Raw genomic sequence first — 461,373 nt, 5'->3', positions numbered from 1 at the left:
ACAGATAATCTGTACTAATTTTCCAATTTATAATCGAAACGGCAGCAAATAAGTAATTATTTTTTGTCATTGGTATCGCTATAAAAATAACCATAGGCTGTATATATGAGTGATGATTTATTAAGTTATTATAATCGTGAATTAAGTTACCTGCGACGAATGGGCGCTGATTATGCTAAAAAATACCCTAAAATAGCAGGTCGATTAAAGCTTGATGATGATTCAGTCGAAGACCCGCACGTCTCTCGGTTACTGGAAGGCGTGTCGTTATTAACTGCACAGATTAGACAAAAACTTGATGACAGTTTTCCTGAATTAACTGATGCGTTATTAGGGCAGCTTGCACCCGATTATCAAGTTACGATCCCGTCGCTTGGTATTTGCCAGCTTAATGTAAACGACATTGTCAGTAATGGTAGCTTATTTGAGCAAGGTAGTCGTGTTGTTACCCATGTCGCTGGCTACAAGGCTTGTGAGTTTACAACGTGTTATAACACGGATGTTAAACCATTAAAAATCGAAGATATTTACTTTAAGAATGCACCTTTCAATGCGCCTGACTCACCTTGGAGCACCAAACCTAAATCCGTCTTGCAATTCACGCTAAAACATTTTGTTGCAGGTGATAATTTATCGCTGGTTAATCCAGACAAATTACGCTTTTATCTTGGTGGTCAACTGCAGCATGCATTTTTACTGTATACACATTTATTTCAGCATCTTATTGGTATTGGTATCAGTGCCAAAGACGGTTTAAGTCACTGTAAAACACTCGAATCAAGGCATCTTTCAGCAGTCGGCTTTGGGCATGACGAATCTGTTTTACCTTATGGTAATAAGTCGTTTGATGGCTATCGATTATTAGTCGAGCAGTTTGCTTTCCCACAAAAGTTTTTGTTTGTTGAATTAGTCGATTTGCTTTCTAAATTAACACCAGAATATGAAGATGAAGTACAGTTTCACTTTTATTTTTCAGCGTCCTCGTCAGAGCTTGAGTCAAATATTAATCAGGACAGTCTTAAATTAAACTGCACGCCAATCATCAATTGTTTTGAACAGCAGTTAGAGCCCGTTGTATTAGATCCCAGTGTATATGAATATCGGATTGTTGCAGATAACCGCGATGAATCATGTTCTGAAGTCGTGTCGATTACGGACGTTGCCTTGTATGATAGCGAGATGGATAAAATCAGGCTCGGTCCTTTTTATAGTCAGACTCATCCACGTTATCAAGACGTGAAACATTTTTGGGTTGCAAGGCGTGAGCATTCAGATTGGTCTGGTGGCGTTGCACAAAAAGGCACAGAGTTATTCTTATCAGTCGTTGATCGTGAGTTTAATAGTTTTACGGGTATCGCGGCAAATGGCAGTCGCCAGCGTTTAAGTTTACACGGGCTTTGTTCTAATCGTAACTTGCCAGTACAACTGCCTTATGGTGGGGGAAACCCAGTATTACATACGCCATCCGGTGGTCACATGGTACAAAGTGCCACTTGCATGACAGCTTTCACCGCAGCAGTCAGACCTGAATTAGGTAAAGCAACCCGTTGGCAGCTATTACGTTTAGTTAGCCTCGAGCATTTCTCTGGGAATGGAGGTCGAGATAAACTACGTGATTTATTACACCTATTTAACTTTGCAGACAATGCGGCCAGTAATACACAGATCCAACATATTGAGGGATTAACGATTACGCCTTCTACAGCCAAGTTACTGATACAAGGTCGCATGGGCGTTTGCTATGGTAGTGATATTAATCTAATACTCAATCCAGCGGGTTTTCCTGACAATGATTTATTCTTCTTCGCGACAATCTTAGATCGTTTCTTTGCATTGTTTGCTGCAATCAATAGCTTTACCCGTCTTAAGGTCACTTGTAACGGCAGTACGCAGTTATATCATCAGTGGCCAGCGCGGATTGGTGAACGTGCTTTATTATAAGCTGAGGGAATCGATATGTTAGACAACGATTTAATACAATACCCGCAGGATTATGATTTTTACCAAGCCGTGTATGCATTGCAAAACCGTGCAAAGCGGGCTGGTTTTGAGCATGGTGCTATTGGGCGTGATAACTTTCCGAGTCTTGAAGCTGTTCGTTTTTCTGTCGCTCAACAAGTGGGTTATGCTGGCGCACCAATTAATAAGGTTTCTGAGGTTACTGACAGTCACCAGTTAGATCTCGCCGTCACATTCTTAGGATTGACGGGAATGAATGGGGTACTGCCATTTCATTATACCGAGGCCATACTCCAGCGAATTCGGCATAAAGATCATGCATTGTGTGATTTTTTTGATATGTTTAATAACCGCATTATTGCCTTGTACTACCGCAGTTGGGAAAAATACCGATTTGCAATAGGGTATGAACAGAATGCGTGCAAGCCAACAGATCCAATTAGTGTGGCACTCAGTAATTTAATCGGTGCTGAAGACGACCTAGCGTTATATTTCGCCAGTTATTTTAAACATGCTATCCGCAATGAAGCCAACCTGCGCAACATGTTGCAAGAGATCGTTGATGGTGAAGTTGTCATTAAGACACTACAAGGTCAGTGGGTTAACATGGGCGATGATGAAGTTACGCAGTTATGCTCAAGGCAGCAACCTGAAGGGGCATTTGCCTGTTTAGGGGTTAATAGTATGCTTGGTGAGAATATGTGGGATCTTAGCAGTAAGATTGATATCGTGATCAAACCCAGAAATGGCAGGGATTTTGACCAGCTAAAACCTAATTCTGCAACACGTAAGGTAATTGAAAAGGCAGTTTCCAGTTACCTTGGACCCGCAGTTAAAAGTTCTTTAAAAGTGGAAGCCAATTATGATGCGATCATAAAGCCGCGTTTAGGCGCTGTCGAAATGCAGTTGGGGGCTGGTGCGATGTTGCTGCATGATGACACTCTCAATCATCAATCGAGAACGGTTTGTTTATAATACGAACTGAAACTTTAATTGACACCTAAAACAAATCATTATAAATCAATATTTTAATGAGATTGTCATATTCGTCACTTACTCTTTCATCACCTGATCTAGATTCGATCTTAATGGAATGAAATGACGTCAAGGAGTTGATGCAATGAATAATGTTTTTTTTAAAACAGTGGTGGCAGCGAGTTTATTAGCCGCATTAACCGCATGTGATAATGAAAGTGACAATGTGAATGTTGATGATCATTTAAATTACAGCACTTGCGCAGATGCGGGTGATGCATGCCAGCGTTTTACCTTATTACACACCAATGATAACCATGGTCGTTTCTGGGAAAATAGCCATGGCGAATATGGTATGGCAGCCCGTAAAACACTGATTGACGCGATCACTACTGAGGTCGAGTCTGCAGGAGGTGAAATATTATTGTTGTCTGGCGGTGATATTAATACCGGCGTGCCGGAATCAGATTTACAAGACGCGAGGCCTGATTTTGTTGGTATGAATCTTATTGGTTATGATGCGATGGCTGTCGGTAATCATGAATTCGATAATCCATTATCTGTGTTAGAAATGCAGCGTGAGTTAGCTGATTTCCCAATGTTAGCGGCGAATATTTATGATAACGAAACGGGTGAGCGTTATTTTGACCCTTATAAAATATTTGAGATTAACGGTTTACGCATTGCGGTCATTGGTTTAACAACCGAAGATACAGTGAAAATTGGTAATCCTGAATATATCAGCGGACTGAGGTTTACCGACCCTAAAGTTGAAGTTCAGCAGGTTATTAATGAAATTAACGCCGCTAATAGTGCCGATGTGATATTTGCGACGACTCATATGGGGCATTATGCCGACGGTCAGCATGGCAGTAATGCACCGGGTGATGTTGCACTTGCTCGCGCTTTAAACGAAGGCGCGCTTGACGCTATTGTTGGCGGTCATTCACAAAATCCTGTTTGTATGGAAGCGAATTCGAACGACTATGCTGATTTCCAACCGACCGGTGAGTGTATTCCTGATAAGCAAAATGGCACCTACATAATGCAAGCCTTCGAATGGGGTAAATATGTAGGTCGAGCTGATTTTGAATTTTATAATCAACAACTACATCTGGTTAATTATCGATTAATCCCGGTAAATATTAAAGTGAAGAATGAAGAGGGCGAACGTGTCTTAGTTGCAGATCCAATTACACCTGATGCGACTGTTAAAGAGATCTTATCCCAGTATCAGCAAAAGGGACAAGAAGAGCTTAATGAAGTCATTGCGACAACCGATGCACTATTTGATGGCGAACGTGCAAATGTGCGAACCCAACAAACTAATCTTGGTCATCTCATTGCGACAGCGCATATGCTTAAGGTCAATGCTGATATTGGTATTATGAACTCTGGTGGTGTACGCGCATCAATCGAAGCTGGCGATATTACATATAAAGATGTACTAACCGTGCAACCTTTTGGTAATACATTAACTAAAAGCACGATGACGGGTGCTGAAATAACCGCTTATCTAAGTGATGTTGCAACGAAGCAAGTGGGTTCCGGTGCCTATGCGCAATTAGTTGGTGTATCGATGAGTGTTGATTGCCAAAACCAAAGCGTGTCTATTTCCGATATCAATAATAAAGGGTTTAGTGAAACCGAGAGTTACAGTTTCACTGTGCCAAGTTTCAACGCGGCTGGTGGTGACGGTTATCCCGTTATTGACCCTGTCATGACTGGCTATGTTGATGCTGAAGTATTGTATTCATTCTTTAAACAAAGAACCAATATTGTTGCGAGTGAATTTACACCTTCCAATCAGGTGGTTTACACGAATTCAGACAGTGTTAACGGTTGCTTGATAAACGAGTCGAAAGTGACTCGCTTTAGGCGGTATCAGACCTGAGGTTACTTGGTTGGGTATGCCGAATTTATTTCATCAGCTAAACGATAACCAGCTTGAGATAAACGCTGTTTAACGTCTTTAGTGCCTTGCTTATAGTATGCAGTACTTGGTGTTGTGTTTTTCTTCACACTGTATCCGAAGTCTGCCATTTTATAGCTTTCTTGTATCCACTGATTGATATTACCAGTAGTACCTAGTTCAAACGACTTTTTAGGGTGCGTTTTCTGTAGTATTACTGCCACACCATGGATATCATAAAGCGTGTCAAGGAAACCCATACCACTGTCCCATAAATGGTGGAGATCGTGTTGTGGAATATTAAGCGTATACTTATTCGCACCTAGGTCACTATTACAGCTGTTAGCGGAAATGTCGCTGCTAATTGAGTGCATTGGTTGGTGTGAATCGCCAGCAAGGTGGCTAATGAACATCATGCTTGCCGCTTGATGATTTACTTTGAAGCTTTCAAATAAGCTTTTAGATACGACTTCCACATTTGGAATGTGAATAAAATTACATTTACTGCTTGCTGGATACGCTTGGTTAATATAATGCCAAGCACCCGTGGTTTTTTCATCCCACTGGTTTAACGATGCCGGTATTTGTTCGCCCATCGATTCCCAAATGTTTTCTGCTGGAACCTTACGAATCAAATCCGGTACCATAGCGAGTTTTGCAAACTGACTTGCACCTTCAAAAGTATCCATTTTGTTTTTGATATCTTGAGGCATTGAGCGATATGCTTTTTCTGCTAACACGTCAACTTGTGCGCGTGCTGTGTCAGATAGATTATGGTAGGCCATTTCTGCAACGATTACATGTCCTTGGTAGTTCCATGCGCTTGCAGCCTGTGGGAGCAGGGCTAATAGTACAACAGATGATGCAATCAGATTTTTATTCTTCACGTTCGTCTCTATTTTATCGTTCAATAAGATAGGTTCCGATTAGGCATTTTTATGTGAGGTACGTCAAATAATATCTTGTAATCTTTTTTATCAAAGGCTGAATTTTGTTCCGTTTGGTCTTGAAGCAGGTCATTGATACTAATTCAGGAAGTATGAATTAGTGTCTATGATTGTTAAGGTGGGATAGGTATTAAAGCTCCGTCAAAGCACAAATTACATACTTTGACGGGCCATAATACACTAATTTCTTAGTGGTATTTATGCAGGTTCACTTGGTGTCACCGCATTTGTAGTGTAGTAGTCAGTGGTTGACGTTAATGCCGTATTCAGTTTAGAGCGGCTAGTTAAAAATAAAGCACCCTTTAATACTTTCTGGTTTTTAGTAAATAATGAAGGTAGCGGCAATACAGTCATCTCTGAATAGATGTTAAGGGCTTCGCAAACTTGCCCAAGCGAGCGATAGTTGTAAGATAAACTTGACCGTAACGCGGTCAATTGTGCTATCGAACCTCCATGCCCAACAAGTCCGCCACCGACAGCGCCAACAACAGCGCCAATACTGGCACCCTGTAGTGCTGCATCCCCAATTGTCCCCGAATTCTTAACCCCAAATGCCTGATTATTTAGGAAGTTTAAGGTATTGCTACTCGCACTAAGCAAACTGGTGCTTGCCGAGCCGAAGGCTGCTCCGGCCACAACACCTGCAGCAGTAGAACCCGTCGCAGAAACAGCCGCAGAACCCGCTGCGAAAGCCCCAACACCTCCTGCTGCCGATGCTGCACCACCTACTGCCCCAATGGCTGTACCTGTGGCAATATAACCCACAAGATCCCACCCGGTTTTGTTCGCTTTTACACCTTGGTATGCTGCCGTTGCACCACCGATAGCGGCCCCAATTAACGCCCCTATAGCAAGAATCGCTAAAAATACCTCTTTACCGTTTGGATCGACAAATATGAGAGGGTTGTTGCCCGCGTATACGTAAGGTGAAAAGAACTCCATTTCAGGATCGATCATAATAAAACGGCCAATCATCGGGTCATATAATCGAGATTTATAATTATATAATCCAGTTTGTGGTTCATACTCCTGCCCAGTATAAAGATAATCAAACATAAACTGCGGTGATTTAATTATCTCTGGCGTACCATAAACATCATAGTTGTATTGGCCGACGACATTATTATGTTCATCTAGCAGCATACGTGTTGATCCTAAATGATCTTTGAGTGCGACGAAATACTGATTGTCATAATATATCACGGTACATCCTGGCAGATGTATGTAACGTTTTATTTTATTTTTACCATCAACTTTATCAATTTCAACAATAGGATTATTTGCTAAACCATGGATATAAGTACGCTGAAGCACTGAATCCTGATCTAATGTGACCTGTTTAATCACTCGCTGATTGTTGGCATTATAATGATAATCGACTTGATCATGAGTGTTGTTGCCTGGTAGTGAGATGGTATTTGTCAAACCATTACCACGACTATAAGCAAATTGCATTTGAGTACCGTTACCGTCTGTAATGGTATCAACCTCGCCATTTTCAGTATAAGTTAGTGTTCTGTTGAACGTGTCGCCTTGGATGCTAGCGAGACGATTACTATCTGTTTTAGTCGTGTAACTGTGAATGGCATCATTGATTGCATGGCTCTCGAAATTACCGTTAGCATCCATACTCCATTGATCCGTTGTACTGCTGTTTTTTGCACTCTCTATTCGGTTAAGGTAATCGACAGTAAAACAGCGATCATCATCCTGTTGTACTCCCTTTTTATATTGCACACTCTGCTTGGCAATTGCGCCGGTGTAATAACCGTCGCCATCACAGCCTGCTTCAGTGTATTGTAATGTCTGATCTATACAATCATCGTTAATATTCGATATCCAACCCGTCGGTAAGTAAGAAAAATCACGAGTCGCCATTGCTGTATTATTTACAGGGAGTAGGCCAACTTGTGCTAAATCACCTTCCTGCGTGTAACTATAATTCGCTAATCGGCGTGATTCTGACTGTGGCGTTTTACTATCAACTCTAATCAGTTGCCCCAGTGGGTTGTAAGTGTGAGCGACGGTTAGATTAGTCACACTATCTGTGGTGGTTAACAAGCAACCCGCTGAGTTATAAGTATAATCTATAACATAAGTGCAGTTCTCTGGTTCGGTCAGTATTTGCTGGCATTGAGTGGCATTACCCATTCGATTATAATTATAACTTTCATAAATATCACCCCTGAATGTGTCTCTGTTGTTGCTAATTGTTTTCCACAACTTATCAAGCATATTAGTCATGCGGCCATCATCACCAAACCAATGTTTCCTACCATCACCATCAAACCAATGCTTGGTGCAGGTGGCAACATCTTCGGATGTATCTCTGTTATTGCTAACGGCCTGCCACAACATACCAATCATATTAACGGTGTCATCATTGCCATCAAACAAATATTTACTACACCAAGTATCCTCAATAAGAGGCAATTGAGGCGAATTGTTTGCTCTTTCCTGTAAAAGCTCTTCATCCCAGCTAGACTCATCACTGCCTTTTTCTATGATCCTTTGTTGCTGGTCATATTTGAAATAGTTAAGATAGTTTTTTTCTGCCGCTGTGGCACTTTGTATAAATCGCAATTGGTCGAGATGATCATAAATATATAAGCTTTTCCCGACATCAGGGCTAAAGCTACTGATTTGCCGTCCTAAGAAGTCATAACAATAGGTCGAAGCTAGAGTCGGCATAACCTCAGTGTTATGACCTGAAGCTCGTTCAGCATAATACTTGGGTGGTAAGCTTGCTATAACTTGGGATTTACGATCATAAGCCCAACTATATTTTATATCAGCAGTCGCGTCAGGATTTTGTTGTATCACACCGAGGTATGAAGGTTCCTGTTCACTGTCTTGATTTTTTTGGTTCTTCTTATGATTCAGCACATCCACATAACGGGTTGTAATATTGCCATCAGGATCTGTCGTTTTGGTTATAAAATACTGACCAATTGGTAGTGGATAGAAAAATCCTGGATCATTCTTATTATTTCCATACTCCATTGTCGTTATATGATTATTACCCGTATTGGTAATAGCAAAACCTTTACCCGGTTTACCGAGTTGAACAGGGCGTTGGATTGGCGAAGGCTCAAATACAGTACGACTAAAAGGATAACCTTCGGCATCGCTATGATATTTGACTACGTCACCAGTGATAGGACTACCTAGCCAAATTGAATCGTTACAACCGCCATTTGTTACATAATCAGTATGATAGGAAAATGGATTGATAACATCTTTACTGGTAACTCGCGAAGGTTTCACCATGATTGCAGCTCTACCAATATTGTCATATAAGGTTGCAGTTAAGATCACTGAATCGCTAGATTCCATCTGAATCGTTTGTCGTTCTTTGCTTAAACCATCTTTATAAGACAAACTTAAGGCGATGTTTTCACACACCTGAATAGCAGAAAAACTGCCCGGTTTTTGCATTCCCAGCAAGACTTGATTTTGCTGTAATCCACTGGATTGATAATTGAATAAACAAATACCATTGGCGTAGAATAATACTCGGTCATCAAACACGGTTAACAGCCATTGTGCTTGAAAATCCACATCCTCAACGGTTTGTAATTCTGTCAATGTACCCGCGTTATCTTCAACTAATAACCATTTGCTGCTATTCCATATAACGTATATTTTACCCGTGCCTAATGAAACGGTATTGCTGCTATCGCTATTCACAATGACATTGACAGCAAGACTATCGGCTGCAAAATCCTTTCGTTGTATCTGTGCACCTAATGTTGCTGAGTTTGTATTCTGCAGTTGTAACTTACGCTTAGTGACCTGCCAGTCATCGACACCACAGTTAACAAAAGTATAATCTTGTAACGCGTCAATATTGAATTGGTCATAAAACCCCATATCCTGAGCATCGATTACGAGGTCAAAATTAGGTGTATGGATGGGAAAGTCTATGTCGTCGTCAATTTCTGTGATTTGACGTGCCATAAAGTCGGCATTAATATTTAAGGTATTTTGATCAACACCAGTATGGGAAATAGCATTGTAGCAAAGATCGTAAAACGTTTTTTCACATCGTCCATTCGCTGTGAGTTTCGCCGTAGGTAAAAGCAGGTTCAAATCATAAACATCTGCTTTAACATCACTGTTTAGCGGCATCCACAATAATGAATCAATCCGTATAAAGGTGTCGGCAGTATTGAAATCGGTGCGAATATCAAGTTGTATTTCACTGCCACTTAAACTAGAGTCATCAGGATTAACCACCCATTGCACATACTGCCATTTTCCGTCAGGTACAATATTGATAGATTTACTTACTTGATTTGAACTCGCATCACTTAGCGCCATCGTCATTTGATAGGTACTCGCTGATGGTGTTGTTTTAAACCAACCGGAGAAAACATAATCTTGCGTTAATGCACTAAGGGTAATCGTTTTTCTCAATATTCCAGAACTGGTTAGATTAAAACTATTAAAACCACTAAAGGAGTCAGTCGTGATAATGCCATTATTTTCGCTAACAGGCGTACCTTGTCCTTGTGTAAAAACCCATTGTGTAGTCTGGTAGTCTTCAAAGCTATCGTAGCTCACACCATTTTCTTCAATACCTGCATTGTTGAATGAAGCAAGGCTAAAGCGTTGATCATCATCATAAATAATAGTACTTTTTACTTGGTTAGCATTGCTTTGTTCAACAATACCACCCATTGCGTTACGGGAAAGTATATTATTTGTTTTTAACCATTTGTCATCAGATTGGGGTTCATCCCAGTATGGAAAATTACCCACATTATCTTGAGTCGCGACATAAGTGGCATTCTCTGCCCAATATTGATTATCATCGCATTGCCATTGTTTCCAAGTGTATGCATTCGCTGACAGTAGTTCAAAATCGTGTGCTACAGCGTCTTTGGCCTGTACCTGAGTTTGTACAACGGGCTTAAGCAAATTCTGTTGCCACATGCCGACGTATTTTTCATAAGCATAATCGGTTAGGGTTTGCTGAGTTAACTCTTCACCTGTACTTGAAAAATAATTGAACGATGTTTTTTTAGGATTACCAGAAGCCAAAGCATATTCAATCCGATTAATAGTCGCAACGCCGTCCTGCATTGATGCTGATTGGTATATTTGTGGTATGCCACCATATAATGCCCGTAATTTAGAATCTAACGCATCTATAGCGATTTTTGTTTGTACCCGCCAACTCGATATATCTGAACTAATCAGGGTACCAGAGGCATTATATTGTTGTTTAGACCACAGTTGGCCGTCTAGCATTGTATAGTGCTGATTGGCTATATCATTATCAACGGGATGAAGGAATTCATCTTTGCCCTGAGGTAATCCATTGAAAAATTTAGACACGATGTAACCATTTTGCTGATCATTACTTTTTAAACAGCCGCTGTATTCAGTGACGGTTTGGAATTTAATAATCGTGCCTGTGGCATCTTGTGCGGCCGATTGATCGCTGTACTGGTAGCATTTATTTTGCGTATCATAGCCGGTTTCGATTTTAATATTATCAACCACATAGGCCGAGATTGGTTTTTGTGTCGATTCATTGGCATAACGGTGTAATGTGATTTGTTTAGACGCGTTAGGATTAGCCTTTATAGCATATGTGACAAATCCCATCGGAATAGCAGGTAATTTACCATTCAGTGACTGTTGATAGTGATATTGTTTATCCAACAGGGTAGTCACTTGTTGTTTTTCAAATTGTTCGAGTACCGGGTGACCGTCACTACCGCGGATGAAATCACCATTACGCAGAAACGCAATATAAGTTGCAGTCGGCAGACCTTCCTCATCCACTGTCATAAACGCAATAAAATAAGGCGCTTGATTAATAATAGTACTGGTATTAATCGTCAATCCTTGTAATGCAGGCAATTGGCTAAAATCAGTTAATAGAAAATCTTCATTGATTATATTTTGGTCTTTTGGATCTTTCCATTCATTATATACGCCACGGTTATAAACTTTACTACCATAAGTACAGTAGGTGGATGTTAACGAAGGGTAAGCTTTATTTTGCCTTAATGACTCTGACTCATGCTCACTATCTTCCAATACTATTGACTGCCAAGCTGCGGTAGTATCATTCTTATTTAGGTAACTTAATTCAACGAAAATCCCGGAATCAGTATTTTCTGATTTTAAAATACTGTCTGCAGTATATTCATACCAGTAATATTGAACACTAGGATTGCTAAATTGACTATCAAATTTAATATCGACATATTTGTGTTGCCATTTTATGCCATCAAAGTAATAAACGTTTGGACCCGATCCAACCAAGGTATTATCTACAACCTGAGGGCCTAGGGCCCCTTGTATAGGTGCTGGTATGCTGGTGAAATTATTGAGACAAACATTATCGATTTTAGCCAAAGCTAGCTGTTTAAAATCTTCATTCCAAGTTAAAATTTGCAGTGCGTAGTTAAATGTCGTCATATTTGAATTACCAATATAATCGGTGATATAAGACATTGCTGCAAAACTTTCGGCAGGGGCAAAGTTAAAATAGGAGGTGTTTCTAGAAGATGGAATAGAAATAGCGCTAGTATCTAATGTTCCACCTCGATGCCAGTCAAGCGTTTCATCATCCTTAAGACTTGAAGACTGGTAGTCAATAACCAATTTACTTGACGGTGGTTCCTGGGTCTGATCATGGCATAAAATGACATAATAGTTACTCGATGCTGTCGTGTAATACTCAACCTGACTTGCCGTACTACCTTCCGGACACAGTTGTGGGTCATCTGTTAAGCTGCTCACCTCCCAACTTTGATTATTTCGGTTCCACCCGTAACGATCAATGACCTTATCTTCATTATTATCGACACCATTGACAATAAAGAAGTCATCGCCATTCGATATATGTAAAGTCTCAGAACCATACTCGTGGCTTTGATATTCATTTTCTTGTTGTTGAATTTCCCAATTACCTTGACGTAAATGAGAGCGGTTAAATAAATACACGCTATTAACATACGATTGACTCATTGCCATTAAGAAGCTGTTATCGCTAGTGGCAATTTGTAGTTTATCAATATCGATGCTTTCATCAAAAATAAACCATTGCTCAGTACTTTGATACCAGGTTCCTAACCAGGTGAAAACATTAACCATCAAGCGGCTTTCGTCTTCACTATACCAAGCACTTACAATATAATTTTCACCAAACCAAACTCTGGGTTTATCTTCTTTATCTGCACCAAAAGGGTTATCAATGGATTTGTTTCGTGCGCCTTGCTGCTCGTTTTCAGCGCCATCACCGACCATAATCTCTTTATAGTTGGCGGTAAATTTTCCTCCTTCAGGGTAAAGTATCTCGGTTAATACACCACGGTTTTGATTCGTATCTTTGGTAAAATTATAAGTGAACTGAATACCAGGCTTAGTGACATCTTGTTGGAAATATTGCTTAATACCTTTTAAATAACGCTTGTAACAGGCTCCATAAGCAAGTTTGGCCAGAGGTTTCGCATTACTTGAAGGCTCAGGCGTCAGATTTTGTAACTCATAATAGTCAAATTCCACCCGACTGATGGTAGTTTGATTCGCATTAAACAAGCCTATTTCACTTAGAAATAAGGTATCGTATTGGCTCTGGAAAGCATCTGCAGTTTCAGCTGGCTGTGAAGGATTTTTATGGGGATCTAGATATTCTTTAGGCGCAGTTAATTCACTATCATCATACACTTTATTGTCATAAATATATTGTAGTGACCAGCCAAGATCATTACTGATCTTTCGTACGTGGCACTCTTTAGTGTAGAAGAGAGAGTCCGCTCCGTTGCCCACTGTTTGTTTTTGGACTTGATAGTCATATAAATAATGGTTGCCATAAATGTTTTCTACTTTGGCTAAATTCCAAGCGGTAATCGTTTGTTCACCTTTTGCTTCACAAGTATCACCGACCCAGTTATTCCACTTAACCCCATATTGCAACGTATTGGCATTTTTCTCGACGAGGTTACTACCATAGGTACAGATAGTTCCATCTTCTTTGATTATTTCCCATCTTTGGTATTCCTGATAATAGCTGATTTGCCAATACTGGAAATTTTCTAGCTCAAAACTTTGGCCTGCGGTGGTTAATTCATATTGCCCATTATCAGTCATGCGTAAGTTATAAACTCGTTCATTTCCATCGTCATAGAGTAAATAACTGCTATCGTCTTGTTGTTCAATACGAGTAGATGTTGATAACTTACGATTAAAATTTTGCCATTGCTCTTGAACAATGTTATCACTTGACCTATTTCGTAACAGGCTTTGCACTACATCAGATGTGAGTAATCCAATAGTCCAAGATCGGGGTATCGCTACCAGTTTTTGTGTCGCTCCTTCAGTGATCATATAATAATTGTCATCTAGCTTTGATCCATTACGTTTAGCCGATATAACGATCCGTTCATAAGGTATACTCCAGCCCATCCCTACAATGCCAGTTGGTTTATCCTGATTCCATTTTTCTACAGAGAATTGCGCATTACTTTCGTACAGCATTGTGATTTTGCAATCGAGACCATTACTGCCTGGTAATGCTGTTACTTCAAGTGGGAAGCTAAGGTTACCTCGAAAAAGATTAACCATTTCGGATTTCCCAATATCATCACCACCAAATTGTTCGAGTGTAAGGCGTGGAATTGCGGATTCATTATTATGGGTTTGTTCTGCAGTCGTCATAATTACATACCTTTTATTAAATTTTTGTAATATATTTTTAACGGGCACTTTGTGTTGTCAAGTCGCCGGAATACAACAAAATTTCCGATAGTAAAGTTGCAGATAACAACAAAATGCTGTTCAATTTTGAGCCGTGATTGCTTAAATCAATTTGTTAATAAACGATTATCTTGGTGATAAACGGAATATAAGTCACGGTTGAATTTGTCTGGAATGTTTTTTCTATTATATCAGCCACTACATTAGCCATTAATGGTAAGCATTGAGCGCGATGACCAATACTTCAACTTCACCGTATATAGCGTTAAAGTCGTCATTACCTTGATTGAGCTTTTGATGGTCCCAATTATTGATGTTTTTAATTTATTCGCGAACCACTGGCTAATTACATTTAGCCAGTGGCGAGTACTTTTTAGTCTATTTCTGCGATGACTAACACGTCAACTTCACCGTATACAGCGTTGTAGTCATCAGTACCTTGGTTGAGCTGAACTGATACAGGTACTCTTACTTGATTACCTGCAGCTAGAATTTCACAATTACCCACTGAAGCACCAATTCGCTCAACGGCGTAATCATTGCCATATCTAGCATTAAAGCCTTTAAGTGCAGCATGCGCTTCGTTAACTTTAGATCCAAATGTCACTGTGACAAAACCTTTTAATTCAAGTTCACCATCGTCTGATTGTTCCATTACGATGCTGCCTGTTGCGCATTTTGTTTTCATTTTGATTATTCCTATTGTTGGTTGATTGTTATGACAATAAGTCATGTATATTCTTAACTTTTAAGGGATTTTTCTTTCTTAAACCCCTCAATAAAGCTAACAGTCTATTTACTTTATGTAAACATAATTTACCATTATTTAACACTTTATTGGTATTTACTTAATGTGCATTGTGATGTTGGTATTTAATGGTGGGGTACTAAAGGGGGGCGGTTATGCCGCAGAGTCTTACAATGGCTAATACTTATTTTAAATAAACATTTTCAACCTTTTTTCATACCTCTAGTCGATTGTTGATTAGACCTAAAGTTCATACCATTGATGTGTTAATTTGATGGATTAAAAGGATTTTACATGTCAACGATGTCGTTAAAACACCTAGTGGATAAATTAAACCAAAGCGGGAAAAAGGCACTAGAAGGGGCTGCGGGACTTTGTCATTCACGCAGTCAATTTACGGTTGAGATAGAACACTGGCTATTACAGCTGGTCGAAAACAAACAAGATGATATAGGGATAATCTGTCAGCTGCAGGGCATCGATGTACAAGTGCTTATCAATGAACTTAATTTATCATTAGAACGACAAAAAACCGGGAATAGCGCAGCGCCAAGCCTCTCTCCGCATATAATTACCTTGTTAAGGCAAGCTTGGTTAAATGCGACGATTGAGTTTGACGAACAGCAGATCCGTTCCGGTATTATTCTTTATACATTGCTTAGTGACGACAGTATTAATGCTATGTTGTCTCGTCATGTTCGCCAATTTGAACGATTATCAGCGGACTTAATTCGTGATAATTGGTCTATCATCACCGAAAAATCGACAGAGCAAAGTAGCCTTGTTGGTGTGTCTAATGCGGGCGTAGCAACAAACAGTAAAACACCATCGTTAGATCAATTTACGGTTGATTTAACGCAAAAAGCCCGTAGTGGCAAGATGGACCCTATTTTAGGGCGTGACCCAGAAATAAGACAAATGGTCGATATTCTTACCCGCCGACGTCAAAACAATCCAATATTAACCGGTGATGCCGGTGTTGGTAAAACCGCGGTTGTTGAAGGGCTTGCACAACGTATCGCAGCGAAAGATGTCCCAGAAAGTCTACAGCACGTGCAATTACGTGAACTTGATCTTGCGCTTTTGCAAGCGGGAGCAGGGATGAAAGGTGAGTTTGAAAACCGTCTTAAAGCGGTATTAAATGAAGTAAAACAATCTGCTAACCCAATTATTTTATTCATTGATGAAGCACATACCATGATTGGTGCTGGTGGCGCGGCAGGTCAAAATGACGCCGCAAATATACTCAAACCTGCGCTTGCTCGTGGTGAGTTACGTACTATCGCTGCAACAACTTGGGCTGAATACAAAAAGTATTTCGAAAAAGATCCGGCATTAACCCGTCGTTTTCAAGTTGTTAAGATCGAAGAGCCTTCTATTCCAACTGCAGTCACTATGTTACGCGGTATTTTACCTGTCATGGAGCAACACCATGATGTTGTTATCACTGCAGATGCCCTCCAAGCTGCAGTGGCTTTATCTAAACGTTATATAAACGGCCGTCAATTACCGGACAAAGCAGTGGCCTTATTGGATACCGCTTGTGCTCGCGTTGCAATTAGCCAGGCTGCAACACCGGGTTTAGTTGAAGATTTACAACGTCAGCAAGCGCAGCTTGAAGCTGAAATTAAACTGCTTGAGCGTGAGAAGTTATCTGGCGATGATCACAGTGACACAATTAGCATGTTACAAGCGAGGCTTACTGGCATACAAGATAACTTAGCTATTGAGAAACAAGCTTGGCAAGCGCAATCAGAATTAGTAAAAGCTATTCAACAACAAATTGCAGATATTCATGAAAATGGCGTACAAGAAGAAAAATATACTCGACTTAAAGCGTTAAAAGCACAATTACACCAAGCTAAAAATACCATGGTCTACTGGCAGGTTGATGAACAAGTTATTTGTGAAGTCATTTCTGACTGGACAGGTATCCCATTAGGTAAAATGGCACAAGATGAACTGGAAACAGTGCTTAACCTCAGTGACGAAATGAAGTCACGTGTTATCGGTCAAGATCATGCGATTGATATGATTGCTAAAACAGTTCAAATCTCGCGTGCGCAACTCAGTGATGAAAGTAAACCCAATGGTATTTTCATGTTAACGGGTCCAAGTGGTGTCGGTAAAACGGAAACCGCGCTCACACTTGCCGAGCAGGTTTATGGCAGTGAAGAAAATATTATCACGATTAATATGTCCGAATATAAAGAAGAGCATAAAGTATCACTGCTTCTTGGTTCACCTCCCGGCTATGTTGGTTTTGGTGAGGGCGGCGTATTAACCGAAGCTGTTCGCCGTAATCCTTACAGTGTGGTGTTACTCGATGAAATGGATAAAGCAGCTCCTGGCGTGCAAGATATTTTTTATCAGATCTTTGACAAGGGCTGTGTTAAGGATGGTGAAGGGCGAGATATCGATTTTAAAAATACCATCATTATCATGACATCCAATGTAGGTACTGACACGATAACAGGCTTGTTTGCCGATCCAGACACTGCCCCTGAGTTAGAAAGCTTGGCAGATTGTATTAAAGCAGATTTAACCGCGGTATTTAAACCCGCGTTCTTAGGACGTGCAAACATAATTCCGTTTGTGCCGTTAACGGATGACATGTTAAGTACGATTGCTCAATTACAAATAAATCGTTTGGCTGCGCGAATTCGTCGTAATCACAATGCTGATTTTACAGTTGATAATGAAGTAATTACTCAAATTGTCAGTCGTTGTCATGACGTGGCATCAGGTGCCCGTACAATCCATAACTATCTACAAAATACCTTGTTACCTGAAATATCAGTACAAGTATTGGAAGCAATGACTAAACAGGTTGAATTTAGTCAAATAAACGTTATTACGAATGAAGAAAAATTCATTATCACGCTCATTTAAAACGAAAAGTATGAGATAGAAAACCATTCTTTTTATTGGGTGAAAGCATACTTGGAAAACTTGTATTACAGAGTGGTAATTTAGATAATGTAATTAGCTGTTGAAGCGCAGATTTGTTTATTTATTATAGTGTTAAGTAAACTGACTGGTAATTTGAAATATATTTTAGAGATGGTTTTATTGATAAAACTATTGTAATGAAAAGCTTATTTAAGCAATTTAAAAGGATGATAAAATGCAAGCAAATACGTATTTAAATTATGAAGGGATTGCTGGTGAATCTACTGCTCAAGAATTCCCAGATTTAATCACAGTATTATCGTTAGACTTCGGTACAACCCGTGTACTAAGTTCTTATACTGGTACTGCGCAAGATCGTGAAGCAAGTTCTGCAAAGCTTAATGATGTAACGATTACAAAATTACAGGATAAAGCGTCACCTGAGCTATTTAAAGAATCGACAATTGGTAAAGGCAAAAGTGCAATCTTCCACATTACTAAGCAGGGTAAAGGTATCGAAGAGATCATGAAAATTGAACTTACAGATGCAATGATTAGCGGCTACCAAGTTTCTGTTCAAGGTGACCGTCCTTTAGAAACGATCACAATCAGTTATACAGAAATGATGATGACTGTAACGCCGACTGATGATCAGAATAATGTACAAGCACCACTTGTATATGGTTACAGCGGTGTAACTGGCCAACAAATGTAAGTTTGCTGGTTTCACAGTTGGGTGACTTAAACAGTTGCCCAACTGTTTCGTTACACTTGTTCAGTTAGGAAATAAAATGGCAGCGGCTACTCAACAACATTCAATGATGAAAATCACCACACCATTGGGTGGTGACGCCTTACATATTACATCTCTGTCTATGCAAGAGAGTATGTCATGTCTATATGAAATGGATGCTTCAGTTTATTCTGTTGGCAACGAAATAGACCTACAAGCTCTATTAGGTCAATCTGTTACGATTGAAGTTAGTGCAAATTCGAACGGTAATGTTCAAACACGTTTTTTAAATGGCATTGTTACATCTGTTTCGGGTGGTGAAACTGCTCAACAAAAATCAGATAGCCAATTTAATGTTTACAATTATGAAATAAAAATCAGTCCACAATTTTGGCTTTCTACCATGCGTAGTAATTGCCGAATTTTTCAAGATGTTAGCATGCTTGATATTGCGACAACGATATTTGGCGATCACAATGTCACTTTTGTTGATAATTCAGGTAAAGCTTTTCTCCCTTACGAATATTGTGTTCAGTATCATGAAACTGATTATGATTTCTTACAGCGTTTATTTTCTCAAGAAGGCATCTTCTTTTATTTTACTCAAACAAATGGCAGCAATACCTTAGTACTTGCTGATGTAGGGACTCCCCATACTGCGTGTGCTGAAAACCCTTTGCATCAAACAGATATAATTATAGCTACACCTCATGTTTCAGGATGGAATAATGTGGTTGCGGTTAAGCACGGTAAAGTGAGCTTAAGAGCGATTAATTTTGAGCAACCGTTATTAAATTTAGACGGTATTTCTGGTACAACGGATTTCCCCGGGCATGATAGTTTAGAATTATTTGAATATGAATCAGGTAATATCAAAGCGGGTCAATCGACATTAACGGCCAAATCTTACCTTGATCAATTGCAGGCTGAAAAACAAAAATATGTCGCTATTAGTGATTACCTCACCATTGCTTGTGGCAATACGATCCAGTTTTCTAAACATAATACAGATGCGCTTATTAACAAAGACCTGTTGGTAATAGAAAGTGATTTAATTCTGAGGCAAGGATCACAACATGATCGGTCTTCAAGTGCGGGTATTGAAATCTATAATGAATTTCATTGTGTTCCTATAACTGCAAGTTATCGACCTAATACCAAAGTACAAAAGCCGCTTATTCGTGGTGTGCAAACGGCCATTGTAACGGGTGCTGCGTCGGACGAGATATATGTTGATTCTTACGGACGCATTAAAGTTAAATTTTATTGGGATAGGCTAGGTACATCAGACGAGAACAGCTCTTGTTGGATCCGAGTTTCTCAAAATTGGGCGGGTAAAAACTGGGGCGCATTCTTTTATCCCCGTGTAGGGCAAGAGGTATTGGTATCATTCTTAGATGGCGATGCTTCACAGCCTATTGTTATTGGCGCTATTTATAATGGCGATCAAATGCCAGCCAATCCTTTACCGGCCAACAAAACTCAAAGCGGTATTCGGACTCACTCAACAACAACTAACGGTAATGCAAACTGTAACGAACTGATTTTCGAAGACAAAATCGGCAGTGAATTGTTAGGCTTTCGTGCCGAGAAGGATCATCAATTAGTTGTCGTTAATAATCAGACCGACACTGTAGGTAATGACCGCACAACAACGGTCACCAATAATGACACATTGACAGTGACCAATGATCAAACGCAAACCGTCAATAACGACCGTAATAGCAAGATCGCTAATAATGATACGCTCGATGTTGGCAATATACTTAAACTTAAGGCTGCAACTGAGATTAAGCTTGAAGTTGGATCGGCTAGCTTATTAATGAAAAGTGACGGAACGATAAAGCTTTCTGGCGTTAATATCGAAATATCAGGCACAAATGTCAAAGTTAAAGGCTCTGCAACTAATATCGAAGGGTCAATGGTTGTTGTGAAAGGTTCTGTCGTTAAAATTAATTAGACTTATTTTATTATCTGGTTTTAGAAAAGGATTTTTATGGGAATGCCAGCGGCCACAATGACGAGTTTTCATGTATGCCCAGCAGTTAGCGGAATAGTGCCTCATATTGGAGGCCCTGTTATCGCCGGTTCGCCTACTGTGCTGATTGGAGGACTACCAGCGGCAAGGTTGGGTGATAAAATGGTATGCTGTGGACCACCAGACACGATTGTGAAAGGATCTTCGACGGTTCTCATTAATGGCAAACCTGCTGCTCGAATGGGAGATGCCGCTGCACATGGTGGCAAAATTGTTGCGGGTGTTCCGACTGTGTTAATAGGTTAGGGATTGATATGGATGTAAAGTCTCTACTTTCGTTGATTGGCCAGGCCGAAACTTATTTTCAACAGCGAGAACGTTGCTTTGACAATTGTTGGTCAACGCATTTACAACTCAAGCAACTTGACCAACAAGCTGCAGGTTGGTTTTATTTATTAACGCAGCAAGGTGATGCATTATCATCGCTAGATATAGATAAACCCACTTGGCTCGATTTATTATTAGCGCAAACTGTCACTGAATTAGTGGAACTCGTCAAACATCGCACTGCGATTAATGGTAGCGATAGGATTTGTCTGCAATGGTGGTCTCAACGTCATAATGGTGCTGCGTTAATTGCTGCGCTTATTACACTGGAAGCAACAGCAAAGCAACCATCAACACCGCAGAGCTTGTTAACACAAGAGTTGTTATGTGTAATCGCCAGCGCAACGCCTGTTATTAGCGATCAATTCAATTTTCTTCATGTCGATAATATTAAGCCCTGTATTCATTTTATTAACCAGCATTTGGGCAAAGCATCGCATATCTGGTCTAGTCACTTTTTAGACGCAGAAACGACAGCGCAAAACAGTAAAAAGTTATTAGCATTGAGCTTATGTCGAGGCACTTTTCCTGTCAACTTACCTGTGTTAAGCAGCGCGTTATTATCAGACAAATCTTTATTGAAACAATATGTTGTTCAAGCAGATAGCCGTTTGGTTGGGGCTTTAATTAATGAATTGTCTGCCCATAACGATAATGCCAAATTTGTATTATCACTCATGGCATTTAGCGGATATAAACAATTTATTCCTTGGTTGATCCAAATGTTAACCGCTGGTTTTTTAAGTCACGCTGCTTTTGCTGCTTTGCATACCTTATTAGGGGCTGACCTTGAGACGCAACTACCCGCTAAATTATATGGTGAGTACGAACCTGAATCTCAAGTAGACTTGCTGGTGGCGTTGAAACAGTCATTGAGTGATTGGTGGATATTGCACCGCGATGAATTCCCAGAGCGTATATTGGCGGGTAAACCAATTAATGAATCAAATATAGACTTTATCTGGCAGCAAGGAAACATTTCTCAATGCGAGGTTGCTGCTTATCACTATTGGTGCATGAAGGCTGAACATCGTTTAACGGATGCGCGTGGGTTTAATATCGGAGGGATGCTATGAAGTTTACGGTGGTCGATTATGCCGGTGAATTTGGTTGTCATCCTAATTCAATCGATTCTGTTTTGACTGGGCTAACACCGGATATAGGCTTAACAGAGCTTACTGAATACGCGCAATTTAAACCAGTCAAACAAGTTATATTTACTCAATCAGAATTGGCCGATAGCCGTATTGACCGATGGCAAATATTAATTAACGTTGCGTTAGCAAACTCGAATTTAATTGAATTAAGTCAAGATGCTCCAGTATTGATGGTATTGCCTTATGTCGATGCTAAATTTAGCCAGATGCAAAATAATTTGATTGATTCTGTGATTGCTATTTTACCTGCGTGGACAAGGCACCCTAACAGCCATTATTACTTGCTGGGGAGTGCGGGTTTTTATCAGGCATTGCGCCAAGCGGACGTATTACTCAGTAGTGGTATGGAACAGGTGGTGATTGGTGCGGTAGACAGTTGGGCGACAGAGCAGGGTTTGCTAAAGTTTATCGGTCAGTTCAGTGATTATGATTCTGTTGTATTACCAGCTTCGGAAGGGGCTGTCTTTATTGTGTTGTCTCGGCAGTCACAGGGTATAGAGGTGTTAGATTGTGGTATGGATGTGGTGATTGATCGACAAGCTCCAAGTGGCCTAATTGCAATTATTGCGGATCTTGTCGCTAAACTAACTCAACCTGTGCAGTATTTGTCGCTGTGTCATTCCGGAGATGAAAGCTTAGATCAAGTCGGACACAACACACTTGGTGCTATTTCAGGGCTTTACGATGCTAATACTCAGTTTTTAACACCACAAATTACGCAAGGCGATATTGGCGCTTGCTATAGCTTATTACATTTTTTACACAGTTATCATCATTATAAACAGCATATCTGGCAGGGAACTAGCCTACAAATGGATACGTCGTCGCTGCCCTATGTGGGCGCAGCGATTTATCGCTGGTGTGACTGAGTATTTATCGCTGGTGTAACAGATTAATTACCGGCAGTAAGACACCTTATTATTGAAAAAGATTAAATGGACTTATCTTCATGAATGGAATCACGATGCAAAGCCCTCTATCGATAGATAGGAGGGTTAACTATGCGGTATGCAATTAAACAACTGAATGAGTTGACCCCCGCGGACTTGGGCGCGCTGATGATGCCTAGAGCTGGCGCGCGTATTATTCGTCGCCAGTCAAAGGCGTTTACACGCGACAATATTGCGATGTTGGCTAAATATCGTAAATCGGTTGGGCACTCACGGCCTAATTTGGACGCGCTAGAGTTGATCGCAACACGCATAGAAAGGGGTAAGTTGGTCTTAATACGTATACCTGCGCCCGTCGTATCAAGTGTGGTGTCACCAAGCGGTAATGTAAACCATCTGCTCCCTGCAATTTTGAGTTGCAAGGTGCACGAGTTAGCAGAACGCATATTGATAGAAGATATTGAACACCATGTAAACAATGAAAATAGCGTCAAACAATCGGGTGGTCACACGGGTCAAACCGCGGTTGTTACTGCGAGTACAGCTAGTCCTGCGCCTACTGCAAGTCGGACTATCGCGAGTGCGGCTGCTACACCAATTAAAGAACAAATTCAACTAACGTATCACTACGATGATGGCCAACCTATTGAGGATATTCCGTACGTAGTTAACCATGCGGGCGTTGTCCACGAAGGAGTGCTGAATGCTGGTAGTGCGCTTATCTCTGATGTTGACCCTGGCTCATATTCGGTTGAATATAAAGCGGTTGATGAAAATGAGATTGTTGCATTAAGAAAAGAACTAAAAACTAATTTAGACGGGATGATTGCAGAAGTAAAAGCAAAAGCAAAAATCCAAGAAGCATTAATAGAGAAAGAAAGTTATGTGATGCAGGGGCTTATTTATTCTGGTGCATTTTTCACTGGTTTATATGAAAGTGGCAGCAGCATTGCCAGTGGACTTGTAGACGCAGTTGAATCAGGGGCTGAATTTGTGTTCGACGTTGGCGCGGCTTGTTGGCGATTGCTTACGCTTTTAGGTACGGGTGATTTAGCTGGTTTGCGCCGCGAGTTTGAAGAAATAGCCAAGCAGGGCGGCGAAACGTTTGATGCTATAAAAGATTGCTTTAAAACGCTTTATATTATTGCAATGGACGGTGAGTCAAGATCAATGCTGGCTGATTTTCCTGAGGCTTACTTTGATGCCCATTCAAGTGTTGAGAAAAAAAGGCTAGTCGGAAAACTCGCTTTTGAGGTTCTTTTTACAATTGCGACGTTTGGCGCGGGAGCGGCTGTATCTGCAATCGCGAAATCAAAATATTTTGTCAAAGCGGGTCAAGCACTGCAAGATATTACGAAGCACATCAAGTTAGAAAAACTGAATCATAAGCGCGATGGTACAACTAATGATGATGTGCTCGATGCAGCAGAGCGGATAGATGATGAGTTGGTGCTCGTCGCACCGTTACCCTATGAAGTTAAGGAAGGGGTCAATGCTTTCGATGGTTCTCCAGTTATTTTTAAACGGCAACATAAAGATGGAGAGCAGGGAGAATCTAGGCCTGATAGTTACACCTTGATGCCAGATGGTAAACCTATGGGGGCTACGGAAGGAGCTATGCCTTCTAGGTTTGAAGGTATTAAAAAACTTCCGCCGGAAGTAAGTACAAAAGTGCAAGAAGGTTGGCCAAATATTACCGATAATAAAGACTTTGAAAATTTCACTGATCTTGAGGCGGTAAAACTGAAAAAAGGCACAACCATCTATCGGATTATTGATGAAGGAACATTAGAGGCTAAGCATCAGGTATCAGGGGGGGACTGGGCATTTGAACTACCAGAATCTAAGACTCAATGGCGTAAAGAATATGCTGTGAAAGACTCTTGGAATGATAATGGGCATTATATAAAACATACTCTTGGAGAGGATTTGAAAGTTTGGACTGGAGGCGTAGCTGGACAATCTTATAAAAAGGTGGACGGTAAAGAATTTTACTTAAAAGGTGATAATACGCAGATTTTTGTAGAGCCGGGTTTAATCAAAGATGAACAGATAAAACCAACATTAACGAATTGGAAGGATGCAATATAATGAATAAAACAGCAAAAAAAGAATTATTAACACGAAAATTAACCAGTGTTGAATATATGACTGAGTATGTTGAATACTTTAATCAAATGGTAGATTCGTTGCTTATGGGTATGGGGGCGTTTCAGCAATTACAGAAACAAAATCCACACGTTGATGCTCATAATTTTTCTGCGTGGGAGAGCCGAGGATTACCCAATTTGAAAGGTGACAGGGCGTATGCTATTGATGCATTAAAAAAGGCAAAAGCAGGTGACCCGAGCTACTTAAGTAGCTCGGCAGGAAATTTACGTGGTATTTCTAAAGATGTAGATAACATAGGTGGTTTTGGTGAATGGTGGCAACATATAGACAAAAAGTATGAAAATGATTTTCGCCGCAAATTAAACAGGACACAAACTATAGGAAGTAATATATATTGGACAATTAGAGACAGCTGGAATAATGATGAGATTTTAGATGAGGACATCACAGGTGTTATTGATGAAGCTGATTTACTTAAATATTTAAAACCGAATGAAAAGTTGGATGATATTTCATAAACGTATATTTAAGTGATAACTAACTATGTCTAAAATTCAAATGTCTTTTGAAGAAGCTCGTAATAAAAATAACATTGGATTAATTTTACCTGAATTTTTGTCATCCATATTTTATGTCGTTGGTATTGATGACGAAAAATTATTCAATTTTGAAATTACCAAATCACCAGATAAGAAAGAGATGTGTGTAACAGTATCTGAAGACCCTGAGTTAGTTAGTTTTGATCAATGGAGTATGAAAAGTATTGGTGGCCGTGAATTATTAAAAGCAGCGCCTAAAAATTCGGGGATACTTTTAACCTATCATGCTGGTGGAGACTATATTTCAAGAAAACAGATTGACTGGTTTCTAGAACTTATAGATTAGACTTCCGAGTTTTGTAATTGCTTGTGAATATAATTAGCTAATTATAAGAGGCTTATATTCGCCAACAGCTTAAGTGATGTATTTAAGGTTAATGATGATCCCACTTCGCACTATTAAGTTAAAAAGAAATTAAAGACTTAGTGAATTTACCGGATGGCGTTGAATATCTAGTTACGACCGATGATACTTTAAATTATCCTGGAAGGTTTTGCTTGTTTTATAAACAAAATGATTTTTTAACAATAGTCGAACATAGGAAGGTGAAGTTTAAAAATAAACCTGAATATCTTTCATTATATCAATTTGATGCGCCACTTGAAATCTTACCTTGGTTTGTTGATAAATTTGATTTTTTCTTGAAACCTGCGTCGCAAGGGGGATTACCCGCCGGGAAAATAGCCACTGAGAAAGAACTTGTTGGTGGCGAATATATATTATTAATCAGCGCGATGGATGCTGGTAATGCGAGAGGGTGGGTATTCAATTGATAACTTAAGTGGATATAAATATAACCGTTGAAGGCATGGAGAGCAGTCAATATTAATTTCTCGCAGTTACATGTTTCAAGGTGGTTTTCTTGATACATGGAAAGTGTTAGCGACTAAATATACAAATGGCACATTATAAACAAATGAATAAAACAGCAAAAAAAGAATTATTAACACGAAAATTAACCAGTGTTGAATATATGACTGAGTATGTTGAATACTTTAATCAAATGGTAGATTCGTTGCTTATGGGTATGGGGGCGTTTCAGCAATTACAGAAACAAAATCCACACGTTGATGCTCATAATTTTTCTGCGTGGGAGAGCCGAGGATTACCCAATTTGAAAGGTGACAGGGCGTATGCTATTGATGCATTAAAAAAGGCAAAAGCAGGTGACCCGAGCTACTTAAGTAGCTCGGCAGGAAATTTACGTGGTATTTCTAAAGATGTAGATAACATAGGTGGTTTTGGTGAATGGTGGCAACATATAGACAAAAAGTATGAAGATGATTTTTTCTTTAAATTAAGAAAAGCAAAAAAAACTGGTCGAAATATAAATTATACAATTTGTGGCTATTGGGATGGTGACAAAATACTAAATGAGGAAATCACGGGTCATATTGATGAAGCTGATTTACTTAAATATTTAAAACCGAATGAAAAGTTGGATGATATTTCATAAAATAATATCTGCGATAGTTACACTGGGAATGATAAATTTGGCAGAGTTGATTAGCCTGCTTAAATGCCATCAATAACTAGTCTAAAGTATAGCAAAGGTACTAATTTAACTCGTTTTATTGGGATTTATTGCAAATCAAAGGTAATATAAGTACTTGAATATACCGTGGTAAGGGATGTAACCATGGACAGAATGCCCAAGCGCCTACGAGATGCCGATTTGAGTGTATATCTGAATGGTCGGGATATTTATATTTTTACTTAAGTTAAATGGATTTAGCTATGCAGTACAGACTTAAAAACATCGATGAACTTAAGGTGGCAGATCTTAAAACTGTCATGCTTCCTACTGCTGCTGTCCGTTTAATACAGGGTCAGTCAGAATTTGGAACAAGTCCAAATATTGTAAATATAAATTATTTTAATATTGGCACAAACAAAAATCCCGAAAGTCATAATCAAACCGATCAACTTTCTCGAAATATCGAAACAGGTAAGGTGGTTATCGTTCAGAGTAACCCTGTTGATAATGACTCTGTTCTATCATCGGTAGGACGATTAACAACGAATATTCCCGAAGCGCTAAGGTTAAAAATAAAAGAACTATTTGTGATTGTTAGGGCAAGTAGTGTGAATCGTACCATTCCATACGAGCTTATCTCTAAAAAAGCGGCGATCAGTAGCTTGGTTGCACAACAGCAAGTTCAGGCGCAAAATTCTGCTTCATCATCAAGTTCATCTAATACAGCAAATTCAAACGGCTCAAGTCAAACTACGTCTAATACGCCAAGCACCAGAAGAACAAATCCATACGCAGCTCAGACTCAACCGGTATTGTATTACGAAATCAATGTTGAACTTGCAGGGCAGTGGCCGAGGAACAGCGCTTCATTGTTTTTAGAAAAAACGAATCAACAAGATAAGGCCATCGCAAGGCCAAGAGCAGATCGTAATCTTGCTCACCGTAGTTTATCCCGTTTTAGAAACATAGATAATGAACCCCGCAATCTTTACTTAAATATTCCGGATAAAAACGGCTCAGCCCCTCTACAGTTATTACTGGCCGAAAATATTGCTCCTGTCGAAAAAGATACGGAGATGGATGAGTGGGACAATGTATTGGTGCCCGTCCGGCCGTTGGCTTATTTAGATGAAAGTAAAAGTAAAGCAAACGCTGCGGAATTAAAAGGCGGCTACTTATATCTGTTCTGGAAAGGCGAATTGTGGCGTGAATTAAAGGTAACTGAGCGTAGCTACTATCAAGACGTCAATCTTGAAAAATACCGAAGTCAGTCAGTAACACAAAGTTCAAGTAATAATGAATTAAGGCCTGCAGAGGGTAGCCCGCTGCCAGACTTGTGGATCCCTTATAAGTTAGATGGTCAGGTACAAACAGGTGCGACAGGCGTTAAATTACTCTTTTGGCCAACGCAGCTTACTGATGACCAAATTAACAATTATGAAGCAACGCCTGCTGATCTGGATATATATGCTACTGAGCTTGATGGGTTAAGTGCTTATTCACAATCGCAGGCCTTTTCTGATGATCAGCATGTTTCAGATATGCTTTCTAATTCTTTAATACCGGTAACTGATAATGATATGCCGTGGTTAGGTAATGCCACTTCGCTGTTTGGACGCTTGCAGAACGCTAATATCGCAACGGCTTATTTGGATGGGCAGAATAGGGGGATCCAAGTCTTACTCGATGTGGGACTTGAGATGGATGATGATACTAAGGTTCCGACATTACTCGCGCTTCTAACCCATGATGATAGTGATTGGGAGCAAGTTATAACACTCAATACTCGTCAGGATTCTGAGTGGTCAAATTGGCGAACTGCGTCTTTTAATGCGTTACCAGAATCTGGCGCATTCTCTCTCTATCTTATTAACCCTGACAGTAATAATGATTTTGAAGAAGTATTCAGAGCTGTCACTTATAAAGACCTAACTGACTTGAAGCCGCAAGAAGTGAAAAATGAAGATATTCAGAGCAGTGATGATGATCTCGATGACATTATCACTGATGACATGAAACAGGAATTTTCCAAATTAATAAGCTCGTGGGATTTATAGGGACGTAACATGAAACTCATAACAAAAATAATAGCGGTATTAGTTACGGTTATAACTCTGGTTATAGCAGGAAACTATTTAAACCAATATACAACGGCGAAAGGTGCTATTGCAGAAAAAAAAGCCTATATGGAAAAAGTATATTATATGGTTAAGCACCCCAAAAATGCTTGGACTATAAAGGTATCGCTTCCTGAGAGTCCTGACCGTATCCAGTGGGATGCTGAATATGAGATGCCACGTGTGATGTTTTTAGGGAAGAGAGTTGAAAGTGATAGAAGTAGTTCTTTATGGTCAATGAATATCGATGGATCTGATATTAAGTTAATGATATCAAATGATGAAGTTGTAAATATGCGAATGAGAGAGTTAATAGTATCTCCTGATGGTCGTTATCTGTTTGCCAACTCTGAATACCGTGGTTTTATGTTCAAATGTTATCTTTACGACCTAAAAGAACAGGTCGCGACTTACATTAGTGAAGATAAATGTACAGGTGTTCATTGGACTGATGATACCAATAACGCCATCGTTTATAATGGTTATGGCCCTGCAACATTTACAATGACAGAGAAAAAATTACAGAATGTAAATGAATTACTAGGTTATAGCGCGAGCAGTCGACATAAAGGTATTAACGCTGGCGCAGGTTCAATAATGAGTTTTGACCAGAAAAAATATATTCAGTATGCAACTGAAGATACAAATTATTTTCACGATGGTGTTGCTCACAGTGAGGGGGATTTTGTTACATATGATGCAAAGACATTTAAACTTATTGATAAACTTGATTATTACCCAAAAGGTTGCGACCATTTTATTTATTTCAGTATAGATAATTCGTTTTTTACCTGTAATAAAATTAAAAGCTGGGAAGGTGATATCGTGAGTTATACCGTCTTTGATGCGAAACCACCATTTAAAATACTGGGCGAGGCGCCAGCGTTGGGAGTGCTGCAGCCAAATACCTTATATACCGATTATGGTCATTTTGTTTATCGTAAAAAGAGACCCGATGAAAATTCTCCCATTAATCAGGTCAAATATTGGTATAAGTATAATAATCATTCAGCCCGAGATATTTTTTTCTATATATCGCCGAACTTAAGAGATGGGTACAACAACAGAGATTTCACATCATTTTACCCACCATTACCGACAGCAGCTCAAGTCTCAGAAGTTAAATTACGTATTCAGGAGGGCAGTTAGATGGCTAGTATACGACTCCCTGTAGGGGGGCTTTATCTGATGGGGCGATTGGCTAATCGTGAGGGTTTAGCCTGCAATAACAGTAAATATTTTCCAATACCTTACCAAACACTCGCAATACAAAAGCCGACTCAGACATCTTACGAAAATGGTGTTCGTACATTAGTACCTGACTCCCCAATAGCATTTACTGATAAAAATGGGCGGTTGAATTATTTCAGCAGCCCCGATAGTCAAAAGTCAGATAATTTATTACTTGGTACCCCTGTTTCAGTCTTGGGCAGTAAAAAAGCATTGTTCTTCCCGAGTTATTTAGTACCGATGGCACAAGCAAGCTATCAGGGAAAGTGGTTAACAAAGCTATATAAAAAGCTTGAATTGAATAGCTTGCAACAAAGTATTGTAGATGTTGAACCAAAAACCAGAACCCTAAAAATGGGCTCATTTCTCGATCCTGAAAACGCAGTACCTAATAATTTTGTTGCTGAGTATAAAAAATGGCACAGTAACACTTTTTCAAATATGCAAGATGGTTCTACGATTCAGATTATTGAAATACCGCAATACTATACAATCGTGCTTACCTTTTCGTCTAAGCAGTATGTCGATGCTGAAGTAACCATTTCTGATTTTCCCGCAGAAATTAAAATTGTTGGGGATTTAAGTGAGACAAGAACATCCGCCACTTCAGCCGTTCGAGACGTAATTTACACAGATGAAAATAATGATGAGCAAATATTCTACGCTGCCACATTCTGGATTGAAACAGAATTATTAGAAGTGCCGTTATCAGTCAAGCAACAATACTGTCGTTTTGATATCGATCTTACTGATATTGAGCCTGTAATCCTTGACGTTCTGGCTAACCACGGTATTCCTAAAAAGTACAGTTTATCAGAACAGGTTTTACATTTACCAATCCAAACTGCGGCAGGTCGAACAACACTCGTTAATGGTGATCCTATCAGTGTTGAAGAAGCACTGGTAAATCATGCCCCTCAATATTTTACAGCCATCCTCAACAAAACGCATGCGCAAACGGAGCAAGGGCCGAGTAATTTATCGATTGAGAAGAAGGATAAAACGTTATTCGATTCTACGTGGCACAACTTGCAAACTTACAAAGGATTTTTTGAAGCAAGCGCAGGGATGCTGGAAGGGGGAAAGAGCTGGTCTGTTATTAGTAAAACCTATAATGCTGCTTTTGGAATGTCGGGCAGTAATTCTGATGCCCCGAAACTTTTGTCAAATATTTTAGGAATATCAGGTTCTGCTTCAGGCTTTCTTGATCTTGCTAAAACATTCAAATCTCAACCGTCAGCATTAAAAGGCGCAGAAGCTCTGGCCAATATATTTAATATTGCCAAGTATCCTAGAGTTCAACAAATGGTTGATAATGTGACTGATGGGATGAGTGTACATTTGATACCTGACAGACTAAGGCCATTTGTTAGTCAACATAGAGCGAATGCAAATGCCATCGGAATATTTGCAGGAAAACTGACAGGTACACCATTAAGTGTTGCTGAGTTAGCTTATAACTTCCATACATCGCTAAAATTGTCGGATGATAATGTTAAGCAGAATGGTAAATTACTGAATATCACTCAGGATTATACTGGCTGTACCCAATCTACAGTTGAACAGATGTCACTCATGAGTAAATCAGAGTTTGAAGAGCATAAAAGTAAAGTAAGTGAAATAAGGGAAAAATTAAAAGATAAATTAGCTGCCTATACCAAAAGTGATAAAAATCGTGTTAGAACTGAAGTGGAGAAGATTGGTGATTTATCTGTACAGCTGATTAATGTTGGTTTTGATTTCAACAATGCAAAGTTAGAGATTAGTGAAGAAGGGCAAAGTGTGCTTGATGCCATTGCTAATAGCCTATTGCAACTCTCTGATCCCATTAATATTAAAATAATAGGCCATACCTGCTTTCTTGGTTCTGACGAATATAACATGGCACTATCACTACTCAGAGCTAAAGCACTTAAAGAAGCACTAATGGACAAATTAAAGGCATCTGAAAATGTCGATATTTGGGAGTCGCGGATTGAACCTATTGGCAGAGGTGAAAAAGACCCTTTAGTCGACAACAATAACCTGCAGGAAAGATACAAAAATCGTCGAGTAGAGGTTCAATTCCTTTTCAGTACAGCATTTCAATATCCTCCATGTCGCTCTGGAATTAGTGCAATAGAAAGTCAGCGTCGAGCAACTGTGGCATCGTCAGTTAAAGAAGACGCTGCATGGCTGAATACTGCATCTGGTGCTTTTGATATTGCACTTGGTATCGGCGCTGGGTTTTTAGGACCTATTGGTGTTTCTGCCTATGCATTATGGTGGTCCAATAACATGCTGCACACCGGGATGGATGTTCTTAACCAAGCTGTTAATAATAATTACGATCACTACGTTAATCTTAAAAAGTATTCAGAATTTGGCGTTGTCACACAAAGTATGCTGGTGAACAATGATCCAGATGAAAACAATGCATCCTTTATCAAAAAGGCCTATTTGAAACGGGCATTAGCGCTTAATGGGCTGTTCAGATTAATTCATCGTTACCATTATGAGCCAAAATTTAGAGCTAGCAACAAGTATAAAAGTCATAGTGATTCGGGATTGGTTTCTGAATTTCTCAAGGCTCCTGATGGCGGAGAACAACAGGTCTTTATTGATTATGATTTTGAAGGATATATCAAATATTTCCTACTAAATGATAGTTGGGAGATCGCTCACGATTACTTGCCAGTTTATCTTGATGAGGTTTGGTTACAAGAATTGAATAAAAAGGTAAAGAAAGATACCAAGGTAAATGACTTTGCTTCTATCCAAAGCTATCTCTCTGGTATGGTATACCTTAAAAATAAGTTGTTACAAAATGAGGCTAATGAAGAGCATTTACAAATGGCTCAACGTTTTCAATCTTTATTTCCAATACATTATTTAAGTAGTAAGAATTTTGACTATTTTAACAAACTCTTTGTTGATAATAAGTTGTCATTTGACGATGACATATTTGAAGAGATAGTTATATCTGTTCGTAAAAGAGGTAGTGAAAGCAAAAATGATTGGAAGCCATTAGATTCTTATCTTAAGACAAGTGATCACCATTCGTTATCACCTTTCGATCAGATCCGTATTTTAGTTGTTTTAGATCATAACGAAACAAATTTTGAGAAATTATTAAAACAAGATACTCCTTTGATGATCCCTGTATCGGCTCAACCAGTCAGAAGAAACATACTTTTTGATGATGTAGGTAATACATCGACAGAGTACGTTACTAAGCTGAAATTGAATGACCTATGTAATTTTGAACAAAAAAGTATTGAAGCTAGCAAGATAGACGTTGACAAGATTTATGGCGTTATTATACAGCCCAAGTTTATGCTTGGTGCCAATATAGTTCCGGGCACTCGCCCAATGGCCGATTATAATGATTCTACTTTAGAGTCATTATTTCTTGATGAAAAGCATGATGATAAAAAAGCAAAGCATAAAGGTGCAAGTGGTCATTTTGCAATGAATTATTATTATCAGTTATCTATTCCTGGTACAAAAATTAACACTAAGATTAGTTACGGTACTAGCACTTATAGAAAACATAAAAGGAAAAAGTTTAATTTCTCATTAACGCTGGATCCAGAGCGTAAATATCAGGTTAAGAAAAAATCGATTAATGGAACGACCGCGATAGAAGTTAAGGATGATCATTTGCTGTATGAAGAGAATTTTCTGAAACCAGAGAATGTCAATTCTATTACATGTCCGCAGGTATTTGATAATCCAAGAGTGGAGTTTTCATTGTATCAGGGAACAAAGCCTTTGAAACCAGTAGCTGGCAAAGAGGAGATTAAATTTGATTGGAATTCTGAAGCTGAAATTCTTGCTGTTATATATACTAAAAGCTTAGGTACAAAGCATTTAGTAGCACAGCATACCGATACTGATATTTTTCCTGTGAGTGTTAACTTATTATCAAAAAGTATGTGGGAAAAGTCAGATGACGAATATAACATTAACCTTGCACAAGCGAGTGGTATTCATCGAATAGGGACAATTAAAACTGAAAGTAATAAAACTTATTTTGAAATAACGTCAGTTGATGAAAATGAAAGGAATGAATATAAATGGTTGAAAGACAGCTTTTCAGTTAAAAATGAAAATATGCTTTCACGATTACAACAAAGAGAATCCGAAGGTGCTTTTGAAAGTCGAGAAGTTGTTGATACTGATGTTTTTGCAGTTAAGATCCCACTTAGCTATATCAACGCTGCGGGTAAAAAAGTTAAAGGGCTAAAACCAATGCCTTCACTCAAGCCATTTTTTGTATCTTACAATACTGGTGTTGCGAGCAACCCGAACGAAAGTAACAAGGTTGAACCTATATATTTGGCTTTAAGTTTATCGAGTAACAAGGGCGCAGGCTTAAAAAATAAAAAAAGTAACCGCATTATTATTGATAAGTCTGGGGACTTTGCTAACGGAAAAAATATCCCATCTAATTGGTTTTATCATACCGATGTAGATAGGGATAATGGATTAGCTACGATAAAAACGAATGCTGACGAAAATAAAAACCCCCATCAGAAAATTGCAGCTATTGGTAAGTTGAAGCATTCAAGTAGTTATGCTTTGAGTCATAGTAGGACTAAGCTAACCGATTGGATTAAGGCTGGTGAACACAACAATACAACATCGTTGTCGGTTGATAGGATAAGGATCTTAAAAGAGTGGATTAAGGGGGAGTAATTAACATTCAAGGAAAATTAGGGGGGGGGACGTTTAAGTATCGTCCTTAAACCCGCTTCTTTATGCGTAATGCCCTTTATCTATACTTAGACAATACGCAACCAACTGGAAAGGAACTGTTGATAAATGATATGTTCTTTATACCGCTGGTACTAAAGTAGTGAATTTATAGTCATTTTACTGGTTTTTAATAAGTATGCTTATAGTTTATTAAAGTTGTAACTAAATTGTCACTATTCCTAATTAGTATTTTAAAGCATTGGTATTTAACGGATTGATACCGACTCATATACTTTACAAAGGAATGTTTAGATGAAGAAAACAATACTATATTTGTCTGCGAGTGCTATTTTTTCGCTGGCGGCACATGCTGATATTTTAATTTCTGAATATATCGAAGGGAGTTCGTTTAATAAAGCCATTGAAATAGCGAATACAGGTAACGAACTTGTTACGTTAATCGGCTATGAATTAGCAAAGTCTGCGAACGGCAATAATGAATGGGCTAACCGTTTGCCGTTAGATGGCATCGCTATTGGCGCGGGCGATGTGTTTGTGTTGGCTCATAGCGATGCTAACGCCGATATTTTGTCTAATACGGACATGACAGATACTAACGTGATTAGTTTTAATGGTGATGATCCTATCGCATTATTATTGAACGGTGATGTACACGATATCATCGGTGTAATGGGCGACCAAAACTTTGGTAAAGACGTTACCTTAGTAAGACAAAGTCGTATTGCTACGACTATATATAATGAATCAGACTGGCTTGTTAAGGCAAAGAATAATAGCGATGGCTTAGGTTCGTTAGACTCATCTGCTGGTGGTTCTGATAATGGCGGGGAACCTGAGACTATTATCGAATCGACAATTATGGCACTTCAGGGAAATGGTTGGTCCTCTCCCTATACAGATCCTACAACTGAAAAATACATCTCAGACGAAACGTTCCTAATTGAAGGTATTGTCACGGCCATTCAAGTTAATGCCTTAGGTAATGATTTACCACAAGGCTTCTTTATTCAAGATGAACTGGGCGATAATGATGTGACAACATCTGATGGTATTTACGTCTCAGGTTTTATAGTGGGTCTATCTATCGGCGACAAGGTTGCGGTTACTGGTAAAGTCAAAGAGGATTACGGCTGGACTAAAGTACAAGCAACAAATGTAGACGTGATCGGTAATGGCACGATACCTGTAACAAATGTGAGAGCGGCCAGTGACGATAATGAATTTGATTTTACATTAGAAAGGCATGAAGGCATGTTCGTTAATATTGACCAACATGCCGATATGTATGTTGCGCGCACTTATGGTTTTGACTATGGTCCATTTCGTAACAACATGGTGATAGCCAAGGCTGGCCTTAACCTGCACCCCAATCAATTAAATATTCCCGCTTCTGCAGGTGCAAACTCGCAACTTGATGATAACGAAGATAGACGCATTATCGTGGAAACCATGATTAAAGCGCCCAACGGTGCCCCTCTATGGTATCCAACATTCGGTCAAGATGATGGAACCGGTACCACAAACGACTATATACGTAATGGTGACTTAGTTAACGGGTTAGAAGGTGTGTTAGGTTATTCATACGGTGATTTTAGACTTTATATTACTAACCAAGCTGACGAATTTACTTTTGTTCATGCGAATCCTCGATTGTCTCGCCCTGATGTCACAGGTGAGGGACTACGCATCGCCACTTTCAATGTTTTAAACTACTTTAATTCTCCTTTTGACGGCGCCGAAAACCCAACTGGGACGAATCGTGGTGCAACGACTTACGCAGAGTTTGAATTACAAGGCGATAAGATCGCGGCGGCTATTGTGGCTTTAGATGCAGATATTATTGGTTTAATGGAAATCGAAAATAATGGTTTCGGTGATAGTTCTGCAGTCGCGCATTTGGTTGATAAAGTGAATATATTATTACCAGACGTTGAGCAATATGCTTTTGTCACAAGCCCTGATAATGCGGGTTTTATTGGTAATGATGCGATTGCCAATCAAGTGATTTACAAACCTTCGATGGTGACGCTTGATACTTACCGAATAATTAAGATGCCTGAGCAACATGCAGGCCAAACGGGTAAAGAAAATGGTGACAACTATCAACGCGACGCGATAACGCCAACGTTTAAGGTTAATGACTCAGAAGAGTTAGTCACTGTCTCTGTGAATCATTTCAAATCTAAGGGGTCTACGTGTTGGGAAGATGTCGCTATTCAGAATGGCGAAGATGTTGGTTTACAAGGATCTTGTGAGCACCTACGTGTTTCAGCTGCTCAACATTTGGGTAATGAAATGGCGTTAATTGCGGGTAATAAATTGATCATTGGTGATCTTAATGCTTATGGGCAAGAAGACCCGCTACTTGTGTTAACAAACATGCCAGAAAACCACAGCGTGATGCCTGCACGTATGACATACATAGGTGACGAACCCATGGCGGGAAGTGATCCAAACGCTATCTCTGATTCATTTGGGTTTGTTAATGTGATCAGTGAACAGCATCCTGCCGCGTACAGTTTTATTTATAACGACACTGTCGGTACACTCGATTATATTTTAGTAGACAGTGAAACTGCATCAAAAGTGGTGGATGCAAATGTTTGGCATATCAATGCATCAGAATCAAAGTTGTTTGAGTATTCGTCAAAATATACTGCAGACTTAGCTAAGTACCCTGATTTATTTAGATCGTCAGATCATGAACCAGCTATTGTTATTTTGGATGTATTAGGCGATGCTGACCAACCTGACCAACCTGACCAACCTGACCAACCTGACCAACCTGACCAACCTGACCAACCAACGCCACCGTCTGGTACTGATGACACAACAAGTAACGATGATGACGAAGACGAATGGTATGGCGGGTCTACTGGCTCATTATCACTTAGTCTCTTAACTGGTTTTGCTTTTTTTAGACGCTTCGGTCAACGATATATTAAGATGAACAGATAATATAAGACGAGGTTATGCCTGTAGAATCATTGCGCATAACCTCATTATTTTGATCTGTATTCACTTATTCACAGGTAAGCTACATGTCGATGGAACCACTGCCGTTTTTGCAGGGAAATATATGATATTAAGTATTAAAAAGTAAGATCGAATAACATTACCGCAAGGTTTGATCGATTTCACTAACTTAATAGGGCATAAATACGCTAAAATAGTCGGCTATTATCTTATTTCTGAGCTTTATATATTAATGACAACTGTCACAGCACCAGCAAACTTTACCGAACTTGGCCTTATTTCACCTTTGTTAGCTCGATTAACTGAGCTGGAATACCAGCAGCCAACGCCTATTCAAGCGCAAGCTATCCCAAGTGTATTAGCGGGACGTGACTTAATTGCAGGGGCAAATACCGGTTCGGGTAAAACAGCCGCTTTTGCATTACCTATGCTGCAGCACTTACATACTGAAAAGCAATCGGGTAGTACAAGCAGTAAAGGTAACTATGTTACCGGACTAATTTTGGTACCGACTCGTGAACTTGCCAAGCAAGTTGCTGACAGCATTAAATCTTATGCTGTGCATTTTAACGGCGCGATTAAAACGGTTGCTGTTTTTGGTGGTGTATCAGTGAATACGCAAATGCTCGCATTACGCGGTGGCACCGATATTTTGGTTGCAACACCTGGTCGATTACTCGATTTGATTTCAAGTAATGCTATTAAGCTAGATATGGTTAAAACCTTAGTGCTAGATGAAGCCGATCGTATGTTAAGTTTAGGCTTTACAGAGGAGTTATCTTCACTGTTAGCCTTGTTGCCAAAGAAAAAACAAATTTTATTATTTTCAGCGACTTTCCCTGAAAAAGTACAAACTTTAACGCAAACCTTATTGAACGATCCAATTGAAATTCAACTGCAAAGTGCGGATGCAAGTACCTTAGTTCAGCGTGTTTTTACTGTTAACCAAGGTGAAAAAACAGCCGTTTTAGCGCATTTGATCAATGAAAATCAATGGCGACAAGTACTTATTTTCGTTAATGCTAAACACAGCTGTAATCACTTAGCAGATAAACTTGCTAAGCGTGGCATTACATCACAAGTGTTCCATGGCGATAAAGCGCAAGGCGCTCGTATTCGTACGCTTGACGGATTTAAATCTGGCGAGATTCAAGTGCTGATTGCAACAGATATCGCAGCCCGTGGTTTAGATATCGAAAAACTGCCAGTGGTGATCAACTTTGACTTACCGAGAAGTCCATCTGACTACATGCACCGTATTGGTCGAAGTGGCCGTGCTGGTGAAGTGGGCTTAGCATTATCGCTTATCGACCATGAAGATCATCATCATTTCAGTGTCATCGAAAAGAAGAACAAGATCCGACTTGAGCGTGAGCAAGTAGCGGGTTTTGAAGTAGATGAAACTATCGAAGCATACATACCAATGGCTCCACCTGAAGGCAGCGGTAAGAAAAAGCGTAAAAATAAAGCACCTGTAAATGCAGATATCTGGTTGAGTAATAATTAACCTACATAGAAGCTAAATCTAGTAATAAAAGTAGGTGTCGCGCAACGGCATCTACTTTACAACACTTCAACGGCCTTTCAGTTTCACTTGGTTTTTCCACTGGTTCTATCGTGTTAAATACTTCAGTCATTCCCATGGGAAAATTTCAAGCAGTAATACTTAACTCACATCAAACTTAGACCATCATGCAGGTTGTGTTAATTACGGTGTACGCTTTAAGATTTACGTATGTTGTGTTTTAGCAGGGGTGTTCAGGTGCTAGGGTCGGTTTAAATAAGATACACCCCAACGAGTTGGGGTGTATTGACTTATGAGAGTTAATTCAGAAGGGTTTAAGGCCTACGAATGTAAATGACAGCGCGACGGTTTGCTGCTCTAGCAGCGTGTATATCCTTAGTTGTACTTAATTCGACTTTGGGTCTTGAGTCAGCATAAGCAACTGCTTTTAGTTTATTTTTTTCAACACCTTGTTGCTCAAGTCGTTTAACAATTACAACGGCTCGAGCGCTCGATAACTCCCAGTTTGATGGGTATAGTAGGGTATTGATTGGAATGTCGTCAGTATGACCTTCGATTTCAATCTGCTGGTTTTTGACATTTGAGTTATGAATGACGTCAGCAATTTGGTCAATCACAGGTAACATCTGTGATTTGATCTCCGCATCACCAGAGCCATAAAGGGCTTTATTAGAAAACTCAATCTTGATACCTTTTTTATCAATACTGACATCGACTAATTCAGCCATTTTATTTTTTTCAAGTACACCCGTAATGTCTTTTTTCAATTCACTAAAAGGCATAGAGGTCTTAGTTGTGTTGGTTATCGATGTGATACCTTGTTCGAGCTCTTGTAAACGACCTTCATTTACTTCTGATACACTGACCAGAATAACAAAGAATGCTAGCAATAACGTGATCGCATCACTGTATGTGACTAACCAACCATTATCGTCTTGATCGCTTAATTGCGAGGAAGACGGTGGTCTTTTTAATCTCATTGACCTAACTCCGTCATTTTATGTTTGGGCGCTAGGTAACAGTTTAATCTGTCTTGAATATACAAATTATCTTTGTTTTCTGTTATCAACTCTAAACCAGCTGTTATAATTTGACGCTCGAAGAAAATGCGGTGCTGTCTTCTTGCTATGCGAATTGCAGATGGTTTAAAGAGTAGCTGTGCTAATAATGTACCGTACAATGTCGTTAATAAGGCAATGGCAAGGCCTTTGCCTAATGCAGACAAATCACCACTCATATTATCAAGCATGATGATTAAGCCAATTAAAGTACCAACCATACCAAAACTAGGGGCGTATACTGAAAGTGTATTAATGACATTTACGTGTTCATTTCTACGCTGAAAATCACTTTCATTCGAGTCGTCAAGCATACTAGAAAGAACTTTAGATTTATAACCTGTACCCAATAATTCCATTGCATTGAGAATGAAATCATCCTTTTTTTCTTTCTCAGTCAAACTGTTTTCTAACGCTGTAATACCTTGTTTTTTGTATATATCATTCCATTCGATAATACGACTAACAAGCTGCTTTAGTTGTTTGTTTTGGTTTTTTTCGTCAAGGAAATTAACCATCATTTCGGTAAATGCGGCCCAAATCAGACGAAACGAGTAACTAATTAAGGTCGCTCCAAAAGTCCCGCCAAGCACGATAAGTAAACTGAATAAGCTTACAAAGATCAGGTAGTTATCAGTGCTTTTAAAAATGGCATAAACGAATAAACCGACTGCACCTAATATGCCTACGAAAGTACTAATTGAAATCATCTATTATCCCTTTAAATCATTCATAGTGAAACGGCCTGAATTGAGCAACTGTCTTACTGCTACAACAATTTCTTGTTGCGCGCTCGCTATGCTTTCTTGATCTGTAACTTCGAGTTGTTTTATCTCAAATAGCAGCGCTGATTTTAATTTAACAGGCAGGTCTGCTAATACGTGTTGAATTTGTTCTTCTTCAAAAGAGTGCAAACCAATTGCCACTATTTTACGCTCAAGGTTACGCAATGCATCGGCAAGTACTAACGTTGGTGTCTTCAATACATCATCAAAGCAATAGAATTGCTCACGGATCTTCATGTAGGTTTCTGGGGAGCTTTCTTTGAGTTGCGTTAATAATGCTTGCTGCTCGTTTAGCGGCAAGCGATCTAACATGCCAAGTAACAACTCAGTGCCATCTGCATTGATGTGCTTGAAGTCAGGTACATGTCGTGATTTCTTGGCTAGACGCTGTGCAATTTCGTTAAACGTTGCGACTGGGAAGTTATGGAACTGTCCAATTTCAACTGCAACTAATGCACGTTCAGTAGGGCTTAATTGTTTTAATACAGCCGTTGATTTTAATTCTTCAAGCTGTGTTAAAACTAAGGCTTTTATCCTAGGCTGCTCTTCTTTAATTAACCAAGAGATTTGATTGTCGGTTAATTTTTGAAGGTAAGAAAATGGTTTATGCGTTATTGCTTCTGCATCATTTTCTATGTGCGTCAATAACTGCAGTAGATCATTTAGACTAGTGATTAAAGCAGGGTAATCTTTTTGTTCTTGCTTAAGGTAGTTTATATACTGTGGAATTTCATGCACAAGATTAGGGAAAATCGAAGTGAATATCGAACGGCCTAATGTTTGATATGATGCTGCTAACAGTGGCATGTTTTGCTCGTTTAAAGCAATGTTAGCCACGGCGGTTTGGATTTTGTCCGGAGATGCTAGGCTCAGACTGATAATTCGCTGACGTAGGGCTTGTACATCTTGCTGCTGTTGCATTAGTAATGGTTCAGCTGTTGGTGGAGTATTATCTATTTCTTCAACTTTTTCTGGCTTACTTCTATTTCGTAATAGTAAGAAAAGTAAAATTAATAATAAGGCAGCAAATAAAACCATTAACCAAGTCAACCATTCTTGATACCAAGGTAGTGGCTCTGAACTTTCTGAATCTTGAACTGCCAACTGTTTTGGAAAATCAGTCGGTATGATAGTTAATGTGTCACCTCTAAATGGATTGTAGTTTAGCTTTTCAGTAAGCAAGTTTCTTAAGAATACAACTTGTTCGTTGTTAACTGTGCTAGCAACTAATAACTTAGTGTGAAGTACTCGTAATGTTTTTTCTGAATCGTCCTTGCTTTTTGGTTGATTGGCTTTTTTGACTTGATTTTCTAGTAACTCAGATTGCTTGGTAATTGTTTTTTCCATTTCTGCAATTTGAGCTTTTGCCTGTTCTACCACTGGGTTGACAGCATTTTCTTTAGGCATATTACTTGGCAGGGCAGGTAAGTCAAATTCATCTTCAGTTTCAGGTGTTATTGTTGAAGGGGCTTGATTAGCCTGCTCTGGACTTTGTACTTGTTCCGGCGTTGTCTCTGAAGCTTGAGGTTGTCCGTTATTATTCGTTAAATCCTGAGATTTAGGCGACGTTAATACTTCAGCTCTAATCGAAAGTATAAAGCTATCATCACCGAGATAGGCTTCTATATCTCTATTCAGCCTTTCCTCTAGGCCTTGGCTTAACTCAAGCGATTCAATTTCATTCGCCATAACCAGTGGTGTGAGCACAAGTAATATAGCGAATAATAAAGATTTAAAAATAGTCATAATCATCCTTATTTATCACCCATTTTAGTTAATGCTTTCTGAACATCTTCGTATGATGGATCAAGTTCTAATGCTTTATTCCATGCGGTTCTTGCATTGGTATAGTTTTTCATTCTGTAATTCACGCTACCTTTAAGTGCATGAGTTTGTGCAAGGCTAGGCGCTGCTTTAATCGCATCTTCTACTTTAGCAAGTGCCTCTGGGTAATCTTTATCTACAGCAAGTTGTTGAGCCGCAGATAATAAGCGTAATGCCTTATCTATATCTTCTGGAGCAGGCTCTTGTTCATCTAATATGTCTTCGAACTGCTCGAGATCTTCTTGATTGTTGATAACGTCTGCGGGATTTATATCCTCATCGTTTTCGATCTCGAATATAATATCGCTACCAAGAACGTTAAATGCGACTTTTGATTCGTAGTTAGTTCCCTTATTTCGAAGGGATAATACGCCTAGTTCTAATGGGTTACCTGCTGCATCTGTTATTGCTTGTACATGATTCTCATTATTATCTTTTTTAGCACTGCATGCAGTAAGGGTGATAAGCATGCATAAAGTAATTATCTGTTTCATTTTCTTTCCTTAGATACGGTAGCTAAGTGTAATATCGAAGCTTACGCCACCAAATGTAATCTCTGATGCATAGTTTGATTTAGAACCTACATCGATATTACTTTCAGAGACGCTAATGATGCCTAGTTCTAACGAACCATTATCGGGGAAGCTAATTTCAGTACCTACTCTAAACGCAACGGCATGGTAATTTTTGAATAATATTTGACCAATACCGATATAAGGTTTTAATTTAATTTTCTGGTTCCAATCTGGCATTAATAATAAAACTCGACCTTCGATGTTTACACCGGTTAAGTTTATAATTCCTCTATTTTCAAGGTGTGTGACCGCATCAAAGATAATTGCGTAATCAAGGTAAGGTGTTAAATCTGATGATTGATTTTTACGTACACCGATTGTTGTGAACTTATCTACATTAGTCGTTTTACCTGTGCTTGTATTTAATCGTTTAGCTTCAAGACCCCAAACACCTAAAGTAAGTGCCCAGTCTGATTTCTTTGGAAAACCAATATCCGAATTTACTTCAATGGTTTCAGATATATTTTTAGCCCATATCGCATCCATCGTTTTTGCATTCACAAGCTTTAGTTGCAGGTCGTAAACGCCATCATGAACCGATGCATCCCACATTAGAAAGGCATTCGCACGAATGTCTTTCGCCATTGTTTGTAACTCTTTATTTGTTTCGGCGCTATGTTTCACACGTACACTGCCATTTTTTACAGTGATATATGTTTTAGAGCATTGAACACATGTTTTAACTCGTATGTCGTTGTCTATAAGGCTCAATGATAATTTATTTTCGATTAAGCTTAATGTTGTTTTGTCTAGTTGGTGCTGTAATCTGTCACCGGTATGGTAGAGAGCAACCGTTCTAATATTTTGCTCTGAAAGTTCCCAGGGAAGTTCTCCCCAGATATCTTTACGGTCAAGAATATTTAAAAATACAAGGTATGATTGGCTAGGTGTCATATTCGATGGCGTTAAAGCTTGATGGGTTATTTCTGATTGTTCGTCATTTTCGGTAAGTTCTGCGGAATGGCTTAATGGGATATATGCGATAGAAATTATACAAAAAGAAAAAAAAGATACAAAAAATGATTTTTTTATATCAAAGAATGAACGTGTCATGGAGTGCCTTTTTTATATTTTAATAAGTATATTAATGCATTAGTGTATCTATTTTCAGATTTTTAAACTGTAAGTAATATGTAAGGAAACGTAAGCTGGTCGTAATTAAGTGTAAGTAATGAGGGGGCTGTAAATTTAATTGGTATAGCAAATATTCCATCACATTGAATTTATTGATTAATTAAGATGTAGTACCGTGTGAGGTAATACATAGCATTAGCAAATTTAAATAGTGCTTTATACCAATTTTTAAATTGAGGTATTTCCTTTAAACGTGTTGGAAGTGGTATTATTATGCAATTCATTTACTAATTATCTAAGGGTGTTTAATGTCTGATGTTGTAATTCATCAAGTACGACCAACTAAGGTTCTTTTTACTCAAGGAATCATGGAATCTTTAACTCAAGTACAGTGGGTTGAACAAACAGACACTAGTACTTATGTGGTTACTGAAAAAACACCGTTCCACCCGGTAAGTCATATCTGGCCAGATCATCCTGCGGATAAAGGGTTTTTAGTATTTAACGGTAAGCAATACACAGTCACAGATTGCGTTACGGGTGCTTTCGATATTGAAAATAGTAAGCTATATAAAGGTACAGATATACCCGTAAAACGTGGTGAGCCTGGCTGGTATTTTGTTGTCGTACACGAATTAGAATTAGACATGGCATTAAACATTAATGATGCTGTTGAATTAGTTGTTGATGCAAGATATCAAACGGCATTAAGTCGAGGGCACAGTGCAGGGCATTTGGCTTCTTATGCGTTAAATAAGGTTTTAGAACAAGGTTACTGGCGTAAAGATGCATCACGCAAAGATGTATTAAATAATCGCGACTTTCATTCATACGCACAAACATTAAGTTTGGTCTCTGAAAACAAATCAACAGACAATTACCGTTTGGGTAAAACGTTGAAAAAGCGTGGCCTTAATGTGGCTGAGATGCTTGCAGACCTATCACTCATTGAAGCGAGTGTGAATGGCGTATTGGCAACCTGGCTTGCGACTAAAGCATCTGTTGTGATGAAGTGTGAAGGTGATTCGCTTACGGACTCTCGCTTTTGGTGTTGCGATTTAGGTATTGGTGAAAGTATTACTATGCCTTGCGGTGGTTCACACGTACAAAGTTTGGCTGAATATAAAGATATAACGATTGAGTTAACATTTAAGTCTGACCAACAATTAGAGATGATCACAAAGGCTAATTAAAAATAACCCTTATTAATTCAAAAACATCTGTAAATGCACACGTTAAATCTTTGAATTCTTAAAATAGAGGTTCGTTCAATTTTTATCCGAACCTCTATTCATACTATTCTTTAGGGGCAATACCAGTCTGATATATTATTTTGCCGGTTAAGCGCTGATACCTGCGTGGTATCCTGGTACGCGAAATAGCTTACGACATAAATCAAGAAATTGGCCGTAGAACACACCGACGAAGCATGACACAACAGCGTTACTTGATACGGCAGTTATAATTTGATCGAAATCAGCACCGACAGATAATAAAATTAAGGCATAAGCAGGTGATTGGAAAGATACATACGCAAATGTATCACCAAATTGTTTTGTTAGTTTATTCTTAACTAACTTAGCACCAGCCCTAATGATAAAGTCACGATATAAACCATATGGGTATGCAATGGCGATGTTGACCGGAATAGAAACCACACGGGAAGCTAAAGATCGTTCAAACGACATCCCAGAGACAAAAATCTCAATCAACATTCCCACAGCAAAGCTAAATACGACCATTGCGAATGTGTCAGCTGCGGCATTACGAACGCAGAAAGGGGCTTTAACTTGCACTTGCTTATCTCCAAATTAGATTAATATCGTGTCTAAATCAATTTACTCATCACTTATAAGCTGGTTGTTTGGCTATAAGTGGAATATGTGCGTATTAAATCACGTATTTGGCAGTTTTAATCACTAAATGTAGGCTGGTTTTTAAGTTTTTTATGTATTTAATACTGATAATGAATGAAAAATAGAGAGTAAATACTGGGGAGTACAAAGTTTGATACGGATTAGTGTGATTTGGTTCAAATTACTGACCAAAGTTGGCGGTCAGTATCTCGTAATATAAAATTATTTGTTGACAGGTTGGTTGGGTTGTTAAACTGTTAACGTTATTTCATAACTGGTGAATTTACGCATGTTGATCACACCAGTATCAAAAAATAGGTATTGACCTTTAATACCTTGCAGTATGCCTGATACCACAGGTTCTTTATCAAAGTTGTGTGAAACTATTTTAGTCGGGTGCTGAGTAACAGGGTAGTTAATGGTAACAATATCCGCTTCGAGTTCCTCAATTGCATCTAAACCATACATCATTTCAATATTACCTAATTGTTCTTCAATTAAAGGCATTAAACGTGCTGCTTCCGCTTTTAAATCAATATCTGCGTTTTCGCCTTTAAGCATGGTACGCCAGTTGGTTTTATCACCAATGAATTCAGTTAATGCGGTTTCGACTAACCCCGATATTTGTCTAGTTTTTACTTTAAAGATCGGCAGACCTTGTGTTGCACCTTGATCAATCCAACGGGTTGGTAATTGAGTATGACGGGTAATACCAACTTTTAATGCAGACGTATTTGAAAGGTATACATAGTGGTCAGTCATACAGAAATCATCGGCCCATTCTGGTTGACGACAAGTTCCGTACTCATAATGACAGGTTTCTGGTTTCATGATGCACATATCACAACTGGCTAGCTTGCGTGTACAAACAAAACAATGGCCTTGCGAATAGCTCTTCTTTGTTTTTTTTCCACAGTTTAAGCAATGTATGTTGCCAGTGTGCGTGAGTGTGATTGATTTACCGATAAGTTCGTTTAACGGAATAAGTGTATCGTCGAGTGGTAATTGGTAACTGACACTATGATCTGCATTAAGTGTTGAAACCATTTTACTGATATGGCCTGTGTATGACATTTTATGATATTCCATTGCTCGTGAAATTATTTTAGGCTTACGTTGTTTGTTAATTTACGTGTTTCTTCTTATTATAGGGGGATTAATCTACGTAAAATTAACAAAAGCCGTGTAATTATAATGTAATTCTATATAATACTTGGTCTGAAATTTCTTTCTACTTATTGTTATCACTTTTAGTTTTTAGATGGCAAAATGTCCAGAATGAATTTTAGTTCTTTATTTACATTAGGTACGTTACCTTGTGTATATATAAGAAAACTTATCACACGATGTTTAATAACATCTTAATTTATGCAAACGCTGCATCGTAGGCAGCATCACTGCAAAAAGGATATAAAATGCCTGTAATTACTCTTCCAGATGGCGCTCAGCGTCAATTTGACAACCCAGTAACGATTATGGAAGTTGCTGCAGATATCAGTTCTGGTCTTGCTAAAGCGTGTATCGCTGGCCGCATTAATGGTGAACGTGTTGACGCATGTGACCTAATCACTGAAGACGCTGCAATTGAAATCATTACTTCTAAAGATGCTGATGGTCTAGAGATCCTACGCCACTCTTGTGCGCATTTACTTGGTCATGCTATTAAGCAATTATGGCCAAACACCAAGATGGCTATTGGCCCTACCATTGATAAAGGCTTCTATTATGATGTCGATATGGAAGAACCAATTAGTGAAGCTGATTTAGCTAAGCTAGAAAAGCACATGAACAAACTGGTTAAGACCAACTATCAAGTTATTAAGAAAGTTGTTTCTTGGCAAGAAGCGCGTGACACGTTTGAAGCGCGTGGTGAAACATATAAAGTAGCTATCTTAGACGAGAACATCGGTAAAGATGAAACGCCTGCTTTATATTACCATGAAGAATACGTTGATATGTGTCGTGGTCCACACGTACCAGTAATGAAGCATTGCCAGCATTTCAAATTAATGTCTGTTGCAGGCGCATACTGGCGCGGTAACTCAGACAATAAGATGTTACAGCGTATATATGGTACAGCTTGGACTGATAAGAAAGAGCTAAAAGCATATATTCAACGTCTTGCTGAAGCTGAGAAGCGCGATCACCGTAAAATCGGTAAACAACTTGATCTTTACCATATGCAAGAAGATGCACCTGGTATGGTGTTCTGGCATAACGATGGTTGGACAATTTTCCGTGAGTTAGAAAATTTCATTCGTGAAAAATTACGCGAGTTTGATTACCAAGAAGTGAAAGGTCCACAAATCATGGATCGTAGCTTGTGGGAAAAATCAGGCCATTGGGATAAATATTCAGAAGGTATGTTCTGTACTCACTCAGAAAACCGTGAATATGCGATTAAACCAATGAACTGTCCTGGTCACGTACAGATTTATAACCAAGGTTTAAAATCTTACCGTGATTTACCATTACGTATGGCAGAGTTTGGCTCATGTCACCGTAATGAACCATCTGGTTCGCTACATGGCCTAATGCGTGTACGTGGCTTTACGCAAGATGATGCACATATCTTCTGTACTGAAAGCCAAATTCAGCAAGAAGTATCTGATTGCATCAAGATGGTTTTTGAAACTTACGCTACATTTGGTTTCGAAAACATTGAAATTAAACTATCAACACGTCCTGAAAAACGTGTAGGTAGTGATGAGACTTGGGATAAATCTGAGCAGGCACTTGCTGATGCATTAACTGCAAGTGGTTTAAGCTACGATGTACAAGAAGGCGAGGGTGCGTTCTACGGACCTAAAATCGAATTCACACTACATGACTGCTTAGATCGTGCATGGCAATGTGGTACAATTCAACTAGACTTCTCAATGCCTGAGAAATTAGGTGCAGAATATGTGTGTGAAAGTAACGGTCGTGAGACGCCTGTTATGATTCACCGAGCAATTTTAGGTTCACTTGAGCGCTTCATTGGAATTCTAATTGAAGAATATGCAGGACTTTTCCCTACTTGGTTATCACCTGTTCAAGCTGTAGTTATGAACATTACAGATAAACAGGCTGTTTTTGCTACAGAATTTGTAGAAAAAATGAAGAAAGTAGGCATTAGATCAAAATTAGACTTGAGAAATGAGAAGATAGGCTTTAAGATCCGCGAACATACTTTGAAACGTGTGCCATATCTTTTGGTTATCGGCGATAAAGAAGTCGAATCAGGAGAAATTGCAGTACGTACTCGTAAGGGCGTTGACTTAGGTACTATGAAGTTAGATGACTTCATCAGTAAATTACAAACCGAAGTCAATAGCCGCGGTAAAACAACTTTGGAGGATTCGTTATAAAAGGCGGAAAAAAAGGTCAACAACAAACGACCAGACAACATCGTATCAACGAAGAGATTCGTATACCTGAATGTCGCTTAAACGGTGCTGATGGTGAAGTAATTGGAATCGTATCTATAAGAGATGCACTTGCTAAAGCAGAAGAAGCAAGTTTAGATCTTGTAGAAATTAGCCCGAATGCCGAGCCTCCTGTTTGCCGTGTCATGGATTACGGTAAATTTATATACGAGAAAAGTAAATCTGTTAAAGAGCAGAAGAAAAAGCAAGTTCGGGTTCAGGTTAAGGAAATAAAATTCCGACCTGGGACTGATGTTGGCGATTATCAGGTAAAACTACGCAACCTGACTCGCTTCCTCGAAGAAGGTAACAAAGCAAAAATTACGCTGCGTTTCCGAGGTCGAGAAATGGCGCACCAGAGCTTAGGCTTTGATCTTTTAAATCGTATTAAAGATGATTTACAAGAAATTGCAGTCGTGGAAGCTTTCCCGAAAATGGAAGGTCGCCAAGCTGTAATGGTGTTAGCCCCTAAAAAGAAATAGTAGGTGCTTCCAAGTAATATGAGTACGTAAGTACTCATATTCGCCTTACTGTTATTCATTAATATTCAACAATGCGGAGTTATAATGCCTAAGTTGAAATCGAATAAAGGCGCTGCAAAGCGCTTTAAGAAAACCGCTAATGGTTTTAAACGCAAACAGTCTCACCTACGTCATATTTTGACCAAGAAGAGCACTAAACGTAAACGTCACCTTCGTGGTACGCAAATGGTTGCAAAGTGTGATGTTGCATCTGTTTCACGTATGCTTCCATACGCTTAATTTTAGATATAAAAGAGGAAAATAGTTATGCCTAGAGTTAAACGCGGTGTTGTTGCACGTGCTCGTCATAAGAAAGTTTTAAAACAAGCTAAAGGTTATTACGGAGCTCGTTCACGAGTTTACCGTGTTGCTTTCCAAGCAGTTACAAAAGCTGGTCAATATGCTTACCGTGACCGTCGTCAACGTAAACGTCAATTCCGTCAATTATGGATTACACGTATTAACGCTGCTGCACGTCAAAATGGTATGTCTTACAGCCGTTTCATTAATGGCCTTAAACACGCCTCTATTGAAATCGATCGTAAGATCTTAGCAGACATTGCTGTATTCGATAAAGCGGCATTTACTGTACTAGTAAATAAAGCAAAAGAAGCAGTTGCTTAATTTTAATTAAGTAACCGTTATTAAAAGGAGGCCTCGGCCTCCTTTTTTAGTATTTGGCATAATAACGAAAATTATACCTATAAATAATTAATACCCTTGCCCTATAAAATAGCTATAAATACCTGTCTACACAGCCTTCTATATACTTGAAGAATCCTTTTCTGTAATATCAATGACTCAATTTAAAATAATTTTGAGACTGATATTAAAATTTATGCATTCTTTATTGTCTTTACTATTTTTTATCACTTTTAGTCTACACGCTACTTTTGCACAAGCCGAAGGCGTTGTTATCGATTCTGACTTTAAAGTTGCCCGTCTTGGTACATCAACAAAGTATTTTGAAGATAAAACCAATTCATATACATTTGATTATTTGTCACAAAGACAATCTGCTATTCCATGGGTTAAAGCTAATCAAACTCATTTTAATTTTGGCTTTTCAGATAGCACATTTTGGTTTAAGGGTGAAATCGTTAATAAAACGAACCTTGATAAATACCTGATTATTGATTTTGGCGATTCGCTGTTAGATCAAATAGATCTTTATTTTATGCATGAAAATGGACAGTCGGTTGTAAAAAGACTCGGTACGCGTCGTCTGGATGAGGATAATATGTCTAAACTGACATTCGCTACGGGTTTTAAGATTGAAGCGGGTGAAAGGGTGAGTTATTTTATCCGAATTAAAGCAAGTGCCTTTTTACAAACTCCCCTCAGAATTTGGAATGCGAACGATTTTATTGATGAACAATCACAGCATAAATTAATGGTTGGTATGTTTACTGGCCTATTTTTAATGATGATTTGTTATCTAATATTTTTATATATTCACCTGCACGATGCACGATTAATCCAATATGTTGTATTTATTATGTGCTATCTCTCTGTGATATGGATTTTGGAAGGTTTTGGCTTTGTTTATAACGTAAGTTTTATAGCTCATTATTATGATTCAATAATCGTGATATTAATGGGCGTGATAGGTTTAAACTTGAGTTTATTTGCACGACAATTATTAAAGTTAAGATACCGTTCTTGGTTTTCGTTATCGACAAAAATACTTATCTTTTTCTCGACGGTTGTTATTTCAAGTTCAGTATTATTTTCATTTAAAACCAGCATCATATTGATGTCTATTTTAGCCCTCGGCATGACACTGTTGTCGATTGTCTGTGGCTTATTTTTTATTCGTAATGAATCTAAAGATGTTCGTTTTTATGTGCTGTCATTAGTATATTTTATACTTGGTATTGATATTCACATATTAACTCGTTTCGGGTTGCTTGGTCAGAATGAGTTTACGGATTATATCTCGGAATTGTCTGCTTTAATCGTATTGGTTTATTTATGTTGGAATTTTGCAAAGCAAATGGCGCATGACCGGGTTGTAAAAAAAGATGTCGAAAAGCAAATGACATCAGCCAATGAGCGTTATTACAGCGTATTTCAAAATGCAGCCGAGGGTATGTTTACGACTTCACTCGAAGGGAGCATATTAGCGATTAATAAATCAATGTGCAGATTACTCGGCTTTATTAATCTGGAGGATATGCAAAAGTCAGGGAATCTAACCGCAGATGAGTTTTATGCAGACCCAGACTTACGTGAAAAAATAATAAAAAGACTACGTGTTGAAGGTGAGATTAATAGCATAGAGATGTCTGGTTATGATCGTTATGGTGAAATATTCCACGGTGAAATCAATATGCGTCTCAATATACAACCTGATATAACTGTCATCGATGGTTCATTTGTTAATACGACAAAACGAAAGCAACATGAAATAAAATTGGCATCTATTGCTAAATATGATCAGTTAACGGGGCTTGTAAACCGTACTCATTTTGAAAAACTGGTTGGTGTATCTTTAGAAAGTAAGTGTTCAGTATTAGAAGATAACATTTTACTTTATTTAGATCTTGATCAGTTTAAATTGGTTAATGACATTTGTGGGCATGATATTGGTGATTCACTATTGAAAAAAATCACCGTGGTTTTAAAGTCATTTCTTGATGAAAATGCGATATTGGCACGCTTTGGTGGTGATGAGTTTGGTATTTTACTTAACAAAACTAACTTTGATAGTGCGTTAGAAACTGCAGATACTATTCGCTGCGGTATTGAAAACTTTAGGTTTACACATAATAGTCGACATTTTGTGTTAGGTGTTAGTATTGGTATTGTCATTTTAGATGAATCAATTGAAAACTTTTCACAAGCATTGAGTCTCGCTGATACGGCATGTTTTACAGCAAAAGAGCAGGGACGTAATCGCGTTCATGTATACAGTAAAAGTAATGATGTAATGCTTGGTCATCAACGCGAAATGCGTTGGATCGGTGTGTTGCGTGAAGCGTTAGATGCAGATAGATTCGAGCTTGCGTTTCAAACTATCAAGCCTTTGTCTTCTGCTGTTGATGAAGGCTATCGCTATGAAATTTTACTTAGGTTGAGAGATGAGCAAGGTGTTTTACAATCACCAAGTGAATTTATTGCCGCTGCTGAAAATTATAATTTTATGTCACAGCTTGATCGTTGGGTTGTTAAAACATACTGTCAGTGGCTGTCTTCTAATCCAAAACACCTTGCCAACCTGAGTTCGGCATCAATCAATTTATGTGGCCAATCTCTGGTTGATCGCAGTATGCATACCTATATAGAAAAAACAATTTCAGCCTATGGTATACCCCCTGAAAGACTGTGTTTTGAAATTACAGAAAGTCAGGCAATTATGGATTTTGAGCGAACAATACTGTTTATGAACAAGTTTAAAGATTTGGGTTGCCGTTTTAGTTTGGACGATTTTGGTAGTGGGTTTTCTTCATACAGCTATATTAAACGATTGCCAATTGATCAACTGAAAATTGATGGTTCATTTGTTAAAAATATTGAAACAGATCATGTTGATTACACTATGGTTAAGTCATTTAATGAAATTGCAAAGGCGGTTAATATTAAAACAGTAGCCGAATATGTGGAAAATGAAAACATTAAAAATATCCTATCAGGAATAGGGATTGATTATGTTCAAGGCTATTTAATAGCCAAACCTGCACTTTTAGTTGATTTAGTTGATATTGAACACCTAGATTCAGCTTAAGTACTAGCACTTAGGCTTACTTTTGAGTAAAATCATCCATTACTGAATGAATCTATTCACTTTTCCTGCCAACAGGGTGATAAGAAAAACATGCAACACCTCAAAGAAATAATAGTACAGGCCGTAGAAGCCGTAGCAAACGCAACTGACCTCGCAACATTGGACACTGTTCGTGTTGAGTACCTTGGTAAAAAAGGTATTTTAACTGAGCAGATGAAAACATTAGGGAAACTGCCTCCAGCAGAAAAACCTAAAGCTGGCCAAGCGATTAATATTGCTAAGCAAGAAGTTCAAAAAGTCATTAACGAGAAACGTGATGCATTACAGAAAGCTGTTTTAGATGCTAAATTAGCAGAAGAAATGATTGATGTGACAGCACCAGGTCGTACCAACCTTAATGGTGGTTTACATCCTGTAACACGTACTATCGAACGTATTGAATCATTTTTCGGTGAATTAGGTTTCGCTGTTAAGTCTGGTCCAGAAGTTGAAGATGATTATCACAACTTTGATGCATTGAATATCCCTGAGCACCATCCTGCTCGTGCGGATCACGATACATTTTACTTTAATCCTAAATTAGTACTAAGAACACAAACGTCTGGTGTTCAAATTCGTACGATGGAAGTGGAAAAACCACCAATTCGTATTATTTCTCCAGGCCGTGTTTACCGTAATGATTACGATCAAACTCACACACCAATGTTCCACCAAGTAGAAGGTCTATTTGTGGACGAAAAGGTAAGCTTTAGCGAACTAAAAGGTGTGTTACACGATTTCTTAAATAACTTCTTTGAAGAAGATTTAGAAATTCGTTTCCGTCCTTCTTATTTCCCATTCACAGAAACTTCTGCCGAAGTTGATGTTATGGGCAAAAATGGTAAATGGTTAGAAGTACTAGGCTGCGGCATGGTACACCCTAACGTATTAACCTCTGTTGGAATCGACCCTGAGAAATACTCTGGCTTTGCCTTTGGTATGGGTGTTGAACGTTTAGCTATGCTTCGCTATGGCGTTAACGATTTACGTTCATTTTTCGAAAATGATTTACGTTTCCTCAAGCAGTTTAAATAAGATAGGACTCAATAATGAAATTCAGTAATGAATGGTTACAAACTTGGGTTAAACCAGGTCTTACAAATGAAGAGTTAGCTCATCAAATAACGATGGCTGGCCTAGAAGTTGACGGTATTGATGCTGTTGCGGGTGATTTTACTGGTATCGTTGTGGGTCACGTTGTTGAATGTGGTCAGCATCCGGATGCAGATAAATTACAAGTAACTAAAATTGATATAGGTGCAGAAGAGCTAATCGACATCGTATGTGGTGCAGCTAACTGCCGTGAAGGACTAAAAGTTGCGGTTGCAACTGTTGGTGCTGTGTTACCAGGCGATTTCAAAATTAAAAAAGCAAAACTACGTGGTCAACCATCACACGGTATGCTTTGTTCTGAGTCTGAAATGGGCATGGCTGAATCAGCTGATGGTATCATTGAATTACCCGCTGACGCAGTACCTGGTACTTGCATTCGCGAATTCCTTGGTCTCGATGATGTTACGATCGAAGTTGATCTAACACCTAACCGTGCTGATTGTTTAAGTATCGCAGGTATTGCTCGTGAAGTTGGTGTTTTAAATAACATTGCTGTAACGGCACCTGAATGGACTAATGCAACGGAAACAAGCTCTGAAACAGTAAGTGTTTCTGTAGACGCGACAGCGCAGTGTCCTCGTTACCTTGGTCGTGTGATCAATAACTTAGATGTGACAGCGAAAACGCCTTTATGGATGGTAGAGCGCCTACGTCGTTGTGGTACTCGTTCAATTGACCCAATCGTTGATGTAACAAACTATGTATTGTTAGAACTAGGTCAACCAATGCATGCATTTGACTTAGCTACTTTAACGGGCGGTATTAATGTTCGTCTTGCAAACCAAGATGAAAAATTAACACTACTTGACGGTAATGAAGTTAAGCTAAATGACAATACACTTGTTATTGCAGATGATAGCGGTGCAATTGCAATGGCTGGTATCTTCGGTGGCGAAAAAACTGGCGTAACGACTGCAACAAACTCAATTTTACTTGAGTCTGCATTCTTTAGCCCGCTCGCGATTACTGGCCGCGCTCGTGCATACGGTCTACATACTGATTCTTCACATCGTTTTGAACGTGGTGTTGATTCAGAGCTTCAATATCAAGCGATGGAACGTGCAACACAGTTAATCGTTGAAATCTGTGGTGGTGAAGTCGCTCCTGTTGTAGATGTGACTACAGAGTCAGCATTACCGACACATGCGCCAATTAACCTACGTCGTCATCAATTAGATAAAGTAATTGGTTTCCATGTTGAAGATGCGAAAGTAACTGACATTTTAAACAGTTTAGGTTTATCTCCTACGTTTGAAAATGATACATGGACAGTTTCTTCTCCATCTTTCCGCTTCGATATCGAAGTTGAAGTAGATTTAATCGAAGAAGTAGCGCGTGTATTCGGTTACAACAATATCCCAAATGTTGCACCTGTTGCTCCATTGAAGATGACAGATCATAATGAAGCAACATTACCTGTTCGCCGCATTCGTGATTTAATGGTTGACCGTGGTTTCCAGGAAGCAATTACATATAGCTTTGTTGATCCAAAACGTCAGTTATTATTACACCCTGAAGCAGACCACCTTGTATTACCACATCCAATTTCGATTGAGATGTCAGTAATGCGTGTAAGTATGTTTACAGGTTTGGTAGAAGCTGTTGTAGCTAACCAAAAACGTCAGCAACAACGTATTCGTTTATTTGAAACTGGTCTTACTTTTATTAAAGATGAATCAGTTGAAAATGGCGTGCTTCAAGTGCCAATGCTTGGTGCAATCATCGCGGGTACAGCAAATGCCGAATCGTGGAATCAAGAGAGTAAGTCTGTTGACTATTTTGATCTTAAAGGCGATTTAGACGCACTATTAGATCAAACATGTAACACTGATGAATTTGTACTTAAACGTGCAAGTCATCCTGGATTACATCCTGGTCAAAGTGCTGAAATCTTCTGTGGTGATCGTTCTGTTGGTCATATTGGTACTATCCATCCTTCACTAGAGAAGAAGTTAGGCCTAAATGGTTCAACGATTATTCTTGAGATTGAACTGGCTACATTAACATCTCGTAAATTGCCGCAAGCTGTTGAAGTTTCTAAGTTTACTTCGAACCGCCGTGACATTGCTATGATTGTTAAAGACGACGTTAACGCTGGTGATGTTCTCAACTTCATCAAAAAAGTTGGCGGGAATCAGTTAGTTGGCATAAACTTGTTTGATGTATACCAAGGTACAGGTGTTGCAGAAGGTCATAAGAGCCTAGCAATCAGCTTAACCTTACAAGATATCTCACGCACCTTGGAAGAAAAAGAAATATCTGAAGCAGTAAATATTGTTGTGGAAGCTATCTCATCTGAATTCAATGCATCCTTGAGGGATTAATTTATGGCACTAACCAAAGCTGATATTGCTGAAACTTTATTTAACGACGTTGGCCTGAGTAAACGTGAATCTAAAGAAATGGTAGAAGCTTTCTTTGAAGAGATTCGTTTATCTTTAGAAGTTAACGAACAAGTTAAAATATCTGGTTTTGGTAATTTTGACCTTCGTGATAAAGGTGAACGACCTGGTCGTAATCCTAAAACAGGTGAAGATATACCAATTACAGCTCGTCGCGTTGTGACTTTTAAACCGGGTCAGAAGTTGAAAGCGAAAGTTGAGACTATCTCAAAAAATTAGAGTTTAATCAGATAATAAAAAACCGGCTAATGCCGGTTTTTTTATGCCTGTTATAAACAAATCTTCATAACAGTTACAGATATATTATTACCCTACAACACAATAAAAGGAAGTAGGGTAAGTGCTAGAAGGAATTAACCGCCTAGTTTATCTGATGCAATATGGTACTCAGGGTCTTCAATTAAATTAACCTCAATCATATCGCCTGCGCGCGTCATTAATTGCTTACATTCTAATGAAAGATGGCGTAAGTGTAATACTTTACCTTCTGCGATATAACGTTCAGCGAGTGTATCGATAGCTTCAATCGCTGAGTGGTCACATACGCGTGAGTTAGCAAAGTCGATGATTACATCTTGTGGGTCTGCAGATGCATCAAATAACTCTAAAAAGTGGCTAACAGAACCAAAGAATAGTGGACCATTCACTTTGTATACTTTAGTACCAGATTCTTCGATAGATTTTTCTGCATTGATATGTGCGGCATGTTCCCAAGCAAAACGTAATGCAGAAACAATAACACCGATAATCACAGCAACAGCTAGATCAGTAAATACAGTAACAACCGTAACAAGCACAATTACAAATGTATCTGCCTTTGGAATTTTACGTATTACACGGAAAGTTGCCCATTCAAATGTACCAATCACAACCATGAACATAACACCAACAAGTGCAGCTAGTGGAATTACCTCGATAAGCGATGAGAAGAATAGGATAAAGAGTAATAGTGATATTGCAGCCGTGATACCAGACAAACGCCCGCGACCACCAGAGTTGATGTTGATCATTGATTGGCCGATCATAGCACAACCACCCATAGCACCAAAGAAACCGTTAACGATGTTTGAGGCACCCTGTGCAACACATTCTCGGTTACCTTTACCACGTGTACCTGTCATCTCATCAATAACGGTTAATGTTAATAATGATTCAATAAGACCAACTGCAGCAAGAATTAATGAATAAGGTAAGATTATATAGAGAGTTTCTAGTGTAAACGGCACACTTGGAATACTAAAGCTTGGTAATGAACCTGAAATAGTCGCATTATCATCGCCTGTCATTGAACGAACAAAATCAACAACTGTACGCGTATCTAGTCCCATGTAATAAACAATTAGCGTCACTGTTACAATCGCAACAAGTGAAGAAGGTACTGCTTTTGTTAGTTTCGGTAGGAAATGAATAATAGCCATTGTTAGGGCAACAAGACCTAGCATGATATAAAGCTGTGATCCTTGTAACCAAGCTAGATCACCATTAGTGTCAATAAATTTGAATTGACCTAATTGCGCTAAGAAAATGACGATAGCTAGACCATTCACAAACCCCATCATTACTGGGTGTGGTACGATCCGAATAAACTTACCGAGCTTGAATACACCTGCAAGCACTTGTAATAAACCGGCAAGCACAACGGCCGCAAATAAATATTGTACGCCATTGTCAGCTACAAGCGATACCATTACAACTGCCATCGCACCCGTAGCACCAGAGATCATACCTGGACGGCCGCCAAAAATGGCGGTGATTAAACCGACCATAAATGCCGCATATAAGCCGACCAGCGGTTCAACACCTGCAACAAAAGCAAATGCAACAGCTTCAGGCACAAGTGCGAGTGCGACGGTTAAGCCAGACAAGACATCATTTTTTACTGATGCTATGGAATATTTTGGAAATTCAAACATAAATTATAAGTTACCGAGTTGTCATTAAGTGAATAAAATAAAATAAAAGTGTACTAAGTAAGTACTAAAAAGCCGCATATAACATGCGGCTTTAAAATTTAGCTAATAGTTATTGTTTAATAATAGTTATTATTTAGCTAATTTGGTTGGCGATGTGCTTTGTGAAGAAGCAAATTGACTGCCACCTGGTCCAGCTGCCACATCAATCAATGGTCGTTGAACGACACCAACTTTTGGAACAAAGTGGTGTTGTGAAGGTGCTACTTGTTGAGGTGTCGCCATCTTAACAGTGAAGTTAGTCTTCTTTGATGTTGTACCTTGTGCTTGCAGTGCAGGCACTGAAGTAACTTCAATAGCCTGATAAGCAACAGGTGTTTCAGCAACAACAGGTGTTTCAGCAACAACAGGTGTTTCAGCAACAACAGGTGTTTCAGCAACAACAGGTGTTTCAGCAACAACAGGTGTTTCAGCAACAACAGGTGTTTCAGCAACAACAGGTGTTTCAGCAACAACAGGTGTTTCAGCAACAACAGGTGTTTCAGCAACAACAGGTGTTTCAGCAACAACAGGTGTTTCAGCAACAACAGGTGTTTCAGCAACAACAGGTGTTTCAGCAACAACAGGTGTTTCAACAACAACAGGTGTTTCAGCAACAACAGGTGTTTCAACAACAACAGGTGTTTCAGCAACAACAGGTGTTTCAGCAACAACAGGTGTTTCAGCAACAACAGGTGTTTCAGCAACAACAGGTGTTTCAGCAACAACAGGTGTTTCAGCAACAACAGGTGTTTCAACAACAACTGGTGCGGCACCTGGACGAGTTGCTGGTGCTGTGTGCATTTTACGCGTTACAGATTTAGTTTCAATCTTTACACGCTCAGCTGACGCTTTCGCTGTTGGTGTAACAGCAAGGGTTGCTTCAACAGTGACTGGCGCTGGTTTAGCTGCGGCTGCTGTATGCATAACAGGTTTAGTTACTGCTGCTGTTACAGGTTTAGTTTCAATCTTTACACGTTCAGCTGACGCTTTCGCTGTTGGAGTCACGGCAAGGGTTGCTTCAACAGTGACTGGCGCTGGTTTAGCTGCGGCCGCTGTATGCATAACAGGTTTAGTTACCGCTGCTGTTACGGGCTTAGTGACTGCTGCTGTTACAGGTTTAGTTACTGCTGCTGTTACAGGCTTAGTTACCGCCGCTGTTACAGGTTTAGTTACTGCTGCTGTTACAGGTTTAGTTACTGTTGCTGTTACAGGTTTAGTTGCTGCCGCTGTTACAGGTTTAGTTACCGCTGCTGTTACAGGTTTAGTTACCGCTGCTGTTACAGGTTTAGTTGCTGCCGCTGTTACAGGTTTAGTTGCTGCCGCTGTTACAGGTTTAGTTACCGCAGCTGTTACAGGTTTAGTTACCGCAGCTGTTACAGGTTTAGTTACCGCTGCTGTTACAGGTTTAGTTACTGCTGCTGTTTCAGGTTTAGTTACTGCTGCTGTTACAGGTTTAGTTACCGCAGCTGATACAGGTTTAGTCACTTCAACCGCTACAGGTTTAGTTGTTTTTGCATTTTCAGTTTTTACTACATCGTTAGTTTTAGCATTTTTAGGGCCACGACGAGTACGTTTAGGTTGCGTATTTACATCAGACTTAGACGTGTTCGAAACATCAGCAGTTGCAGGTGTTTTTTCTAATCCTGCAGATACTTTTTGTTCATTGTTTACTCGTACTTTTTTACGCATATTTCGGCGTTGGCGACGTTCAGCTAAAACAGCTTGATTTTGTGAGCTGTTTTCTTCTTTCGCATTTTTAGTCTGTGTAGGCGACTTATCTTGATTGTGCGTTTTTTGTTTCTCATCGAACTTTTTATGCTGTTTCGGTTCCACCTTGTTATGCGGTTTCGATTCAACACCGGCTGTTTTATTAGCGTCTTGTTGTTTGTTCTCAACATTATCAGGAGTTCGAGGTTTACGATTGCGACGGGTACGTGGTTTACGAGGCTCATCATTATGACGGTTGCTCGATGTTCTTTCTGTTACCGCCTTTTTAGGTGCTTCTTTAACTGTTTCTTTTACGACAACTTTTTCGTCGCTATTAAAGAACCCAGAAATTGCTTTACCAATACGGCTAAATACCGATTCTTTGTCTACTACAGGCTTCACTGATTTAGCTTGAGTAGATGCCTTAGGTTTTGCACCTTGTGTTACTTTTTTAACTGCTTGAGTCGGTTTAGTTTTTTTCTCTTCAGGCGTGTTAATTTGCTTCACAAGAGGTTGAACTGTTTCGTTATTTACTTTGGGTTCATAACGAGTAAATTCACGTGACTGTGTCAGTTCAGTACTCGATAACTCTGAGCTATCGTCATCCGCTTTAACACGAGAAACTTCAAAATGAGGTGTTTGTAAGTTCTCATTTGGAATGATAAAGCTTTTAACTTTGTAACGTTTCTCTAAACGTAGGATTGAGTTACGTTTTTCATTTAGTAGGTAAGCAGCAACTGGAACAGGTACTTGCGCTACGATGTGATTTGTATTCTCTTTTAGAGATTCTTCTTCGATTAAACGTAGAATAGAAAGTGCTAAAGATTCATTATCACGGATCGTACCTTGACCATTACAGCGAGGGCAGACATGCGTACTTGATTCACCAAGAGAAGGGCGGATACGTTGACGAGACATTTCCATTAGACCAAATCGAGAGATACGACCTAATTGAATTCGCGCTCGATCTTGTCGTACCGCGTCACGTAAGCAGTTTTCAACTTCACGTTGGTTTTTAACTGGACCCATATCGATAAAATCGATAACAACAAGGCCACCAAGATCTCGTAGACGTAGTTGACGAGCAACTTCATCTGCGGCTTCTAAGTTAGTGTTTAATGCTGTTTCTTCAATATCACCACCGCGTGTTGCACGTGCAGAGTTAATATCAATTGAAGTTAAGGCTTCAGTTGGATCAATTACAATTGAACCGCCTGATGGTAGACGAACTTCGCGTTGGAAAGCTGATTCGATTTGAGTTTCAATTTGGTAGTGATTGAATAAAGGAACATCACCTTGATACAATTTAATACGATCAATAAAGTCTGGACGAATTAATTTGATGCGGTTTTTAGCTTCTTCAAACGCTTTTGGATGATCAATGAGGATTTCACCAATATCACGACGAAGATAGTCACGAATAGCACGGGCGATCACGTTACTTTCTTGGTGGATTAAGAAGGTACCTTGACGGTCTTTAGCACTATCTTGGATTGCTCCCCAATGATTTAACAGTACTTTAAGATCCCATTCTAATTCTTCAGCAGATTTACCCACACCAGCAGTACGAACAATCAGTCCCATGCCTTCTGGTAATTCTAATGTAGCAAGTGCAGATTTAAGTTCTGTACGTTCATCACCTTCGATGCGACGTGAAATACCGCCTGCACGAGGATTGTTTGGCATTAGAACAAGATAACTACCAGCTAAACTAATGAAGGTTGTTAATGCTGCACCTTTGTTACCACGTTCTTCTTTTTCAATCTGAACAATTACTTCGGTACCTTCTGCAACAACATCCTTAATGCTTGGACGTCCGCGTTGCTTACCAGTACCTTGTTTGAAGTAAGTGCGAGAGATTTCTTTAAGAGGAAGGAAACCGTGGCGGTCTGCACCGTAATCAACAAAAGCAGCTTCTAAGCTTGGTTCTACGCGGGTAATTTTACCTTTATAGATATTCGCTTTCTTTTGTTCATGGCCAGGGCTTTCAATATCTAGATCATAAAGGCGTTGCCCATCAACTAGCGCAACGCGCAACTCTTCTTTTTGAGTTGCATTAATTAACATTCTTTTCATTTTGTTATGTTACTTATAAATTAATTTTCATGCTTGGATAAATTAGTTAGACGTACATCAGGCCTTGTGTCTGTAGATAATCAACCTCTCGGCTGTTTAAATTAAGGCGCTGTTAGATGCTCTAATTGTGATTAAGTGTCTTACGATTATTTCTGCACTTATTAGATTCCATCGATAACTAACGTGTATAATTGCATTCGAAAAGGTGTCTTACATAGAAGTTGAATTGTGGGGGGTGGTATCCAGCTGGATAAATGAAACTCCCTATCAACGTACACCTTATATACAAAATGTATGCTAAAAACCCGCAGCAAGAATAACGGCATCCTGGTTATTCTGAAATTATTGGTATAAATAAATGATTATTTACCCCAATAGCAGATATACTAAAGCCATTATCATTCTTGGCTGTATTTTTTTAGCAGTACAGAGGGTATTATCCCATTGCCTGCATTAATATAGCAAGTTAACTTTCCATTCAATTTAGAAATTCTTTTCAAATTGATACTTATACGCACTTTGAGTTAGACAATAAAATAATTATGACCGATAAAATTTCACCGAAAGTAGAATTTGTAACCATTACTGAAGATTATCAAGGACAGCGAATTGATAACTTTTTACGCACGAAGTTAAAAGGTGTGCCAAAAAGTATGATTTACCGCATCATACGTAAAGGTGAGGTGAGAGTTAACAAGGGTAGAATTAAACCTGAGTATAAATTACAGCCTGAAGATATTGTTCGTGTGCCACCTGTGCGAGTTTCAGAAACTGAAGCTATTTCTCCATCAGCGAATCTTGATTCTGTTCGTGCACTTGAATCGCAAATTATTTATGAAGATGACTACTTAATGGTCATCAACAAACCATCTGGGATGGCTGTTCACGGTGGTAGTGGATTAAGCTTTGGTTTAATTGAAGGTTTACGTGCCATTCGACCTGATAGTAGATACCTTGAATTGGTGCATCGTTTAGATCGCGATACATCTGGTTGCCTATTAGTTGCTAAAAAACGTAGTACACTAAAAGCACTGCATGAGCAATTACGTTTAAAAACCATGCAGAAAGATTACCAAGCACTTGTTGCAGGCGCATGGCCACGCAGTACAAAAGTGGTGAATGCACCGTTGTTAAAAAATACGGTAAGCTCGGGCGAACGTATTGTACGTGTTGATGAGGAAGGTAAACAATCTCAGACTCGTTTTAAAATCATTCAACGTTATGAACACGGCACATTGGTTCAAGCAAGCCCTATTACTGGTAGGACACACCAAATCCGTGTGCATACATTACATGCAGGTCATCCGATTGCTTGTGATGATAAATATGGCGATAAAGATTTTACTAAGCACATGAACGGGCTAGGCTTGAAACGCCTATTCTTGCATGCTGCACGTTTAAAATTCTTTAACCCTGGTACAGAAGAAACACAAGAAGTTGAAGCACCATTAGATATGGCGCTGGTTAAAGCGCTAGAAAAACTGAAAAAGTGTTAATCATATAAGTTATTAAGTGTTACTCACTTAATAATCTTAGGTAAAAAGCCAGTATCGATGATGCTGGCTTTTTTTATCACCTTTGACGAAAAACACTGTCCTTTAGGGCGGTGATGTAAGTCATTATTGCGTAGCAATAAGCACTTTGTTTTGTTATTAATATTGACATATTTTCACATAGAGTCTACGTTTAGAACTTGGTGCTGTATATAAATACAGTTATGTAAGGTGCTGAAAATTGAAACTTATTGCGTATAAATACAGGTTCTACCCAAACAATGAGCAGGTAACAATACTTGCTCATACATTTGGTTGTGTTCGTTTCGCTTACAATTCAGCGCTTGGCTTCTCTAAAGCGCAATACGAATTGGGTAATAAAACCAATTATAACGATTGGAGTAAAAACCTCACTCAACTAAAAAAGAATCCCGATTTTATATGGCTGAAAGATGTTTCTAGCGTGCCATTGCAACAATCACTAAAGCATCTCGATAAAGGCTTTAAGTCATTTTTTAAATCAGGTTTTGGTTACCCTAAGTTTAAACATAAACACGGTAATCAATCTGCTAGCTATATGAGTAACGGCTTCAAATGGAGCGCGGACAAGCAATCGTTAACACTCGCCAAGATGAAGCAAGCATTAAAGATTAAATGGTCACGTACATTTACTGGCACACCCAGTTCATTAACGGTATCGAAGACAAAATCAGGTAAATATTTTGTATCAATGCTTGTAAAAGAAGATGTTAAGCAGCTACCAGTCGTGAACAAGACCGTCGGTGTTGATGTCGGTATTAAAGACTTAGCGATTTGTTCGGATGGAACAAAGTTCAATAACCCACGATTAACCAATAAATACGCGAAGAAACTCGCCAAGGCATCACGCAAATTAGCCAAAAAGAAGAAAGGCTCTAATAACTTCAATAAACAAAAATTGGCCCTTGCTAAGATTCACGAAAAGATAGCCAATTGCCGTAAAGACTTTACCCATAAAATGACGTCGACACTTATAAACGAAAACCAAGTGATAGGCATCGAGTCGTTGAAGGTCAAAAATATGGTTAAGAACCGTAAGCTATCTAAACATATCCACGATGCTAATTTCGGTGAAATAGTAAGACAATTAGAATATAAAGCGGATTGGTACGGGCGTAAAGTATCAGCTATTAGCCAGTGGTTTCCGTCAAGTAAAATGTGCAATGAGTGCGGGTTGCTGTATTCTGGCAAGTGGTCTTTAAAGATTAGAAATTGGACTTGCAAGTGCGGAGCAGTACACGACAGGGACGAAAATGCGGCTATCAATATCCACAGAGAAGGGTTAAGGCTAGCCGCTTAAGTCATTTGTGGCGGTAGGTAGTACCGACACGTTAAACGCTTTGTAAGAGGTTTTGGAAGACTAACGCAATTTAATATTGCAATGCTTAAGCCGTTGACGACAAGAATCCCCTTCCTTCCCCGACTTGTCGGGCGCGAAGCGAGGTAGGGGAGCTTCAAGTTCTAAATTTGGCTTAAATTGCTCTCTGTTTAAGCTTCTAAAACGTTATATCCTTGTTCTTGTAAGATCTCAACTAAACTAATAAGCGGTAATCCGATTAAAGTATTTGGATCCTTACCTTCTAATTTAGAGAATAATGCGATACCAAGTCCTTCACACATAAAACTTCCAGCACAATTATACGGTTTTTCGGTTTCAAGATAGTAACGAATTTGGCTGTCAGTTAACGTCCTAAAATGAACAATGAAGCGTTCAACTATCGTATCTGTACGACCTGTACATTGATTTACAACAGAAAGCCCTGTGTAAAAAGTTATATTTTGTGCAGAAACGGCAGATAATTGTGCAAAAGCTGTTTCAAAATTACCTGGTTTACCTATTATTTTGTTATTAATGACACAAACCTGATCCGATCCGATAGATATTGAGTTACTATACTCTCGACTGGCAGCTTGAGCTTTTTCTAGTGCTAGGCGTGATACAAGAATTTCAGCCGTTTCGTTTGGCTTTTCGGTTTCATCGACTTTCGGGTTGAAGGTGTCGAAAGGGCAGTTTAGTTTTTCTAATATCTGTTTACGGAACGGGGATGTTGAAGCAAGGATCAATTTAGGTCTCATGGTTTATCTATCATCAATTATTTAGTTATTTGATGATTTTAACGGCAAGTGACCTATTTTTGTAGGGAAAATTGATTTTTTTTCATTTTCCTTTTGACTATAACATGATGAATCTATATTATCCGCAGCCTATGAAAAAGGTAAAACTACCAGTAACTGTTGATCCTTATCGTACTGCTCAACAAAGATTGGACTTTAACACTCGTGTTGAAGCTAGTCTGTTGAAACGTATTACGGATGCAACGGCAGGTGAACCAAGTGATGCTGACGTATCAATTTCGTTCAGTAAAGACAGTCAAGGTCTTATAGTGATACAGGGTAGCGTATCATTAACCGTTAACCTTGAATGTCAGCGCTGTGGCGGGATATTTAAGCAAGCTTGTGAAACCGAATTTAGATATAGTCCTGTGAAAAATGATTCTCAGGCCGACGATCTGCCAGATGCTTATGAGCCCATTGAATTGGACGAAAATGGCGAAGTTAATCCGATTTCATTCATTGAAGATGAAGTGATTATCAATTTACCTCTGGTTGCTTTGCATCCAGAAGAAGATTGTTCAGTGAATCCCAATGAAATGAGTTTTGGTGAAATCGAGCCTGCTGATGAGCAGCCCAACCCATTTGCAGCTTTATCTGAATTAAAGCGCAAGTAATTAGGAGTATAGGTCAATGGCCGTACAAAAAAGTAAAGTAACTCGTTCACGCCGTGGTCAACGTCGTTCACATGACGCTCTAACTGCAGCAGCTACAACTGTTGACGTGACTTCTGGTGAAACTCACCTACGTCACAATGTAACAGCTGATGGTTACTACAAAGGCGTTAAAGTAATTAACAAATAAGTTATATTACTTTGCCTAATCTAACAATTGCGTTAGATGCCATGGGGGGCGATTTCGGCCCCCATGTCACTATCCCCGCCGCAATAAATATACTTAAAAAGTATAAACATCTCTCTATTTACCTTGTCGGTAACGAAGCTGAAATAACCCCTTTATTACAGCAAACTTCTGCGTCTGTTACATCTCGTTATACAATCATTCCTAGTTTCGATGATATACCCATGGATCTTGCCCCTGCGCTATCGCTGCGTAATTTTAAGCAATCCTCTATGCGTATGGCATTGAGCCTTGTTCGTGAAGGGAAAGCGCAAGCCTGTGTGAGTGCTGGAAATACCGGTGCATTGATGGTGCTTTCACGGCATTTACTTAAAGTGCTGCCTTTTGTCGATCGACCTGCTTTAGTCTCCGTGCTACCTTCTATGACAAAGCAGCCTGTATACATGCTCGATTTGGGTGTGAATGTGAGTTGTGATGCTGATGCATTATTTCAATTTGCATTAATGGGTTCTGCACTTGCAGAACATGTTGGTAATATACCGAACCCAAAAGTTGCCTTACTTAATGTCGGACAAGAGGATATTAAAGGTAATGATTTGGTTAAACGGGCAGCACAATTACTGTCTGATCACCAAAGCTTAAATTATATCGGTTTTATTGAAGGCAATGATATTTTTTCTGGGAAAGCAGACGTCATTGTCTGCGATGGTTTCACTGGTAATGTCGCGCTTAAAACAAGTGAAGGTGTTGTTGACTTGGTTGTTTCTCAACTCACATCTGTATCAAATAAGAACATATTTACTAAATTATTATCATTATTGGTCAAACCACTAATAATGAGCCGTCTAAGACGTTTGAAACCCGACCAGTATAACGGAGCAACTTTGTTAGGATTGCCGGGTATTGTAATTAAGAGCCATGGTAATGCTGAGCAGGTTGCCTTTGAATTTGCAATTGAACAGGCTGTAAAAGAAGTTGAGAGTGGATTAGTAGATAAAATATCCGCAAGTCTTGATATTATTGATTAAGATTCAATTTAACTTATTTTATTCGTTTTTTCTCTTGAAAAATTCCATCGTTATCCTCATATTACTTTCTGGTTAGATAAGTTCATTCTCAAATTGATACATGAATCTTTATTAATTTTTATAGGTACTTTATGTCAAAATATGCAGTAGTATTCCCTGGTCAGGGTTCACAAACAATTGGTATGCTTTCAGACCTTGCTTCAGATCATCCAATCGTAGAACAAACGTTTGCTCAAGCAAGTGAAGTGCTTGGCTATGACCTATGGGACTTAGTGCAAAACGGAACTACTGAAGATTTAAGCCAAACTCATATTACGCAACCTGCATTATTAACGACTTCTGTTGCATTGTGGCGAATCGCCTCTGTGAAAGAAAGCTTTAAGCCTTCATTAGTTGCTGGTCATAGTTTAGGCGAGTACTCAGCATTAGTATGTGCTGGTGTAATTAAATTCGAAGACGCAATTGCACTTGTGGAATTACGTGGGCAATTGATGCAACAAGCTGTTCCACAAGGTATTGGCGCAATGGCCGCCGTTATTGGTTTAGATAATGATGCGACGATTGCTGCTTGTGCAAAAGCGGCTGAAGATGAAATTGTATCAGCTGTAAATTTCAATTCACCTGGTCAGGTGGTTATTGCGGGTAATAAAGCCGCGGTTGCTCGTGCTTCTGAGTTATGTATTGAAGCGGGTGCCCGACGTGTCATGCCTTTACCTGTAAGCGTACCTTCTCATTGTTCGTTGATGAAACCTGCAGCGGATGAATTAAAAATCGCATTAGAACAAGTTACTTTTAATACACCTGTCATTAAGGTGATTAATAATGTTGATGTAGCGTCACCAACAGATGCGGATAGCATTAAAGATGCGCTTATACGTCAACTTTATATGCCAGTGCGCTGGACTGAAGTGATAGAGGCTATGGCGAAAGAAGACATTACAACGTTATATGAATTCGGTCCTGGTAAAGTACTTACAGGACTTGTTAAGCGTATTGATAAAACGATTAAAGGTAGTGCAGTAAATAATCAAGCAACAATTGCTGATTTTGCATAACAGTAGGAATAAATAAATGAGTTTTTCAAGTAAAACAGTACTCGTGACGGGTGCAAGCCGTGGTATTGGTCGCGCAATCGCGGAACATTTTGCAAAGTTAGGTGCCAGAGTTATTGGTACAGCAACTTCTGCACAAGGTGCTGAGCGTATTGGCGCTTATTTAGGGGATTCGGGTTTTGGTTTGGAACTAAATGTGACAAATCAAGATTCAGTTGATGCATTATATGCTGAAATCAAAACCCGTGTTGGGCACATTGATATTTTAGTGAATAATGCCGGTATTACAGCAGATAATATCTTCTTGCGTATGAAAGAAGATGAATGGTGTAATGTTATTGATACTAACTTGACCTCTTTATACCGCCTATGTAAGCCTTGCTTACGCGGTATGATGAAGCAACGTTTTGGTCGTATCATTAATATTGGCTCTGTTGTTGGTTCAACTGGTAACGGCGGTCAAGCAAATTACGCAGCGGCTAAATCAGGTTTATTAGGATTTACTAAGTCACTTGCAAGTGAAGTCGCTTCTCGCGGTATCACTGTTAATGCGGTAGCACCTGGCTTTATCGAAACAGATATGACAAGTGAGTTATCGGAAGAACAAAAACAAACCATATTAGCTCAAGTACCAACCAATCGTCTTGGGAGTACTGTTGAGATAGCGGAAACTGTTGGATTTTTAGCATCTGATGGTGCAAGCTATATCACGGGTGAAACCATCCATGTAAATGGCGGCATGTATATGGCATAGCCATTTATATTTGATTTTGTTTATAAATTTGCGAGCTTTTTCACCATTCGTGGTTTGACCACCAAGTTAGGGCTTGCAAGTTTATGAGTAATCAATAAACTACTAATCAAAAGCTTTATATTTTTTAAAGGAAAAGTAAAACATGAGTAACTTCGAAGAACGCGTAAAAAAAATCATTATTGAACAACTTGGTGTTAAAGAAGAAGAAGTGAAAAACGAAGCTTCTTTTGTTGATGACCTAGGTGCAGATTCTCTAGATACAGTTGAACTAGTTATGGCTCTAGAAGAAGAATTCGATACTGATATCCCAGACGATGAAGCAGAGAAAATCACTACTGTTCAAGCTGCAATCGACTTCGTTGTTTCTAGCGCTGAATAATTCAGCTGATTAAGTTCTCGATGAGAGATAATCAAAATAGAGTTGTTTTTATAATGACTTTATAAATATATAAAAGCGGTCGCAAGACCGCTTTTTTTTTGCCTATTTGGAGAACGAGTGTGGCTAATAGAAGAGTTGTAATTACAGGGTTAGGTATTGTTTCACCGGTTGGTAACTCTGTTACGACGTCATGGGAAGCAATTAAATCTGGTATCAGCGGCATTGAAAATATTGAGCACTTTGATACCACTAATTTTTCAACAAAGTTTGCTGGCCTGGTTAATGATTTTGATGCTGAAGCGGTTGGGCTCAACCGTAAAGATTGCCGTAAAATGGACTTATTTATCCAATACGGGATCGTAGCAGCAGAGCAAGCAATTAATGACTCAGGGTTAGTTATTACAGAACAAAACGCAACCCGAGTTGGTACTGCTATTGGTTCTGGTATTGGTGGACTTGGTCTGATTGAGCAAAATGTGCATAATTTTGCTAAAGGTGGGGCACGTAAAGTGAGTCCTTTCTTTGTACCTTCAACGATTGTTAATATGGTTGCTGGTCATGTGTCTATCCGCAACAACCTGAAAGGTCCAAACATTGCGATCGCAACGGCTTGTACTTCAGGGACGCACTGTATTGGCCAATCTGCTCGTATGATTGCATATGGCGATGCCGATGTAATGGTTGCCGGTGGTGCAGAAAAGGCATCAACAGAAATGGGCATGGCAGGTTTTGGCTCAGCGAAAGCATTATCAACACGTAATGATGACCCACAAAAAGCAAGTCGTCCTTGGGATAAAGACCGTGATGGTTTTGTGCTTGGCGATGGTGCGGGTATTTTAGTACTGGAAGAGTATGAGCATGCTGTCGCTCGTGGTGCAACTATCTATGCTGAATTAGTTGGCTTCGGAATGAGTGGCGACGCATTCCACATGACGTCACCACCTGAAGATGGCGCCGGTGCTGCTCTAGCGATGAGTAATGCAATTGCTGATGCGGGTATTGAAGCAAGTGAAGTAGGTTATGTAAATGCACATGGCACATCAACACCAGCTGGTGATAAAGCCGAAACAGCTGCGGTTAAATCTGTATTTGGCGAGCACGCTTATAAACTTGCAGTTAGCTCAACAAAATCAATGACAGGTCATCTTTTGGGTGCGGCTGGTGCAATCGAAGCCATTTTTACAATTCTTGCTTTAAGAGATCAAATATTACCCCCAACAATCAACTTGGAGAACCCAAGTGAAGGTTGTGATCTGGATTTTGTAACTGATGGCGCTCGTGCAGTGACTATGGAATACGCCTTATCAAACTCATTTGGTTTTGGCGGTACGAACGGTTCGCTATTATTTAAAAAAGCGGACTAAGATATTAAAGTCATAACGTTAAACAATTAATTATTCATTTTGGCATAGCTAACATAATAAATAAGTGTTTTTAGTTATTTGATATTCACATGCAAGGTGATTAAACACACCTTGCATGTATCAAACAATTTTTCATTGGTGTAAAATGTGTGCTTGAATTTAATTTATGCATCGAGCTATGAAAAAGATAATTACTGCTATTTCCTTACTATTTACTATTCTATTGATTGCAGGTGTACTTTTCTATTCACGCTATCAATCATTTGTGTCTGTTGAACGTGTACAAACAGATCATATCCTTACTGTTTCTTCGGGTGATACCGCGCAATCAATTGCTAATCAAATGATTGCGGAGAGTAACTTCGAATCTAAAGTTTTTTTACGCCTCTTTTTTAAACAACACTTAGGTATTACCAATATTAAACTTGGTTCGTATAAAGTAACTGCAGGTTGGAATTTCCAAACATTATTCGAGCACCTTGTGTCTGGGGATGAGTTCCAGTATAAAATCACCTTCATTGAAGGTTCAACATTTAAAGAATGGCGCAAGCAGTTAACACAAGCAACGGGGATTATTGATGATACGGCTGACTTATCTGAAGTAGAATTAGCGCAATTATTACAAATAGAAAACTCAAAGCTTGAAGGCTTGATGCTGCCTGAGACCTATTTTTATCCGCAAGGGACGTTAGTTTCAACATTATATTTAAAATCACATAAAAAACTTCAAGCTTATTTAAATGCAGCGTGGGAAACAAGAGATAAAAACTTACCGCTTAAAACACCTTATGAGGCGCTGATTCTTGCCTCTATCATCGAGAAAGAGACTGGATTAGAAAGCGAAAGAACGACTGTATCGTCTGTGTTTATTAATCGATTGAACAGACGTATGCGTTTACAGACTGATCCAACCGTGATTTATGGCATGGGTGATGAGTATAAAGGTAATATTCGTCGTAAACACCTACGTCAAAAAACAGATTACAACACCTATGTGATTAGAGGTTTACCGCCTACACCGATTGCGATGGTGGGTAAAATGTCTATTGATGCAGCACTACACCCAGCCAAAACAAGCTATTTATATTTTGTTGCAAGTGGTGACGGCGGTCATTATTTTTCAAAAAATTTAAAAGAGCACAATCGTGCTGTTCGTAAATACATTTTAAAAAGATAAATTGAAGAGAGTTATTGTGCAAGCTAAATTTTTAGTAATCGAAGGCCTCGAAGGCGCAGGTAAAAGTACTGCAGTAAGCACCGTTATTAATTGGCTAGCGGAGCAGGGGATCACAGATGTGATCACCACACGTGAACCAGGCGGAACGAAACTTGCCGAAAAGATGCGTGCTATTGTGAAAGAAGTCGATACCGAAGAGCCGTTGACTGAATCAGCCGAATTAATGCTAATGTATGCCGCACGTGCCCAATTAGTGGAAAATGTAATTAAACCAGCCCTAGCGAAAGGCCAATGGGTTGTGGGAGATCGTCATGATCTTTCTTCTATTGCTTACCAAGGTGGCGGCCGTGGTTTTGATATTGGTGTGTTGAATACACTACGTCAAGTCGCTATTGGTGACTTCAAGCCTGATATGACGTTATTGTTAGATATCGATCCCGCGGTTGGTTTAGAACGCGCAAAAGTACGCGGTGAATTAGACCGTATTGAATTAGAGCAACTGTCTTTCTTCCAGCGTATTGGTGCAAAATACCAAGAACTTGCAGCCGCTGATGACACTATTTATAGTGTTGATGCGGGACAGAATATTGATAATGTTCAGGCGCAAATCCGTGATGTATTAACGGCGAATGCTAATTGTAATAATGAAAGTGTTGAATAATTAAATGCTATATCCTTGGTTATTACCTCACTGGGAAAAACAGCAAATGCAAATGACTGCAGGTCGTTTACATCATGCGTTGTTTATTACCAGTGCTAGCGGTATGGGTAAACTGTCGTATGCGCAGACACTTGCCCAAACTTTATTATGTAAAGAGCCTATTGGTTGGGAGCCTTGCCACCAATGTCACCCTTGCCAGTTATTCGAGACCAGTGTACATCCTGATTATTATTTGGTTTCAACTGAACCCGGTAAAGTGATTGGTGTTGATCAAATAAGGCTCATTAGTCAGAAATTAAATGAGTATTCACAACTTACTGGTAACAAGGTAGTCATTATCGAGCATGCTGAAAGCTTTAATTTAGCCTCTGCTAATGCATTACTTAAAACATTAGAAGAACCAAGTAATGGTAGCTACATCATTTTGTTGGCTGAAAATAAGTCACAAGTATTGCCGACAATTTATAGCCGGTGTCAAAAGCTACACCTTCCAGCGCCGCCGGAGCAGGAAACACTGTCATGGTTACAGCAGCAGTTCCCGATAGAGAACCCGACATTGACTGCTATCCGCATTAATCATGGGGCACCTTTACACACGCTAAATTATTTAAACAACGGCGATGATGATTTGCGTAGAGAGATATTCTCGAATATAGCGTTACTGACACAACAGCCAGCTGCGATTACGCGATTGTGTGAGATCATTACAGACCGCACATTAGAGAAGCTATCGTGGTTACAGTTTATCTTACTTGATTTACAGAAAGTTAATCGGGGTGTAGGCGTTGATTATATTGTTAATACAGACCAACTTGAATGGTTAACACACTTCTCAACGCTGTTATCTCAAGACAAAATTACTCAACTACAATCAGAGTTGACAGAGCTTCGTCAGTTATTAATGCAAAATAATAATTTAACGGCTGAAACATTGATTCTGTCATTTTTAATTAAACTAAAAAGATTCATAAATTAATATGTTAGTAGATTCTCATTGCCATTTAGATGGCCTAAATTACGATACCATTCATACAGATCTTGCCGATGTTGTTAATAAAGCGACAGAACGTGGCGTATCACATTTATTAAGCGTATCTGTGACTTTACCCCGCTTCAAAACTATGATTGAGCTGATAGCTGAATTTGACAATATTCATGCATCATGTGGTGTTCATCCACTTAATCTTGAAGATGAATACGAAAAATCAGAGTTATTGGCATTAGCACAAAATGAAAAAGTCGTCGCTATTGGTGAGACAGGTTTAGATTATTTCTATTCACCTGAAAACAAAGATATCCAGCAAGCATCATTCCGTAATCATATTCAAGTTGCAATTGAACTTAATAAACCACTGATTATTCATACGCGTGGTGCTGTTGATGACACCATCCGTATCTTAAAAGAAGAAGGTGCAGAGAAAATTGGTGGGGTTATCCACTGTTTTACTGAATCAGATGCAATGGCTGCTGCGGTATTGGAAATGGGATTTTATATTTCTATTTCAGGTATCGTGACGTTCAAATCAGCAAAAGATTTACAAGCCGTGGTTAAAACAATCCCGACTAATCGATTGTTAGTTGAGACTGATTCACCTTATTTAGCACCAGTACCATACCGTGGTAAAGAAAATCAACCTGCTTATGTTCGTGCTGTAGCTGAATTTGTTGCCGATTTACGTGGGGTCACCTTCGAAGAATTAGCAGAGTCAACGACAGAGAACTACTTTAAGCTGTTCAACGCTAAAAAATAATATCGACCTGATGTAGTATCTTGACGTAACTTGGTTATATACCGCACTCAACTTTTGACGACTGAGTTGAGTGTGGTATTATCCACATAAATTTACGGCACTGTTTAATATTACACGTCGATAAATTAACAGAACTATGTTAATTAGTTACAGTACAACCTTAATAAATTACAGTACTACCTCGATATTAATGACATGTGATATCGAATTTAATCATTATTTGGAGGCATTTTGGCCCACCTAGTTAGTTATACTTATAAACAAGAAGATAAAAAAATTCCATTCTCATACCGACAGTTTCACCATATCTATGAAGCGGTTGCTGCAGAAGAAGGAATCGATCTAACGCAATATATGATTATGGAAAAACAAGTTGAAGATGTATCGAAAGGTACGAAAGCCGTAAGAGAATTCCGTAAAAACCATTTTACTAAATTAGGCTTTAGTAATGTTTGGTTTATTAAAGACGGTATTGAAGAATAACTATTTGTATGAAATGAATAGTTTAGTAATGAATAAATAGTTTTAGTAATTAATGAATTGTTAAAGCTAAACAATAGGTGGTCAAAACGAAGACCACCTATTAAAATAACAATGACTAAAATATTACGACAGTAAGGTTAACCCTGTAGGGAGGCTATCACCAAAGATACGCTTTATTACTGTTTCATCAGACGTCTGTGCATCACTTACTAATGCTAACCAAGCTTCCGATAATTTATTCTGCGTTAATTTTTCTATCACAGCATCTCTTACCTTATCTTGAACATCCATTTCTCTATCACCGGTTTTTCTGGCAATCATTACGGCTGCAAAAGCAATGTGCGGTTCTTTTTGCCAATTAGCTTCAAGTAATGTATTTAACCATGTTTCAACGATATGGCGGGGAATAACATTATGTTGACTACCATAAAAAGCAACACGAGATGCGATACGACCTAATGCCCACCAATGTAATTGCTGATTTTGTGGTTTCTTTAATTTAGCCAGTAAGTATTCACCAAATTCAACTTTTAGCGCCACTGGAATGTGTTCTAGTGAGGCGACAAGTCGAATAATATCATCATAGCTGCGTTGTTTCGCTTGATTGATGATTTTGGCATGTTTATTACTGTCTTCAACAAAGTAGACTGAAAGAGTATCGTATATTTCGATCTGTTGTTGTTCATTTAGGCCTCCAGCAATACGGCGCCATAAATTCCACCAATCACTCCATGACTGGGTTGATTTATTATATTGAATAGCTGATTTAAATATTGGCCAAATTTGTTCAATACGCCAATCATCAGCTGGGTAGCCAAAGCCAGGACGCAGCAGGAAGCTTGTTAGTTTTAACCAATTACGTTCATGCTGCTCGGTACGGCGGCGGTTTTTAGCAAACTGTAAGCACGGCGCAGCAAGTTCACGTAATAGGTCTGTGTCCCAAGTATCGCGTTTGCCTAAACGTTTATCAAGGTCGTTACGCAATGATTTAACCAATTTAGGATCGCTTTTTTTACTACTTGCACCATACACAGCTTCAATTAATTTAATTGCCTCAGGGAGATTAGGGTGACACTGTTTAATCGCATTGATATCTTTAGCATCATCATTAGTCTTTTTATTTGCTAAACTTGGACGAACAGAGAACTCTAATGCCCAGCGTTGATTGCTGTTGGTTTCACTCACACATTCAAGTTGTAGGGTACCAATACTGCTTAACTTGCAAGACAAATACACTGACTCAAAACGTTTGTGATCTTTGTGCTCAGGGATCGTGACGACAAAAGGTGGTAACGGCGTTTTACCTTTTAGTTCTGTTTCAAACTCTTTATCAATAATGTCACCAGGTTTTAAATTGCTTTCATAGCTTGTGGTAGCAAGATTAAAACGAATGGGTTCACCAATAGTTAATGAAAACAAACGGCTATCTAAATTGATAACGTGCTCTTCTTCTGTGCCTTTCGGCAATAGACAAATAGATTGTGGTGTACCAGAACGATCGGTTATTTCAATGAAGTAATTTCGAGGACTACCACCGCCAATTTGTTTCTGTTTACCCATTTTGGCAAAGCCAAATTCAACAGCGCCATATGCAACTGATAAATCAGGGTTACCATTGTGTAGCATCTGAACTTTTTGTTGCTTCCAACCCGATAATACTTTTTCAATGTGCAGTTTTACTTTTTGGCTATTAAAGATACCACCATTAACAAGCATTGCGGCTGGTACGACAGCGGTATCGTAATCGTCGGCTGCGTCTATATCGTAATAAGTATGGATGAATTCGGCAATATGTTTTGAAATCGCAGGGTCCGAGGTATACGGTAAACCAAATTCCACAACCGCATTTTTTCTGTGCGTTGGTAATTCGTTAAACGCGCTATTGGGCAAGAAGCCATTAAACACCATATCGATGACTTCATTTTTAGTGAGTTCACATTTTTTAGACTGCGCAATTAACTTAGAGCCACGACCCAGCAGCGTAATTGATGTGGTACTTGGTGGTTGCTCGGATAAAAAGAGCTCTTTTGCTTGGCGTGTCTGCTGTATTAGTTGTCCTAATGCTGCAGATTTTAAACGTTGGTCTGGTGATATTCTTGATTCGACAATATGGGCTAACGCTAAGTCGATGTTATCTCCACCCAGCATTAAATGATCACCAACTGCGACACGATTTAAATTTAGCTCGCCATGATCTAATGACATTTCGATTAAGCTTAAATCCGTTGTACCACCACCGATGTCACATACAAGCATGGTTTTATCGTGTTCAATCAAATCTGTTTTAGCTTGTTTATTTCGGTGATACCAGTCATAACAAACAGCTTGTGGTTCTTCTAATAGCGTCACGTTTGTTAAGCCAACGAGATCTGCAGCGGCGAGAGTTAATGCACGGGCGGTGTCGTTAAAAGAGGCTGGAACAGTGATAGTAATATTTTGATCGGCAAGTAAGTGCTCTGGATTATGATAATTCCAAGACGCTTGAAAATGTGCAAGGTAGCTTGCACTGGCAATGACTGGCGATACTTTTTCAATGTTATCTTCAACAGCCCAAGGGAGAATGGCTGCTTGTGCATCGATACTTGGGTGAGATAACCAACTCTTGGCACTCGAAACTAAACGGCCTTTGGTCTTTGTGCCTAAATCGCGTGCCCATTGACCAACAATAACATTCGCTATTTCACCGTTAAAATTAATTTTTTTCCAAGGTAGAATACAATCAGTTGGGGCAATTTCGTTGTCATTAAAATGATAGCGGAATGAAGGGAGTAACGGTTTTCTTGCAACTTCGCCAGGACCAACCAATTGGTCAACGAGAAATACAGAAGCGCTGGCTTGATAATCATCGATATTTTTATAAGAAAGAACACTGTGGGTGGTGCCAAGATCGATGCCAATTACATATTGCGCTGTTTTAGAAACAGGTGAGGGCATTAAAAACTCCATATAATAAAACTCAGGGCAAAGTGCCCTGAGTTAAGTACACATTTATCAATATAACGACTGTGTAATGATTATGTTAGATCATGTTTATTGACGAACAGTTAATTCAATTTCCCAAGCTTCGTCGCTATCATCAGCAATCGCTTCAATTTTTAAAGTACCCACTTCAGTCACAGTCACTGAAAGCGATACAGGAACAACATCGCCACTGTTACGGCTACTTGTCTCGAGCGATACTTCGATATCAGGTAGTTGCTCAAGATCTTCTGGTTGCCAGAAATCAAGGTGCGTACCAACCACATCGTCACGACGTACTGTTGAACCAAAGAACTTGAATTTAACCGGTTGACCGACAACTAAACCAAACTGGTGTGTAGTTACATCAACATTTGAACCTTCTTCGAGACCAAATGGGGCAATACAAACTGCTTCAAGTGGCGGTTCGAAGCCAGGGATGGCGGGCATTGAGCTTTCAACACCGACATAGTATGAACTCGCTAAACCGCCTTTAATACGAACGCCTTTACCATGTTTCGCATAACCGTGGTAACAAGCACCATTCGCAACAGCAAGATCTAAATCAATCCCCGTTAATAGTGTTGCTTCTTCTTCAACGTCAGCTGTAATTAACCAATCATTGATAATACCCATTAGCTTAGTGCTGATAGCATCAGATTTAAACACACCACCATTAAACAATACTGCCGTTGGTTTGATGAAGTCACCGGCATCGGTTTCTAGTGCGCCATGCTGTTTATTCAAGAAGTGAGCAATATGCTTAGTGATTGCCGCATCTTGTGCATACGGTAGACCAATCTGTGTTAATGCTGTGCGCGTATTCTGTTGTGGCATATCTGTCACAGCAGTTGCAGGGAAGAAACCATCTAAGATAGTTTGGTGTACTTCCTCACGTGTTAATTCAGTTTGCATAGTGCCAGCAATTAACTTAGAGCCACGACTAGGGATAACAATTGGCATTGCTTCTATGTCATTATCTAATAGTAGTTGTTCCTTAGCATCACGACACGCATGTGTGATGGCTTGAATTTGCCAAGGTTGTAACTGCTTGCCTTCTTGCATTAACTTCATTTTTAGACGATATGCAAGGGCAAGATCCATATTATCACCGCCAAGTAGGATATGTTCACCTACAGCAACGCGTGATAACGTTAAGTTACCTTCAGACTCTTCAACAGAAATTAATGATAAATCCGTTGTACCACCACCAATATCAACCACTAAGATGGTATCACCAACATTGACTTGGTCTCGCCATTCGTCACCGCATGCTTCTAACCAGCTATAAACTGCCGCTTGAGGTTCTTCAAGTAGATTTAAATGTTTAAGATTTAAATCTTGTGCTGCTTGCGCCGTTAAGTTACGTGCTGCTGGGTCGAAAGAAGCAGGGATGGTGATTGTTACATCCTGTTCTGAAATTGGCGCATCTGGGTGTGCATCATTCCAAGCTGCAGCTAGGTGGTTTAAGTATTGGCTTGTCGCTGTTACAGGGGAGATCTTTTCAACTTCGTCAGGACTTGAGAATGGTAAGATCGCATCGTGTGGGCTAACGGTCGCATGGCTTAACCAGCTCTTGGCACTTGATACCAAGCGGATAGGGGTCTTTAAACCAAGTTGGCGTGCAACATCACCAACAAGGGCTGTATTTTCACCATCCCATGGTAATGGCGTTTGATCTTGGCTGATCTCTTCGGCATGTGCCTGGTACACAAATGAAGGCAATTGGAATTTTTCTGTTACAGAACCTGGTGCTGATAGTTGGGGGATTGCAAACAACTGCTTAGCTGCTTGATCACTTTCGTCGGTAAGGTCGATGTATGATAATACACAGTGTGTTGTACCTAAATCGATACCAATACTGTATTGTGCGGCTATTTCGCTCATAGTGATGTCGCTCATAGTTCAACCTCTGCTGCTGCTACGATGTTAGCATTGTGGCCTTGTGCCAGTTTAGGTAGGTTCACGTTACTGATTTTCCAGCCTTGGTGGACTAAAATACCACGGTAAGGCGCGCTGCCAAGTACGTTACCAATCAGTTTGATTTCTGATGGATTAAAGCCTTCAGCGACAGTTACTTGGCTTTCTTCTTCTTCAGTACGGATCGGCGTGAAGGTGAAGTATTCATTAATTACTTTTTTGCTACCAGTATGGATGATACGTGCTGCTGCACCAATTTGTTCATCCGTTGCACCCGTTAAGTCTTCTTGAATGAAATCAACAAAACGTGCTTCATTTTGTAGTAGTGATAAAAGCTGACATGCGGCAGCTGGGCTTGCTTCTTGTAATGGTGCTTTAATCTCAACAAATTTTTCTATTTCAACAATTTTTTCAACATCTACGTGTTTAATTACTTCCACTATTTTCTCTATTTCAACTGGTACTTCTTTTTCAACAATCTTTTCTATTTCAACAGTCTTTTTACCACCTCGAACTAAGGTAATTAATAATAGGATTAAAGTCAGAGCGAATAGGGCGATATGCGCTGCATCAGGACCGGCAGGTAGTTCAGTGATGTTAGTAAGGTCGAAGTTCATATATTTTACTCAAGTTTGTATAAATCAATATTAACGGCGATTTTATCATAGTTATTTATGTAACGAAGCATAATGTGATTTTTTAGCTTATTTACCTAGTAGTTAGGAACAAAGAATAGCCATTTTAGCTGGAATAATTAGAAACGTATTTTCAAGGAGAGTTATTTATAAAAAAAATAAAAAAAAGCCCAATACAAATCCTTGTACTGAGCTTAGGGAAATAGGTATTCTTGTAATATTAAATATAGTAAATTATTTACGTATATCAAATTGCCATTAAGTTATCGTGTTGTCGATCGTGATATTATTCGTTAAACAAATTGTTATCACGAACTAGGTCACGCGGGTAGTTATTTTTTAAACGCTGATTAACACGTTTACCTAAACCAAGCACACTACCTTCGAGTAATACAACAAGTTCACCCTGTAAGTCATCTAAATTATCGATGTCTACATCTGCAAAGTTTATATCACGTCCCATGATATATTGTTTAGCTTGCTCAATATCAAGTGACACGGCGTTTCTATCACATCGATGACCAAAGGTACGCGCCCATTCATGTTGTGCACGGAAGCCTTTTTTAAATTTCTCAGCAATTTTAATACCGATACGATCGAATTTGAATTTACCGATGAACGCTGGGAATTCTTTCGGGAATAGCCAGATCTCACTATCACGATGATAGAAGACGCCACTCTCAAATTCAAAATTAAAGGTGTCACGGAAGTAATCACGAATTGCGTCATTTTCGAGACGGCTAACTGGGCTAAACGGGAATACTAAGCGTTTTTTCTTTTTAATCGGGCGTAGACCAAGTGATTCTTTTTTAGTGAATTTAGCAACAAAGAAACCTTCACTGTCATAAATTTGTGGCCAGACATGTAAGAAACCTTCTGCAGTTAAACAATCATTCGCCGTTGGGAATAGGTCGGTAAGCGGGATAACGTCTGCGTTATCAGGATACAAATCGAGGAGGTGTTGGCAAACGGCTTGGTTCTCAGTTTGATTTAATGTGCAGGTTGAATAGATTAATGTGCCACCGGGTTTTAAGGCTTTAAATGCACTTTCAATTAATTCTTTCTGAATATCCGCAATGTCATTAATACTGCCTAACGACCAATTAAGCATCGCTTTATCATCTTTACGGATTGCGCCTTCACCTGAACAAGGTGCATCAAGTAACACAGCATCAAACATTTCAGGTAACCAAGTACCAAATACATTCGCATCATAGTGACTAAGAGCAATGTTTTTAATACCACAGCGTTTGATATTCGCGCTTAATACTTTTAATCGGCTAGATGATAATTCGTTAGCCACAATGAAATTATTATTATTACACAGTGCAGCAATCTGACTTGTTTTTGAACCAGGCGCTGATGCGCAGTCAAGAATGGTATTGTATTGCGCAGTCGCACCTGATACTTGTTCTTTAAATAACGCAGTAACAGGTAGCATTGAACTGGCTTCTTGAATATAAAAAAGACCTGCGATATGTTCCCAGCTATTACCTAGCTTGGTATCTGTATTTTCTTGTTGTAACCAAAACCCTTCTTCACACCAAGGGATTGATGTGAGTGCCCATTGCTTGGTTTTTGCTAATTGTTTAAATTCTTCAACAGAAATTTTAAGCGTGTTAACACGAACACTGGTTTTCAATGGTGTTTTACAGCAAGCAATAAAGTCGTCCATAGAAAGATGGTCAGGGATAATGTTACCCATTAGTGTAAGGTAATCTTCAGGCAGTTTTATATTGGAATGCACTTTGCGGGCTCAATTTAGAAAGATGCGGGCATTTTACCATATACCCCAGCTACTTCAAGTTTATGAAACTCGTCGTAGCGGGGTATTATTTCTTATTTAGCGGGCTTTTGGATTTTGGTGTCCCACATCAACCAGTCGGGATTAACTTCTTGTGCCAAATTGAATTGTGTGAAAGGCGCAGCTAATTTGCTATTTTTATCTGGATTTGGTGTCGCAAACGCAATACCGCCAGCCAGAATCGTTTTTAATGATTCAGCTTTTAGGGTTGCACCAGTTAAACCAATATCAACATTAAACCCTGATACCGCCCAAAATTGGCTATCGTTACGAACAAGGTGTTGATACTCTGGCAGAATATTAAGCGTAATTAATATCTTATCACTAAGCGCCGACAATTCAGAGTGCGTAACTGAGCCAACTTCTACCTGACGGTAATAAACGGGGGTTCCAGCTGTTAATGACATTAATCGTTTACTTACTAGTGTCACCGATAAGCCTGCATCTTCAGCTGCGATATCCGGCGCAGCGTTGAGTACGTTAAACCGGTGAGCTTCATTACCTGTGCCTTTTGTTACGTTGATGAATGCGCCTGAAATTAAAGTATTCGCATTCTTAATACCATCTAGGCCTACTTCTATATTTTCTAACCAGTATAGGCTGCCTTGACGTGCAAAATAGTTAGCGTAATCAGTTTCTAATTTAGCCGTTGCTTCAACAAAGCCTTGGTCAACTTTAAGTTTAATACTGCTGATTTCACCAACCTTTATACCTTTATGTTTTATTTCGGTGCCAATGTTAATGTCTGAACCAGAATTAAACGTTAGCGTGACTGTTGGGCGGTTATCAGTTGCCGCAGCAAAGCTTTTGAAAAGTTTATAATGGCTCAATCTTGACTTGGCAAGACTCATTTTATTGTTATTGACAGGTTTGATGTTATCGAAGTTAATACCACCTGCGGCAATGGTTAATAATGACTCTGTTTGAACTTGTAAGTTACTTAAACTACCAGATATTTCAATACCTGATACATCCCAGAACACACTGTTTTTGTTGATAAGGTGTGCATATTGGCTAAGAATATCAAGCGTGATAATGACGTGTTCGTTGTCGGGTGCTAAATGAAAATCTGCAACGGTACCAACAACTAATTTACGGTAATATACAGGTGCGCCGTTAGAGATAACATGGTCTGGTTTACTGACTAAGGTAACCGTCTTATTTGCTTTGAAGGCGTTGTTACCTAATTTAGCAAGTGCTAAATTAGGGTAGAGGCGGTATCCCTGTTCTTTTCTTTTGGCTTTAAACGCAGGGTTGTTAACCAGTTCAATACCGCCACTGACTAAGGCTGCGATGGGGGAGGATTTAACGTTTATGCCAGATATACTCGCATTCACCGATACACCACTAACATTGATAAAACGTGATGATGGGGTAAGTAAATGCGCATAGTCTTGGTAAAGATTAACGTTTAAATCAATTAGGTTAGTTTTAGTATTAAAGCTCACATGACTAATATGGCCAATAGGGTAATTCTTATAATAAACCTTGTTACCTACGGCTAAGCCGTTAGCATCGTTAGCGGTAATCGATATTTGTTTATGTGGAATAAGATCATCTACGTTTGACACTAAATCAAACGTAGTCCGTAATTCACCTTGGCCTGGCGTAAAGAGAATGTAATTACCAGTGACTAAATTCACAATGTTTTTACTTTCAGAAAGGGACAGGTTTGCTTTTTCAACCCAAAATTGTGTGCTGTCACGAAACAGGTCTACAACGTCAGGATCAACATCGGCAATTGCGGTGGCGACAGATGGCGAGCCTTGTGTCGTCGGGATTAATGGTTGTGTCATTACTTGTGTTATTTCACCGACTTTCAAGCCGTTGAAGTAAATATTATTACCTATTTTAATATCATTACTGTTACTTAATTTGAATTCAATTTGAACAGCACGCTGTGCATCACTAATGCTGTTATATAGAGGGTATATTTGATTATCACTTGCTGGTTTACCAATGGGCGGTGAATCAAATGCAAGTGCACCACTGATTATGGCTGTTAAACTTTCTGTTTCTACTTTTACGCCATCAACCCCAAACTCAGCGTTAATACCACTTGCATTCCAAAATCGAGATGTGTCTTTAACAAGATAGCTATATTGTTTATTTATTACGGCTTCGACTAGGATCTCATCGGTTTTTTTATCCAGCGTAAAACTATGTACTTGACCGACAGGGATCTTCTTATAGAAAATCTCTGAACCAGGGCGCACAGATGAAAGCTTGTCAGCTGTTAAATGCACAATCAACCCCTCATCATCTGGCGGATTGTTCGGCGCATTCTGTATCGCTGTAAATTTGACACTGTATTCACCATCACCCGGTAAAAGGTCAATATAGTTTCCTGTTACTAGGGCGTCTAAACCTGAAATTCCTGCAATAGAGGCTTTTGGCGCAACGAGCCAAAATTGTGTGTTACGGCGCAGTACTTGTTCTGCTTTATTATCAATTTCAGCAGTGACGTAAACGCCTTTAAGGTTGTCATCTAGCGCGATGTTTTTTACCTTACCTATTATTAAGCCTTGATATTTAACCAGTGTTTTACCAGCGACAATGCCATTCGCATTCGAGAAGTGTACACGGATCTCGATACCGGCTTGGGTAATGCTTTGGTACATAAGGTAGAGTCCTAGTATGACTGCTACAATGGGTAACAACCATATTGGCGACATCACATTCGGCTTATGTAACACAGGTTTAGGTGCATTACAGTTATCCGGCATTTGTGGTTCGTTATTTTCTTTCATTTGTATGGTTTAAATCCCAAATTAAACGTGTATCAAAACTTTCTGCGGCGAGGATTGTTAATATAACAACCAACCCAAAGCAAGTTGCTCCATATCCGGGATCAACTGAGAGTAAATTTCCTCGGTTGAGCACCGCGACCATAATCGATATAACAAACAAATCCATGATGGACCATTTACCGATCCAATGAATTGCATTAAATAGTAATAATTTTCGTTTTTGTGTAATAAATATTTTATTTTGAATCGATAATAAAATCAGCATTAAACCTATTATTTTAAATAGGGGAACTAAAATAGAGGCGATAAATATAATTATCGCAATACCTAAATCATCACTTTTTGCGAGTGCGATGGTACCAGACATAATGGTGTCTGGCGTAGACTGACCAGCACTTGTTAGCGTACTTATCGGTAAAAAATTGGCCGGAATCATCATCACTGCCGCCGTAATCAAGAGTGCCCATGTTTTTTGGATACTACGTGGTATACGAAAATGAACACGCGTGAAACAACGCGGACAACGTTGTCGTTTAACATCCTGCTTCACATCGATTAATAAGTTACATTCATGACATTGGGCAATTTTATTATCTTTAGCGTTTTGCATTTTTCTCCATTTTCTGCCAGAAGATTTCTAGGTTGAGTCCATACATAATAAGGCTAGAAATAAACATAAGTGAAACAAAGCTAAGTAAACCTAACTGAAATTGGATATCAGCAATGTCAGAAAGTTTAAATATAGCGATCAAAAAACTAACAAGATAAACTTCTAACATACTCCATTCGGTAAAAAACTTAACGAGTTTGAGTAATAATATGAGCTGTGGTGTATTACGTTTAGTTAGTAGTAATAAACAAGCTTGTACGAGACAAGATAAAAATAGAAAGGGCGCAATAAAACTACAAAAAATAACGAGTAAACCGACGAAGTAAGACTTTTTTTGTAATAAGGCCCAAGCGCCTTGAATGAGTGTCGCTGATTCTTCGGCCCCGAGCATGGTGATCGTGAACATTGGAAACACATTTGCAATAACAACAAGTATAAGCCCGGTTAGTGAAAGAGCTAATATGGCGCTAATGGAAAAAGCATTATTTGTATATAATAACGAATTACAACGGGGGCACAGTGCATGCCTATTTTTTGCAATAGGTATATGATCAACAATAAGATCACATTTATTACAGACATTAATATTCGACATTTACACCCGCCAATAGTTAATTCACTATGCTTTTAAAGTTAGCACAATCATATTCCGTTCATTAATAGCATTATTTTATTGCAAATATCAACAGTATCACAAGTTTATCCTTCATGATTCTGATTATTATTTGACTTAATTAGTCTGCCTTAACTTGAATCGGGCATATTTTATGATCAGTGACTTGAATTAACAGGGAATACTAAATACACTGTCATAATATACAGTGTATTTAGGGAATTAGTTTATGGCCGTAATAGTAAAGTATGTAGTTGAGCGGAATGGTGTGGAAAAAATGGTATCTACAAGTAAAAAAGAAGCGGATGCATATGACAAGATGTTAGATGTGGCGGATGGTCTTACAGACTTTATCGGTACGTCATCACTTGAAATTGATGACCGTCTTACAGAAGAGTTAGCATTATACTTGGCACAAAATAGTGCTTCGCTACAGGTAATCTTGAAAGGTGGTAAATTGAACGCGACTGAAGAGAATAAAGAAAAGGCACCAAAAGCTAAAAAATCGCCAAAAGTTACGGAAGGAAAAGAAGCTGATTAATCTTTCATACGCTTAATTATTGTTTGTCAAAGCATAAAAAATCACCGGAAGAGTTATTTTTTAACACCTTTTTGGGCTAAGTTGGCGGATTAAAGATAGCATTTAATTGCAATCGCTCTATAATAGCGATAAATTTTATACATGCGATATAGCAAGATTACAATTTTGTTATATCAGAACAATTAGAAGTAATTTAAGGTAATTCATGGAAAACATTGAAAAGCTAAAAAATAGCAAAGAAGTTATCGCTTATTTGGTAGAAATATTCCCAAAATGTTTCACTGCAAAGGGCGAAGCTAAACCGCTAAAAATTGGCATTTTTCAAGATCTAGCTGAGCGTCTAAAAGAAGATGATAAAGTTAGTAAAACATTATTACGTACGGCACTTCGTCAGTATACTGCAAGCTGGCGTTACCTTCACGGCGCTAAAAAAGATGCTGTACGAGTTGACTTAGATGGCAACGACGCAGGTGTTTTAGATGCAGAGCACATTGAGCATGCACAAAAAACACTTGAAGAAAGCAAAACTAAATTTTTCGCTGAACGTAATAAGAAAAATGCAGAACAAAAGGCAAAAGCTGAAAAGCAAAAACCTGCTGTTAAAAGAGCACCTAAAAAAGTAGCTAAAAAATCTGCACCTAAAGTAGATCAAAAGCCTACAGTTAAAGTTGAACGCCCTGTAAATGAGGCTGAACTTAAATCAGGTCAATCTGTCAAAGTTGTAATTGGTAAAGCACCGGTACAAGCAACTATCGTTGAAGTATCTAAAGATGGTGTTCAAGTTGAACTGCTATCTGGACTTTCTCTAAAAGTAAAAAAAGAGCACCTTTTTGTATAAAGCAATAAGAGTGTTCTGAATTTTTAATGGTCGAGTGTTAGCTAAATATATGAAATTTCGCTAATACTTGACTATTATGAGTTTAGCGTTACTTATTCTCAAAAGGATTTTTAATGAAAAAAGTTTTACAAAGAACTTTTATCAGTGCTTCGGTACTATTGGCCACGCATGCTTTTGCATTTGACCCTGCCATTTCTATTCAAGAACTCCCTACATTAAAGCAAGAAGCTCAGCATTCTGAAGCAAGTAAACGTCTTGTTAATCTCTTTACTCGTTCGCATTATAAATCGGTTGATTTTGATAGCGGTTTTGCTGTCGAAGTTTTTGATCGTTATTTAAAGCAACTTGATGCCTATCGCACCATTTTCTTGCAAAGTGATATCGATAGTTTTAATAAATACGCTCTGTCGTTTAAAAAAGATTTTCGTCAAGGTCGACTTGCACCTGCATATGATATTTATACTGTAGGTCTTCAACGTCGTTATGAACGTTTTGCATACGCATTAACGTTACTTGATACTGAAATCAAGTTTGATAGTGATGATGCGTATTATTTTGACACATCTAAATTAGACTGGGCAAAGTCGACTGATGAATTAAATGAGTTATGGCGCCAGAAAGTTAAATATGAAGCACTTAATTTAAAATTAACCGGTAAAGACTGGCCTGAGATTCAAAAATTACTGCGCAAACGTTACGATACTGCCATTAAGCGTTTAAAACAGACACAAAGTGAAGATGTGTTCCAAACATTAATGAACTCATACGCACGGAGTATCGAACCGCACACGTCTTATTTATCCCCACGTAATGCGGATCGTTTCAAAACTGAAATGAACCTTTCTTTAGAAGGGATCGGGGCAGTATTACAAACCGTTGATGACTACACCGTTATTCGTTCTTTGGTTTCTGGTGGCCCTGCTGCTGCAACTAAGCAACTCAAAGCAGAAGATAAAATTGTTGGTGTTGCGCAAGATGATAAGACGATTGTTGATATTGTTGGCTGGCGTCTTGATGATGTCGTCGACAAGATCAAAGGCCCTAAAGGCACAAAAGTCCGTCTCGAAATCATACGTGGCGAAGGTGCGAGTGCCAAGCATAAAATCGTGGAAATAATTCGCGATAAAGTACGTTTAGAAGACCGTGCTGCAAAATCGAACGTTATCGATGTTGAAGGCGAGAAGGTTGGTGTTATTGAAATACCAAGTTTCTATGACGGTTTAACTGAAAATGTACTGACTGAATTAACAAAGCTTAAAAAAGATAATGTGAGCTCTATTATTGTCGACTTACGCGATAATGGTGGCGGTGCATTAAAAGAAGCAAACTTACTTTCAGGTTTATTCTTCGATTCAGGCCCGACAGTACAGGTTCGTGATGCGAGAGATAAGGTAAATGTGCTCGAAGATCGTGATGGAAAAACGTACTATGATGGTCCGCTTGTTGTATTAGTTAACCGTTATAGTGCATCAGCGTCTGAGATCTTTGCTGCAGCATTACAAGATTATGGCCGTGCACTCATTGTTGGTGAGCAAACATTTGGTAAGGGCACTGTACAACAGCACAGAACCTTAGCACGTTTGTACGATTTATATGACAAACCAATCGGTAGTGTGCAATATACTATATCGAAATTCTACCGTATTAACGGTGGTAGCACTCAATTACGTGGTGTGCTGCCTGACATTACCTTTCCATCGGCAGTGAAACCCGAAGACACTGGTGAGTCAATTGAAGATAATGCGCTGGCTTGGGACCATATCCGTAAAGCAAGCTATCAACAATCGTTAGCATTGCAGTCAAAAGTGAATAAGTTAACTGAAAGTCACAACAAGCGTGTTGCTGTGAATCCTGAGTTTAGTTATATCCAAGAAGATATTCTTAAATATAAACAGGAACTTGATAGTAAAACAATTTCTTTAAAAGAGTCTGTACGTATTAAAGAACGAGAAGAGAGTGAAGCGATTCGTTTAACTCGTTTGAATGAACGCTTAGCACGAAAGGAATTACCTGCGGTTAAATCATATGATGATAAACCAGAGGACTTTGAGTTTGACGATACATTCTTATTAGAAGCAGCCAACATAGCGATTGATTTAAGCAAATCTAGCTAAACCACCTCTATTTTTACTTCAAGTGCAGCGGGATGCTGCACTTTTTTCCTTTATTTTTACGTCTCTATCCGTCGATAGATTAGGACTATAAATGACAGTTATGCCTAATGCTAAGCATTTAAAAGACTATACAGCTCCCAATTATTTCATAGACAATATCGATCTTGATTTTAATCTTGATGATAGCAACACTAAAATTGTTGCGATCAGTAAGCTTCGTCGTAGTGGTAGTCATAATGACCCGCTTATACTAGACGGTGTTGACCTTACATTATTATCAGTGTCTATCGATGGTCATCGTATTGATAACTACTTAGTTAAAGATAATCAGCTGATCATCTCTGATTTACCCTCTGAATGTGTATTAATCATTGAGACGGAAGTCAATCCACAGGAAAACACCAGTTTAGAAGGCTTGTATAAATCCGTCGACGCATTCTGCACGCAATGTGAATCTGAAGGCTTCCGAAAAATCACTTATTATCTTGATCGTCCTGATGTACTGGCTGTGTTTAGTACTAAGATCACGGCTGACAAAGCGGCTTTCCCCTATTTATTATCTAATGGTAACTGTGTTGATCGTGGTGAATTAGATAATGGTCGTCATTGGGTTCAATGGCGTGACCCTTACCCGAAACCGGCGTATTTATTTGCGCTGGTTGCGGGTGATTTTGATGTATTACGTGATAACTACATCACGACATCTGGTCGTGATGTGAAATTAGAGTTGTTTGTAGATAAGGGTAACTTATCGCGAGGTCATCATGCGATTGAATCTTTGAAAAGTTCAATGAAATGGGATGAAGACCGCTTTGGCTTAGAATACGACCTCGATATTTATATGATTGTTGCCGTTGATTTCTTCAACATGGGGGCAATGGAAAATAAAGGGCTTAACGTATTCAACTCTAAATATGTATTAGCAGATGCGGCGAGTGCGACGGACGTTGATTATCTGGGTATCGAAGCTGTTATTGGTCATGAGTATTTTCACAACTGGACGGGCAATCGCATTACTTGTCGAGATTGGTTCCAGTTAAGTTTGAAAGAAGGCCTCACGGTATTCCGTGACCAAGAATTTAGCTCTGATTTGGGTTCGCGTGCAGTTAACCGCATTCAAAACGTTAAAATTTTACGTTCTGCACAATTCCCTGAAGATGCAGGGCCAATGGCACATCCAATTCGTCCAGCGTCTGTGATTGAAATGAATAATTTCTACACTGCAACAGTCTATAATAAGGGCGCAGAAGTTATCCGCATGATCCACACGCTTCTTGGTGAACAAAATTTCCGTGCAGGTATGGATCTTTACTTTAAACGTCATGACGGTCAAGCCGTGACGTGCGATGACTTTGTTGCGTCCATGCAAGATGCATCTAGCGTAGATCTCACCTTATTTAAAAACTGGTATTCACAATCAGGTACCCCGCAAGTAACGGTGACAGATCATTACGATGCTGAAAGCAATATTTATACGTTATCAATGCAACAACATACGCCAAGTACTGCTGATCAAAAAGTAAAACAAGTACTTCATATTCCTGTTGATATTGAATTACTTGACGCGCAGGGCGGCAAGATTGAATTAATATTTGAGGGTGAGGGCGTTCACAATATTCTAAATCTTACTGAAAAGCAGCAAGATTTTGTGTTTGAAAATGTAATGTCTGCACCAGTACCAAGCTTATTTAGAGAGTTTTCAGCGCCAGTTAAGCTTAACTATGCTTATACCAATGAGCAGCTTACAATGCTAATGGTTCATGCGAGTAATGATTTTGCACGTTGGGATGCATCACAGCTATTGATTAATAAGCATGTGATTGAAAATGTAACTCGTATTCGTGATAAACAGAATCTTGTTTTACCCGCAGTGTTTGGGCAAGCGTTCCGTGATTTAGTGAGCAATGAAGAGCTCGACCCAGCCTTAAAAGCTGAGATGTTGCAGTTCCCATCGACGAACAGTTTAATGGGCTTGTTTGACGAAGTCGATGTCGACGCCTTACTGACAGTGACTGCTTTTATTAAAGCTGAAATCGCTGTTAATGTTGCAACAACCTGCGCCTCTATTTATGCTGACATGCCTAAACGTGCTTACGAAGTAGAGCATGCACATATTGCTTTACGCTCATTAAAAAATGTGTGCCTTGAATATATCGCATTAGCGGGCGTTACTCATGTTAATGAATTGGTATTAGCTCAATTTAAACAGTCAGATAATATGACCGATACCATGGGGGCGATAAGTGCTGCAAATAAAGCACAATTACCTTGCTTTAAAACCATGATGGCTGCATTTGAAACCACCTGGTCTCATGATGGGTTAGTGATGGATAAGTGGTTTTCGCAAATCGGGGCTAGCCCAAGTGAAAACTGCCTCTCTGTCGTTAAAAATACACTGAACCATGTTAGCTTCTCTTTAGCTAATCCAAATCGAACGCGTTCATTAGTGGGTAGTTTTTCTGCACATAACACCAGCGCTTTTCATGCGATTGATGGTAGTGGTTATGTTTTCTTAACGGATATTTTATGTCAGTTGAATAGCAGTAACCCGCAAATTGCATCTCGATTAATTACGCCGCTTATTGAATTTAAGAAATTTGATCAAACGCGCCAAGCTTTAATGAAAGCGCAACTGATCCGTTTAAGTAAGCTTGGTGGTTTAGCCACTGACCTATTTGAAAAGATAGACCGTGCTTTAGCTTAACTCTACACCGCAGAAATATTTAACATTAAGTTAAACGTTTGTTTATGAAAAGTGGGTATTTTGATTAATTTTGGCGTCATATACCCACCTTGAGTAATTATTCAAGGTTTTATTCTTAAAAACCTTCATTTATCTTTCTATCTTGTTGCCTCTGTAGCATTTTTATTACAAATATTAATGTTAGAATGCCCGCTTGAATAACCTCATAAGTTACTTTTTTAGCTAGACTTAATAAACCAAGATTTGAAGGATTGCTAGTATGTTGAATAAAACGCCTATTCCCGTGTTACTGGAAAACGTAATCAGCCTTGTAAAGACTAAAGTAGATGCAAAAAACAATACATTAGTCGAGCAGTTTGTCACTGCATTATATGCTGGGATGAGGCAAGAAGATCTCTCTTCGCGTAGTGATAGTGATCTGTATTGTGCTGCAATTAGTTTGTGGAACAGATTGAATAGCAGTAACAATAGTGGCCCCGATATTTGTGTTTACAATCCAGAGATCAGCCTCAATGGTTGGCAATCAACACACACGATTGTTGAAATCATTGTCCCTGATTCATCTTTCCTGACCGAATCTGTAATGATGGCGTTATCTCGACTTGGCGTAATTTCACATTTGATGTTACATCAGCCAATTGCTTTGAAACGAGATGAGAACGGCCGTGTAAATAAAATTTTAACAAATCCTAAAAATGCGAAAAATTTCACCTCAGAAACAGTATTTTTAATTGAAATTGATCGTCAAACAGAAAGCAAAAAATTAGATGCGATTAGTGCAGAATTAAACTCTGTATTAAATGAAGTTGCTTTAGCTGTTGGTGACTGGTCTCCAATGCAAGAGAAACTAACATCTGTAATCACAAGGTTATCTTCGAAACCTAAACAAAAAGGTATCGACTATTCTGATACGCTTAAATTCCTAAAGTGGTTGTGTGATCATAACTTCACTTTACTTGGCTATCGCCGCTACGATATTGAAGCAATAAAAGGTGATTACGTTATTACACCTGACTGTGATTCAAGCCTAGGCATCATGAAAAATTCGGTTAATAACAAAGGCTATGCCTTAGCAAATCTTTCAACTGACGCACGACGCGAAGTATTATCACAGAACACGCTTATCTTAACGAAGAGTGATGCGAAATCTCGAGTTCATAGACCTGCTAATATCGATTATATTGGCATTAAATTGTTTGATGAAAATAATAACGTTATTGGTGAAGAACGCTTTATTGGTTTGTATGCGTCATCAATTTATAATAGCAGCGCAATTGATATTCCGCTTATCAGCGATAAAATTAAACGTGTACTTGTTGCATCTGGTTATAACCCGGTAAACCACTCTTATAAAGCACTATTAAACATTTTAGAAACGTATCCACGAGATGAACTTATTCAATCAAGTGAAGCAGATATCTTACATTGTGCGCTCGGTGTTTTACACATGCAAGATCGCGATCAAGTTAAGCTGTTTGTGCGTAAAGACTTATTCGGCCGTTATTATTCTTGCATGGTGTATGTCACAAAAGAACGCTACAACACGTTATTACGTGAAAAAACACAGCAAGTGTTAGCTGACTACTTAGGTAGTGATAAAGAAGTTGAATTCAATACTTATTTCTCTGAAGGTAACATGGCTAGAACGCAATATATTGTACACGTTGATCCAAATGATAAAGAATTGAAAGTTAACTTAGCTGAAATTGAGCAAAACTTATCTGAAGCTGCTAAATCATGGAATGATAAGCTTAAAACTGCGATTGTAAGTCACTATGGTGAAGAAAAAGGTCGTTATTTATCTGAAAAGTATATTCACGCTTTCCCACAGTCATACAAAGAATATGTGTTACCAAGCTCTGCAGTCGCAGACATTATTAAGTTAGAAGTGCTGTCGGCTGAGCACAAGCTTGAAATGATTTTCTATCGTGCGCAAGAAGAGCAGCATGACTCTAATCACGTACGTTTAAAACTATTCCATAAAGATCACCCAATTCATTTATCTGATGTTTTGCCTATGTTAGAAAATATGGGCTTGAAAGTACTTGGTGAAACACCATTTAAAGTAAAGACTGCTGACGGTGATGTGTACTGGGTGCTAGATTTCACCATGCTTTACACGGGTGATAATGTGCTTGATACAACAGAGCGCAGTGCAGACTTTATGTCTACTTTCCATCAGGTTTGGGAGCGTCGTTTAGAAAATGATGGCTTTAACAAGTTGGTTCTTAAGACTAAGTTGTCGGGTCGTCAAATTTCGGTGCTTAGATCATACGCAAAATACATGCGTCAAATTGGCAATAACTTTAGCCAGGCATACATCGAGAATACGTTAGCCTCACTACCTGAACTAGCGAATAGTTTGTATTGTTATTTCCATCAAAAATTTGCAATGGACCAAGGGCCGATTGACAGCCTCGATATTATTGCAAACTTTGAAAGTAAGCTTGAAAAAGTAAATAATTTGGATGATGACCGTATTATTCGTCGCTTTATCGATTTAATCACAGCAACATCGCGTACGAACTTCTATCAAATAGATCCAAAATCAACCGCGACTGATCAAAGTAAAGCCTATATTTCGTTCAAATTTGAATCGTCATTAATTCCGGATATGCCGTTACCATTACCTAAATTTGAGGTGTTTGTTTATTCTCCACAAGTTGAAGGTGTCCATTTACGTGGTGGTAAAGTGGCCCGTGGTGGTCTCCGTTGGTCTGATCGACGTGAAGATTTCAGAACTGAAGTACTTGGTCTTGTAAAAGCACAGCAAGTTAAAAATACGGTAATTGTACCTGTGGGTGCAAAAGGTGGTTTTGTTTGTAAAGAAATCCAGCCAAGCCACAGCCGCGATGAAGTATTTAGTATTGGTAAGCAATGTTACCGTACATTTATCCGTGGTTTACTTGATATCACAGACAACATTGTAGAAGGCGAACTGGTTCATCCACAAAACGTACGCTTCTATGATGAAGATGATTCATACTTAGTTGTTGCTGCAGATAAAGGTACTGCTACTTTCTCTGATATCGCGAATGAAATCAGCGATGAATATAACTTCTGGCTTGGTGATGCGTTTGCATCGGGCGGTTCAGTAGGCTATGACCATAAGAAAATGGGTATTACAGCGAAAGGTGCTTGGGAATCTGTTAAGCGTCACTTCCGTGAAATGGGTATTAACTGCCAGGAAGAAGAGTTCACTTGTATTGCCGTCGGCGACATGGCTGGTGATGTATTTGGTAATGGTATGCTGTTATCTAAAAGCACCAAGTTAATCGCTGCATTTAACCACATGCATATCTTTATTGATCCAAATCCAGATTGCGCAACAAGTTATGCAGAACGTGATCGTTTATTCAATCTGCCTCGTTCTAGCTGGACTGATTATGATCGTTCGATCATGTCTAAAGGCAGTGGTATCTTCTTACGTTCAGCAAAAGCTATCACGCTAACACCAGAAATTAAAAAGATGCTTGGTACAAAGGTGTCACTTATGACACCAACTGATTTGATTAAAGCTATCCTAACATCACAAGCTGATTTGTTGTGGAATGGTGGTATCGGTACTTACGTTAAAGCAACATCAGAAACAAATAACGATGTAGGTGACCGAGCTAATGACCACGTGCGTATTAACGGTAATGAACTGAACGTTAAGATTGTTGGCGAGGGTGGTAATTTAGGTTGTACTCAACTTGGTCGTATCGAATATGCTAAAAATGGCGGTCGTATTAATAGTGACTTCATTGACAATGTGGGTGGTGTAGATTGCTCAGATAATGAAGTTAACATTAAAATCTTGCTTAACAGCATTGTAAGTAATGGTGATTTAACTCGTAAGCAGCGTAATGAGTTATTGTATTCGATGACAGATGAAGTATCTGAAATTGTATTGAACAACGCATACAAGCAAACCCTATCTGTATCGGTTACTCAAACACGTGCAGCAGAACAGTTAAAAGAACAAATTCGCTTTATGCAAATGCTTGAGCGCTCAGGTAAGTTAAACCGTCAACTTGAATTTTTACCAAGTGAAGAAGAGTTGGCAGAACGTTTAGCTAAGAACGAAGGCCTAACGCGTCCAGAACTTTCAGTGTTACTTGCTTACGCTAAAATGCAATTGAAAGAACAGCTTAATTGCCCAGAAGTATTCGAAGACGAATTTTTATCTGAACTACTTATTATGGCATTTCCACAGCTACTACAAGGCAAGTACAAAGATCAGATGCAACTTCATCCGTTGAAAAATGAAATCATTGCGACGCAACTTGCCAATGATATTATTAATGACATGGGGATGAACTTTGTTGGTCGTATGCAAGATGAAACTGGCTCTAGTATAGTTGAAATTGCAAAATGTTTTGTTATCAGCAAACATGTTATCGGTATGGAAAACATGTGGGATGTTGTGACTGGGCTCGATAATCAGCTTGATTCTGAAACACAACTAGATATGTTATTTGAAAGCCGTCGTTATATCCGTCGTGCCGTTTGTTGGTTAGTTCGTTACCGTGACCGTAACATGAGCATTGCAGAGACGATTAATTTCTACAAACCTATCTATGATGGTATGAAAGAAAATACAGAAGAAGTCCTTGTTGATGCAGACAAAGAAAAACAAAATATACGTATCCAAGGCTTGGTTGAAAAATCTGTGCCGAGTGCAATTGCAAACGAAATTGTACATCAGAACACGTTATTCTCGGCGTTTGATATTGCTGATGTTTGTAAACAACACCAAGTACCGATGTCATTAGTGCAGCATATTTTCTTTGCGTTAGGTAATAAGTTGCAGTTACATGACTTTATGCATCAAATTAACTTGCAACCCGTTGCTAACCATTGGCAAGCGCTTGCAAGAGCAGCATTTCGCGAAGAGCTTGCGCTACAACAACGTAGCTTAACATCTGTGGTGTTATCTACTTGTTCATCAACAGGTAAATGCGATATAATCATAGACGAATGGTTATCTGAACATGATGTGCTTGTTGTTCGTTGGCTGCAAATGTTGGCTGATTTTAATATGAGTTCTTCGCATGAATTTGCTAAATTCTCCGTTGCGTTACGTGAATTGAATTTACTTCACTTAAGCTGCCGTAATGCGAGTTAATGGATAAATTAGTGTTTACGTATACACTCAATTAAAATGATTTAATTATGAAGCACTGTTGATACAGTGCTTTTTTATGAGGAATAGAAAATGTTATATCGTATTGCACGTGAATTTTTGTTTATGCAAGACCCAGAAGTAGTGCATGAAATGACAATTAAAGGGTTAAAATTAACTGGCTCTACTCCTTTAAGTTGCTTATATTCGCAGAAATTACCGAGCAAACCAGTCACTGTAATGGGGCTGAAGTTTGATAACCCTGTTGGTTTAGCGGCTGGCCTAGATAAAAATGGCGAGAGTATCGATGCTTTTGCCGCAATGGGTTTTGGTTTTATCGAAGTTGGCACAGTGACTCCGCGTCCACAAGCTGGTAATGATAAACCGCGTATATTTCGAATTGTAGAATCGGAAGCGATCATTAACCGAATGGGTTTTAACAATGCAGGTGTTGACGCACTTGTTGAAAATGTAAAAAAAGCCAACTATAAAGGTATTTTGGGTATTAACATTGGTAAAAACAAAGATACGCCAATCGAAAAGGGGGATGAAGATTACCTGATTTGTATGGATAAGGTTTACCAATATGCGTCTTATATCACCATTAATATCTCATCACCAAATACGCCTGGATTACGTACACTTCAGTATGGTGAAGCACTTGATAGTTTATTAAGTTGTCTTAAAGAACGTCAGGCTGAATTAACTAAAATACACGAGAAATACGTACCGTTAGCGGTTAAAATTGCACCAGATTTAACCGATGAAGAGCTAGCGCAAGTTGCTGAGTCATTAGTAAAATATAAAATGGATGGTGTAATTGCGACGAATACAACGTTAGACAGAACATTAGTGCATGATATGCCACATGCTTGTGAAGCGGGGGGGTTAAGTGGTCGTCCTGTTCAGCACGCGAGTACTGAAATCGTACGTAAATTAGCAGTGTTGCTTGATGGTCAACTACCTATCATAGGTGTAGGTGGTATTGATTCTGTTGTCGCAGCAAAAGAAAAGTTCATTGCGGGGGCAGAATTAGTTCAGGTATATAGTGGATTTATCTATAAAGGCCCTAAATTAGTTAAAAACATTGTAAAAAGTTTGTAACTTTTAGCTTGGTTTTCGTCTATATTTCTGATATGGGTATTTACTTATGGATAGGGTGTAGTTAAACTACCTGAAGAGTTAATTACATTACTGGTATCAGGATGTTACTAGAACCAAGCAACAAGTGGTATTGGCAATACGACTGCGCAAGTCAATTCATCGTCATTCAATTATCCGATGGGCTTGCGATGTCTTGCCATTTAGATAAACGAAACATGAATAGCTTGTGTAAAGGCCGAATCAATTTTTGCGCCGAGGATTCAAGCTATTATTACTATTTCTTAGAATCACTCAAAGATTTAGCACTAAGTGTGCCTGCAAAAGTACAAATTGCATTGAACGGGGTGACTAATTTACGGTTTCATAAAGTAAAAATGCCGCAAAGCTGGTTCTTTGAATATAATTATTCTGATGACAAGTTTAGTACGGGCGACGTTATTACTTTATCGTTAAGGGGTGATAATGTTCAGTTTGTTATTTTAGAAGCTGATGATCGTGTTTCAACGTGTATGTTATTAGAAAGTAGCGTGCAACTTTCTGACTCTAAAACGTTAAATCAGTTTGATGTTATCCGAGTAATGAATGATCGTGTTAAACTACAGAATACAGTAGAAAAAGCGCTAACAGATGATTCTTTTTCCTACGTTCAGATCATGGCATAGCATAATCTATCAATAATCCCCCGTTTATCTAATAATTTCCTCAACATTACTATGCGACTATAATGCCGCGTGGTACAATTCGCCCCCATTAATAATCACATTCCTTACTTTCTTTCTACTAGAAAGTATCTCGAAATAATATAGGCTTTCAAATTGACTACAATCAACACTTATTTTGCTTCTTCTCCGAAGGGATTGGAACTTCTACTTAAAGAAGAGCTAATTGAACTTGGCGCACAGGATTGCCGTGAAACCATGGCTGGTGTTTCATTTAAATCGACTCAATTAACAGCGTATAAAATTTGTTTGTGGAGCCGCTTAGCATCTCGAGTGACCTTGCAATTAAAAACATTCAAAATCTTCGATGTATTAGATCTATACCTTGCGGTATCAGGCATGCATTGGGAAAAAATATTCGATCTTGATAAAACTTTTGCCGTCTCTTGTTCTGGTACCAATGACAGTATTCGCGATACACAGTTTGGTGCGTTGAAAGTTAAAGATGGTATTGTTGACCGCTTCACTAAAAGCATGAGCGACCGTCCAAATGTCGCTAAAAATGATCCTGATGTACGTATTCACCTACACATTCGTCGTGAAGAAGCGACGCTTTCTCTTGATCTATGTGGTAATGGTTTACATCAACGTGGTTACCGTCAAGGTACTGGTGCGGCACCGCTAAAAGAAAATCTAGCGGCTGCAATTATCAAACGTAGTGGTTACACGGATGGTCTACTTGTAGATCCTATGTGTGGTTCTGCAACATTACTTATTGAAGCTGCATTAATGGCATTAAAAGTACCGGCTGGTATTTTACGTTCACGTTATTGTTTCCAACAGCTGAATGATTTCGATCAATCAGGTTGGGAAGAACTGGTTGCACAAGCTAAATACCAAGCACGTAAAAATATTGCGAACAGCGATCTTAAAGTATACGGTTTTGATAAGAGCTGGCGTGTACTTGATCAAGCAAGAGCCAACGTACGTGCAGCAGGCCTAGAACACATTATTGAATTAGAAACTGGTGACGCTAAAAACCTTGTTAACGATTTCACCAGCGAAGGTACATTAATTTGTAACCCTCCATATGGTGAGCGTATGGGTGAGCAACCTGAACTTATCGTGTTACACCAAGTATTAGGTGAACGTCTGAAAAGTGAATTCTCGGGCTGGAATGTTGCATTCTTCTCATCAAACCCAGATTTACTCTCACGTTTAGGCATGCGTGCAAACAAGCAATACAAATTGTTTAATGGTTCATTAGAATGTTTCCTTAAGCTTTACCAAATTTCATCGATTGCGCGTCAAGCCAAGGCACACGTTGAAACACAAATGACCCCTGGTTTTGCCGAAGACTTCCGTAACCGTTTAAAGAAAAATATAAAACAGTTAACGAAGTGGGCGAAAAAAGAGCAAGTTAACTGCTACCGTCTCTATGATGCGGATTTACCTGAATATAATGCTGCTATCGATTTATACGGTGATTGGATAGTTGTACAAGAATATAAAGCACCGAAAGACGTACCAGAGCAAAAAGCCAAACAACGTATCATGGATATTGTTGCTGTTACGCTTGATGTGACTCAAATTGATCCGAACAAGCTTGTATTGAAAGTTCGCCAAAAACAAAAAGGCAGTAACCAATACGAAAAAATACAACAAGTTAAGTCAGTGTTTACGGTAAGTGAATATGGTGCTCAATTTGAAGTGAACATGAAAGACTATTTAGATACGGGTCTGTTTATAGATCACCGTTTAACACGTCGCATGGTTGGTCAAATGAGTGCGGGTAAACGTTTCTTAAACTTATTCTCATATACAGGCAGTGCAAGTGTTCACGCTATTTTAGGTGGGGCTGAATCATCAGTAACTGTTGATATGTCGAATACTTACCTTGATTGGGCAAAACGTAACTTTGCGTTAAACAACATCAGCATGCGTAAGCACGAAGTTGTACAAGCAGACTGTCTCGCTTGGTTAGCACGTTGTGAAGATAAATTTGACCTTATTTTTATTGATCCTCCAACATTCTCAAACTCAAAGCGTATGGAAGACAGCTTCGATGTAGAACGTGATCACATACAACTGTTTACTTGGTTAGAGAATATTCTATCTGCACGTGGTGAAATTGTTTTCTCTAACAATAAACGTAACTTTAAGCTAGATTTTGAAGGACTCGAAAAACTGGGCCTTAAAGCAACCAATATTACTGAAAAAAATCGTTCTAAAGATTTCGCGCGTAACAAAAACATCAGTAACTGTTGGCTTGTTGAACGAGTAGCATAATGACTAAATACGCGTTCTATACCACAGAAGGTTGTCACTTATGTGAACAAGCTTGGGAACTGGTGACAGCTCAACACTTGGTCAGTGAAATCACACAAGTAGAGATCATCCATGATGAAGATGACATCGCCCGTTATGGTATTCGTATTCCTGTTATTAAGAACAAGGTGACTGATAAAGAAATTGGTTGGCCATTTGATTCTGAAGAATTGGCTGACTTTATCGCACAAGACTAATTTACGTGACTTTATCCGAGTGGATTCTCAATTACAGGTTAATTGTTAACGCTCGGATTTTTTCTATTTTACAACTTTATGTTAGAATCTATCTAACTGCTTGTTTCAACATTACCTATAATGGTTTTATTTTTGAAACAATTGAATTTTATATTGAGGAATTATCGTGGCTGTTATCACGTTACAAAATGCATGTTTAGCCTTTGGCGACTTACCATTATTAAACCATGCCGATGCTGTATTTGAACGAAAAGAACGTGTTTGTCTTGTAGGCCGTAATGGTGCAGGTAAATCGACAATGATGAAAGTTATTGGCGGCGAAATTCAACTTGACGATGGTGTCCTTAGAATTGAACAAGATGCAGTTGTTTCTCGTTTAGAGCAAGATCCACCAAAAGTAAGCGGCGTGACAATCTTTGATTTTGTTGCGGGTGGTCTAGCGGACATCGGTCAAGTACTAAAAGATTACCATCACCAAGCGATCCTTGTTGGTGAAGATTACAGTGAAAAAGCATTAAACAAATTGATGCGTCTACAAGAAGAACTTGATAACCGTAATGGTTGGGAGTTTGAACAAAACATTGAACAAGTACTTACGCGTTTAGATTTAGAAGCTGACATGTTACTTGATGATTTATCAGGTGGTTGGTTACGTCGCGCAGCATTAGCGCGCGCACTAGCAAGCAAACCAGATATCCTATTACTTGATGAACCAACGAACCACTTGGATATTGAATCTATTCTTTGGTTAGAAGAGTTCTTAAAAGATTTCGCCGGTACAATCATTTTCGTAAGTCATGATAGAAGTTTCATTCGTTCTATGGCAACACGTATTATTGATATTGACCGTGGTAACTTAATGTCTTTCCCTGGTAACTATGATGAATATCTAGTAGGTAAAGAAGAAGCATTACGTGTAGAAGATGAACAAAATGCATTATTCGACAAGCGCCTAGCGCAAGAAGAAGTATGGATCCGTCAAGGTGTTAAAGCACGTCGTACACGTAATGAAGGTCGTGTTAAAGCACTTAAAGAAATGCGTAACGAACGTAGCGAACGCTTGAACGTACAAGGTAAAGCGAAAATTACCGTTGATGAAACATCACGCTCAGGTAAACGTATCTTTGAAGGCGAGGACGTATTCTACGCTTACGAAAACAAGAAAATCGTTAACGACTTTACCTTTAACATTATGCGTGGCGATAAAATTGCATTCGTTGGTCCAAACGGTTGTGGTAAGAGTACATTAATCAAGTTATTGCTTGAAGAATTACAACCACAAGCTGGTATCATCAAATGTGGAACTAAGTTAGAAGTGTCTTACTTCGATCAACATCGTACAGAACTCGATCTTGAAAAAACAGTAATAGACAATTTAGCTGACGGCAAACAAGAAGTCGTGGTTAATGGCAAACCGCGTCATGCACTCGGTTATTTACAAGACTTCTTATTCCACCCACAACGTGCGCGTACACCAGTTAAAGTACTGTCTGGTGGCGAACGTAACCGTCTGTTGTTAGCAAAATTATTTCTAAAACCATCTAATCTTTTGATTATGGATGAACCAACCAATGATTTAGATATCGAAACATTGGAACTTTTAGAAGAATTACTTGCCAATTATCAGGGTACGTTATTATTAGTAAGCCATGACCGTAACTTTATTGATAACACAGTAGAAAGTTGCTGGATGTTTGATGGTGAAGGTAACATCACTAACTTTGTTGGTGGTTACCATGATGCTAAGAATCAACAAGCAAATACGCAATCTATATCAGCAAAGCCAAAGGCAAAAGCTGAGGTAGTTGAAAAGCCAGTAAAACAAGAAAAACCAGTTAAGGCTGTTAAAACAAAGAAACTGCCTTATAACATTCAAGTTGAACTTGATAAACTGCCTGCAAAAATGGAACAACTTGAAGCACTAGTTGAAACTTTGCAAGCTGAAATTAATCAACCTGATTTCTTTAATAAGCCTGCTGACGAAACAAAAGCAATGCTTGAAAATCTTGCGAGTAAAGAGCAAGAACTAGAGACTGCATTTTCGCGTTGGGAAGAGCTTGAAGAAATGAAAGGCTAAGGAAATCTAAACATAATGCTTTTAAAAAAGACTAAGCTAGCAGGGATTATTAGTCTCGTATTGTGTACAACTGCGGTGGCTTCAACTACCGCTATTGTTGTAGACAGCAGTGGTGCTCACGACTTTGGTCCATATGTGTCAGCAATGGACACGTCAAGTGCTGCTACTGGTACGATGACCAGCGCGACGTACACTCAGAAATATGCACAACAATTTTCATACGATATTGGTGCGCCTTGGACATATAACGAATATTGCGTTTCTGATTCTGATGTGTGTAAGATGTTCTGGAATGGTACAAAGACAGATAATAGTGATGGCCTATTCGTTTGGCGTCGTAATATCTTAAATACCTATGGCGATTACAATGGTTCTTATGAATCAGAAACGACGAGCTCAGTAAACACAATTGAAGTGTCTCCTGCCAGTTTACCCCTATCACGTAAAATCACGGCGTTAGATGGCGCAGTGGAAGTTGGTTATGGGACTTCAGCAGGCAAGATTGTTCGACGTGGTTATTATGGTACAACATCGCTTTTACCAGAGTTTACTGAAAATGGCGGTTTTAGTTCTGCGTATGATGCCGCAGATATCACTGTTACTAAAAGCGGTACTTCGACTACTTTCAATAACAAACTAATTGTTGGTCAAGCAAGTGTGCAGTGGTCAAACGCTGATGATACTGGTCGTTTTAATCGCTGTTTTAATTCAGCTGCTAATGATAGCCGCACGGATTATGATCAACTATATAATTGTCCTGGTTTTGATCTACAAGCAAGCTTTTGGGATGAAACAGGCATTACAGCTTCATACCTTACTGGTAAAACGAATTGGTTAAGTACGGGTAGCTACGCAACGTTTATTGCTAATGCTTATGCGATTAACACATCCGGCTTTGCCGTTGGTTTTTCTACGCAACAGATTTACCAATCGACAAGTGGTGGTCGTGCTCGTGCAACCATATTCAAGCCAACTGTTGAATCAGCTGATGTGCTTTCTTATAAGATGACTGAAATCACAAAACCTAAAACGGATGCGGGTGATGATTATAATGAGATCATTCGTGATACCGTTGCGATTGATATTACAGATAAAGTTTATGTTTCAGCTAGTTCGTCATTTGCTACTGCAGATGGTACAGATAGTGACTCTCAAGCATTCATTGTTGTTGGCAACCGTACCTATAACCAGCTTCAAAACAGAAGTTATGCAACTGAGTTTTTTACTTATGATGTAAAAACACAAGAAACACGTTACCCATTCAAGACCAACCCTATTAAAGGTGCGAGTTCACAGGTGAGTAAAATCAATAATGACGGTATCGTTGTTGGTTGGCGTGATGATCGAGGGGAAACATCACCAACAGCACAAGGTTCTCCACGTTTTCAAAGTGCATTTATCTATGACTACAAAACTAAAAAATCAGCATATTTAGATGATTTGTATTGTAAAGGTATGGATGACAGTGATGTTAAATACAGATTTGCTAACGCGATCAGTATTAGTGATCCTGACGCCAATGGCAATGTAGTTGTCGTGTCTAATGCTTTCGATTATAAGAACATTGATAACTATAAGAATAGGCTCGGGTCTACTCCTGTCGTATTAACGATGACAATCAGTGCGGATGAATTGGCTAATTTGTCCACGACATCACAGTGCCCTATCAACACTGAAGAAAACTATTCACGTAGTGGCGGTAGTATGAATTGGTTCATATTGTTACCAACTATGTTGCTTTTATTCCGTCGTTTTAAACGTTAAACGCTAAATATTACGCTTTGTTTCATAAAGCCGCAGTAATTTCTTTACTGCGGCTTTTTTTATTTGATTTGTCGAATATCTTAACCTATTACTTAATAGAGACTTGGAAAGTCTCAAGTTTAAGTTAAACATTTTTTGAGGAATCTAGAATGAAGAGACAGAAACGAGATCGTTTGGAAAGAGCATATTCGAAAGGTTATCAAGCAGGAACAGCAGGTAGGTCGAATGAAGTTTGTCCATTTCAAAGCGCAGATTCGCGAGGTCAGTGGTTAGGTGGTTGGCGTGAAGCACAAGAGATCCGAAGTACAGGGCTCTTCATAAAATAATAAACACATAGTAAACACAAAGAAACCCCGTTGGCCCGCTGCTAACGGGGTTTTTCTGTTTAATAGCTCCGTTATATCTTTAAATCACTCATTACATTTTCTATCCAGCACCATCGAGGATAGCAATGGTGTTGGGTGGGGGAGTTTTAACCTAAAAATAGCAAATTAAGTATTAAAATTGAGTGTCGATAAGATTTACAATTAATAAATATTTAGGTAAGAAAAAACATTAGATAAATCTAATGCGTTGTTTCATTTAACAAAAAAATTATGGGCACACTACTTGCTGTAGGATAGTAGCCAACCGCAATTATCGCCACAATATTTACGAGAAATGGCAATAAAAAGCGGATTTACCTAGGAGCGTGAAATGAAACATATACTCTGTAAATCATTATTAGCGAGTACTATACTCGTAACCACATCTGCTTATGCAGTGCCTGTGGACCTTGATTTTTCAAACCCATATAACGTGAACTTTGATACGAACCCTTATTGGGACCCCTCTCATCCGGCAACAACAGATGGGGTTGTTCACTATACGAATGTCGGTATGAGTGGTGGTAACACTATTGATGCTAAGGTTACAGCTACCGTCTTTGGTGGTTATGTACCTGATTTCCAGATCCCAAATTATGAGAGTACAAGTGTTTCCGAACCAAATGGGGATCATGGCTTTCTTTATCGTCGAGATTCTTCAATACCGATAGGTCAAGCAGTAACTGGTGGACTAGAATTTGTTTTCGAATTATTTGATGGTTCCGGTGGCCTAACTAATACTTTTACAAATCCAATAACTGCCGATGAATTGAATATTATTGCTTATGACGTGGATGGCGAGCCACAACAAACGGAAAACTTACGGGTATTTAAAAGTGACGGCTTAATGTCCTATATCACGGGTACTAACCCTGCAAGTTTAGTCGCTACTGATATGGGGGCGAGTATTCTCTTTGAAGGTCCGGGTACTAACTTTAGTGAAACTGATACAACAGGCGCTGTGTTATTAAATTTTGCTAATACAGACAGCTTTACGTTACGATTTGAATCATCAACGATAGCTAATAATTCTTCTTTAGATAACCCTATTTTCAGTGCTATTGATGGGGATTTATTTATCCAATTTCAAGGTCCACCAGTAACGGTTCCTACACCCATTTCAGTTACATTATTGGGTCTTGGTTTAGTCGGTCTTGGTCTATCAAGAAAAAGAAAAATAGCTTAATGTTATATTTTCAAAATCCCCTGTATCAAGAGGAAGTTATTTTATCTTACGAAAAACATAGCGTTCCAATATCTACAGTACTTCAAAGGAATATTAATAATATATGATTATGTGTAGAGTTAAGGCTATGGTAAATAAAGTAATGGGAGGGTTAGCCTCTCATTACTACCTTCTAAAATTCAATGGTTAAATAACTAAAATATTTATTCTACTTTTAGTTAGTCATTTTCTTAAACCAATAGCTATCCATGCTAGTAACCCAAGTGCCATCCTTTCTTTTGGGGATTACACCAGTCCACATAAGTTCTAACTCTCGGTTGTATGAACCAATAGAGTGTCCACCATATTTCCCTTCAAAAGCTAACACCATAGGTACTTGTCCACTTACACCTGCTTTTCCTTCATAGCAGATTAGTTTATTTTTATGCTCCTGATCTAGAGTGTAACTCACATCAAGGGATATGCAGTTATCTCCACATAAATCGCTAGATGGCGAAATTTTCATCGTGTAGCTATGGGAATTGTCCTGAGACTTCCAGATACCACTTATGTCTTTACATGAGTAGATGTCAGAAGCGTAGGCTGTTGATGTTGATAAGCAAAGCAGACTAAGCGAAATTACACTTACTTTCATATGGTTAATTCCATTTAAAGCCAAAATGACCATGTTACATATATTGTAGTTTGATTCAACCATGTTTTACTTAAACTGATGTAATTAATGAAGTATTGTGTTGAAAAGGGTGTAATAAACTAGATTAATAGGCTAATCCTACGCACGTTTATTCCTATTCCGCACTACGTATAATTGTAAGTCATAGAATTCATCGAAAATCGCGATATAAGCAACGAAATTTATCTAACTTCGTTTCATTTTTATCGATAAATTCTTGTAACCTTCCAGGCATAGCGTCGGGCCAATCTAGACCATAACCTTTGGGACTGATTAAAGGCCCCCAAAAAGGACCGCCTTGAGTGAAGAAGGGGATTACAATTTTCGGTTCTGCTAATAAGGTATGATAACAATAGCGACGAATATGGACTCCAATTTCTACATCACAGTATTTTTCCCATTCTAGTGCTTTTTCTAATAGCTCTGGGCGCTTTGGTGACAGAGACTTTTCAGGATATTCGGCATCAAGATAATTTAAAATAGTGTAAATAATCTAGATAGTTTCATTTTGTATACTAGCAAGTTTTACATATCGAATATAGCTGTAAGCATATGTAAGCAGGTGTAAGGGAGCTTAAGCCGTCGATTTTAATTTAACCTATATTCGATATACTGGTCATAATTTAATATAGATAATAACTTGAGAGATAATATGTTTTTTAAAAGAAAGCCACCTGCAGTACTTCAGCCTACTTATAACGATAATATTGTCGACTCTATTAATAATTCAGTAGCAGCGATTGAATTTGATAAGAAGGGTAATATAAAAACGGCTAGCCCACTTTTCCTCAAAGCATTAGGCTATAGTCTTCATGAAATTGAAGGTGAGCATCACCGTATTTTTTGTAGTCAAGAATTTACCCACAGCCATGAATATAGCAACTTTTGGAATGACCTTTCTGCCGGTAAAGCCCTCTCTGGAACGTTCAAACGCTATAAAAAATCTGGAGAGGAAGTTGTTATTGAAGCTACCTATTTTCCTATTCTTAAAGAAGGTATCGTGGATGGTGTAATGAAAATAGCCAGTGATATCACTATTCAATATAACCAAGCAAAGACTCAAAAGGATTTAATTACAGCGCTTAATTGTAGTTTTGCAGTTATTGAGTTCGAACCGAATGGAACTGTGATAGATGCAAATACACTTTTTTTAGACACTTTTTCATACACATTGGATCAGGTAAAAGGTTCGCATCACCGCATGTTTTGCTACGATAGCTTTTACCAAGAACAGCCAGAATTTTGGGAAAAACTTTCTAATGGCCATACTTTTTCTGGCCGCTTTTTACGAAAAGATACGAATGGGAAAGAGGTATGGATCCAAGCATCGTATAGCCCTGTTTTTGATTCGAATGGCAAGGTATATAAAGTCGTCAAACTTGCATCAGATATAACTTCAGACGTTAAGAGGGAGTTAGAAATATCAGATGCTGCAAACATTGCATACAGTACTGCAGTCGAAACATCTCAAGTCGCTCTAGAAGGAAGTAAGGTACTTAATGATTCCGTCGATCTTTCTAATCAGATGCTGGGAAGCATAAACTTATCAATACAACAAGTTGAAGAGCTAGGGGTTTTGTCTAAAGATGTTTCTGAGATCGTTAAAACTATTAGTGGGATTGCAGCACAAACGAATTTACTTGCGCTTAATGCTGCGATTGAAGCGGCAAGAGCGGGTGAGCAAGGGCGTGGTTTTGCTGTTGTTGCTGATGAGGTCCGCCAACTGGCTTCTCGCACGTCAGCATCAACTGAAGAAATCAATTTAGTTGTAAGCAAAAATCTTATATTAACTAATGACGTGACAGACTCTATGGTTAAAATTGGCTCTGTAGCAGATGAGACTAATTTAAAAATAACAGAAGTATCTTCTATCATGAATGAAATTTATGAAGGTGCTGAAAGTGTATCAACAGCAGTTAATAGCTTTAAAGATAAGCGTTAATTATTGATACTATGCGTGACCTGTCCTGTTGTCTCAGCGGCGAAAAATGTTGGTTCGCAATGAAGAAAGCAGGGCAGTGAAGGGAATAAGCATAACTCAGTAAGAAAAGAGATGCTGTTTGTTGGATACTATTAACGCCTAAAAATATAATTCAAATTTAACAAACAGCGCATTATGAGTTTATATGGGCTGTCAACTAACTTGCTTTAAGCTTAATCGATTTGTTACAGTTATTACATTTATAGATACTACTATAAATTAGCTTTTCAAACCATTTTCTATTCACTTTTACCATTATTGATTTTTTACAGCACTTCATTCTTACATTTCCTGCGGAGACATCGTTAAATACAGCTTTCGGGGCAATGATAATCATTATCACTACTGTTGGCAATGGGTAAAGCTTAAAATATATGAATTACACTGTCTTACATTGACGCCGTTTACACGAGGTGAGTGAAACGGTAATCTAGTTGTTTATACGGAACTCCGTATAAACACTGTTATGCTTCTAGGATGGGTATGAGTAAATTTGTTGTAGTGTCTAAATATTCATTTCCTTTGGACGCAAATATAGCTAAAGCTAGCTTAGAAAGTGAGGGGATTCCTGCTTATATTGCGGATGAACACACAGTTAATATGCAATGGCTTTACTCCAATGCTATTGGAGGAGTGAGGCTATTTGTCCCTGAGGAATTTGAAACTGAAGCAAAAGCCATATTAGACATGAATTTTTCTGAGGATGTCGATTTAGCTTTTAAAGAAAAGCCCGAACAATGTGCTCAATGTAGTAGTGGTAATGTTGTCAATTACACGAAAGGTAAAAAGCCTGCATTCCTATTATTTATATTGTTAGGGTTCCCTTTGTTTTTTTATAAACATGGTAAAAAATGCATGGATTGTGGTTGGTTTAAAGAAACATAACAGGACATTTAGTCACAGACTTAATGCCGACTTTAAAAACGCACTTACTGGCTAATAGCCGATAAAGGTAAAACGGTGTTATATGCTGCGCGAGGTTAACGCATGATAAGAAAAGCCACACAAAGTGACTGTATCAATTTGGCTGTTTTATCGCTGCAGGTTTGGTAACACACTTATGCAACGCAAGGTATCAGAACAAAGCTTTCCCACTATGCATTGTCTACGTTTACAGAGCAATATTTTAATAATATGTTGGATGATTCAACGTGTAACATTTGGGTTTACACCAAAGATGAACACCTTGTTGGTTTTATTGTTGTCGATTTAGCCTCGACCTTTGGTTGCGCCATGAATGGATATGAAGTGAAAACACTATATGTGTCTGAACATTTTCATGGGCAAGGCATTGGTCGAAAATTGCTTGATAAAATCAAAGTTCAACATGGGTATCCATTTTGGTTATCAATATGGGTAAAAAATGAAAGTGCCCTTCGTTTTTATCGTCATTTGGATTTTACAACTATTGGTGAGCTAAACTTTGATATTGATGGTGAGCTTCACGAAAATCATGTTCTATCATATTATTGAGCACAACAAACAGGGAGTTCATATGGAAAGTGAAAGACTTAAGTTAGCTCCACCATCGTTGGAATTTTCCGAACCAATGTATGAAGTAATTGAGGATAGTAGAGCCGAGTTTTCTCAATTCTTGCCTTGGGTTACAGAATCTCTCACGAAAGATGATGTCGTCAAAAACACCCAAGAGGCTATAAGAAACTACGAGGCGTTTATTGGTGAGTTTTGGTTCAACATCATAGAGAAAGAAACTGACTCATTTATTGGCGCAGTCGGATTTATTGTTCGAGATGGATCTGTTCCTTTCTTTGAAATAGGTTATTGGCTACAAACCTCCAAAACGGGCACTGGTTACGTTAGTGAAGCCGTTAGACTAGTGGAAAGGTACGCTTTTCTTGAAAAGGAAGCTAAGCGAGTAGAAATTAAAATGGCGGGCTCAAATACTAAGAGTCAGTTGGTTGCGAAGCGCTGTGGGTATCAATTGGAAGCCCAATTAAACAACGCTAGGCGTCTGCCGTCTGGTGAGTTAGATAGTACGTTAATCTACGCTAAACATACTTAACGCGGCGTTATAAGCGAGTTCATTATGCGTGATAATATCATCGTTAGAGACGGAACATTAACTGATGCAAAAGCAATTCAGGCTATTGCATCTCCTATCATGAAGAGCTACGGGCTTGAACCTGACTTTGCAGTTCTTGATTATGAGCTTGGACAGTTTGGCAAAAATTATGAAGGCTCAATCGCACAGCTTGTGGCTTGCTTGGATAATGTTGTTATTGGTTCAATTATACTGAAAGTACATAAAGAAAATGTAGCAAAACTTGTTGGGTTTTATATTTCAGATAATCAGCAAGGTAAAGGCGTAGGCAAAAAATTATTGAGTGCTGCTATTCAACGTGCCAAGTTATCTGGGCAAGATGCCATCTACTTAGAAACATGGGATAAAATGGAAGCCGCTACAAGTTTGTATAAAGCAATGGGCTGGAAAAAAACTGAAGATCCGCATCCCGATAGTGGAGCTGAGCGAGCTTACTATCTAAATTTAAAGTGGGACTGCTAAACAGTTTGTTCGGTTTAGGTTTTATCTGCGTTTTACCCACAATTTCAATCCGTTTAATGCGGCGTTATGCGAATAGAAGATATAAGGAAATACTATGAAAGTTATAGTTAAGGAAGCTCATAAATCAGATTACCCAAATCCCATTTCTTTTATCGATGGTGAACCTCTAATTCTTGGTCATTTTGATACTGAATTTATCGGCTGGATTAGAACTATCACTAGTGATGGAAATGAAGGTTGGGCACCGGTTGATTATATTGAAATGAATCAATGTAAAGCCAAAGGAATAGCCAAGTGTAATTATAATGCATTTGAACTTGATACAGAAATTAATGAATCGTTAGAGGTTCTATCTGAATTAAATGAATGGTTTCTTGTGGTAAATACTCGTGGTGAGGAAGGTTGGGTTCCGGTTCAAACTGTCGGTATCACATAACATATAAGAATAGGTGCCGCGCAGCCGACATCTTATTCGAGTGTTGAGTAAGAATTGAGATAAATAATAGGCCTGTTATTTATCGATGATCTAGTTAGTTTTCATCATAAACGTTGAGACAACCGTTCGATGATGAAATACCAATTGAGGATTATAAAGTGAAAAACATCCTATTTATATGTAGTCGTAACCAATGGCGTAGTCCTACTGGAGAACAAGTTTGGAAAAATCACTCCGAACTAAGTGTTAGATCCGCAGGTACGAGCCCTAAAGCTAAAAGAACAGTAAACGCCAAAGATATTCAATGGGCAGACGTGATTTTGGTGATGGAAGAAAAACATAAAAACAGGCTTAAAGCAGAATTTACGAGGTTGCTTAATTATAAAGATATTCAAGTATTAGATATTCCTGATGATTATCAATATATGGATAGTGAGTTGGTAGAAATTATGCAACAAGCAGTGGGTAGTTACTTAAGTATCAGCTAACTTTGATTAGCTACCATCCTAACGCCGTCGGTGATTCTGCCACACCCGATGCTTTATTCTATACGCTAACTCTTCTGGTTCGGGCACGTAGATCACAGCCAGGTCTTCAGACTTGAGTCACTTAGCAACAATGGCCTAGCGATGTGATCAAACGGTAGATCAAATAACCACAAGGACCGGCTTCATAAACGAAGTGCAGCGTTGCATGTGGGTATTTTGATTCGAACCGACGCACCAATTTTGTAACTGATTGTTTAGTTAATGGATTCTTACCCAGATGAATTGGTTTGACGCCACGCACATCTTCGATATAAACGACCTCAATAAATGATTTGTGCGTGTCCATGCCAATAAAAACTATGTTATGTTTACTCATGCTAGTCTCCAGTTTTATATTTTTGACAAATATATTATGGCTCTGGTTTTTAAAACTAACCCACGAAGTTGGAGGCTAGCACCTTGTGGGAGTCATTATGTCTATAAGTCAACTCAGGATTGGTGATTAAATTGTCAAATATAGGTCATGTTCAATATTCAAAAGGTGATGTCACTGGCGAGCTAAAAGCAGTTTGGGTGCACGATGATTATGGAAGAGGCACAGGTTTAGCTACTGGGAATGCAAATTCTGAATTCGAGGGCAACTACCAAATCAAGTATTTTGATGAAAATAGCATTTTTCTGGCTGAGCTAGATTTAGAGATTATCAATAATGGTAGTAGCTATAATGTAACTTGGAGTAAGAGTGGTCGTGTTACTAGTGTTGGTATAGGAATGGAAAACGCTAGCACATTAACTGTAGGTTACTATGATGTGTAGTGACTTATAATAAGCTAATTAATAAGGACAAAAAACAGTGACTGTTTTCGTTCTTCAATATTTAGCCAACAATTTTTGGCCCATTATTTGGGCGTTTTAAGCCAAATCGAAAGTATAAGGAAAATATGACGATAGTTGAACAAATAGTTAGTCGTGAAATAGACGCTGTTATCATTTTTGAGTCAGCTAACGTTATTGCTTTTGCGGACTATGATCCTATTAACTTTGGGCATTTACTTATAGCCCCAACGTTTCCCTATGAAAATTTCATTGATGTTCCAGAGTTAGTATTCAAAGAGATAAATGAAGTGGCTAGAGATTTATACCGTAGGTTGGATTCTAAGTTTAACCCTGACGGCATCAGCTTTATTCAAAATAATGGTAAGTTTAATGATTTAGGGCATTATCATCTTCATGTGTTCCCACGTTTCGAGGGTGATAAGTTTGGTTGGCAAAGCAGTAATTTGGGAATTCAAAACATAAATGACTTACGCAAGTCGTTAGAAGGCTTATAACAAGCCTCTGAATTAAGAGTCACCAAGGCTGTCTGCCATTGCTGTGCAAATCGTCCACCAGCATATAGTTAACTTATTAACTTATTAACTTATTAACTTATTAGAGCGGTGTTTATGGCAATAGCACTAAGTATCGAGCCATTCACCTATTATTGAGGCTTGTGCTGAAGAGGAGCTAGTTTTATGCCTGAACCCAATCCAGCGAAAATAATGGCCTTTGCATCGCCGAAAGATCTTGCCCAGTGGCTTAAGGTGAATCATGTCATCGAAAGTGAACTGTGGGTGAAGATATTCAAGATAAAGACTGGGATTCCGAGCGTGACTTGGAACGATGTCGTTATTGAGGTTTTGTGCTGGGGTTGGATTGACGGTATTAAGAAGTCAATTGATGACCAAGCCTATCTCCAGCGAATTACTCCTAGGAAAGCGCGAAGCAACTGGTCAAAAAGGAATAGAGAGCATGTGGAGCGTTTGATAAGCGAAGGCCGGATGACGGAGCCAGGACTCGTGCTTGTTCGTGCTGCTAAAGCAGACGGCCGGTGGGAGAACGCCTATGTGACAAGTGAAATGAAAGTGCCGATGGATTTCCTAGCAGCATTAGAGAGTAAGCCGAAGGCTAAACAATTTTTTCAAACACTTAATAAATCGAGTCATTTTGTCATTGCGTATGGATTGACAAGTGCGAAGAAACCCGAAACCAGACTAAGGAGATTTGAAAAATTCATTGATATGCTTGTTAACGAAGAAAAGCCGACTTAAGTCTTTAAAACAAATGTTATTAATTGGGGAAAATAGAAAGGGACAGTAATGATTCGTAATTTCTACAACTGTGATAAAGAAGTTGATCACAACAGCCATGATGGTGTTGGCTCTATTGATATTTACCGTGTATTTAGACGTAAAGACTTTGATGGTGCTTGGGATTTTGCTATTCGTGTCATTATGCCGCCAGGTAGTTCAATGGGAGAGCATTCTCACGGAGACGATGAAGAAATGTATATCATCCTCAAAGGTGAAGGCTCAATGATTATTGAGGGGGAAAGCAAACGAGTGGTTGCTGGCGATATGATTGTGAATAAACGCTTTGGTACTCATGGTTTATTAAATGATTCAGTTGAAGATATTGAATTACTCATTATTCAAGCAAGTTTAAAGTAATGGCTATTTTGCTTACTTAAACTGCGTGTAAGACAATTACCATAACAATCGTATCAACACGATTTGAAAGCGGCTGGGTTGACCGTTTCTGCACAGTGAAACGGTGTTAGACCTGTACCCAACACTACCCATCCTAATGCCGCAAAAGTTCCGCCGTTCGCACTTTCTAAGAATCTGCTTTAATATCACATTGGTATTTTATCTTATTTTTCATTTGATTAGTCGTTATTGACTAGGCCGAATAGATTTGGAAAGTCAAGAGTCCTGTTATACAAATTTTATGTGTAGATCTAATTCCCGAGGTAGTATGAAATTACTTATTGCAGGTTCAAATGGATATGTTGGAAGTCATGTAAGAGATCTATTCAAAGCTAAAGGTGTTGATGTTTATGTCTATAGCCGAGATGGTACTAGCGATAAATGTGACAATAGAAATATTTCAAGTAAAAATACTGAAATGCACGGGAGCTTTGATGTGGTCATTAATTGCGCCCGTGCACATTGGAAAAGATACACGCCTGAAGAGATTAGCCGGATTGAGAGAGATTTACTTTCAAATTTAAATCTTTTTGCGTCAGAAACTGCAAAAAAAATACATACGTCAGGTGTTTGGCTATTTGGTAATGCAAATGAAAAAGAGCTAAATGATTTCACCTTACGTCCTTTCGAGATGGTCAAAGATGACGAACAAACCATACATGATTCTTTATCTTTAAATTGGAATGTTGTTTATTGCCCGAGCATTATTTATGGTGGTAAGTCGTGCCAAATGCGCCGTATTATTGAAGGTTGGAAAAATTCAACTGTTACAGTGGCAATTCCTAGTACCGGTTATAATCAGTATGTTCATGTATTCGATGTGGCAGATTTTTATTATACATTAGTGTCCCAAAATAATATTCATCCACGCCAACACATCATTGCAGAAAGAAAAGGCTATACACCCGAGGCGTTTGCAGATCTACTTTATAAGAATTCAATTATTGAACGTGTTTGCAAAATCAGTTGGGACGAGTTTGAAATACATAATGGCTTTGGCGCTATAGATATTGAAAAACTTAATCTTAATTTACCAATTAGTCCATATTTCGCAGAAAAATACACAATTAACGAGTACTTCGAGCAATACACATAAATAACGGGGTAAGATACAAAGTATTAAAATTTATCTTTATGAGCTTGGTATAAACCATTATGACAAATCGACTCCCTCAGAAAACGTCCTCGACTATATCAACGCTTAGCGATCTTGCGAAGTTGGCTAATTATTCCCTCATGGACACGCTCAACAGTGATCCTGATGCGACAGAAAACGGAGCCGACCATGCGCCGCGACAAGTATTCACGGGTCATTATGTCCCCGTCAACCCTACGCCAATCAAAGACCCAGAGTATGTTGCGCACAGCAAAACCTTTTTTTCCGAGCTTGGCTTCGCCGACAGTATGGCAGAGTCCTCCGACTTCGTTCGCATGTTCTCCGGGGACATTTCTCAGGTTCCAGAGCCGATGCGCAAGGTAGGTTGGGCGAGTGGGTACGCACTTTCCATTTACGGCACTGAATACATCCAGCAATGCCCGTTCCAAACCGGCAACGGATATGGAGACGGTCGTGCAATTTCTGTGCTTGAGGGCGTCATCAACGGTCGACGCTGGGAAATGCAGCTGAAAGGTGGCGGCCGCACGCCATATTGCCGCGGCGCGGACGGTCGCGCTGTCTTGCGGTCTAGTATCCGTGAGTTCTTGGCTCAGGAACACATGCACGCACTGAGCGTACCCACATCACGGTCTTTGAGTTTGTACGTTTCAAAAACGGAGAAGGTAAAGCGACCGTGGTACTCGCAGGGCACGCGCTCGGAAAATCCCGACATGCTTATATCTGAAGCCGTCGCTATCTCGACACGTGTCGCACCGTCGTTCATCCGTGTAGGCCAACTCGAACTTTTCGCTCGCCGTACTCGTCAAAACGAACACCTGAACGCGATGGTGGAACTCGAGAAGATAGTGCTGCACTTGATTGATCGTGAGTACGCTGACGTTGTCGATAGGCAACTCACCACCTCAGAAAAAGTGGTGTTGCTGGCGCGTGAGTTTCGTAGCCGCCTCACGTTGCTGGTGGCGAATTGGATCCGCGTCGGCTTCTGTCAGGGTAACTTCAACAGCGATAACTGCGCAGTCGGTGGCTTTACACTTGATTATGGTCCCTTCGGCTTTTGCGATGTGTTTAACCCGTACTATCAGCCTTGGACGGGTGGTGGTGGTCACTTTGCGTTCATGAACCAACCAAACGCAGCGCAAAGAAACTTCGACATGTTTTGTTCGGCGTTACGGCCGTTGCTGGCGTCGCATCAGGACTATTTGCTCGAGCTCGACGAGATTCAAAGTGGATTTTCGAAAGTCATGCACACGCAAATGGAAACGATGTGGGCTGCCAAGTTGGGTCTTAGCACTTTGAACACCGCATCTCACAAGGCTCTTTGTAACGTACTGTTCAGAGAGCTAGAAACGCTCATGATGCAAACTCCAGTCGATTACACTATCTTCTTCCGTGAGCTCTCGTCGATACCCGACGAAATTGGCCAGCTCAAGAAAAGCTTCTACAATAATTCGCCGGATGATACAGAGTCCAAAGAGATGGACAAGCGCTGGGCAGTGTGGCTCGAAAAATGGAAAACCCTCCTCAATAGCGCCTGTGATGCTAATGCTAGATCGCCCCGAACCATTGAGGAAATCTCTAGGCAGATGAAGCTAGTCAATCCAAAATACATTTTGCGAGAGTGGTTTGTTATGCCTGCTTATCAGCAAGCAACTGCGGGAGACTACGCTCTAATCCGAGAGCTTCAGGACGTGATGACACAGCCATATGCAGAGCAGTCGAAGGACGTGGAGGACAAATACTATAGGTTGAAACCGCCTGAGTTCTTTGAGGTGGGTGGATTGTCACATCTTAGTTGTTCATCGTGATTTTTTGGACTTAAAAAAGTAGCGCCAGAAACAACTTAATAGTGAAGGCTAGGTTTTTATTGATAAAAGATGGCTAAACTGCGCCGTTTAGCTTGACGTTGGTGCTTATGAGAAAAGGAGATTCAAGTGGATATTCGAGAAGTTAAAGTGAGTGATGCTCAATCTATGTTAGAACTGATGCTGTATCTGGATAGTGAAACACAATTTATGTTGCTTGAGTATGGAGAAAGGACTACTACGATAGAGCAACAAACTAAGATTATTGAATCATTTAGGGAAAGTCAGTCGCAGTCTATGTTTGTATTAGCGAACTCCTCGGGCATTAATGGTTTCATTGTTGGTATAGGCAATACTACAAATCGAAATAAGCACTCAATGTATTGTGTTATAGGTATCAAGCACAGTGCCTCTGGAAATGGCTACGGGAAGCAATTATTAGAGCATCTTGAATGCTGGGCTTCAGAGCATGACTTTACGAGACTAGAGCTTACAGTTATGTGTCACAATGAGCCCGCGTATAATCTCTATTTATCTCGTGGTTTTGAGGTTGAGGGTGTCAAGCGACGCGCGATGAAAATCGATGGCCAGTATGTCGACGAATTTTACATGTCCAAATTACTAGGAACCTAACAAGCTGCCTCCAACGCATGGCACTTTTGCTTTGCAAGTGTAGACATATGTTGGAGGCAGCTTAGCGAGGCGTAATGCGTAAAAGGAGAAAAGATGAAAAATCAGGGAAAGCTGTTCTTCTTCTGTGGCAAGGTGGGAGCGGGTAAGGCAACGAAATCCAAGGTCGTGGCTATCGAAAACGATGCTGTTTTAATATCGGAAGATGAATGGTTGGCAGCTCACTTTCCGAATCAAATTCTGTCGTTTGATGACTACATCAAGTACGCTAACTTAATCAAACCGTTTATCAAAAATCATTTTCAAAGCCTTTTGAAAGTTGGGGTAAATGTTGTCATGGATTTTCCTGCAAACACGGTGAAGCAGAGGTTGTGGTTCTCGTCACTTTGTAATGAATTGGGATGTGACCACGAATTTTTGTATCTCAAAGATGGTTAAAGGTTGGAAGCGTTTCGGTGAACATGCGTGCCCACAAAGTATTACAAATGCTTACATTTTTTTGCCTGTATTTCTTAACTTAGAAGATATGATACCTATCCATCTTGTTAGTATTGAAAGCTGTTGTTTAAGATCTTGCTGCTTATACATTACTAAAATCATCGAGATCACAGAATATGGACTAAATTTTTGAAGTGAGCACCTGCTATAGAATGTTTTTGGTCGAAAGCTAGTTTTAGTTCAGTTTCGCCCCAAGTTCAAGCTAATAAATTTTAATATAGGAATAGGTAAAATGAAAATCAAGACCAAACAGTTCAAAAATAATCTTGCTTTAGGTTTGATAGCTATGGCTTTGACAGGTTGTGGTGGCAGTGGTGGTGGTTCTACGACTACAGTTACACCCGCTGAGCCACAGAAACCATATAAGCCAGAACATGCCGTTAACCTTGATATTCTAAATTTAAATGATGGGGGTAATGTCGACACGGAGAAGGTTGAAAACACAGCCAGGTTAGTATCAGCTTTTTATGATCAGGTTATAAACAATATCTTTTCCGATCTTAATCTTCCAGAAGATCCAAGTATAGATAACCTAAGAAACTATATGGCAGGAAAAACTAACGATAGCCAAGATGCTTTATTCAGAAGTTACGTTATAAATAATACTTCCGTCCATATTGTAATGAAAAAAAATAGCCCAACAAATTTAGCCTCTAAGGATATTTTTGAAGATCAATCTAATCAGCTTGGTGATCGTTACTATGGTTTAGGTGGTTTTGTTTCGTTTGATAATGAAATGACATGTCTACTGATGTTTACGGGTGGTCACGAAATTTTAAGATGTGGTAATGGAAGCTCAGCGATGGAACTTACTTATCGAAAACGACCATATGTGAATAATTTTGATTTAAAAATAAATGATTCAAGCTTTTCTTTTCCTAAAACCTCTGTCGAGTTTGATCCTAATACTCGTTCAGTTACCCTAAATACTAACAAAAAAGCAGCCTTGAATAGCGATAAGACCCTTAGTTGGGAACCTTAGCACTAGGATTTTGATATAATAACGCCTCCCATGTGGAGGTGTTTTTCGTTACTGAGCTCGTTAAAAAACCTTTATTAAAACCCAGAGTATTGCAGTCTGATATTTTGAAATAAAAGCGATTCCAATTTGTCCTTAAGTTGATATTTTTAGTCCTCATGTTATTACTAAGCCATTCCTATGTCCTATATACTTTACTAAGTTTCACAGGATCAATTATAAAAGCTAATCACACTTATTGGTTGAATCTATATTTAGAAAGGTCGTATATGTATAAAAAACTTAGTTTAATTTTATGTGTTTTTGTATCACTCTTATTAGGAGGATGTGGTAGTGATCATGGAACTGATGATGGGAATAGTAAAAATGATCCAGTGTTAGAAGACATAAAAATCACACCTCCTGCTATAACTATTCCTAAGGGAGCTTCTCTACCATTAAAGGCGACAGGGTATTATAGTGATGGTACAACAGCAGATATTACTCAATCTGTAGAATGGAATGTTAATGACGATGGGAAGGATATTATTAAGGTAGATAAGCTTCTTTATAATATCGTATCGGTAAAGGGGATCACTTCTGGTGACGCTGTTATCTCGGCAACAATGAATCGAACAGTAAGTTCTGAAGTAGCTCTAAAAGTTACTGATGCTAAATTAGTGCAATTAGAAATAAAGCAAGCATCTGTAGATGCCGATGCTAACATCGTTTTCCTTAATATACCTAAAACATATGAAGTTTTATTACATGCTATCGGAAAATATGATGATGGCAGTAATCTTGATCTTACTCCATATGTCACGTGGAAATCTGACAGCCCGAATGTTATTAATTTTGATAAGAATCTTTATAGTAGTTATTTAGTAGCAAGTGGAGAAGAGGTTGGTCACACAACTATGCGTGCTAAGTTTGAGGAAATTAGCTCATTTGTTTCTGTTGACATCACTGGTACTGAATTGACGAATATTAGAATTGAGCAACTGGGTTCATCAAACCATGATATTTCCGTAGCGGTAGGAAACACAGCCATATTAGCTGCAGTTGGTACATTTCAAGATGGTACTAGTCTTATTTTATCTAATAAAAAGCTCGCATGGAGCATCGATGATCAAGCTATAGCCGGAAGCTATAACTGGGGTCGTTATTTTCTTTTAACTGGGAAAACTGCAGGTAAAACTTTTATTAATGTAATACGTGATCAGATCAAAGATACACGAATCTTAACCGTGACTAATGCTGGTCTAGAAAAATTAGAGATTACTTCTGGTGGTAAAGAAGTGACATCTATGTCTATAACTGCTGGGGACGAGACACTATTGAGGGTCCGTGCGACATATGATGATGGAACTACTAGGCCTGTGTCTTTTTCTTCTTCACTTTATGTAGATAATCCTGATGCCGCCTATACAAGACAGCCAGTAGATGACTATTTTGAATTAATAGGAGTTAAAGCAGGCTCTACTACGAATCTTCTCGCAACATTCGGTGGTTTAAGCACTCCAACAGTAAGAATCGAAGTGGAAGAAAGAGAACAAGAATTTTCGGGTATAGAGATCACACCTAATGAAGCCATGTTATTTTTTGACAACACTCCATACATACAACCAACCGCGATAGGAATAAAAAGTAATGGTACTAAGATTGATATTTCAGATAGAGTCGAGTGGGTTTCTGAAAACCCAGAGATAGTGGATATGCATGGCGGTTATCTCTGGCCTAGTTCTACTAATTTTGGAACAACAACGGTCACAGCAAAAGCGGGGGATATAGTCAGTATTAATCCAATGACAGTTACTGTGGTATTGCCCAGAAATTAACTAGTCTCAGATAAGTTAAGCCATTGCTATTAGCCATTCTTTTCTGAATTGGTAATAGCGATGGTTATTTTGACCTGTCTTGTCTACGCATTTTTTTTGACTCTTTATCGCACTCTTCCAAATGTTGCCAAAACTGTTTATTCTTTTTAAGTAAATCAACCCATAAATGTTTAAACATATTCGCACCTTTGTTGAATTGTATCCATGCATACAAAGCGTTGTTGATTTGTATTTACGTGTACAAAGTATTGTTGAATTGCATCTATGTGTATGAAGTGTAGTAAAGTTATGCGTTTATGTGGGAAAATATTGAAAGGGAGCTATTAACTTAATCATCAGTCCAACCTTTATACCCAAGACGTTTTTTAATTACTCTGATAGGATAAATAGGAAGGACTTTTTAGTTTGGCGTTAACTTACATTTCCAAGTCTATAACGCTGATAATATCATCTTTATTAATGATACCTAAATAACGGCTATCGTTAGCAACATCTCGATTGTCACCTAAAACGATGTACTCATCATTTTTCAAATGCCATTCCCAACTATCATTTCGAATATCGAGAGGTACTATCTTTTGATTGAGAAGTTGAATGTTATAGCCAGTCTGCTTACCTTCCGAAAAGATAGTGTTATCATTAGTGCTATAAAGAGAATTCTTCTCTAAGCACTTTGAATTAATACATAGATTGTTATCAATGTAAGTTATGTAGTCGCCTGGTAAGCCTATTAACCGTGCTATGAACGCATTATCTTTCGACTTAAATAGCACAGACACAATATCGAATCGTTGTGGTTCTCTAAACTTATCAGCACCAATAATATCACCTACTTGAATAGTCGGTAGCATTGATGACGAAGGTATTTCGTAATATTCATAACGAATATAAGTATATATAAACGTGGCAAATAAAATCCCCACAATAAAGCTTATTACTTTTTTTTTCATAATATAGTTTCTTTGAATTACAGATTTATTTTTCGTAATATATATTATCTATAAATATTTTGATGTAAGTGATTGTCAACTATGTAACATTTCTCTTGAACAGATAACTTCAACAATCAAACTGAAGTAACTAAATCTGTTGTTGGATAGGAATATAATTAAACAACACTTTGTATATATAGATATAATTCAATAAAAGGTGCGAATATGTTTAAACGCGTATTGGGTGGGTTACTAAAAAAGAATAAACAGTTTTGGTAATATTTGGCAACATTTGGAAGAGTGCAATAAAGAGTCAAAAAATGCGAAAAGAAGGCCAGTTAAGGAGTTAACCCTGTATATGGGTTAACTCTATCGAATTAAAAAAAGCTACGTAACGTCCATAGCCTATGATTTGTTTTTATAATGGCCTGCTTTAAGTTTAATCTTTTTTCCACAGTGATTACACTTATAAATACTGCCATAAAATAATTTTTCAAACCAGTTTCGATTCACTTTTCTCATTGTTGAGTCTTTACAGCACTTCATGATTACTTTCCTGTAGAATATATCTAAACACATCAGGATTAATGCTAGCGCTAACATTAATGAAAATGACAGTTATTATCAAGCGTGGTTTTGTAAGAAATTGTAAGTAAATTAGGTGGTTATTCAGTTAAGTGGGGGTTTATATGTATAGCGATAGCTTTTGGTTATAAGGTTTTTATTAATTGGTGACCGTGTGGTCAGTATATGGACGTTATTAAATTTAAATTGTTACATTTCAGATTCTTATAGGTAAATAAAAGCCTCCATAGGGAGGCCTTTAATTACATGTTTTTCAACAAGTTAAAATACGCTTGTATCTTGGAACAAGCCTACTTTAAGATCTTTTGCAGTATAAATTACTTTACCATCTACAAGCATTTCAGCGTCAGCAATACCCATTACCAAACGACGAAGTACAACACGCTTCATGACAATTTTATAAGTCACTTTTTTATTTGTTGGTAATACTTGACCTGTGAATTTAACTTCACCTACACCCAGTGCACGTCCTTTACCTTTAGCGCCATTCCAACCTAGGAAGAAGCCAACTAATTGCCACATTGCATCTAGGCCTAAGCAGCCTGGCATAACAGGATCACTGTCGAAGTGACAGTCGAAAAACCATAAATCAGGAGTAATATCGAGTTCTGCAATGATTTCGCCTTTACCGAATTCACCGCTTGTACTATCAATGTTTAGAATGCGATCCATCATTAGCATATTGTCTTTTGGAAGACGAATCTCAGAATCAAATAACTCACCGTTACCACATTTAACTAAATCTTCTTTATCGAAGCTGTTACGCTCTGTTGCTGACATAGGTACCACTTGAACCTCTAATTCATTTATCATAATAATATCCTTGTTATTTCGGAGCTATCTTAGCGTACATATGTACGCCTAACAAGTCCAATCAGTTGTTACGTCCCTGTTTAAAGGTTATTCTAGCGTACAATTGTTTAAGTTTGGTTACAAAAACAGATTCATCGTCTTCTAATTTTTCATCAATCTCTTCGGCGAGTTTCTGAATTATACTATAGATCCCTTCATCTTCATCAAGGTCACCAGCTTTGATATCCATTAACAGCTCTATAGCTTGGTCAATGTGCGTAATAGGATAGATTGCCAGTTGATTATCGTTCACTGCTGTTATGAGCTTATCACTTAAATTCAAATTTACAATATTAGCCGCAGGAATCAAGACGCCCATATTGGTTTGTCCGTTCAATTCACAGATACGCAGGAAACCTTCCAGCTTTTCGTTAATCCCACCAACTGCAAGCACAGTACCAAATTGGTCGATTGCACCGGTAACAGCGAGGTGTTGCGCAATCGGCTTCTGCGCGAGTACAGATAGTAATGCGCAGGTACCAGCTAATGCGGCGCTATCACCATCAATTTCGCCATAGGATTGTTCAAAGACTAAATTGGCACTAATAGGAAGTGGCATTGGTTTAGCAAACGTGTGTGTAAAAAAGCCCTGAATAATCATCATGGATTTAGCATGTATATTACCCGCTAACTCGGCTTTGCGTTCAACGTCTGAGATATCACCGTCACCATTTAAATGTCCTGTTGCTGTAATACGAATAGGTTCACCAAAGCTTTCTGGGTGACCATCTATCTCAAGAACAGATAAACCGTTTATTTGACCTATTCTAGCGCCATTGGTTTCTAAGATAACTTGTTTTTCGATAATACCTTCGTTACTCAGTCTAATGTGCGAATTTAACGCTTCATGTTGCAGTGTTAACACGGTATTTAAGGTATCACGGTCAATCATGTCTAACTTTTGTTCAGAGGCAACATGATGGCAATAGCTCAACAATGTCATTAATTTTGATTCATTTAAGCTAAGGTAGTTATTATGTTCACACCAACGACTGCTTAGTTGAAGTAGACGTGTTAGCCCACTTGAAGACAAGGGAAGTAACTGAGACTCAGTAATTAATGATTTAATATAACCGATGTATTTTTCGATATTTTGATCTGTGACATTAAACTCAGCAGGAAAGTCGATAAATGAATTTGTTATATTCGTCAGTTCTCTATCACCTTCAGCTAATTGGCTAATGGCAAGTCGGTCACCGAGTAAAATGACTTTTACATCGATTGGCGCTGGATCTGGTTTTAATTCCGTTTGTACTGCTTGGTTACTTGAGCGCCAATCCAATTTACCTTGTTTGATTACTGCTTTTAATTGAAACCATAGGTCAGGATTGTTAATTAACTCATCAATCTTGATTAGGATATAACCACCATGCGCTTGGTGTATTAGTCCTGGCGTTAATTGAGCGACATTACTGCTGTAACTGCCGTTTGTATAAAGCGTGTCTTGATTACCAAATAAAGTAGTTTGGGTAAGGTTATTTGCATCAACGAGATTCGGTGTTGCAGTCTCGCCATTGGTAATGATTTTAAATGCCTGTTCAACATTAAACTCATTGAGGTTCAATAACAGCGGAACAAGACACGGGTAGGGCTTAATGATACACGAGTTTAACTGTTCGTCCGCACATTTACCTGTCGTAATAATGTTGTCAATAACTTGCTTGAACAAGACTGTTTTGTCTCGCCAAATTTCAAACGCATGTGCACGTCCTATTTTTGTTACATCTTCGATATAACAAATGGATTTAGCACGTTTAGTCGACATAGAGGACAACATATCTGAAAAGGATTTAGTATGTTCAAAGCCTTCAAAATCGGTTGCTACAAGTAGTTTAGCGCTTACTGTATTGTGGAATAATGTGAAGAGTCGATTATTTTGAGGATATAACTGGTCTCGCTTTACTGTATCAAACTCATCGAGTTTACAGCGCGAACCTAGATCAAAGGCAGGGACTAATTTATCAGCAACAATTTTCTCAATTAACAAGGCTATCACTCATTGGAAGGTAGATAGTTAAATTATATGAGATTGTCGTATAAACAGATAGGATTATTCACATGTTGTCATGAATTGATGGTTTAAAGCGGAATTAATAACCAGAACTGACGGTGTTAACAAAAATGGTCATCATTTTATAAGTGGTTATATTTACGATTATAGTCCAAAACTAACCCCATAAAATGTGTATAAGCTGATACACATTAGGGGTTAGCAGGACGCTTGATTAATGTTCTCTGATTACCACATTAGGTCATCAGGGATCTGGAAATCAGCATATGGGTCGTCTTCTTCAACTTCCGTTGCGGTGTTTTCATTCAGTACCAGTACGTATGCTTCATCAACGGCTCTAATTTTGTCGATAGCAATACTCGGCATAACATAAGATTTACCTTCAAGCACACATAAGCCAATTTGACCTTTGGTTAATGCGTTATAGCTTGGTTGATCGACAGATAGTGTCTTAACCTTGTTATCAAGCACGTAGTTAAACGACAACTCACCAGCGAAATCGGTGATGTGAAGTTGTTGAATCATTTGCTTCACTTTACCATGCTCGGACTTAAGCTCAATTTTTTCTTGGATCACTTTATTTCGATCTGCATCTAACTGTGCTTGAGCTTCTTTTTGGGCTTTAATATCATCTTGTAGGCTCGTGTCTGCACTTGCCTGATTTTTGCGTACGGCTTTATTTTTCTTGTTTTTTTCTTTGCGGATTTTTTTCGCTTTTTTCTCATCGCCTAAACCGGCCTTTAAAAGCTGTTCTTGTAGTGATGCCATGGTTATGAATTCCTGTAGTTTTCGTTTATGCGCGGATCATAGCAGTGTTAACTTTAATTCGCTAGATCCAAACACGGATAGACATTGTCATTGATTTTAGTGATCAAAAAAGGCGGTGATTAGCCGCCTTTTTAATATCAAATTAGGTAGTAAGCGTGTTTATTGCTCGATACCTGTAATTAACCATGGTGCATTTTCTTGTGTCAGGTTACGTTCTAAATGCCACACTTCGTTGATGTCTGCTTCTACATCTTCATGGCTATCACGGTAGCGACCACTAAATTTAACACTTACTTGCGAAAGTGATGCTGTAGATTCTGCACGAACTAACTCTGCGTCAAGGAACATTACTTCTGTATGTTGCTCGCCTTCAAGTTCTTTACGTTGTACACGTAATTCGTTGTATAGCTCGATGGATACGTATTCTTGGATTGTTTCTAAATCATTTTCATTCCAAGCTTTCTGTAGTGTTTTATAATGACTACGCGCACCTGTTAAGAAATTCGTTAGATCAAAGTCTGCAGGTAGGTTAAATGGCACCTCATTGCTTGAACCAGAAAAACCGCCTTGGCTTGCAGTGTTAAACGTTGCATCCGTTGGCGCTTCTTGTCTAAATACTGGCCCCGATGCTGTTTGCGGTGAGCCTTGTTGCGATGCTGCTTTTGCGCGCATCATGCCTTTGAATAGGCGGAATAATAAGAAGGCAACACCGGCCATGATAATCATGTCCATGAATTGGAAACCTTCAAAAGCACCACCAAACATAGATGCGATTAAGCCACCAACGAGTAGGCCGCCTAACATACCGCCTAGCATGCCTTTTTTGCTCATTCCTTGTTTAGCAGGTGTAGCAGCCGCAGGTGTTTGTTTTTGTGGTGCTGTCTTGTAGCTCTTGCCAAAAGACTTACTACCACCGAATTTTTTAGCGTGTACTTCAGGCGCCGCTAATGAGAAAGCGAATACCATCATTAGAACAGTTAAAATATTTTTCATTATATCCCTTCAATTAATACAAATGTCGTACGCGTATTTTACGTAACTGCATCATAGCAATGGTGTCGCGGGCGTCAATTGCCTTTGGTTACTATTTACACTAGTTGACATAAAATGTCGGTAAAATTATTTTATTTAATTAATAAAGTGATCTGTGTGGGGTTTATTTATTCTGGATATAGAATACTTGGTTATAATAAAAAGGAGTGGAACACTCATTACAATGAATATATAGCGAATAGTATGAAAGCAAATTTGAGAGAGATGAATTTTGATACTAGCGAAAATAATAGCAATGGTCGGTTTATCGGTCTCATTAGGTGCATATGCTAATGAGACCGATATCAAAACGACAACCCCCGAGATTAAACCCTTTGTAGTTGGTGGTGGTGATGGGAAAGCATCAGAATTACCCTGGCAGGTATATCTAGAGATAGAAAAGGGCGGTACCACCTATGCTTGTGGTGGTACGTTAGTGACTGATAGGTGGGTTGTCACCGCTGCTCATTGCATAAATAGATTTGAGAGTAGTTCAGTGTTTAGTCCTGTTCATGCAGACCAACTCACCGTTTACTCCGGTGGGATAGATCGGTCATTGAAGGATGACATGTCGAATAATAGTGTTATACAGGTCGTTGCTAATCCACGATATGATCATTCAACTCACACTGGGGATATCGCGTTACTTCAATTATCTAAACCTGTAGAGCTACCTGCACAAGCAATTAGGTTAATGGACGACGCATTGCAAGTGGATGCGGACTTAGAATTTGATCATGGCGTTAGGAATAATGTGGTCTTATCCGGTTGGGGACGTACATCCACCGATGGTATAAAAAGTACGAACATTTTGCAAAAAATAGTGCTTGATGGCACCGATGATGATAGCTGCGCTCTCGCTTGGGGCTGGTCGGGTTTTGAAACAAGTTTTATTTGTGCAAACGCATATAATAAAGGCTCTTGCAGTGGCGATTCTGGCGGTCCGCTCATATGGCAAGATAAAAATGCGATAAGCGATAATGATCGAGGTTACCGATTAGCAGGTGTCGTAAGCTTTGGTAATGCACAACAATGTGCTTTAAATTCATTACCTGATGTTTACACCCAAGTTAGCAGCGTTTATGACTGGATTGTAGATGAAATTAACAAAACGTGTGTATATACAGAACCGGAGTCTTCTTTTACACAAGATATATTTATTGTTGAAGCGGCACCCCTGCTACAAAGTAAACAAGGTGGCGGGATAGGTTATTCATTCCTATTTATATTAACGAGTTTACTGCTATATCGTCGAAGAAACTAAAATTGAGAATATCTCTATCTAATAGGCCTATACTTACGCTATAAGATATTTATCTAGGGTGTAAGTATGGTTAACCTAAAGCTGAATCTTAACCGCCTATCAATTTTTTTCATTCTTGTCATCCTATGGTCTAAACCTGTTCTTCCTCAACCTTACGCTATGCCCATACTCGGTTCAAGGCTCATTGGTCAGCCGATACAATATACAGTGAAAGTGGGGGATTATTTTCATGCGATTGCGGAGCAATACAATGTCGGCATGATGGCGTTAATGGCATCGAATCCGACTGTTGATCCCTTTTTGCCCCGGCCAGGGACTGTGCTTGATCTTCCAACCAGCATGCTGTTGCCTGACGCGCCATATAAAGGGATAGTGATTAACTTACCTGAGCTCAGGTTGTACTACTTTCCGCAAGATAAAAACATCGTGCACGTATTTCCCGTTGGTATTGGGCGGGAAGGGCGTAAGACACCACAAATGAACAGCTTTGTTAAAGCAAAAGTCAAAGATCCTATCTGGACTCCAACGCCCTCTACGCGTGCTGAGTATCTAGAAAAGTTTAAAACTGTGTTACCTCGTTATGTTGAGGCTGGTGAACATAATCCATTGGGGCGTTTCGCCTTGCAACTTGCTTATGGGCAAAGTAACTATCTTATACATGGCACGAATCAAAGTTTTGGCATTGGGATGAGGATAAGTGCGGGTTGTATTAGAATGAATCCAGATGACATTGAGTTGTTATATGCTCGCGTAGTGGTAAATGAACCTGTGAGGATAATAAATAAACCAGTTAAATTCGCGGTTGAACCGAATGGTCAGTATTTAGTTGAAGTGCATACCCCTTTGTCTTCTGAAACATTGGATGAAGATTTTAACATGACTGAGGTTCTTGATAGATTTGAAGATCATAAGCTTAATGAAGAGGCCCTCAATAATGCGTTACTGCTACATTACGGGTTACCTGTTAATGTCAGTATTTAATACGAGGTGAATTGTTAATAAAGGGAAATAGGTCAACGCTCACTATTGCTAACCTATCCAATGTATCGACCACAACAAAAAACAATGTTGTTAATTATTTGCTATAAGATGCGGCGATGTTATCGATGCGTGAGTTCGCTCGTTGTGCTTCTTCCGAAGCTTGTAGAGCCGCTGCTGCGTTAGATCCAATGTCAGACTTCATACTTCCTTGTTCAGATTCTAACACTTTCACTTGGGAGGTTAATTTACTGACTTGAGATGTCAAACTACCAACACTATTTTCTAGGTCGGCGTGATTTGCACAACCTCCAATGAGTGCTGAACTTACAATCAATCCAGCAATAAGTAATTTACTGTTCATGAAATACCTCTGTTTGTTAGCTTCGGAACATGCATACAACATTTTCCACTATCAGAGTTAAGTATGTCAGAGGTTAGATAATTTTCCACTTAACACTCTATTGTTTTTCCAATTAACAAATATTTATATATTATTTATAATTTCAACTGCCTCTGTTCATGTACTATTTTAATAGTTAAATTAGTTATATATGTCTATGATGACATCTAGTTTATTGATATCTGAAGGAGGTGGACGACTATCAAGTATTTAACAGGGATTGTTATAACTACAAATTTATTCATGGCTCATCATGTAATAGCTAAAGACTATTATTTTACTTTTCCGCATGAATTAGCCTATTTTAGCTCAGAAAAGCAAAAAGAAGATCAGATTGATGCGTGTTTGTCATCGAATGTGACCTCTGCAGAGGGAACTATGACGGTTGAAGTGCTAAGAGAGTTTTGTGATGAGGTTCAACCTAACCCGCTTAATCAGCGTATGGAGTTAGAAAAAAGCGCAGACAACAACCCATTTGCTTTGATTCCGTATAAACCAAACTATATATTGCCTGTTACATATTCGCAGGGAAGCAATGACCCTTATAAAAGCAATAATAAGGAATATGATTTTGATGATGTAGAAATCCAATTCCAAGTTTCATTAAAGTATATCGTCGCTGAGGACGTTATAAAGTCCGGGTTTGACGTGCTGCTTGCTTTTACTTCTGTGAGCTGGTGGCAAGGGTATAACTCCGACAGTTCATCACCATTTAGAGAAACAAATTATGAACCTGAGATGATATTTCAATATAGTGAACCTTGGGATTTGTTTGGATTACCTGTAGCTATCACTGCGCTTTCTTTAAATCATCAATCTAATGGTCAATCTGGCAGTTTGTCTCGAAGTTGGAACCGTATCATAGGGACGATAGCATTCGCTCATGATGATGTTGTTTGGGCTGTTCGTGGCTGGTGGCGTGTACCTGAAGACGAGAAACTAACTCCGGATTCATCACAAGGTGATGATAACCCAGATATCGAAAAATATTTAGGTTATGGCGATTTAAATATGGTTTGGAAACTACCTTATAGTAATAGTTTGGATTTTAAATTACGAAATAATCTAAGATCGGATAATAAAGGTTCGATACAAGTAGGCTGGTCATTTCCGTTGAGTAAACATTTATTTGGTTATGTCGAGTATTTTAATGGCTACGGCGAAAGCCTTATATATTATGATCAACACGTTTCGAGAATTGGTGTCGGTTTTAGATTAACGAACTGGTTATAATTTGGGAATGGAGTGAGCAAGATGTTCTATATCTCGATGCAAAAGTGATTCATCGGCTAAGTTTAACTGAACTAAACGACGAAGTTCTGAAATACTATTAATATCAATTCTCGTACAACGTAACCCTAAAACATGCTCTTCATTATGAACTAGAATGGCTTCCATAATGATGACTTGTTCTTGGGTTAGGCTGATTGACAGTGTCATTAGCTGATTAATATTGAACTTTACATTTCTTGGTCTGGTACAGGATAGTCCACGTAAAGATAAATCGATTACATTTGTTGACCATTGATGCCCATTACAAGTTAACATGGCATTATGATCAAATAGTATTCGTTGAAAGTGACGCTTATTATTCATAATACTATCCTTAATAATTCTCCTGTATAACTTAATACTTTAGAGCAAAATGATTCATTTTGCTGAATTTTTTAGTACTAATTACGTATCTAATATGATTTTATCATAGCCCCATTTGAGTTGGAGCCAATGAAGTGTCGCGTTTCCTGTTTTTTTTCATATATCATCGTTTATTAAGTCTATAACAGCTTGTTTGTTTAAAAAGATCAAGGTATATATTTGAAGATATGTCATGAAGTATATGGCGTAAAGTAACTATTTTATTAAATACAATTAAGCCTGGTGTTGATTTGAGTATAATAAATGAACGAAAAGGGTTTATATTGTCTTATTTCACTCTAATCGTACATATTTATTAATATAAGGATAATTTCCAATTTGTTACTGTCGGACTATAAAAGTAAATAAATAACAATAATGAGAGGTTATTCGTATGAACAAACATTTATTCGCGGCTATTTTTAGTGCTAGTACATTTATTTCTACAGGTGTGATGGCGGCAGATGTCGATTTTCCTCATTTAGAAACCACAGGTATGGGTGAAGTGATTGCTAAGCCAGACATGGCCGTATTCTCTGTCCAAGTATCTGAAACGCGTAAAACAGCAAAAGAAGCAAAAGAAGTTGTCGATAATGCAATTGCTGCATTTAATGGGCGCTTGAAAAAGGAAGGGGTGGCACGTACGGATATTGAAAGTTCTAACATTTCACTTCGTCCTGAGTATCGCTACAAGAGAGATCAGGAACCTAAACTTATAGGCTATCAGGCAAGTAGACAGGTGACAGTAACTGTCAGAGATTTAAATAAACTTAATAATTATTTGGATGGTGCGCTTGGTGATGGTATTAATAACATTAATAATATTCAACTGAAAGTAAGTAACGAGCCTAAATTTATAGAACTAGCACGACAAGCTGCAATCTTAGATGCAAAAGAAAAAGCACAGTCACTTGCGAAAGGGTTTGATGAAAAGGTTGATGGTGTTTGGAAAATCACTTACCGCTCATCACAACCTCGTCCAATGTTAATGAGGTCTATGCTTCTTGGCGCAGCAGCAGATGTAGAATCATCTTATCAAGATGATAAAATTATTATTCGAGACCAAGTTGATGTGGTATTTCGCCTCGAAGATTAATTAGCTATTCAGAGTAACAACTTTATTTAGCTTAGGATAGACTCGTTTATCCTCGATTAAATGAGTGTTACTAGCCGTCAGTCTCGATTTATGGCTGACGGTTATATCGTCTAGTCTTTATAAATAAACGTCCTATTATTGACGCAAGTAACATCTAGGTCATTTAGCTTCGAGGGGTCTCCAACAAAGGTTTTGATATTTTGCTTAATACAGTCCCCATCTTCAGAAAATAGAACAACATGATCAAGCGTATCATCTATAATAACCCGGCTGTTTGCAAAATCTTTTTTGATCAAATATCCCCATGCTAACGGTGTCTTGTAATCATTAGCACCTTGAGTAATCAGCACAGGGACACTATCATTTTTAACTGCTAAGGCTTCCTCTTCATCGGCCTTTTTTACATCCCATATTTTACACATCAGTGCGGTATAGTCCGCTTGAAAGCCAATATCGAAGACCTGTTGTACTTCTCTTGGCCAGTTCACTCTTTCTGGGTTCATTTGTTTGTAGTAAGCAGGAAATCCATATTCTTCAGAACAATATACTGTTAACAGCATACCAATAAAATCATCTGGTATGTCAGTCTCCTCGTCTTGAGCGGATTTGCTCCTCTCTATTAACTCCTTTACTTCACTTATTGGTAGCTTAGCGAAAGCTGGAATTGTATATCTGAATTGCTTCTCTTCTGTTCTTTCGTAGGCAGTGAAATCTAGCAGTAGGCTTAAGTAGTACTCATGATCTTCTTGGGACAATTGAATAATTTGACTTTGAATCTGACTTTTTAGTGTGTTTGAATCACAGACTAAAGGAGATCGATTACAAACCTCAATAATTCGTTTAAGGTTCTCATAATTAACCCATGGATCGTCATAAAGTCCGTTAACTTGGATTGGGAAGATGCCGTCAAGTACCATTGCTTTAATCCCTGACTCTGTTTGAAAACCTTGTTTTATCAGGCGGTCTTCCTCACGTAATATAGTTATTGCTAATCTTGTGCCGTAAGAGATACCAGCTAGCGTCCATTTATCTTTAAGCTCTCCTATCGCCTCGAGTTTTTTACGTAATACAATAAAATCTAAAGCATTGTTTTTACTATTAAACTGGTTTAAATCTATGCCTCTATTTTCAAATTTTGATTTACAAACTGTTATATTTGTTTCATCGTTACTGCTTTCAAACTCACAGTATAGCGCTGGAGATGAATAACCAGTTCCTCTTTGATCAACAAAGTAAATATCATTTTCATCACGAATAGGACTTTCACCATAGAACCATAAGTCTGTAATGACAGAGCCTCCTGGACCACCTTGCAAAAAGGCAATCGCGCCTTTTTTACTACTGTTAATTGAGTTGGCTCTAGCGACGGCTAACTTAATCATTTTACCATTCTTTGGATCAGAGTAGTCCTCTGGTACAGTCAAAGTCCAGCATTGTTTGACAAAGTCTGGAGGGGTAAAGGATGACGTTTTTAGTTTAAAGTCGGAACAAGGTATTGAATCCAAATGCGATATGGCTAAAGCAGATGTGAAATTTTCGAACGGAGAAGGCGGCTTTTCAGCGCCACTATCACCGCCACCAGAACCGCCACAAGCGACTAAAGAGCTCAAGATAACCAATGTAAGAACATATTTGGCTGTGGATCTCATAAGTAATTTACCCTAAACGTGAGCAATAAGTCTTACTAGTTTAGCTTATAACTTACAGGTTTCTTATTTAACATTATCAAACTATGCTGTCGAATCTGGATCTACAGCCCATAGAATCGGTGTGGGGATTAGGTCAACTGTGTGACTAACCGCCAGTCAGGACTCATGACTGACGGCTATATCGTCTAGTCTTTATAAATAAATGTCCTATTATTGACGCAAGTAACATCTAGGTCATTTAGCTTCGAGGGGTCTCCAACAAATGTTTTGATATTTTGCTGAATACAGTCCCCATTGTCAGAAAATAGAACAACATGATCAAGCGTATCATCTGTAATAACCCGGCTGTTTGCAAAATCTTTTTTGACTAGGTTCCCCCATGCTAACGGTGTCTGGTAATCGTTGCCACCTTGAGTGATAAGTACAGGGACAGTATCATTATTCACTGCTAAGGCTTCCTCGCCAGCGGATTTTTTTACATCCCATATTTTACATGCGGTAGGGGTAAACTCCATGTGAAAGCTATTATCGATGACTTGTTGTACTTCACTTGCCCAGTTAGCTCTTTCTGTATTTATTTTTTCGTAGTAAGGAGGAAATCCATACTCTTCAGCACAAATAACAGATAAGCCCATAGCATAAAAATCATCTGGTATATCTTCCACCTCGTTTAGAAAGTCTTCGTAAACCTCCAGTAATATCTTAACTTCACTTATTGGTAGTTTAGCAAAAGATGGTATTGTGTATCTAAATTCCTCCTTTTCTGTTCTTTCGTATTCTATGAAATATAGCAGTAAGCTTAAGTAGTACTGATGATCTTCTTTGGGCAAATCAATAATGTGACTTTGAATCTGACTTTTTAGTGTGTCTGAGTCACAGACTGAAGGAGATCGATCACAGACCTCAATAATGCGTTTAAGGTTCTCGTAATTAGCCCATTTAGCGTCATCAACCCCGTTAATTTGAATTGGGAAAACGCCGTCAAGTACCATTGCTTTAATCCCTGACTCAGTTTGAAAACCTTGATTTGTCAGGCGATCTTCCTCACGTAATACTGTTATAGCCAACCTGGTACCATAAGAGGCGCCAACTAGCGTCCACTTCTCTTTTAGCTCTCCGGCATCCTCTAGTTTTTTACGTAAAACAATGAAATCTAGCGCATTATTTTTACTATTGAACGCGTTAAAATCGACGTCATTATTTTCAAAATCGGACTTACAACGTTTTAACTTTTCTTCCTCGGTACTAGTACCTGACTCACAGTATAACGCTGGTGTTGAATAGCCAGTTCCTCTTTGATCAACCAAGTAAATATCATTTTCATCACGGATCGACAGTGTTTCGAAGCCTTCGGAATCAATTACGATGTTTCCACCTGGACCGCCTTGCAAAAAGGCAATCGTGCCTTTTTTATTATTATTAGCTGAATTGGCTTTAGCGATGGCCAACTTGATTGTTTTACCGTTTTTTGGGTTAACGTAGTCCTCTGGTACAGTCAAAGTCCAGCATTGTTTGACAAAGTCTGGAGGGGTAAAGGATGACGTTTTTAGTTTAAAGTCGGAACAGGTTATTGAATCTAGATGCGATATGGCTAAAGCAGATGTGAAATTTTCGAACGGAGAAGGTGGCTTTTTAGCGCCACTATCTCCGGAACCTGTACCCCCACCAGAGCCGCCACAAGCGACCAAAGAGCTGAAGATCACCAATGTAAGAACATATTTGGCTGTGGATCTCATAAGTAATTTACCCTAAACGTGAGCAATAAGTCTTACTAGTTTAGCTTATAACTTACAGGTTTCTTATTTAGCATTACATTATCCAAGGAATCTCCATCTACAGCCCCGCGGTCACTACTACCGCTACTTCCTTTTCATTGAATGTAATTTACGCAGAAAAAAATTGACCTTGTTAGATAACAAGGTCAATTTTTAATTAATCATTTAGGGGATTATTTTGAATAGCTAATCGGTTTTGTACTTAATACTACATGATCTAAATAAGCTGTTGAATCACGATCTACAGCCCAGTCGTTACTGTTGCCACCGTGCCAAAGCTGGAAGTATTGATAGTTGATCGCATACTTTCCATTTTCAGAGAACGTCATATCCGTTTTCTCAAGTACTTTAAAGCCATTTACATATATTGTTACAATACCATTTTTCTGGTTTGCATTATTTATTTTTACATATTGTTCGATAAGGTATGTTTTTTCACGTTTAAATGAGAAGTTCTTACCTTCATGTTGATAATCAATTTCATCACCACATTTGTTGGTCTTATCTTGGTGATAGAAATAACCTATCGCACGACCATTTTCACGAAACATTGATCGTAAACTGAAACCGTCGTCTTTGCCGACAGTATTACAAGCATCAGGTTTATTCTTTATATCCGGATTCAATCCTGCTAATCCAGGTAATTTACCGCCCATAGAAAAGTCATAATTTTTGCCAAATGTAATTTGATATGAGAAATACAACTCATTATATTCGGTTAATTTTTTACCACCCGAAATCCCTTGTTTATAGTGATCTTTAGGGTGGGTAATAGCTAGCTGTTGTGAACCATTTCTTTCAACAATATTCGCTCTGCCAGTAATTTTACCCCATTCATTGTTAAAATCGCTCTTGAACAAAGCTGCTGTATACGCACCATTCTGATGATTCTCAAAATTAATATCATTGATAATACCAGATGCATTTTTGTAATCCACATTTGGCACAACATCATGAATCTTACTTGGGTCTAGCTCTGGATCTGGAGTTGGGTCTGGAGTTGGGTCTGGAGTTGGATCTGGAGTTGGATCTGGAGTTGGGTCTGGAGTTGGAGAGGGATCTTCTGGATCTGGTGTTGGAATCGGAGTTGGAGCTGGCTCGGTTTGAGTTTTATCATCTGTTGATGAAGACCCACCACATGCAACTAAAAAGATACTTGTAAAAGCACAAAGTAATAAATTTTTCAAATCTGAACCTCTTGGCATTTGTTAGTTATGGTTAATTTATACAGCTACTATCTATTCACTAGATATAATTTACACAGGCAAAAATTAACCTCGTTAAATAACAAGGCCAATTGTGAATTAATAAGTTATGGTTTTATTTTTAATCGCTAACCGCTTTGAACCATTTCTATCTAAAATATTTACTTTAGCTAGATCACCTATAGTTCCCCATTCATTGTTAAAATCTGCATTGAGTATCCCGGCTGTATATTCGCCGTTATGGCGGTGCTCAAAATCGATGTATTTTGTGTCATCTACGTTTGGCACAAAATAATAGATTTTTCGAATGAACACCTAGCCTATCTCTAAATGATTTTCAGCATACTAACGGCATTATTTGACCAGTACAAGTGGCTGGGTTTATGCTGTTCGATACTTACTGTTCGTAAGTGATTGGTTTAAATTTCTAAGTATTTGATAAGAAAGGACTCGAAATTAATTGAAAAAAATATCAATTTATAGTGTTAAATCGTAAAAATGTGCTATGGAGATTTCAGCTGAATTTGCGGGAAAAGTCAGTATAAAATTCGAGCTAAGCAGTATTCATTATAGAAAAATGACTACTGCAGTAATTTAATAATTTTGCAATAGGGTGAGAGATATTGAGCAAGTAGTCGCTGAATATACGTAAAATAGTGCTGCTTCTCAAGTAAGTAATAAGCGATTAAATGCAAACTACTAGCTCCAACCTGGGAATGCTAACTCTGGTTTTAAAAAAGTAATAATCGTTATTCTTCCTTTCCTGTAATTCTTCGTTATTATAGAAATAACAAATCCTAATAAATGTAATTAATACTAATGATTAAAATAATATAAACAAAATATGAAAAGTAACTAGGCTAAAAGTATGGGTTAATAAATAAATAAAACATTTAAATATAAACTAGACACCAATGTTTTATTTATAACATAAGAAAAATAAACCAAAGTCGACATTATAATAATAAATAGATATATCATATCGACACTGTTTTATAATATATAGTTTGTTTTATTCATTGTTTTTGATTTAGGTCTATACTAGAGATCTATTGTTACAATATAGAAAAAGTTAATTACCATTTAGAGTATTATCATTTAATTTTTAATCATTATAATAGATAACATTTAAATTTTAAAAGGTATTAATTTTGTTAGCTTTTTTACTTCGAGTAAATGAAGGTTCAATTTTTAATTTGCGAGATAATTATGATCGTCCGTGATAACCCAAGTGTATTTAGGCTTTTTTTCATTCTTAAAGGCTCGGTTATTCCGCTGATATTTCCACAGGTTCTATTTATTACATTACTTAGTACTTTAGTTGCAATCGCACATTTTAAATATCCGATTATTCTTCCTACATATACTGTTGCACCGTTTACCTTATTAGGTGTCGCGCTATCGCTGTTTTTAGGGTTTCGTAATAATGCATGCTATGAGCGTTGGTGGGAAGCAAGAAAATTATGGGGACAGCTAATTGTTAATTCACGAAGCATAGGTAGGCAAGTATATTCATTTATAGATAATGATAAAGAAGGTGGTGAGTTGATGCAGAGGCGACTAATCAATCTGACCATAGCTTTTAATCATGCATTACGGCATCATCTTCGCCATTCAAAACCTTGGGACGATATTGGAAAATATCTTGAGCCTGAAGATTTAGCGTGGCTAAAAAAATCTAGAAATGTACCCGACTCGATATTACGACTAATGGGATTAAAGTTAGGAACTTGTAGACATAAAAAACTATTGTCTGATTTTTTGGTTCAAAGTATCGATGAACACATAACATCAATGACTGCAGTGCAAGCGGGCTGTGAACGAATTGCTAATACGCCATTACCTTTTGCATATCGATTACTTGTGCAGCGTACCGCATATTTATATTGTATCATTTTGCCATTTGGACTTGTTGCTTCGCAAGGTTTTGCGACACCACTATTTTGTGCCATTGTTGCTTATACTTTTTTTGGATTAGATGCGTTAAGTGAAGAGTTAGAACAACCATTTGGGCTATCTTTCAATGACTTACCTTTGCATTCGATGTCTATAAATGTTGAGATTGGTTTACTTGAGATGATGGGGGAGACAGACTTACCTGAACCAATAAAAGCGAAATCACATTTGCTAGAATAACATTGGATAATGAGATGATAACAAGAAGGTTTGTTATCATCTCAAATTATTTTTAGAACTTGTAAGTTGCAGCTACGTATGCAGAACCAATCAGTACGTCTGTATCTTCATAGCGATTCGTAATAGTATTAAACTCTTCAATTGCGAAAGCATCTGCTTCATAACCAACACGGAAACTTACACCAGATAATGCAGCTGGTGTATATTCTAGACCTAAACCAATGTGAAGAGCTGTTGCTCTATCATCTTTAAATGTTTTAAATGATTCATCTAAATCTAGACTTGAAAGACCAATAATACCAAATGGACGTAAACCATTCTGGAAAGTGTAACCAAGGTTAGCAGATACAGAAAATGATGTTGCATCCCACGTATATGATTTAACTTGTTTAATCGGTGTCACTTCACCATATTGTGTGTATTGTGCTTCAATTGCTACGATACGGTTAAATTGATAGCCACCAATGAACTTTAGCGTTGTACCATCTGTGTCTTCATCGTAGACAACGCCAGTTTCATCTAGATCCGCAAGTGTTGAACCTGCACCACCACCAATGTAGAAACCTGAAACATCTTGATTTGCTTGAACACTTGCAGTTAATGCTAGCGCAGCTAAAGCGCCTAATACAGTAATTGATTTCATTTTTTTACCTTTATTTTTGATTATATATAATATGATAACACCTTAATTATATAGGATAGTGAGTTTTACACAATGCTATAACCCTTAAGCAATATAAATGCATGCAAGGTACAGCTGGTTATGTTGACATATTCAGATTAATTAACTAATACATTAATGCTTGGTAAAAGAGGCTAACTTTGGACCTGCACGATAAATTATCAAAGCAATAAAATTAAGACATAACTGACTAACTTTGTTAATTCCATTTTTCGCCATACTTAAAACAACAGTCCAGGTTGTTTCTAAAATCATAATAATCGCATGTCGTATTCTTTGACCTGCAGTCTGAAGAATTATGGGGGCAACTAATTCTTAATTCACGAAGTATAGGTAGGCAAGTATATTCATTTATAGATGATGGTAAAGAAGGTGGCGAGTTGATGCAGAGGCGACTAATCAATCTGACTATCGCTTTTAATCACGCATTACAGCATCACGCATATTTATATTTTATCATTTGGACTTGTTGCTTATACTTTTTGGGATTAGATGCGTTAAGTGAAGAGTTAGAACAACCTTTTGGAATGTATTTCAACGACTTACATTTGCATTCGATGTCTAGGAGTGTTGAGATTGGTTTGCTTGAGATGATAACAAGAGGTTTGTTATCATCTCAAATTATTTTTAGAACTTGTAAGTTGCAGCTACGTATGCAGAACCAATAACTACGTCTGTATCTGCACTTCGACCGTTATCAATTGTGAAAGAATCTGCTTCATAACCAACACGGACACTTACACCAGATAATGCTGCTGGTGTATATTCTAGACCTAAACCAAGGTGAAGAGCTGTTGCACTATCATCTTTAAATGTTTTATATGATTCATCTAAATCTAGACTTGAAAGACCAATAATACCAAATGGACGTAAACCATTCTGGAAAGTGTAACCTAGGTTAGCAGATACAGAAAATGATGTTGCATTCCACGTATATGATTTACCATTGACTTTATAATATTTATCAGGCGTGATTTCACCATATTGTGTGTATTGTGCTTCAATTGCTACGATACGGTTAAATTGATAGCCACCAATGAACTTTAGTGTTGTACCATCTGTGTCTTCATCGTAGATAGCGCCAGTTTCATCTAGATTCGCAAGTGTTGAACCTGCACCACCACCAATGTAGAAACCTGAAACATCTTGATTTGCTTGAACACTTGCAGTTAATGCTAGCGCAGTTAAAGCGCCTAATACAGTAATTGATTTCATTTTTTTACCTTTATTTTTATTTATATATAATATGATAATAACTGGATTATATAGGCTTGTGATCTTTATACAATAGTATACCTATTAAGTAATGTAAGTGCATGTAAGCTATAGCTGTTTATTATTCAGGTTAATTAACTAATACATTAATGCTTGGTAAAAGAGGCTAACTTTGGACCTGCACGATAAATTATCAAAGCGAATAAAATTAAGCTACAACCGGCTAACTTTGTTAATTCCATTTTTTCACCATACCAAAGCATACTTAAAACAACAGTCCAGGTTGGTTCTAAAATCATAATAATGGCAGCATTTGATGTTGTCGTATTTTTTTGACCTGCAGTCTGAAGGGCATAGCGTAAACTTGTTGCAATTAATACACTCATCGCAAGCCAGCCCCAAATTTCCAATTCAATTTGCTGAGGCCATGTTTCAGATAATAGTGATAGGAGTACTCCAAGAACACCGGTGACGAATAGTTGGATACAAGTAAGAACCAGTGTCGGAATTTTTTGTGCAAAATGGCTATTTAAATTAAATTGCATGGCAAGCATAACAGCCGAAAACATAAACCAAATTTGACTACCTGAGATAGTCCAACTACTCCCTTTTGACAAAAGAATTAAACCAAGTATTGCAAAGGGTAGTGAAAACCAAAACATTCTAGGAGGTCTGTTTTTAAAAAAAATCCAAGCGATAATAGGGACAAACAACATTGATAAGCTCATGATGAATGCGCCTTCACCTAGTGAGCCACTATTGGCGATGGCATAAATCCAGATTAAAATTGCAGAACCAAGAAAGCAACCGACACTTGCAGCTCCAAGTAAGGTTGCCCGATCAATGTTAAAAAGTGTTCGATAACAAAATGGTAATAATAGTATGGATGCAAGAATAAATCGTAATCCGATGAAACCAAAAGTCGGTAATCCTTGAATCGCCTCTTTAGAAAATATCCATCCAGCTGAAGCAAGTATTGTTGTAATGACAAGGATTAAATCAGCACGGCGGTTATTGGTCATCTCATTCCTAGAAAATTTTAATCGGGATATTATTCTAGCTACATTCTATCGTTAAATAGATATTCATCCCACAAAATACAGCGCTAATATTGCTATTTATTACATTATATTGGTTTAAATCTCGTTATTTATCAAGGCTACTGGTTTATCTCACTTAATTTTAATGATTCACTGAAGTTTAATCATCAGACCTCAACGACAAGGTAAGTTGTTGATAATCATGGGTTTATGTTGATTTTAGTGTGCTAACTACATTTTATACATTGTTTTAAACCGTATAATGACATTCATTTTGTCTCATTTTTATGGGGTTAGATAAATAGCTGTATATAAACACAGTTGTCTATTATCTTGTTAAAGAGCTATATTTCACTGGAATATACAATGACAGTCGTTATTTTGCTTTAAAATGGTGTTAAATACGTCATTCATAATGCCTTTAGTCGCACGTATCATGTTGATTAATATCGTTAATTTCGCCTTTTGATGGTTTTTTGGTGTGCTGTATGTGAAATCTATAGTTTGGTGGCTAAGATTATCTGTAAATATTAAAAAATAGGCCTAAAACTCTATTGTACGAAATGATATTTCAGTGCTAATAGACGCTTATTAATTAATGTATACATCATTTAAGTGCAGATATACATTCTATTTATTTTGATTAATAAATCTATTTAATTTCAGATCTAATTCCATCATTTCAAAGCTGTGTAATCGTTATTGCTCTCACTATACGCATCATTTAATGAATTTAAATTAATAAAATAAAATTCAATGTGCATTCAACACTGGTCTCTTTATTTCGTATAATGACCGTTAAACGAAATAAAGACATTGATATCATTGGTATTTATAGGTGAATTATTAGTTTTATATATAGGTAGGTACTTATATGTTTTGAATAGTCACATTGAGATTTCACATGTATTGATATTAACATTCGTTAGATGAACTCAAATAGCGTTCGAAATTGACCCTTCTATTGAACTAAAACGATGTTATAATAAATTCAATTAATTTCTTATTTTTAAAGAAAACATTCTTCTTAACTTAATCCGTGGTAAATATTATGAAGATTAAACCAGACGCAGTTCGAAAAAACAGTACGATAAGAATGTACGAAAACTTACTCGAAAAATTAGAAAGCATAAGTGATCAATGTAATGTTTCTAAGAGTCAGTTTGTTGAAGGTATGCTTGCAGACGTTTTTGAAAATGGCATGGGTGATTTATTATTAGGGACGGGGATTATTACTGTTCATCTTAGTAATAAAATAACGAAGAGGCATGTTGAAAATGTGTTGATCGAAAATTATCCTAAAATAAAAAATACACTTTATGTCGAGACGGATAATGATGAAACAGAAATTACAGTTAACTTAAACGGTAATGAATTTAGCCATCATGATACAGCGTGCATGTTTCATTCAATATTGAATGAGATGGTAAATTTAATTGATGGTTAAAGACTGTTAATTATAATTGGAAAGGGCATGACCTTTCCAATACATATTAATTTTAATTTTAATCTGCTGTCATCTCTTCCAATCTTTCTCTGAATTCACGTACTGTCGCAAATTTATTATTCACACCTCGGGTGTAAAGTTCAACCATGCGTAAAGTTTTCCAACGACCAGCTCGCATAACCAACGAATCATCAAAACCAGCACCGACAAGATCACAAGATGCACCAACTCGAGCAGAGTGGCCACTAAAAGGCCGTTCGGGTAAGTCTATATGTAAATCAAAACTGACAGATTCATTATACGCATTAATTTGATGCCAGGTATTTGCAAACACAAGTTCAACCGTTTTCGTTGATATTGGTTTGTCATTTGGGTTTGGTGATAGCGAACTTGGTTTTAGCCTTTCTAGCTTACCGCCTCGTGGTGTTGTTCGTTTAAACAGGTATTGCCCATGATGTTCGGTTATTTTTTGAAGGTACAGTGGTAATAGCTTTGATGTGAATTTACTCAAGTGAACAATTGAACCATCTAACGATTTATCTGTTTTCGTATTCGTGATATTAACAGTATAAAGGCCGTTGGTTTTATGTAGTTGATCTATGAACAGATGACAGGCTTCACTTTCACGGAGCAATCCATCGTAGCAAATGTTGAGTAATAATGTATTTCGGATAGAGATCAAGGATGATATATCAAGTCGTTCATTTACAAATTTAAGGTGCTCATAAGAAAACGCCACAGCTTGCTTACGTTTAACGCCCAGCTTTACCTCTTGTTTCGAGATGATTTTTAACCTAGCTGTGATCACTGTTTTGAAATAAGGGATCTCTAAACCTGCTAAAGCATGGACTTTTGATACTGCCCATGCGTAAATTCGTAGTGTTTGAGCTTTGCATCCTCGCTCATTTTCCTTTATCAGAAATGCTTCAAGCACTGTCGCATCTTGTAATGGTAAAGGGATAATATTACAACTGAGGCAATATTCATTGAATTTATTCACATGGAAATGCAGTGATTTAAGTGTGTTTTCTTCTAACTGTTCTTTACGATCACTAAACCTGAGTAGGTTTTCGATGTGTTCTTCACTAAGGTTAGTTAATGGAATTATTGAGTTATTACCTATATTTATCAATGCTTTAGGCATTTTAATCCCATTTGGTTGCTTAATCTAAAATATTAACGTGGCAATTATAACATCTACAACTGTATAAGCAACCAGTATAAATGGTCTTTATTTTCGTGCGCTACGTGAAATCTGAAGATGTAGTGGGGAACCTAGCTAGTTAAATTCACGTAGGAGCGATAATTCAACAAGTTAAAGTCGCATTAAACGAGATAAATGTGTTTAATCCAGTAAGTTTTAACAAATATTTAAACTATTATTAAAATATAACTTGCAAGCATACCGCTCGGTCGGTATCTTATATGTACAAGGTTTAGATAAACTTATTTATCAAACGCAGTCTTTGTAATATGGGTAGATAAAATCTATGGTTGAAATTAGAGATTCAGAATTAACGAGACAGACTATTTTAGAGATCACCGCGGCTGAAATGTGGAAAAATGGCTACAAAGCCACGAGTTTGTCGGACATTATTTCGAAAGCAAATGTGTCGAAAGGCGCGCTTTACCATCATTTTAAAAACAAGCAAGCATTGGGTTATGCTGTTTTTGAAGAGATTTTTGCTGCTCAATTTTACGCAATGTTTGAACCAGTTTTAGATCAAGAAGATGCTATTACTGCATTATCAGAACTTTTTTCTGTTATACCAACGATGGGTTGTGAAGACGATATGATTGGTGGTTGTCCAGTGAATACCATTTCACAAGAAATGTCTTCGCAAGATGAAGGCTTTCGACAACGTGCAAACACCATCTACCAGAAGAAAGTTCAGATGTTTGCCGAGGCTTTTGAGCGTATGCAACAAGCAGATAAAATTAAATCCGAAGTCGATTGTCGAGCATCTGCTTTACTTATTGTTTCATGTTTTCAAGGTATGATGAGTTTGGTTAAGGTCTCTCGTGATCGACAGCAAATGATTGATTTACTTGAAGGTATGAACAATTACTTAGGCACTCTTCGAGTTTAAGTAATCGTAGATAGAAAGAATAATACTCATATTTATTCGCAAAGTGCAGTATTTATGTCTATTATTTACGGTGGAAATGAGGTTTAAACGTTACTTTAAGAAGTGATATTTGAACCTTTTTTTTAAATATAAACATACCGAGCGGTCGGTATTTCTGTGCGGGTTTACTCGTTTAACTTATAAATTTTATAAAAAGGAAATAAAATGAAACAACAAAAGGACGTGACTAACGATAAATTTAGTCGTTATGCTGAATGGGTAGTTAAGTGGCGTTGGTTATTAATTATAACGTCAGTACTTTTTGTCATTCTGCTGAGTAGTGGTGCGCGATTACTTGCATTCAATAATGACTACCGTGTATTTTTCACTTCAGACAATCCACAGCTAATCGAATACGAAAAGTTACAGCGTACATATACTCAAATCGACAATATATTATTTGCTGTCGTCCCTGATGATGGCGATGTATTTTCGACAAATGCATTGTCGGCGTTAGAAGAGTTAACCGCTGAAACCTGGCTATTACCTTATACCTTACGTGTTGATTCTCCGACAAATTTTCAACATACCAGCGCTGAAAATGATGACCTTTGGGTCCGAGATTTAATCACTGAAAGTGCATCAATGACAGACTTGCAACGAAATGAAGCTCGGTCTATTGCATTGGCAGAACCATTCTTGAACGGTCAATTAATCAATTCATCGGCATCAATCGCTGGTGTAAATGTTACGTTTCAGCTACCACAAAAGTCGTTAGATGAAATCCCTTTACTGGTTGGTAAAGCACGTAAACTCGTTTCTAAAATTGAAGACAAGTACAAGGTTAAGATCCATTTGGCTGGCATGATCATGTTAAGTCATTCATTTTTCGAAGCGGCAATGCTTGATATGAAAACTCTCGTTCCCGCGATGTATCTCATTATTCTACTTGTTGCTTTACTCTTGTTGCGTTCATTTACTGCAATATTGGGTACATTAGTCGTGATCATGTTTTCAATTATGTCGGGTATGGGAATGGCAGGTTACATGGGAGTTCAATTAACGCCGCCCGCGTTGGCTTCGATGACTATCATCATGACCTTATCAGTCGCAGATTCAATACATTTATTAAGTACGATCATCGTAAGTATGCGATCTGGTATGGATAAGTTAGCAGCGATTAAAAATAGTGTGCGAATAAATGCGTCACCGGTGATTTTAACATCTGTTACGACAGCGATTGGTTTCCTTTCTATGAACTTTAGCGAATCCCCCCCGTTTCATGATTTAGGTAATATAACCGCGATAGGTGTTATGGCTGCTATGTTGCTCTCGTTAACCTTATTGCCCGCGATGATGTTAGTACTGCCTTTACGCGTTAAACAAATTAAAACAAAATCAAGTAACAGAATAGAAGCGTTAGGCCGTTGGGTTATTCATAAACAAAAAACGATTTTAATTGTATCAACATGCGTATCGGTACTGCTGTTATCTTTAATCCCTAAAAATACGCTCAATGATAATTTTGTAGATTACTTTGATAAGTCGATGGCGTTTAGACAAGCAAGCGAAATTATTGATTCCGAATTTACAGGTGTGTATCAGATCCAATATTCACTGGATTCTGGCGAAGTAAATGGTGTCAGCAATCCTGAGTTTATTCAAAAAGTAAGTGATTTTACAGACTGGTTACGCGATCAATCTGAAGTTAGACACGTTAATACTATTACAGATACGTTCAAACGTTTAAATATGAATCTGCATAGTGATGATAAATCGTACTATCGTTTACCTGAAGATGCAGAGTCAACAGCGCAATATTTATTACTTTACGAACTGTCGTTACCTTATGGATTAGATCTAAATAATCAACTGAATGTAAGTAAGTCTTCGACACAAGTCATTGTTACAGTTAGTAATATGCCATCAGGTAGTCTTATTAATCTTACTGAGAGAGGAACCGATTGGTTAAAAATCAATGCGAATATCGATGCAATCGGTGTCGGTCCAGCTGTCATGTTTTCACATATTTCAGAGCGAAATATACAAAGTATGATTGTCGGAACACTGCTGGCGGTTGTGATTATTTCCGTACTCATTGGGTTTGCATTGCGCAGCGTTAAGTTAGGACTTGTCAGTTTGATTCCTAATTTATTACCGGTTGGTTTAGCGTTTGGTTTATGGGGACTGTTTATCGGTGAAGTGAATCTTGCTGTTGCCATGGTGACAGGTATGGTTCTTGGGATTGTTGTTGACGATACCATTCATTTCTTAAGTAAATATCAGCGTGCACGTAGTGAAAAAGGCTTATCTCCAGAAGCCGCTATTTGTTATGCATTCTCAACGGTGGGCACTGCTATTGTTGTTACTTCATTTGTTTTAATTGCCGGATTTAGTGTATTAGCACAATCAAGTTTTGGTATGAATTCTAGTATGGCGATCTTAACTGCCATTGCAATTGCTATCGCTATGATTGCAGATTTCTTATTACTTCCTGTCTTGTTACTAAAAATAGAAGCGTGGAGTAGTAATAGAAAAAGCACTGTAATACGTTAAAAAATCGAAAGCTAAATTAGCATCAGCATAATATAAGGATATAAATAATGAGCATATTTTACAGTACAAACAACAGTATCTATAACAATGAGATGAATAACAACAAAAATAAATCAGTAAACAAGAACCGATTACGTTGTTCATTACTCGCAATATCATTACTTAGTGTCGTGAATATACCAAGTGTTTTAGCTGAAACGTCACAAGAAAAAGGGTTGGCGATTGTTGTTGAAGCAGATAAACGTGATCAAGGATTTGGAGATTCTTCTGCATCGATGGAAATGATATTAACCAATCGACATGGTGAGCAGTCGATACGCATCATGCGCAATAAAACGCTAGAACAGGAAAATGACGGTGATAAATCCCAGATTGTTTTTGATAATCCAAGAGACGTAAAAGGTACCGCTTTTTTGTCATATACACACCGAGAAGGCGCGGATGATCAATGGTTATACTTACCTGCCTTGAAGCGTGTTAAGCGTATAGCATCAAGCAACAAGTCTGGACCATTTATGGGCAGTGAGTTTGCATTCGAAGATATAGCGTCACAAGAAGTGAATAAGTATACTTATAACTATTTGAAAAATGAGAGTTTTGATGGACGTGAACATTATGTCGTAGAGTTTGACCCAAAAGATTTAAAGTCAGGGTATTCACGTCAAGAAGTCTTCTTCGACACTGATGAGTATCGAGTCTGGAAGGTAAATTACTTTAATCGTGGTGGTGAATTACTTAAAACGTTATCAATAAGTGATTTTAATCAGTACCTCGGTAAATACTGGCGTGCTGATACTTGGACCATGATAAACCATAAAACAAGTAAAAAGACGGTACTCAATTTTCAAAATTGGACATTTAATAATAACTTTTCTGACCGCGATTTTAGTCGTAATAGCTTATCGCGCGCGAGGTAATAAAGGATGTATAAAATATTACCTTTACTTACAACCTTCGCATTAACGGGATTTATACCAAATGGAATCAGTGGTGAATTTTCAGGACATGTAGGACTTGAGGCTACTGCATTTTTTGAGCCTGCAATTTACGAAAACCAAAAAGACACTTATGCGTCGTTGAGCACTAAAGTCAATTATTACCATGATTGGGATAATGGTTATCAGCGTTTTGAAACGAGTATATTTGGTCGTGTCGACGGTGATGATGAACGAACCCATGCTGACATACGAGAGCTATATTATTGGCGTGCTTTTAATCGAATTGAGTTATACATCGGTGTTCGTCAGGTTTTTTGGGGGGTAACCGAATCTGCACATCTTGTTGATATTATTAATCAAACTGACTTAGTAGAAAGTATCGATGGTGAAGAGAAACTCGGACAAGCTATGATTAATACATTTTATGAAACAGACTATGGTGCTTATGAATTGTTTGTTTTACCGGGTTTTAGAGAGCGTACCTTTACGGGTGAAGAGGGGAGAATAAGGCCAAGTGTTATCGTCGATCAGGGTAACGCTACATACGAATCAGATAAAGAGCAGTCACATATCGACTATGCTTTTCGTTGGAGTCATGTTGTCGATGTTGTTGATATAGGCCTGAGTTATTTTAATGGTACCGATAGAAACCCAACACTAACACCAAATTTTGGTGGTAACGGCGTTATCGAATTAACACCTTATTACCGACAGATCCAACAATATGGCCTTGATGTTCAAGCGACGATTGAAAGCTGGGCTTGGAAAATGGAAACCATCGCCGTGATCCCTGATAGTGATGATAATTATTTTGCTTCTGTGTCTGGCTTTGAATATACCCTTGTTGGGTTCTCTGGTAGTAGTACCGATTTGGGACTTATTGTTGAATATCAATATGATCAGCGTGATGCAGACTCGGCGAGTTTACAACAAAACGATATTGTACTGGGGACACGTTGGTTACTAAATAATGCAGACAGTACTGAAATATTATTAATAGGCAGTGCGGATCTGGATGACAGTTCAGTCATTATGTCGGTAGAGGCACAGCATCGATTAACAGATAATTGGAGCGTGAGTGTTGAAGCGAGATATTTTGGAAACGCTTCATTAGGAGGTGCGACTTATGATTTACGTAAGGAGAGTTATGCAAGAGTCGAATTTAATGGATATTTTTAAATAGCTGGTTTTGGTAGTGCAGTAAGAGAAAAGTCACTGGCAGAATCGTAACATATACGAATAGTTATGTAATAATAAGGTTCTTGACTCGACTCTTTATAGATAACAAGGATCTTATCAATGAATCAACCCACCTCTGAAAATGGATATCTCCACGAACATGCCGATCTATTAATATCAAGTTATCAACGCCTAACGGGTAAAAATCTCATTGATAGTCGTTATGTCGATATTGGCAAAGCTTTATTTTACGCTGACTTTGTCGTTGTATCGCATGGCACCGAAAGTGATCCGATATTTAATTATGGCAACAAGTTGGCATTAAAATCATTTGAACTTAGCTGGTCAGAATTTGTCTCTTTGCCATCGAGAAAGTCAGTGAAATCTCTAGACCGTGATGAAAGGCAGGACTTGTTGGAGAGAGTCACAGCGTTTGGTTTTGTTGATGGTTATCGCGGTTTACGTATTTCCTCTACGGGACGTACTTTTTGGATAGAAAATGCAACGGTGTGGAATCTTATTGATAACAGTGGGGCTTTTCGTGGCCAAGCTGCTATGTTTAAACCATAGACTTGCTAAATTACATTCTGTATAATCAGTTTCAAGCTAATTCAGTATTTCAATTTTGCAATTAGTTTCCCTTCGTATAACCCTAATGATATGGATTAGGGGTCTCTACCAGGAACCAATAATTCCTGATTACGAAGAGTTTAGTACTTTAGTACTTTTCTCTTTGTAGTGTCTTTTATTAAAGAGAAGTACTTAATAAATTTTATTAGGAACTTAATCATGAAACAATTTATTCAAAATTTACCAAAAGTAGAACTTCATTTACACATCGAAGGTACGCTTGAGCCAGAGCTTATGTTCGAACTTGCCGCACGCAATAATATCGATATTCCCTTCAAGTCATTCGAAGATGTGAGAGATGCTTATAATTTTCATAATCTGCAATCATTTTTAGATATCTATTATCAAGGGGCGAATGTATTAATCACAGAACAAGATTTTTTCGATCTTACCTGGGCTTATCTAGTCCGTTGTAAACAAGACAATGTTGTTCATACCGAGGTATTTTTCGATCCACAAACACACACCGAACGCGGCATTAGTTTTGATACTGTTGTTAACGGCATTCATAACGCCTTATCAACAGCTGTTGAAGAACTCGGCATTACAAGCCAATTGATAATGTGTTTTTTACGTCATCTCGATGAAGAGTCGGCATTTATAACATTAAATAAATCACTTGAGCACAAAGATAAGATCGTCGCCGTCGGGTTAGATTCGTCAGAAAATGGTAACCCGGCCAGTAAGTTTGAACGTGTTTTTAAAGCCGCGATTAATGAAGGTTTCTTAACAGTTGCGCATGCTGGAGAAGAAGGCGAGGCGAGTAGTATTCGCGATGCATTAGCGCTGTTGAAAATTACGCGTATTGATCATGGTGTACGGTGTTCTGATGATGAGATGTTAGTTAAAGAGTTAGCAACACTGCGAACGCCGCTAACAGTTTGTCCGTTATCAAATATCAAGCTTAAGGTATTTGAAAAAATGGAAGAACATAACATCGTTGAATTATTACGAGAGAATGTATGCGTTACGATTAATTCTGATGACCCGGCATACTTTGGCGGTTATATGACAGATAACTTCATAGCAGTGAGTAATGCGCACGACATGTCAAAATCAGAAATCGCACAATTTACTTTTAATGCCATTGAGGCCAGTTTTATTTCAGAGGATGAAAAAGAACGTTTAGTTGCAATGAATACAGCCTATTTAGCACTGAATCAATAATAAAATCCCCGTAGAGGTGTTACTTTTACGGGGACTTAAATATGACTGTGTTTATATACAGTTGTATTTTAAGCTAGCTTAAATCGATACTTATCTTCTTAAAACCAATCTTTTGTGCATTCGCTGCTGCGGCATCAATACTCTTAAATGCACGTGGTGTATTTGATTCTTCACGTTGCGACGTCATCACATGTACATTCTTATTTGTCGTGTTTGCAATTAAGATATAACCGTCCATTAATGGTGCGCGTTTTATAGTGACCGCTTTAAGACCACCATTATCAAACAAAACTTTCAATTCTTTGAGTTCCAAATCAATATATACCGTTGATTAAATGAAATGATAGGTACGTATTATACAATCAAAAACAACAAACGAACAATCAAATATTAAATTTGATTGTTCGTCATTCGTTTTAAATTAGTGATTTAGTTTAGTGTATGTATTTGAATTAATAATAGTTGTAGTATGGTGAGGTCTTTATCATGCAATCAACATAGATATGCTCTGCCATACTGTCGATCGTCCTTGGGAGTCCAGTAATTCGAGCACGAACTCCAGCATCAACTAGTCTTTGCTTAATAATATTTAATTGCAATTCGACTGGTTTATTTCTCGATTCCATACCAAATGCCTTAACTGACTCATTAACACAGTATTCATAATCTGGATTTGTTTGGTTTGTATTTGCATTTGCAGTACTTGCTGAAAGAACTATCGCCGGTATCCATAATGATTTAATTATTACTTGCTTAATATTCATCTCTTCGTCCTTGTAGTTTGAGTTTTAAAGCTAATTACCATACGGTTAGCAGTGCATGTATATCTATACATATCATTAGCTTACAATATTTTTTTTGCTGTTTTGTTACAATAATGAATATTTATAAGAGTTACATAATAAAATTGTTTATGGAGTGACTTACATCTTATTTTGGGGGGGGGGCAGAGTGATGCTGAAGCGGTTTATAATTTACTTTTCACATGACGTAAATGATTTCAGAGGATGAAAAAGAACGCTTAGTTGCAATGAATACAGCTTCTTTATTGAACAGAGTAAAAGAACATATTATACAATCAAACTCAAGTATTAACCAATCAAATCAGGAATTTGATTGGTTAATTTAAACCATAACAGGCTTGCTAAGGGGGGGCAACCGATGGTATATAGCTAATCGTTTGTGCTTATTAATTTATGAAGTTCGCCTACACGGCTTTTGTTATTTAATGTCACAAACCAATTAGAATTTTGGCTCATCATGACTAGACTATCAATACCATTGCAATTATCTGGAGTGACATTGATATTGTCTATTGAGTAAGTTGTAGAAATATCAAGAAATGTACTTCCAGCACCTTTAACTAACTTACCAGTCACGTTACAGCTTGAGGTCGAAATTTCCACATTTGAGTTATCGATTGTCATGCGGACATCATTATCATCTTTCCAAGTGCCAGCTACAGACGTGACCGGAAAATCTTCTAGAGTGCTACGAGACATATTACCTATCGTATCAGCGCCAAAACTATGGCCATCCCACTCGAGACTTAATGGGGATGTACCTGTTATGTTTATTTGAACAGGTACAAACTTATCTTTATCTTGGCTATTAGGCATTTTGAAATATGCTATCGCCAATATCAATGATTGATCTGTTATCTCCTTATCTTTATCGTCAGATAATATGCCAAAAGAAACTAACTTTCTAGTTTTTACAGTATCCGAACTAAAGTCTTTATAGCTAAATATTGCTGGTTTCGTTTTATCTTTTTGAGAAACCATTAAAAATGCTTCCTGACCATCCACTTTATACAAATCTGATTGGATGACTATAGGTTTAGTTGGTGAGACAACTTTAGTTGAAGTGCCACCACCACCACCACCACCACACGCAGATAATAGGATAGTAGTTGATGCAAGTAGTACACATTTAAAGATCGTCTTCATTTTATTACCTGTTTAAATATAATTATCAACAACAGTCATGAAAACAATGTAAGTAATTTTCTTATGACTTTTGCTTTACGCGTAAAGAAAGCGTCGGGATTATATTCCTCAAAAATTAATATAACAATAAATAATAGCGCTATATATCGAATCGGTATAATAGAATTAATCTTATAATTCTATTATCTAATGTCCATAAATATGTATTTCTAAGTAATTATAACAGTTATAAGCACCTATAATTGATTTGTTAAAGCATGTGTCACACATATAGTGGGTTATTATTTGAGTGGTATTTTAGAAGTGATTGTTTGTGTTTATATTTTAGATGTAAATAGTCCGGTTGATACTATTAACCGGACTATTAATTATTTAAAAAGAGGGGAGACTTATTAAATTAGTTATTTATCTCTTTTGAAACCAGTACACCTTCTTTGCTGTAATCTTTGATTTCGCCAGATTTAACTCGAGCAATAAACGAATGTAGCTCTTTTTTCACCACTGGCATTAAGAAATACAAACCGATGATATTGAAGATAGACATTGCAAAGATAGCCGCATCAGAGAAATCAATTACAGCGCCAAAGCTAACACTTGCACCTATGACCACAAAGCCACAGAACATAATTTTATAGACAAGTTCCGTAGTTTTGCCTTCACCGAACAGATATGTCCAAGCTTTAAGCCCATAATAAGACCATGAAATCATTGTTGAGAAAGCAAACATCACCACCGCCACAGCAAGAATATACTGGAATATATCTGCCGTTTCAGTAAATGCTGCAGCTGTAAGCGTTACGCCACTTAGCTCGCCGTTGTTCATACCTGAAATTGTGATAACTAAAGCCGTCATGGTACAAATGATCACGGTATCAATGAATGGTTCAAGTACTGAAACTAAACCTTCAGTCACAGGCTCTTTGGTTTTTACTGCTGCATGCGCAATGGCTGCTGAACCCACACCGGCTTCATTTGAGAATGTCGCCCGTTTCATACCTTGGATTAATGCACCAACAAAACCACCGGCAACACCAGCACCAGTGAAGGCACCTTCGATGATTTGTGCAAATGCATCACCAATCATAGATGCGTTAGATACCAACACAATAACCGACATGCCTATATATAACAGAGCCATTGCTGGAACTAATTTACTTGTTACTTTCGCAATTGATGGCATACCACCAATAATAACCGAGCCAACCATCATCGCTAAAATAACGCCTGTAACCCAGCCATAGCCGTCAGGTATACCCAGAGCTTGTACGATCATTGCGTTCGCTTGGTTGCCTTGGAACATGTTGCCGCCACCGAGCGCGCCTAAAATAGTCATAATTGCAAAGCCGACAGCCAGGAATTTACCTAGACCAGCAAAACCACGTTCTTTTAAACCTCGGCTCAGGTAATACATTGGACCACCCGATACTTCACCGTTTGGTAGCTCGTTACGATACTTAACACCAAGTGTACATTCACAGAACTTTGAAGCCATACCAAGTAGGCCACACAGGATCATCCAAAAAGTGGCTCCAGGACCACCAATGGCGAGCGCTGCACCAACGCCAGCAATATTACCAAGTCCGACTGTACCAGAAAGTGCTGTTGTTAAGGCTTGGAAGTGAGAAACCTGGCCAGGTTCGTTCTTGTTCGGATCTGTGAAGTCACCTTTGACGATCTTAACCGCTAAACCAAAACGTTTGAACTGAACAAAACCAAAATAAAATGTGAAAATAATAGCCGCAATAAATAACCAGCCTACAATTATGGGGAAGTTTGTCCCATTAACAGGAACTGAGGTGAAAATAGTGTTAGCAAACCAACTGAGGTTTTCATTAAAGAACTGATCAACAGCCTTATCAAACCCGACTGGTTCACTGGCGGCAAAAGCCGAAGAGGTAAACATGCTTAATATTACAGCAAAGTAGCAACTAACCTTAGAGATCATATTCAATTCCATCCATGTTTTATCTGATTTAAGCGATACCAATAGAATAATTCACTATTCAATATGGTATTTCCCGCTCCATGGCAAAATAAATTAGCAATAAATAAACATTTACTCAACAATCGGCGTTAGCATGTGGTGGTGCCTTGCGCTGCAAAAAAGTTAAATTACCAGCGTTATGGACTGCCAATCGGTGCGATCACCAGTTAATGCCACTGGTAAATGTTGTGTGGCGGATGATATGCGATTAACATCATGTTGATTACAATTTGTTAACTTTGTCACCTTTTTTCAGCATATTACTCTAAAATAGTTAGTTAATTTGGACGTAAGTACTTACAAGTGGTTAGTCAGTTTAAGTTCTTAAATCTGGTTTTTTAAAGGCTGAATTATACTTAATATACAAATTATCAGATTGCCTGATCCTGTTTTATTCATCGATATTTATAGCTTAATTCGCCTCTAAAATTGATTAAATAACGTATAATTAGTACGGCGTTATTATTTTAGTGACACATCTCACCACGAGAATGATTTTGATTTGCAATTGATATCAATTCTCATTAAGATTGATTTATCTTATAAATTTGAGGTCGATTATGGAATTGCAGCAATGCTGGATGCGTTATCTGAGGGCTGAAGAGCTAATGGAACAGGGCCATTGGCCTGAAGCTCATCAACTATATGGGGAGGTTTTAGACAATCTGCCCATACATATTCATCAGGCTTTAGAAAACGAGCATATTAAACCATGCCAGTTTTCATGCTTGTTATTAGGATTAAGAGATGCCACTGTCGCACAGTCTGAAATTCTCAATCAAATGGGGCAGCAGAAACGCGCATTTGCAACATTAAACCAGTCTTATGCGCTATTTCAATTTATTTCTCTTGAAACAAGTGATCTTGTTCAACGAACAATGACACTTATCGATAATAAAAGTGAAGATATTTTACGCCATATGGCCGCTTTTTGTCACGCTCAACATGATGATCAGTGGATGCTTCAATACGAGCATATCCAAAAAGCGCATCATCACTTTGCTAAGTTAAGAGTGACCTCAGACTCACACCATTCAACGCATCTCTTAAATTGATAAGGACCTATCATGCTAAACCAACCTATTCTTCAAGTTCGTAACCTTTCCGTCAGTTTCACAACCAATGACGGAATGGTTGATGCGGTGAAAAATGTTAACTTTGATTTGAAATCTGGTGAAACGCTGGCTATTGTCGGCGAATCGGGTTCGGGTAAGTCAGTATCATCCAATGCTTTGATGAGCCTATTACCGGATAATGGGACCGTCTCATCTCAATCTAGCATTATTTTTGAAGGCCAATCGATCTTAGATAAAACAGAACGTCAAATGCAATCTATCCGAGGCGACCGTATTGGCATGATATTCCAAGAGCCGATGACCTCTCTGAACCCATATTTAAGGGTAGGAACTCAGGTTGCTGAAGCCATGATCTGCCATCGAAAAGTATCGAAGAAGCAGGCTAAAACACATGTTTTGGAACTTTTTACTCTCGTTCGTTTACCAAATCCAGAGCAAGCTTACAGTAAGTTCCCACATGAATTTTCAGGCGGTCAGCTGCAACGTATTATGATTGCAATGGCACTTATCAATGAACCTGACATTTTAATTGCCGATGAACCGACTACTGCGTTAGATGTTACGGTACAGGCAGAAGTTCTGGATTTAATTAAAGAGATCCAGAAAAAAATGGGCATGGCTATTTTGTTTATTACACACGACCTCGGCGTAGTTAAACACCTTGCAGACCGAGTACTCGTGATGTGTAAAGGTGAGATCGTCGAAGAAGGAGAGACCAGACTACTTTTCCGAGAACCACAGCATGAATATACAAAAATGTTGATAAACTCGATCCCGAAAGGTCAAAAACAGCCAATCAAAGCAACGGCGACAGAGCTGCTTAGCGCTGAAAATATTCACGTTCATTACCTGATTAAATCTCACTTCATCCCAAGTAAGTGTGAATATTTTGAGGCGGTGAAGGGAATTTCACTCACACTGAAGCAAGGTGAAACCTTGGGTATTGTCGGTGAGTCTGGCTCAGGTAAATCGACTCTAGGCCGGGCTATCATTGGCTTGTTACCCTTTACAGGTAATCTCTCCTATAAAGGTCAAGATCTCAATTTACTCACTGATAAGGAAAAATTTGAACTCAAAAAAGACGTACAGATGGTTTTCCAGGACCCGTACGGATCTTTGTCTCCGCGTATGACAGTTGGCGAAATCATTACTGAAGGATTAAGGGTGCACAAACCTTTGATGTCCAAGCAGGAACGCTTACAAAAAGCCTGTCTCGCGCTCGAAGAGGTACGCTTAGAACCAAACTCAATCAATCGTTATCCGCACGAGTTTTCAGGTGGTCAGCGTCAACGAATTGCAATTGCGAGAGCACTGATCTTGAATCCGTCTTTTATTTTATTGGATGAACCTACCTCTGCGCTTGATCGCTCTGTTCAGCTCACCGTGATTGACTTACTTAAAGAGATCCAGGTAAAACATAACATTGGTTTCATCTTCATCAGCCATGATCTTTCAGTCGTCAAAGCATTATCTGACCGGGTATTAGTGATGCAAAAAGGCTGTGTTATGGAGCAGGGAACGGCTGAAGATATATTTCATAATCCTCAGCATGATTACACTAAAAAACTGATTAATGCTTCCTTTGACTTGGATGAAGAACCGGTAGAGGTGGTCGCTTAAGGTGTATTAAATCAAAAATAAAATGCCCCAACTCTGGGGCTATACGAAACCCTCTAACGGCCTAACTTTCGATAGCTCCTATCACTAACGATCTCGTCAAATATTGTAAATACAGAGCCTGCTTGTTTACACTGAATGCTACAAGGCCCTTGACGAGTTGGACTACACTTTCAACATATATTGCGGCTAATGACGTCGATAATACACTAATAGGGATCTTCATTGAGCAACCGTCTAAAGCGTTTGCTAATTTAACCGCCATACAATTAGCAAGTTTTGTTTTTAGTTGTAATAATGCTTGTGGCCAATCTTTATCGAGCTTAAAATTCATCGGGCGTCTAAAATTGCTATTATTAGAAAATATATTCAGCATATAACTTACAGAAGGGCGAGCCTCATTAGTTAACCAGTCATCTTTACTCGTTAAATCCTGAAGTAATTGATCAAAAATACCGTCATGCATGGCCAGTAACACTTCTAATTTACGTTGGTAATATCGATAAAAGGTTGTCTTGCCAACATCAGCTTTCTCAATAATCATCGCAACAGATATATCGCAATAATCTTTTTCCCTCAATAATTCGGTAAAAGCCTTAACTATGCGTTTTTGACTACGATTTAATGTTAATTTTTCTTTCTGCATAATATTTACTTGGTTAAACCTAAAGTCACTTCATATCAAAAATATTTTAACGTATTTAGCAAATAAGTTAACTATCCGCGTGGGACGTTTACCCTAAATAGTTCCATTTGGAACATATTTACTACATTGTATCTGAAAACTTGAGTGTAAATTTGTAAAACTACAGCTAAATAAACAAATATGGAAGGCATAATGAAAGAGACAGATAACAGACGTAATTTCTTAAAAACAGGTCTAGCTTGTTCTATGGGGCTAGGTGTAATGGGCACAAGTTATTTTACCAGTGCAGCACAAAACAAACCATTACTGGCACATAAAAATGCTAAACAGAATCTTAGTACGACTAAGCTCAATGTTGGCATATTTTTATATCCAAATATGACCATGCTGGATGCTTATGGCCCCTTGCAAGTATTAGCTTTAGTTCCAGAGTTAAATACGTTTACGTTTGCAAAAACATTCGGGCTTTTACCGTGTGATGCAAAAATACAGCTACTCCCTAACTATGGATTCAGTAATTGTCCTCCCATCGATATTTTGATTGTGCCAGGTGCAGCTAACCCTGCAGAACAAATGCAGGATGAAGTTGTTATTGAATTTTTACGGCGCGTAGGAAGTAACGCTAAGTATGTCACTTCTGTGTGTACGGGAGCATTGATCTTGGCCAAAACGGGTTTAATAGATAATTATCAAACGACTATACACTGGGCATATGCCGAGGCCCTAAAGGCTTTCCCTAAGGTTACATATGTCGATAGTCGGGTTGTCATTGATCGTAATCGTATTAGTGGTGGCGGTGTAACTTCTGGTTTGGACTTTGCTTTTAGGTTAATTGGCGAAACTGTTGGAGAAAACCGCGCTAAAGCGATGGAATTACTACTTGAGTATGATCCGCAGCCTCCTTTTAACAGCGGTGATCACAATAATGTTGCTCCCGATTTAAAACGAAAAGTTCAAGAAAAGGTTTACGATATTGCTGCAGAGTTATTTTAATTGGTAACAAGGAATTACAAACATTGACAAAGCAATGATTGCCTTAAAATTTAAAAATAATTAAAATTGATACCGTTTAATAGTAAGCCAAATATAAAAAGAGTTAGTTATGTTGAAAAAAATATTCGTTGCCGTATCGACTGCATCACTTGTTGCTTGTGGTGGCGGAGGCGGCGATCAAACACCACCTCCAGCTAAACCTAAAGTTAGCGTACCACAAATGTCTTTATCGGCGGTTAAAGGTAGCGTTGCTAATCCAGATAGTTCAGCGACAAAAGCGTTAGCTGGGTATGCAGCAATGCCACTCACTGACTCGTTTGATGCTCGTTTTAATACCACAAATTGCAGCAGTGCGCTTAGTCTTTTCAACATCTACTCTTTAGGCTGGTCCGATAAATTTAAAGGTGGGCTTACACCGAAACAGATCTTAGATATGAAAGGCTTCTATGGTATTAGTGGGGCTAACGGTATTGTAGATTATTCCGCTTATAGTAAAGAAATGATCGAAGCTAAAGACTGGATCAGCTATTTCTATTACGGTGCTAACTTTCAAGACTGTGAAGCTAGACGTGATAAGGAATACGACAGTATTAATAAAGAAAGTAACGACATTACTGAGCTACGTTATCAAACGCATACAAAAGCAGAAGCGAAAGATAACACACCAGAACAGACCCGAAATAACTATACGGCCTGGCAGATAGATAAAACAAATAACACCCTTGTTGGTCTTATTAGTAATGTTACTCACTTCACCAAAGATGGCGGTAAAATCAAAGAACAGCTGAAGAGTTACCGATGGGATACAGGTCGCGCTGTTGATTCTATTTCTATTGGTGATATGTTCGTTAATAGCTATTTCTTAGAGTCTATTGACAATAGCACGCTAGATTATCAGGTGGTTGGCGGAAAGGTTATTGATAAATATGCAAAGCCAAAGAGCACAGATATAGACCAATACTACGCGGTCAATTTAATCTCAGCTCATTTCCCTGGTATTGGCACACAAGTAAATTGGTGTGTTCGTGGCAGCCAATTTGTAAAAAATAAAGAAACACCAATTACAGCTGAAAAATACAAAGAAATCATTGATAGTGGCGATCTTGATACTGCTTACTGTGACCCGTTTGATGCTAAGGTTGGTCAAGTTCGTTACTACGATACTAAGGGTAAAAAGCTAACTGATAGTTCAAGTATTGCAACTGAACTAAAAGCTAAACTAGCATCAGGCAATGTTGTTAAAGATAAGCTCGATGAATTAGTCAATAACAAAAAACTGTACCTTGGTAAGTCACAACAAGAGTACTTTCAAGATCTGTCTTTATCTAATCAAGTCGATCAAATTAAAGTAGATCTTAAGCCTTAATCATAGCTTAGATCTATAGCTGAACGTAATCGAAGGGTTCATCCTACGTGAGCCCTTTTTAGTTTAAAACAACAAAGTATTTCCAACTTCATTTCTCAGTTATAAAACCCCATCTTTTGCATTTTAGTAGCGAATCCCTCTGAACTTAAAAATCTATATTTCACATTGTTTTCAAAGGCTTAGTGTTAATTTAAGAATATTCATATTTATTATTGATTAACTCCAGTATACCTTACCTATATAGCTCTTTTAATATTATAAAAATAGCAAGGTTAAAACTTATGTTAGTAGGAGTGATCATAAATACCATCATACCAATTTAGAGTGTTTTAAAATGGATTAGCTTCGCTATTATAGAGTCGTTCTTAAAATAAATCATTCGAGAACGGCTCTTATTCACTAATACAACTAGCCTAATATACTGTAGCTAGAATACAAACACTTATAAGGATATATAGTTTGAAAATTAATAATATAGCTAAGATATGTATAATTTCTGCCATCGCAGTTTCATTTAACTCTGTTGCAGCCCCTAATCATTGGAGTGGAAGCATTGACGGTATCGGGGATAAAGTGTTGCCCACTGGTATAATAAATAAACTGTGTAATGATATTGACGGTTGTGAACTAAGATTTATATCTAATAAATTATCATCAGGTGCTACGGAAAGAATCAATTTAGGACATATAAATTTTGGCGCTAAAAATGATTCATTGGATAGCACCTCTTTTTATTTTAAAGAACTAAATTCTAGTTCTTCATATCATGTGACTTTAGGAGATGGTGTGCTAGCTCCATTTAACTTCTGGGGTAAAAATTTAGAATGTAAATTACAAGATGGACTCGGTGATATTCAAGGCTCAGGCCATCAGACTGACCCAACGACGTACGAAAATAAATTATACCTATCGAATAGGGATGAAGATACTCAGTGTATTGTAATGATTAGAGATTAGAGATTAGAGATTAGAGATTAGAGATTGTTAAAAAGGCTTTAACGGCTTCCCAAGATGATTCTAAGTCGTTAAGGCCTCAAACCGTTAATTTAGCGACTTTACAACCAATCATCTTCATCGCTATAATGTATTAATCATTTCTACTGGAGCTAACGCCATAATGAACAACTAACTTCCTGACATCCAATTAATATCATCATTTGGACACTCGGGGTTAGTGGGCGTTACTTTCGTCATCTCTTATCTTGCAAAAATTGCATATATTATCGTAATTGAATTTCTATTTATCTACGATGATCGTATCTAAGTAACGTCTTGCCAATCTATCTTTATAGAAAGGCGAACCCCTATTACATTTTATTACGTAAAGGGAGGCATTTTCATGCCTGTATTAAGTACACATCAACTGTCATTTCAGCTCGATACTGGGGAATGGCTATTTCAAAATTTAAACTTCAGCTTAACCAGCCGTCTTACAGGATTAGTGGGGCGAAATGGCATTGGAAAATCAGTATTCCTTTCTCTATTAATGAGGAAACTAACCCCGGTTAACGGTTATGTAACGAGCCAAGGTAAAATTGCTTATTACTCACAATTATCTTCTCACCTTTTGGATGGGGACTTACGTATTGCGGACTTCTTAGGTATTAGCAATAAACTATTGGCTTTGAAAGCGGTTGAACAGGGATATTGTTTGCAAGAATATTTTGATTTAATTGGAGACGATTGGGATATAAAAAATAAAACAAAACATACATTAAAAAACCTCAAGATCGACCCTAATCTTAATGCGTATTGCCATACTTTGAGTGGAGGGCAATTAGCACGCCTACAACTGTATCAATTGTTTAATTCGGACGCCGAAATATTGTTGCTAGATGAACCGTCTAATCATCTTGATTATGAAGGTAAGCAATGGCTAATTAATCAACTTAAACAATTTTCAGGACAAATACTTCTGGTGAGTCATGATAGAAGTTTGTTAAGTCATGTGGATGGTATTTATCAGTTAACGAGTCTAGGTCTCGGATTTTTCAAAGGGAATTATGATGCCTATTCAGCGCAATCCTCTACACAGGCTGAAGCATTAGAGAGACAAATTACTCACGTTAAAGCAGAACAAAAAAGGGTGGAGCGTCAAGCACAAACGAATAAAGAGAAGGCCCTGCAACGGGAACGTCATGGTAATAGAATAAGGAAATCGGGTAGCCAACCTAAGGTTCTGATGGATGCGAAGAAAGATAAAGCAGCACAAAGCCGATCTGCGGCAGTGATTAATCAACAGAATCATTTACAACGAAATCAAGAAAAATTACGTGTTATGGAACAACAGAAAGAAGTGTTGAAACCACAAGTGTTGTATCTGCAACAAGCAAGTCAAATTAAGAAGAGAAGATTATTGAATATCGAAAATTGTCAGTTGTATTATGGCTCTGGGAAACCGGTTTCACTCATTCTATTTCACGCTGATCGGTGTTATTTAAATGGCGCTAATGGATGCGGAAAATCAACTTTATTGAAAGCAATACAAAATAACCACTTAAACTATTCTGGTGTAATAGAACTGAATGTAAAAACAGTATATTTAGATCAACACTTTGGATTACTGAAGCTTGAAGAATCCATGCTAGATAGCTTAATTAAAAGCAGTGAAGAACTGACTGAAAATACTGCCCGGGTTTTACTTGCTGGGATTGGGTTTCGGCGCGACTCTGTATATCGAAAAGTAGCTCATTTAAGTGGAGGTGAAAAAATGAAGCTATCAATGCTGGTGGTTAGTCACCTTACTCATTCACCTTTATTACTGCTAGATGAGCCAGATAATCACCTAGATATTGAGTCTAAACAAACCTTGGCAGCGGCATTGAATGCTTATAAAGGGGCATTCATTTTAGTCAGTCATGATGAGGATTTTATCGCAGAGGTTAGAATAAACAAGTATATCGTGATGTGATCTTATGATATAGCAAAGCCAACACAGCGGTGAATAAATATTGAAAAGATGGTAAATCGTTAGGCGTTACCATCTTTAAAAAATTAATTTATAACATGAACTTAGGACCATTAAACGTGTTAACTGGATTACCACGTTCGAGATCCCAGTGCTGTTGCCAACGCTGCTTTTCTTGTTTTGTCATATCATCTAATTTTTTAGATTCAATTTTTTGAAATAGTAATGCTTTGGCCAAACGCTTATTTGCATGCTGACTGCGTTCGCTCTCTATACGGACTGATAAGCCGGTAGCGATATGAGTTGCTCTAATTGCGGAATCTGTACAATTAACATGCTGTCCTCCAGCACCTGATGCTCTACAAGATTGAAACTTAATTGTTTGATCTAATTGTATTTCATTTACTTCGAACATTTTACCACTAAAGAACCAATTTTTACGTTTGTGCTTGGGGCGATAAGGACTTTGACAAACCCATTGCATTACACCTTGCCAAGATATTGCAATTGCTTTTGCTTGGGCTTGACTCTGATTATCGCCAAGTTGGATTAATACTGATTTATAGCAGCCTGATTTTGAGGTTTTAGTGATATCAATAACATCAAATTTAAGTTTATCAATATCACATTGCTTTTCAATCGAACGAAAAGCCAAACCAACGGCTTTACTACATTCCAGTGGCCCTTGGCCTGCTGATAATTGCAATAATATCATGATGAACAATCTCCATTTGTTTTGAAAGTGAGTACTGGGCGTAGTTTTGCAATTATCTTAACTAATCCAGCATCGACCATATCTCCGACAACACTGGCACAATCCTTATAGGCCTGTGGTGCTTCATCATAAAGTAATGTTTTATTGCCACAAATAACATGACTGCCTAGTGCTGTTCTAATCATATCATTACGCTTGTATTTATGGCTTAAACGTCCTTGGCATTCACCACGCTTCCATTTTCTTCCTGCACCATGTGCTAATGAAAACAAGCTTAAGTTTGATATATCAATATTTGATAAAAGTGGCTTTACAAGGTAAGTGTAGTCGCCCCGGGAACCTGGTATTACCACGCAGCCTTGATCGCTCGGGGTGGCACCTTTACGATGTAACCAGCCAGATTTCCCGTTGATATTTTTGGGTGACACCAAATTATGGTTTATATCAAGGATACAATGACCTTGAGATTTAATTGCTGTTAAGAAGCGTTGTGCAATGAGCTCTCGATTAAGCTCTGCCCAGCGTACAGCTTCATTGTGCTGTGATAAATAATGCTCGAAATCAGGACCGTGTGTTACAAGACCATCGTGATTACACTGTGTTATATGTTCAACTAATATAGATTGACCAACCCCCCTAGAACCTGAATGAACAAGTAGCTGTAAGTGCCGCTTGTCTAATCCCAGAGTATCGAATATTTGTTGATCATAAATGTCTTCAATAGCCTGAAATTCAGCAAAATGATTACCTCCTCCAATGGTTCCAAGGGCATAGTCAAAGTTTGATGTCTTAATTGATTTGTCATTTTTCCTGGCTTCAATCGTGGAAGACCAACTTTCGTCTAGTGGCAATTCAATGTTGGCAAACCGCTTTGATAGTTTGGGTAAGTTTATTTTTGATACTTTTGCTGACGTTTGCCAAAGTGACATGCCACAGCCTATATCATTACCTACTAATGCTGGATAAATTTTGTTTTGAGTGTAAAAGGCTGCACCAATTGGGTAACCTCTACCTGGGTGTAAATCAGGCATACCTGCAGCTTGAAGCATGCCTGATAAAGTTGATGTTTTAACAAGCTGTTCGATCGCAAGGCCTTCAATCCAAGTATTTTTGGATGCAATAAGGCTAATATTGTCAGTAATTTTTTGGACGGATTTGCCCATAATACCAATTCCTTTAAATAGGATTTAAACGTAAAACGAATTGGCAGGTCTGGTGTTTTTGGTGTGAACTGAAAAACAGATATTAGGTATTAGACTTTCTTAATGTAATAAGAAATAGCTAAATAAACCCGCTATCGGATAAGACCTGCAAAGGATGTCGATGTAATTGTCATAATATTTCTCCTTTACAGTTGAGTGGGGAATTTAAATAAATAGATTTTAACGCGGAGATGATAATCGGTTTACTATAATAATGCAATACTATTATTTTCAATTAGTTAGTAATAATAAAAGAGTTAGTGCATATTTTTTTATAAAGATGATTTTTACGTAGTGCTACGTAGAATCTGAATGAGCAATCAGTATCCTAGTCAGCAAAATTCACGTAGGAAGGTTTCAATTAAATATATGTAACAAACACTTACAAAATCTTTATTGCGCTTTAATTGTAAAATAATTAGAATGCATGCTGTTAATAGTAAGCGTGCATCGAAGTATATGGGCATCATCTATTTTTGTAATGTTTTTATCCTACCGAATACACCTAGATGATGATTATGACCTCGGTGATTCAATTGAAAAATAAAAAGAGTTAATCATGTTGAAAAAGATATTCGTTGCTGTTTGTAGCGCATCACTTATGGCTTATGCCGGTAGTGGAGACGATGCTATAACTCCAACAAAAAAATCATCAAAACATGAAGTATCAATTCCTAATGACGCAGCTTGTACTCCAGAAGAAACTGTCAGGGCTGTGAAAGATTCAAAGCCACTCGCAATGGACATTGAAATACATGGGGCGCGTTTTGGTGGGCATACTCTATATGGACAGTATAAATACTTTGATTTAAACAACGACCCTCAAACTAGTAGTCTATTTGAATGGAGCGTGATTAAAAATAACCTTGATACTGTTGTTAGCCGAGAGCAAAGTTACACTCTACAAATGAGCGATGAGGGTAAAGGTAATCAAATTCGATTCTGTGTTACAGCATTGAATGCAAAAGAACAAGGCGATATACAATGTGTTACTGAAGATATTGCATGGTTTGAAGGGTTCGGTGAATTTAAAGAAGGCGGGGTGATAACCCCTTATTTAGTAGGCTATCCTAATTTTAAACTTTCATATTGGAAGTCAGCGTCCAACATGTTGACGGCCGCAATTGCATTAGATCTTATACATAATAAAGTAAAACCATTAACTATCGATACTGCAGATCCTAGCTTTAGTAACCTATATCCAATTTCGCTTTGTGTGTCACTCGATCATAACATTCAAAATGATGATGATATTTGTCGAGAAATGAAAGCGAGCAGCAATCTAAATGGCGGAATGGTATTTGACTTTAATGATACTAGCCGAGTCGCAATGAACTACAAACGTGAAGTCAATGTGACGGTCGCAGGACAAAAATATCGTATTCGACGTCCATATACATGGGCCGAATTTCAAGAATTGAATTTAGATAAAAATCCCGAATTCCTTTCAGCCGAGCCAAGTATCATGCGTGAAGGATTCAATACGGTAAAGGGGGTTAAAATGACACCGATACAAGCCAATAACTTTTGTTTACGAGCCTACGGTGCCCCAGGGCTGATTAGTTCATCCATTAATCTTAGTGACGGGGTTATTCCGTCAGGCAGGCACCAATGGCCGATTTATCTTGCGTTGCAAACGTATGTAACAAAAGAGCCTAATGGTAAGTTTGTTATTGATTCGAATAAACACATGCCTGCAGATATGAACAGTAAGTATGCTTTTGCTTGTATGGCTGCGGTTCCGTAGAACGTATAAGCGCTGTCATAAGGCTGAATACTATAATATTTAGCGACACACATCCTGAAAAAGCTGTTCAGCTAACTGCTTTATGGTATTACCTTCAGGGTGTGTGTGTGCGAATGTTCTTAATCCATATATACCCATCATCAGATAGTGAGCGCGTTCATCAGCGTTGCGGTCGCTGACAATTTCATTTTTATCAATAGCCTTTTGCAATACTAAGGTAATAGCTTGTTGCCAGTTAGCGAGATGACGCGTGATAATGCCATGCACTTCTTCATCTTGTTCTGCGACTTCATTTAATGCCTTAGTCAGTAAACAAGCTCGTGATGCATCACAGCTCTGACACTCTAAAACGATATGATCCAGGTAACATTTGAGCTCAGCAAGCACCGGGCTTTGACCGGAAAAAATCCCGGTGAACTCTGCATTTCTATCCTGATGGTATTGCTCTAATGCGGCTAAGAGTAAGCCTCGCTTATTTTCAAACGCACAATAGATAGAACCAGGGTGTAAACCAGTGGCCTTTTTTAAATCTTGCATACTCGTTTTACCGTAACCTTTATCCATAAAGGAGGTCATGGCAGATCTCAGTACTTTCTCTCTATCAAATTCTGCAATACGCATGGCTAGTCGGTAACTCTTCTTGAGACTCTTTTTATCGCTGAGTCAAATTATCTAATGAAGTCTATTATAATCAATTTTGAATTTTTATTCAAAAATAGATCTTGAATGTTCATTCAAAAAAGAATATCTTGAACGTACATTCAAGAAACGGGCATCGCTATGACTGACAATTTATTTCAAACTTATGTGCTTAATGAGACTCTATCTTTAAAAAATCGTATTATTATGGCTCCTCTGACTCGTTGTATGGCTGATGATGAGTTAGTTCCGACCCAAGATATGGCTGACTACTATGGTCGTCGCGGCGGAGCTGGTTTAATTATTTCTGAAGCCGTGATTATACGTCCTGACGGTCAAGGTTATCCAAATACTCCTGGTTTATTCACGCCAGCTCAAATTGATGGATGGAGAATGGTAACTGATGCTGTACATCAAAATGGTGGGAAAATATTTGCGCAACTTTGGCACACCGGTCGTGTAGCACACCCACATTTTTACCAAGCAATTACGGGGAACCGGGATGTAATAGCGCCTTCTGAAGTAGGTGCTGATGGTACTGTACCAAGAATGCGCGAACTGATTTATCAAATACCAAAAGCTGTATCGATAGAAGAGATTGCTCAGCTTGTGAGTGACTATTCTCAAGCTGCGGCTAATGCTATAGACGCAGGTTTTGATGGTGTTGAAATACACGGAGCAAACGGTTATTTAATTGATCAGTTCTTACATCACGACAGTAACCACCGCAGTGATGAATATGGTCAGACACCTGAAAACATGTCCCGTTTCGCACTTGAGGTTGTTGATGCAATCATTGCTCGTATTGGTAATGAGAGAACGGCACTGCGTGTATCGCCGGGTGCATACTTCAATATGACTGGTGACAGCCGTGACCGTACTGTGTTCGATTATCTAGTCCCTGAACTTGAGAAACGTGATTTAGCCTTCTTACATATTGGTATTTTCGATGATTCGATGGAATTTGACTATTTAGGTGGTCGAGCATCAAGTTACGTTCGCAGCATTTATAACAAGACATTAGTGGGAGTGGGTAGCTTTACCGCTGAAGCTGGTAGCAAAGCGATTGCGGATGATAAATTTGATCTGCTGGCGATAGGTCGACCATTTATTGCCAACCCTGATTATGTCGAGCGTGTTCGAGATGGTAAGGAGTTAGTTGAATATTCAACTGAGATGCTGACGAGTCTAGTATAAGACTGATTGTCGATAGCAATAAATAATAAGAGGGTTAGCATTGTGCTAGCCCTTTTGTATTAAAGCGTTTACTTGAACCATTGTTTAGGTGAAATACCGAGTTTTTTTCTAAATACACGCGCTAGCGCTGAGCCATTTTCATAGCCCACCGCATTAGCTACAACGGCCACAGGCTTGTTTTGAAGTAGCAGACTCTTAGCGACAATAATACGCCAATCAATTATATAGTCGCCAGGGCTTTGACCTACCGTACGCTTAAATATGTCGGCAAACTTTGATCGAGACATAAGCGCTAGTTCAGCCATCTCTTCTAATCCCCATTGTCGTTCAGGTGACTCGTGTATAGCCAATAACACTTTAGATATTTGCGGATGTGCTAATCCTGCGAGCAGACCATGCTGGATTATGTTGTTATCAATAACATGGCGTAGCACGTAAATAATAAAGATATCCGTCAACGAGTTAATCATTGGTAGTCGTCCGCTATCTTCGTTAAATGCCTCTTCAAATAACCATTGCGCGGTTTTCATCAGCGCTTCGTTTTCACTGAGTTTGAAGCACAGTAATCTTGGCAAGGCATTTGCGATAGGATTCGCTGTATTTTCATTATAAACGATGCTCGCACAGACTAATTTAGGCGGATTTTCTTCACTAGAAATCACACGGTGCGCATGTTGTGTGGGGAAATACATCACTGTGGGCTCATTGATTAAATGTGAGGTTCCTTGCTCATCAATTATTGTGATCTCACCACTTTGCAATAGATGTAAATGACCTTTGTTTGGTTCTCGATTGAAATTAGAAATACCACAAAGATGACCGGTAAAAAACACTTCGGTATTCATTGAGAATCGTTGAAGAATGACTGATAACGGATCCATTATTACCTCATATAGGACTTTTTTGGACGATTGGGTTTAATGTTAGGACTATCTCATCCCTTTTGAATGATTGAAAGCACTATATTTACAACCAAGGAAAACAACCTTCGATTGCGTAACTGGTTAGCTGGTTAACATAAAAATTTTCATAAAATACGGAGAATACTATGAAGTTTTCAACATTTGTAAAATCAACATTCATGACGACAGCACTTGTCGCTAGCAGCTTAACTTTTGCTGCAAACATTGAAGTAAATGCGAACAGTAATGATATCGCAATCAGTGGTTACGATACTGTTTCTTACTTTACAAAAGGTACGCCAACTAAAGGGTCGAACAATTTCACGGCCGCTTACAATGGCGCCATTTATCAGTTTTCATCTGCCAGTAACCGCGATTTATTCAAAGCAGATCCAAGTAAATATGCACCACAATATGGTGGTTTTTGCGCGATGGGTGTGGCATTGAATAAAAAATTAGATACCGATCCAACTGCTTGGCATATTCGTGGCGATAAATTGTACCTGAATTACAACAAGGCTGTTCAGACAAAATGGAACACTGATATTCCTGGTTATATCGAAACAGCGCAAGTTAACTGGATTGATATTAAAGGATTAACTGAAGATCAAATCGAAAAAGTGTACGACTAATATTAAAACCTTGGAACGCACTAATGACGCTTTAACGATATAGGAACCATTATGAATAATAAATTAATAGCAAGTGCTGCATTAGCTGCTGTGATGTCTACAGGTGTTATAGCCTCTGCAGAAGCAGCAAGTAAAAAAGAAAAATGTTACGGCGTTGCGAAAGCGGGTCAAAACGATTGCGCGAACTTAGCCGGTACACATTCATGTGCAGGGCAATCAAGCCTGAGTAATGACAAAGGTGAGTGGAAATTAGTCACAAAAGGTACCTGCTCAGAATTAGGGGGATTGACTAAGAAGGAAGCCAAGCAGTTATATTTAGCATCTAAATAAGATTGAGGAGAATGTGTATGTCGGTAAATAGTAAAGATATGTTGGCAAGCAACAAGGATATATTAGTGGGCGTTGGATTAAGGCACCCACATTTTACCGACATATTAGCTTCGGCTAAGCAAGTTGACTTTGTCGAAGTGCATTCAGAGAACTTCTTTGGACAAGGTGGCGCTGCTTTATCTGTCCTTAATCAAGTAAGAGAGGCCTATCCTGTTAGTTTGCATTCAACGTCTATGGGTCTTGGATCGTTACAGGATATACCTACGAGTTATTTAACGCGTTTAAAGCAATTAACGCAAACCATCGATCCATTTCTAATGTCTGAACATGCTTGTTTTACGTGGGGACTATTACAAAATCAAATGCATGGGCAAGTGATACACAGCGGTGACTTATTACCGATAGCGCATACGCGTCATAATTTAAATCGAATGTGCGAGCAAATAGATAAAGTGCAATCGTACCTAGGACGTGAGCTAATTATTGAAAATGTGTCAGCTTATGTGAAATTTGATGAAAGTTATCTTTCTGAAGCCGAATTTCTAACGCAACTGTGTAAACAGACTGGCGCTAAAATACTGCTCGATATTAATAATATTGCGGTGAACAGCTTGAATTTTGAAGGTGGAAATATTCAGGAATCGGTCAATGATTATATAAATATTTTGCCAGTGAATAGTGTCGCGCAAATACATCTCGCGGGTTGTAGTACGGTTCCAGATGGTCAAATGGTTATTGATGATCATGCGCGGCCTGTTTCTGATGAAGTTTGGCAAGGGTATCGTCAAGCATTAGCGCGCTTTGGTGCTGTGCCAACACTGGTTGAATGGGATTCAGATTTACCAGAGTGGTCAGTGTTAATTTCTGAAGCACAAAAAGCACGTGCTATAGCTAATACCGTATTGGGGGCTCGCGATGAATGATGTTTATATCAATGAGCAGCAGCGTCTATTAAATGCTATTTGGAGTGATGGAGAGTCAGGCACAGATCTACATGGGTTTAGTGCTCAAGGTATCAGTATTTATCGTCGTAATTTGTTGGCCAATGCTGAACGCGCATTAAGAATAACTTTTCCTACAGTCTTTGAATTACTTGATGGTGATATTAGTACCTTCCTGGTCCATAAGTTTCTAAAATCATCGCCACCACTTCAAGGTGATTGGGGGCAATGGGGGCATGACTTTTCTGACTTTATCGCAACAACTGAAATTGGTGTGGATTATCCGTATCTTGCTAGTTGCACGGCTTTGGATTGGCATGTTCATTGTACGTTACATGGTCTGGATCAAACGTTAGATCAAGCGTCATTACAATTACTGGTTAATTGCGAACCCGAACATGTCTTTATTACATTTAACAACAATGTGAAATTGCTAAGCACAAGCTATCCAGTAGCTGACATTTTTGACGCACATAACCATGATGAGCAAGCGCAACGCGACATTGCGTTTAATCGTGCTAAGCAGGCCTTATCGTCAGTGCTGGTGGAGCATACTGTCATGGTTTACCGACCTCAATTTCAACCCCAAGTAACCAAGTTAACAGAGAGTGAAGGGCGCTTCACTTTATCTTTAATGTCGGGAAATTCGCTCGCTCAGTCGCTTGATACTGTAAGGCATGATAGTCGATTTTCATTTCAAACCTGGTTGATTAGCGCCATCGAACATAACCTAATTCATTATTTTAAAGAGAGTTAACCATGAACACTTCAAACTCATTGCTGTTATCAGCCAATCAAATCTATCGACGTATTACAGAAAAAGTAAGTATGTTAGAACCTGTTGCATTATTGGCCGCACGTTTTTATGTCGGTTGGGCTTTTTTTTCATCTGGACTGACAAAGCTAAATAGCTGGGACAGTACGTTATTTCTGTTTGAAGAGGAATATCACGTACCATTATTACCTTATGAACTGGCTGCTTATTTAGGGACTGCTGCTGAGATTATTTTACCCTTGTTATTGATGGCTGGATTAGCAAGTCGCTTCTCTGCATTAGGGTTATTTTTCGTCAATATTGTGGCCGTTATTAGCTTAGAAGATATTGCCGCTGCAGCTTACGCTCAGCATATATTATGGGGGACTCTATTGCTGCAAGTTGTTATCTTCAGCGGAGGTCGTTTTACTTTCGATTATGTGGTTAAACGTAAGGTAGATTTAACGTAATCAGCGGTAAGTACTCTGAAAGTAATCAGAACTTATGCATTATGGCACCGTCTATGGGTTATAAAACGACTTGTTGAGGCTGTATAGCCTTAGCAAGTCGTAGGCATGAGATCAGAATTTCATTTTACTGACCAATAAGCGTTTATTTTTTTTGTACCATAAAATGAGTAATAAGCTCGATATAAGTAACAGACCTGTTGCTGGCGCTGATACTGTTAAACCAACATCCCCATCAGTAACTGCCCAAGCATAATTGTCATTCCATTCATAATCACTAACAATATCACCCCATCGCAAACTAAAATCCCAATATTCCGTTAAGCTTGCTTTTGGTAAAGTACCATCCCAATAATTATAGTTTTGCATGTTGATAAACATATTCATGTTGGCGACGCCTGCCGCATCTGTTGCCGAAGGGTCTAAGCCGTCTTCAGCATCCAAACCAAAATAATTGTAATACAAATAACCTAGTTCACTTCCCGTACAGCCATCACCTGAAGTATAGCCTGTGCCGGGGTCGGTATAATCACAATTAGGATCAAATAAATCACGGGTAAATAGACGCCAGTCATTTACCCCTTGAAATACTAAGCCTGTTGCCCATGTATTTGCCTCTGCCCATGTCATCAGACCATCAGCATCATAACCACTAGTTTGTGAATAGTTAGCATCTTGTAACCAAGTAATGTCTTGAACATCGTCATATATTAAGCCATTTCCTCTATCAATTAATAATGCGTGAGACATGTTGGTAAAAAAAATCAGACACATAAAGATTAAAGCATGAATATTTATAGATTTATAAAATAGTTTCATCACTGTTGTTTCCCTTAAGGTTATTGGTTTTGTCACTATCGTTCTCCTTAATATAAAGTTGCCATTTTTTAACTGGTACTTTCATAGATGCATTAATTAATCCAACTTATTTATGTGTATGTTTATTAAAACCTTTCATATTTAATAAATAATGGCCTAACTAAGATGTGTTAAATTTTCTGACAACAGGAGTTTCGTAGGGGGAGCTTAAGAACTATATGTTGCGCCAATGTTAATTTGTTGTTAATTTATAATGGCAACCCTAATGGGGTAGTATCTCGTTTGTAAAAACGCCACGTTTAGTCAAAATTCAACGATAGATAAAGCTATCTTAGATAACTAAACGAACCATTATTATTTTATATAAGGTTTTAAATATGTCTCTGTCTACTTATTTTTATTTGAGTCTTCCGCTTTTACTTTCTGGATGCTTTGATTCTTCCCCTTCAACTGGTAATAATAGCCCTGAGTCTATTATTGAGGTATCTGGCCATGGAGGAAATGGGGCTACGGGAATTTATACTTATGGTCTTGATGAACTTGCCGATAAGCCATTAATAGTAACCAAAGATCATACTCGCGATAACTGTAAAATGAGCAATGAAAACTTTGAATTAAGAAATGGGTGGGAAAGTGCGTCTACTCACGCACCTATTGACGGAGGTTTTTGGAGTAATTATTATCCACGCGAAACTTTAACTTTTCCTTGCCCTACAAAGAATGAAATTCTTCAACATGAGCAAGACCAAAGAAATGGCAGCTTCTCGCCGATTAATGATGCTTGGTTTGTTTTAAATAATGCAGTGCCTTTTTATGAAGAATTATCAGGCGAGCTTCCTATGTCAGAAAAAATCACAATCATCTCGCACTATCAGTTTGGCGCTAATGCTCAGTATGTTCGCCCCGATCATGAATTTGCACCTGATCAGTTTAAAAATAATATCTTAATTTCCGATGGTATACATCGCGATGGTAGTGGAATTGAATATACTTATTCATTTGCCACAAGTGATATCTTAGTTCATGAATTGACCCATGCTTACACAGGTAAAAAGGGGCATTCATTCGAAAAAATAAATGATTTGAGGGATAGTTTAGGTGGTTGGTCGGAACATTTCTCAGATATAATAGCTGAATACTACCAGTTTAAAACAACGGGTAATACAGATCTTATTCATGGCGCTGATCATATGAAATGTAATATATCTGAGTCTGATTGTTCTAAAAATGTTAGAGATTTTAAAAACCCGCAATATAAAAATGTCATTGATGCAATCTCTGATCAAGGTAAAAACAGTCTGGATGAGCTAGAAGTACATATTATTGGAGATACTTTAAACTATTCCTTCTATCTTCTTCTTAAAGATGATAATTATGGCGTCTTTACTCTTGATGAGTTAATTAAAATTTATATAGATGCTGAAAAAAATGCTTGGGAATTAAATGCCTCTTCAAGCAGTAAAGACCTCGTAGACGGATTGATATCCTCAGCATCCCATCAGCGTTACTCTAAAGAGAAAATTTCAAAAATAAAAGAAGTTTTCACACAAACCGGATTTTATTCTGACTTGCCGTTGTAGCGACATGTAGATTAATGAGGTGTTAATCTCAATCAATACATGCTTTTTATAATACCCATAAACCTTGTTAGAGTCAGTAACCTAACAAGGTTTTTTCCATCAATGGCTACGAACATCTCTTGCCAACATGTGAAGACATCATCCTATATCCAGATATCGATTCGCCCTCTATCCTTGTTGCAACAAAGCCGCTAAGACCAGAAAACCATCGCTTAACATTATCAATTATGAAAATAATGGATTAATGACTTAAACCGAACTGAGACTAATTAGACTAAAACATACCGATTATTCAACTCAGTTCAATCCACCAATATTGGTTTGATATCAACATATTAAACCAATGAAATCCGTTCCTACATCCGCCCCCAAAGCAACCTAGCAGGTTAAAAAAAGAAACAAGAATGTAACACCTTGGTTTTAATGTTGAATTATTTGTGATCTAGATCTAAAAAAATATTCAAGAAGTGAGATAGGATTCAAATTAAATAACATCTCATTAACATCGGCAACTATCAACATCAGTTACTTTGTCACAACATATAATGCTTGGAGGGTCCGGTGCGCACTATATTTACGCTACTAATATCTGCATTTAATAAAGGCTTTACAGTTTTAGCTTTCACTATTTTATTTTCAACTGTCGCTGTTGCAGCTAGTTATATACCGACTATTGCAACTAGTCATATACCGCCTGCTGTCGATATAGTCACAAGCACAACTCATCACTTTAATTTCAGCGATAAAAAAGAAGTATCTGCGATTTTTTCGGTGAAACCTAAGGGATTAACATTATTATCCGCTGTTGTTCAGAGTGAATCAGTGGAGGATCCAGATCAAGTTAAAGAGTACAGACTTGATAATATGACATTTTCTATCGCTGACGATGAATATGTCTTTAAGAATGCAACACCACAGAAAGTGAGTCAGATCACGGTAAATTACAATGATGGTATAACGAATGATAACGTTGCGTTATTAAGATTTGATACCGTTGTTAAACCCTTTAGCTCGGTTGTATTTGAACTACCAGGGTTAGCACTCAGCAATATTAGTCATAATGACCAGATGAAGCTATTTTTGCCTCAAGTCATCTTTCCACCCAAGGATAAGTCTTGTGATAGGGTGCCAAGATATTGTTATCTGCCACCTAATCCAAAACAAAAAACAATATATAATACACATATAGTGATGTTGCACAATGCATTGAATACCGTTGCATTTCCCCCATTTATAACAAGAATAATTAATACATATTGCCCGTTTTTTAAGGAGTGTAAAAAGTATGGTACTCAACCCTTGTCATATGCATCACGTAATATGCTTTCATTAGGCGCTGAGGGTCATACGTTTAACATACGAGTATTGGCGGGCAATTATTTTTCAGCTGGCAGGGGGGGTGGTGATAGACCTTGGACTAATAATAAAAAAGCAGCGAACACCTCAGGTAAAGCGGCAGTTTACGAAGGTTATATTACAAAAGGCTCTGGGAGTTATAGACCCTATCATCAAAGAACCTATAATACGTTCTTTCATGAAACAAATCATGCATTTGGTTTTTCCCATGATTCAGCAATGACTTATGGCTTAGGTGTTCCGTATAGCCAAGTCTTTATTACTGAAAATTTTTCAGTAATAGACAGAACAACGATCGGTGAAGTAAACGTACCGTCTGTATTTGTGACAACGGAGCTTAACGCAAAAAATGAAATGACATTGGCATTTTATTATTTACCTGATGAAAAGGAATATGAACAGGTTTCACTTACGATGCTGGGATTATCACTTAATAGCGGTAGTATTGCTTATAAACTCGATAGTAAAAACAAGCCTGTTGATAATACCTTAGTGTTGCATTTTGATACATTACCCACCGCAACGACATATATTCGTACCCATAATACCGACACAAAATATTTATCGACCATTAAACTCTCTCCGAGTGAGCTAGTGCCAGTTGTTACCTATAATATCGAAGGCAATGACTATGGTATTCTCGATGATAAAGAGTTACTTAATAAAGATTATGATGGTAGGCAGAACCGAAATCTTTGTACAAATATGGATGGGTTACTTGCAACGAAAGATGAATATCAACGTCTTTGGAACTATTTAAAAGAGAATGATAAATTGAATCTATTACAGGAACGCGTATTTTTATCGAGAGATGAACCATCGAATAATACAATATGGAAATTAGAGTTTAATGACGATGTAATGTTAGCGAGTCAGCATTCTATAAATGATAAACTAGGCACTGATAAATCGCTGGTTTGTGTTAATAATAATTGACCGATTGCGTATTTTAATAACGATGTTACGCAGTTAAAGCCTGCATTTGTTTACAGGTTTTAACTGCTCCCTCGGCGTTGCGCATACAGTTGGTTATGGTTATCAAGTATGGCTAGGAGGTAGAGTCATCAATTATATACTCACATTGGCTCCATGCCACAACTGCTCACGTGAAGTAGATTTATAGTTTGTTTGGATAAAATCAATGAAGCAATCTGCCATCGAATATTGGGTAACAATCCCATCACCTTCCATCATGGTTAGTGCTTCATAACCTTCTTTACCTTTCATTGTATAAGCGGAAGAGGTTCCATAATAAATCATTTCATGATCGATATCGTTCCAACCATCTTCTTCCGTATAAATAGTAAGTTTAGCAATTCGCTCACCAAGGGGGCGTTCGCCGTAATAGCTAAAATTCAGGTTATAGGTATAAGGGTAGCTTCCCGAGCCAGAGCCTAGAACCCCATTATTGGTGGCGTTGTTGATTGCACCTTCTAGTGCCTGTGCGATATATTTGCCTTTGATACGATAAACACCAATGGGAACGACAAAGGGAAGTAGCTTACCTGCAATATCACCAATTGAAATATTACCCTGGTGTAAAGACGTTCTCACACCTCCAGCATTATGAATTGCAAAGTCGACGCGATGACCATTCTTATTCATCATATGAGCAAAAGATTCGGCTACTAGCGGGGCAATAACACTGCCACCCTTCTGATCAGGAATGCGGACATGTCGCATATTCTCTGCTAATTTAGCAATCACGGTATTTTGTAGCTTACGTACTCTAGGGATATATTTATCTTGTAGCAAGCTTTGTAGTGTCGCATCTTTTTTACATACAACTACGTTTTCGTGTTGAGTGAGGTAGAGGCTCGCCTTTGCATGGATTTCGTCATCATTGGCTGTTAACAAGCTTGCATCAAGACAAAGTCGGCGACCAATAAGCAGCTCATTTTTGCCCTTGAAAGTGTTAACCGAACCATCGGCTGCGAAATCAATCTCACAGTGACCAAGTGCCTGTGAATGAAGTCCCGCTTGAACAATATAAGTACCATTAACCTGATGCCCGTATTCAGATTCTTTTTTCAGACCTAAGTCACTGAAATCGCCGAGAAGCGTGTGGCTATGACCGCCAACAATCAAGCTGATACCATCCACTTCTTTCGCTAATTCACAATCACCATCAAAACCTAGATGACTCACTAATATTATCTTATTGATACCTGACTTTCGGATAGCTCGAACAGTATTTGTGGCTGTTTCAAAGGCATTAATAAATGGCGTGTCCGGATCTACATTCGCTATATCGGCCATCTTATCCAATGATACCCCGAATATTGCAATGGACTCGCCATCTACAACACGAGTCATCCAGCGTGCAGTTTTCTCATCAGGTTGATAAGAGAACAAGTTTGAACGACCGTTTAAATAATGAGATTTAGTTTGTATTTCGTTAGAAAGGTCCCAGTTACCAGCTAACAGTGGAAACTGAATACGATCTAAAAATGCAGCCACAGGTTCATTACCCATATCTAGCTCATGATTGCCAATTGTCATCACGTCAATGCCCAGTGCATTGAGCATATCTGAGTTGGCCTTACCTTTAAACAGCGAAAAATAGAGCGTCCCCTGGAAGCAATCTCCAGCATGAACAAATATAAAATCTCGATTATTTTGCAGGGCTGTCGCTTTAAGTTGTTTCGCTCTGGTCGCTATACGGGAAAACCCGCCATTACTAACATAAGGCGATATACTTTTTCCCTCAACGTTAAGCTGTAACTGCAGTGACTGAGGTTCGAAGTAGGAGTGCGTGTCATTTATATGTGCGAGAGTTATTCTAACTGGCTTATTATTCTTTATCATTATTTAACTAGACCTTGCCACCTAATTAGTGTCAGAAGAGAATGAGATTACTCAATAACGATAGCATGCCACTAAGTGTTGCATGTTTCACTAAATAATATACTAAACTTGACGATTTTAGTGCTAGATCTAAAAGCCTCCAACGAGGAGGTCTACCTCAATGAACCACGACACTGATAGTATTCGATTAAGCCATGGTTATGAAAGATAATCACGTAGTCCTTTCTTATCCAGCCTAAAGGACTCGCTGTTTTACTTATTATCAGGTTTTTGCGCCGTAATCCACAAGAGTGTTTCATTGCAGATTGTATGATATTCCTGAGCCTCAATTGTAAATCCGATACGTTGTAAATCACAAAATAACTCAGCGGGTTTCTTGTGGCTGTAATAAAACTCAGTATCCATGAATTTGATATAACCGCTAAACTCTTCAACCCCAGTAGCTTCCTTCGTTGCATAAGTAAATAGAAGTTTTCCTTTGGGTTTTAACCACTTAAATATTTCGGAAAAAAGATCGACATGAAGTTCAGATGGAATGTGAAAAAGGCTATACGTTGCTGTTACTGCATCAAACTCATTTGACTTAAATTTTACATCACTGATATCACTTCTAACAGCCTTCATTTTAGGCGCATACTTTGAAGCTAACTCGAGCATACGTTCAGAAAAATCGACACCTGTAACTTGCCAGTCATTATCTATAAAATAGCTGGCAACAGGCTCTCCAGCACCACAACCAAGATCAAGTAATTTTCCACTCTTAGACGCTAAATTAGAATAAAACGAGTTGAGGATGTCAGATATATCAAAAGCCCCTCTATTTACGTCATAAGTATCTGCAAAACTATTATATGTTTCCCGTAAAGAATTATTCATATTGCTCTCATATTTTGTGCTAACGTTTGTATAGTAAGACGTCTCGATTCAAACCCTGGTTCCACCTTAGCAAGATGGCAACCTCCTCAATAACTATTATCCAGTGCAATATCCTTTGAAAGATATTTTACACCCTCACAGGGTACCCCTTAGTGAATACCTTGTAAATTGTGAAACGTTATAAATAAATTAAAGATATGTAATTAAATGGGATATAAATCAAAGTGATTCAGCTCTACTTGCTTTAAACCTCCCTCAAAGCCTTGATCGCAATTAGGTATCATAAATCTCTGGTGGATAGTGTTGCCCTGATATATTGATGCCCATGTTGTCATGCCCATGTTGTCATGCCCAGTAAATTATCAACACTTTGATTTATATCGCTAACTTTTCTATACAACCGGAAATACTAATTGCTAATTCTAATAATATTGCTCATATTATGAGCATTACTACAAGATTAAAACGAAGGCTCGATTATCGAACATATTATTTACGACTTAAAACCTGATTACGGCATCCAAAGCACCAGTGGTGAGAGCCTTATACGCTCAACATATCAATCCCACACCTTTTTTCACTACCTCAATAAGTTGGGAAGAGTATGATAAACAAAATCAGCCAACACTATCTCACACCTACGCTCATACCTGCGTTGCAACCAGCCATCGCCAAACTTATGCTGGGAACCTTTGCTGAAGTGGTTGCTGCACTCGCAAAAATAGGCGCACTATTGTGCTTAATACAATTAATTGACGACCTCTCGAGTAAATGGATTTTCAGTGCAATCGGCCTTTGGATCGTTAGTGCTGCCGTCTCTTCATTAGCATCCTGGTGGGTTCATGAAGCTGAATCCCAATTTGCCTCTCAACTACGCCGTCAAGTGGCTCAGCATCTGGCTAGGTTACCAAGCAAAACCGTCTCTCGATATGGTGAGAATCAACTTCGCCGGTTGGTTTCGGAGGACATTAATACACTGCACCATATGATTGCCCACTTACCGTCTGAATTTGTCACGTTTATGTTGGTGCCATTAGCGTCCATTCTCATCATGTTGAGTTTGGCTGGGCCAATTGCGCTTTTAGCCCTTATCCCTGGTCTTATCGCCTCACTTTACTATCTGCTGTTTCTACCCAAGTATGCGGCCAAATATGGCACTGAACGCATGAACATTATGGGTGAGATTGTTACTGCAGTGAACGACTACACAAGGGGCATCCGAGTCAACCGTATTTATGGTACTCAATCGGGCGCCATTGCCAATTATCGACATGCCACGCAACGCTTTACAGACGGTATCGTAAAGTGGGTGAGCAATGTTGCACTTGCTGCTGCGGTTTCTGTCGCGCTGCTACAAGCGGTCGCCACTTTAGCTATCGCTTACACGATTTCCTATGAGTTAAGTCCTTCGGCCATGGCTTCGGTTTTCTTTTTTGGCCTTGCCATCGTGACACCCGTGCTAAAGTTGGGCCACGGCTTAGACTATGTAACGGCAGGTAAAAACGCCGCAAAACACATCAGCGACTTTTTACAAGAAAGCACCATCGCTTCAGGCCAAGTCAAGCGAGAGAGTAAATCAGACTCGTTACATGCCGAACACATCAAGGTTGTAACCGAGCAAAAAACGATCATTAACGATCTTTCTTACTCTTTTCTTCCGGGCTCTTTTACAGCCATTATGGGCCCGAGTGGTGTTGGTAAAAGTACTTTTTTACGTATCTTATCCGGTTACGAACAGCCTTCATCAGGGACCGTTACCCTAGGCCATGATGATATATCAGACCTTGATGAAATATCGCGACATAATGCAATACGCTTCGTACCCCAAAACACCGGTGTTTTGAAAACAACGGTGCGAGAGAATCTGCAATTGGCTACACCAGATGCGACTGACGATACGTTTCGCGATGCACTGAGCCGCGCCCAGTTGATTATTGATCTTGCAGCGGACGCATCCTCTCTCTCAGGCGGGCAACAACAACGCATCTCGCTTGCTAACGTGTTCTTAAGTAACGCCAACATCATCTTACTTGACGAGCCTACTAGCGCCCTTGATAAGGAAACTGCGCTGCTTGTGATGCAAAACTTGTGTTCACTGGCTCACCAACAAGGTAAAACCATTATTGTAGTAACCCATGACTCTGACCTCGCTAAGCAAACAGATTTTACGCTGACATTAACTCGAAACGCTGACAAACAGGACGAAGAAGTATGACGAACAACAGCACTAATTCCGCTAGTAACGTACTTCCAGAACAGGCAAAACGTCGGCTGTTCCTTGTTGGCACTGGTTGGGTTCTCGTTGCCGTACTGGAAGCTGCAGCCTACACTGTTTTGGCCCTAGCCATAGTTGAACAGCGGCCACCTATGTATGTTTTGGTGGCCGCGGCTACTGCAATCTTGGCAACTGTGATAGTCACTCGATCTGGATTTTTGTCCGGAGCAAAACTTACTGGTGATCTCTATTCAGCGCTTGGTAAAGCACTTAGCCAAGCAAAGCTAGCTTGGTTTACCGACCATCACAGAACGCAAACAACTCAACTAGCAGAGCGTGGCATTCCTGGTTTTATGAGCATACCAGCTCACCAACTGCAAACCTTCCTACACGCGCCACTCCTACCTTTATTTCTGGTGGTTGGAATTGGTCTAGTTGATGGTTTAACCATAGCGGCGCTGAGTGCAGCATTACTCGCAAGCGCGTTATTCATTCAATATAAAGCGCAATTGGCACTGATCCATACCGATAGCGATCGACACAGCGCAGATGTGAATGCCACCAAATACACTCTCGAACTGATCGACCACCTCGATCTACTGCGCGCGACCGCGGGTCCAAAGCGGGCAGTTGAACGAATTGAAGCAAGTTGGACTAAGCAAGAACAAGTTCACAAAGGCATCAACCGTGCCGCATCTAAAACCACATTTGTATCGACGCTCGCGACAATTTTACCGCTGGCAGGTATGGCGACTTACTTGGTTGTCTCTGGTACAACAGAGCCACTATTGATTTTATCGCTTTTGATACTCATCACTAGAGCAGCAGCGCCTTTGGGCGAGTTAGCATTGGCTGGGTTTGCGATTAATGATGTGCGCGCAGCGATTAAAGACTATATTCATTTATCCACGGTACCAAGCTTGCTAGAGCCTAAACCAGAAAATGCTCAGCAGCCAAATCATCACAAATTACAGTTACATAATGTTGGCTGCTCAGACATTTTTATTGGTGCAAACGCAGAAATTTTAGAAGGCGCGAAAGTTGTGATTAATGGACCAAGTGGCGGTGGTAAGAGTACTCTGTTAGGTTTGCTGATGCGATTTGATGACCCTACACAAGGTCGAATTACCCTGGGTGGTGTCGATATAAAACAGACCCGTTACGACGTGCTCACTCAATATTTTTCTTACGTTGCACAAGATCCTATTGTTTTCACTGGGACTTTGGCAGACAACATCCGCTTAGGTAAACCCGATGCGAGCGATGAAGAAATCGAGCGATGTGCAAGGCATGCTCAGTTAAGTGAGGTAATAGATCGTTCTGAATTAGGTATTCATCAACTTATTGGGCAAAAAGGTGCAGCGTTATCCGGTGGCGAGAAACAAAGGTTGGCTATTTCACGCGCTCTAATCAAGCAAGCACCTATACTGATTTTTGACGAAGCCACGTCGGCACTTGATGATGCTACCGAGAGACTTATCGCAGAACATGTTCATTCTCTAAAAGCGACAGTAATTGTGGTAACACACAGAGAAGCAAGTATCTGGCAACCGACAATGGAATTTAATATACAAAGCCAAACTGTCACCCATCAGTTACACAATACTAAGTCCAAGCCGAGCAAAACGATTGCATCGGAACCAGCATAGTACGATTTTGTTTCAAAAGAGGTCACACAGGATTGTTTACATTTAGTGTGAAGGGCTTAAAAGGTGCAACCAAATATTCTGGTCGCACCTTTGTGATTAATTCCTAAATATTAAGCCTTAGGTTTGACTCGACTTCATCTATTAACGATAGCGGGACAGCTTGTTCGGTAGCGAGTGTACGCCACGTAGATACATGTTGTGTGATCTCGTCGATGGTTTCGTCTATGAGTTTTTTAGTAAATAGGGGACTTAGTGTACTCAGGCTATAGAAATCACTACGCTCAAAATTATCACGCTTACCGTTGAGAGTCATCCAATGACAACTGACCCAGTCGCTATCTGGCTTGTATGAGTATGCAATGTCGTAAGCCGGAGAAAGAGACCAGGTACCGGCATCGCTCATCATAAATCCAAAGTTCTTTGAGTGGTCGTCATGGTTACGCGATACGATATTAAAGATTAAGCGTCTTAATAGCTGCATAGCCTCTGGCGCTTTCAGTCTTAGTTGACGGACGACTCCAAACAATTCCTCATACGAGTATGAGCCCGCTTGCTTGTAGCTAACATGTGCCATTGCATTCAGGGTCTGCACGTGTACGCGCTTGTTTCCGATTCTATCGAAACGTTGAGTGATAAAGTGGCGACGATCACCTTCGTTCAATAGTTGAGTTGGCATCATATCAATACCGCAAAGCTTATTTGCCATGAGATAATACGTATATTCCATCGCGCCGTAACCTAGTGGGTCACCAAATGTCTCTTTGTTCTTGTTATGCTCACTGACACCATCAAATTTCATTAAGTAATGGGTAAATCCGTCAGGGACTTCAACTTGGCCGGATCTAACTTCGCTAAAACTCTCGTTAAATGCCAAAACTGCTTTAGGTCTGGCACCACCTGCGCTCATTCCGACAGACATAAGTTCTAACATGGCGTCTTTGTTTTCACGGCCAGCATGATCAAGTTCAACGCCAAAGTCTTGTCTCTCAGAGAGAATGTTTTGAGCGACAGAAACCAGAGACTTGATCTCTATCTCTTGCGACTTATTGAAAGAGTTACCGTATTTCTTTGGCGGAGAATAAGACAATGCACCCATTCCTCTCGCTCCCGTATACTTTAAACGTTCAAGCGGGGTTATTTCACTGGGTAATCGTCCGTTTCGAGCTACCCAAGCATTGAGGACTGTATTACCGAAATCATCTGGTAAAGAGTCAGCCAAAAGCCCCGAAAGACCTTTAAAAGTAGCATGATCGATTGATGGGAATGAATAAATTTTCTTAGAGAGTGGCATCATTAGGGGAGATAGTTCAATCCCACTAGAAATGAAGCTAGGATCGTACTCAAACGCGCTTTGCTTTGTCACTGGGTCGTAGCTGGCAGCGCCGACAGCAAGGTCGTTGTAACTGACCTCAATAACTTCTTTTACCATCCTAGGTTATCCTCGTTTTCAGGTTCTTGTTTTTGTTGTTCTCTTGGGCTAGATGCTCTTTTTCGTTCATTCCCATGTAGCTGGGCAAGCTGAACCGGTGATATCTGAGTTGCCGGAAGAAAAATATCGATTTGGTCTATAACGTCTAGCGCTTGCATAATAATAATCATGGTTTCGAGTGAGCATTGCCCATTCTCAGCATTGGCTATCTTTTTACGGGTTAATCCTACGTCTTTAGCGATTGATGCTTGGGTCTTGTTCGCGTTAAGGCGGTAGGTTTTTAGCCTTTCACCAATCACAGTGGTGATTGCAGGTGCTGTCATGTTTGAATAATTCATATCAACCCTTTAATGTTCTGTTATACGTACATTATAGGTTAAAAATCACATTAATGCTCTCTAAATGGAACATTAATATGATTTAACTTAATGTTCCATAAATCATCCGTTAACGGCTTGAAGCACCAGTAATGTTCCATATATGAACCATTATTTTAAATGGTGAACGATGGTGTCAATATAATTTTATACATTATTCACAATGGCCTAACCCTGTCGTTTATTCTGCTATTTTACACCCCCTTACATCTCTTACGTTTCTTACATTCATTGTGTTGATGTGCCATATTTAAGTGTGTAATGTGTTAATAATCAAGGATACGCAGAGTATTAACCTACACTTTATGGTTATAAAAGATGTAAATATAATTCTATTGAATATGGAAAAATAAGAGAACTTCGATGAACAATCAAAACCTTAGCAATTTAGACAATGCTCAATTAACTTATGGGGATAATCTAAACCAGATTCAGATGGTCACCAACATGAATACCGGCTTTCGTGGTCCAAGGGGTCTAAATCGAACTGAAGGTGTTAATGTATCTAAATTAGATAACTGGATAAAGTGTCTATCAGATAGAGGTGGTGTGCTAGCTGAAAGGCCTTTGGCTACTTACACGTTACCAGGGTCACACGATGCCTTGACCTATAGGTTTACGGGTGGGGTCATCAGGAGGCTCGCGAGAGGAGGGACGGTCACTCAGGAGTTGAATCTTACCTCTCAATTTAATGCAGGGATTAGATACTTTGATATCCGTGTCGGGGTTAAAGGCGGTAAGCTCATTGGTGTTCATGGTCCTATCAACTTACTGGGAGGCGATATAGAGTCTGATATTACTAATCTTTTAATATTAGCAGTACAGAACAAAGAGCCAATCGTCATTAAATTTGATTATAAGGGCAAAGCCTATTCTATCGTTAAAAAGATAGTGACAATGTTCTCTAAAAGTATCATGCCAACTTCTGAATATTGGAAGGTTGGCGTCGGTGATTGTATTCGCCAAGGTAAAGTATTGTGTTTATTTCACAAGATTAAATCGAAGCAAAAAGAGACATTTAAAGATGCCTCTGAAATGTTTGGAGACTACTCTAAGCACAAGGCTGGCGGATTTTCAAATAAGCACTTTATGAAAGGGCACAGAAAGTACCTTGAAGACTTAGTAGATGAGGCTTATACGCTAGATGAAGAAAGACTTAAAGTCATGTCTTTCAATATACCTTGTACCCCTACAGGCGGCTATACTGCGCTTGGCGTTGCTAACTTTTTTCTCGGCTCGATTCCGAGCAAACTATGCCTAGCGGCACAAGTAGCGGTAAGAGTGAAGCGTGAAAATCGCTGGTTGGGCTGTTATGAAAGTGTCTCTAATATAGAGCAGCGTGAGGTTGTTAAAGATATAAACTTAGGCGTTGTACAAAAACTAACTGATGCGGTTGATTCGTGGTATTTTATGGAGGAAAAAGAAAGCAATCCGATAGAGAGTGCCCTTCACGGAGAGAAGGTGAGTCAACATATTGCAGGTGCTGTAGGTATGGATTTCGTTGGTCGTAAACGGCAGTTAATTCTAGAGCTTATCGAGTTGAACAATCGAGATTACTAAATAACCTAAGTTCGGAATAAGAAAAGATAATTTAAACTCAAAGCTAGCTCTACGATTAGATCTTTCAAGCAAGAAAGTACAATCGTAAGGAGCTAGCTTTGAACAAATAGGGCAAGTTTCATATTGAGACTACCCATTAGTCTTTTAACTTTAATCTATCTATAGCCTTTGTAAGTAATTTCATCATTGTGAAAGCCTATGTCACGTCTCATTTCACTGAGTAATTTAAGCATTTTGGCGCGGAACACTTCAAATTCGAATTCATCGATAGTACTAAATTGTACTTGCGAGTTATGGATGTAATCGACTAATTCGGTGAACTTATCAAATACATCACTTGAAGCAAATAAAGCTAAGTGTGCAGAGACCTCTAGTCTTTCTTTATCAAATTGGCTTATATCATCAAGACTTAATTTTCCTTCTTCAGGAATTTTGGCCGTTAGGTCTGTTAATGGTTTTAAGACTGTTTTATATAGTTCCAGTTTTCGGTAATCACTGTCTTTTTTAATACGAGTTAACTCTTCTAACTTACTTTTGTGAGTCTTTATTCTTTTATTGGTTATTATATTTGAGCATATAGCCCAGAGCGCAGCTAGCAAGCTTATAATAATGGCGGTTTGTCCACCTACATTAGATATGAATTCTTGAACGTCCATTAATATTAACTCCAATACACTGTCATAATTTAATATTACATTATAGCCAGCCTGAAACATCTTGCTAGCAGTAAAAAAGGATAGGGGTCTTGTAACAAACGTTTCTAAACTACAGTTAAAAGTCAGGATTTTACGGGGGGAGGTATTTAACTGTATATAAACACAGCGTTAGTTGAGGCTCCGTAAAATCGAGACTTTGAAATTATTATTAACAATAAAATCAATAGTATAGACATTTCACATAATACTACGTTAAGTCTGAAAACATGAAATTTCTAACGGTGGCAATCCTGACACCTCTATCTGGGCTTATTACATCACTGCGCATAATAGAAACGTGATTATGTTGAATAAGAATCCGTTTGCAATACTGGAACAGGCAGACAGGCCGCAAAGCGGTATTTATACATAATCCGAATTATGCGAATTGATTATTAAATTATCTTATCTTATGTATCGAATAGGTAATTCTTTTTTTAACCAACTGCTAATGTCTTCATCACCGTTAAATAGTGGAGAGTGCTCCACTATGCGTTGAGCATTTTGGTGTTCAGGGGGGTATTCAGAGCCCATTTCAAAAGAGTATAGCTCTAAAATTATATGAAATGCGTTTGATGTTATGCCAATAAGTTGATTTTCATCATTATCAAGCGCGTGCTCTAAGTCTTGTTTTAACTCTTTTAAGTGAAATGTTTTAATCAGTCTATTTAAATCGATTAGCCACTGCTCCAAATCTTTTTCAGAGGGGTTGGCGTCAATAATTAACTTAGTTATATTATTGACGCAATGTCTAAATCCGTCTAAATTCTTCTTGCTTATATTGTAATTACTTTTTAAGTAATCAGGCCATAATTCATCATGTATGCGTTTTACTGTGTTTTTTTCATATGTTTTCTTGAGTATTGCACTGTTTTCAACAAACAATTTGAATTCATCTAAGTGCCTATAGTAACAAGAGATATTATTTTGATACGTTGAAATTTCAATTTGTTTTGCGGTCTGAGCTGAGCGATGAATGGCAGCAACTATTGCTAATAAGGAAATGGTTACAGCTACCGCTGAAAGTGGGACCTTTAAAATATTAAACACTAAATCATTAAGATCTATGCTATTTGTTAAGTGGGGCCATTGAACGCAAAAAAATACAAACGAAGATATTGTTCCAAGCATGAATATAATTTTGAAGATCGCTAGTTGGTGTAGACTTTGCTCGGGTTCTACAAGATAGTTTTTCTTTGTGTGCATTTTGTAAAACATTCCTTTGATGTTAGGTGGCATTATTTTTAATAATCTACTCTTAATAAAATTAGAATCTAAAGAGTGTCTTTGTTCTATGCAGTAATATCAAAGCCCTAAATTACGCCATAAGGTTCTAAATTTGATTCGGCTTAGTTATGTGTTCTACATACTCATTATACCGCAAAGTAGTTATAATGAACCTAAAATGGCGCATTAAATACAACCTTGTTTAATGAGTCATAAATCAACCATTAGGCATGATTAACGCTATTAATGCACCGAAAACGAATCATTATACACAATCATTCTTATGTCCAACCTTAACATTTAAACGTCTTATCAGCATAAAAAAAGGATAGGGAGCTTGTACCAAATATTTCTAAACTATAATTAAAAGTCAGGATTTTACGGGGGTAGATATTTAACTGTATATAAACACAGTGTTAATTGGCGTTCCGCAAAACCGAGACTTTAGCGTTATTATTAACAGTTTAATCAATAGCATAGCTATTTTACGTGACGCTACGTGAAATCTGAATCAGTAAGTAACATCCTAGTTAGTAAAATTAACGTAGGATCGATTCAAAATAGCATCTTAAATTCCAATTAGTATATTTAGAATTAGATTGGTTCAGTCATATTGATCTAATTCGCATTGAATGATGCCAGGTAAACAAAATCATATTTAATGGTCAGTTAGATTAAAGCAAAATTATTACCAGGCTAAGAACTGTAAATCCAAACTTAGCTAATCGATTCCTAAATCAAAAACAGACAAGTGATCACAGAATCTATTTATTGATAATACAAATCTATAATGAGCGCTGTGTAAATCACGTTGGTAATCACAAGGAAAGCTAACTTAGATTTTACGTAGCGTGCGTTATTGTTATCACAAGATATTGATGACGGTGATGAACGAAACTTGATGGCTATGCAAAAATATTCACGCGCTTAAAAGAACTCGAACATTTGAAGTCAGCTAGGTAATTTTAATAATCAAACCCGAAAATAACATGCGCGCTCTGTGAAATCTGCTGTAACTATAGTGGCAAAACATTTCAGATTTCACGTAGCGCACGGTAATTTTGTAGTAAATAGAATGGTTTGAACAGAATAATGGCTAATGAACATGACATTTCTAACGGTGATAATCCTGACGCCTCTAACTGGGACTTATTACAACACTGCGCATAATGTATATTATGTTAAATAGGGTTTGTGGTGATCTGAGATAAGACCCTATTTGATGGCCGGTTGTATTATTTGATAGGCAGTGACAGTTTTAGATGTTGTCAATTTAACACTTGGGTTATTTACCATAAAGTATATGATATGCATCTAAATGATTTGATCATATTTTATCCAAAATATGATCAAATCAAATATCTTCACACATATTAAAACACCAAAACATAAAATCCCCGTTAACTAACGAGGATTTTAGATTTAGACTAACTTATTGGCAGGATATTTCGTCCCACAGGTTGTTAGAAACCGCTGGAGTATCCCAAACGCCAGGAGCATTTTTAGCAATAAAACACTTACCTATATTTGTTACCTTGTCACCGCTGGCTACTTGAGACACACCATCTTCCCAAATAATGAAATTAGTTGGAGATGAATCAACTGAGGTCGCAGTTACTGGACTGACTGTTACAGCCTTAATGAATAACCATGGTCCACCTGCGCCAGGTAAATCACCTTGTGTCCACCACTTACTTTCATAGATAGACTCTTTATAACTAACTTGCTCACCAGCCGAAGCATAAACTTTACTGGCATCCCAAGCCGCTACACCACCTGCACCGGGATCTGTCGGTTCAGTCGGTATAGTTGGCATTTCACTGTCAGGTACTATACGAACTTCAGGCCAACCTGCATGAGAGCCAAAGAAGTTTGTGACACATTTTCCATAATCACCTGGGACCAGAGCTGAATAAGCAGTTTGAAAGCCAACTAATTCACACTCAAAGGAAGCGCCACCTGGACGGTCCGCGTAATATTTCCAGTTACCATCCCAGTTTGTGTAAAGCACATCAGTTGCGCCATTCAGATTAATACTGCCGTAGGGTGTTTGTTGAAAACATGTATTTTTTTCATCAGACTCAAGAAGGATTTGGTAGTGTGCTGATAACCCTTCCCAGTAACGAATTCGATTAACTGGCTGTCCTTTAGTTTTGTTTTGCTCTCCACACTCAATCCCGCCATTGATAACGTTGATTGTGGTACCAAAACCATAAGTAATTCCGGCATCTGCTTCACGCTGTGACGGAGACCATGTTCGGTCAATAACATGCAACATTGCTGGTTTTGGTGCTTGTGGAGTTAAAAAGAACCAAACAGCAGACGCCAAATTTAACCAAGAATCAGCAACTATACTTGGATTATTTAACAATACAGTCGCATCACCGTCGTACATGACTTCAGAGAACATGCCATAGTTAAAGTGGTAAGAAAGTTGTTTAGCACCACGACCAAAATAACCTTGTCCTGCAGAACATGGCCAACGGGCATTTTGCCAATCGTTCTGACCACAACCTGTCGTGTACCCTTCTTGACCTTCAGACCAACCCATCTCACGAACGTGTACAAGCGCTTGCTGCCACTCTTCTAAGGCTTGCGGGTTGTCTGAGATATTGTCTTTAGCAATATGCCCACCCGTTTCTTGTGAAAAATGAGCAAATGCAGTAATGATTGATTTATTACAAATTGCATCTGAGTTACGGCCATCTGTGTATTCACCACAGAATGCAGGAAACTTACCAACAGCACGTAATAAACGAGTATAGGTATATTCAGGAGCGGCCATCTTCGTTAAGAAGTCCCATTCAGTTTGTGGGAAAACACGTTCTAAGCGTTTAACATTGTCTGGATTTGAAACTAAACCAGGTTCAATAACGTCGACCACAGCGTTAGGTTGTGTGCGTAATGCTTGAGCCCAAATATCATACATAGGGTCTAATGTTTTAGCATCTTCTGCAGCTTTAACTTCTGATTGAGAAACGATAAATCCGGTTGGATTCAGTGGGTCTTCTTGTGGGTTCATTGCATAACTGTTGAGTACAACACTATAGCCTATCAAAGTAGATAGAAATGTACGTTTAAACATGATTTATCCTTAAATAATGCCAATCCTAGGCATATATCCATCATTTTTTGGTTCATTGAAAAAACCAAAAATCCATTCCGGAAAATATCTAATTATTTGAATTAAGCGAAATAATCAACTCAATATTTTCTGGATGATGCATAATTATCACAACTAAATATCATGTCAATAATTGTATTATCAATACCTTGCACGTGATGGGTTATCACAAAAAGGTCCGATCTGTTAGAGGTGGTAACTGATGTGACTGCCCTTTTCTCTTTATTAACTTAACGCTCTCATGCTTGATTAATCGTGTTGGCTATCTATTTTTCTGCCTTACATAACATGCGCTATTTAAGATGAGCCAACTTAGCTTGTACCTAAGTTGGCGATGTCATTGCAGACACCTATCATTCTCACATTATCGTATAGGTAAGAGTATTTTGTCTGCCTACAGGCTCATTAGCGCCGGCTATTTGAGTAAAGATCGCCATACCATATTTATCCGTTAAGCATTTGAAGATAACTGTATGTGAGGGTTTGTTCAGTGGTTTTGTTTCGTCACCCAAATAGATACCGACACCATTTTCATCGTCGAGTACTTTATAAGTATAAGATCCAGTGAAAGGACCAATTTCTTTATTAAGAAATTCGTTAAGATAACGATCTGTCGTATAGGTAACTTTCGATATAGCTCCTGCATTCGGATTCGTTGCACTGTATTGGGATTCAACATGATTGATCAACGTCATATTTTCCAAACTATTGGGCACGCTACAGCTTGCATAAGTAAACCCTGAAAAAATGACGGGGAGACATAATATTATTTTCTTAAACATTAACGTTCCTAATTGTTGTGTTAAAAATAGAATTATTGATAATACCCAACAATGGGTATTTCGTCTAGCCAATTTATTATGAGTGCTCAAGGTTTAAAAGAAATGAATAAGGGTAAAGATGATGTGTTTACACACTACCCCTTTTGACTATAATGCTTAGTCACAAAATTACAAAATAGCTAATGTTTTAAAAGGGTTAAAATCGATCTACGTTTAAAACGGAACCAATAACTGGACAATTAATTACACATACTTCAGCTGCAAATGAATGCGCACAAATTTAAAAAGGATAATACATGTTAAATAGAATTACAGCTCTTTTCCCGCTATGGGCACTTTTGGGGGCTATTTTCGCCTATGCTCAACCCGACCTTTTGATTCCTTTCAAAGGTTATATTGTTCCATTATTGATTATCATTATGTTATCCATGGGGTTAACACTTAGTTTTCGTAATTTTATCAATGTGCTTACGTATAAATATGCGGTTGGTGCTGGAGTATTACTACAATTTACTATTATGCCTTTGGTCGCGTTAATGATTAGCTTATTTATGGGTTTGGATGAATCTCTGATGATAGGTATGGTATTAGTTGGAACTGTAGCAGGTGGAACTGCGTCGAATGTAGTGTGCTATTTGGCTAAAGGCGATGTTGCTTTATCTATCACCATGACGGCAACGTCAACACTGCTTGGCGTCGTATTAACCCCCTTATTGGCAGAGTTATTGATTGGCCAAAAAGTAGATATTCCAGTGGCTGTGATGATATGGAGCCTAGTTAAAATTGTATTATTACCTGTGAGTATCGGTTTGCTAATAAATCAATTGATAGGAAGTAAAATTACTCGTATTACTCCTGTATTACCTCTTATCTCTATGCTATCGATTGTCACCGCAATTATGATTATTGTCGCACTTAATGCAAAACAATTTGCACAGCTTGGTCCCTTGATTGCACTTGCTGTTGTTTTGCATAACAGCATTGGATTATTGCTTGGGTATATCTGTTGCCGTTTAATGGGATTCAATAAAACGATTTGTCGAACCATTTCATTAGAGGTCGGATTACAAAATTCGGGGTTAGCGACCGCGCTGGCGATGAAATTCTTTACTCCGCTGGCAGCTTTACCTGCGGCTATATTTTCTGTGTGGCATAATTTATCCGGTGCATTATTGGCTGGATACTGGTCGCAGCGTGAGGAGACACCTCCTACCCCGTGTAATGATAAGGGATAAATAACGCGATCTCTGGTAACAGGTAGATAATCAAAACCGCCAATAAAATGAGTATGAAAAAAGGAGTTACACCTTTAGTTATATCGATTATTGGGCTGCCTGTTACTGCTTGTATCGTAAATAGGTTTAAGCCGACAGGTGGAGTAACCAGAGCGCATTCAATCATCATCACGAATAATATCGCGAACCAGATAATATCGATCCCCATTAGCTGAATAGTGGGCAGTAATACAGGCATCATCATCAGCAGCAACATGGATATAGACTCTAGAAATAAGCCGATAATAAGCAGGCTAAAACAAATTGACAAGATAAATGCTGGAGGGGTACTGAATGATTCGGTTAATGTTAATGAGATACTTTGTGTAGACGTTTTCTTGATCTTATCTAAAGCTGCATGTTCTTTTTCCGCAATATTCCCACGTAGCTCTTTTTCTACCTGATGTGCAGCAACCGTTAATATTTGTTGCTGTTTAGGTGTAAGACTGAGCCAGAATTCATCATTAATGAGTACAACAAATTATAATGCTCTTAAACATTAACGTTCCTAATGATTGTGTTAAAAATAGAGTGTTTATAACAGCATTTATAATGCTGATTTTGTACTGTCGGCCTTTTTTACAAAAAGGTTCATAAAATATTAAGTTATGCTTCAACCATTTGTTATTACTATTATTTAATTTTTGGTGTGTTTATTGCTGCTCTATTAAAGTGCTATTGCTATAAGCAACAAAATACGCTTACCAAAATAACTAAAAGATATTAGGTATCAATAAGGAATGCATATGAATATAAGAATGTTGAAAACCAGTTTAGCTGTCTTATTTTTATCTATGAGCAGCTTTGTTAATGCGGGATTGCTTGACTTAAACACCTGGACACCTACCTCTGGAGGAACTTGGACCGTAGATGGCACAGGAACAAGCGTTTTACAAACCACAAACGGAGATCCAACTTTCTTTCTTAGTGACTCGAACTATATAGATAGTATATTTGAGGGCTCTTTTGGAGTTGAAACTACAAGTGACGACGACTATATAGGTTTTGCTTTCGGGTATAATAATAGTAATGATTTTTTACTTTTTGATTGGAAGCAAGGTACTCAAAACTCTTCATCGTGGGGATATGCTCCATCTGGTTTTACGCTGTCAAAAACTAGCGGTCCAAATGTAAATTATTGGGATCATACAGGTTCAGATATAACTGTCCTAGCATCTGACTATGATCCAAGTAACGGATGGGCAGATAATACTGTTTACGATTTCACTTTAGACTTTACAATGACTGGAATTAAAATCGGTATTGATGGTACGAATATCTTTGATGTGTCAGGGAGCTTTAATACAGGCAAATTTGGTTTTTATAACTTTTCTCAATCACAGGTTCGCTATGCAGGATTCGAGGAAGAAGTGAGCCCGTCAGTACCTGAACCATCTTCAATCGCCATTTTAACATTAGGGATAATATTACTAGCATCTAAGAATTTGTGTAGACTACAAAGGAAGAGAGATGAGTAAACATCTAATTTAACGTATAATAAAGCCGCGTTTGTCGCGGCTTTATTTGATGATTATGAGCTTAATTATTCAACCAATGCTGCAATATTGCTATTAGTTCGTCCACAACTACAACTAACTTGACTATTTTCTTCTGATGTCATGCCTTCGCTTTCAAAATCTTGCACTGCAGACGTCGTTTGATAATTAATTTTTGATACTAGATCTTGATGATTAGAGAATTTCACATCTTTATAAGTGAATACATCGGCACCTGGAAATACAAAACTTTCAAATGTCTTAGTTGGTATTTGTTTAAGGTGTGTATCGACCAATTTCTCAGCTTCTCTTTCGATATCGTGGACTAAATCAGATACATTACCGAACGTATACCAAGCTTCATCAAAATTAATATCATCAGGTTCATTTTTCGTTGTCGATTTATGCTTTACTTTAATCTGGCCAGAATGATCAACATAAAGCTCATGCTTTTCTGTGATCGTTTTATTAATGACTTTGCCCTTTCCTACCGCATCCATATGTTGAACTGAAACATACATTGTAATATTTTGTGTTACTGTCACTGTATTCCCATTGACAGACAAGCGACATTCATAATCAGAATTAATTGTTAACTGACCATAATTAACAGTATATGGGAACATACTAATATGGACTTTCATTTCATCCGAATCTTTTCCTCTATACTTAACAATAAGCAGATCTTCACCTGTCTTTGGAGTGAGTATTTCTGTTGGTTTCTGATTGCTAGCTAACTTCCATTTAAAAGTCACATCCCCAATAGCAAAAAAGCCGCACTTTACATCAACCGAAGGTGCAATCATACTTGATGATGCTAAAGGAAGAATTAGCCCTTTGTAAAACGTAGTAATGGTATCGCGACTCACAGCAATCACACCATTATCCTGTACTGCCTCTTCTTCATTAATCCAATTCCAGTCAAGCGTAGCTGGTGCAGGTAACTGATGATCACCAGTTACACACATATAATTGAATGTAGAGAGCGCTTTTTGAGCCGGTGTTGGGTGTACAACAGGTAAATGTGTACTCTCATCAACATATTTTAGACCCGTTCTTTGTACGCCAGTTAATTTTAAACTCGAGTTATGACGATTATCTGCGGCACTAAGAGAAATAACAGGCTCTCCATTATCTTTGAGAATTTTATCATAATGGGGCTGAGCATATTTCTCAATATAGATCTCCATCATTTCACTGACCCCTTCAATGCCTTCTATCTTTTGATATTTAGCATTCGTCAAATCAAGGTATAATTGTTCTAAACTAAAGGTGCCCTCTTCTAATTGATTTATCTTCTCAAGAATTGCATTTTTCTGCGCTGGACGATTATTAAAGTATATTGTGTTTAACGCTGGATCAAGATTCATTGTTTCTAGATTTACGGTTGTAAGTAGTCGCCATGCTTGATTCTTTTCTTGATAATTAATATTAAAAGAATCTTCTATGTATGCACCAGTGACAATTTCAACGACTTTGAACTCAGAAAATAATAAATTGCAGCTCACTGTCGCCGAATTATCAACAAAAATTTCAATGATGTCTGGTATATCACCCGCCTCCATGTCTGGCAATCCAGGTATCATCTGAAGTCCACCGACAAATTTAACCCCAAGTAAGGCCTGTACTCTGCTGTCTCCAAATTCAATACCTTCAGGAAGCTCAAAAGGATTTATGCCTGATTCTGCTATAATATCATCTAATGGTTTTATAACCGGATGACCCACTTCCACTGAAAACACAAAACAAATATATTTTGGTTCGGCTTTTATCGTTCTCATGTATCGTTTTAAATTTGCATTAATACTTTTTTGTGTTGTTGCAACCATTACATCAAACTTATAATCAGATAAATTAGTATCATTTGCACTCATAAAAATATCCTTATTTTAACTTAAATTAACAATTAACAAGCAGCAATGCTGTTAACGTGGTTTTTTTATATCAGAAATAAGATTACTAAGAAATCAAAAATATATATTCAATATGATTGTTTTCTTTTAAATAAATAACCATAATTAATATTGGATATAATTGAAATCAAAAACCAACCAAAACTGTAAGTCACTGTTTAAATTGTGATTTTAGTCATAATTAAGTTTACTTTAGTTAATGAGTATCACGTTATTCTATATATAGTAAATGGCCCTCCTCGTCCGAAATTATAGAAGATGAGTAATACCAAAGGCATTATAAGTGATCAATAAATTTGGCATAAAAAAGCCCGCTCATGTGAGCAGGCCTTGGCTTCATACCGTAAAGAAATGCTAACTAACCGCACTTAATCGTTTGAATTCACTCAGGCGATTTGTACCTGGGTTAATAACTGTTTTAATCACAGATAATGACTCCGCATAATGATTAGATTGGTCTGCAATAATACTTTCAGACACTTGTAAACCACTAGCTACTGCTGCGGCAATAGCCATAACAATAACGGCCAATTCTTTCGTTTCTGTTTCTGGATCATTAACGGCAAGCGCATAACATACACGTGCCACGTAAGTTTCAAGGTTACAGGCTTCATCAATAACAGCAAGTGTTTTATCTATACTTTCATCTAGTTGAGATAATTCATAAAAATGCCATGCAGTACAAGCAAGAGCCGGTATAACAAGTATGGCATCAACAATCGAACCAGCTGCACGAGGATCACCTGGTTTTAGGATTTTAATACCTAAATTATCTGGTGCACCAAATTTATCTTGAATAGCACTATTAAAGGCCCCCTTAGATAACATCCGAAGAATAAGCGTTAAATTACTCACCCACTTGACTGCTGAATTTTTAATTGGATGCTTAGGCACTAATTGATTGGTCACCCCTGTAACAGCACCATTAAATATAGCCAAGCCAGCTGAGTATTTACCAAATTTATTTCCTGTTGCATTATTTGCTTCTAATGCGCTAATAAACACAGAGATATAATTAGTAAAACCAGCAATAGCACGACCAGCAACAAATACACCTTTTTTGGTCTCATCTGAAATGTTAATAATGGCTGTCGGTTTATCACAAATAGAACATATACTTGCTTCTCTATTAAATCCTTGCTGTAGGATCTCTAGATTTTCAGCGTGAATCAGGAAGTTTGTTTCCTCTGAATCGACAAATGGGGCTTTATTATGTGTTATTTTATAGGTGACAGTATAAGCAACAGCAGAAATCCAGCTTAATATATCTAAGATAGAAAATGAGCCTAGGTTTAAAATATCTGAAATAACAGGAATATGGAACTTTGTTTCCAGCATGTCAGTGATAGAACCCATACAGAAAGCCATAATGTCAAATAACACACTGACAACCAAACTCGCCGCGCTTAATACACTATTTGCTAGGATACCAATTAAACGTTTAAGGATGTCACTAAGACTTAATGAATGTATATCTTTGATTAACGCCCATAAGTTTGTTATTACTTCATTGAAATCATCTGCACTATTTTTAAGTTCATTATGTAATTCCTTAATTAATTTCTCGAGTGAATTAGAACAAAAGTTGGCCGTTTGTGGTACAGACACAATATCGATATTATCAATATTATTGTTAAAATGATGTAATAAATGCAGTGAAGCCGCTGTATGCTGTTTGAGAGGATCTTCTGCTTTATAATCTGTAGGATAAGCAGCGATTGGTCCTAGATTATTCGACCAACTATCGTACTGAGACCATTCATCAATCTGCTCTTTAACCTTATCTATTTCTTTATTGAATTGTTGCTTCATTGTACCAATATTTTGGACTTGATAGTCTAGAAAACATCGAGACAAATTATGTATCACGTCTTTAGTACGTTTAATGTCATCCCATTCAAAAAGAAACTTAACAAAAGCAATAACGTCTTCTACAAAAACTTTAATTGCATCAAACACCCACTCGAATGCTTCAAATACGGCTTCAACAGTATCAATAACAGCATGATATATTTTATCACCAATGGTTACGGCGAAATACCAAATATCATGTGCAGCATTTCGAACCAATTGGATGACGGCTTCTACACCTGATTTTAACCAGTTAAATATATCACCAATCGATACACCAAAAATATTAATATTATTCGTGCTAGCTAATTGATTAGTATATTCTACGGCATTAAATGGACTCGCAGTGCTGCTCTGATAAGAACGTGATTGTAATTGGGCGGCCGTTTTGTTCGATACATCTTGATAACAGGTCGTAATAGCCTCTACGCTTGCAGCGGCTAATTTTAAACTGTCATAAGAAACATCCTCTTTGATAAGCGGACTTATTGTACCGTCTTCCTGCTTAATTGTTGCACTTCTTAACTTATCTACCGTATTAAGGGCTGCAAGTTTACTAAACGCCTGATCCATCGGGTTGATAATAGAGAGTGATGACTCATTTGTCTCTACCGTGAACGTTGTTGCATTGAGCAAGCCTTTTATAGGCTCTACAATGGTAACAATACCCAGCTCATCAGTTGTTAATCTTATTTTACGATCGTTAAAAACATAGTACAGTCCATTAATGTAAACACTGCATGGTGCACTTGCACTCAAAGATAATTCTTTTTTATTACAAGGTTGACCTTGCTTGGTAGATAATTTTATCGTTGTGGTATATGAGTCAAATGATATTGCTTTAGCGCCCTTTTGCACTGGCAGTGTTATATCGGCCGTTTGCCATAATGACGAATGAGGTGAACGTGTTATTTTTTGTATGTGACCATTACCCGCCGCAAATATTGTATTACCGCCATCGACACAGTTAATGTATGCAGATATTTTCTTAATACCGAATAAAATAGGAACAGGTAGGCTCCAGGCCGCAGGGTTATCAAGTTTTGAAAAATCACAAGAGGTGTAATAAACTTGTTTGCTACCATTTAACCCCCATAGCGTTATCCTTTTATTTTCACTGTCACTCATCGCGATAAGTTTACGTGTATCAGACATAATTGGGTATTTAATCGCGAATTTACCTGTCGCGTCTTTACCATGATTGGAAGGTGAAAAATAATATAATGTGTCATTACCTATTGTAAATAAATGAGAATTTTCATCCTTTTGTCTCTTTATTGATGCTATTGCATCAGGCTGCACTTCGCTTGGTAATCGAAAGTGTGTTGAAGGCGCCGTATCTTCAGGGCTGTATACATCAATCACAGGTGTATAGAAAAATTGAGGACTGTCAACTATATGTCCAATTGTATATAAACCATCAACGGAATCTTTGTCTCTGTGACCCCAACAGCTTGTATATTTATCTGTTTCTAAATCAACCGCTAAATTATGGAGTTTCCAGTAATAATTTGTTTTAGTGTCAACATCAATATAGAAACGTCGAACGAGTTCAGCTTTATCAGTCGGATCACGGACGATATCTACAACTATGTATTCCCTACCACGTCTCGTTTCACAGAAAAGTATATCCACGATATCTAAACGTGATGGTTTAATATCTGTTTTAGGATTATCATATTTGTATTTAATCCAGTCAGGCGCATTGGCCCAGTAAGTTTCTGTATTTGAATTATTTAACGATAGATATAAATGATCCCCATCTTGCGCTGTGATGACCATAGCAATACCAAATGAACCATTAGCCGCACTTTGGCCTACAGCAAAAGTATCACACACAGCAGTGTTATCATGCGAAAAGTCTCTTTCTATTATGACACTACTTAAATCTGTTTTAGTCCAACCAGATACTGATTTCCCACTATCTTCTTTGATTAAATTTAACCCCCCACCAGTACCAATAGAAAATAACAGTGATTGACCTGTACTTGTTTGCAATGCTTGAAACTTTTCTTGTGGTGATATTATTTCGGCATGTAGATAGTTAACCATTACTTCTGAAGATGATTCTATTTCTACACTTTCTTGCGACGAATGAGGTATACATGTCATGCTGCCAGAATTAGGCTTATTTTCTTTAACTGCATTAGCATAGTAAATCCATCGATGTGATTTAGAATACAGGTGCTTCGGAACCAGTTTAACCAGTGTATAATCAGAATAGATAAGGAGGTTTTTATTATATAATGATTGAAAATCTTCTAATGAAATATTCTCAGGTGTGTCAATAGTTACCTTTATTCCCATCATAAAGCCGGCTTGATATAAGGCTTCAAGTTCAGGTCCATTAACATCAATATTTTCATCTAATTCGAATGGATTAATACCTGTTTTTTGGATTAATTTATCTAATGTTATTGATTTAGGTTTATTACTGTTTTTATCCACTAAAAAACAAACATTTTTAACAGGCTTATTAAATTGCTTAATATATTGTTCTAATATCAACGGCTTATTTTGAGCGTTTATCGCGGTTACGAGTTCCATATCAACATTGACAGAATCGTTTAACTTATTTAGTTTCATAATAATACAAATCCTTTGTCTATTAATTTAATTGTTCATTAATTTAGTCTACCGTTGCGACTATATTGCGACTGCCGCGTTGACCATGACAATTGCAATGACAATTTTCTTCTGATGTTGTGTTTTCAACTTCAAACTCTTGTTCAGCAGAAACTGTCTTGTAGTTAATATTTGATACTAAATCTTGATGCTCAGAGAACTTTACATCTTTATAACTAAATACATCACCACCTGGAAATACAAAACTTTCAAATGTTGTCGTTGGTATAGTCGTTAGCCTTGTATCTACTAATGCTTCAGCCTCTTTTTTAATATCCTTGATTAAATCGGTTACATTTCCGTAAGGTATCCAAGATATATCGAATTCAGTTGTATCAGCTTCATTTTTTGTTGTGGATTGATGTTTTACTTTAATCTGACCTTCACTATCAACATAAAGATCATGCGTTTCAGTGATGGTTCTATTAATGATGGTTCCGTAAGCGGAATCTGCCATATGCTCGATTGTAACGTTAAACTTCATATTTTGAGTCACGATGACAGTATTACCACTGACTGATAATCGACATTCATAATCTGAATAAAGCGATAATGCACCATGATTTTTAAAAAAAGGCAATAAAGGATTAACAACAGGTACAGTCATCCTATCTGATGCCTCCCCGTGGTATTTTATAATAAGTAGATCGCTGCCTGACAGCGGGGTGAGAATTTCTGTCGCTTTTTGACCAGATCTAAAATTCCAATCAAAAACAACATCACCAAGATTAAAAATGCCACATTCCACATTAACCCAAGGTAAGAGCATACTATTTCTTGCTGTAGGGATAATCGCATTTTTGTAAAATTCGGTAATAGTACTGCGACTAATTGCGATAACGCCATTATCTTGTACACTTTCGGATTCTGAAATCCAATTCCAATCGATTGACGTAGCTGCCGGTAAATGGTGGTTACCTGTTACACACATATAGTTGAACGTAGCGAGATCTTTTTGGGTTTTACTTGGATTATTAACAGGTAAAAGTGTGTCTTCATCTAGATATTTTAAACCTGTTCTTTGTACACCCGTTATATTTAAACTTGGCTTATGCGTATCATCTGTAACGCTAAGAGATATAACAGGTTCTCCATTTAACTTTAGTACCTTATCATAATGAGGTTGAGCATATAGTTGGATGTAGAGTAGCATTTCCATACTTAGCCCTCTGGCACCTTCTATTTTTTGGTATTTTGCGTTCGTTAAATCAAGATATAATTGCTCTAGGCTAAAGGTATCGTCTCCAAAATGACTTATTTTATCAAGAATTGCCTTTTTTTGTTGAGGGCGCTTATTAAAGTATTTTGTATTTAGATCGGGTCCAACCTTCATTGCAGCTAGATTTACGCTTGTACACAAACTCCATGATTCGTCCACACCTTGTGATATAATACTGATTGTACCTGATATGCCATAAGCACCAGGGTTAAGGTCAATTGTTTTAAATTCAGAATACAATAAATTACATTGAACCGTCGAAGAATTAGTCGCCGCAATTTCAACCATGTCAGGTATCTCACTCGGCGCCATATCTGGTAACCCTGGCTTCATCATAATTGCCGCCATAAACATATGCTGGTAAAGCGCTTGTACATCCGGATGCTTATAATCAACGTCATCAGGAAGATCAAAAGGATTAACACCTGATTCGTTTATCAGCTCATCTAAAGGTTTTAGACATGGTTTTTGTTCGACGGGATCCATCACAAAACAAAGATATTGTGCTTCAGCATCTAACCCTTTTAAATATCGCTTTAAATTTGCATTAATACTTTTTTGCGTTGTTGCAACCATCATATCAAAGCCATAATTAGATAAATTAGTATCTTTTGAACTCATAAAAATTTCCTTATTTTTATTCACTTAAAAAGCTAACAGCACCAATACTGTTAACATTAAAATTATCTTATCTCAGAAATAACAGAAATAATAATGTTGAAAATATTAAAAATTTATACTTAATATGATAATTTTGGTTTTCAGAGGAATAGTGACAATTAATATTGAATTAAAGAAATCAAACAGTTAATAATATTAAAAACGATTAAAAAAAAAACAAAAAATAAAAAACGGCGTGATACGTAAGACCTTGTTTTAAAAGGGTTTATTGATCTACATCATGTTAGCGCTATCACTTGGGTATATATAACATAACAAATGACCAGCAGGTAAATTATTATAACGGGTCTGGATAAGCGGCTAACTTTGCTTTGATGAAATCTGAATGTGTAACGTAGATAAGTTCTGATACTTGCCTGATCAAAGCTTCTTCATATGGGTCAAGAGCGCCATCGGCATAAGCGACATGCCACATAGCCTCTGTGAGTATATAGCGCTGTGCATAATCGATGTTGCGTAATTTAGAGGTGAACTCATAAATTGATACCGATTCGTCACTATTTCCCTGAGCAAGAGTTAACAATTCATTAGCTCTTTCAATATTGATATCGAGTAACACTGCAAGTTGGTGTGACTTTGCATTTTTTTCTTTTTCACTTATGACACTGTCAGCACTGGCAACTTCACATAACAATGCAGCCATTGATAATTCAAATTCTCTAGTATTAGCAGTGCCTATTGAAGCGGTTTCATTAGTGAATTGTTTAAGTAAATTTTGTAATGTTTTAAACATAAAATGCTTCGCTCTTATTGATAATGATGAAATAGTTATCTTGGGTATTAGGGTGAGACAACAATTATTGTAAAAAGTTGGTATCTATTTATCGCTATAATCTTAATTAGCTTAATACAAGTCTGCTATTCTGATTAGCAATCAATCTAAAGCGAAGGTAAATTTAATGAGTGCAAGATTATCGGGGAAAATAAATAAGACTCAGGCATTTACGAGTTTATTGCCTATATTTGCTTTCATTAAACCTTATAAACTGATGGTAATATACGCCCTACTTGCTCTTTTTTTGACCGCGGGGGTTAACTTATCAATAGGCCAAGGGGTTAGGTTTGTGATTGATAATGGCTTTATTGAAGGGTCAGAAACACAATTAAAAAACGCCATATTTGTGCTTGTTGTACTCATCACATTACTTGCTGTCGGTACATTTAGCCGATTTTACTTAATGTCATGGTTAGGTGAACGAGTGAGTGCTGACATACGAAAAGCAGTTTTTAATCAGATTATTAAGCTTCACCCAAATTACTTTGAAGAAAATCGAAGTGGTGAAATAATGTCAAGACTAACAACTGACACCACACTACTTCAGTCTATCATTGGTTCTTCGTTTTCAATGGCATTACGGAGTGTGCTCATGTTATTTGGTGGTTTGATTATGTTATTAGTCACTAATTTAGGACTGACTTTATGGGTTGTTGCTTGTGTCCCTTTTACCCTTATTCCAATACTTATCTATGGTAGAAAAGTAAGAGTATTGGCTGCAAGTAGCCAAGATGCAATTGCAGACATTGGTACATATGCCGGTGAAATAATTCAAAACATTAAAGTCGTACAAAGCTATACGCATGAAGAAAAAGAACAATTGTCGTTTGCTAATGAAGTAGAAAATGCATTTACAGTGGCAAAAAATAGAATTAAACAACGTTCGCTATTAATCGCAATTGTTATATTTCTTACGTTTGGAGCCATCAGTATCATGCTTTGGGTAGGCGGTATGGATGTACTCGAAGGTAAAATGACGGGTGGTGAATTAGGTGCTTTTGTTTTCTATGCTGTAATGGTCGCAATGTCGGTCGCTACAATTTCCGAAGTATATGGAGAATTACAACGGGCAGCGGGCTCTGCCACACGCTTGTTAGAATTACTTGAAGTCACAAGCAAGATACAATCACCTGATACACCGAAAAAACTAACTAAACAACATGACAATATTATTGAATTTAAAAACTTGGATTTTTATTATCCATCACGCCCAAATACCGCAGCTTTAAAATCAATTAACCTTAAAATCCCGAAAGGTAAAGTCGTCGCACTCGTTGGTCCATCAGGCGCAGGTAAAACGACCCTGTTTGAACTGTTACAGCGATTTTATGATCCACAAATTGGTCAAGTATTGTTTCATAATATCAACCTTAATGAACTAGAACTGAATGATGTCCGAAAACGTATGGGAATGGTACCTCAACACCCGGTCTTATTTAGTTCTGATGTTTGGCATAATATTCGATATGGTGACCCAACAGCCTCAGATGATGATGTGATAAAAGCTGCACAATTAGCCCATGCGCATGAATTTATTGAACAACTTCCTGAAGGTTATAAGAGTTTTTTGGGTGAGCAAGGTGTGCGTTTGTCCGGTGGTCAAAAACAACGTATCGCCCTCGCCCGTGCGATTTTAAAAGACCCTGAGGTATTGTTACTTGATGAAGCAACCAGTGCCCTCGATGCAGAAAGCGAACATCATGTACAAGCAGCACTTGAGAAATTAATGGAAAATAGAACGACACTTATCATTGCCCATCGGTTATCAACGGTAGTGAATGCAGATCTTATTTTACTTATGGATAAAGGGGAAATTGTTGCACAAGGAACTCATACTCAATTGATTCATGAATCGACTTTATATAATCGTCTTTGTGAACTGCAGTTTGATAAGTCTATGTATAAGCATAGATTGGGATAGTCTTAATTTTTAGTATAAATTAATTTATCAAACTTGAAGTTAATTACCTACTGTCTACTATTACATAGTAGAGGATGATACATCTATGTATCTACTTAAATAAAACAGTAGGAATACTATGAAACAATTAATTTTATTGATGGTGATAGTGATACCTTCAGTTACACTTTCAGTGAGTGCAACCGAAGGACAAGGCTCTGGAGTATTAGGGCCGGAAATGCAATGTAAATTACAAAGCGGTTCTGTTATTCAAACATTCGCTCAAATATGTATAGCACACAAAGGCAACTCATTATAATCACGGCATATTAGTACAAGCTTACAACCTTGTACTAATTATTGGCTTTAATCTCGGCCTGCACATATTGATAACCTTTCAGGTATTCTGTAGGCAGCGTGATAAGTGGACCGTGCTTACTCCCCCGTTTTTCTTGTAGTCTAATGGTCAGATCATTATTACCTAGGTCTTTTGGTAACGAAAACGAGAACATTTGGTCGTAAACACATAACTCATCACATGTTCTAAATGTTGCTCGTTCTTGTTTAATCGCGACAGATTGCTGTCCATTTAAAGACACAAAGCCATATTCAAAACCAAAATCAGTGTGCTTAACAAGTAGGTTAACGCGCGTATTTATTTGATGTTTGTCGTTCTTACTTTCTCTGCCATACATATAGGCATCAGCGGTGAATAATGCTTGGCTGGTTCCTGCTTGTGGCTCTAATGTGATTACTGGACCAGTTAACCTTTTACCTTCCCAAGTTTGTTTAATTGAGACCATATCTTTAAATTGCTCTGCGTTCGCATCTTGGTAAGTATTTGTACAGGCTGATATTGTAAGTGGTAGTAATAGTGGCGCTAAAAATTTAAGTTTCATCATTGTTATCTCTTGTTATTCCCTTAAGCCGCGTCTAATAATACGCTTTAATTCATTGCATCATGATAAAGGTGATTGAATACAATCACCTTTATTTACTATTAGAACGATGGTTAATTATTTTACGCTTGTGATACGACTGAAACGTTTACCATCGGGAGATACCGTTCTTAGTTCTGCTGATGTAAGCGCAACAGGTTTAGTCCAAGTTACCCATGATGAACCTGAGTCTGTGCTGTATTGTACCTCTAGACCAGGGAATGCAACGTTAGTAACCAGTTTACCTGACTCTATTTTCCCACCAGGTACTGGTAAACGATATTGAATACCGGTTGAATCTATTTTAGCCAGTTCGCGTTGCCCAATGATGTTCGCAAACTGAATCCACTCATTCTGCTGCTTGTTCGTGTCGACAAATTTTGTCTCGCCACCTTTGAATTCGCGATCTTTGACATAATCAAGTTCCCATGATGCTTTATGCCATGCACGTTCTGCTAATGGTAAGATCCGTGGGAACACCATGTACTCAAACTGTTCATCTGTACGTACCACCTCACTCCAAAGTTGACCTGAAATACCATTGTAACCACGGTTTTCACTGTCACCTTTTATGTTAAAGTTATTACCATCACGGTCTTTAGATGTTTCAGCATTCTGAGGTAAGTTGTTCGGTGAGAATTTAAATACCTTTTTACTGTCTGTGTAACGTGTTGCCCAATAATAACCACGTTCTTTCGGGTTCACTTCCTGAGGGAAATCGAAATACAAATAATCAGGATGTGATTGTACAACTTCAAATCCTTGTTCTACCATGTGATTTGATGTGTTCGCACCACCCCAATATAAGGTTTCCCAAACGTTAGCAACGGCGACTAATGGCAGATCTTTGGGATCAACATCTTTAAGCCCATCTTGCCAGAGCTGTGTTTTTTCAATGCCTGCAGCAGAAATGATATTTGCTACTTTTTTAACAAACATTGGGCCAAGATCATGCGCTGTTTTTAAGTTATCATCTGCGGCTATTTGCGCGACACATTGTGGTGATTTAGCCCACGGCATTGATTCTTTCGTTAAGTCTTTATCACCTTTCCAAGCTGTTGACCCGCCCGTCTGCTCATAACCATTACCTAAATGAATATTTTTAGCTTCATCACCGCCCATGTGCCATGTTTTTAATGGCTGGCCGGCTTCTAGGTGCATTAACTGAACTTCAGAAATAACTTTACGAATGAACTTATAAGTTGAATCCATACAAGGATTTAAAATACCGTCATTGTAGAATTGAATGGTTGTATAAACGGATTCATCATCAGGATCTGCTAAGCGGTATTCATTTGCTTTTGTAATATCGGAATCTTTGTATTTGTTGTAACGAGCTTCCATTGAAACCACACCAGCACGCGCGTGCGCAGGCATATCAATCTCAGGAATAACTTCAATATTACGCGCATCAGCATATTGGACTAATTCGATGTAATCGTCTTTAGATAAAAACCCTGAACCGGGATTATCTGATGTAGGACCAGACCCTAGTTGAGGTAATAAACAGTTGTTTTCGTCTAAATCGTGGCAACGCTGTGAACCAATATCTGTTAATTCTGGTAATCCAGGGATAGCTAATCGCCAGCCTTCGTCATCAGACAGGTGAATATGGAATTTATTCAGTTTATACGCACTCATTTGATCGAGTAAACGTAAAAGCGATGCTTTACTGTGGAAATTACGTGCAATATCAACTTCCATTCCACGGTACTCAAAGTTTGGCGCATCTTTAACGCTTACTTGTGAAATGGTTTTATTAGACGAAAAATCGGATGGAATTAAGGACGCGATAGATTGTAAAGCGTAGAGTGCACCAGCATTATCAAACGCAATAATCTCGGCGCTGCTATCTGAAATATCAAGGCTGTAGCCACCTGATTTAGCATAAGCAGTATCTAATTGTAGAGGTGCAATAGTCACGTTTACTGGGTATTTACCTGAAACATTCACACCGAAATCATCAAATCGGCTTGTAACAGCAGCAAGTGACGCAGTATTCATGGCTGGAGCATTAATGTTAATGCCTTTACTAAGGTCTGCGCTTCCTGTGATCGCGATATCTTGCCAAACAGGGGTTGGTAAAATCTTGTTTGCAATTGTAGATACTGACAGTTGTGCAGTCGCTTTGTTTTTATCAAACCGCGTACTTGCATTCATTACTACATTGTTATCACCAGCATGACGCTTTAAGTTTTCGCCCGTTAAGGGGGTGATGATCTTTGACATATCTTCGGTGTCAGTACTTGCGATGACTTTTGGTTCTGCATTTTCGGCGGTGACGTAATAACGTGGGATCACATCGGTTTCAAATAAAGACCAATATTCTGCAATGAAGTTTATCTCTACTGTTGAGTTAGCTTCAAATCCTTTAAATTCAGAAGTCGGTGTGATTTTATGTAAATCACCACTAATATGTTCAATCATAAATTCAGGTGATTTCACATCTAAGATACGACGAATACTGTGAAAGTATATTTCCCACTCACTGGAATTAATTGCATCGCCGTTATTGGTTAGTTCAATGGTCGTATCTTGACATGCAGCCCATTCAGCGCCAAGTGCTTTACATATTGAAGCCGAGCCACCTTCAAGCTTTTTATTTACCTGATAAGTAACTTGTACAGATGAAGATATTGCATCAACCACCATTTGTGTCGATAACGTTTCCAAAGTTGTAGTACAACCTGCCAGTGCAACGCTTAATCCAAGTGCTATTGCTGTTTTTTTCATATCCACCCCTTCCTTTGCATGAAATCAGTTTGAACCTTAAACTTAATTTGGACTATAAAATAATTAACTGTATTTACCAGCCGGATTTCTACTCGATGTGACAAAAATCACTTTTATAATGAATTTTATGGATGTTACGTGATTAAAGTCATTATTAATGAATAACTAAGCGTGAGGAATAAATTAAATAATCACAGAATGAGAAATAACAAACTAAAAACCACCTCTGATTAAATGAAGCATAATCATAATTAACATAGTTATCGCAGCCCCACTCTTAATGAGAAGATATTAATATTACTATAAATCAGCAATCTACGGGCAAACCATTATCATTTCAGTCTTTGTTGTTAGAGGCGTAATGAAAGTTCATTTCATAAATAAATCCAGACCACATAGTTTCCTATGTAAATTATTACAGTGAATTAACGGGAGGCTATGGTTATTAATGAGATCTTAATCATTATTTATAACTTTATATTAATTATATTGTGATTTTTATCACGTATGAAAATAACTTAATTTGTAACGCAAATTTAATTGAGTAGACTCAAAATCAACAAGTTATAAAGTTCATTATTATTTTACGACAAATAACAAACAGCATTTACATCTACTAAAAGGAATTTAGAATGAACAAGTTAAGTCTATCGGCAGTATCCCTAGCGGTATCAACTGTTTTGTTTTCAACTGGTGCGAGTGCATATGTATTAGGCACCGAAAATACAGGCAATGTAGAAATCTACGGTGTCGTAGCAGTATCTACTTATGGCCACACGGGTGATGATACGAATCTTGCAGATTACAGTATTGATAACGAAACACGTGTAGGTTTTCGCGGTAGTAAGCAAATGACAGATGAGATAAATGTCATATTTCAAGTTGAATCAGGATATACAGATGTAGATGACTGGTCTGGTGGCGGTTTAGGTTTCCGCGATACATTCGTGGGTGTTGAAGGTGATTACGGTAAAGTAACTGTTGGCCGACAGTTAACGCCTATGTACGAAGTTGTGGACTGGCCTTTTACTAACCCTGGCTTAGGCCGCGTATTTGACCCTGCCGCAACAGGAGATATTGCTTACATGTACGATCGTACGGAGTCTATTCGTTATTTTGCCCCTGCGATGGGAAATCTGAATGTTAATGTTGCAACGGGTCGTGCTGGCAGTGATGAAAATGGCCATTGGTTCGGTGGCGCAGCTAAGTATAAAGCATTTGATACGGTCACATTACATGCAACGTTTGAGTATGCTAATAGTAGACAATCAAAAGCAGCTGTAGATGGTGTCGCAGCAGGACATAAAATTGATGCGAATGGTGTGATTGTACCTGTTGCTGCTGTAGATCCAATAGACGCAGTTATAACGGACACTTTTACCTATCTCGTTGGTTTTGAAGCACCAATTTTAGATACTGGCATCAGCATTGCTGCCGCGTATAAATACGGCCAAGCTGAGAATATAGCGACTAAAAAAGTTGACTCACAAGGTTCATATTCTGTTGTTGCGCAATATTGGAATGGCCCACTGGGTATTAAATTAGGTTACGCGGCAACGGAAGACGTAGATTCAGAAGACAACTCAAACGAAAGAAAAGGCTCTTCTGTAACATCACTACAAGTGATGGGTGTTGTGAACGGTTTTGTTCCTTATGTGCGAGTTGGTATGACAGACAAACTTGGCTGGGGTGCAAAAACTTCTGATAGCCAAGAAACATTTGCTCGTGTAGGTCTTGAATACGGTTTCTAAAGTTAATACCTTTATATAGTAAAGAAAATAGATAACAGGAAACCAGCTGCAGATGTTAAATTTGTAGCTGGTTTTTTTAATTCTACATGCAGATGTTACGCATTACTTAGCTTGGTGTTGATTTCATGAACCGATAGAGTAATTACCTGTACTTTTTATCCGTAAATTAGCGTTTGATCAAGACGTTATTGATTTTTAAATCTAGAATACGCAGTGTATTTCATTTTCTATTTAGGTTTATTCATGAAAAAATTAGTGACAACAAAAAGTTTAGAAATAAAAAAGAAAAATAAAATAATATCAATGGCTATATTATGTATAGCTGTTGTAATCAGTGCCTTTACATTTATGACTCAAGAGACAACTAAAAATATAGATCAATATCTCTATAGTGAAAATGCACTTATTTTTGGTAATCAAAATGCCAAAGTGACTATTGTTGAATTCTTTGACCCCGCATGTGAGTCTTGTCGAGCCTTTTACCCTCTCGTTAAAAGCCAAATAAAGAAATATAAAGGCAAAGTAAACTTAATTGTTCGACCAGTGGCATTCCATAAAAACGTAGGTCCTGTTGTTACCGCATTAGAGGCAACCAAAATACAAGGTAAATACTGGGATGCACTGAGTACGACGCTATATAATCAAAGTCGTTGGGCAATCAATCATACTGCCAATGTAGAGTTGTTATATCCATATCTGCAAGACGCTGGTATTGATATTGAAAAGCTTAAAATTGATATGACGAAAACAGTTATTACTGACAAATTAGCTCAAGATACACTAGATGCTAAAACGCTAAAAGTATTAAAGACACCGACCTTCTATGTTAACGGTGTGAAACTGACAACTTTCGGCGACGCACCATTAAAAGCGCTTATCGCAAGTGAAGTAAAAAAAGCATATCCAGACAATTAATTTATAACGAAGTATAAAAAAGCCCTCAAATTGATTGAGGGCTTTTTATTAGAAGCTAATTACGTTCTATACAATATCTTAACGATGTGCCAACCATGCTTGGTCTTCACAAGATGTGGAGTAAGAATTTCGGCATTGAAACAAACCTTATCGAAGGCGGGAACCATCGCACCTTTTCTGAACTCACCTAAGTTACCACCATCCTTCTTACCTGATGGGCAAAGAGAATGTGACTTAGCTAGCTTTTGGAAGTTGCCACCTTTTTCTAGCTGTTCTAAAATGTCATATGCTTTATCTTGGTGCTTTACTAAGATATGTAATGCTGCAGCTGTACGCGCCATAACTAAATTAACTCTAAATAAATAATTTACAATTGCACATTTTAACACAATCGATACACCAATGCCTATAGTCTTAATTCACAGCTGCTAGTCACTGGTTATAGAAAGCGCAGAAACAACAGCTAAGACCAGTTTTTAGTCATTTCAAAAGAAACAGTGTGCCACTATTAACTTATAAGAGGTATAATGGTAACAAATAATCGCTTTCATATATTAAGGAAATAATTGCACATGGCAGTTCACCCAAGAGCCGGACAAAAGGCATTAAATTCTGATCTTTGTAATATCCCTGCACTTGTCTCTCATTATTACATCAACAAACCTGATGTGAGTAAAATTGCTGAGCGTGTTGCATTTGGCACATCTGGTCATCGTGGTAACGCTTTTGCGTCTTCTTTTAATGAAGACCATATCCTTGCTATTTCTCAAGCGATTGCCGAATATCGCCATGAACAAGGCATTACAGGCCCTTTATTTATCGGTAAAGATACACACGCATTATCTGAACCAGCAAATATTTCAGTTATCGAAGTATTAGTTGCAAATGGTGTTGATGTACGCATTCAAGCGGATGATGGTTTTACACCGACGCCGGTTATCTCACATGCAATTTTAACGCATAACAATAACAACACAATTCAAGCTGACGGTATTGTTATCACGCCATCACACAACCCACCACAAGATGGCGGCATTAAATATAATCCGCCACATGGTGGCCCGGCTGATGGTGATGTAACGAAAATAATTGAAAACCGTGCCAACGATATTATTGCAGAAGGCTTAACTGCTGTTAAACGTATTAGCTTTGCTATTGCTATTGAGTCTGCTCATTATCAAGAAATTGATTATGTAGCAGGCTATGTTGCAGATTTAGAAAATGTGCTCAACCTTAAAGCAATTTCAGATGCAGGCATTAAAATCGGTGTCGATACGTTAGGCGGTTCTGGTTTTGCATACTGGGAAGTGATTGCTGCGAAATATAATTTAGATATTGAAGTAGTAAACGACCGCGTAGATCCAAGTTTTTCATTTATGTGCCTAGATAAAGATGGCAAGATCCGCATGGACTGTTCATCACCCTATGCAATGGCAAGTTTGATCAACTTAAAAGACGATTTTGATATTGCCATTGGCAATGATCCCGATTATGACCGCCATGGTATTGTGACGAAAAGTGGCTTGATGAATCCGAACCATTACCTTGCAGTCGCAATTCAATACTTATTTAGTCATCGCAAAGATTGGCCAGTGAATGCGAAAATAGGTAAAACACTTGTATCAAGTTCTATGATTGATCGTGTCGCAACTAAGATTGAACGCCCATTATGTGAAGTCCCTGTTGGTTTTAAGTGGTTTGTTGACGGTTTACATACTGCCGATTTTGCCTTTGGCGGCGAAGAAAGTGCGGGTGCATCATTCTTACGTAAAGACGGTACCGTTTGGACTACGGATAAAGACGGCATCATTCTAGCATTACTTTCTGCAGAGATTCTTGCGGTAACAGGTAAAGATCCTGCACAACTTTATGCAGCACTGACTGAAGAGTTTGGCTCTCCCGTTTATAACCGCATCGATGCGCCAGCTTCATTTGAAGAAAAAGCGATTCTTTCGAATTTATCACCAGAGTCGGTTCAGGCTAAAACATTGGCCGGTGAAACTATCACGGCTAAATTAACAAACGCGCCAGGCAACAATGGTAAAATTGGTGGTTTAAAAGTAACGACTGAAAATGGTTGGTTTGCTGCGCGCCCATCAGGCACAGAAGCTATTTACAAAATTTATGCAGAAAGCTTTAAAGATGAAGCGCATTTAGCGTTAATTTTAAGCGAAGCACAAGAAATTGTATCAGCAGCATTAAAAGCTTAAGCGATTAATTAACACGTTTAATCTCATACTTAAATCTAGTACGAGCCAAAAGGTTGTCTAACTCTCTTACTACAGCAGAGCTAAGCAACCTTTTTTATTAACAAGCTAATAACCTTATGTTGCACTAGGCCCAAAAAGAACACGAATCATTTTACACCCTGTTATGTTCTTAGCACTATTTTTGCTTGATTATTATCAATTCAACATTGAAAAATCTATTTTTAAATACAAATTGATTGATCTAAATCAATCAAGTCAAATACACCTATTTATAGTGTCTTTTTAACAAAATAACAAACAAATTCCGCTGTTAATGTTACGTAAAATCGCGTAATATCCCCATCTGAGTACGATAGTCAATTTATAAAACCTATATTTACACGTACTTTTTTGGGTATTCACGCATCGTAAGATGTTTAATTATTCGTAGCACCGGAAGCAAAATATGAGCTCTCATTCACCTATAAAAACTGACTATAACTATAAAGTTGTACGACAGTTTACTGTGATGGCTGTTATCTGGGGTATTGTTGGTATGTCAATTGGTGTGCTAATTGCAGCACAGTTAATTTGGCCTGCACTAAATTTCGATACACCTTGGTTAACTTATAGCCGTCTTCGTCCCCTACATACCAATGCAGTAATCTTTGCATTTGGTACTTCGGCCCTAATGGCAACATCTTTTTATGTTGTTCAACGTACCTGTCAAACTCGCTTATTTGGCGGTGTTTTACCAGCAGTTGTATTTTGGGGTTGGCAACTTGTTATTATCTCCGCCGTTATATCATTACCACAGGGTTATAACACCTCAAAAGAATACGCAGAACTTGAATGGCCAATTAGTATTTTAATTGCAATTGTTTGGGTTATCTACGCAATTGTATTCTTTGGCACAATTGTTAAACGACGTACGTCACATATTTATGTTGCGAACTGGTTCTTTGGCGCATTCATTCTAACTGTTGCTATTCTACATATAGTGAATAATGCTGCAATCCCACTGAATATGATGAAATCCTATTCTATCTACGGTGGAGCTATTGATGCAATGGTTCAGTGGTGGTACGGCCATAATGCAGTAGGTTTCCTTCTAACGGCAGGTTTCCTAGGCATGATGTATTACTTTGTTCCTAAACAAGCGAATCGTCCTGTTTACTCATATCGTTTATCTATTGTTCACTTCTGGGCATTAATATCGCTGTACATCTGGGCTGGTCCTCACCACCTTCATTACACAGCGTTACCTGATTGGACTCAATCAGTTGGTATGGTCATGTCGTTAATCCTATTTGCGCCATCTTGGGGTGGTATGATTAATGGTATCATGACGCTGTCAGGTGCATGGCATAAACTACGTTATGACCCTATCCTGCGTTTCCTTATTGTATCTTTATCTTTCTACGGTATGTCTACGTTCGAAGGCCCTATGATGGCAATTAAGAGTGTAAACGCATTATCGCATTACACTGACTGGACTATTGGTCACGTACACTCTGGTGCACTCGGTTGGGTTGCAATGGTCTCTATTGGTGCTATCTACCATTTAATCCCTGTGTTATTTAACCAAGGTCGTATGTATAGCGTTAAGCTTATCAATGTTCACTTCTGGTTGGCAACTGTCGGTACAGTTCTTTACATTGTTGCAATGTGGATCTCAGGCGTTATGCAAGGGCTAATGTGGAGAGCGGTAAATGCTGACGGTACTTTAACGTATAGCTTCGTTGAATCACTGCAAGCTTCATACCCATTCTACTTTGTGCGCTTCATTGGTGGTGTGTTCTTTGTAACAGGTATGCTTCTTATGGCATATAATGTCTTTAAGACAATCTCTGCCGCAGATCATTCAATCAAAGCTGATGCTGAAGCTGCATAACTTAGGAGATATGTTATGAAACATGAATTAATTGAAAAGAACATCGGTTTATTAGCGATCTTCATCGTCATTGCTATCAGCTTTGGCGCAATGGTTGAAATTACGCCACTGTTCTGGCAAAAAGATACCACTGAACCTTTAGATACTCTACGCCCTTATACGGCGCTAGAGATGGAAGGTCGTGATATCTACATCCGTGAGAACTGTTCAGTCTGTCATAGTCAAATGATCCGACCTTTCCGTGCAGAAACAGAGCGCTACGGTGCATATTCTGTTGCTGGTGAGTCTGTTTGGGAGCATCCATTCCTATGGGGTTCTAAACGTACTGGCCCAGATCTAGCGCGTGTTGGCGGTCGTTATTCTGATGATTGGCATCGTGCCCATTTACTTGACCCACGTAGTGTTGTTCCTGAATCAAACATGCCAGCTTTCCCTTGGTTAGCTGAAAATGTATTAGATGGTTCAGAGTCTGCTAAGAAACTAAGTATCTTCAAAAACTACTTTGATGTTCCTTACACAGATGCCGATATTGCTGGTGCAGAAGCCGCGGTTAAAGGTAAAACTGAACTAGACGCTTTGGTTGCTTACCTGCAATCATTAGGTCATGCATTAAAATAGGGGTATAACGTATGGATTACGGTACATTTCAAGGGGTTTATACCCTAATACTAATGGCCATTATTATCGGTATTATTGCTTGGGCTTACAGCAAACGTCAAAAACGTTCGTTTGATGAAGCTGCTAATTTAGTATTTGCTGATGAAAAAGTCCATAGTGATTCACTTAATGGAGAGCAGAAAAATACATCTGCTCGTATTTAGGAGTTTATGATTATGAGTACTTTTTGGAGTATTTGGATCACAGTGATCACACTAGGTAGTATTTTTGGTTGCCTAGGTCTGCTTTGGATGTGTAACAAAAACGACACCGGAGTTAAAGAAGGCGAATCAATGGGCCACTCTTTCGATGGTATCGAAGAGTTAAATAACCCATTGCCAACATGGTGGAAATACCTGTTTATTTTTACTTGTATAGGTGGTTTCATCTATTTTGCACTTTACCCTGGTTTAGGTGCCTATAAGGGCCTATTAGGTTGGACAAGCACTAATGAATACCAACGCGAAGTGTCGTCTGCAGATGACAAATATGCAGCTGTATTTAACAAATTAGTTAAAACAGAAGAAAGTAACTTCACTGAATACCGTGAAATTACTGACATCGCGAAAGACCCTGAAGCAGTAAAAGTAGGTCAACGCCTATTCTTACAAAACTGTTCACAGTGTCATGGTTCTGATGCACGTGGGGCTAAAGGCTTCCCTAACCTAACGGATAACAATTGGTTATACGGTGGTACTACTACTGATATCAAAAATACGATCATGCATGGACGAAATGGTGTAATGCCAGCTTGGTTATCGGTTCTCGGCGATAAAAAAGTAGATCTAGTAACAACTTATGTTGTTGGTCTATCTGGTCGTAGAGTGAATGCGCGTGACGAAGCTGCAGGTAAAGAGATATTTCTTCAAACTTGCGCAGCTTGTCATGGTCCTGATGCTAAAGGCATGACTATGCTGGGTGCGCCTAACCTAACGGACAAAACTTGGTTGTACGGTGGTTCAAGAAAAACTATCGAACAAACAATTAAATACGGTCGTAATGGGGCTATGCCTACATGGAGTAAAATCCTTGGTGAAGACAAAATAACGCTATTAACCGGTTATGTTTACAGCTTAAATGTAAAGTAACGTAATAGTGGTAATTTAAAGCTCCATTTACTAAATGGAGCTTTTTTTTTAGCTGTAACTTTGTTAAATTTCGCTTTTCCCTTTTTGGAGTTCACAATGAAATCTTATTGGTATAAAGAACCTTGGTTCTGGTTCGTTTTTTTCTTTCCTTTTTTGTCTGTGGTTGCTGGTACTTCGACATTTATTGTTTTTCAACATAACCAGCCAAACATGGTTTCTGAAGATTACTATAAAGATGGTAAAAAAATTAACCAAGACTTAACTAAATACCATGAAGCGTTAGCTCGAAATATTACATTCAATTTAAAATTCGACAACGGCTTTGCTGTGTTCACACCTGCCACAGGTGATATGACAGAGAACGAAGCGCTTAACATTTCATTTTTCCACGTAACGTTGGCAAAACATGATATTTCAATGTTAGCTACAGCAGCGGCTGACGGGAGTTACCGTGTAGAAATACCAAAAGATATGCTACAAGGAAAATGGCGTGTGCGTGCAGAGTCTTTTGATCATACATGGCGTGTTCAAGAATACGTTCAATATCCAAATACTTCTGTAATTAAGTTAGACGGCGAGCAAGATTAATGTCAAACGGTACTAATTGTTATCACTGTGGCGAAGATGTTTTAACTGCAGATAAAAATAAATATAAAGTGTATATCGCACCTGAAGAACGTGAAATGTGTTGCCCAGGTTGTATGTCTGTCGCTGAAATGATTGTCGGTTCAGGCTTAAGCTCATATTATGAACACAGAACTGATTTATCTCCCACAGCAAAGCAATTAGTACCGGATGAGTTATTACGATTAGAAATATACGATGATAATGAAATTCAAGATGAGTTTGTTTATCAAGACGGTGAAATAAAAGAAATCACCCTCACCGTTGAAGGATTAACCTGTGCCGCTTGTGCTTGGTTAATTGAAAAAAGTTTACGTAATACCCAAGGTATTCACTTCATCAACGTCAACGCGACAAGTAATCGCATTACGCTCAAGTGGGTTGATGAAGAAATAAAGTTAAGTGATATTTTAAAACGAATCAGCAATTTAGGTTATAGTGCATCGCCTTTTCAAGCAGACCAACATGAATTGATGTACAACAAGCAACTTAAATCTTATTTCAGACGATTAGGGTTAGCTGGGTTAGCAACAATGCAAGTAATGATGTTTGCAGTAGCGCTCTACTCTACTTGGTTCGGTGATATGGAAGAGATGTATCGCCAACTTTTCCGATGGGTAAGTTTGATTGTTGCAACGCCTGTATTACTTTATTCCGCGCAGCCTTTTTATTCTAATGCCTTACGTAATTTACGTACCAGAACGCTGGGTATGGACGTACCTGTTTCAATCGCATTACTTGGCGCTTATTCAGCCTCTGCTTATGCAACCATGACTGGAACAGGCGAAGTTTACTTTGAATCTATTTCAATGTTCACTTTCTTCTTATTATTTGGTCGTTATCTAGAACTAAGAGCCAGAAAGAAAACGTCCGAACTGAGTGCAAACATGGCAAAGCTTATTCCAAATATGGCATTGCGTGTTAATAAAGATAAAACTGAAAAACTAATTCCTACAAAACAGCTTGAAATCAACGATCTCGTCATTGTCAAAATCGGCGAAGTGATCCCTTGTGATGGCACCATTGTAGCAGGTGAAACAAGTGTAGATGAATCAATGCTAACTGGTGAGTTCTTACCTATTACAAAATCGGTTGATTGTGGTGTGTACACAGGTAGTCTTAATGTTGAACAAACAATTAAGGTATGCGTTACTAAAACACACAAGCACAATTTGATTTCAGAAATTATCCGCTTACAGAATACAGCGCAGTCATCAAAACCTCAGATTTCAATCTTGGCTGATAAAATATCACGTTATTTTGTTCTCGCGCTATTGGTCATATCCGCAAGTACTTACCTTTTCTGGTTGGGTTATGAACCTGAGAAAGCGTTTTGGGTCACCTTGTCTGTTCTTGTAGCTACCTGCCCTTGTGCTTTATCATTGGCAACGCCAACGGCACTAACCTGTGCAACCAGCTTCTTATCTCAACGTGGTATTTTAATTCGTAAAGAACACGTGCTTGAATCGCTAACTAAAGTTGATGAAATCGCATTCGATAAAACAGGAACGTTAACAAAAGGTTCATTCTCGCTAACGAGTATTAAATCGGACAGTGAATTACAAGAAAATGAATTATTACGCATAGCAACGTCTTTAGAGCAACACTCAACACACCCGATAGCATCTGCGTTTAAATCGAATATAGAAATAATTCAATTTGATACAACACAAAATCATATTGGTTTAGGTATTACGGGAACACTTGGCGAGAATACTTACAAAATAGGTTCTTCTGCCTTTACACAGCAAACAAGTTCAACATCAGATGGTAAAGAAATTGTTGTTTATTTAATTAAAAATAATCAGTTAATTGCACGTTTTTATATTCAAGATGAAATGCGAGAGAACGTTTCAACCACATTGGATTATATTGCCAATACTGGCTTAGACGTGACCCTGCTTACTGGCGATACAGAAAACAACACGAATAAAGTGATCGACGGTTTGGCAATAACAAATATAAAAACCAGCCAATCACCAGAAAGTAAACTTGCCTACATCAATCAACAACAAGCACAAGGAAAATTAATGCTAATGGTTGGCGATGGGGTTAACGATGCGCCAGTCCTCAGTGCTGCGACTGTATCAGTTGCAATGGGTGAAGGCTCTGACCTTGCGAAAAACAGTGCAGATGTGGTGTTATTAACTACTGATTTCATTGCGATGAAATATATGCTGGCTACTGCGACAAAAACATATAAAATAATAAAACAAAACTTAATGTGGGCGCTTGGCTATAATTCATTAATTTTACCGTTGGCAATGTCAGGAAGCGTACCTCCGTATATTGCGGTAATTGGAATGTCACTCAGCTCACTGCTCGTTATTGGTAATTCATTAAGGCTGTTAAAGTAATGGAAATTATTTTTATGTTAATCCCGATTGCGATAATTTTTGTTGCAATCGCTGTAGGTATCTTTTTTTGGGCCGTTAAGTCAGACCAATTTGAAGATTTAGAACGTGAAGGCAGTAATATCTTGTTTGACGAAGATAATAATAACAACGAATCACCGGTTACTAAACCAGTTGTCAAACATGATAACTAGTTTTTTCGCTGCTTTTATGATTGGTATCTTAGGGGCTGGTCATTGTATTGCGATGTGTGGCGGTATTTCTGGCGCAATCGCACATGCAAACACGCAATCATCACCTCAAACTGCATCACTCGCCCCACTATTTTATAATCTAGGACGGATCTCTAGCTACACGCTAATAGGCCTAATTGTCGGTTATACTGCACAAATTGGCTTGAATTTTGGTGCTGGCTATGACTTATTAGTGATTTTACGCTTTGTTTCTGGTATTACATTAATATTGATTGGGTTATATATTGCGCAACTCAATTCAGCGATTCTCCAACTTGAAAAAGTGGGTCGTTTAGTCTGGCGATATATTCAACCTCTGGCTCGCCAATTTTTGCCATTAAAAACACCTTATCACGCCTTCCCGCTCGGATTCTTATGGGGTTGGTTACCGTGTGGCTTAGTTTATTCAGCGCTAACTTTAGCTTTATCAAGTGGGTCCGCATTAGAATCTGCATTAACTATGTTTTCTTTCGGGCTGGGAACTTTCCCCATTATGTTTTTAGTTGGAAGTTTGTCGAGTAAATTTAACAGCTTAATACAAAACGCAAAGTTCAAAAAAATGAGCGGTTTATTACTCGTTTTATTCGGTTTACATATTATTTATATAGCATTAGTACAATTAAGTGCTTCTGGCATTTAATTTTGCTACAATATTGACATATATCAAAAGAGTTTATTGGAATTATGGCCCTAGATAACAAGATCCCAACACGAGTTGCGACTTCAAAGTGTGAAATCCACTGTCAAAACTGCAGCATTAGCCAACTTTGCATACCATATTCTTTGAATGATTCGGAGCTAGATTCTCTCGACCAAATTATTGAACGCAAAAAACCTTTTCAAAAACACGATGAAATTTTTAAAGCCGGTGATAAAATTAAATCACTTTACGCTATCCGTTCAGGATCTGTAAAATCATATACAATTACAGAACAAGGTGATGAGCAAATTACAGGTTTCCATCTCGCTGGAGACTTAATCGGTTTTGATGCATTGAGCTCTGGTATTCACCCAAGTTTTTCTCAAGCATTAGAAACGTCTATGGTTTGTGAAATACCTTTTGACACCCTTGATGACTTAATTGGCAAAATGCCGATGTTACGTCGCCAAATAATGCGCTTAATGAGTGGCGAAATTGCCGCTGATCAAGAAATGATTCTTTTATTAAGTAAAAAGAACGCTGAACAACGTCTTGCCGCTTTTTTAAATAACCTTTCAGCGCGTTTCTCTGAGCGTGGATTTTCGCCTAAAGAATTCCGATTGACCATGACACGTGGTGATATTGGTAATTATTTAGGGCTTACGGTTGAAACCATCAGCCGCCTACTTGGTCGCTTCCAAATAAGTAAAATGATTGAAGTTAAAGGAAAATACATCACTATCTTAGATCGTGAGGGTTTAGCTTTACTCGCTGGTAAAAAATAGTCTTAATTCACAGCGCTTAACTTATAGCCCATAAAATGCAGTACATTTATGGCATCTATCACAAATTGAGATATAGTTAAATAAGTAAAATTGTTGATTGTGTATAATCGATATAAGAAACATATACTTACTCTACATTCAATTTGTGATGAAGGTGCCTTATGAATAAATATAAAAATATTCTAGTGGTTGCAGATCCCGTTAATACGCCACAAATCGCATTATCCCGTGCGCTGTATCTTGCATCTCAACAAGATAATGTATCAATTACCCTTCTTCTTGTTATCTATGACCTTTCTTATGAACTAACGTCTCTATTTTCGAGTGATGAACGTCAGTCAATGCAAGATGCTATTGTTGCTGAAGAAAAAAAATCATTTACACAGCAATTAAAACAAGATTATTCCGGTATAGATTTAAAGTTAAAGCTTATTTGGCATAAGCGTCCTTTCGAATCAATCTTAGAAGAAGCTAAACTCAATAATCACGATTTGATTGTAAAAAGTACACACGATCATAATAAGCTAAGTGCAGTTATGTTTACACCAACTGATTGGCATCTGTTGCGTAAAAGTCAATGCCCAGTATTACTTGTCAAAGATCATGAATGGCCGATTGGTGGTAATATTGTTGCCGCTATTCAAGTGCTTGAAACAACGAGCCTCAGCTCAGAAGATGATAACTCCATTAATGAGCGTATCACGCAAGAAGCGATACAGCTAAAAGAGTTACTTAATGCAAATATACATTTAGCAAATGCTTATCCAAGCACACCTGAACATATATCGATAGAAATCCCTAATTTTGATGCGGTTGCATATAATCAAGAGATTGAAGACCATCATAAAAATTCGATGTATATCCACGCAGCTAAGTTTGATATTGCCAAAGAAAATGTTCATATTCAATCAGGAGCACCCGAAGACGTGATTGTTGACGTTGTTCAAGCAGTAGATGCCGAATTAGTCATACTAGGTGCACCGACTCGTAATGGTCTTTCTGCATTTTTAATCGGGAATACGGCTGAGATGGTGATTGATTCAATTAACTGTGACCTTCTAGCGTTAAAATAACTGTCAATTTCTAATGTGAAATCTTACGGTAACACTCTGCCCTTGCTCTGGAACTTGCTTTTCCGGCTTGCTTGGGTATACTGCGCTGCTTACAGCAATATTTACCCTGAGTGTCCCAATGAATCCTGAAAACCTTACCGCTTTAGAAAAAAAGCAATTTGCTAAACTGCAAAAAAAACTGCGCCATGAAACAGGTAAAGCAATCGTAGATTATAATATGATTGAAGATGGTGACAGAGTCATGGTTTGCTTGTCTGGTGGTGCAGATAGTTTTACAATGCTTGACATTTTAATTCAATTACAAGCAGCTGCACCGATTAGTTTCGATATAATTGCGGTTAACTTAGATCAAAAACAGCCGGGTTTCCCTGAAGATATTCTTCCACGCTACCTTGACAATCTTGGCATTGAATACAAAATTGTCCAGAAAGATACTTACAGTATCGTTAAAGATAAGATTCCAGAGGGCAAAACAACGTGTAGCCTTTGTTCTCGTTTACGTCGTGGTATTTTGTATAATGCAGCGGTAGAACTTCGTGCAACCAAACTTGCACTTGGCCATCATGCTGATGATATCGTTGAAACATTATTCTTGAATATGTTTCATGGTGCTAAAATGAAAACAATGCCACCAAAACTAATTTCTGACGATAAGCGTAATATTGTTATCCGCCCACTTGCATATTGCCGCGAAGCAGATATTAAAGCTTACTCAGCCTTTAAAGCATTCCCTATTATTCCTTGTAATCTATGTGGTTCACAAGAAAATTTACAACGCCAAGCGGTTAAAGCAATGCTAGCACAGTGGGATGAAGCAAACCCTGGTCGTGTGAATAATTGCTTTAATGCCATTCGCAACATAGTGCCAAGCCATCTTGCAGACACCAACGCGTTTGATTTTGTAAATATGGATTTAGAGCGCGCTGATGAGTTAACTGAACTCGATACAGCGTTTGATAATGAAATTGAAATGGTTCCTGTTGAAAGATCTAAAACAGGTGTAGAAAATTTTGATCCAAACGACGCCATTACTGTTCTGGAATTATAAACGTTTACAATTTTAGAAATAAAAAAGCACTGCATTATCGCAGTGCTTTTTTTTATCTAATGTTTACTTATTTAATTCTCTGATTCAGAGCCAATCAAATTTCGGTTAGCGGTACGATACGTAATGGTTGTTTACTGAATTTTATTCCCGCAATTTTATCGCGAATAATTTCATCCTGAGATAACGAAATTTGTTGACCACTTTTAAATAAATTTCCGCTGGTGGTATAAGCGTCGACAGGTTCATCAAAAATAAATTGTACGCCTATAGTTGCAGGTAAATTCATCCGACCAAAGTAACCAGCCATATTTCCTAAAAACAGATCGAACTCTTCAATTTGCTTCACTAAGGATAAAGTTGAATATTCAACACTGTTATTTTCTGCAGCCATAATTTGGAAAGCAAGGTCACATGACGCTATATCAGTCACATTCACGTGCACTTTTGCTTTATTATCACGTAAATCTTTATCGAAAGGAAGCAGCAGCTCAGAGTCAGTTCCAACTTCAACATCAGTGATCGCGCCTTCGAAATTAATAAATGCATTTTCGATCTGACAATGTTTACCTGTCTGACTATTATTAAGGAAAACACCAATTTTTGTATTAACGTACTGTTCTTTTTTACTATTTTTTATTCTGTTATAAAAACCATCATAACCAACGACTAATTCTTGGGCGCTTAAAGAAGGGACAAGGAGACTTGAAAGAAGCACCACTTTGATGAAATGGTTATTAAACATGATCTGGTTCCTTAATAAATTAGTAAGTAAAAGTAAGAGGTATTATTCTATCGCTGATTATACCTAAAATAAGTCATAAATTAGAGCACATATTCCGACTTTATTACTTTTAAAGTTTTAAAAATGACCTGAATATGTTTTAAATGCATTATTTTTATTGAAGTTCAAATTTATGCTTCATTTCTGTGAACTATAGCATTAGAATTCAGGCAAATTGTTCATCTTACTCGATTAGATGGACCTCTTATCATTTAGGTTTATTGATGCTTAATAAAAATCAAAACTCAATCATTAGACTTGCTAACGCAAAAAAGTCATTTGATAACAAACTTATTATTAATGACTTAACATTAGATATTTATGATGGTGAATTTGTCACAATTTTAGGCCCTTCTGGCTGTGGCAAAACAACTGCATTGCGTGTGCTTGCTGGATTAGAAACGCTTGATAGCGGTGATGTATACCTTGAAAATACATGTATCACAGATGTCCCGGCAGAAAAGCGTAATACCAATACCGTGTTTCAAGGCTATGCACTGTTCCCACACATGACAGTGTTTGAAAATGTAGCCTTTGGTTTGCGTATGAAAAATATTGCGGAATCAGAAATCAAACAGCGTGTTAAAGATATTCTAGCCGTCGTAAAGCTAACCGACTTTAAAGATCGCAAACCAGCTCAACTTTCAGGTGGTCAACAGCAACGTGTGGCAATTGCACGCGCTGTGATTAACCAGCCAAAAGTGCTGTTATTGGATGAATCGTTAAGCGCATTAGATTATAAGCTGCGTAAAGAAATGCAGAACGAGCTTAAAATGTTACAACGAAAATTAAATATTACTTTTATATTCGTTACACACGATCAAGAAGAAGCATTAACAATGTCTGATCGTATTATTGTAATGAACAAGGGTAACGTTGAACAGATCGGTACACCACGAGAAATTTATGAAACGCCGATTAACTTATTCGTGGCTAAGTTTATTGGTGAAATTAATATCTTCCCTGGTGTTATTGAATCATGCCTAGGCGAAGATAAATACATTGCCAATGTACATGGCTGTCAGTATACGATTTCAACAGCGCTATCGCTACAACTCGATCAACAAGTCAATATTTTATTACGACCAGAAGATTTAAGAATTAAAGAAATAGACGCTAAAGCTACGTCTGCACAGATTACTGGCCATATTATCGAACGAAATTACAAAGGGATGACGCTAGATTCGGTTATCCGCTTAGATTCAGGTGAAAGAGTACAAATCAGTGAATTCTTTGACGAAGATGATCCCGATTTTGACCATAGCCTAGGACAAAAAGTGGCTGTTTCATGGGTAGAAAGCTGGGAGGTTATCTTAAAAAATGATTAATTCGTCGCTTTTTAAGCGTTTCTCTATTGGACTTTTACTTGTTTGGCTAAGTGTCTTCGTTTTAGTGCCTAATTTGATGATTATCGTCACCAGTTTCTTAACACGTGATGATGCAAACTTAATAAGCTTAACTTTTACGTTAGACAACTATGTGCGTTTATTTGATCCCTTGTACTTTAAGGTATTAAGTCATTCAGTATATATGGCGAGTATAGCAACATTTGTCTGCTTAATTATTGGCTACCCTTTTGCTTATACGATAGCCCAGTTACCTAAAAAAGTACGACCTGTGTTGTTATTCCTAATTATTGTCCCGTTTTGGACCAATTCATTAATTAGAACATACGGAATTAAGATCTTATTAGCTAAAAAAGGTCTACTTAACGCTTTATTACTCAATTTACATCTCATTGATAAGCCATTAAAGCTGATGTACACCGAATTTGCCGTCATTTTTGCTTTGGTCTATATATTACTGCCATTTATGATTTTACCTTTGTATTCGAGTATTGAAAAAATAGATAAAAGCTTGATTGAAGCAGCGAAAGATCTTGGTGCTTCTAAGTTTATTACTTTTTTAAAAGTTGAATTACCTTTGACTATGCCGGGGATTATCGCTGGTATGTTATTAGTATTTTTACCTGCTATGGGGATGTTTTATATTGCAGACCTGGTCGGGGGAGCTAAAAACTTACTGATCGGTAATACGATCAAAACACAATTTTTGAATATTCGAGATTGGCCGTTTGGTTCTGCCGCAAGTATCACATTAACAGTGTTCATGGCGGGCTTACTATTTTTCTATTACAAGGTAGGTAAATCGATTAAAAACAGAGGTAACAATGCTTAAACGTCATATATCCAAAGTCTTGTTGCTATTAGTATATATATACTTGTATACACCCATCTTTATTTTAATCGGAAATTCGTTTAATGCCTCTAAATACGGCTTAAAGTGGAAAGGATTGACAACAAAGTGGTATGAACTACTTTGGAGTAACGATACATTACTCCAAGCGGCATTTAACTCGATAACAATTGCTGTTTTTGCATCATCAATTGCCGTCGTTATAGGTACATTGGGCGCTGTCGCTTTATTTAAGCATAAGTTTAAAGGTAAAAAGTTTATATCTGGGCTACTCTTTGTTGTGATGATGTCTCCCGATATTGTGATGGCGATTTCATTATTATCTTTATTCATTATACTTGGTTTAGATCTTGGCTTTGTTACCTTACTTATCGCTCACATAACCTTTTGCATCCCGTTTGTTGTCATCACGGTTTACAGTCGTTTAAGTAATTTTGATAACGCGATATTAGAAGCTGGTAAAGATTTAGGCGCAAGCGAAGCAACAATCTTTAAACGTATTATTTTACCCATTGCTAAACCGGCAATTATTGCGAGTTGGCTATTATCATTTACCTTATCGCTTGATGATGTAATAGTGAGCTCGTTCGTGACAGGCCCTAGTTTCGAAGTACTCCCATTGAAGATATATTCAATGGTTAAAGTTGGCGTTTCGCCAGAGGTTAATGCACTAGCTACTGTTATGATTTTAATATCGATTTCGTTTGTTATTGCCGCAGCCCTTATTAATAAAGGTGAAAAGTAGATTCACTAGCATCGCTTTTACTTGTTATGCAGCCTTGTGCTGCTGTTGTTTACTATTAAATAAAAAGAAGAAGTCAAATTACTATGTTTAAATCAACCGTAAAGTGTATAGCCGCTGCCCTACTTTTTAGTAGCTCAGCTTACGCAACGACCATTAATTTTTATAACTGGTCAGAATATATCCCGCCAGGCTTATTAGCTCGTTTCACTGAAGAAACAGGTATTAAAGTCGTTTATTCAACGTATGAATCTAATGAGTCAATGTACGCTAAATTAAAAACGTATGATAAGAACGGTTATGATCTTGTTGTGCCGTCAACTTACTTCATTAGTAAAATGAAAAAAGAAGGCATGCTTCAAGAAATCAATCATAAGAAGCTAACCAATTTTGGTAACCTAGAACCGTCTTTGTTAAACAAAGAATACGATTTAGGTAATCGTTATAGTATTCCATATATTTGGGGCGCTACAGGTATTGGTGTTAACACTGCAGATATTGAATTGTCATCAGTAACAAGCTGGAAAGACTTGTGGGACCCAAAATGGAAAGGTCAATTACTATTGACTGACGATGCTCGTGAAATTTTCCACATGGCATTAAAAATACAAGGTCACTCGGCTAATACACAAGACAAAGAAGAATTAGCACAAGCATATGAATTATTAAAAAAACTGATGCCTAACGTGCTTGTATTTAACTCTGACACACCAGCTAACCCTTATATCGCAGGCGAAGTAGAGTTTGGTATGATTTGGAACGGCAGCACTTATATGGCGCAACAAGAAGATAGTGATATAACCATGGTATATCCAAAAGAAGGGGCTGTATTTTGGATGGATAGCTTAGCAATTCCTAAGAATGCGAAGAACGTTGATGCCGTACACAAGCTTATCGACTTCTTACTGCGCCCTGAAGTTGCTGCTGAAGTTGCTTTAGAGATTGGTTACCCAACGCCTAATAAGGCAGCTAAAAAATTACTACCTAAAGAATTTACTGAAAACAAGATTGTATTCCCTGATGCAGAAACAATTGAAAACGGTGAGTTCCACTCAGATGTTGGCGAAGCAAATATAATTTACGAACGTTATTACGAAAAGCTAAAAGCGCAAAACCTGTAAGGTTAGCTGCGATTTAGTACTGATACTAGATAATAAAAAGGTGCATAATTTTGCACCTTTTTGTCGCGTTCAATTTTAATTGATCATTTAAAAAAACTGTTTATCTCTCGCCATTAATTCATCAACCAACTCTCTCACTTCATCAGTTGCTTTACCGATTCGGTGCTCTTGAAAATTATCCGAGATATGCGTAGAGTCTAAATTTATTTCGATGGTATGCGCACACGCTTTATGTGCTTCATTAACAAAATCAGCCGCAGGGTAAACCGAGCCTGATGTACCTATAGCAATAAAGAGGTCTGCAGTGCTTAATGTTTTATAAATATCATTCATAAATAAAGGCATTTCATTAAACCAGACAACATGTGGGCGAAGGTTACCAGCTTCTTTGCAACACGGGCATTTTAGTGTCTTATTTAATTGCTTGTAGGGGAATAATTTATGCGTCTTTTCACAACGTGCTTTGATTAACTCGCCATGCATATGAATAACATTCTCCGCCCCCCCACGCTCATGTAAATTATCTATATTTTGCGTGATAATACTAACGTTACCAGAATAGTTTTTTTGTAGCTCAGCTAATGCTATATGTGCGTCATTAGGTTGAATGCTAGGCAAAGATAATTGGTTAAATCGTTGATTATAAAAACTATAAACTAACTCAGGATCTCGACGATAGCCATCTAGAGTGGCAATATCATCTATGTGATGTTTAGCCCATAATCCATCACTTGCACGGAATGTTTCAATACCTGATTCAGCAGAAATACCTGAACCTGTAAGGATCACTATGTTGTTATAGTTGTCGAACATTTAACTTCTCTTTGTAATAAATCTTATATTGACCATAACATTATTGCGTCTTTGCCGCACGATGAAATACCTATTTTAGGTAATTTATTTGTGTTATGTGATACGAATTAATGTTGGATAATTTGGACTCTATTATGTGATAAAAACCGGTGCTAACTATATGGAAGGCATATATAAATAAGGGAGCTATATGATTACAGAGGTTGGCATACTTGAAATAATAAAATCTTATTGTGGCAGTCCTGCCTACCACCACAATAAGTTACACTACATTATTTTTTTTTCGCGACTGCTTTTTTAACACGTTTGTTTGGTACTTTTTTTGACGCTTGCTTAACCGATTGCTTAACCGATTGCTTAACAGTTGCAACAGCTTCTTTTGCAACTGGATTACTTGTTGCTGGCGCAATAACGTCAGCAACAGTTTCAACCGCAGTGGTCACTTGAGCGACAACACTTGAAGTGCTTTCACTTGCTTGTACAACAACTGGATTACTTGTTGCTGGCGCAATAACGTCGGCGACAGTGTCCACTGCAGCGGTGACTTGGGCAGCCACACTCGCCACTTTTCCCGTTACAGCAATTTCTACTTTTTCAACAACGTCTTTAATTGCTTCAACTTCGACGATTACGTCTTTATTCTGCTGTGCTTTAGCTTCTGAAAGTGCCTTTTCGATTTGATCAATTTTATCAATAATATTATCGAATGTATTAACATCAATATGTGTCAAAGTTGTGACGGCCTTATGCACTTTATCTTGTAGCGAATCTGTAGCGCATTGACCTGCTGATGTTAATTTATTTTTTTGAGATGTAAGAGTTTGTGTTGTGTCTGCTTCTAACTTACGGCCTCGCTCAACTAATTCATCGAAGATTGATTGGCTTTTACTTACCGTGTTTGATGCTGATTCATAACCTTTATCATAGGCACCTAAACCTGCTAACCAGATATTACGTGTGATTTGATCTTTTGCAGACCATACTTGTTTTGCTGCAGTAATTACTTTCGACATAAGAAACCCTTTTTGAAGCCGCTAATACAATATAAACTTTATGATTTATATATTATCGAGGGAAATTAGAAGTTACATTCCAAAATTTAAGTTACTTAAGTGGTCTCTCACACTACAAACAACTTTTAATTTAACAAGTCACCAACAAATTTCAATTAAATTAAAAATAACCAACATTTAAGCTAACAAATTAACTTAAATGGAACTAAAATATAGCTCTTTTTGCATCTCCCAGAATATAACTATGCACAGTCAGACATATAAGCTTCAAATAAATTTTATTATTAAACTCGGGCTCGCATTACATCGTTGTGGTGCAACAAGTTATCGAATTGAAAATCATTTAATAAATTTAGCTAAGTTCTGGAATATTGAAGCAAGTTTTCTTGTCACTCCGACAGCGTTTACATTCATATTTTCAAGTAATCCAGACGATCAACATACGCATATTGCACGCGTTAAACCAGCGGGTAACGACCTTGGTAAACTAGCAACAATTGATGAGATTGTCGAAAAAGTTGTAGATTCAGAAGTTACGTTGGACCAGGCTATCGATTTATTGATTGAAGCGAAGCAACAACCTGGTTTTTATGGCGTAAAAACTGAAGCGCTTGGTTGGTGTATGACCGGTGGCGCGTTTGCAATGCTGCTGTCTGATTCAAGTTTAGACATTGTAAGCTCATTTTTCTTTTCTTTTCTTGTCTTTATTTTATATAAACTATCTGCGCACTCGTCACGACTTGCTTCAATTGTAGAGTTCTTCGCACCTTTTATTTCCGCGCTGTTGGCATGTTTTTTCGCCAGTCTCGAGGTTAATATTAATGTTCCATTTGTCATATTATCATCCGTTATTATTTTCATTCCAGGGTTAGCCATTACCGTTGCGCTAAGTGAGATCGTAAACAAAGATTTGGTTTCAGGTACTTCTAAACTGGTTGATGCCATTATGTTGCTTTTTAAACTCTATTTCGGCGCTTTACTTGGTATCACGTTAGGGAACCTCATTTGGACAATTGACCCGCTAATGCTTGATATGAGTTACTCGTTACCCGATTGGAAAAACTACGTCGCCGTAGTTGCGCTTTCAACAGGCCTTGTCGTTGCGTTTAATGTGCATAAATCTGACATGCTTTGGGGGATTTCAGCAGGTCTTATTGCTTATGTTGTTAGTACCTTTGCCGCCCAATACTTAGGCTTCACTTTAGGTACTTTCGTCGGTTCTTTCACCGTCGGTTTATTTAGCAATATATATGCGATAATTAAAAACAGACCCGCATCAATAGTCTTGATCCAAGGTATTGTATTGTTAGTTCCTGGTAGTAGAACTTATATGGAATTAAATACTTATATTTCAGGACATGAAATATTAAATAATATTAATGACAGTGGTTTTGTTTTCATGATCTTTATTGCGATTCTTGCGGGTATGATTTTAGCAAACGCAGTATTACCAGCCAAAAAGAGTTTGTAACTTTATCAAACGAAAAACAACTGTATAAACATCCAGACACTCATGCTATTATTATGGCATGAGTATTTTTTTATAGTTAAATCATGGCCAAAACTCCCAAAACAAAAATAAGTTTCCTCTGTTCAGAATGTGGCGCTAACTTCCCTCGCTGGCAAGGCCAGTGTAATGCCTGTAAAGCATGGAATACATTAGCTGAATTCAAAGAAGCGACATTACCGAGTCAACAACGTGCAATAGCATCTCAAGGTGGTTATGCCGGTACACTCGGCAATACCGTTAAAAAGATGTCTGAAGTATCACACGTCGCATTAAATAAAATTGATACAGAAATAGGTGAATTAGACCGTGTACTAGGTAACGGTCTAACCGTCGGCTCTATTGTGCTGATTTCTGGCGATCCAGGTGCCGGAAAAACGACGATATTGACACAGCTCTCTGCAAATATTAGCAAGCAGATGGTTTCGATGTACTGTACTGCGGAAGAAAGCTTAGAACAGTTCAAAAGTCGCGCCATAGAACGTTTGAAAATTGATTTTGTAGAAGAAAACTTGTTACTGATGTCTGAATACATTGTCTCTAACATTATGGAGCGGGCTTTAGAGGCTAAGGTTAAATTTTTAATTATAGACTCTATCCAAGCTTTAGAAAGTGAACATTGTAACGGTAGTGCCGGTTCTGTTAGCCAAGTTAAAGGCTGTGCTCAAGAACTGAGCCGATTTGCCAAGCAGCATGGTATTACACTTATCATTATTGGCCACGTAACCAAAGGCAGTGACTTAGCGGGTCCAAAAACCCTCGAACATATTGTTGATACCCTGCTCCATATTGAGGTTAACGACAGTATTATTCGTACAATACGTGCAAGTAAAAACCGTTTTGGTGATGTAGACCAAGTCGGTATCTTCCAAATGCACAGTAAAGGTATGCTCTCTGTCGATAATCCAAGTAAGTTGTTCCTATCTGGTGCCGACGAGCACGTAGCAGGCTCTGCAATTACTTGTATTCGTGACGGTAATCGTAATTTATTACTTGAAGTACAATGTTTAGTCTCTGAATGTGAGGCAGAAAATCAACAACGCGTGAGTATTGGTCTTAGTTTTAATCGATTAAAAATGATTACCGCAGTGCTACGTAAACATGGACGAATTAAGCTGTTCCATGATGTTTATGTCAACTTAGTTGGTGGTTTAAAGCTACCTGAAACAGATACAAGCGCTGACTTAGCCATTGCTGCATCATTAATTAGCTCTCTGAACGATAAAGATATGTCTCGTAAACACTGTTTTATGGGCGAAATCTCGTTAAGTGGTGAAGTTAGACCCATTAATGGCGGTGTTCCGCGCGTTAACGAAGCAATTAAACACGGTTTTGATGTGATCTATATACCGAAAGCAAATTACCACAAATCAATGGAAAATAATGGTGCGAAGATAATACAAATCGAGAAGATTGGTGATCTTTTAGAAGCTCTTAATTAATTACCCTGTTCAACTTTGTATAATTTAACGTTATAGCATTACTTAAGTTGTAGCGTTAAATTAAAGTCTGCGCTTATTTAGAATATAGAAACACTCCTGCATGATGGTCTAAGTCATTACCGGAGTTATTTAAAACGATAATGTTTTCTCTGACTTTGAGAGATTCAGAGGCTAAAAAGCCCCTGAATCATTATTTGTTTTTACACCCACAACTCGTTTCAGCAACTAAAAGATTGTATCTCTCAACAATGCGACCTTTCGTCATCATGTTTGCTAGTATTTGTGTTTTATCCATGCCTTTTATTTTGCATGTATGAAATAAATCTTGAGGAAATTGCTTACCTATAAGATTTAATAGTTCAGCCTCTTTCATACCCTGTGACTGCGCAGCTAATAGCGCTACGATTTCTCTACCATGAATAGATTCGCTCATCTTATCCTCAATAATTACAGTTTAAACGTTATGATATGGTCTTCTAAGTCACCTGCTTGTGATTCAGCAACGGCTTTACCACGAATTGAATAACCTAATTTATGCATCTCAGATTGACTACCTGTAATTAGCGGGTGCCATTCAGGAATATCACTCCCTTCAAGTAAACGCTTGTAAGCACAAGTTTCAGGTAACCAATGGAATGCATCTATATCATCTAATGTCACCTTAAAACAATCTGAAACATACTTAAAACGTTTCTCGTACTTCTTACAGCGACATGATTTGGTATTTAATAATTCACAAGCAACATTGGTGAAATGTATTTCATCCGTTTCATCTTCGATAATCTTATGCAAACAACATTTTCCGCAACCATCACAAAGTGACTCCCACTCTGTATCAGACATTTTAGCTAGTGTTTTAGTCTGCCAAAATTTTTCTACCATTTCATTAATCTCTAAATAATCTCGCAGCCGAACTTATAACGGTTTGCTAGCGTTAATGCAAGTTTATCTCCGCTATTTAGCACGCCGACGCCTGCAGGTGTACCTGTGAGCACAATATCACCGGGTAGCAGTGTAAAACAGTCCGTAATTTCAGAGAGCAATGACTCTATTGAACGCATCATTTTAGCAGTACTGCCCTGCTGCCGAGTTATATTATTAATGATTAAACTAAATTCTAGCTGATTCAGATCATGAAATTCATTAATTGGAATAAATCTTGATATCGGGCATGAATAATCAAAGGCTTTAGCCCGTTCCCACGGCTGTCCTTTGTTTTTGAGCTTTGATTGTAAGTCCCTTAATGTTAAATCAAGGCCAAGCCCTACTCCCCATATCATTTCTGTGATATTTATATCATCACCACGTTGAATTGGTGAATTTATCAATAAAGCGACTTCAAGTTCATTATGACATTCACCAAGTCCTGCTGGTAATAGTAATGGCTCATCAAGACTAACAAGTGCTGTAGCGGGTTTCATGAACAATAATGCTTGATCGGGAACTTCGTTATCAAGTTCACGAATGTGGTCGAGGTAGTTTCGACCGATACAAACAACCTTACCTGTGGGTAAGTCTAACGTATTATCACTGATGCTCTGATGCTGATAAAGGGAGTAGCTCATTTTCAATCCTTGAATTTTATTGCATCAGACAAGTGTGCAACAGAAGTAGCAAAATAATCAGAACGATTCCAACGCATAATGCTTTTGTAGTTGTTATAGACTAAATAAATACGACCATCTTCACCGTCAGGCATAATAAGAGATGCATCTAAATCCACTTTAGGCAGGTTATTCCCTTCATAAGTTCGTATGCCCAGTGACTGCCATTCATTTAATTTCTTTGTTAACTTAAGGCCAGAAACTTGAGCATCATAATTATCAGGCAACAGAACTTGTCTACCCCAAGTATAAGTGTCATCCCACTTTGCTTGTTTTAGGTAGTTTGCAGCAGAAGCCAAAGCATCGGCTGTATTGTTCCAAATATCCTTTTTGCCGTCTTTGTTATAATCAACCGCATACGCATTAAATGAAGATGGCATGAATTGAACCTGCCCCATAGCACCGGCCCAGGACCCTTTCATATCAGCGGGCGTAATGTGTCCTTCATCAATAATCTTTAATGCAGCGAAGAATTCTTTTTTGAAAAATGTTTCACGTCTGCCATCATAGGCCAGTGTCGCAAGTGCAGACAATGTTGAGAAGTTTCCGGTGTAATTACCAAAGTTTGTTTCAACTCCCCAGAGCGCGACAATAAATCTTGGTTGAACACCAAAATCTTTTCCTATTCTTTCTAATAATTCTTTGTTTTCTTCGTATAACTTACGCGCCTTCGCTATTTTCCATTCAGGAACAGCTCTAGGTATATACGCATCCAGTGTTATTTTTTTGCGTTCTGGTTGCGCTTTGTCATGTACGATTGTTTTTTTTCTATAGTTAATAGTACTAAATGCATCATTAATCGTTTGTTCACTGAGGCCTAATAATTCGGATTCAGTGCGTAAGGTCGATAAATATTCATCAAATGTCGGTTTGGCATACACAGATGTTGAACTTAAAGCTAATAACACTAGTCCTGCTAATTTCATTTTATTTCCTTATGTACCCTTTAATGACGTGCTATTTGTTTTCATCACGCCATTTTTTATATTCATCTAAATGATTTACAGGCGGTGGTGGCATCTGTAAATAAAAGCCCGTTGTTGTTAAGTTATCTAATACTTTCTTTGTATCAGCAAATGGCAACTTTCGTGTTTCAGTCAAATTCATCGTGACAACTAACTTAGGTTGACCAAACATACCTAATAAAGTTTCAGGAACTTGGCTAAAATCGTCACGGCGGGAAATAAATAAATACATCTCTTCTTTTTTATTAGTTTTATAAATTGAACACAGCATTGTTTTTCTCTTTAGTTATGAACTTGCCTATTTTGCAAGTAAAATATAACATGGCATAATGAATTATCTAAGTGCTATAACAACAAATGCAAAAACAGGCATGAAAACTAAGCAACCAGGGAAAAATGATGGCAGATCAGTCAATAAAATTTAAAGGGACTAGCTTTACACTTTCAGTAATTCATATCGAGAATGATGCTGCAATGGCTAATCTTCATTCCTTTATTGCCGACAAAGTATGCCAAGCACCTGCATTCTTTAAATCTGCACCGGTTGTTGTTAACGTGGCGAACTTAGCCGACGATATCGACTTTCAAGCTATCGAACATGTCATCACCAATAATGGGATGAATCTTGTCGGTATTGAGGGTTGCAAAACGGCGGAACAAAAACTAAGTGTTCGGGAGGCTGGTCTTTCCGTTATATCGAATACAGCTAAAAAGAATACAAGCACATTTGTATCAACGTCAAAAATAAAACCAGAAATTCAGACAGTTATTGTTGAAAAATCTGTAACTAAGACCATAGTTCATAAAGGGCAGATACGATCTGGGCAACAAATTTATGCTCAAGATGCTTCTTTAACCGTTTTGGGCAATATTAGTGCAGGTGCTGAAGTTATTGCAGATGGTTCAATTCATATATATGGTGCATTACGTGGCCGTGCAATAGCTGGTGCTAAAGGTGACGGTAGCGCACAAATTTTTTGTAACAAATTAGACCCAGAATTATTATCAATTAATGGTACTTATATTTTAAGTGATGCCGTGCAGTCAGAATTTTTAAATGCTCGAGCGCAAATCAATTGTATTAATAACAAATTAGAAATTACAAAGTTCGATTAAATTCAAGGAATTAAAATGGCTGAGATTATTGTCGTAACATCCGGTAAAGGTGGTGTAGGTAAGACGACTACAAGCGCCGCTATTGCAACTGGATTAGCAATGCGAGGGAAAAGAACTGTTGTTATCGATTTCGATATCGGTTTACGTAATTTAGACTTAATCATGGGCTGTGAACGCCGTGTGGTTTATGACTTTGTTAATGTAATCAACGGTGAAGCAAACCTGTCGCAAGCTTTAATTAAAGATAAACGCGTAGCGAACCTGAATATTCTACCCGCTTCGCAAACACGTGATAAAGATGCACTCACAAAAGAAGGCGTTGGTAAAGTATTAGACCAACTTGCTGAAAATCATGATTACATTATTTGCGATTCACCTGCAGGAATCGAAGCAGGCGCTATGATGGCATTATACTTTGCAGATGTCGCGGTTATTACCACAAACCCTGAAGTCTCGTCAGTGCGCGATTCAGACCGTATTATCGGTATGCTACAAAGCCGCTCTCGTCGTGCCGAACAAGGTCTAGAACCGATTAAAGAACATTTGCTTATTACTCGTTACGTACCAGAACGCGTTGCACGTGGTGATATGTTAAGTGTTGAAAACATCACTGAAATTTTAGCCGTACCGCTTGCAGGTGTCATCCCTGAATCGGCAGCCGTATTGAAAGCATCCAACTGTGGCCAACCTGTGATCCTTGACACAGAAAGTGATGCAGGACAAGCATATGCAGATACTGTTTCTAGAATTTTAGGTGAAGAGCGCGAATTTCGTTTTCTTGACGTAGAAAAGAAAGGCTTTTTAAGCAGAATTTTTGGAGGTTAAATGTCGTTACTTGATTATTTTCGCACATCAAAACCGGATGTGTCATCTGCTAATTTAGCGAAAGACCGCTTACAAATAATTGTTGCACATGAACGTAACATACGTGACAGCACGCCAGATTATTTACCACAGTTAAAGCTGGATATACTTGAAGTCATCAAAAAGTATGTAGCTGTAACATCAGATCAGGTTAATGTTCAACTTGACCAAAGAGACAACAATCTTTCAGTTTTAGAACTGAACGTGACTCTATCTGAAGACCAGTAAGCATTTAAGCAAGTGTACAACATTCATGTACACTTGCTATTACTTATTACTTATTACTTATTACTTATTAGCCATTAAACCTTCAAACAAGTTATTACCGATCAGTTCTGCACGCCAATCACTTAACAACACAGGCTTACTACCGCTAGCACGCTCCTCCTCTGTCAATTTCCAGACCCAGTTTAATAATTCATTAATAATTTTCTTTGAGCCAATTAATTCTGCTGGAATATTCGTTTTATCGGCAACGATAGCAATCTTATTACGTATTCCTTGTACTATTTTTTTATAGCCCGGATAATCAGAAATTCGCGTTAACTGTTTAGGCAACTCTTCATCTGAAAGGCTTTGAGCTTGTTTAACAAGATCGATGATCTGTTTACCGTGACGCTTAATCTCGATAGGAAGTAGACCTAACTTATTTAGATCTCGTAATGATTTAGGCTGCTGTTTCGCGATTTCCAGAAGGTGGGCTTCTTTAACCACAAAATTGACAGCCATATCACGGTTAACCGCATTGCTCTCACGCCACTCGCCCAGCGCTTGTAAGATTGCAAGCTCACGAGGTGATAAAAAAGATGCATTTTTGAATTGTTTATAGACTGTTTTAGGATTCTTATTGATCATTTTTCTGCGACGTAAATTATCTAACTCTTGCAAATAAAAATCATAATAGCCTAGTTCATCAAGTTTGGATTTTAATTCATGCCAGCATGGCAGCAAATGATACACATCAGCAGCGGCATAACTTAGCTGCTTAGGTGTTAATGGACGTGCTAACCAGTTAGAACGAGACTCACCTTTATCTAACGTGATATTTTGAAATTCAGAAACTAATCCTCCAAAACCGAGAGAAGAACCTAGTCCACAAAATGCAGCTGCAATTTGGGTATCATGGAAAAAATCGGGAAATTTATTTGCAACCGTCATGAATACATCAAGATCTTCAGAACAAGCGTGAAGAACAACAGGTTGACGATCGAGGAGTTGCCATAATGCGCTAAGGTCATCAATAGCGAGTGGATCGACTAAATACGTTTCAGTACCATTATATAACTGAAACAATCCTAAGATTGGGTAATAAGTACGCTGTCTGATAAATTCAGTGTCGATAGCTAAAATTTCAACTTCCGCACATTGAGCTATCATCTTCTGCAATGTTATTTGATCTTCAACTAAAATATATTCCACTTATAACCTCAAAAAAAAGCCACTTTCTTACAATTTAGAAAGTGGCTTAATTTTAGCGAAATATATTACCAATGATAAGTGTTTTATTACTTTAAATTAGATCTAGTACTAATCGCGTAATTCACGGCGTAAAATTTTACCTACGTTACTCTTAGGTAATTCATCACGGAATTCAATAATACGAGGAATTTTATACGCAGTAAGGTGCTCACGACAATGCGCAACAATCTCTTCTTTCGAAATTTCACCTTTCTTCACAACGAAGATTTTAACTGTTTCGCCTGATGACTCATGAGGAACACCAATAGCAGCGGCTTCAAGAATGTTGTCATTTAACGTTAGTACGTCTTCAATTTCGTTAGGGAATACGTTAAAGCCTGACACAAGGATCATATCTTTTTTACGGTCAACTATGTAGAAGAAACCATCTTCATCCATACGTGCGATATCACCTGTGTTTAACCAGCCATCGGCAGTAATCACTTCGGCTGTCTCTTGTGGACGCTGCCAATAACCCTGCATGACTTGAGGACCACGAACTTGCATCTCACCAACTGCGCCAGGTTTTGTTAAAACGCCACCGTCTTCATCAATGATACGAACATCCGTCGATGATACAGGTAAACCGATTGAGCCATTGTATTCATGCAGATCGTAAGGATTTACAGTTACAAGTGGTGAACATTCAGTTAAACCATAACCTTCAAGTAAGTGATTACCAGTTATCTTCTTCCATTTGTCCGCAACAGAACGTTGAACAGCCATACCGCCACCGACTGAAAGCTTCAATGCAGAAAAATCAATCTTTGCGAATGTTTCATCATTAACAAGCGCATTAAATAAGGTATTTACACCAGTAATTGCAGTCGGTTTATGGTCGTCAATTTCTTTAATTAACGCAGGAAGATCGCGAGGGTTTGTAATAAGAATATTCTTACCACCACTCAAGAAGAACAACAAACCATTCACTGTTAAGGCAAATACATGATATAGCGGTAATGCTGTAATAACGGTTTCAGTTCCACGGTCAATAATACTACCGTATGCACCTTCTGCCTGTAATACATTTGCAAGCATATTTTTGTGCGTTAATACTGCACCTTTAGATACACCTGTAGTACCACCTGTATACTGAAGAAAGGCAATATCATCAAAGCCAGTTTCAACTTTGGTAAACTTCATTGAACGACCTTTATTCAACACACGATTGAATGGGATCGCATTTGGTAAGTTGAACTTAGGAACCATTTTCTTCACGTACTTAACAACTAAGTTTGTGATAGTACCTTTAACAGGTGAGAACAGATCTCCCAACTGCGTCAAAATTACATGTTCAACTGGTGAGTCTTTAATCACTTTTTCCAAAACGCTTGCAAAGTTTGAGATAATAACAATTGCTTTGGCACCAGAATCGTTTAACTGATGTTTTAATTCACGCGGTGTATATAAAGGATTTACATTAACAATCACCAAACCCGCACGCAATACACCAAATAAGGCAATTGGGTATTGAAGTAAGTTTGGCATCATTAACGCGACACGGTCGCCTTTATTTAATTTAAGCTCGTTTTGAAGGTAAGCTGCAAAAGCACGAGATTTTTCTTCGATTTCACCATAAGTTAATGAACAACCCATATTTACATATGCAGGGTTGTTACCAAATTTTTGAACTGTTTGATCGAATATATCGTTCAAAGAACGAAATGAACCAAAGTCAATTTCTGCGGGGACATTTTCCGGGTATCTATTTAACCAAACCTTTTCCACCTTACCACTCCTTTTTATTTAACTTATTAATTTAACAAAACGACTAAGTATTATTAATCCATTTATAATATTTAGCCGCTATTGATGAAATTATTTATTGTGAACAGATCTTAATTGATTAACACTCAATTAACAAATGAAATATCTATATTAGACGCTTATTTAAATCTTCATTATTTAGAATTAGATAATATAAACTCTATTTTTATCGATTAAATAAACTATTATTTTAATTTATCAACAAATTTAACGATAGCACTTGCAGTTTCGACAGCATTATCCATATGAACATGATGCCCACCGGTAAGTGTCAAAATATCAAAATTTTCTTTATTAAATATGTCTAATTTCAATTTCTCAACAATTAAAGGATAACCTTTATCACCAACAATAATCAGGCACCTTGTTGATATAGATGATAAAACATCAATAACCTGAGGCTCTGTCAACCTAACCAAAGATCGCAGTTTTAGCTTAGGATCAGATCGCCATGTTATTTTTTCTGTATTAATAATTAAATTTCTTCTACATATCAATACAGCATTTTGCTCCGTCAAATCAGAAACAAAACAACGTGCTTTAACGACTTTTTCCAATGTGAAAGCATTAGCACCACAAGTAACACTTTGGTGGTAATTATAACGACTTTCTATCCCTTTGCGCAATAGGTTTACTGTTTGTTCAGCTTCTGCTGAAATTGCGCCCAACCCTTCGATTAGTATCAAACGATTAACAAGTTCTGGAAATGTCGCTGCAAAAATGGAACTTATCATTGCGCCCATTGAGTGCCCAACTATACTGACGATGCCCCAATGCTGTGTTTTAATTATTTGATAAAGATCCTCTACCCATTCAATGAAATTGTAATGACCTCTCTTATGATCAGAATGACCATGACCGGGTAAATCTATCGCAATCAATTGATAGGGTAATGAGCCATCATCTAAATTACGCTTTAGTTCTTCAACAAGAGGAATAAAGCTTGCAGCATTGTCTAACCACCCATGAACAGCCAGTAAAATAGGTTTGGACTTATCACCATAGCGTAAACCAGCAATAGTTTTACCATTGACCTCTATACTAAAGCTATTCATTAGAATTTACTCTCTACCCGGTAGTTTTTTCCAGGTTACTGTATCGCGAACGTAAACAGGCATAGCATCTTCAACTGAAACCGCATTCCCTTGTTCGAATTCAGCCGCTGCAATAATGAGCATATCTTGTGAACTTGGGAACTGTATACCTTCACATGCTGTTAGTTGAGCAACGCTTAAATCAGCAAGTTGTTCAGCATAGGTAGACCAACCCGTTCCAAGCGTATGGAATGCAGTTTCTGATTTATTAAAATCAGCCAATAGCTGATCTGGCGTAACTACAATTTCTTTATCAACTAGTGTCATTACGCCCGCTCCATTGAGCTTGTAATGAGCAAAATATATTTCGCCCATACGTGCATCAATTGCCGGTAATACGTCAGTTACATTGTGTAAACGATGAGCACCTTGCGCCATCGCTGCCAGGGTTGAAATTGGTAGCATTGGTAAATCAGCACCAAATGCTAAACCTTGCGCAATCCCCGTCCCAATACGAACACCGGTAAAGCTGCCTGGTCCACGACCAAATGCGAGTGCATCTAAATCTTTTAATTTAACCCCTGCTTCAGTCAATAAGCTATCGACCATAGGCAATATACGCTTAGTGTGCTCGCGTGGGCTTTCTAGCTCTCTCACTAATACCTGGCCGTTAATGCTCAATGCGGCAGAACAATTTTCTGTTGATGTATCTAGTGCTAAAATATTACTCATAAAATTCACTTTCTAATTGTTAGTTTTCTTAATAAAAGATAAAACGCTATTTATATCTCTGGTTCGTGGCATATCGGGTAAGCTATTGATAAACGTTGCGCCATATCCACGAGAGACGATACGTGTATCACAAATAATAACACATCCAGTGTCTTTGACATCACGGATTAAACGCCCTACTCCTTGCTTTAAATTAATAACAGCCTTTGGTATTTGCAATGCAGAGAAAGGATCTTCACCTTTACGCTGGCAATCTTCAATACGCGCTTGTAAAAGAGGATCATCTGGTGACGCAAAAGGCAATTTATCAATAATAACACAGCTTAATGTTTGCCCACGTACATCGATACCTTCCCAGAACGAGTATGTCCCAATCAGTAACGCATTACCGTGCTCAATAAATTGGTCGAGTAAGACTTGTTTATTATCTTGTCCTTGGACAAAGATCGGCATAGTCAGCTGTTGTTGTAATAAACTCGCTACTTGCCTAATCATGTAATGACTTGTGCATAAGAAAAAACAGCGACCTTTATTGGCTATAATAATAGGTGCTAATTTTTCAACCAGTATACGGGCTATATTTGGATCATTTGGCTCAGGTATATTACGCGGTACGCACAACATTGCCTGGTTGTGATAATCAAATGGGCTTGCTAGAATTAACTCTTTCGCATCTGCGAGTCCCATTTGTTGGCGATAATGTGAGAAACCATTATCGACAGCTAATGTCGCAGAAGTAAAAATCCAGGTTGATTTGCTTTTTTCTTGTTCAGCGCTAAAACGTTCTGCAATATTAAGTGGCGTTATATTTAAAGTAAAGTTTCGCTTAGTGCATTCATACCAATAGCTCTCGCCAGTATTATTAACCGCCATTATTTGTTGAAATGTTGCTTTAATTTCCACCACGCGATCAAAGCATTGATCGACAAGTTCCGTTCGACCAAGATTAAGCTTGATCACTTCATATATGAAGTCGAGTTGATCTTGAAAGCGTATAATCGTTTTCATTACCGCTTGTTGACTGAATAAATGCCGCCAATTTCCACGTCCAGATTCCATCGAAAAACTCAATCTTAAATCTTGCGTAGCATTCGCTAAACCATTCGCAGCTTTAGTTACTTGTATTGAGTCCTTAAGATCTGTTCGCCCTAAATACTGCACATCTTTACAAAGTGCTTGTATCTGTTTACTGGTGATTCTTTTACCAAAATACTCTGAAGCAATATCTGGTACTTGGTGAGCTTCATCAAAAACAATCACATCAGCGTCTGGTAAGAGTCGACCAAACCCTGAGTCTTTAACATTCAAATCAGCAAAGTATAAATGATGATTAACAACCACTACATCCGCTTCAAGCGCCTTACGGCGCGCTTTGACTAAAAAACAATCGTCATAGTCAGGACAATCTCGCCCTAAGCAATTATCATTAGTAGAGGTAACTAAGGGTAAAATTTCTGCGTCGTCTTTAAGACCCGGCACTGAACTCATATCACCGCTAATAGTGATATTGGACCAACCCTTTACTTTAACATAATCACTTAATATAGTTTGATTTTGATATTGAGTTTCTCGCCCTAAACGAGCTAAACGGTCTGTACACAAATAGTTATTACGTCCTTTTAGTAGTGCCGTTTTAGCTTTGCTGTTTAATGCATCAATAATAAAGGGTAAATCGCGATTGAATAATTGCTCTTGAAGATTTTTACTACCCGTACTTATAATTGTTGTTTTATCATTAATCAATGCTGGTATTAGATAGGCAAACGTTTTACCAGTCCCCGTTTCAGCTTCAACGATTAAACTTCCCTTGTTTGTGATCACTGAATTAATGGCTTTTGCCATATCTATTTGTGGTTGACGAGCGGTATAGCCATCGATGACCTTGGCTAAAGCGCCACCCGATAAAAAATATTGCTCTATCACAAACAAGTTTCCATATAGTTTTATAAGACAGCATTTAATATCATCACTCGTCGTAATAATCAAATTGATGTTTTATAAAATCGAGTTTATGGTTATTTTTCGACCCTATTTTAGAAAGTCACCTCCTTATACTTTGTTCTTTTTAACAAAATTAATCAGTAATAGTGGCATCACTCTCCACATCTGGTAAAATCGCCGTCAAATCGACAGCAACACCTCGAATCTAGCTAAATTAGTCCAAAGTAACTTGGAAGAGCCTTCAGGGAAAATGAAAGAAACTCTTCCAAGTTACTTAGGTGTAAGTTTTATTTAAACGATTAAACTCAATAAGGATAGTTAACAATGAGTCTTGCTGATAAAGTATTAGCTGTAAACAATGATTTACCGATCCGTACAGATAAACCTGTTCACAGCGGTAAAGTGCGTTCTGTTTACTGGTTAACTGAAGCTGACAGTCGTCGCTTGATCGAAGAAAAAGGTTACGATGTAGCGGCGGATGCACCACTTGCAATTATGGTTATTAGTGACCGTATCTCTGCCTTTGAATGCATTTGGCACGGTGAAGGCGGCATGCGCGGTGTACCTGGGAAAGGTGCGGCGTTAAACGCAATTTCAAACCATTGGTTTAAGTCTTTCCGTGAAAACGGTTTAGCTGATAGCCATATTCTTGATATCCCTCACCCATTCATTTGGATCGTTCAAAAAGCCAGACCAGTAATGATTGAAGCTATTTGCCGCCAATACATCACAGGTTCTATGTGGCGCGCTTATAGTCAAGGCGAGCGTAATTTCTGTGGTATTGAACTACCTGAAGGTTTAACTAAAGACCAAAAATTACCAGAGCTACTCATTACACCGTCAACTAAAGGTATTTTAGAAGGCATTCCAGGTGTTCCAGCTGTCGATGATGTTAATATCACTCGCAAAAACATTTCAGATAACTACGAAGCATTTAACTTCAAATCGCCTGATGATATTACTTACTACGAAAAGTTACTAAAAGAAGGCTTTAACGTAATCAGTGATGCATTAGCGGATGTTGACCAAATGTTTGTTGATACTAAATTCGAATTTGGCTATGTAACAGACAGTAAAGGTCAAGACAAGCTTATCTATATGGATGAAGTTGGTACACCGGATTCATCACGTATTTGGGATGCAGCCGCTTTCCGTGAAGGTGATGTGGTTGAAAACTCAAAAGAAGGTTTCCGTCAGTTATTACTTAACCACTTCCCTGAGCCAGATATTTTACTCAATAAAAACAGAATGGATGAACGTTTAGCGCTTGCTGAACATAATGTATTACCGACATCTGTATTAATGTCTGTTTCTGAAACTTATTTGAATATCGCAGAGAAGATCACTGGCGAAAAGATTATTTTATCTGATAATCCGAAAGCTGAAATCATTGAAATATTACGTAACGATTATAATCTTATCGACTAATACCTGCGGGTATCAAATCGCAGATTGATTAAAACGTTAAAATGAAAAAGGAGAGCTAATTAGCTCTCCTTTTTTAATACCGATTTTCTAAAACTTATTTAAACTCACTAAATAAGTAATTAAGCTTCTTTTACAAGCATAGAAAGCGCCATTGCTTCCGCTACTTTAATGCCATCTATGCCCGCAGATAAAATGCCACCAGCATAACCAGCACCTTCACCAGCAGGATATAAGCCTTTCGTGCTAACACTTTGGAAATCACGACCACGTTTAATACTTACAGGCGATGATGTACGAGTTTCAACACCCGTTAGTGTTGCGTCTTTCGAAGAGAAACCTTTAATTTTCTTTTCAAAAGCAGGAATGGCTTCACGAATAGCTGCAACAGCAAACGGAGGAAGAGTTTTGCTTAAGTCTGTGAATTTAAGACCTGGCTTGTATGAAGGAACCACATCACCAAACTCACCTTCGCCACGACCAGTAAGGAAATCACCTACAGTTTGTCCTGGAGCGTCGTAGTTGCTACCACCAATAACAAACGCATTTCTTTCCCACTTACGCTGTAAGTCTATACCTGCCAATGGGTTACCTGGGTAATCTTCTGGTGTGATACCAACAACGATAGCGCTGTTCGCATTCATTTCATTTCGTGAATATTGGCTCATACCATTGGTAACAACGTGACCCTCTTCTGACGTTGCAGCAACAACAGTGCCGCCTGGACACATGCAGAAGCTATAAACTGAACGGCCATTCTTACAATGATGAACAAGTTTATAATCGGCTGAACCTAGTAGTGGGTTACCCGCATTTTTACCGAATCGAGCTTTATCTATTGCTGATTGTTTATGTTCAATACGGAAACCTATTGAGAAAGGTTTAGCTTCTAGATAAACACCACGTTTTTGTAGCATTTCGAATGTATCACGCGCACTGTGGCCAATAGCCAGAGAAACATGGTTTGTTTCAATAATTTCGCCACCAGCAAGTTCAACACCTGTAACTTGATCATTTTCAATTAAAATATCATCAACACGAGCACTAAAACGAATTTCACCGCCTAGCGCAATGATATCTTTTCGCATACGCTCAATCATAGTAACCAGTTTAAATGTGCCAATGTGTGGCTTACTTAAATACATGATCTCTTCAGGTGCGCCTGCTTTAACAAATTCAGTTAAGATCTTACGAGCATGAAATTTAGGATCTTTAACTTGGCTATACAGTTTACCGTCAGAGAATGTCCCCGCACCGCCTTCACCAAATTGAACATTCGATTCAGGGTTTAATTCACGCTTACGCCAAAATCCGAATGTATCCTTCGTTCTTTCACGAACTTCTTTACCACGTTCAAGTACAATTGGTTTTAATCCCATTTGAGCAAGAATTAGCGCAGTAAATAAACCACATGGGCCAAAGCCAATGACAACAGGACGCTGCTCTAGCTCTTCTGTTTTTTCAGCAACAAATTTGTATTCCATATCAGGGGTAATACGAACATGTTGATCTTTTTCAAACTTAGCCAGAAGCGTTTGCTCATCTACGCTATCAGCCAACGTAATATCTAATGTGTACATTAAGATAATCACATCACGTTTACGTGCATCATAACCACGACGAAAAACAGTATATTCAATCAATTGTTCAGGTTGAAGTGACAATCTCTGTAAAATATATTCATTAATAGCTTGATCATCATGATCTAGCGGAAGTTTTACATCGGTTAAACGTAACATAGAAAATTATCCAAATATCAAAGTGCATCGCGCTGTTAGAGCACTAGCCAGAAAACTAAAATCTTAGGGCGGGTATTTTACGTTATTATTAATAAATATGCATTTTATTATTTGAAATTAGGTTGTTTTTCAAGCCTCTTTTACTGCCTTTATAGGATGTTAATTGCTTTTAAGTCGTGCTTACGTATAATGCCAGCACTTTGAAAATTGAGGAACAAGCATCATGGCTTTTGTCGTAACCGAAAACTGTATTAAATGTAAACATGGTGATTGTGTCCCTGTATGCCCTGCTGATGCCTTTCATGAAGGACCAAACTTTTTAGTCATAAATCCGATAGCCTGTATTGATTGTGGACTTTGCGTACCAGAATGTCCTGTCGATGCAATTTTCCAAGAAGATGAAGTGCCTGAAGATCAAGAGATATTTATCGAATTAAATGAAGAGCTCTCTGAACTATGGCCTGTAATCACGGATAAATGCGAGCCACCAGCAGATGCTGACGTATGGGATGGCGTCGAAAATAAGCTGTCCTTACTCGAGCGCTAATAATTGCTATACCCTATCATGTAACCCAAATCCATCTATTCTAACCTTATGAAAATAGTGTACCCAGTAAATTAGGTATATAAGGACGAAAAATTCAGCTAACTGATGTTGAATCACATTTTTCAATCTTAGTCATATAATCAATAGGTTAGGAGTTATTCTTCGTGATATATTCAGCACGTTAGATATTCTCACTAAAATTAAGGATGATTAAATGGCTGATATTTACAAAAGTGATTCAGGTTACTCAGAAATGGTAGGGGTCTTTGAAACTGCACATTCTACTAGTTACAGTGGCAAATGGGGCAAAGTGTACAAAGGTTCAACCGAAGTTGGACAATGCGAAAGTCAATCAACAACAGGTTACAATGCTAGATGGGGCAAAGTATACAAAGATTCAAACGAAGTTGGAAAATGGGAAAATGAATCAACAACAGGTTACAGTGCTAAATGGCACAAAATTTATGATGTTTTTGGTCAAGAAGTAGGTCGATACGAATGTGCGAGCTCTACTAGCTATAGTGTTAAGTGGGGCAAGGTGTATAAAGGTAATAATCCACATTCTTTACAAGAAGTCGGTGTGATTAAAAACGCTAAAGATGATGATGAAGCTTTACAAACAGCAGCTGCGGCCTTGTTATTAGGTCTTTTAGATTGATACTATAGTCCTTCTCCTCTTCATAATTTTATGGAGAGGATCTCAGCGGCCTGTTAAGTCAGCTTTAAACACTTTTTCAAATAAAATCTCTTATGTCCATTTTTATAACCATCAAGCTTACCAAAAATTTCATATCCTAACTTTTCATAAAACTCTTTAGCCTGAAAATCGAAGGTATCAAGTTGAGCGTATTTACAACCACGGTGAATAGCCTCTTCTTCGGCCTTTAAAAGTAACTCTCGGGCAATACCTTTACCCCTGTGTTCGGAAGACACCCACAAATAATCAATATCAAGCCTTTCCCAATATGTCTTTGCAGCTAACCCCGCAATTAATACTCCCTGACTATCTCGTTCAAATACAGCTAACTCACTGAAATCATTTGGCATGAACTCTAGATTATAATGCCTTACATTCGAACTAATAATGCGTATATCTTCTTCTGTTGGATTGTCTGTGATTTCCAATGGTTTCCCCTAGAGCTTAACAGGTTTCTATCGCGCCTCTCGATAAAAATATTCCTAACTTATAACGAGACTACACAGCATAACAGCAGGATTCAATTATTTATTTTTAATCGGAGGGGAACCGATATGCTTATATGTGAGTAAGTAACTTTGCTAACACACTTTGGGCAACTCGGATTAGCATTATTAGACTAAGCCAGAACTGGACAGTAATGGCTTGGAGTTATTATACTAGCTGATGGTAATACACATTGGATTTTGTAGGGAAATTTAAGCCTATTTTAAATCAAATAATTACGCGGCGTCCTGTTGGGAAGTACTCAAGGGAATCACCAAGTACACCTTTTAATATTTCATAGGCTTTCATACCTGTACAATGGCCAGTATAGAGCTTATCTATTGGATAAGTGAGCATGGTTTCACCAATTGCCTCTATGTCTTTCTTTGTTCCGCCAATACTATTAAATAAAGGCAGTCCGACCAAATGAAATCCACCGACAACAGCCTTAACTCTCGTGTTTGGAAACAATTCAATAGCGGTTTCAATCATATTGAGCACCCCACTATGAGCACAACCAGTAAATATTATAAGACCATCATCTTCTTTGATGACTAAGAGTAACTCATGGTCAAATGTGTCGGGTTTACAGCCATCACCTGAATCAGTAAAGAGATATTTATTACCTTTTGGCTGTTCATACTTACGACTCAGAGTTGTAATAATAAAAATATTTGGCCGTATCTCAGTAGTTTTATTAATGAAGCTGAATCGACCACTAGCTTTGTTTAATAATGCTTTATCAATACCCACATTACTTTTGAAACCAAACGCTTTGAAACTATAATCAGTTTCTGTACATTCGCGGAAATAGACCTGAGCCTTAGAATTTCGGTCAAGGAAATGAGTGACGCCATTACAGTGATCATGATGACGGTGCGAAATAATTGCAGTATCAACATCTTCCATCTTAATGCCTAATAAAATGGCATTATCACAAAAGGCTTTACTGCTACCAGCATCAAACAGAATTTCTTGCCCCATCGTTTTTATATGAAAAGATAACCCTCTTTCAACCTTAAGGTCTGTTCTATCATCTAATCGAGTATTATCAATTAACGCTGTAAGTATCATATTGACTTCCTAAACCATTGTTTAGTTAAGTCTACTATACCTGAATTTTCAGGTGCCATTATTTACACTAGTTTATTAATGTTACTAACTACTTAACAGCCATTTCACCACTCAGATAAAAGCCCTCTTTAATGCTTTAATAATATGGGATACAGTCGCATGGGGGAAGCGCTTTGTATTATATCTAATCAAGGCTTGCCTTCCTATTGAGCTCGCGTGAGCAGTTGTGATATGACAAATCTATCCCATTCCTTACATGATAAAATGTATGGCGAAGTGTCAATATGAATGAGTAGAATCTCTAACGCAGAAAGGGGCAGAATCGAGTTAAAGTTATTGTACTAAGGCGCATATGGACGCCCCCTGTTTTATAACCATACAGAGTTAGCTATCAATGTTTGATAAGAAAGAATTGCAGCCTTGGACATCACCAACCTAGTGGGAAGCTAATATAAGCGCGGATCACCATATCATTATCCCAAGCCAATATCGCTTGATAATCAGGTGCACTCGCGGGTTTATTATCATAAGGATCTAAATTATATTTTGTGTACACGGCACTGATAATAGTGCTGCTCTTTTTAATCCAATCAGTTGTATTATAAACTAGGCTAAACGCATATTGATTTTCAAGCCAGGCATCGCCATCATGCCATTGTTGCACTGATGCGTTCATTTCCAGCTTTTCCCCTAAAGCAAAGCGCACATCCGCACTGAGTGACATTGCCCCGCTTTTATTTTGCAAATCCTCTCGAGCGTAACCACGAGGTTTCGGCGCATCATCATCTATTTCTAAGAAGTAATAGCCCGTTAAAAACGTCGAGGCTATAGACAAAGAAGGTGAGTCGTACTGGAGATTAACTCCCGGCATCAACTTAAACTCTTGCTCTACTGCACTTACTGTATTGCATCTCCCCTTGATGTCTATTAACCAATTAACCGATACGTCTTTTGAAAGCCGCGCGAGTAAGGCTTTACTTAACAACTTAAATTGATACCAAATAGGAATATGGTCTTGATCAAGCTCATCCTTATCTCGATCAATAAAAGCATCAACACTTCCAGTTAACAGAATCTCATTCTCTGTTGTGTGTAATACGACAAGTCCAACCCCAGCACCGAACGTATGCGAGCTCTCCTGAGCGACGAAAAAATCATGCACACCTACATTCATTTTCCAGTCGGCGGCATAAAGCTGAGTTGTAAAGGGGCATGTCAGGATGAATAAACGGGTACACAATGTTGTATTAAACATCTTAGTTATCACCATTTAGTTATTTTATCTGCTAAGTGTAGGCGAATAAGATTAAATTAGATGGTTTACAGGACTATTACTGTCGGTACACATAGGTAGGATTTTAACAAGTGACTCACTTAAAGCTTGTAGTGCTATGTAGTGGCTAAGTAATACTGTTCCACGCTCAGATATGATCTATACGACGAAAAGCAATACCATAAGTCTTTACAATATTGCCTAATAAAATTGATGACCTTGATTGCTTGTTATGAATATTTTTCAATAGCAACTACAGGACCCTGCTTGTTTTTGATTGTCATTACATAAAGCCCAATAGCAGCAACAATTGAAATTGCGATCACACTATACCAAGTAAAACGGTAACCATAATTATCGATAAAGTAACCGATAACGATAAAACTTGGCATAACCAAAACACTTCGGAGCGTAATCAGTACACCTTGGATTCGCCCTCGATGACTAGATGGAGAGTTATTAGCTAAATATATGCCCTCTTTCGTCAACAGCAGGACTTCACCGGCAGATAGAAATAACCAAGCGAGAAAATGCACGGGAATATTTGGGAACAGCATTACTAGCATATATCCAAATGCAAACATAAAACCTGCATATGCCAAGCTGATTGTTTCAGCTTTATTTGCCGTAAACTTCATTAACATTGGCGTAATAAATACAACTAATACACACGCATAGGTCATTAGCTGCCCAAATACAATGGGCCCCTCGTCTCCAAATATATGGCTCAAATATAGCGGGCTTGCCATCGTCATTTGATTTAATGAGTACCACAATAATCCGCAAAGGAAAGTGAAAAACAATAGTCTTGGTCTTGCCCTCAGGACAGACCAGACTGAGCCAGAAACAGGTTTTTCTAACTCACTTTCCTTTATAGGTTCAGTTTCAGGTTGTACCTGAATAAACATAGCCACAATCAAAACGCCAAACAATGCGGCGAAACCATTACCAAAGAATATCCATTCGGTATAATTCCAGAATAAATACCCCGCCATAATTGGACCTAAAGCTGAACCAAAATTATAGGCTAGATAGCTCAACGACATGACCGCATCACGATTATTCGCATTTGATAGATCTGCGACTAAAGCGTTACTTGCTGGTAATGCCAAACCAATAAAGAAATAAGCACCAAATAAAAATGCTGGCACCAATACAGGAGCATCAGAAAAGAAACCACAGAAAATGAGTAATAGAGCCCCTATAAACTCACCGAAAACCATGACCAGTTTATACCCTAATATATCCGATAACTTCCCACCTAAAAAACTACCCAAAAGATAAGTCCCAGTAACCCCCATAGCTAGAGAGCCTGCGACCGTAGCTGAATAACCCAACTTATCTGTTAAAAATAAAACTAAAAAGGGAATGATAAAATTACCCATTCCTAAAATCATTCTTGCGACCGCTAGATAATAGATATTTTTCGGTAAACCGCGATAAATCGAAATCGCTGACAAAAACTTCTGAATCATGAAACGCCTAAAATATTTGGAAAATGTTTTCATTCCGTTTTTAAACTCTGGTTATGCTAAAGGGCAAGCTTGAACTTAAGGTAAGCTCCATTTCTATTAACCCATTCACGTCTACGGTTTGAGTAAACTTTTTTTCTTTATATAGTTTGACGGCTGGGTTTTCACTAAAAACGCGAAGAAGTAACTTTGTCGATTTATGCTGCCTTGCATGTTCAACAATAATATCGAGACTTTTACTTCCAATTCCCTTTCCTTGAAATTCTGGACTTAACTGTAAATCTCGTAGAAAAGTGGTTGATTCGTTATAACTAAAACGAACAACACCAACACGAAGTCCATCCGCGAATATGTCAAAATTATCCAATTGGGCCCAGTTATTTTTATACAAATTGCTATCCCAAACGATATTCCGAGTTAAATAATAACGAGACATATTGGACTGAGTTAGTGACTCTGCATATTTCATCTCAGAAGCACTTTTAAACTGGATATCCATACTTACCCCTTGAGAACACATAGACATTAAGACGCTCTAATCCGCTGTATTCAAGCGTTTGTTAGGCAACATTAGTACACAATTTCAATCTCATTGGTTGAACAGACAGCACTGATATTTCTCGGAGCCTTTCTAATGACCCACAAGGCTCAAACCCAATCGTTTTATATAGATGAACAGCGGCCATATTGGTCGTTGTTACTGCTAAAGAAATATAATCCAAACCACAGTTTTTTGCCCATTCAATGATTTTGTTAAGCAATAATCGACCAACACCTTGACCACGAACACGAGAAGAAACCCACACTTGATAGATATGGGCTGTTTTATCGCTCGGACTGTGAAGCATTCCCCAAGCTAGACCTATTGCAACACCATTTAGCTCTGCAATAAGTGGCCGTGCATATTTCGCCCGATTATCAGGATCAAGACGAGAAACCCACTCTTCATTAGGAAACTGAACCTCATGTTCATGACTACTGCCAAACGAATCTGGCGAGTCTTGTAGAGATAAGAGGCGGAGTTCTTTATAAATTTTCCAGTCTTCCTTATTTAAAACTCTTATATTCAGACTACTCATGTCTATCCTTTGATGCCTAATGCCCAAATAATGGGCTAAAAATATATAGCGAAACGTAACCAACTGTTACGTGCCCTCGTTTATTTTCTTGTTATGTGTCGGTTAACGCCATATGGATTAACGGGAAAGGATGACCTTGCCCATCTAATGGCGAACGACCGATAACGCTAAAACCTAAATGAGCGATTTGGTGAGGAATGAAAGCGATGAATCTAAAGGGTAGTTCTCCAACACCATTTGACATTTGTACCCATGCTTTTCATAAAAGGGTTTGGCTTGGAAGCTTAATGTATCAACAAGTGCTGACTTACACCCTTCTGATTTTGCATACTCTTCAATAAGATGAAGAAGCTCGCTACCGACTTGTTTACCTCTCATGGAATCATCAACCCAAAGGAATTTAATAAGTAACCAATTCCCCCAAAGGTCAGCGACAATACCACCCATTTTTTTGTCCCCCTCTACGGCGTAGTAGCTAACCTTTGACTTGATAATACCGCCCAAAAATGGAGTGTTATGCTTGATTAAACCACAACGGATCTCATTGATATCATTATCTGATGGCTCTATATCTAATTTATATTCCATATACTACCTAAACTCGGATTGATTGGTTGTGCCTGCGCTAAGACGTGCTCTACAAAGGCTGACTTTTTTAAGCGGTACTCAGATGCCTCAATATGCTCAATAACTGCATCAGGAAGCAACGTCAGTATCTCCCGGTGGTATCGCTGAAACTGCTCTTCACAAGATACCTGATATTCTTCAGCACGATAAAACTTCATGGAATCTCCTGAAAGACATAGACATAATGACTCCCCACTAGATGCTAGGTGGGTATATTTTAACTAGTTCCATGAATCTACTCCGTGACGCCTAACGTCCACTTAAGCTGACAAAATAGTTGGCTAAAATAGTACAACGAAGTGAAACATAGACAACTGTCTTTGTTCCGTTGTAAGTTATTGTTATATTTCATTTTCCACAGATGCCATTTTTATTCCTGCAAAAATAAGCATCATTCCAGCAGAACGATTAATAAATTTAATAATCGCAGGTTTTACACCAACACTGATTGATTTGAACCCCAAATATCCATAAAGAGAGTAGCAAAAAAGATCTAAAATAAGCGTAATTAAACATAGTAATGCTAACTGAGGCAGGATTGGATTAGATATGTCAATAAACTGGGGTAGCAACGCCGAAAAATATAAAAGAGCCTTAGGGTTAGATAACTCTAAAACAAAGCCTTTTAAAAACACTTTATATCCACTGCCTTTTTTATTACTGGATGTATTTATACTCAAAGGTCCCGCATGGCTGAAAATAACAGTGAAACCAAGATATAGAAGATATGCAACGCCCATCCATTTTATTATAGAAAAAAGAGTATGCGAGGCAATTAAAAGCGCCGCGATTCCGGTTGCTGACAAAACGAAAAATACAACGTTTGCAGTGGCAATACCTAAAATTACTAAAAAAGACCTCTTAAACCCATTAGATACAGATTCGGCTGTTACTGCAATTGCCGCAGGTCCAGGCGAAAGTACAACCACAAATGTAGTTACGAGAAAAAGCATTAGTGTTTCAAATGGAATCATCAGATCTTCCTTGATAGATGTAAATATAACGCCCTAATACTGAGCAAATATCAGTTGGTTAAAATACGCGACGAAGGAGCAAAAACCAACTGTATTTTGTCTTTGTTTAACAGTTTGTTAAGTGTTGTATGCATAAAAATGCCAATTACTCTTACTAGCATCCATTGAGTCGTAAAGCTTTTGTGCAACCTCATTATCTGGAGCTGTTACCCATTGAAGCCTTGACGCATTATTTTCAGATGCGTATTTATGACAATGTTCTACTAGTTTTCTACCGACTCCCTTACCTCGTAAGCCCGACACAGTATATAAATCATTTAATACAGCAACCTTGGAAATAATACTTGAAGCGTAAGAAAAATATACTGTAGCAAAACCAACCACGATACCATTATCACGATAAATAAACTGACAACCCGCAGGGTTAGACTCGCCAAATTGAGAGAAAAACACTTCATTTTTAAAATCTGAAATATCAGCGACATTGTAAAACTCTTGATAAGCACGAATCAAAGGTAATACTTCCATAATATTATTTTTAGATACAATTTCGATCACACTGAACCTCGTAGATAGATGAAGACACTTAACTCTTTTGTAATCAGTTTATTTTGTCGTACGGAGCACCGGTAAATAAATCTGCGTTCACAAACTTGTTATGTATAGTTCGGAAACTGTTTATGCTTCTCAAGATCATCATTAATTTCATGCCAAGGAGCCTTTGAATCTGTAAACATATGCGACCTAGCTTTAAACCCTGGATCAAAATCTAAACTTCCAGCTGAAATCCATATCGATTTTTCTAATTTGTGTTCAAATATTATTTTAGAACCACAGTTTGAACAAAACGAACGTCGTACATTTTCAGAGGATTGAAAATAGCTTAAACATTCACTCCCTTTAATAATATTAAATGAACTGGTTGAGAATGCTGCGAAGGCAGAAAATGGAGACCCGTGAATTTTTTGACATATACTGCAATGGCAATAACCAATATATTTTGGTTTCTCTAGAACTTCAAAATGTATATTCCCACAGCAACAACTTCCCGTCATTTTCATTCTTTAATCCTCATAATTTATTCCACATAGACATAATTACTCCCACGAGGTGCTAGCCTCCAACTTCGTGGGTTATCTTTTAATACCAGAGCCATAATATATTTGTTAAAAAATATTAATGGAGACTAGCATGAGTAAACATAACATAGTTTTTATTGGCATGGACACACAAAATAATTATTGAGGTCGCTTATATTGAAGATGTGCGGGGCGCCAAAAAAAATCGACATAGGCAAGAATACACGACTAAACAACCAGTTACAAAATTGGCTCGTCGGTTCGAATCAAAATATCCACATATAACCCTACACTTCGTTTATGTGCTTAGACTCTGGGATTTGGCAATTAATAGTGGTTAAAAAAAAGTATAAACCGGAGTAAATAAAAAGTTGTATTACACAAATTTTTATTTAGCTCTGAGGTTTACATTGTCATTAACTCGCTTTGTTCGTTGATGTGTTTTGCTCGAAATCAATGAACTCAAAAGTGATATATGGAATAAAAATCAATAAACTTGATATAAAAGCAAGGTTATATATACCAGTAAATTGTTCACTCGAAAACGCTATATATCCGAATGAAATTGCTGATAAACAGCTGCTTAAACTTGACATCGCAGGCCATAATCCTCTTGGTTTTTCATTACCTAAAAGCATAGTATCATCAATACTAAACAGTAAAGCTAATATGAAAGTGATAGGAGTAATTATATATAGCAAACACTCACGCTGAAGTGATGGCATTAAACTCATCAATATATATGATATAAAGCCGAGTAGTGCTCCAAGCCCGCTCACAATAGATAGTTTATTCTTTATACATAACTGCATATTACTTTCCTTTATTATCTTTGTATTTGATTGATTGGTTCTAATGTTGCCGTATAGATATTAAAAATACTAATAAAGATCAAAAAACAGTAATAAAACCAAACTAAATAACTAACAAAAGCTTATTTAAATGTTTGTATTAGCTATAAATTAGAAATCTAGCATTGTATTTTTCTTGTTAATTGCTTAGACATAATGACTCCTACAAGGTGCTAGCCTCCAACTTCGTGGAGCAGTGGTGGCAGTCGTAAGTTCGGATCTATCACCAAGAGTGGTAATTGCTGGTCGAAGGGGCACACCTATCGTTTTGCAGCAAACATATCCAAAGAGCTGTAACTTCGACAGGAAGACCTAGGTAAAACCATTGTTGATATCGCATGGAAAGTACAGCTTAGGCTGTGGCGTCGAGGCAACACGATAACGTGATTATCACGGCAATACCGCGGGAGATGATTGCCTATATCAGGGCGATATCGCATGAAATAGTGCTGACACCCGTAGAGCCTAAATTAAGGCTATCGAGAGGGCCTGCATGATAAAATTGTTGAGTTAGCGTATAGGATCAAGCATCGGGTGTGGCACAATCACCGACGGCTTATACCTAAAAACTATACAAAACTTATGTTTGCAACCTTAATAACTTCACCTGATATCCAAATGTTGGATATTGAATTTTCTTTAGTTTCCACAAAAGCTTCTATTTGACTAGGCCTTCCTAAAAAGCGACCTTGTGATATGAGTACCGGCTGCTCTGAAGGCGATAATAAATGTTTAGTCAGGTATGCGGCAGCTGGTCCAGCAGCGCTCCCTGTTGCAATATCTTCTACGGCACCATCATTATCCCACGTTCTACCTTCGAAATTGATTATATCAAAAACATATACAAACTTTGCTCCAAAGCTTTCTAATAACAATTCAAAATCAGAGACCAAAATTTTTGCATTGTCTATACCACTAGATATTGGAACAATTAGATAAGGTAGCCCTGTTGAAATCACTTCTAATGGATAATTAGCCACGTTTTTTTGTGTTAAATTTAAAGCTAAAAGAACCTTTTCTTTTTCGTCATTATTTAGTGTACGAATAAATTCAGGCTTTCCTTGTGCCATAGACGCATAGAAATATTTAGCAGTCTTTTTAGTTTTTACATTAATAGATTTTTTGTTTAAATCTATTTTCCACTCTCTTGGATTACAGTCGCCTGACTCTTCATGTAAATGGGCAGCTAAACCGATAATGGGATGACCAGCAAAATCTAATTCTTCCTCTACAGTAAATATCCTTGCTCTAACGGATAGCTCATCGTCATTTACTGAAACAAATATTGATTCAAATTGGCGCATCTCTTGTGTTAGTGAAAGCATTCTATGATCATCTAATGAGTCGTAATCATAAAATATTGTCAATCCATTACCAGAAAGCTTCTCTTTAGCAAAAACATCCACTAGTTTACACTTCATAATTTATCACTTATTCCTTTAAGATTGAAAAGAGCTCTCAAAGAGTAACCCTAACAGTTTGTTATACAGAATCCCGTATAACATGAATTCCAGTTTAATTTAATTATTATAAACAGTACCAAATATACTATTAATTACAAATAGATAATGGAAAATAGCGGTTTTAAATCAAATAAAACCAGGTCACAGACCTTATCGTGAAATGTATCCACAACAACGTATATGGGAAATTGATATGAGTGACGGCGCTAAAGCGGTTGGTTTGATCCTACGATTGAATATGCACACAAGTCCCTATATTGCCTAATTAAGATAATGCAATAAATAAGTACTTTTAATACTAAATAGCAGTAATGGAAGATAATTTATAAATAATTCGCCAAAAAGCATTGCAATTTTATCCTAGATTGTTATTGTGAACTCAACCACACTTATTAGTAACAATATACTAACTGGAAAAACATTATGAATAACAACCTGAAAGTAAACGTGCATCACCATCATCATATTTGATTAGCTTTCAGGCTGTTGACTGGAGGTGTATGCATGCAAACTTCCGGAACTCATTTAGAAAAACCCTCGGAAGATTGAACTTCCGGGGGTTTTTTCGTTTATAGACAATTATTTTGACAAGGTTAAAGGATTACTATGTTAGAAATCAAAAATGAACAACCAAGACTAAGAATCGCAATTCAAAAATCAGGCCGTCTTAGCACTGAATCCCAAAACCTACTTAAAGCAATGGGCCTTAAAATTAACATGCGCGAACAACGTCTGATCGCACACTGTGAAAACATGCCCGTTGACCTTCTACGTGTACGTGATGACGATATTCCCGGTTTAATCATGGACGGCGTCGCTGACCTTGGTTTCATTGGTGAAAACGAACTAGAAGAAAAAGAACTAGAACGTAAACGTCTTGGTGAACCCGCTGAATACAAACTGCTTAAACGCATGACATTTGGTGGTTGCCGCTTATCTATTGCTGCAACAGAAGAGTTTGACTACCAAGGCCCGCACTCACTAGAAGGGTTACGTATTGCAACATCATACCCTGAACTACTAAAACGCTACTTAGATAAAGAAGGCGTTAATTTTAAATCAGTCATGCTCAATGGTTCAGTTGAAGTTGCTCCTCGTGCTGGTATTGCAGATGCGATTTGTGACCTAGTATCAACCGGTGCAACACTTGAAGCTAACGGCCTGAAAGAAGTGCAAGACATCTTCCACTCTAAAGCCGTGCTAATCCAAGCAAAAGCAGCCTTATCTGAAGAGAAGCAAGCATTGGTTGATCGTTTGATGGTACGTGCTCAAGGTGTAATGCAAGCAAAAGAAAGTAAATACATCATGCTACACGCACCAAAATCACAACTCGATGCGGTAATAGCCCTACTTCCAGGTGCAGAAAACCCTACTGTATTACCACTTGCATCGACTGACGATACAGTTGCAGTACACTTGGTAAGTACCGAAAAGTTATTCTGGGAAACAATGGAAGAACTTAAACAGTTAGGCGCAAGTTCAATTTTAGTATTACCAATTGAGAAAATGCTCGGTTAGTAGCAAGCATGCATAAGCAATGTTAAGGGAGGATCAAGCATGAAGACAGTAGTATGGGATCAACTTAGTCAAGTAGAACAATCAGCATTATTAATGCGACCTGCAATATCAAACTCGGCAAAAATAGGTGACATTGTTACCGATATAATTGCCCAAGTAAGAAATGAAGGTGATACCGCATTAAAAGCATTAACCGCAAAACTTGATAAAGTTGAAACGGATTGTTTACGTGTGACAACGGCAGAAATTGAAGCTGCAAGTCAACGCGTAGACGATGAAACTAAACAAGCTATCAAACAAGCACAGCAACACATTCATCTTTTTCATGAAGCGCAAGTACAAGATACGGTTTGTGTAGAAACGATGCCTGGTGTTATGTGTGAAATGCATACGGTTGCGCTTGATGCTGTTGGTTTATATATCCCAGGCGGCACAGCTCCACTACCATCAACTGTACTTATGCTTGCTACACCGGCTAACATTGCAAATTGTGAACGTATTGTATTAACAACACCACCACCGATTGCCGATGAAATTTTATTTTCCGCCCAATTATGCGGTGTCACCGAAATTTATACACTTGGTGGTGCACAAGCAATCGCAGCCCTAGCCTACGGATCTGAATCTATACTAAAAGTAGATAAGATCTTTGGCCCTGGCAATGCTTTTGTTACGGAAGCTAAACGCCAAGTAAGCATGGATATTAAAGGGGCTGCTATTGATATGCCCGCAGGACCATCGGAGGTATTGGTGATTGCCGATGCTGACGCTGACGCTGGTTTTATCGCAGCTGACTTACTTTCACAAGCTGAACACGGTCCCGATTCACAATCCATACTGGTTGTATCATCGAGCAAGTTAGCGGCAGAAGTTGCTCAAGAAGTTCAGCAACAATTAGCGTGTTTGTCTCGACAGGAGATAGCTGTACAGTCTATTGCATCAAGTTTAATTATTGTGACCAATGATATAGACACATCAATTGCAATTAGTAACCTCTATGCACCAGAGCATTTAATTGTTCAAACTGAGAATGCACGTAGTCTGTTGCCGAAACTGAAACATGCGGGTTCAATTTTCTTAGGTGCTTGGTCACCAGAGTCTGTCGGTGATTATGCAAGTGGTACTAACCATGTATTACCAACCTATGGTTACACCAAAACCTATTCAAGTTTAGGTCTTGCAGATTTTACTAAACGCTTCACTGTTCAGGAGTTAACCCAAGATGGTCTCAAGAGCTTGGCGAAGACGGTCACTTGTCTGGCTGATGCAGAAGGACTCGACGCACACAAACGTGCCGTCACAATCAGAATCGATCGTTTGGGAGCAACGCTATGAGCAAAAAATTAACGCAACTCGCAAGAAAGAGCGTACAAGAACTAACGCCATACCTATCAGCTCGTAGAATCGGTGGTACAGGTGATATTTGGTTAAATGCCAATGAAGCCCCTGATTCAGGCCACTATTCATTAGACTGTAGTCGCTTAAATCGCTATCCCGAGTTTCAACCCGCATCAGTAATTAATGGTTATGCCGAATACGCGGGTGTAACACCAGAACAAATTATCACTACACGTGGTGCTGATGAAGCGATTGAACTGCTGATTCGTACTTTCTGTGAGCCAGGTAAAGATAGTATTCTCATTAATCCACCCACTTATGGCATGTATGAAATCAGTGCTGAAACGTGTGGTGTAAATATCATAAGACAGGATCTAGATGCGAATTTCGACCCTGATTATGATGCGATTAAAGCACAGCTAGACACGGTAAATGTTGTGTTCTTGTGTGCACCAAATAACCCAACGGGTAATCTACTTAGTACAGACCACTTAACTGATTTATTGAACGCAGCAAAAGATAAAGCCATTATCGTATGCGATGAAGCTTATATCGAATTTTGCCCCGAAGCATCACAAGTATCATTGTTGCAAGACTTCGATAACCTTGTCATTTTAAGAACACTATCAAAAGCATTCGCGTTAGCATCATTACGCTGCGGTTTTGCATTAGCCAGTAAAACCGTTATTGGTTTACTGTCAAAAGTAATTGCACCTTATCCAGTACCTGAGCCTGTGGCACAAATTGCCACTCAAGCGTTAACAGAATCAGGCATTAGTACGATGCAAGCCCGCGTAACTCAGCTGAATGGTATGCGCAGTGCATTTATCGACGAGTTAAATCAGTTGCAGGGGGTAACAAAAGTATTCCCAGCCACAGGTAACTATGTATTAATACAATTTAGCGATAGCCAAAAAGTGTTTAGCTTATTAGGCGAACAAGGTATTGTATTAAGAGATTTTAGTTCCAAAGTAAGATTAGAAAACTGTATTCGAATCACCTTAGGCAGCGCGGCTGAAATGCACAATACATTAGCCGCTTTAAAGTCCGTACTCTCTTAATATAAGAGCATTAAAAAATAAAAATACACAAGCAGGAGCCCGATGTGAGCAAGGAAAAATTCTTATTTATTGATCGCGATGGTACATTGATTGATGAACCAATTAGCGATAAGCAAGTCGACAGTTTAGAGAAGCTAAAATTTGAACCTCTAGTGATCCCAGCACTACTTAAATTACAAGCTGCGGGTTTCACACTGGTTATTGTGTCTAACCAAGATGGTCTCGGTAGTGATAGCTATCCACAACGTGATTTTGATATTCCACAAAATGCCATGATGGAGTTGTTTGCTTCACAAGGGGTTAAATTCGAGTCAGTATTACTCTGCCCTCACTTTACCGAAGATAACTGCAGTTGCCGTAAGCCACATTTAGGCATGGTAAAAGAATACTTACAGTCAGGTCGTATCGATTTTACTAATTCATATGTTATTGGTGATCGTATCACTGATATCCAACTTGCCGAAAACATGGGCATTGAAGGGATTTTCTATAACAGAGATAACTTGAATTGGCCGATGATCGAACAGAAAATACTGAATAAAGGTAACCGCGTGGCGAGTGTAACCCGCACCACGAAAGAAACTAATATTCAAGTTGATGTCGACCTCGACAGCCAAGGCGGTAATAGTATTGATACCGGTATGGGGTTCTTTGATCATATGCTAGATCAAATTGCTACTCATGGCGGTTTTCAACTAAAACTGAGTGTAGCGGGAGATCTGCACATTGATGATCACCATACCGTTGAAGACACAGCACTGGCGTTAGGTAATGCGATCAATCAAGCATTAGGCGACAAACGTGGTATTGGCCGCTTTGGTTTTGTATTGCCAATGGACGAATGCGAAGCATCTTGTTCTCTGGATCTATCAGGCCGTGCTTACTTGCAGTTTAGTGGTGACTTCCCTCGCGATCATATCGGCGAATTTGCAACCGAAATGGTACCGCACTTCTTCCGCTCTTTAAGTGATGGCATGGCGGCAACCCTGCACCTTAAGGTCGAAGGTAAAAATACCCATCACCTTGTTGAAAGTCTATTTAAAGTATTTGGCCGGACACTGCGTCAATGCATTAAAGTCGAAGGCGATGTACTACCAAGTTCGAAAGGAGTGCTTTAATGGATCAAGCAAATAGCAAGGTTGTTATTATCGATACGGGTTGTGCCAACCTCTCGTCGGTAAGATTTGCCGTTGAACGTCTTGGTTATACAGTAACGGTAAGTCGTGAATCCGACGTATTACGCAACGCGGATAAATTATTCTTACCCGGTGTTGGTACTGCGCAAGAAGCGATGAAAAACTTAGCTGACCGCGAACTCATTGAGTTAGTAAAAAGCCTCACTCAACCTGTGTTAGGCATTTGCCTTGGTATGCAGTTACTGGCTGAATTCTCGGCTGAAGATGATGTTGTAACGCTTGGCTTAATTAATGGCACTATTGACTCAATGCCAAATGAAGGTGTTCGACTGCCTCATATGGGCTGGAATCAAATAATACCGCAACAAGATCATCCGTTATTCAAGGATATTCCAAGTGGCAGTTATTTCTATTTTGTACACAGTTATGCGCTTGCCGTTGGCAGTGACACGATTGCAACCTGTACGCACGGCTCACCGTTTACTGCTGCCGTGCACAGAGATAATTTCTACGGAGTGCAATTCCACCCAGAGCGTTCAAGTAAAGCGGGTGCACAATTAATCAAGAATTTCCTGGAGATGTAATATGTTAGCAAAACGCATAATACCGTGTTTAGATGTTAAAGATGGTAAGGTCGTCAAAGGGGTTAAATTCCGTAACCATGAATTGATTGGCGACATAGTTCCACTTGCTAAACGTTACGCTGAAGAAGGCGCTGATGAATTAGTATTTTATGATATTACAGCCAGTGCTGACGAACGAGTTGTCGATAAAAGTTGGGTTAGCCGCGTTGCAGAAGTAATTGATATTCCTTTCTGTGTTGCTGGTGGAATAAAAAGTGAAGAAGATGCAGCGCGTATTTTAGAGTTTGGTGCTGACAAAGTATCAATCAACTCCCCTGCACTTGCAGATCCAAGCTTAATTAACCGCCTTGCAGCCAAATTTGGTGTGCAATGCATTGTGATTGGTATCGACAGTTATTTCGATGAAGACACCCAAGAGTACAAGGTATACCAGTTCACAGGCGATGAAACACGCACGCAAGTGACTAAATGGACAACCTTTGAATGGATCAAAGAAGTTCAGAAACGTGGCGCTGGTGAGATTGTGCTTAATGTAATGAACCAAGACGGTGTTCGTGGCGGTTATGACACTGTGCAATTGTCAAAAGCCCGAAAAATTTGTAACGTGCCATTAATTGCATCTGGCGGAGCCGGTGAAATGACTCACTTTAACAGCGTATTTAAAGATGCCGACGTTGATGGCGCATTAGCTGCAAGTGTATTTCATAAGCAAGTCATCAATATTGGTGAATTAAAAGAATATCTACGAGATCAAGATGTGGAGATCAGAACATGATAACAAACGAACAAATTAACCAACTTGATTGGAAAAAAGTAGATGGTTTAATGCCGGCAATCATTCAAGACTCAGTATCAGGTGAAGTACTGATGCTGGGCTATATGAATGAAGAAGCTTTAACGACAACACACGAATTAGGTAAGGTGACATTTTTTAGCCGTACTAAACAACGTTTATGGACAAAAGGGGAATCTTCTGAGAACTATTTATTAGTGCAAGAGATCACCAAAGATTGTGATAACGATGCATTACTTATTACCGCTAAACCTTGTGGTCCTACTTGCCACCTTGGCACTGAAAGCTGCTTTGTAACAGAAAACAAACCTGCACTTACTTTTATCGCACAGCTGGATAAAGTATTGGAACAACGTAAGACAGCGGATCCAGAAGAAAGCTATACGGCAAGTTTATTTGCCCGTGGCACGAAACGCTGCGCACAGAAAGTGGGTGAAGAAGGTGTTGAAGTTGCTTTGGCTGCCGTTGCAAAAGATCGTGACGAATTAGTGAATGAAAGCTCAGATCTCCTATATCACCTACTCGTACTGCTACAAAAAGAAGATGTGCCACTGACTGAAGTGGTTCAGTGTCTAGAAAATCGTCATAAATAACGTTTAAACCGACACTAAATAGGTATTTAATCGACCTGAATCAGTTAAAACTCAGGATTTTACGAGCCTTGAGTTTTAACTGTATATTTAAACAGTACTTTTAATTACCGCCAAAGGCAGCCGTAATACAACAATTATTTTTTATTAAGCCGTTTGTGTCACTTGCTCAAATAAAGCAGCAATCAATTTATTCTCTAACTCAAAACGTTGATCAAGACCTCCCATAAGTATCGCTAAATCACTATCTAATTCATTCAATAGTAAATCAGATAGTTCTGAATATTTATCAGTAAAGTATAAGAGAATAGAAGTTGTCTCACTGATCTGAAGCATAATTAGTTGAAGCTCTTCAGGACATAATTTACCGTTCATTTCATATCGTGCAATCAGAGCGTCATAAATTTCAAAGTGCCCCATCGAAATATAATCAACTAATGTATTGCAAAACTCTTCAATTGCAAAACTAGTCGGTAAAGTTCGCTTATCTTGACTAAATGGCGGTAATCCTGCAATTTTATAGTAATTAACGATCAGATTATGGCGCCTAGATAGTAAAAAATCTATAAGTTCGTTCTTCCCTTCCCATTGCAGAACTGCCTTTTTATTTCTAGTTAACATTTAAATACCCCTTTATAAGTGGTTGATTAGTAAACCTATTACAGAAATGACGATCAATCAACTAACAGTATTTAGAAATATGATTTAAATCCTGTAATTCAGGTTAAAAGCTAAATGTACCGAGGAGGAGGTTACAACGAATCAAACATCATTAGAGTCATGATTATTACGGTGGAAGCTGTCATAATGGCCACGAATATTGTAGTGGCCATTCTTTTATAACGCGTTAGCTGTTAATGATTATGCGTAATGGAAGAAGAAAATATCAGTAACCAATATTCATTTAAATTTAGCTAAGCAATACTTCTCTTTAAATTTCGGTGTAACACCTTTAAATACCATATCAATTGCCGCTAGATCTTTTTCAATATTCCCAGTGACCTTTATCACATCACCTATGGTTACGCGCTTATTCTTATAATCTAAACGGTACAAAATAATTGGCACATTTGCTTCTAGCGCAATGTAATAAAACCCTGAACGCCAAAAATCTTGATATTTCCGAGTGCCTTCAGGCGACATCGCATATAGAAACTGCTCTTGAGTATTAAAAATATCAACAACACTCTGAACCATATTGGTCGACTTTGAACGCTCAATCGGCACTCCACCTAAAAAAGTCAGTATATTTTTAAATGGCCAACAAAACATCTCTGATTTTCCTGCCCACTGCACATTCACTTTATTAGCAAATCGCGCGCCCATCAATAACGGAAAATCCCAATTAGACGTATGTGGAGCATAGGCAATGACTGCTTTTTTATATTCGTGTGGGATCGGCTCGCAATACCAGCCCGTTAAATCAAGTACTTTTCTTGCACACGCACTAAAAAACGAATTCTGAGAACTATCCGTACTTATGCTTTTATCGTTTTGGCTATGTACAGGTTCTACTGGGGGTGTACTTTCATTATTTATTGGCATTATTTAATCCTTTACGCACAATTTATATACAGTCGATTGATTCACATAAGAACAGTTGAATATCAGGATAAATAACATAGATATTAACCTTATGTAAATTAACTTAATTTAAAATACTTTATAGCTGCATTAAGTTAGTCTAAATCACAATCACTTACTCGAAAAACACAGGGTGTCATTAAATGCTGTTTATAACAAGTCTTTGATAAATCTAATCCTCTATATAGCGTTTTGATATAAATCAACAAAACTTTACACTTATAAACGTATTTATACAGAATTTGACCTTGATCAAATACAACTAGTGATTTAAACTTTCAGAAATTTCTGAAAGTTCGTTAGGTAGCATGTGAATATCTCCGCACAAAACCAATCTTTTGTTTATCACTTCGGTGAAATGGGCAGTCGTTGGGGCTTTAACCGTACGGTTGGCCAAATGTATGCGCTTCTTGTTATTACAGAAGAGCCTGTCAGCGCAAATGATCTTGCCAGTGGCTTAAATATTTCTCGTGGCAATGTAAGTATGGGCATTAAAGAACTGCAATCATGGCAGTTAATTCAAGTTAGCCACATTCCTGGTGATCGTAAAGAGTACTACAGTGCCATTGGCAGCATTTGGGATATGGCCAATACTGTATTCAAAGAACGCCGTAAGCGTGAAATTGATCCAACGCTCTCTTTACTTCGCACTTCTTTACTAGAGAAGCCTACCGATACTGGTGATGAGTACGCTCAAAGTAAAATGCAAGAGATCCATGACCTACTGGAAATGGTCACTGAGTGGGCAGCAGAATTACAACGGCTTAACCCAGAACAACTCAGTAGATTAATGAAGTTGGGTGCTGGCGTATCCAAAATGTTATCTGTAAAAGAGCAATTGTTTCCAAATAAAAAAAAATCTGATTCTAATTAATCTCGAGGGGTATTACAACAATGATTAATGAAACCTTAGTAGAGTTTTCTCGTTGGCAATTCGCCATCACAGCTCTATTCCACTTCCTTTTTGTACCATTAACAATCGGTATGACTTGGATCCTGTTTATCATGGAAGCGGTATACGTGATGACAGGACGTATTATCTACCGTGATATGACTAAATTCTGGGGTAAACTCTTTGCTATTAACTTCGCGATCGGGGTCGCGACGGGTTTAACAATGGAGTTTGAATTCGGTACCAACTGGTCATATTACTCTCATTATGTAGGTGATGTCTTCGGTGCACCGCTAGCGATCGAAGGTTTGATGGCCTTCTTCCTCGAATCTACCTTTGTTGGCATGTTCTTACTCGGTTGGGATAGATTAAGTAAGCGACAGCATTTAGCTGCTACTTTCTTAATGGCAATCGGTACTAACCTATCTGCAATGTGGATCCTTGTTGCGAACGGTTGGATGCAAAACCCTATAGGAAGCGAATTTAACTACGCAACCATGCGTATGGAAATGGTTAGTTTTTCTGAACTTGTTTTCAACCCTGTTGCACAAGTTAAATTCATTCACACTGTCGCGGCTGGTTATGTAGCTGGCGCTATGTTTGTAATGAGTATCAGTAGTTACTACTTGCTTAAAGGGCGCGACGTTGCATTTGCAAAACGTTCATTCTCTGTAGCCTGTGGTTTCGGTGTTGCAGCCATCTGCTCAGTGTTGTTACTGGGTGATGAATCTGGTTATGAAGTCGGTGAAGTGCAGCGTGTGAAGCTTGCCGCCATTGAGGCAGAGTTCCATACTGAACCCGCACCTGCCGCGTTTACGTTAGTTGGTTTACCCAATGAAGAAACGATGGAAACAGATTACGCGATCAAGATTCCTTATGCGCTCGGTATTATCGCAACACGTTCTTTAGACGGTCAAGTGACAGGTATCAGTGATCTTAAAAAAGAACATGAAGCACGTATCCGTGAAGGTATGATCGCTTATGACTACTTACAAAAGCTGCGTGGTGGTGAAGAAACGCCTGAAAACATTGCCCGTTTCAATGAGTACAAAGACGACTTAGGCTATGGTCTATTGTTAAAACGTTACTCTGAGAATGTCATTGACGCAACTGAAGAACAAATTCAGATGGCCGTTGAAGATTCTATCCCACCTGTTGCGCCAATATTTTGGGCATTCCGCATGATGGTTGGTAGTGGCGTTGTTATGTTTGGCCTATTCATCTTAGCCTTCTACTTTAACGCACGTCGTCAAATTGAGCAGAAACGTTGGTTATTAAAAGCAATTCTATTTGCCCTACCATTACCTTGGATTGCAATTGAAACAGGCTGGTTCGTTGCCGAAGTAGGTCGTCAACCTTGGGCTATCAGTGAGATTTTACCAACGTTCATGGCGACTTCAAGCCACGAAGCAAGTTCAGTACTCTTTACGATGATCTCATTCATTGCTGTTTATGCCATTTTGTTCGTTATTGAAATGTGGTTAATGATCAAGTTTGCGAAAATTGGTCCAAGCGCGCTACACACTGGCCGTTACCATTTCGAAAAAGAACAGCAACAAGCATCACCACAATTACGTCAAGACAAATACTAAGGGCTTAGATTATGTTTGATTATGAAAGCTTAAAACTTATCTGGTGGTTAATCATCGGTATTTTACTCATCGGTTTTGCAGTCACCGATGGGATGGATATGGGCGTGGGTGGCTTACTGCCCTTCGTTGCAAAAGATGATACTGAACGCCGTGTTGTGATCAATACGATTGCCGCTCACTGGGACGGTAACCAAGTATGGTTGATTACCGCTGGAGCGTCGTTATTCGCTGCATGGCCAATGGTATATGCAACCGCATTTAGTGGTTTCTATTTTGCCATGATGCTGACACTTTTCTGCTTATTCTTACGCCCACTTGGCTTTGATTATCGCAGTAAGATTGATTCACCAAAATGGCGCTACAACTGGGATAAAGCCTTATTCGTTGGCAGCATGGTCCCAACATTAGTGTTCGGTATTGCGTTTGGTAATTTATTGCAAGGTGTACCATTTAACTTTGATGAATTTATGCGTGTTACGTATACAGGTTCATTCTTTGCTTTATTCAACCCGTTTGCGCTACTTAGTGGTGTAGTCAGTGTTTCTATGGTGTTGATGCACGGTGGAACTTGGTTATCAATGCGTACAGATGAACATGTTGCCGCTCGTTCAGCAAAAGCTGCACAGATATTTGCAGCTGTACTTGTTGTTAGCTTTAGCCTTGCAGGTCTAATGATTGCCACTTCAATTGATGGTTTTATCATTCAAAGCACGATAGACCCATCTGCCCTTGCACAGCCAACAACAAAAGTTGTAACAACAGCAACTGGCGCTTGGTTAAATAACTTTAATGCATATCCTGTACTTTGGTTATTACCAACAACCGGTATTGTTATGGCTATTGTCGCGGGCTTACTTGCACGCTTCAAGCCGGGTGGTCTAGCGTTTACTGCAAGTGCATTATCAATTGCCGGTGTAATTTTCACTATGGGTGTATCTATGTTCCCATTTGTAATGCCTTCAAGTAGCACACCAAATCACAGCTTAACATTATGGGATGCGGTATCGAGTGAAGGTACGTTAAACTTAATGTTGATGGTTGTTGCAGTATTCTTACCTATTATTCTTTGTTACACCATCTGGTGCTATAGCAAGATGTGGAGAACGGTAACTCGTTCAGAAATTGAAAATAATAATCATTCATCTTATTAAGGAGTAAACCATGTGGTATTTCAGTTGGATTCTAGGTGTTTTACTGGCTGTTTCGCTCGGTATCATTAATGTAATGTGGTACGAAATGGAACAACACACGGATAACATCGCAAAAGATCAGGACGATCAAAAGAATAAAAAGTAACTAAGCATAATTAAAGTTATAAAAAGTAAGGATTAAGCTCTGCGCCCAAGGACGGGCGTCTGTTTCTAAACCTCCAATTTCAGGGTCTATTCTTTCAATATTCCTCCAATTTCAGGCTACCCAATGACAGAATCAGTAAAAACAGATTACACACAAAAAGAACTTCTAACTTGGCTAAAAAGCCAGCGAACCCACGCCCAAGGTCGTTTAAGCAGAGCGATTGCATTAGGCTCGTTGAATGGCATATTAATGATCGTTCAAATGGCTATTTTAGCTGGTATCATCAACGAAATTATATTCTCAAACAAAGCTATCGCAGAAATAAAACCATTATTATTTGGCTTAGTTGCCATCATCATTATTCGTACTATATTCGGCTATATCAGTGAGCGATACAGTCGCCATGCAGCCATGCTAATCAAAGTGTCAATTAGACAACAGTTGTTGCAGCACTTGTTCGCAATGGGTCCCGCAAAAACACAAACTATCGGCAGCGCTAAAATAGCCCAACTGCTGCATCAAGGTGTTGACTCACTCGAAGATTACTTCTCCGGTTACTTACCTATTGTCGCTTATTGTTCGGTGATCCCAAGCGCTATTTTATTTGCCGTATTCCCGATGGATTGGCGTTCAGGTTTAGTCTTAATGTTAACAGCACCAATGGTACCGATGTTTATGATCATCATTGGCCATAAAGCACATGATTTAAACCAAAAACATTGGACTAAACTACTGCGCATGAGCAGCCATTTTCTTGATATTATTCAAGGGCTGACTCAGCTTAAAATATTCAACGCATCGCGCCAAGAAATGGCTGCAGTAAAAACCATTAGTGAAGACTATGGTAACCAAACCATGGGGATCTTAAAGGTCGCCTTTCTTTCTTCATTCATGTTAGAGTTTTTGGCCTCTATTGCCATTGCGCTTGTTGCTGTGATCTTAGGTTTTAGACTTTATTATGGTGGTGTTGATTATTTATTAGCGCTGTGGGTATTGTTACTGGCCCCGGAATTCTATTTACCATTTAGACAATTAGGTACTCAGTATCACGCCAAAATGGCGGGGGTTACCGCAGCCCAAGATATGCTACAAATTCTCAGTACACCAATTAAAGAAAACCAAACTGAAACGCAGTTTAAAGCACCTTTCGATATCACCTTAGCAGATGTTAACTTCACCTACTCGGGTCGTAAAAACACGCTTAAAAATATTAACTTAACACTATCTAATCACGGTTTATATGCTGTTATTGGCGAAAGTGGCGCGGGTAAGTCAACGCTGATCGATACCATCTTAGGTTTTAATACCCCTGATAGTGGTTCAATGACGATCAACGGTACTAAACACACATCCGCAGAGCGTGATGCTTGGTTAAATCATTGTGGTTGGATCGCACAACAAGGCCACGTTTTCTACGGCAGTCTTGGTTTCAATATTGCGTTAACAGAAGACTATGACGACGCTAAAATACAACAAGTATTAACCAGTGTCGGCCTTGCTGATTTCGTATCGCAATTAAAAGACGGGTTAAATACCCATGTTGGTGAAGGTGGTGTTGGTATTTCTGGTGGTCAATCTCAACGATTAGCATTAGCACGCGCATTTTACCACCAGCCGGATGTACTCATTCTTGATGAGCCAAGCAGCCATTTAGATAAAGATACCGAACAAATTGTCAGTGATAGCATCGCTGAATATGCAAAACAACATTTGGTTATTGTTATTGCCCATCGTTTACATACCGTGATTGACGCGAAACAGATCATTGTATTAGAACAAGGTCAAATTATCGAACAAGGTAGCCACACAGAATTACTTGAGCTAAATGGCAGCTATGCAAATACTGTTAACATCGATATGGAGATAAACGTATGAATCCATTAGTTAGATTGATGAGACTCCTTAAACCACAACTCCCTTTAATGTTACTTGGTACCTTGTTGTCTATTATTACCGTGATGGCTAATATTGGCTTACTCGCGATTTCCGGTTGGTTCATTACCATCATGGCCATTGCAGGACTGTCTGGTGTAACAGCTAACTATTTCACGCCTGCCGCCATTATCCGTTTTTTAGCCATCGTACGTACAGCAGGTCGATATGCTGAACGTTTGTTAACTCACCGTGCAACATTTAATACTCTTGCTGCATTACGTTACTATTTTTATACACGCTTAGAGCCTTTATTGCCCTACTACCGTGTTAACTTTAAGTCAGCAGATATCCTTGCTCGTTTGCAGCAAGACATCGATGAACTTGATAACTTTTACTTAAGAGTGTTACTACCGGCATTACTTGCTATTTGTAGTATTCCACTTGTTGGCTTGGGGGTGAGTTTTATTTCATCCGATCTCGCGTTTGTTATTGTCGGAGCATTAATTCTTGTCGGTTTTATTTTACCAATATTCATTTTATTATTAAGTAAAAAACGCGCACAACAACAAGCCAAACTCTCGAGTGAGCTAAAAGTTGAATTAGTCGACGGCATGGCATCAATGCGTGAATTATTGGTTTATCAAATATCACTGCAATATCAAAAGTCGATTCATCGTGTGTCTGGAAACTATCACCGCGCTGAATTACATTTACACCGCCTGCATGCATTAGCCACTGCTTTAACATTTTTAGCCATTAATACAACCGTGTTGGCAAGTATATATCTACTCGTACCTCTGGTACAAACTGGCGATTTAAAACCGGAATTTGTTGCCAGCGCTGCGCTACTTATTCTAGTCTGTTTCGAAACAGTCATTAATATGCCCCTCGCCTGCCAGATTTTACCTAAAGTGCATGACAGTGCCGCTCGCTTGTTCGAGATTATTGATAAACCTATCCCCGACCTAGGTGGTGATACATTAGTAACAACAGGTCCAATTAAGTTTAATGATTTGAGTTTCACTTATCCTGATGGTCATGACAGTGTATTAAAAGATATTGACCTTACCATTCAACAAGGTGAGAAAGTTGCGATTATCGGTGCCAGTGGTGCGGGTAAATCAACCTTAGTAAATCTATTAATGGGATTCTGGCCTATTCCCCCATCGAACAATACACCAAGTTCGGATATGGTCAGTAGGCTACAGCCAGGTATCACCATTGATGATATTGACTTAAATGAGTTGAATACAGAATCATTACGTGAACACGTTGCATTAATGAGCCAAAACAGCCATCTTTTTCATGCAACGATTGGTGATAACCTTCGCTTAGCAAACCCGAAAATAACAGAGTCACAAATGCGTGATGTATGTCAGATTGTGGGGTTAATCGATTTTATTGATGAACTAGAAAATGGGTTTAGCACTTGGTTAGGAGAAACAGGCTCTGGTTTATCTGGTGGTCAAAAGCAACGTTTATGTTTAGCCCAAGTGTTATTGCGAAATGCAAAACTACTCGTTCTCGATGAGCCAACCAAAGGACTTGATCGTCATAGTGAAAGAACAATCATTACAAGCCTATTTGAACAGCTTGAGCAATCACGACAAAGTTTACTTCTGATCACGCACAAACCATTAATGTTACAAAAAATGGATAAAATCATCGTCATGGATGCAGGGACTATCGTTGCCCAAGGGGATCATAAAACCTTAATGGAAACCAATGATTATTACCGAAAACTGCTAAATTACTTCTAAGCACAGTTCATTAATATGTTATAGCAACAACCTATTAATCAAACAAAAATGGGTAATACAATTAAATGTATTACCCATTAATCAAATTGGCTTAGGCGCCTCACTGACTAACCCTTTATCATTCAACGTCTTATATAAATCATCAACACGCTGCTTATTCACCCCAAAATCTGACTTACCTAATCTCGATGCTGACCTAACCGCAATGATGCCATCTTTCAAACGAAGATGAAGTTCAAAGTCATCGACAAATCGCATTAAAGTACTCGTACTTTCGACATAAATATAATCGGTCGTTTCTATCATAATTTCCATATTGTGTTGCGCATGTAAATAGGATTTAATTTCAGACCAAGCCAATTCCGCACTCGCTTCTAGTTTGAAAGCTGGCACATAATGACTTTCGTCTAAACTGTCACTTGATACGCAATTCGGTGATTCAGGGCAAGCAGCTAACTTTGAGTTCACAACACCAAGGTTATCAGGCGGAGTACCTGTACAAGCGGCCAGTAATACACTCCAAGTCAGTACGAATATAGAACGAGTGAACATGCGAGAGGTGAACATTTTAATCCTTGTAGAGTAATTTATAATTTACACCATTTAACCATAAATTGAATAAACAGCAAACACGTCATATTTATCCAAGTGCTTGCTGTAAATATTAACTCACTGATTAAGATTGGGATAAACTATGACTTAGTCGGTTTTTCTGCATAATCATTATCACTGTAATAACCGTAATAATATTCAGAATCAGCAACACCATCGGTATTAACGTGGTTCATCACAATCCCGACTAAATTGGCGTCTACTTTAGCAAGACGACGAATGCCGTTTTGCACTAATCTTACTCGTGTCGCTTCGCTTTTAATGACATAAATAATCGCGTCTGTGTGTAAAGATATAATCAATGAATCACTGACTGCTTGAATCGGTGGCGTATCAATAACTATCCGATCATAAGATTGTCTGAGGCTTTCCAATAATTGCTTAAAACGTTTTGAGGATAGTAATTCTTGCGCATTCTTCGGTGTTGGGCCGCACGTCATTACATGAACACCCGAGGCTGGATCCACGGTAATACAATCAGATAAATTAGCATTACCCGTTATCACTTGTGCAAGTCCAGGTTTATCTTTTGGAATACGAAAGTTCTTTGCCAAACTTGGTTTACGCATATCAGCATCTATCAGTACTGTTTTTTCGATCTGAGCTAACGAGAACGCAATATTTGTCGCGGTTGTAGACTTACCTTCATTAGGTTGAGATGAAATGATCCCAATCACTTGATTAACCCGCAGACCCTGTGCAAGTAGGAAACTCGTGCGTAATGTCCGCACTGATTCAGAAAACTGGCGGCCATCGTCATTAAAAAAATAATGTAAATCTAAATCTTGATTTCGTTTTCTAGCAACCTTGGGTAATACACCTAACACAGGTAGTCCAAGCTTAGTTTCTATATCTCCCACAGAGTTGAAGTTGTCGGTAAAATATTCTTTAATGAGTAAATAAGTGATATGTAATAATACCGTTAATATAAATACAATAATAACTACTATTTTAGTACTTAACGTAACCGGTTTATTTGGTGCTTTAGCTCTGTCAGTAAAACGTGCTACAGCTGCATTAAAATCACTCGTTAGCGCCGTTTCTTTAGAGCGTTCTAGAAACGTATTATATAATTTCCGGTTACTTTCTACGTCTCGCACTAACTTTTGATATTCATTATCTTTACCGATAACATCTTGAAATTGATTCTGAATATTACTGTATTGCCTTTCTAATGCCGAAACATTACTTTTCTTGGTTTTTAGTTCTCTCTCCAAACCTCTTACTAATTTAGAAATTTGTGTTGTCAGATGCTTGTTCACCGTATAGAGCTCTGATTTTGCTGCAATAAGATCGGGATGCTTACTACCATAAATTTGTGATAATTCCGAAACTTTTAATTTAGCTTTTACCTTTAAACTTTTGATACTTTGAATGACCGGGTGTGATGTAATCTCTGGTATTGACTCTAATCTCTCCAGGTTTTTAACCCCAAATTCATTAATCGCACGAACAATACTCCGTAGCTGATTCACCTCATTCTTAGCTTCAACTAATTGATAAGACGTTTGCTCAAGTTCATTACTCACTAAACCGGTTAATCCTCGTCCACCTCGATCTTGTAAATCAATGATATTTTCATCTTTACGATATGCTTGTAATAGCGTTTCAGATTTATCAAGACTCTGGCGTAAACCCTCAAGTCTTTTTGTTAACCAGTGAGCTGCATTTTTATTAATAGATGATTTTATCTCAAGGTCTTGTGCTATATACGCCTCGCCGACAGCATTGGCAATCATTGCAGCAAGTGCGGGATCTTCACTCTCAAATGAAAGCTTAACAAGCTGTGTTTTTCTAATTGGCGTCACGGTTAAACTTTTTGAAAACTGCCTTAAACGCGAAATTTTCACTTGTTGACTTTCAAGTTCTTGATTACCTATATCTGTCGCTGATTGTGGTACGCCACTGATATAACCCGCACCAATGTTCTCCGCAAATTCACTATCAATATTCATAATAAATGATTTAAGCAGAGGTGAAGCATCAAGAATATACGCGACGGCTATATCACGCCAACTCTCACGTTTTTGAAATGATGGTTGCTGTTGTAAATTTAAGCGGTCAAATACAGTTTCCGCAATTGATCCCGATTTAAGAATCTCAAACTGAGTTAGATAATACTCTTTTCTATTTGAATCAAGACCTTGCACTGAATCAAACGAAACAGCTTGCGCTTGATTTGCTTCGATTAATAACGTGGCAGAAGCGCGGTATAGCGGTTGTTCTTTTGATAAATACAACGCGGCACAGAGAGAGACAAAGACAGACAGTAAAAGAATTCGCCATTTATAGCGCTGGATAACATGCCAATGTGGTGAAGGTAGCACAATGTCTTTATTGACCGACGATTTATTGAGACTCTGTTCAAGTTTATCCATTAGAAAAACCTTTGCTTAATCAAAATGGTATCACCAGCATTAACTTTATACGTTAAGCTTGCGTTTATTTGCGTGTTTTTATTCTTTTCTTTAAATAAATATATTTTTTGTTTTGATGCGCGTTCAGTTAGTCCGCCAGCCAACGCTATCGCTTGGTTTACCGTTAAACCAGGCTGATATGAATAACCTCCAGGTTTATTAACTTCACCGTGTATATAAAAAGGTCGGTACTCAACGACATGAACATAAACATTTGGATTAACGAGGTAATCTCCTTTCAAACCGTTATAAATCAATTGTTCAACTTGCTTAACCGTTAGACCTGTTACCTTTATTTCGCCAAAAAACGGATAATTAATTTGACCACTATTACTCAGTAACGTCTCTACCGTCAGATTTTTTTGTCCGAAAACTTTAATTTCGACCTTATCACCAGGCCCTAAAATATAAGATCCCTTTGCCAATACAGGTGTTTGTATTAAGAGCAATAATATACAAAAAAAGATACTTTTCATTACACTGTCCTTTAAAGCGTCAATGTTAAACTAGCGCCGACAACATTTTTATCATATTCAAATATCGTATTTGTTGAAGTATTTCTATCCCAAAGTCCAAATAGGGTGATGGCAATATTATCGGTAAAGTCATAGTTAAATTTAATCTTGTAACCGTCCGTATCATCAACTCGAGATATACCACTGTAATCGTCTGTGAATTTATAAACCCCTACAGATGAATAAAAATACGATGTCCAGTTATGCTTCCAATCAAGCTTGTACTTTGTTTCAAGCACATAATCTCCATCAACATCAGGGTCTTTCGTTGTTTGAGACGTTGACAACGTAATTTTTGAATAAGTCAGCGGACGCCAAACACCACCAATATTCCAGCTAAAACCCGTAAAGTCTTTACGGCCTTTATCATCAAATTCTTTTGCTTGTCCACCCAATTTAATGAACCCATGGACGACGGAAGATGCTTTCCACTGCATACCTAACAATGCAGTATATACATCGGAATCGCGATTTAGATCCCCAGGTTTGTTATAATCATAACCAATAGTTTCGGCATTTATTTCAATAAATACATCGGTATGTGCTCTTGTAGAATAGAAAAATATTGAGCCCAATAACAATGAGTCGTGATTACTTCTTCGGGTAATAGTTTCAAAGTTAGAATATTCTTTTTCGTAAAATTTTGCGTTAAATGCAAGGCGCCCTTTTGTTTGCAAGGCGCCATATTCATATTTTGCAGACAGCGTCTTTTTACCATATGTAATAGGTTCGTTAGTTAATTCATAATTCAGCTCTGTCAAACCACTGCCGCGCGGTTCCGCTAACCATTCAGCTTTAAGGTTTATGTCTAGACGGTGCGTGTCACTGGGTTCTAAATGCACATTAAAACCCAACAATCCGTCCATATAATTATCAGCAGAGCTTGCTTCATAGATACCTTTTTCAGCTTTAGCATCAAGGCTAAAGTAATTAATACCATCATCAAGTTTTAAATTTATCATCGGAATAACTGTGATGATAGAGCTACTTGTGCCGTTATTTTGTTGCTTATAAATATTATCATCTTCTACAATACTCACTTCCAATGACGGTTTTACAAATAGCCCACCATCAGTAATGTATGTATCTTGGGTGTATGCAACAGCCCCTCCACTCAACAAAACTAAGCCTAAGCCTAAGCAATAGTAGTTATCTTTGAATGCTTTCATTCTGGCTCACCTCGTAGGTTGATATACCGAGTTTTGTTCATACTTTACCTCTCAAATAGCTAATATGTGTTCTCGCTTTTTAAGCAGGTCAATACAGTTAAAAGCATAATTTTGAAATCAAACCAAATTGACCATTGCAAAATATAATAAAGATCAAACTCAATACGTTTCTGCATTTTATCTAATGTATCAGTTTCCCCTCGCCACCCACTGACTTGGGCCCAACCGGTAATACCAGGTTTAACATGATGTCTTAACATGTAAAATTGAATGAGTTTACGATATTCTTCATTGTGTGATACAGCATGAGGCCGAGGGCCAACAACTGACATGTCTCCCATCAGTACATTAAAGAATTGCGGGATCTCATCAAGGGAACTGCGACGTAAAAAACCACCGAAAGGGGTAACACGTTTATCGCCTCTTGTTGCCTGTGTTAGCTTCCCGTCAGACTCCATTACTGACATACTTCTGAATTTGTATACAGTAATTTTGTCACCGTGTAGTCCATAACGACTTTGCTTGAACAATACTGGACCAGGGGATGTAAACTTTAACGTTATTGCGATAGCAAGATACACAGGGGAAAGTACTATTATGGCGATTAGACTTACTAAAATATCTTCAAATCGTTTTAACCAAACTTTGGCACCTAAATAAGGGGATTCAAAAATACTTAGCGCATCAACTTTACCAATATGGGTAACACGGCCATGCATAACATCAGAGAGCATAAATGCGGGTAAAACATAAACATCGACAGTTGTGTCTGATAATAAGTTAATAATTTCTGCGATACGTTTCTCGGCTGAAATAGGTAAAGCAATGAACAAAACGTCAATTGAGCCATTTTTAGCTTCAAAAATACCCGCAGAGATACTACTCACTACCGTCATGCCTTTAGGTAAACGTTCTGCGTTTCTATCATCAAAGAAACCCACAAAATCAAACCCAAGTTCATCACAATGACGGATCTCATGATATAAATTAGCCCCTGTTGACGTTGCCCCTAATATAGCCATTTTTCGTAAGTTTATGCCCAATTTACAGCGTACAACAGACCATTGATACTTCAATACTCGCCACGTAAAACAACACAAAAATGCCACAAAGTACCAGACATTTAAGACATAACTCGGAAACTCAAAGGATGCTTCCAGCCATGTACCAATACCAAACAATATTAAAAATGAAGATATAAACACAGCAACGACAGTCATCAGGACTGCAATAAACCTGCCTACACGCCATGATTGATATAAATTAAGCGCTTCTGCAATATATAAAAAAACGACGGCAGTCGTTAACGCTATAATTATATATTCTTGTGTCATTCGAAGGTTATAGCTGTGAATTACAATAAAAAAAGAAAACGTAACACAACTTAAATCTAAGAAGCGATAAACAAAAGAATAATTGGCAGTACTTACCTTAAATGTATTAATAGGTTTCAAAATACGATTCCTTAACAAATTTAAAGTAGTCACATTTTGAAAATGAACTACCGAGCTAAATAAATAATTCGCTCATCCAATGAATATGTCATTGATAATCCATTAATTATTTTCTTCAATGAAGATAGTAGCATTAAGTTTAAAATACTAATTAAGCATCTCACTAAATATAGCAGCGATTTTTTTTATGGCAGTAGCATATATCACTTTTCATAAGAATATATGTAACATCAGCAGCCTGGGGGCAGCATAATAATTCAGAAAGAAAAGATAAAGCAGTCGATAACTTTATATAATCAGTGACTCAGCTATAATCCTAAGTCCGGTATTAAGAAAAGGATTTAATATGTTTATAACTTCTTTTCACTACTTTCGAGGCTTTGCCATATTAATTATCATCGCAGGACATGTCCATGTAGGTAATAGTGAAGCGGATTATCCAATATTCACGAACCTAGTTTCAGGGTCTACAGCTTTATTTGTATTCATTAGTGGTTATTTATTTCAACATTTACAAAAAGGTGTGTTTAACTATCCCTTGTATTTAAATAAGAAGTTTAAATATGTAATTCTGCCATATTTAATCTGCTCCAGCCCAGCTGTTATTAACATAGCAATGACTGGTAATTTTCACCCACTCCTAGGAAATGTAACGACTATCGAAGGCAGTGCAATAAATATATTAACAGGTAGGCATGTTACTGCGTATTGGTACGTCCCCTTTGCTGTATTGCTATTCATGAGCGCACCAATTATAGTGAAGTTCTCATCATTAAAACATAGTATGCAATTATCAATACTCTTTATATTTTCAATTATCGCAGTCTATGCTCACCGTCCTATAGGCGGACTCAATCCGTTTCATTCTTTCCTCTATTACATCCCATTTTATTTATTTGGAATTTATGCGGTGGTAAATCGGCACCTAATTTCAAAAATAAAGAAATACAATATTATTTTTTTCATAACAACGGTACTACTCGCTTATTTTCAAGTTAACGTCATGGATGTAATTGGTAGTAGCCATAAAGACTTATTTACATTCTCAGGCATTGATATTATGTATCTACAAAAGGTTTTTTTATTGTTGTTTGTGATGACATCGTTAGACTTAATTGAAAATAAAAATGTTAAACCTCTTTCCTTCTTTGCTAATATATCTTTTTCACTCTATTTCATTCATGGTTATGTATTAATATTGTTGGCACGTTTATCTATCAACGACATATTGTTAAATTATGGTTTCAATGAAATTAGCGCGATGCTTATAAAGTTCACTCTTGTAGTTGCAATAAGTTCGTTATTATCTATTAGTATCATTAAACTATTAGGGAAACGAAGCCGGTATTTTATCGGAAGTTAATATATATTATAAATAGTCATTTAAAAACAACCTTACTTTTCTTCTTATAATAAAAACGAATAGAAATATTAAAGCCAGCGGCACGATTACATTCGCGATATTATAAAAACTGTCAGCATAATTAAAACTATCAGGCTTTATGCTTTCTGTTTGACCAAAAAAAATATTGAGTAAACTAGTTAACACAAAAGAAGATAAAATAATGAAAGGCTTCAACCTTTTAACCTTAAATACAAAGCGATGTAATACATAGAAACATTGTATGTAGTTGAGGATAAAAGCTGCCACTAGACTGGAACACAATACGGTCATATCCCCGATATAAACACCGAATATAATGGCAGACACATTTACAACCGATGAAAATACACCACAATAAAACATATGTTTTGTAGCTCCCATCGCTTGGTACAAGCCTCCAGTAGAACTTAAAACCATTTGCACAGGGATTGATAAGGCTAATATTTTCAATAGCTCACTCACTGCTAACCACTGAGAACCAAATAGAATGAAGATAATATCGTTTGCATACCAAAACATGATTGTAGCCGTCAGTATCCCCAAAAAAGACAATTTATAGGCCAATTGGTAGTAAGCAGTAAAAATTATATCAGGCTGACTTTTATATCGTGTCAGTACGGGTTGAAGTGCAGGTGTGATCGCAAAAGTAAATAATTGCAATGGATAACGCATAATTTGGTATGTTTTTTCATAGAAACCAACGGTCGTAACACCAAAATATTTCGCCACTAATAAAGTATCTAAATTTCGCGAGAAAAAATTAAGGATATTAAATCCAAGTTGAAATTTAGCTATCGCAAACAAGGGTATAATACTTGATATTTTGATGCCTATTTTGGCTTTACCTATTTCAGTATTATTTGAAAAACGATGATAAAAAATGAAACGTCCTATTGGCGTAACTAATATTTTTATCGCTAAGGCTACAACCCCTAGCCCCATAAAATAAAGTAGAATACAAACCATTAGTGCAATTAACTCTGCCATTATTTCTGCTTTCCCAATAATAATAAATTGGGTGTCCTTTTGTAACGATGCCAATGGCAGCATTGAAATTGCAGAAAAAAAGACACTCAAGGCTAAAACATATGTGAGTAAATTGACATTCATTAACTCAAGCCAATTCGCTAGGACAGGCGTAATATAAATAAATAATAATGACAACATAAGACCAATGATTAATGTCGCACTAAAGATACCATCACGCTCTTCATCATTAATCGAGTCTTTGTGTATAATTGCAGGCCCAAGACCTGATGTGGCTAACAGTTGAAAGAATAAAATAAGAACTTGTAACGCAGCTAACGTACCAAAGTCATTGGGAGTGAATAATCTTGCTAAAATAGCCAGAGATGTGATTTGTAGGATATAAAGTGAATACTTGCCTATCAGACTATGAAGAATACCTTTGTTTAATTCGTTATTTATTTTACTCATAATGAGATAAACCTATCACTAAGTGAGTAATCGGTCACTCAGCACCGTGAATTACTTCATGCTCATTGATAACTTCATCCCTAATCATATAAACACCAGATGAAATAACAATCATCACCATCAAAAACCACGCCATGTTAGCGTCCCTAAATATACTGGACTCTGTTACATTTTGTAAAATGGGGATGATTAATGCCGTATGGATAAAGACACTATTCGATTTCAGCATTGAGAGCACAAAAAATATAAAGATAAGCGATGAACCAACAACGCCAAACTGTAGAAGTAATTGCAAGTAACCATTATGAGCCGATGATATATATTGTAAAAAGCTATATTTATCATCTAATACAAAGGGGATTACACCTACTTCAAAGTAACTACCGTAGCCATAACCAAGTGTCATTTTGTCAAAAAACTCAAGATCATAATACAATGAGTCCCAAATAATACCCCGGCCAGTAAAGAAATCTGCATCAACATATAATGCAATATGCTGATAATCATTCATGTGATAACTGACGCCCGGTATAAAAATAAACACCGAAAAAAACGTAATCGCGAGTATCGACATTACTACTTTTATTTTAAAAATACTAAGTTGAATTAATATAAAATATGTCATACATAATACAATACTCGTCTTACTTTGGGTAATTAATAAAAACGCAAACAAAATAACAAGTAAAACGTTGATAGAACGACTATTTACATCAAAAGACTTAATCCACATATAGCTAATAACAATCAGCACAGCTAAATTGACGCCCATCGTATTCTTGGACTTAAAATAGCCTGCCAAATTTAAACCATCATTAAATCCGGCGCCTTTAAAAATAGAAAAAATGATCATTAAAATACAGATGACGATCGCGACTTTAAGATTAACATCAATACTTTTGTGATAAAATGAAAAGCAAAATGCAATTGATACAGACGCACAAAATACCATTTGAAATATAGCTCGCTTCATTGTTATTAACGGATAACTTGACCAACTAGCACTCAGCAAAGCAATGAAACAGATGACTAGTAAAATAGAAAGCTTGTTTATCAACACCAACTTAAGATTATTGAATTCTTTATTTATAAAAAACCGAAACGAAAAAAACAAGAACAGAGAAATCCAAAAAAGTTGTTTAAATATATTACTCTCTGCAAGACTACCAGTAACCACGTCTAATTCATGATCCATCATACTAATCTTACTTGTAAAATCAGGTGTGAAAACACCTAAACAATACAATAACATAAACAACAAACCATATTTTTCAAGCCAAATAAGCACATTCATACAGAACCAACTAGGACGTTATATCTAAAGCAAGAGTAGATAAATACATTTAAGGAGACAGATATCAATTATTTCAGCATAAATATGATATTAGACGTTAGGTATGATTTTGGCATCAAACTAAAGCCAATGTGCAGCTAATACACTATTATTAACACAGTTACATTACCGATAAACAAGGTTCTGTATGACATATAAGGTAATCAATAAGCAAAATAATATCGTCATTATTTTTATAATGGCTGTATTCATCAACACAGCTAAAGCTGAATCAAATCCCACGACACGTAAGTGCACAAAAATAATTTCAAATGAAAAATTAGCAAATCTCATCCCTACGTATAAAAATATCAATAACGCCTTAGAAAAGTATGTAGACGGTGATGTCATATGCCTAGCGGACGGCGAGCAGCCAGCGATAACAATTGAAAATTTTGATAGTGGAAGCAAGCCGTTAATAATACGCCCATGGCATTATTTAAGAACAAAAATAAAAAACAGGCATTATACTGGCACTGGAATAACAATAAAAAACTCACAAGGAATAATTATTAAAGGGTTAATCATAACAGGAGGCTTAACTGCAATTTTGGTGCAAGATTCATCAAACATATCAATTCTATCAAATAAGGTATTTAACACGGGTAACCAAGCTATATCGATAAAACCACGCCATCATGGTGGTAGCCATTATTTAGTTAAAGATAACGTGATTTTTAACACCGGACTTTTAAACCCACGCTATGGTGAAGGATTATATATTGGCGATGGTTCGTATACTGAAGATAAGAGCAGATTGAAAATACAGTACACTGTTGATGACGTTATAATAAAAAACAACATAATTCATCATACTAGAAATGAAGCTATTGATGTAAAAGCAAACGCATACAATGTTAAAATAATCAGTAATAGCATCAACGATATAAACTTAAAATTCAACGCTGCGATCACCATAGCAACTGAGTCATCCTTTGCTGAGCTAGGAGGCTATGAGATAATTGATAATGTAATTACAAATGTCGTTAACCGTTCTGGTTACCGACCTATTGGTATTGCGGTCGGACACGGTGATACGCTAATTAAAAACAACTTGATTATCGATAATAATGATAATGATAATTTTCTTGCGACTTGTCTGTTTACTACATTTCTAAATCCAAAATTAAATAAAGTAACATTAGAGAATAATCAATTAATTGGTACGGGAACTCCGTTTTCTGCAGGGTGTAGAGGCGGAACAAATGATAACGCGAAGGCAGTTGTCCTATTCAAATAAAATAACTGCCTATCGACACTCCTTTCACGATTAATTCGGTTACGCCGATTTGTAAAACAAAACTACCAAATTCTAACAGGACCTGTATCAACATGTACAAAACCCGACTTAGGGTAATAACCTACCCCACCTAATTTTAATGAGATAGCAGCTTCACGTAAATGAAGTAATTTAACATCTGGGATAGCAATATCAATAGCCATGCCTCGCATATGGTAGCTATTGGTTGCTACTTCATTGCTCTTACCCGCTAACATCTGGTTAGTTTTAGGTGAACGATAACCAGAAATAACATGGAACTCTTCTGATACATTCAGTGTTCTGTTTAATCTATAGAGTAGGTCGTATAAACGCTTGTCCATAGGTACAGACAAGTTTTGCCTATGATCACGTAATAAATGGCTGAAACTTTGAAGTGTATCTTCTTGATACAAGCCATCTATCCAGTAATTACCTTGGTCATGCTCTCCCGTGTGTATGTTGTAAAAACCGAGTTCTCTCATGCCTAACACACCTTGACTTGCTTGAACTTTAACTGGTGCAACAGAGTACGCCGCTAACCCCCCAAGACTTAATAACACTTTTCTACGTGTTGGACATTCTATTGACACTACACCACCACCGATCACTTTTTGTACAGAAACAGGGGAATCTATATGCTAGGAAGTATTAAATCAAGTTTTATTTCTGTAATGCATATATATCATCGCGAAATTGGCTTAATCCACTGTCGTCAATCCATGCTGTCCAATACACCAAGTGAACCGGTAGTGCATCATTCAAAGGGAACCATTTTGTTATATCTCGACTGAACCTTAGTTTTGACCACAACGACTTATTATCGACTAAACTATGTGCAATCCAATTAGCCAATTCATCCACTTTTTCGATACGAATACAGCCGGAAGACAGCGCTCGATTCGAATGACTAAACAATTTAGGATTGGTTGTATCATGTAGATAAACACTGAAGTTATTAGGAAAATAGAATTTATAACGACCTAACGTATTCTTTACACCAGGCATTTGCTCAAGTCGATATGGAAATAGACCATTTGCTAGCATTTCCCATTCTTCAGGTGACTTTTCAACTCTTTCATTTTGATAATTGTAAACACTAAAATCGCGCTGATTAAAGAAATCACCATTGAGTTTTACTTTTGGCAGTAGATCATCTTCTAAAATACTGCGGGGTACACGCCAGATTGGATTTATCACCATACTTTTAATTTCACTGGTCAGTATCGGGGTTGGTTTTTTAGGTTTACCGACGATAACACGTGAGCGCAGTGCAATTTCACCATTATCACTCAGTAATAATTCGTAAGCAGGTATATTAACTAGGAGATAACGAGCGCCAAGATTAGCCATGAAGTTAATCTTTCGTTGCATATTATGAGTGAGTAATTCTGCTCTACGATGAGGATTTAAATTTAACCACTTTAATGTATTTGGACCAATTATAGCGTCAGGGTTAAGGCCGTGTCGACGCTGAAAACTGCGCACTGCACTGGCTACTTTATCTGTATAAAGATCTGACAATTCTACCGATTCATCACTATCGCCAAGTAATATTAATCGTGAATGTATATCATAAATCACCGCGTCACGATCACCAACACGTAATAACCTTGATATCTTGATTTCATCCCACGTATATTGCGAGGAGAGCCTACTGAGATAGGTTGCACGACTCAAAAATTGCAGTTCTGTTTTAGACATAGGCACAAAGATATTACCACTCATAAAAGGCAATACACTGTGCGGTTGTAACTTACGGTGATTTACAACCGCATACCGATCATTTATGATTTCATTTGTACTTTTTGATTCATTAAAATTGGGCCCAACAATCGAGATCTGATGTAACGGCAAAGCAGATAAAGAATGGTAATAGACTAACAACATTACGAATAGCAGTGATGATGTTATTTTATTTTTAAGCCCACTTCGAAGTACATATTTCAATCCCTTAAAGGGATACCTTTTAAACATGGTAATCCCTCCACTGAATATAATTAAGTATGGTAAATAAATACCAACTGACCAACAATTTTGGTTGTTAATACGCTAAAATGAAGTTTATTAAACTAACGTGAAGGTTATATGCAAAACAATATTACAATTTGGGTTGACGCAGATGCTTGTCCGATCCCAATGAAAGAAATACTTTTTCGTGCAGCAGTTCGCGTTAAAGCGCCATTAGTATTAGTTGCAAATCATTGGATACGAGTCCCTGCCTCTCCTTATATTTCGATGACACAAGTACCTTCTGGTTTTGATGTTGCTGATGATCACATTGTCTTAAAAGTAGCGAAGGATGATCTTGTTATTACCTCTGATATACCACTTGCAGCAGAAGTCATCGAAAAAGGCGCACATGTAATCACCTCCCGAGGCGAAAAATATACATTAAGTAATATTCGTCAACGTCTTAATATGAGGGACTTTATGGATACGATGCGAGCAAGTGGTGAAATGACTGGTGGCCCAGCGGCTTTAGGAGCAAAAGATAAACAGGCGTTTGGTAATGCTCTTGACCAATACCTTGCTAAGTATGCGAATAAATCATAACTCTCATTAATATCGAACCCTAGGAATCATTTGTGCAAAAAATTGCTGTGTTTGTTGATGTTCAAAATATCTATTACACCACTCGCCAAACTTATGGTCGCCAGTTTAATTACCGAAAACTCTGGCAACATTTATTATTACAGGGCGACGTAATAACAGCGTATGCTTATGCCATAGATAAAGGTGATGATCAGCAACGTAAATTCCAAGATGCACTCAAACATATCGGTTTTGACGTGAAGCTTAAACCATTTATCCAACGCAGTGATGGTTCGGCGAAAGGTGACTGGGATGTAGGGATCACAATCGATGTACTACAAGTCGCAGAATCGGTCGATACTGTTGTCCTGCTCTCTGGAGATGGTGACTTTTCTATCCTGCTTGATACGATAAAAACCCGTCATCAAGTGAGAACTGAAGTTTATGGTGTGCCCGCCTTAACCGCGAATGCTTTAATCAATAGCGCAACCGTATTCAATCCTATTTATGAGGATTTTTTATTGTAACATCGGGGGAAATTTTCGAACATCTATTTAATTACTCACAATGAGTGCCATTGTGTTATTTACATTTTTCGACATGTTTAGTGCTAGATTTTATATTTGTAGATTTATTGGCGTGCATTAAACATGAATACCAAATACATTAAAGCAGTAAAAAGCAAATTAAACGCTAATCCTAGCTTGATTTTTGTTAAACCAAAGTCTAACAATTTTATAAAATAGGCCAAAATGGCCTACACTGAAAGTAGCATAACGAACTGAGTAACAAGCATGCATATATTGATAACGGGTGGCACCGGCTTTATTGGCCAAGCATTTGTTAATACTTTCCAAGCTGATTATGACTTTACTGTATTAACCCGTGATATTAGCAATGCACAAAATCTCTTTTCACATATTTCTTCGGACAGCATCAAGTTCATCTCGGAGTTACATGAGTTACCCAGTGCAATCCATATCGATGCAGTGATCAATTTGGCTGGCTCCCCTATTATGGATAAAATGTGGAGTGCAAAGCATAAACATGTTTTAGAGTCGAGCCGCTGGGAAATCACACAACATCTGGTTGATTTAATTTCAACAAAGACGATCACACCCGACGTCTTTATCAGTGGTTCAGCCGTTGGCGTTTATGGTCGACAAGGTGATAGCAGCATTGATGAAAAGCACCTCAATCATTATCCTGAATATGCGAGCAAGCTATGTGAACATTGGGAGGAAATAGCCCGTACGTGCTGCCCGTCGACCCGCACTGTTATATTACGCACGGGTATTGTATTAGGTAAAGATAAAGGAGCATTACAAAAAATGGCATTGCCTTTTAAATTAGGACTTGGCGGTCCAATAGGAAAAGGTCATCAATACATGTCATGGATACATATTGACGACATGGTTGCTGCAATTAATTATTTATTACAACATGAATCAGCCAGTGGCGCCTTTAACCTTACCTCACCAAACCCGGTGACGAATACTGATTTTGCCCAAAAATTAGCCGCTTGCTTTGGTAAAAAGGCGCGTTTAACGACACCAGCGCTTCTTTTACGATTATTACTGGGCGAACGAGCCGACCTCCTTGTGTATGGTCAACGCGTATTGCCAACTCGATTACTCGATGCTGGTTTTACGTTTAGTTTTGATGTACTAGATCAAGCGTTTTCAGCTATCTATGATGCATGATTGGCTAAATATTGATGAAATTTATTCATGCCCAAGTTTTCTTGCTAATCTAATTGCATCCAATATATTAACAAGCCATACGCAGAGCAACACAATGGTTGCAAGATGCATGTTTTGTGTATCTATAGATGCCGCCTGCTGTGTAACTAACTGGTTAATATTTAGCAAATCGATATTACCACCTGATAACATCACTTGATCTACAATTAATTGCGTCTGCGTTATAGTGATATCCATAATGTAATACAGTGGTAGCGCTGCTGCAACGGCAAAGACAGCCGCCGCCATATACTTCTTTAACCACAAATGCCCAGCTCCTGGAAATAAGAACGCGGATAATAGGCCTGCTTTAAGGGTTTTATTCATAACATCTCCTAACTCAATATATAGCTATAACAAACTAAGGGTAATAATAACAAGGATAAAGAATGAAATGTCACTTGTAACGGTTTAAATAGTAAACCAGCCATCAATAATATGAAAATGAGCAACAAACAGTTATAAAAGACCGTATTTAATTCCGCTCCAACATCAATCCAAATAACGTCATTAGACGTCAATTTAACCCATATCTCCTGAATGATATTCAAGAATCTATTAACAGTGCTCATTAATACACGACTAATCATCGGCATGACAGGCAATAGTATGACTGCAAACAACAATGCCGGTAATATTAATACACTAAATACGGGTATGAAAATCAGATTTACGACAGCAGACAACCAACTAAACCCTGAAAAAACAGCAATTTGAATGGGAAGCAAGAGTAATGTTAACAACATCTGGTTACAACATACAGTTGTCAATTTGCGGTAACCATTCTTTAACGCCTGTTTAATTGGGCTCTCATCCCTGATTTCAGTCTCTTTTTGATAAATCCAAACTAACATAAATACGGCAGCCATTGCTGAAAATGATAGCCAGAAACTAATCGAAAATGCCGTTAAAGGATCAAGTAGTAAGGTAACTAAGAGCATTGTTGCGAACAATTGAAATAGTGTCACTTTGTAATATTGAATGCGATATAAACAATGTATACACAGTAAAACAATAGCCCGTAGCGCAGGTAATGAAAAACCCGCAATCCATGCATAAAAGATGGCTGCAACAAGACTTATCGATAAACTAATCACAAGATTATAAGGGGGCTCAAATAACCTCAATAATCGCCGTGAGCAGAGATAGCAAAACCCAAAAATAAGTCCAATGTGCAAACCTGATATTGCAACTAAGTGGCCAATACCGAGTAATTTAAACTGAGTCCAAAGGGCATTATTGATATAACTGCGATCACCAAATGTTAATGCGTACAACATAGGGTTTGCATTAATCGGTGATACCGATTTAAACATCTGATACAAGTCACCACGTAAATTTAATTGAGGTCGAATCACCTCCCCCTTTTCAATTAAGCCTATATATTGAATATGCCGAGATAACAATCTAGATTTAAAGGAAGGGAAAGTATTATCATCCGCCTGAGTCCTTGACTTAATTAATCGTACTTTAAACCGCCATACTTGACCGATACCCAGTTCCCCTGGATAGTAGTATTCTGGACTTGGCCACTTCAAGGCAAGTTTAGGTTGTATAAAAGACAACACTGTATTATTGATCTTGATAACCTTTACATCAAACGAAAGTAGGTTTTTTTTATTTACTAATGTTATTACCTCAGCTGTTATGATATTGTCTTGTGCAGCTTCCACTTGTGGTTGTTTGTGTCGCGATGTCGTATTATTAAATAACGTATTCGCTTCATTTATTACGCTATTTTTATACAAAATGGACCAGCCCAATGTAACAAACAGAAGAACTAATATAGTTGGTACTTTCACATAAACAAGGATAAAGACCGCGACCGTCATTATCGTTAGAAATTGAATACGTTCAAGATCAACAAAGAACATACTTATTAATATGGTAATGGAAAGTAGTATGGCCTTAACGGTCATTCATTACCCCTGAGAATTGATTAGAATTATGCCTAAGAATTTAATTAAGAAATATCTCCCAAACCCAGAATCAATCAAAGAACATAAGCACCTTAAGATCTTTGGTGATCTGTTACACAACCCAAACCTCTGGCACCTAAATCGCCGCTCTGCAGCTGGTGCTTTCGCTGTCGGTCTTTTTATGGCGTTTGTTCCCGTGCCTTTTCAGATGCTATTAGCCGCTGGTTTTGCCATTTTATTCCGTGTAAATTTACCATTATCAGTAGCGCTCGTATGGTTATCAAACCCCATTACCATGCCACCAATGTTTTTTGCCACTTATGAGTTAGGTGCATGGATATTGCAAGAACCAGTCCATCCATTCTCATTCGAACTAACAATAGACTGGTTAATGCAGGCGATAAACTTATATGGTCCTGCATTTCTACTTGGCTGTTTTGTATCCGGCACACTCTTTTCTATTGCTGGTTATTTTAGTATCCGCTGGTTATGGCGTTGGAAAATTATTAATGCTTGGAAGAAACGTAAAGCATCACGCACAAAATAAGTGTTAAAAATGAGAAGGCCACATCACTTAATCAGTAATGTGGCCTTTTTTATTCTTACCTATTTCTATAAACTGCCAACAAGACAGAATTGTACGGGTTGCCCGTAATCACCTTCATCCCAAGAGCTAGGAGCACTGACACAGAGTCAAATTCTTCTATGCACATCTCTTCATCCGATTTTCTTCCAGAACAAACCATTTGTACTATAAGAAGTACGATACCAATACACTTTCAACACTGATCGGTGGCGGTATTACATAATTAAGCCCTCACTATTTACCCGATACTGGCTAGTATTAATGTAAAAGCTAGTACAAATCTGATATTCATATCGACCTCAAATATGGAGAGTTAAAACAACTTATTGTGGGTTTATCATTTAAGCATGAATTCGAGACAAAAAAATACACCTCTCGAGGAAGTGCATCCAATTACTTGTTGATATATAGCGAATTTTATTTAACTACTTGTTTCCGAGTTCACGCGCAGGCTGTACCGAACACGCTTTATTTGCTGGATAGATAGTTGCGAGTACACTCATAGCCATAGCAACTCCACCAACCACCAGCACATCATTTACTGACAACTGAGATGGTAAAAAGTCGATAAAGTAAATGTCACCTGATAAAAATTCATGACCGATTAAGCCTTCAATAAATTTGATAATCACAGTTAAATTCTCTGAGATTAAAATACCCAGTATCGTCCCTGAAACAACACCAAGAATACCGTTAATACCGCCGTGCACGATGAAGATCAAACGTAATAACGTATTTGACGCCCCCATCGTTTTTAAAATGGCAATATCTGCTCGCTTATCATTAACTGCCATCACTAATGTGGTCACAATATTAAAACAAGCCACGGCAATAACTAAAATTAAAATTACGTACATCAAACTTTTAACCATCTGAATATCTTGATATAAGAACCCCTGACTTGTCATCCAACTGCGAATGTACAAGTAATGATTTAACTTATTACCCGCTTCACGGACAATACGGTTCGCCGCAAAAATGTCAGTCACTTTAATACTCAAGCCATCTGCTTTAAACGCTTTATCCTGAATATCTTGAGCTGCACTCAAAGGCACATAGGCAAGGTTGTTATCTAATTGACCACTTAGGTGAATAATACCTGATACAGTAAAGTTAAAACGGCGTGGTGCTTTAAAGGATTGCCCTGATTGCTGCGATAATAATACCGTGACCGTATCTCCAAGTGCTAACTTAAGCTCTTTTGCAATGCCTCGACCGAGCACAACTTGTCGGTTATTAGTCGGGTCATTAAGACTATCCCACGTCCCTTGCGCAACATACCGGTATACTTCAGAGACTTGCTTTTCAGCCTCACTGTCGACCGCGCGAAGTTGAACCGCCTTTAACTCATGACCTTTTTGTAATAAACCATTCAGTTTGATAAAGGGTGCTGCGCCGACAACTTCGGGATGGTCGAGTAATGTCTTCTGTGCACTTTGCCAATCATCAAAAGGTTCACTCACCCCTTCGAGCTCACCATTAGGCACAACCGCTAAAATCCGGTTTTTAAGCTCATACTCAAAACCGTTCATTGCAGATAAACCAATGATCAATACCATCACACCTAATGCAATGCCTACAGTTGAGGATGCTGAGATAAACGCAATAAAGCCATTTCGACGCTTAGATGATGTATACCTCAATCCGATATAAGCCGCTAACGGACGAAACATTACACCTCCTCCTTGACAGTACTTACCTGCAGATTTTCATTCTCGTTTGTTAATACGCCGTCAGCCATATGCAAAGTACGCCCTAACCGATTAGCGAGCTCTTCATCATGGGTAACGATAATAAAGGCCGTATCACAAGTCTCATTTAACTCTTTAATCAAATTGAAAATCGTTTCAGCACTGCTTTGGTCTAAGTTACCCGTTGGTTCATCCGCGAACACAATATTAGGTTCGTTAATCAAGGCACGTGCAATCGCAACACGTTGACGTTCACCACCAGAAAGCTCGCTTGGTTTATGTTCAACACGATGAGATAACCCGACTCGATCTAATATTGCCAATGCTTTTTGTTTCGCTAAGGACACTTTCATACCGGCAATCAACAACGGCATACACACATTTTCTAACGCCGTAAATTCATTAAGCAGGTGATGAAATTGATACACAAAACCCATGTTCTGGTTACGCATTGCCGCTTGTTTCTTTTCTGACATGCTGTGAATATCAACACCGTTAAGGTGTACCGAACCAGAAGTCGGCGTATCTAACGCGCCCATCAAATGTAATAATGTGCTTTTACCAGAACCTGAACGACCAACAATCGCAACCAACTCACCTTTTTCGACCGTTAATGACACTTGCTTTAATACGTGAGTATCAAGATTACCTTCTTGGTAAATTTTTTCGAGATTATTGCAAACTAATAAAGAATTATTCATAACGTAATGCCTCGGCAGGTTTAATATTTGCCGCTCTAAATGCAGGATAAAGTGTTGCGAGTAGACTTAATGCAATCGCACCGAAAATTATGGACGCGATCTGCGACCAATCAAATAAAACAGGTAATAAACGCGCACCGCCAGATGCTTGCGCTAAAAGATTAAGACCAATAAGGGACATAAACTCATTTAAATTAGCCGCTAATGCAATGCCCATAATGCCACCAACCATTGCGCCCAGCACACCGGTCCAAGCACCTTGGATAATAAAAATTTGCACAATAGTCGGTCGGTTCATACCTAAGGTTTTCATAATAGCAACATCCGTTTCTTTCTCTGTGACCAGCATAACCAGTGATGAAAGAATGTTAAACACAGCAACGGTAATGATTAAGAACAGCAATAAGCCAATCATATTTTTTTCCATTTTCACTGCTTGGAATAACTCACCACGCGCAGTCTGCCAATCCATTGAATCAAAATCATTAAAAAAGTCCCGACTGGCTAATTCATTAACAGAAAACGGATCATGAACAAACACACGATGTTGCATCGGACTCGAGGGTTTTAAGCGCGCCAATTTACCCGCATCGGTAATATTAACCAATACCTGCGTGGCTTCAACATCAGAGCCGACAGAATAAATCCCAACCACTGTAAATTTGCGTTGGCTCGGCACACGTCCCATCGGCGTAAAGACACTGCCTTTAGTTGAGATAAGCCTAATTTTATCGCCAAGCTTAACATTTAATGATTTTGCCATGCTGCGGCCAATAATGATGTTGTACTTACCCGGTTGCAATAATGAAATATCACCAATGAGCATATTCTGACGAATGACATCCCATTGCGGGTAGGAAGATGGGTCAATTCCCTGCAGCTGTGCACCTTGTATCTCACTTTTACTTTGCACCATAGCATCAGCTTGTAAAAACGGCGTAACAGCGGCAACCAACGGATCATTAGCCAATGCAGACAAACTTTTTTCTACATCAATCGCATCTGTTTTTGGGGTGACAATTACATGGGGAACAGCGCCAAGAATACGGACTTTCAAATCTTGTTCAAAACCGTTCATTACCGATAAAACAGTGATCAGCGCTAATACGCCAATGGTGATACCAGCTGTCGAGAATAAAGTAATAAATGATACGAATCGATTGTTGCGCTTCGAGCGAGTATAACGCAAGCCGATGAATAAACTTAGAGGGTGATACATAAATATAATTAAGAATACCTTGCTAAAAACTGTCTTTCATTCTAAAGACATGACCACTAATGAGCAAGTAAAATCACGTCTTCACACCAAGTTGTGATCGATTAGGTATTCTGGTTTCAAAGCAGCGTCTTAAAGTGCAATACAATAAACTAAACAAGATAAATAGAAATAGATATGCCACAATAACAGGTTCGTAATCTCGAAAAGGATGACAGCAAGTGGCTCAACAATATTTTTCTATTCAGCATAGTTTATCTGTCAATATTGAACCTGTTTCTATTGATCAAGTCCCAACGTCTCGATTGGCGCTCGAAAACGAAATGCCAGTTCCATTTAAAATGGCCAATGACGTTGCCGAAATCGACAGTAATTCCTTACGCTCAATTCGAAACATCGGCGAACAAGCTGACGCACTTGCTGATTTTTTACAGATGCAAAATAATAAAATAAATTTGATCATGGGTTATGTTCTCGCACAACAAGATCACCCTGAATCTCGCTTTAACTCAACCATGTTTGGTGCGGGTGAAGTCAAGTTTCTAGCGCATACTGATTTAGCACTCGAGCAAGCAGTACGTATTAAGATATTCTTACCTAATGACTCTTCGGCTATTTATTGCTATGGCGTTATCTCTGAACGTGAAGAACAACATTCTGCACGTGATGAGCTAGACACTGATGATACCCTCATTGAATATACCGCATCATATACTAGGATCCGTGATATCGACCGAGAAATATTAATCCGTGCGACATTGCGAATTCAGCAGTTACAGCTTAAACAACGTGCCGAGCTACGCCAAGAAAATGGTCAATAAATAGACTAAAACACAATCCCTAACAATTCGATTAGATTACTGATAACTATGAAATCAACAGCTATTCTTTCTTTACCGTTACCGAAAAAACAAGGCGATAAGATCGCCTACGGTAACCTTGTTGGCAGTAGCCTCGCATTCACACTTGCAGAGCTCTGTTCACAAACAAATACCCCTATCCTTGCGGTTGTTGCAGATACCCCAAGTGCCTTAAAACTTGAACAAGAAGTACGCCATTTTTTAGCGGATGATAAACCCTTAATCACCTTCCCTGATTGGGAGACATTACCCTATGATAACTTCTCGCCACACCAAGATATTATTTCGCAACGTATTCATGCCCTGCACCGTTTTCAGCAGACGACCAGTGGGCTGATCATTGTATCAGTCAATACTTTGATGCAACGTATCGCTCCGGTCAGTTTTTTAGCCCAGCATAGCTTGATCGTCAAAACTGGCGACAAAATTGATATGCATGCGATGCGCCAACGTTTAGAAACCAGTGGTTACAATGCTGTTGAACAAGTATTAGAGCACGGTGAATTTTCTGCGCGCGGTTCGATTCTTGATCTGTATCCGATGGGAAGTGATTCACCGTTCCGAATCGACTTTTTTGATGATGAAGTCGAAGAAATTCGTGGTTTTAACACCGAGACGCAGCGTTCAGAGGGTACACTTAAAGCCATTAATTTATTACCTGCGCACGAATTTCCAACAGATGATAAAGCGATTGAATTATTCCGTCAGCAGTTTAGAGCATTGTTCACGCCATCTCGTGAAGCTGAATCCATTTATCAGCAAGTAAGCAAAGGTTACTTACCTACAGGTATTGAGTATTATCACCCGTTATTCTTAACTGAAACTGCCACGTTATTTGATTATTTACCTAAACAACTTACGATTGCGCAAGTAGGTGAATTACATCAAGCATCAGAAGTGTTCTTCCAAGACGTTGAAAAACGCTACGAAGACCGCCGCCATGATATTCAACGCCCATTACTTACGCCAAACTCACTTTATTTACCTGTTGCAGAACTATTCCAAGCACTTGGCCAGTACAGTAAAGTAAGCTTAAGCAATGAATGTCTGAATGAAAAAGCAGGTAATACCAACTTAAGCTTTAGCACTTTACCTGAAATATCAGTTAACCATCAGAAAAAAGCCCCGCTTGCGCCGTTGCTTGAATTTATCGAAGGGTTTGACGGTAAAATAATTTTCAGTGTTGAATCTGAAGGTCGCCGTGAAACACTATTAGATCTACTTGGAAAAACCAAGATAAAGCCTAAAGCAATCACCAGTATCGCCAAATTTTTGAAAGCGAAACCTGCGATTGGTATTTGGGTGAGCCAGTGTGTAAACAGCTTTATTATTGACGATCTAAATGTCGCTATCATTTGTGAAAATGAACTGCTTGGTCACAAGATCATCCAGCGCCGTCGTACCGATAAAAAAATACAAGCAAACAACGATGCGCTAGTACGAAACCTCACTGAGTTAAGTATTGGTCAACCGGTTGTGCATATCTCTCATGGTGTCGGTCGTTATCTCGGCCTGCAGATTATTGCTAACGCTGGGATGGAAACCGAGTTTTTAACCCTTGAATATGCCAATGCAGCAAAGCTCTATGTACCGGTTTCTGCACTGCACCTTATCAGCCGTTATAGCGGTGCCGGAGAAGCGTCAGCGCCACTACATAAACTAGGCAGTGATAGCTGGGTAAAATCCAAAACCAAAGCAATGGAGCGTGTTCGAGACGTTGCTGCAGAATTATTGGATATCTACGCACAGCGCGCCGCTAAAAGTGGTTTTCAATATAAATGCGACAAAGAATCATATGCTGCCTTTGCCGATGGATTCCCGTTTGAAGAAACAGACGATCAGAAAACGGCGATTCAAGCCGTGCTGGATGATATGCGCCAAGACAAAACGATGGATCGTCTTGTATGCGGAGATGTGGGGTTTGGCAAAACAGAAGTCGCAATGCGCGCTGCCTTCATGGCAATAATGAACGACAAACAAGTCGCCGTACTGGTACCGACCACCTTACTTGCTCAGCAGCATTTCGAAAACTTCAAAGATCGTTTTGCTAACTGGCCTGTACGTGTCGAAGTTATCTCTCGTTTTAAAACAGCTAAAGAACAAAAGCTGATTTTAGCTGATGTAAAAGCCGGTAAAGTTGATTTACTCATTGGTACACACAAGTTACTCAGTAATAAAATTGAGTTTGCCGAGCTTGGTTTGCTTATTATTGACGAAGAACATCGCTTTGGTGTGCGTCAAAAAGAAAAAGTAAAAGCGCTACGTGCCGACATTGATATTTTAACGCTAACCGCAACGCCAATTCCAAGAACACTGAATATGGCCATGAATGGCATGCGTGATTTATCTATCATAGCAACACCACCAGCAAAGCGTTTGGCCGTTAAAACATTTGTCCGCCAGTACGAGGACAATGTGGTAAAAGAAGCAATCATGCGTGAGATCATGCGTGGTGGTCAGGTTTATTTCTTGCATAACAATGTCGACTCAATAGATAAAACAGCTGAAGCATTGGCGTTACTCCTACCGGAAGCGCGTATTGTTACGGCTCACGGGCAAATGGCAGAACGTGAATTAGAATCCGTTATGACTGATTTCTATCATCAACGTTTCAATGTGTTGGTATGTACAACCATTATCGAAACGGGTATCGACATCCCTACTGCCAATACAATTATTATGGATCGTGCAGATCATCTCGGTTTAGCACAACTTCATCAATTACGTGGTCGTGTTGGTCGTTCTCATCACCAAGCCTATGCCTACTTATTAACGCCGCACCCGAAACGCATCACCAGTGACGCTAAAAAACGTCTTGAGGCTATCGCATCATTAGAAGATCTTGGTGCAGGTTTCACCTTGGCAACGCACGATCTTGAAATCCGTGGAGCTGGTGAACTATTAGGTGATGAACAAAGCGGTCAAATAACCTCTGTTGGTTTCTCCTTGTATATGGAAATGCTCGACCAGGCAGTGAAAAGTATCAAAGAAGGTAAATCAGTTTCGCTTGAAGAAGCCCTTAAAAATCAAACCGAAATTGAACTACGTGTGCCAGCGCTATTACCGAATGATTACATTCATGACGTTAATATGCGTTTATCTCTGTATAAACGTATCGCAAGTTGTCAAAGTGAAGAGCAGTTACGTGAAGTTCAAGTTGAACTTATTGATCGTTTTGGATTATTACCTGACAATGCTAAAAACTTGATCCGTCAAACCGAGTTAAAATTACAAGCAGAGCCTTTAGGTATTAAACGACTTGAAATAGGTCCCGCTGGTGGCTATATTAGCTTTGGTGAAGATAATCAGGTTGATGTAGGCTATCTTATCCGTCTAATCCAGCAACAACCTCGTGTGTATAGCATGGATGGACCATCAAAATTGAAGTTTGCAATCAAATCACCGGATGCAAAAGATCGTGTTACATTAGTAGAAGCAATGCTAGTTGAATTTGCAAAAAATAAGATTGCAGGAGTTAAACGTTGAAAAAATCGTTAATCAGTTTATTAGTTGGTTTATCTGTTGGTAGTTCATTTGCAGTAAATGCCGCTGAAGAAGAGCGTTGGTTCGAAGTCGAAGTTATTTTATTCGAACGGAATGTCAACCCAGATAAAGTGATAGAGCATTGGGATCAAGCCGTATATCCAACTTATTCCAAACAGAATAAAGACCCGATGTCATTGTTCATTAACAATGACAATTTGATCACACCAAACGGCGATGCTAAGACCAATGCACAAGCTTTCGCAAACGATACAATAACAGCAGGCTTACAGCCTACGTTTATCGACGATAGCGATACGTTACCTATATACGGTGAAGATAGCGGCCAGCAGGCTGTCGCTAAAACAAATATAAACAGCGATTTAATTAAATCGACGCATGTTGTCATTGATGGTGCAAATTTGAAAGATAACATCAAAGACCCAGCCTTACAAATTGTGCCAGCAAGTGAATTGCAACTTAATAAACAATTTGCAGCACTTAACAATCATGCTAATTACAATGTTGTTTTGCATACAGCATGGCGTATGCAACCTCAAACACGAAAAGACGCAATACCAATTCGTCTGTTCGCGGGTCAAAATTACCAGCAACAATACCAGTTGAATGGTAATGCTATAATCCAGAACCTCACACCGACAGCCATTACTGCCAATGCAAGCACGATGACCAATGAATCAAATGTAATTGATTTAGATAGTGCAGCGACCATCAATGATGGCGTTATCATTCAAACAGACGGCGTTGAAACGATGACCCCCCCTGTTACACCAGTAGAACCGACAACTCCTGTTTGGAAGATTGATGGTGAATTAACGATATACCTAGAACATTATCTTTATGCAAAAACAAACTTGTTTGTACGTAAAGAAGGTACTAAAGTTATTCCTGCAACTCAAATTGAAGGTGTAAAAACAACTGAAAAAGTAACAACGAACGCTGAAAATGTCGATTTATTGAAACTACTCGATATTCATTTAAAACCTAAGCAAGCAAAGCACAACGAAATAGCGTTAACAGATAAAAAAATTAAAATCAATGATGATACATCACTTGGCGAAGCCGTTAACAATGTACAACCACGTGATAAAACGGTGCCTTTCTTAAATAGCTATCCAATGCAACAATTACGCGTGATCCGCAGTGGCGAAATTCACTACCTTGATCACCCTATGTTTGGCATGCTAATTCAAATCAGAAAGTATGAGCCACCAGTACCTGAAAAAACAGAGGCGGCCCAATAAGGTAACGTTTTTAGTGACCTTTGGACCTAACCATAGTTAAAAAGGTTTTTAATATAATAATCGTATCTGCTTTAAGCCAGCGACTAAAACTCGTTAGGTTTAAAGCATATGTATGATCCCAATAGAGCTTATTTTGCACATCTTCTATGCAAGTATCTGCACCTTGAGATATTTGTGCTAACCCGGTTATACCCGGCCTAACACCGTGAGTACGCTCTAAATAATACGGGATTTTTTCTTCTAATTTACCACAAAAAATAGGCCGCTCAGGTCTTGGTCCTACAATCGCCATGTCGCCAAGTAACACATTCACCAGCTGCGGTAGCTCATCTATCCTCGTTTTACGTAAGAATCGACCTACAGACGTAGCTCTATCATCTTGTTCTTGTGCCCAAACAGGACCTGATTTCGATTCTGATTCTAGCACCATCGTTCTAAATTTAATGAGCATAAACACTTCTACATATTCATAACGAATTTCACCGACGCGTAATTGACGATAAAAAACAGGCCCTTTAGAGTTCAATTTAATGACGAGTGCTATAAATGGCACAAAAGGGGCGATAATACACAATGAAACTATCGATATGAGCATGTCAGAAATTCGTTTAGGAATAACCACGCTTTTTCTCTGAAAATCATTGCCATGATCTTGCTCACTGTTAATTTTAACCCAAGCCCCTCGCTCTAAACCAAAGATATAACGAATTCCACCATAAAAACTAGCCATATAACCTACTGCTATATAATAAAGTGATGCCCAAGGTTGACGAACAGGCGCGATATCAAACAGCAAACCCACAGCCGAACCACCATACAAACAGCATTGACTAAAGCATAAGAACCAAGCTACGTTGGCAACAATGACATATTCACTATTTGTTAGAAAGAATGTAAACACAAATAAAACCAATAAATTAAAAGGCATTAACGTCCGTAAGAATTTACCACTAAAAAAGTTAAACCCCGTCAGTCCATGCCCTGATGATAATAAACTACTAAGCCGAAGTACTTGTTGAACATTACCAGCGCCAATGCGGGTACGTCGCGAAAAATCATCAGACTCACTTGTTGCCTCCATTTCAATAATCGAAATGCGTTCATCCAATACAGCCCTATATCCACGACTTACTAATAACATAGGGAAGACAAAGTCATCATTAATGGTATCAAACGGGATCTCTTCAAATAACCTAGCTTTAATTGCGTATAAGGCACCAGGAGGTCCAATAATTGACCCCGTTACACTTTCTGCTTTACGAATATTCCGTTGGTACTTCCAATAATGAGTTTCACCTTTCGAACCATCCTCATATAGTTGATAGTCACCCGTTACAATCCCAACATCGTTTTCAGCCATCCGATAAGCAAATATCTGCATCGCATCAATGGAAATTAACGCACTCACATCACTCAAAACTAAAATATCGGACTTTGCTTTATATTGCCTTAATAGTTTATTGATAACATAAACCTTGCCATGATTTTCTTCGTGCACATCTAATTCAATGTGTATGTTATGCAATTCAAACTGATCTAAGTATTGTTCCGCAACTTGTACAGAATTATCTGAACAACCATCAAACCCGAGCACAACATGTAATTTATCGGCCGGATAATCAAGCATAAGTAGATTCGTCAGCTTGTCCCCTAAGTATTTAGCTTCGTTATAAACAGGCATAACGATCGTTATTATAGGAAGTTCATTATCAACATCATTTGAAACATATTTTCGTGATTTAAATGTGTCATTTTTTTTCCCTCTCACCTTACACTTTGCGTAGAGTTGCAAAATTTTAGGGTAAGCCCAGTGATGGTAAATGAATAAGTTAATCGATAATATTGCACCAAACAGAAGCCAATCCATAGGCTACTCCTCAATAAGCTTGTTATAAGCTTTGATCATCTTTTTAATATCAAAATTTTGCGTAATAAAATCACGAGGTTGATACTCACTACGCTGCTTTATCTGTGCTTTTATCGCAATATGAAATTCATTAACAGAATGGCGTTTAATTAATCGACCCGTTTGTTTACATACACCCTCATGCACACCGCCAACATCACTACAAACGACAGGAACATTACACGACTGAGCTTCTAATATTGACAAAGGTAGTCCTTCATTTGACGAAGTAAGTACGAATAAGTCTAACTGATGATAAAAACTAACTATATCATCTGTATAGCCAATGAATTTAACTTTAGTTGACAAGCCTAATTCCTGCACTAAATTAACAAGGTTATGCTGTTCAGGGCCATCGCCAGCGATATATAGTTCCACATTAGGAATATCCGCGATAGATTGAATTAATACGTCCAAGGATTTTTCAGTGACAAGCCTTGCTGCGCAACCAATTTTGAAAACACGGGTGTTATTTTTATAACGTTTATGATTTAGGCTAGGTAAAAATTTTTCTGTATCAATGCCATTTAAGATCGTGACAGGATTAACATTACTGCCAAGCATTTCAGATAGCTTTATTCCAACCGTTGACGCATCGGCAACTAACGTGATTCGACTTAACCGCAACATTAACTTTGTCATCTGTAACTGCTTATTATCAAGCAAATGCCACGTATCATGTTCTGTATGAATATGCTGTATGTTGGTTGATTTTAGCGTTGCCATACAACCATAAAGCAAAGGACCAATGTGATGAGTGTGTATAACATCAGCCTCTAATGTCCTTAATATTTTACGCAGTCGCCTTACCGTCGAGAGTGTAAACCCCGGTTTCTTGTCTAAAAAAACTAATCGTTCTTGATACCGTTTCAATGCAGGCCAGAGCGCTAAACAAGCCGACTTATCCCCCTCTAACGCTACGATGTAAACCCTAACATCTGAATCTTGTAATCGCATGATATCAATCACTAACTTTTCAATGCCACCCGGTTTTAGATGTTGAATAATTTCAACCATGATTTTCATTATCAACATCCTTTTCATAATCAATCGAAGGTAATCGAACGATAATGTCAATACCATCAAACAAGCTTATTTTTCTGATGTGCCATAACGTATCGTCTAATAACTCGACTATAACCGCCAAACCAATACCACCACCTATACCACTAAATAGACCAATAATTATGTATACGAACAGAGACAAATTAGAGGGATAACCTGGCGTAAAAGGCCTATCAATTACTTTAATTTTTTCAGGTTCTTCATGACGACCTAGCTCACCAGTCACTTTTGCCATCTCGTGACGGTTTAATAAGTCATGATATAATTTGGTGTTAACGGTCAGATCACGCTTTAGAGCACTCAGCTCTTTCGCCACATCCGCTTCCATCGCGACGTTACTTGTTAAATGCTCCGATTGTTGTCGTAACATTGCAACTTCATTTTCTAATTGTATAACGCGCGATTGAGCGGCTTGCAGATTCTCTAACTGAGATAATAACAATGACGGCACTTTACTTTCACCATTCCCCTTATCAGCAACAGAGACCAAATTCCATAGCTGTTCTAACTGTTCATCTGTTAATGCCACGTTTTTACTTAGTAATTTATTTTGCTCATTTCTTAAATTATTTAACTGCAATTCAACAGATTGAACTTTAGAATGGCTACGGGTGTAACTTGCTTTTAAGAGTGACAGTTTTGCTTCTGCTGCTACGATTTGCTCTTCAACTACACCGATCACGGGATTCGTTTGCGCCAATTTAAGCTTTAGGCTATTCAACTGACCATAAGCGCCTGACAATTCAATATTTTTCTCTCTAATTTCACTGTAAATAGAAAATAGCGTCTGATTATTTTGAATAAATAACTCAGGTAAAACTCCGATATGTTTACGACGAAATGAAGCCATTTTTTCCTCTGCTACGACCAACTTATCACGCCTTAACTCTAGCTGTGCAAGTAGAAATTCCTCTGATGAAACAATTGATGCTCTACTGGGTGCCATTAAACTATCAATAAACAATTGACTAACAGAGCTCAAAATCGATTCCATTTTATTTGGATCATCCCAACTCAAAGAGATAATCACCAGATCTGTGCCAGATAGCGTCAATAGGATTGCATCTGACAGTTGTTCAACAATTAAGTCTCTTTCTCGATAACTGCTGCTGGTATCGATTAACTCATTTTGCTTAGCAACGGTTAATAGTATGTGCCGGCTATGTACTAACACGCGTAAAGCCACGATCCTTTGTTCAAGATTAAATGATACTGATAAGTCTTCTAAAAATGGATTAAGCAATGCACTTTCCTGAACTAATATCGATGTGTGTGCATCGTATCGCTTATCCGTGATAACACTCATGAAAGATGCACTCAGCATTGCGATTACAATAGAAACACCAAGGTAATAACGTCGGCGCCACATTGTCTCGATAAATCGATAAATATTACCCCATACAATAATACCCATATTTACAGCCTAGAGTTCTCAACTAAATCCGTTTTTTTATCAGTATCTATACGTGTTGTTTGGACAATATTTTCTTTAACCACTACAGAGTCCGCAGCCAATTTCGGATCATAATTAACCTGACGTATTTCCTGGTTTTTAGCTAAGGCTTGGCTAACAGCTTGCACACGTTTATGTCCGATAAGCAAACCTGTATAGTCATTTTCGGCTTTTGCTTTACCATAACTAATGATCGCGCCGTGCTGCCAGTCATAAAGGTAAAGTAACTGATTTCGCTGCTCTCTGCTTAACTCTACTTGCTTGTATTCAAAAATAAAATTTAGTTTTCTCGGTTCTACTACTGCCGGTTTATCACGTTCTGATACCGATGCTATCCCAATCATTGCCATTGGAATAACCGTTGGTGAATTCGCACACCCGAACTGCGATATTAACGTGACGAATAGTAATGCTATTCCTCTATATTTATTCTGGATAAGTCCTTTCATAACATACTCCCAAGACCATTGTTAATTACATGCAATGTTGTCTTTATCTGTTAGTTTCTGCATTAATAACGTAGAAACATAATCACACCTCGCTTCCCAAGTTGAGCTTTCAACCATTTTCCGAGATACGTCTTTAAGCTGTTTAAGCTCTGCCTGCGATAAAATTAATGCTGTATTTAACTGCTCTAGCATCTGTTGCTGATTTTCTGCAATATAAATACATTCTGAAAATTCCATGACTGCTGGATATTTAGTGCTTAGAATTGGGTGTCCAATGGCTAGATATTCTCTTAATTTTAAAGGATTACATGCTCGAATCTGTTCATTATCAACGAATGGGATTAATGACACTTGCCAATTAGCTGCATATTTAATCAATTCTTCGTGAGGCATATCGACCAGATGAACAATATTTTCATACTCAAACATTGGACAATCGTCGATCTCAATTTTCCCAATAAATAGAAATGTAATATCGGGTCTAGCACGCGCGAGGAACGTTATTAATTCAAAATTTAACCAACGGGTAATACTGCCATAATAGCCTACGACAAGATCGGAGTCAGGATAATGATTCGGGCGTTTGTACACTGACGAAAAGTGCTTTAAATCTACGCCATGTGGTAACAAGTAGGTTTTATGCTGAGGAAATTGACGAGCAATATTGTCACTTGCGGCAAAAATAATATCAGCACATTTTACCAGTTCAACCTCTTCAAAATTAACCTTATTATGATCAACACCGTGCAACGCACTAAAGTCATCACCGACATAATAAACGACAACATCTTCTTCTAATGCATCGATAACACAACGCCCCGTCGGTAATGATAACCATAAAATACGCGATAAATTTTTATCCGTTACATGCCGACCCAACAGTGCTCGAATTTGATACGTTAATAACAAACGATTAATCACATAAGCGATATAACTTCCAGGCCAAGGTAAGGCGATTGGAGCAAGGATTTCTAACGGCTTCATCTCAACATTCGACAGCGTTTGATTCTGGTTAAAATCATTCGCACAGGCATCCTTCAGTTGTTTTAGTTTTTCAATAATACGTTTACCATCCGTTAACTTAGGACGTCTCAAACCTATTGAGTTAACCCAGTATACCTGATGCTTACGCGTGATTGATTTCATCAAATGCTGTGTACTGCTTGGGTGGCGCCCCCAGTCTTCACCAAATACAATCCATTGCCAATTGTTCATAGTGATTTAATTACCTTAGCTGGTATGCCACCAGCAAGTACACTTGAGGGTAAATCTTTGGTCACTATACTGCCTGCAGCAACAATTGTGCCTTCTCCAATAGTAACCCCAGCCATAACACTGACACCCGTTGCTAACCAAACATCTCGCTTTAAAACAATATCACCGACTTGATGTTCATGATCTGCTAATCCCGCAGCGCGCTCTTTTGCATCAACAGGGTGACCAGGGTAACCTGCCAAAAAAACCCGTCCTGCTAGCCTGACATTATCTTCAATCACAATATTACCACCTACCGCAATATTATTTTGCCAGTTTATATCGACATTGTTTCCGATTATTAGACGAGATGGCCGCCCGTCCATACTTCGTCCACTTAATGTTGAAATACCAGATACACGGCAATTGTCGCCCATTTCAATAGTTAAATGTCCCAATACCAACGGCATTCCTGAATATAGGTATAAGTTACTCGGTCTTGTTACTAAGCGACATTTAAATAAAGGGGTCCAATATAAAACCCGCAAGATATTTGCGAATAAGTGGGTAATAAGAAGGTGTATTCGAAGCATACAAGGATGAATAAAAGGAATAACGGGTATAGAAAAATGCATCAGTTCACGAATACAACGATGGCACGCTTTAGCTATCGCACTCTCGTCATTTTTTAGCCATAGCTTTATTGATCCAAGCATATCCATATAAGAGCTGTCCTTGTAACCGTTAACTATGTATCAAGACTAGACTATATAAAAACAATAGATTAAATATGCTTAAAAAATGTTCTATATTAAAAAGTACAAAATTGAAACACAGGTCTGCCGTAATTAATTAAATCGACTAAGCTATCTATTAATGCAAAGGATTTGTAACTTATAGATTCAGTAGGGGCGAATATGAAACCAACAGTGAGTGTCATTATTCCAAACAAAAATTGTCTTCCCTCTCTACCTCAAGCAATCGAGAGTATCTGGCAACAAAATATAGATAATATAGAAGTCATCATTGTTGACGATGGTTCAACTGATGGTAGTTGGAAATGGATTTGCCAGCTCTGCCGAAAACACAATAATATTATCGCCTTAAAATTAAATGGTGAAGGTACTTCGACTGCTAGAAACCATGCGGTTCGGGTGGCAAGTGGGACATATATTGCCTTTCTTGATGCCGATAAATTCTGGTATAAAAACAAACTACAACAACAAATTAAATTTATGAAAGAAAAACCACAGCTTGGTATTTGCTTTACTAACTGCGAATTAATAAATGATAAAAGTGAAGTAACCCATGATAGCTTTACCCATAGTAACTATTTTAAACAACAAATAGTCCAACATAGCGCGGATGCATTTGTCATCCCTAAAGGTGCTGCCGCGATCTTCTCCGAAAACATCATTGGCACATCGACCGTACTTGTTAGGCGAGATTTATATTTAGCACTAGACGGTTTTGATCATAATATAAAGCTGGTATCAGATTGGGACTTGTGGTTAAAAATAGCATTACACACTGCAATCGGTTGTATTAAGAAACCATTAGCAGCTTGCCTACGCAAAAAGACCATTATACCGAATCGAATTAAGCAGTTAAAAGCTGTTGAACAGGTTATCAGGCGCTACGAAAGAAAAATTAAAACCATTGACCCTTATGCGGTACGCTCTGCTCATGCACATTTATCAGAATCGTACGCAGAATATTACCGCCAAGTAGCGCGTCCAACTCAAGCATTGGCCTGTGATATCAAGGCTCTGTGTGAACAACCTGCATCACGCCGTTTTCGAAATATCCTCACCGATTTAAAACTGACTATCCAGATGTCCGGGTATGCCACAATCTAAATATGTAGTTTATACATACATAAAAGGCTTACTCAGCAACATATTTTGTTAATGAGTAAGCCCATTTAATTACACAGGATTATCAATATCAATAAAAGTTACGTCCAAACCTTTTTCTTCTGCTAACCATTCACCTAACGCTTTAACACCATAACGTTCTGTTGCGTGATGACCCGCAGCAAAAAAACTTATACCGGCTTCACGAGCCAAATGAATGGTCTGTTCGGACGCTTCACCACTGATAAATGCATCAATTCCCTGTTCAATTGCTAATTCAATATAACTTTGACCACCGCCAGTACACCAAGCCACCGATTTAATTGGTTTACCCGCATCAACAACCAAGGGAGCACGGTTAAGTTGGGTTTCGATACGTTGAGTGAGTTCTTCAGTTGAGATCTCATCTTCGAATTTACCCACCAAAGCAACACTCGCTTTATCCCACGGTTCCAAACCACGACGAACTGTAATACCTAATAGCTTAGCTAATTCAACATTGTTACCCAACTCAGGGTGTATATCTAACGGCAGGTGATAAGCATACAAGTTAATATCATGCTTGATCAGCGTTTTAATGCGATTATATTTAATCCCCGTAATCGCTGGTGATTCGTTTTTCCAAAAATACCCATGATGCACTAAAATTGCATCTGCTTGCTGCTCTACTGCAGCGTCAATTAATGCTTGAGATGCTGTGACCCCCGTGATCACTTTAGTCACTGTGTCTTTACCCTGAACCTGCATACCGTTAACGGTAAAATCACGAACACGATGTGGCTGCATAAAGTCAGTTAAAATATTTTCAAGTTTTTTATTATTGAGTGAGGCCATGCCCGCTCCTCGTTATTTGTTGAATCCTAATCTAAGGTTATATGTATACGTTAAGTTTGAGCTTGAAGCAAATAACATGCCGATAGAAAGTGTTTTAGACACCTATAACTATAATTTTAACCATCCGATAGTACGTGATCTAGCATGGTCGATTGCAAGTCCTCCAATGGTTAACGTAAAGAGCAACGTCCTTATTTCAACAGATTGGTTAGCTCAACAATACACAGACTACTTACCGCGGCTCTTTGCTTTAGATGTCGACCCTGCGCCATTACTCAATTTTATACGACCAGCTACAAGGTTAGGTTTATATTTTGAACAACTTTGGCACTTCTTTTTTACCGATAATCCAAACTTTGACGTGCTGCTCGCTAATACGCAAGTGCGTGATGATCATTTTACCTATGGAGAGTTTGATTTTATTGTCAAAGACAACACCACTAATCAAGTCACTCACTTTGAAGTCGCAGTAAAATTTTATCTTGGCTACCCTAGCACAAATAATGAACCACCATTATGGTATGGCGCGAACATGAAAGATCGTTTCGATATTAAATTTAACCATATGCTAGAACACCAGATTAAGTTAGGTCATCAAGAAGCAGCACAAAGAGTATTACGCGAACACAATATCAATATTGATGATGAGAAAATAATACTCAAAGGCCGTTTATATCAAGCACACCCTGCTCTTGAGCTAACAAACCAGTTATTACCGAATAGCTGTAATTGGCGTTGGATAACACATCATCATTTTAAGAAAGAGTCCATAGATTACCGTTGGTATCAAATTATGAAGCCTAATTACCTCGCAACACGGACCAAGACCGAACTTGATATTTATCAACACCAAACAATGGGCGAAAAAAAACCGCTACAGCTCCTTAGATATAATAATCAAAAAGAAGCAGAACGGTTAATACTTGTTCCCGACGAATGGCTAGCTAAGATTAAGCTGGACCGTTCAAAACAGGCTAAAATTAGTCAAGTGTAATTGGAGCAAAATCAACAATCGGATTAACGTCAGCATCATAATCAACGCCGTCGATACCAAAGCCAAACAATGCTAAAAACTCATCTTTGTAATACTGATAATCAGTCGTTTCAAATAAGTTCTCATCGGTAACTTCGTCCCATAGCTTCACGCAAGTAGCTTGAATGTCTTCACGAAGTTCCCAATCATCCATACGTAGACGATTTTCCTCATCTAATTTAGCATTGCTAATACCTTGTGGGTAAAGTGAGCCACGGAATAGACGTGAAATTTGCTCTAAACAACCTTCATGTAAACCATGTTCTTTCATCACACGGAATGCCATTGCGATATAAAGCGGCATAACAGGAATTGCAGCACTTGCTTGTGTGACTACACTCTTAAGTACAGCTACGTTTGCACTACCACCTTTTACTTTTAGGTCAGCATCGATCGCATGAGCAGCACGATCAAGATCTTGCTTTGCCTTGCCTAAGGCACCATCCCAATAGATAGGCCATGTAATTTCTGTACCGATATAGCTATAAGCAACGGTTTTACATCCGTCAGCTAATACACCGGCATCAGATAATGCAGACATCCATAGTTCCCAATCTTCACCACCCATAACGGTAATGGTATCTTTGATCTCTTGCTCTGTTGCAGGTTCAACACTTGCTTCAAATATTTTATTTTTATTGGTGTCAACCGCTTTCGCTGTATACGTTTCACCAATTGGTTTCAAGCAAGAACGTACAACTTCACCAGTGCTTGGTAACTTACGTACTGGTGATGCCAGTGAATAAACAACGAGGTCAATTTGGCCTAGATCTTCTTTAATTAGGTTAATTGCAGTTTCTTTTGCTTTGTCAGAGAATGCATCGCCATTAATGCTCTTTGCATATAGGCCTTCTTCTGCTGCATATTTTTCAAATGAAGCACTGTTATACCAACCTGCTGTACCCGGCTTTCTCTCTGTTGCCGGTTTCTCGAAAAACACACCAATAGTTGAAGCGCCACCACCGAATGCAGCAGTAATACGAGACGAAAGCCCATAACCACTTGATGAGCCGACTACCAGAACACGTTTTGGTGCATTTTCAATAGCACCTTGCTCTTTATTATACTGTATCTGTTCTTTAACATTAAAATCACAACCAGTAGGATGAGTTGTGGTACAGATGAAACCGCGAGTTTTTGGTTTAATTATCATATTATCTTCACAATGTTGAGACACAGTAGATAGGATAAAAGTTTATGAAAAATTAAGCACCTATTTTTTAACGTTTTTCATCTGGTTGGAGTTCTAACAACAAAAAGAAGACGCTATTTAAGCAAACAAAATAGGATACATTTGCATTATTGTACTTTTACACTAATATTGCAGCCTTATAACGCGTACTGCTCATTCAGATTTATCATCAACACACAAAATCCACGATTAATGCATTGAGCAGCGTAAAATTTGAGAAGAGTAATATGCAGAAAATTAACCAAGCCAATACTTACTTGTTCGATCTTGATGACACGCTTTATTGCCCTTCGTTAGGCATATTAAAGCAGGTCGAATCACGAATGCACCGGTTTATAGCTGACGCACTGTCTCTACCACTTCCTGAGGCCACACTTTTATCTAACCAATATTACAGACAATATGGCGGTACAGTAAAAGGGCTAATCAAACACCATCATGTGAATCGTGATGATTTCATCCATTATTGCCACGACATTAATATGACGACGCTGAAAGCACAGCCCAATTTAGGATTACAGATCGACCAACTGGCTGGCCGTAAAATAATTTATACGAACTCACCAAAACATTACGCGACTAAAATTCTAAAAGAATTAGCGTTAATCGACTGCTTTGATGATATTTTTTCATTAGAAGATGCAAATTATGAGCTAAAACCACACAATTCAAGCTATCAAACACTTTGTGATAAACACGCGATTGATCGCTACAACACGGTATTCTTTGATGACCAACTTCGCAACCTTAAACCGGCCAAAAACCTTGGTATGACTACGGTTTGGCTGTCTGGCTCAGAGCAAGTTGTGACAAATCTAAACTATAAAGCCGATTATGAAGCAAATAATTTAACTCAGTTTTTCAACCTGTTACAAGCAAGCTAAATATATATTGCCGCTTTTAATCGCAAAAGACGTTGTAAGTGGCTATAATCCGCCCTCAGTAACGGCTGGCTTTCTCTTTTTTTGTATTTATTCCAGCCGTGAAAATAGCCTTCGCAATTAACTTTGCGCACTAAAATTAATACCCAAGAGTACTTTATGCAAACTGCCAAAGATCTTTTTTCATATCCAAAATTTCAGAATCGGGTGACAAAACCCGCACCATTTTTGCCAATGACACGTGCAGAGATGGACAAGCTCGGTTGGGATAGCTGTGACGTTATTGTTGTTACAGGTGACGCGTATATCGATCACCCAAGTTTTGGTATGGCTATTATCGGCAGAACCTTAGAAGCACAAGGTTTTCGTGTCGGCATCATCTCTCAACCCGACTGGGAAAGTGCAGAACCGTTTAAAGAGCTAGGTCGCCCGAATCTATTTTTCGGCGTAACTTCCGGTAACATGGATTCGATGATTAACCGTTATACCTCGGATCTCAAATTACGTCATGATGATGCTTATACACCAGGTGACATCGGCGGAAAACGTCCTGACCGTGCCGTATTAGTTTACACTCAACGCTGTAAGCAAGCATTTAAAGATGTACCTGTCGTTATTGGTGGTATTGAAGCCAGTTTACGCCGTATTGCGCACTATGATTATTGGTCAGATAAAGTACGTGGTTCAGTGCTACCTGACTCAAAAGCCGATATGCTGATTTACGGTAATGCAGAACGCCCATTAATCCAAGTGGCACATCGTCTTGCAAGTGGCGAATCAATTAAAGACATTCAAGATGTTCGTGGTACAGGCGTGATGCTAAAAGAACCACTACCAACTTGGAAAGGTATTGACTCACGAACACTCGATACTCCAGGTAAGATTGAACCAATTATCAGCCCTTACACTGAAATTGATGAAACCTGTTCTAAACAAGATAATGAACAAGTGATTGATAATTCTGATGCAGATGTGGCGAAACCTATCGTAATGCAAGCGCCTAAGCAGATGCCTTGGCACGAAACTTATATTCGCCTGCCAGACATGGAAACAGTGAAAAAAGACAAAATGTTATACGCACATACGTCACGTGTATTCCATCAAGAAACAAACCCTGTTTCATCTCGTGCATTGATCCAAAGACACGGTGCGCGTGAAGTATGGTTAAATCCACCAGCAACTCCACTAGCAGAAGGTGAGATGGATGGTGTATTCGATTTAGAATACGCGCGTCTGCCACATCCAAGTTATGGTGATGAGAAGATCCCTGCATACGATATGATCAAAACATCGATCAATATTATGCGTGGCTGTTTTGGCGGTTGTTCTTTCTGCTCAATTACAGAACATGAAGGACGTGTAATTCAAAGCCGTTCGGAAGACTCTATTGTCAAAGAAATGGAAGCAATCCGCGATAAAGTGCCTGGTTTTACCGGTGTTATTTCCGACCTTGGTGGACCAACAGCAAACATGTATAAGTTGGGCTGTATGAGTGCAAAAGCGGAAGCAACTTGTCGCCGCCTTTCGTGTATCTTCCCAGCAATTTGTACGCACATGGACACAGACCATACACCTACAATCGATCTCTACCGTCGCGCACGTAAAGTTCCGGGGATTAAAAAAATCTTGATTGCATCAGGTGTACGTTATGATTTAGCGATTGAAGATCCTCGTTACGTGAAAGAATTAGTAGAACATCACGTCGGTGGTTACTTGAAAATTGCGCCTGAGCATACCGAAAAGTCACCACTTGATATCATGATGAAGCCAGGTATGGGCACATACGATAAGTTTAAAGAAATGTTTGATCGTTTCTCTGCTGAAGCTGGCAAGAAACAATACCTTATTCCTTACTTTATCTCTGCACACCCAGGGACTAATGACAAAGACATGCTTACTTTAGCCTTATGGTTAAAACAGTATAAGTTTAAGCTTGATCAAGTACAAAACTTCTACCCTTCACCACTTGCTAATGCAACAGCCGTGTATCACACAGAGCTTAACTCATTACATAAAGTACGTGAAACAGATGGAAAAGTGGTTGTGCCAAAAGGCGCACGTCAACGTCGTCTGCACAAAGCGCTTTTACGTTACCACGATCCAGCTAACTGGCCAATGATTCGCGAATACCTGCTCAAAACGGGTAATCGTCATTTAATTGGTCGCGGTCCAAAACATCTAGTACCACCAGAAAGTTTGGCCGAAAAACAAGCACAACGCAGCAATGCAAAACCACATCTTGGTAAAGGTGGTGCTAACAGTAAGGGTAAGCCGAATACCAGTAATAAAGGTGTTAAACAACAACGTGCTCAACCAGGTACTAAGCAGTTCACTAATGCGTTAACTAAACACACAGGTCTAGCGCCACAAGAAGGTGTGGGTATTAACGAAAACGGTAACAAAGGTGGTAACAAAGGTGGTAACAAGCCGAACCGTAAAAAACCAGCTGTAGGTGGAAATAACAGCACCAACGGCAGTAAGAATGCAAATGGTAGTGTTAAAGGTGGTGGATTCAAGAAGCCATCAGGCAGCCGTCCAAGCGCTAACAAGTCAGCAAATAAAGGCGGTCAAGGCCAGCAAGCTAAACGCAGTAACAAACGTTAAGCATTAACGCACTTATTGCCTAAGTTAAATATGTAAATACTAAAGGGTAAAATGTTTATGCATTTTACCCTTTTTCTATTCCCCCCCACAGGTCAATACGTCATGATTTCTTTTACTGAGCTTATCTCGTAACCCGTCATTAAAATAATTAACAACTATAATTAAAGCTCCTAAACATTCTTGATAAATGTATTAGCGCATTAACCGCTAGGGAGGTTGATTATGCTCATGCGAAAAATCACCCATTATTTAGATCAGGCTTATATAAACTACCAAAGTGATCATCACCCACCCGGCTATACTGCTCAGCATGTTGCTGAATTTAGCAAGACTAACGGTATGTCTTTTGCTAAAACTGTCATAATAACAGCTGATACTAAGCTTGTTATGATTGTTATGCCCGCCCCTTACCTCATTGACTTCGATAATATTGCTTTTTCTATTGGCGCTCGTTACGTTAACTTAGCCTATGAACACCAGTTCAGTAGTATGTTTCCTGATTGTGAAACAGGTGCAATGCCTCCATTTGGTCATTTGTTTAACATGCCTGTTTATATGTCAGAAGAACTAGTGAAACAAGAGGAAGTAAGTTTTAATGCTGGCGATCATGCTGAAACCATTAAAATGAAAACAACGGATTTAATTGGATTAGTACAACCAACAATTATCAGTTGTGGTTTTCATAAATCTGGTAGTGGTTATCATCATGAACATGCTAGGCAAGGTAAATTAAGACATTAAAAACACGCTAAATAATTCCTATCAACTACCAGAGGAACTTTAAGTCATGAGGATTTGCGGCACGTTATTAACAAGTTCAGAAAGTACATTAGCTAAAATAAAAGGTCAATCAAACTGGCAACAAGAGATCGATGCACTTAAATCAAATTCTGATGAACAAGCGGTGATAGACATCATCACCGCCAATATAGTCCTCACGATTCAATGCAGCGGAATAACAATGATTGGTGAGCTATACAAAAATATAAACGCCTATGCCCAAGACGCATCACAACATATTAAAATTGATGTAGATAATGTCATTCACAAGGTAATGTGTAATCTATAGGTTTAGACTATAACTTTTCATCTGCCCAACTCATTGCAGCCATGACGCAGGGAAAACCCAATGTGCTTGTGAGCAGCAGTAATGCATGGCGAATTTCATCAACGCTTGCGCCAGCTTCAAGCGCTCTTTTGGCATGGCTATGAACAGCACCTTCAGAACGAATGGCTGCAGCGGCAGCTAATTGAATTAACTGTGCGGTTTTTTCATCTATCGGTCCTTCCTGTTTTGCCACTTTACCAAGAGATTCGACAGCGCTAATCAACTGTGGGTGTCTTTGTTTTATCTTTAAATATTGAGTAGATGGATTTGCGGCCATGAAGTGATCCTATATTTATTATGGTTGGTATCACTACAAAATTAGTTCAAGATGCAAAAAAGCTAAACCCCTTACACTAAAAAACATTACAGGCGATTAGCGACAGCTAATCGTCGACTTTCATTGGGAGATTGAATAAATGGTCTATTATTTCGCTTTTGGGCGGAACGGTTTAACCACCGACTCATCACATTCAAGAAAAGGGCCATCCATCAAATCAATACAATAAGGGATCGCTGGAAATACAGCATCTAAACATTCCCGGATTGATTTTGGTTTACCCGGCAAGTTAACGATTAATGAATCTGCACGTAATCCTGCCGTTTGACGAGAAAGAATTGCAGTTGGAACAAATTTTAGCGATTCTGCACGCATTAACTCGCCAAATCCTGGCATCATGCGATCACAAACAGCTTCTGTCGCTTCTGGCGTTACGTCACGCTTAGCAGGGCCTGTGCCACCTGTAGTAACAATCAAACTGCAGTTTTGCTCATCGGCCATTTTGATCAATGTTGCTTCAATCACATCTTGCTCATCTGGAATAACTTCATAAACAGGTTCCCACTCAGAAGTCAGGTACTCATTCAATACAGAGATAATGGCTTTACCAGAAAGATCTTCATATATGCCAGCACTGGCTCTATCACTTACTGTCACAATACCGATTTTAGCTTTAGTCATGTTTATTCCATATAGCCTATTTGATTAATGCACTAATTTTAACCGAAGCTAATGAGTCTGTAAAATCAACGAATTGATCTGGCTCAAACTATCCTTTGAGAGTTTATTAAACCCTGATTTAGATCATGAATAGTGGTGTTAGCTATCGCGATGACATCTCTTTATAGGTACATTCAGCTGCAAAGGAAACATTATTTCAAAGGTTAAAATAATGTTAATTACGCATTTGAATACAATAAAGAGGTTTCAATGTTAGAGTTATTCATTGGTTTAATCGTGACTGTCGGTGTCGGTTACTTCATCGTCAAAGAATACAAGGCAACGGGAGTATTACTCACAGCTGGTATTACACTACTTATCATAACAGGCTTACTTGGCAAGACAATTCTCCCTTCAAGTATAACAAGCACAGGGAATACCATTACAGACTCATTAGAATTTGTTAAATATATGCTGCAATATCGTGGAGGCGGCTTAGGCATGCAAATCATGTTGTTATGTGGTTTTGCAGCTTACATGACTAAGATTGATGCCAACAATGTTGTTGTTAAACAGTTTTCAAAACCCCTATCGTTTATCAAATCACCTTATACCCTACTTGTTGCTGCTTATATTGTGGCTTGCTTAATGTCACTAGCGGTAAGCTCTGCAACTGGACTTGGCGTATTGCTCATGGCCACTTTATTCCCAATGATGACTGCAATGGGGATATCAAGACCAGCCGCAGTTGCTGTTTGTGCATCGCCTGCTGCTATTATTTTGTCACCAACATCTGGCGATGTTGTTGTTGCCGCAGAAAAATCAGGATTACCACTACATGTGTTTTCTGTTGAAACCGTACTGCCCGTATCAATTTGTGCCATCCTAGTGATGGCAGCTGCGGCATTTTTCTGGAATCGTTATTTAGACAAAAAAGAAAACACGCCAATGGTAAAAACTGACATATCAGAAATAACAGTAACTGCGCCGGGTTATTATTCCATCTTACCATTCCTACCTATCATAGGTGTTTTTGTATTTAATGGCTCAACAATTAAAGGTCTAGAACTTGATATCTACACTATCGTAGTTTTTTCCATTTTCATTAGTGCTGTTATCGACTTTATCACTAAACGGTTAGATGGGAAGGCAACCTTAGAAGACTTAGAGTCTTGCTATGAAGGGATGGCAGATGCTTTTAAAGGTGTCGTCATGCTATTAGTTGCTGCAGGTGTCTTTGCACAGGGCTTGATGTCGATTGGTGCTATTGATAATTTAATCGCCCTTGCGGAGGCAGCTGGTGCAGGCGGATTTGCATTAATGCTCATTTTAACAGGTCTCACTGTAGCTGCAGCAATAGCAACAGGCTCAGGCAACGCCCCTTTCTATGCATTTGTTGAACTTGCTCCTACACTGGCCGGTAAAATGGGCTTAAACCCAGCGTTCTTAATTATCCCGATGCTACAAGCATCGAACCTTGGTCGTACTGTGTCTCCGGTAGCGGGTGTCATTGTAGCGACAAGTGGTATGGGAAAAGTCAGTCCATTTGAAGTTGTTAAGCGAACGTCAGTACCCGTATTAGCAGGTCTAATTACCGTTATCGCAGGTACTATGGTTCTTGTTCCTATGTATGCTTAGCTTGAAGCCTTCATTAAAAAAACAAGATAATAAAAAATTAATTTATCAAAAGGCTAGGATAAAAAACCTAGCCTTTAACTTTAATTATTTATGCTTAATTGTTAAAGGCTCCCCTTCAACGCCAGCATAAAAAACAACAATTTCAGCTGGTACATCACCTTTATTTATTCCGTAATGCCATTTGTTGATAACTTCAACAAGCGTATCGCCTGCTTTAAGCTCCAAAACCTCACCGTCTTGAGTTACAACCGTTAATTCACCACTCACTAAATAACCAGCATTAATCACCGGATGCTCATGCAAAGGCAACTTAACACCAGGTGCAATATCAATTTTTAAGATCGTGACTTCCGGCTTACCCTTTGGGTAACTCGGAAGCATAGAACCGTCCCAGCTCGTTGTCGACTTAGCTAATACTTCAACCGCCACTGGTTTGGATTCAGTTGCTGATACATTACCAGCAACTAAGAGCGCCAAACATAAACCACTCATTAAACCTTTCATAAATTCCCTATCATTCAAATTGTTAATATTGTTCTAGTCCATTACGATATTAGCGATACTTTATAGGTAGTACAAACAGTATGTGAACTTAATTATCGCAATTAGATTTGTTATACTCATTTCATTAAATAAGTTGTCATCGATATAGGATACATAAAGTGAATTACCAAGCAGCTATTTTTGATATGGATGGACTTCTTCTCGACACAGAGCGTGTTTGCAAAGGGATCTTTGAAGAAGCATGTGCATCATTATCGATTCCATTTTTAGAAAATGTTTATCTCGATATTATCGGTCGTAATTCTCAAGGCATAGAAAAAGTAATCCGTGCGGGTTACGGCAGTGATTTAGATTATCCAGTACTTCATGATGCATGGCGTATACGTTACAACGCGGTCGTTAAACACCAAGCTATTCCAGTTAAAGACGGTGTTGTTGAGTTACTCACTTGGTTAAAAAATAATAATATTCCTACTGCGGTTGCGACGTCAACACAACAAGATGTTGCAACAATCAAATTAAAGCTTGCTGGCTTAGACCACTTTTTTGATAATTTGACAACAGGATGCGAAGTTAAGAATGGCAAACCCGACCCAGAAATTTACTTGCTTGCAGCAGGTCGTTTAAATATTTATCCGGAGCAATGTTTAGCCTTTGAAGATTCCAATAACGGCGTTTTATCTGCCGTAAGCGCTAATATGCAAACATTTCAAATCCCAGATCTCGTGCAACCAAGTGCTGAAGTTTTAACATTGGGTCATACTGTAAGCGCATCTTTATTAGACGTTTTAAAGATTCTAAAACAAAGTAAACAAGGGGCTTAATCAATATAGTTCAATTATCAGCTCTACCTCTAATAACGCTTCTGTCTAAAATCAACTAAAATTATTAATATGCAGGTTATTAGAGGAAATCAATATGTCAGTGTTTAACGAAGCGATGCGCCAGAAAGGCCAAGCCGAAGAAGATATGTTCTATGCGAAGTTAGATCTGGAACTTATTGCCGCGCTACATAAAAAATACGATAAAGAGCAGCGACAAGTATTACAGCAAATACCAACGAATTCAGGTTACGATCGTTAGCGCTTAAATCAACAAGACATTATACCGAATCAAAAAATAAAGAGACCAATGCTTTTAAAGCACCGTGATCGACTAGTGTAGCGCTACCAAATAGAAAAATAATCATGCCAGCAATAACATATTTAAATAATTGATGGACACCATTATCTAAAATAACTTCGGGCGTTGTGTTTTTTAATTGCACTTGGGCTTGCTCCCTATCCACACTCGTCAATATTTTTTTCTGCTGTAAATACCGGTGCAAATTGAATCTCGTGATAGCGGCAAATAAAAATCCCGATAACATAATTACACCCAACATCCATTCTAAATCAGCCATTACTCTTCCTTAAGTATCGATAACAACACGATAAGATTATTTAATAATAACAATATCATTGAGTTATAACACCATTGAATTATAAATGTATGACACTGGGACTAATAAATGACTAATCGTCATTTTGTAATAAAAAAAAAGGCTGAAATGAATAATCATTCCAACCTTTACTATTAATACGTTATTTACTGCTAGTTAACTATTTAAATAAAGTAACTATACTAAGTATTTACAATGCAGCTTCTAAAATCTGACGGCTTACTTCCAAAGTGATATTTTTACGTTCACCCAGTGCCACCATACCGTGTGTCTCTAATTTAGCAATTAAGTTGTCAATATCAGTAGACGTAATACCCGCCTCCGTAAGCGTTGTCGGAACTTCCATTGCTTTAAAAAATGCTTCTGTTTTTGCTATCGCTTGATCGATTTTTTCATCTTCATCGGCAACTGTAATATTCCAAACACGTTCAGCATATTGCAGTAATTTACTGCGCTTGTCTTCACGTAGTACTTTCATTACTGCAGGTAACACGATTGATAAACTACGCGCATGATCAACACCGTGTGCAGCTGTTAATTCATGACCAATCATGTGTGTTGCCCAATCATGCGGTACGCCGGCACCAATAAGACCGTTTAACGCCATCGTTGCCGACCACATAATATTACCGCGGATCTCTAAATCATCTTTAGTCTCAGGTTTTAATGCTTTTGGCCCTTCTTCGATCAGCGTCAGCAATAGCCCTTCAGAAAAACGATCTTGTACTTTCGCGTTGATGCTATATGTCATGTACTGTTCCATAATATGAACAAATGCATCTACAACACCATTACTAATTTGACGATCAGATAGGCTCAAGCTCACTGCAGGATCTAAAATCGCAAACGTTGGACGAACTAATGGACTACCAAATGATAACTTGCTGCCATCACGTGTAATAACAGCACCACCATTTGACTCTGAACCCGTTGCAGGTAACGTTAATACTGCACCCAATGGTAATGCTTTAGTAATTGGTGCGTATTTACTTAGGATATCCCAAGCATCATCGCCTTCAAATACAGCTGCAGCAGCAATAAACTTACTGCCATCAACAACAGAACCACCACCAACTGCAAGAATGTAATCAACATTGTGCTCATTAATAACATCGACAGCTTTAATTAATTGGTCATAAGTTGGGTTTGGTTCGATACCTGAAAACTCAACCCAGTTATGTTCAGACAATGCCGTTACAACTTGGTCATATACGCCATTTGACTTAATTGAACCACCGCCATAAGTCACTAATACTTTAGCGCCTATTGGGATTTCTTTGCTGATCGCTTTAATCTGATCATCACCAAAGTGAATGCGAGTTGGGTTTTGAAACGTAAAATTCAACATATTTGTTTCCTAGTATTAAGCGTGTGCGATTAGTTTTTCTGCGACTAATGCTGAAGACGCTGGGTTTTGACCTGTGATGATTAAACCATCTTGTACCGCAAGTGGCGTCCAATCAGCAACTTTCTGATAGTCTCCGCCACGCTTTACAAGCTCATCTTCTAATAAAAAAGGTACGATATCAGTTAATTGTACAGCATCTTCTTCTGTATTTGAAAATCCTGTTACCGCTTTTCCCTTAATTACATACTCACCTTCAGGCGTTTTAACGTTTAGTAGCGCCGCACTTGCATGACAAACAGCTGATACTGGTTTGTTATTCGCAATAAACGCAGCTAATAAATCAATTGAAGTTGTGTTGTCAGTTAAATCCCATAATGGACCGTGGCCTCCAGGATAAAATACCGCATCAAAGTCTTGTTCTTTGACATCCGTTAATTTAACTGTTGTCTCTAGGGCTTTTTGTACGACATCATCAGCATCAAAGCGACGAGTTGCATCCGTCTGCATGCTCTCATCTGCACTTTTAGGGTCAATTGGTGGCTTACCACCAGCAGGTGATGCCAGCGTAACAGTCATTCCAGCATCAACAAATACATAATAAGGTGCAGCAAGTTCTTCAACCCAGAAACCTGTTTTCTCACCTGTATTGCCCAAATCTGCATGTGATGTTAATACCACTAAAATATTCTTACTTGTGCTGCTCTTATTCATGATAGTTCCCCTCTCTGTCTGAGCTGCTATGCATACTGTATGCGTGTTAACAACGAATAGAGACAGTTTATATCTGAATGTAAAATCTAACAATGCAGAGTAAATCGATTACACTGTTCAGAATTTTGATACAATCTATTTATTATCATTATAATTATCAGGATTCATTTATGCATGTTTCTTTTGAGCAGTTAAAAAGTATGGTTGTATACGCACAAATTGTCGAACAAGGCACCCTTTCAGCGGCCGCTCGGCATTTAAACCTATCTCGGGCTGTCGTCAGTTACCATCTTAAAAAGCTTGAAACTCAATTAGGACTCAAGCTGCTTAACCGAACGACTCGCAGCTTTACACTCACCGAAGCAGGACAACAGTACTATCAACACTGTCAAGAAATAGCGCAACAAGCTGAAGCTGCAAATCAACAAATCGAGAATTTAAAGCACGAACCTGAAGGACTGATAAAAGTAACATGTCCGGTTAATGTCGGATTACAGATAATTGTCCCAGCTTTAAACATGTTCAAGGTCCAATTTCCGAAGATTGAATTGGACATCATGCTTACTGATGATATCGTTAACATTATGCAGGAGGGCATTGATTTGGCGATCAGAGGCGCCCCGCTTACTGATTCAGGTTTACAAGCTCGTAAATTAATATCGATGAAAACCTGCCTATGCGCATCACCTGATTATTTAAACAAGTACGGTCGGCCAACAACCCCTACCGAACTTGTCGAGCATAGCTGGGTGTTATACAAATTAAGTTCAAGTACATTAACACTAACGAAAGGAAGTCGAGCTTACAGCGTAAAACCAAAAGGAAGTGTTAGCACCAATAATGCAGCAGCAAGAACAGCGTTTGTAGAAGGCGGTCATGGCATTGCACGTATTCCTTTCTACGATGCAGCCCCAAAAATCGCAGCCAACAAACTCGAACAACTGTTGTCTGATTATGAACTCTCGAACATTGATCTATATGGAGTTTTTCCACCAGGAAGCGCGGGTTCGAAAAAACATAGGGTGTTATTGAGTTTCTTAAGGGAACATTTTAATCATTTGGCGAAAAAATGTGACAGCGATCGAACTATTACTTTTTAGGCATTATTTGTACGGTCTAAACCTCTCTAAAAGAAAGTTTGAGGCTAGACTTAAAATTAGTTTTAAACATAAGTGGAGATAAACCAATGCAAGCAGTAGCATTTATAAATGAGAAATCTTTATTATTAACCGACAATGTGAATAAATTTCTCATGCATAAAATCAGTTACAAAGTATTAAGTAACTTGGTGTGGGATGTTTTACAAGATTGGCAATCTCTAGATGTCATCGACGAAAAAGTATCAGGGGAGAAAGAGCATATATTTTGGTTTCTAATTTTTGAATTACACTATTGGGAGGAGAACAAATTAATAAAGGATGCAGAACTGCGTAAAAACTTATACGCCTGTGCCTTGTATCTAGAACGTGAGCAAGATTTACCTAAATTCTGTGTTGGTTTACGCCCAAATCGATATGTGTCAGAGGAAAGCTTAACAAATATGGAGAAAGATATCGTTACATCAGATTAGATTGAAAACATAAGCAGCTAATAAATATGTCTAATAATAGAATGAATACATTAAAAAACCCCTTAGTTTTAATTAAACGAAGGGGTTAATGGTTTTATTCGACTTCTTCTTCCGCAAATTGAATACGCGCTAAGCGTTCCAATTCTTCTTCTCTTGCCGCATTGATTTCATCTAAAATACCATCTACATCTGCAGATTCTGTATTTTCAATAAACTGACCAGTCAATTCAACATCAACTGTGAGCTCTGCAGCTTCGTATAAAGCCCACATTTCTTTTGCATATTTTGTCTTAAGTAATTCTGGTGCATATTGCCCGTAATATTGTCTCATATTATCAACATCACGTTCTAACATCCATTTCGCATTGTTGTTTGCAGACGCATCAACCGCTTGTGGCAAGTCAATAATAACAGGACCATATTCATCGACAAGCACATTAAATTCGGATAAATCACCATGAATAAGACCCGCACAAAGCATCAATCTTGCGTAATGGATCATTTTTCCATGATCAATCACAGCCTGCTCTGGCGTTAATGCAACATCCGCTAAACGCGGTGCAGCAAAGCCATCAGCATCCGTTACCAACTCCATGAGTAATACACCGTCAAAACAACCATAAGGTTCAGGAACACGAACACCTGCATTATCTAAGCGATATAACGCATCAACTTCGGCATTTTGCCATATTTTTTCTTGTTCGTTACGGCCAAAGTTAGAGCCTTTTTCCATTGCACGAGCACGTCGACTATTACGAACTTTACGACCTTCTCGATATTGCACCGCTTGTTTAAAACTGCGGTTCTCTATGTCTTTGTAAACTTTCGCGCAACGGATCTCCTGACCACAACGCACAACGTATACCGTCGCTTCTTTACCACTCATTAACTGACGTAATACTTCGTCAACAAGCCCGTCATCAACAAGAGGTTGTATTCTTTGAGGCACTTTCACTAGTTATTATTCCCTAGTTAACCGTTACATGAACCTAGGATCATAACATTAAGTGAATTTGTTTTAAAAGACTACCGCCTAATTTATAAACGGTCATCATCGTATTTATTCACCAACTCGCTCAAATTTACCTTCGTAGACTTCGCCAGCCTTGGGTTTTGTCGTACTAAGGCAATAAAATGTCAGCCTTTCCACTGAGATAATACGGCCGGAGGCATAAATTGCGGACCAAACTGCTCATATAATTGCTCTGCGCGCTGCTTAAATTTATCCGTACCATAATGGTCAACGAATTGTAAGACACCACCGGTCCACGCAGGAAAACCTAATCCCATAATAGAACCGATATTAGCATCACGGCAACTGGTGACGACACCTTCATCATACGCTCTAAGCGCTTCGAGTGATTGCACGAATAATAATCGCTCTTTAACAATATTAATATCCCAGTCATCCGTTGTCGGAAATAAGTCGACTAAACCAGACCACAACCGCTTTTCCCCTCTTCCAGTATAATCATAGAATCCAGCGCCAGTCGATTTACCGAGTCGTTTTAGGGCAAGTAATTGATCTAACACTCCATCTGCAGGATTATCAAGTCGTGTTTTCCCCTTGGCTTGTAAATCAATTCGAGCTTGATTACGTACATTATCAATCAGTGACAAGCTAACCTCATCAAGAATGGCTAAAGGCCCTACGGGTAACCCTGCTTGAATTGCTGCATTTTCAATGACTTCTCCTGGAATACCTTCACTTAGCATGCGCATACCTTCCGATACATAAGTAAAGAATACGCGTGATGTAAAAAAACCACGAGAATCATTAACGACAATGGGGACTTTATCAATCTGCAGCACTAAATCATAAGCAGCGGCCAAAGTAGCTGATGATGTTTTATCACCTTTAATGATTTCAACAAGTGGCATTTTGTCCACTGGAGAGAAAAAGTGCAGACCAATAAAGTTTTCAGGCTTAGTAGACGAATTAGCTAAACTGGTAATCGGCAATGTTGATGTATTGGATGCCATAATAATATCATCACCAACAGCTTGTAATATTTCAGTTGTTGCTTGTGACTTTACTTTGCGATCTTCAAATACCGCTTCAATCACCATTTCACAACCAATTAAGTCAATGGGATATTTTGTTGGAATAATACGTTGTAATATTCTACTTTTCTCTGCATCAGACAATTTACAATTCGCTAAAATAGAAGCTGAATATGACTTGGCAAATACTGCTTTTTCAAGACTAATATCTTTTAGTATGACAGTAATACCGTGGCTTGCTAAAGCATAAGCAATACCAGCCCCCATCATCCCCGCACCTAATACACCTATTTTACTGAATGTCGTTAACGCATGTTCCTTTGGTCGCGACGCACCGGCTTTAATCTCGTTATACTGATGCCAAAACGTATTCATCATATTTTTAGCGACTTGACTGCGGATGACATAAATAAAGTATCGTGTCTCTATCCGTAATGCGGTGTCAATATCAACGTCTGCTGATTCAATCATCACTGATAATATCGCTTCAGGTGCGGGTTGGTTCCCTTGTGTTTTTTTCTTCAGTATTGCAGGGGCGGTAGCGATAACAACAGCCATATGCGGATCGCTAACATCACCGCCTGGCAACTGATAACCCTTATTATCAAAACATTGTCTCACTGGCAGTGATTGCGACAAGATCCAGTTTTTTGCTTGCGCCATCATTTGAATATTTGATGTCGCTATTTGATCTATTAATCCAAGCGCTAAACCCTCTTGGCAATCAAATAGTTTACCCTTGAGTAAGTAAGGTAATACAGCCTCGACACCCAGCAGTCGAGTCATTTTAACAACACCACCAACACCAGGCATTAAGCCCAATGTAACCTCTGGTAAGCCTAGTACTACTTTTTTCGATAATGCTATACGATGGTGACAGCCTAACGCGAGTTCCCAACCACTACCAAGCGCTGCACCATTAATGCATGCAACCAAAGGCTTACCGCATGTTTCTAGCCATCGCATTTCCGCTTTCAGGGAAGACAATAATAAGTAAGTGTCCTCCACACTTTGCTCTGCACATGCGCTAAGCACCGCTATATCGCCACCAGCAAAAAAGCTTGATTTTTTTGAGCGTAATATAACCCCTGTGAACTGCATATCCTTTAGTTTATTAATCGTCACTATATAGTCATCAATAAACACACGATCAAGTAAATTAACCTTTGAGCTAGGCTTATCAAAAATCAAATGTACTATCCCTGCATCGTCTTGCTCTAAACGGATTGATGACATACTTTACCCCTCTACACGTTCAATAATTGTTGCGATCCCCATGCCGCCACCGACACATAAAGTTACAAGGCCACGTTTCAAGTCACGCGCTTCTAATTCATCTAACAATGTCCCTAAGATAATAGCCCCCGTAGCCCCAAGTGGATGCCCCATGGCAATAGAACCACCATTTACATTGACGATATCTGGCGAGACATTAAGTTCGTTCATAAACCGCATCACAACGGCGGCAAAGGCTTCATTGACCTCAAATAAATCAATATCGTCTATGGTTAATCCTGCCACTGCTAATGCTTTTTGGGTCGCGGGTACAGGTCCAATCAACATAATTGTGGGATCAGCACCAACAACTGCAGTAGCAACGACTTTTGCTCTTGGTTTTAATCCCCATTTAACGCCGACTTCAGCACTACCGAGTAAAACCAACGCCGCGCCGTCGACAATCCCAGAGGCATTACCTGGAGTATGCACATGTTGAATTTGTCCTACTTGTGGATAATGACGTTGAGCAACACTATCAAAAACAGTTTGACCAAGACGACTAAAAGAAGGGTTTAGCTTTGCTAATGTAGCGAGAGAACAATCTGGACGAACAAGTTGGTCTTTATCAAGTAATAACATACCATTACGATCACATACAGGAACAACTGATTTATCGAATGCGTTATGCTGCCAAGCCGCTGTAGCACGTTGATGGGAACGAACAGCAAAAGCATCAACATCTTCACGACTATAACCATCAAGTGTCGCAATAAGATCAGCACCAATACCTTGTGGCATATAGTCTGTTGCTAGGCTGGTTTCAGGATCCATCGACCAAGCACCACCATCGCTGCCCATTTTTACACGCGACATAGATTCAACACCGCCAGCAATGACGAGGTGCTCCCAACCCGATCGTATTTTCATTGCTGCTATATTGACTGACTCTAGGCCTGACGCACAAAATCTATTTAAGCTAACCCCTGCAACGTTATCTTTCCAACCAGCAACTAATGCCGCTGTTTTTGCAATATCAGCACCTTGATCCCCAATAGGCGTAACACAGCCTAACACTATGTCGTCCACCGCATCAGTATCAAAACCATTGCGAGTCTGTAAATGATTAAGTAAATCAGCTAACAGGTTAACAGGCTTAACTTCGTGTAAAGCCCCCGTTGGTTTACCTAAACCTCGTGGCGTTCTGATCGCGTCATAAATGAATGCTTGGGGTATCATTAATAACTCCTAAAATGCACATTGTTACTTAACCATAGGCACTAAATTAACAATACGTTAAGGCCGACTTCAAAAATAATAAAATACCATCACAATTTATACCTTATGTAATAACACTATGAATTTTAGCTCAAAGATATTTCTCTTTGCGTTATACTGTATTTCTCTTTATGTCCTAACCTAATAACGATAGATTCGATATGCCTCTTCGCGATTACCAACAAGCAGCAGTAGATGCAGCTTTAGCTCACTTTAGAAAATCAGACCAGCCCGCAGTTATCACCTTACCAACAGGCGCAGGAAAAAGTCACGTATTGGCAGAATTAGCACGTCTAGCGAGACATCCAGTACTTATCCTTGCCCATGTAAAAGAACTGGTAGAACAAAATCACAGTAAGTTTGAACATGATGGTTTTGAAGCCGGTATCTTCGCTGCTGGCCTAGGTAAAAAACAAGATGAGTTTAAAACAACGTTTGCAAGTGTGCAGTCTTTAAGCCGTAATCTAGATAAGTTTGATGGTTTTTACTCATTACTCATTATCGATGAATGTCATCGTGTTAGTTTAAGTGAAGATAGCCAATACCAAAAAGTCATCAACCATTTAAAAAAGACTAATCCAAAACTGAAAGTACTTGGCCTCACAGCGACGCCTTATCGTTTAGATAAAGGCTGGATATATAAAAAACACTATCAAGGCTATGTAAGGACAGAAGATGAAACACCCTTTGAAAGTTGCATATTCGAGCTGCCTTTACGCTATCTTGTGCAAAAAGGATTCTTAACCACACCCGCAGTGATTGATGCGCCAGTTGCGCGTTATCAGTTTGACGATTTGCCACAGGAATATAACGAAGTTCAATTGGATCAATTTTTAGCCAAGAGTCCGCGCGTAACACAAGCTATCTGTAAGCAATTGATCGAACTTGCCAGCAATCGAGAAGGCATCATGATCTTTGCCGCTAGTATTAAACATGCTCAAGAAATATTTAAGCTATTACCAGACGATCAAGCAGCTATTATCACAGGTAAAACCGCCATTAAAGAACGTGATGAACTGATCCGCCAATTCAAAGCTAAAGAAGTGAAATACCTCGTCAATGTATCTGTATTAACGACAGGTTTTGATGCCCCACATGTCGATGTTATTGCCATTTTACGCCGCACGGACTCAGTAAGCTTATACCAGCAAATCGCAGGTCGAGGTCTACGGCTTGCGGAAGGAAAAACAGACTGTTTAATCATTGACTACGCCGGTAATGGATTTGATTTATATCAGCCAGAGATAGGATCAACCAAGCCAAATAGTAATAGCGATCTGGTACAAGTACCCTGCCCGAGCTGTGATTTTGCCAACTTGTTTTGGGGGGTAACGGATTCGGACGGTGATATCATTGAGCATTATGGTCGGCGTTGCCAAGGGTTAGTTGAGCTCAGTAATGGCAGTGAAGTACAATGCAATTACCGTTTTAAATACAAGCAATGCCCACAATGTAATGCCGAAAATGATATTGCCGCTCGCGAGTGCCAACAATGCCATGTCGATTTGATCGACCCTGATAATCAATTAAAAAAAGCGCTGCAACTTAAAGACCGTAAGGTGTTACGCTGTTCGGGTATTTCAGCGCTAGCTGATGGCGACAAAATCAAAATAAATTACCATGATGAAGATGGCGATGTTGTCAAAGAGACCTTCTATTTCAGTAATAACAAGCAACGCCAACGATTTTTCAGTATTTTTTCTAGAACCGTTACAGGGTCACCGATTAACGCGACCACTACCGAGCAAATAACAGCCCAAATTCAAAGCTTTGTCGCACCGGATTTTGTCATTGCAAAAAAAGAAAAATACTTCTGGAAAATCGAACATCGTATATTTGACTACAAAGGGAACTACCGAAAAGCCAATCAGCAGTAAAGTATTCCTAAGTCACAAAAGATTGAAAAATAGTCATGAAAGTTTAAAAAGAAAGCAGTCGGCTGTCACTCTTTTAGAGGTATTGTCAACAGAAAAAACTACTAAAATTACCGATTTGGTAAATATACGTAAATAAGCACTTTTAATCTACAAAAGACTTGATTGGGACCCGTTAACATCTAGAATGAATAGAACAAATACATCATCTGAACGAGCAATGGTAGATATTTATAGACCAGCGCAGTCTCACCTCAGAGCTTATATAACGTTTATATAAAACCCCGGAGTTTATCAATTCATGAAAAAGTGGACCTTTGCCATGTTACTAATCGCACTAGCCTTATTTGGTAGTGTAATTGGTTTTAATCTTTTCAAACAAAAAAAGATTGCAGAATTTATGGCCAACATACCTGAAGCGGAATTCCCAGTCACTGTTGTTAATACTAAAACAACTAATTGGGTCCCAACAATTCAAGCTATTGGTTTCATTGAACCTAACCAAGGTGTAGATATTGCTAACGAAATTGCTGGTAAAATCGATCATATTGCGTTTGATTCGGGAACTAAAGTAACCAAAGGCCAATTATTGGTTAATTTAGATTCGCGAGTAGAAAAGGCGAATCTAAAAAGTTCACAAGCAAAACTTAACGCAGCTGAATCTAAATATTTACGATACAAAGCACTTTACAAGAAAAATGCGGTGTCTAAAGAAGCATTGGATGAATCAGAAGCGTCTTACTCTTCACTACTTGCTGATATCGAAAGTCAAAAAGCAGTGATTGAACGCCGCCAAATTACAGCACCATTCGATGGTGAAGTTGGTTTACGCAATGTGTTCTTAGGTGAGTTTTTATCTACTGGTACAACGATTGTTCGCTTAGAAGACACAAGTGTTATGCGTTTACGCTTCACTGTACCTCAAACACAAATATCTAAAATTTACTTAGGTCAGGTAGTTGAAATTTTCGTTGATGCTTATCCTGAAACAGCATTTAGCGGTAAAATCAGTGCAATCGAACCAGCGGTTAATTTCCAAAGTGGTTTAATTCAAATTCAAGCAGACATTCCAAATAATGATTCACAACTGCGTTCAGGTATGTTTGCTCGCGCTAGCATCATCCTACCAACAGTAACAGATCAAATTACACTACCACAAACAGCAATCACGTTCACATTATACGGTGACAATGTATATATCGTTCGTGAAGATGAAAACGGGGATCTACGTGTAACGCAATCTGTTGTTAAAGTCGGTGAACGTATTGATTCAATCGCTCATATTTTAGAAGGCGTTAAAGCAGGCGATAAAATTGTTACATCTGGCCAAGTTCGTTTAAGTAATCACGCTAAAGTGCGTGTTGTTGAAAACGACACATTGAATGTTCCAGCTGAAACACCAATGCTTTAATTCGGAGTATATATGCGCTTTACTGATATTTTTATTAAGCGTCCTGTTCTAGCGGTATCTATCAGCTTTTTGATTGCTTTGCTTGGTGTACAAGCAATTTTCAAAATGCAGGTTCGAGAATACCCTGACATGACCAATACGGTTGTTACCGTGACGACTGGCTACTACGGTGCCAGTGCCGATTTGATCCAAGGCTTTATTACTCAGCCCTTAGAGCAAGCGGTTGCCCAAGCCGACAATATCGACTTCATGACCTCATCGAGTGTATTAGGTAGTTCAACTATTACTATTACGATGAAACTGAATACCGATCCTAATGCAGCCTTATCTGATATTTTGGCTAAAACGAATTCAGTTCGCTCACAGCTGCCAAAAGAAGCTGAAGATCCAACCGTAACCATGTCTACGGGCTCAACAACTGCGGTATTGTATATTGCTTTTAGCAGTGATGAGCTATCTTCAAGCCAGGTAACCGATTATCTTGATCGTGTAATCAATCCTCAGCTATTTACTATTAATGGTGTTTCTAAAGTTGACATGTATGGTGGTATTAAATACGCACTACGTGTTTGGCTGGACCCATTAAAAATGGCAGCTTATGACCTTACCGCTACCGAAATAATGGGAGTACTGAATAGTAATAACTATCAGTCAGCAACAGGTCAATCGATTGGTGAATTCGTTCTTTATAACGGTAATGCCGATACTCAAGTTAAAGGTACTGAGGACCTTGAACGCCTTGTTGTTTCGACTGATAAAGGTCAAGTTATCCGCTTAGCAGACATAGCTAAGGTAACGTTAGCAAAGAGCCATGATGTTTATCGAGCCTCAGCGAATGGTAAAGAAGCCGTTGTTGCTGCCGTTAACGCAGCACCAACAGCTAACCCAATTAACATTGCGGCTGACGTATTAGAATTACTACCTGAACTTGAACGTAACTTACCGACTAACATCAAAATGAACGTGATGTATGACTCGACAGTTGCGATTAACGAATCAATTCATGAAGTAATTAAAACGATTATCGAAGCAGCGCTTATTGTGATCGTGGTAATTACCCTGTTCCTTGGTTCATTTCGTGCGGTAATCATTCCTATTGTAACGATTCCATTGTCACTGATTGGTGTTGCAATGGTTATGCAGATGTTTGGTTTCTCATGGAACTTAATGACACTGCTAGCAATGGTACTGGCAATTGGTCTGGTGGTAGATGACGCGATTGTTGTATTGGAAAATATTGACCGGCACATTAAACTCGGCGAATCCCCTTTCCGAGCAGCCGTTATTGGTACACGAGAGATCGCAGTCCCTGTTATTGCAATGACATTAACACTAGGTGCCGTATATGCGCCAATCGCGTTAATGGGTGGTATTACTGGTGCGTTATTTAAAGAGTTTGCCCTTACTTTAGCGGGAGCTGTATTCATTTCAGGTATTTTAGCACTGACATTATCGCCAATGATGTGCTCTAAAATATTGTTAGCAAATGCTAAACCAAGCAAGTTTGAACGCACTGTTCATGCTTTCCTTGATCGCATGACCAATGGCTATGAAAAAATGATCAGCGCAGTAATGCAAAAGCGCCCTGTCATGATCGCATTTGCAATTATCGTATTTGCTGCTTTACCTATGCTGTTTAAATTTATTCCAAGTGAACTTGCACCTGCCGAAGATAAAGGTGTAATGATGATGCTGGGTACTGCACCATCAAATGCGAACTTAGATTACATTCAAAATTCAATGAATGAAGTTAACGAAAAACTAAACGAGCAACCTGAAATTGCCTACGCACAGATTTTCTCTGGAGTGCCGAGCTCGAACCAAGCACTTGGTATTGCATCTATGGTGCCTTGGAGTGAACGTGAAGCAAGTCAAGCTGAAATAGTTAAACGTGTAACGGGCTTAGTTAAAGATGTACCGGGAATGTCAGTTATTGCTTTCCAAATGCCTGAGTTGCCTGGTGCGGGTTCGGGTCTGCCTGTTCAGTTTGTTATTACTACACCGAATAACTTTGAAAGCCTATTCCAAGTAGCGACTGACGTATTGACAGAAGTACAATCTAATCCACTCTTCGTTTATTCTGATTTAGATCTTAACTTTGATTCAGCAACAATGAAGATTAACATTGATAAAGACAAAGCCGGTGCTTACGGTATCACCATGCAAGACATTGGTATTACATTAAGTACGATGATGTCTGACGGTTATGTTAACCGTATCGATTTAAATGGTCGTTCATACGAGGTTATTCCTCAAGTGGAACGTAAGTATCGTTTAAACCCAGAATCAATGAACAGCTACTATGTACGCGCAGCTGATGGCAACGCGGTTCCACTAGGCAGCCTAATCTCTATTGATGTTGTAGCAGAACCGCGTTCTCTACCTCACTTCAATCAGCTTAACTCTGCAACTATTGGTGCAGTACCAAGTCCTGGTGTTGCGATGGGTGATGCGATTAGTTGGTTCGAAAACATTGCAGCAACTAAATTACCAAAAGGTTATCGTCATGACTTTATGGGGGAATCTCGCCAGTTCGTAACAGAAGGTAATGCCTTGTATATGACGTTTGCACTTGCACTCGCAATCATTTACTTAGTACTAGCTATTCAGTTCGAATCTGCACGTGATCCATTAGTGATCATGGTATCTGTTCCACTTGCGATATCAGGCGCGCTAATATCACTAGCTTGGGGCCTTTCAACCATGAATATCTATTCTCAGGTTGGTTTGATTACCCTTGTCGGTCTTATTACTAAACATGGTATTTTAATCTGTGAAGTAGCAAAAGAAGAACAGCTACATCACGGAAAAAGCCGAACAGAGGCTGTGATTGAAGCGGCTAAAGTACGTTTACGCCCAATTCTAATGACAACAGCGGCAATGATTGCGGGTCTTATTCCGTTAATGTATGCAACTGGTGCAGGTGCTGAACAGCGCTTTAGTATTGGTCTTGTGATCGTATCTGGCCTTGCAATTGGTACTCTGTTTACACTATTCATCTTACCTGTAATTTATTCATTCCTTGCAACGGAACACAAACCATTACCGGTTTTCGTTGAAGATGAAGAATTAGAAGAAAGTGATAAACAGCATGCAATCGCATGTGCTAAAGCAGCTTGTGAAGAAAAACCAGCAAGTTAGTTTGTACATATAATCGGCAGCTAAATCATGCTGTAATCAGTTCTAAATCAATATCTATGTAGAATTGATGTAAAGAGGTCGCTTATGCGACCTCTTTTTTTACCTATAACCTAAATTAAAAGGTATATTAACTATCTCCGTTAATTTTGTCTTCTTCATCCTGTAATTGAGTATTCATCATGACTTCTTTAGAACACTTCCCTATCCCGTTACTTGGCTTTGCTGCGTTTAGTGGGACAGGTAAAACAACGTTAATCACCCAGCTACTACCCGAGTTAACGAAACGTGGCCTACGAATTGGCATGGTGAAACACAGTCATCATGACATCGAAATGGATAACCCTAACAAAGACAGTTATAAATTAAGAAAGGCTGGTGCTTGCCAAATGGTACTCGCATCGCCACACAGAACTGTTTTATTTGTAGAACAAGATGAGCCTACAGAACCCGCATTAATCACTCAGTTGAATTGGCTGAACACCAATGAATTGGACTTGGTATTAGTCGAAGGATTTAGGCATGAAGCCTTTACCAAGATAGAACTCCATCGCCCTAGCTTAGGCAAACCTATATTAGCAAGTGAAGATAAACACATTATTGCCATCGCGTCAGATACAGCCAAAAATGAATTAATATTAAACAATATAGAATTAACCAGTAAAAATTTAGACTACTTAGACATAAATGACATTAACCAGATTTGTAAGTATATCATTAATTACATTAAGCGATAATGCAGTAACCATTGATAAATTAGCCTCTTACGAATATAATACGAACAGTTATCATTTAGATTAAATTACAAGGAATGTTGATGTCTACGATAATAAAAACCAGTGCAATACTTGGGATAGTTGCATTAAGTGGCGTATATTTTGGTAAACCAGCCTATGAGAGTTACCAGATAACGAAAGCCTTAACACAACCCATTAATTTTGGTGAAACCTTATTACCCAAAATAGATAAACTCATCGCTGATTATGATTATTTTCCGACTACAGAAGACATAGCTAAAGCCGGTATAAATAGTAGTAAAATACCGATTGTCGCCTACATATCTTCAACCGGCGATACATTAAACACCGAAGGACAACTCAAGCTGGTTCTGATCAATGATGGTATAGATCCCGAACTCATTAACCAAAAAGTTATTTTTGTGAAAGACACTAATGGCGAGTGGACATGCTCCATGACTGTTGAAGAGCAATATAGACCAAGTAACTGTAGTATAAATCCTCCTCCACAACCTGTTTACGCTGGTTAATAACTTGCTCGACGATTTAATAATACAAGTAAGCCTACTGCATGATGGTAGGCAAGCTACTTATTGGCTTTATCTTCTTTCGTCCCTTTTAATCGCCATTATATATCTCGAACCTAAAGCCAAATTGAAAACTATTCATATACTTACACACAGATCTGCCAGAAGAGATTATGGCTGGTTCATTATCAATAACATATTCACACTTTTCTTATTACTGCCTTTAGTATCTGGATACTCACAATTTATCGTTGCTACATTTGATGAGTTCCTACCATTAAGAACAAACACTTTACTCAAAAGCACACCATCAATCTGGATTGACTTAATTTATACATTCACTATGTTTATTAGCTACGACCTGACTTACTTTTGTATTCATAAGCGGTTTCACACAGACCCTATGTTATGGCTTTTCCATCAAGTTCACCACAATGCCGAAGTACTTACCCCTGCGACAGTATTTAGAGTACATCCCGTAGAAACACTTATAAAAGTCATCTGTATAAGCACTGTGTTATCACTTACCCACCACCTATTTTCTTATATTACAAACGACACATTAACCTTGTTTAGCATTACAGGCGCCAATGTATTTCTCTGGTTGTTTTTTATTAGTGGCTATCACCTAAGACACAGCCATATAGCGGTTCATTATCCTCGTGTTATCAGTTTTATTTTAATGAGTCCAATACAGCATCAATGCCACCACAGCAAAGTAAGGAAGCTGAGTAATTGTAACTATGGTTTTGCACTGTCTATCTGGGACTCACTTAATCGTAGTATATACATCCCTGAAAAAGGGGAAGTTGTCGAACTTCCCCTCAAAAATATATCTGTTAGCGAACAATTGAGTTTACCGTGTAAAACAGCAATCAAACACTATCCTTTAAAAGCGGTGTTTCTATTTTCGTGCCTTTTGGCGCCAGCGATAATAAGTATTTATCACCAATACCATCATGAGTAAAAACAAAGCTAAATCAAGTTAGTCATTTCAGCCACACCTATTCCATTTTTATTCATATGAGCCAACATAAACTGACCATGATTGTGCCCCCTTTCAGCCGCCTTTTCATACCAGTAATATGCTTTTTTTAGGTCTTTATCACGCCCAAGTCCTAAAAAATAAAGCTCCCCCATTAGCGTCATTGCGTTGGGGTTTCTTTCAATAATTGATTTTCCACACCAATAAAAAGCCTTGTCATAATCCACAGCAGCATTGTAATCACCATACATATATTGATAACAATATGAATGTGTCATCTGTTGGTGTAGCGTGACTTCAAGCTGTGTATTTGTGTTGGACACACTTTCGCAACCACTCAACATCAATAACCCTAATAATAAAGTCCGTTTTAAAATTATATTCATGATATCCCTATCTTTGTTACTCTCTATTTAGCGGCATAAAAGTACGCATTGTAATGCTAAGTCTTCTAGCGATAATTGCTTACCTTCCCGTGATAAATTATTTTTATTAAACTCACCCTCTTCAGGAGAAGTCAGTAACCTCGGCGTAATTAACAAGATAAGTTCACTGCGTTGTTTCTTATCTGAGATCGATTTAAATAAATTCCCCAAAAAAGGAATATCGCTCAAGAAAGGTACTTTAGTTTGATCATCACTGATGGTTTCTCGGATCAATCCGCCAACCGCAATTGTGTGATTATCTTTGACAATAATGGTGCCTTCGAGCCTGGCTGTATTAATCGTATCGATAGATAGCACCTTAATTTCACCTTGAGCGTTAACTAAACTTACATGCGCACCCGCTTGTCTAATAGTGGAGTTTTCTTGTTTTATATTGAGTGTAATAGAACCATCTAACATATTAATAAAAGGCGTTATTTCAATACTGTTACCCACCTCTTCTATTTCTGTCAGAGGAATAATTCCACTGCTACTTGCCGTAATACCATTCGTTGTCGTTGTCGTTTCAGAAGATTCATAACCTTTAACAAGTAGCTGTTCTTCACCCACAAACAACTTAGATGGTCGATTATTTGATGCTAGAATCATTGGCGTTGACAGCACATTTACTTTCTTGTTTTTTTGTAACAACTCAATGTTTGCTTTAAGATAATTGTTCATATATTCAAAAATAAATGAACCACTGTTTGTGAGTGGGTTATTCCCAATCAATATCGGTGCTTGGCTTTTTCCTTGGATGGATACACCATTAATGTCAAAGTTAAATACCGAGCTAAAGTTATCGTCGACAAGTACATCAAGGATCTTCATTTCAAGAAGTACCTGAGGCACAGGCCTATCTAACTCTTTTATTAATTTACCTATTTGTTCAAGAGCCCTTCGATCCCCCGTGCGAATAAGCACCAAGTTGTGCTCCTCAGCAACAGTGACATAGATAGGTTCTTGCTGATCAAATAGCTGTTGAACCTGACTTGCCGAAATAACATTATTACCTAAACCATTTGTTTTAAGTGAGGATAATTGGTCGATACTGAGTTCACCTGAAATAGTATTTTTAGAAGACGAAGTACCTTCTCCATCTGATTGGCCTTCGATACCACGCCCTGTAGAAAACTGTTCTCCGGAATTACTTCGTTTAACTCGCTCTCCGTATAAATTTCCAATCGCATCGGCAGCAAGGTTCACGTTTAAATTATTAAGGTTAAATACCTTGGTTTCTTCATCTCTATGGATCACTAAATCCTGCGCGTACTCTTCGTTTGTCATAATACGATATGTTTCTGTCAAATCCTCTTTTCGATACCACAAATTATTTACACGGCAAATTGTTTCAATTGCATGTTTAACACTGACATGACGTAAAAACACCGTCACTTCAACTTCTTTAGCGCCCGGTGTTATCACAATATTCACATCCGACAACTCAGATATGATCCGAACAGCATCGATTAACGCCGCCCCTTTAAACTCTAACTCTTCCAATATTTGTTCATCATTTGGTGCTGCGGATTTAGCTGGACACGTGAAAATAAACAGTGTTAAAACGAACGTCATTACCCCGGTATATAATTTTTTCATCATCATATTCATTATCTCACCACAATTAAATCGCCGAGCGTGCCGACTTCGACAATCACATTGAGCCGACTGATTTTTTTTATTTTTAACACTTGTTTAGGCAAGGTGGGATTAAATCCAATTTCATCGCCAATTCTAACCATATGAACACCATGTCCGCCTATATCAAGCAAGGCTAAAGGTTCTTCAATATTTTTCTTAAAGACCACGCCTTTTAAAGTCAATTTTGGTAATGACATAGAGAATTCACTATTTTTAAAATCGTATCCAGCATAGGATGTGTCTTGTGCTACTGATTTTTCAGGTTCTGTTAATTTGGCTAATGATTTAGTCATCGAAAAAGGATCTCTAACACCATCAAGAAAAGCGTTAATATTTGCTGTAAATCGTGCAGTATTCGGTTTTAAATGCCTTTGAATTTCAGGTTCGGCGAGATCTCTGTTGGACATTTTATCTTTAAGTATTGAATTATGATCTTCTATAATCTGAAGTAATCCCGTCACTTGTTCTTTTGCTGTTTCACCATGTGAATGAGCACTCCAAAACAATCCTAAGATAACAACCAAATAAACCCATAACTTGTAGGTAAACAAAGTGGATATTATGGCATTCATACTAGGTCGATGCCCCCATCATGGCTTTGAAAAAGCCGATATAAACCGTCATCACCATACCGCCAATCAACAAAATGGAAGCTGGTTCAACAAGATTTGCCATTGTCTTGCTTAATGCCTTCAGGCCTTCTTCATAAAAACAGCCCGCTTCAAACATGATTTCAACCAAGCCACCCGTTCTTTCCCCCACGGATGCGAGTTGTGAGATGAGCGGATCTATATAAGGTGACGTTAGACTTGAACCTAGATCTCGTCCAATAAGTACATTGTCTGTCGCTTTTTTAATTTCTAACGCAATGACTGAGTTTGGAATAAGTTTCTCTACAATTTTTAGTGCTTCAACCAGTGTTAAACCACTTTGTAATAGCATCGATAAACCCCAACCAATTTGTGACATAGCGCCAACTCGGACTACTTTGCCAAACACAGGAGTCATAAGGACTATTTGATCGGTAATATATCGACCTTTTACCTTTGTTCTTATGTAATGAAGTAATGCAAAACCTGCCGCGACACCTAAGATTATGAACAAGCCATAGGCATTAATGAAGTTAGAAATATCAATTAATCGTTGTGTATCAGGCGGGAGTTTTTTACCCGAATTTTCAAAAATTTTGGCAAACTTTGGGATCACAGTGGCAACGAGAAAATACCCCATAAATACCGCTATCAGCATGGTTATTCCAGGATATAACATGGCGGCCATCATCTGACGTTTCATCTCGGCTTTACGACCCAGATCATCCGCGACCCGTCCCATTACAACATCCAGCTCACCTGTGGCTTCAGCACTCCGGATCATATGTTCTGACATACTAGGAAATACACCCGCTTGGGCAATACCATCTGAAAAACTACCACCGCTTTTAATGTTATTGCTGATATCGGTGACAATTAACCCAATTTTTCCGCCCATGATATTCGCGACCATGTCTAAACTTTCAGTGAGCGCGAGACCAGAACGGAGCATTAAAGCCATTTGTCTAAAAAAGAATATTTTCTTATTGCTTGATACAATACCGACTTGTGCCAAGAGTTTACTTAACTCACCTTTAACGCCTGCATCCACTTTTGTTTCTGCATCATGGGTGACTTCTAATCCAAATAGCCCAAGTTGGCGTAACTGTGCATTTACATCACGTTTATCCTCGGCTTCAAGTGTACCAAACTGCTCATTTCCTTGTTTATCAAGTGCGACATAATTAAATAATGGCATTAGTTAATCGCCTCTTCACGACCTAAAGACAAACGCTCAAATTCAGCAATGCTTGTATGTCCTGCTCGTATTTTTTCTCGGCAATCATCCGCTAAACTCACAAAATCAGTAGCATTATCGAGAATTTCTTTTTCAGTCGCACCATTACCAATCACTTGCGCTAAATGATCGTCAACCCACAGAGTTTCAAACAAGGCTATTCGCCCTTTGTAACCACTGTCATGACAGTTCGAACAACCCTTCGCTTGATAAACCGTCCCCTCAGCAAAATTCACGTCATCAGCCTTAGTTTCATCCATTTTGTTTTCATTAACATAGCCATTCTGCTCATGAGTTAGGCGTAATAACTTTCGATCATCGTCAGAAAGTTCAACTGATACTTTACAAAAAGCGCATAATCGACGCACCAAACGCTGAGCAATAATACTGACTAACGTTGAACCGATTAAAAATGGTTCTGCGCCAATATCGACCAAGCGACTAACGGTTGAAACAGCGGAATTGGTATGCAAGGTTGAAAATACCATGTGACCAGTCAATGCGGCTTTCATGGCAATCCCCGCCGTTTCACCATCTCGAATTTCCCCGACCATGATCACATCAGGGTCATGGCGTAGAAATGATCTTAACGCACTGGAAAATGATACTTTCGAGCTGACTTGAACCTGAGAAATGCCTTCCATCACATATTCAATAGGGTCTTCAACAGTCAGCACATTGATATCGTTACTGGCAATTTGCTGTAGCGCAGAATACAAGGTCGTTGATTTACCCGAACCCGTTGGACCCGTGATTAAAATCATGCCATGAGGGCGTTTGATGACGTCTGAAAATCGTGCTAAAGCCCGTTCAGAGAACCCTATTTTCTTCAACGATAATGCTTCACTGTCAGAGCCTAATAAACGTAACGTCGCCCTTTCTCCAAACTTAACAGGTACGGTTGCGGCACGAATGTCAAAAGCAATATTATTATCTAATTCATAAGCCATCCCGCCATCCTGCGGCATACGTTGTTCTGAAATATCCATACCTGCAAGTACTTTCATACGACTCATGAGAGCTGCGCCTTGCTCTGCACTAAAAATCTGTGCGTAAGGCTGTAAGCAGCCGTCAATTCTAAATCGAATATGGAATGTTTCTTTTGCAGGTTCAAAATGTATATCCGAGGTACGGTACAAATAGGCTTCACGGATCATCTCATCCAAACTAATAACAGGATCAAACTCAGGTGGTTCCTCATCGTTTGTCGCTTGTGTAACCCGAATAACGAGTTGCTGTAATAAATTCGGATCCGTCATACAGATTTCTATATCTGGCGGAAGTAATCTTTGTACCTGAGATAACCCCGCTCTATCTTCAGGATTATCCACCAGCAATAATGCGGTCTCGTCGATAGGCATTAATGGAATAACTAATCGACGCTCAATAATTGAAGGCGATATTTTTCTTAGTAATTGTGGATCGACACGTATTTCATCATTAGTCAAAAATCGAATACCTTGCGTTTGTGCATAGGCCCGGTATAGATCGGCAATAGGGAATCGTAATTTATAACTTAACAAATACAACAAATCGACACGTTCTCGTCTTGCTGCAAGTTTGTATTTCGCAATCTCAGTTTCATCTAACATGCCAGTTTGAATACCCGCATTGATTAATACGTTATCTCTGATCATTTAGTTATATCCCTTTAATAGTTGATTAACTAACTCATTAAACGCATGCGGTTTTCGGGCAAGTCTAACGCCTTGATCTCGCGGGATTAACTTTTCTTTCACCCGCAATGCCAGCGCATAATCGTGAGTTTGATTACCTAATGCACGACCCGACTCCATGACAGAATAAATTTGTTCCGGTTTATGATTTCTGATCAAGTTAGATACAGCTGAATTTACAATGAGGATTTCATTAACAGGTACACGCCCTGTCGCGTTATCAGGGCGTACTAAGGTTTGTGTGACCACGGCTCGAAGTACCATTGATAATTGTTGACGCACCCCCGACTGTTCCTCTCCTGGAAACGAGCCAACTAAACGGTCAATAGCACCTATCGCATCATTGGTGTGTAACGTAGAAAAAACTAAATGACCCGTTTCAGCCGCCATTAACGCTGCGTTCATGGTTTCGAGATCTCGCATTTCACCGAGTAAGATCACATCAGGATCTTCACGCATAGCGGCTCTGATCGCATCAGCAAAACAGTTCACATCTCGGCCTATTTCTCGTTGATGTATCATTGCTTGTTTATTGTGATGTAAAAATTCCACAGGGTCTTCAATCGTTAAAATATGACAGGGTCTGGTTTCGTTTATCTCGTTGATTATACTGGCTAGCGTCGTTGACTTACCACTGCCCGTCGCGCCTGTGACTAATACTAATCCATCTTTTAATTGCGCTAATTTTATTAGTTGTTTTGGTAATCTCAACTCTTCTAAACTATGAAAACTGCCATCTAACCAACGTATTGCAAGGGCTGGACATCCTCGCTCAAAATAGATATTTACACGATACCTTAATCCCGCTTTACTCGTAAATGCGAGGTCTATACTTCGATGTTCAACTAACTGTTTATACTGTCTATCATCGGTAATGACTTTACAAAAACCTTGTAGTGTTATCGGTGACAATTGGTCTAAATCCGTCTGTTCAACTAAACGACCAGAAAGCCGAAATGTAGGGTGACAGCGGTCTGATAAATGAATATCTGAAGACTGTAATTCATCGGCGGCGATTAGAATTGATTCAAAATATACTAATTTACTCATAAGTTAAAAGCTCAAAGTCAGTTGAATAAGCAGTTCTTTTCGTCCATTAACTGCTTGAAATGTATTACTGCGGGAAGACAATGAAAAATGCGTTACGACAACTCGGTTAGGTAATGAATCTAGCTGCTGAATAAAATCAAGTAAGTTGTGATAACGCCCATAAAGCTTTACATTGAAAATCGGACGTTCTAAAAAATCAGATAATTTCTGCTGATTCGCCTCCGTAAATTTAGTGAGATCTTGATTTGACCGTGCAACGCCTGCCATTTGCAATGAATGATTCAGTAAGAGTTCAGTTAAACGACTGCGCATATCCGCAACCGCTTTTTTACTGTTTAAATCAATGAATCTCCCTTCTATACCGGTTACATTATCTTTCGCTTTGTTTATGAGTAATTCAATTTTTTTATTTTCTTCCGCCAATTTATCTGAATCATTGTTATTCGCCCTATGTGGACGCGCAGATTTACGATCATCCTGACTATCTGTTAACTGCTCTTGCCAAACTTCACGTTGGGTTATTTGCATTTTTACACGCAGCATTAAATAACCACCGATAATACAAGCTATAACAAGCACACCAATTAATAATTTTTCGCGGATACTTATCGGCTGCTTTACTGATTTTGTTGTTTTATCCGTCATAATCCTGCAGGCTCCAATGTCATCATAAATTGGTAACCATCAAAACCAAAATCACTACGACCTTCTCGGCTTGAGCTATTTGTTAACTGCATGTTCCAAGGTTCTAGCTCAGCCGTAAGTTGTTGATTAAAACTATCAATGGCAAGCTGATCTGACGCCCAACCACTTAATTCAAAATGATACCAGCTCCCTTCTTCAACCATTTTCAATATCAATTGGTCATTAATACTACGAGAAATGAGCGGTAATAAATTAGCAATGAACTCCTGCCTTTTAAGTAATACTGTATTTAATCCTTGTCGACGAACAGAGAGTACCTCAAGCTTTTCTTCTAGTTGTTTTTTTTGCTTTTTTAAACGAATATATCGTTCATTTTTGCTATTAAGCTTTTCATTTATGTCGTCTATTTTTTCAACTGCAATCTCATTCTGCTGAATTTCTAAGAATACACGTTGCTCGGTATAATAATAATGTCCTTCATTTGCAGCGATAAAGGCGAATATGCTGAAACAAATTAACCCACCTTGTACAGATGTGTTTTTATACCAAGCGGGTGGCGGAGGTGTGCCAATTAACCGACTTTGCTGCTGTAAAGAATATTGATTAAAATAATGATTTGTAGCACCGACTATGGCAGCATCGCCAACAATTAATGTTTGTTTATCTTTCGCTAAGACACCATCTAGACATATCCATGTAGCATTTAATTGCGGCATTACTTCAGTAATTAAGTCGTTTATCTGAGGATGATAGCCACTATAATAGATAGCACTCGATTCATCCGCTATATCGGTTTGAAGTTGAACGTTTAAATGCTCAATTAATAAAGTAATGACTTCATCACTCGTTAATGCATGATCACTGCATCTATACTGCTTAGTTGCTGTCACTAAATTATTTTTAACAACAATGCTAGTAACCAATCCCACATTGAGAATGACAAGTAATTGTTCGTTTTCACTTATTGGCAGCTGGCTAACAGCACTGTGATGTTGCGAATAAATACCCGAAAGAAATATCTTGTTATGACTAAATGCATCGACCCATTGTTGTCGAATTGGCGCACTCATGGCCGCACATAACCAGAGCCCCCCCTGTTGATCGGTTGCTATCGGTTTATCACTCCAACTACAGTCAATCGTTGGATCTAATAATTGTGTTTCTTCATGAATACGTAAACATTCATCAAGTTGTTCCTTAGTAATATATGCAGCTCGAATGGCCAGTTCACCAAATCGTGCAGGTGCACGCCCTCCTCTGCCTGCTAATTTTTCCTTTTGTTCACCAAGGTCAACAAGCAATTGCTTACGCTGAGATTCAGCTAAGTAACCTTTGGCGATTAATAATCCCCCAATAGTCCAATAGGCGATGAGTTCGTTAAACAGTGGTTCCATTTCCCAACGAACAAGTTCTAACATCTGTTGATCTGACAATGTTTTATCACCGTCAATCGGCAATGAAATTAATGCTGCTGTCACAGCGCCTGACACCAGTAATGCTTTTTGAGGAATTGCACAGCCTGCAACCGTTAACTGTTCGCAAATTTCAGCTAGTGACTCATTACAGCTTGCTATTTTGTTATGCGCATATTCAATTAATGTTATTGCATCGCCACGGCGTTCAACCACATAGGCATTAATACCAAAGCCACGACTTTCAATCACCAAGAGGCGATTAGCGCCAGCAGACATTTTACCTAAAAACGAACGACTTAACGCTTTACTTTTATTTCCAACTAGCTTTCCGAATAAACTGCGTTTTAACGGCGATTGACTCATAATAAACTCAATATAATAGGTTCAGGTGATACACCCGGTAATAGGTTCACATAGGTAAAAGTAGGACTTTCAGCATTGTATATCTGCCATGTATTTGAACTGGGCGATATTTCTTCCAGCAAGATGACAGCATGACTACCCACTGTAATCTTTGCTTCACCATGTGCAGAAAAATCAAATTCGGTAACTTGCGTTGGTATTACCGCTTCGAAGTGCCACTGTTTATTAGTGCTATCGCTAAAAATGAGCGCAGTCATTTTTTGGGTGCTTATATTGCTAGGCCCTGGCGTAATTGATTGAATTTTATTAGCGTCATCGACAAAAATCGAATTATCGTCACCGGTTTCAACTATTTTGAATAAATTATTAAAAGGCGCAGATGAAGCTGTATTTACATTACTTTTTAATGTTTGCCAACAGCGTTTAACTTCCTCATTGTTACCATTACAATCGGTTCGATTAGTAAAGGAAATCAATGCAACTTTAAAATTGGTTGTTGTATCGGGTAAATTTTTTACCGTAACAGATAATTCATTAACATGAATAGATTTCTCGATATTGATACGATGAAAGTTATCACTGACATTTTTATACGTCGAACTTGCAGCCGAAATCGCCACGCTAAACGCAGTGTCATTATTGGTTACCTGAATATTAAAGGACTCACCCCAACTGTCTTTTATTTTTCCCTCTCCATCACGATATTGACTAAGATCGAATAATCCAGGACGACTGCCTTTAAATAACTGGCTATTAGTAATAACGTGTTTGTTATTACCATTCGCATCACTCGAATCATCGGCATCAAGATTGACGAAAATAGGCGTTGCAGAGTAAACATAATAATCATCTGCCGATGTGTAGCCGAGGAGCATATTCATTAACTCATTATTTAGTCCATTATCAGCACTGAATCCACTGTTAATTAACTGCCCTTGATAAAGGTGTACAGATGATATAAATCGTTGGATCATCTTTAACTTTTCAACGGATTGCTGGTAGCGTTGTTGGCTGTCTTTTTCATCAATAAAAGTTAATGATACAGAAGCCATCACGCCCATAATGATCATCACTAAGACCAGCTCGAGTAATGAAAATCCGTGCTGACTTTTTCCCAGTAGCCGATTGTTACTTAAATTAGCGCACATTAACTTCGCGCCTTTTACGTTCAATTAAAAATCGTTGGAACCAGTTAGGTTCTACTTTCTTTTCCCAACTATAAATCAGTAATCCTGGTCCATAGGGAGAATTGTAAACATGGTATGATTCGAAAACGACATCATCACCAATTGATAAATGCTCATTCATTCCACCCGCTAACTCATCAATAATGTAAACTGATAATGTTTTTTGCTGTTTAGAGGCAAGAGTTAACCCTTGAGTTGACACAACATTAGACTTAGGCGCGATGTCACGTATGACTTGATCTAGATATGCGTGTTTTCGTTGATAAGGAAGTTCAACGACCTTACCTTCGAATTTTATTTTTCGAAATAGTGATAATTCAACAGTGCCTTCACGCGTTGCTTTAAACTCGATAAGCATTTGATCAAGTTCATAAAATGGTATTTCACTTGAGTCTGTTTCAGACGCCATCAGATGAGTTGAAAATACGATTAAAATCAAAAATGAAACCAAATGTAATCTAAACAGTAAGATATTTAAACGAGCGTTATTCATTAATAACTCCTTTTTTAATAAATACATTTTCAGTAAACACATAACACGAGATCATCACCAAATTGGGTACGACATGTTTCATCACTCGTTAATGCACGACCGTCATAGCGGCCATTGGCTCCCATACTCACAATTCTTGCGTTGTCTTTTGTATTGAGATCAAACAACAAATAAGGTCGACCATATGCTTGATGGGGTGTTTGATAATTACTTGTTGTTGTACCAACGGCCCACCATTCCAATACACAATTATGTGTGTTCGGGTCGGGGTCACTACACGCTTGGATAGTAGGCGTATCTTGTTTAAATTTTTGAGGCTTAAATTGAAATGGGTCGGGAATAGCGCGAACTATACTGCTCATGTCGCCAAACAAGGGACTGCCCGAACCGTCTGAAATTAATTGGTTTCCTATATCAACTAAGCCGCTATCACCGCCACTTAAATAAGGGCCACGCCAACCACGTTGGTAATCATTATTCCACGGAATTTGAATTATGCCGTTACTGTCCATGCTTGAGTATAAAAACAATAAATCAACAGGAGATGTCTGATTTGGAAATGAAAAATTGTCTTTTTTATAAGTTAATAACGCATTCCTAATATTAAGCATTTCAGTTTTAGCTGTTGCTAATTGACTCTCTTTAACCGCGTTTTGATTAAACGAATACATAGCGCCACCAGCAAGTATTGCTAATATGCCCACTACAACTAATAATTCCAACAAGGTAAAACCACGATGACGATGAACGGTTGGATAATGAATTAGAGGTAAAATATTAGATGATATTAGTGAAATATATGTCATAGGTAACAACTAGAATAAGCAGTAAATATAAAGAAACAGAAAGTAGAATTAATTCTATGTTAAATAGACATAACCAAGAGGTATTCCCCCTTGATTATGTGCTTAGCAAACTAAACGAATTAATTAAATTTAACTAAATACGATTAGATTTTTTGACCGTTAAATTCAGCGATTTCTTCATCTAGGAAGTCACCACGCGCATCAACAACCGCTTGAACTTGTGCTTCACCGTTAGTAAACTCGTCACCTGCTGAACCCACGTTTATAAGTGCAATGTAATGAGCGTATTTATCTTTACCGACTTGACCGTAGAAAGGTGCTTTACTAAATGCAGCATTAGGACCTGTACCTACTAAGTCAGACGCTTGGCCAAGGCCCATTGCGATAAGCACATCGTTTTCCGCTGCGCCAAGTTTAATGTTGTTATAACCACCGTCACCTTGTTTCCAAATTAGCACTGGAGAAGCAGTTTCAATCGTACCAGCAAAACCAATACCACGGTATTTATAGCCTGTTTGACCATCTGGGCGTAAACCTTCAAATGCTTGATTTGGAATATCAATACCAACTAGACCCTCACCGCCATCACCAAAATCAACTGATGTTGTACCATCTAATGCAACTATTGACGCTTTAGTTGCAACATCTGTATCACATGCTTCAGAGATTGCATAACGCATGCTTGTAATACCCACATCGTTCAGTGCTGCTGCTTGCTTCGCTGTTAGTGCAGCAATATCGAATTTAGCCGCTAGTTTTTTAGTCATACCGCCGCCAATACCCGACGCATTTGATGTGCCACCGTATTTATAAGACGTCGTTGGAGCCGCTGTTGCAGGAAGTACACCACCATCAGTTGCTGAAGGGACTGAAGTTGATACCGTACCAGCGGCATCATAGTTGGCACAAACAAGAGATTCCATGTTGTTCGGAAGCGTACCTTTAGTCGTAGCTCGGTAGATACGAGTCGCATCTTCAATACCTGCGATTGCGCTTGTTGCAACACCACGTGCAGCGGTAGCTTCTTGACCACTGAACGATGAAAGCATTGCGCCACCGATGATTGCGATGATACCAACAACAACGAGTAGTTCTAAAAGCGTGAAACCGCCTTGATTTTTGTTTACGAATTTCATTTAAAAAATACCTATACTTGTGATTGTATAGAGTACACAGGCCTCGCGCCCGCTGCGTTCTATGAGATTTGAGTTTGTAGTTAAATGGACGACCTCTCGCCGCTCCATGGTTCCAGTTAAAAGCAGTTGCCTTTAACTGGGGGTTTACTGGATATAATCAGTCTTTCTGAAAATCCAAAGTAAATCTGTACTGTTTACCGCAGTGGATAATGATTTCTTTTTGATTACGCTTCAATATTTTCATTTCAACTCTAAAGTCACCGTAACCATCATGTTCAAACACTTCGTCAAACACTTCATTCAATTTTTCTTTTACTGATAGATCACTCATTCTTAGTCCCTTAAGTTGCGCTAACCACATCTTGTGTATTCATCACTCGGTCGACTAAATTAAATAGATAAGCAGGTAAGATAATTGATTTTTGTTTCGCTAATACCCGCTTTAGCTCTCGAGTACCAGTACCATCGACTTTAATTTTTGACCAACTAATAATCGTGTCAGTACCGCTAAAGTGAACGCCATAATTAATCACGTTAATTTTATTCAGTTGTTCATCACGAACCAATTCAATAACAATACATCTACTTTTTTTATTTATCGAAAAATCAACGACACAACCTGCATTTTTAGGCAATTGTTTATTGAGTAGTATTAGTACTGGCGTCTTTTTACTAATAACACTTTTTTTAAACCGCTTAAGCCTTGACACAAAACCAAACATAAACAACCCCTTACAATCAACCTACGAATGCGAACCATTCGCATATCGATGAGGGCATTCTAACTAAATTTATGATTATTGCAACATTGCTCACAATTAATTAGGCTTCAAAGTATGTTGGAAAAATGTAGTGACTGTAACAAAAGTGTCACGCTGGAAAATGTAACGCTAAATTTGACTCTTAGGATAGTGATAATTATTGCAGGGGGAGTAGTTTTCAGCTAAAAAAATTAATTTGAAATATTGACTAAAATATCTCTTAATGGATAACAAAAATGAGTAATTGATATGAATTCGGATTAAGTAATTACAGACTATTATCAATTACTCGTACATTTTAAAGATCTAATAATCCCGAAACATAGTCATCATAACTTGACTCTATATCCAAATCGCATGCGGATAAATCTTTCATCGCTATCTTTTCTAGCGCTTCTAGTTCAGCTATATTCTCTTGTAATGCAAGTTGCTGCTCACGCAGTTCATCTAATCTTGTACGACTCTGGTGTAACATATACAACATACGAGGTGGGCTATCCGGTTTGTCATCATACAGCGCCAAATAATGCTTTGCTGATGCCAAGCTAATACCTAGACGTTTGCTACGTAAAATAATAATTAAACGGGCGCGCTGACGATAATCATAATACATAAACCGTCCTCGACGTTCGGATTGTAATAATCCCTTCGTCTCATAAAAACGAATAGCTCGTCGCGTGATCGAGAACTCTTCAGCAAGATCCGCCGCGGTATAATACATCGTCATTAATTAAACCCTTATTTAAAAACTGCCCTATGCTTCGCATACGAATAATTTACCACAAATTCACCCTATTGCTTAATTTAAACCATAATTAGTGTTGCAAAGCTTATGTAATGCGTCGAGGTTAGTTATGCGTATCCCCAAATTACAATCAAGCCAATACTCGTGGTTTATACGTCCGATCTTGTGGTTACTTGCGAGAAAACAAAATAAGACCTTAAAACCCGCACAAATACTGGGGCGTAAACCTAGGCTATTCGCTGCCGTCTTTCTATTATATAAAACCATTAATAGAAGAAGTTCCCCTATTCAACTCTATATTCACGCACTCATGAGTGTACGCGTGGCACAGCTAAATCAGTGTGAGTTCACCATCGAGCATGACTCTAAAGTATTACGCAGTCTTAAAGAAAGGTTGAATAAAGATAAACTATTAGATTGGCAAAATTGCAGTGATTTCAAGCCTCAAGAATGTGCAGTACTGGCCTATACCGACGCAATTACAAACACGTCGTTACACGTGACTGACAGACATATAGATCAATTACGTTGTTATTATAATGATGATGAAATTGTTGAGTTAACCACTATTATTGTATTTCAAAACATGACCACAAAATTCAACACTGCATTTGATGTCTGCAGAAAAACAGTTTAGAAAATTCAATCCTAGCAGTCTCGAAAAATACGGGCTGAAAACGAAAAACGAGAGTGTTAATACTTTTATTAAGTACTAACCCTCTCGCTATAATTGTAATACTAATCAAACAAATTGATTAAAATTAACGGCCCATACGTTTCAATGCTGACGTAGAGAAATCTTTACGTTTCGCTTTAACGTCGAACTGAATACCTTTGCGCTCTTCATTATTCAGACCAGTCACAAGGTAACGACCGGCGATAATATCATAGAGCGTTTCTGCTGCAAACCAGTTCACATCAGCGTTATAATATTGAACTGAATGTGCTTCTGCAACACGCCATAAGTTACCACGTGCATCATAATGGTCAATCACTCCTGCTTGCCAACTATCCTCATCAATAAAGAAGTTACGCTGTGCATAAACATGACGTTGGCCATCTTTTACTTTTGCTTGAACTTCCCACACACGATGCTTTTCGTAACGTGTGTATTCTTGGTTGATATGGCCAGGCTTCACAATATCTTTATATTCAAGATCGGTAGAAGAAAGGTTGTAAGAGTTATATGGAATATATAGCTCTTTTTTACCAACCAGCGTCCAGTTATAACGGTCAGGAGCACCATTGTACATATCATAGTTATCTGACGTACGTGAACCTTCTACGCCAATCCCTTCGCCATCATACGATACGTTTGGAGCACGACGAACACGACGTTGCCCTGAATTATAGATCCATGCTTTACGTGGTTCTTTCACTTGGTCAATAGTTTCATGTACAAGGGCAATCGTACCCGTTAGACGTGCAGGTGCGATAATACGCTGCATGTAATAGAACAAAATATTGTCATCTTTCTTCGCATCACGACCGCCTTTCAGCGCTTCAGGAATATAAAATTTATCCTGTACTTTTACCGCAGTATAAGCGCCATTTCGCTGCACTGGAATGGTGGTAATGACACGTTCAGCGTGACCACCACGATAACGAGTAATGTGATTCCAGATTACTTCTAAACCATTTTCAGGAATTGGAAACGGAATTGATATTTTAAAATTGTTTAAACCATTACCACCCGCCGAAAGACTCGTATTTAAAGCGTTATCTTTAATTGTGGCATAGATATCATCTGGCTGAGCAAAACTACGGCGCGTTTCATAAACAGGCATCTTATAAGTATCAGGATACTTCTTAAACATAGCCAACTGGCCAGGCGTTAAATTGTCTTTGTATTTATCAACATTGGCCGCTGTAATAACGAACTGCGGCTTATCCGCTGCGAATGGATTCGTCACCCTATCATTTTTACCAATGTCTGTCCCTAGGATTGCGTTAGTAATGCCGCCTGTCCATGCAGGAATGGAACCGTCAGCATTACCCGCTTTAACCGCACCGACTGGTGTTAACTCTTTCCCTAATTTAGCCGCATCTGCCTCACTTACTTTTGCAAGTGCTGATGCCGAGAATGCCATAGCTACTGAAATCGCAGCTACGCTATATGCTTTATTTAAAACTTTCATATTAAAATCCTTTTCGATAACGTCTATTCGCTCTATCCGAATTTACTCTCTAAAACTTAATATACTTATCAATGCCTAATTAGAACGATATACCAACTGCAACAGAAACATAATCACGATCAGATAGCGGGTTAAAATCACCACCAAATTGGGTATAGCTCACTGACGCATTGTATTTTTTTAGGTAATCCGCTTTTAAGGCAACATTGATACCTGTACGACCTTCCTGGAATGTACCTTGTGGTTCAGGGCTGTAACCATAAACGTCATGAGACCAAGCTACAGACGGTGCTAAATCAACACCAGCGAAAACATTACGGTAATCGGCTTTTACTGCTAGACGATAACCAGCACTGTCAGACGTTGTAAAGCCATCTTTATCATCACCTAAACCATCAAAACTAACGCCATAAACCGTTGCACGGCCATATTTAACAGCACCATCTGATTCATCTAAGTCCCATACGTGACCATAACCCAGTTCAGCAACCGCGGTAATTCGATCGGTACCCAGTGCTTTATCAAAGAACTTAATAAACGTCAGTTGCGCTTGGCTATAATCAAAACGCTCAAAACCATCGACAGTATCACCAGCTTTTGCCTTTCGGTATTCTGGCGTTAACGGTGAGCCATCGGAATCAGATAGTGCTGAAGCGAGAAGATCTGCGCCATTAATTTGCAGTGGCATATCCAGACGATGACTCACTTCACCTGATACCGCCCATTCTGAGACAGTTGTATTAAAACTAAGACCAAACAACTGAATATCTTCTGGATAAACAGTATGATAATGAGGGTTATACGCATCTACGCCAGGAATGAATGGTAATAAAGCTCCAGTAGCAGGATCACTCTTTGGTGCAGTGTTATAAACACCAGCTTCGGCACTCGCATATGGTAAACGAGAGTGGTAGTTCATATAATAGAATCCAAATTCGGTTGCATTTAAGCTTTCTGCATAATATTTAAATGCAACACCGAATTGACCATCATCAGATGCCATTTCATCCGTACCACGAGTTGCATAAATACCTGCATCATATAGACCTTTATCTGTTACACCAGTGCTAGGATCAACAACTAACGTGTTGCAACCTTCAGCTAAATAATCCGCTGTCGAGAAATAAGTACCACAACTATCAATCACTGTTGGTTCAAATTCCAATTGATAAAACGCTTCAATACTTAAATTATCTGTTAAACCCACGTTAGCAAAAATCATGTTTACCGGTAATAAACCTTCTTTTACTTCAGCTCCCGGACGACGGAAAGCGGCCGCATCAACAGGATTGACCGCGTTAATACCGCCTTGAATGAATGAACTTTCCCCCCAGTTAACGACTTGCTTACCAATACGTAAATCAACAGCTGTGTCACCTAAGTAGAAGCCAGTGAAGACATAAGCATCAAGTAATGCGACACCTTTCGATTTAGTTAAATCATTAAAATCATCATCATTAATAGGCTGATTAGCAACGTAACCATTTGTACCACTACCGTGTATGGCATCATTTTTATCTAATGCATAGTCATACCAATACTTACCACGAACAAAGGCACCAAAAGTTGTGCCCTCTTCTGTTTCATACGTTAAACCAAGATCATGAATACCTTTAATAGTTTGAGTAAAAGCATCACCTTTATCATAGTTTAAATTACCGTCGTCACCCGTAGGTGTATTACCCTTAAGACCACCATTGCCGACACCGACATTTTTGGCATCTTGCTCTTGAACACGCCAGCTTGAACCCGCAGAAATTTGTGAGTTAAATGAACCTTCAACATCACCCCAGTTAAATTCAATTGCATGTGGTGCGGCTGTATAGCCTGAGACGATTAGTGCAAGAGCAATTGGTGTTGTTCTAAAAAATTTCTTCTGAGTTGTATTTTTCATAATAGTATCCATGCTACACCTTTAATTTGTTTTCATTCCATTAACAATTAGGTTGTAAGTATTATATTCACATAATACTTTTACTACACAGTCTCAGGTATAGGCTAAACGTGCCAAATTACTGTCAATCCAAGCCAAAAAGATATTTTATGCGAGCTATGTCAAACAATTAAAATAGATATAGAAACTTTACATCAGGGAGCCGCCCCCCTAAAGCGGAGGTAAACAGAGAAATAGTATTAGATAAGTGGGGGAGATATGAATGAATTAATATACATGCTTGTCAGTTTTTTGTTGCTTGGTGGAATTGAAGCCGCCATTGTTGGTTGTTAAAACGCCAAATTGAACTACGTAAACTGCCTGTTTCTTTTACCTTACCATCGTTAATCGAATTCGCTTGATAACAAACCAGCATTGTATCTGCAGCTAACTCAACAACTTTAAACTGAGTCAAGCTCCAACGTTGCGTCGCTGACTTGGCTAATAACCATGCCACTATCTCGCTACGTGAAGTATAAGTTCCTATTGGTGATATCTCAAATAACTCAGGGTGTAAGACCTCATCAAGCCGCATCGGAGATTGTGAAAAATCACTATGTAATAAGGTTTCTTCACGTTGTTTAAAGCGATCGATTAGTCCGGCGTCTGATGTATCAAAATGATTCATACCTGTCCCTACTTTCTATTAATACTTATTGATACTAGATGGCGATGATTTTGTCATGCCAACTTGATTTCTATTTTAGCGATGCGTTATGCCGCCATCCCCTGCTACAGATAAATAGAGCAGAAGGTAGGCAAATATCAACACATGTAACACAACTTAATCGATAAAGATGTATTTATGCATTTGAACAGACAGTTTCCAGTTACGTTCAATACATAGCTTGATCGCTAAGTCTGTTGCACGTTTTTGCTGTGAGATAGGCTGTAAACACATAATCTTGTCCGTAGTGTCTATATTCGCAATTAGCTCGTCCAGCTCTTCAATGTGTTTTTCCATTGCGATCACATGTTTAATTTCATTTGCACGACGCAGTGCACTCTGTAGAACCGGTAGCTGACCTTTCATCTGGATCTTTGGTGATACTGTCACCCAAGTCGTGTCTGTTGCGCGAACTTCGGATGTTCCCGAAGTCTCAATTTGGCAGAAATATCCTGCTTGTTCTAATTCACGCGTTAATTCGACAAGGTCATATTGGCAAGGTTCACCACCCGAAATCACAATATGCTTTGCAACAAAACCGTTTTTTTGTATCATGGCAATGAATTCTTGTGCAGTAAAGTTCGCCCAATGTGGTTTATCATCGCAAGCTTTGTTCACCGTTTGTTGTGACACTTGCATCTCGGGATCAACAGCCCAAGTTTGTTTGGTATCACACCACGAACAACCTACATCGCATCCTTGTAGGCGAATAAAGATAACGGGATAACCAGTAAAATGGCCTTCACCTTGTACTGTTTCAAAAATTTCATTAACCGGATACTGCATTTTTATAACCTAATAAACTTCAAGTAACGTTTATTGTATCATCTGCCCTGTATATTTTTAACATTTTATATAGGGCGCTTTCGATCGCACAGTAATTGCTTAGCAATCGCATAATTAGTAGGTAGGTAATCAATGAAAATATGGCTGTACAATATTTTCACCATTTTTTGTTTTGTGGTTTTAGGGCGTGTTATTAGCATGCTATTACCCGTTGAATTTCCCTCAAGTATCATCGGCTTATTACTTTTATTTATCGCATTAAGCAGTGGCATGCTAAAGCAAAAGTATGTAGCAAAAGTATGCTTTCAACTTAATCGTCACATAGGTATCTTATTTGTACCTGCAGGTGTTGCCCTCATGGGTTACTTTGATTTAGTGCAACAAAACTTGCTGCCCCTCATCATGGCGAGTTTCATTGGTACTGTTGTTATCTTTTTTACCGTTGGACATACCTATTGTTTTTTTAATCGAGCAAGTGCCACCAAATCAAATAAAGCACTAAATAAAAAACAAGGTGGTGATAAATGATCGTATATTTAGCTATCCCATTAACCCTTGTTATCTATTTTTTTGCGCAATGGATTTATAAGAAAACCGCACTTGCGATCTTTAATCCAATCCTGCTTTGTATTGGCATGTTAATTACCATCATGATGGTATTTGGATTTAAGCTTGAAGAATACGAACAAGGTACAACGATATTAACGCGTTTGCTCGAACCTGCCGTTATTGCCCTCGCCTTCCCCTTATATCAACAATTTGTCCACGTTAAGGCAAAAATAGTACCCATATTAATTGCCTGTAGTGCCGGCGTCATTATCGGGTTGGTCGTTACCGTATTCGTCGCCATTAGCTTTTCAGCGCCACCTGAAATTGTGGCCTCAGCAGCACCTAAGGCAGTAACCATGCCAATAGCAATGGCAATTAGCAAAACGATCGGTGGGATCCCAGCTATTTCTGCGATCATGGTTATTATGGTCGGTATATTTGGTAACGTCTGCGCACCATTTTTATTGAAACATTTACGAATTCACACCCCCGAAGCCCAAGGACTTGCTATTGGTGCAGGTTCACATGTTATTGGCACTTCTAAGGCGATGGAACTGAGTCATACTCACGGTGCGTTTAGCACCACAGCATTACTCATTAGTGGCGTATTAACATCTATTATTGCGCCGATGCTATACCCTTACCTACTCAGTTGTATGCTCTAGTATAACCACATAACATCCATTTTTTGGTACTGATATCGAGATATGTCAGTACCTATTTTCATCGTTACCCATGCCTACTCCAAACATGCAAAAGTACAATCTTCAGCTAAAATAAGCTTAGAGGATGCGATATATAACCTGCGGAGGTTATCATGAAACAATTTTCCCATAGAACAGTTGTGTGTCCACATTGTGGTAAATTTATCACGGCTGATATTGATGCCAGCAATGGCGAGCAAGATTTTTATGATGAGTGCAGTGCCTGCTGCAATAGTATTCACTTTAAATTATTGCATGATCAAGCTCATGAAAAGTTTGAATTATTTATTGATGCGGATGATGAGCAAATATTTTAAATCAGATTCTTTTGAATACAAATTGTATAAATAAGGTCGTATTAGAGAATGTGTGAATTTAGAGCGATGCGGCATGTTTGAAAAAACTGCTAAGCCTGAATATCGCTCTTATGATGCTATTTTCTATCAACTATAAGGTAACGTTAATTACTTATTTGCCATCATACGTTCGACAGTATCAACAATCGCTTGTGTCTGGCTGTCAATTTCAATGTTTACAAACTGACCAATACGACGACTGCCTAGGTTCGTTACGGCTAACGTTTCTGGTATTAAATGAACCCAAAAATGACCGTCTGCTACATCACCTAATGTGAGGCTGATACCATCAATTGAGATGAAGCCTTTTGGTAATACGTATTTTTGCCATTCTTGGGCTATTTTAAAGCAGATATCGCAGTTAGTTTCAGTACGATTAATGGTGACAATTTCAGCTTGTGTATGTACATGACCCGACAATAGATGCCCGCCAATCTCATCACCAAATTTTGCAGCGCGTTCTAGATTAACTTCATCGCCTACTTCAAGGTCGACAAGATTCGTTACTTTAAGTGTTTCTTCAATCACGTCAAAGCAAACACTGTCATCATTCATTTTTACTACCGTCAAGCATGTACCGTTATTCGCGATACTTGCACCGATAACTAAACCGTCTTGATGTACTTTATCTAGCGCAACTTCTAACGTATGTAATTGCTCTTTTTTTTCGATACTAATAATCTTTGCTTTTCTTTGTACAATACCAGTAAACATAAATGACCTTTATCACTACTTAAACGAATATACCTAACTATATCGTGTTAGTTTAGATAATTCATCTAGTTAATAACTTGATGTTAATATCGAATAAAATAAATTTAAATACATCTTTAAATGCTAGCCATAAAGGATTATTATGCTTCTAGCTGGATCAGGTATACCCTCACGAACGCGAATATCACAACATTCATAATCACTTCTTTCGTTTTCAGCAACATCAATTCTTAGAATACACAATATAACAACCCCAAAAATATTCGGAGTAGCAGTGCAGAAATATCGATCTGAGGTTTCTAAATTATTTAAATTAATGGTTCCAATTTTGATCGCACAACTTGCGTTCACTGTCATGGGCTTTGTTGATACCGTAATGGCTGGCGCAGTAAGTGCAACAGACATGGCGGCGGTCGCGATCGCCAACAGTATTTGGTTCCCAGTACTCATGTTTTTGATCGGCATTTTAATGGCGGTCACCCCTATCGTAGCGCAACTTTATGGCGCTAAAAAGAAAAATCAAATTGCACAAGTGGTTCAACAAGGTATCTGGTTTGTATTAATCACCTTTCTGCCTATGATGGCGCTACTGTATTACAGCCCTATGATCCTTGAATTCATGCATGTTGAAGATAGATTAGCTGAGCTAACAACAGGTTATTTACGTGTTATTTCATTAGCATTGCCTTTTGCATGTGGTTATCAAGTATTTCGTAGTTACCATGAAGGTCTAGGCATTACCAAACCAACCATGGTGATTGGTTTAATTGGTATCATGGTAAACGTACCTGCAAACTACATCTTCATTAATGGTCACTTTGGTATGCCTGCACTGGGTGGCGTTGGTTGTGCTGTTGCATCTGCATTAGTATTTGTTGCTATGTTTTTTTCGATGATTGCTTATAGCTACTTCCATAAAGACTTTAAAGAGATCAAATTATTCGATCAAGTTTATGGTATCGATAAAAAAGAAATGTCGCACATCATTAGTGTTGGTTTCCCAATTGCCGCATCTATGTTCTGTGAAGTAACTTTATTTGCAGTTGTGTCTATTCTGTTAGCACCACTTGGCGCGATTACGGTTGCAGCACATCAGGTTGCGTTAAACTTCTCATCAATGGTCTTCATGCTACCACTTAGTATTGGTATTGCAGCGACAATTACCGTTGGCCAATATGTTGGGGAGAAAAAACCACTACAAGCGAAGTTTGCCAGTATCACTGCGATGTGGATGGGTGTTGGTTTTTCTGTGATTACTGCGATCTTCACCATTATACTGCGTAACGAGATTGCAGAAATTTATACCGAAGACATGACCACCATTAATATTGCAACAGGTTTAATGTTGATTGCCGCTGTGTATCAAATTTCAGATGCAGTTCAGGTTATTGCTGCTGGTGCATTACGTGGTTATAAAGAAACAAGTGTGATCTTTTACATCACCCTATTCTCTTATTGGGCTGTGGGCATGACTATTGGTTATACGCTGGCATTAACAGATTTAATTGTACCAGCAATGGGCGCAGCTGGTTTCTGGATTGGATTTATTTCAGGTCTAACAATGGCGGCAATATTGTTATCGATTAAACTTGCAAGTGTTTATAAGAAAACAACGCAAGATCATACAGTTGAGTTAGCGACAGCAGCCTAATCAATATTGCTGTTTGGTTAGTACTAAACATAATAAAATAATTAAAAGGCGGTAGTGATTCAGATCACTACCGCCTTTTTTATACAACTTCGATGACGTTTAATCAAGTAAACGCGATGGCTTACTGAATATCAAGTCGCTTCATCAAGCGATGTAAATTACTTCTATCAACCCCAATCGCGCGTGCCGTTGCCGCCGAATTACCATTATTTTCAGCTAACATACTTTTGATAAACTGAGTCTGAAAATCGTCGGTTATTTGTTTTAGGTTATTATCATTGGCACTCGGGCTAATCACAATTTCGCCTTGTTCAACATTGCTATCAACCGACATAGCAGCCGATCTATTCATCGATAAAGAAGACGTTAATTGATTACTATCATTGGCTGTTTGTATATCTAAATCACTGCTTTCGAGTATCACAACACGCTCATCTTTGCGGTTACGAGCTGCTGCACGTAACGAGGCTCGACTTAATAGATGCTCAAGCTCACGCACATTACCTGGCCATTCATACGCCAATAATGCACGCTCTGCATCTTTGGCTAACGTTAAATTATTAATACCGACTTTACGTTGGATCTTAGCAAGGAAATTACCTGCTAATAACAAAATATCGTTACCACGTTCGCGTAAGCTTGGTACTTTTAAGGGATACACAGTTAAGCGATGGTATAAGTCATCTCTAAAACGTCCTTCTGCAACCTCTTTCGCTAAGTCTCGGTTCGTCGCTGTAATTAAACGCACATCAACCTTATGTGGCTTATCACTGCCTAAACGTTGGAGTTCACCAAATTGAATAACGCGTAATAATTTGGCTTGAATAGACATAGGTAATTCACCAATTTCATCTAAAAATAACGTGCCACCATCGGCAAGTTCAAATTTACCCAAACGGTTTTTAGTTGCGCCAGTAAATGCACCAGCGACATGGCCAAATAGCTCACTTTCGACCATGGTTTCGGGTAATGCAGCGCAGTTAACTGTAATTAATGCTTCATTGGCACGTTTTGATGCCATATGAATTCGACGCGCGACTAGCTCTTTACCCGAACCAGATTCACCATATATTAATGCCGCTAAGTCAGAGTCAGCCACTAAGTCTATTTCTAAATTAAGCATGTTCATCGCTGAACTTGAGCCGATCATTTCCTCACTGAACTTCTCGCTAATTAAACTCGCAGTCACTTGCTCTTGGCGTTGCACTCTTTGGTCTAATGCAAAGATTAAGTTGGCGGTTTTTATCACAGCTTCGGTCAAGCCAATCATGGAATTCAGGATTTGTGGGTCGAGAGAATCGAAGCGTTGTGGATTAAGCGCATCCATAGTGACAATACCCCACGGCTTGTTATCAATCACTAAAACCGCGCCCATACAATCGTGGACATTAAGTTGTCCATCTGGCGTTTGGATCAAGCCGTCATAAGGATCGGGTAGATCACAGGCAGCATCAAAACGGAGTACTTTTTTTTGTACTTCATTTTCGTAGTTAGCTAGAATCTGCTCAAATCTTGGATGTTCTGCAATGGGAAAATGTCGCCCCATTGCTTCTATTTGTAAACCGTTAGCCGATTTAGGCACCAAATTATCGCCTTCCAGCTTGAGTAATACACACGCGTCACATGAAAAAATATCCCGCCATGACTGCAATAATCGGTTATATCTTTGGTGCTTAGGTAGTTCTCGAGAAAGGTCATAGATAATCGTATCTATGCTCTCGATAAAACGGAGATTTTCCATTGTAACTAGTCCTTAAATCGGTCATTCAATAAGTATTAGTTATAGCACTGAGTAGTCATAGTGACAACATAAAATACTACAATTATATTTTTATAAAAAGCAAGGAGTTAAATAACCACCTTAGAGCTATAAATCCACCAGCCTAGCTTGATTTATATCAACTATATTTATCGATTTACTTAAAGATTTTAACCAAGTATCGAACATGTGATAAAATCAGCATATAAAATATTTTACTAACTCAATCTGCCGAGCTAATACTCGATATAATAAGGAATTTTTGTGTCTTCAACACAACCAGCACATGTCGTCATTATTGGCGCAGGCCCTTCAGGCTCGCTCGCTGCTGCACTACTAAACAAGCAAGGCATTAACGCAACTATTATCGAAAAATCTATATTCCCACGTTTTTCTATTGGCGAGAGTTTATTGCCAGCGTGTATGGAATCACTTAAAAAAGCCGATATGTTTGATGCTGTCAACGCTGCTGGTTTCCAATTTAAAAATGGCGCTGCTTTTCATGCTTCTGGCAAATACACCGAGTTTGATTTCACCGATAAATACACCGCAGGTGAAGGTACTACATTCCAGGTACAGCGTGGACACTTTGACAAATTGCTTGCCGATTGTGCAGAGCAACAAGGCGTCACGATTAGCTATGAGCACGAAGTTAAAAACGTTGATATTAGGAGTGAAAAACCATTATTAACCGTCTTAGATAAAAATCAAAATAGCTATGAAATAGAAGCTGATTTTATCCTTGATGCCAGCGGTTTTGGTCGTGTATTACCTCGCTTACTCGGACTGGAAGAACCATCAACTCTGCCTCCAAGACGCGCTATCTTTACCCATATTGAAGATAACATTACTGCCACTCACTTTGACCGTAATAAGATCTTAATTTCCGTGCATCCAGACGACAGTAAGGTTTGGTATTGGCTCATTCCATTTAGTAATGGAAGTTGCTCGTTTGGTGTAGTAGGTGAACCAGAATTCTTTGCCAACTATCCTGATGACCACATTGAAGCGTTAAAGCAATTAGCCAAAGAAGAACACAACCTAGCGGCGTTACTTGCACAAGCAAACTACCCTAACGCTTGTGGCTCTATCATGGGTTACTCTGCTAACGTGACTAAGTTGTTTGATCGCCATTATGCTTTGCTTGGTAATGCGGGTGAGTTTTTAGATCCGGTATTCTCGTCTGGTGTGACGATTGCGATGAAATCAGCTGAGCTTGCAACTGACTTATTGATAAAACAGTTCAACAATGAAACCGTTAATTGGCAAACGGAGTATTCAGATACGCTCATGACCGGTGTTAACGCATTCCGTTGTTATGTTGAAGGCTGGTATAGTGGTGAATTCCAAGATGTGGTTTTACACGAAAATCCTAATCCGAAGATCAAACAAATGATCTGTTCGATTTTAGCGGGTTACGCGTGGGATAAAACCAATCCGTTTGTCGCAGAACCAACCCGTCGATTGAAAGTCGTTGCCGAGCTTTGCAAGTCTTAAGTCAATAACGAAACCTTCCTCTGTCATTGAGGAAGGTTAATAATTGAACTCAACAATAATTGAGTCCAAACTTTAAAATTACCCTACAAGAGTTTTTCTATAAGCACTTCATCTATATATTTACCATCTATCTTAGCGTGTTTTTTAGCTATGCCAATAACTTCAAACCCCTGTTTTAGATACGTTGCCAATGCATCTTGGTTATCATTCCGAACATAAGCAAACAATTTCTCATAACCTTTGGATCTTGCTCGTTCAAACGTGGCGTTAAATAAGCTGGATGCAATCCCCTGTCTTCTATAGCTACTATCAACATAGGTGCCGATGATGCCAACATGATCAAAGGCATGGGTATACGTTGCAAAAGGTTCTACGTTTTGAAAGCCTACAACGTTTGATTCTTCTAAGCCGACTGCAACATTAAAGACCCCTCTTTCAGGGAAGTCCTGGACAAATTTTTCTTCCTCTTCAAGTGAAAAGGTTGTGTCGAGAATCGTATAAAGACCAGCCTCTACGATAGGGTTCAATATGTTGATGATTCCTTGTGAATCTTCTTTTTGAACGTCTCTAATTATCAATTTCATTTTGTTCCTTCGCTGTATGAGGTATCCGGCCAAAGCAAAGTAAGTCAACCATTACAGGTGGTTATTAGCGCTTAAATTATCGATGCGTGATACCTATTATTATATGTCAGGCTTGTAATTGCAGCTGGTATATATGTAAGTCCTGATTTTCATTACCTGCATTCATGTAGTTAGGTATTGAACCCACTAACTCCGCACCCGATTTTTTTGCCACACTAATACTCGCAATATTCTTTTCAAGACACCTAAATTCAATTATTTTTGCATCAGTACTCTCTAACAAAAAAGAAGGTAAATGGGCAATGATTTTAATCATGATTCCATTACCATGCACAGCATGTGATAGCCAATAGCCGACCTCAGCAACACCACTCTCAGTTGAAATAGACTTAATAGCAAAGACACCACAAACTTGTGCATTGAATTTTATTTTAAACCATCGAGAACCTGGCAAGCCACTATGTAAACGTTCTACTATGTATTTATGAGCGGATACTTCATCTCGGACGCCATCAACCCAATAGAGATACATCCCTAATTGGGGTCGACTGGATTCAACTAAATTTAATATAGTTAAAGAATCACCTTCCTCTAGAGAAAGTAATTCGATGCCATCTGTAACATTCAATTTCATCTTAACTCCTTTATGAACAACATCTTAGCAATTTCAGGCAACAAGGTAAACCGGGTGAACATTAAACTTAATTCCATTTAGTTCACACACATGCAGTTGTCATTTGGACACCGCGTTGTGTTATTGACAACTAAATACGCGTGTCATAATAACAACGAACTCATAGTAAAAACAATAAACCAATTAAAAACAACAACTTAAAAACTTGGCACGACTACTGCAATAGAACAAACATAAAGATTGATGTAGATCAATTTATTTCACTAACCTATACAAGGTAGCTAATATGTTAACGCAACACACTATTGATATTATCAAAGCGACTGTCCCTGCTGTTTCTGTTCATGCCAATGATATTACAGCGCATTTTTATCCTTTGATGTTTAGAGAATATCCAGAAGTAAAGCGTTTCTTCAACCAAAAAAACCAAGCAGGTAATGCTCAGCCTAAAGCATTAGCTAATGCACTTGTTGCTTATGCAGCTAATATTGACAATCTTTCAGTATTAGAAAAAGCGGTAAGTGTAATTGTAAATAAACATGTTGTTCTTGATATTCAACCTGCGCATTATGAAATTGTTGGCGAATGTTTATTAAAAGCGATCAAAGCTGTTTTAGGTGATGCCGCTACAGATGAGGTTATTGATGCTTGGGGACTTGCATACTGGCAACTCGCTGACCTACTTATCGGGGCAGAAGAAGCTGTTTACTCTGCTAATGAAGAAGAAAAAGGCATGTGGCGTGGTGAACGTGAATTTAGAGTAACTACAAAAGCAGCTGAAAGCGATAACATTATGTCATTCTACCTGACGCCAACCGATGGTGAACCAGCGCCTTCATTCACACCGGGTCAATTTTTGGGCTTAGTATTAAACATTGATGGTGAAGAAACACGTCGTCAATACAGTTTATCTGATTCACCAAACTCAGAGTACTTACGTATCAGTGTTAAACGTGAAGAAGGTGGCGCCGTATCGAACTACCTACACGATCGTATTCAAGCGGGTGACACACTGCACGTATTAGCACCTGCGGGCGACTTCATCCTAAAAGACAACAACAAACCGGTTGTACTGGTAACAGGTGGCGTTGGTATTACTCCAGCAATAAGCATGCTAAATAGCTTAAAAGGCACAGACCGCCCTATTCACTTTATTCATGCAGCAATGAACACCAAGGTACATGCATTCCGTGACCATGTAACAAACCTTGCAGCTGAAAACGAAAACATCAAACCCTACTTCGTTTACAGTGATGCAACATCAGAATGTAAACCAGATGCAACAGGTTTCATCAACTTAGCCATGCTTGAAGACAAAATCGGTGATGATCGTGATGTAGAATTCTATTTCTTAGGTCCAAAACCTTTCATGCAAGCAATGAATGGCTTCGCACCAAAATTAGGGATCCCGGCTGAAAATGTCCATTTTGAATTCTTCGGTCCGTCAGAAGATCTAAATATCAACCCAACTGCTTAGTTTTAAAGCAAAGGACTGATATTATTTAAAAAAGACTTGCCGATAATTTGGATGCGGGCTAATATTTGTCTCGTCTTAACGACATACCAAATTATGCTCGCTTAGCTCAGTTGGTAGAGCGCTAGCTCGACATGCTAGATGTCACAAGTTCAAATCTTGTAGCGAGCACCATTTTTTAATGGTACAAACAACGCGTCCTTAGCTCAGTTGGTAGAGCGCTAGCTCGACATGCTAGATGTCACAAGTTCGAATCTTGTAGGACGCACCAAATAATGAAGCCTTGCTCAATGAGCGAGGTTTTTTTATATCTAAAATTCAGAGTTTGTTATATTTGAAGTGCATCGAGAATAGTTAACATTAAGCTTGAAGGCATTACCACCACAGGTTTTAGCAAAACCCATACACAGCAAACCCGCTAAACCAATTAATGTGCAAACCGGCTTAGCAAAGTTTCAATACTGATCAACACTCTTGGTATTAAGTGTTTAAATCCCGCGCTTTCAAAGCTCAGATAAACAAGAACGACTATCAACACCCGCATCGTTCAAAACACTTAACTGATTAACAATAATCGCTTTTAGTTCAGACACCGCAGCGACATAGTCTGCATCAACGTGTTGCAGAGCTTCATAACCAGGGAAACTTAATCTTAACTTACTCATTTGCTTATCTATGCTGTTAATCACCAAGACTGAACTTGCGTGATAAATTTTAACTAGCTTATCTGCTTTCTGTTTATCAATAATAGATAAACCCTCTAAGATCCCTGCTTCACCCACAAAATGCTCCGCCATTGCAAACTCAACATCTTTATACCATTCGCGCACCGCCAGCAGGGGCACAACATCAGTATTCAACCCCTTGTGATACGTTGCTAAGATCGGTGCTTGTTCAAACAGCTCATCAAAGTGTGCTTGAGTATTAGCGTATTTGATCATGGCTGGAAATAACAGCTTAATGTCATCAAGCTTTAGCTGTTCATTTGTTGCGAGGATTAATGCTTGTTGCTTAGCATTACGCCATTTAGATGAGAACCAACAAAACATCCCTGCATTATCTAAACAGCATTGAAGATTTCTCAGTGTACTCGCAGACCCTAACTTATGAGTATTTACAAACGGCGCGAGTTTCTTATTTAACGGTTTTAAAATGGCTAACAGCTGTTGTAATTCAGCCAAACGAAAGTCCATTTCATAACAATTAAAACTATCATCCCTTAACGACCACAGTGCTTGTGGCGCACTTTCGATAATCTTCACCAATGCTGCAAGCTGTTCGCGACTGGTTGCAGAACCTTGAAAACAAATATGTAACCTTGATGGTAAACTTGTGATTAACGGTGAATAGCTATCTTGCAATTGCTGACAGCTAACGAGAACAGCATCAAGTTCAAGGATCTGGAATTCTATCGCTTCAAGTGTCATCAAGCCCGAGATACCCAAGTTACTTAGCTGTTTAACAGCGCAAGCATGTGAATCGTCGTTTAGTATTTTATCTTGTAGTAAACGATTCGTTTCCAAAGATGACATTATTTTATCCTACTCAATATTAGATTATGCAAATTAACCACATGTTAAGCTTAACATAATCAACTTCAAATATTTAACAGGCTTCAGCTTACCTTATTCCTAACACTTAATCGACCTACTTCATCTTACCCGCTATTCAGTAGCAGAAGAACACACAGCCCTAACACGTCAAGAACCCATTAAATTATTAGATCCAGATCAATTAACAAGAAATAACTAGAACTAAGACTGGCATAGTTGTTGAATGTGAATAATTAGTTATTTAAATATTTATTAAAAACTGTTTAAATGTTGTAGTTATTATTGATGATATAAATTCAGTGAATTCAAAGAAAGTGGTGATCTATGAAGACAAAGCCAGTATTAGACCAATTCATTCAGCGCCACCAGTTGGATGCAAACTATTTAACCCATGCATCAAAAAATTTTTCGAGTGCACTGTTAAGTATCGTAGCGCACCAAAAACAAGCAAAACAAACCTTCCTCGTTGGTATTAATGGCTGTCAAGGTTCAGGTAAGTCAACGCTTGCTGATTATCTAGGTACTCGCCTAAGCACAGAGTTTGACTTAAACGTCGCGGTATTATCACTTGATGACTTTTATTACAGTCGGCATCAGCGCAACGAACTGGCCAACCAAGTTCATCCTTTACTGCGTACCCGCGGTGTTCCCGGCACGCACGACATGAATCTTGCTAATGTGACATTAGATAAGCTGTGTGCAGGCGCAAGCGAAAGCGAACCAGTAAAATTACCGAGATTTAACAAGTTTGCAGATAACCCTTACCCACAATCACAATGGCCAATTGTTGACCGCCCTATTGATGTGATTATATTGGAAGGTTGGTGTTTAGGTGTGCAACCCCAGTTAATGAAAGAGCTTATTTATCCGATCAACAAATTAGAAGCAATAAAAGACAAGTACGGAATTTGGCGCAGTTATGTTAACCAACAATTAAAGCAGAACTACCAGGAATTATATCAACGTATTGATCATTGGATCATGCTTAAAGCACCCAGCTTTAACAGTGTACAAGCATGGCGATTAGAGCAGGAAAACAAACGTCAAACACTTGAAGAAAATACTGGCCATAAGCAAAAAGAAACATTCATGACAAGTGCAGAGGTCCGTAACTTCACCGCTTATTTCCAGCGTATTACCGAGCAGTGTTTAGCCACGCTTCCCAATCAATGTGATTGGGTATATGAGCTAGATAATCAGCGTAACATCGTCAATATCGTGCATCAACAATCGCTAGGCGAAACTGCTACAGATTCAATTTAGCTATTTGCTCACTCAATTTAACTGATTATCACTAAATCTAACAGATAGTAACAAAAAACAGAATAACCGTATAAACGAGTCCTAAACCAGCAAGTCCCATGATAAGTCCCACTCTTGCCATGTCCTTGCTGGCAACTAATCCAGTTGCATACGCCAACGAATTAGGAGGCGTTGAAACAGGTAATATCATTCCTAGTGACGCAGAACAAGCCACCACAACCAGCATCACCAATAATGATAAGTCATCCATCGATGTTGCGACCGCTGCTGCAATTGGCATTAACAAATTCGCAGTTGCGGTATTTGAGATAAAATTTGCCATCAACCAACACACAAAAGACATGACCAAGATAACTAACAAGGCTGGTAACACGGAGTAATCAATCGCATTTGCCATCACTCCCGCTAACCCTGTTTTATCTAATGCAATACCAATCGCAATACCACCAGCAACCAGCCATAACACATCCCAATTAATTAACTTCAATTCTTCTTTACCTATGATGCCAGTTAACGTAAATATCGCCAGTGGCACAATCGCGACAACATAGGTATTCATGCCATGTAGAGCAGTACTCATCCACAAGATAATCGTTAACGCAAAGGTGATATAAACCACGATGGCTTGCCAACTACGTTGAAAGTCACCGCCAAGCTGTAAATGTAAGCTGTCACCGCTAAAGGGAAACAGTTTTTGTAATAACCACCATGCAAAAGCCAGTAGCACGATGACAAAGGGCAAACCAATCATCATCCAATCCAGAAAACTGACATTATAAAGACGGTCTAAATACTGCAGCGCAATTGCATTCGGCGGCGTACCAATCGGTGTCGCGATCCCGCCAAGGTTAGCAGCAATCGGCACACTTAATACTAATGCTTTGACACCCTTTTCTTCTTTCGGCACAGACATCAGGATTGGTCCTAACAAGGACAGCATCATCACCGTCGTTGCCGTGTTTGACATAAACATAGAAAACAACGCAGTGATCATCATCAAGCCAAGCATAATCATAGCGGGTTTAGTGCCAAACGGTTTTAATAATACGTTAGCTAGATTTGTATCCAAAGCATATTTATTTGCTGCAATTGCAAGTGAGAAACCACCTAAAAACAACACAATAATCGGTGACGAAAAGGCAGCGAAAATATCGTTATAATGCATCAGCCCCTCGATATTAGTGGCGGGTTCGATGCCATCATTAAAAAAACGAAAACTGTAAAGCCCTTGATCTGAGAGCATCACTAACTCAAGCGTTATAATTAAAATCGATGTGGCAAAGACAGGCACAGGTTCGAGGATCCACAGCAAGGCAGCAAGGACAAAAATGGCTAATAATCGATGTTGAATAATACTAAGGTTATCAAAGGGTAATTGTGAGGTGGGGACAGAGAGTAAAAACAGCGGAATGCCAAACGCAATGAATAGTTTAACTAATCTAATCATTAACAAATGGCGACCGTTACCGTCAACCACAGGTACTTTATCTACAGTTATGTCCGTCATTAGCTTTAACCTCATAAGCCACTAATTCATAACATATAAAATACACTTTTTTGATATTTATTATTCGTTTGTCTATCACGTTTTAAACGTATAAAAACATTTAATTAACCATAAAGAGTTACTTTGGTTAATTATCTTACAGAAAACAAAAAAGCCCCAAAGGTATAATCTTATTTTTAGTAAGACTATCAATGGGGCTAACTTAGTCATCAAAAATGACTATTTATACGTCCGTAAATTAAAGGTTACGTAATGCGTTAATACGGTTTTGAAGCGGTGGATGGCTCATTAATAATTCCATCATCGTCTTCTTACCTGTAATACCAAACGCCATCATCGAGCCTTCAAGTTGTGTTTCTTGACTTGTTTTTAGACGTTCTAGTGCAGCAATCATCTTCTCTTTACCAACTAGCTTTGCTGCGCCAGAGTCTGCTTTAAACTCACGTTGACGGCTGAACCACATTGTTAAGAAGCTTGCTAAGAAACCAAATAGCATTTCTAACACCATTGATACGATGAAGTAAGTCATAAAGCTACCACCTTCACCCTCGCCTTCTTCATCATCCGATGTGAAACCACTTACTGCATTAGCAATAATACGTGATAAGAAGATAACAAACGTATTCACAACACCTTGCATCAAGGCCATTGTGATCATGTCACCGTTAGCAACATGATTGATTTCGTGGGCAACAACAGCTTCTGCTTCATCACGTGTCATTTGTGCTAATAGACCCGTTGATACCGCAATTAAGGCGTCATCGCGTTTAGCACCTGTTGCAAATGCATTCATCTCGGCAGCATCATAAATAGCAACATCAGGCATGCCAATACCCGCTTGTTTTGCTTGTCGAGTAACGGTTTCTAATAACCAATGTTCATTCGAGTTACGAGGCTCTGTGATGATCTCGCCGCCAATTGAACGTAGCGCCATTTTCTTCGACATCATTAATGAGATTAATGAACCACCAAAACCAAACAATACCGCCATCACCAACAACCCAGAAAGGCTACCTGATTGAATACCGGTAGTTGCATAGATAATGTTTAATACAATACTAAAAACCACCATTACGGCCAGGTTGGTTGCAAGGAATAGCATAATGCGTTTCATATATGTGTTTTCTCCAATCAAAATAGAGTGACATAATATGACAAAATTCAGAAAACGCAAAGAGATGACACTGTAAAGAGGAGTAAAGAATAAAAAATGACCTTTAAATGCTTAATACATCTAAAGGTCCAAAATACAAATGTCGCTGAGTGATGACACTGTATGTACTACAAAATAAAAAAGGTTAATTAACCGCTATATGAATAAGGTCAATAAGCTCTGTTTCTGTCGCAGGTTCACGAGCAAGGTCTAACTCGGGAGCCGCGCCACCACTTAGAGAGTAAACTTTCGAACCACAGTGATCGTAATGATACCAGGTACCATCAATACACACGTCCGTGTAACATTTAGGATTGCGTAATAATTCCATCTTACCGCCTTTTACTCATGTGTGAATCACTTTACATGCTGTTCACATTAACTATAAACGCATAGACTGATACCAGCCATTGATACAGATCAAGTTACAATTAGTTTAATGCTTTGTTACCATTTTATTTCGCTAACTTGCAACACAGGCACGCGTCATTTATCATCATGGTGCTTAATATCCCACTATACACTCACTAAATACGATTACCTCATCAGTGAACTAAGCTTAGACATTAGGGCTTACAAGGCTATATAAAAGGTTAAAATACGATGGATATTAATGGTACCTGTATTTCACACACTGTCGATGAACACGGTCCTATCTACGTTTATGAAACAAGGACGAGCCGGATCCTCAGCTTTGATAGGAAGATCTATCAAAGCTACATGAAGCTGAATAATATTAATGGATTAGCACTCGGCTACACACAGGCTATGATGACGGGTTTATTGTTTATCCCTATACTAAAAACAGTCTCGATTATGGGACTCGGTGCAGGCTCAATGGCAAAGAACCTACTCAGTAGTTTCTCCGACTTAAACGTACACGTGGTTGAATACCGTGAAGCAGTAGCGAAGACCGCAAAAAAATATTTTAGCTTGCCCGACACTGACCGCCTCTTCATTCATATAGACGATGCTGTTAACCACATGAAAAATACCAACATGAAAAGCGACATTATCTTTTCAGATCTATACAACTCAGCAGGTATGGAACCAAAGCAAATACAGTCATCCTACTTGTCTGATTGTAAAAGTGCACTCAACGAACAAGGTGTCCTTGTACTCAATATTTGGCATACGACTCTTAAATCACGTCAAGAGTTAGATGAATTACTCGCACTTGAATTTGAAGGCCGACTACTCAGCTTCGAAGTCGAAAGTGGAAATACAATCGTACTCGCATTCAAAAACAACATCCCTTCAATAAAAAGAGCAGAGCTACTGACTAAAGGTAAATGGCTGCAGGAAGAAATGAACATTCCGATGGAACGTTATGCTGAATTACTTTGGGATACGCAAAATTTATCAGGATAGCAAGCTAACAACACCCACTATGTATACAAATAGGTGTCGCTGGATGACACCTATTCTTATACTAAATATAAGATTTAATGCTGTCTGTAACCGATGTCGCGAGCTCACGGATTAGGTAGCAAAACGATTAACCTACTTTAAGCACACCAGTTTGTACAAGATAACCTGCAAAACCAGCCCAGCTTAGTGCTAATAATGCCCAAGGTAATCGACTTGAACTTGATTTTGTTTGTTCAATTTCAATCTCTGCTTCATTTTCTTTTGCTACTGCCGCGGTATTAGATCTAATTTTTTGTTTTTTCTGTTTATCAAGTTGGCGAACTTTAGCTTTATGCTGTTTTTTGTATTCGGCTATTCCCTTTTCAATACCTGCCGCGATCAATTTAGTCTGCTCTCTGCTTTGACCTGGTTTTTTAATACCGTTAGCAATGCGTGTCGATTCAGTTTGCACTTCTGTTGATACTTTCTGTGTCATGGATTTTTCACTCTTAATTCAGTTACCTTGATGATAAATAACTCAGGTCCATGTTGCAAGTTTGCAAGATTACATTCCAAGTTTCCGATGATCTATTTCTGGAAAACCGTGCAGTCATGCTCTCATGGAATATGTTGAAAAAAATAATCAAGTTTTACCAAGTTAACTTATTAAGGGGTCAATTCTGCTTAGAATTATTGCTTAGCATTATTGCACTAAGCCATTGTTGGACATAAACGTGTTAGAATTATTGTACTAGCTGATAGTAATACTCATTATTTTTTGTTGGGTAAGTAAAGATACTCAACAGTTAACTATAAAATTTTAATTGATGTTTTATATGAGTGATGTTGTACGTTTAAAACGGAAGTGACATAGTTAACATAAATAATTTGCGGATTCCGTAGCAAAAGGGGAAGTTATGTTTCTTCTAGGATTGTATTTATTTATTGCCTTATTTTTTTCATTCTTGTGCTCTATTGCTGAAGCTGTTTTGTTGAGTGTGTCTCGTGTACACATTGCCATAATGGAAAAAGAAGGGCATAAAGCAGGTGGAATTCTACACGTATTAAAAGAGGATATTAATAAGCCGTTAGCAGCGATCCTAACTCTGAATACAATTGCGCATACGGCAGGTGCCGCAGGAGTTGGTGCTCAAGCAACAGTGGTTTTTGGAAACTCTTCACTGGGTATTGTTTCAGCGGTATTAACTTTACTGATCCTCGTTTTTTCAGAGATAATTCCTAAAACACTGGGCGCTTCGTATTGGAAGGAGTTGGCCCCAGTCACCGCTTACAGTCTGAAGTTTCTGATTTTTGTATTGTATCCGTTTATCAAAATGTCGGAAATTATTACCCGTAACATTCAGGGTAAGGAAGACTCAGCAGGTTTTAATCGCAATGAATTTACCGTCATGGCACAGTTAAGTGCCGAGGAAGGTCATATCGATAAGGAAGAAGCCACCATATTACAAAACCTGCTGCTATTACAAAAAATTAAGGCCAATGATGTGATGACACCAAGCACAGTGATGCTTTGTGCTTCCCAAAATTTAAAAGTAGAAGAGTTTTTTCATAAATATAAGAAAGCTCGATTTACCCGAATACCCATTTATGACAAAGATCCAGATGACATTGTTGGTTTTGTTATCCGCTCTGATCTGCTATTGGCGCAGGCTCGCGGCAATAAAGATACCCGATTAAATAACTACCTCCGAAAAATGCCAACTTTTCTGGATGTTATATCTTTATCTCATGTCATGAAGGAATTATTATCTGGTAAAATCCATATTGCGCTAATTGTAAATGAATATGGTACTGTTCGGGGAATATTAACACTGGAAGATATCTTGGAAACTCTGATTGGTCGTGAAATTATCGACGAAGATGACAAAGATATTGATATGCAAAAATTAGCAAAACGCTTATGGAAAATCAAAGCTAAAAAATTCGGCATTACACCAGGCAATACCAGAGCTGATTAGATTATCTATTCATCCCCACTAACCATAAGATCGTTATTCGCGGTGGTAATGTTGGAGCAGTAAATCAAGGCAAGTTTATCTCGGGATTAAAGATATCAACAATGTGACATTTTAAACTTGCCTTAACATGGTGAAACATGCGGCCCATACGTGTTAGTGTTAAAATAATCTGACGAAAGGGTTATAACGCGATTCTCGTCGTTGGTTTACATAAAATTGACCGTATCAAGGATCAAATTGAATAAATTGTTACCTTTAACCTCTACAGCCATATTTTTAGGATAATTAAGAGAAGCGTCCCAATCAACAGATGCTTCAACACCATCAGTTTTAAAATACAGCGCCCCATTAGCAACAAATTCACCATAATTGCTAGATGAAAGGTCAGTGTCACGAACTTGTACCGAAATGTACATATCATGCTCGGGAGTCATATCCCCAACAGCAATATAATCATTATCATTAGACGTTGTAATGACTTCAGGCATAACGCCAATGCTACCTGCGATTTTAGCGAACAAGGTGTATTCGTTAGAATTAGAGCCTGAATGGTCGATGAGACGAATTTTAACCACTTGGTTTTCTTCTGGAACAATTTTAAAACAAGAGAGTCCTTGGAGTTCATTTATATTAGCCTGGTCTTCGTTGTACTCTCGATAAACACCCGCTGCGCCTTGGTGTTGCCAGCAGTGGAGAGAGCAAGCAGATCCAACTTTAACTGAATAAGCTTTGTCATTGAAATCTTCTTTAACACAGTCATACACCTTATCAATAACCTCATAAGGACCATATTGAGAACCTTCGAAACTAAAATCTGAAAAGAATAATACAGTACGAGCAGTAATTTTAGTGTTTTCCATAATATGTGTAATTTCCATTTTATATATTGAAAGAATGTCTTAATTAAAAGCACAATTAAATATAGCAACACTAAAAGAAAACTAAACCACCACGTAACACTTTAGGGATACAAATCACATAAGGTAATTGCTTATTCAATAGTACAGGCACAGAAATATTACTTAGTATCAATAACTTTTTGTCACAATAATCATTATTCATCTGCTAAGTTGAAGCCCCCCACCTCGCTTCGCGCCCGACAAGTCAGGTTTTACTGCGCGGTTATTGTCTACATTAAATCGACTGTCTTCTACGTAACAGCTTAGCTATCATGCTCAGTGCCATATCGGCCTTACTCATTTTTCCTGCTTTGTTTTTCCTTAGTGCCACTATCGCGTGTTTGAATTTACGCCGAGCATGAGCCAGCAGCCCACAAGTTTGTTGCTTGCCTGCTGATAAGCCGCGTAGCCATCGAGTTTAAATAGCCATTAAACAGAAAGCGTCCTATTCGACTTGACTTGACAATACAATGTTAACGATAATGATAAAGCATTGATAATAATTAAATATTGATACGGTTTTGTGGCTTAGAGTCCACGTAGTCATATATATTTCAACTTACAACAGGGAATTGTTCATGAGTATACAAATTAATGTAAAAAAGCTAGCAGGATCTAACCGAGTTTCAACTTATGGTGTAGAGCTAACGGATACTATTAAAGTACTGAAATTGAAGATAAAAGATAAAGAAGGAGGGATACCACCTGAAGCGTTTCGTCTTATATATTTAGGGAAGCAAGTTGAGGACAGTAAGACGATTGCAGACTATTCTGTTGAAGAAGGATCAACTTTGTATCTCGTACTTCGATAGAAAGCGGCTTGCTCCCGTAAGCTCGCTAACTTTTTTAAATCAAAAACCTTATTCAGTTTGCTTGTCTTTTAATCTGCGCAACTGATTTTGGGGAAAATTTGGCTTAGCGCAATTGCTGTGATTACCGAGGGAGTGTGACGGAGTAATTACCGTGGGACTTTGTCGTTTTCACTATAAAGTCTAGCTCACCCCCTCTCATTTTCACTATGGTGTTTTTGCTAATGCCTCTGAACGCTCGATCCGTAACACCTTTGTATTCAGCTTTTCTCTTACCCAGATATTTCTAATTGTCGAGTGACTGATTGATATGTTGTGTCTTTTCATCATTTCACTACTGATAGGGATTTGGGTCAGGTGAGGTTTTTCTAATGTCAGTTCGATGACTTTATCTTCAACATCTTGGTCTATACGATTGGTATGATGAGGGATACCATACATTCTTTTCAGTGCCAGAGGCCCCTGAGTTTCAAGCAGGCGTCGATTATTGCAGATGCTTTCCCTTGAGCAACCGCTGATTCGAGCTGCTTCAGATAAGTTACCTAGCTCTTCTGCCAGGTCGATGGCATCGATTTTTTTCTGCACTTCTTCCCCGTATTCAGTTAGCTTGCATGGTTCCTTGATTTCAGCGATGGTGAGCTTACGATCGGCAAAATAAGCGGCAAAGCCGCCACCCAACTGTTTCCGTATTTCTACCTTCTGGTTCACGATTGAATGTCTTAAGGGGGAATCTATTATATACATGGTATTGTTGTAACTGAAGGTATGATCACGACGGATTTTTCTGTATTCCTTCTGAACGCAGATAGCATCAAGGTTGATATACGCTGGGACAGGTTTAAATTCCGAATGAATATTCTTTGCATGAACAGTGAGTTGTTTCAACCAGTAATCTGGAATAAAGGTATTTTGAAGATAATGATTAGCGCTGTCCATGTCCGTTATTTCTGCTATACGAAGCTCTGGAACCAAGCGGTCTTGGAAGGTATCGAACGCGCGTTCAACCCGGCCTTTACCTTGAGGTGAATTGGCAAAGATGATCTCGATCCCAAGCTCTTCACATGCCCTTTGCATTTGTGAGAAGTTGCAACGCTTCGGTCCACCAAAGATGCCAGCTCTATCAACGTAAAGCGTCTTAAACAGCCCTCGCTTCTCGATATAAGCCTTCATTACTTTCATGCAACCTTCGGTAGTCTCGGACGGAAAAAACTCAGCATGGATATCACTGGTCGCATCATCGATAATGGCGATTAAGCAAGGCTTCTTATGACCGTACCACAAGTGTGGGCTGCCATCCATTTGCAGCATTAATCCCGATGATTCCATCCGTTCACGCCTTCTTCTCACTTTTGAGCGACGATGCTTAGCCCGTTTCACATGGTGAATAGCATGAGCCCAAGAGCGAAGCGTTTCACGCTTCACTTGAATTCCTTCTCTCACCCTCAAAATATCAATAAGGTGCAATAGATTGAAATCATAGTACTTCTCTTTAATAAGTAACTGTACTTGTCGCTTCAATGAGTCGGGTATCTTGTTGGTTGGTGTTTTCCCCGTATTGCCATGGATAACAAAACGAATGCCATCTTTTTTATATCGATGGAGATAACGTTCAATGGTTCGACTGGACTTATTGAGCAGTTTTGAGGCATTAAGAATGCTGATTTTACCTTCAGCAACCTTAGCAATCACATCAACAGTGAGCTGGGATTGGGAATTCATCACGATCATCCTTAGTAACCTCTGAAAAGTACACGGTGATACTCAGAGGATTACTTAAAAATTTGATCCGTCAATTTCCCTTGGTAATTATAAAAACGACAGAGTCGCTTGGTAGTTATGGTACGACAGAGTCCCTTGGTGTTCACAATGGCTTAACGTAATTCACTAAGCCATAGCTGGACATAAATGGCTTAGAGCTTATGCTTCAAAGAGGACATTCCGCATTACTGAAAGTATAGCGAAATTGACATTAACGCCTTGTTAGGTGATTTTTGCTTGCTCAACCCTCTCCATCAATTCCAACACCACCGGATTTTTGTCTCGAGAATTGAGCATGATCCTACCTATAAGGCAAAAGGCAAATTCAACCTCAGCACCAGTTGTCGAATGGGCAATGATTTTTACTCTTTCAGGTGAGTGACAATGAGCACAATCAATACGAATGATATCACTCAGCATTACTCTAGTTTCATTGCCATTCGAACGGTAAATTAAGCTATCACCGCAATCAAATGCTTCATCAACCATATCCCATGCTAATTTTTTGAAAAAGAAGAAGACATAAACCATCATTGCTACTATTGCCGCAAGCCCTACTGAATTATCAGAAGTGATGCCGTCATGTACGATAGTAAGAGTGATACAAAAGATGAAAAAACCAAAAACAAAGGTAGGAAACAGTTTCTTATAGAAGAATGTAGCTCCAGAGATTTTTGTCATACCAGATACCTCACCTAACGCCCGGCTAACCGCGCAAATTTTTGATAGCGGCTTTTGTGCGTTTTTTTGCACAAAAAGTGACAGCGAACATTTGTCCGTTTGAGCCGTTGGTTAGGCAATTTGCCGCACCCTAATTTCATCACCAGATTCCATATATTTAAATTCATCAACTAGATCTTTATGTACCAAATAACGATCTTTTAATACGTCGTTATTGTGTAGTTCGCAGACAAGAACCTTACCTTCCTTAATGCCTGACACTACATCGAGATAAGTCATCTCAATGTATCGACCCTCTTGACCAGAAAACATTATATCTCCATGGTTATGCCATGGCGTGTTCGAGAAGCCCATTAGCGAATCAGTGCAGTTATCGATATTTTGAAATACCAGCTTAACATTTTTAAAAAGTTCAACTTCCACAGTATTTGATGATGATTCCACTTTCTCGTATCCGAGTTCGTTACAAAATTCAGCTATCAGCGGTAAATCGTAGATCATAGTTTTTAACGCCCTAATAATAGGCAAAAAATTGTTAGCTAAAATGTTGAGGAACGAAAACAGCCAACTGTTTTTGTCCTTATTTATTAGCTTGTTAAGTGGCATTTACTCTATACCAGTTTCAATATCTTCACTAGCCCATACTTTATTTATTTCTGGTTCAGTTATAACCCATTTGGAAAATATTGCTCTATGAAATAAAGCTACCTCGTGCATAAAGTTAACCCAATCAAATATCTCTGAGTTTTCTAAATGAATAGCATATGGTCGTGTTGTTACTTCAATAAACCAGTAATCATCTGACTTTTTGATTTTAACTTCATAGTTTTCACTTAGCTGATTTTCTAAACCTTTAACACCAGCTTCGTCGTTAGAAAAAAATGTAGCATCAATAACTAAAGCATTCTCTGAGTTAATGTTTAAAGACTTCAATTCTCCAACAATAACTTTTGCTTCAGCTTGTCGTTTACTGAGAACTTTCTGATGATATTCATCCCAGATTTTTTCAGCTTGTGCTTGATCCATTTTCTCTGCCTTTATAATTGGACATACTGCGAAAGATACGACCAAAATTAGAATTATTCTCGATAGCATAGTTGCCACTTAGACATAATGACTCCCACAAGGTGCTAGCCTCCAACTTCGTGGGTTAGTTTTAAAAACCAGAGCCATAATATATTTGTCAAAAATATAAAACTGGAGACTAGCATGAGTAAACATAACATAGTTTTTATTGGCATGGACACACACAAATCATTTATTGAGGTCGCTTATATTGAAGATGTGCGGGGCGTCAAACCTATTCACCTAGGTAAGAATCCATCAACTAAACAATCAGTTACAAAATTGGTGCGTCGGTTCGAATCAAAATACCCACATGCAACCCTACACTTCGTTTATGAAGCCGGTCCTTGTGGTTATTGGATCTACCGTTTGATCACATCACTCGGCCATTGTTGTTATGTCATCGCGCCTTCGCTTATCCCCAAGAAACCAGGCGATAAAATAAAAACCGACAAGCGTGATGCAATGAACCTCGCTAAATTGCTTAAATCAGAAGACTTAACCGCTATTTACGTACCCGAGCCTGAAGATGAAGCGGTACGAGATTTATCTCGTGCTAGAGAAACGGCAATGAAAGATCTTAAAGATGGTAAATATCAACTTAAAGCCTTGCTGCTGCGAAATAATGTTACAGCAAAAGTGAAAGACAATTGGTCAAAACAACATTTACGCTGGTTAACCGAATTGATCTTGCCGCACCCTGCTCAACAGATTGTTTTGCAGGAATACATACAAACAATAACTGAGCGTATGAATCGATTAAAACGGCTCGATAATGAACTTGAGCATCATGTGAAAAACTGGCGCTATTACCCCGTGGTAAAAGCGATCCAAGCGATGCGAGGTGTACGCTTACTTGTAGCAACTGGTATTGTAGCAGAGCTCGGGGATCTAACCCGTTTCGACCATCCAAGAAAGCTCATGAGTTATCTTGGACTTGTCCCCAGTGAGCACAGCAGCGGTGGCAGCCGTAAGATTAGTTCTATTACCAAATGTGGTAATAGTCGAGCAAGACGCTTACTTGTTGAAGGAGCACACACCTATCGTTTTGCCGCAAACATCTCCACAGAACTGCAACTTCGACAGGAAGACCTAGGTAAAACCATTGTAGATATCGCATGGAAAGCACAGCTTAGGCTGTGCCGCAGATATCAAACCATGTTACGTCGAGGCAAACACTATAACGTGATTGTCACGGCAATAGCGCGAGAAATGATTGCCTATATCTGGGCGATATCGCGTGAAATAGTGCTGACACCCGTAGAGGCAAAATTACGGCTATCGAGAGTGCCTGCATGATAAAAGTTGTTGAGTTAGCGTATAGAATCAAGCATCGGGTGTGGCACAATCACCGACGGCGTTAGGATGGTAGCTAATGAAAGTTAGCTGATCCACGAACATAGACTGAAGACAGGAGTCACGACGCCTCTTGATTCAAGAAAAGTAGTAAGGTAGGCGCTGCTTGCGAAAGCAAGTCATCCACGAATATCAGCATGATAACCGACGAATATACTTGCTTCATTCTTACGTTAACTCACTTTATTTAATGAAAGTGAATTTATGGCTATATTTTTTAGCAAGGATCTCTGCGTTTTACTTGACGTGGGGAGTCATACCAACGCCACCAACACCGGAGAGCGAATAGGTTCCGGTGCTTGGTCTTGTTAGCCCTATGCCCAAAGGCTATCTGCCTCTACTGCTACTATCTTGACACCGAAACTCGAAATATTAGGTAACGTAGCATTATGGTGTGCTCGAATTTGAGCACCACTGGCGTGCGCCTTATCGTGCGTTGTATGAGCATCCGAAACCACAGTCACTGGATAGCCGAGTCCAGCAGCTCTGCGTACACTTGTATCAATACAAAACTCAGATGCATAGCCACACACAATTAAACTATCAACGTCTAGCTCTTTTAAAAGACTTTGAAGGCTCGTATTCAAAAACGAGTCTGGCGTTGTCTTACACACAAAATGATCACCGCTTTGTGTAACTAGGTTCGACTGTAAAGCCCAGCCTTCACTACCATGTTCCATGACAGTATCAGGTTGTTCATGCTGAATAAAGATGACTGGAACTGACTTAGCACGCGCCAATTTGGTAACGTCATTAATTTTGTTGAGTACCACTTGTGATTCAAATGGTTGAGGTTCTGGGTCGAACAAAGTCGACTGAACATCAATAACTAATACCGCAGATTTCATGATATTCCTCTGATAGGGCTAACGACTTGTTAGCTTCTGTTAACTGGTGCTGACTAAAGACCTTAATACCATTACTTGTTAATAATGCAGCAGTAACACCAACTCCATTTACTTTGCGTCCTGAAAAATCTCCGCTATATACTGATGAGCTTCCACATGAAGGACTAAATTCCGCTAGAACCGCAACAGTTATTTCGTTCGCTTTGCATAACTTCAATGCGTTGTTAGCACCCCTTAGGAAATCTTCGGTGACATTATTACCGGTATTTTCCATAACCGATATTATACCCTCAAGTACATCGTAGCCATCACCGCCATTTATTTCAGCCGGGGCTCTTGGAATGCTCATTCCAGAGCTTACCTCAGGACAGATAGAGATTATTCTCCCCTTATCTATCCACTCCTGAAGTATATCGCTTGATGTAAATAGTGACTTACCATCATAGCGAACTTTATCTCCCAACAAGCAGGCGCTAATTAAAACTTTATTCATTCAATACTCTCAATACTCTCAATACAATTAGGAAACTAACGCTTTGCTAAGTGGAAAATTAGCGGTTGCTATAATCGCAAAGCGATGACAAGCGGTAATTATTCCAACTTTAGCAACTTGTTAGGAGTTTAATAACAGAAGACAAATTTAACCATCATCTGAAGGCTTTCCAGTGATTTGATAAGTTGTTCCCGATTTCACATCAATATCTAAGTCACCAGGTAGTATCACAGTACCCCATAAGTAAGTAAACGGACACATAATTGATACGCTATGTTTACCAATTTGAATTGGGGCTGTTGTTCCCATTTTATAAATGCAACAACGCATAGTAAGATGCCACGCGTTGCGGATAATTTGTTATGCGGTTTAAGGCGCTGCAGCAAACGATAGAAACGATTCTGCGATTGCTAAAGGGGTTTCCACCATTGGCAAATGACCAACATTTTGTATTATTTCAATTTTTGCATTAGGTATAATTTGCTTTAAAACCGCTGCTCCTGAGACATGTAACACTCGGTCTTTTTCGCCCCATGATATTAAGACAGAACCATTGTAGTTTTTTAAAACACGATCAAGTGGAGAGTCTGGTTGTGGTTTCCCCTGATTCATTCTATGTATTTGGTCAAAAATTTTCGTGTTAATTTTGACCCTTTCTTCAGATTTTAATGCTAGATGTTGTATAACAACAGAGGGAATAAAGGGAGGGTTAACAAACAAAAAATCGAACAATTCCAAAAACTCTGTCTCTGTTCGTGGTAAAACAACGGGGTTTATACCTTTTTGGGTGGCTGTAAACATTTCACTTGTTTCTGAACTCGCAACACCAAATGGGCTAATAAGCCATAATTTTTTAACTTTACGAGGGTATTGAGCTGCAAAATTTCCCGCAATATATCCGCCCATAGAGCTTCCGGCTAGATTAAATTCAACGAGATTAAGAGCATCAGTTATCTGTTTCAACCTTGCTACTTGTGAGAACACGTCATAATCTAGTTCAATATCTCTTGTACTATTCCCAAAACCCGGCAGGTCAATCGCAATAACATCAAAGTGCTCGACAAGGTATCCTGAGATTCTATTCCAGTTATCCTTGTCAGCGCCAAAGCCATGGAGCAAAACTAATGGGGGACCACTTCCACCACGAAGATATTCAATTTCTAACTCATCAACTTTTATGCGTTCTAGTTCAAGACCAGCAACACTCCGTTCAGAACTAATCATGTATCGAAATAGTGTTGAGCTCGGTGTAATTACATATATAAAAGTGAATAAAAATATGAGTGCTGAAAACGAAACAATTAGCGTTTTTTTCACGTATTGGTCTCCTTTTTACTTGTTATATAATACGAACCACAGTCTAATCGCATAAAACAGTTCTCAAATTAGACCAATGAGCCAACCAACCTTTTGACGTCACACGTTCACTGAAGGTTTCCAAAGAACGCTTAGGATTACGCGTAACGTGTAGATTAAACAACGATTCGAAACCAAAAGCAGAAATACATTCATAGTAACCATTATCTAACTTTCGTATAGCAACAGCTGTTTCCTTTTCTGGCCAATAACTCATCGCGTCAATGATACTTAAATACGGTTTATCGCCATGTCGTTTATGCATAATAGCTTGATTACGCACTTCCCAGTTTAACTCTGGCATCAGCACAGAAAGCTGAGATTCTATGAATTTGTAGTTTTCAGAGTTAGATTCAGTTTCATCGAAATAGATAACGTCAGCGTCATTCAAAGGCGTTGATGTTGATTTTTGGTGCAAGTGGTCCCACACCAAATTTCGGACAAAACCAGCCGCTAGATAACAATAAGGTAAATCAAGTTGCTGAACACAATCAAGAGCTTTAACCCTCAATTCATCTTTTTCAATTAATGTGATTACCCTATCCATATACACCCTGCTTTCTAACGCTTTGCTAATAGGTCTGCGTCCTTTGCACATTCTAGTGAGTTTACAATTACGCTCAAAAAAACGGGAAGAAGACAAGTCTAACCTACTGTTTTAAATCAAGTTAAATTGCACCCTATGTTTTACCAGCATAGTTCATACGAACCATTTTTGTTTTCAATTGCTAGATCTGAAAAGCCGTCAACGATTAAATCAGCTAAAACTAATTCAGATTCTTTATGGCTAGTTAAGATAGCGACGGTAAAGCACCCAGCTTCTTTAGCTGATTTTACTCCAGCAGGCGAATCTTCAAAAGCAACACAACTCACCGCTTTTAAACCTAAATTCTTAGCAGCAAGTGCAAATGGTTCTGGGTGTGGTTTACCAAAAATTACATCTTCGGCACACACCATATTCATAGGTAATTTAAAACCAGATGCAAGTAAACTTGTCTCAGCAACTTTTCTTGGTCCACTCGTTGCTATTGCCCACGAGCACTTAGGTATATTTTCTACGAAACTTAATGCTCCATCAATTTCAGTAGCTGATTCCATAGCTTCGATTGCAATTTTTTTTACTACATTTTCTTCATCAGCATTTGCGTATTGCGAACCAACTAATTCGAGTGTTTCACTAATTTTTCTACCGTGCACGTGTGGATATACAATTGAAAAATCGATTCCGTTTTGCCCGGCCCACTTTTTCCAAATATTGTTTATAACAAGAGTGGTGTTTACAAGTGTTGCATCTACATCAAATATAAAACCTTTGCATGAATATCTATTTATCAAATCTATTCCTTAAATTCGCATAACGCAGCGCTAAGCTGGCTCCAACACATTTCTACACTTTGCAAAACAAAAATGCCATGTGTTGGAGATAAGTTTGAGCACCTTGTTGAACGAAGCCGCTGCGCGGCAGAGTAAACAAGCCTGCGTTCATACTAATAACAGCAACGATTTAATTATCTTTATGAACAACACCTTACCAATTTAAGGCTACAAGGTAAACGGCCAGCAACCATTGATGGCTATTCTCGTGCGGTTCGACGCATTTCGGCTTATTTTGATAAGTCCCCAGACACATTAACTACTGCTGATTTAAAAGTTTATTTCAATAGCCTGCCAGGCCCACTTCTTGGAGTACCGTTAAATTAGACCGTAACGGTTTACAGTTTTTCTACCGCTACACGCTTGATAAGCAATGGGACTAGGAAGCAGCGCTACCAAGTATTCTTTCTCACGCTTTACAGCATGGGACTACGATTAAGCGAAGGCTTAAACCTGACAGTTCATGATATTGATAGCCAAACCATGCAAATACATATTCGTGATGCTAAAGGCGGTAAAGATAGATTAGTTCCTCTGCCAAAGCGTACTTTGTACGCACTGCGCAGTCATTGGCAAACGCATCATCATGCGCGACTGATTTTCCCAGGATTGGGAAATGGTATGAACTCGCCAATGGACAAAGGCGGCATTCAAAAAGCCATCAAACAAGTTTTACGTGATTGTAATATCAATAAACTCGTTAGCCCGCATTCGCTACGTCATTGCTTTGCTACTCATTTACTCGAAGGCGGATTAGATTTACGCTCACTGCAAGTCTTACTCGGTCATGCCTCGCTAAACACTACAGCGAGATACACTCAATTAACCCAACTCAAACAAAAGGATGCGGCCGTTGCCATCAATCAACTCGCTGACAAGTTAGCGCTAGATTGGAGTTTAAAATGAGTACCTTCATTGGTTTACTGCGCATTCATCATGACGAGCGAGAATGATTGATACAATCAATCAGCACGCTGATTTATCGCTAGCGAACACTGACACATCCAATAATACCGTTACCTTCAGATATAAAGACGGACAAACTCAAGCAACTAAAACCAGAGCCTTACCGACATTGCAATTCCTCTGGCTTATCTTGCAGCATGTGTTGCCGAAAGGGTTACAGCGGGTGCGCGATTACGGTTTTTTACACGGTAATGCCAAACGGCTGAGAGTACGCATTAAAACTATATTGCTACATCTGTTCAGTTGGAAAATACATGAACTCGTCGCAACGTTCACTGCGAAAGCCATCAGGATTTGTCCTTGCTGTCAGCATGAAATGAGGTGTGTTGGCATTACACGAACGACCTAGCCGAAAGGTGAACATAATAGGAATAGTGGCATTAACATTACAGTTGGAGATATTAAACTTATGGTGAACACTCGAATAAGGTGTCGGCTGCGCGACACCTATTCTTATATGTTAGGCTTTTTGTTTCGCAGAACTTATTGCTTGAACTATTTTAGCTCTATGGTTCGCTTCCCACTCAGATAGCGTTAATGAAGCTTCTTCACATGCTTTCTTTGAGGCTAATAAAAATACTTCCTCTCTTCTTGCTTTAGGGATAACCACAATACCCTCTTCATCTGCAACAATTACGTCTCCCGTAGAAACCTTTGCTCCCCCACAAGTAATTGAAACACACAACTCAGTATAGACCTTCTTCTTACCTGGTACAGGGTAAACACCTTTCGCAAAAACTGGAAATTTCATATCTGAAATTTCACCCAAGTCCCGAATTACACCATCAATAATGAAGCCTTTTATCCCTCGATTATTAGCGACTGCGCATACGTTACCGCCCGCGACTGCATACTCGCTATCAACGCCGTCCACAACGATTATGGAGCCTTCAGGTGCTTCGTATATTGCAGAATGAAGCATTAAATTATCACCTGAAGCTAATTGAACCGTGAATGCCTCTCCGCAGATTCGCGGCATACCCTGCCAAAGAGGGCCGATGTTGTAATCAATAAAGTGGTCATTAGTTAGTATGTTTCCGTACTCGGTTGTCGCCAATTTAGAAAAATCTTGCTTCATATTTATACTCCATGTTCGAACAAAGCATAACGCCCAAATAACAGGCTAAGTAATGGTTGGCTAAAATTGTGTAGCGAAGCGAAACGTAGCCAACTGTTACGTGTCCTTGTTTATTTTCTTGTTATGTTTACTGACTCTTAGCCTGTAAATGAACAATGATTTTTGGCGTTAACTCATTAATTAAATTAATAATATCATCGTGTGATAGATTTAATAAAGCCCAACCATCTGTGCCCATAACTTCAATTGATTCGATAATAATTTTTGAGGTTTCTAAACGTTCATCACAGCAAAATCCTGAAATACGAAAGATCCCTAAATCTGTATTAATACGACTAATATTGAAATTATTCACAAAACCTCAGGTAAACATAACGCCCGCATAAAATGCGATAATGCTTGGCTATAATTAGCGAAGAATGAGCGTCAGCCAAGCGTTTGACGTCATTTTTGATGCGTTTGTTGAACGAAGCCGCTGCGCGGCAGAGTAAACAAGCCAGCGTTCATACTAACCAATAGCATCACCATTATGGTGGTGCCTTATTGGGGTTATTAGTATGAATCATTCACAACAGCAACGATTTAATTATCTTTATGAACAACACCTTACCAATTTAAGGCTACAAGGTAAACGGCCAGCAACCATTGATGGCTATTCTCGTGCGGTTCGACGTATTTCGGCTTACTTTGATAAGTCTCCCGATGGATTAACTACTGCTGATTTAAAGGATTACTTTAACAGTCTTATCCAAACGCACTCATGGAGTACCGTTAAAATAGACCGTAACGGCTTACAGTTTTTCTATCGTTACACCCTCGACAAACAATGGGAGTGGCTCAACATCGTTAAACCACCACAAGTTAAGCGCCTGCCTGATATTTTAACTCCAACGCAAATAAGTAAAGTCATTAACGGCACCAAGAAGCAACGCTACCAAGTATTCTTTCTCACGCTTTACAGCATGGGACTACGATTAAGCGAAGGCTTAAACCTGACAGTTCATGATATTGATAGCCAAACCATGCAAATACATATTCGTGATGCTAAAGGCGGTAAAGATAGATTAGTTCCTCTGCCAAAGCGTACTTTGTACGCACTGCGCAGTCATTGGCAAACGCATCATCATGCGCGACTGATTTTCCCAGGATTGGGAAATGGTATGAACTCGCCAATGGACAAAGGCGGCATTCAAAAAGCCATCAAACAAGTTTTACGTGATTGTAATATCAATAAACTCGTTAGCCCGCATTCGCTACGTCATTGCTTTGCTACTCATTTACTCGAAGGCGGATTAGATTTACGCTCACTGCAAGTCTTACTCGGTCATGCTTCGCTAAACACTACAGCGAGATACACTCAATTAACCCAACTCAAACAAAAGGATGCGGCCGTTGCCATCAATCAACTCGCTGACAAGTTAGCGCTAGATTGGAGTTTGAAATGAGTACCTTCATTGATTTACTTCGTCAGCATCATTACGAGTTTGAACGCCAATTTGGCAATCAACTTTCTCATGACAGCCACCGCGCAATCTACGCCATGCTCGGTTGTAAAACTGGGCATCAAGGTTGCTCACAATGGTTTTGTAAACACTGCAACCACGACGACAGACTGCCACTGTCTTGTGGTCATCGACATTGTCCGCAATGCCAGCAATGCACGACTTCTGATTGGGTTGAGCGCCAGCAATTAAAGTTACTACCCGTGCACTACTTTATGGTCACGTTCACTTTGCCTTACGAGTTACGAGCGCTTGCGCGTTCGCAACCCAAGCCACTCTATCAATCAATGTTCTCAGTCGCAGCAAGTGTGTTGAAGGATTTTTCCAGACGTAAAAACGGCGGTGAAATTGGCTTCACCACCGTTTTGCATACTCACAGCAGGAAACGTAATTTACATCCCCACTTACACATTATAGTCGCTAATGGCAGCTACAATAAAATGCGAAACCAATGGCATAAAGGTAAGAGTAACTATCTGTTTAACGCCTTTGCACTAGCTAAAGTCTGGCGAGCTAGAATGATTGATTCAATCAATCAGCACGCTGACTTATCACTGCCAAACACTAAAACATTACCGACTAAATGGGTCGTTGACTGCCGAAAAGTCGGTTACGGTCTTCCCGCCTTACAATATCTGTCACGCTATTTATATCGGGGCGTATTACCTGATAAAGACATCATCGATACAAGCAATAATACCGTGACATTCAACTATAAAGATGGACAAACTCAAGCAATAAAAACCAGAACCTTGCCGACGCTGCAATTTCTCTGGCTCATCTTGCAACATGTGCTTCCCAAAGGATTACAGCGAGTGCGGGATTATGGTTTTTTGCACGGTAGCGCCAAGCGGTTACGCGTGCGTATTCAAGTCATATTACTGCATCTGTTTAATTGGAATACGCCTAAGCTCATCGCAACGTTCACTGCGAAAGCAATCCGTATTTGTCCTTGCTGTCAGCATGAAATGAGGTGTGTTGGCATTACACGAACGACCTAGCCGAAAGGCGAACATAATAGGAATAATGGCATTAACATGACAGGTTGGAGATATTAAATTTATGGTACAACTAGCTAGTTAATTGATAAATAACAGGTCTGTTATTTATCTCAATTTCGTTCGTCTTGGGTTTAACCCCAAGACAAAGTCCCCACCAAGATCAAACACGTAATTTACTATATAAAGAAGGGCTCGGGCTTGCTCAACACTCGAATAAGGTGTCGGCTGCGCGACACCTATTCTTATATGTTATATTTTTATTTATGAATTCTCACTCGGGAGACTGCAATGTACTTATTTCCATCAGATGAGCACGTACTTGAGTTAACACCTACTTGGATATTAGCACCTGATCTTTGTGCAGCTAATAATACAGATAATATATGAGCTACTTCAGCAGTGTCAGATTTAACAGAATAAAAGCTAGCATTACAGCTTGTGTTAGGATTGTTATGCGCAGCAATAGTTTTAAATAAAACCATTCCGCCTTTATAACCTGTATTAATTTCACCAACTTCTGTTGGGACGCTCCAATCACTAGCATTAACCGATGCTGAAAATAAAAGTATCAGTGATAAAAGGTTTTTCATATTAACTCCAAAAATATAACAGTGTATTTTACGGAATTCCGTATAATACCTAGAAAATCACTAGCGTTAAAGGGTTGGGCATTAAATTATTGTTCAATAACAATAATTTACATCATATTTATCATCGGTTGGTATTATCTCTTATTTGGATATACAGAATGCTGTTATTTATACAGGTCCGTATAAATAATGATAACATAGATGTATGACATATAAATCAACGGCTTAATTTTAAATACGCTTACAAATAAAGCCAATCTAGGTCTGTTGAAGTTACTAAACATTTATTTAATAGAACCCATAAACAAATGTATGTGATTACCGAGGGAGTGTGACGGAGTAATTACCGTGGGACTTTGTCGTTTTCACTATAAAGTCTAGCTCACCCCCTCTCATTTTCACTATGGTGTTTTTGCTAATGCCTCTGAACGCTCGATCCGTAACACCTTTGTATTCAGCTTTTCTCTTACCCAGATGTTTCTAATTGTCGAGTGACTGATTGATATGTTGTGTCTTTTCATCATTTCACTACTGATAGGAATTTGGGTCAGGTGAGGTTTTTCTAATGTCAGTTCGATGACTTTATCTTCAACATCTTGGTCTATACGATTGGTATGACGAGGGATACCATACATTCTTTTCAGTGCCAGAGGTCCCTGAGTTTCAAGCAGGCGTCGATTATTGTAGATGCTTTCCCTTGAGCAACCGCTGATTCGAGCTGCTTCAGATAAGTTACCTAGCTCTTCTGCCAGGTCGATGGCATCGATTTTTTTCTGCACTTCTTCCCCGTATTCAGTTAGCTTGCATGGTTCCTTGATTTCAGCGATGGTGAGCTTACGATCGGCAAAATAAGCGGCAAAGCCGCCACCCAACTGTTTCCGTATTTCTACCTTCTGGTTCACGATTGAATGTCTTAAGGGGGAATCTATTATATACATGGTATTGTTGTAACTGAAGGTATGATCACGACGGATTTTTCTGTATTCCTTCTGAACGCAGATAGCATCAAGGTTGATATACGCTGGGACAGGTTTAAATTCCGAATGAATATTCTTTGCATGAACAGTGAGTTGTTTCAACCAGTAATCTGGAATAAAGGTATTTTGAAGATAATGATTAGCGCTGTCCATGTCCGTTATTTCTGCTATACGAAGCTCTGGAACCAAGCGGTCTTGGAAGGTATCGAACGCGCGTTCAACCCGGCCTTTACCTTGAGGTGAATTGGCAAAGATGATCTCGATCCCAAGCTCTTCACATGCCCTTTGCATTTGTGAGAAGTTGCAACGCTTCGGTCCACCAAAGATGCCAGCTCTATCAACGTAAAGCGTCTTAAACAGCCCTCGCTTCTCGATATAAGCCTTCATTACTTTCATACAACCTTCGGTAGTCTCGGACGGAAAAAACTCAGCATGGATATCACTGGTCGCATCATCGATAATGGCGATTAAACAAGACTTCTTATCACCGTACCACAGGTGCGGACTGCCATCCATTTGCAGCATTAACCCCGATGATTCCATCCGTTCACGCCTTCTTCTCACTTTTGAACGACGATGCTTAGCCCGTTTCACATGGTGAATAGCATGAGCCCAAGAGCGAAGCGTTTCACGCTTCACTTGAATTCCTTCTCTCACCCTCAAGATATCAATCAGGTGCAATAGATTGAAATCATAGTACTTCTCTTTAATGAGTGACTGAACCTGTCTCTTTAATGAGTCGGGGATCTTGTTGGTTGGCGTTTTACCCGTATTGCCATGGACAACAAAACGAACACCATCTTTTTTATATCGACTGAGATAACGTTCAATGGTTCGACTGGACTTATTAAGCAGTTTTGAGGCATTAAGAATGCTGATTTTACCTTCAGCAACTTTAGCAATCACATCAACAGTGAGTTGGGATTGGGAATTCATCACGATCATCCTTAGTAACCTCTGAAAAGTACACTGTGATACTCAGAGGATTACTGAAAAATTTGATCCGTCAATTTCCCTTGGTAATTATAAAAACGACAGAGTCGCTTGGTAGTTATGGTACGACAGAGTCCCTTGGTGTTCACACCCATAAACAAATGTATGGCAAATTGATATGAACATATTGTGAGAGAGTTTAAGCTCTAAATTGGTTTGGGGCAATTTTGAGTTAGCAAGGCTAGCTAACTCATTCTTGGACCGAAATGGCTTAGAGCTTATGCCCAACAAGATAGCTTTGGTTAACGTTTCTATTACAAATCCAACAGATATATTCTTCGAGTATTATAAACTAACCTTGACTCACTAAATAGCTATGACATACAATTCATATACATTTTATATACATTTTATATACAGACTATATATCGATGGGCATTGTAAAAATATCAGATGAGCTTCATTCAGAAGTAAGAAAAGCCAGTTCAGTTATGTCACGTTCTATTAATTCACAAGCTGAATTTTGGATGAAAATTGGCATGCTAGCAGAGCTTCACCCTCAACTTTCATTCAATCAAATCATCGCTGATCTTATGAAATCAGCAGAAGTATCTATTTCAAATCTAACAGTAGTCGAAGGATCGGATGATGAATAATAGCGTGAATATTAAAACAACGACTGAAATAGAACTAATGCGAAATTCAGGAAAGTTACTTGCTCAGGTTTTTCATATGCTGGATTCTTATATTAAGCCTGGCATTTCAACAATGGATATCAATAACAAAGTTGAAAACTTTATTGTTAATGATTTAAAGGCTCGCCCTGCGAGTAAGGGACAGTATGACTATCAGTATGTTTTAAATTCATCTATCAATGAAGTTGTATGTCATGGTGTACCTAAAGTAACTCAATTTCTGAAAAATAAAGATATCATCAACTTAGATATTACTTTGGAAAAGGATGGTTTTATTGCTGATTCAAGCAAAATGTTTGTTATGCCAGGCGCATCTCCTTTAGCTAAAAAACTTGTTGAAGTCACGTATGACGCAATGTGGGCTGGTATCAAACAGGTAAAACCAGGAGCCAGACTTGGCGATGTCGGATATGCGATTCAACGTTATGCTGAGTCTTATGGTTACAGCATAGTAAGAGAATATTGTGGTCACGGTATTGGCAGAGAAATGCATGAAGAACCACAAGTTAGTCACTATGGTTCTCCAAACCAAGGTCTTCTACTCAAGGAAGGCATGGTGTTCACCATTGAACCAATGGTGAATCAAGGCTCAGCGAAAATAAAAAACAAAAAAGATGGTTGGACAGTAGTTACTCGAGATAAGAAACTTTCAGCTCAATCTGAGCATACGGTATTAGTAACAAGTTCAGGTTATGATGTCCTAACTTTACGTGAAGAGGAAAAGTATCCTGCCAATTAATACTAGCCACCGTTTTCAATCCGTAACTATAAATCATGTGATATGAGAAAGCACCAAACTCCTCACATGAGAAAATGTATGACAAGTTGATATGGATATTATAAGTAAGTAACGACTCTAAGCCTAAATGGGGCAATTTTGAGTTAGCAAGGCTAGCTAACTCATTCTTGGACAGGAACGGCTTAGAGTTTATGCTTAAAAGGGTACGGTTCGCATTACAGAAAGTATTGGTAAATGAGATTAACGCCCCAATAAAAGGACAAAAACCAGCTGTTTTTTGTCCTTTGAATTGGCTTGTTAACTTAATATACTACCAAACCAATAATCAATCACAGTTTCATTTAAACCAAAGCTTGGTTTCCACAAATCTGTCGGGTATGCCCAGTCTGACTTAGCGTAATCAGAGTTTCTACGCTCAGAGTTATTAATATATGACTGAAAGAATTTTTTCTCATTTGGTACTTCAAGTATCCCACAGTAACCAAGAGTTGAAATAATTCCTTCCCTTTCTGTTTTGTTGCTCTTAATAAATTTTAGAGACTTCTCTGCACTTGAAAGTTTATCGTCAGGAAGCTCTTTCAACGCAACCATAATTTTTTTTAGTAGTTCCAAATCATCTACTGTTGGGGAAGAGGTTTTCTCTTTTTGAAATAACATTAGGTCTAACCAAATGTAACTTGGTTCAAGGTGGCGAACACCGCCAAATTTAAACCTCTCAAAATTACGTATATTTAAATCAACTTTGTCGGTCTGATTATAAACACCACATATGGAACAGGACGTTGAATATTCTAATAATTCAAATTTATGAGCGGGAAGGTTCTGACCACACGCATAACTACTTAAAGCAGACCTAAGATCCAACCTTCTCGAAGATAAGCTACAAACAAAAGCGTTTACTACATCACTTTTGGTTAATCTATTTAAAGCTTCCATACTCAGTTTTAAAGCCTCATCATGCGTTATAATACGATCTTCAAACATATAGCCAGCGTTTTTAGCGTATTCAAGGGCTTCATGATCAACAACCTGGTTTACCCAACCTTTTGAGCTACTCCAGTATTTGTTATAAAGAGTTTTTAAAGCTAATTTATCGAGCACACGATTCATCCCATTAAGCTAACGCCCACACACCGGACGGCTTTTAAGTTGATGTAGCGAAGCGGAAGCAGCTTAAAACCGGTTCGCGTGATTGCGTTTGTTAAGCATTGGACTTTGCCCATGCTAAAAACACAGTAATAATTTCTTCAAGCTTATGAGGGCCACCATAACCTTTGAATGTGTTTGACTCTACCTTTGAATCAAGCCATTCATTGCCGCTAGTGTCAGCATCAACCCCCATTCCATAACAAAACTCTGGATACTTGATATCTTCCAAGTAAGTATCCGATAACTCTATTGAAACACTCCAGCCTGGATTATCTAGAGTTTCAATTTTGATGCCATAGCAATGCTCCCAGTCCTCATTGCACTGGGATAAATACCAATTTTGTAACTCTATCATTTTGGACATAATTAATGCATAACGCCAATTTAATTAGTGAAGCACGTTAGCTAAGCTTTTTGCGGGTCTTTGCAAAAAGTGTGACAACTTGCTGAGTGCTTTTAAGTGACTTGTTATATGCCTGTGCCACCATACAAAACAGTCTCACTTTGACTGTTATTTATTAATTTTAATAGGTTACCAGAGAACTCTTCTATTTTATGGTTTCTTAGCTGTAATTCACCAGATAGTTTACGAATCTCATTATTACGACAGTCACTATATGGGTAATCCGCCAGTGTTACATGAACACCGATAATTCCATTCAATTTAGACGCTGACAGCACATAGCACCGAATTGAAAATGTTTCTAAATACTCGCTACCATCAGGTTTAGATTGAGAGCCTACTAATTCGGCTGTTCCTGCCATTTCAGAGGCAAGTTGCTTTAGCTTTTTACAAAAAACTGTGACTTCATCTAAGTTAAACCATGCCTCACCAAATCCAGAGAAATCGTTGAGATTTGCCTTACCTGTTAAACCTACCGAGAAATCATCAAGGTCTGCTGTGATTATTAATTGCTCCATCGTTTTCCTAAGGCATATTACGCCAGCATTTACGGATGCTCTGGAGCGGAGCGTAAAACCAGTCCGACAACATGCTTTTGTTAGTTTCTTCTTCTAAGGGGTAGAGCTTCCACATCCCAAAAGGATTATTGAACAACGTATTTTCTCCATAATCAATAGTGGGATGTTTGGTGATTTTATACGCCAGAGATTCCGAATCTACTGAGAATGTTTGACCATCATTTATATCTGGTGATTCAGATAATATGTATTTTGTAAAAGCCCTGAGTAATTCAGAAGCATTATCAGAGTCTGCGCTATTAATAATTGCATCGGGAAGACCGAAATTGTGCATACCACAGGAATAAGTCTCATCAGAGGTTACATAAACAACGTATGATGAGTGACTTTTGAATAAATAGCTGTATTCACATTGTTCTCCCCAGTCTTTAGCCGAGTGAGCTAAGCCTGTACTTTCAACTTTAACACCAAGTCCCCCTGCTTTTAGTAACGCATTAGCCGCGTTCATTATTGAGTGGGCAGATTCAATTGAACCGCCTTTAGAAATTAGATAACAAACGGATTTGTGGGATGAGATCAGATCCATTTCAGGCGAGTTATTCCAGTGAGAACCAGCAGATTCAAAAGCAGATAGCATCCGCTCGTCTGAATCTTCAAATTCAAGCTCAAAAGATTGATTGGTTTCCATGTGCATTAGAATCATACCTGCAAAGATATAACCCTCACTATCTTTAACAATGCGCTCTACTAAATCACTCCGGTCTACCCATGGACCAGGAACACATAATACGATCTCTACTTCTTTCTCAGACATGTACCTATCCATTTTTGAAAACTAGCGTTTTGTATAACAGGACTCTCGATTTCCCAAATTCATTACCTCAATAAAAGTAGATTAATCAAGTGAAAAATAAGATTATACTTCAAATTTATTAATTACATGTTTATCGGAAAGCGAGCTGTCCTGTAAATTATTTATTTAGTCTTATAAGTTATATACAAGGCTCGCTATATTATTGAGTATATTGATATTAATTTTAGGCTACAAGATAAAGCTGACGGCCTTTTGACAAATCGAGACTGGGTTCACCAAAATACCAATAACACTGTATAAAATCAGCCTATCTAGTCATTTTATTACACATAAGTTGGATTAACTTAGTTGATAAATTTTGCTTAACGTAATTGCACTAAGCCAACGCTGGACAAAACCTTGATAGAATATAATTACTAAATCACACACCCCGAATTACAGAACGTATTACTCAATTGAAATAGTAACATCCTACACAAGATAGCTTCTTTTCTTTCCGGTGAATATAGAGTCATTTCAGCCCCCTATAGTTGACTGAAAATACAGGGGTAAGAACACTGATTACTGAACTGTTTTTGTGAGATATTTTGTAGGTATTTGTCAGAAAAAGTCATCTTGAATACGTCTTAAATATGTTAAAGCATTCTGTTAGAATAATAGGCTATTGATTAAAGAATACCGAGCCAGCATGTCAGAGTTTAAAGAATTTTCACTTTTAGAGTCAATTATTGACCGCGTTAGTCTTAAAGGCTATAAACAGCCCACACCAATCCAAAAAGAATGTATCCCAGCTCTTATTAATGGGAATGATCTTCTTGGTATAGCGCAAACGGGAACAGGAAAAACGGCGGCTTTTTCATTGCCTATTATCAATAATTTTGGGCGGAATAAAATAGATATCAAAGCTAAGAGCACGCGTTCGCTCATACTAACACCCACGAGAGAGCTTGCCTCGCAAATAATGCAAAACATTGATGACTACTCTGATGGTTTAGGGCTTAAAACTAAGGTTGTTTATGGTGGTGTAGGAAGACAAGATCAAGTTGACTCTATCGCACTTGGACTTGATATTTTAGTAGCCACCCCTGGAAGGTTATTGGATTTAATTAAAACGGGCGATATAAATTTTAAGGCGTTAGAAGTATTTGTATTAGATGAAGCAGATACAATGCTTGATATGGGGTTCTTTAAGGATGTTCAAAGCATCATATCTAAACTGCCAAAGAACCGACAAACACTATTGTTTTCAGCTACTATGCCTCCTAAAATAGAGATACTTGCAGAAGCAATATTAACGGATCCAACAAAAATTCAAATTACTGCTAAAACGGTTACTATCGACTTGATTAATCAAAGTGTATACCATCTTGAAAAATCGAATAAAGTACCTTTACTACTTAATCTCCTGAAAGAATCTGACTATAAAAAAGTGCTCATCTTTTGTAAAACCAAGCCTGGCGCAGACATCATTGTTAACACACTCGAAGAAGCATCCATAACTGCCGCTAGCCTTCACAGTGGTAAAACACAAGCAGCGAGAGAGGAAGCGTTACAGCACTTTAAAAACGCTAGTTTACGCGTATTAGTTGCAACGGATGTTGCTGCTCGTGGCATTGATGTTGATAATATTACTTTAGTCATTAACTATAACCTGCCTGAAGATCCAAGAAACTACATACACCGTATAGGACGAACTGCACGTGCAGGGAAAAGTGGAATGGCCATTTCATTTGCTGTCGAAAATGATATAACGCTATTAAAGAGTATTGAAAAGAGCATAGGCCAAGTCATTCCTGTTGTTACAGAACAGCCTTTCCATAAAGAGTTTGCTGAAGCGCCTAAAAAAGCCAAGAAAAAGGTTAAAAAAAGAAATAGAAGGTGAGAATATCGAGTCTGAGTAAAGATATCGTAATAAGCGCCTGTTGAAGCTCACCCAGCTAAAGCAAGGTGATTCTTGTCGTCAACGGTTTAAGCATTGTGATATTAAATCACTTTAGACTTCTAAAACCTCTTACAAGCATTTAATGTGTCGGTACTACCTACCGCCACAAATTATTTAAGCTGCTATCCTCAACCCTTCATTGTGAATATTGATAGCAGCGTTATGATCTCTGTCATGAGTTGCACCACACGAACAAGACCAGTTTCTTATCGCTAATGACCACTCACCTGAATACAGCGAGCCACATTCATTACACATCTTTGACGATGGGAACCACTGGCTAATAGCTGATACTTTACGCCCGTACCAATCCGCTTTATATTCTAATTGCCTTACTATTTCACCGAAATTAGCATCGTGGATATGTTTAGATAGCTTACGGTTCTTAACCATATTTTTGACTTTCAATGACTCGATCCCTATCACTTGGTTTTCGTTTATAAGTGTCGTCGTCATTTTATGGGTAAAGTCTTTACGGCAATTTGCTATCTTTTCGTGAATCTTAGCAAGGGTCAATTTTTGTTTATTGAAGTTGTTAGAGCCTTTTTTCATTTTGGCTAATCTGCGTGATGCCTTGGCGAGTTTTTTCGCGTATTTATTGGTTAATCGTGGATTATTGAACTTTGTTCCGTCCGAACAAATCGCTAAGTCTTTAATACCGACATCAACACCGACGGTCTTATTCACGACTGGTAGCTGCTTAACATCTTCTTTTACAAGCATTGATACAAAATATTTACCTGATGTTGTCTTTGATACCGTTAATGAGCTGGGTGTACCAGTAAACGGCCGTGACCATTTAATCTTTAATGCTTGCTTCATTTTGGCGAGTATTAGTAATTGCTTGTCCGCGCTCCATTTGAAGCCGTTACTCATATAGCTAGCAGATTGATTACCGTGTTTATGTTTAAACTTAGGATAACCAAAACCTGATTTAAAAAATGACTTAAAGCCTTTATCGAGATGCTTTAGTGATTGTTGCAATGGCACGCTAGAAACAGCTTTCAACCATGAAAAGTTGGGATTCTTTTTAAGCTGAGTGAGGTTTTTACTCCAATCGTTATAATTGGTTTTATTACCCAATTCGTATTGCGCTTTAGAGAAGCCAAGCGCTGAATTGTAAGCGAAACGAACACAACCAAATGTATGAGCAAGTATTGTTACCTGCTCATTGTTTGGGTAGAACCTGTATTTATACGCAATAAGTTTCAATTTTCAGCACCTTACATGACTGTATATATACACAGCACTAAGTTCTAAACTTAGACTCTATGTGCAAATATGTCAATATTAATAACAAAAAAAAGTGCTTATTGCTACGCAATAATGACTTACATCACCGCCCTAAAGGACAGTGTTTTTCGTCAAAGGTGATAAAAAAGGACTATAACCGTGGTTATAATCCTTTAGGAAAGTCGTAAAACAAAAAAATTAATGGAATGGGAAGAGGTAATTCATCCAAGATGCCATGCGTAACAATATTTTACGCATGATAGCCACGTGTTCAAAATGCTCTGAATAGATTGCTGTCTGACCATACGCGCCCCCCATCATCACATCACTGTATTGCTCGAAGCGTGGATCATCGATTTCAAACAATACAGGGATACGGCCTGGAATTCGCGCAGTCTGAACTGAAATTAACGTACCCGATGCTTGAATTTGTCCTTCAGGGATCGCAGGAATAGCACCGATCACCCTCGCGCTAAACACCTTACCCGGCAGCCCATCAAAAATCACTTCAGCTTTCGAACCTTTCTTAAGACGCAGCATACTGTTTTGACGATACCAACCGACCAGATTCTTATCGCCTTTATGTTTAAACACCATCACAGGTCGCAATGGTATACTCACTGCACGCATCCCTGGACGCAATGCTTGTTGTACGACATAACCGTCCGTTGGTGCACGAACAACTGTATTATCAAGGTCATACAAGGCTAACTCTCGCTTAGCCGTTAAGTCATCAACTTGGCCACGAGTCAGATCAACATCTCGTTGCTTGCCAATGCCTTTACGATACAGTTCTTCCGCACGTTTAAAGTCTGCGGCTGCAACCACTAAATTAGCTTCAATTGAATCCAGCTTGTCTTGAAACGGTTTAGGATCTAACTTAAATAACACATCACCTTTGTTCAATAACTGATTCGGTTCAACTGGTACTTCAATCACAGTACCGCTAACAGCAGGCACAATTGGCGTAGTAGCATAATACTCCCGACTAATCTCTGAAAATGGGTGATTGTAATTCATGGTGAACACCAGTCCACCAATTAGAATGATGCCACCAAGTATCGCAGTTGGTACACTCCATTTATTTAGTGGGATCTTGAAGATTTTGAATATCGCGATACATAAGGCTGTATACGTTAATATGAGTAATAAATCCATTATTCACTCTCCCCTTCTAACGCATTAAGACGTTGTTTAACTTCGGTTAGTTCAAGTTTTAATTTTTCGATGTGCTCTTTACTTGAATGACCATCCGAGAAACCCCAACCACGATCGGTTCGGTACAACGTCGCCCAAATCCACAAAAACGGCCAAAGTACATGTAAGGTGAATAGGCTTACCCAACCTGCAACATGGATGGCATCTTGGTGTGGATGATTACGATGAACAGCAATTTCATAAGGAATATCATGTATAACGATGACACCATAAAACAGCAAAATAGCAACAAACACCAGTAACCCGAGTGCAACGTATTCCAACATAATAACTCCTTTGACCGTTGAAAATATTGCTTACTGCCAGTGAGGAGTCAGTAAGCCTATCATTTAACTCTAAAAATAATACAATTCGTATACAGAGCTTCAATGATAGACTACGTCTGTGGGATTTAGCGGGGAACGAACCCATTTATATTCGAGAATTTAACCATTCATACGTTGTATTATACGTTTTATAAAATCTTTCAATTTAGGTTTGTTCTCTGGTGAAAAACTAATAGGTCGACATGCCGCTACAGCTGCTAAACCAATACGTGCAGTATATACGCCAGCACCAACACCTTGGCTTAAACGAGCACCTGTTATTCCCGCTAAACTTGTTGTGCCAAATTCTTGCAACATTTCATCAACTGCAAGTTCACTTACACCAATTAATGCCAAGTAACGGAGCACGCTCTTTAATAGCTTGTAACGGTTGGCCAACGAAGGACGCATGCCATATACCTGCCCTACCTCGTCAATCATTTTCATACTACGCCATAATGCTAATAACATATCAACAGTTGCCCACGGACTCGCAGCCACCACCATACCCGTTTGTAAACTGTGCTTAGATACACGCCGTAACGCTTCTTTATCCAATGGAGCTAAAAACACCTGTTCAAGATGCACCATTGCTTCTTTATCACTGCTGTAATCGGGCATAGTTTTAATGCTTTTAGCTAGCAGCGCCGCTTGTGGTTTGCCTTTATAAAATTGCGTTAACTTAGCGATGAAGCCTTTCGCTTGACCAACATCATTGGTCATTTTTAATTGTTCGGCCTTATCTTGTAACCCTGCTAATGCCGCCATATTTTCTTTATCAGACATAAAGCTAAACACGCTACGTAATGCCAACATAGCAACGATGATAATCAATCCTGCAAAACCTGCAGCAGCGATCCAATGTAAGGCTAAAGCACTTTGGAATATGGTATACATTTGCCATAAAGACATCACACCAAAGATACTCGCAATACCGATAACAAACGACTTTAACCCTTTGATTGGTAATGCTTCGAGCGTTAACCCACGGTAAGTATCATCAACCACATCTTCAGCAGTAATTGATGCGGGGACTTTACTCAGGTCATTATCGAGATCGGGCATAAATATTTTTGCTTCACGGCTCACCGTCACCACAGCCTCTTCGACTTGCATGTCGATGGTTTTACCTTGATTACGTGTTGAGCTGCTATTCGCTTGCTTGGTCATAGGCATTTGTCCCCTATTAATTCATTTAAAATAGTATCAATTCGAATATGTGGTAATACATCCTGATTACTGTACGACAGCCCTTGTGGTGGATTTAACAAGGGTATTTGCCAATCTAAAAATGGCTGCCACTGTTCCCCCTCGGGGATTCGTGTTGGTATAGTAGGATGAATGTAACCAATTGGTTCACCATTCACACCTCGTCCAGTAATACCACGATCGCCTTGATGCTTTATCTCTTTAGAAGAACGTACTGCAGCCGTTGCTTCACAGATTGGTTGTACCCCTTCATGCTGCGCACTCTTATAGGCTTGTTTTACAATTACCCCCAGTAGTTGACGCACTGCATCATGGTCTTCACTTAACACCTGATCAATTTTAGTTGCGGCAAACACAACCTTGTCTATTTTAGGCTTAAACAATTGCACTAACCGATTTTGGCGACCATACGAAAAGCTTTCAGTAATACTGGTTAACGCCTGACGCATATCATCAAGATATTCAGGCCCTGAATTTAAGGTATTAACCACATCCACCAGCACTAATTGTCGGTCAATACGGCTAAAGAATGTTTTGTAAAATGGTTCAACCAAATGCTTCACATAGCCTTGATAATTATGTTGGCAATGCTTGTAATAACTGTTGTCAGCCGCACCATTAAGCACATCGTCACTGTATTTCTGACAGCCAAGTAAAGGCACGAAGTTCAATAGTTCTGTATTCTCAACCGTACCCGGTAATAAGAAACGCCCTGGTTGGATCAAACTTAAACTACTGTGTTTATATTTACAGTCATGAAGAAACTGTACAAATTTAACGTTTAGTGATTTTAGAACGTCTTCGTCAACGACGGATAATGGGTCTAGCTGTGATAATTCGTCGAACAACTCCCCCATCAACGCCCGTCGTGGTGATACTTGGTACTGCGCTTGGCATTGTTCGCTCCAACGTGCAAAGCTCATGTCACGTAAAGGTAAATCGAGTAGCCACTCGCCCGGATAATCACGAATTTCAAGAAACAAAGAAAACTGCTCTGCTTTTAACGGATTTAAACGTCGTCCCGAACGAGATAGTCTTAATTCAAGTAAACAACCGCTAATATTAGTGGTTGATGCAGGCCATTTTGCTTCAGCTTGCGTTAAACTTTGGTAGTTCTTGTCATAGGGAAATACCGGAATATCTGCATCTGCTAGCGGGTGCATTTTTACACCCAACAAACGTTCACTTAATACGGGTGAAAATCCAGCTAGGCTCGCATTCTCGTGATGCATGAGCTGGTTAATTAAGCTGGTGATAAAGGTTGATTTACCACTTTTACTTAAGCCTGTAATACCAACACAAAAGTAACGGTTCTGTAATTTAGCAATGCTCGCCAGCCCGTCAGCTTTAAGAGACGATGCTTTATTCATTAACTTAGAAAACTTTTTGTCTGGGTCTCGCATATACCTACTTCATGGTTAAAGGAAGAAGAACAAAGATTATTTATTATAAACAGTGAGCTTACTATAACTTAAATAAACTGAACAAGAGAAAAATTAGATCGATTAATGCGGCACGTTTTTATATTAAAAGGATAAATCGCTTAATACGTATGTAGTGTATCTTGAGCAAGGATCACTGGGTTACCCTGTGATCCTTTCTTATAGCTTATCATCTATCTAGATTATGGTTCAGCCGCGAGCCTGACTGGAGACCGTAACAGACTTCTGTAAATTTGTGTTAAATAATGGAATACCATTACGGACTTCAAGTCAACTGCTAGCCCTAATTCGAACTTCCTTCAGTGAAAATAACAGAATTACTGACAACTGCCACTGCTGGCAGCCACTGCCGTTGTCGTGATGATAAAGATCAACGATTCTCCCGTCTCCTGTGCAACTTAGGTATTTTTCACCTTGATGCGTACCTCCCGAAATCTCAATATTAAAAGAACCGTCCGGCAATGGATTCAGCTTCCACAGTTGACGCCCACTACTGTCAACCTCATGATACAAATCAACTTTTCCGCCAGAAGTACAACTCAAATATTTTCTTTTGTTTGTTACTCCGGCGAACACCTCAATCGTGTAGAGACCTCGTGAAACCTCTATGAATCGCCATCTTTGACGACCGGCATGATCATCGTCATGCCAAAGATCAACCTTTGAGCCATCAGATGTGCAGCTCAGTAGTTGACGATTTGAACTTCCGCTAACGGTCTGCACATTGTAAAGTACATTTGCAATTGGCATTTGTGACATTTTTAGTTCCTTTTTCTAGTTTCAATGGGAATTACATTTTGGTCATTTTCTCCAGTCCATTATATTTTAGCTAAACTAAGCTAAACAATTTATTGAACAAAGCGACTGTGTGGCAGAGTAAACAATCCAGTATTTGTTATAATTAGTATTAGTCATCAATTACTTAGAAGCACCTGATAACAATATGTTAACAATTCGGAAACGCCAGATAAAGACCCAAATACCATTGATGGTTATTCTCGTGCAGTTCAATACATTTCGATGCAATCTAGCTTGTTTTAAATAAATATCCCGATGATTTAACTACTATTTATTTAAAAAACACGTCAATGTTCGGATTTAAACATAGACGTATGTGTACAATTAAAGCAGGCTTACAAGTGGAGGGGGAAATTAAGGTTTACAGCAGTCTCATTTACATATTTTGGTTACGTATGGTAGTTAGAATACAGTGAAGAATGTTAGATGCCATAAATCATAGTGATTTATCACTATCGACATCAATCCCAGGTAAATGTTTTCAAAAAACGCGGGTATCTTACAAGGCTATTCTGTAGAGACCACCACTAAGGAATGACGTAACCACTAGATTTCCTTCATTAAATAAAGAGTTACCTTCAGGTAAGTTTGGCTGATAAACAATACTACTCGGTATCACTTTCATGCGGATGCTTGAATACTTTTTAGCTTTATCTTCAAATTCAGCTGGTGTCAAGATAACAACAGCACCTGGTACAGAAATTTTAGAGTACGCTATATAGCCTTCATGAATAGCAAAGTCATCAATGGTCGCAAGTTTTGACCCATTGTAATGAACATTTACGTCACTCGCCGAAAAATTTGGATTTATTTTAGCTTTGAGGATATTTGAGCCTCCCGTATAATAAAGAGTATCCCCTTCTATTTGCAAACCATTAGGGAAGAGCTCGTTTCCTGAGATCCACGTTTTATGGCTAAAGTCCAAAAAGCTAGTATCTCCATTTTCTGTGATCGTGACTTGCGAGATTGTATCTCCGTTAGGTGCAAAAAAGGCCTTGATATTACTGATATAAAGATGCCCTTCACTATCAACCGCCATACCATTTGCCATAAACCAGTTTGGGTCGAACGATTTTTCAGCGTCCCCTTGAATGAAATTTCTATCAGTCATATGACCTGTTTTGATTCTTTCACTGTTTAGCGTAGTTTCTACTTGGAATAAGGACACTGCTTCAGTCCTTAAGCCTAATAAGCCACTCGTCTGGATGCAAGTAGCATAAAGCAATGAGCCACTAGCCGTTAACCCAGTAAAAGTGCATTCTTCGCCATCAGGAGCGTCATTGATACCACCTAACGCTGTCCCATCAACCGTTCCTTTAACATAAGGCGTATGCGTATATGAACCATCAGCATTTTTAATAATTTCAAAAATCCAACTTTCTTTATATCTATTTTTTCCCACAACAAACAAGCGACCATCTGTTGTAAAAGCGCTATTCTCAGTTGCTTTTATCTCTTTATCTGAAACTAGTTCAGAAACGATACAACCCTGCAAAAGGCCCGTGAACATTAGAATTAATGAGAGTTTTATTATATTATCCATTCTTATTTCCTTATCATAGGCAAAGAAATAGGTATATAAAGCCAAATGCTTGCTACCCTTTTATTTTTACCTTACTAGGACTTAGTCTCTTTTTACTATTTAGCAAAAAAGAAGCGAACGCACATAAGTACAACGTCTTCATGTTGCCAATTTTTTCGACTGAATCCACCAACAAATAGGGTATATCCTTCAATTTGAGAGCTTAGTCTCAAATCATAGGCAGGTTCTTTGAAAAAGATAGAGGTTGTAGCTTAAATTCGAAAGGACAATATGAAGGGTTCAAAAATGCTGGAATATTGACGACGTATTTCATTTACCAAGTAATGGCGAGAGCTTGTTATGGTTAGAAATCGAGGAAAAAAATGGCTAAGGTCTTTCAACTTTAGCCATTCATGAACTAAAAAGTGTATCCAAATTAATTATTTGGCTTAACGTCTTTTTTCGCTCGATTATTTGTTTTCTTACCATAAGAACGATTCTTAGCACGACGTTTATCAGCAGTACGACTGTTGTTATTACCTTTGCTACCACCTTTACCACGGCCATCATCAACAGGTTTACTTAGATCAGGTTCATAACCCGGTAACCACTGCGCTACTAAACGGGTATCAAGCAGTGTTTCGATTTCTTCTAATAACCAGTTTTCACCAATACTTACTAACGACGTAGCAGTACCTGATAGACCTGCACGACCGGTACGACCGATACGGTGAATATAGTCTTCTGCTTTAAAAGGTAATTCAAAGTTAATTACGTGTTTAAGCTGTTCGATATCAAGACCACGGGCAGCAACATCTGTCGCCACTAATGCGCGTATTTTACCATTTTTGAAATCTTCAAGACCGCGTTCACGTGCGCCCTGTGATTTGTCACCGTGCACAGCGATTGTCTTAATACCATCTTTACACATTTCTTTTGCTAGGCTATCTGCGCCCTGCTTAGTACGGGTAAAGATAAGTACTTGATGCCAGTTTCGAGAACCGATTAGGTAAGACGTTAATTCACGTTTACGATCAGTATCAACCGCATAAACAATTTGTTCAACTTGCTCAGCCGCTGCATTACGCGTATCAACTTCAACTAATAATGGATCGTTTAATAAGCTCTTGCTTAGTTTAAAGATCGCATCATCAAATGTTGCCGAGAACAACATAGTTTGACGTTTTTTCGGTAGGTGTTTTAGGATACGACGAATTTCTTCCATAAAGCCCATATCGAGCATACGGTCAGCTTCATCGAATACGATCTTTTCAACAAACTCAAGTGTTAGCGTTTCACGATCTAATAGATCCAATAAACGACCTGGTGTTGCAACTAAAATGTCAGCACCTTGTGCAAGCGCTTTAACTTGTGGGTTAATACTCACGCCACCGTAAACAAGTTCAGCCGTTAATTCACTGTCTTCACTATATGTAACAAAGCTTTTGTGTACTTGCTGTGATAATTCACGCGTTGGCGTTAATACTAAAGCTCGAATTTGTTTTTTAGCCGTTGACTCTGTTGAGTTAGCGGTTAACTGCTGGGCCATTAACTGGTGAATTATAGGCAATGCAAATGCTGCCGTTTTACCTGTACCAGTTTGAGCTCCACCCATGATGTCACGCCCTTCCAGAATTGCCGGAATAGCCTGAGCTTGAATTGGTGTAGGCGTTTCGTAGCCTAACTTGGTAACAGTATTAATTAAATTTTGATTAAGATTTAAAGCAGAAAAAACCATAATGACCTTACTAAACACAACAACAAAAACGATATGCCGCGCAGTTTAGCAGAAGTATTACAAGATTGCAGATAAAGTCGGTAAAGCAATGATTTTAAGAACTAGAGGCAAGTTTCTGCATATAAAAAAGCCAACCGTGTATACAGTTGGCTATCACTTAAAGCGTTAGTTAAATTTAAAACTTATATGCAATCGAAATCTAGATTGAACGAGTCAATTAAGCTTTAGCTGTTTTACCTGTAACTGTTGTCGGTTTACAACTTCTTGGTTTACTACAGGGCGCTCTGCTTTTGGTGTTGAGTACCAGTAACCTAGCCCCATGAATGCAGTACCAGAGATGATATTACCCAGTGAAACCCATAATAAGTTATGACCAACACCAACAAGGTTGAATGCTTCTTGGCTATCACCAAAATAAGACATTGCAAAGATAGTCATGTTAGCGATTGAATGCTCGTAACCAGACGCGATAAACGCTAATAGACACCACCAAATAGCGATAAATTTAGCTGAACCTTCAACACGTTGACACATCCAGATTGCAAGACAGACTAACCAGTTGCATAAGATACCTTTGAATAACAAAACGATTGCTGGTGCCGTTGTTTTCGCTAACGCAACTTTGTGCACTAAACTTTCTGAGTTACCTAATAATTTTCCGCCACCAGCATAATAAAATAACGCTGCAACTGCGATTGAACCCATAAGATTATATAACCATGTTTTTGGTAATATACGTACATTGTCAGCCCAAGTGATGGCCCCTGTTTTCGCTCCTAGTGCTAAAAACATAGTATGACCAGTGAACAGCTCAGAACCCGCAATAATAACTAACGTTAATGCAATACCAAATGTCGCGCCCATCACTAATGGACGAATTGATGGATCAACCATGTTACCTAACGTGAAGATCAAGATAATACCAAGACCCACATACGCACCAGCCATAGCACCGCTGATAAGAAAGCTAAGTGGGTCTGTCTTGTCTAGTTTTACAATGCGGGCAGCGTTGGCTGAGCATTTTTTAATTGTGTCTGCATACATAAGGGACTTCCTTTTAAACTAATCGCTAATCTCAACAGCATCTTTGTTCACTCTAATTTTATACGTTGCAAGTGACACAACATCGTTTTCTAAACATTGCCCTGTCGATAAATTAAAGCGCTGTTTCTTCAACGGACTTGCTACCCAAAGCTGCTCGTCATGTTCACAAATAAGACCGCGTGAAAGTACATTTGATTTAGCAAACGGGTCCATATTGTCTATCGCAAACAACTCATCGTTGTCACGTGGACGAAAAATCGCAACTTGCTTACCATTAACCAGTGCACACACACCTGTCTTTGGGTTGATATCGTTTAGTTGGCAAACGCCAATCCATTTACTCATGCGTGTTCCTCCACTGTGATTGTATAAGTATCCGCTTTCTCTGCAATTGAAGCAGGACGATGTTGGTCACGTGCACTCACAAAGCGCACATTGCTGTCTTGCTCATCGCTATTAATAAAGTGAGCGAAACGTTTTTGCAGCTCTTCACTTTCGACTACTTCAGACCATTCACATCGGAATTCATTAATCAGTTTATTAATGTCAGTTTCTAGTTGTTCATTGATACCCAGCTTGTCATTAACAACCACTTCACGTAGGTAATCAACACCACCCTCTAGATTATCCATCCATACCGAGGTACGTTGTAGCTTGTCTGCTGTGCGCACATAGAACATTAAGAAACGGTCAATATATTGAAGTAATGTTGCTTCATCTAGATCCGATGCGAGTAAATCTGCGTGACGCGGCTTCATGCCGCCATTACCACACACATACATATTCCAACCAGAGTCTGTCGCAATAAGACCTAAATCTTTACCCTGTGCTTCAGCACATTCACGTGTACAACCGGATACACCAAACTTCATTTTGTGTGGAGTACGAATACCTTTATATCGGTTTTCAAGTAACACACCGAGACCGACACTGTCTTGCACACCAAAGCGACACCAAGTACTACCAACACAGGTTTTAGCCATACGTAATGCTTTTGCATACGCTTGACCCGTTTCATAACCTCCAGCAATCAGTTTCTTCCAGATTGTTGGTAAATCACCTTTATGAGCCCCGAACAAACCAATACGTTGTGCGCCAGTGATCTTGGTATACAAGTTATATTCAGCAGCAACATCAGCCAGTACAGCCAGTGCTTGTGGTGTTACTTCACCGCCTGCCATACGTGGAATAACTGAATAAGTACCGTCTTTTTGCATGTTTCCTAAGAAGTTATCATTGGTATCTTGCAGGCCAACATTATCACGACTTAATATATGCTCACCCCAACACGATGCTAAGATGGAACCAACAGTTGGTTTACACACTTCACAGCCGTAACCTTTACCGTATTTAGTCAATAATTCGTCAAAGGTCTTAATACATTCAATGCGGATAAGGTGGAATAACTCTTGGCGAGAATATTCGAAGTGACAACATAAATGGTTTTTCACTTCAATGCCTGATTTAGCCAGTTCTGAATTCAATACCTGTGTGATAAGTGGTAAACAACCACCACAACCTGTACCGGCTTTAGTAACCGCTTTTATTTCGCCTATTGTTGTGTGGCCATCGGCAACTGCGGCTGCAATTTTACCTTTAGTGACATCAAAACAAGAACACAATACTGCAGTATCTGGTAATGAATCAGCACCCATTGCTGGCTTATCGCCACCTGCATGCGCAGGTAAAATCAAACTATCTGGATGCTCAGGTAGATCCATGTCATTCAATTTAAGTTGTAATAAATTACCGTAATCAGATGTATCGCCGATTAATACTGCACCCAGTAATTTTTTGCCGTCTTCAGAAACAATAATACGTTTGTATACTTCCTCTGTTTCATCAAGGTATACGAAGCTCTTGCAGCCCGGTGTACGGCCATTTGCATCACCGATACTCCCTACTTTTACGCCAAGCAGTTTGAGTTTTGCACTCATGTCTGCGCCTTCAAATACACTTTCATGACCTAACAAGTGGTCAACAGCAACTTGTGCCATTTTGTAACCCGGTGCCACTAATCCAAAGAATTGTTCGTTCCAAGATGCGCACTCACCGATCGCATATACATCGTTATCGCTCGTCACACATTGGTCAGTAATAGTAATACCACCACGGCGGCCTGTTGCTAAACCTGATTGATGAGCCAACTTGTCTTGTGGGCGAATACCGGTTGAGAATACGATAAAATCAACTTCAAGCTCGGTACCATCAGCAAACTTCATGGTATTACGTGCCGTTTCACCTTGCGCAACGATTTCTAATGTATTCTTACTGGTATGCACTTGCACGCCCAGTTTTTCAATTTTTTTACGAAGCTGTTCACCACCTTCACGATCTAGTTGCTCAGCCATTAATACCGGTGAAAACTCGATAACGTGTGTTTCGACACCCAGCGCTTTTAATGCGCCTGCCGCTTCTAGACCTAATAAACCACCGCCAACAACGACACCGCTTTTACTGCGTTTTGCCGTTGCTTCAATGGTTTTTAAATCTTCAATAGTACGGTAAACAAAGCAATCTTTACTTTCGTTGCCTTTAATTGGTGGTACCCAAGGTGTTGAGCCCGTTGCCATAATCAATTTGTCGTATTTTATTTCACGGCCTGAGTTTGAATAAATGATCTTCTGTGAGCGGTTAATATTGATAGCACGTTCACCAATTAATACATTGATATTATGCTTGCCATAAAAACCTTCTTTTACCAGAGATAATTCATCGGCAGTATGATGGGAGAAATAAGAAGAGAGATGGACGCGATCATAGGCAACGCGGGGTTCTTCACAAAATACCGTTATATCAAAATTTTCGATTTCAGCTTTTTCTACTAAGTCTTCGATGTAACGGTGGCCAACCATACCGTTACCAATAATAACCAGTCTGACTTTGCTCATAAGTATTCCTATATATTTATTATGTAGGTATTTTGAGGTATTACTTAGGAGTTAATAATGATGCAGATCAATTTTAATTATGAGGTAGCATGAAGGAGATCAAAAGTGTGAACCGGAACGTAATTATATAACGTAATATAGCGTTTAATAATTGAAAATTGATAAATACTGCCATTATTGTAATTTAAAAACAACAAAAACACCAATAAAAATACTCACAAATAGGTATTTGCGAGTATTTTGTTATTTAATTACAAATGTGACAAGTCGCTAATCGGTGTATTTATATCGATTATTTTTTGATATAAATAGCTCTAAGCCCATCAACATCGACAAAATCAAGTTGTTCAGGTTTTAAGTATTCATCCGCATAAGATTCGTAGACGCCTTTTGTTAAAAACAAATCAAACACATCATGATCAAGGTGCTCGTCTTTTACCATAAATGCCATTATTTTTAATGCTTGGCTTAACTTTTTAGCGTCTTTATAGGGACGGTCAGATGCTGTCAGAGCTTCAAAAATATCAGCGACAGCAATCATACGACCACCCATCGGGATGTCTTCCCCTTTTAATTTCAGAGGATAACCTTCACCATTCATTTTTTCGTGATGACTACCAGCAATTAACGGAACATTCTTTAAGTATTCAGGATACATAATCTGATCTAGCATTATGTATGTTTGCACAATGTGATCGTTAATGTGGTAACGCTCTTCCTCTGTTAAGGTTCCGGCCTTAACAATAAGGTTATGTATTTCACCACGGTTAAAGCGGTGCGCGGGTTGCAGTATTTTAAAATCACGTTTACTATTCTTATTCTGCTTTTGCTTTTCTTCCCATGTACATAAATGTTCTAGTTTGTCCGCTAACACATTCTCAATGGCAGGCAGCTGATTCAAACCCGCAGGTTTTTTCGCTAACGCTTGTTGAGAGATACCAATATCATCAGGCAATGTTCTTAACCAAGTACGTTTTGATATCTCGGTTAATCGTTGCTGTTTTTCCGGTGCTAAAAATTCACTACCCGGGTTACAACTTGCTATAAATGCAAATTCTTCATCTAATTCCGCTTTTAGCTCGTGGCAAACTTGCTGGGCTCGAGACTTATCCATCCCCTTTGCTATCGACTGCCAATATACAAGGTCAGCATCTCGTTTTAACACTTCATAACGCATACGTATTTCATGAATACGATCATAAATAGTTTCAAGCTTCGTTGCTTTATCCATCACATAATCAGGCGTTGTGACTTTACCGCAATCATGTAACCAGGCGGCAATTAACAGCTCTTCCCTGCTTTTTGAAGTTAGCGAAAAATCAGCAAATAGGCCCGTATCTGATTCAGCCGCCTCGGCGATTAATTTGGTAATTTCCGGTACCCGCTGACAATGACCGCCAGTGTAAGGGGATTTTGTATCTAACGCGGTCGCTGTCATCATCACAAAAGAATGGAATAATTCCTGCTGTTCCTGTTCTTTCTCTAAATGTTCTAATACTATTTCGTTAAAACCAATAAAATTTCGTACCAAGCGAATTCGATCGTAGGCGGTTTTATCTATTTTGTCTTTAAAGCCGATCACTAAAACACCGATATTTTCTTCTTTACGGTTCATTAAAGGAATAATAAAACCTGTTTTACACGGCCCACCAGAAAAAATAGCTTTAGCACCTTCCCCTGATAATTTATGCACATGTTTATCAAATACGTCTTTATTGTCATGAGCGAAAGACTGAAGTTCAAACTCAGGAATAGAACCCGAATTGGCTGCGAGATGAAATTTTTGTCTATTTGTTCTATTCGTGATGAACAACTGGCAACTACTTGCAGATAAAATAACTTCTGTCTGTTCAACAATCGAAGCGGATAACTCTTCAGGCTTAGATGAACGAGCCACATGGTAAAGGTTATTAAAGAAATCAACGAGCACGCTTTCCATCAATAACATGGTTTCATTAAGTTGATCGATCTCCGCAATATTTGAGGGTTGATATTTCTTATGGCGATACTTAAATGTTTGAATATTAGTTAAAGATTTATTTAAATATATAAGCGGCCTCGCGATCCGCCTAGTCGACAAAATACTAATAATAAAAAATATCAGCGTTAAAAACAGCATATTTTGAATATTGAAGTGGGAACTAAAATAGGCTGACATAGCTAAAAACTCTTGTTCTTTAATCAGATTAACAAGATAAATAACGTGTTCGTCTCCAACATTCAACGGGGTTATTAATAACCGAGAGGCTTGACCGTTATTAGTAATAGATTGCATTACCGTTTTAAAGGGGACTAAACGATCTAAATTTACCAGCGCTTTCACTAGCCCTGGTTCACTACTTTCTAGTAAATAGTCATTATCTATATCAATGTTACTGGCAATGACATCTTTCGTTGGGGTTAATAAGAAAGTCTTCGCATGTTTCGAGTACTTCATGTCCTGAGCTACTCGTGATAACGACTGATAATCAAAGTCGACACCAACAACACTTTTACCGTCATAGGCACGACGTGAAAATGTAATACCTAAATGTTGAGAAGGGTAAAACTTATACGGCTTAGAAAATAAAATACTGCCATCAAGTTTTGTGTTTTTAAACCAAGGGCGAACTCTTGGCTCATAACCACCATTGTCATAATACTCCCAAGAAACAACTTCTAATTCCTTATTCAAAAATACACGACGTTGCTTTCCACTTACCTGATTGAAGTTAACACTGAATACAGCATTAGCTGGCAGCGTATGCTCAGAACTACGCATATCTTCTGTGATTCGATAAATAAAAACCGACTTGCCATCTTGATTCGCTGCATATAGGGAGGTCATATACGGATTTTTAATTAATGTTGTCGCTATAGGTGCTAGCCATGCTAAATCTTTGTCGTTATTTTCAACTAAGTTAACGACTATCAACATATCAAGGGAAGTGATCGCAGGGATCGAAATAAGTTTAATTTGGCTTTGCAAACTGCTGGTATATTTCTTTACATACTCGTTTGTAAAATTCACTTTTTCTGACTCCATATGGCTTACCCCTGCCACTATCGTCGTTAAGCTAAATATACTAAAGAGTAAAATGAAAATGCCAGAAATATAAGTTCTAAACGAAATAGGTTTCATAATCCATATAATGTTGTAAATATTCTGTGATGACATTGTATCGTTAAAATGACGATTAACGAGGAATATTAAATCCGCTAAGTTTTCCCCTTACAAATCTTACAAATAAAGTGATTTATCGCTCTAATTTTAGACTAAGTGAATACCAAAAAAACACTTGTTTTAATCAAGGGTTTAGCTTGTTAAGTAAATAGCCCGTAATACATCAACATCAGCATCAGCATCAGCATCAGCATCAGCATCGTCAATTTGCTCTGCGTTAAGTATTCTTGATATCTGTCATCCACTCATCTGTCCAGATAATTAATATTACTAATTGGTTAGTTTTTAATTAGAATATAACTGAAACCTCATTAAGCATAAGAAATGACGCATTGTTACGAATGAAACCAAGAGAAGGTGACCTACGTCACAACATGAATGATAATAGCTTTAATTAACATCAAACCTTAATGATAATACCCACATATGGTTACCCAATTAGGTGGATAAGCTTAATTTAAACGTGTAAGCGAAACAGGTTTGATTTGTTAAACCGATGACATACGACAAGGAAGATAACATGTTAAAAAAACGTTTTTTTAAAACAAAAGCCGAGGCCGATGTTACTTTTGAGTTCGCCTGCGATACCAGTACATCATTAATTAACAGTGATATTGTCGAACTCCATGCTGACTTTAATAATTGGCAAGCAATACCAATGAAGTACATAAAAAAAGATAACGTTTTCCGCACTAAAGTTCGTTTACCCATAAACCAGCATTTTCATTTTCGCTACTTAATTAATAGTAATGAATGGCATAACGATCATAAAGCCGATTTATATTTACCTAATACCTACGGTACAGATAACAGCGTTGTATCAACGCTACGTACTAAATAGATAACTAACAATACGTTTAATCCAGGATGGATCATGAGTAACATTTCGACTACACCAACAATAACAGGGCGCTTTGAAGAACGCTTTAGTCATCAAATCGATGCGCTAAACCAAGGTACACTCGATGACCCTTTTGCTTTTTTAGGTCCACACCAAATCACCAGTGATAAGTACGCACTTAGCGCTTTCATTCCCGGTGCACAACAGGTGTTTTATCAAGATAAAAACCACCAGCGACGTTATCAACGTGTTGGTACCAGCGACCTGTTTGTTCTTAGCTTGTCAAAAAAACAATACAATGCTAATTATCAACTCACAATCGCATATCCATTTTCTACCGTAGTCGAGCAAGACCCTTATAAATTTGCATCAACCTTAGATCCAAAAGCCGTTTACTTATTTAACGAAGGTACGTTAGAACAAGCCCAACGCCATTTAGGTGCGCATTGGACTATCATCGATAATGTTGAAGGCGTTCGTTTTACGGTATGGGCACCAAATGCAAACTCAGTCAGTTTGATCGGTAATTTTAACCATTGGAATCCAACGCGTCACCCAATGCGTAAACACCTTGGTGCAGGTATCTGGGAAATATTCATTGCCGATATTACTGATTCTGATACCGACAATAATTACAAATTCAGTATCATTACCGAAAATGGTGAGCGCTTAGAAAAAGCCGACCCATTTGCCTCGTCCATGCAGTTACCACCGCAAACGGCATCATGTGTCCCCACTAAAGCAAACTCTGGTGCATGGCAGCAGTCTCCAGCGAAAGCATGGGCACAACGAGCAGAACGAAACGCGATTAACGCACCTATTAGTATCTATGAAGTGCATGCGGGTTCATGGAAACGAGACGAGAATAATCAGTTCTTAAGTTATAAAGCATTATCCGAACAGCTTGTACCTTATGTAAAAAATCTTGGGTTTACGCATATCCAATTAATGCCAATCAGTGAATTTCCGTTTGATGGTTCGTGGGGTTATCAGCCTGTTGGTTTATTTGCCCCGACCAGTCGTTTTGGTAGTTTGGCAGATTTCCAATTTTTTGTTGACGCTTGTCACGAAGCCAACATCGGTTTATTAATCGATTGGGTACCTGGACACTTCCCTGCTGATGCACATGGTTTAGCACAGTTTGATGGCTCACATCTTTTTGAACATGCGGATAAACGTCAAGGCTTCCATCCCGATTGGCAAACCCATATCTTTAATTATGATCGCGCAGAAGTACAAAGCTTTTTAATTTCAAATGCACTTGCTTGGTTTGATAACTTTGCCATTGACGGTCTACGTGTTGATGCTGTGGCATCCATGTTGTATCTCGATTACAGCCGTCAAGAAGGTGAGTGGATCCCAAATCAGTATGGGGGCCGTGAAAATCTAGGTGCCATTGAATTATTAAAACAAGTTAATCAGCGTTGCTATAAAAATCATCCAGGCATCATGATGGTTGCCGAAGAATCAACAGCCTGGCCAGGTGTGACAGCGTTCACTGACCAAGGTGGTCTTGGGTTTGGTTATAAATGGAACATGGGCTGGATGAATGACAGCTTAGAATACATGAGCTGCGACCCACTCTATCGCCAGCATCACCACCATGAAATGACCTTTTCATTAGCTTATGCATTCAGTGAAAACTTTATTTTACCGCTAAGCCATGACGAAGTTGTACACGGTAAAGGCTCACTGCTTAACAAGATGCCCGGAGATGATTGGCAAAAATTTGCTAATTTACGTGCCTATTACGGTTTCATGTGGGCACATCCAGGTAAAAAACTACTGTTTATGGGTTGTGAATTTGGCCAACGTGCAGAATGGAATCATGACCAATCACTCGACTGGCATTTACTTGATCAACCAGCGCATCAAGGTGTTCAAGCGCTCATAAAAGCCTTAAATAACAGTTACTGTCATCAACATGCCTTATTTGAGTTAGACACTGATCATCAAGGTTTTGATTGGATTGACGCAAGTAATGCCGAGCAATCCGTGTTTAGTTTTTTACGTTATAACAAAGCAAAAGATGAACATGTTGTCGTGGTATCGAATATGACACCTGCATGCCACTCAAACTACCGCATTGGCGTACCAAATCTCGGTGAATATGAGGTTATCGTTAATACCGATGATACTGAATTCGGCGGTAGCGGTTTTGCAAACCAAGCGAGTTACACTGCCGAATACGTTGAATGGCAAGGATTTACACAAAGTATTTGTATAGCGCTACCACCGCTATCAACGGTGTACTTAGCACCCCAAAAATAGCAAAAAATAACCACAGTAATAAAAGAATAGTTAGCCCAAATGTCATAATAAAGGAAGTAATATGTCATTAAAAAAACATAAATCTAAAACAAACAAAGTTTGTACGTTAGAGACAAATAATGGGCCAGTGGTGAATGCCAGAACCTTGCCTGAAGATTTAAAACGTCATTTCCATTATACCCTTGGTCGTGATGAAGTCGGTGAATCGCCACAATATCTATACCATGCTCTGGCATTAACAATCCGTGATCGCTTAATGGAAAAATCACGCGCGACAAAAAAACGACAGCAAACGCAACCAACACGTCGTGCAGCTTATATCTCATTAGAATTCTTAATGGGTCGCGCATTAGGTAATGCGGTGCTAAACCTTGATTTAGAAGACAGTGTTCGTAAAGGCCTGAACCATTACAGCTGTGAATTAGAATCCATTGCAGATTCAGAACACGATGCCGGTTTAGGCAATGGTGGTCTAGGTCGATTAGCTGCTTGTTTCCTCGATAGCTGTGCAAGTTTAGCACTACCGGTGACAGGCTACGGTATCCGTTATGAATACGGTATGTTTAATCAAAGCATCGAAAATGGTCATCAAGTAGAACACCCAGATAACTGGCTACGTGATGGCCACCCTTGGGAAGTTGCCGCGCCAGAGCATAACCGCCGTATTAAGTTCTTTGGTCATGTAGAAACCTATCAAGATAAAGAAGGTCGCACTCATCACCAATGGGTTGGGACTGAAGATGTACTCGCTGTGCCTTATGATGTACCCGTTCCTGGTTATCAAAACGGTATCGTTAATACGCTTCGCCTTTGGAAGTCAGCGGCAACAGATGAATTTGATCTCGGTGAATTCAACGCTGGTAGCTACACCGAAGCGGTTGCACGTAAAAATTTAGCTGAACAAATTACCATGGTGCTGTATCCAAACGATGCCAGTGAAAACGGTAAAGAGCTACGTTTACGTCAGCAATATTTCCTTACGTCTGCTAGCTTACAAGACATCATTGCTGAATGGGTAAAAGTACACGGCAGTGATTTTACTGATTTTGCTAAATACCACGTGTTCCAACTTAATGATACGCACCCAAGTGTGGCGGTTGCAGAACTGATGCGTTTACTACTGGATGAGCATGATCTAGATTGGGATCTCGCGTGGCAGATCACAACGTCTACAATGGCGTACACCAACCATACCCTGTTGCCAGAAGCATTAGAAAAATGGTCTGTACGTTTATTTTCACACCTATTACCCCGCCTGCTTGAGATTATTTATGAAATCAATGCGCGATTCTTAACGGAAGTCGCTTGTCAGTGGCCAGGTAATGTTGATAAACAACGTGCGTTATCAATTATCGAAGAAGGCGATGATCCACAAGTCCGCATGGCTTACCTTGCAATTGTGGGGAGTTTCTCGGTAAACGGTGTTGCCGCATTGCACACCCAGTTATTGAGTGAAGGTTTATTCAATGATTTCTATCAGCTGTCACCAAACAAATTCAATAACAAAACAAACGGTGTAACGCCACGTCGTTGGTTAGCACACTGTAATCCAAAACTAAGCGAACTGATTAGCGACAAGATTGGTCATAACTGGACCCGTGACTTAAGCGAAATCAGTAAACTACGTCGTTATTATGACAACGCTAAGTTCCATGCCAAGTGGCAAGACGTTAAAAAACACAACAAACAAAAATTAGCGGATTTAGTCAAAGAAGCATGTGGGGTTGAATTCGATACCAACATGATGTTTGACGTTCAAGTTAAACGTATGCACGAATACAAACGCCAGTTACTTAATATTCTGCATGTTATCCATCTTTATGATCGCATCCGTCGTGGTGATACCGAAGGTATGACACCACGCTGCGTATTAATTGGTGGTAAAGCGGCGCCGGGTTATTTCATTGCTAAGTTGACGATCAAATTAATCAATAACGTTGCCGCAACGATCAATGCCGATCCGCTAGCACAGCCTTGGTTACGTATTGCATTCTTACCAAATTACAACGTAACAGCGATGGAAACTATCTGTGCAGCAACGGACTTGTCAGAACAGATCTCAACCGCAGGTAAAGAGGCGTCTGGTACAGGCAACATGAAATTCATGATGAATGGCGCTGCCACTATCGGTACATTAGACGGGGCAAACATTGAGATCCGTGATGCTGTCGGTGCAGATAACTTCTTCTTGTTTGGTGCTCAAAGCGAACAAATCACCGATATCCGTGCTCACTATAACCCTGAAAATATCATTGCCAATGACGACAAACTAAACAGTGTAATGACATTACTCAACAGTGGTCATTTCAACTTATTTGAAAATGGTTTATTCCAACCATTAATCGACTCAATTTTAAACCCGCATGATCAGTGGTTAGTCGCCCATGATTTTGCAAGCTACTGTGAAGCGCAACAATCAGCCGCCCTCGCCTATCAAGATAAAGCAGCATGGACACGATTAAGCATTCTGAACACCGCAGCAAGTGGCACGTTTTCAAGCGACCGAACAATTAATGAATACAATCAAGATATTTGGAAGCTAACACAGCTGGACGCTTGATTTAACACTATTTATTAAGCCCTTGATTACTCTTGGCCTTACAATGAAAGTAACTTAAAGCATTGATTTAATAGTTAATTTCAAGGGTTGATAATTAAACCTAATTTCGACACAAGCTTATGGAGAAGTAATATGTCAAAAGGTACACATCGTTATATTAGTAACTTAACTAAAGATACTTATGCCTTGATCCTTGCAGGCGGCAGAGGTAGTCGTTTACATGAGTTAACAGATTGGCGCGCAAAGCCAGCTGTATTTTTCGGTGGCAAATTCCGCATTATTGATTTCCCATTATCTAATTGCATTAACTCTGGGATCCGTCGTGTTGGTATTGCAACTCAGTACAAATCACATTCATTAATCCGTCACGTAAACCGTGGTTGGGGACATTTCAAGAAAGAATTGTCTGAGTCTGTCGAGATCTTACCGGCATCACAACGCTACGGTAACGATTGGTATTCAGGTACGGCAGATGCTGTATTTCAAAACATCGATATTATTCGTTCAGAAATGCCAAAATACGTCATGATCTTGTCTGGTGACCACGTGTATCGTATGGATTACGGTGATCTACTTGCTAAGCACGTTGAAAATGGGGCTGACATGACGGTATGCTGTATCGAAGTCGCAACAGAAGAAGCGGCTGGCCAGTTTGGTGTAATGACAGTAGACGAAGATAACCGCGTTAAGCGTTTCGACGAAAAACCTGCACAACCAAATGAGATCCCAGGTAAACCAGGGCAGTGTTTAGCATCGATGGGCAACTATGTATTTAATACTGAGTTCTTATTTGATCAACTAGAAAAAGATGCGACGCGAACTACATCTGATCGTGATTTCGGTAATGACATCATCCCCGCAATCATTGAAGATCATCAAGTATTTGCATTCCCATTCAGCGATCCAAATAGTGATCAACAACCGTACTGGCGCGATGTAGGCACGCTTGACTCGTTCTGGGAAGCTAACATGGAACTGGTGACACCTGAGCCACAACTTAACCTTTATGATTCAAGCTGGCCAATTTGGACGTACCAAGAACAACTACCACCAGCTAAATTTGTTTTTGATAACGATGTGCGCCGTGGTATGGCTGTTGATTCGACCGTTTCCGGTGGTTGTATTATTTCAGGTTCAATAATCCGTAAATCACTGCTATTTTCAAATGTACATGTGCATTCATACTCAACAATTGAAGAGTCGGTAATATTACCGGGTGCTAATATCGGCGAAAATTGTAAGTTGCGCCGTACTATCATCGACAGCAAATGTGTATTACCAGCCGGATTGATCGTAGGCTATGATAAAGACCAAGACTTAGCAAACGGTTTCCGCGTATCCGCAAAAGGGATCACCTTAGTAACATCGGATATGCTTAAAAGAATGGCAGAAAAGGGCGTTAAAGCAGCACTAGAAAAAGCCGCTAAACAAACTGCAGAACTCGTTTAATCGATAACTGAAAATCAATGTTTTATAAGCAATAAGTCTCTTAACTAAGTGACTTATTGCTATTTTTGTTTTATAACAATAAGTCTCTTTAATTCCACGATTATATTTCAATCAGACAAGTTTAATATTCTGCTTTAAGGACAATTTATTCATGCACGTTTTAATGATAGCCGCCGAAAATGATGCGATACCAGGTGCTAAAGTTGGTGGCGTTGCTGACGTAGTTCGGGATTTACCAAAAGCTTTGCCTAACCATGATGTAAGCGTTGATGTTCTGATCCCTGATTATGGTCATTACGCGAAAAAGTTTGAGTCACGCCAACTTGCAAGTGTAAAGGTTGAGTTTGCAGGACAAAGCGAAACCGTTACCTTATTCGAACTGTTTTTACCCGAAACACCAAATAAAGTACGTCAGTTTGTACTACAACATCCCTTATTTAGTCAAGGCGGCCATGTGTATAGCCATGACGAAGGCAACCGCCCTTTTGCTACTGACGCAACAAAGTACGCCTTGTTTAATCTTGCTGTATGCCAACTTCTTATCGAGTCAAAATTAACCCGACCTGATGTATTACACTTACACGACTGGCACAGTGCAACAATAGCCGTATTAGCCCAATATACACCGAAATATAAAGAACTTGCTAATATCCACTCGGTTTACACCGTGCATAACATTGCCTTGCAAGGTATCCGTCCTATTACAGGCGATAAATCAAGTTTACTACACTGGTTCCCAACACTTAATTTTGATAAAAATGCCATTTGCGATCCGCGTTATAACCACTGCTATAACCCAATGCGCGCCGGTATCAATCTGTGTAACAAAGTCCATGTGGTATCACCGACTTATGCAGAAGAAGTATTGCACGCCAGTGTTGCTAGCAATGGTTTCTTTGGTGGCGAAGGACTAGAACAAGATCTGGCAAACGCAAAACAGCAAAATCGTTTAGTCGGTATTTTAAATGGCTGTGAATACACAGACACAGTCAGTAAAAAACGCACGAAACCAGCTGCACTAAGTACCTTCTTGGCCCCAGCACAGCAACAAGTTAAGCGCTGGTTAGCACAGTCTGAGCATTTAAAAACGGTACACTACCTTGCGAATGAACAGATCAATAGCTGGAATAGCCAAGCACCTTTCACTGATTTTTTAGTGACTAGCATTGGTCGTTTAACCGATCAAAAAGCACTGTTATTACGTCAGCCTTATCAAGGTAAAACAGTATTGTCTGTGTTACTTGATGATCTTGCACGCATGAATGGCCGCATGATCATTCTAGGTTCTGGCGATACTCGCATTGAATTTGAATTCATGCAGCTAATGGCAAGTCACGATAATTTCTTATTCTTAAACGGTTATGGCCAGACATTATCCGATCAAATGTATCTACATGGTGATCTGTTCTTAATGCCAAGTTCATTCGAGCCTTGTGGTATTAGCCAAATGTTAGCTATGCGTGATGGTCAACCTTGCCTCGTTCATGCTGTTGGCGGTCTAAAAGACACTGTTCAGCATTTAGAAAATGGCTTTAGCTTTAACGGTTCATCACTGCAAGAGCAAAGTGATAACTTGATTAGTGCCTTTAACGAAGCAATCAAACTCTATGCGAACAAACCTAAAACATGGGCTAAGATTGCAGACAACGCAAAGTTGGCTCGTTTTAGCTGGCAAGAAAGCACAAAGCAATATCTAGAACTGCTCTATACACACGACTAGACTAATACAGTGATAAATATCTAAACCACCCTGCTTTGCTCGGTGGTTTTTTTTCGATTAAAAATCAATACCTCACAGAGTATCACCCCAATCTTAGTAAATTAAAACACCCAAATAAGATCTTAACTTAATTCATAACACTAAAAATAAGATATAACCCATTCGATCTCGATCTATCTCTATCAATAACTAGTACTAATTGACATAAACACAATCATTTTGATAATGATAACTATTTTTATTTGAGCGTACGCTATTATGAATATGTTCTAGGAGAAGAACTTAAATTTGTCATTACAACAAAGGATTAACAATGATTAAAAAATTATCGCTATTGTGTATTTCGGGTTTTATCGCAACATCTGCACAGGCTGGTGTAAACATTAAGTGTCATAATACAGTGGAAAACCTACCGGTATCATTCAGCATCAGCAGTTCAACGGCCGGGTATGAATTAACTGCAACCAATGCATTAGCGACCCCTACACATTCATCTTATACGACAAGCTCTCACGTCTCAGGTATTCATCAAGCAACAATAAGACTATTTAGCGGCACAAATAATGCTGATGTTGAATTTGCTCTTTACTACCCATCAGTTCATGAAAAAATAAAATCTCATCATGAAGGTACTCCTGGATATCAGTATGATGTTGCTTCGCTATTCAATAACTTTACCGTGACACCTCAAGATCCAGAGAAAGTTCACGAAGTGCCCGCGAAAACCTATGACACAACTTATTATAAAGTCAAAAGCTATAATCTAGCATCTGTGCGATATTGGGATGGTAGTCAAGGCCATTCTTATTACGGCTGCCATATTGTAAATAGCCCAGTGACTGATCATGTTAAAAATAGCTAATTAACCAAATTTAACTTAAAAATTAAAACCGTTAAATAATACGTCCTAGCCCGACAAGTCATGGACGTATTATTTATAAAAAAACATGTGATCACCATGAATAATATCGCCAAGCTGAACGAATCCACTCAAACCCGAAATTATCAAAGAAGTACAACCTTTTGCGGTGTTTTTCTATCGGTGTATCAATACTTCGCTTGTATCCATGCTTCACTAAGTCATTTTCGACTTTCAAAAGATCATCAACGTTCAGCATTTAGAAAATGGCTTTAGCTTTAACGAAGCAATCAAACTCTATGCGAACAAACCTAAAACATGGGCTAAGATTGCAGACAACGCAAAGCTGGCTCGTTTTAGCTGGCAAGAAAGCACAAAGCAATATCTAGAACTGCTCTATACAGTGGTTATATGTAATTGATGTATGTCCACTTTATATTTTTATAGGCCAATTCTTACATGACCTGACAAAACCTTACAAGTGACCTCTGCTGCTAAGTCAATTAAAAATAAGCTATTTCTATAATTACGACCACAAATGAACATATATGAATACCGCATGATTAGCGACAATGAAAAATCACAGTAAACAGCTGAATTTAAAATAAATATTACTATTTCACTTGTTCTGTTTAAACTTTATATGTTTATATTCAAGCCTTTACACTACCTGACAAAACCTTACAACTAACCAGTCTTATTGAATTGTTTAAAAGTGAACTTTCCCTATAATTGCGGCCATAAATTATTATATAGCATAGGAAGAGACGACATGAAATCGATTATAATTGCAGGTACTTTAGCGGCACTTTCATTAACAACAAGTGTTCAGGCAAACCAAGATGTTTCAGGCTTCTACCTTGGTGGTGGTGTTGGTAAATCAGCAATCGGCACAGATGCAAAAGGGGTGAAGAGCAAAACAGATGGTACTACACTAAAACTTATTGGTGGTTACCAGTTTAACCGTATCGTAGCAATTGAAGCTCAATATACAAAGTATGGTAGCATGACGCCGAATAAGGCGAATAAATCGAATAAGTGGGATCCAAAAACTTTTTCTGTAGCTGCTAATCTTGGTTACACTTTTCAAAACGGTTTACGTCCTTTTGCTATTCTTGGTCTTTCATCACTAGATCTCGATCAATCAGTAAAAATATACGACGATAAAAATGCACAAGCTATACACTGGGGCGCTGGTTTAGAATATACACCCGCTGCATTTTCAGATATAAGTTTCCGTATTGGTTATGAAGCTGATTCTTTTAAACTTGAACAAAAAAAGGCTAAGGATACTAACGTAACGATTGCTTCTGCATACCTTGCTGCAACATACAAATTCTAATTTTAGCCGGTAAGAAAGTACAAAAAAATATTTAGAACTATTTCACACAAATTAATTTCTGTAAACGAGTTCAAAGCCACCTAATATTATTAGATGGCTTTGAATCGTTATTTAACGCTAGCTATAGAGAGCGTAAAAAGGCAATCAAAGCTTGCTTATCACCCCTTGATAAGTTTTGATAATTATCATTGGATGTTTGAGCTTCACCGCCGTGCCACAGAATAGCTTCGTCGATTGTTCTTGCGCGACCATCATGTAGATAACTTGCATCTGGTGAACAAACTTCATCGCCCCGCTTATTGCGGTCGACATCAATCACACCGCCTGTAACACAAGCTGAAAGACCTAGCCCCCAAAGTGGCGCAGTCCGCCATTCTGCTCCTGTAGCTTGACCCTCACCTAAGTTATCAGCCAAGCCAGTCCCCATATCATGAAGTAACAGATCCGTATAAGGATGAATAGTTTGGTCTCTAAGTTCTGCAAATGGTGCATATGAACTCGTTTGCATTGTATCTCGGTGACAACTTTCACAACCAATAGCATTGAACTTCTGCTTACCAACAATGACCTGTTGTTGCTCAATATCACGCTGAGGTCTAACACCTAACAAAGCAATGTATTTAACTAAATTATCAAGATTCTCATCAGATAGCTCAGCCCCTTGACTATTGTTACAATTTTTCTGCTCTGCTCCACAATCAGGATTAGGTAGCACACTCGTCATCACCCCCATATCAGTATTTAAAGCACCTGCAATTTGATGTTTCAAACTAGACGCTCCTGCTTTATAACCAAACCGGCCTAGACGAGCTTCGCCAGTAACGGGGTCAGTTACCTTTTGAGGTCGACCTGAAATACCATCTTGATTTGTATCTTGAGGATCTTCACGTTGTAAAATAACCTCCTCACTAACAGCTTCAAGTAAGCCTAAGCCTACAAGTTGGGGTGCAAGTCGTGCAGAAAGTTTGGCTGGTCTATTTTTAGAAAACTCATAATTTGGAGAGCGTAAACCATTAGATTCACTCCAAGCACCAAGAACAACACCACCTTCACTATCTTGCTCTGCAATTCCAACATTGTTTGGCTGTAGTACGGACCCAATAAGCGGATGTGGATTTCCATTGCTATCCGCAACTTTAAACACCCATTTGTCTAATACCTCGCCAACGTCAGCAACAGGTGCGCGACCATTTCTGGCATGGCAAGAAGAACATGAGCTGTTAACATAATGTGTCCCAGCTATATTTTTAAGCGCATCAAAAACACCATTTTTTACTGACTCATCATGCATCCCTGTAATCATATCAGTATGATGAACACGACGGCCTAAAACAAAAGGTTGGCCATTAATGCTCGATAGGTTTGTCGCCATCTGCATAAAGTGATTATCTGGTTCGGCAGTGTATTGATAAGGTAGGGTTGTTTTACCACCTAGCCAAGCAGACTCATCGATAGGATAAGAGTTTTCACGTTCTGAAGACTGGTCAGCAAAATCACCTACCGTTTTCCAAGGAATCATACCACCAACACCGACTTGATAAAGGTAAGTTGTACCATAATAATTGTCACGGCCTTCTGGCGCATTATCAAGAAATTGACTCACTTCAATCTCCATATACTGACCGACCGCTAAATTACGTCGAGTACCATCAAGTGCAACGTATTCATCAATAGTAAGTCGATATTTATACTGTTCCCCATCAGTACTTATCAACTCCAGGTTATCATCAAAAGTACCTTTCGCCATTTCTTGTACATGATCTTCATAATTACCATGATATTCAGCTACAGTACCAATTCCTCGATACCAAGCTCTAAATTCTTTAACACCAAGCTTCCACTCTGTAACAAAAGTAATTTCAATGTTATTGCCACCTTTACTTACTGTATCAACAAATTTAAAACGTGCAGTTCTATGAGTCCAATAATGTGAGAGGTAATGATCGTATGCTTGAAAATGATCTTCTTTTGCGTGACGATCGCGACCACGATCTGCAAAACGAGTTATTACGGCATAACTAGTCTCTGAAATAACACTTGGTTCCAATACTGTGTCAGCATTAAATAAAGGCGTGATATCAGTGTCATTGATAGGACAACCGAACTCATTGACTGGAGTACCAGTTGGCGTATTTGCACACTGATCTATTGCATCGTTAATACCATCTCCATCAGAGTCAATTTCAGGCTCGACTTCACAACCAACCTCATTAACAACTACATCTGGTCGAGTATTAGGGCACAAATCAATACGATCAATTACGCCATCGCCATCAGTATCATTTACAGAACTAGATTCAAGCGTATAAGTTTTACTTTCAGTGTCAGTTGCAGACTTTCCAGTCCAGTAGGTAAAGCTATAAACAATCGAATCACCAATAGACAGGTTATTTAACTGAAAGTGATTACCATGTCCAGATTCAAGCATGCGAATATTTCGCTGTCCTCCTCCGTTGACCTTGAAATGAACGTCAGCCCAGGCATTATTATTCACATAAAAATTAACAGTATCTGAGCCAACTTGTTCGATCCCTGTCATTTCAGTAGCCACTTCACAACCATTTGTATCAACAGCCTGACCACTTTGAGTATTTGGACACTGGTCTAAACTATCAACCACACCATCGTTGTCACTATCAAGTTCACAACCAACGTCATTAACAGTGGCTCCTTGACGAGTTGCCGGGCATTGATCAATGCTATCAACTACACCATCATTATCAGTATCTTTAGCTTGATCAGATTGGAGCGTATAATTTTTAACGGAAGTAACAACCGCGTGCCCTTCACTTCCCCAATAAGTAAAACGATAACTAATTTCGTCACCGCGAGATAAATTATTTAGCTCGAATCTGTTACCATTTCCAGATAACTCCATACGAAGATTTCTTTGCTTTCCACCGTTAATCTTATAATGGACATCAGCCCAGTCATTACTACCAACATAAAAGTTAACCGTATTGGAACTAACTTGTGTGATACCTGCTATTTCAGTAGGTATTTCATCACCAGCTCTCACTTGATTTACATTTAAAATTAACATCCCCATAATGAAAAATATTCGAACCGTCATTCTATTTATTTTTTTTATTATATTATTTTTTATCATTACTCACACTCAGCCTAAAAAGTGGAATTCAGTCATTCATTGCTAATAACTAAATGTATTTAAAATTGCTAAATCACTTACTACACAGGGATCTAGCCGACACCAGATGACGCTAGCTTACAGTAGCTAACATTAACTGACACTAACTGACACTGGTGGTTTTTTTAAATTCACTTTATTTTTAACAACATTCTTTAAATTTTATCTATTCTTGTCCAAGTGTCGGTAGACCTTCCGACTTAAAACGCTACTATTGTGTTGTTATACAATGATATTTGAGTACGAATACAACAAAAATACGTCAATAAATAAAAATAAAAGAATTGTGAAGTCAATAATAGCCGTAAAAATATACATAATATTTTCACACTAAAACTAAGTTTCCTTCAAATAAAATAGCAATAGAAAACCAAGCTTACTGAAACCTTTAAAAATCAGTAGCATCACAAGATCGATCAACGAATGAGCAGCGATGATCACATAGCGATCACCTAATTAGTCACGCTATTGCATGATGGTCTACTCATTACTATGCTAGTGATTAACGATAATTATGGTTAACACTAGGATTAAACATGACTGATATTAAAAGCTTATTTGATCAACTCACCGCAGATTTAGACCTATTAAAAAAACTGCTAGGAAACACACAGCCTGTGCAGGCATTAGTTAGCCGGATCCCAACGGTACTAAAAGGCCAAGAGCAAGCAATAATAAACGAAATCATTCCCGAATTAACGACCGATATGTTGGCAATGAAGTTAGCAGCAGAAGCCTTTAAAGACATTCACATTAAACACCCATTTTCGCAAAAATCAGCCCGCCGCTATGTCGGTATTATTCATTTACACCCAGACCACGACAATACAGAGAAAATAGTTACACAAATTAATGCCATTAATACGATCAAAGCGAAGATAGAACATGCTGTTGTTAGCGAGAATGACACACGCCAAGCGCGATTCAGCGCAATACACGATAATTGTCCTGGGGTAATGACTGTACACCTCTATCGAAAAATACATTGTGTAGATGATGAGTTAGTTAAATCAGTGCGTTTTAGTTGGCAGCGTAAAGATTCATTACACCAACCCGATAAGATAAAGTTATTAGCACAAATCACGATTGAACAAGAAAGAGCGACACTAGATAACCAATTAGCACTAGCGCAGTTATATCAAAAAATAGCCACGACACCAGAGCATGCATTACGTATTCGCCGACCAGTCAAAGTACAACCAGCAGCGAATATTGTAAAAGTAACCGGATTAAAAACAGTCACGGCACCATTACCAATAATTGTGGTGCAGAAAGAACCATTAGAAGCAAATGAAGTGGCAGATTTTGTTGCATCGCAGGTGCGAAAACAACGTTCAGATAAGCGTAAAAATACAGTATTAGGAACTCTGACTGGACATACTATTGAGAAAATAACCGCGGAATGATAACCCTGATAACTAGAACCAAGGACGGCTTTCTAATACATATTCTTGTTCAAATTTAACATCTGACTTAAACAAATAGATAACAAACTCAACCAAAGCAATAATCGCAATGACCATCGAAGGTAAACCGAGAAAAACATAACCTAATACAAACAACACCAACATGCAAATACCTTGTTTATGGTACCCTAAATAAAATTTATGGAAGCCTAAAGCGCCAAAGAAAAAAGCAAATAATACCGCGCCCATTTTCTTTGATTTCCCTACTGTTGTCATTGTGACTGAAACAAGTTCACCGGACTTTAAAGTGAAGTAAACTCGACTACCTATCTGAGGTAGTCCTTGGTACATCCACTGATTGATATTAAATAAATAACGACATCCATCCTCACCAGAAATAACGCCGTTCTTACTTCCGATATCAAATTCAAGGATCGATCCCTTCATCACTAACTCCATCTATAAATATAAGTGGTTAAATTATCACATTATTATTAACAATAACACCAAACTGACATACTGTTACATTACGAAGCGCAATCAATAAAGAACTATAAAAAATATTAGTGCCAAACAATGGTTAACATTTTTATATGCACGATCGGGAAGCCATTATATTTATTGAAACCAAAGCAAACAACAGTAAAATTTATTTTATATTATTAATATGCATATTTAATTAAAAGTTAATGTTTTTGGTTAATTATCACTCGAACTTATTAAAATAAAATTTAAATAATCAACACGATTGCTATTAACTTGCTGATAAATTGAATGAATTTATAGTTATTTTAATCTTAACATCGCATTCTATTCACATTTGGGTATACTAAATAAATCAATACAACATAACACAGAGTTAATATATGAAAGTAAGAGATATAATGGCAGACAATATTGTTTGTATTAGCCATAAAGCCAGTTTAAAAGATGCGCATGAACTCATGCAAACTCGTGGTGTGCGCCATTTACCCGTTATCTCTGAAGACGATGGCACGCTGGTTGGTATTCTGACTCACAAAAAAATGATCAGCACTGTCATTTCAATGATGAACAAATACGGCACTGACATACTCGCAAGAAAAGAACGTGGTCAGTTAATCGAAGATTTAATGGAATCAGACTTTCAGAAACTAACCGAAGACGAACCGCTTAAAATTGTTGTTGAATACTTTATTGGTAATAAACTTGGCTGTCTTCCGGTCATCGATAATCAGAACAAAGTCATTGGTATTGTTACTTCATCTGACTTTGTGAAATTATGCGCGCAATTACTGAATGAATAATAATACAATTTATTTGTCTGCTGTAAGCAAGGAGGCTGGTAGTTCCTTTCTCAGCCCTTGCTCAATGTTGTTATGACACAGTTTTACGAGAATAGGCTGCGGCAATTGTGGCCCCCGTAAGCGCTATCATAGACGAAAGCAGCATCATGATAACGACAGGTTGCACTGAACCCAGACTTATAAATGCAGATAGTGCACTCACAGTCCCACCTATTGTATATTGAGTTGCTCCTAATACCGCAGAAGCAGAGCCAGCATTACGCCCAAAACTCTTCATAAAACATGCACTTGAATTTGAGATCACCGCACCATTTGCCGAAATAGCAATAACAAACCCGACGGCAGCCACATATAAAGCACCAGGTACAAGCACAGATGCTGTCACTAATATTATGCCACCAAACACTTGCAAGCTTAGAAACGCTTTTAATAAAGCTTCAGGTTCAAACCGCGATAATAAAAATGTATTCGCGCGGTTAACAACCACCAAACCACAGATATTGGCAAAGAACAACATTGAAAACTGTTTTGGCGTTTGACCAAACACTTCCATATACATCATCGACGCATTCGTTAAAAATATCATCATCACTGAATAAGCAAACGCTTGTGCAACCATAAAGCCTAATGCGCGCTTTTCACTAAATACCGATAATAACCCGAACTTTTGCTGTATTTCTGAAGATACGGGTTCAAGTGTAACCTTTTCAGTTGGCTCAGGCATAAAGCACATAACGAGAATAGCCACCAGTACAGCCATGATCGCAAGTGTATAAAAGATCCAACGCCAATCAGCTAACGACATAATGATGGTACCCACTGTCGGCGCGATAGAGGGTGCAATCATCATAATGAGCGCAATCAACGAAAATAACTTAGCGGCTTCTTTACCACTGGTCGTATCCCGAATAGTTGCAGGGACACCAACAACAGCCATACCACCACCGATAGCTTGCAACACTCGCCATAACCACAAGACTTCAATTTGATTTGCAGTGGTTAATAATATGCTCGCAACCGCAAACACAGCTAAACCAGCAATCATAGCAAAACCACGGCCTTTCTTATCTGACAAGGGCCCACCGATTAACTGCCCTATAGCCAGTCCAAAAATGTATAAGCTTACCGTCACTGACATCAAAGAAATATCAACGCCCATTGCGTTCGCCATGGTTGGCATTGCTGGCAAATAACTGTCAATGGTAAAAGGGGTTAATGCAAATACTGCAGCCAGCGTTACAATCAATGTCTTATTCATTTTTCCGGTATTATCTATCGTATCAATTTTTATCTCACTCGTGGCAAGTGAAGATCCATTACTCTGTGTCATTTTAACGCCTCCAATTTATCTTTCCAGAAAGATAATAACTGGACTTTAGCTTTCTGGCAAGATATATTATCGAGGCTACTAACATAGATAGGGATTGAATGATGACTAATAGCATTAACGACATACTTGAAGCAATGAGTGAAAACTGGCCCCAGTGCGCTGACACGGTTTCTCCCGCATTATTACGCTTACTCCGTGTCAGTAATCTATTTCACAATAAAATGGAAACGCTTGTTGAAAGCCATAATTTACAACGCGCAGAATTCAGTGTATTAGCGACATTAAGGCGGAACCCAATACCTTATTGTATGTCACCCACGGCACTATATCAGTCAATGATATTTAGCTCTGGTGGACTGACCAAAGTATTGAATCGTTTAAACCAAGCAGAATTGATTGAAAGGGTTGATAACCCAGAAGATAAACGCAGTAAGCTTGTACGCCTGACAGCGACTGGCAAGCAATTAATTGAAACTGTCATGCCAAGATTACATCAAAAAGAAAGAAATATATTAAGTGTGTTATCACCAGATGAGCAACAACAACTTGACTCGTTTATGCGACGTATTTTAGAGGCGCATGAGCCGTAAGATAATAACAGTGCAGGATTACGATCACCCTGCACTCTTTATTTTTACGTCACCTAAAATGTGCCCATACTCATCTCTACGCTGGCATTATGGAACACCTGTAAAGATGGTAATTCAGGGATTTCCATGGCTGTCACTTTATGTTTGATAAACAAAGAAACTGGAAATTGTTTAGCCGATGCAAAATAAATTGACAATAGATGTAGTCCATTCTCATGATGTAGCGGTTGGGTTTCGAGTGACAGCGCTTCCAATTTATCCTCATTTTCGAGCCAAGTTAAAAAAGCTTTAAAATCATCCTCTAGCACGTCTTTACTAACAAAGCTTATACGTAAAAAATCCAATTCAAGAAATGACCATAAAGGCTCTAGTTCTGATTCGTCACACATATCTATTTCGATATTAATACCATTAATACAATGGCCATAATGTGTCAGGTGCTTGATTTTGCTTATATCACAGGCATGCTTAGTATTAGCAATATTGATTTTAGCACCAGGTGTTTGTTGTAATAACGTTTCTACTTCCTGCGTGGTTGGCACATATTCGAACATGATTTCTTTGGGAGGCAATTCCATTTAGACACCTTATTTATCCATATAAACGGCATGAGTAACCAAATAAAAACACACCGTCTTATTTTGACATGACTATTACACAGATAAAATGTCATAAATATGCCATTTATAAAAATATGATCTAAATGACACAAAGGTGGAAATAAAGAGGTAGTTTCGTGATAAATTCTAAAATAAAATGAGTCCCTACGTCAAGGGTAAACTACAAAAACATAACAAATAAGAATAGTTAAAATGTTAATATGTTAATATACAAGTTGATACAAATCTAATTTACCACCGACCTACATTTTTACGTTTTTGTAACACCCAGTAATTCTTATTCGACGCGGTTATTTATTATCACCTAATATTTGCTCCATGACCCAACTGGTATGTAAAGCCGTTTCACCGCTAGATGGGTGGTCAATGTTATTAACAAGATGCTCCCGCATATTCTGCACATGATAGAGTTGAATATTTTCAGGGTTCTCAATGATAAATTCTTGGCGTTGAGCAAGTGTTTGCAGAATAACGGCGGCTTCATCAAAAATAGAAAAACGGATTTCACCTTTACTGCCAGTGATCACAACCCGATCTTCCCGTGTACAACCACCAAAATTCCAACTTCCAACGCCTGTCACGCCACTTTTATGTTGCCAGCATGCGGATACCGAATCTAACGATGAATACAGCCCTTGCTGATTGGTTCCAAGCCCCTTAACAATATCAAATTCACCCAGCAAATAAGCAAACAGATCGAGTCCATGACTCGCTAGATCGTCAAAGTAACCACCAACAGCAACGTCTTTATCTGTTCGCCAATTAAACTGACCCGATAAATCTAATGCATTGGCGGGTTTATTCAAAAATGCATTAATCGTTCTTACTTGGCCAATAGCGCCAGCTTCAAGTAAGGCTTTCACTTTATTAAAACGTGGTAATGAACGACGGTAATAAGCCACAAACAAGGGAATATTCTTATCATTAAACGCATTATAAATGTCGAGGCTATCCGCATAATTTGGTGCTAACGGTTTCTCGATACAACAAGGTTTACCTGCTTGTGCAACTTTCAAGGCATAAAGCTTATGACTATCGGGAGGAGTCGCGATATAAACAGCATCAATATTATCGCTATTAATAATATCGTCCGGATTTGAGGAGTATGCTTCAACCTTATGTCTTAAAGCATAATCTTGGGCAAGATCAAGATTACGTCGCATTACAGCCGACAGTTTAAATCCCGCTACTTTTTGATATGCAGGACCACTTTTTAATTCCGTTACATTGCCGCAGCCGATAATTCCCCAGCGAATCGGTAATGTCATTTCATTTTTACTCTGCATATTCTATCCACGAAAGGTTAAATTGAGTCTAATACCCATCTATCTATTGTGATGAGTATAATACCTCAGAGATATGAATATAGGCTATTAATATTAAGAAAAAGAGGATTAACAAGGAAAGGAAAAACATCAAAATTGGCTATACGCATTTCCACATGCATACAACCGTTCTGATCGATAACAATTAAACTGTTAGTGTATGCAACCGTTTAAGGGCCGCATCAACACCGACGTCAATTTGCTTAGTACCTGCGAGATAACGTTCACGGAAAACATCAAACCAGCAAGCAAGAATGTCAGCATTCAATGCTTCACCGTGATGACCGAGAACCAGTGACGCAACTTCAGCCGTTGCGAGCTGATTGTCTTTTGCAGCCTTACGGATCTGATATTGGGAAACCACGTCAGGATCAAATGAGATGACCGGAATATGTTCTAACCAGGGGCTCTTTTTGAACATCTTCTTCGCTTCACGCCAACTGCCATCGAGTAAGATGTATAACGGTCGTTTACCCGGTTCAATTATTAATGGCCCTGTTTGTACCCGCTCACGCTCAACCACATACTCTTCAGGGAAGATAATGAATGGTTGCCAGCAATCAGTATTGATGATGTCGATCATCTCTTGATTAGGTTCAGTGCGCGACCATTGATAAGCAAACGTATCTTCAACCACATCGGCAATCAAACGACCCGTATTGCTTGGCTTAATCATTTCATAATCAAACATCACCAGCATAAAACCAGCTGTCGACTTAACGAGTGGTTGATGCTCACAAATACAAAACTGTTTGCCTAGCATGCAATAATCGCAACGACGTAAGCGTCCGCCACGGGCTTTAAAAGGTTTAGTGCTGTCAGCTAAACGCTGTGTCGCTAATCGATGAACATTATGAATGCGCATAAAGTGATACCACTTAGAAATAAATTGCTAAATTGCAGATAAAAAAATGACCCAGTAGCAAGTTCTATCTCCACCGTCGTGGGATAATACCTGCTACTGAGTCATTCACATATTTAGGTACGCGTTTAGCGTCACTTAATTATGGTGCTTACGATCTTCCAATTCAGATTTAGTCGCACGAACCTGACGCATAAAGAAGTTAGCCATCGATGCTGCAGCAGGTTTCTTTTCTGGTGCTGGCATTTTTGACGTAATTACGCGTGGTTTCGGTGGCGCTACTGGTGCAGCAACAACAGGTTTTGCAACTTCCGGCTTAATTGCAGCAGGTGTTGCAGTTGCATGTACAGGACGAACCTGGCTTGTCGCAAATTGTGACGATGCAACGTGTTGTCTTTGTTGTTGTGCTTGTTGCCCATTCACTTGTGGACGCGTTCTAATCACTTCTATCGAGTAAAGTTTACTTGAGATAGAGTTTGTAGACTGTGAGACTTGCTCACGACGTAAACGTTCACCCGTTGATTTGAATTCTTGGTATTGTACTGCTAACCAATTCTTCAAATGCATTAACATACCAGCTTCAATTAACTCTAGGCAAGTTCGGTTGTTATACTCAACTAGTTTCGTTTCTGAAAAATACGTCTTGGCTTCTGCTTCTGAGCCGATGCGTTCGACTAGTTCGAACCATGTTGATAAACCTAATACTGTGTAATGACTCATTGTCTACCTTGCAGATAACCTGCTACATTTTAGTAGCTTTCTCGAAAAATTAGGAGGCGGATTCTATACCTTTGTCGCTGTGATTAAAAGCATATTTACGAAAAAAACTTAAAAATAATGTGATAACTCATAAATGTGCAGTTTCAGCTCCATTTAGACTAGACTAAATTAATTTTTTAGTGTTGGAAAAAGCTAAAAATAATAACATAATTTTTTTAACCTAATGAGTGCCGATTAAAATCTAGAAGCGATTATATCAGATGTTTCTGATTATCCTTGAGGTTTCGAGTTGCCTCTGTGAGAATGATCAAACTAAATTTTATTTATTAAAGGAAATGTGAGAATGCCTGACTCTTTATTACAAATCAGCCGTCAAACACACAAGGTTCAAATTTATATCGGTCAGGTTAAGCATCACTACGGTTTTGATTCTGCAATTGATAAAGAAACGGTCAACACCTGCATTTATCTTTCTGAACTTGGACTCGAAAACGATACGACTGCCGATAAAAAATACCACGGTGGTCTTGAGCGTGCTTTGCATCAGTACCCTGCCGAGCATTATTCATTCTGGCAGCAAGTATTTTCACCACGCAATAACAAGCAACCACGATTTGAAGCGCCCGGCATGGGTGAAAATATCAGTGCAATAGGTATGACAGAAGAAAATGTTTGTATTGGAGATCAATATCAATGGGGCGAAGCTATTATCGAAGTGAGTCAACCTCGCCTACCTTGTTTTAAATTAAATACCCGTTGGAATGTCTCCGACATTTCAGCTCAGATGCAAGCATTAAGCCGTTGTGGCTGGTTATATCGTGTTATCAAACCGGGTATGATCGCCCAAAGTGATGAACTACACCTCATTAAACGACTTGAATCTGCAACCACAGTTAAACAAGTATGTGAATTATTCTTTAGTGAGCCATTAAACAAAGCTAACCTAATTCGATTGATAGAAATGCCAGCGCTGACACCTATATGGGGTGAGGCCGCAAGCAAACGCTTAGAAACCAATACCGTCGAAAATTGGAACTTTAGATTACTCGATCATCCTTAACCACTAGAGAAGCAAGGTAGACAGTATTGTAACTCGCCATCTACCTGTGCTTAACTCAAACATGGATTAAGATCTTGCTATACTTCCGTGCCACGTAATTTTACTTAATAGCACTTTTCAAAATCGAATCAAAATCACGGATCCATGGGTAGTTCGTTTTCAGGCGAAGTGGTAAAACACTCATTGCAACCTGCGCCTCAGTAAAACTGGCAAAGTCACCGTAGTACAAATTATACCAATCACGCTGAATATGCAGGCTCTTATTAAAAGAAAGCAATTTTCCACTCAGCCCTATTTCATTTTGATTCACATAAGAAATTAAGTAGTTTTCGTCATAAGCACCCATCAACTGAATCGTATAATGAGCAGGATTACGCTGGGCTATCCAGCCGACATTATTGAGTGGTACTAACGATTGAGTTACTGCTCCATTTTTATTTCCTGGGCCTTCGACCTGAAACTTCAAGTCATCCATACCCGTTTTAACCGATGTGAGAGTCGCTGTGAGATGACCTAGCTGAGCAGTGCTCTTTTCTATTTGGGACTGTAATACTAAACGCTCTGCACTACGTCGTTCATCGATGGTTTCAACCTTGGCTTCGAGTTCAGCAAATTTTGTCTTCACATCTGCAACATCACCTATTAATTCGGTACCAATTTCTGACTGCAGTGCCGTTTCAGTTTTAATCTCGGTCACTGAGCTATTAAGCGTCGATAACGATGATGTCAATTCAGACAATTCAGTTTTTACAAACTCAGGGACAACGGTAGGATTCAGTTCAAGCAAGGTTATCGCAGAGGCCAGAGCAATAGTCACCCCAGTGCCTACACCCGCAACAACTTTAAACCCTTTGCGCGTGTAGCGCTTCAAGCTGCTCGCATTCAACTCGATGCTATAGACTTTATCAGCAAGATCGTTAACTTGGCCTTTCAGTGATTCATGTTCTTCGGATAATATGACAAGTGATTTTTTCTGATCTTGATGCAGCGCTTTCAACCCTTCCACTTGGGCTTTGTTCGCCTGAATTCTTTGATAGGATTCCCGTGTGTGAGCTTGCAGGACCTCGTCGGTATCATCGGCATTTTTTTCAAGTCGCTTTTGCATTTCTTCAAAAGCAGTTTGAACCGTGAACAAGCGCTTGAGCTGCTCACCCTGCTCAATAATGGATTCATTCGCATCCTCAAAACCGCCCGTTAACGCATTCAGTTTAGCCTGTATACGCTGTTCTAGATCATCCGATAACTTAACTTGTTCCAAGGTAGATTGACTTAAATTAGAACCTACACTTTCAATCTTCTTATCAAGTTTGGCGTTGCGACTTCGTAATGAACGAATAGTGGCTCCCAAGTCGTCTTGAGCTTCAGAGAAATCTTTAGTTAACGTGTCAAAATGGATTTCGAAATCACCCATTTTGCTATTAATATCCCTCGCAGAAAGTAATTTAGTGTCCTGATCAGGAAGCTCAATAATGCGTGAGTCATCTTGACCCGATATTACAGGTTCTTCTATTGTCACGGATTCAGGGGAATCGAATTTTTTTTCAGCAGACATGGTAAACCTCCAACCTTGGAAAATAAGTCATTTTATGAATATTTAATATTCGACATTTAAGGTAGGACCTCACCTACCTACAATAAAGACACTCGTAATCACACCCGAAGTACTTCAAAGTTTTGGCTATCAATACACCTTAGATTTATCCATTAACTGCTCAGGAATTTAAAATCTGAACCTTTTCTTCGTCGGCTTGTTACTCGTACCCTCGATCAACACTTGGCCACATCAACACTAGGCCAATAAATTAGAATATTCATCCAACCTTGGAGCCTATATATTACATCTCACAACCAAACATTTCGTATTAATGATTATTCTGAATAAGATTTCGGATCATTACCATCAAACATAGATTTACGACGCTTAATAACTTGCTCTCACGCTTCGCTTAGCTTAATCTCTGGATATCATCCTAGAGACATTCTAAAATCACTAGAAACGAAAATTAAACGTGATGTAAATTGTAATGCAAGTTTCTGAACCAACTCAGCATAACAATAAAAAATAAACATCTAATTAGATAAAAATGAATAAGTACAAGGCGTAGTATGGATAACAATTCAAACAAAACAGCAACAAATCAGCCGACTTTTTACTGGCATGATTATGAGACTTTCGGATTAAGCCCGTCACTGGATCGTCCTTCTCAATTTGCTGGTATTCGCACTGACATGGACTTTAACGTAATCGGCGAACCAGATATGTTTTACTGCCGTCAATCAGATGATTACCTTCCTTCGCCAGAAGCTGCCATGATCACAGGGATCACACCTCAAAAGACCCAAGCAGAAGGTGTAACGGAAGCAGAATTTAGTAAACGTATTGAAGCGCAGTTCAGCCACAAAAACACGTGTATCATTGGTTATAACAACATCCGCTTTGATGATGAAGTAACACGTAATATCTTTTACCGTAACTTCTACGACCCATACGCACACACCTGGAAAGATGGAAACTCACGTTGGGATATTATCGATTTAATGCGTGCTTGTTATGCGCTGCGTCCAGAAGGTATTATTTGGCCAGAAAATGACGACGGCCAGCCAAGTATGCGCCTTGAGCTATTAACCAAAGCTAATGGTATTGAACATGCCAATGCACACGATGCAACCTCTGATGTATATGCAACCATCGCGATGGCTAAGCTGGTCAAAGAAAAACAACCTAAACTATTTGATTTCTTATTTAACCTGCGCAGCAAACGTAAAGTTGAATCGCTGATTGATATCATCAACATGACACCATTAGTGCATGTAAGCGGTATGTTTGGTGCAGATCGCGGGTTCACTAGCTGGGTTGTGCCACTGGCTTGGCACCCTAGCAACAACAACGCGGTTATCGTGGCTGATTTAGCCCAAGACATTACGCCGTTATTAGAGTTAAGCGCGGACGAACTACGTGAACGTTTATATACACCAAAGAAAGACCTAGGTGAGCTAGCTCCTATCCCGCTAAAACTTATTCATATCAATAAGTGTCCAGTACTAGCTCCGGCTAAAACTTTATTACCTGAAAATGCAGAACGTTTAGGGATTGACCGCAACGCCTGCCTTGCAAACCTAAAACGTTTAAAAGAAAGCGCAACACTGCGTGAGAATGTTGTGGGTGTTTATCAAGTCGAACGTGAATATCCAAAATCAACCAATGTGGATGCAATGATCTACGATGGCTTCTTTAGTGCAGGTGATAAAGCAAACTTTGAAATACTACGCGAAACAACACCAGAGCAACTTGCAGGACTGCAACTGAAAGTCAGTGATGCGCGTTTTAATGAATTGTTCTTCCGCTATCGAGCACGTAACTTCCCGCATTTATTATCAATGCCAGAGCAACAAAAATGGCTTGATCATTGTCGCACAGTACTAGAAGACAGTGCGCCAGCCTATTTTGCACGTTTAGATGCATTAGCAATCGAAAACAGCCATGACGAGCGAAAAATGAAATTACTGCAACAATTATACCTTTATGGTCAGCAGATCATTGGCGGCTAAGTAAAAAATTAAAAATAGCGTATTAAAAAGCCTGTTAGTGATCTCACTAACAGGCTTTTAGGCTTAACTAACCAAACTTAAACTACTAATCTTAAATCTCAGATTAGAATAGCTTTTTCAAACCTCTAAATATTTCATTCTTAATCTTGTTCTTGTCTTCATCTGACCCAAGATACTTATCAATCAGTTTATCTTTTTCAAGCTCTATCACTTGTTTAGTAATATCACTAAAATCAAACTTGATACGTGGCGCTGCAAAGCTGCCTTTCACTTCAATAGGAAGACGTAAATCACGTACAGCCTTCATCGTTGAACTTGATTGACCACCAATGTTTTCAGCAAGCGAAGCACCAAAAGTAAAATCAAGCTTTTCACGCATCAGATCTGCATAGCCCTTGCCATTGACATTGATCGCAGGTGAAGCCAAATCGATTTTCGTCGATGTTAACTTACCGTCAGTGAGTTTAAAGTTTACAACCATCGCGCTGAAATCAGTCTGTTCACTTTGATCCGTATTATCGGCAGATTTCTTATCAAGCATAGCAATCGCTTTACGCACTTCTTTTGCTACATTAACCCCTAACAGCGCACCGTCAGAAAAGGTTGTATTAATCGTCCCTCTCGTCGCAGACTTAAGTTTAGTCATGGCTAAGCCTTTACCACTTAAACGCACGTCAACATCAACCAAACCCGTTAACAATTTTTTACCTGCAGCGATCGTGATCAATTGTTCTGACTGTACTTTTTCTAACGTACTATTCAAATTAAATGTAGCGGGTTTCTTGTTACTATCTAATAACGCTTTAACCATTAACTTCCCTTCATAAAGATCTGAAGATAATTTGGTTAACTGGAATACGCCGTCTTTTAACTCACTCTGAACCTTAACATTATCCAAGACATACTCGCCTTGTTTAATTTGAGTAATCGTCAATGACCCTTTTTGATTCACACTTGATAATGCACTCAAGTCAGGCTCTACGTCTGCAGCGGCTTTTTTACCCTGCTTATCTGTCGAGGTTTGAGTCACTTTTTTATTTGTGTCTGTCACTTTCGATTCAGTCTTTTTATCTACAGACTCAGTCTTAGGTAACCAATCATCAACAACAAGTGTATTCATGGCTAAGTTGTATTCAAGACTCGGTTTTGAAAATACATCAACAGACAGATCGCCAGTAATACTAAGTTCATCAACGTCTAATTTAAGTCCTGCCAATTTCATTTTTTTGTAAGCATTATCGTATGTCATGTCACCTTGCAATGAAATATTCATTTCTGGTCGCGGTAATAACTTGCCCGTTAACGCGAGTTTATTATCAAGCTGCGCTAATTTTATTTCATTAAATTGCTCGTCAATCGTTAATATCATGCTTGTTTTTAGTTTAGCCGTTAACTCATTGGTTCGGTAATTTGCAGCTAACGTAATCGCAACAGGTTTGGCAAAGGCAAACTCACCGACGGTTAAGCTACTGTCAGACAGTTTATGGTAGGTACCATCTTGACGATTATTCAATGATAATTGTGCGTTGGTTATATTCACCCCTTTAATCACAAACTTATATTCGCTCTTCGCAATTTCACCTTCTGGTGTGACTTTAATCGCTTGAATATCTTCGTTTGATAATGCCTTTTCTGGTGGTGATAATGTGGCAAGTAATTCATCCATGTTATTACGGCCATCGGCTAATGTTTCGACATTAACGGTTAGACCATCCACTTCCACATTTGTTACCACTATCGTTTTGGTAAAGAGTGACATCAATTCGACAGCGACCTGTACACTTTTAACTTCAACTTGTTTTGAGTCCGCATATTCATGCTTATTGAATAAGGTCACTTTACCTAGCTCAAAACCAATTTGTGGATAGAAAGTTAGATTTAAATTACCTTCAATTGTGACGTCTTGTTTAGTGAACTGCTTTGCTTGCGTAATTAAATTATCTTTAATTAACTCCTCATTAACTAAAAACTTAATTGCAATAAATCCCACGACGATAATAATCGCAATGAGCCCACTAATACCAAGAAGTATTTTTTTCATCCTGAAACCACCTTATAGAAATATATCTTAATCAGCTAAGACAACACATAGAAGATTATGTTTACACTATCGACTCTAAGAATATCATGTAATTACCAGAAACGCAGAAAGATAAACAATAAAACACCTAACATAGATAAAAGCTAAGCAAAGTACATTTAGATTATAGAATAGAACTCATTATATTCAGCGATGCGAAAAAACTAGCTTAAAAAAAGAACATAAAATCAACTTGGTTATTTACAAATTATTCACAAATACAGACAAAATACGAAAATATAATCACGTTTACTGCATATCTATTGATTTCCGATATATAAAACTAGAAAAATCACACTAATCAATATAATCAGCCTAAATCAAAATCTATTTATGTGACATTAAACACCTAAAGCAACATAAAAAATTTTATTTTCATGACAGCTGACACATGGTGTTAATAATATGTTTCTCACATGTATATTCGCAGTTACTATCTCCAGCAATTAAGTTTACGGCAATTAAAAACACCTAATCTTAAATAAAATGGAAGATGGAATACTTAGTGACAATACTGTTATACCGAACTGGTAATCAGTAATTAGTCCTATAAAAGGGAACAATTCAATGAAAGATAATAATATTTACGCGGAATCACCGCGTAATCTAAACAAAACAAACACAGATGCTCAGACACACACAGGTAATAAATCAATATTACGATTTTTACTGCCTTCATTAATCGGTTTATTTTTATTTATGACCCCGGTAACCTATGAAGGTGACATGACGATCCCCGTCGCATTGTTAGCAAAAGTATTAATGGCAGCACTGGACGGTTATTTGCTTCATATCATTACCGTCATCATTTCATTTATGGCGGTGGCATCAACATTAGCGGTTTTACTTAAGCCTAAGTTTATTACTCAGAGTAAATTCCTTCATGAGTTATTTATACCGACACCGCTTTGGCTAGCCGTTCGAATTATCAGTTGTGCGTTTACTATCGCGACTGTATATCAGATTGGTCCAGAGTATATCTGGAATGAAAATACCGGTGGCCTTGTGCTCAATGACTTACTGCCGACTCTATTTGCAGTATTCATCTTTGCAGGTCTGCTACTGCCTTTATTGCTTAACTTTGGGTTGCTGGAGCTGTGTGGTTCCCTATGTACAAAGATAATGCGCCCAATTTTCAATTTACCAGGACGTTCAGCGGTTGACTGCATCGCCTCTTGGTTAGGTGATGGCAGCGTAGGTATCTTACTGACCGATAAACAGTATCAAGAAAAATTCTATACTCAGCGTGAAGCAGCCGTCATTGGCACCACATTCTCGGCTGTATCGATAACATTCAGCCTTGTTGTTATCGCACAAGTGAATTTAGAGCAATACTTCTTACCTTATTACTTAGCAATTACATTATCGGGCATTGTTGCAGCGATTATCGTACCTAAATTACCGCCATTATGCTGGAAGAAAGATATCTATATCGATGGAACTGAAAAACACCATGATTTAGAGTCTATTCCAGCTAACCATAATGTTTTCTCATGGGGTATTGATCAAGCCATTGACAGAGCATCAAAAGTCACATCATACCGTGCTGTATTCATCGAAGGCCTAAAAAATGCCGCACATATGGTATTTGGTATTTTACCGGTAGTGATGGCAATAGGTACAATTGGTTTGTTAATCGCAGAATACACCTCGCTATTTGCGATTCTTGGTAAACCATTTATGTATTACCTTCAATTCATGAACGTACCAGAAGCTGCACTAGCATCTGAATCGTTAGTGGTTGGTTTTGCCGATATGTTTGTACCAAGTATTCTTGCTACGTCACTCGATAATGACATGACTCGTTTCATCATTGCGGGTGTATCAGTGTCGCAACTTATCTACATGTCAGAAGTCGGCGCATTACTGCTAGGCAGTAAAATCCCGGTTAACATCGTTGATTTGTTTATTATCTTCGTACTACGTACAATCATAACACTACCGATTATCACTGGTGTTGCACATCTTATCTTCTAATTACGACTAGCTAAGAAAACGAAGTAAAACCTAGACAAAAAAATGCCCATCACTTTAACGGTGATGGGCATTTTTGTATTTTAATTTAGTGAGATATTAACTGCTATACCAATTAGCTACTCATTATATTACTGAGTAACCATTATGCACTCTGATTGTCATTATCATCTTGGTTAATACGACTTGAATCAGCACCATGCTGGTTTTTGTACTTGGCATCTTTACGTTGATTGTAAGGACGTGCAGCAGGCGCGGTCAGTGTTTCAAAGTTTAACGCTGCAATAGTCATTTTCGGACGTAGTGCTAGCGGCAACTTACCACTGTTATAAAACTCAAGTACGATACGACCAGACCAGCCTGGGTCAATACGGTGTGCTGTTACATGTACCATAAGACCAAGACGCGCTAATGATGAACGTCCATCTAACCAACCAACGATATCTGCTGGTAACGTTACTTTTTCAAACGTCACAGATAAAGCAAATTCACCTGGATGTAAAATAAAGGCTTCACCGTCAGGCACTACAATTTCATCACTCATTACTTTATCAAGTTGGGTAGCCACTTCTTCTTTTGGACCACTCAAATCAATGTAAGGTGCGTTATGTGCTTGGAATACTCGGAATTCATGACCTAAAGTAACATCAACGCTTACGCCACTAATTTTACTTTGTTCAGGCCTTGGTTCTATCTCAATTCGACCATCATCTAAGTATTTTTCAATATCTGTATCGCACAGGCGCATGTTTTCTCTCTTTAATGGATGCTGTGTTATACCAATTACATTAAATAAGTGATCAATTATTTCGCTGGGAAAATTGACAATAACAAGGCGTTAATTACCGTAACTAGTTATTCTAATTACAAAATTAACAAGACTGTTAGTGTCTGTTTTAACCAGAAAGAATGATCATCTATTAATTGTGATTGGTATTAATTATAATGCTTTTCGCGTTGATACTACAAACTACTTAAATTAGTCGTTTAATAACTGACAAATTTTTGCTTTTAATGTATCAATCGCGAAACGATTCTTACCACCACGCGGAACAATAAGATCCGCATATTGTTTTGATGGCTCAATAAACTGTAAGAACATTGGACGAACCGTGTCATTGTATTGCTCAATTACCGATTCCATTGTTCTGCCACGTTCAGCAACATCACGCTGTAAACGACGTACAAAACAGATGTCTAACGGTGTATCCATAAATACACTTGCGTGAATAATGCTGCGGATAGCTGGATCTGTCAGTAACAAAATACCTTCTAAAATGATCACTTTTTTGGGTGTCAACTTAGTCGTCTCAGCCATACGCGTATGTTCTGTATAGCTGTACGTTGGAATTTCAACTGCTTTGCCGTCACTCAAACCCTGTAAATGACTGCACAATAATTTATGATCCATCGCTTGTGGATGGTCATAATTTGTTTTAACTCGGTCTTCCATCTCGAGGTGACTTTGATCACGGTAATAACAATCTTCAGTAATGACTGCAATTTGTGACTCGCTAAACTCTGCAACAAGTTCGTTGTAGATTGTTGAAGAAAGTAGGCTTTTTCCAGATGCAGAGGCACCTGCGATCGCGATGATCACACAAGAGTTAGATTTATTATTCATTTATAAAATGATCCGTTAGGGCTTAAGACTTGGTTATTATAGAAATTTATAGTCTGTCATTCTAGAGCAAACCGAAAAATACCTATAATAAGTTATAAAAGTACCTATATCACGTTAGCTTAATTGGTATCTCTGTTGATATTGTGTGCGTTTGAAAAAACATTTTACTGACAATATCATTCGCTAGTTGCGCATAAATAGCAGAGAATGCAGAATTAGGCTGTGCAGCTACTGTTGGTGTACCCGCATCTATATCCGCACGCAAGTCAATATGTAAAGGTAGTTGAGCCACACATTCGGTGTCAAAACGTGCGGCCATTTTAACCACACCACCCGTGCCAAAAATTGCTTCTTCGTGCCCGCAGTTACTGCAGATATGCGTACTCATGTTTTCGACAACACCCAATACAGGGACTTTCACTTGTCTGAACATGCTAATACCTTTGGCAGCATCAGCAAGCGCAACATCTTGTGGTGTTGATACGATCAATGCACCCGTTACTGGAATATTTTGACTCAAGGTTAATTGAATATCACCCGTACCCGGTGGCATATCAATAAATAGATAATCAAGTTCGCCCCAATGTGTTTCACCGAGTAACTGCATTAAAGCTTTACTTGCCATTGGACCACGCCAAATCATCGCTTGATCATTTAGTGCAATAAAACCAATACTATTAACCGCTAAACCATGGGCCTTAATCGCAGTCATGGTATTACCATCGTATGCTTCAGGGCGAGATTCGCTTACACCAAGCATGAGGGGAATTGAAGGACCATAGATATCCGCGTCCATGATACCGACTTTTGCCCCCATTTTAGCCAATGCGAGCGCTGTATTAACGGTTGTAGTTGACTTACCCACTCCACCTTTACCAGAGGCAACCGCAATCACATTTTTCACACCGTGAATAGCTGGCGCATCGTTACAACGGGCTAAGGTCGCAATATCTAATGTTATCATCCACTGAACGCTTTCCACGCCCTTCATGAGTGCTACTTTTGGTTCTAACTTGGTTTTAACTTCGCTTTCAAAATCCAACGATGGAAACGGTAACCGTATCTGGATCTCAACACAACCATTCTTGTTGGTAATTGTTTCTAATACATTACTGTCAGCAATATTTTTCAACCAATTTTTAGGTTGAAAAATGCCAACGAGCTGCGTGATCTTTGCTATATCCATAACCGCCTCTTGATTTGAGCTTGTAAGTGTTTAGCTTTTAAGCATTTATACTTTATTAATCTACTATATCAATGATAAAGCAAAGAATCACAAATAAATACGCTAAAAAACGCAGGGTTTTTAGCCTAACATCTATGCTTTAGAAGTCGTATCAGGTAACATCGGATAACTTTATTTTTCACCACAAGATGAATCAGATTTTTATGACATCAGAACGCAAAATCTTAGTAACAAGCGCATTACCCTATGCCAACGGTCCTATTCACTTAGGTCATATGCTTGAGTATATCCAGACTGACATCTGGGTTCGTTTCCAAAAGCAACGTGGTCACACATGTACATATGTATGTGCAGATGACGCCCACGGCACGCCAATCATGCTTAAAGCGCAAGAGCGCGGTATTACGCCGGAAGCAATGATCGCGCAGACTAAAATTGAGCATATGGCTGATTTTGCTGATTTCAATGTTGGTTTTGATAACTATCATTCAACGCACAGTGATGAAAACCGTGAACTTGCAAGCATGATCTACACGCGTCTACGCGACAATGGTCATATCAAAACACGTGTAATTTCACAGCTATTCGATCCTGAAAAACAAATGTTCTTACCAGATCGCTTTGTTAAAGGTATTTGCCCTGAATGTAAGAGTGAAGATCAAAATGGTGATAACTGCGACAACTGTGGCGCAACGTACTCTCCAACTGATTTAATCGCTCCAAAATCAGTCGTTTCAGGTGCAGAACCAATTCTTAAAGATTCAGAGCATTACTTCTTTGATCTACCTGCATTTGGCGATATGTTACAAGCATGGAC

At 38.6% G+C, this 461,373-nt stretch carries 400 protein-coding genes, 2 tRNA genes, 3 pseudogenes, 1 riboswitch and 1 other annotated feature (2 of these 407 only partly in view); of the genes and pseudogenes, 210 read left to right on the top strand and 195 right to left on the bottom strand.

Annotated features, from left to right (window positions below; genetic code table 11):
• The 4 genes from tssE to ushA all read left to right on the top strand — a co-directional run.
• On the top strand, positions 1–18 hold the 3' end of the coding sequence (gene tssE, locus HWV02_RS12295; protein ID WP_211687974.1) for a type VI secretion system baseplate subunit TssE. Its footprint begins 474 nt before the window's first position; the window shows 18 of its 492 coding nt (coding positions 475–492); its start codon lies off the left edge, out of view; the stop codon is at positions 16–18.
• A gap of 87 nt (positions 19–105) precedes the next feature.
• The gene (tssF, locus tag HWV02_RS12290) at positions 106–1,941 is read left to right on the top strand and encodes a type VI secretion system baseplate subunit TssF (protein ID WP_211676102.1); all 1,836 of its coding nucleotides are present in this window, start codon (positions 106–108) and stop codon (positions 1,939–1,941) included.
• A gap of 15 nt (positions 1,942–1,956) precedes the next feature.
• Positions 1,957–2,934, top strand: a complete 978-nt coding sequence (tssG, locus tag HWV02_RS12285; protein ID WP_211687972.1) for a type VI secretion system baseplate subunit TssG — start codon at positions 1,957–1,959, stop codon at positions 2,932–2,934.
• Positions 2,935–3,079: 145 nt separating this feature from the next.
• Positions 3,080–4,828, top strand: a complete 1,749-nt coding sequence (ushA, locus tag HWV02_RS12280) for a bifunctional UDP-sugar hydrolase/5'-nucleotidase UshA (protein WP_211687970.1) — start codon at positions 3,080–3,082, stop codon at positions 4,826–4,828.
• A gap of 2 nt (positions 4,829–4,830) precedes the next feature.
• Here the strand turns inward: ushA and HWV02_RS12275 are convergent, their stop codons facing one another.
• The 3 genes from HWV02_RS12275 to HWV02_RS12265 all read right to left on the bottom strand — a co-directional run bounded on the left by HWV02_RS12275 (position 4,831) and on the right by HWV02_RS12265 (position 15,199).
• Positions 4,831–5,733, bottom strand: coding sequence for a S1/P1 nuclease (locus HWV02_RS12275; protein WP_211687968.1), 903 nt, complete (start codon positions 5,731–5,733; stop codon positions 4,831–4,833).
• A 258-nt stretch (positions 5,734–5,991) separates the two neighbouring features.
• Positions 5,992–14,472, bottom strand: a complete 8,481-nt coding sequence (locus HWV02_RS12270; RefSeq protein ID WP_211687966.1) for an RHS repeat-associated core domain-containing protein — start codon at positions 14,470–14,472, stop codon at positions 5,992–5,994.
• 412 nt (positions 14,473–14,884) lie between these two features.
• A complete protein-coding gene (locus HWV02_RS12265) occupies positions 14,885–15,199 on the bottom strand; it encodes a hypothetical protein (RefSeq protein ID WP_211687964.1) in 315 nt (104 codons plus the stop codon).
• Between the two features lie 354 nt (positions 15,200–15,553).
• Here HWV02_RS12265 and tssH point away from each other — a divergent pair, with 354 nt between their 5' ends.
• The 16 genes from tssH (at position 15,554) to HWV02_RS12185 (ending at position 40,016) form a co-directional block, all read left to right on the top strand.
• The gene (tssH, locus tag HWV02_RS12260; RefSeq protein WP_211687963.1) at positions 15,554–18,151 is read left to right on the top strand and encodes a type VI secretion system ATPase TssH; all 2,598 of its coding nucleotides are present in this window, start codon (positions 15,554–15,556) and stop codon (positions 18,149–18,151) included.
• 235 nt (positions 18,152–18,386) lie between these two features.
• Positions 18,387–18,866 (top strand): type VI secretion system tube protein Hcp, encoded by a 480-nt coding sequence (locus tag HWV02_RS12255; RefSeq protein ID WP_211676089.1) that lies wholly within the window; start codon positions 18,387–18,389, stop codon positions 18,864–18,866.
• A gap of 76 nt (positions 18,867–18,942) precedes the next feature.
• Positions 18,943–20,844, top strand: a complete 1,902-nt coding sequence (locus tag HWV02_RS12250; RefSeq protein ID WP_211687961.1) for a type VI secretion system Vgr family protein — start codon at positions 18,943–18,945, stop codon at positions 20,842–20,844.
• Positions 20,845–20,880: 36 nt separating this feature from the next.
• The gene (locus HWV02_RS12245; protein ID WP_211687959.1) at positions 20,881–21,168 is read left to right on the top strand and encodes a PAAR domain-containing protein; all 288 of its coding nucleotides are present in this window, start codon (positions 20,881–20,883) and stop codon (positions 21,166–21,168) included.
• A gap of 8 nt (positions 21,169–21,176) precedes the next feature.
• On the top strand, positions 21,177–22,325 hold the full coding sequence (locus HWV02_RS12240) for a hypothetical protein (protein WP_211687957.1): 1,149 nt from the start codon (positions 21,177–21,179) through the stop codon (positions 22,323–22,325).
• Positions 22,322–23,275: a hypothetical protein gene (locus HWV02_RS12235; protein ID WP_211687955.1), complete on the top strand. Its 954-nt coding sequence runs from the start codon at positions 22,322–22,324 to the stop codon at positions 23,273–23,275. The genes HWV02_RS12240 and HWV02_RS12235 overlap by 4 nt, the downstream gene beginning before the upstream one ends.
• A gap of 132 nt (positions 23,276–23,407) precedes the next feature.
• A complete protein-coding gene (locus HWV02_RS12230; protein WP_211687954.1) occupies positions 23,408–25,387 on the top strand; it encodes a hypothetical protein in 1,980 nt (659 codons plus the stop codon).
• Positions 25,387–25,926: a hypothetical protein gene (locus HWV02_RS12225; RefSeq protein ID WP_211687952.1), complete on the top strand. Its 540-nt coding sequence runs from the start codon at positions 25,387–25,389 to the stop codon at positions 25,924–25,926. The genes HWV02_RS12230 and HWV02_RS12225 overlap by 1 nt, the downstream gene beginning before the upstream one ends.
• Positions 25,927–25,951: 25 nt before the next feature.
• A complete protein-coding gene (locus HWV02_RS12220; protein WP_211687950.1) occupies positions 25,952–26,293 on the top strand; it encodes a hypothetical protein in 342 nt (113 codons plus the stop codon).
• Positions 26,294–26,553: 260 nt separating this feature from the next.
• The gene (locus HWV02_RS12215) at positions 26,554–26,781 is read left to right on the top strand and encodes a hypothetical protein (protein WP_211687949.1); all 228 of its coding nucleotides are present in this window, start codon (positions 26,554–26,556) and stop codon (positions 26,779–26,781) included.
• Positions 26,782–26,924: 143 nt separating this feature from the next.
• Positions 26,925–27,464, top strand: coding sequence for a hypothetical protein (locus tag HWV02_RS12210; RefSeq protein ID WP_211687947.1), 540 nt, complete (start codon positions 26,925–26,927; stop codon positions 27,462–27,464).
• A gap of 281 nt (positions 27,465–27,745) precedes the next feature.
• Positions 27,746–29,542 carry a hypothetical protein gene (locus HWV02_RS12205; RefSeq protein WP_211687945.1) on the top strand — a complete coding sequence of 599 codons (1,797 nt, stop codon included), beginning with the start codon at positions 27,746–27,748 and terminating at the stop codon, positions 29,540–29,542.
• Between the two features lie 9 nt (positions 29,543–29,551).
• On the top strand, positions 29,552–30,751 hold the full coding sequence (locus HWV02_RS12200; protein WP_211687943.1) for a hypothetical protein: 1,200 nt from the start codon (positions 29,552–29,554) through the stop codon (positions 30,749–30,751).
• Positions 30,752–35,512 carry an OmpA family protein gene (locus tag HWV02_RS12195; RefSeq protein WP_211687941.1) on the top strand — a complete coding sequence of 1,587 codons (4,761 nt, stop codon included), beginning with the start codon at positions 30,752–30,754 and terminating at the stop codon, positions 35,510–35,512.
• A 312-nt stretch (positions 35,513–35,824) separates the two neighbouring features.
• On the top strand, positions 35,825–38,491 hold the full coding sequence (locus HWV02_RS12190; RefSeq protein WP_211687939.1) for an ExeM/NucH family extracellular endonuclease: 2,667 nt from the start codon (positions 35,825–35,827) through the stop codon (positions 38,489–38,491).
• A gap of 250 nt (positions 38,492–38,741) precedes the next feature.
• The gene (locus HWV02_RS12185; RefSeq protein WP_211676083.1) at positions 38,742–40,016 is read left to right on the top strand and encodes a DEAD/DEAH box helicase; all 1,275 of its coding nucleotides are present in this window, start codon (positions 38,742–38,744) and stop codon (positions 40,014–40,016) included.
• A 332-nt stretch (positions 40,017–40,348) separates the two neighbouring features.
• Here HWV02_RS12185 and HWV02_RS12180 read toward each other — a convergent pair whose 3' ends face one another.
• The 5 genes from HWV02_RS12180 to HWV02_RS12160 are packed head-to-tail and all read right to left on the bottom strand — an operon-like array spanning position 40,349 to position 45,329.
• Entirely contained in the window at positions 40,349–41,014 is a 666-nt protein-coding gene (locus HWV02_RS12180; protein WP_211687937.1) for an OmpA family protein, read from the bottom strand.
• Entirely contained in the window at positions 41,011–41,802 is a 792-nt protein-coding gene (locus tag HWV02_RS12175; protein ID WP_211687936.1) for a motility protein A, read from the bottom strand. The genes HWV02_RS12180 and HWV02_RS12175 overlap by 4 nt, the downstream gene beginning before the upstream one ends.
• A gap of 3 nt (positions 41,803–41,805) precedes the next feature.
• Entirely contained in the window at positions 41,806–43,623 is a 1,818-nt protein-coding gene (locus HWV02_RS12170) for a FliG C-terminal domain-containing protein (RefSeq protein WP_211676080.1), read from the bottom strand.
• Positions 43,624–43,631: 8 nt separating this feature from the next.
• Positions 43,632–44,195, bottom strand: coding sequence for a tetratricopeptide repeat protein (locus tag HWV02_RS12165; RefSeq protein ID WP_211676079.1), 564 nt, complete (start codon positions 44,193–44,195; stop codon positions 43,632–43,634).
• Between the two features lie 9 nt (positions 44,196–44,204).
• On the bottom strand, positions 44,205–45,329 hold the full coding sequence (locus HWV02_RS12160; protein WP_211687934.1) for a hypothetical protein: 1,125 nt from the start codon (positions 45,327–45,329) through the stop codon (positions 44,205–44,207).
• A gap of 329 nt (positions 45,330–45,658) precedes the next feature.
• Here HWV02_RS12160 and HWV02_RS12155 point away from each other — a divergent pair, with 329 nt between their 5' ends.
• Entirely contained in the window at positions 45,659–46,543 is an 885-nt protein-coding gene (locus tag HWV02_RS12155) for an alanyl-tRNA editing protein (RefSeq protein ID WP_211676077.1), read from the top strand.
• A 147-nt stretch (positions 46,544–46,690) separates the two neighbouring features.
• On the opposite strand, the gene HWV02_RS12150 is transcribed toward HWV02_RS12155, so the two are convergent.
• Together HWV02_RS12150 and HWV02_RS12145 are read right to left on the bottom strand one after the other, a co-directional pair.
• On the bottom strand, positions 46,691–47,146 hold the full coding sequence (locus HWV02_RS12150; RefSeq protein WP_211687932.1) for an L-alanine exporter AlaE: 456 nt from the start codon (positions 47,144–47,146) through the stop codon (positions 46,691–46,693).
• A gap of 309 nt (positions 47,147–47,455) precedes the next feature.
• Positions 47,456–48,280, bottom strand: coding sequence for a DUF2797 domain-containing protein (locus tag HWV02_RS12145; protein WP_211687931.1), 825 nt, complete (start codon positions 48,278–48,280; stop codon positions 47,456–47,458).
• 341 nt (positions 48,281–48,621) lie between these two features.
• Between HWV02_RS12145 and thrS the strand changes: the two genes are divergently transcribed.
• The 8 genes from thrS to ihfA all read left to right on the top strand — a co-directional run bounded on the left by thrS (position 48,622) and on the right by ihfA (position 58,634).
• On the top strand, positions 48,622–50,556 hold the full coding sequence (gene thrS / locus HWV02_RS12140; protein ID WP_211671697.1) for a threonine--tRNA ligase: 1,935 nt from the start codon (positions 48,622–48,624) through the stop codon (positions 50,554–50,556).
• Positions 50,553–51,095 carry a translation initiation factor IF-3 gene (gene infC, locus HWV02_RS12135; RefSeq protein WP_211680194.1) on the top strand — a complete coding sequence of 181 codons (543 nt, stop codon included), beginning with the start codon at positions 50,553–50,555 and terminating at the stop codon, positions 51,093–51,095. The genes thrS and infC overlap by 4 nt, the downstream gene beginning before the upstream one ends.
• 84 nt (positions 51,096–51,179) lie before the next feature.
• Complete coding sequence (rpmI, locus tag HWV02_RS12130) at positions 51,180–51,374, top strand: 50S ribosomal protein L35 (protein ID WP_019439703.1); 195 nt, start codon at positions 51,180–51,182, stop codon at positions 51,372–51,374.
• Positions 51,375–51,401: 27 nt separating this feature from the next.
• Complete coding sequence (gene rplT, locus HWV02_RS12125; RefSeq protein WP_019439702.1) at positions 51,402–51,758, top strand: 50S ribosomal protein L20; 357 nt, start codon at positions 51,402–51,404, stop codon at positions 51,756–51,758.
• A gap of 226 nt (positions 51,759–51,984) precedes the next feature.
• A complete protein-coding gene (locus HWV02_RS12120) occupies positions 51,985–54,861 on the top strand; it encodes an EAL domain-containing protein (RefSeq protein ID WP_255550303.1) in 2,877 nt (958 codons plus the stop codon).
• A 90-nt stretch (positions 54,862–54,951) separates the two neighbouring features.
• Entirely contained in the window at positions 54,952–55,935 is a 984-nt protein-coding gene (pheS, locus tag HWV02_RS12115) for a phenylalanine--tRNA ligase subunit alpha (protein WP_211676073.1), read from the top strand.
• Positions 55,936–55,949: 14 nt separating this feature from the next.
• A complete protein-coding gene (gene pheT, locus HWV02_RS12110; RefSeq protein WP_211687927.1) occupies positions 55,950–58,337 on the top strand; it encodes a phenylalanine--tRNA ligase subunit beta in 2,388 nt (795 codons plus the stop codon).
• A gap of 3 nt (positions 58,338–58,340) precedes the next feature.
• Positions 58,341–58,634: an integration host factor subunit alpha gene (gene ihfA, locus HWV02_RS12105; protein ID WP_211671691.1), complete on the top strand. Its 294-nt coding sequence runs from the start codon at positions 58,341–58,343 to the stop codon at positions 58,632–58,634.
• Between the two features lie 134 nt (positions 58,635–58,768).
• Here the strand turns inward: ihfA and HWV02_RS12100 are convergent, their stop codons facing one another.
• Together HWV02_RS12100 and rne are read right to left on the bottom strand one after the other, a co-directional pair.
• Positions 58,769–60,328: a SulP family inorganic anion transporter gene (locus HWV02_RS12100; protein ID WP_211676071.1), complete on the bottom strand. Its 1,560-nt coding sequence runs from the start codon at positions 60,326–60,328 to the stop codon at positions 58,769–58,771.
• A gap of 129 nt (positions 60,329–60,457) precedes the next feature.
• Positions 60,458–64,150, bottom strand: coding sequence for a ribonuclease E (gene rne, locus HWV02_RS12095; protein WP_211687925.1), 3,693 nt, complete (start codon positions 64,148–64,150; stop codon positions 60,458–60,460).
• Positions 64,151–64,692: 542 nt separating this feature from the next.
• Between rne and rluC the strand changes: the two genes are divergently transcribed.
• Both rluC and HWV02_RS12085 read left to right on the top strand, forming a co-directional pair.
• The gene (rluC, locus tag HWV02_RS12090) at positions 64,693–65,646 is read left to right on the top strand and encodes a 23S rRNA pseudouridine(955/2504/2580) synthase RluC (RefSeq protein WP_211676070.1); all 954 of its coding nucleotides are present in this window, start codon (positions 64,693–64,695) and stop codon (positions 65,644–65,646) included.
• A 238-nt stretch (positions 65,647–65,884) separates the two neighbouring features.
• Positions 65,885–66,982 carry an RNA-guided endonuclease TnpB family protein gene (locus tag HWV02_RS12085; protein ID WP_211679133.1) on the top strand — a complete coding sequence of 366 codons (1,098 nt, stop codon included), beginning with the start codon at positions 65,885–65,887 and terminating at the stop codon, positions 66,980–66,982.
• A gap of 188 nt (positions 66,983–67,170) precedes the next feature.
• Here the strand turns inward: HWV02_RS12085 and HWV02_RS12080 are convergent, their stop codons facing one another.
• On the bottom strand, positions 67,171–67,758 hold the full coding sequence (locus HWV02_RS12080; protein WP_211671682.1) for a nucleoside triphosphate pyrophosphatase: 588 nt from the start codon (positions 67,756–67,758) through the stop codon (positions 67,171–67,173).
• A gap of 104 nt (positions 67,759–67,862) precedes the next feature.
• Here HWV02_RS12080 and yceD point away from each other — a divergent pair, with 104 nt between their 5' ends.
• From yceD to HWV02_RS12020, 12 genes are all read left to right on the top strand, one after another.
• Complete coding sequence (yceD, locus tag HWV02_RS12075) at positions 67,863–68,411, top strand: 23S rRNA accumulation protein YceD (protein WP_211676068.1); 549 nt, start codon at positions 67,863–67,865, stop codon at positions 68,409–68,411.
• A gap of 16 nt (positions 68,412–68,427) precedes the next feature.
• Entirely contained in the window at positions 68,428–68,598 is a 171-nt protein-coding gene (gene rpmF / locus HWV02_RS12070) for a 50S ribosomal protein L32 (protein WP_006033904.1), read from the top strand.
• A gap of 11 nt (positions 68,599–68,609) precedes the next feature.
• Positions 68,610–69,623, top strand: coding sequence for a phosphate acyltransferase PlsX (gene plsX / locus HWV02_RS12065; RefSeq protein WP_211676067.1), 1,014 nt, complete (start codon positions 68,610–68,612; stop codon positions 69,621–69,623).
• A 131-nt stretch (positions 69,624–69,754) separates the two neighbouring features.
• Positions 69,755–70,678 carry an ACP S-malonyltransferase gene (fabD, locus tag HWV02_RS12060; protein ID WP_211676066.1) on the top strand — a complete coding sequence of 308 codons (924 nt, stop codon included), beginning with the start codon at positions 69,755–69,757 and terminating at the stop codon, positions 70,676–70,678.
• Between the two features lie 16 nt (positions 70,679–70,694).
• Positions 70,695–71,429 (top strand): 3-oxoacyl-ACP reductase FabG, encoded by a 735-nt coding sequence (gene fabG / locus HWV02_RS12055; RefSeq protein ID WP_211676065.1) that lies wholly within the window; start codon positions 70,695–70,697, stop codon positions 71,427–71,429.
• Between the two features lie 142 nt (positions 71,430–71,571).
• Entirely contained in the window at positions 71,572–71,808 is a 237-nt protein-coding gene (gene acpP / locus HWV02_RS12050) for an acyl carrier protein (RefSeq protein WP_067049274.1), read from the top strand.
• A gap of 119 nt (positions 71,809–71,927) precedes the next feature.
• Positions 71,928–73,172 (top strand): beta-ketoacyl-ACP synthase II, encoded by a 1,245-nt coding sequence (fabF, locus tag HWV02_RS12045; protein ID WP_211676064.1) that lies wholly within the window; start codon positions 71,928–71,930, stop codon positions 73,170–73,172.
• 178 nt (positions 73,173–73,350) lie between these two features.
• Positions 73,351–74,349: an endolytic transglycosylase MltG gene (mltG, locus tag HWV02_RS12040; RefSeq protein WP_211687923.1), complete on the top strand. Its 999-nt coding sequence runs from the start codon at positions 73,351–73,353 to the stop codon at positions 74,347–74,349.
• 16 nt (positions 74,350–74,365) lie between these two features.
• On the top strand, positions 74,366–75,010 hold the full coding sequence (tmk, locus tag HWV02_RS12035; RefSeq protein WP_211671655.1) for a dTMP kinase: 645 nt from the start codon (positions 74,366–74,368) through the stop codon (positions 75,008–75,010).
• A 46-nt stretch (positions 75,011–75,056) separates the two neighbouring features.
• Entirely contained in the window at positions 75,057–75,986 is a 930-nt protein-coding gene (gene holB, locus HWV02_RS12030) for a DNA polymerase III subunit delta' (RefSeq protein WP_255546782.1), read from the top strand.
• A 1-nt stretch (position 75,987) separates the two neighbouring features.
• Positions 75,988–76,761, top strand: coding sequence for a TatD family hydrolase (locus tag HWV02_RS12025; protein ID WP_211676060.1), 774 nt, complete (start codon positions 75,988–75,990; stop codon positions 76,759–76,761).
• Positions 76,762–76,992: 231 nt separating this feature from the next.
• On the top strand, positions 76,993–77,244 hold the full coding sequence (locus HWV02_RS12020; RefSeq protein WP_211676059.1) for a DUF2960 domain-containing protein: 252 nt from the start codon (positions 76,993–76,995) through the stop codon (positions 77,242–77,244).
• A 123-nt stretch (positions 77,245–77,367) separates the two neighbouring features.
• Here HWV02_RS12020 and HWV02_RS12015 read toward each other — a convergent pair whose 3' ends face one another.
• The 7 genes from HWV02_RS12015 to HWV02_RS11985 form a co-directional block, all read right to left on the bottom strand.
• Positions 77,368–80,178, bottom strand: a complete 2,811-nt coding sequence (locus tag HWV02_RS12015; protein WP_211676058.1) for an Hsp70 family protein — start codon at positions 80,176–80,178, stop codon at positions 77,368–77,370.
• Positions 80,179–80,274: 96 nt separating this feature from the next.
• Positions 80,275–82,104, bottom strand: coding sequence for an Hsp70 family protein (locus HWV02_RS12010; protein WP_211676057.1), 1,830 nt, complete (start codon positions 82,102–82,104; stop codon positions 80,275–80,277).
• The gene (locus tag HWV02_RS12005; protein ID WP_211676056.1) at positions 82,101–82,739 is read right to left on the bottom strand and encodes a DUF2760 domain-containing protein; all 639 of its coding nucleotides are present in this window, start codon (positions 82,737–82,739) and stop codon (positions 82,101–82,103) included. Before HWV02_RS12005 ends, HWV02_RS12010 begins: the two co-directional genes overlap by 4 nt.
• Before the next feature lie 304 nt (positions 82,740–83,043).
• Positions 83,044–84,504: a 16S rRNA (cytosine(1407)-C(5))-methyltransferase RsmF gene (gene rsmF, locus HWV02_RS12000; protein ID WP_211676055.1), complete on the bottom strand. Its 1,461-nt coding sequence runs from the start codon at positions 84,502–84,504 to the stop codon at positions 83,044–83,046.
• A gap of 92 nt (positions 84,505–84,596) precedes the next feature.
• Entirely contained in the window at positions 84,597–87,311 is a 2,715-nt protein-coding gene (locus HWV02_RS11995) for a PqiB family protein (RefSeq protein ID WP_211687921.1), read from the bottom strand.
• The gene (locus HWV02_RS11990; RefSeq protein WP_211676053.1) at positions 87,298–87,921 is read right to left on the bottom strand and encodes a paraquat-inducible protein A; all 624 of its coding nucleotides are present in this window, start codon (positions 87,919–87,921) and stop codon (positions 87,298–87,300) included. The genes HWV02_RS11995 and HWV02_RS11990 overlap by 14 nt, the downstream gene beginning before the upstream one ends.
• Positions 87,908–88,516 carry a paraquat-inducible protein A gene (locus HWV02_RS11985; RefSeq protein WP_211676052.1) on the bottom strand — a complete coding sequence of 203 codons (609 nt, stop codon included), beginning with the start codon at positions 88,514–88,516 and terminating at the stop codon, positions 87,908–87,910. The genes HWV02_RS11990 and HWV02_RS11985 overlap by 14 nt, the downstream gene beginning before the upstream one ends.
• Positions 88,517–88,763: 247 nt before the next feature.
• Between HWV02_RS11985 and HWV02_RS11980 the strand changes: the two genes are divergently transcribed.
• The 13 genes from HWV02_RS11980 to HWV02_RS11920 all read left to right on the top strand — a co-directional run bounded on the left by HWV02_RS11980 (position 88,764) and on the right by HWV02_RS11920 (position 109,518).
• A complete protein-coding gene (locus HWV02_RS11980) occupies positions 88,764–89,075 on the top strand; it encodes a YebG family protein (protein ID WP_211676051.1) in 312 nt (103 codons plus the stop codon).
• A gap of 205 nt (positions 89,076–89,280) precedes the next feature.
• Positions 89,281–89,913 (top strand): RNA chaperone ProQ, encoded by a 633-nt coding sequence (gene proQ, locus HWV02_RS11975; protein ID WP_211671634.1) that lies wholly within the window; start codon positions 89,281–89,283, stop codon positions 89,911–89,913.
• A 113-nt stretch (positions 89,914–90,026) separates the two neighbouring features.
• Entirely contained in the window at positions 90,027–92,027 is a 2,001-nt protein-coding gene (gene prc, locus HWV02_RS11970) for a carboxy terminal-processing peptidase (protein ID WP_211676050.1), read from the top strand.
• 91 nt (positions 92,028–92,118) lie between these two features.
• A complete protein-coding gene (pepN, locus tag HWV02_RS11965) occupies positions 92,119–94,731 on the top strand; it encodes an aminopeptidase N (RefSeq protein WP_211687919.1) in 2,613 nt (870 codons plus the stop codon).
• Positions 94,732–94,990: 259 nt separating this feature from the next.
• Positions 94,991–99,841, top strand: coding sequence for an NAD-glutamate dehydrogenase (locus HWV02_RS11960; RefSeq protein ID WP_211687918.1), 4,851 nt, complete (start codon positions 94,991–94,993; stop codon positions 99,839–99,841).
• A gap of 90 nt (positions 99,842–99,931) precedes the next feature.
• Positions 99,932–100,942, top strand: coding sequence for a quinone-dependent dihydroorotate dehydrogenase (gene pyrD, locus HWV02_RS11955; RefSeq protein WP_211676047.1), 1,011 nt, complete (start codon positions 99,932–99,934; stop codon positions 100,940–100,942).
• Positions 100,943–101,043: 101 nt separating this feature from the next.
• Positions 101,044–101,604, top strand: coding sequence for a cell division protein ZapC domain-containing protein (locus HWV02_RS11950; RefSeq protein ID WP_211676046.1), 561 nt, complete (start codon positions 101,044–101,046; stop codon positions 101,602–101,604).
• Between the two features lie 153 nt (positions 101,605–101,757).
• A complete protein-coding gene (gene rlmKL, locus HWV02_RS11945; RefSeq protein WP_370629405.1) occupies positions 101,758–103,890 on the top strand; it encodes a bifunctional 23S rRNA (guanine(2069)-N(7))-methyltransferase RlmK/23S rRNA (guanine(2445)-N(2))-methyltransferase RlmL in 2,133 nt (710 codons plus the stop codon).
• Positions 103,890–104,126, top strand: a complete 237-nt coding sequence (locus HWV02_RS11940) for a glutaredoxin family protein (protein WP_211676045.1) — start codon at positions 103,890–103,892, stop codon at positions 104,124–104,126. Before rlmKL ends, HWV02_RS11940 begins: the two co-directional genes overlap by 1 nt.
• A gap of 166 nt (positions 104,127–104,292) precedes the next feature.
• On the top strand, positions 104,293–106,203 hold the full coding sequence (locus HWV02_RS11935) for an ABC transporter ATP-binding protein (protein WP_211676044.1): 1,911 nt from the start codon (positions 104,293–104,295) through the stop codon (positions 106,201–106,203).
• A gap of 15 nt (positions 106,204–106,218) precedes the next feature.
• Positions 106,219–107,967: a DUF3466 family protein gene (locus HWV02_RS11930; protein WP_211687916.1), complete on the top strand. Its 1,749-nt coding sequence runs from the start codon at positions 106,219–106,221 to the stop codon at positions 107,965–107,967.
• A 149-nt stretch (positions 107,968–108,116) separates the two neighbouring features.
• The gene (rmf, locus tag HWV02_RS11925) at positions 108,117–108,293 is read left to right on the top strand and encodes a ribosome modulation factor (protein WP_067049208.1); all 177 of its coding nucleotides are present in this window, start codon (positions 108,117–108,119) and stop codon (positions 108,291–108,293) included.
• Positions 108,294–108,663: 370 nt separating this feature from the next.
• Positions 108,664–109,518: a hypothetical protein gene (locus HWV02_RS11920; protein WP_211687914.1), complete on the top strand. Its 855-nt coding sequence runs from the start codon at positions 108,664–108,666 to the stop codon at positions 109,516–109,518.
• A 214-nt stretch (positions 109,519–109,732) separates the two neighbouring features.
• Here HWV02_RS11920 and HWV02_RS11915 read toward each other — a convergent pair whose 3' ends face one another.
• A complete protein-coding gene (locus HWV02_RS11915) occupies positions 109,733–110,152 on the bottom strand; it encodes a hypothetical protein (RefSeq protein WP_211687912.1) in 420 nt (139 codons plus the stop codon).
• A 691-nt stretch (positions 110,153–110,843) separates the two neighbouring features.
• On the opposite strand from HWV02_RS11915, the gene HWV02_RS23020 reads away from it, so the two are divergent.
• The 7 genes from HWV02_RS23020 (at position 110,844) to HWV02_RS11880 (ending at position 115,620) form a co-directional block, all read left to right on the top strand.
• On the top strand, positions 110,844–112,133 hold the full coding sequence (locus tag HWV02_RS23020) for a PAS domain-containing methyl-accepting chemotaxis protein (protein ID WP_211687910.1): 1,290 nt from the start codon (positions 110,844–110,846) through the stop codon (positions 112,131–112,133).
• 522 nt (positions 112,134–112,655) lie between these two features.
• Positions 112,656–113,057, top strand: coding sequence for a DUF2007 domain-containing protein (locus tag HWV02_RS11905; protein ID WP_211687908.1), 402 nt, complete (start codon positions 112,656–112,658; stop codon positions 113,055–113,057).
• A 216-nt stretch (positions 113,058–113,273) separates the two neighbouring features.
• Positions 113,274–113,645, top strand: coding sequence for an N-acetyltransferase (locus tag HWV02_RS11900; RefSeq protein WP_304610869.1), 372 nt, complete (start codon positions 113,274–113,276; stop codon positions 113,643–113,645).
• A 22-nt stretch (positions 113,646–113,667) separates the two neighbouring features.
• Complete coding sequence (locus HWV02_RS11895; RefSeq protein ID WP_211687905.1) at positions 113,668–114,195, top strand: GNAT family N-acetyltransferase; 528 nt, start codon at positions 113,668–113,670, stop codon at positions 114,193–114,195.
• Positions 114,196–114,219: 24 nt separating this feature from the next.
• Complete coding sequence (locus HWV02_RS11890) at positions 114,220–114,696, top strand: GNAT family N-acetyltransferase (RefSeq protein WP_211687903.1); 477 nt, start codon at positions 114,220–114,222, stop codon at positions 114,694–114,696.
• A gap of 94 nt (positions 114,697–114,790) precedes the next feature.
• Positions 114,791–115,132 carry a hypothetical protein gene (locus tag HWV02_RS11885; RefSeq protein WP_211687901.1) on the top strand — a complete coding sequence of 114 codons (342 nt, stop codon included), beginning with the start codon at positions 114,791–114,793 and terminating at the stop codon, positions 115,130–115,132.
• Positions 115,133–115,290: 158 nt separating this feature from the next.
• Complete coding sequence (locus HWV02_RS11880; protein WP_211676034.1) at positions 115,291–115,620, top strand: low molecular weight protein tyrosine phosphatase family protein; 330 nt, start codon at positions 115,291–115,293, stop codon at positions 115,618–115,620.
• Positions 115,621–115,744: 124 nt separating this feature from the next.
• Here the strand turns inward: HWV02_RS11880 and HWV02_RS11875 are convergent.
• Positions 115,745–115,996: pseudogene (locus tag HWV02_RS11875) on the bottom strand (IS110 family transposase); the annotation flags it as partial.
• Positions 115,997–116,127: 131 nt separating this feature from the next.
• On the opposite strand from HWV02_RS11875, the gene HWV02_RS11870 reads away from it, so the two are divergent.
• The 10 genes from HWV02_RS11870 (at position 116,128) to HWV02_RS11825 (ending at position 124,991) form a co-directional block, all read left to right on the top strand.
• Positions 116,128–116,436 carry a hypothetical protein gene (locus HWV02_RS11870; protein WP_211671577.1) on the top strand — a complete coding sequence of 103 codons (309 nt, stop codon included), beginning with the start codon at positions 116,128–116,130 and terminating at the stop codon, positions 116,434–116,436.
• Positions 116,437–116,561: 125 nt separating this feature from the next.
• Positions 116,562–116,951, top strand: a complete 390-nt coding sequence (locus HWV02_RS11865; protein WP_211676033.1) for an HIT family protein — start codon at positions 116,562–116,564, stop codon at positions 116,949–116,951.
• Positions 116,952–117,134: 183 nt separating this feature from the next.
• Positions 117,135–117,710: a YdeI family protein gene (locus HWV02_RS11860; RefSeq protein WP_211676032.1), complete on the top strand. Its 576-nt coding sequence runs from the start codon at positions 117,135–117,137 to the stop codon at positions 117,708–117,710.
• A gap of 48 nt (positions 117,711–117,758) precedes the next feature.
• A complete protein-coding gene (locus tag HWV02_RS11855; protein ID WP_211676031.1) occupies positions 117,759–118,109 on the top strand; it encodes a cupin domain-containing protein in 351 nt (116 codons plus the stop codon).
• Between the two features lie 307 nt (positions 118,110–118,416).
• Positions 118,417–119,244: an NAD(P)-dependent oxidoreductase gene (locus HWV02_RS11850; protein ID WP_211687897.1), complete on the top strand. Its 828-nt coding sequence runs from the start codon at positions 118,417–118,419 to the stop codon at positions 119,242–119,244.
• A gap of 59 nt (positions 119,245–119,303) precedes the next feature.
• Entirely contained in the window at positions 119,304–121,070 is a 1,767-nt protein-coding gene (locus HWV02_RS11845; protein ID WP_211687895.1) for a YdiU family protein, read from the top strand.
• 126 nt (positions 121,071–121,196) lie between these two features.
• Positions 121,197–121,700, top strand: coding sequence for a GNAT family N-acetyltransferase (locus HWV02_RS11840; RefSeq protein WP_211687894.1), 504 nt, complete (start codon positions 121,197–121,199; stop codon positions 121,698–121,700).
• A 93-nt stretch (positions 121,701–121,793) separates the two neighbouring features.
• On the top strand, positions 121,794–122,135 hold the full coding sequence (locus tag HWV02_RS11835; RefSeq protein ID WP_211687892.1) for an ATP-binding protein: 342 nt from the start codon (positions 121,794–121,796) through the stop codon (positions 122,133–122,135).
• Between the two features lie 292 nt (positions 122,136–122,427).
• Positions 122,428–123,177: a hypothetical protein gene (locus HWV02_RS11830; protein WP_211687890.1), complete on the top strand. Its 750-nt coding sequence runs from the start codon at positions 122,428–122,430 to the stop codon at positions 123,175–123,177.
• A gap of 266 nt (positions 123,178–123,443) precedes the next feature.
• Complete coding sequence (locus tag HWV02_RS11825; protein WP_211687888.1) at positions 123,444–124,991, top strand: Ig-like domain-containing protein; 1,548 nt, start codon at positions 123,444–123,446, stop codon at positions 124,989–124,991.
• Between the two features lie 416 nt (positions 124,992–125,407).
• On the opposite strand, the gene lepB is transcribed toward HWV02_RS11825, so the two are convergent.
• The 5 genes from lepB to HWV02_RS11800 form a co-directional block, all read right to left on the bottom strand.
• Positions 125,408–125,941, bottom strand: coding sequence for a signal peptidase I (gene lepB, locus HWV02_RS11820; protein ID WP_211676024.1), 534 nt, complete (start codon positions 125,939–125,941; stop codon positions 125,408–125,410).
• Between the two features lie 828 nt (positions 125,942–126,769).
• A complete protein-coding gene (fabA, locus tag HWV02_RS11815; protein ID WP_211675836.1) occupies positions 126,770–127,288 on the bottom strand; it encodes a bifunctional 3-hydroxydecanoyl-ACP dehydratase/trans-2-decenoyl-ACP isomerase in 519 nt (172 codons plus the stop codon).
• A 94-nt stretch (positions 127,289–127,382) separates the two neighbouring features.
• Complete coding sequence (locus HWV02_RS11810; protein WP_255550300.1) at positions 127,383–129,356, bottom strand: AAA family ATPase; 1,974 nt, start codon at positions 129,354–129,356, stop codon at positions 127,383–127,385.
• A 243-nt stretch (positions 129,357–129,599) separates the two neighbouring features.
• Positions 129,600–130,139, bottom strand: a complete 540-nt coding sequence (locus HWV02_RS11805; protein ID WP_211676022.1) for a DUF2058 domain-containing protein — start codon at positions 130,137–130,139, stop codon at positions 129,600–129,602.
• 159 nt (positions 130,140–130,298) lie between these two features.
• Positions 130,299–131,132, bottom strand: coding sequence for a Tim44 domain-containing protein (locus tag HWV02_RS11800; RefSeq protein WP_211676021.1), 834 nt, complete (start codon positions 131,130–131,132; stop codon positions 130,299–130,301).
• A 271-nt stretch (positions 131,133–131,403) separates the two neighbouring features.
• Between HWV02_RS11800 and HWV02_RS11795 the strand changes: the two genes are divergently transcribed.
• Both HWV02_RS11795 and HWV02_RS11790 read left to right on the top strand, forming a co-directional pair.
• Positions 131,404–132,435: a serine protease gene (locus tag HWV02_RS11795; protein ID WP_255550299.1), complete on the top strand. Its 1,032-nt coding sequence runs from the start codon at positions 131,404–131,406 to the stop codon at positions 132,433–132,435.
• A 66-nt stretch (positions 132,436–132,501) separates the two neighbouring features.
• Entirely contained in the window at positions 132,502–133,416 is a 915-nt protein-coding gene (locus tag HWV02_RS11790) for a L,D-transpeptidase family protein (RefSeq protein WP_211687884.1), read from the top strand.
• A 94-nt stretch (positions 133,417–133,510) separates the two neighbouring features.
• Here the strand turns inward: HWV02_RS11790 and HWV02_RS11785 are convergent, their stop codons facing one another.
• Positions 133,511–133,777, bottom strand: coding sequence for an Lpp/OprI family alanine-zipper lipoprotein (locus HWV02_RS11785; protein ID WP_211676019.1), 267 nt, complete (start codon positions 133,775–133,777; stop codon positions 133,511–133,513).
• Between the two features lie 282 nt (positions 133,778–134,059).
• Between HWV02_RS11785 and HWV02_RS11780 the strand changes: the two genes are divergently transcribed.
• Positions 134,060–135,049, top strand: a complete 990-nt coding sequence (locus tag HWV02_RS11780; protein ID WP_255550297.1) for a phospholipase A — start codon at positions 134,060–134,062, stop codon at positions 135,047–135,049.
• Here the strand turns inward: HWV02_RS11780 and HWV02_RS11775 are convergent.
• Positions 135,044–135,412: a PilZ domain-containing protein gene (locus HWV02_RS11775; protein WP_211676018.1), complete on the bottom strand. Its 369-nt coding sequence runs from the start codon at positions 135,410–135,412 to the stop codon at positions 135,044–135,046. The two genes, HWV02_RS11780 and HWV02_RS11775, sit on opposite strands and share 6 nt — an antisense overlap.
• A gap of 433 nt (positions 135,413–135,845) precedes the next feature.
• Here HWV02_RS11775 and HWV02_RS11770 point away from each other — a divergent pair, with 433 nt between their 5' ends.
• Positions 135,846–136,547: an oxidative stress defense protein gene (locus tag HWV02_RS11770; RefSeq protein WP_211687882.1), complete on the top strand. Its 702-nt coding sequence runs from the start codon at positions 135,846–135,848 to the stop codon at positions 136,545–136,547.
• A 110-nt stretch (positions 136,548–136,657) separates the two neighbouring features.
• Here HWV02_RS11770 and HWV02_RS11765 read toward each other — a convergent pair whose 3' ends face one another.
• The 4 genes from HWV02_RS11765 to HWV02_RS11750 form a co-directional block, all read right to left on the bottom strand.
• Positions 136,658–138,196 (bottom strand): alpha/beta hydrolase, encoded by a 1,539-nt coding sequence (locus HWV02_RS11765; protein ID WP_211687880.1) that lies wholly within the window; start codon positions 138,194–138,196, stop codon positions 136,658–136,660.
• 185 nt (positions 138,197–138,381) lie between these two features.
• Entirely contained in the window at positions 138,382–139,932 is a 1,551-nt protein-coding gene (locus HWV02_RS11760) for an alpha/beta hydrolase (protein WP_211687879.1), read from the bottom strand.
• 212 nt (positions 139,933–140,144) lie between these two features.
• On the bottom strand, positions 140,145–141,158 hold the full coding sequence (locus HWV02_RS11755; RefSeq protein WP_211687877.1) for a polysaccharide lyase: 1,014 nt from the start codon (positions 141,156–141,158) through the stop codon (positions 140,145–140,147).
• 117 nt (positions 141,159–141,275) lie between these two features.
• Positions 141,276–141,491, bottom strand: coding sequence for a hypothetical protein (locus tag HWV02_RS11750; protein WP_211687875.1), 216 nt, complete (start codon positions 141,489–141,491; stop codon positions 141,276–141,278).
• Positions 141,492–142,385: 894 nt separating this feature from the next.
• Here HWV02_RS11750 and HWV02_RS11745 point away from each other — a divergent pair.
• Positions 142,386–143,312 (top strand): bestrophin family protein, encoded by a 927-nt coding sequence (locus HWV02_RS11745; protein ID WP_211687873.1) that lies wholly within the window; start codon positions 142,386–142,388, stop codon positions 143,310–143,312.
• 52 nt (positions 143,313–143,364) lie between these two features.
• On the opposite strand, the gene HWV02_RS11740 is transcribed toward HWV02_RS11745, so the two are convergent.
• Positions 143,365–143,955 carry a porin family protein gene (locus tag HWV02_RS11740; RefSeq protein WP_211687871.1) on the bottom strand — a complete coding sequence of 197 codons (591 nt, stop codon included), beginning with the start codon at positions 143,953–143,955 and terminating at the stop codon, positions 143,365–143,367.
• Between the two features lie 422 nt (positions 143,956–144,377).
• Here HWV02_RS11740 and HWV02_RS23015 point away from each other — a divergent pair, with 422 nt between their 5' ends.
• Positions 144,378–144,662, top strand: coding sequence for a bestrophin family ion channel (locus HWV02_RS23015; RefSeq protein ID WP_370629404.1), 285 nt, complete (start codon positions 144,378–144,380; stop codon positions 144,660–144,662).
• On the opposite strand, the gene HWV02_RS11730 is transcribed toward HWV02_RS23015, so the two are convergent.
• Together HWV02_RS11730 and HWV02_RS11725 are read right to left on the bottom strand one after the other, a co-directional pair.
• Complete coding sequence (locus HWV02_RS11730) at positions 144,622–145,209, bottom strand: porin family protein (protein ID WP_211687869.1); 588 nt, start codon at positions 145,207–145,209, stop codon at positions 144,622–144,624. The genes HWV02_RS23015 and HWV02_RS11730 overlap by 41 nt on opposite strands.
• A gap of 146 nt (positions 145,210–145,355) precedes the next feature.
• Positions 145,356–146,231 (bottom strand): DMT family transporter, encoded by an 876-nt coding sequence (locus HWV02_RS11725; protein ID WP_211687867.1) that lies wholly within the window; start codon positions 146,229–146,231, stop codon positions 145,356–145,358.
• Between the two features lie 1,069 nt (positions 146,232–147,300).
• On the opposite strand from HWV02_RS11725, the gene HWV02_RS11720 reads away from it, so the two are divergent.
• On the top strand, positions 147,301–147,696 hold the full coding sequence (locus HWV02_RS11720) for a hypothetical protein (protein ID WP_211671499.1): 396 nt from the start codon (positions 147,301–147,303) through the stop codon (positions 147,694–147,696).
• 58 nt (positions 147,697–147,754) lie between these two features.
• Here the strand turns inward: HWV02_RS11720 and HWV02_RS11715 are convergent, their stop codons facing one another.
• Positions 147,755–148,840: a tyrosine-type recombinase/integrase gene (locus HWV02_RS11715; protein WP_211687865.1), complete on the bottom strand. Its 1,086-nt coding sequence runs from the start codon at positions 148,838–148,840 to the stop codon at positions 147,755–147,757.
• Positions 148,841–149,186: 346 nt separating this feature from the next.
• Between HWV02_RS11715 and HWV02_RS11710 the strand changes: the two genes are divergently transcribed.
• From HWV02_RS11710 to HWV02_RS11685, 6 genes are all read left to right on the top strand, one after another.
• A complete protein-coding gene (locus HWV02_RS11710) occupies positions 149,187–149,786 on the top strand; it encodes a TetR/AcrR family transcriptional regulator (protein WP_211687863.1) in 600 nt (199 codons plus the stop codon).
• Positions 149,787–149,990: 204 nt separating this feature from the next.
• Complete coding sequence (locus HWV02_RS11705) at positions 149,991–152,321, top strand: RND family transporter (RefSeq protein WP_211687861.1); 2,331 nt, start codon at positions 149,991–149,993, stop codon at positions 152,319–152,321.
• A 47-nt stretch (positions 152,322–152,368) separates the two neighbouring features.
• Positions 152,369–153,238, top strand: coding sequence for an outer membrane lipoprotein-sorting protein (locus HWV02_RS11700; protein WP_255550295.1), 870 nt, complete (start codon positions 152,369–152,371; stop codon positions 153,236–153,238).
• A 6-nt stretch (positions 153,239–153,244) separates the two neighbouring features.
• Positions 153,245–154,438: a hypothetical protein gene (locus tag HWV02_RS11695; RefSeq protein ID WP_211687859.1), complete on the top strand. Its 1,194-nt coding sequence runs from the start codon at positions 153,245–153,247 to the stop codon at positions 154,436–154,438.
• Positions 154,439–154,558: 120 nt separating this feature from the next.
• The gene (locus HWV02_RS11690) at positions 154,559–155,008 is read left to right on the top strand and encodes an MEKHLA domain-containing protein (RefSeq protein ID WP_211687857.1); all 450 of its coding nucleotides are present in this window, start codon (positions 154,559–154,561) and stop codon (positions 155,006–155,008) included.
• 52 nt (positions 155,009–155,060) lie between these two features.
• A riboswitch (purine riboswitch) is annotated at positions 155,061–155,160 on the top strand.
• 67 nt (positions 155,161–155,227) lie between these two features.
• Positions 155,228–156,235 carry an adenosine deaminase gene (locus HWV02_RS11685; protein ID WP_211687855.1) on the top strand — a complete coding sequence of 336 codons (1,008 nt, stop codon included), beginning with the start codon at positions 155,228–155,230 and terminating at the stop codon, positions 156,233–156,235.
• Positions 156,236–156,308: 73 nt separating this feature from the next.
• On the opposite strand, the gene HWV02_RS11680 is transcribed toward HWV02_RS11685, so the two are convergent.
• From HWV02_RS11680 to HWV02_RS11665, 4 genes are all read right to left on the bottom strand, one after another.
• Complete coding sequence (locus HWV02_RS11680; RefSeq protein ID WP_255550293.1) at positions 156,309–156,533, bottom strand: plasmid replication protein RepB; 225 nt, start codon at positions 156,531–156,533, stop codon at positions 156,309–156,311.
• Positions 156,534–156,687: 154 nt separating this feature from the next.
• Positions 156,688–156,999 (bottom strand): hypothetical protein, encoded by a 312-nt coding sequence (locus HWV02_RS11675; RefSeq protein WP_211687853.1) that lies wholly within the window; start codon positions 156,997–156,999, stop codon positions 156,688–156,690.
• A gap of 408 nt (positions 157,000–157,407) precedes the next feature.
• On the bottom strand, positions 157,408–158,184 hold the full coding sequence (locus HWV02_RS11670) for a hypothetical protein (protein ID WP_211687851.1): 777 nt from the start codon (positions 158,182–158,184) through the stop codon (positions 157,408–157,410).
• A gap of 397 nt (positions 158,185–158,581) precedes the next feature.
• Complete coding sequence (locus HWV02_RS11665) at positions 158,582–160,129, bottom strand: sodium:alanine symporter family protein (RefSeq protein ID WP_211687849.1); 1,548 nt, start codon at positions 160,127–160,129, stop codon at positions 158,582–158,584.
• A 599-nt stretch (positions 160,130–160,728) separates the two neighbouring features.
• Here HWV02_RS11665 and HWV02_RS11660 point away from each other — a divergent pair.
• Positions 160,729–161,223: a hypothetical protein gene (locus HWV02_RS11660; protein WP_211676001.1), complete on the top strand. Its 495-nt coding sequence runs from the start codon at positions 160,729–160,731 to the stop codon at positions 161,221–161,223.
• Positions 161,224–161,235: 12 nt separating this feature from the next.
• Positions 161,236–162,864, top strand: a complete 1,629-nt coding sequence (locus tag HWV02_RS11655; protein ID WP_211687848.1) for an ABC transporter ATP-binding protein — start codon at positions 161,236–161,238, stop codon at positions 162,862–162,864.
• A 61-nt stretch (positions 162,865–162,925) separates the two neighbouring features.
• Here the strand turns inward: HWV02_RS11655 and HWV02_RS11650 are convergent, their stop codons facing one another.
• The gene (locus tag HWV02_RS11650; RefSeq protein WP_211687846.1) at positions 162,926–163,507 is read right to left on the bottom strand and encodes a TetR/AcrR family transcriptional regulator; all 582 of its coding nucleotides are present in this window, start codon (positions 163,505–163,507) and stop codon (positions 162,926–162,928) included.
• 192 nt (positions 163,508–163,699) lie between these two features.
• On the opposite strand from HWV02_RS11650, the gene HWV02_RS11645 reads away from it, so the two are divergent.
• The 4 genes from HWV02_RS11645 (at position 163,700) to HWV02_RS11630 (ending at position 168,777) form a co-directional block, all read left to right on the top strand.
• On the top strand, positions 163,700–164,500 hold the full coding sequence (locus HWV02_RS11645) for a DJ-1/PfpI family protein (protein WP_255547167.1): 801 nt from the start codon (positions 163,700–163,702) through the stop codon (positions 164,498–164,500).
• A gap of 109 nt (positions 164,501–164,609) precedes the next feature.
• Complete coding sequence (locus tag HWV02_RS11640; RefSeq protein ID WP_211679915.1) at positions 164,610–165,866, top strand: hypothetical protein; 1,257 nt, start codon at positions 164,610–164,612, stop codon at positions 165,864–165,866.
• A 459-nt stretch (positions 165,867–166,325) separates the two neighbouring features.
• Positions 166,326–166,823 carry a hypothetical protein gene (locus tag HWV02_RS11635; RefSeq protein WP_211679913.1) on the top strand — a complete coding sequence of 166 codons (498 nt, stop codon included), beginning with the start codon at positions 166,326–166,328 and terminating at the stop codon, positions 166,821–166,823.
• Between the two features lie 382 nt (positions 166,824–167,205).
• Positions 167,206–168,777: an ATP-binding cassette domain-containing protein gene (locus tag HWV02_RS11630; protein WP_211679910.1), complete on the top strand. Its 1,572-nt coding sequence runs from the start codon at positions 167,206–167,208 to the stop codon at positions 168,775–168,777.
• 88 nt (positions 168,778–168,865) lie between these two features.
• On the opposite strand, the gene prfH is transcribed toward HWV02_RS11630, so the two are convergent.
• The gene (gene prfH, locus HWV02_RS11625; RefSeq protein WP_211679907.1) at positions 168,866–169,489 is read right to left on the bottom strand and encodes a peptide chain release factor H; all 624 of its coding nucleotides are present in this window, start codon (positions 169,487–169,489) and stop codon (positions 168,866–168,868) included.
• Positions 169,486–170,652 carry an RNA ligase RtcB family protein gene (locus HWV02_RS11620; protein WP_211679904.1) on the bottom strand — a complete coding sequence of 389 codons (1,167 nt, stop codon included), beginning with the start codon at positions 170,650–170,652 and terminating at the stop codon, positions 169,486–169,488. The genes prfH and HWV02_RS11620 overlap by 4 nt, the downstream gene beginning before the upstream one ends.
• 598 nt (positions 170,653–171,250) lie before the next feature.
• Between HWV02_RS11620 and HWV02_RS11615 the strand changes: the two genes are divergently transcribed.
• Positions 171,251–172,438, top strand: a complete 1,188-nt coding sequence (locus HWV02_RS11615; RefSeq protein WP_211679901.1) for a hypothetical protein — start codon at positions 171,251–171,253, stop codon at positions 172,436–172,438.
• Between the two features lie 39 nt (positions 172,439–172,477).
• On the opposite strand, the gene HWV02_RS11610 is transcribed toward HWV02_RS11615, so the two are convergent.
• Positions 172,478–173,059, bottom strand: a complete 582-nt coding sequence (locus tag HWV02_RS11610) for a TetR/AcrR family transcriptional regulator (protein ID WP_211679899.1) — start codon at positions 173,057–173,059, stop codon at positions 172,478–172,480.
• 159 nt (positions 173,060–173,218) lie between these two features.
• Here HWV02_RS11610 and HWV02_RS11605 point away from each other — a divergent pair, with 159 nt between their 5' ends.
• On the top strand, positions 173,219–174,274 hold the full coding sequence (locus tag HWV02_RS11605) for an alkene reductase (protein WP_211687844.1): 1,056 nt from the start codon (positions 173,219–173,221) through the stop codon (positions 174,272–174,274).
• Positions 174,275–174,342: 68 nt separating this feature from the next.
• Here the strand turns inward: HWV02_RS11605 and HWV02_RS11600 are convergent, their stop codons facing one another.
• Entirely contained in the window at positions 174,343–175,155 is an 813-nt protein-coding gene (locus HWV02_RS11600) for an AraC family transcriptional regulator (protein WP_211687842.1), read from the bottom strand.
• Positions 175,156–175,322: 167 nt separating this feature from the next.
• Between HWV02_RS11600 and HWV02_RS11595 the strand changes: the two genes are divergently transcribed.
• From HWV02_RS11595 to HWV02_RS11575, 5 genes are read left to right on the top strand one after another with little or no spacing between them, the layout of a single operon-like run.
• Positions 175,323–175,808: a YHS domain-containing (seleno)protein gene (locus HWV02_RS11595; protein ID WP_211679893.1), complete on the top strand. Its 486-nt coding sequence runs from the start codon at positions 175,323–175,325 to the stop codon at positions 175,806–175,808.
• A gap of 51 nt (positions 175,809–175,859) precedes the next feature.
• Positions 175,860–176,138, top strand: coding sequence for a DUF2282 domain-containing protein (locus HWV02_RS11590; RefSeq protein ID WP_211679891.1), 279 nt, complete (start codon positions 175,860–175,862; stop codon positions 176,136–176,138).
• 17 nt (positions 176,139–176,155) lie between these two features.
• Positions 176,156–177,061 (top strand): DUF692 family multinuclear iron-containing protein, encoded by a 906-nt coding sequence (locus HWV02_RS11585; protein ID WP_255550292.1) that lies wholly within the window; start codon positions 176,156–176,158, stop codon positions 177,059–177,061.
• Entirely contained in the window at positions 177,054–177,836 is a 783-nt protein-coding gene (locus tag HWV02_RS11580; RefSeq protein WP_211687841.1) for a DNA-binding domain-containing protein, read from the top strand. The genes HWV02_RS11585 and HWV02_RS11580 overlap by 8 nt, the downstream gene beginning before the upstream one ends.
• A gap of 2 nt (positions 177,837–177,838) precedes the next feature.
• Positions 177,839–178,303: a DoxX family protein gene (locus HWV02_RS11575; protein ID WP_211679888.1), complete on the top strand. Its 465-nt coding sequence runs from the start codon at positions 177,839–177,841 to the stop codon at positions 178,301–178,303.
• A gap of 111 nt (positions 178,304–178,414) precedes the next feature.
• On the opposite strand, the gene HWV02_RS11570 is transcribed toward HWV02_RS11575, so the two are convergent.
• Positions 178,415–179,155, bottom strand: coding sequence for a DUF1566 domain-containing protein (locus HWV02_RS11570; RefSeq protein WP_211679886.1), 741 nt, complete (start codon positions 179,153–179,155; stop codon positions 178,415–178,417).
• Between the two features lie 341 nt (positions 179,156–179,496).
• Here HWV02_RS11570 and HWV02_RS11565 point away from each other — a divergent pair, with 341 nt between their 5' ends.
• The gene (locus tag HWV02_RS11565; protein ID WP_211679882.1) at positions 179,497–180,699 is read left to right on the top strand and encodes a M4 family metallopeptidase; all 1,203 of its coding nucleotides are present in this window, start codon (positions 179,497–179,499) and stop codon (positions 180,697–180,699) included.
• A 561-nt stretch (positions 180,700–181,260) separates the two neighbouring features.
• A complete protein-coding gene (locus HWV02_RS11560; protein WP_211687839.1) occupies positions 181,261–182,991 on the top strand; it encodes a hypothetical protein in 1,731 nt (576 codons plus the stop codon).
• Between the two features lie 132 nt (positions 182,992–183,123).
• Here the strand turns inward: HWV02_RS11560 and HWV02_RS11555 are convergent, their stop codons facing one another.
• Positions 183,124–184,863 (bottom strand): bifunctional UDP-sugar hydrolase/5'-nucleotidase, encoded by a 1,740-nt coding sequence (locus HWV02_RS11555; RefSeq protein WP_211679878.1) that lies wholly within the window; start codon positions 184,861–184,863, stop codon positions 183,124–183,126.
• A 252-nt stretch (positions 184,864–185,115) separates the two neighbouring features.
• Positions 185,116–185,739: a bifunctional 2-polyprenyl-6-hydroxyphenol methylase/3-demethylubiquinol 3-O-methyltransferase UbiG gene (locus HWV02_RS11550; protein ID WP_211675569.1), complete on the bottom strand. Its 624-nt coding sequence runs from the start codon at positions 185,737–185,739 to the stop codon at positions 185,116–185,118.
• A gap of 604 nt (positions 185,740–186,343) precedes the next feature.
• Here HWV02_RS11550 and HWV02_RS11545 point away from each other — a divergent pair.
• Together HWV02_RS11545 and HWV02_RS11540 are read left to right on the top strand one after the other, a co-directional pair.
• Complete coding sequence (locus tag HWV02_RS11545; RefSeq protein ID WP_211687837.1) at positions 186,344–187,954, top strand: ABC transporter ATP-binding protein; 1,611 nt, start codon at positions 186,344–186,346, stop codon at positions 187,952–187,954.
• On the top strand, positions 187,951–189,603 hold the full coding sequence (locus HWV02_RS11540; protein ID WP_211687835.1) for an ABC transporter ATP-binding protein: 1,653 nt from the start codon (positions 187,951–187,953) through the stop codon (positions 189,601–189,603). Before HWV02_RS11545 ends, HWV02_RS11540 begins: the two co-directional genes overlap by 4 nt.
• A gap of 103 nt (positions 189,604–189,706) precedes the next feature.
• Here the strand turns inward: HWV02_RS11540 and HWV02_RS11535 are convergent, their stop codons facing one another.
• Both HWV02_RS11535 and HWV02_RS11530 read right to left on the bottom strand, forming a co-directional pair.
• Complete coding sequence (locus HWV02_RS11535) at positions 189,707–190,966, bottom strand: type II toxin-antitoxin system HipA family toxin (RefSeq protein WP_255550291.1); 1,260 nt, start codon at positions 190,964–190,966, stop codon at positions 189,707–189,709.
• 59 nt (positions 190,967–191,025) lie between these two features.
• Entirely contained in the window at positions 191,026–191,370 is a 345-nt protein-coding gene (locus tag HWV02_RS11530) for a helix-turn-helix transcriptional regulator (RefSeq protein WP_249185529.1), read from the bottom strand.
• A gap of 402 nt (positions 191,371–191,772) precedes the next feature.
• On the opposite strand from HWV02_RS11530, the gene HWV02_RS11525 reads away from it, so the two are divergent.
• Positions 191,773–192,969, top strand: coding sequence for a hypothetical protein (locus tag HWV02_RS11525; RefSeq protein WP_211687833.1), 1,197 nt, complete (start codon positions 191,773–191,775; stop codon positions 192,967–192,969).
• Positions 192,970–193,124: 155 nt separating this feature from the next.
• Here HWV02_RS11525 and HWV02_RS11520 read toward each other — a convergent pair whose 3' ends face one another.
• The 4 genes from HWV02_RS11520 to HWV02_RS11505 form a co-directional block, all read right to left on the bottom strand.
• Entirely contained in the window at positions 193,125–193,625 is a 501-nt protein-coding gene (locus HWV02_RS11520) for a hypothetical protein (protein WP_211679873.1), read from the bottom strand.
• Between the two features lie 444 nt (positions 193,626–194,069).
• A complete protein-coding gene (locus HWV02_RS11515; protein WP_211687831.1) occupies positions 194,070–194,870 on the bottom strand; it encodes a hypothetical protein in 801 nt (266 codons plus the stop codon).
• Between the two features lie 1,453 nt (positions 194,871–196,323).
• A complete protein-coding gene (locus HWV02_RS11510; RefSeq protein ID WP_211687829.1) occupies positions 196,324–197,976 on the bottom strand; it encodes a chitinase in 1,653 nt (550 codons plus the stop codon).
• Between the two features lie 398 nt (positions 197,977–198,374).
• A complete protein-coding gene (locus HWV02_RS11505; protein WP_211675544.1) occupies positions 198,375–198,797 on the bottom strand; it encodes a hypothetical protein in 423 nt (140 codons plus the stop codon).
• Between the two features lie 296 nt (positions 198,798–199,093).
• On the opposite strand from HWV02_RS11505, the gene HWV02_RS11500 reads away from it, so the two are divergent.
• Positions 199,094–200,032 (top strand): bile acid:sodium symporter family protein, encoded by a 939-nt coding sequence (locus HWV02_RS11500; RefSeq protein WP_211687827.1) that lies wholly within the window; start codon positions 199,094–199,096, stop codon positions 200,030–200,032.
• Here the strand turns inward: HWV02_RS11500 and HWV02_RS22850 are convergent.
• Positions 200,007–200,342: a TRAP transporter large permease subunit gene (locus tag HWV02_RS22850; protein ID WP_255550290.1), complete on the bottom strand. Its 336-nt coding sequence runs from the start codon at positions 200,340–200,342 to the stop codon at positions 200,007–200,009. The genes HWV02_RS11500 and HWV02_RS22850 overlap by 26 nt on opposite strands.
• 96 nt (positions 200,343–200,438) lie before the next feature.
• Positions 200,439–200,495, bottom strand: a pseudogene (locus HWV02_RS23010) (hypothetical protein); the annotation flags it as partial.
• Positions 200,496–200,817: 322 nt separating this feature from the next.
• Between HWV02_RS23010 and HWV02_RS11490 the strand changes: the two are divergent.
• On the top strand, positions 200,818–201,549 hold the full coding sequence (locus HWV02_RS11490) for a PEP-CTERM sorting domain-containing protein (RefSeq protein ID WP_211687825.1): 732 nt from the start codon (positions 200,818–200,820) through the stop codon (positions 201,547–201,549).
• Positions 201,550–201,614: 65 nt separating this feature from the next.
• Here HWV02_RS11490 and HWV02_RS11485 read toward each other — a convergent pair whose 3' ends face one another.
• The 4 genes from HWV02_RS11485 to HWV02_RS11470 all read right to left on the bottom strand — a co-directional run bounded on the left by HWV02_RS11485 (position 201,615) and on the right by HWV02_RS11470 (position 210,589).
• On the bottom strand, positions 201,615–203,441 hold the full coding sequence (locus HWV02_RS11485) for a hypothetical protein (RefSeq protein WP_211687823.1): 1,827 nt from the start codon (positions 203,439–203,441) through the stop codon (positions 201,615–201,617).
• A 393-nt stretch (positions 203,442–203,834) separates the two neighbouring features.
• Positions 203,835–207,917, bottom strand: a complete 4,083-nt coding sequence (locus tag HWV02_RS11480; protein ID WP_211687822.1) for a hypothetical protein — start codon at positions 207,915–207,917, stop codon at positions 203,835–203,837.
• Between the two features lie 43 nt (positions 207,918–207,960).
• The gene (locus HWV02_RS11475) at positions 207,961–209,796 is read right to left on the bottom strand and encodes a hypothetical protein (protein WP_211687820.1); all 1,836 of its coding nucleotides are present in this window, start codon (positions 209,794–209,796) and stop codon (positions 207,961–207,963) included.
• A 337-nt stretch (positions 209,797–210,133) separates the two neighbouring features.
• A complete protein-coding gene (locus tag HWV02_RS11470) occupies positions 210,134–210,589 on the bottom strand; it encodes a TerB family tellurite resistance protein (protein ID WP_211687819.1) in 456 nt (151 codons plus the stop codon).
• A gap of 166 nt (positions 210,590–210,755) precedes the next feature.
• On the opposite strand from HWV02_RS11470, the gene HWV02_RS11465 reads away from it, so the two are divergent.
• Positions 210,756–212,552 (top strand): ABC transporter transmembrane domain-containing protein, encoded by a 1,797-nt coding sequence (locus tag HWV02_RS11465; RefSeq protein WP_211687817.1) that lies wholly within the window; start codon positions 210,756–210,758, stop codon positions 212,550–212,552.
• Positions 212,553–212,670: 118 nt separating this feature from the next.
• Entirely contained in the window at positions 212,671–212,850 is a 180-nt protein-coding gene (locus HWV02_RS11460; protein WP_211679833.1) for a hypothetical protein, read from the top strand.
• Positions 212,851–212,884: 34 nt separating this feature from the next.
• Here HWV02_RS11460 and HWV02_RS11455 read toward each other — a convergent pair whose 3' ends face one another.
• Both HWV02_RS11455 and HWV02_RS11450 read right to left on the bottom strand, forming a co-directional pair.
• Entirely contained in the window at positions 212,885–213,433 is a 549-nt protein-coding gene (locus HWV02_RS11455) for a hypothetical protein (RefSeq protein ID WP_255550289.1), read from the bottom strand.
• Between the two features lie 114 nt (positions 213,434–213,547).
• Positions 213,548–216,202, bottom strand: coding sequence for a beta-N-acetylhexosaminidase (locus HWV02_RS11450; protein ID WP_211687815.1), 2,655 nt, complete (start codon positions 216,200–216,202; stop codon positions 213,548–213,550).
• Between the two features lie 632 nt (positions 216,203–216,834).
• Here HWV02_RS11450 and HWV02_RS11445 point away from each other — a divergent pair.
• Together HWV02_RS11445 and HWV02_RS11440 are read left to right on the top strand one after the other, a co-directional pair.
• The gene (locus tag HWV02_RS11445) at positions 216,835–217,953 is read left to right on the top strand and encodes a porin (RefSeq protein WP_211679828.1); all 1,119 of its coding nucleotides are present in this window, start codon (positions 216,835–216,837) and stop codon (positions 217,951–217,953) included.
• A 243-nt stretch (positions 217,954–218,196) separates the two neighbouring features.
• Entirely contained in the window at positions 218,197–218,868 is a 672-nt protein-coding gene (locus tag HWV02_RS11440) for a thioredoxin domain-containing protein (RefSeq protein WP_211690512.1), read from the top strand.
• 59 nt (positions 218,869–218,927) lie between these two features.
• Here the strand turns inward: HWV02_RS11440 and HWV02_RS11435 are convergent, their stop codons facing one another.
• Positions 218,928–219,209 (bottom strand): peptidylprolyl isomerase, encoded by a 282-nt coding sequence (locus HWV02_RS11435; RefSeq protein ID WP_211680170.1) that lies wholly within the window; start codon positions 219,207–219,209, stop codon positions 218,928–218,930.
• 231 nt (positions 219,210–219,440) lie between these two features.
• Here HWV02_RS11435 and pgm point away from each other — a divergent pair, with 231 nt between their 5' ends.
• The 12 genes from pgm (at position 219,441) to ttcA (ending at position 231,453) form a co-directional block, all read left to right on the top strand.
• A complete protein-coding gene (gene pgm, locus HWV02_RS11430; RefSeq protein WP_211679823.1) occupies positions 219,441–221,078 on the top strand; it encodes a phosphoglucomutase (alpha-D-glucose-1,6-bisphosphate-dependent) in 1,638 nt (545 codons plus the stop codon).
• 445 nt (positions 221,079–221,523) lie between these two features.
• On the top strand, positions 221,524–222,951 hold the full coding sequence (gene ccoN / locus HWV02_RS11425) for a cytochrome-c oxidase, cbb3-type subunit I (protein WP_211679821.1): 1,428 nt from the start codon (positions 221,524–221,526) through the stop codon (positions 222,949–222,951).
• Positions 222,952–222,966: 15 nt separating this feature from the next.
• Positions 222,967–223,569 carry a cytochrome-c oxidase, cbb3-type subunit II gene (gene ccoO / locus HWV02_RS11420; protein WP_211675523.1) on the top strand — a complete coding sequence of 201 codons (603 nt, stop codon included), beginning with the start codon at positions 222,967–222,969 and terminating at the stop codon, positions 223,567–223,569.
• 11 nt (positions 223,570–223,580) lie between these two features.
• A complete protein-coding gene (locus HWV02_RS11415) occupies positions 223,581–223,772 on the top strand; it encodes a CcoQ/FixQ family Cbb3-type cytochrome c oxidase assembly chaperone (RefSeq protein ID WP_211679818.1) in 192 nt (63 codons plus the stop codon).
• 12 nt (positions 223,773–223,784) lie between these two features.
• A complete protein-coding gene (ccoP, locus tag HWV02_RS11410) occupies positions 223,785–224,696 on the top strand; it encodes a cytochrome-c oxidase, cbb3-type subunit III (RefSeq protein ID WP_211690511.1) in 912 nt (303 codons plus the stop codon).
• Between the two features lie 96 nt (positions 224,697–224,792).
• A complete protein-coding gene (locus HWV02_RS11405) occupies positions 224,793–225,284 on the top strand; it encodes a FixH family protein (RefSeq protein WP_211679811.1) in 492 nt (163 codons plus the stop codon).
• Positions 225,284–227,677: a heavy metal translocating P-type ATPase gene (locus HWV02_RS11400; RefSeq protein ID WP_211679808.1), complete on the top strand. Its 2,394-nt coding sequence runs from the start codon at positions 225,284–225,286 to the stop codon at positions 227,675–227,677. Before HWV02_RS11405 ends, HWV02_RS11400 begins: the two co-directional genes overlap by 1 nt.
• Entirely contained in the window at positions 227,677–227,868 is a 192-nt protein-coding gene (gene ccoS, locus HWV02_RS11395; protein WP_211679805.1) for a cbb3-type cytochrome oxidase assembly protein CcoS, read from the top strand. Before HWV02_RS11400 ends, ccoS begins: the two co-directional genes overlap by 1 nt.
• Entirely contained in the window at positions 227,858–228,547 is a 690-nt protein-coding gene (locus HWV02_RS11390; protein ID WP_211679802.1) for a sulfite exporter TauE/SafE family protein, read from the top strand. Before ccoS ends, HWV02_RS11390 begins: the two co-directional genes overlap by 11 nt.
• Before the next feature lie 44 nt (positions 228,548–228,591).
• Positions 228,592–229,332 (top strand): FNR family transcription factor, encoded by a 741-nt coding sequence (locus HWV02_RS11385; RefSeq protein ID WP_211679800.1) that lies wholly within the window; start codon positions 228,592–228,594, stop codon positions 229,330–229,332.
• 161 nt (positions 229,333–229,493) lie between these two features.
• Positions 229,494–230,405: a universal stress protein UspE gene (gene uspE / locus HWV02_RS11380; RefSeq protein WP_211679798.1), complete on the top strand. Its 912-nt coding sequence runs from the start codon at positions 229,494–229,496 to the stop codon at positions 230,403–230,405.
• Between the two features lie 118 nt (positions 230,406–230,523).
• A complete protein-coding gene (ttcA, locus tag HWV02_RS11375; RefSeq protein WP_211679796.1) occupies positions 230,524–231,453 on the top strand; it encodes a tRNA 2-thiocytidine(32) synthetase TtcA in 930 nt (309 codons plus the stop codon).
• Positions 231,454–231,547: 94 nt separating this feature from the next.
• Here the strand turns inward: ttcA and HWV02_RS11370 are convergent, their stop codons facing one another.
• Positions 231,548–232,195, bottom strand: a complete 648-nt coding sequence (locus HWV02_RS11370) for a DUF2987 domain-containing protein (RefSeq protein WP_211679794.1) — start codon at positions 232,193–232,195, stop codon at positions 231,548–231,550.
• 263 nt (positions 232,196–232,458) lie between these two features.
• Between HWV02_RS11370 and potA the strand changes: the two genes are divergently transcribed.
• The 4 genes from potA (at position 232,459) to HWV02_RS11350 (ending at position 236,293) form a co-directional block, all read left to right on the top strand.
• On the top strand, positions 232,459–233,562 hold the full coding sequence (gene potA / locus HWV02_RS11365; protein ID WP_211679792.1) for a spermidine/putrescine ABC transporter ATP-binding protein PotA: 1,104 nt from the start codon (positions 232,459–232,461) through the stop codon (positions 233,560–233,562).
• Complete coding sequence (gene potB / locus HWV02_RS11360; protein ID WP_211679789.1) at positions 233,555–234,412, top strand: spermidine/putrescine ABC transporter permease PotB; 858 nt, start codon at positions 233,555–233,557, stop codon at positions 234,410–234,412. The genes potA and potB overlap by 8 nt, the downstream gene beginning before the upstream one ends.
• Positions 234,405–235,175, top strand: a complete 771-nt coding sequence (gene potC / locus HWV02_RS11355) for a spermidine/putrescine ABC transporter permease PotC (protein WP_211675498.1) — start codon at positions 234,405–234,407, stop codon at positions 235,173–235,175. Before potB ends, potC begins: the two co-directional genes overlap by 8 nt.
• Positions 235,176–235,258: 83 nt before the next feature.
• Entirely contained in the window at positions 235,259–236,293 is a 1,035-nt protein-coding gene (locus HWV02_RS11350) for an extracellular solute-binding protein (RefSeq protein WP_211679786.1), read from the top strand.
• An 87-nt stretch (positions 236,294–236,380) separates the two neighbouring features.
• On the opposite strand, the gene cobB is transcribed toward HWV02_RS11350, so the two are convergent.
• Complete coding sequence (gene cobB / locus HWV02_RS11345; protein WP_211690510.1) at positions 236,381–237,106, bottom strand: Sir2 family NAD+-dependent deacetylase; 726 nt, start codon at positions 237,104–237,106, stop codon at positions 236,381–236,383.
• 272 nt (positions 237,107–237,378) lie between these two features.
• On the bottom strand, positions 237,379–238,119 hold the full coding sequence (locus tag HWV02_RS11340) for a phasin family protein (protein WP_211690509.1): 741 nt from the start codon (positions 238,117–238,119) through the stop codon (positions 237,379–237,381).
• 244 nt (positions 238,120–238,363) lie between these two features.
• On the opposite strand from HWV02_RS11340, the gene HWV02_RS11335 reads away from it, so the two are divergent.
• Together HWV02_RS11335 and radA are read left to right on the top strand one after the other, a co-directional pair.
• On the top strand, positions 238,364–239,590 hold the full coding sequence (locus HWV02_RS11335) for a threonine/serine exporter ThrE family protein (RefSeq protein ID WP_211679769.1): 1,227 nt from the start codon (positions 238,364–238,366) through the stop codon (positions 239,588–239,590).
• An 83-nt stretch (positions 239,591–239,673) separates the two neighbouring features.
• A complete protein-coding gene (gene radA, locus HWV02_RS11330) occupies positions 239,674–241,068 on the top strand; it encodes a DNA repair protein RadA (protein ID WP_211679767.1) in 1,395 nt (464 codons plus the stop codon).
• A 190-nt stretch (positions 241,069–241,258) separates the two neighbouring features.
• Here the strand turns inward: radA and HWV02_RS11325 are convergent, their stop codons facing one another.
• The 5 genes from HWV02_RS11325 to HWV02_RS11305 are packed head-to-tail and all read right to left on the bottom strand — an operon-like array spanning position 241,259 to position 243,908.
• Positions 241,259–241,501, bottom strand: coding sequence for a DUF2492 family protein (locus tag HWV02_RS11325; RefSeq protein WP_211690508.1), 243 nt, complete (start codon positions 241,499–241,501; stop codon positions 241,259–241,261).
• 14 nt (positions 241,502–241,515) lie between these two features.
• Positions 241,516–241,950, bottom strand: coding sequence for a YcgN family cysteine cluster protein (locus tag HWV02_RS11320; RefSeq protein ID WP_211675486.1), 435 nt, complete (start codon positions 241,948–241,950; stop codon positions 241,516–241,518).
• A gap of 11 nt (positions 241,951–241,961) precedes the next feature.
• Complete coding sequence (locus tag HWV02_RS11315; protein WP_211690507.1) at positions 241,962–242,633, bottom strand: fumarylacetoacetate hydrolase family protein; 672 nt, start codon at positions 242,631–242,633, stop codon at positions 241,962–241,964.
• A gap of 2 nt (positions 242,634–242,635) precedes the next feature.
• Positions 242,636–243,598 (bottom strand): lytic transglycosylase domain-containing protein, encoded by a 963-nt coding sequence (locus tag HWV02_RS11310; protein WP_211679761.1) that lies wholly within the window; start codon positions 243,596–243,598, stop codon positions 242,636–242,638.
• A 31-nt stretch (positions 243,599–243,629) separates the two neighbouring features.
• On the bottom strand, positions 243,630–243,908 hold the full coding sequence (locus tag HWV02_RS11305) for a YcgL domain-containing protein (protein ID WP_211675480.1): 279 nt from the start codon (positions 243,906–243,908) through the stop codon (positions 243,630–243,632).
• 125 nt (positions 243,909–244,033) lie between these two features.
• On the opposite strand from HWV02_RS11305, the gene minC reads away from it, so the two are divergent.
• The 3 genes from minC to minE are packed head-to-tail and all read left to right on the top strand — an operon-like array spanning position 244,034 to position 245,845.
• The gene (minC, locus tag HWV02_RS11300) at positions 244,034–244,753 is read left to right on the top strand and encodes a septum site-determining protein MinC (protein WP_255550661.1); all 720 of its coding nucleotides are present in this window, start codon (positions 244,034–244,036) and stop codon (positions 244,751–244,753) included.
• 15 nt (positions 244,754–244,768) lie between these two features.
• The gene (minD, locus tag HWV02_RS11295; RefSeq protein WP_211675478.1) at positions 244,769–245,578 is read left to right on the top strand and encodes a septum site-determining protein MinD; all 810 of its coding nucleotides are present in this window, start codon (positions 244,769–244,771) and stop codon (positions 245,576–245,578) included.
• On the top strand, positions 245,579–245,845 hold the full coding sequence (minE, locus tag HWV02_RS11290; protein ID WP_211679757.1) for a cell division topological specificity factor MinE: 267 nt from the start codon (positions 245,579–245,581) through the stop codon (positions 245,843–245,845).
• Between the two features lie 60 nt (positions 245,846–245,905).
• On the opposite strand, the gene rnd is transcribed toward minE, so the two are convergent.
• The 5 genes from rnd to HWV02_RS11265 all read right to left on the bottom strand — a co-directional run bounded on the left by rnd (position 245,906) and on the right by HWV02_RS11265 (position 252,531).
• Positions 245,906–247,036 (bottom strand): ribonuclease D, encoded by a 1,131-nt coding sequence (gene rnd / locus HWV02_RS11285; protein WP_211690506.1) that lies wholly within the window; start codon positions 247,034–247,036, stop codon positions 245,906–245,908.
• A 108-nt stretch (positions 247,037–247,144) separates the two neighbouring features.
• The gene (gene fadD, locus HWV02_RS11280; RefSeq protein ID WP_211690505.1) at positions 247,145–248,803 is read right to left on the bottom strand and encodes a long-chain-fatty-acid--CoA ligase FadD; all 1,659 of its coding nucleotides are present in this window, start codon (positions 248,801–248,803) and stop codon (positions 247,145–247,147) included.
• A 224-nt stretch (positions 248,804–249,027) separates the two neighbouring features.
• A complete protein-coding gene (locus tag HWV02_RS11275) occupies positions 249,028–249,897 on the bottom strand; it encodes an alpha/beta fold hydrolase (RefSeq protein WP_211690504.1) in 870 nt (289 codons plus the stop codon).
• 6 nt (positions 249,898–249,903) lie between these two features.
• Positions 249,904–250,608 (bottom strand): tRNA (adenosine(37)-N6)-threonylcarbamoyltransferase complex dimerization subunit type 1 TsaB, encoded by a 705-nt coding sequence (gene tsaB, locus HWV02_RS11270; RefSeq protein ID WP_211675468.1) that lies wholly within the window; start codon positions 250,606–250,608, stop codon positions 249,904–249,906.
• A gap of 12 nt (positions 250,609–250,620) precedes the next feature.
• The gene (locus HWV02_RS11265; protein ID WP_211690503.1) at positions 250,621–252,531 is read right to left on the bottom strand and encodes an ATP-dependent DNA helicase; all 1,911 of its coding nucleotides are present in this window, start codon (positions 252,529–252,531) and stop codon (positions 250,621–250,623) included.
• Between the two features lie 342 nt (positions 252,532–252,873).
• Here HWV02_RS11265 and HWV02_RS11260 point away from each other — a divergent pair, with 342 nt between their 5' ends.
• Entirely contained in the window at positions 252,874–253,977 is a 1,104-nt protein-coding gene (locus tag HWV02_RS11260; RefSeq protein WP_211679747.1) for a phosphoribosylaminoimidazolesuccinocarboxamide synthase, read from the top strand.
• A gap of 119 nt (positions 253,978–254,096) precedes the next feature.
• Here HWV02_RS11260 and HWV02_RS11255 read toward each other — a convergent pair whose 3' ends face one another.
• Positions 254,097–255,713, bottom strand: coding sequence for an NAD(P)/FAD-dependent oxidoreductase (locus tag HWV02_RS11255; protein WP_211679745.1), 1,617 nt, complete (start codon positions 255,711–255,713; stop codon positions 254,097–254,099).
• Between the two features lie 223 nt (positions 255,714–255,936).
• Here HWV02_RS11255 and fdxA point away from each other — a divergent pair, with 223 nt between their 5' ends.
• Positions 255,937–256,260 (top strand): ferredoxin FdxA, encoded by a 324-nt coding sequence (fdxA, locus tag HWV02_RS11250; protein WP_211675445.1) that lies wholly within the window; start codon positions 255,937–255,939, stop codon positions 256,258–256,260.
• 214 nt (positions 256,261–256,474) lie between these two features.
• Positions 256,475–256,918, top strand: coding sequence for a hypothetical protein (locus HWV02_RS11245; protein ID WP_211690502.1), 444 nt, complete (start codon positions 256,475–256,477; stop codon positions 256,916–256,918).
• 53 nt (positions 256,919–256,971) lie between these two features.
• Here the strand turns inward: HWV02_RS11245 and HWV02_RS11240 are convergent, their stop codons facing one another.
• The 12 genes from HWV02_RS11240 to HWV02_RS11185 form a co-directional block, all read right to left on the bottom strand.
• Positions 256,972–257,385 carry a GNAT family N-acetyltransferase gene (locus tag HWV02_RS11240; RefSeq protein WP_211690501.1) on the bottom strand — a complete coding sequence of 138 codons (414 nt, stop codon included), beginning with the start codon at positions 257,383–257,385 and terminating at the stop codon, positions 256,972–256,974.
• A 286-nt stretch (positions 257,386–257,671) separates the two neighbouring features.
• On the bottom strand, positions 257,672–258,517 hold the full coding sequence (locus HWV02_RS11235) for an MBL fold metallo-hydrolase (protein ID WP_211690500.1): 846 nt from the start codon (positions 258,515–258,517) through the stop codon (positions 257,672–257,674).
• Between the two features lie 427 nt (positions 258,518–258,944).
• Entirely contained in the window at positions 258,945–259,772 is an 828-nt protein-coding gene (locus HWV02_RS11230) for a hypothetical protein (protein ID WP_211690499.1), read from the bottom strand.
• Between the two features lie 248 nt (positions 259,773–260,020).
• Positions 260,021–261,298: an MFS transporter gene (locus tag HWV02_RS11225; protein ID WP_211690498.1), complete on the bottom strand. Its 1,278-nt coding sequence runs from the start codon at positions 261,296–261,298 to the stop codon at positions 260,021–260,023.
• A gap of 7 nt (positions 261,299–261,305) precedes the next feature.
• Positions 261,306–261,761, bottom strand: a complete 456-nt coding sequence (locus tag HWV02_RS11220; RefSeq protein WP_211679735.1) for an N-acetyltransferase — start codon at positions 261,759–261,761, stop codon at positions 261,306–261,308.
• Positions 261,762–261,822: 61 nt separating this feature from the next.
• The gene (locus tag HWV02_RS11215) at positions 261,823–262,341 is read right to left on the bottom strand and encodes a GNAT family N-acetyltransferase (protein ID WP_211690497.1); all 519 of its coding nucleotides are present in this window, start codon (positions 262,339–262,341) and stop codon (positions 261,823–261,825) included.
• A 174-nt stretch (positions 262,342–262,515) separates the two neighbouring features.
• Complete coding sequence (locus HWV02_RS11210) at positions 262,516–262,929, bottom strand: GNAT family N-acetyltransferase (protein WP_211679731.1); 414 nt, start codon at positions 262,927–262,929, stop codon at positions 262,516–262,518.
• Positions 262,914–263,126, bottom strand: a complete 213-nt coding sequence (locus HWV02_RS11205; protein ID WP_211690496.1) for a hypothetical protein — start codon at positions 263,124–263,126, stop codon at positions 262,914–262,916. Before HWV02_RS11205 ends, HWV02_RS11210 begins: the two co-directional genes overlap by 16 nt.
• Positions 263,127–263,309: 183 nt before the next feature.
• Positions 263,310–263,942: a LysE family translocator gene (locus HWV02_RS11200; protein ID WP_211690495.1), complete on the bottom strand. Its 633-nt coding sequence runs from the start codon at positions 263,940–263,942 to the stop codon at positions 263,310–263,312.
• Positions 263,943–264,059: 117 nt separating this feature from the next.
• Complete coding sequence (locus HWV02_RS11195) at positions 264,060–264,500, bottom strand: N-acetyltransferase (RefSeq protein ID WP_211679725.1); 441 nt, start codon at positions 264,498–264,500, stop codon at positions 264,060–264,062.
• A gap of 98 nt (positions 264,501–264,598) precedes the next feature.
• A complete protein-coding gene (locus HWV02_RS11190; RefSeq protein WP_211679723.1) occupies positions 264,599–265,003 on the bottom strand; it encodes a GFA family protein in 405 nt (134 codons plus the stop codon).
• Between the two features lie 434 nt (positions 265,004–265,437).
• Positions 265,438–265,833 (bottom strand): hypothetical protein, encoded by a 396-nt coding sequence (locus tag HWV02_RS11185; RefSeq protein WP_211690494.1) that lies wholly within the window; start codon positions 265,831–265,833, stop codon positions 265,438–265,440.
• A gap of 219 nt (positions 265,834–266,052) precedes the next feature.
• Here HWV02_RS11185 and HWV02_RS22845 point away from each other — a divergent pair.
• Positions 266,053–266,369 (top strand): annotated as a pseudogene (locus HWV02_RS22845) (IS110 family transposase); the annotation flags it as partial.
• Between the two features lie 72 nt (positions 266,370–266,441).
• On the opposite strand, the gene HWV02_RS11180 reads toward HWV02_RS22845, so the two are convergent.
• Positions 266,442–267,293 carry a PhzF family phenazine biosynthesis protein gene (locus HWV02_RS11180; protein WP_211690493.1) on the bottom strand — a complete coding sequence of 284 codons (852 nt, stop codon included), beginning with the start codon at positions 267,291–267,293 and terminating at the stop codon, positions 266,442–266,444.
• A 491-nt stretch (positions 267,294–267,784) separates the two neighbouring features.
• Positions 267,785–267,904, top strand: a sequence feature (His leader region).
• A 37-nt stretch (positions 267,905–267,941) separates the two neighbouring features.
• Between HWV02_RS11180 and hisG the strand changes: the two genes are divergently transcribed.
• From hisG to hisIE, 7 genes are read left to right on the top strand one after another with little or no spacing between them, the layout of a single operon-like run.
• Positions 267,942–268,853, top strand: a complete 912-nt coding sequence (gene hisG, locus HWV02_RS11175) for an ATP phosphoribosyltransferase (RefSeq protein WP_211679714.1) — start codon at positions 267,942–267,944, stop codon at positions 268,851–268,853.
• 39 nt (positions 268,854–268,892) lie between these two features.
• The gene (gene hisD, locus HWV02_RS11170; protein ID WP_211679711.1) at positions 268,893–270,188 is read left to right on the top strand and encodes a histidinol dehydrogenase; all 1,296 of its coding nucleotides are present in this window, start codon (positions 268,893–268,895) and stop codon (positions 270,186–270,188) included.
• Positions 270,185–271,252 carry a histidinol-phosphate transaminase gene (hisC, locus tag HWV02_RS11165; RefSeq protein ID WP_211679709.1) on the top strand — a complete coding sequence of 356 codons (1,068 nt, stop codon included), beginning with the start codon at positions 270,185–270,187 and terminating at the stop codon, positions 271,250–271,252. Before hisD ends, hisC begins: the two co-directional genes overlap by 4 nt.
• Positions 271,253–271,296: 44 nt before the next feature.
• A complete protein-coding gene (gene hisB / locus HWV02_RS11160) occupies positions 271,297–272,370 on the top strand; it encodes a bifunctional histidinol-phosphatase/imidazoleglycerol-phosphate dehydratase HisB (protein ID WP_211690492.1) in 1,074 nt (357 codons plus the stop codon).
• Positions 272,370–272,972 (top strand): imidazole glycerol phosphate synthase subunit HisH, encoded by a 603-nt coding sequence (gene hisH / locus HWV02_RS11155; protein WP_211679705.1) that lies wholly within the window; start codon positions 272,370–272,372, stop codon positions 272,970–272,972. Before hisB ends, hisH begins: the two co-directional genes overlap by 1 nt.
• Before the next feature lies 1 nt (position 272,973).
• Positions 272,974–273,747, top strand: a complete 774-nt coding sequence (gene hisF, locus HWV02_RS11150) for an imidazole glycerol phosphate synthase subunit HisF (RefSeq protein WP_211679703.1) — start codon at positions 272,974–272,976, stop codon at positions 273,745–273,747.
• Entirely contained in the window at positions 273,744–274,358 is a 615-nt protein-coding gene (gene hisIE / locus HWV02_RS11145; RefSeq protein WP_211690491.1) for a bifunctional phosphoribosyl-AMP cyclohydrolase/phosphoribosyl-ATP diphosphatase HisIE, read from the top strand. The genes hisF and hisIE overlap by 4 nt, the downstream gene beginning before the upstream one ends.
• Before the next feature lie 144 nt (positions 274,359–274,502).
• Here hisIE and rsd read toward each other — a convergent pair whose 3' ends face one another.
• Both rsd and HWV02_RS11135 read right to left on the bottom strand, forming a co-directional pair.
• The gene (rsd, locus tag HWV02_RS11140; RefSeq protein WP_211679701.1) at positions 274,503–274,976 is read right to left on the bottom strand and encodes a sigma D regulator; all 474 of its coding nucleotides are present in this window, start codon (positions 274,974–274,976) and stop codon (positions 274,503–274,505) included.
• A 279-nt stretch (positions 274,977–275,255) separates the two neighbouring features.
• On the bottom strand, positions 275,256–275,900 hold the full coding sequence (locus HWV02_RS11135; RefSeq protein WP_255547163.1) for a lysophospholipid acyltransferase family protein: 645 nt from the start codon (positions 275,898–275,900) through the stop codon (positions 275,256–275,258).
• A gap of 349 nt (positions 275,901–276,249) precedes the next feature.
• Here HWV02_RS11135 and HWV02_RS11130 point away from each other — a divergent pair, with 349 nt between their 5' ends.
• The 6 genes from HWV02_RS11130 to cydC all read left to right on the top strand — a co-directional run bounded on the left by HWV02_RS11130 (position 276,250) and on the right by cydC (position 283,354).
• Entirely contained in the window at positions 276,250–276,813 is a 564-nt protein-coding gene (locus tag HWV02_RS11130) for a GbsR/MarR family transcriptional regulator (RefSeq protein WP_211679699.1), read from the top strand.
• A gap of 20 nt (positions 276,814–276,833) precedes the next feature.
• The gene (locus HWV02_RS11125; RefSeq protein ID WP_211679697.1) at positions 276,834–278,423 is read left to right on the top strand and encodes a cytochrome ubiquinol oxidase subunit I; all 1,590 of its coding nucleotides are present in this window, start codon (positions 276,834–276,836) and stop codon (positions 278,421–278,423) included.
• 11 nt (positions 278,424–278,434) lie between these two features.
• The gene (gene cydB, locus HWV02_RS11120) at positions 278,435–279,574 is read left to right on the top strand and encodes a cytochrome d ubiquinol oxidase subunit II (RefSeq protein ID WP_211690490.1); all 1,140 of its coding nucleotides are present in this window, start codon (positions 278,435–278,437) and stop codon (positions 279,572–279,574) included.
• A 10-nt stretch (positions 279,575–279,584) separates the two neighbouring features.
• Positions 279,585–279,719, top strand: a complete 135-nt coding sequence (gene cydX, locus HWV02_RS11115; protein ID WP_211675405.1) for a cytochrome bd-I oxidase subunit CydX — start codon at positions 279,585–279,587, stop codon at positions 279,717–279,719.
• A 123-nt stretch (positions 279,720–279,842) separates the two neighbouring features.
• Positions 279,843–281,594 carry a thiol reductant ABC exporter subunit CydD gene (gene cydD / locus HWV02_RS11110; RefSeq protein ID WP_211690489.1) on the top strand — a complete coding sequence of 584 codons (1,752 nt, stop codon included), beginning with the start codon at positions 279,843–279,845 and terminating at the stop codon, positions 281,592–281,594.
• Positions 281,591–283,354 (top strand): thiol reductant ABC exporter subunit CydC, encoded by a 1,764-nt coding sequence (cydC, locus tag HWV02_RS11105; protein WP_211690488.1) that lies wholly within the window; start codon positions 281,591–281,593, stop codon positions 283,352–283,354. Before cydD ends, cydC begins: the two co-directional genes overlap by 4 nt.
• Before the next feature lie 81 nt (positions 283,355–283,435).
• On the opposite strand, the gene HWV02_RS11100 is transcribed toward cydC, so the two are convergent.
• The 5 genes from HWV02_RS11100 to HWV02_RS11080 all read right to left on the bottom strand — a co-directional run bounded on the left by HWV02_RS11100 (position 283,436) and on the right by HWV02_RS11080 (position 289,521).
• Positions 283,436–283,921: a DUF1499 domain-containing protein gene (locus tag HWV02_RS11100; RefSeq protein WP_211690487.1), complete on the bottom strand. Its 486-nt coding sequence runs from the start codon at positions 283,919–283,921 to the stop codon at positions 283,436–283,438.
• Between the two features lie 125 nt (positions 283,922–284,046).
• A complete protein-coding gene (locus HWV02_RS11095) occupies positions 284,047–286,344 on the bottom strand; it encodes a polysaccharide biosynthesis tyrosine autokinase (RefSeq protein ID WP_211690486.1) in 2,298 nt (765 codons plus the stop codon).
• Positions 286,344–286,859: a polysaccharide biosynthesis/export family protein gene (locus tag HWV02_RS11090; RefSeq protein WP_211679686.1), complete on the bottom strand. Its 516-nt coding sequence runs from the start codon at positions 286,857–286,859 to the stop codon at positions 286,344–286,346. The genes HWV02_RS11095 and HWV02_RS11090 overlap by 1 nt, the downstream gene beginning before the upstream one ends.
• Positions 286,860–286,870: 11 nt before the next feature.
• The gene (locus HWV02_RS11085; protein WP_211690485.1) at positions 286,871–288,067 is read right to left on the bottom strand and encodes an outer membrane beta-barrel protein; all 1,197 of its coding nucleotides are present in this window, start codon (positions 288,065–288,067) and stop codon (positions 286,871–286,873) included.
• A gap of 59 nt (positions 288,068–288,126) precedes the next feature.
• Positions 288,127–289,521 carry an undecaprenyl-phosphate glucose phosphotransferase gene (locus tag HWV02_RS11080; RefSeq protein ID WP_211679684.1) on the bottom strand — a complete coding sequence of 465 codons (1,395 nt, stop codon included), beginning with the start codon at positions 289,519–289,521 and terminating at the stop codon, positions 288,127–288,129.
• Between the two features lie 346 nt (positions 289,522–289,867).
• On the opposite strand from HWV02_RS11080, the gene HWV02_RS11075 reads away from it, so the two are divergent.
• Positions 289,868–290,884: an acyltransferase gene (locus HWV02_RS11075; RefSeq protein ID WP_211690484.1), complete on the top strand. Its 1,017-nt coding sequence runs from the start codon at positions 289,868–289,870 to the stop codon at positions 290,882–290,884.
• 6 nt (positions 290,885–290,890) lie between these two features.
• On the opposite strand, the gene HWV02_RS11070 is transcribed toward HWV02_RS11075, so the two are convergent.
• The gene (locus HWV02_RS11070; RefSeq protein WP_211690483.1) at positions 290,891–292,342 is read right to left on the bottom strand and encodes an oligosaccharide flippase family protein; all 1,452 of its coding nucleotides are present in this window, start codon (positions 292,340–292,342) and stop codon (positions 290,891–290,893) included.
• A gap of 34 nt (positions 292,343–292,376) precedes the next feature.
• On the bottom strand, positions 292,377–293,636 hold the full coding sequence (locus tag HWV02_RS11065) for an O-antigen ligase (protein WP_211690482.1): 1,260 nt from the start codon (positions 293,634–293,636) through the stop codon (positions 292,377–292,379).
• 187 nt (positions 293,637–293,823) lie between these two features.
• Between HWV02_RS11065 and HWV02_RS11060 the strand changes: the two genes are divergently transcribed.
• Positions 293,824–294,915, top strand: coding sequence for a right-handed parallel beta-helix repeat-containing protein (locus tag HWV02_RS11060; RefSeq protein WP_211679680.1), 1,092 nt, complete (start codon positions 293,824–293,826; stop codon positions 294,913–294,915).
• A gap of 62 nt (positions 294,916–294,977) precedes the next feature.
• Here the strand turns inward: HWV02_RS11060 and HWV02_RS11055 are convergent, their stop codons facing one another.
• The gene (locus HWV02_RS11055; RefSeq protein ID WP_211679679.1) at positions 294,978–295,526 is read right to left on the bottom strand and encodes a DUF882 domain-containing protein; all 549 of its coding nucleotides are present in this window, start codon (positions 295,524–295,526) and stop codon (positions 294,978–294,980) included.
• Between the two features lie 70 nt (positions 295,527–295,596).
• Positions 295,597–296,910: a L,D-transpeptidase family protein gene (locus HWV02_RS11050; protein ID WP_255550659.1), complete on the bottom strand. Its 1,314-nt coding sequence runs from the start codon at positions 296,908–296,910 to the stop codon at positions 295,597–295,599.
• Positions 296,911–297,033: 123 nt separating this feature from the next.
• On the opposite strand from HWV02_RS11050, the gene HWV02_RS11045 reads away from it, so the two are divergent.
• The 3 genes from HWV02_RS11045 (at position 297,034) to HWV02_RS11035 (ending at position 299,171) form a co-directional block, all read left to right on the top strand.
• Positions 297,034–297,489, top strand: coding sequence for a YaiI/YqxD family protein (locus HWV02_RS11045; protein ID WP_211690570.1), 456 nt, complete (start codon positions 297,034–297,036; stop codon positions 297,487–297,489).
• A gap of 32 nt (positions 297,490–297,521) precedes the next feature.
• A complete protein-coding gene (locus HWV02_RS11040; protein WP_211690481.1) occupies positions 297,522–297,995 on the top strand; it encodes an NYN domain-containing protein in 474 nt (157 codons plus the stop codon).
• 267 nt (positions 297,996–298,262) lie between these two features.
• Entirely contained in the window at positions 298,263–299,171 is a 909-nt protein-coding gene (locus tag HWV02_RS11035; protein WP_211690480.1) for a TIGR01777 family oxidoreductase, read from the top strand.
• Between the two features lie 21 nt (positions 299,172–299,192).
• On the opposite strand, the gene HWV02_RS11030 is transcribed toward HWV02_RS11035, so the two are convergent.
• Both HWV02_RS11030 and HWV02_RS11025 read right to left on the bottom strand, forming a co-directional pair.
• Positions 299,193–299,537 carry a hypothetical protein gene (locus HWV02_RS11030; protein WP_211679676.1) on the bottom strand — a complete coding sequence of 115 codons (345 nt, stop codon included), beginning with the start codon at positions 299,535–299,537 and terminating at the stop codon, positions 299,193–299,195.
• An 8-nt stretch (positions 299,538–299,545) separates the two neighbouring features.
• A complete protein-coding gene (locus HWV02_RS11025; protein WP_255550658.1) occupies positions 299,546–301,129 on the bottom strand; it encodes a ComEC/Rec2 family competence protein in 1,584 nt (527 codons plus the stop codon).
• Positions 301,130–301,157: 28 nt separating this feature from the next.
• Here HWV02_RS11025 and HWV02_RS11020 point away from each other — a divergent pair, with 28 nt between their 5' ends.
• Positions 301,158–301,676 carry a DUF2062 domain-containing protein gene (locus HWV02_RS11020; protein ID WP_211675368.1) on the top strand — a complete coding sequence of 173 codons (519 nt, stop codon included), beginning with the start codon at positions 301,158–301,160 and terminating at the stop codon, positions 301,674–301,676.
• 464 nt (positions 301,677–302,140) lie between these two features.
• On the opposite strand, the gene lolE is transcribed toward HWV02_RS11020, so the two are convergent.
• Genes lolE through HWV02_RS11005 form a run of 3 tightly spaced genes read right to left on the bottom strand, consistent with a single transcriptional unit; the run spans position 302,141 to position 305,326 of the window.
• Positions 302,141–303,388, bottom strand: coding sequence for a lipoprotein-releasing ABC transporter permease subunit LolE (lolE, locus tag HWV02_RS11015; RefSeq protein WP_211690479.1), 1,248 nt, complete (start codon positions 303,386–303,388; stop codon positions 302,141–302,143).
• The gene (gene lolD, locus HWV02_RS11010) at positions 303,388–304,107 is read right to left on the bottom strand and encodes a lipoprotein-releasing ABC transporter ATP-binding protein LolD (RefSeq protein ID WP_211679675.1); all 720 of its coding nucleotides are present in this window, start codon (positions 304,105–304,107) and stop codon (positions 303,388–303,390) included. Before lolD ends, lolE begins: the two co-directional genes overlap by 1 nt.
• A complete protein-coding gene (locus HWV02_RS11005; RefSeq protein WP_211690478.1) occupies positions 304,100–305,326 on the bottom strand; it encodes a lipoprotein-releasing ABC transporter permease subunit in 1,227 nt (408 codons plus the stop codon). The genes lolD and HWV02_RS11005 overlap by 8 nt, the downstream gene beginning before the upstream one ends.
• Before the next feature lie 218 nt (positions 305,327–305,544).
• Between HWV02_RS11005 and HWV02_RS11000 the strand changes: the two genes are divergently transcribed.
• Genes HWV02_RS11000 through HWV02_RS10990 form a run of 3 tightly spaced genes read left to right on the top strand, consistent with a single transcriptional unit; the run spans position 305,545 to position 310,931 of the window.
• Entirely contained in the window at positions 305,545–306,144 is a 600-nt protein-coding gene (locus tag HWV02_RS11000; RefSeq protein ID WP_211690477.1) for a hypothetical protein, read from the top strand.
• 48 nt (positions 306,145–306,192) lie between these two features.
• Complete coding sequence (gene mfd / locus HWV02_RS10995) at positions 306,193–309,669, top strand: transcription-repair coupling factor (RefSeq protein ID WP_211690476.1); 3,477 nt, start codon at positions 306,193–306,195, stop codon at positions 309,667–309,669.
• Positions 309,666–310,931 (top strand): CsiV family protein, encoded by a 1,266-nt coding sequence (locus HWV02_RS10990; RefSeq protein ID WP_211690475.1) that lies wholly within the window; start codon positions 309,666–309,668, stop codon positions 310,929–310,931. Before mfd ends, HWV02_RS10990 begins: the two co-directional genes overlap by 4 nt.
• Positions 310,932–310,941: 10 nt before the next feature.
• Here the strand turns inward: HWV02_RS10990 and HWV02_RS10985 are convergent, their stop codons facing one another.
• The 6 genes from HWV02_RS10985 to HWV02_RS22840 are packed head-to-tail and all read right to left on the bottom strand — an operon-like array spanning position 310,942 to position 317,720.
• Positions 310,942–312,798 (bottom strand): sugar transferase, encoded by a 1,857-nt coding sequence (locus HWV02_RS10985; protein ID WP_211690474.1) that lies wholly within the window; start codon positions 312,796–312,798, stop codon positions 310,942–310,944.
• A gap of 3 nt (positions 312,799–312,801) precedes the next feature.
• Entirely contained in the window at positions 312,802–313,863 is a 1,062-nt protein-coding gene (locus HWV02_RS10980; RefSeq protein ID WP_211690473.1) for a glycosyltransferase, read from the bottom strand.
• Entirely contained in the window at positions 313,847–315,316 is a 1,470-nt protein-coding gene (locus HWV02_RS10975) for a capsule biosynthesis protein (RefSeq protein ID WP_211690472.1), read from the bottom strand. Before HWV02_RS10975 ends, HWV02_RS10980 begins: the two co-directional genes overlap by 17 nt.
• Before the next feature lie 2 nt (positions 315,317–315,318).
• Positions 315,319–315,804, bottom strand: a complete 486-nt coding sequence (locus HWV02_RS10970) for a hypothetical protein (RefSeq protein WP_211679667.1) — start codon at positions 315,802–315,804, stop codon at positions 315,319–315,321.
• A gap of 21 nt (positions 315,805–315,825) precedes the next feature.
• Positions 315,826–317,019, bottom strand: a complete 1,194-nt coding sequence (locus HWV02_RS10965; RefSeq protein WP_211690471.1) for a glycosyltransferase — start codon at positions 317,017–317,019, stop codon at positions 315,826–315,828.
• A complete protein-coding gene (locus tag HWV02_RS22840; protein WP_255547160.1) occupies positions 317,016–317,720 on the bottom strand; it encodes an acyltransferase in 705 nt (234 codons plus the stop codon). The genes HWV02_RS10965 and HWV02_RS22840 overlap by 4 nt, the downstream gene beginning before the upstream one ends.
• Positions 317,721–317,915: 195 nt before the next feature.
• On the opposite strand from HWV02_RS22840, the gene HWV02_RS10955 reads away from it, so the two are divergent.
• Positions 317,916–318,857, top strand: coding sequence for a glycosyltransferase family 2 protein (locus HWV02_RS10955; protein ID WP_211690470.1), 942 nt, complete (start codon positions 317,916–317,918; stop codon positions 318,855–318,857).
• 69 nt (positions 318,858–318,926) lie between these two features.
• On the opposite strand, the gene HWV02_RS10950 is transcribed toward HWV02_RS10955, so the two are convergent.
• The gene (locus HWV02_RS10950; protein ID WP_211679664.1) at positions 318,927–319,688 is read right to left on the bottom strand and encodes a Nif3-like dinuclear metal center hexameric protein; all 762 of its coding nucleotides are present in this window, start codon (positions 319,686–319,688) and stop codon (positions 318,927–318,929) included.
• Positions 319,689–319,764: 76 nt separating this feature from the next.
• Between HWV02_RS10950 and HWV02_RS10945 the strand changes: the two genes are divergently transcribed.
• Positions 319,765–320,682 carry a DUF1853 family protein gene (locus HWV02_RS10945; RefSeq protein ID WP_211690469.1) on the top strand — a complete coding sequence of 306 codons (918 nt, stop codon included), beginning with the start codon at positions 319,765–319,767 and terminating at the stop codon, positions 320,680–320,682.
• Here the strand turns inward: HWV02_RS10945 and fabV are convergent.
• Positions 320,669–321,874, bottom strand: a complete 1,206-nt coding sequence (gene fabV, locus HWV02_RS10940; protein WP_211690468.1) for an enoyl-ACP reductase FabV — start codon at positions 321,872–321,874, stop codon at positions 320,669–320,671. The two genes, HWV02_RS10945 and fabV, sit on opposite strands and share 14 nt — an antisense overlap.
• A gap of 266 nt (positions 321,875–322,140) precedes the next feature.
• Between fabV and HWV02_RS10935 the strand changes: the two genes are divergently transcribed.
• The 4 genes from HWV02_RS10935 (at position 322,141) to HWV02_RS10920 (ending at position 326,467) form a co-directional block, all read left to right on the top strand.
• Positions 322,141–322,797 carry a pyrimidine 5'-nucleotidase gene (locus tag HWV02_RS10935; protein ID WP_211690467.1) on the top strand — a complete coding sequence of 219 codons (657 nt, stop codon included), beginning with the start codon at positions 322,141–322,143 and terminating at the stop codon, positions 322,795–322,797.
• A 156-nt stretch (positions 322,798–322,953) separates the two neighbouring features.
• Entirely contained in the window at positions 322,954–325,398 is a 2,445-nt protein-coding gene (locus HWV02_RS10930) for a YgiQ family radical SAM protein (RefSeq protein ID WP_211690466.1), read from the top strand.
• A gap of 222 nt (positions 325,399–325,620) precedes the next feature.
• Positions 325,621–326,139, top strand: coding sequence for an aminoacyl-tRNA deacylase (locus HWV02_RS10925; protein WP_255547159.1), 519 nt, complete (start codon positions 325,621–325,623; stop codon positions 326,137–326,139).
• 46 nt (positions 326,140–326,185) lie between these two features.
• Positions 326,186–326,467 carry a hypothetical protein gene (locus HWV02_RS10920; RefSeq protein ID WP_211690465.1) on the top strand — a complete coding sequence of 94 codons (282 nt, stop codon included), beginning with the start codon at positions 326,186–326,188 and terminating at the stop codon, positions 326,465–326,467.
• A 7-nt stretch (positions 326,468–326,474) separates the two neighbouring features.
• Here the strand turns inward: HWV02_RS10920 and HWV02_RS10915 are convergent, their stop codons facing one another.
• Together HWV02_RS10915 and mog are read right to left on the bottom strand one after the other, a co-directional pair.
• Positions 326,475–326,783, bottom strand: coding sequence for a carboxymuconolactone decarboxylase family protein (locus tag HWV02_RS10915; RefSeq protein WP_211679659.1), 309 nt, complete (start codon positions 326,781–326,783; stop codon positions 326,475–326,477).
• A gap of 147 nt (positions 326,784–326,930) precedes the next feature.
• Complete coding sequence (mog, locus tag HWV02_RS10910; protein WP_211679658.1) at positions 326,931–327,464, bottom strand: molybdopterin adenylyltransferase; 534 nt, start codon at positions 327,462–327,464, stop codon at positions 326,931–326,933.
• A 249-nt stretch (positions 327,465–327,713) separates the two neighbouring features.
• On the opposite strand from mog, the gene dcuC reads away from it, so the two are divergent.
• Complete coding sequence (dcuC, locus tag HWV02_RS10905; protein WP_211690464.1) at positions 327,714–329,081, top strand: anaerobic C4-dicarboxylate transporter DcuC; 1,368 nt, start codon at positions 327,714–327,716, stop codon at positions 329,079–329,081.
• Between the two features lie 84 nt (positions 329,082–329,165).
• Here the strand turns inward: dcuC and HWV02_RS10900 are convergent, their stop codons facing one another.
• Positions 329,166–329,585 carry a cupin domain-containing protein gene (locus HWV02_RS10900; protein WP_211679656.1) on the bottom strand — a complete coding sequence of 140 codons (420 nt, stop codon included), beginning with the start codon at positions 329,583–329,585 and terminating at the stop codon, positions 329,166–329,168.
• A gap of 158 nt (positions 329,586–329,743) precedes the next feature.
• Between HWV02_RS10900 and HWV02_RS10895 the strand changes: the two genes are divergently transcribed.
• Together HWV02_RS10895 and HWV02_RS10890 are read left to right on the top strand one after the other, a co-directional pair.
• Positions 329,744–330,409 carry an HAD family phosphatase gene (locus HWV02_RS10895; RefSeq protein ID WP_211690463.1) on the top strand — a complete coding sequence of 222 codons (666 nt, stop codon included), beginning with the start codon at positions 329,744–329,746 and terminating at the stop codon, positions 330,407–330,409.
• 94 nt (positions 330,410–330,503) lie between these two features.
• Positions 330,504–330,668, top strand: a complete 165-nt coding sequence (locus tag HWV02_RS10890; protein ID WP_211690462.1) for a hypothetical protein — start codon at positions 330,504–330,506, stop codon at positions 330,666–330,668.
• A 19-nt stretch (positions 330,669–330,687) separates the two neighbouring features.
• Here HWV02_RS10890 and HWV02_RS10885 read toward each other — a convergent pair whose 3' ends face one another.
• The 3 genes from HWV02_RS10885 to HWV02_RS10875 form a co-directional block, all read right to left on the bottom strand.
• Positions 330,688–330,987, bottom strand: coding sequence for a hypothetical protein (locus HWV02_RS10885; RefSeq protein WP_211679653.1), 300 nt, complete (start codon positions 330,985–330,987; stop codon positions 330,688–330,690).
• Between the two features lie 229 nt (positions 330,988–331,216).
• Positions 331,217–332,374 (bottom strand): iron-containing alcohol dehydrogenase, encoded by a 1,158-nt coding sequence (locus tag HWV02_RS10880; protein WP_211690461.1) that lies wholly within the window; start codon positions 332,372–332,374, stop codon positions 331,217–331,219.
• A 15-nt stretch (positions 332,375–332,389) separates the two neighbouring features.
• The gene (locus HWV02_RS10875; RefSeq protein ID WP_211690460.1) at positions 332,390–333,085 is read right to left on the bottom strand and encodes a type 1 glutamine amidotransferase domain-containing protein; all 696 of its coding nucleotides are present in this window, start codon (positions 333,083–333,085) and stop codon (positions 332,390–332,392) included.
• Between the two features lie 170 nt (positions 333,086–333,255).
• On the opposite strand from HWV02_RS10875, the gene HWV02_RS10870 reads away from it, so the two are divergent.
• Both HWV02_RS10870 and HWV02_RS10865 read left to right on the top strand, forming a co-directional pair.
• Positions 333,256–334,185 carry a LysR family transcriptional regulator gene (locus HWV02_RS10870; RefSeq protein ID WP_211679650.1) on the top strand — a complete coding sequence of 310 codons (930 nt, stop codon included), beginning with the start codon at positions 333,256–333,258 and terminating at the stop codon, positions 334,183–334,185.
• Between the two features lie 86 nt (positions 334,186–334,271).
• Positions 334,272–334,655: a hypothetical protein gene (locus HWV02_RS10865; protein ID WP_211679649.1), complete on the top strand. Its 384-nt coding sequence runs from the start codon at positions 334,272–334,274 to the stop codon at positions 334,653–334,655.
• A 94-nt stretch (positions 334,656–334,749) separates the two neighbouring features.
• On the opposite strand, the gene HWV02_RS10860 is transcribed toward HWV02_RS10865, so the two are convergent.
• The 3 genes from HWV02_RS10860 to HWV02_RS10850 all read right to left on the bottom strand — a co-directional run bounded on the left by HWV02_RS10860 (position 334,750) and on the right by HWV02_RS10850 (position 339,113).
• Complete coding sequence (locus HWV02_RS10860) at positions 334,750–335,610, bottom strand: PA4780 family RIO1-like protein kinase (RefSeq protein ID WP_211679648.1); 861 nt, start codon at positions 335,608–335,610, stop codon at positions 334,750–334,752.
• Between the two features lie 182 nt (positions 335,611–335,792).
• Positions 335,793–337,895, bottom strand: coding sequence for a 3-hydroxyacyl-CoA dehydrogenase NAD-binding domain-containing protein (locus HWV02_RS10855; protein ID WP_211690459.1), 2,103 nt, complete (start codon positions 337,893–337,895; stop codon positions 335,793–335,795).
• 3 nt (positions 337,896–337,898) lie between these two features.
• Complete coding sequence (locus HWV02_RS10850; protein ID WP_211690458.1) at positions 337,899–339,113, bottom strand: acetyl-CoA C-acetyltransferase; 1,215 nt, start codon at positions 339,111–339,113, stop codon at positions 337,899–337,901.
• A 200-nt stretch (positions 339,114–339,313) separates the two neighbouring features.
• Here HWV02_RS10850 and HWV02_RS10845 point away from each other — a divergent pair, with 200 nt between their 5' ends.
• The 6 genes from HWV02_RS10845 (at position 339,314) to HWV02_RS23005 (ending at position 347,806) form a co-directional block, all read left to right on the top strand.
• The gene (locus HWV02_RS10845) at positions 339,314–341,029 is read left to right on the top strand and encodes a DEAD/DEAH box helicase (RefSeq protein ID WP_211690457.1); all 1,716 of its coding nucleotides are present in this window, start codon (positions 339,314–339,316) and stop codon (positions 341,027–341,029) included.
• Positions 341,030–341,327: 298 nt separating this feature from the next.
• Positions 341,328–342,437: an efflux RND transporter periplasmic adaptor subunit gene (locus HWV02_RS10840; RefSeq protein WP_211690456.1), complete on the top strand. Its 1,110-nt coding sequence runs from the start codon at positions 341,328–341,330 to the stop codon at positions 342,435–342,437.
• A 12-nt stretch (positions 342,438–342,449) separates the two neighbouring features.
• Positions 342,450–345,578 (top strand): multidrug efflux RND transporter permease subunit, encoded by a 3,129-nt coding sequence (locus HWV02_RS10835; protein ID WP_211690455.1) that lies wholly within the window; start codon positions 342,450–342,452, stop codon positions 345,576–345,578.
• Between the two features lie 179 nt (positions 345,579–345,757).
• Positions 345,758–346,312, top strand: coding sequence for a molybdopterin-guanine dinucleotide biosynthesis protein B (mobB, locus tag HWV02_RS10830; RefSeq protein WP_211679642.1), 555 nt, complete (start codon positions 345,758–345,760; stop codon positions 346,310–346,312).
• Positions 346,313–346,392: 80 nt separating this feature from the next.
• The gene (locus HWV02_RS10825) at positions 346,393–346,842 is read left to right on the top strand and encodes a pilin (protein ID WP_211679641.1); all 450 of its coding nucleotides are present in this window, start codon (positions 346,393–346,395) and stop codon (positions 346,840–346,842) included.
• Positions 346,843–347,182: 340 nt separating this feature from the next.
• Positions 347,183–347,806, top strand: coding sequence for a sterol desaturase family protein (locus tag HWV02_RS23005; RefSeq protein WP_370629431.1), 624 nt, complete (start codon positions 347,183–347,185; stop codon positions 347,804–347,806).
• An 8-nt stretch (positions 347,807–347,814) separates the two neighbouring features.
• Here the strand turns inward: HWV02_RS23005 and HWV02_RS10815 are convergent, their stop codons facing one another.
• The 15 genes from HWV02_RS10815 to HWV02_RS10745 all read right to left on the bottom strand — a co-directional run bounded on the left by HWV02_RS10815 (position 347,815) and on the right by HWV02_RS10745 (position 361,976).
• Positions 347,815–348,210: a tetratricopeptide repeat protein gene (locus tag HWV02_RS10815; protein WP_211679639.1), complete on the bottom strand. Its 396-nt coding sequence runs from the start codon at positions 348,208–348,210 to the stop codon at positions 347,815–347,817.
• Positions 348,211–348,237: 27 nt separating this feature from the next.
• Positions 348,238–349,854 (bottom strand): type II secretion system protein GspD, encoded by a 1,617-nt coding sequence (locus tag HWV02_RS10810; protein ID WP_211690453.1) that lies wholly within the window; start codon positions 349,852–349,854, stop codon positions 348,238–348,240.
• A 5-nt stretch (positions 349,855–349,859) separates the two neighbouring features.
• Positions 349,860–350,462 carry a hypothetical protein gene (locus HWV02_RS10805; protein ID WP_211690452.1) on the bottom strand — a complete coding sequence of 201 codons (603 nt, stop codon included), beginning with the start codon at positions 350,460–350,462 and terminating at the stop codon, positions 349,860–349,862.
• Position 350,463: 1 nt separating this feature from the next.
• Complete coding sequence (locus HWV02_RS10800; RefSeq protein ID WP_211690451.1) at positions 350,464–351,678, bottom strand: type II secretion system F family protein; 1,215 nt, start codon at positions 351,676–351,678, stop codon at positions 350,464–350,466.
• The gene (locus tag HWV02_RS10795) at positions 351,678–353,354 is read right to left on the bottom strand and encodes a GspE/PulE family protein (RefSeq protein WP_211690450.1); all 1,677 of its coding nucleotides are present in this window, start codon (positions 353,352–353,354) and stop codon (positions 351,678–351,680) included. The genes HWV02_RS10800 and HWV02_RS10795 overlap by 1 nt, the downstream gene beginning before the upstream one ends.
• Positions 353,355–354,443, bottom strand: a complete 1,089-nt coding sequence (locus HWV02_RS10790; RefSeq protein WP_211679634.1) for a type IV pilus twitching motility protein PilT — start codon at positions 354,441–354,443, stop codon at positions 353,355–353,357.
• Between the two features lie 3 nt (positions 354,444–354,446).
• On the bottom strand, positions 354,447–355,088 hold the full coding sequence (locus HWV02_RS10785; protein ID WP_211679633.1) for a hypothetical protein: 642 nt from the start codon (positions 355,086–355,088) through the stop codon (positions 354,447–354,449).
• Positions 355,085–356,866 carry a hypothetical protein gene (locus tag HWV02_RS10780; protein ID WP_211679632.1) on the bottom strand — a complete coding sequence of 594 codons (1,782 nt, stop codon included), beginning with the start codon at positions 356,864–356,866 and terminating at the stop codon, positions 355,085–355,087. Before HWV02_RS10780 ends, HWV02_RS10785 begins: the two co-directional genes overlap by 4 nt.
• Positions 356,863–358,014 (bottom strand): type II secretion system protein, encoded by a 1,152-nt coding sequence (locus tag HWV02_RS10775; protein WP_211679631.1) that lies wholly within the window; start codon positions 358,012–358,014, stop codon positions 356,863–356,865. Before HWV02_RS10775 ends, HWV02_RS10780 begins: the two co-directional genes overlap by 4 nt.
• The gene (locus HWV02_RS10770; RefSeq protein WP_211679630.1) at positions 358,004–358,546 is read right to left on the bottom strand and encodes a hypothetical protein; all 543 of its coding nucleotides are present in this window, start codon (positions 358,544–358,546) and stop codon (positions 358,004–358,006) included. The genes HWV02_RS10775 and HWV02_RS10770 overlap by 11 nt, the downstream gene beginning before the upstream one ends.
• A 29-nt stretch (positions 358,547–358,575) precedes the next feature.
• The gene (locus tag HWV02_RS10765; RefSeq protein ID WP_211679629.1) at positions 358,576–359,352 is read right to left on the bottom strand and encodes a prepilin-type N-terminal cleavage/methylation domain-containing protein; all 777 of its coding nucleotides are present in this window, start codon (positions 359,350–359,352) and stop codon (positions 358,576–358,578) included.
• Positions 359,353–359,495: 143 nt separating this feature from the next.
• Positions 359,496–360,488 carry a type II secretion system protein gene (locus HWV02_RS10760; protein WP_211679628.1) on the bottom strand — a complete coding sequence of 331 codons (993 nt, stop codon included), beginning with the start codon at positions 360,486–360,488 and terminating at the stop codon, positions 359,496–359,498.
• Between the two features lie 157 nt (positions 360,489–360,645).
• Positions 360,646–360,819 (bottom strand): hypothetical protein, encoded by a 174-nt coding sequence (locus tag HWV02_RS10755; protein WP_211679627.1) that lies wholly within the window; start codon positions 360,817–360,819, stop codon positions 360,646–360,648.
• Between the two features lie 10 nt (positions 360,820–360,829).
• Complete coding sequence (locus tag HWV02_RS10750; protein WP_211679626.1) at positions 360,830–361,210, bottom strand: hypothetical protein; 381 nt, start codon at positions 361,208–361,210, stop codon at positions 360,830–360,832.
• 337 nt (positions 361,211–361,547) lie between these two features.
• Positions 361,548–361,976, bottom strand: a complete 429-nt coding sequence (locus HWV02_RS10745) for a MerR family DNA-binding protein (protein WP_211679625.1) — start codon at positions 361,974–361,976, stop codon at positions 361,548–361,550.
• A 127-nt stretch (positions 361,977–362,103) separates the two neighbouring features.
• On the opposite strand from HWV02_RS10745, the gene HWV02_RS10740 reads away from it, so the two are divergent.
• Positions 362,104–362,631: a carboxymuconolactone decarboxylase family protein gene (locus HWV02_RS10740; protein ID WP_211679624.1), complete on the top strand. Its 528-nt coding sequence runs from the start codon at positions 362,104–362,106 to the stop codon at positions 362,629–362,631.
• 124 nt (positions 362,632–362,755) lie between these two features.
• Here HWV02_RS10740 and HWV02_RS10735 read toward each other — a convergent pair whose 3' ends face one another.
• The 4 genes from HWV02_RS10735 to queE form a co-directional block, all read right to left on the bottom strand.
• Positions 362,756–364,132, bottom strand: a complete 1,377-nt coding sequence (locus tag HWV02_RS10735) for a DUF1329 domain-containing protein (protein ID WP_211679623.1) — start codon at positions 364,130–364,132, stop codon at positions 362,756–362,758.
• 79 nt (positions 364,133–364,211) lie between these two features.
• Positions 364,212–366,026: a DUF1302 domain-containing protein gene (locus tag HWV02_RS10730; RefSeq protein ID WP_211679622.1), complete on the bottom strand. Its 1,815-nt coding sequence runs from the start codon at positions 366,024–366,026 to the stop codon at positions 364,212–364,214.
• 283 nt (positions 366,027–366,309) lie between these two features.
• Positions 366,310–366,693 carry a DUF4440 domain-containing protein gene (locus tag HWV02_RS10725; protein ID WP_211679621.1) on the bottom strand — a complete coding sequence of 128 codons (384 nt, stop codon included), beginning with the start codon at positions 366,691–366,693 and terminating at the stop codon, positions 366,310–366,312.
• A gap of 156 nt (positions 366,694–366,849) precedes the next feature.
• Positions 366,850–367,518 (bottom strand): 7-carboxy-7-deazaguanine synthase QueE, encoded by a 669-nt coding sequence (queE, locus tag HWV02_RS10720; protein WP_211679620.1) that lies wholly within the window; start codon positions 367,516–367,518, stop codon positions 366,850–366,852.
• A gap of 132 nt (positions 367,519–367,650) precedes the next feature.
• Between queE and HWV02_RS10715 the strand changes: the two genes are divergently transcribed.
• From HWV02_RS10715 to HWV02_RS10705, 3 genes are all read left to right on the top strand, one after another.
• On the top strand, positions 367,651–368,046 hold the full coding sequence (locus HWV02_RS10715; RefSeq protein ID WP_211679619.1) for a CidA/LrgA family protein: 396 nt from the start codon (positions 367,651–367,653) through the stop codon (positions 368,044–368,046).
• Positions 368,043–368,732, top strand: a complete 690-nt coding sequence (locus HWV02_RS10710; RefSeq protein WP_211690449.1) for an LrgB family protein — start codon at positions 368,043–368,045, stop codon at positions 368,730–368,732. Before HWV02_RS10715 ends, HWV02_RS10710 begins: the two co-directional genes overlap by 4 nt.
• A gap of 152 nt (positions 368,733–368,884) precedes the next feature.
• Positions 368,885–369,088 carry a CPXCG motif-containing cysteine-rich protein gene (locus tag HWV02_RS10705; RefSeq protein ID WP_211675292.1) on the top strand — a complete coding sequence of 68 codons (204 nt, stop codon included), beginning with the start codon at positions 368,885–368,887 and terminating at the stop codon, positions 369,086–369,088.
• 147 nt (positions 369,089–369,235) lie between these two features.
• Here the strand turns inward: HWV02_RS10705 and HWV02_RS10700 are convergent, their stop codons facing one another.
• The gene (locus tag HWV02_RS10700) at positions 369,236–369,841 is read right to left on the bottom strand and encodes a riboflavin synthase subunit alpha (RefSeq protein ID WP_211679617.1); all 606 of its coding nucleotides are present in this window, start codon (positions 369,839–369,841) and stop codon (positions 369,236–369,238) included.
• Positions 369,842–370,115: 274 nt separating this feature from the next.
• On the opposite strand from HWV02_RS10700, the gene HWV02_RS10695 reads away from it, so the two are divergent.
• Positions 370,116–371,492: an MATE family efflux transporter gene (locus HWV02_RS10695; RefSeq protein WP_211690448.1), complete on the top strand. Its 1,377-nt coding sequence runs from the start codon at positions 370,116–370,118 to the stop codon at positions 371,490–371,492.
• Positions 371,493–371,613: 121 nt separating this feature from the next.
• Here the strand turns inward: HWV02_RS10695 and norR are convergent, their stop codons facing one another.
• Entirely contained in the window at positions 371,614–373,233 is a 1,620-nt protein-coding gene (gene norR, locus HWV02_RS10690) for a nitric oxide reductase transcriptional regulator NorR (RefSeq protein ID WP_211679615.1), read from the bottom strand.
• Between the two features lie 282 nt (positions 373,234–373,515).
• On the opposite strand from norR, the gene HWV02_RS10685 reads away from it, so the two are divergent.
• On the top strand, positions 373,516–374,748 hold the full coding sequence (locus tag HWV02_RS10685; RefSeq protein WP_211690447.1) for an NAD(P)/FAD-dependent oxidoreductase: 1,233 nt from the start codon (positions 373,516–373,518) through the stop codon (positions 374,746–374,748).
• Positions 374,749–374,831: 83 nt separating this feature from the next.
• Here HWV02_RS10685 and HWV02_RS10680 read toward each other — a convergent pair whose 3' ends face one another.
• Entirely contained in the window at positions 374,832–375,332 is a 501-nt protein-coding gene (locus tag HWV02_RS10680) for a GNAT family N-acetyltransferase (protein ID WP_211690446.1), read from the bottom strand.
• A 106-nt stretch (positions 375,333–375,438) separates the two neighbouring features.
• Positions 375,439–375,966 carry a GNAT family N-acetyltransferase gene (locus tag HWV02_RS10675; RefSeq protein ID WP_211690445.1) on the bottom strand — a complete coding sequence of 176 codons (528 nt, stop codon included), beginning with the start codon at positions 375,964–375,966 and terminating at the stop codon, positions 375,439–375,441.
• 286 nt (positions 375,967–376,252) lie between these two features.
• On the opposite strand from HWV02_RS10675, the gene hmpA reads away from it, so the two are divergent.
• The 3 genes from hmpA to HWV02_RS10660 all read left to right on the top strand — a co-directional run bounded on the left by hmpA (position 376,253) and on the right by HWV02_RS10660 (position 377,711).
• Positions 376,253–377,443: an NO-inducible flavohemoprotein gene (hmpA, locus tag HWV02_RS10670; protein ID WP_211679611.1), complete on the top strand. Its 1,191-nt coding sequence runs from the start codon at positions 376,253–376,255 to the stop codon at positions 377,441–377,443.
• A 95-nt stretch (positions 377,444–377,538) separates the two neighbouring features.
• Positions 377,539–377,614, top strand: a tRNA-Val gene (locus HWV02_RS10665).
• A 21-nt stretch (positions 377,615–377,635) separates the two neighbouring features.
• Positions 377,636–377,711: transfer RNA gene (locus tag HWV02_RS10660), tRNA-Val, on the top strand.
• Between the two features lie 232 nt (positions 377,712–377,943).
• Here HWV02_RS10660 and HWV02_RS10655 read toward each other — a convergent pair.
• Complete coding sequence (locus HWV02_RS10655; RefSeq protein ID WP_211679610.1) at positions 377,944–378,972, bottom strand: hypothetical protein; 1,029 nt, start codon at positions 378,970–378,972, stop codon at positions 377,944–377,946.
• 345 nt (positions 378,973–379,317) lie between these two features.
• On the opposite strand from HWV02_RS10655, the gene HWV02_RS10650 reads away from it, so the two are divergent.
• Entirely contained in the window at positions 379,318–380,256 is a 939-nt protein-coding gene (locus HWV02_RS10650) for a hypothetical protein (protein WP_211679609.1), read from the top strand.
• Positions 380,257–380,293: 37 nt separating this feature from the next.
• Here the strand turns inward: HWV02_RS10650 and HWV02_RS10645 are convergent, their stop codons facing one another.
• The 3 genes from HWV02_RS10645 to HWV02_RS10635 all read right to left on the bottom strand — a co-directional run bounded on the left by HWV02_RS10645 (position 380,294) and on the right by HWV02_RS10635 (position 383,247).
• Positions 380,294–381,763: a DASS family sodium-coupled anion symporter gene (locus HWV02_RS10645; protein WP_211690444.1), complete on the bottom strand. Its 1,470-nt coding sequence runs from the start codon at positions 381,761–381,763 to the stop codon at positions 380,294–380,296.
• A 238-nt stretch (positions 381,764–382,001) separates the two neighbouring features.
• On the bottom strand, positions 382,002–382,877 hold the full coding sequence (htpX, locus tag HWV02_RS10640; RefSeq protein ID WP_211679605.1) for a protease HtpX: 876 nt from the start codon (positions 382,875–382,877) through the stop codon (positions 382,002–382,004).
• A 184-nt stretch (positions 382,878–383,061) separates the two neighbouring features.
• A complete protein-coding gene (locus HWV02_RS10635) occupies positions 383,062–383,247 on the bottom strand; it encodes a hypothetical protein (protein WP_211675281.1) in 186 nt (61 codons plus the stop codon).
• Between the two features lie 272 nt (positions 383,248–383,519).
• Between HWV02_RS10635 and HWV02_RS10630 the strand changes: the two genes are divergently transcribed.
• A complete protein-coding gene (locus tag HWV02_RS10630) occupies positions 383,520–384,287 on the top strand; it encodes an ATP-binding protein (protein ID WP_211679604.1) in 768 nt (255 codons plus the stop codon).
• Positions 384,288–384,414: 127 nt separating this feature from the next.
• Here HWV02_RS10630 and HWV02_RS10625 read toward each other — a convergent pair whose 3' ends face one another.
• The gene (locus HWV02_RS10625; protein ID WP_211679603.1) at positions 384,415–384,762 is read right to left on the bottom strand and encodes a DUF2956 domain-containing protein; all 348 of its coding nucleotides are present in this window, start codon (positions 384,760–384,762) and stop codon (positions 384,415–384,417) included.
• A gap of 421 nt (positions 384,763–385,183) precedes the next feature.
• Between HWV02_RS10625 and HWV02_RS10620 the strand changes: the two genes are divergently transcribed.
• Entirely contained in the window at positions 385,184–386,245 is a 1,062-nt protein-coding gene (locus HWV02_RS10620) for a CNNM domain-containing protein (RefSeq protein ID WP_211679602.1), read from the top strand.
• 206 nt (positions 386,246–386,451) lie between these two features.
• On the opposite strand, the gene HWV02_RS10615 is transcribed toward HWV02_RS10620, so the two are convergent.
• Entirely contained in the window at positions 386,452–387,105 is a 654-nt protein-coding gene (locus tag HWV02_RS10615; protein WP_211690443.1) for a beta/gamma crystallin domain-containing protein, read from the bottom strand.
• 617 nt (positions 387,106–387,722) lie between these two features.
• On the opposite strand from HWV02_RS10615, the gene HWV02_RS10610 reads away from it, so the two are divergent.
• Entirely contained in the window at positions 387,723–387,956 is a 234-nt protein-coding gene (locus HWV02_RS10610) for a ubiquitin-like protein (RefSeq protein WP_211675276.1), read from the top strand.
• 204 nt (positions 387,957–388,160) lie between these two features.
• Here the strand turns inward: HWV02_RS10610 and HWV02_RS10605 are convergent, their stop codons facing one another.
• The 4 genes from HWV02_RS10605 to HWV02_RS10590 all read right to left on the bottom strand — a co-directional run bounded on the left by HWV02_RS10605 (position 388,161) and on the right by HWV02_RS10590 (position 391,418).
• Entirely contained in the window at positions 388,161–389,681 is a 1,521-nt protein-coding gene (locus HWV02_RS10605; protein WP_211690442.1) for an ISNCY family transposase, read from the bottom strand.
• Between the two features lie 252 nt (positions 389,682–389,933).
• Positions 389,934–390,392, bottom strand: coding sequence for a hypothetical protein (locus HWV02_RS10600; protein ID WP_211690441.1), 459 nt, complete (start codon positions 390,390–390,392; stop codon positions 389,934–389,936).
• Positions 390,393–390,503: 111 nt separating this feature from the next.
• Entirely contained in the window at positions 390,504–390,893 is a 390-nt protein-coding gene (locus HWV02_RS10595; protein ID WP_211690440.1) for a hypothetical protein, read from the bottom strand.
• 105 nt (positions 390,894–390,998) lie between these two features.
• Positions 390,999–391,418 carry a hypothetical protein gene (locus tag HWV02_RS10590; protein ID WP_211690439.1) on the bottom strand — a complete coding sequence of 140 codons (420 nt, stop codon included), beginning with the start codon at positions 391,416–391,418 and terminating at the stop codon, positions 390,999–391,001.
• A gap of 183 nt (positions 391,419–391,601) precedes the next feature.
• Between HWV02_RS10590 and HWV02_RS10585 the strand changes: the two genes are divergently transcribed.
• Positions 391,602–392,756, top strand: a complete 1,155-nt coding sequence (locus HWV02_RS10585; protein WP_211690438.1) for an IS110 family transposase — start codon at positions 391,602–391,604, stop codon at positions 392,754–392,756.
• Between the two features lie 371 nt (positions 392,757–393,127).
• Here HWV02_RS10585 and HWV02_RS10580 read toward each other — a convergent pair whose 3' ends face one another.
• The 6 genes from HWV02_RS10580 to HWV02_RS10555 form a co-directional block, all read right to left on the bottom strand.
• Positions 393,128–393,661 (bottom strand): cysteine hydrolase family protein, encoded by a 534-nt coding sequence (locus tag HWV02_RS10580; RefSeq protein ID WP_211690437.1) that lies wholly within the window; start codon positions 393,659–393,661, stop codon positions 393,128–393,130.
• On the bottom strand, positions 393,636–394,154 hold the full coding sequence (locus HWV02_RS10575; protein ID WP_211690436.1) for a DUF523 domain-containing protein: 519 nt from the start codon (positions 394,152–394,154) through the stop codon (positions 393,636–393,638). The genes HWV02_RS10580 and HWV02_RS10575 overlap by 26 nt, the downstream gene beginning before the upstream one ends.
• Positions 394,155–394,301: 147 nt before the next feature.
• On the bottom strand, positions 394,302–394,463 hold the full coding sequence (locus HWV02_RS10570) for a hypothetical protein (RefSeq protein ID WP_211690435.1): 162 nt from the start codon (positions 394,461–394,463) through the stop codon (positions 394,302–394,304).
• Between the two features lie 60 nt (positions 394,464–394,523).
• A complete protein-coding gene (locus HWV02_RS10565; RefSeq protein ID WP_255550657.1) occupies positions 394,524–395,471 on the bottom strand; it encodes an alpha/beta fold hydrolase in 948 nt (315 codons plus the stop codon).
• 43 nt (positions 395,472–395,514) lie between these two features.
• Positions 395,515–396,057, bottom strand: coding sequence for a nucleotidyltransferase family protein (locus tag HWV02_RS10560; protein ID WP_211690434.1), 543 nt, complete (start codon positions 396,055–396,057; stop codon positions 395,515–395,517).
• Positions 396,058–396,197: 140 nt separating this feature from the next.
• The gene (locus HWV02_RS10555) at positions 396,198–396,845 is read right to left on the bottom strand and encodes an HAD-IA family hydrolase (protein WP_249185496.1); all 648 of its coding nucleotides are present in this window, start codon (positions 396,843–396,845) and stop codon (positions 396,198–396,200) included.
• 231 nt (positions 396,846–397,076) lie between these two features.
• Here HWV02_RS10555 and HWV02_RS22835 point away from each other — a divergent pair, with 231 nt between their 5' ends.
• The 3 genes from HWV02_RS22835 (at position 397,077) to HWV02_RS10540 (ending at position 398,199) form a co-directional block, all read left to right on the top strand.
• On the top strand, positions 397,077–397,211 hold the full coding sequence (locus HWV02_RS22835) for a hypothetical protein (protein WP_249185543.1): 135 nt from the start codon (positions 397,077–397,079) through the stop codon (positions 397,209–397,211).
• Positions 397,212–397,307: 96 nt separating this feature from the next.
• Entirely contained in the window at positions 397,308–397,790 is a 483-nt protein-coding gene (locus HWV02_RS10545; protein WP_211690433.1) for a tyrosine-type recombinase/integrase, read from the top strand.
• A 43-nt stretch (positions 397,791–397,833) separates the two neighbouring features.
• On the top strand, positions 397,834–398,199 hold the full coding sequence (locus HWV02_RS10540; protein WP_249185494.1) for a transposase: 366 nt from the start codon (positions 397,834–397,836) through the stop codon (positions 398,197–398,199).
• A gap of 111 nt (positions 398,200–398,310) precedes the next feature.
• Here the strand turns inward: HWV02_RS10540 and HWV02_RS10535 are convergent, their stop codons facing one another.
• Entirely contained in the window at positions 398,311–398,928 is a 618-nt protein-coding gene (locus tag HWV02_RS10535) for an RraA family protein (RefSeq protein WP_211675073.1), read from the bottom strand.
• 127 nt (positions 398,929–399,055) lie between these two features.
• Positions 399,056–399,283, bottom strand: a complete 228-nt coding sequence (locus HWV02_RS10530; RefSeq protein ID WP_211690432.1) for a hypothetical protein — start codon at positions 399,281–399,283, stop codon at positions 399,056–399,058.
• A gap of 202 nt (positions 399,284–399,485) precedes the next feature.
• On the opposite strand from HWV02_RS10530, the gene HWV02_RS10525 reads away from it, so the two are divergent.
• Together HWV02_RS10525 and HWV02_RS10520 are read left to right on the top strand one after the other, a co-directional pair.
• Positions 399,486–400,373: a site-specific integrase gene (locus HWV02_RS10525; RefSeq protein WP_211690309.1), complete on the top strand. Its 888-nt coding sequence runs from the start codon at positions 399,486–399,488 to the stop codon at positions 400,371–400,373.
• Positions 400,370–401,431 (top strand): IS91 family transposase, encoded by a 1,062-nt coding sequence (locus tag HWV02_RS10520; protein ID WP_211690308.1) that lies wholly within the window; start codon positions 400,370–400,372, stop codon positions 401,429–401,431. The genes HWV02_RS10525 and HWV02_RS10520 overlap by 4 nt, the downstream gene beginning before the upstream one ends.
• 257 nt (positions 401,432–401,688) lie before the next feature.
• On the opposite strand, the gene HWV02_RS10515 is transcribed toward HWV02_RS10520, so the two are convergent.
• The gene (locus tag HWV02_RS10515) at positions 401,689–402,021 is read right to left on the bottom strand and encodes a hypothetical protein (protein WP_211690431.1); all 333 of its coding nucleotides are present in this window, start codon (positions 402,019–402,021) and stop codon (positions 401,689–401,691) included.
• 401 nt (positions 402,022–402,422) lie between these two features.
• Positions 402,423–403,943: an ISNCY family transposase gene (locus HWV02_RS10510; protein WP_211688046.1), complete on the bottom strand. Its 1,521-nt coding sequence runs from the start codon at positions 403,941–403,943 to the stop codon at positions 402,423–402,425.
• Between the two features lie 419 nt (positions 403,944–404,362).
• On the opposite strand from HWV02_RS10510, the gene HWV02_RS10505 reads away from it, so the two are divergent.
• Entirely contained in the window at positions 404,363–404,587 is a 225-nt protein-coding gene (locus HWV02_RS10505; protein WP_211679598.1) for a ParD-like family protein, read from the top strand.
• On the top strand, positions 404,580–405,365 hold the full coding sequence (gene map, locus HWV02_RS10500; RefSeq protein ID WP_211690567.1) for a type I methionyl aminopeptidase: 786 nt from the start codon (positions 404,580–404,582) through the stop codon (positions 405,363–405,365). Before HWV02_RS10505 ends, map begins: the two co-directional genes overlap by 8 nt.
• Positions 405,366–405,662: 297 nt before the next feature.
• On the opposite strand, the gene HWV02_RS10495 is transcribed toward map, so the two are convergent.
• The 4 genes from HWV02_RS10495 to HWV02_RS10480 form a co-directional block, all read right to left on the bottom strand.
• A complete protein-coding gene (locus HWV02_RS10495; protein WP_211679596.1) occupies positions 405,663–406,466 on the bottom strand; it encodes a hypothetical protein in 804 nt (267 codons plus the stop codon).
• 100 nt (positions 406,467–406,566) lie between these two features.
• Positions 406,567–406,878, bottom strand: a complete 312-nt coding sequence (locus tag HWV02_RS10490) for an immunity 53 family protein (protein WP_211679595.1) — start codon at positions 406,876–406,878, stop codon at positions 406,567–406,569.
• A gap of 104 nt (positions 406,879–406,982) precedes the next feature.
• Positions 406,983–407,435: a hypothetical protein gene (locus HWV02_RS10485; protein WP_211679594.1), complete on the bottom strand. Its 453-nt coding sequence runs from the start codon at positions 407,433–407,435 to the stop codon at positions 406,983–406,985.
• A 7-nt stretch (positions 407,436–407,442) separates the two neighbouring features.
• Positions 407,443–408,249, bottom strand: a complete 807-nt coding sequence (locus HWV02_RS10480; RefSeq protein ID WP_211690430.1) for a DUF4261 domain-containing protein — start codon at positions 408,247–408,249, stop codon at positions 407,443–407,445.
• A 688-nt stretch (positions 408,250–408,937) separates the two neighbouring features.
• Here HWV02_RS10480 and HWV02_RS10475 point away from each other — a divergent pair.
• Positions 408,938–410,131, top strand: coding sequence for a DEAD/DEAH box helicase (locus HWV02_RS10475; protein ID WP_211690429.1), 1,194 nt, complete (start codon positions 408,938–408,940; stop codon positions 410,129–410,131).
• A 174-nt stretch (positions 410,132–410,305) separates the two neighbouring features.
• Here the strand turns inward: HWV02_RS10475 and HWV02_RS10470 are convergent, their stop codons facing one another.
• The 12 genes from HWV02_RS10470 to HWV02_RS10415 form a co-directional block, all read right to left on the bottom strand.
• Positions 410,306–411,403, bottom strand: coding sequence for an RNA-guided endonuclease TnpB family protein (locus HWV02_RS10470; protein WP_211677026.1), 1,098 nt, complete (start codon positions 411,401–411,403; stop codon positions 410,306–410,308).
• A 219-nt stretch (positions 411,404–411,622) separates the two neighbouring features.
• Positions 411,623–412,582, bottom strand: coding sequence for an HlyD family secretion protein (locus tag HWV02_RS10465; protein WP_211679591.1), 960 nt, complete (start codon positions 412,580–412,582; stop codon positions 411,623–411,625).
• Complete coding sequence (locus HWV02_RS10460) at positions 412,582–412,908, bottom strand: DUF3302 domain-containing protein (protein ID WP_211679590.1); 327 nt, start codon at positions 412,906–412,908, stop codon at positions 412,582–412,584. The genes HWV02_RS10465 and HWV02_RS10460 overlap by 1 nt, the downstream gene beginning before the upstream one ends.
• 159 nt (positions 412,909–413,067) lie before the next feature.
• Positions 413,068–414,123 carry a TIGR01620 family protein gene (locus tag HWV02_RS10455; protein ID WP_211690428.1) on the bottom strand — a complete coding sequence of 352 codons (1,056 nt, stop codon included), beginning with the start codon at positions 414,121–414,123 and terminating at the stop codon, positions 413,068–413,070.
• A complete protein-coding gene (locus tag HWV02_RS10450; protein WP_211679588.1) occupies positions 414,114–415,559 on the bottom strand; it encodes a YcjX family protein in 1,446 nt (481 codons plus the stop codon). The genes HWV02_RS10455 and HWV02_RS10450 overlap by 10 nt, the downstream gene beginning before the upstream one ends.
• Before the next feature lie 309 nt (positions 415,560–415,868).
• Positions 415,869–416,357, bottom strand: a complete 489-nt coding sequence (locus HWV02_RS10445) for an RICIN domain-containing protein (RefSeq protein WP_211679587.1) — start codon at positions 416,355–416,357, stop codon at positions 415,869–415,871.
• 538 nt (positions 416,358–416,895) lie between these two features.
• Positions 416,896–417,939 carry a hypothetical protein gene (locus HWV02_RS10440; RefSeq protein WP_211690427.1) on the bottom strand — a complete coding sequence of 348 codons (1,044 nt, stop codon included), beginning with the start codon at positions 417,937–417,939 and terminating at the stop codon, positions 416,896–416,898.
• A 415-nt stretch (positions 417,940–418,354) separates the two neighbouring features.
• The gene (locus HWV02_RS10435) at positions 418,355–419,656 is read right to left on the bottom strand and encodes a DEAD/DEAH box helicase (protein ID WP_211690426.1); all 1,302 of its coding nucleotides are present in this window, start codon (positions 419,654–419,656) and stop codon (positions 418,355–418,357) included.
• A gap of 213 nt (positions 419,657–419,869) precedes the next feature.
• Entirely contained in the window at positions 419,870–420,700 is an 831-nt protein-coding gene (nirC, locus tag HWV02_RS10430) for a nitrite transporter NirC (RefSeq protein WP_211690425.1), read from the bottom strand.
• Positions 420,701–420,718: 18 nt separating this feature from the next.
• Positions 420,719–421,045, bottom strand: a complete 327-nt coding sequence (nirD, locus tag HWV02_RS10425) for a nitrite reductase small subunit NirD (RefSeq protein WP_211679583.1) — start codon at positions 421,043–421,045, stop codon at positions 420,719–420,721.
• Positions 421,042–423,591: a nitrite reductase large subunit NirB gene (gene nirB / locus HWV02_RS10420; protein ID WP_211690424.1), complete on the bottom strand. Its 2,550-nt coding sequence runs from the start codon at positions 423,589–423,591 to the stop codon at positions 421,042–421,044. The genes nirD and nirB overlap by 4 nt, the downstream gene beginning before the upstream one ends.
• 292 nt (positions 423,592–423,883) lie before the next feature.
• Positions 423,884–426,601: an HD domain-containing phosphohydrolase gene (locus tag HWV02_RS10415; RefSeq protein WP_255550656.1), complete on the bottom strand. Its 2,718-nt coding sequence runs from the start codon at positions 426,599–426,601 to the stop codon at positions 423,884–423,886.
• 673 nt (positions 426,602–427,274) lie between these two features.
• Between HWV02_RS10415 and HWV02_RS10410 the strand changes: the two genes are divergently transcribed.
• The 7 genes from HWV02_RS10410 (at position 427,275) to HWV02_RS10380 (ending at position 437,796) form a co-directional block, all read left to right on the top strand.
• Positions 427,275–427,595: an isoamylase early set domain-containing protein gene (locus HWV02_RS10410; protein ID WP_211679581.1), complete on the top strand. Its 321-nt coding sequence runs from the start codon at positions 427,275–427,277 to the stop codon at positions 427,593–427,595.
• Positions 427,596–427,628: 33 nt separating this feature from the next.
• Positions 427,629–429,866: a 1,4-alpha-glucan branching protein GlgB gene (gene glgB / locus HWV02_RS10405; protein WP_211690423.1), complete on the top strand. Its 2,238-nt coding sequence runs from the start codon at positions 427,629–427,631 to the stop codon at positions 429,864–429,866.
• A gap of 61 nt (positions 429,867–429,927) precedes the next feature.
• Positions 429,928–432,426 carry a glycogen/starch/alpha-glucan phosphorylase gene (locus HWV02_RS10400; RefSeq protein ID WP_211690422.1) on the top strand — a complete coding sequence of 833 codons (2,499 nt, stop codon included), beginning with the start codon at positions 429,928–429,930 and terminating at the stop codon, positions 432,424–432,426.
• A 132-nt stretch (positions 432,427–432,558) separates the two neighbouring features.
• Positions 432,559–433,875, top strand: a complete 1,317-nt coding sequence (glgC, locus tag HWV02_RS10395) for a glucose-1-phosphate adenylyltransferase (protein ID WP_211679578.1) — start codon at positions 432,559–432,561, stop codon at positions 433,873–433,875.
• 151 nt (positions 433,876–434,026) lie between these two features.
• Positions 434,027–435,595 (top strand): glycogen synthase, encoded by a 1,569-nt coding sequence (locus HWV02_RS10390; protein WP_211690421.1) that lies wholly within the window; start codon positions 434,027–434,029, stop codon positions 435,593–435,595.
• 313 nt (positions 435,596–435,908) lie between these two features.
• Positions 435,909–436,457: a hypothetical protein gene (locus tag HWV02_RS10385; protein ID WP_211679576.1), complete on the top strand. Its 549-nt coding sequence runs from the start codon at positions 435,909–435,911 to the stop codon at positions 436,455–436,457.
• A 769-nt stretch (positions 436,458–437,226) separates the two neighbouring features.
• Positions 437,227–437,796 (top strand): porin family protein, encoded by a 570-nt coding sequence (locus HWV02_RS10380; protein ID WP_211679575.1) that lies wholly within the window; start codon positions 437,227–437,229, stop codon positions 437,794–437,796.
• Positions 437,797–437,917: 121 nt separating this feature from the next.
• On the opposite strand, the gene HWV02_RS22960 is transcribed toward HWV02_RS10380, so the two are convergent.
• Positions 437,918–440,905, bottom strand: a complete 2,988-nt coding sequence (locus HWV02_RS22960; RefSeq protein ID WP_211690420.1) for a di-heme oxidoredictase family protein — start codon at positions 440,903–440,905, stop codon at positions 437,918–437,920.
• Between the two features lie 575 nt (positions 440,906–441,480).
• On the opposite strand from HWV02_RS22960, the gene HWV02_RS10370 reads away from it, so the two are divergent.
• Positions 441,481–442,350 carry a DNA replication terminus site-binding protein gene (locus HWV02_RS10370; protein WP_211690419.1) on the top strand — a complete coding sequence of 290 codons (870 nt, stop codon included), beginning with the start codon at positions 441,481–441,483 and terminating at the stop codon, positions 442,348–442,350.
• 12 nt (positions 442,351–442,362) lie between these two features.
• Here HWV02_RS10370 and HWV02_RS10365 read toward each other — a convergent pair whose 3' ends face one another.
• Positions 442,363–442,797, bottom strand: a complete 435-nt coding sequence (locus tag HWV02_RS10365) for a TM2 domain-containing protein (protein ID WP_255550655.1) — start codon at positions 442,795–442,797, stop codon at positions 442,363–442,365.
• Positions 442,798–443,216: 419 nt separating this feature from the next.
• Between HWV02_RS10365 and HWV02_RS10360 the strand changes: the two genes are divergently transcribed.
• Positions 443,217–443,636, top strand: a complete 420-nt coding sequence (locus HWV02_RS10360; protein WP_067046411.1) for an HPP family protein — start codon at positions 443,217–443,219, stop codon at positions 443,634–443,636.
• 70 nt (positions 443,637–443,706) lie between these two features.
• On the opposite strand, the gene HWV02_RS10355 is transcribed toward HWV02_RS10360, so the two are convergent.
• Positions 443,707–444,966 (bottom strand): multidrug effflux MFS transporter, encoded by a 1,260-nt coding sequence (locus tag HWV02_RS10355; protein WP_211690417.1) that lies wholly within the window; start codon positions 444,964–444,966, stop codon positions 443,707–443,709.
• A 98-nt stretch (positions 444,967–445,064) separates the two neighbouring features.
• Between HWV02_RS10355 and HWV02_RS10350 the strand changes: the two genes are divergently transcribed.
• Positions 445,065–445,556: a MarR family winged helix-turn-helix transcriptional regulator gene (locus HWV02_RS10350; protein WP_255547156.1), complete on the top strand. Its 492-nt coding sequence runs from the start codon at positions 445,065–445,067 to the stop codon at positions 445,554–445,556.
• A 53-nt stretch (positions 445,557–445,609) separates the two neighbouring features.
• Here the strand turns inward: HWV02_RS10350 and HWV02_RS10345 are convergent, their stop codons facing one another.
• The 4 genes from HWV02_RS10345 to HWV02_RS10330 form a co-directional block, all read right to left on the bottom strand.
• Positions 445,610–446,134, bottom strand: coding sequence for a hypothetical protein (locus HWV02_RS10345; protein ID WP_211690416.1), 525 nt, complete (start codon positions 446,132–446,134; stop codon positions 445,610–445,612).
• 332 nt (positions 446,135–446,466) lie between these two features.
• Positions 446,467–447,462: a Gfo/Idh/MocA family protein gene (locus HWV02_RS10340; RefSeq protein WP_211679569.1), complete on the bottom strand. Its 996-nt coding sequence runs from the start codon at positions 447,460–447,462 to the stop codon at positions 446,467–446,469.
• A gap of 184 nt (positions 447,463–447,646) precedes the next feature.
• Positions 447,647–448,366: a tRNA-uridine aminocarboxypropyltransferase gene (locus tag HWV02_RS10335; RefSeq protein WP_211679568.1), complete on the bottom strand. Its 720-nt coding sequence runs from the start codon at positions 448,364–448,366 to the stop codon at positions 447,647–447,649.
• A 135-nt stretch (positions 448,367–448,501) separates the two neighbouring features.
• Entirely contained in the window at positions 448,502–449,083 is a 582-nt protein-coding gene (locus HWV02_RS10330) for a hypothetical protein (protein ID WP_211679567.1), read from the bottom strand.
• 343 nt (positions 449,084–449,426) lie between these two features.
• Between HWV02_RS10330 and HWV02_RS10325 the strand changes: the two genes are divergently transcribed.
• Positions 449,427–450,143, top strand: coding sequence for an MOSC domain-containing protein (locus HWV02_RS10325; protein ID WP_211690415.1), 717 nt, complete (start codon positions 449,427–449,429; stop codon positions 450,141–450,143).
• A gap of 100 nt (positions 450,144–450,243) precedes the next feature.
• On the opposite strand, the gene HWV02_RS10320 is transcribed toward HWV02_RS10325, so the two are convergent.
• Positions 450,244–451,695, bottom strand: coding sequence for an SPOR domain-containing protein (locus tag HWV02_RS10320; protein WP_211690414.1), 1,452 nt, complete (start codon positions 451,693–451,695; stop codon positions 450,244–450,246).
• Between the two features lie 554 nt (positions 451,696–452,249).
• Between HWV02_RS10320 and sbcB the strand changes: the two genes are divergently transcribed.
• Positions 452,250–453,692 (top strand): exodeoxyribonuclease I, encoded by a 1,443-nt coding sequence (gene sbcB / locus HWV02_RS10315; protein ID WP_211690413.1) that lies wholly within the window; start codon positions 452,250–452,252, stop codon positions 453,690–453,692.
• A gap of 103 nt (positions 453,693–453,795) precedes the next feature.
• Here sbcB and HWV02_RS10310 read toward each other — a convergent pair whose 3' ends face one another.
• Positions 453,796–455,733, bottom strand: a complete 1,938-nt coding sequence (locus tag HWV02_RS10310; RefSeq protein ID WP_211690412.1) for an AsmA family protein — start codon at positions 455,731–455,733, stop codon at positions 453,796–453,798.
• Between the two features lie 606 nt (positions 455,734–456,339).
• Here HWV02_RS10310 and HWV02_RS10305 point away from each other — a divergent pair.
• Positions 456,340–457,749, top strand: coding sequence for a YjiH family protein (locus tag HWV02_RS10305; RefSeq protein ID WP_211679562.1), 1,410 nt, complete (start codon positions 456,340–456,342; stop codon positions 457,747–457,749).
• Between the two features lie 142 nt (positions 457,750–457,891).
• Here HWV02_RS10305 and dcd read toward each other — a convergent pair whose 3' ends face one another.
• The 3 genes from dcd to apbC all read right to left on the bottom strand — a co-directional run bounded on the left by dcd (position 457,892) and on the right by apbC (position 460,556).
• Positions 457,892–458,494 carry a dCTP deaminase gene (gene dcd, locus HWV02_RS10300; RefSeq protein WP_211679561.1) on the bottom strand — a complete coding sequence of 201 codons (603 nt, stop codon included), beginning with the start codon at positions 458,492–458,494 and terminating at the stop codon, positions 457,892–457,894.
• 231 nt (positions 458,495–458,725) lie between these two features.
• Positions 458,726–459,370 (bottom strand): uridine kinase, encoded by a 645-nt coding sequence (gene udk, locus HWV02_RS10295; protein WP_211690411.1) that lies wholly within the window; start codon positions 459,368–459,370, stop codon positions 458,726–458,728.
• 109 nt (positions 459,371–459,479) lie between these two features.
• The gene (apbC, locus tag HWV02_RS10290; protein ID WP_211690410.1) at positions 459,480–460,556 is read right to left on the bottom strand and encodes an iron-sulfur cluster carrier protein ApbC; all 1,077 of its coding nucleotides are present in this window, start codon (positions 460,554–460,556) and stop codon (positions 459,480–459,482) included.
• A 203-nt stretch (positions 460,557–460,759) separates the two neighbouring features.
• On the opposite strand from apbC, the gene metG reads away from it, so the two are divergent.
• A protein-coding gene (gene metG / locus HWV02_RS10285) for a methionine--tRNA ligase (protein ID WP_211690409.1) crosses the window boundary here: on the top strand, positions 460,760–461,373 show its beginning. The gene runs 1,450 nt beyond the window's last position; only the first 614 of its 2,064 coding nucleotides appear in the window; the start codon lies at positions 460,760–460,762; its stop codon lies off the right edge, out of view.

The sequence above is a fragment of the Moritella sp. 28 genome (assembly GCF_018219435.1).
Lineage (GTDB): Bacteria > Pseudomonadota > Gammaproteobacteria > Enterobacterales > Moritellaceae > Moritella.
Note: the sequence above shows the minus strand (reverse complement) of the source record. Positions and strands in the feature narration are given on the sequence as shown.

Excerpts from the sequence above, each read along its gene's own strand:
- HWV02_RS11675 (WP_211687853.1), bottom strand. The coding sequence starts at position 156,999 with ATGAATATTAAGCAAGTAATAATTAAATCATTATGGATACCGGCGATA.
- HWV02_RS10735 (WP_211679623.1), bottom strand. The coding sequence starts at position 364,132 with ATGAAAGTTTTAAATAAAGCATATAGCGTAGCTGCGATTTCAGTAGCT.
- HWV02_RS10620 (WP_211679602.1), top strand. The coding sequence starts at position 385,184 with ATGTTTCTTCTAGGATTGTATTTATTTATTGCCTTATTTTTTTCATTC.
- HWV02_RS11465 (WP_211687817.1), top strand. The coding sequence starts at position 210,756 with ATGAGTGCAAGATTATCGGGGAAAATAAATAAGACTCAGGCATTTACG.
- pepN (WP_211687919.1), top strand. The coding sequence starts at position 92,119 with ATGACAGTTATGCCTAATGCTAAGCATTTAAAAGACTATACAGCTCCC.
- HWV02_RS11985 (WP_211676052.1), bottom strand. The coding sequence starts at position 88,516 with ATGTCGAATATTAATGTCTGTAATAAATGTGATCTTATTGTTGATCAT.
- HWV02_RS10965 (WP_211690471.1), bottom strand. The coding sequence starts at position 317,019 with ATGAACAATTGGCAATGGATTGTATTTGGTGAAGACTGGGGGCGCCAC.
- HWV02_RS11050 (WP_255550659.1), bottom strand. The coding sequence starts at position 296,910 with ATGTTTAAAAGGTATCCCTTTAAGGGATTGAAATATGTACTTCGAAGT.
- HWV02_RS11960 (WP_211687918.1), top strand. The coding sequence starts at position 94,991 with ATGTTGAATAAAACGCCTATTCCCGTGTTACTGGAAAACGTAATCAGC.
- HWV02_RS11490 (WP_211687825.1), top strand. The coding sequence starts at position 200,818 with ATGAATATAAGAATGTTGAAAACCAGTTTAGCTGTCTTATTTTTATCT.
- dcd (WP_211679561.1), bottom strand. The coding sequence starts at position 458,494 with ATGCGCCTGTGCGATACAGATATTGAAAAATACTTAGATGATGGTCGA.
- hisH (WP_211679705.1), top strand. The coding sequence starts at position 272,370 with ATGGATCAAGCAAATAGCAAGGTTGTTATTATCGATACGGGTTGTGCC.
- rpmI (WP_019439703.1), top strand. The coding sequence starts at position 51,180 with ATGCCTAAGTTGAAATCGAATAAAGGCGCTGCAAAGCGCTTTAAGAAA.
- HWV02_RS10460 (WP_211679590.1), bottom strand. The coding sequence starts at position 412,908 with ATGTTGGAATACGTTGCACTCGGGTTACTGGTGTTTGTTGCTATTTTG.
- HWV02_RS11400 (WP_211679808.1), top strand. The coding sequence starts at position 225,284 with ATGTCAAACGGTACTAATTGTTATCACTGTGGCGAAGATGTTTTAACT.
- HWV02_RS12205 (WP_211687945.1), top strand. The coding sequence starts at position 27,746 with ATGCAGTACAGACTTAAAAACATCGATGAACTTAAGGTGGCAGATCTT.
- minC (WP_255550661.1), top strand. The coding sequence starts at position 244,034 with ATGATGGCAGATCAGTCAATAAAATTTAAAGGGACTAGCTTTACACTT.
- HWV02_RS11485 (WP_211687823.1), bottom strand. The coding sequence starts at position 203,441 with ATGAGTGCAAATGATACTAATTTATCTGATTATAAGTTTGATGTAATG.
- holB (WP_255546782.1), top strand. The coding sequence starts at position 75,057 with ATGCAAATGACTGCAGGTCGTTTACATCATGCGTTGTTTATTACCAGT.
- HWV02_RS11885 (WP_211687901.1), top strand. The coding sequence starts at position 114,791 with ATGAAAGTTATAGTTAAGGAAGCTCATAAATCAGATTACCCAAATCCC.
- HWV02_RS11500 (WP_211687827.1), top strand. The coding sequence starts at position 199,094 with ATGTTAAATAGAATTACAGCTCTTTTCCCGCTATGGGCACTTTTGGGG.
- HWV02_RS10445 (WP_211679587.1), bottom strand. The coding sequence starts at position 416,357 with ATGTCACAAATGCCAATTGCAAATGTACTTTACAATGTGCAGACCGTT.
- HWV02_RS10610 (WP_211675276.1), top strand. The coding sequence starts at position 387,723 with ATGAGTATACAAATTAATGTAAAAAAGCTAGCAGGATCTAACCGAGTT.
- HWV02_RS11930 (WP_211687916.1), top strand. The coding sequence starts at position 106,219 with ATGCTTTTAAAAAAGACTAAGCTAGCAGGGATTATTAGTCTCGTATTG.
- HWV02_RS10795 (WP_211690450.1), bottom strand. The coding sequence starts at position 353,354 with ATGATCAGAGATAACGTATTAATCAATGCGGGTATTCAAACTGGCATG.
- HWV02_RS10630 (WP_211679604.1), top strand. The coding sequence starts at position 383,520 with ATGGATATTAATGGTACCTGTATTTCACACACTGTCGATGAACACGGT.
- HWV02_RS11850 (WP_211687897.1), top strand. The coding sequence starts at position 118,417 with ATGAAATTACTTATTGCAGGTTCAAATGGATATGTTGGAAGTCATGTA.
- HWV02_RS12270 (WP_211687966.1), bottom strand. The coding sequence starts at position 14,472 with ATGACGACTGCAGAACAAACCCATAATAATGAATCCGCAATTCCACGC.
- HWV02_RS11060 (WP_211679680.1), top strand. The coding sequence starts at position 293,824 with ATGACATATAAGGTAATCAATAAGCAAAATAATATCGTCATTATTTTT.
- HWV02_RS11775 (WP_211676018.1), bottom strand. The coding sequence starts at position 135,412 with ATGAATAATAAGCGTCACTTTCAACGAATACTATTTGATCATAATGCC.
- HWV02_RS10325 (WP_211690415.1), top strand. The coding sequence starts at position 449,427 with ATGCCTGACTCTTTATTACAAATCAGCCGTCAAACACACAAGGTTCAA.
- pheS (WP_211676073.1), top strand. The coding sequence starts at position 54,952 with ATGCAACACCTCAAAGAAATAATAGTACAGGCCGTAGAAGCCGTAGCA.
- HWV02_RS11370 (WP_211679794.1), bottom strand. The coding sequence starts at position 232,195 with ATGTTTAATAACCATTTCATCAAAGTGGTGCTTCTTTCAAGTCTCCTT.
- HWV02_RS10985 (WP_211690474.1), bottom strand. The coding sequence starts at position 312,798 with ATGGATTGGCTTCTGTTTGGTGCAATATTATCGATTAACTTATTCATT.
- HWV02_RS12190 (WP_211687939.1), top strand. The coding sequence starts at position 35,825 with ATGAAGAAAACAATACTATATTTGTCTGCGAGTGCTATTTTTTCGCTG.
- HWV02_RS10850 (WP_211690458.1), bottom strand. The coding sequence starts at position 339,113 with ATGATACCCCAAGCATTCATTTATGACGCGATCAGAACGCCACGAGGT.
- HWV02_RS12265 (WP_211687964.1), bottom strand. The coding sequence starts at position 15,199 with ATGAAAACAAAATGCGCAACAGGCAGCATCGTAATGGAACAATCAGAC.
- cydC (WP_211690488.1), top strand. The coding sequence starts at position 281,591 with ATGAATCCATTAGTTAGATTGATGAGACTCCTTAAACCACAACTCCCT.
- HWV02_RS11890 (WP_211687903.1), top strand. The coding sequence starts at position 114,220 with ATGCGTGATAATATCATCGTTAGAGACGGAACATTAACTGATGCAAAA.
- HWV02_RS12235 (WP_211687955.1), top strand. The coding sequence starts at position 22,322 with ATGAAGTTTACGGTGGTCGATTATGCCGGTGAATTTGGTTGTCATCCT.
- lepB (WP_211676024.1), bottom strand. The coding sequence starts at position 125,941 with ATGAAAAAAAAAGTAATAAGCTTTATTGTGGGGATTTTATTTGCCACG.
- cydD (WP_211690489.1), top strand. The coding sequence starts at position 279,843 with ATGACAGAATCAGTAAAAACAGATTACACACAAAAAGAACTTCTAACT.
- HWV02_RS11510 (WP_211687829.1), bottom strand. The coding sequence starts at position 197,976 with ATGTTTAAACGTACATTTCTATCTACTTTGATAGGCTATAGTGTTGTA.
- HWV02_RS11225 (WP_211690498.1), bottom strand. The coding sequence starts at position 261,298 with ATGAAAACATTTTCCAAATATTTTAGGCGTTTCATGATTCAGAAGTTT.
- ccoS (WP_211679805.1), top strand. The coding sequence starts at position 227,677 with ATGGAAATTATTTTTATGTTAATCCCGATTGCGATAATTTTTGTTGCA.
- HWV02_RS11860 (WP_211676032.1), top strand. The coding sequence starts at position 117,135 with ATGCCTGAACCCAATCCAGCGAAAATAATGGCCTTTGCATCGCCGAAA.
- HWV02_RS10570 (WP_211690435.1), bottom strand. The coding sequence starts at position 394,463 with ATGGGAACAACAGCCCCAATTCAAATTGGTAAACATAGCGTATCAATT.
- HWV02_RS11470 (WP_211687819.1), bottom strand. The coding sequence starts at position 210,589 with ATGTTTAAAACATTACAAAATTTACTTAAACAATTCACTAATGAAACC.
- HWV02_RS11025 (WP_255550658.1), bottom strand. The coding sequence starts at position 301,129 with ATGACCGTTAAGGCCATACTACTTTCCATTACCATATTAATAAGTATG.
- HWV02_RS11260 (WP_211679747.1), top strand. The coding sequence starts at position 252,874 with ATGAGTCTTGCTGATAAAGTATTAGCTGTAAACAATGATTTACCGATC.
- HWV02_RS12230 (WP_211687954.1), top strand. The coding sequence starts at position 23,408 with ATGCGGTATGCAATTAAACAACTGAATGAGTTGACCCCCGCGGACTTG.
- HWV02_RS10810 (WP_211690453.1), bottom strand. The coding sequence starts at position 349,854 with ATGATGATGAAAAAATTATATACCGGGGTAATGACGTTCGTTTTAACA.
- HWV02_RS10635 (WP_211675281.1), bottom strand. The coding sequence starts at position 383,247 with ATGGAATTATTACGCAATCCTAAATGTTACACGGACGTGTGTATTGAT.
- HWV02_RS10525 (WP_211690309.1), top strand. The coding sequence starts at position 399,486 with ATGAATCATTCACAACAGCAACGATTTAATTATCTTTATGAACAACAC.
- HWV02_RS10955 (WP_211690470.1), top strand. The coding sequence starts at position 317,916 with ATGAAACCAACAGTGAGTGTCATTATTCCAAACAAAAATTGTCTTCCC.
- HWV02_RS10750 (WP_211679626.1), bottom strand. The coding sequence starts at position 361,210 with ATGTTTGGTTTTGTGTCAAGGCTTAAGCGGTTTAAAAAAAGTGTTATT.
- ushA (WP_211687970.1), top strand. The coding sequence starts at position 3,080 with ATGAATAATGTTTTTTTTAAAACAGTGGTGGCAGCGAGTTTATTAGCC.
- HWV02_RS11435 (WP_211680170.1), bottom strand. The coding sequence starts at position 219,209 with ATGGCGCGTACAGCTGCAGCATTACATATCTTAGTAAAGCACCAAGAT.
- HWV02_RS11655 (WP_211687848.1), top strand. The coding sequence starts at position 161,236 with ATGCTAAACCAACCTATTCTTCAAGTTCGTAACCTTTCCGTCAGTTTC.
- HWV02_RS10785 (WP_211679633.1), bottom strand. The coding sequence starts at position 355,088 with ATGACGGATAAAACAACAAAATCAGTAAAGCAGCCGATAAGTATCCGC.
- HWV02_RS10330 (WP_211679567.1), bottom strand. The coding sequence starts at position 449,083 with ATGAGTCATTACACAGTATTAGGTTTATCAACATGGTTCGAACTAGTC.
- HWV02_RS11685 (WP_211687855.1), top strand. The coding sequence starts at position 155,228 with ATGAAACAATTTATTCAAAATTTACCAAAAGTAGAACTTCATTTACAC.
- HWV02_RS11620 (WP_211679904.1), bottom strand. The coding sequence starts at position 170,652 with ATGGGCAAATCCGTCCAAAAAATTACTGACAATATTAGCCTTATTGCA.
- acpP (WP_067049274.1), top strand. The coding sequence starts at position 71,572 with ATGAGTAACTTCGAAGAACGCGTAAAAAAAATCATTATTGAACAACTT.
- HWV02_RS10755 (WP_211679627.1), bottom strand. The coding sequence starts at position 360,819 with ATGAGTGATCTATCAGTAAAAGAAAAATTGAATGAAGTGTTTGACGAA.
- HWV02_RS23020 (WP_211687910.1), top strand. The coding sequence starts at position 110,844 with ATGTTTTTTAAAAGAAAGCCACCTGCAGTACTTCAGCCTACTTATAAC.
- HWV02_RS11555 (WP_211679878.1), bottom strand. The coding sequence starts at position 184,863 with ATGATAAAGAATAATAAGCCAGTTAGAATAACTCTCGCACATATAAAT.
- lolD (WP_211679675.1), bottom strand. The coding sequence starts at position 304,107 with ATGAATAATTCTTTATTAGTTTGCAATAATCTCGAAAAAATTTACCAA.
- HWV02_RS11340 (WP_211690509.1), bottom strand. The coding sequence starts at position 238,119 with ATGTCGAAAGTAATTACTGCAGCAAAACAAGTATGGTCTGCAAAAGAT.
- HWV02_RS11090 (WP_211679686.1), bottom strand. The coding sequence starts at position 286,859 with ATGAAAAGTATCTTTTTTTGTATATTATTGCTCTTAATACAAACACCT.
- HWV02_RS10840 (WP_211690456.1), top strand. The coding sequence starts at position 341,328 with ATGAAAAAGTGGACCTTTGCCATGTTACTAATCGCACTAGCCTTATTT.
- rne (WP_211687925.1), bottom strand. The coding sequence starts at position 64,150 with ATGAAAAGAATGTTAATTAATGCAACTCAAAAAGAAGAGTTGCGCGTT.
- ihfA (WP_211671691.1), top strand. The coding sequence starts at position 58,341 with ATGGCACTAACCAAAGCTGATATTGCTGAAACTTTATTTAACGACGTT.
- HWV02_RS12195 (WP_211687941.1), top strand. The coding sequence starts at position 30,752 with ATGGCTAGTATACGACTCCCTGTAGGGGGGCTTTATCTGATGGGGCGA.
- HWV02_RS11585 (WP_255550292.1), top strand. The coding sequence starts at position 176,156 with ATGTCGGTAAATAGTAAAGATATGTTGGCAAGCAACAAGGATATATTA.
- HWV02_RS10935 (WP_211690467.1), top strand. The coding sequence starts at position 322,141 with ATGCAGAAAATTAACCAAGCCAATACTTACTTGTTCGATCTTGATGAC.
- minE (WP_211679757.1), top strand. The coding sequence starts at position 245,579 with ATGTCGTTACTTGATTATTTTCGCACATCAAAACCGGATGTGTCATCT.
- HWV02_RS10510 (WP_211688046.1), bottom strand. The coding sequence starts at position 403,943 with ATGATCGTGATGAATTCCCAATCCCAACTCACTGTTGATGTGATTGCT.
- dcuC (WP_211690464.1), top strand. The coding sequence starts at position 327,714 with ATGTTAGAGTTATTCATTGGTTTAATCGTGACTGTCGGTGTCGGTTAC.
- HWV02_RS11990 (WP_211676053.1), bottom strand. The coding sequence starts at position 87,921 with ATGCAAAACGCTAAAGATAATAAAATTGCCCAATGTCATGAATGTAAC.
- HWV02_RS10545 (WP_211690433.1), top strand. The coding sequence starts at position 397,308 with ATGGGACTACGATTAAGCGAAGGCTTAAACCTGACAGTTCATGATATT.
- HWV02_RS11035 (WP_211690480.1), top strand. The coding sequence starts at position 298,263 with ATGCATATATTGATAACGGGTGGCACCGGCTTTATTGGCCAAGCATTT.
- HWV02_RS11730 (WP_211687869.1), bottom strand. The coding sequence starts at position 145,209 with ATGAAATCAATTACTGTATTAGGCGCTTTAACTGCGCTAGCATTAACT.
- HWV02_RS12025 (WP_211676060.1), top strand. The coding sequence starts at position 75,988 with ATGTTAGTAGATTCTCATTGCCATTTAGATGGCCTAAATTACGATACC.
- HWV02_RS11705 (WP_211687861.1), top strand. The coding sequence starts at position 149,991 with ATGAAACAACAAAAGGACGTGACTAACGATAAATTTAGTCGTTATGCT.
- HWV02_RS11390 (WP_211679802.1), top strand. The coding sequence starts at position 227,858 with ATGATAACTAGTTTTTTCGCTGCTTTTATGATTGGTATCTTAGGGGCT.
- hisIE (WP_211690491.1), top strand. The coding sequence starts at position 273,744 with ATGATAACAAACGAACAAATTAACCAACTTGATTGGAAAAAAGTAGAT.
- HWV02_RS11085 (WP_211690485.1), bottom strand. The coding sequence starts at position 288,067 with ATGAAAGCATTCAAAGATAACTACTATTGCTTAGGCTTAGGCTTAGTT.
- HWV02_RS11865 (WP_211676033.1), top strand. The coding sequence starts at position 116,562 with ATGACGATAGTTGAACAAATAGTTAGTCGTGAAATAGACGCTGTTATC.
- HWV02_RS12155 (WP_211676077.1), top strand. The coding sequence starts at position 45,659 with ATGTCTGATGTTGTAATTCATCAAGTACGACCAACTAAGGTTCTTTTT.
- HWV02_RS22840 (WP_255547160.1), bottom strand. The coding sequence starts at position 317,720 with ATGGATATGCTTGGATCAATAAAGCTATGGCTAAAAAATGACGAGAGT.
- potC (WP_211675498.1), top strand. The coding sequence starts at position 234,405 with ATGCTTAAACGTCATATATCCAAAGTCTTGTTGCTATTAGTATATATA.
- HWV02_RS11335 (WP_211679769.1), top strand. The coding sequence starts at position 238,364 with ATGCACAGTCAGACATATAAGCTTCAAATAAATTTTATTATTAAACTC.
- tsaB (WP_211675468.1), bottom strand. The coding sequence starts at position 250,608 with ATGAGTAATATTTTAGCACTAGATACATCAACAGAAAATTGTTCTGCC.
- nirD (WP_211679583.1), bottom strand. The coding sequence starts at position 421,045 with ATGAGTAAATGGATTGGCGTTTGCCAACTAAACGATATCAACCCAAAG.
- mog (WP_211679658.1), bottom strand. The coding sequence starts at position 327,464 with ATGACTAAAGCTAAAATCGGTATTGTGACAGTAAGTGATAGAGCCAGT.
- HWV02_RS11650 (WP_211687846.1), bottom strand. The coding sequence starts at position 163,507 with ATGCAGAAAGAAAAATTAACATTAAATCGTAGTCAAAAACGCATAGTT.
- apbC (WP_211690410.1), bottom strand. The coding sequence starts at position 460,556 with ATGGATATAGCAAAGATCACGCAGCTCGTTGGCATTTTTCAACCTAAA.
- HWV02_RS11920 (WP_211687914.1), top strand. The coding sequence starts at position 108,664 with ATGAAACATATACTCTGTAAATCATTATTAGCGAGTACTATACTCGTA.
- HWV02_RS12170 (WP_211676080.1), bottom strand. The coding sequence starts at position 43,623 with ATGACTATTTTTAAATCTTTATTATTCGCTATATTACTTGTGCTCACA.
- HWV02_RS11670 (WP_211687851.1), bottom strand. The coding sequence starts at position 158,184 with ATGAAGACGATCTTTAAATGTGTACTACTTGCATCAACTACTATCCTA.
- HWV02_RS10355 (WP_211690417.1), bottom strand. The coding sequence starts at position 444,966 with ATGACACAGAGTAATGGATCTTCACTTGCCACGAGTGAGATAAAAATT.
- HWV02_RS12245 (WP_211687959.1), top strand. The coding sequence starts at position 20,881 with ATGGGAATGCCAGCGGCCACAATGACGAGTTTTCATGTATGCCCAGCA.
- HWV02_RS10365 (WP_255550655.1), bottom strand. The coding sequence starts at position 442,797 with ATGAAGGGATCGATCCTTGAATTTGATATCGGAAGTAAGAACGGCGTT.
- HWV02_RS10455 (WP_211690428.1), bottom strand. The coding sequence starts at position 414,123 with ATGCCTATGACCAAGCAAGCGAATAGCAGCTCAACACGTAATCAAGGT.
- fabV (WP_211690468.1), bottom strand. The coding sequence starts at position 321,874 with ATGATAATTAAACCAAAAACTCGCGGTTTCATCTGTACCACAACTCAT.
- map (WP_211690567.1), top strand. The coding sequence starts at position 404,580 with ATGAATAATAGCGTGAATATTAAAACAACGACTGAAATAGAACTAATG.
- prfH (WP_211679907.1), bottom strand. The coding sequence starts at position 169,489 with ATGATATTATTGCAATTATCAGCAGGCCAAGGGCCACTGGAATGTAGT.
- mobB (WP_211679642.1), top strand. The coding sequence starts at position 345,758 with ATGACTTCTTTAGAACACTTCCCTATCCCGTTACTTGGCTTTGCTGCG.
- HWV02_RS10815 (WP_211679639.1), bottom strand. The coding sequence starts at position 348,210 with ATGAATATAATTTTAAAACGGACTTTATTATTAGGGTTATTGATGTTG.
- HWV02_RS10980 (WP_211690473.1), bottom strand. The coding sequence starts at position 313,863 with ATGAAAATCATGGTTGAAATTATTCAACATCTAAAACCGGGTGGCATT.
- HWV02_RS10540 (WP_249185494.1), top strand. The coding sequence starts at position 397,834 with ATGATTGATACAATCAATCAGCACGCTGATTTATCGCTAGCGAACACT.
- HWV02_RS10870 (WP_211679650.1), top strand. The coding sequence starts at position 333,256 with ATGCATGTTTCTTTTGAGCAGTTAAAAAGTATGGTTGTATACGCACAA.
- HWV02_RS12200 (WP_211687943.1), top strand. The coding sequence starts at position 29,552 with ATGAAACTCATAACAAAAATAATAGCGGTATTAGTTACGGTTATAACT.
- HWV02_RS11005 (WP_211690478.1), bottom strand. The coding sequence starts at position 305,326 with ATGTATCACCCTCTAAGTTTATTCATCGGCTTGCGTTATACTCGCTCG.
- rpmF (WP_006033904.1), top strand. The coding sequence starts at position 68,428 with ATGGCCGTACAAAAAAGTAAAGTAACTCGTTCACGCCGTGGTCAACGT.
- HWV02_RS12080 (WP_211671682.1), bottom strand. The coding sequence starts at position 67,758 with ATGAGACCTAAATTGATCCTTGCTTCAACATCCCCGTTCCGTAAACAG.
- HWV02_RS11505 (WP_211675544.1), bottom strand. The coding sequence starts at position 198,797 with ATGTTTAAGAAAATAATATTATGTCTCCCCGTCATTTTTTCAGGGTTT.
- hisC (WP_211679709.1), top strand. The coding sequence starts at position 270,185 with ATGAGCAAAAAATTAACGCAACTCGCAAGAAAGAGCGTACAAGAACTA.
- HWV02_RS10800 (WP_211690451.1), bottom strand. The coding sequence starts at position 351,678 with ATGCCATTATTTAATTATGTCGCACTTGATAAACAAGGAAATGAGCAG.
- HWV02_RS10490 (WP_211679595.1), bottom strand. The coding sequence starts at position 406,878 with ATGTCCAAAATGATAGAGTTACAAAATTGGTATTTATCCCAGTGCAAT.
- HWV02_RS10700 (WP_211679617.1), bottom strand. The coding sequence starts at position 369,841 with ATGTTTACTGGTATTGTACAAAGAAAAGCAAAGATTATTAGTATCGAA.
- HWV02_RS11415 (WP_211679818.1), top strand. The coding sequence starts at position 223,581 with ATGGATTACGGTACATTTCAAGGGGTTTATACCCTAATACTAATGGCC.
- HWV02_RS10790 (WP_211679634.1), bottom strand. The coding sequence starts at position 354,443 with ATGAGTAAATTAGTATATTTTGAATCAATTCTAATCGCCGCCGATGAA.
- HWV02_RS11455 (WP_255550289.1), bottom strand. The coding sequence starts at position 213,433 with ATGATGAAACTTAAATTTTTAGCGCCACTATTACTACCACTTACAATA.
- HWV02_RS11710 (WP_211687863.1), top strand. The coding sequence starts at position 149,187 with ATGGTTGAAATTAGAGATTCAGAATTAACGAGACAGACTATTTTAGAG.
- HWV02_RS10485 (WP_211679594.1), bottom strand. The coding sequence starts at position 407,435 with ATGGAGCAATTAATAATCACAGCAGACCTTGATGATTTCTCGGTAGGT.
- HWV02_RS11630 (WP_211679910.1), top strand. The coding sequence starts at position 167,206 with ATGCCTGTATTAAGTACACATCAACTGTCATTTCAGCTCGATACTGGG.
- HWV02_RS11255 (WP_211679745.1), bottom strand. The coding sequence starts at position 255,713 with ATGTTACGTTTAACCGATGTAAAACTTCCGCTAGATCATGATGATCAA.
- HWV02_RS10340 (WP_211679569.1), bottom strand. The coding sequence starts at position 447,462 with ATGCAGAGTAAAAATGAAATGACATTACCGATTCGCTGGGGAATTATC.
- HWV02_RS10370 (WP_211690419.1), top strand. The coding sequence starts at position 441,481 with ATGACTGATATTAAAAGCTTATTTGATCAACTCACCGCAGATTTAGAC.
- HWV02_RS10480 (WP_211690430.1), bottom strand. The coding sequence starts at position 408,249 with ATGTCTGAGAAAGAAGTAGAGATCGTATTATGTGTTCCTGGTCCATGG.
- HWV02_RS23005 (WP_370629431.1), top strand. The coding sequence starts at position 347,183 with ATGTTTATTAGCTACGACCTGACTTACTTTTGTATTCATAAGCGGTTT.
- HWV02_RS10385 (WP_211679576.1), top strand. The coding sequence starts at position 435,909 with ATGATTAAAAAATTATCGCTATTGTGTATTTCGGGTTTTATCGCAACA.
- fabA (WP_211675836.1), bottom strand. The coding sequence starts at position 127,288 with ATGTCAGCAACAGAGCGTAACAGCTTCGATAAAGAAGATTTAGTTAAA.
- HWV02_RS10890 (WP_211690462.1), top strand. The coding sequence starts at position 330,504 with ATGTCAGTGTTTAACGAAGCGATGCGCCAGAAAGGCCAAGCCGAAGAA.
- udk (WP_211690411.1), bottom strand. The coding sequence starts at position 459,370 with ATGAATAATAAATCTAACTCTTGTGTGATCATCGCGATCGCAGGTGCC.
- HWV02_RS10465 (WP_211679591.1), bottom strand. The coding sequence starts at position 412,582 with ATGGATTTATTACTCATATTAACGTATACAGCCTTATGTATCGCGATA.
- radA (WP_211679767.1), top strand. The coding sequence starts at position 239,674 with ATGGCCAAAACTCCCAAAACAAAAATAAGTTTCCTCTGTTCAGAATGT.
- HWV02_RS10645 (WP_211690444.1), bottom strand. The coding sequence starts at position 381,763 with ATGACGGACATAACTGTAGATAAAGTACCTGTGGTTGACGGTAACGGT.
- HWV02_RS10805 (WP_211690452.1), bottom strand. The coding sequence starts at position 350,462 with ATGAATGCCATAATATCCACTTTGTTTACCTACAAGTTATGGGTTTAT.
- HWV02_RS11765 (WP_211687880.1), bottom strand. The coding sequence starts at position 138,196 with ATGAGATCCACAGCCAAATATGTTCTTACATTGGTTATCTTGAGCTCT.
- HWV02_RS11460 (WP_211679833.1), top strand. The coding sequence starts at position 212,671 with ATGAAACAATTAATTTTATTGATGGTGATAGTGATACCTTCAGTTACA.
- HWV02_RS11780 (WP_255550297.1), top strand. The coding sequence starts at position 134,060 with ATGGCTCATCATGTAATAGCTAAAGACTATTATTTTACTTTTCCGCAT.
- HWV02_RS11645 (WP_255547167.1), top strand. The coding sequence starts at position 163,700 with ATGAAAGAGACAGATAACAGACGTAATTTCTTAAAAACAGGTCTAGCT.
- HWV02_RS12010 (WP_211676057.1), bottom strand. The coding sequence starts at position 82,104 with ATGAGCGACATCACTATGAGCGAAATAGCCGCACAATACAGTATTGGT.
- HWV02_RS10680 (WP_211690446.1), bottom strand. The coding sequence starts at position 375,332 with ATGAAATTGATAATTAGAGACGTTCAAAAAGAAGATTCACAAGGAATC.
- HWV02_RS11665 (WP_211687849.1), bottom strand. The coding sequence starts at position 160,129 with ATGATCTCTAAGGTTAGTTGCTACTTTGCTGTAATATTAAGCATGTTT.
- HWV02_RS11405 (WP_211679811.1), top strand. The coding sequence starts at position 224,793 with ATGAAATCTTATTGGTATAAAGAACCTTGGTTCTGGTTCGTTTTTTTC.
- HWV02_RS11445 (WP_211679828.1), top strand. The coding sequence starts at position 216,835 with ATGAACAAGTTAAGTCTATCGGCAGTATCCCTAGCGGTATCAACTGTT.
- HWV02_RS11200 (WP_211690495.1), bottom strand. The coding sequence starts at position 263,942 with ATGATTCCATTTGAAACACTAATGCTTTTTCTCGTAACTACATTTGTG.
- ccoP (WP_211690511.1), top strand. The coding sequence starts at position 223,785 with ATGAGTACTTTTTGGAGTATTTGGATCACAGTGATCACACTAGGTAGT.
- tssF (WP_211676102.1), top strand. The coding sequence starts at position 106 with ATGAGTGATGATTTATTAAGTTATTATAATCGTGAATTAAGTTACCTG.
- HWV02_RS10710 (WP_211690449.1), top strand. The coding sequence starts at position 368,043 with ATGATCGTATATTTAGCTATCCCATTAACCCTTGTTATCTATTTTTTT.
- HWV02_RS11590 (WP_211679891.1), top strand. The coding sequence starts at position 175,860 with ATGAATAATAAATTAATAGCAAGTGCTGCATTAGCTGCTGTGATGTCT.
- HWV02_RS10625 (WP_211679603.1), bottom strand. The coding sequence starts at position 384,762 with ATGACACAGAAAGTATCAACAGAAGTGCAAACTGAATCGACACGCATT.
- HWV02_RS22960 (WP_211690420.1), bottom strand. The coding sequence starts at position 440,905 with ATGATAAAAAATAATATAATAAAAAAAATAAATAGAATGACGGTTCGA.
- HWV02_RS11785 (WP_211676019.1), bottom strand. The coding sequence starts at position 133,777 with ATGAACAGTAAATTACTTATTGCTGGATTGATTGTAAGTTCAGCACTC.
- HWV02_RS10595 (WP_211690440.1), bottom strand. The coding sequence starts at position 390,893 with ATGATCTACGATTTACCGCTGATAGCTGAATTTTGTAACGAACTCGGA.
- glgB (WP_211690423.1), top strand. The coding sequence starts at position 427,629 with ATGAGTAACATTTCGACTACACCAACAATAACAGGGCGCTTTGAAGAA.
- hmpA (WP_211679611.1), top strand. The coding sequence starts at position 376,253 with ATGTTAACGCAACACACTATTGATATTATCAAAGCGACTGTCCCTGCT.
- uspE (WP_211679798.1), top strand. The coding sequence starts at position 229,494 with ATGAATAAATATAAAAATATTCTAGTGGTTGCAGATCCCGTTAATACG.
- proQ (WP_211671634.1), top strand. The coding sequence starts at position 89,281 with ATGGAAAACATTGAAAAGCTAAAAAATAGCAAAGAAGTTATCGCTTAT.
- HWV02_RS10765 (WP_211679629.1), bottom strand. The coding sequence starts at position 359,352 with ATGACATATATTTCACTAATATCATCTAATATTTTACCTCTAATTCAT.
- HWV02_RS10380 (WP_211679575.1), top strand. The coding sequence starts at position 437,227 with ATGAAATCGATTATAATTGCAGGTACTTTAGCGGCACTTTCATTAACA.
- HWV02_RS10970 (WP_211679667.1), bottom strand. The coding sequence starts at position 315,804 with ATGAAAGGACTTATCCAGAATAAATATAGAGGAATAGCATTACTATTC.
- HWV02_RS10930 (WP_211690466.1), top strand. The coding sequence starts at position 322,954 with ATGCAAACTGCCAAAGATCTTTTTTCATATCCAAAATTTCAGAATCGG.
- HWV02_RS12225 (WP_211687952.1), top strand. The coding sequence starts at position 25,387 with ATGAATAAAACAGCAAAAAAAGAATTATTAACACGAAAATTAACCAGT.
- HWV02_RS10745 (WP_211679625.1), bottom strand. The coding sequence starts at position 361,976 with ATGACGATGTATTATACCGCGGCGGATCTTGCTGAAGAGTTCTCGATC.
- HWV02_RS12220 (WP_211687950.1), top strand. The coding sequence starts at position 25,952 with ATGTCTAAAATTCAAATGTCTTTTGAAGAAGCTCGTAATAAAAATAAC.
- HWV02_RS11770 (WP_211687882.1), top strand. The coding sequence starts at position 135,846 with ATGAACAAACATTTATTCGCGGCTATTTTTAGTGCTAGTACATTTATT.
- HWV02_RS11660 (WP_211676001.1), top strand. The coding sequence starts at position 160,729 with ATGGAATTGCAGCAATGCTGGATGCGTTATCTGAGGGCTGAAGAGCTA.
- HWV02_RS11185 (WP_211690494.1), bottom strand. The coding sequence starts at position 265,833 with ATGCAGTTATGTATAAAGAATAAACTATCTATTGTGAGCGGGCTTGGA.
- HWV02_RS11350 (WP_211679786.1), top strand. The coding sequence starts at position 235,259 with ATGTTTAAATCAACCGTAAAGTGTATAGCCGCTGCCCTACTTTTTAGT.
- norR (WP_211679615.1), bottom strand. The coding sequence starts at position 373,233 with ATGGAAAATCTCCGTTTTATCGAGAGCATAGATACGATTATCTATGAC.
- HWV02_RS11715 (WP_211687865.1), bottom strand. The coding sequence starts at position 148,840 with ATGCCTAAAGCATTGATAAATATAGGTAATAACTCAATAATTCCATTA.
- pyrD (WP_211676047.1), top strand. The coding sequence starts at position 99,932 with ATGTTATATCGTATTGCACGTGAATTTTTGTTTATGCAAGACCCAGAA.
- HWV02_RS11740 (WP_211687871.1), bottom strand. The coding sequence starts at position 143,955 with ATGAAATCAATTACTGTATTAGGCGCTTTAGCTGCGCTAGCATTAACT.
- potA (WP_211679792.1), top strand. The coding sequence starts at position 232,459 with ATGCTTAATAAAAATCAAAACTCAATCATTAGACTTGCTAACGCAAAA.
- HWV02_RS11515 (WP_211687831.1), bottom strand. The coding sequence starts at position 194,870 with ATGCACACAAAGAAAAACTATCTTGTAGAACCCGAGCAAAGTCTACAC.
- HWV02_RS10880 (WP_211690461.1), bottom strand. The coding sequence starts at position 332,374 with ATGTTGAATTTTACGTTTCAAAACCCAACTCGCATTCACTTTGGTGAT.
- HWV02_RS10505 (WP_211679598.1), top strand. The coding sequence starts at position 404,363 with ATGGGCATTGTAAAAATATCAGATGAGCTTCATTCAGAAGTAAGAAAA.
- pgm (WP_211679823.1), top strand. The coding sequence starts at position 219,441 with ATGGCAGTTCACCCAAGAGCCGGACAAAAGGCATTAAATTCTGATCTT.
- HWV02_RS12175 (WP_211687936.1), bottom strand. The coding sequence starts at position 41,802 with ATGATTTCAATTAGTACTTTCGTAGGCATATTAGGTGCAGTCGGTTTA.
- HWV02_RS12160 (WP_211687934.1), bottom strand. The coding sequence starts at position 45,329 with ATGACACGTTCATTCTTTGATATAAAAAAATCATTTTTTGTATCTTTT.
- HWV02_RS11605 (WP_211687844.1), top strand. The coding sequence starts at position 173,219 with ATGACTGACAATTTATTTCAAACTTATGTGCTTAATGAGACTCTATCT.
- rluC (WP_211676070.1), top strand. The coding sequence starts at position 64,693 with ATGACCGATAAAATTTCACCGAAAGTAGAATTTGTAACCATTACTGAA.
- HWV02_RS11275 (WP_211690504.1), bottom strand. The coding sequence starts at position 249,897 with ATGAATAGCTTTAGTATAGAGGTCAATGGTAAAACTATTGCTGGTTTA.
- cobB (WP_211690510.1), bottom strand. The coding sequence starts at position 237,106 with ATGTTCGACAACTATAACAACATAGTGATCCTTACAGGTTCAGGTATT.
- HWV02_RS10475 (WP_211690429.1), top strand. The coding sequence starts at position 408,938 with ATGTCAGAGTTTAAAGAATTTTCACTTTTAGAGTCAATTATTGACCGC.
- HWV02_RS11760 (WP_211687879.1), bottom strand. The coding sequence starts at position 139,932 with ATGAGATCCACAGCCAAATATGTTCTTACATTGGTGATCTTCAGCTCT.
- potB (WP_211679789.1), top strand. The coding sequence starts at position 233,555 with ATGATTAATTCGTCGCTTTTTAAGCGTTTCTCTATTGGACTTTTACTT.
- HWV02_RS11950 (WP_211676046.1), top strand. The coding sequence starts at position 101,044 with ATGTTACTAGAACCAAGCAACAAGTGGTATTGGCAATACGACTGCGCA.
- yceD (WP_211676068.1), top strand. The coding sequence starts at position 67,863 with ATGATGAATCTATATTATCCGCAGCCTATGAAAAAGGTAAAACTACCA.
- HWV02_RS11095 (WP_211690486.1), bottom strand. The coding sequence starts at position 286,344 with ATGGATAAACTTGAACAGAGTCTCAATAAATCGTCGGTCAATAAAGAC.
- HWV02_RS11075 (WP_211690484.1), top strand. The coding sequence starts at position 289,868 with ATGTTTATAACTTCTTTTCACTACTTTCGAGGCTTTGCCATATTAATT.
- mfd (WP_211690476.1), top strand. The coding sequence starts at position 306,193 with ATGAAATCAACAGCTATTCTTTCTTTACCGTTACCGAAAAAACAAGGC.
- rmf (WP_067049208.1), top strand. The coding sequence starts at position 108,117 with ATGAAGAGACAGAAACGAGATCGTTTGGAAAGAGCATATTCGAAAGGT.
- fabG (WP_211676065.1), top strand. The coding sequence starts at position 70,695 with ATGAGTTTTTCAAGTAAAACAGTACTCGTGACGGGTGCAAGCCGTGGT.
- HWV02_RS11700 (WP_255550295.1), top strand. The coding sequence starts at position 152,369 with ATGAGCATATTTTACAGTACAAACAACAGTATCTATAACAATGAGATG.
- HWV02_RS10760 (WP_211679628.1), bottom strand. The coding sequence starts at position 360,488 with ATGAAATTCGTAAACAAAAATCAAGGCGGTTTCACGCTTTTAGAACTA.
- HWV02_RS10575 (WP_211690436.1), bottom strand. The coding sequence starts at position 394,154 with ATGAATAAAGTTTTAATTAGCGCCTGCTTGTTGGGAGATAAAGTTCGC.
- HWV02_RS10600 (WP_211690441.1), bottom strand. The coding sequence starts at position 390,392 with ATGACAAAAATCTCTGGAGCTACATTCTTCTATAAGAAACTGTTTCCT.
- HWV02_RS10390 (WP_211690421.1), top strand. The coding sequence starts at position 434,027 with ATGCACGTTTTAATGATAGCCGCCGAAAATGATGCGATACCAGGTGCT.
- HWV02_RS11940 (WP_211676045.1), top strand. The coding sequence starts at position 103,890 with ATGACTAAATACGCGTTCTATACCACAGAAGGTTGTCACTTATGTGAA.
- HWV02_RS11520 (WP_211679873.1), bottom strand. The coding sequence starts at position 193,625 with ATGGACGTTCAAGAATTCATATCTAATGTAGGTGGACAAACCGCCATT.
- HWV02_RS10945 (WP_211690469.1), top strand. The coding sequence starts at position 319,765 with ATGCCGATAGAAAGTGTTTTAGACACCTATAACTATAATTTTAACCAT.
- HWV02_RS10435 (WP_211690426.1), bottom strand. The coding sequence starts at position 419,656 with ATGGTTTTTTCTGCTTTAAATCTTAATCAAAATTTAATTAATACTGTT.
- HWV02_RS11640 (WP_211679915.1), top strand. The coding sequence starts at position 164,610 with ATGTTGAAAAAAATATTCGTTGCCGTATCGACTGCATCACTTGTTGCT.
- HWV02_RS12185 (WP_211676083.1), top strand. The coding sequence starts at position 38,742 with ATGACAACTGTCACAGCACCAGCAAACTTTACCGAACTTGGCCTTATT.
- queE (WP_211679620.1), bottom strand. The coding sequence starts at position 367,518 with ATGCAGTATCCGGTTAATGAAATTTTTGAAACAGTACAAGGTGAAGGC.
- HWV02_RS10675 (WP_211690445.1), bottom strand. The coding sequence starts at position 375,966 with ATGAAATTGAATGTTACAGATGGCATCGAATTACTTTCTCTAGAGGAA.
- HWV02_RS10920 (WP_211690465.1), top strand. The coding sequence starts at position 326,186 with ATGAGGATTTGCGGCACGTTATTAACAAGTTCAGAAAGTACATTAGCT.
- HWV02_RS11440 (WP_211690512.1), top strand. The coding sequence starts at position 218,197 with ATGAAAAAATTAGTGACAACAAAAAGTTTAGAAATAAAAAAGAAAAAT.
- HWV02_RS23015 (WP_370629404.1), top strand. The coding sequence starts at position 144,378 with ATGCAGAGGCGACTAATCAATCTGACTATCGCTTTTAATCACGCATTA.
- hisF (WP_211679703.1), top strand. The coding sequence starts at position 272,974 with ATGTTAGCAAAACGCATAATACCGTGTTTAGATGTTAAAGATGGTAAG.
- HWV02_RS11830 (WP_211687890.1), top strand. The coding sequence starts at position 122,428 with ATGAAAATCAAGACCAAACAGTTCAAAAATAATCTTGCTTTAGGTTTG.
- HWV02_RS11020 (WP_211675368.1), top strand. The coding sequence starts at position 301,158 with ATGCCTAAGAATTTAATTAAGAAATATCTCCCAAACCCAGAATCAATC.
- htpX (WP_211679605.1), bottom strand. The coding sequence starts at position 382,877 with ATGAAACGCATTATGCTATTCCTTGCAACCAACCTGGCCGTAATGGTG.
- HWV02_RS11845 (WP_211687895.1), top strand. The coding sequence starts at position 119,304 with ATGACAAATCGACTCCCTCAGAAAACGTCCTCGACTATATCAACGCTT.
- HWV02_RS11070 (WP_211690483.1), bottom strand. The coding sequence starts at position 292,342 with ATGAGTAAAATAAATAACGAATTAAACAAAGGTATTCTTCATAGTCTG.
- hisG (WP_211679714.1), top strand. The coding sequence starts at position 267,942 with ATGTTAGAAATCAAAAATGAACAACCAAGACTAAGAATCGCAATTCAA.
- HWV02_RS10865 (WP_211679649.1), top strand. The coding sequence starts at position 334,272 with ATGCAAGCAGTAGCATTTATAAATGAGAAATCTTTATTATTAACCGAC.
- HWV02_RS11835 (WP_211687892.1), top strand. The coding sequence starts at position 121,794 with ATGAAAAATCAGGGAAAGCTGTTCTTCTTCTGTGGCAAGGTGGGAGCG.
- thrS (WP_211671697.1), top strand. The coding sequence starts at position 48,622 with ATGCCTGTAATTACTCTTCCAGATGGCGCTCAGCGTCAATTTGACAAC.
- HWV02_RS12145 (WP_211687931.1), bottom strand. The coding sequence starts at position 48,280 with ATGTCATACACAGGCCATATCAGTAAAATGGTTTCAACACTTAATGCA.
- HWV02_RS11615 (WP_211679901.1), top strand. The coding sequence starts at position 171,251 with ATGTTGAAAAAGATATTCGTTGCTGTTTGTAGCGCATCACTTATGGCT.
- HWV02_RS11805 (WP_211676022.1), bottom strand. The coding sequence starts at position 130,139 with ATGGCATCACTACAAGAACAGCTTTTAAAGGCCGGTTTAGGCGATGAG.
- HWV02_RS12165 (WP_211676079.1), bottom strand. The coding sequence starts at position 44,195 with ATGAAACAGATAATTACTTTATGCATGCTTATCACCCTTACTGCATGC.
- HWV02_RS10320 (WP_211690414.1), bottom strand. The coding sequence starts at position 451,695 with ATGTCTGCTGAAAAAAAATTCGATTCCCCTGAATCCGTGACAATAGAA.
- nirB (WP_211690424.1), bottom strand. The coding sequence starts at position 423,591 with ATGAGCAAAGTCAGACTGGTTATTATTGGTAACGGTATGGTTGGCCAC.
- HWV02_RS11540 (WP_211687835.1), top strand. The coding sequence starts at position 187,951 with ATGACGAACAACAGCACTAATTCCGCTAGTAACGTACTTCCAGAACAG.
- tssG (WP_211687972.1), top strand. The coding sequence starts at position 1,957 with ATGTTAGACAACGATTTAATACAATACCCGCAGGATTATGATTTTTAC.
- HWV02_RS10950 (WP_211679664.1), bottom strand. The coding sequence starts at position 319,688 with ATGGCCTCACTCAATAATAAAAAACTTGAAAATATTTTAACTGACTTT.
- rplT (WP_019439702.1), top strand. The coding sequence starts at position 51,402 with ATGCCTAGAGTTAAACGCGGTGTTGTTGCACGTGCTCGTCATAAGAAA.
- HWV02_RS11690 (WP_211687857.1), top strand. The coding sequence starts at position 154,559 with ATGAATCAACCCACCTCTGAAAATGGATATCTCCACGAACATGCCGAT.
- HWV02_RS11385 (WP_211679800.1), top strand. The coding sequence starts at position 228,592 with ATGGCCCTAGATAACAAGATCCCAACACGAGTTGCGACTTCAAAGTGT.
- HWV02_RS12005 (WP_211676056.1), bottom strand. The coding sequence starts at position 82,739 with ATGAACTTCGACCTTACTAACATCACTGAACTACCTGCCGGTCCTGAT.
- HWV02_RS11530 (WP_249185529.1), bottom strand. The coding sequence starts at position 191,370 with ATGAATTATTCAAACATGACAGCACCTGCAATCACCACTGTGATTGGT.
- HWV02_RS11210 (WP_211679731.1), bottom strand. The coding sequence starts at position 262,929 with ATGGAATATAAATTAGATATAGAGCCATCAGATAATGATATCAATGAG.
- HWV02_RS10560 (WP_211690434.1), bottom strand. The coding sequence starts at position 396,057 with ATGGATAGGGTAATCACATTAATTGAAAAAGATGAATTGAGGGTTAAA.
- HWV02_RS10410 (WP_211679581.1), top strand. The coding sequence starts at position 427,275 with ATGTTAAAAAAACGTTTTTTTAAAACAAAAGCCGAGGCCGATGTTACT.
- cydX (WP_211675405.1), top strand. The coding sequence starts at position 279,585 with ATGTGGTATTTCAGTTGGATTCTAGGTGTTTTACTGGCTGTTTCGCTC.
- ccoN (WP_211679821.1), top strand. The coding sequence starts at position 221,524 with ATGAGCTCTCATTCACCTATAAAAACTGACTATAACTATAAAGTTGTA.
- nirC (WP_211690425.1), bottom strand. The coding sequence starts at position 420,700 with ATGTATGCAGACACAATTAAAAAATGCTCAGCCAACGCTGCCCGCATT.
- HWV02_RS11030 (WP_211679676.1), bottom strand. The coding sequence starts at position 299,537 with ATGAATAAAACCCTTAAAGCAGGCCTATTATCCGCGTTCTTATTTCCA.
- HWV02_RS11230 (WP_211690499.1), bottom strand. The coding sequence starts at position 259,772 with ATGTTTAATACAACATTGTGTACCCGTTTATTCATCCTGACATGCCCC.
- HWV02_RS11610 (WP_211679899.1), bottom strand. The coding sequence starts at position 173,059 with ATGCGTATTGCAGAATTTGATAGAGAGAAAGTACTGAGATCTGCCATG.
- HWV02_RS10580 (WP_211690437.1), bottom strand. The coding sequence starts at position 393,661 with ATGAAATCTGCGGTATTAGTTATTGATGTTCAGTCGACTTTGTTCGAC.
- HWV02_RS10875 (WP_211690460.1), bottom strand. The coding sequence starts at position 333,085 with ATGAATAAGAGCAGCACAAGTAAGAATATTTTAGTGGTATTAACATCA.
- HWV02_RS11220 (WP_211679735.1), bottom strand. The coding sequence starts at position 261,761 with ATGGATATCCAGTTTAAAAGTGCTTCTGAGATGAAATATGCAGAGTCA.
- HWV02_RS11905 (WP_211687908.1), top strand. The coding sequence starts at position 112,656 with ATGAGTAAATTTGTTGTAGTGTCTAAATATTCATTTCCTTTGGACGCA.
- fabD (WP_211676066.1), top strand. The coding sequence starts at position 69,755 with ATGTCAAAATATGCAGTAGTATTCCCTGGTCAGGGTTCACAAACAATT.
- HWV02_RS10925 (WP_255547159.1), top strand. The coding sequence starts at position 325,621 with ATGCTCATGCGAAAAATCACCCATTATTTAGATCAGGCTTATATAAAC.
- tssH (WP_211687963.1), top strand. The coding sequence starts at position 15,554 with ATGTCAACGATGTCGTTAAAACACCTAGTGGATAAATTAAACCAAAGC.
- HWV02_RS11125 (WP_211679697.1), top strand. The coding sequence starts at position 276,834 with ATGATTAATGAAACCTTAGTAGAGTTTTCTCGTTGGCAATTCGCCATC.
- HWV02_RS12100 (WP_211676071.1), bottom strand. The coding sequence starts at position 60,328 with ATGTTTGAATTTCCAAAATATTCCATAGCATCAGTAAAAAATGATGTC.
- HWV02_RS11135 (WP_255547163.1), bottom strand. The coding sequence starts at position 275,900 with ATGCCAATAAATAATGAAAGTACACCCCCAGTAGAACCTGTACATAGC.
- HWV02_RS11565 (WP_211679882.1), top strand. The coding sequence starts at position 179,497 with ATGTCTCTGTCTACTTATTTTTATTTGAGTCTTCCGCTTTTACTTTCT.
- HWV02_RS12240 (WP_211687957.1), top strand. The coding sequence starts at position 21,177 with ATGGATGTAAAGTCTCTACTTTCGTTGATTGGCCAGGCCGAAACTTAT.
- HWV02_RS10450 (WP_211679588.1), bottom strand. The coding sequence starts at position 415,559 with ATGCGAGACCCAGACAAAAAGTTTTCTAAGTTAATGAATAAAGCATCG.
- HWV02_RS11450 (WP_211687815.1), bottom strand. The coding sequence starts at position 216,202 with ATGAAAAAAACAGCAATAGCACTTGGATTAAGCGTTGCACTGGCAGGT.
- HWV02_RS11575 (WP_211679888.1), top strand. The coding sequence starts at position 177,839 with ATGAACACTTCAAACTCATTGCTGTTATCAGCCAATCAAATCTATCGA.
- HWV02_RS11915 (WP_211687912.1), bottom strand. The coding sequence starts at position 110,152 with ATGAAAGTAAGTGTAATTTCGCTTAGTCTGCTTTGCTTATCAACATCA.
- HWV02_RS11525 (WP_211687833.1), top strand. The coding sequence starts at position 191,773 with ATGAACAATCAAAACCTTAGCAATTTAGACAATGCTCAATTAACTTAT.
- HWV02_RS10360 (WP_067046411.1), top strand. The coding sequence starts at position 443,217 with ATGAAAGTAAGAGATATAATGGCAGACAATATTGTTTGTATTAGCCAT.
- HWV02_RS10605 (WP_211690442.1), bottom strand. The coding sequence starts at position 389,681 with ATGATCGTGATGAATTCCCAATCCCAGCTCACTGTTGATGTGATTGCT.
- HWV02_RS10855 (WP_211690459.1), bottom strand. The coding sequence starts at position 337,895 with ATGTCATCAATCCGTTTAGAGCAAGACGATGCAGGGATAGTACATTTG.
- HWV02_RS11825 (WP_211687888.1), top strand. The coding sequence starts at position 123,444 with ATGTATAAAAAACTTAGTTTAATTTTATGTGTTTTTGTATCACTCTTA.
- HWV02_RS10615 (WP_211690443.1), bottom strand. The coding sequence starts at position 387,105 with ATGGAAAACACTAAAATTACTGCTCGTACTGTATTATTCTTTTCAGAT.
- HWV02_RS10535 (WP_211675073.1), bottom strand. The coding sequence starts at position 398,928 with ATGAAGCAAGATTTTTCTAAATTGGCGACAACCGAGTACGGAAACATA.
- HWV02_RS10650 (WP_211679609.1), top strand. The coding sequence starts at position 379,318 with ATGAAGACAAAGCCAGTATTAGACCAATTCATTCAGCGCCACCAGTTG.
- HWV02_RS11980 (WP_211676051.1), top strand. The coding sequence starts at position 88,764 with ATGGCCGTAATAGTAAAGTATGTAGTTGAGCGGAATGGTGTGGAAAAA.
- HWV02_RS11790 (WP_211687884.1), top strand. The coding sequence starts at position 132,502 with ATGGTTAACCTAAAGCTGAATCTTAACCGCCTATCAATTTTTTTCATT.
- HWV02_RS11580 (WP_211687841.1), top strand. The coding sequence starts at position 177,054 with ATGAATGATGTTTATATCAATGAGCAGCAGCGTCTATTAAATGCTATT.
- HWV02_RS10520 (WP_211690308.1), top strand. The coding sequence starts at position 400,370 with ATGAGTACCTTCATTGATTTACTTCGTCAGCATCATTACGAGTTTGAA.
- HWV02_RS10770 (WP_211679630.1), bottom strand. The coding sequence starts at position 358,546 with ATGAATAACGCTCGTTTAAATATCTTACTGTTTAGATTACATTTGGTT.
- rsd (WP_211679701.1), bottom strand. The coding sequence starts at position 274,976 with ATGTTAACTAGAAATAAAAAGGCAGTTCTGCAATGGGAAGGGAAGAAC.
- ccoO (WP_211675523.1), top strand. The coding sequence starts at position 222,967 with ATGAAACATGAATTAATTGAAAAGAACATCGGTTTATTAGCGATCTTC.
- HWV02_RS10885 (WP_211679653.1), bottom strand. The coding sequence starts at position 330,987 with ATGGCTGATTTAGAATGGATGTTGGGTGTAATTATGTTATCGGGATTT.
- HWV02_RS11595 (WP_211679893.1), top strand. The coding sequence starts at position 175,323 with ATGAAGTTTTCAACATTTGTAAAATCAACATTCATGACGACAGCACTT.
- HWV02_RS11100 (WP_211690487.1), bottom strand. The coding sequence starts at position 283,921 with ATGTTCACCTCTCGCATGTTCACTCGTTCTATATTCGTACTGACTTGG.
- HWV02_RS10845 (WP_211690457.1), top strand. The coding sequence starts at position 339,314 with ATGCCTCTTCGCGATTACCAACAAGCAGCAGTAGATGCAGCTTTAGCT.
- HWV02_RS10345 (WP_211690416.1), bottom strand. The coding sequence starts at position 446,134 with ATGGAATTGCCTCCCAAAGAAATCATGTTCGAATATGTGCCAACCACG.
- HWV02_RS11325 (WP_211690508.1), bottom strand. The coding sequence starts at position 241,501 with ATGAGCGAATCTATTCATGGTAGAGAAATCGTAGCGCTATTAGCTGCG.
- HWV02_RS10305 (WP_211679562.1), top strand. The coding sequence starts at position 456,340 with ATGAAAGATAATAATATTTACGCGGAATCACCGCGTAATCTAAACAAA.
- HWV02_RS12015 (WP_211676058.1), bottom strand. The coding sequence starts at position 80,178 with ATGCCCTCACCTGTTTCTAAAACAGCGCAATATGTAATTGGCATCGAT.
- HWV02_RS10335 (WP_211679568.1), bottom strand. The coding sequence starts at position 448,366 with ATGCGCATTCATAATGTTCATCGATTAGCGACACAGCGTTTAGCTGAC.
- HWV02_RS11190 (WP_211679723.1), bottom strand. The coding sequence starts at position 265,003 with ATGAAAATGACGGGAAGTTGTTGCTGTGGGAATATACATTTTGAAGTT.
- HWV02_RS12250 (WP_211687961.1), top strand. The coding sequence starts at position 18,943 with ATGGCAGCGGCTACTCAACAACATTCAATGATGAAAATCACCACACCA.
- HWV02_RS10515 (WP_211690431.1), bottom strand. The coding sequence starts at position 402,021 with ATGAAAAACCTTTTATCACTGATACTTTTATTTTCAGCATCGGTTAAT.
- ttcA (WP_211679796.1), top strand. The coding sequence starts at position 230,524 with ATGAATCCTGAAAACCTTACCGCTTTAGAAAAAAAGCAATTTGCTAAA.
- HWV02_RS10835 (WP_211690455.1), top strand. The coding sequence starts at position 342,450 with ATGCGCTTTACTGATATTTTTATTAAGCGTCCTGTTCTAGCGGTATCT.
- HWV02_RS11600 (WP_211687842.1), bottom strand. The coding sequence starts at position 175,155 with ATGGATCCGTTATCAGTCATTCTTCAACGATTCTCAATGAATACCGAA.
- HWV02_RS10590 (WP_211690439.1), bottom strand. The coding sequence starts at position 391,418 with ATGGATCAAGCACAAGCTGAAAAAATCTGGGATGAATATCATCAGAAA.
- HWV02_RS10725 (WP_211679621.1), bottom strand. The coding sequence starts at position 366,693 with ATGAATCATTTTGATACATCAGACGCCGGACTAATCGATCGCTTTAAA.
- HWV02_RS11695 (WP_211687859.1), top strand. The coding sequence starts at position 153,245 with ATGTATAAAATATTACCTTTACTTACAACCTTCGCATTAACGGGATTT.
- HWV02_RS10400 (WP_211690422.1), top strand. The coding sequence starts at position 429,928 with ATGTCATTAAAAAAACATAAATCTAAAACAAACAAAGTTTGTACGTTA.
- HWV02_RS11855 (WP_211676031.1), top strand. The coding sequence starts at position 117,759 with ATGATTCGTAATTTCTACAACTGTGATAAAGAAGTTGATCACAACAGC.
- hisD (WP_211679711.1), top strand. The coding sequence starts at position 268,893 with ATGAAGACAGTAGTATGGGATCAACTTAGTCAAGTAGAACAATCAGCA.
- HWV02_RS11800 (WP_211676021.1), bottom strand. The coding sequence starts at position 131,132 with ATGAAAAATATTTTAACTGTTCTAATGATGGTATTCGCTTTCTCATTA.
- HWV02_RS10585 (WP_211690438.1), top strand. The coding sequence starts at position 391,602 with ATGAGTAAACATAACATAGTTTTTATTGGCATGGACACACACAAATCA.
- lolE (WP_211690479.1), bottom strand. The coding sequence starts at position 303,388 with ATGTTTCGTCCGTTAGCGGCTTATATCGGATTGAGGTATACATCATCT.
- cydB (WP_211690490.1), top strand. The coding sequence starts at position 278,435 with ATGTTTGATTATGAAAGCTTAAAACTTATCTGGTGGTTAATCATCGGT.
- HWV02_RS11745 (WP_211687873.1), top strand. The coding sequence starts at position 142,386 with ATGATCGTCCGTGATAACCCAAGTGTATTTAGGCTTTTTTTCATTCTT.
- glgC (WP_211679578.1), top strand. The coding sequence starts at position 432,559 with ATGTCAAAAGGTACACATCGTTATATTAGTAACTTAACTAAAGATACT.
- HWV02_RS10730 (WP_211679622.1), bottom strand. The coding sequence starts at position 366,026 with ATGAAAAATACAACTCAGAAGAAATTTTTTAGAACAACACCAATTGCT.
- prc (WP_211676050.1), top strand. The coding sequence starts at position 90,027 with ATGAAAAAAGTTTTACAAAGAACTTTTATCAGTGCTTCGGTACTATTG.
- HWV02_RS10350 (WP_255547156.1), top strand. The coding sequence starts at position 445,065 with ATGATGACTAATAGCATTAACGACATACTTGAAGCAATGAGTGAAAAC.
- sbcB (WP_211690413.1), top strand. The coding sequence starts at position 452,250 with ATGGATAACAATTCAAACAAAACAGCAACAAATCAGCCGACTTTTTAC.
- HWV02_RS11305 (WP_211675480.1), bottom strand. The coding sequence starts at position 243,908 with ATGCTGTGTTCAATTTATAAAACTAATAAAAAAGAAGAGATGTATTTA.
- HWV02_RS10900 (WP_211679656.1), bottom strand. The coding sequence starts at position 329,585 with ATGAAAGGTTTAATGAGTGGTTTATGTTTGGCGCTCTTAGTTGCTGGT.
- HWV02_RS11205 (WP_211690496.1), bottom strand. The coding sequence starts at position 263,126 with ATGAAGTTTTATCGTGCTGAAGAATATCAGGTATCTTGTGAAGAGCAG.
- mltG (WP_211687923.1), top strand. The coding sequence starts at position 73,351 with ATGAAAAAGATAATTACTGCTATTTCCTTACTATTTACTATTCTATTG.
- HWV02_RS11545 (WP_211687837.1), top strand. The coding sequence starts at position 186,344 with ATGATAAACAAAATCAGCCAACACTATCTCACACCTACGCTCATACCT.
- HWV02_RS11480 (WP_211687822.1), bottom strand. The coding sequence starts at position 207,917 with ATGAAACTAAATAAGTTAAACGATTCTGTCAATGTTGATATGGAACTC.
- pheT (WP_211687927.1), top strand. The coding sequence starts at position 55,950 with ATGAAATTCAGTAATGAATGGTTACAAACTTGGGTTAAACCAGGTCTT.
- HWV02_RS11320 (WP_211675486.1), bottom strand. The coding sequence starts at position 241,950 with ATGGTAGAAAAATTTTGGCAGACTAAAACACTAGCTAAAATGTCTGAT.
- HWV02_RS11245 (WP_211690502.1), top strand. The coding sequence starts at position 256,475 with ATGGCTGATATTTACAAAAGTGATTCAGGTTACTCAGAAATGGTAGGG.
- HWV02_RS10915 (WP_211679659.1), bottom strand. The coding sequence starts at position 326,783 with ATGGCCGCAAATCCATCTACTCAATATTTAAAGATAAAACAAAGACAC.
- HWV02_RS10740 (WP_211679624.1), top strand. The coding sequence starts at position 362,104 with ATGCGTATCCCCAAATTACAATCAAGCCAATACTCGTGGTTTATACGT.
- HWV02_RS11995 (WP_211687921.1), bottom strand. The coding sequence starts at position 87,311 with ATGAAAGAAAATAACGAACCACAAATGCCGGATAACTGTAATGCACCT.
- HWV02_RS12210 (WP_211687947.1), top strand. The coding sequence starts at position 26,925 with ATGAATAAAACAGCAAAAAAAGAATTATTAACACGAAAATTAACCAGT.
- HWV02_RS10440 (WP_211690427.1), bottom strand. The coding sequence starts at position 417,939 with ATGGATAATATAATAAAACTCTCATTAATTCTAATGTTCACGGGCCTT.
- HWV02_RS10775 (WP_211679631.1), bottom strand. The coding sequence starts at position 358,014 with ATGTGCGCTAATTTAAGTAACAATCGGCTACTGGGAAAAAGTCAGCAC.
- HWV02_RS11235 (WP_211690500.1), bottom strand. The coding sequence starts at position 258,517 with ATGATACTTACAGCGTTAATTGATAATACTCGATTAGATGATAGAACA.
- HWV02_RS10310 (WP_211690412.1), bottom strand. The coding sequence starts at position 455,733 with ATGAAAAAAATACTTCTTGGTATTAGTGGGCTCATTGCGATTATTATC.
- HWV02_RS11550 (WP_211675569.1), bottom strand. The coding sequence starts at position 185,739 with ATGAATAATTCTTTACGGGAAACATATAATAGTTTTGCAGATACTTAT.
- HWV02_RS11315 (WP_211690507.1), bottom strand. The coding sequence starts at position 242,633 with ATGAGCTACTCCCTTTATCAGCATCAGAGCATCAGTGATAATACGTTA.
- minD (WP_211675478.1), top strand. The coding sequence starts at position 244,769 with ATGGCTGAGATTATTGTCGTAACATCCGGTAAAGGTGGTGTAGGTAAG.
- HWV02_RS10975 (WP_211690472.1), bottom strand. The coding sequence starts at position 315,316 with ATGGGTATTATTGTATGGGGTAATATTTATCGATTTATCGAGACAATG.
- HWV02_RS11215 (WP_211690497.1), bottom strand. The coding sequence starts at position 262,341 with ATGAGTAGTCTGAATATAAGAGTTTTAAATAAGGAAGACTGGAAAATT.
- HWV02_RS11720 (WP_211671499.1), top strand. The coding sequence starts at position 147,301 with ATGAAGATTAAACCAGACGCAGTTCGAAAAAACAGTACGATAAGAATG.
- HWV02_RS11725 (WP_211687867.1), bottom strand. The coding sequence starts at position 146,231 with ATGACCAATAACCGCCGTGCTGATTTAATCCTTGTCATTACAACAATA.
- HWV02_RS10715 (WP_211679619.1), top strand. The coding sequence starts at position 367,651 with ATGAAAATATGGCTGTACAATATTTTCACCATTTTTTGTTTTGTGGTT.
- HWV02_RS11065 (WP_211690482.1), bottom strand. The coding sequence starts at position 293,636 with ATGAATGTGCTTATTTGGCTTGAAAAATATGGTTTGTTGTTTATGTTA.
- fdxA (WP_211675445.1), top strand. The coding sequence starts at position 255,937 with ATGGCTTTTGTCGTAACCGAAAACTGTATTAAATGTAAACATGGTGAT.
- HWV02_RS11180 (WP_211690493.1), bottom strand. The coding sequence starts at position 267,293 with ATGAAGTGTAAACTAGTGGATGTTTTTGCTAAAGAGAAGCTTTCTGGT.
- HWV02_RS12255 (WP_211676089.1), top strand. The coding sequence starts at position 18,387 with ATGCAAGCAAATACGTATTTAAATTATGAAGGGATTGCTGGTGAATCT.
- HWV02_RS11310 (WP_211679761.1), bottom strand. The coding sequence starts at position 243,598 with ATGAAATTAGCAGGACTAGTGTTATTAGCTTTAAGTTCAACATCTGTG.
- HWV02_RS10655 (WP_211679610.1), bottom strand. The coding sequence starts at position 378,972 with ATGTCATCTTTGGAAACGAATCGTTTACTACAAGATAAAATACTAAAC.
- HWV02_RS10705 (WP_211675292.1), top strand. The coding sequence starts at position 368,885 with ATGAAACAATTTTCCCATAGAACAGTTGTGTGTCCACATTGTGGTAAA.
- HWV02_RS12180 (WP_211687937.1), bottom strand. The coding sequence starts at position 41,014 with ATGAGATTAAAAAGACCACCGTCTTCCTCGCAATTAAGCGATCAAGAC.
- HWV02_RS10825 (WP_211679641.1), top strand. The coding sequence starts at position 346,393 with ATGTCTACGATAATAAAAACCAGTGCAATACTTGGGATAGTTGCATTA.
- HWV02_RS11475 (WP_211687820.1), bottom strand. The coding sequence starts at position 209,796 with ATGAGTTCAAAAGATACTAATTTATCTAATTATGGCTTTGATATGATG.
- HWV02_RS11895 (WP_211687905.1), top strand. The coding sequence starts at position 113,668 with ATGGAAAGTGAAAGACTTAAGTTAGCTCCACCATCGTTGGAATTTTCC.
- HWV02_RS10780 (WP_211679632.1), bottom strand. The coding sequence starts at position 356,866 with ATGAGTCAATCGCCGTTAAAACGCAGTTTATTCGGAAAGCTAGTTGGA.